This is a genomic window from Mesorhizobium huakuii, from assembly GCF_014189455.1.
Classification (GTDB): domain Bacteria; phylum Pseudomonadota; class Alphaproteobacteria; order Rhizobiales; family Rhizobiaceae; genus Mesorhizobium; species Mesorhizobium huakuii_A.
The window spans coordinates 2487370-2935638 of record NZ_CP050296.1; the positions used below are offsets into that span (position 1 = coordinate 2487370).

A 448269-nucleotide genomic window follows, 5' to 3' on the forward strand; every position below is an offset into this window, starting at 1 on the left:
TCGGCAACCGTCAGGCCGGTCAGGCCGACGCGGGCACGGGCGCCCGGCGGCTCGTTCATCTGGCCGTAGACCAGCGCGGCTTTGGAGCCTTCGCCGCCGCCCTTCTTGTTGACGCCGGATTCGATGAACTCGTGATAGAGATCGTTGCCTTCGCGGGTGCGCTCGCCGACGCCGGCGAACACCGAATAGCCGCCATGCGCCTTGGCGATGTTGTTGATCAGTTCCTGGATCAGCACGGTCTTGCCGACGCCGGCGCCTCCGAACAGGCCGATCTTGCCGCCCTTGGCGTAAGGCGCCAGCAGGTCGAGCACCTTGATGCCGGTGATCAGGATCTGCGCTTCCGTCGACTGCTCGACATAGGCCGGAGCCGGCTGGTGGATCGAGCGCATCTCGGTCGCGTCGACCGGGCCTTCTTCGTCGACCGGCTCGCCGATGACATTGATGATGCGGCCGAGCATGCCCGGGCCGACCGGCACGGAGATCGGGCCGCCGGTGTCGCGCACTTCCTGGCCGCGCACCAAGCCTTCGGTGGAGTCCATGGCGATGCAGCGCACGGTGTTCTCGCCGAGATGCTGGGCAACTTCGAGCACCAGGCGGTTGCCGACATTGGTGGTCTCGATCGCATTCAGGATCGGCGGCAGGTGATCGCCGAACTGCACGTCGACGACGGCGCCGATGACCTGGCGGACCTTGCCGACAACGCCGGTTGCCTTGGTGGCAACGGCCGAGGTCTTGGCCGCGGCGGCCTTGGCGGGCGCTGCCGCCGTCTTGGCCGGATCTGCCTTAGCGGCTGCGGCTGGAGCCTTGGCCGCCTTCGCGGGGGCTGCGGTCTTCGCGGCTGCGGCCTTGGGGGCTGCCGTCTTGGGGGTCGCTGCTTTCGCCATCGTCTTTACCCTTTTCGTCCTTTGTTTCTCACGCGGTCCGGTCGCGGGCAGATTGACCCGCGAACCGCGTCTAGAGCGCCTCGGCGCCCGAAATGATTTCGATCAGTTCCTTGGTGATCTGCGCCTGCCGCTGGCGGTTGTAGGTGATCGACAGCTTGTTGATCATCTCGCCGGCGTTGCGCGTCGCATTGTCCATGGCGCTCATCTTGGCGCCCATCTCGCCGGCCGCGTTTTCGAGCAGCGCCCGGAAAACCTGCACCGAGATGTTGCGCGGGATGAGGTCGGACAGGATTTCACCCGGCTCCGGCTCATACTCGTAGACGGCATTGCCGCCATCCACCGCCTCGGCGGGAGCCGAAGCGACGCCGGCCGGAATGATCTGCTGCGCGGTCGGAACCTGGCTGATCACCGACTTGAACTGCGAATAGAACAGCGTGCAGACGTCGAAGGCACCTTCGTTGAAGAGGTGGATGACCTTCTTGGCGATCGCGTCGGCGTTGACGAAGCCGAGCGTCTTGACCTCGCGCAGGTCGATACGATCGAGGATCATCGCTGCATAGTCGCGGCGCAGTATGTCGAAACCCTTCTTGCCGACGCAGATGATCTTGACCTGCTTGCCGTCAGCCAAAAGCCGGCGGATATGGTCGCGGGCGTGACGGGCGATCTGCGAATTGAAGCCGCCGCACAGGCCGCGCTCGGCGGTGCAGACGACGAGCAGATGCACGTCGTCCTTGCCGGTGCCGGTCATCAGCGCCGGGGCATCGCCGCCGCCGCCGATCGCCTGGGTGATGTTGGCCAGGACGGAACCCATGCGCTCCGAATAGGGGCGCGCCGCTTCCGCGGCCTCTTGCGCACGGCGCAGCTTCGCCGCGGCGACCATCTGCATCGCCTTGGTGATCTTCTGCGTCGCCTTGACCGAGGCGATACGGTTACGAAGGTCTTTTAATGAAGGCATGCTTCAAACCTGATCCCGTCTTGTCTCATCCGGACTGGCGCTTCGCTCAGGCGAAGGTCTTGGCGAAAGCGTCGATCTCGGCCTTCAGCTTGGCGCGCAGATCGTCCGACAGCGCCTTTTCCTTGCGGATGGCGTCGAGAACGTCCTTGCCGGCCGCACGCATGTGGCTGAGCAGGCCATGCTCGAACTTGCCGACCTGGTTGACCGGCAGCTTGTCGAGATAGCCATTGACGCCGGCGAAGATCACCGCGACCTGCTCTTCCGTCTTCAGCGGCGAGAACTGCGGCTGCTTCAGGAGTTCAGTCAGGCGCGATCCGCGGTTGAGCAGGCGCTGCGTGGCGGCATCGAGGTCCGAGCCGAACTGCGCGAAGGCCGCCATTTCGCGGTACTGCGCGAGCTCGCCCTTGATCGAGCCGGCAACCTGCTTCATCGCCTTGATCTGCGCGGCCGAGCCGACGCGGCTGACCGACAGACCGACGTTCACCGCAGGACGGATGCCCTGGAAGAACAGGTTGGTTTCGAGGAAGATCTGACCGTCGGTGATCGAGATCACGTTGGTCGGGATATAGGCCGACACGTCGTTGGCCTGCGTCTCGATGACCGGCAGCGCGGTCAGCGATCCGCCGCCCAGATCGTCATTGAGCTTGGCGGCGCGCTCAAGCAGGCGCGAGTGCAGGTAGAAAACGTCGCCCGGATAGGCTTCGCGGCCCGGCGGGCGGCGCAAGAGCAGCGACATCTGGCGATAGGCGACAGCCTGCTTCGACAGATCGTCGTAGCTGATCAGCGCGTGCATGCCGTTGTCGCGGAAATATTCACCCATGGTGGCGCCGGCGAACGGCGCCAGGAACTGCATCGGCGCCGGATCGGAAGCGGTGGCGGCGACGATGATCGAATATTCGAGCGCGCCGCGCTCTTCCAGCACCTTGACGAACTGCGCGACGGTCGAGCGCTTCTGGCCGACGGCGACGTAGACGCAGTAGAGCTTTTCCTTCTCGGGACCGTTGTCGTGCACCGACTTCTGGTTGAGCATCGTGTCGAGGATGATGGCGGTCTTGCCGGTCTGACGGTCGCCGATGACCAGCTCGCGCTGGCCGCGGCCGACCGGGATCAGCGCATCGATGGCCTTGAGGCCGGTCGACATCGGCTCGTTCACCGATTTGCGCGGGATGATGCCGGGCGCCTTGACGTCGACGCGCTTGCGTTCGGTCGCCTTGATCGGGCCCTTGCCGTCGATCGGATTGCCGAGCGCGTCGACGACGCGGCCGAGCAGGCCCGGACCAACCGGAACGTCGACGATGGCGCCGGTCCGCTTGACGATGTCGCCTTCCTTGATGTCGCGGTCGGCGCCGAAGATGACGACGCCGACATTGTCGGCTTCGAGGTTGAGCGCCATGCCGCGGATGCCGCCGGGGAATTCGACCATTTCGCCAGCCTGGACATTGTCGAGGCCGTAGACGCGGGCGATACCGTCACCGACGGACAGGACCTGTCCGACTTCGGAGACCTCGGCCTCCTTGCCGAAATTCTTGATCTGGTCTTTCAGAATTGCGGAAATTTCCGCGGCGCGGATGTCCATCAGCCGACCTCTTTCAGTGCAAGCTTGAGCGAATTGAGTTTGGTTTTGAGCGACGTATCGATCTGGCGCGAGCCCATCTTGACCACCAGCCCGCCGAGCAGCGACGGATCGACGGTGACGGAGATGGCCACGTCCTTGCCGGCAACGCCCTTCAGCGCAGCCTTGAGTTCTGTCTGCTGGGCAGCCGTCAGCTCATGAGCCGACGTCACTTCAGCAGAGGTCTCGCCGCGATGTTCGGCTGATATCTGGCGGAACGCCTTGATCATGCCGGGAACGGCGAACAGCCGGCGGTTCTGGGCGACGACACGCAGGAAGTTGCCGGCGAGACCAGTGATCCCGGCCTTGTCGGCGATCGCCGCGATGGCCTTGGCCTGGTCCTCGCTGGAGAACACCGGGCTGTTGATCAGCCGGGTCAGGTCAGCGCTGCCCGCGAGCATAGCCTCGAAACTGTTGAGGTCGGCCTCGACCTTGGCCACGGAATTTGCCTGCAGGGCGAGTTCGAACAGCGAACCCGCATAGCGTTCTGCGACACCTGAGATTGGCGATGACGATTGAGCCACGGACCGTCTTTTCTCTTGTCTGACAGGCCGCAGATTGTTGGCGCGAGCAAAAACTCTGGCTAAATCTTTGACCTTACTGCATTTTTTCAAGCACGGAGGCGCGGCTTCCGCTATCCCCGGCCGAAAGTCGATTGCCGTCTAGCACAGGCATTTTAAGACCGCAATGCGTCGTTCCGCATGCTTTTCAGGCACTATTGTCGCATCCGGCGAAAGACTCGCGCCTTATGCGCCGGAATACCCTTGGATTCAGGGCACAAAGCCGAAGGCAAAGGCGAGCGGCAATGCCGCCAAGACCAATTCCACCACAATGGAAACCCAATTGAAAGGTGTGTTGGCGCCATCCGACATCATCGACAGCAGCCGGCCGAAGGCGGTGAACAGCCAGGAGAAGCCGAGCGCCATGTAAACCAGCGGCTGCGCCAGCAGGATACAGCACAGGCCGACGCCGAGATAAAAGCCCGACATCCTGCCGCGCCCCTCGGCGATCGCAGCCGCTTTCTCCGGCTTGGCCTGCAGGCGCAGGATGCGGAAGGCGAGGCTAGGTGCCAGGAAAAACAGAAGCCCGAGCAGCACAGTGAAGACGGCGCTCGACCAGGCCAGCCATTCGCCCTGGCTCGTCGGCCATGGAAGCGCAAAGTCCATCTTGTCCCCTCGAAATGCCTGTTTTGAAATCCCGGGCATTCTAGCGGAGGAAAAGAAGCGCGCCAGATGGTGGCGGGCAATTTAGGAGGGCGCATCAACCCAGCGCGAATTCCACGGCCGCCTCGGCATGGATGCGCGTCGTGTCGAAGACCGGAATGTCGAAATCGTCCTGGCCGATGAGCATGGTGATCTCGGTGCAGCCCATGATGATACTGTCGGCGGCTTCTTCGCGGCGCAGGCGTTCGGCTTCTTCTATGTAAGCCGCCTTCGAAGCGTCGGTGACGATGCCCTGGCAGAGCTCGTCATAGATGACGCGATGCACCATGTCGCGCCCGGCGGCATCGGGCACAATGGGCGACAGGCCGTATTTGTCGGCGAGCCGGCCCTTGTAGAAATCCTGCTCCATGGTGAAGCGCGTCGCCAGCAGCGCCGGGCGCTGCATGCCGGCACGCTTGATCGCCATCGCGGTGGCATCGGCGATGTGGATCAGCGGGATAGATACGGACGCCTGCACCTGGTCGGCCAGTTTGTGCATGGTGTTGGTACACAGAACCAGCCCTTCCGCACCGCCCGCCTCGAGCTTCCGCGCCGCTTCAATCAGAAGCACGCCGGCACCATCCCAATCGCCATGATGCTGCCGCTCGGCGATCTCGGCAAAGTCGAACGACCAGAGCAGCAGTTTGGCCGAATGCAGCCCGCCGAGGCGCTCGCGCACGATCTCGTTCAAGAGCCGATAATAGATGGCGGTCGATTCCCAGCTCATGCCGCCCAGAAGGCCAAGGGTTTTCATGTGATCTTCCGTTTCTCGCTGGCCTGCAGCGTATCGCCGATATCGCGACCTTACAAAAAGCTCTGCGGATCAATATCGACCTGCACCCGGACCGAACCGCGCTGTTTCGGCCCGTTGGCCAGCATGGCGCGGATAAAGCCTTGCATGTCGGCGCGCCGTTCGCCCTGGATCAGCAGGCGAAAGCGGTGGCGGCCGCCGAGCAGCGACAGCGGTGCCTCGGCGGGGCCTAGCACGAACAGGTCTGACGACTCGGGCGCGGCGCGGCGCAGGCCGCGTGCATGGCCTTCGGCTTCGGCTCGCGTCACCGCGCTGACGATGACGCCGGCCAGCCGGCCGAACGGTGGCAAGGCCGCCCGTTCGCGCTCGGCGATTTCGCGCTCGTAAAAAGCTTCGGCATCGCCGGAGACGATCGCCCGCATCACCGGATGGTCGGGCTGGAAAGTCTGCAGCAGGCCGAGGCTCTTCTTGCCTGTGCGGCCGGCGCGGCCCGTGACCTGGCTCAGCAATTGGAAAGTGCGCTCGGCGGCGCGCGGATCGCCATTGGCAAGGCCGAGGTCGGCATCGACGACGCCGACCAGCGTCATGTTGGGAAAATTGTGCCCCTTGGCGACGAGTTGCGTGCCGATGACGATGTCGGCCTCGCCATCAGCGATCGCCTCCAGTTCCAGCCGCAGCCGCCGCACCCCACCCATCAGGTCGGACGACAAGACGATGGTGCGCGCATCGGGAAAATGCGTGACGACCTCCTCGGCGATGCGCTCGACGCCCGGCCCGCAGGCGACCAGATGATCGAGCGTGCCGCATTCCGGGCAGGCTTCGGGGCGGCGCTCATTGTGCCCGCAATGATGGCAGACAAGCTGGCCGCGGAAGCGGTGCTCGACCAGCCAGGCCGAGCAGACCGGGCAGCCGAAACGGTGGCCGCAGACCCGGCACAGTGTCAGCGGCGCATAGCCGCGCCGGTTGAGGAACAAGAGCGACTGTTCCTTCTTCTCCAGCGTCTTGCGCATGTGGTCGATCAGTACCGGCGACAGGAAGCCGCCACGCGCCGGCGGGGCGCGCCGCATGTCGATCGACTTCAGCTGCGGAAGTGCGGCCTCGGCGAAGCGGGCGGAGAGAATGGCCCTGTTGTATTTGCCTTGGCTCGCATTGACCCGGCTTTCGACCGAAGGCGTCGCCGACGCCAGCACCACCGGAAAGCTGCCGATATGGCCGCGCACCACCGCCATGTCGCGCGCATTGTAGAAGACACGGTCTTCCTGCTTGTAGGCGGGGTCGTGCTCCTCATCGACGACGATCAGGCCAAGCTCCTTGAACGGCAGGAATAGCGCCGAGCGGGCGCCGGCAACCACACGCACCGTGCCCTCAGCCACTTGCCGCCAGACTTTTTCGCGCATCCTGGGTGGCAGGTCCGAATGCCATTCGCCCGGCTTGGCGCCAAAACGCTGCTGGAAACGCTCGAGGAAAGCGTGGGTCAGCGCGATTTCCGGCAGTAGGATCAGCACCTGCTTGCCCTGGTCGAGCGCGGCCGCCACCGCCTCGAAATAGACCTCCGTCTTGCCCGACCCGGTGACACCATCGAGCAGCGCGACATTGAAGACGCCGGCCGCGACATTGGCGCGCAGCATCGATGCGGCCTCGCTTTGGTCCGGCATCAGTTCCGGCACGGCGTAGCTCGAGTCAGGTGCGGCGACCACCGGTCGCGGCGGGATCATCACCGTCTCGAACACACCTTGCGCCTTGAGCCCCTCGATCACCGTTGATGACACGCCGGCCGCATGGGCGAGGCCCGAGCGTGTCCAGGCCAGTCCGCCCTCGGCCGTCTCCAGCACGCGCGCCCGCGCATCCGTCATCCGGTCGGGAACGAGGAGCGTTCGCTGCAGCCCCTCGATCCAGGGTTCCGGATCGAAGGCCTCCGGCGCGCGGAGCAGCATGCGCGCCACCATGCCCGGCGCCGACAGCGTGTACTGCGCCACCCAGTCGACGAAACGGCGCATGGCGCGGTCGATCGGCGGGCAATCGAAAACCTGTTCGATCGGGCGCAGCTTTTTCGCATCGATATTCTCGACCGCGCCGTCCCAGACGATGCCGGCGACCTGGCGCGGCCCGAGCGGCACGCGCACGATCGAGCCCGGCAGGACGCGCATGCCGGCCGGCACGGCATAGGTGTAGGGGCGTTCGGCAGGCATCGGCACCAGCACCGGTGCGGCTGCGACAAAGGGCGAATCTTCGATCATGAGGCGTGACCTTGCCCTGACTTTGGTCTAGATCAAAGAGCAACGCTGAACGTGCCTTCCCAAGCACGACGAAATCGTCAGGAGACCCGCCATGAAATTTTTTGTCGACACCGCCGACATCAAGGATATCCGTGAACTCAACGATCTGGGACTGCTCGACGGCGTCACCACCAATCCGTCGCTGATCCTCAAATCCGGCGGCAAGATCGCCGACGTCACCAAGCAGATCTGCGATATCGTCGCCGGTCCGGTCTCGGCGGAAGTCGTGGCGACCGAGTACAAGGACATGATGGCCGAGGCCGAGGTGCTGGCCAAGATCGCGCCCAATGTCTGCATCAAGGTGCCGCTGACGCTGGACGGCCTGAAGGCCTGCAAGACGATCCGCACCCAGATGAACCGCATGGTCAACGTCACGCTGTGCTTCTCGGCCAACCAGGCGCTGCTCGCCGCCAAGGCCGGCGCCTCGTTCATCTCGCCCTTCGTCGGCCGCATCGACGACACCGGCTCGGACGGCATGGAGCTGATCCAGGAGATCCGGCAGATCTACGACAATTACGATTTCCAGACCGAGATCCTGACCGCTTCGGTGCGCACGGTGAACCACGTCAAGCAGGCGGCGCTGATCGGCGCCGACGTCATCACCGCGCCGCCGGCGACGCTGAAGGCGCTGGTCAAGCACCCGCTGACCGACAAGGGCCTGGAACAGTTCCTCGCCGACTGGGCCAAGACCGGCCAGAAGATCGGCTGAGGTCGCATCGCTTCAATAAGAAAAGGCCGGGCGACCGGCCTTTTTTATTGCGAGTCGGAAGAAGCCACGCCGCCGAGGGGCGGCCGATCAATCGGTGCCCTCGTCTTCAGGCGCGGCTGCCTGCGGGCGCCGGCCCATGATGATCTCGCGCTTGCCGACATGATTGGGCGCGCCGACAAGCCCTTCCTTCTCCATGCGTTCGACCAGGGATGCAGCGCGGTTGTAGCCGATACCGAGGCGGCGCTGGATGTAGGACGTCGAGCATTTCTTGTCGCGCACCACCACCTTGACCGCTTCCTCATAGCTGGAATCGCCGTCCTCGGCCGCGACCGCCCCCTTGTCGAAGACCGCGCCCTGGTCGTCGTCGACCTCTTCGTCATCCTCGTCGGCGGTCACGGTTTCCAGATATTCCGGGCGGCCTTGCGCCTTCAGATGCGCCACGACATGCTCGACCTCCGCGTCGGAGACAAAGGGGCCGTGCACGCGCGAAATCCGGCCGCCACCCATCATGTGCAGCATGTCGCCCTGGCCGAGCAGCTGCTCGGCGCCCTGCTCACCCAGGATGGTGCGGCTGTCGATCTTGGAGGTGACCTGGAAGGAAATGCGGGTCGGGAAGTTGGCCTTGATCGTGCCGGTGATGACATCGACCGAGGGACGCTGCGTCGCCATGATCAGATGGATGCCGGCCGCACGCGCCATCTGCGCCAGGCGCTGGATGGCACCTTCGATCTCCTTGCCGGCGACCATCATCAGGTCGGCCATCTCGTCGACGATGACGACGATGTAGGGCATCGGCGCCAGATCGATTTCCTGCTGCTCGAACAGCGGCTCGCCGGTGCCCTTTTCGAAGCCGGCCTGCACCGTCATGACGACCGCCTCGCCCTTGTCGCGGGCCTGGGCTGCGCGTTCATTATAGCCGTCGATGTTGCGCACGCCGAGCCGCGCCATCTTGCGATAGCGGTCCTCCATCTCGCGCACCGCCCATTTGAGCGCGGTGACCGCCTTCTTGGGGTCGGTGACGACGGGCGTCAGAAGATGCGGAATGCCATCATAGACCGAGAGCTCGAGCATCTTGGGATCGACCATGATCAGCCGGCATTCTTCCGGCTTCAGCCGGTAGAGCAGCGACAGGATCATGGTGTTGATGGCGACCGACTTGCCGGAGCCGGTGGTGCCGGCGACGAGCAGATGCGGCATCTTCGCCAGTTCGGCGATGACAGGCTCGCCGCCGATCGTCTTGCCGAGGCAAAGCGCCAGCTTGCAGCTGGTCTTGCGGAAACCCTGCGATTCGATCAGCTCGCGGAAATAGACCGTCTCTCGCGTCTCGTTCGGAAGCTCGATACCGATGACGTTGCGGCCGGGCACCACGGCGACGCGCGCCGAAACCGCCGACATGGAGCGGGCGATGTCATCGGCGAGACCGATGACGCGGGACGATTTGACGCCCGGCGCCGGCTCGAACTCATAGAGGGTGACGACCGGACCCGGGCGGACGTGGATGATCTCGCCGCGCACGCCGAAATCCTCGAGCACGCTTTCCAGAAGATCGGCATTCTGCTCGAGCCGCTCCTGCGACATGTAGAAGCCCTGCCCTTCCGGCGGCTGCTGCAGCAGCTCTTCCGAGGGAAGTTCGTACGCCTCGCCAGTCGTGGCCGGCACGATCTTGCCGGCCTTGGGCAGTGGCGCTGACACGCGCACGGCCGGAGCGTGTACAAGCTCCTCCGCGCCTTGCGCGACCTGCGCCGGTGCGCCGTTGCTGGCAATGGCGGGAACTGCAACCGCCACCTGGGCCCGTCGCGGTGCGCTGCTCGCCACCGGCTGGACCACGGCTTCGTTCGAGTTGGCCGGCCGGACCTCCGGCAGGACAGACGGAGTCTGCTGGCCTGGAAGGCATTCGATCACACGAAACAACGCGGTCGGATCGGCAGTGGGCGCGGCGCGGACGCCGGCCCGTCCCGCGGCAATCGACGTGGCCGCGCGCGGAACCGGGGCAGCCCGCGGCGCCGGTGACGAACCTTCGATCATGTAGGGCGCCATCAGTTCGAAGAAAACGTGATCCGACAGAAAGGGCCAGCGCACGTTGTCGCGGCCTGGTGTCTTGACCGGCGCAGCCATTCCTTGGGCGGACGCCGCCGATGCGGATGTCCGTACCGGCGCGGCCGTCCTCGGACCAATCGGCGCAACAGCCCGTGCCTTTTCGCTGGTATGCCCGGCTGGAATAGATGGCACGGACGAGGCAGGAGGGCGGCGGCTCGTCTGCGGGGGCAAGGCGGCGTGGGACGCCGTGGTGGATTTTGCCATCGCCGACGGCGCCGGCGGCGCCAGTGGTTCATTTTGCTCGGCGGCAATTTGGTCGCGCTCCGGGCGGTGCGTCTTGGCTTCGTAGTCCGGCGTACGCGTAAACCGCACATTGGGCGCCAGGAAGAAATACTCTTGCCAGGCAGGGCTTTCATTGCCGCCGAGATCAACAGGTGGCGGGAGATTGCTGGCCTTGGTCGCGCCGGGCTGCTGACCGTTGAAACGCTTTCTCTCGGGGTCGTCGGGCGAAGCTGGCTTCAATGAATTGACCCGAGGAAAACGCTTGGATTCCATTCTCAAGACTCACTCTGAAATGTCTGCTGAGACATAGGGAGCGAGTGGTTAACAGTTGCTTCCCGTCAGCACCGTTTGGGCGACTGAAATGTATCTTTCGCGGCGATGTATGGGATCCGGAAACGAGCAGATGATCGTCATTCGGTGATCACCCGCACATCCCTGCGTCGAGCTAAAAAAGTGAACTGAAATATGACACTCGGCCGCTGCGAGGCGGCCGGACACCAGGATCGAGAGGGCGTCTTTCGTGAAACGAAGAGTGGCGCTAGCTCGCCGCCTTGCCGTGCCGGACCAGATCCTGGGCGATGGACAGTTGCAGCGCCTCGGCCAGTTCGCGCGCGGCGCGATTTTCGGCATCGATCTGCGCCCGGTACGAAGCGAATTCCTGGCGCGGCCTGTCGAAGGACGAGGTGATCGCACGCTTGCCGACCGTGATGACGGCGCCGGTTTTCATATCGGTCAGCGCATAGCTAGCGTTCAGCGTCACAGAACCGGCGGTCGGCTCGTCTTCGTCGGTTCCAACCTGCACGAGCGCTGCCGAATCGACGGCTTCGGTCACAGTGAGATCGAGCGAATAGAGCGGCGAGGCCGGTTCGCCGGCGCCACGCCCGAAGCCGAAGATCAGATTGTTGCGCACCTGCTGGGCATAACGCGTCTTGACCGGCTTGATGGCGATCGATGCCAGTTCGGTATTGGCGGTCGAGCCCGTCGACAACGGCGCGTTGGAATAGAGCGGCCGCACCGTGCAGGCCGAAACCAACGCCAGCGAGCCGACAAGGCCGGCAAGCGCCACGCGGCGCAGCAAGCGGCTCAGCTCTGTCTTTTCCCGATCAGGCAACGACATTGACGATCCTCTGCGGCACGATGATCACCTTGCGCGGAGCCTTACCTTCGAGCGCTTTCTGCACGAAGTCGAGAGCCAATACCGCTTTTTCGACCGCACCTTGGTCCGCGTCGCGGGCAATTGTCAAATCCCCCCGCTTCTTGCCGTTGACCTGTACCGGATAGGTCACTTCGTTGTCGACGACCAGCGCCGGATCGAAGACCGGCCACGGCCGTTCGGCGACCAGATCGGTGCCGCCGAGCGTCTCCCAGCACTCTTCGGCCAGATGCGGCATGACAGGCGCGATCAGATGCACCAGGATCTCGACCGCCTGGCGGCAGGCGCCTTGCAGTGCCGGATCGGCCTTGCCTTCCGCCACCTGGTTGAGCGGCGTGGTCAGCACGTTGGCCAGTTCATAGATGCGGGCGATGGCACGGTTGAAGCCGAGCTTTTCGATGTCCTCGCCGACCGCTTTCAGGATCTTGTGCGTGGCCTTCGAGACCGCTCCCGCCTCACCGGCGTCAGTCGCGGCAGGCTTGACGCCTGCCAGCGTCTCGGCCGATGTCGACACCAGCCGCCAGATGCGCTGCATGAAGCGATGTGCGCCAGCAGCGCCATCGTCGGTCCATTCGACATCGCGCTCGGGCGGCGAATCCGACAGCATGAACCAGCGCGCCGTGTCGGCGCCGTAGCCGTCGGTGATGTCTTCCGGGCTCACCGTGTTCTTCTTCGACTTCGACATCTTCTCGAGCGGGCCGATGGTGACAGGCTCGCCGGTGGCGATATCGAAGGCACGACGTTCGCCGTCGACGCCCTCCAGCCGCACCTCGGTCGGCGCCAGCCAGCGGCCGTTCGAAGCCGATCCGACGCGATAGGTCTCGTGCACCACCATGCCTTGCGTGAACAGGCCCTTGAACGGCTCGGCCAGATCGACATGGCCGGTCTCGCGCATGGCGCGGGTGAAGAAGCGCGAATAGAGCAGATGCAGGATCGCGTGCTCGATGCCGCCAATATACTGGTCGACCGGCAGCCATTCATTGGCCGCCTTGGGATCGGTCGGCTCATGAGCCCAGGGGGCGGTGAAGCGGGCAAAATACCAGGACGAATCGACGAACGTGTCCATCGTGTCGGTCTCGCGGCGTGCATCGCCACCGCATTGCGGGCACTTCACATGCCGCCAGGTCGGGTGCCTGTCGAGCGGATTGCCCGGCCGGTCGAAATCGACATCGTCCGGCAGCTTGACCGGCAGGTCGGCTTTGGGAACCGGCACCACGCCGCAATCCTCGCAATGGATCATCGGGATCGGGCAACCCCAGTAGCGCTGGCGCGAAATGCCCCAGTCGCGCAGGCGGAAATTCACCTTGCGCTCGGCCATCGGCCGGTTGCCGATCGTCTTCTGCTCCAGGAGCTTCGCCACCTCGTCGAAAGCGCGGTCCGGCTTCATGCCGTCGAGGAAGCGTGAATTGATCATCACGCCGTCGTCGACATAGGCTTCCTCGATGATCTGGAACGACTTCGCATCGCCGCCTTCCGGCATCACCACCGGGATCACCGGCAGGCCGTATTTGTTGGCGAAGTCGAGGTCGCGCTGGTCGCCGGACGGGCAGCCGAAGATGGCGCCGGTGCCGTACTCCATCAGCACGAAATTGGCGACGTAGACAGGCAACGTCCAGCTGTCGTCGAACGGATGGACGACACGGATGCCGGTGTCGAAGCCCTTCTTCTCGGCCGTCTCAAGCGCCGCCACCGAGGTGCCCATATGGCGGACCTCGTCGATGAACTTCGCCAGCTCTGGATTGGTCTCGGCGGCCTTTTTGGCCAGCGGATGATCGGCGGCGACGGCCATGAAGGAGGCGCCGAAAATGGTGTCGGGCCGCGTCGTGTAGACTTCCAGCTCATGCTCGCCGGCAACATCTGAGGCCAGAGGCCAGCGGATCAGCAAGCCTTCCGAACGGCCAATCCAGTTCTGCTGCATCAGCTTTACTTTTTCGGGCCATTCGTCGAGGCCGTCGAGCGAATCCAGCAGGTCCTGCGCAAAATCGGTGATCTTGAAGAACCACTGCGTCAGCTCGCGCTGTTCGACCAGCGCGCCGGAGCGCCAGCCGCGCCCGTCGATGACCTGCTCGTTGGCGAGCACCGTCATGTCCTCCGGGTCCCAATTGACCTTGGAGGATTTGCGCGTCACCAGCCCCTTCTCGACGAAATCGAGGAACAGCATCTGCTGGCGGTGGTAGTAATCGACGTCGCAGGTGGCGAATTCGCGTGCCCAGTCCAGCGACAGGCCCATGACCTTGAGCTGCTCGCGCATGGTGGCGATGTTCTGGTAGGTCCATTCCTTGGGATGGACCTTGTTCTGCATCGCCGCGTTCTCGGCCGGCATGCCGAAGGCGTCCCAGCCCATCGGGTGCAGCACGTTGAACCCCTTGGCCCGCTTGTAGCGCGCCACCACGTCGCCCATCGTGTAGTTGCGGGTATGGCCGATATGGATGCGCCCCGACGGATACGGGAACATCTCGAGCACATAGTATTTCGGCTTCGGGTCGTCATTGCGCGCTTCGAACAGCTTCTTCTCGGCCCAGGCCTTCTGCCATTTGGGCTCTGACGCGCGCGGATTGTATCGTTCGGTTGCCATGGGACGTTTTTCACTTAAAAGCAGGCGCGAACCGCGGGCGACTGGCTCGGCGGTTCAGGGAATGTGGTCCGGGTGTTCACCATGGTTTGGCAAACCCGTCAACCATATGGGCATCGCGGCGGTTAAAAACGCGGGTCAAAACAGCGGGATTTGCATATGGGTGACACCGTTCAGCAGTTTTTCGCGGTCAAGGCGAAGATCGCCGCCGCCGAGCAGGAGGCGCGCCGCGAGGCCGGCGCGGTGACGCTGGTGGCCGTCTCCAAGACTTTTGCTGCCGCTGACATCCAGCCGGTGATAGAGGCCGGCCAGCGCGTCTTCGGCGAGAACCGCGTCCAGGAAGCGCAAGGCAAATGGCCGGCGCTTAAGGAGGCCATTGCCGATATCGAACTGCATCTGATCGGTCCGCTGCAGTCGAACAAGGCCAAGGAGGCGGTGGCGCTGTTCGACGTCATCGAGACGGTCGACCGCGAGAAGATCGCTGCCGAACTCGCCAAGGAAATCGCCAGGCAAGGCCGCGCACCGAAACTCTATGTCCAGGTCAACACCGGCTCCGAGCCGCAGAAGGCCGGCATCGAGCCGCGCGACGCCGTGGCTTTCGTCGCCCGCTGCCGCGATGTCCACGGCCTCGCCATCGAAGGCCTGATGTGCATCCCGCCGGCCGACGAGAACCCCGGCCCGCATTTCGCCCTACTGGAAAAATTGGCGCGCGAAGCAGGCGTCGAAAAGCTGTCGATGGGCATGTCCGGCGACTACGAGACGGCAATCGCCTTCGGCGCCACCAGCGTCCGCGTCGGCTCGGCGATTTTTGGTAGCCGCTGACAAGCCGCAAGCGTTAGTCCAGTTTGGCGAGGCGGCTGCGCCACCACTAGAAACGAAACGTTCCGTTCCTATTTGTTTTGTGTCATCACAATTCTCCTGGAGCTTTCACCATGCGCTACAACCAGCTTGGCAATACGGGGATGTTCGTCTCCGAACTGTGCCTCGGCACCATGACCTTCGGCGCCGCCGGCGAAAATGCCCAATGGGGCCTGATCGCCAGCCTCGACCAGAAGGGCGTCAACGAGATCGTCGGCCGCTCACTCGCCGCCGGCGTCAATTTCTTCGACACGGCCGACGTCTACTCCTTCGGTCAGTCCGAGCGCCTGCTCGGCCAGTCGCTGCGCGATCTCGGCGTCGCCAGGTCGAGCGTGGTCATCGCCACCAAGGTGCATGGCGCCATGGGCCAGGGTCCGAACGAACGCGGCTCCTCGCGCGGCCACATCATGGATTCGGTCGATGCCAGTCTCGAACGGCTGCAGCTCGACCATATCGATCTCTATCAGCTGCACGGCACCGACGCGGTGACGCCGATAGACGAGACGCTGCGGGCGCTCGACGACCTCGTTGCCAGCGGCAAGGTCCGTTACGTCGGCGTTTCCAACTGGGCGGCATGGCGCATCGCCAAGGCCCTCGGCATTGCCGACCGCAGGGGCTTTGCCCGTTTCGAGACCATCCAGTCCTACTATTCCATCGCCGGCCGCGACCTCGAACGCGAGATCGTGCCGCTCATCAACGAGGAGAAGCTCGGCCTGATGGTGTGGTCGCCGATGGCCGGCGGCCTGCTCTCCGGCAAATACGGCCCCGGCGCGCCCGGCAATGGCGAGGGCCGCCGCGCATCCTTCAACTTCCCGCCGGTCAACGAGGATCGCGCCTGGGCAGCCGTCGCCGTCATGCGCGAGATCGCCAAGAAGCATGATGTCAGCGTTGCCACCGTGGCGCTCGGCTATGTCCTGGCCAAGCCTTTCGTGATGAGCGTGATCATCGGCGCCAGCCGGATGGACCAACTCGAACAGAACCTTGCCGCGGCTGAAGTGAAGCTCGATGCAGACGATCTCGCCAAACTGGACGAGGTCAGCGCGCTGCCGGCCGAATATCCCGGCTGGATGCTGGAGCGCCAGGCAGCTGGCCGCCGCCCGGCGCCGTTCACGCCGAAGGCCTAACCGGCTTCACACGATTTTCAGGAAAGCCGCGTGTCCCTTCGGGCGCGCGGCTTTTTTCTCGCTTCGTCAAGGCCGCACGCGTCGCTTGTACCGGATGCGGGTTCGCAGCTACCATTTTGACGCCGGAGCAACATCAGGGGCGATGATGGTACCATCCGCCGAGGAATTTCGAGACAGGATTGTCGCGATCATAGCTGATCGCCAGGCTGCGGCTTCCGCAAGTCCTTATGATTGGAAGGTCTGCGTTGGTGCGGTCAGTGCCGCGCGAGACGAATTTGAAAAGGTCGTCGTCGCTGGTACGCCGCATGACTACGCAGCCGACGTCATTGCTCGTTTGGAGCGGCTGCGGGACGCATATTACGACCCGGATGGAGAGTACACTTCCGGGCGATCGGACATCGGAACCGTCATTGAAAGGATCCGGAAAGCCTTGAGGTCTATCGGCCAGTGATGGCGCAACTCGCCCGGCAAGAGGTGGGCTTGGCGTCAAAGAGGATTGGCAAAAGTGTTGCAGTCCGCGATCGCTTTTCCGGCAAGGCCCCGATCATACCAGCGGATCCTCTGCTCCGAGGTGCCATACCTTTTTGCCGTCGAATTTCTGGCGGCGTTGGCGGCCTGATCGTCTGCGAGCGATCGCAACAGGTCCCTGGCCTGCGTCAGATCGGTGTCTTCTAACAACCCCTTGTCCCAGACATAGTGGCTCCACAGTCCGGCAAAGCAATCGGCCTGGAGCTCGACCTGTTCTGATCGGATGATGGCGGCCTCCTGGTTGCCGTCGGTCACGGCCGGGGGCGAAACGGCTGCGATGTTCTGCACATGGTGCCCAACCTCCCGGGCGACAATCAACGCCTTGGTGAAATCTCCGGTCAAACCGATCTCTCGCAGCTCGGGGAACGCCGGATCGAGATAAATCTTGTGGTCTGCCGCGCAATATGATGTCCCGGAAACAGCACCGCATGCGGTGGCGATGAAGCCGGTGAACAGCACCAGCTTGGGCTCCTCATAGGTCGATCCGCCCGCTTTGAAGGTGGCACCCCAGAAATCCTCGGTTTCCGCCAGCACCACGGAGAGGAGCTGTTTGACGTTGTCGTCGCTGGCGTTTGCAGCAGGTGCAGATGTCGAGGCCTCGGCAGCCTCGGAGATCGTCGGGAAATGCAGCCCTGTCGCTATGGCAAGTAGCGATGCCGTGACCAAGGACAAGCGGACCAATTCACGCCTCCTGAACTGCCAACGCTCTCGGTGCCCGGGCGCGAAGCGCCTACGACGACCGGACGGGATTCCATATCCTGCCCCTGCCGGGTTGTCGAACAGGCCTTGAAAACCGCGCTTCGTCAGAGCCGCACGGTCTCGGCCAGGAAATCGAGAAAGGCCCGCACCCGTGCCGGCAGGTGCTGGCCCTGGCCGACATAGACCGCGTGCGTCGCCTCCTCGTCGCCCGGATTGAAATCCTCCAGCAGCGCCACCAGCCGCCCGGCGGCGATATCGGCCGCGACGTGCCAGCGCGCCAACCGGGAGATGCCGGCTCCGGCCAACGTCATCAGTCGCATCGCCTCACCGTCACTGACCAGCGTGTTGCCGGTGATCGGGACCATGACCGCGCGGCCTTCCGCGTCGACAAACGGCCAGCCATCGATATGCCTGACGAAGCCGAAGCCCATGCGGTTGTGGCTGTCGAGATCGGCCGGCGTCAGCGGCGTGCCATGCACCTCAAGATAGGACGGTGCCGCAACCATGACCACCGGGCTCTGCCCGAGCTTGCGCGCCACCAGCCGTGATTCGCCGAGCGGCCCGGCGCGGATGGCGACGTCGGCGCGTTCGGCCATCAGGTCGATGACGCTGTCGGTCAGCACCAGATCGACCGATATTTCGGGGTAGCGTTCGAGGAAACGCGGCAAAAGCGGGATCAGCCGGTGCACCCCAAACGGCACGTAGCTGTTGACCCGCAGCCGCCCGCGCGGCGCGGCACCCGCCGCCGCTTCGCGTTCGGCCGCCGCCATGTCGGCCAGGATGCGCAGCCCGCTCTCGTAGAAGGCGGTTCCCTCTGGCGTCAGCTGCAGCTTGCGTGTCGAACGGCTGACCAGCCGCGCCCCGAGCCGGGCTTCCAGCCGCGCGATCAGCTTGCTCACCGCCGACGGCGTCATGCGCAACGCGCGTGCCGCGGCCGAGAAGCTGCCCGCCTCGACGACGCGCACGAACACTTCGATCTCGCCGGAGCGGTTGATGTCGGATCTCGCCATCTGTGAATCTATTTCACAGAAAATGTGCCCAATGCAAGTCTGGTTCACAGAGTGTGGCAACACGATCTTTCGGGTCGGGGCGCGGATTGGACAAGGCGCTCGTCGCCTTAACGGCCCGTCTTCGAAGTGGAAACCGCCATGCCTCTTGCTCTCTACGCCCTCGCCGCCGGTGCCTTCGGCATCGGTGTCACTGAATTCGTCATCATGGGTCTGCTCATCGATGTCAGCAAAGACCTCGGCGTCTCGATCTCGGCCGCCGGCCAACTCATTTCCGGCTATGCGCTGGGCGTCGTCATTGGCGCGCCGCTGCTCACCATCGCCACCGGCACCTGGCCGCGCAAGACCGTGCTTCTGGCGCTGATGGCGATCTTCACGCTGGGCAATCTCGCCTGTGCGCTGGCGCCCGACTACTGGACGCTGATGGGCGCCCGCATCATCACCGCCTTTGCCCATGGCACCTTCTTCGGCGTCGGCTCTGTCGTCGCCACCGGCCTGGTCGCGCCCAACAAGAAGGCCTCGGCGATCGCGCTGATGTTCACCGGGCTCACCATCGCCAACATCCTCGGCGTGCCCTTCGGCACCTGGCTCGGCCAGGCCTTTGGCTGGCGCGCGACCTTCTGGGCAGTGACCCTGGTCGGCCTGGCGGCCTTCGCCGTCATCCTTCTTCTGGTGCCGCGCAGCCAAGAGGCACCCGAGAAGAGTGATTTGCGCGCCGATCTTGCCGTGCTGCGCCGTACGCCCGTCCTGCTCGGCCTCGCCACCACCGTGCTCGGCTACGCCGGCGTCTTCGCCGTCTTCACCTACATCGCTCCGTTGCTGACCGAGATCAGCGGGTTCAAGGAAGCCGCCGTATCGCCGATCCTGCTCGTCTTCGGCGGCGGCCTCATCGCCGGCAACCTCGCCGGCGGCAAGGTCGCCGACCGCTGGCTGATGCCGGCTGTGCTGGGCAGCCTTGTGGTGCTGGCCCTGGTGCTCGCGACCATGAGCTTTGCCATCCACAGCCAGGTCTTGGCCGTGATCTATGTCGGCCTGCTCGGAGCCGCTGCCTTCGCCACCGTGGCGCCGCTGCAGATGTGGGTGCTGGACAAGGCGCAAGGCGCCGGCCAGAGCCTCGCCTCGTCCTTCAACATCGCCGCCTTCAATCTCGGCAACGCCGCCGGCGCGTGGCTTGGCGGCGCGGTCATCGCCCATGGCATGGGGCTGGGTTCGCTCACCTGGGTCGCCGCCTTGCTGCCGGTCGCGGCGCTCGGCGTGGCCGGGCTGGCCCTGCGCCTCGATCGCACCAACGCGCTCGGCGCGCCGGTCTCTGTCCGGTTCTGACGCTCGTCTGCGGATCGGATCGCCTTTCCCCTTTCCAAACCATCAGGAGTAAGAAAATGGACTGTCGACGTTTGGGCGCATCGGGCCTCAAGGTGCCCGCACTTTCGTTCGGCGCGGGAACCTTCGGCGGCTCCGGCCCGCTGTTCGGCGCCTGGGGCAATAGCGACGCCAAGGAAGCGCGGCGGCTGGTCGACATCTGCCTGGAGGCCGGAGTCAATCTGTTCGACACCGCCGACGTCTATTCGAACGGCGCTTCGGAAGAGGTGCTCGGCGAGGCGATAAAAGGCCGTCGCGATGCCGTGCTGATCTCGACCAAGACGTCCTTGCCGATGGGCGACGGGCCGGCCGATTACGGCTCTTCCCGCTCGCGGCTGATCAAGTCGGTGGACGCCGCGCTGAAGCGCCTCGGCACCGATTACATCGACCTGTTGCAGCTGCACGCCTTCGATGCTGGCACGCCGATCGAGGAGGTGCTGTCGACGCTGGACGAGCTCGTGCGTTCCGGCAAGCTGCGCTATGTCGGCGTCTCCAATTTTTCCGGCTGGCAAGTGATGAAGTCGCTGGCGGAAGCCGACAAGCACGGCTACCCGCGCTACGCCGCACATCAGATTTACTACTCGCTGGTTGGCCGCGACTATGAATGGGAACTGATGCCGCTCGGCCTCGACCAGGGCGTCGGCGCGCTGGTGTGGAGCCCGCTCGGCTGGGGTCGGCTGACCGGCAAGATCCGCCGCGGCCAGCCTCTGCCGGAAAAGAGCCGGCTGCATGACACGGCTGATTTTGGTCCGCCGGTCGAGGACGAACATCTCTACCGCGTCATGGACGCGCTGGACGCGGTGGCGCAGGAAACCGGCAAGACCGTGCCGCAGATCGCCATCAACTGGCTGCTGCAGCGCCCGACCGTGTCGTCGGTGATCATCGGCGCCCGCAACGAGGAACAATTGCGCCAGAACCTCGGAGCCGTGGGCTGGTCGCTGACCCCGGACCAGATGAAGAAACTCGACGCCGCAAGCGAAGTCACCGCGCCCTATCCGTACTTCCCCTATCGCCGCCAGGAAGGCTTCGCCCGGCTGAACCCGCCGGCGGTGTGAGCGCCACGCGCCGAAGCTAGGGCGTGTCGAGATTCAGGTCAGGCCGAGTCGAGAATGGTGGCCTCCGAGTACCGGAGCGGAGCGTACTTAAAGTACGTGAGCACCGGAAGCGCAGGAAGCCGCCATTCGCAGGCCGGCCTCACCTGAATATCGGCATGCCCTAATGCAGCACGAACTCGCCGTCCACCTTGCGCCATTCATTCGGCGCGATCAGCTTCTGGTGCGTGTAGACAACCGAGTGCAGCGGCCCGTCGAGCTTGGCCTTCCAGAAATCGATGAAACGGACCAGCACCGGAAACTCTGGCGCCAGATCGTAGTCCTGCCAGATGAAGCTCTGCAGCAGATGCGGATGATCGGGGAAGTGATAAAGAATCTTGGCCGTGGTCAGGCCATAGCCTTTGAGCATCAAGTCCATTTCGGCATGGTCGCGCATTGCGGTCCCCAGGTTGATTAACCTCGCCTCCCAACGCAACATTGTGCGCGCCGTTGCTTAACTGTCTATTGATTTTTCCTGATCGAAACAGGCTTTTCGACGCGAAAACATACAGTTAGCAGCGGACCTGCTCGAGTGCTGACAGCACTTGGCGATGCCCCTGCGGCATCCAGCCGCGCGAATCCAACGTCTAATGTTGCCGTCACGGCGGAACTGGTAATAATGCCGCCGAATTCGCGGCTGCTTCGCCGCGATCCCGCTGGCGTTTCAAGCCGGCGGATTGGTTCGGGAGGAAAATCAGGAATGTCCGAGGTTCATGTCCATCGCGTCCAGCCGGCGTGGAAGAAGAATGCGCTGATCGACAACGACACGTATCTCAAATGGTATGCCGACAGCATCAAGAACCCGGACAAGTTCTGGGGCAAGCACGGCAAGCGCATCGACTGGTTCAAGCCCTTCAGCAAGGTCAAGAACACCTCCTTCGACGGCAAGGTCTCGATCAAATGGTTCGAGGATGGGCTGACCAATGTTTCCTACAATTGCATTGACCGCCACCTGAAGAAGCGCGGCGACCAGACCGCCATCATCTGGGAAGGCGACAACCCCTACGACGACAAGAAGATCACCTACAACGAGCTCTACGAGCACGTTTGCCGGCTCGCCAATGTGATGAAGAAGCACGGCGTCAAGAAAGGCGACCGCGTCACCATCTACATGCCGATGATCCCGGAAGCCGCCTATGCGATGCTCGCCTGCACGCGTATCGGCGCCATCCATTCGATCGTCTTCGGCGGCTTCTCGCCGGACGCGCTGGCCGGCCGCATCGTCGACTGCGAATCGACCTTCGTCATCACCGCTGATGAAGGCCTGCGCGGCGGCAAACCGATCCCGCTGAAGGAGAACACCGACAAGGCGATCGACATCGCCGCGAAGAACTTCGTCATGGTGAAGAACGTCGTCGTCGTGCGCCGCACCGGCGGCAAGATCGGCTGGGCACCTGGCCGCGACGTCTGGTATCACGACGAAGTCGCGACGGTGAAGGCCGAGTGCAAGCCGGAGAAGATGAAGGCGGAAGACCCGCTGTTCATCCTCTACACCTCAGGCTCGACCGGCAAGCCGAAAGGCGTGCTGCACACCACCGCCGGCTATCTCGTCTATGCCTCGATGACGCACCAATATGTCTTCGACTATCATGACGGCGACATCTTCTGGTGCACCGCCGATGTCGGCTGGGTCACTGGCCACAGCTACATCATCTACGGTCCGCTCGCCAATGGCGCCACCACGCTGATGTTCGAGGGCGTGCCGAACTATCCCTCGCAGTCGCGCTTCTGGGAAGTCATCGACAAGCACAAGGTCAACATATTCTACACCGCCCCGACGGCGCTGCGCGCGCTGATGGGCGCCGGCAACGACCCGGTGAAGAAGACATCGCGCAAATCGCTGCGCGTGCTCGGCTCGGTCGGCGAGCCGATCAATCCGGAAGCCTGGGAGTGGTATTTCAACGTCGTCGGCAACGGCAAGGTGCCGATCGTCGATACCTGGTGGCAGACCGAGACCGGCGGCATCCTGATCACACCACTGCCGGGCGCCACCGACCTCAAGCCAGGTTCGGCGACGCGGCCCTTCTTCGGCGTCAAGCCGCAACTGGTCGATGGCGAAGGCAAGGTGCTGGAGGGTGCGGCCGACGGCAATCTCTGCATCACCGATTCCTGGCCAGGCCAGATGCGCACCGTCTATGGCGACCACGACCGTTTCGTGCAGACCTATTTCTCCACCTACAAGGGCAAGTACTTCACCGGCGATGGCTGCCGCCGCGACGCCGACGGCTACTACTGGATCACCGGTCGCGTCGACGATGTCATCAACGTCTCCGGCCACCGCATGGGCACGGCGGAAGTCGAATCGGCGCTGGTCAGCCATGATAAGGTCTCGGAGGCCGCCGTCGTCGGCTATCCCCACGACATCAAAGGCCAGGGCATCTACAGCTATGTCACCTTGATGAAGGGGGAAGAGCCGACCGAGGAACTGCGCAAGGAGCTCATCGCCCATGTCCGCAAGGAGATCGGCGCCATCGCCTCGCCCGACAAGATCCAGTTCGCGCCGGGCCTGCCCAAGACGCGCTCGGGCAAGATCATGCGCCGCATCCTGCGCAAGATCGCCGAGGACGATTATGTCGCCCTCGGCGACACTTCGACGCTTGCCGATCCGGCCGTCGTCGACGACCTCATCGCCAACCGGCAGAACAAGAAGGGCTGATGCGGGACGAGATGGCATTGGGCTCTGTCAGCCAGCTCTGGCGCTATCCGGCGAGTTCGCTCGCCGGCGAGCGCCAGGACGCCATCCTGGTCGGACCGATGGGCATGGCCGGCGACCGCATGTTCGGCCTCGTCGATAGCTCTGACAACGAGATCGCCCGGCCCGACCGCGAGGCGAAATGGCACAAGGTGCCGCGCATCCGCACCCGGCTGGCCAATGACCGCGACCTGGAGATCGCCGTCCCTGACGGCGACTGGCTGAGCGCACCCGGTGCCGAATGCGACCGCGCTATATCGGCCTATCTCGGCTTCGCCGCCTCGATCCGGCCGTTCGGCCAGGAGAATGCGCCGCCAGCCTATTCCGGCCCGGTCACCGCGGCCCGCTATAGCAAGGCGCCGATCCATCTCCTGACCACGGCTTCGCTGGCGCGGCTGAAGGCGCTGCATCCGGAAGGTGCCGCCGACCCGCGCCGCTTCCGCCCCAACATCGTCGTCGACATGGCAGCGGTGGAAGGCTCGTTTCCCGAGACCGAATGGATCGGCCGAAAGCTCGCCATCGGCGATTTGCTCCTGACGATTTCCGAACCGTGCCGCCGCTGCGGCTTCACCATCATCGCCCAGGACGGCTTCGACACCGATCCGGCGATCCTGCGCAATTTGGTTCGCCACAACGCGCACAATCTCGGCGTCTATTGCACGGTCGACCGACCGGCCCGCGTCGAGATCGGCGCGCCGATGCGCTTCATCTAAATCATACCGCCAACGCCGCGCCGTGTAGCGACGGTATGATCCCTGCACCTCCCTGCAAGCTTGGTGCAGCGTGTAATACGCCTGACAGAAAACGGCGTCATACACCCCCGACGCGATCCCGTCCTGCTGCCCGACACCTTGAAATCCCAACGATCGGAGTCCCGATGACCTCCCTGCCCATTCTTGGCGCCGCCATGACGCTTGACGACCTCGAAATCCATCGCGATTGGCTCTTCGAAAAACAGCGCGACCTGGAATTGCAGAGCTTTGCCGAGGCCAGTGTTCTCAACGGCGACTGGGCACCGCTCGCCGCCCGCGCCAGAAAACTTCTCGACGGCCATCAGGGACGGCTCGGAATTCACGGACCTTTCTGGGGCTTCACCATTGCCTCGCAGGACCCCGATATTCGCGATGTCGTCAGCAAGCGTCTGGTCCAGGGTATCGAGGTCTGCGCCGCCATCGGCGCCACGCAGATGGTCGTTCACAGCCCCTATACGACCTGGTCCTATAACAATCTCGACAACAATCACGGTGAGCGCGAGAAAATCGTCGCCTATTGCCACCTCACTCTACGCGATGCCGTCAAGCGGGCCGAGGATATCGGCTGCACGATGGTTCTGGAGAACATCGAGGACAAGGATCCGCATATCCGCGTGGCGTTGGCAGACAGCTTCAACTCCCCGGCGGTCGCCGTCTCGATAGACACCGGCCACGCCTATTATGCCCATGGCTCGACCGGTGCTCCGCCGGTCGATTACTATGTACATGCCGCCGGCAATCGCCTGCAGCACATCCACCTGCAAGATGCTGATGGCTACGCCGATCGTCACTGGAGCCTCGGCGAAGGCATGCTTCCATGGCGCTCGGTCTTTACCGCGCTCGCCAGGCTCGACAGCAATCCGCGCCTCATCATCGAGATCAGGGACAAGTCCAAGATCCCGGCCTCGGCGGCCTACATCGCCTCACTTGGCATCGCCGAGTAAGGCGCGAGCGGCGCGCGCTACCGATATAGATCCGCCCGCGTCGGCGGCAGGCCGCTCGGACCCCGCGCCCGCTTGGTGACGACGGTCTGGAAAATCTGCGCCGAGCCGCGATCGAAGGTGATCGAACAGCCGGTCAGGTAAAGCAGCCAGAGCCGCGCCTTGGGCTCGCCGACCTCGGCGATGGCTTCGCCGAAGCGGGCCTGCAGGCGCTCGGCCCATAGCCTGCAGGTGCGGGCATAATGTTCTCGCAGATTCTCAACGTCGGCGACGAGAAAGCCGTGCGCCTCGAGATTGCCGAGCGTCATGCCGATCGTATCGACCTCGCCGCCGGGAAAGATGTATTTGATCAGCGCCTTGTATTCCGCGCCCTTGCGCAAAGTCTTGCGCGTGCCACCCTTGCCGCGCCTCGTGATGGCGTGGTGCAGATAGATGCCGCCCGGCTTCAGCAGGCGATGGACGGTCGAGAAATAGGTGGCGTGGTTAGCGAGACCGACGGCCTCGAACATGCCGATCGACGAGATCTTGTCATAGCTGCCGTCGAGTTCGGTGTAGGACTTGATGTCGATGGTGATCTTGTCCTCCAGCCCTTCGGCCCGGATGCGCTCGCGCGCCAGCCGGGTCTGCTCCTCGGACAGCGACACACCATGTCCGATCGCACCATAGTGCTTGGCGGCATGGATCAGCATCGCGCCCCAGCCGCAGCCGATGTCGAGTAGCCGGTCGCCCGGCTTCAGCCTGAGCTTACGGCAGATATGGTCGAGCTTGTCCTTCTGCGCCTGGTCGATGCCGTTGGCGAAATCGGTGAAATAAGCGCAGGTGTAGACCATGCGCTCATCGAGGAAGAGCCGGTAGAAGGCGTTCGAAATGTCGTAGTGATGTTCGATCGCCTGCTTGTTGGACCCGCTGACGAAGGGATTTCGCCCGGCAAGATCGGCCCGTTTTGTCATCTGCCGTCGCGAAAACAGGACTGCGGGCAGGTCGCGCAGGATCGCCAGCTTCGGCAACGCCTTCAACCTCAGCTTTCCCTTCGAAGGCAGGGCGTAGAGATCGAACAGCGACCCGTCCTCGACGTCGATCGTCCTCGAAATCCACATCTCGAGCAGCGTCGAGAAATTCGGCCGGCGGGCCAACTGCCAGACGATGTCCTGATCGTTGATGGCAAGCACCGGACCGCCGGCGGGACCGATCCGCTCGCCAGTCCACAGCCGGACGGCAAAGCCCGGCTTCAGCGCCTCGATCACGGTTCGAACGATGCGCGCGGCTCTTTCGGTGGCGTCCATGGTCCCTCCCGTGACCTGATAACGCCATGTTGTCCGTTTGGGCCGTGGATCGCAAGCCGAAGCACGCGGATCTGCCTGGGCGCCTTTTTCAGCCCGGCATCTTGTCATTTGCTGCAACGCACCCCATCATGTCTGTGTGTTCAACAAATCGAAAGGAGGTGATCCGATGTCGAGTGATTTCGTTTTCCAGAACGTGGCCTCAGCGGATTGCACTTTCGGGAAGCAGTCTTCCCGTTAAGGCGCGAGATGCGCGGCAGGTAACCCGAAGGGGTTGCCGCCACAGGCCGCGCCATGGACGGAAACACGGAAGGCCGCCGGCTTCGAAAGAAGCGGCGGCCTTTTCCTTTGGCCAGCGTTGCGAAAGACCAGCTGGTGTTCAAAATTCACTTGGCGATGGTCAGCCGCTCGATGTTCTGCACGATGGCATTGAAGGCGTCATTCAACTCGGAACCCGTGGCCGCCTCGTAATAGTGCTTTAGCGTAGACGTGTCCGCGGTCGAGCAATCCTGGAGCACGCTCTTCGCCTGATCCCGCTCGGTCGATGTCATCGACGGATCGTCGAGGTCGAAACCGATGGTGAAGATCTCGATGCCGTCGCGCTTCATGTTGTCGCAAATGTTTTCGGCATTGCTTCGCGACATCTGCCCGGCATTCTGCGATCTGGGCGCGCCGCGTCCGCCGGCAAAGGCCGTGTTGAACTGGCCGTCCGTCATCAGGATGGCGACCTTGCCGACTTTCCTGCTGTCGAAATTGGCGGGACCGGCACCCAGCCTGGCGTCGACAATGGTCGAGCGCCAGCTAGGTGAAAGCATATAGTAGCCCCATTGCACGGCAATGCCGCCTGCGGTCACGCCGCCAGCCTTGAAACTCGCGATGGTGTTCAGCAGCTTTGCCTTGTCGGCCGAGAGCGGAATGAGCTCCGGCTTCGGACAGCTTCCCATACGATCGTCACGATTGATCTTGGCGAGATAGGTCTTGCCCTGATTGTTCAGGCGCGGCGCCGACGGCCCGTCGGATGAATAATCGGCATAGCCATCCTTGTCCTTGCGCTCGGTGGCGCAGTTGTCGGGCCGCGTGGGCGTGGATGAGTCCACCTGCATCGGCGTGTCCACTGGTGGCGGCAGATTCGAGCCTCCCGGCTGTTCAACGAAAACGCTGTCCGCGAGGCCGCCAGTATTCACCGCCTCGGCATAGGGAACAATGGCCACGCGCACGCGCGGATTCTTCGGGTCGATGTTGTTGTCGAGCAGGTCCTCGACAGCCGCCGAAGCAGCCGTTTGCAGATCGCCGATCTTGTCGGTCTTGGCCCACCAGTTGGCGGCCATCGATCCGGTCACATCGAGCATCATCGCCACTTCGATGGTCTTGTCCGAATAAAGCGATGTTGTCGACGCGGTGACGCGCTTCGTGTCGCCCATGCCGAAGACCGGGAAGAACAGGGCGACATCGACATGGACGTCCGCCTGCACCGTGTTGGCGGTCCTGTCGATGACAAGCTTGTCGAGCACGATCTGGTCGGACTGCAGAATGCCCGCCATGCTGTTGGCCACGAGAAAGTTCTGCACCGCCTTGTTGGCATCGGCTTCCTTGATGACCCCGGTCGTCAGGTCACGCGCCGTCGACGTCACTGCGGCGTCGACCACGCCCTGCAGGCTCGACTTGGCGTTGTAGAGCTGAGAGAGGTTGACCGAGAAGCCGGCGGCTAGCGCCAAGACCGAGGCAGCAAAGCCGAACAGGACCGCGAAATTTCCACCGCTGTGTCTGGCGAACCCGCCGACCGCGTGAACAAGACCCCCGTAATTTCGCATCCAACAGCCTCCGCATGCCTCGGCCTCGTCGCCGCAATGAGGGCGATGCAGGATTCCAGCCGGACGACGCCGTTTATCCGCCAGAACCGGGCGACTGATCTCAAGACATTGTTTTTGTTGGATTTCGCCGCGTGCAAAGGTGAACGACTGGTAAACGGCAAACCACTGATTCCGCCGTGTTTACCGACCGCTTACCATGCTCGAACCGAAGCAATCGCGGAATGCTCCGCGCCGTCCTGTTGCGGCACAGGGTCTATGTGCCGAAGCGGACCACCTGTCCCTCGATTGTGGAACGCGAAACGGCGAAGGACTACGCAAGCATCTGTGCGCTGACCGTCCGGTCGATGCCGTGATGGGGCGGATTGAACAATCTGCCCTCCTGCTCATAGGTCCAGACCTTGAACAAAGCGAGCCGGTGCGGGCCGAAGCTGTGCAGCAAGGGCACGTCGGTGGCGTCGCGGCCGCGCGCGATGACGACACGGCCGGTGCGGGGCCGGTTGTGGCGTGGATCGAACGTGTACCACTTGCCGTCGAGGAACACTTCCATCCAGGCCGAGAAGTCCATCGGCGCCGGATCGATCGGCACGCCGATGTCGCCGAGATAGCCGTTCACATAGCGCGCCGGAATGTTCATGCAGCGGCAGAGCGTGATCGCCAGATGGGCGAAGTCGCGGCAGACGCCGACCCGTTCCTCATGCGCCTGCGCCGCCGTGCGGGTCGAACGGGCATAGCCGTAGCCGAACGACAGCCGGTTGTGGACATAATCGACGATCGCCTGCACCCGCGCCCAGCCGGGCGGCAGATGGCCAAACAGCTGCCAGGCGAGATGGCTGAGATGATCGGTCTCGCAATAGCGGCTGCCGAGGAGATAGCCGAGCACCTCGTCGGGCAATTCGGCCACCGGCATTTCCCGGGCCAGCGTGTTGACCTCGTCCGTCTCGCCACTGTCCTCGATAACTGCATCGTAGAGGATGCGGAAGGTGCCGGCTGGTGCGGTGAAGCGGCGGCAGCCATTGCCATGCAGATCCTGGTAGAGCCTGGTCGGCACCAAAGGCGATGTCAGCACCCGCGTCTGCCGCTTGATGTCGGCCTGCCTGTCCTTGTGGATCTCGAGCAGCGAAATCACCGGAGTGGCCTCGGCGCATTCAATGGCGATTTCGTAGCCGAGCCGGATCAGCATCGCAGGTCCCCTTTGATCGGCGTGAAAAACAATGCCGTTGAAACGCCGCAAGTTGGCTGTGGTTCCCTGGATCGCTCGCAAAATACGCCCGCGTGCCTTTCCATGGCCGCACCTTGACGTTACGGTTGCACTCTCCCTCGACACACTCTCCCGGACTTCAAGGAAAATCATGTTTGCTGGCAGAAAATTCGCGGCCTTCCTTTTCGACATGGACGGCACGCTCATCAATTCCATCGCCTCGGCGGAGCGAGTGTGGAGCGATTGGGCGCGCCGCCATGGCCTCGACGTCGCCGCCTTCCTGCCGACGATCCACGGCGTACGGGCGATCGAAACCATCACGGCCCTGGCGCTGCCGGGCGTCGACCCGGCGCACGAATCCCACCTTCTCCTGAAGGCCGAAGCGGCCGATCTGGACGGCATCGTCCCGATCGCCGGCGCCGTGGCATTTCTCAACGCGTTGCCATCCGAGCGCTGGGCGATCGTGACGTCTGCGCCGCGCGAACTGGCGCTGTTGCGGATGGCGGCGGCCGGCATCCCCGTGCCAGCGGTGATCGTCGCGGGAGAAGATGTTTCCCGCGGCAAGCCGGCGCCCGACTGTTTCCAGCTTGGCGCGAGACGACTGGGCTTCGATGCCCGCGATTGCCTGGTGTTCGAGGACGCTCCGGCCGGTATCGCGGCGGCAGAGGCCGCGCAGGCTTCGGTCATGGTGATCAACGCAACCCACGCGCACCCGATACAAACGCCGCATGCCGCGATCGCGGGCTACGACAATGTTGGCATCACCGTCGACGAGCGCGGCTGGATTGCGCTTGAACCACAGCGCAACGCTGCTTGAAGCACCGGAGCGCGGGCAACCACCGTTTGCAGGCCGGCATCACCTGAATATCGGCACATTCTAAAAATCGCTGGTCAGGCCTTTGACTTCCCAGTCGCCGTAGCGGCCGGGTTCCTTGCCGCCGCGGCCGCCGATTTCCCGGGGCAGCGCGGCTTCCTTCTGGCGATAGTCTTGCCGCCGTGCCTCGGCTTCCGCCAGCGCGCGGCGGGCGGCGGGCGTCAGTTCTTTTGACGGCGCGCCGTCATCCCGGCCGGCGGGCGTTTTACTGGTTTCGTCGGTCATGCGATATTCCGCGCGGATTGAAACAGGGGCAGGCGTTTCCCATCATATAGCCATGAACCCAAGACGATCGACCCCTTTTTGCCACCGACTCGACAGGAGCAGACGATGAACACCCTTCGCACCGCCATGCTTCTTGCGGCGATAACGGCTCTGTTCATGGGCGTCGGCTTTCTGATCGGCGGTTCGGGCGGCATGATGATCGCGCTGGTGATCGCCGCCGGCACCAATCTGTTCAGCTACTGGAATGCCGACAAGATGGTGCTGTCGATGAACCGTGCCGTCGAGGTCGACGAGAAGAACGCGCCGGAATATTACGCCATTGTCCAGGCACTGGCCAAGCAGGCCGGGCTGCCGATGCCCAGGACCTACCTGATCGACAATCCGCAGCCGAATGCTTTCGCCACCGGCCGCAACCCGCAGAACGCGACGGTCGCCGCCTCGACAGGCCTGTTGCAGCGGCTGACCCATGAAGAGGTCGCGGCTGTAATGGCGCACGAGCTCGCCCACGTCCAGCATCGCGACACCCTGACCATGACCATCGTCGCCACCTTTGCCGGCGCTATCTCGATGCTGGGCAATTTCGCTTTCTTCCTCGGCGGCAATCGCGACAACAATCCGTTCGGCTTCGTCGGCGTGCTGGCGGCGATGATCGTGGCGCCGTTTGCCGCGATGATCGTGCAGATGGCGGTGAGCCGCACCCGCGAATACGAGGCCGACCGGCGCGGCGCCGAAATCTGTGGACACCCGCTGTGGCTGGCATCGGCGCTTGACAAGATCGCCCGGGGAGCAGAACGCATCCCCAACCCCGATGCGGAACGCAATCCGGCGATGGCGCATCTCTTCATCATCAATCCCCTGCACGGCGAGCGCATGGACAATCTGTTCTCCACCCATCCGAGCACCGACAACCGCATCGCGGCCTTGCAGGAGATGGCACGGCAGATGGCAGGCGGCGGCACCCAGGCCGCTCGCCCGGCGCCGGCGCCCCGGCAGGCCGAGGAACAACAGCCGTCCGGCCCGTGGGGCCAGGTCGCGCAACCGGAGTTGCCGGCGGAGCCTGAGAAGCCGAAGTCCAATCCATGGGGACGCAACCCGACCGGGCCCAAAGGCCGGTGGTCGTGAGCGTGGCAGCACCTCGACGCACAGGTTCAGGCGATCAGGATCATAGAGACGGCGGCGAATTCGTCGCCGGCCTCGCCGCCCGCAAGGCGCGGCGCGGCTGCTTGCCGCCGTCATCGATGCCAGGACGCCGCTGGACGGCCTGACTGACCACGAGAACGGCCACCCGCAATACAAGGCGCTCGATTTGCGCGACCGTGGCCTGGTGCGCGCCATTCTGGTCACCGCGCTGCGCTTCCGCATGACCATATCAGCCCTACTCGCGCGCAGGCTGGAAAAGCCGCTGCCGCCCAACGCCACCGCTTTGTCGCACATACTGCATGTGGCGGCGGCGCAAATCCTGTTCCTCGACATTCCCGACAGCGCCGCCGTCGACCTCGCGGTGACGCACGCCAAGTCCGATCCGCGCACGCAGCGCTTTTCCGGCCTCGTCAACGGCGTGCTGCGCACGCTGGCGCGTGCCAAGGACACAGAACTGCCCGCCGCCCTTGCCGCCACCGACGAAGCGCCAAAATGGTTTTCCGACCGGCTGAAAGCCTCCTATGGCCCTGATAAGGCCAGGCAGATCCTCGAAGCCCATCGCATTGAGGCGCCGGTCGACTTCTCGGTCAAGGCCGATCCCGAACTCTGGGCTGAAAAACTCGGCGGCATCGTCCTGCCGACCGGCACGGTGCGCGTGGAAAACCTTGCCGGGGCCGTCACCGAACTGCCCGGCTTCGCCGAAGGCGCCTGGTGGGTCCAGGATGCCGCGGCCAGTCTGCCGGCACGGCTGTTCGGCGATGTCAGCGGGTTGCGCGTCGCCGATCTCTGCGCCGCGCCCGGCGGCAAGACCGCCCAGCTGGTCCTGGCCGGCGCAAAAGTCACCGCCGTCGACACCTCGAAGAACCGCTTGGCCCGGCTGGCGCAGAATCTCGACCGCCTCGGCCTGTCGGCCGACATCGTCCAGGCCGACTTGCTCAAATACGAGCCCACGGAGCTGTTCGACGCCGTGCTGCTCGATGCGCCCTGCTCGTCGACCGGCACGGTGCGCCGGCATCCCGACGTGCCATGGACCAAGACGGCGGCCGATGTCGAAAAGCTCGCCGACCTGCAAAGGCGGTTGCTCGCCCGCGCCGTCACGCTGGTCAAACCCGGCGGCCGGATCGTCTTTTTCCAATTGTTCGCTCGACCCACTCGAAGGCGAGGATCTTTATCGCGCTTTCCTCGAAGGGACGCCTGATGTCGTCGACGATCCGCTGCGTCAAGGCGAGGTCGCCGGCATCGATTCGTTCCTGACGGCACAAGGCACGCTGCGCACCACCCCCGCCGATCTCGACCTCGGGGCGCCGGAGCGCTCGGGCCTGGACGGCTTCTTCGCGGCGCGCATGCGCCGAGCCGGCTAATGCATGCCGCCCAAAAGTGCATAGCGGTTTTGGGGTAACCGACATGCATGGACCAAAAGCAAATCGCGTCGCATCGCGCGGCGCTATTTGACTTAACCGGCAGAATTTGCTGACTTTTTTAGGGGAGGGTATGGGGCGCCGGACCCATTCCCAGGAATTCGCCTTCGCACGACTCGTTCAATCATGTAAACTCCACGCCGGGGTAGAGGACGACCAGGAGGGCTTTTGGCACTTGCTGCCGGCAACACGACGCGTCTGTGGACGCTGGTCGCGAAGGAGTTCTGGCGCAAGACGCGCCGGCGCCTGCGTGCCGGGCCGGTCTATCGCTGGCGCTATTCCGGCCGCACGCCAGAACGCGTCCTGATCGCGCCACCGGACCTGCGGCTGGCCGACCCGCAGATCGCGCTTGAGATCTATTACGGCCGCTATCCCCTGTCGGGGCATCTGGTCGAGACCGGTGGCAAGTCGCCTTTCCAGATCAACGTGCCCAACCATGGCTGGCAAAAGACGCTGCATGGTTTTCGCTGGCTGCGCCACATGCGCGCCGCCGGCACCGAACTTGCTGCCGCCAATGCACGTGCCCTGGTGTCCGACTGGATCGCCATGCATGGCAACAACATTGCCGGCATTGCCTGGGAGCCCGGCACGACGGCCAAGCGCATCATCGCCTGGTTGCAGCATTCCTCCGTCGTGCTGCAGGGCGCCGAGTTCCCCTTCTACCGCGCCTTCCTGAAGTCGCTGGCCGTCCAGATCCGCTATCTCAGGTCGATGGCGCGCGAAATGCCCGACGGCAAGGACCGGCTGCGTGCCCGCATCGCGCTCGCCTTCGCGGCGCTGTCCCTGCCGGCGCCGGCTTCGGCGCTACGCGGCGCCACCCGCAACCTCGCCGAGGAACTCAACCGCCAGATCCTCGCCGATGGCGGCCATATCTCACGCAATCCGATGTCGGTGCTGGAAATCCTCGCCGACCTTTTGCCACTGCGCCAGACCTACGCCAACCAGGCGGAAACCCCGCCGCAGGCGCTGATCGGCGCCATCGACCGCATGCTGCCCGCGCTGCGCTTCTTCCGCCACCAGGATGGCAGCCTCGCCCGTTTCAACGGCATGGGCGCCACCATCCATGACCGCATCGCCACCATATTGCGCCATGACGACACCGCCGGCGCGCCGCTGCTGCACGCGCCGCATTCGGGCTATGAGCGGCTGTCGATGGGCGGCGTCACCGTCATTGCCGACACCGGCCTGCCGCCGCCGGTCGACGTGTCCAACGCCGCACATGCCGGCTGCCTCGCCTTCGAACTGTCGTCGGGCCGCCAGCACTACATCGTCAATGCCGGCATCGACACCTATGGCGCCGCCGAGTTCCGGCCGCTGGCCCGCGCCACCGCCGCACACTCGACCGCCACCATCAACGACACCTCGTCGGCGCGCTTCAGCCATTCGCTACGCGTCAACGACCTGCTCGGTTCGCCGCTGATCGGCGGTCCGCAGAATGTGCAGTGCAAGCGCATCGACCAGAAGGGCGTCCAGGGCTTCATTGCCCGTCATGACGGCTATGTCCCGCGTTTCGGCTTCCTGCATGAGCGTGAGCTGAAGCTGTCGACGAATGGCAATGTGCTGGCCGGCAGGGACCGGTTCCAGCGCCCCGGCAATGCCGCGATCCGCAACAATGGCCGTGACTTCATCACCGTGCGCTTCCATGTCCATCCCGACATCAACCTTTTGCAGGACGAACACGATCGCCTGGTGCTGACCGCCGACCAGGCCGACAGCTGGGTGTTCACGGCAAGCGAAGTGGTGCCCGAGGTCGAGGAATCGATCTATTTCGCCGGTCTTGGCGGACCGCGCCGAAGCCGGCAGATCGTGCTTGCCTTCAAGGCGTCCGACGTGTCTGAAGTCCACTGGCAGCTGACGCGCACCAGCATTGCCGGCTACCCGGAAAACAACTGATTTGCCGCGCGAAGGCGGCCGGCTCGCTCAATGCTGCTGCGGGAGACCGAAGGCGTCATAGGTGCTGAGCATCGGCGGACCGGCGAAGGCGAAGCGGATCTTGTCGGCCATCGCCGCCGCCTGACCGCTGCGGTCATAGCGCTCCGCATCCTCGACGGTGCTCCATACGGTGATTGCCATGAACGCGTCGCGCGCCTGGTGCTGCTGCAACAGCACGGCGCTGATGTTGCCGGTTGCGGCGCGGATAGCAGGGATCGCCTCGGTTTCGTAGATCGCCCGCAACCGCTCCGTCGTATCCGGTAACGCCGTGAACTGGCCAATGCGGACAAATGCCATCGGTGTTCCTCCATCGCGAGGAGATCAGCCTACATCCGAGGCCGGCAAATTGCATATCAAACCGCCGAATGGCGCACGACGCTTGATTTCCTGATGTCATGTGCTACGGCGCGGGCTTGCCCCTCCAGCCGTGAAAGGCCGCCAGCCCATGGCCGTCGCCGCCAAGAACATTCCCGCACCGGATCTCGTTCCCGTACGCCGTGCCTTGCTTTCGGTGTTCGACAAGACCGGCCTCATCGACTTCGCCAGGGCATTGGCCGCGGCCGGTGTCGAGCTGGTCTCGACCGGCGGCACCGCCAAGGCGATCGCCGAGGCAGGCCTGGCGGTACGCGACGTCTCCGAGCTCACCGGCTTTCCCGAAATCATGGATGGCCGCGTCAAGACGCTGCATCCTTCCGTGCACGGCGCGCTGCTTGGCGTGCGCGACGACCCCGAACATGCCGCGGCCATGCGCAAATATGGCATCGAGCCGATCGATCTCCTCGTTTCCAATCTTTATCCGTTCGAGGAAGTCCGCCGCTCCGGTGCTGATTACGCATCGATCGTCGAGAACATCGACATTGGCGGCCCGGCGATGATCCGCGCCTCGGCCAAGAACCACGCCTATGTTGCGATCGTCACCGATCCCGGTGACTACGCCTCGGTGCTGAACGCGCTGGAAATGAACATCGGCTCGCTGTCGCTGGATTTCCGCAAGAAGCTGGCCGCCAAGGCCTTTGCCCGCACCGCCAGCTATGACGCCGCGATTTCCGGCTGGTTCGCCGAGGCGCTGGAGATAGAGCATCCGACCTGGCGCGCCTTCGGCGGCAGGCTGACCGAAGTGATGCGTTATGGCGAAAATCCGCACCAGAGCGCCGGCTTCTACGTCAATGGCGACAAGCGGCCGGGCGTCGCCACCGCGCGGCAGTTGCAGGGCAAACAGCTGTCCTACAACAACATCAACGACACCGACGCCGCCTTCGAACTGACTGGCGAGTTCGATCCTGCCCGCTCCGCCGCCGTCGCCATCATCAAGCACGCCAACCCCTGCGGTGTAGCCGAGGGCGCCTCGCTGAAAGCAGCCTATGCCAAGGCGCTCGCCTGCGACCCGGTCTCGGCCTTCGGCGGGATTGTCGCCTTAAACCGCACCCTCGACGCGGAAGCGGCGCAAGAAATCGTGAAGACCTTCACCGAGGTCATCATCGCGCCCGATGCGACCGACGAAGCCCGCGCCATCGTGGCCGCGAAGAAGAACCTGCGCCTGCTGGTCACCGGCGGCCTGCCCGACCCCCGTTCGGCGGGCACGACGGTCAAGTCCGTTGCCGGCGGGATGCTCGTCCAGGGTAGGGACAACGCCGTGGTCGACGATCTCGACCTGAAAGTGGTGACCAAACGCGCGCCCACGCCGACCGAGATGGCCGATCTCAAATTCGCCTTCCGCGTCGCCAAGCACGTCAAGTCAAACGCCATCGTCTACGCAAAAGACGGCGCCACCGTCGGCATCGGCGCCGGCCAGATGAGCCGCGTCGATTCCTCACGCATCGCCGCCCGCAAGGCGCTTGATGCCGCGGAAGCAGCAGGCATGGCTGAGCCACTGACCAAGGGCTCGGTCGTCGCCTCCGATGCCTTCTTCCCCTTTGCCGACGGCCTGCTTGCCGCGGTCGCAGCCGGCGCCACCGCCGTGATCCAGCCGGGCGGCTCGATGAACGACAAGGACGTCATCGCGGCGGCTGATGAGCACGGCATCGCCATGGTGTTTACGGGCGTGAGACATTTCCGGCACTGAGCGCGCCCTCTTCCTTCTCCCCTTGTGGGAGAAGGTGGCCTCGCGAAGCGAGGTCGGATGAGGGGTGTTCCAGCTTGGCGATAAGGTCAAAATCGCCACCGCCTCATTCCGTCACGCACCCCTCATCCGTCTCGGCGCTACGCGCCGATCCACCTTCCCCCACAAGGGGGAAGGTGGAGGCGCTACTATTCCACCGGCTGATCCGCCGGATATGGCGTCTTGACCAAAATCGCCATGCCTATCGCCAGGAACAGGATGATCACCGCCATGCCGAGCCGTGCCGAATCGCTGAGCGCGGTGATCGTCGCCACCAGGAACGGCGCCAGAAAACTGGTTGCCCGGCCGGCCAGCGCGTAGATGCCGAAATAGCGGCCGGATTCCGCCGCCGTGACACTGCGTGCCATGTAGGAGCGCGACGACGCCTGCACCGGGCCGAAAGCGAGGCCGATCAGCAGGCCGTATAGGATGTAGGCCTTCTCGGCCGCCGTGCCGAACAGGCCGCCGGAATCGGTGGTCGAGAGCTGGATCAGGCCGAGCAGCGTGAAGCCTGGGCCGGTCGAGATGACGCCGATGGTGGCGATGGACAGCATGACCAGCGCGATCATCACCACCGCCTTGGAGCCGAGCGCGGTGTCGAGGCGGGCCGCGATCCAGCAGCCGAAGATGGCGACGATATTGAGGATGATGCCGAACATGCCGATCTCGGTGATCGACCAGTGGAACATGCCGGCCGCGAAAGTGCCGCCGAGCGCCAGCAGCGCATTGACGCCGTCCTGGTAGATCATGCGGGCGACGAGGAAGCGGAAGATGCCGCCGCGCTTGCGCACCTCGGCCAGCGTGGATTTCAGCTCCGACAGGCCCTCGCGCACCGCCGGCCCGATCGGAATGCCCTTGATCGCATCGGGAGTGAAGAAGAACATCGGCAGGATGAACAGGAAATACCAGCCGGCCGACAGCGGCCCGGTGGCGCGCGCATCTTCCCCCAGATGCGGGTCGAGCCCGAACAGCGGGGTGATGCCGATGATCGTCTTGCCGGTCTCCGGCGAGCCGGCGAGGCAGGTGACGACAAAGATCAGCGCGATCATCCCGCCGAGATAGCCGAGCCCCCAGGCCGTGTTGGAGATGCGGCCGATCTCGCTCTTCGGCACCAGCCGCGGCATCATCGAATCGTTGAACACGGTGGAGAATTCCGCCGCCACCGAAGCCAGCGAGAACAAAGCCACAATCAGGAACAGGTTCGAGCCGGGTGCGGCAAACCAGAGCAGAGCGAGACTGGTGATCTTGATCGCCGCGAAGAAGGCGATCCACGGCTTGCGCGGCCCGGTCTGATCGGCGATCGAGCCGAGGATCGGTGACAGCACGGCAATGACCAGCCCGGCCGCGGCGATACCATAGCCCCAGACCGCCTGGCCGGTGTTGGGATCGCCAGCCATGCGCGAAACGAAATAGGGGCCGAAGATGAAGGTGGTGACGACCGTGAAGAACGGCTGCGCTGCCCAGTCGAAGAACATCCATCCCCAGATGCCGCGCCCGGACGCACGCTGCACTGTCTCTACCGCCATGATGATTCCCCCGGCCGCGCCCGTATCGGGCGCCATGTCTGCATTTTTTTTATGACGGCGCAAATGCGGCCGGCTTCCTGCCCGCAACCGCTGTAGCGCAGCCGAAGAAGAAGCGTTTAAACGCGACGTCCAGCCCCTGGCCTTTCAGTATTTCGGCAAAAGCCGAGGCGTCGCCGAAATTCGTCGAATACGTGCCGATCCTCGCGAAATCCTGCGCCCCCCTGAGCAGCGTTCTTTCGACCAGTGGCAGCATGACCTTCAGATGGAAGAGATAGAGCGGCCTCAGCCACCATCCCCGAGGGTCGGATGCCTCGATCATGCAGAAGACGCCGCCGGGCTTGAGGCAGTGCGCGACCAGCTTTGCGAGCTTCGCATGCTGCTCCCCATTGAAGGTCTTCAGTCCGAACGTGGAAATGATGAAATCGGCGCTTTCTTTCGGCAGGTCGCTGGCCAGAACGTCGTCCTCGATGAAGGCGATCTTGTGGGCGCGATGCGCGTGCAGTCGCTCCATGGCGCGGTGATGCATGCCCGATGAGATATCGACGGCTGTTATCGCCCCTATGCCGGGAAAGCGTTTGAGTAGGTGCGGCCAGACCTCGCCGGTGCCGGCCATCAGGTCGTAGCCCTTCGGCTCCGGAGCAGGCGGCTCGGGCATCAACTCGACGCATTGTCGGCGCCAGCGCTCGGTAAAGCCGAATGAACATATCCAGCTGAACGTGATGTACTGGCCGGAGCAGCGGTCGAAGACACCTTTGACGAATTGTGGGTCGTAGATGTCTTCGCTCATGGCCGGGGGGTCATCTCAAGGCCGAGCGGCCGCAAGGAATGCCCAACTGACCGCTCGCCCCAAAGCTTGCCCAATGACATCCTGTCTCTACATCCCCGTCAGATCGCTCATCAGCCCGGACGCCACCGACAGCCGCGACACGGTGATGTCGCCGCCTTCGGTCAGCGCCTGCAGCCGCTCGCGGATACGTGCCACCCGTTCGCCGCCGGCTTCCAGCCAGGCCGCCACCGGATCGGCCGTCTTGGCATGGCCAGTGAGGGCCGCCACCGCAATGCCGCGCCGTGCAGCACCAATCGTGTCGGTGGCGCGCGACAAAGCGAGCTGATCATAATAGTCCGACGGCGTGATCGAGCGCGCCGCGTCCTCGACGCGCGGGATACGGAAGGCATCGCTGACGGCGAAGAACGCCTTGGCCGCGGCGACGATGTCGGCATTTGCCATCCGCGCGGTCAGCGCGATGTCTGGGATCAGTTCCGCCACCTCGCTCAGCGCCAGTTGCTCGGCCAGCCGCTCCGGTGCGCCGGCCTTGAACAGCCCGTGCCGCTTCTCCTCGATCCGCTCGCGCGAGAAGGCCGGCAGCAGCGAAACGAGCTTCGGCTCCAGCGCCTTGCGCGCCTCCTGCAACTCGGCGATGCGCTGGCCGAGGGGTGCCGTGCCGGCATCGTTCTTCAGATACCAGCCGCTGGTCACATAGATCAGCCGGCTGACCATCTGATAGAGATCGAGCTGCACCTGGCCGTCGATCTGATTGTCGAGCGCGTCGATCTCGCGATAGAGCGCCGGCAGCGCAAAGCCGTCGCGCACCACGGCGAAGGTGCGCACCACATCGGCGGCGGTGCGTCCCGTGGCTTCCTGCAGCCGGTTGACGAAGGACGGACCACCGCGATTGACCAGATCGTTGGCGACGACGCGGGCGATGATTTCGCGGCGCAGCCGGTGGCCATGGATCTCAGCGGCGTATTTCTTCGCCATCCGGTCGGGGAAATAGCCCATCAGGTCGCGGTCGAAATGCGCATCGTCAGGCACGTCGCTGGCGACGATGTCGGAAAACAGCACGATCTTGGCATAAGCGAGCAACACGCCGAGCTCGGCTCGGGTCAGCGGCTCGCCGCGCGCCTCGCGTTCGGCGAGTGCGGCCGGTGACGGCAGCGTCTCGACCACACGGTCGAGCAGGCCGCGCGCTTCCAAAGCCGTCATGAAACGGCTTTGATGTGCAATGTCGGCAAGGCCGCGCTTGCGGGCGATCGAAAGTGCCAGCGTCTGCTGATCGTTGTTCGACAGGACCAGCCCGCCGACCTCGTCGGTCATCTCCGCCAGCAGCTTGTTGCGGGCCGGGCGCGTCAGCGATCCCTTGCGCATGGCCGACGCCAAAGCGATCTTGATGTTGACCTCGACGTCGGAGCAGTTGACGCCGCCGGAATTGTCGATGGCGTCGGAATTGCACCGCCCGCCATTCATGCCGAACTCGATGCGCGCCCGTTGCGTGACGCCGAGATTGGCGCCCTCGCCGATCACCTTGGCGCGCACGTCGAGCGCGGTGATGCGGATGGCATCATTGGCGCGGTCGCCGACCTCGGCATTGGTTTCGGTGGAGGCCCTCAAGTAAGTGCCGATGCCGCCGAACCACAGAAGATCGACCGGCGCCTTGAGGATGGCGGTCATGATCTCGGCCGGCGTGGCGGTGGTCTTCGCCAGGCCAATCGCCGCCGCTGCCGCCGGCGGCAAGGTAATCGACTTCTGGCTGCGCGAGACGATGACGCCGCCTTCCGACAGCTTCGACTTGTCGTAGTCCTGCCAGCTCGAACGTGGCAAAGCGAACATGCGCTCGCGTTCGGCCATCGAGGCCGCCATGTCAGGATCTGGATCGATGAAGATGTCGCGATGATCGAAGGCGGCGATCAGCCTTGTCTGCGGCGACAACAGCATGCCGTTGCCGAACACGTCGCCCGACATGTCGCCGACACCGACGACGGTGAAGGGCGAGGTCTGGATGTCGCGGTTGATCTCGCGGAAGTGACGCTTGACCGCTTCCCAGGCACCCTTGGCAGTGATGCCCATCTTCTTGTGGTCGTAGCCGGCGGAGCCGCCGCTGGCGAAGGCGTCGTCGAGCCAGAAGCCATGCTTCTCCGAGATGGCGTTGGCGGTGTCGGAGAAGGTCGCCGTGCCCTTGTCGGCGGCGACGACGAAATAGGGATCGTCCTGGTCGCGCCTGACAACGCCAGCTGGCGGAATAACCCCGTCCAGGCCGATATTGTCGGTGATCGACAAAAGGCTGGAGACGAAATTCTTGTAGGCCGAGGTGCCTGCCTCGAAGATCGCGTCGCGGCTGCCGCCCGTCGGCAGGCGCTTGGGGAAGAAGCCGCCCTTGGCGCCGACCGGCACGATAACGGCGTTCTTGACCTGTTGCGCCTTGACCAGGCCGAGCACCTCGGTGCGGTAGTCCTGGGCGCGGTCCGACCAGCGCAGGCCGCCGCGCGCCACCGGGCCGAAGCGCAGATGCAGGCCCTCGACCTCGGAACCGTAGACGAAGATCTCGCGCCACGGCCGTGGCGCCGGCAGACCCTCGACCGCCTGCGATTCGAGCTTGATCGCCAGCGACTGGCCTTTCTGCTTCGTATCGGCAACGAAATGATTGGTGCGCAGCGAGGCTTCGATCAGATTGAGGTAGCGGCGGATGATGGTGTCGTCATCGATGTTGGGCACATCTTCCAGCGCGTCCTTGATCTTGGCCTTGAGGTGCTTTGCCGCCACCACGCCTTCCGTCTCGGCCGTCGGCCCGAGCCGGGCGATGAACAGCGCGTGCAGGCCGCGAGCGATCTCGGGATAGCGGTTGAGTGCCGCAGCGATGAAATCCTGGCTTTGCGGAATGCCTACCTGCTGCAGATAGCGGCCATAGGCGCGCAGGATGGTGATTTCGCCGGACCACAGGCCGGCGGTCTGGGCCAGCCCGTTGTAGCCGTCATTGTCGACATCGCCGCGCCACACCGACAGGAACGCATCCTCGAACAGCGCGCCGCCATCGGTAAGGTCGATCGGCTTGCCGTAGCTGTTCTCCAGCTCCATGTCGTGGATGAAGACCATGCCGGACTGGTCGTCGCCGACCTCGAAGGTGCGCTCGCTGATGACGCGGAAGCCGATGTTTTCCAGCACCGGCACGCGCCGCGACAGCGCCACCGGGCTGCCATGGTGATAGATCTTCAGCGCCGCCTGATGCGGCTTCTGCTCGGCGTGGCGGTAATAGTCGATGGCGATCGGATTGTCGGCGCTGATCCCAGCGATGCGCCCGGCATCGACCAGCGCTACCGCGGCGCTGAACGAATCGCGGTAGCTTTCCGGCAGCCTTGCGGCGATGGCCTTCAACGCCTGGTCGCCGCCATCGGCATCCGCCGCGTCGGAAAGGGCGTCCTCCCAGGTGCGCACGATGTCGCGGATCGCCGCCTCGATCGTCGCCTGCTCTACCTTCGGCGTCTTGCCGCCGGAGCGGCCGATGATGAAATGCACGCGCGCCAGCCCGCCTTCGGGGAAGGCCGGATAGTAGGCCGACAGCCGGCCCTCGAACACGGTCTTGAGATAAGCGCCGACCTTCTCGCGTACGACGCTGTCGTAGCGGTCGCGCGGCACGAAGACGAGGATCGAGACGAAGCGATCGAACTGGTCGGCGCGCACCAGCGCCCGCACACGCGGCCGCTCGATCAGGCCGAGAATGGCAGCGGCGTGCTTGCGCAGGATCGGCACCGGCACCTGGAACAGTTCGTCGCGCGGATAGCTTTCCAGCACGTTGATCAGCGCCTTGCCGGAGTGGTCGTGGCGATCGAAGCCGGACTTGGCGATGATGGTTTCGGCCTTTGACCGCAGATACGGGATCTTCATCACCGAGCGCGTGTAAGCGGTCGATGTGAACAGGCCGACAATGCGCAACTCGCCGGCGAGCGCGCCTTTGGCGGTGTAGGTCTTGACGCCGATGTAATCGAGGTAGATCCGACGATGCACCAGCGACTTGGCGTTAGCCTTGGTGACGATCAGCGGCTCCGGTCCATGCAGGAAGGCGCGAATCTCGGGCGTCGTCGTCACCGCTTCGGTGCCGCGCCGCAGCACCAGCACGTCGGGGTCAGAAAGAATGCCGAGGCCGGGCTTGTCGGCGCGCTCCAGATTGCCGCTTTCCTCGCCGCCTGAGTATTTGAACTCGCGCATGCCAAGGAAGGTGAAATTGTCGTCGCGCAGCCACTCCAGGAAAGCGATCGCCTCGGCGACGCTCTTCTTGTCGAGCGGCACCGCCGAATAGCGGAATTCCGAGATCGCCTGGTCGAGGCGAGCCAGCATCGGCTTCCAATCGTTGACGGCGGCGTGCACCTGGCCGAGCATCTTGCGCAGCCGCTCGGTCAAGCCGTTCGCCGCCTCCGCTGTCAGCCGCGGTATATGGACGTGGATGACGCTCAGCCGGTCATGATTGCCGTCGTCCTTGGCGAAATTGCCGTCGCCGAGGATTTCCTCGACACCGCGTTTGCCGTGGCGCACGGTGATGACCGGATGGGTGACGAGCGTCGGTTCGCCTGATGTCTCGGTGATCTCGCCGAGGATGGAATCGAACAGGAACGGCATGTTGTCGTTGACGACGGTGATGACCGTCACCGGCCGACCTTCGCGAACGACGCCCGAATCGGTCTCCACGGCAACGACGCACTCACCCTTCTTGTGGCCGGCCACCGCCTGGCCGGCGAGGTCGGCGGCGCGTTCGAGGGCGGACACGTCATAGGCGGCAATGTCTTCGGCCGGCGCGCGGGCGAGCAGGTAATCGGCAAGCCTTGATGGCTTTTCCTCGGTCTTTGCCGCTGATGTGGCTTTTTTCTTCGGCTTCGCTGCGGATTTCACGCTGGCCATGACGCTATTCCCTCCCGTCGAATGCTTTTACGACTATCGTAGCAGATGACCGCTGTTTGGCGACAAAGGTTTGACGGCTTGCCAAGAATTATCCGAATTCGGCGGCAGGCCACCGCCCAAAGAGGAGAAACGACCCATGACCGGCAAAATCACCGCACTCGATCTGGCCTCGGGAGAGTTGAGCGAGGCGACGAAAACCTATTTCGCCAAATGCGAGGAGAAGCTCGGCCTGGTTCCCAACGTGCTCAAGGCCTACGCCTTCGACGACAAGAAGCTGCGCGCCTTCACCGACATGTACAACGACCTGATGCTGGGTGAGTCAGGTCTGTCGAAGCTGGAGCGCGAGATGATCGCGGTCGCCGTCTCCTCGATCAACCATTGCTACTACTGCCTGACCGCCCATGGCGCGGCGGTGCGCCAGCTGTCCGGCGATCCGGCGCTCGGCGAGATGATGGTGATGAATTTCCGCGCCGCCGATCTGTCCCCGAAACAGACAGCAATGCTCGAATTCGCCGTCAAGCTGACCGAAGAGCCGGCCAAGATTATCGAGGCCGACCGGGCCGCGCTCCGCACGGCAGGCTTCAGCGACCGCGACATCTGGGACATCGCCTCGACCGCGGCCTTCTTCAACATGTCGAACCGGGTGGCGGCGGCAATCGATATGCGCCCGAACGACGAATACCACGCCATGGCGCGGTAGGGTTCGCATCCAATGGCCCATCGCGCCGTATATTAGCGACCACGCATTCTCGTTGCTTGTTTGCCGGTTTGGTCCGATGATCGGCAGGCGGCATGACCGCATGCCGGTTCGATGCCGCTCATCAAGGGAGGAGAACATGGCGAAGTTTCTTTACGTCTATCATGGCTCCGGCAAGATGCCGGCGAGCGAAGCCGAGCGAAAGGCGATGACCGACGCCTGGACAGGCTGGTTTGGAAAGCTTGGCACGGCTGTTGTCGATCCAGGCAATCCGGTCGGCACGTCGAAGACCGTCCTGCCCGGCGGCAAGATAGAAAACAACGGCGGCAGCAACCCGACCGGCGGCTACTCCATCATCGAGGCCAGGGATATCAACGATGCCGCCGAGAAGGCCAAGGGCTGCCCGATGCTGGCCATGCCAAACTGCAACGTCGAGATCGCACCGATCATCAATATGATGGGCTGACGCCTCGCCTCAGGATCGTGCCGCGATCGCCGCCGCGGCACCGGCCATTGTCGTGGCGCTGATGCGGTTGGCGATCTTCATGGCGCGCTTGCTTTTCAAGAGCTTGCGCGCCTGCGAGGCGGCGAGCACCCAGGCGACATCGATGGCGATCAGCACCACCGCCATGGTCGCCGTCAGTTCGATCCAGCCGACGATGCTGACCGAAGCGAGGTCGATGATGGTCGGCAGCAGTGCCAGATAGAACATCATGATCTTGGGGTTGCCGAGCGTGACAGCCATGCCGGCGAAGAACAGTTTTATCGCCGAATCCTCGCGCGGCATCTCGCCTTCTTTGGCATCGACAGGCGCCGTCCACATCTTCCAGGCAAGGTAAGCGAGATAGGCGACACCCACCCATTTCACGACAACAAAGGCAAAGTGAAAAGTCTGCGCCACCACGGCCAGTCCGAACACGGCCAGCGACAGCCAGATGCCCTCGCCGATCCACATGGCGAGCAGGAACGGAAACACGTCGCGAAAACCCTTGGAGATGACGCGCGCGACCAGTGCCGCGATCGATGGGCCGGGCGAGCCGGCCGCAACGAACAGCGCGGCGGCGAAGATCAGGAGCGAGGTGAGATGCATGGCACTGCCTTCCAAGCGGTTGAAGGACGGACGATATCCGATCGACATCACCGCTTGCAACGTCGGCGGCAGCAGATCCCAGACCGGCTCCGCATTCGGCCATGCCCTTGACTGCCATGCCTGACTTGCAGTCAGGTTGATCTTGCCGAGCAGGCGGGAGGAGGAGCTTTCGTGGTTGTGCAAAGTTGGCGCACGGTCGTTCGACGGTTCTCCATGCCGGCTGTCCTGGTAGCTGGCATGGCGCTGAGTGGGGCGCCCCAGGCCGTAGCATCGTCAAGGAAGCCGCCGAAATATGATCACGTCGTTGTCGTGATCATGGAGAACCACACCTTTGAGCAGATTTCCCTGGCGGGACGAGCTGCTCCCTATTTGCATAAGTTGGCGAGAGGTGGCGCGCTGTTCGATCGATCCTACGGAGTTGCTCACCCCAGCCAACCCAATTACTTCGCGCTGTTCAGCGGCTTGACACAAGGCGTCCATGACGACGGCATGCACGGCTTTGCCGCGCCGAACCTGGCCGCTCGTCTTCGGGCTCACGGCAAGACATTTACGGGCTACGTCGAAGCCGGATCGCCGCGAAAACATAATCCCTGGGAATCGTTTGCCGACGCGAAGGGATTTGAGAAGTCTCTTGCCCACCTCCCTCGCGACTACGCGAAGCTGCCATCCGTCAGTTTCGTGATCCCCAATCTCGAAAATGACATGCATGACGGCACAATAGAGACGGCTGACACCTGGTTGAAAACTCAACTTGGTGGTTATGCCGCATGGTCGAAGAAAAACAACAGCCTGTTGATAGTGACTTTCGATGAAGACGACTACCGTACAGAGAATCATATATTCACGGTATTCTACGGATCTGGAATAAAATCAGGACGTTACTCCGAAAGGATCGATCACTATTCGGTCTTGCGGACCATTGAAGACATAGAGAGCATACCCCCCTTGGCAGGGCTGTTCAACGCTGATTACAGAGCCTTGTAAGCGAGGATGAGATCGAGGGAGAGAGCGCCGTTCCAGAGGGCTTGAGCGACGTTTTTCGTGCCGTTGTGACGCAGGATGTTGAGGGCGAAGCTGCGGGCTCTGGCCATGATGCCGGGGTTGTCGCGGATACGGCTGCGGTCCTCGTCGCAGGACACGTCGCGGACATAGTGGTTGCGGTTCTCGATGCCCCAGTGGCCTCGGATGATGGCGGCCCAAGTCTTGGCGGGGAGACCCTGTTCGGAGGAGATATAGTATGAGACCTCGCCGCGCGGCTGCCACATGCCCGTGGCGGCACTGCGGAGCCAAGTTTGGCGGGTGACGCGGATGATGGTCTTGACGAAGGGCTGCCATTCGCTGTCGACGAGGGCCTTGCCGACGGGAAAGACGTCCACGGTTCGATCCTCCTGCCGGGATCGCACTGTGTCGCGTGAGGAGGCCGTGTCGCTGGGAGTGCGGCTGTCGACGATGGCGCGAATCTCGTCATCCAGATTGGGCTGGTTCTCCTTGAGTTGAACCAGCAGATGGTTACCCGTGGCCAGGGCTACGGCGAAGGTTTTTTTGGGCATGCATGGCGTCGAGAGTGAACATGCGCCCGGTCAGGCCCAGCGTGGCGATCAAGTCCTGGGCGGCGGGGATTTCGTTGCTCTTCTCATCGATCGCCAGATGGCCGAGGATGATCTGACCATCGCTGGCGAAAGCACTCAGCAGATGCGCCGCTTTGCGATCGTTGAAGGCGTCGAAGCTGCCGCGCAGCGTCTTGCCGTCAATGGCCACGCACGCCGGCATGACGTCGTCCGGCATGGCGTCGTCCGGCTCTTGGGCCGGGGGCGTCGGCAGGCCGGCCGCATGCTGGCGGAACACCCTTTCGACCTCCGCCCCGTCGAGACCGCGAAGGATGAACCGCACCGTCGAGTAGGCTGGGGCCTTTCGCACCGAGACCCCGAACACGCCGTTCAGGCGGACAAGATGGATGCGGATGAAGGCGTGGACCTGACGATACGAAACCGCCCCGGCCAGCATCGCCAGCACCGTGAACAGCAGGATCGGCGCCTGGGGATACATCTGCCCCTGGCCACGGCGTGGATCGGGGATCTGCGAAAACAATGACAGCAATGTGCCGGGCAACGGTGCAACCCTCATGATTGGTTGCCCTGCATAGATTCAGACAAATCTCCCGGAGGGAATCGCCCTTTTTGCCCGCGACGCATCAAAGCCGATCACAAAGATGTTAGCGTTGAACAGCCCTGCCCCCCTTGGGCACCAGCGTCATCAGAAGGGTGATCGCAAGTGGCTGGAGCCGGCGGTAATTTCGCGCTGGACATGTCACCAGCACCGATCGCCGGCGTCGCCGCCAGTCACGCCTCCCCGTCGCCTCGACAATTGGTCGTCTCCAGAGACGTTGGAAGCCGTCATTCGTTTGAAGCCACTGGCACCCTTGCAGTCCTCATTGGCTGCGGCTAGAAGACCCGCCGCGAAACAATTTTGAGCTTCACTTTGCCTCAGTAACCGCCGGTCTCGTCAACTCCCCCGACACACCTGATGGCGCCGCATTCGCGGTGCTGTCTCATGTTCATGTGTTCCTCTGGGCGGCGGTTCGAGACCGGTTTGGCACTGCTGAACCGCTGTCGCGCGCTTTCCGCAGGCGACACCTGACCTCACCATCTCCGCAGCCTACCGCCACGCCGCGCCCGCATGGGCATCTCGATCGTGCCGACCTGATGAACTTCCCGACGGGAAGGGCTTACCGGCATGTCTACTCTGTGCATCCACTGGGCGATCGCGCCCCAAATCGCACCTCAACCGCTCATCAACTGCAATCGCTGCGGCGGCGTGAAGGCCTATCGCTGCAGCGGCAAATTCCGTGTCAACGCCAACGGCAAGCGCATCGACGTCTGGCTGATCTACCGCTGCGTCGATTGCGACAATTCCTGGAATTTCGGCATTTTCGAACGCTGCAACCGCCGTGACATCGAGCCGGCGCTGCTGCAGGCGCTCGAAAGCAACGATCCGGGGCTGGCGCGGCGCCATGCCTTCGACATCGTCGCCCTGCGCAGCCATGTCGGACGCGTCGAGGAGTTTCCCGATGTCGCCGTGCATAAGCGGTTGCTTGGCGGCGCCAGGGAAAGCGCGGCGGCCCTGGAACTCCAGCTTGGGCTGGAAATGCCGACATCGCTCCGGCTCGACCGCTTGCTTGCCAATGAACTCGGCATCTCGCGCTCGCGGCTTCAGGCGCTGGAGGAGCGGCGTCTGCTGGTGGTCGATCCGGACGGAGCCAAAGCCTTGCGCAAACCGGCCCGTCAGGGAATGACGGTCCGCATCGATCTGGCCGGCGAACCGGATCACCAAGCCATCATCCGCGCGGCCGGCGGATGAATGAAAGAGGGCGGAGCACTTGATGCTCCGCCCTCTCAGAAATCATCAGAAGAAAAAATTACGCCGCGCCGACCGCCTTGGCCGACTTCTCGAAACGCTTGCGCTCGTTCGGATCGAGATAGAGCTTGCGCAGCCGGATGGTCTTCGGCGTCACCTCGACCAGCTCGTCGTCCTGGATCCAGGCCAGGGCGCGTTCCAGCGTCATGCGGATCGGCGGGGTGAGCTTGACCGCCTCGTCCTTGCCGGCGGCGCGGATGTTGGTCAGCTTCTTGCCCTTCAGCACGTTCACTTCGAGGTCGTTGTCCCTGGAGTGGATGCCGATGATCATGCCCTGATAGACCTTGACGCCCGGATCGATGACCATCGGGCCGCGATCTTCGAGGTTCCACATGGCGTAGGCGACCGATTCGCCCTGCTCGTTGGAAATCAGCACGCCGTTGGTGCGGCCGGGCAGTTCGCCCTTGTAGGGCTCATAGGCATGGAACAACCGGTTCATCACGGCGGTGCCGCGCGTGTCGGTCAGAAGTTCCGACTGGTAGCCGATCAGGCCGCGCGTCGGCGCGTGGAAGACGATGCGCTGGCGGTTGCCGCCGGAGGGGCGCAGTTCGACCATCTCGGCCTTGCGCTCCGACATCTTCTGCACGACGACGCCGGCATGCTCCTCGTCGACGTCGATGACGACTTCCTCGACCGGCTCCAGCAATTCGCCGTTCTCGCCCTTCTGCATGACGACGCGTGGACGCGACACGGCGATTTCAAAACCTTCGCGGCGCATCGTCTCGATCAGCACGGCGAGCTGCAATTCGCCACGGCCGGAGACGAAGAACGAATCCTTGTCCGGCGATCTCCTCGATCTTCAGCGCGACATTGCCTTCGGCCTCGCGCAGCAGGCGGTCGCGTATGACGCGGCTGGTCACCTTGTCGCCTTCGGTGCCGGCGAGCGGTGAGTCGTTGACGAGGAAGGACATGGTCACGGTCGGCGGATCGATCGGCTGCGCATGCAGCGCCTCGGTCACCGCCAGATCGCAGAACGTGTCGGCGACGGTACCCTTCGACAGGCCGGCGATGGCGACGATGTCGCCCGCCTGGGCTTCCTCGATCGGCTGGCGCTCGAGGCCACGGAAAGCCAGGATCTTCGAGATGCGGCCGGTTTCGATCTGGGTGCCGTCATGGTGCAGCACCTTGACCGCCTGGTTGGCCTTCAGCGTGCCGCTCTCGATACGGCCGGTGATGATGCGGCCGAGGAAGGGGTTGGCTTCCAGGATGGTGCCGATCATGCGGAACGGGCCGGGATGGACGGTCGGCGCCGGCACATGCTTGATGACGAGATCGAACAGCGGCGCCAGCTGCTGGTCCTTCGGGCCTTCCGGATTTTCCGAAACCCAGCCGTCACGGCCCGAACCGTAGAGGATCGGGAAGTCGAGCTGCTCGTCGGTGGCGTCGAGCGCGGCGAACAGGTCGAACACCTCGTTGACCACTTCGACATGACGGGCGTCCGGGCGGTCGATCTTGTTGATGACGACGATCGGCTTCAGGCCGACCTTGAGCGCCTTGCCGACGACGAATTTGGTCTGCGGCATCGGGCCCTCGGCGGCATCCACCAGCACGATGGCCGAATCCACCATCGACAGGATGCGCTCGACCTCGCCGCCGAAATCGGCGTGGCCGGGCGTGTCGACGATGTTGATGCGGGTATCCTTCCAGTCGACCGAGGTCGCCTTGGCCAGGATGGTGATGCCGCGTTCCTTTTCGAGGTCGTTGGAATCCATGGCGCGCTCGGCGACGCGCTGATTGTCGCGGAAGGAGCCGGACTGCTTCAAAAGCTGGTCGACAAGGGTGGTCTTTCCATGGTCGACGTGCGCGATGATCGCGATATTACGGAGTTTCATGTTCTGGGTCTCGGAAGCGTTGCAGGCAGCAGGCCAAAGGCGCTGCCTCTTTCGGTTGCGCGGCTCATACAGGGTTTTTCGCAGTTGCGAAAGGGGACGCGCGACACCAAATACTCATCAAATCTTAAGCATCTGCGTGTGAGATGATTTTGTTAACCAAGGCGGGAACCATTCAGGGCCCGGGCAGTTCGACCATCATGACCGATAAACTCAACCGATTTTGGCCACTCATCGCTTCGGTGGCCTTTGCCTTGCTGCTGGCGGCCAACGCCGCGCAGTCGGCTGCCGCGACGCAGAAGGGCGCGCGCGCCGTTGCGCAGTCCGACACCCAGACCGCGGAGCAGGCCTTTGCCGATGCGCCTGATGGCGTTGACCCGATGGTGACGGGACCGGTCAGCACCGCCTTCAAGCAGAGACAAGCCAGCGCCAACTGCGACAGTGCCGTGTGGCCAAACATTCCGATGGTCTGCTACCCGGACTGATGATTGCGGGCGCTTACGCCGATCGTACCGGATCGAGTGTGACCTTGTAGAGTTCGTTGTCGTCGCGATCCATCAGCCGCACTGTGAGTTGCTCGGTCGCGCCTGAGATATCGACAAGGCCGAAGAACTGCAGGCCGGCCGACGGCGGCAGGTTCTGGCCCTGCTCGGCGGTCGGCGCCTTGATGAATTTCAGCTCCGGACCGAAGGTCATGTCGAGATCGTTGGGGCCGAAGGTGCCGGCGTGGATCGGGCCGGAGACGAATTCCCAGAAGGGATTGAAATCCTGGAACTGCGCCTTGTCTGGGTTGTAGTAGTGCGCGGCCGTATAGTGCACGTCGGCGGTGAGCCACACCGTGTTGGTGACGCCGACAGTCTTGATGAAGCGCAGCACGTCGGCGAATTCCATCTCGCGGCCCTTCGGCTTGCCGTTGTCGTTGTTGCTGACGGCTTCGAAGCCGACCTTCTTCGCCGCGTCGTCCCAGACCACGAGGCTGAGTGGCATGTCGGCGGCGATGATCTTCCAGGTCGCCTTGGAGTTGGCCAGTTCCCGCTTCAGCCACTTCGACTGCTCCTCGCCGATCATGCGCGACTGCGGTGTGAGGGTTTCCTGCAGGTTCGCGCCGTTCGGGCCGCGATAGGAGCGCATGTCGAGGAAAAAGACGTCGAGCAGCGGCCCGTGCGAGATCTTGCGGTAGACCCGGCCCGGTTCCGCCGGCTCGTAGCGGATGGTGGTCATCTCGTGGAAGGCGCGCGCCGCCCGCGCCGCCAGCACGTGGATGGATTTTTCCTTGTAGCGGTCGTCCTTGCTAAGGTCCTTCGAGTCCGACCAGTTGTTGAGCACTTCGTGGTCGTCCCACTGGTAGAAGGTCGGGCAGATGGCGCTGAGTTCCAGCACGTTCTTGTCCATCATGTTGTACTTCCACTGGTCGCGGTATTCGTCCAGCGTCTCGGCAACCTTGCGTTTGCCGTCGATGAGCACGACGTTCTTCCACTTGCCGCCGCCGGGCAGGTCGACCTCGTCCTTCATGGCGCCGTCGGCATAGATGGTGTCACCCGAATGCAGGAAGAAGTCCGGCGTGTGCCTGGCGATGGTGGCGTAGGTTTTCATGCCGGTCTCGTCGATACCCCAGCCCTGGCCGGCAGTATCGCCCGACCAGGCGAACTTGACATCGCGCTTCGACGACGGCGCGGTGCGGAAACGGCCGACGATCGGCTCTGAGACGGCATTGATATCGGAGAGATCGGCGGCGACCATGCGGTAGAAGATGTCCTGGTCGGAGGCGAGATCGGTAAGCAGCCGCTTCACCGTGTAGTCGCTGGCAGGCGAGGTATCGAGCGGCGCCAGACGCGTCGCATTGGCAAAGCTTTCCGTCGACGAGACCTCGAACATGACGCGCGCCGGACGATCCGTGCGCGTCCACACCATGCCGCTGGTGGCATCGACATCGCCGGACTGGACGCCATGGGTGAAGGCCGGACGCTGGCTGGCGCGGGAATAGTAGGGCAGCGCGAGACCCGAGGCGCCAAGCAGACCGGCGGCACTTGCGGAGGTGACGAAGGCGCGGCGGGTCATGGAAAGCTTGTTCATGGCTGTCTCCTGGATGGCTTCGAACGTCGCCACCAAGGTCCGGCCTCAATGTTTCAGCCGCATCTCGGAACTATGAAGTTTTTATAACAGTGGACAGGTGGCTAGCCTCCTCCCTTCTCCCCTTGTGGGAGAAGGTGGATCGGCGCGTTAGCGCCGAGACGGATGAGGGGTGTTTCCAGCGGAGCGAGGCGTTGGTGTTCCCTGGAGCACCCCTCATCCGTCGCCTTCGGCGACACCTTCTCCCACAAGGGGAGAAGGGAAAGAGCAGCCTCAAGCGGCTTGCGGCTCCGGGTCGAAGGCCGGCCGGCTGGTGTTGATCAGCAGCGAGATACAGGCAGCCGCGATCGCCGTCATGCCGGCGATCAGGAAGGCCAACTCGTAATTGCCCTGCAGTTCGCGCATCGTGCCGCCGAAGGCTGCCGCGGTGGCAGCCCCCACCTGATGGCCGGCGACGATCCAGCCGAACACGATCGGTCCGCTGCGGTCGCCGAAGGCTTCGTTGGCGAGCCGCAGCGTCGGCGGCACGGTGGCGATCCAGTCGAGGCCGTAGAGCACGGCGAAGATGATCAGGCTGGTCGCCGAGAAGCCGGAATAGGGCAGGTAGATCAGCGACAGGCCGCGAATGGCATAGTAGACGCCGAGCAGCTTGCGCGGGTCGAAACGGTCGGTGAGCCAGCCCGACAGCGTCGTGCCGATCAGGTCGAAAATGCCCATCATCGACAGCAGGCCGGCGGCCTGCACCTCGCCGATGCCCATGTCGCCGCAGAAGGCGATGAGATGGGTGCCGACCAGACCGTTGGTGGTGAAGCCACAGACGAAGAAGGTGGCGAACAGGTACCAGAACACCCGCGTGCCGGCGGCGCGGCGCAGCGTGTTGAGCGTATGCGCCAGGAAATTGCCTTGCGAGGCCGGTGATGTTGGCGGCACGTCATCGACCTCGGCGCCATAGCGGACCATGCCGATCGAGGCCGGCCGCTCCGGCACCAGCAGCCAGACCAGCGGTATCATAGCTGCGGTGGCGACCGCGACCGCAACGGCAACCGGCTGCCAGCCACCCGATTGCGCCAACGCGGCGATAAGCGGCAGGAACACCAGCATGCCCGACGCGCTGGAGGCCGACATCAGACCCATGACGAGACCGCGATTGGTCTTGAACCAGCGGTTGACGATGGTGGCGCCAAGCACGCTGGCGACCGCGCCGGAACCGATGCCGGAGAAGACGCCCCAGGTGATGAAGAGATGCCAGGGCTTGGTCATCAGCAGGCTGAGAGCGGTCGAGCCCGACATCACGACCAGCGATGCGATCAGCGTGCGGCGCAGCCCGATCCGCTCCATCAACGCGGCGGCAAACGGACCGGTCAGACCATAAAGCAGGATGCCGATGCCGGCAGCCAGCGAGATGACGTCGCGCCGCCAGCCAAAACTATTTTCCAGCGGCAGCATCATGACCGAGGGTGCGGAGCGAAGCCCGGCCGCGACCAGCAGGCAGAGAAAGATGACGCCGACCACGACGAAAGCGTAGCGCTGGCCAAAGGGACGGGATTGAGCTATCATGTTACTGACCGGTACGTTGCAGGGTGGGAGCATGTATACGTACCGATCGGTAACACGTCAATCGAGTCATGCCATGCCAACGGACAAAAATATTGAACTGACCATCAGCGACGATCATGCATCGACGCCGCCGAAGGCGGCCAAGAAGATCCTCGACGTGGCGTACGACCTGTTCTACCGGCGGGGTATCAGGGCGATCGGCGTCGACGAGATCGTCAAACGCGCCGGCGTCACCAAGCCCAGTCTCTATCGCAGCTTCCCTTCCAAGGACGAGTTGGCCGCTTCCTATCTTCGGCAATACGATCTTGAATATTGGGAACGTTTCGACGAAGCGGTCAACGCCCATCCGGGCGACCCGCGCGCGCAGATCAAGGCTTTCCTGACCCGCATTGGCAAGCGCACGCAAGTGGCGGACTATCGCGGCTGCGGCATGACCAACGCGGCGGTCGAGTATCCCGACCACAGCCATCCGGCCCGCGTGGTGAGCGAGGCCAACAAGCAGGAATTGCGCCGCCGCCTGCGCGCCATGGCCGCCGCAATGGGCGCTGAGGACGCCGACACGCTCGGCGACGGGCTGCTGCTTCTGATCGAGGGCGCCTATATCAGTGGCCAGTTGTTCGGGCTCGGCGGTCCGGCGCAGTCGGTCGCGCGCAACGCCGATCTGCTGATCGAAGCGAGCTTGAAGAAATAGCGATTGGCGGTACGTTTCTCCGGCCGAACCGGAGGTGTCCGCCATGCGTGCCATTCTGATCCCGCTTGCCCTTGCCGGTCTCTGCCAGGCAACTCACGCCGGCGACATTTCCAGCGCCTACACCGACCTCGACTCGAAGAAGGATTGCGTAACCTACGCACAGGCCGGAGAAGGCGATGGCGACTGGGCCGATCTCGCCTGCTCGGGCTATCGCGGCTATCCCGTGCTGATCGCCTATGACAACGCCCGTGAATCGCTGTTCTACGGTTTTCCGCCCGGCGGCGACATGACGTCCGTCTGGGAGAGTTTTTCAGGCTTCAATTCGTCCGGAGCCAAGGTCGAATGGCGCATTGAAACCAATGGCGACAAGGCCGTGCCCTTCGCGGTCATCCACCGCCGCACGATCAGCAATGGCGACGACGAGAACAAATCGACCGACGTGCTGCTCGTTGCCAAGGTCGGCCAGATGGACGCGCGAGAAAGCTGCACGGTCGGCCTCGTGCTGGCTACCGGCAACCCGCAAGCCAACGATCAGGCGCGAAAACTCGCCGACGAGAAGGCGCGAACCTTCGCCTGCGGTAAGGACAGGCACACCGTCATCGGCAACGTGCCGCCCTTTGGCCGCGTCGATAACTGACCGCTACTTGCTCTTCTTCGCCCGTTCGATCGCGTCAACGATCATCTTCTTGGCATATTTGGAATCGTGCCAGCCTTCGATCTTGACCCATTTGCCGGGTTCGAGATCCTTGTAGTGCTCGAAGAAGTGCTGCACCTGCTGGCGCGTGATTTCGGGCAGATGCGTGTATTCGGTGACGTTCTCGTAGCGCAGCGTCAGCTTCGGCGACGGCACGGCGATGACCTTCTCGTCCTGGCCGGCATTGTCTTCCATCACCAGCACGCCGATTGGCCTGACATTGATGACGCAGCCCGGCACCAGGGCACGCGTGTTGCAGACCAGCACGTCGATCGGATCGCCGTCGCCCGACAGCGTGTGCGGCACGAAGCCGTAATTGCCGGGGTAGCGCATCGAGGTGTGCAGGAAGCGGTCGACGAACAGTGTGCCGGCCTCCTTGTCCATCTCGTATTTGATCGGCTCGCCGCCGATCGGCACCTCGATGATGACGTTGATGTCCTCAGGCGGATTCTTTCCGATGGCTATGGCTTCAATGCGCATGGCTTTGTCCCTCTCTCGATGGGGAGGAGATAGCGGGCGGCGCAGAATGGCGCAATGCGGCGAATCGTATTCCCGGACGTCAGGCGAGACGCGATACGATCCGATGCGTTCAATCATCGGCACAAGATGTTTCAGCGTCGTGATTTCACTGGGACACGCACCGCGTACCGACCTTGCGGTTCGCGATCATCCCCGGGCTGTCATTCCCAGACGAAGGCGACCTTCTTCAGCGCTTTTTGTTCGAAGATCTCGACACCTTCGGCGACATCGCGGCCGCCGGCGCCGGCATAGAAGGCCAGTGCGTTCTGGTTGTCTTCCAGCGCCCAGACCACCATGCCTTTCAGGCCATGGTCGGCCAGACGCGCCCTGGCTGCCGAAAACAGCCGCCGGCCGAGACCGATGCCCTGATATTCCGGGCGCAGGTACAATTCGTAGATCTCGCCTTGCTGCTTGAGCTCCCGGGCCCGGTTCTTGCCGATCGTCGCATAGCCGGCAATCGTGCCGCCGATTTCGACCACCAGCACGGTGGCGGCGCGGCGAATCGCATTCGCCCACCAGTCGGCGCCGCGACGATTGATCATCGACGTTAGCGTGCGGTGGGGAATGATGCCGGAATAGGCGCCGCGCCAAGCTTCCAGATGCACTTCGGCAATGGCGCCTGCATCGCGCGGGTCGGCTTTCCGGATGTCGATCGTCAGCGTATTCATGATTTGTTAACCATAAACCCGCATCGCCCGATTGCAAGAGTCCGCGTGGCCCGCCAAACGCTTTCTCACAGCCGATCCTGACATTGCTAACATGACGCAAAGCCCGTCTGAAAACGCGCTCAGCCGAGACGGATGGCGTGGCTTTCGAGAACCGAAGCGCAGCGGACTTTTGGGTCCGTGAGCATCGGAAGCGCAGAAAGCCGCGTCAGGCGTCCGGCTGAGTAGCGTTTGCAGGCGGGCTTTTCAGATTTCGACCAGATGGTCGTCTAGCTCATTGGTATCGCCCGAGGTGACCGGGAAATGCTCGGCCAGCACCGCGCCCACCTGCTCGATCGCCTTGACGAAACCGTCGGCAAGCCGGTCGTCGCCGGCATGCGCCGTCAGGTCACGCACCACGCCGTCCCAGACATGCTGGCCGACCTTGGCGTCGATACCCGAATCAGCGACCACCTCGGCATAGCGCTCGGCGATCGAGACGAAGACCAGCACGCCGGTGCGCGCCGTGGTGCGGTGGACGTTGCGGGCGAGGAACTGCTTGATCGCATTGGCGTGCGCCGCCTGATAGCGCAGCCGCCGTGGCACCATATGGATGCGCAGGCCGGGGATCGCCCACAACAGGGCCATCACGCAGGCCAGCGCCAACAATTGCGCGATGACGAAATGCGGCAGGCGGATGGTGAGCCACCACGCCTCCAGCCCATAGGCGACGGCGAGGCTGACGATCAGCATGCCTAGCGTCGCCATCAAGGCGGCGGGCGCGAAATAGCCGTCGCTGGCATGCGCGACGACGCAGTAGATCTCGCCATCGGTTTTGGTTTCTGCGGCGCGGATCGCGTCGGCGATGCGTTCGTGATCTTCGGGACTGATCGGTCGTGTTGCCATTGTCTCACCAGCTTCCTGAAGAACCGCCACCGCCGGACGAGCCGCCGCCGCCCGAAAACCCGCCGCCGCTGCTGCTCGACCCGGACGACCAGCTGCTGCCGGAGCTTCCCGACGACCAGCCGCTGCTTGACGAACCCGATGTCCAGCTGCTGGAGCCCGACGACGATCCGCTCGGCCCCCGGCCGTAACGAAACGTCATGCCCAGCCATTTGTATACGCCCGGCGACAATTTTGTGCCGAACATCGGCGGCAGGAACGCCATCGCCAGACCACCGAAGAACATCGTCGCCCACAGGATCAGGAAAATCGTAACGATCGGGTCCATGGGGGTGCTGCTGTCGGCGGGATTGCGCTTGCCGCGCGCTTCCAGCTCCTCGGGATTGCCTTCGAGCACCATGACCATGTCGTCGACAGCCTTCGAGATGCCGCCGGAGAAATTGCCGGCGCGGAAGGCCGGCACCATGTCGTTCTCGATGATCAACTTGGTGTGCAGGTCGGTCAGCGTGCCTTCCAGCCCATAGCCGACCTCGATGCGCATCTTGTGGTCATTCTTCGCCACCAGCAGCAGCACGCCGTTGTTCTCACCCGCCTGGCCGAGTTTCCAGAAGCGGAACAACCGGTTGGCGTAGGGTTCGATCTCCTCGCCGTCGAGGCTGAGAATGGTCGCCACGACGATCTGGTCGGAGCCTTTTGTCTCGAAATCGGCAAGTTTCTGCGTCAGCGCCGCCTTGGTGCCGGCATCGATGATGCCGGCATTGTCGACGACTCGGCCGGTCAGTGCCGGCAACTCGGCGGCGAAAACAGCGAAGCAGGACAAAAGCAGCGCCAGCGCGGCCAGGAGAGCATGGATCGCCGGGTTGAAAAACAGGCTGATGGTGCGTGTCGTCATGCCGTCACCAGCTTCCCGAGGAGCCGCCACCGCCGGACGAACCGCCGCCGCCGGAAAAGCCACCGCCGCCGCCACCTGACGACCAGCCACCGCCGGAACTGCCCGAGGACCAGCCACCGGATGAGGAGCGCCGGCCGGGCTCGAACGTCATGCCGAGCCAGCGATAGCGCCCTGGCCCGAGCTTCTGGCCGAAGATCGGCGGCAGGATGGAGGCGGCGATGCTGCCGAAGAAGATGATCGCCCAGATGCCGATGAACACCGCGAAGAACAAATTGTCGGTGTTGATGGGCGGCTGCTGGTTGCGTTCGCCGCGCGCCACCAGCTCTTCCGGATTGCCTTCCAGCACCATGATCATGTCGTCGACGGCCTTGGAGATGCCGCCGGAGAAATCGCCGGCGCGGAACGCCGGCACCATGTCGTTTTCGATGATCAGCTTGGTGTGCAAATCGGTCAGCGTGCCTTCCAGCCCATAGCCGACCTCGATGCGCATCTTGCGGTCGTTCGGCGCGACCAGCAGCAGCACGCCGTTGTTCTCCTTGGCCTGGCCGAGTTTCCAGAAGCGGAACAGCCGGTTGGCGTAGGGCTCGATCTCCTCGCCGCCGAGGCTGGGGATGGTGGCGACGACAATCTGGTCGGAGCCCTTGGTCTCGAAGGCGGCAAGTTTTTGCGTCAGCGCCGCCTTGGTGCCAGCATCAATGATGCCGGCATTGTCGACGACGCGGCCGGTGAGCGCCGGCAGGTCCGCGGCGAAGGCTGCGGACGGAAGCGCCAGGACGAACAGCACAACGGCGACAAGGCGACCCAGACGCCGTCCCTCATCGGCCCACGAGATCACGACGGTTGGCTCCGGCTATCACCCGCCCTGCTTCGTGCCGAAATCGACCTTCGGCGGCTGCATCTTGTCTTCGTCGACGGTGAAATTGGCGAAGGGCTCGTTGCTGCGGAACCAGAAGGTCGCCCACAGCACTGACGGGAACGTCTTCAGAGTGAGGTTGTAGTCCCTGACCGCCTGGATGTAGTCGCGCCGTGCCACCGCGATGCGGTTCTCGGTGCCCTCGAGCTGGGCTTGCAGCGCGAGAAAGTTCTGGTTGGCCTTGAGGTCGGGATAGGCCTCCGACACCGCGATCAGCCGCGACAGCGCGCTGGTCAGCCCGGCCTGGGCATCCTGGAACTTCTTGAGGGCTTCGGGATCCTTCAGCGTTTCCGGCGTCACCGTAATCTGCGTCGCCTTGGCGCGCGCCTCGACGACCGCGTCGAGCGTGTCCTTTTCATGCGAGGCGTAGCCTTTGACCGTCTCGACCAGATTGGGGATGAGGTCGGCGCGGCGCTGGTACTGGTTCAACACCTCGCTCCATGCCGCCTTGGCGTTTTCCTCCGCGGTCGGGATCGTGTTGAAGCCGCAGCCGGCGAGCAGCGGCAGCACGATTGCCATCATCAGGAAGGCGGGCAGCGAGCGGAATGTCGATGGTCGAGCAAGGCGCTGGGCAAGCATGATGGGGTCCCTCGGTAGAAGTTGCATGCGAAGCATTACCACAATCAGCGCGCAAGAAAACGGCCTCGGGCGGCAACTGCCGACCCGGATCGCCCCGCGCTTCGCAAGGCCCTGTGATTGGCCGCGCGAACGCGATAAGGTCCGGTCAAAACGGGACATCATCATGGCGCAACGCCAGGACAGCGACAGGGAATCGCGCCGTATCCTCGAGCGCGTCGCGCAGGAGACCGATCCGGCCGGCACCTCCTTCGTGGCGCGGACGACGAAAGGCGTGCGCGACCATGTCGCCGCGGCCGACGCCGACCGTACCGACCCGATCGAAGTCTGGGGCACGCGCATTGGCAGGATACTCGGCCTGCTTCTGGCGCTGGGCCTGATGGTCTGGCTCGTGCTTTTCCTCACCCGGGGCAGCTAGGAATCAAAAAACAATGAGCGCCGAAAAACCCGACGCGCCGCGTGCGGTCATCGTCATTTCCAGCCATGTCGCCCGTGGCTCGGTCGGCAATCGTGCCGCCGTCTTCGCGCTGGAGACGCTGGGCTTTCCGGTCTGGGCCGTACCCACGGTCATCCTGCCCTGGCATCCCGGCCATGGCCGGGCGACGCGCATCGTGCCGCCGCTCGACCAGTTCAAGGCGCTGATGGCCGATTTGGAGCGGGCGCCATGGCTGGGCGAGGTCGGCGCCGTGCTGTCGGGCTATCTCGGCGAGGCCGGCCAGGCCGAGGCCGTCGCCTCGCTGGTCGCGGCGGTCAAGGCCAGGACGCCTGATGCCGTCTATATCTGCGATCCGGTGATGGGTGATTCCGGCGGTCTCTACGTGCCCGAGCCCACCGCCGCGGCCATGCGTGACCGGCTGATGCCGATCGCCGACATCGCCACGCCCAACCGCTATGAGCTGGAATGGATGGCCGGCGCGCCGCTGCCCGATTTGAAATCGGTGATTTCGGCCGCACTTCATTCCGGGCCGTCGACCATGCTGGTCACCTCGGCGCAGTCGATGATGATTGGCGGCACCGGCAATCTGCTGCTCGACGGCACCCAGGCGCTGCTCGCCGAGCACCGGCTGATCGACAAGCCGCCGAACGGCTTGGGCGACCTGACGGCTGCCGTCTACCTCGCCCGCATCCTCTCCGGCCAGCCGCCAATCAAGGCGCTGCAGTCGACCACGGCGGCGGTCTACGAGATCCTGGCGCGCACCGCAAAACGCGGCGGCGACGAGCTGCAGCTCGAAACCGACGCACAGAGCCTGTCGCACCCGATGGCCATGGTGCAGTTGCGCCACCTCACACATCCGGGGCGGGACCGCCGGGCGTGATCTCTGAGGTCGCGCTGGTCGGCGCCGATGGCTGCAAGGCCGGCTGGATCGCTGTCCGGCGCAATCCCGGCATGGCGCCTTCCGTCGAGGTCTTTGCCAGCTTCGCCGCTCTGCTTTCGGCAATTCCCCAAGAGGCTATCGTCGCCGTCGACATGCCGATCGGCCTGCCGGATTTTTCCAGCAAAGGCGGACGCGGACCGGAGGCTCTGGTCAGGCCGCTGCTCGGGGCACGCCAATCCAGCGTTTTCTCGATCCCGTCCCGCGCCGCGCTCTATGCCGACACCAGCGACTTCACCACGGTCGAAGCCTGGTATGCCGCGCATCGCAGGGCAAGCGAGGTGGCCAGAGCCACATCCGATCCGCCGCGCGGCGTTTCGATCCAGGCCTTCGGCATCTTTTCAAAAATCCGCGAGATCGACACATTGTTGATCGCACGCCCCGATTTGCGCGGACGCGTCTTCGAATCGCATCCGGAAGTCGCCTTCTGCCGTCTGAATGGCGACCGGGCGATGCAGTTGCCGAAGAAGATCAAGGGCGCCGTCAATCCGGCCGGGATGGCGGAGCGCAAGGCGCTGCTGTGCCGGCACGGCTATGCCATGGACTTCCTCGACCAGGCGCCGCCGCGTGGTGCGGCGGCCGACGATTTCCTCGACGCGGCCGTCATGATGCTGATCGCCGGCCGCATCGCCGGCGGCAAGGCCAGGCCGTTTCCGGACCCGCCACTCGCTGACGGTTTTGGCATACCGGTCGCCATCTGGGCATGACAATGTCGGCGGACGTCCCGCTTTGGCGCATGGCATTTATGGCCAGCCCCCACAATTCTGCATTGCTCGCGACAGGCTTTTACCGTTAGAGCCTTCTCGACCGCAAAGAGCTGCCGCCTCCAACCCCGGAAAGGCCTTAGCCGCCCATGCCTCATCTTCCCGATCACCTCCTCGCCGGCTACCGCAATTTCATGAATGGCCGCTACCTCACCGAAAGCGGCCGCTATCGCGAGCTCGCCCGCGAGGGGCAGGCCCCGGAGACGATGATCGTCGCCTGTTGCGACTCCCGCTCGGCCCCCGAAGCGATCTTCGACGCCGGGCCAGGTGAACTCTTCGTGCTGCGCAATGTCGGCAATCTGGTGCCGCCCTACGAGCCGGATGGCGAGTTCCATTCGACCTCGGCGGCGCTCGAATTCGCGGTGCAGAGCCTGAAGGTCAAGAACATCGTCGTCATGGGCCACGGCCGCTGCGGTGGCATCCGCGCCGCGCTCGACCCCAATGCCGCGCCGCTGTCTCCCGGCGATTTCATCGGCAAATGGATGAGCCTGATCGCGCCGGCTGCCGAAACCGTCTCTTCCAGCACCTTCATGACGGCAACGGAGCGCCAGACAGCACTGGAGCGCATCTCGATCCGCTATTCCATCGCTAATCTCAGGACCTTTCCTTGCGTCTCGATTCTCGAGGGCAAGGGGAGGCTGTCGCTGCACGGCGCCTGGTTCGACATTTCGACCGGCGAGCTCTGGGTGATGAACAAGGAGACCGGCGATTTCGAGCGGCCGGTGCTGGAATGAACGGTAAGGCGCGCCAGGTGAGGAACGTCCGTTCGGTCGTCTTCACCGCCATCGCGCTGCTGATAGCAATCATTGCCGCCCGCGCCGATGACGGTGCCATCATCAGCCGCTGGTACTCGGCGCTGCTGGTCGCCGACCGCACCGAACTCGCCGACCTGCTTGCCGACGACGTCCGCATCAAGCTCGACGACCTCGGCATCGTCCAGAGCAAGCAGGAATTCATCGCCTCGCTCGATGAATGGAAAGGCGCGGTTGCCGGCGCCGCGATCCGCCACCGGATCGAGAAGAGCGAGGGCGGCGTCACCACGGTGATCGCCTGTTACGACTTCCCCGACAATGACATGCTGATGCAGGAAACCTTCGCGGTGGCCGACAATCGCATCACCGCCAGCTCGCAGGCGGCCATCGCCGAAAACTGCGAAGCCTATTGAGGCGGATCGGCCAACTGCCATATTGCGGGCCTGCGGCCTGCGCACTACATCGGTGAGACCCTCCCTCCTTGATGCCAGCGAAAGACCCTCCATGCCCTCCACGAAAGCCGTCGATCTCGCCGCCCATCCGTTGACCACGTGGCAAGGGCCGCTCGGCCTGCCCGACTTCGCCCATATCGGCGACGACGATTTCTCCCCGGTCTTCGACGCGGCGCTGAAAGCGCATGAGTCCGAGATCGAGGCGATCGCCGGCAACACGGATGCAGCGACTATAGAGAACACGCTTGAAGCGCTGGAACTCGGCGGCGACGCGCTCGACCATGTCTCGTCGATCTTCTGGTGCCGCGCCGGCGCCTACACCAACGAGGCCATCCAGGCGCTGGAGCGCGACATCTCGCCAAAAATGTCGAGGCACTTCTCGGCGATCTCGATGAACGAGAGACTGTTTGCCCGCATCGACGACCTTTACCAGCGCCGCGAGAGCCTTGGCCTCGACGCCGAGACCCTGCGGGTGCTGGAGAGGACCTGGAAGGGTTTCGTCCGTTCCGGCGCCAAGCTCGATGCCGAAGGCAAGAAGCGGCTGGCCAAGATCAGCGAAGACCTGTCCTCTCTCGGCACCAGCTTCGGCCAGAACGTGCTGGCCGACGAACGCGACTGGGCGCTGTTCCTCGACGTATCAGACCTTGCCGGCCTGCCCGACTTCGTGAAAAGTTCGATGGCCGAGGCGGCCGAGATGCGCGGCCAGAAAGGCCGCTACGCCGTCACCTTGTCGCGCTCGATCTATGAGCCGTTCACGACCTTCTCGGAACGCCGCGACCTGCGCGAGATCGCCTTCCGCGCCTTCACCATGCGCGGCCAGAATGGCGGCGCCAGCGACAACACGTCCGTGGTGCGCGACATGCTAAAACTGCGCGCCGAAAAGGCGAAACTGCTTGGCTACGCCTCCTTCGCCGCGCTGAAGCTCGACGACACCATGGCCAAGACGCCGAAAGCCGTGCACGACCTGCTCGATCCGGTCTGGGAAAAGGCGCTGGAAAAGGCGGCCGCCGACCAGAAGGAGTTGGAACGGCTGGCCGCGGAAGCCGGCAGCAACGAAAAATTCGCCGCCTGGGACTGGCGCTTCTACCAGGAGAAGCTGCGCGCGGAAAAATTCGCGTTCGACGAGGCGGAACTGAAGCCGTATCTGCAGCTCGAGCGCGTCATCGACGCCTGCTTCGACGTGGCCACAAGGCTCTTCGGCATCACCTTCGAGGAGAAAAAGGGCATCGCCGCCTGGCACCCCGACGCGCGCGTCTTCGTGGTGAAAAACGCCGATAGCAGCGAGCGCGGCCTGTTCCTCGCCGATTATTTCGCACGGCCCTCGAAGCGTTCCGGTGCCTGGATGAGCGCGCTGAAGTCCGGTTACAAGCTTGGCCACGGCTCGAAGCCGGTGATCTACAACATCATGAACTTCGCCAAGCCGCCGGCCGGTGAGCCGGCACTGCTCTCGGTCGACGAGGCGAAGACGCTGTTCCACGAATTCGGCCACGCGCTGCACGGCATGCTGACCGACGTCACCTGGCCATCGGTGTCGGGCACTTCGGTCAGCCGCGATTTCGTCGAACTGCCCTCGCAGCTCTACGAACACTGGCTGACGGTACCGGCGGTGCTGGAAAAGCACGCGCTGCACGTCAAGACCGGCAAGCCGATGCCCAAGGCGCTGCTCGACAAGATGCTGGCCACGCGCACCTTCGGCGCCGGCTTCGCCACCGTCGAATTCACGTCTTCCGCCTTGATGGATATGGCCTATCACGCCCGCCCGGACGCCCCGCAGGAACCGCTTCGTTTCGAAGCTGAAACGCTCGACAAGCTCGACATGCCCGACACCATCGCGATGCGCCACCGCACCCCGCATTTCGGCCATGTCTTCTCGGGCGACGGCTATTCGGCCGGCTACTATTCCTACATGTGGTCGGAAGTGCTCGACGCCGACGCCTTCGCCGCCTTCGAGGAGACCGGCGACCCCTTCAACCCGGCGCTGGCCGAACGGCTGCGCAAGAACATCTACGCCGCCGGCGGCTCGAAGGACCCGGAAGAACTCTATACGGCTTTCCGGGGCAAGATGCCGTCGCCGGAAGCGATGATGGTGAAGCGCGGGCTGGTGTGATTAGCCGATCTCCCCCTCGTGGGGGAGATGGCCGGCAGGCCAGAGGGGGGCGCTGTCCCGCCGACGTCTCCGCCAGAAGATCAGCGATCTTCGTTCGATTTCTTGCCCGCAGGACTGGCGAGGCCGCGATCCTTCGCGCCCCCCTCTGCCCTGCCGGGCATCTCCCCCACGAGGGGGGAGATCGGCAGCTTCCACGGATCCTTCACCCTCGGCCACACCGGCCGCGTCAGCTTCCTGTAATCCGTCACCGCCGGATTGCTCGGATACGAACTCGGCGCGGAGACATAGATGATTTCCGCCGCGATCGGCTCGAAGCCGGCGTAGAAATGGTTGGTCGATTTGATCAGCAAGATATCCTTGCTCAGCGGATCGACGCCGATGTTGGAAAAAATGTCTGGCTCGAAGGTCTGCGTACGGTTGGTGTTGAGGATGATGTCGACTTCCGTGCCTTCGATGCGGACCAGCGCGGTCGGCCCAAGCGTCACCCGGCTCGGCCCGAAACTCTGCCAGCCCTCGGCGACGGCCTTCAGCACCTTGACGCGCGCGTCGATCGGCTCGCCGGCCAATGGCCCGGCCTTCCCGCCGAAGCGCAGGTCGATGACGGCACCCTCGCCCGCCGCCTGGCAGAAGGTCACGGCGATCGGATCCCAGATCGTCGCCACGCCGACATTGCTCAGGCCACGTTCCAGCATGGCGCGCAGCACGACAGTACCGTCGCCGGCAACGCCGCCGCCGGGATTGTCCCAGATGTCGGCAATGACCACCGGCTTGCCCGGATTCTCGGCGCGCACGGCCAGGGCCCGGTCGATGCCGTCGGCGGTATCAAGCATCGTCATCGCCGTCTTTTCGCGCAGTTCGTAGAGCTCGCGCCCCAGCCGCTCCGCCAGCGCATCGCCCTTGGCCTTGTCATTGTCGGTGACAACAAGGATGCGTGCGCCCATTTCCGGCACGTCGGCGGCCATGAAGCCGTGGACGACGGAAACCGACAGCACGCCGTCCTTGCCGTGCAGCGCCTTGATGCGGTCGACGAAGGAGCGCATCGGCTCACGGCTGGTCGGCAGCACCTGGATCATGCGGCAGTCGAAGGTCGAGATGACGGGCTTGATCTCGCCGCGCGCGGCGGCCAGCCCAAGCTCCACGACATGTTCGCCGCGCTCGTAGAAGTCGGTGTGCGGGAATTCGAGGAAATAGGCCATGACATCGGAGGCCGCCACGCGCTTGGGCGTCAGATGGCTGTGCGGATCGAACTCGGAGGCGATCACCACGTCGGGCCCGACGATCGCCCGCACGCGCTCGAGCAGGTCGCCTTCGCAATCGTCATAGCCTTGCGCCACCATGGCGCCGTGCAGGCCGAGGATGACCGCATCGACCGGCAGTGCCGCCTTCAGCTGGTCGAGAATTTCGTCGCGCAGCGCCTCAAAGGTCTGGCGCTGTACCAAGCCGCCGGGCTCGGCCCAGGTCGCGGTGCCTTCGATCACAGTCAGCCCTTCTTTTGCCGCGCGCCGGCGCAAAGCGACGATCGGCGAGGAGCACAGCGTCGGCGTCTCCGGATGCTTGCCCGGCCCGGCATAGAAGGCCATGTCGAACGAGGCCCGATCTGTCGGCACCGGCGAAAAGGTGTTGGTTTCCGTCGCCAGCGAGGCGGTGAAGATGCGCATGCAAGCTCCGTGGAATGCAAAGTCTATTTGACGGCCCCGAGCGCCAGGCCCCGGACGAGGTAGCGCTGCAGCCAGATGAACAGGATCGCCACCGGCAGCGTCGCCAGCAGCGTCGCCGCCATGACGTGATGCCATTCGATCGTGTAGCGGCCGGCGACGAGAGAAAAGACCTGGATCGGCAGCGTGTAGCTCTCCTGGCTGCGCAGCATGGTGAGCGCCACGACGAACTCGTTCCAGGCGTTGATGAAGGTGAAGATCGCGGTCACCGCGATTGCCGGCAGGCAGAGCGGCAGGAACACTTTGCGCAGGGTCAGCCAGCGACCGGCGCCTTCCATCCAGGCGGCTTCCTCGAGATCGCGTGGAATGGTGTCGAAATAGCTCTGCAGCATCCACACGGTGAAGGCGACGTTGAAGGCCATATAGATGAAACCGAGCGCCGTCGTCGATTCGACCAGCCCCCAGGCCGCCATCAGCCGGAACAGGCCGAGCACCAGCACGATCGGCGAGATCATCTGCGAGATCAGCAGGAACTGCCGGAAAGCTCCATAGCCGGCAAAGCGAAAGCGCGACATGGCGTAGGCGGCGGGAACGGAGATGAGGATCGCGCCGACCGTGGCGATGACCGAGACATAGAGCGAATTGGCCAGCGCCTGGCCAAAACCGGTCGCCACCCACATATCGGAGAAGTTGGACCAGCGGAACTCGCTCGGCCACCATGTCGGCGACAGAACCTCCTGCCGTGGCTTGACCGCGGTCAGGAACATCACCGCGAAGGGAAAGATCGTCACCACGATCAGCGGCGCCAGAAGCAGCCAGGCGATGACGGTGCGTTTTAGTTTGCTCGTCATGCGCGTTGCTCCCGCATAGCCAACCGCACATAGATCATGGTGAAAACCAGCAATATGGCGAACATCACCAAGGACACCGCCGAGGCCTCGCCCAGTTTGCCGATGCGGAAAGCGAGCTTGTAGAGGTGGGTGACCAGGATGTCGGTCGAGTTGGCTGGCCCGCCCTGCGTCATCACCCAGATGATCGGGAAGGAATTGAAGACGTAGATGGTGTTGAGCACGATGGCGATGTTGATGAACGGCTTTAAGAGCGGAAAGGTGATCTCGCGGAACTGCTGCAGCGGCGTCGCGCCCTCGAGCGCGGCCGCCTCATAGAGATCATCCGGGATCGACGACAGGCCGCCGAGGAAGATCGTCGTCGTGAACGGCACCGTCACCAATATGCCGATCAGCACCTGCATCGGGAACGCCGTCTCGGCGCTGGCCAGCCATTGGATGTTGTGGTCGATCAGGCCAAGCCCGAGCAGCGCCGAATTCAGCATGCCGCTTTCGCCGCTGAGCGCCCAGCGCCAGACCACCGCTGTCATGGTCAGCGACACCGCCCAGGGCAGCATGATGATGACGCGGGCAAGACCACGGCCGTAGAAATCGGTGTTGAGGATCATCGCCACCGGCACCGACAGAAGCAGCGCGCCGCCGACCACCAGCACGGTCCACAAGCCGGTGCGCCAGAGTGCGGCAATGAAATCGGGATCGGCGGCGAGTGCCGCGAAATTGGTGAGCCCGCTGAACTCGCGCAACTGGCCGAAACGGTTGACGTCATGCGTCGAGATCTGGATCAGGTCCCAGACCGGCCAGAAGATGACCACCGCCGCCAGGAACAGGCTGGGCAAGGTCAGGAGATAGGGCAAGAAACGATTTTGCATCGGCTGGTTTGTACCGCGTTGCGAGGCATCCGTAGCGCGCTGGCTTGCCAGCTAGGCTAACTGACTTGGTCTTCTTAGGCTCTCGGCTTCAAACTCTTTCCCGGCGTTTGCGCCGCCCCTCACCTGCCTGCCCGTCCTCCGCAGCAGTTGCGGAAGGGAGCCCTTCCTCTCCCCCGTCGATCGGGGGAGAGGTGTCGAGCGAAGCTCGACGGAGTGGAGGTCGACCCTTGGGCGTAAGGCGAGGCGATGCTTGTGCCTAGTACCTTTCCTATGTCCGTTCGCGGCATTTGCCAGGTGGTTCCCCCACTCCGTCTCGGCTTCGCCGAGCCACCTCTCCCCTCCGGAGGGAGAGGAAAGGAGCCTGGCTGAGGCGGCGCTGACATCGCCGATCTATCTTTCTGCTCAAGTCTGCAAGGGAGTGGCGCGCCCCGCCTGAGTCTGGGGCGCGCCACGGGCGCAGGGAGATACGCCCTATTTGTTGAGCTACTTCTTCAACACGGCGTTGGCCTTGGCCGCCGCGTCCTTCAGACCTGCCTCAGGGTCGCCGCCGAGATAGATCTTCTGCATGGCGTCCGAGGTGATCTGGGCGACTTCTTCCCAGCCCGGAATGACCGGCGCGAAGCGGGCGTCGGGCAACAGTGCGGTGAAGGCGGCGAGATCGGCATTGTTGACGTAATAATCCATCTTGGCCTCTTCCTTGTTCACCGGCAGGAAGCCTTCGCCTTGCGTGAACTTGGCGCGCTGCTCCGTGGTGAACAGGAAGTCCATCAGCTTCCAGGCCTCATCCTTGTTCTTGGAGTTCTTGAACATGATCATGGAATCGGTGACGCCATAGGTGCCGCGCGCGCCGGTCGGGCCGGCCGGAATGGCTGCCACACCGTATTTCAGCTTCGGTGCCTCATCCTTGATCTGGTTGGACAGGAAGGGCGCGGTGATCATCATGCCGACCTTGCCCTGCTTGAACAGGTTCTGCACGTCCTCGCGGTTGTTGGAGGTGACGCCCGGCTCGGTCAGCCCCTCGTCGATCATCGACTTGTAGAGCTTGGCGGCCTCGAGCGCGCCCGGCGTGCCGAGGCCCGAAGAGCCGTCCTTGTTGAGGATCTCGGTGCCCTGCGACCACATGGCGTAGTAGTAATAGACGTCGGTCTCGATCTCCTTGCCCTGCAGGCCGAAGCCGAAGGCGCCGGTTCCCAGCGCCTTGATCTTGCGCGCATCGTCCTGCAGCTCGGTCCAGGTTGCCGGCGGCTTGGCGATGCCGGCCTTCTCGAAGAGCTCCTTGTTGTAATACATGGCGCGCGCCGAGGCGGCGATCGGCAGGCCGTAGGTCTTGCCGTTCATGATCGAGGGCGACAGGAAAGTGTCGATGAAGCGGCCCTTGAAGTCAGGCGTGATGTAGCCGTCGAGCGGCTCGGCGACGTCCTGCTGGACGAAGTCGATCAGCCAGCGCGTGCCGATGATCGAGAGATCCGCGTTGGTGCCGGCGGTGATGTCGGTGGTCAGCTTCTGCAAGAGCACGTCCCACGGCACGATTTCGAACTTGACGGTGATGCCGGGGTTCTTGGCTTCGAATTCCTTCTTGACCTCTTCGAAATAGGGGCCGGTCTTGGCGCTGTATTCGGCGACGGTGACGCGCACTTCACCCGCATTCGCCTGCGCCGCGAAGGCCAGCATGCTCATTCCGGCCATAAGGCCGACAGTCCATTTGGCAAGGCTCATCTGATCTCTCCCATTTTGTTCCGCGCATTTGCGCTCCTTGTGCCGATGGCGGACACAAGATTTATGTGACTTTCCTACATTATCGAGGAATTCCCGGCATGCAAGCAGATTATCATGTTGCTTAATTACATTCTTTTCAGTAGCCTGTCGGCATCTGCCTGACCTGTGGGAGGAGCAAGCGCCGTGGTTTCGAAAGCCGAATTCGAAGGCCGCACTGTCGTCATCACCGGTGCCGGCGGCGGCCTTGGCTCGGCGATCGTAGCGCTGCTGGCCGGAAGGGGCGCCCGGGTGGTCGGCTGCGACCAGTCCGAGGAGGCGCTGGCCAGCCCGCACCTTGCCTCGCGCCATGTCTTCAACCTTCTCGACCGGTCTTCGATCGAGGCGGGAATAGCCGCTGTGCTGGACAAGGACGGCGTGCCCGACATCCTGATCAACAATGCCGGCTGGACACGCGCCGAGACGATTTCCGCGCTCAACGCCGACAGGATCGAGCACGAGCTCGACCTCAATCTGACCGGGGTGATGACTTTCGCCGACCCTATTGCGAAGGCGATGGCCGCGCGCGGTTCGGGCAGCGTCGTCTTCATCTCCTCCGTCAACGCCATCGCGCATTTCGGCAACCCCGCCTATGCCGCGCCAAGGCTGGCATCAACGCCTATGCCAAATCGATCGCCGTCGAGCTCGGCCGCAGCGGCGTGCGCGCCAATGTCGTCTGCCCCGGATCGATCCGCACCGCTGCCTGGGACCATCGCCTGGCCAAGGATCCGGAGATCCTCGGCAAGCTCAAGCGGCTCTATCCGCTCGGCCGCATCGTCAATGCCTCGGAAGTGGCCGAAGCCGTGGCTTTCCTTGCCTCGGACCGCGCATCAGGCGTAACAGGCGTGGTGATGCCCGTGGATGCGGGGCTGACCGCTGGCTGCCTGCCGTTCATCGACGACATATTGGGAGCGTGACCATGACCGACGTCCTGTTTCGCAACCTGTCGAAATCCTTCGGCCAACACAGGATTCTCGAGAACATCGATCTCGATATCAAGACAGGCGAGTTCGTGGTGCTGGTCGGCCCGTCCGGCTGCGGCAAATCCACCTTGTTGCGTATGCTGGCCGGCCTGGAGACGATCAGCTCAGGCGATCTTCTCATCGGCGGCACGCGTGCCAACGATTTGCCGCCGCAGCAGCGCAACATCGCCATGGTGTTCCAGTCCTATGCGCTGTTCCCGCATCTGAAGGCCTCGGACAATATCGGCTTCGGCCCGAAGATCCGTGGCGAGAACCGCGCCGCGATCGATGACAAGGTCAAGAAGGCGTCCGGGGTGCTCAACCTCTTCTCCTATCTCGACCGCTACCCGCGCCAGCTCTCGGGCGGCCAGCGTCAGCGTGTCGCCATGGGCCGCGCCATCGTGCGCGAGCCCTCGGTGTTCCTGTTCGACGAGCCGCTCAGCAATCTCGACGCGCAATTGCGCGTGCAGATGCGCACCGAGATCAAGGCGCTGCACCAGCGGCTGAAATCCACCATCGTCTACGTCACCCACGACCAGATCGAAGCCATGACCATGGCCGACCGTATCGTCGTGATGGACCGTGGCCGGATCCAGCAGGTCGGGGCGCCGCTGGAGCTCTATGACCGGCCGGCCAACAAGTTCGTCGCCGGCTTCCTCGGCTCGCCGTCGATGAGCTTTGTCTCCGGAGCCCTCAAGGCAACGTCTGAAAAAACCTGGTTCGAATCGGCCGGCGGCGGGCGGCTTGCGCTTGCCGGCAAGGCCGTGCCGGCGGACAGCGCCGTGGAAGCTGGCATCCGGCCCGAGCACTTCATCATCGGCGAGGCCGCCGACGCCATGGCGCTCAAGGTGGATGTCGTCGAGCCGACCGGCTCCGAAACCCATGTCTATGGCGCCATCGGCACGGATACGGTACGCGCCGTGTTCCGCGACCGGGTGCCGGTCAGGCCAGGCGACCTGCTGCCCGTCTCGGTCGATCCCGCCAACATCCATCTGTTCGACAAGGCGACGGGCCTGCCGCTGTGAAACGACAGAGATGAAGACGAAAGCGCAAGCATGAGGACGAAGACACAGGCATGAAGACGCCGGCCGACATCATCACGCGGCTGCAGCTGATGTCGCAGGATGGCACCAAGTCGGACCGCCGGCTGGCCAGCCTTGTGCTCTCCGATCTCGATTTCGCCTCCAAGGCTGCCATCTCGGAGATTGCCGCGCGCGTCGGCGTCAGCGAACCGACGGTGACCCGCTTCTGCCGCAATCTCGGCTGCGAGGGCCTGCGTGATTTCAAATTCTACCTGGCGCAGGCCATCGCCATTGGCGGCCAGTATCTGTCGCCCGAGCCGCTGAGCCGCGATGCCCGCGAGCAGCGCATCGCCTCGGCCATCACCGAAGCGGCGATCTCGGCCATCCAGCGCGCCAGCGAGAACCTCGACATGACGACGCTGGTCGCCGTCGCCGAGCGGCTTGCGACATCGGGCAATGTGCTGTGCATCGGCTCCGGCGGCATCTCCTCGATGATGGCGACCGAGATGCAGAACCGGCTGTTCCGGCTCGGCCTGCCGGTGCTGGCGCAGATCGACGGCCAGTTGCAGCGCATGTACGCCGCCGTCGCCACTCCGGACACAACCGTGGTCGCTTTTTCGGTGTCCGGCTATGCCCGCTCGGTCATCGAGGCGGTGCAGGTTGCCCAGCAATATGGCGCCACCACGGTCGCCATCACCGCGCCCGATTCGGCGCTGGCCAAGGCCGCCGACACGGTCATCCATTTGCAGCCGCTCGAGGACGGCAACATCTACAAGCCGACATCGTCGCGCTACGCGCTGCTGGCGATCGTCGACATGATCGTGACATCGGTTGCCGAGACGCGCGGCCCGAAGGTTCTGGAGAATTTGCGCCGCATCAAGCAGAGCGTGAACACGCTGAAGGTCGACGATCCAAAGCTGCCGTTGGGCGATTGAACGTCAGCCGGAGGATTGGCCGCTGAGCGCTTCGATGCTCCGTGCCAGCGCCTTCGGATCGCCCGCTATGCGCAAAGTCTTGAGCCGGGCCGTACCGCCGGCGATAACCGAAACAGCCGATGCCGGCACGCCCAGCGTCTTGGCGACCAGCTTCTGCAGCGCTTGATTGGCGGCGCCGTTTTCCGGCACGGCGCGGACCCGCGCCTTCAAATGGCTTCGCCCGTCCGCCGATGTTTCGACACCTTCCAACCTGTCCACTGAGGATTTTGGTGTCAGCCGGACAAACAGCTCAATCCCGTTCTCGCGGGTACGAAAGCATGAACTGGCGGCGGAGCTCACATCGGGCCGATGCCAAACAGCGGCTGGACGGTGTAATTCAAGAACACGCTGATGAATGTCAGCGCCAGCAGCAGGACGATCGGCGAGATATCGACGCCGCCGAGATCGGGCAGGAACCGGCGGATCGGCCGTAACGCCGGCTCGGTCAGCCGATATAGCATGGTACCGATCGAATTGACGGCCTGGTTGCGCGAATTGACAACGTTGAAAGCGTAGAGCCAGGAGAAGATGGCCGCGCCGATTATGATCCACCAATAGATGTTGATTGCGGTATGCAGCGTGTAAAAAACTGCGATCATCTCTTGCTCCTTGCGAATGCGCGACATGTAGCCACTGCCGGCCCGACCGGCAAGGGCCGGCCATGTTCCGCACGGCAGGCGGCGATTGGTGAGGGGGAAATTTCGGCAAAACGCCGCCTTGACAGAAATCTGTCGCGCCCGATAAATGCGCCATCCGTTGGACGGGGCTGTAGCTCAGCTGGGAGAGCGCGTCGTTCGCAATGACGAGGTCAGGAGTTCGATCCTCCTCAGCTCCACCATCGGAACATCCCAAGATGCTGAATCTAAAGAATGATTTCTAAAGGAGTCATTCTATCCCCACTTTTATCCCCACTTTAGATGATCGCGGCTGACGATCCAGCGTCGAGGCCGCCCGGAGTTTCAGCGCTGATCTCGGCCACGCGCGCCAAGGGCTTTCGCTCGATCCCAAGAAGGATCCGGCGGGCAGAGGGTGGTCGTCGCCCGGACTTAAGCGAAAGCGCCGAAGCGCGTAATCGCGCAATTTTTTGATAGCACAGCAACATTGTCAAATTTCCTCGCATCCCATTGACGGACGGTTCTACCTCGGCGAGTACCGGCCTCCTGGCGCCGGCGGCCATGTCGATTTGAGCAATTTTGTAAAAGCTCAGCAATTTTCGGAATACTCTGTGCGAGGATTCAGCGCTGATCCCCGTCAGACCATTCTGTGCGCCATTTGCCGTCGATGCCCTGCACCAGGACCTCGGCAGCATACCCATGGGAGACGGCGCCTTTCGCAGCCTTGATAGCGGCGATCAACGCTGCCGTGTGCGTGTCATAAGGATATTCTTTGTCCTCGTACCGGATCTTCCACCGGTCCGCGTCTTTCGACACGTAGTATCTAATGTTTGCCAATAGTGCCCACCCACGCCCCGGCTCAGCAAACCACGGTAGCGAACCCGCTGCAATGCCTGCCCAGATCTTCGCTACCACTCAGACCGGGCAGACCACCATGCCCGCTGCCGAAAGGTGACCAGAGCTTCTCCTTCATCTGTTCGGCCGATGCGTTACCTCGTCTAGTGGTAGGAATCTAACATTTGGTGCCCGGCTCCGCTCGACAAGACGCCCGAAAATACCCGCGTTATGATGGTCTCGACCGTTTGATCATGTCATGAGCGCAGGAGGAGGCGATGAGCGGCAGGTTCACGCTACATGGTAGCCCGCATTCCCTACCGACCTACCGGATCGCGCTGATGCTGCGCCTGTGCCGCACCGGCTTCACGTTTCGATACATCAGCTTCCAGCGCGGCATGCACCGGACTCCCGAATTCCGTGCTCTATCCCGCTGGGGTCAGGTGCCGGTGATCGAGCATGACGGCCGGGTCTTCGTACAGTCGGCGGCAATCCTGGAATACTTGGCGGACACGCTCGGCTGCTTTGGCGCGGCCAATGTCGAAGCGGGCCAACACGTCCGGGAGTGGCTGTTTTGGGACGCCGACCGGCTGATGCCGCCGCTCTATGCTTGGTATAGCATCGAACTGGGCCGTCGCAACTTGTTGCCGCTCTCGTTCGATCCGGTGCTCGTGGCAGAGTTTGACCGCAAGGGTAGGGCTGCTCTGGACATCCTCGACGCCCATCTCTCGGGCCATCGCTTCCTCGTCGGCGACACGGCGACGATTGCCGATATCTGCTGCTACGGCGAGGTCGCTTTCGCGCGCCTGAGCAACAGGGATCTCGCGGCGTGGCCGAGCATCGTTGCCTGGGCCGGTCGCATTGAGGCATTGCCCGGCTTCGCCAAGCCATTCGACCTTCTGGCGATGCAGGATGCCGAGATCGCATCCTAGTGAATGGAGCCTAACACTTGGTGCCCACAGCGATTCCCGACCGAACTCTATTGCCTTTCGCGCCAGAGCCCTATCGCCAGTCCTGCAGTGACAAAGAAGCCTGCCGCACTCGCCCACATGGGGATGGTGATGCCACTTACAGTGACCTCCCAGCCTAACCAGAGTCGTAGCGCATGCATTAGGGCCATCAAAATCAGGAGGACAACGGTAACGGTTGTGAAGGGCCTCATGTCCAGCCTCCCTTTTGAGATCGAGCGAGAAATGCGTCACTCGCGCAACGATCTTTATGCAACTAGTGTCCGATTATTATACGCCCCGCACGCGCGGGACGCTTCGGCGGTGTAGAGGTGGCCAGCGAACGCGCGCCGGCGCACGTTCACTCGCTGCACGCGCGCTGGCGGGGCTCTGGGCCGCCATCTACGATGCCGGCGGGCGATACCGGATTGATTTCGCCTTCCCAAGGGCTTCCATCGTCTCTTCGACGCTTAGGAGGACGGTGGTCTCGCATGCGCTGAGCGCTCCGCCCGCACCGATGGCAAGCACGACAGATGCCATCGAAACGTTATCTGGCGCCTCCCACAGATTCCAGCCATCGTGCTCTCCGAAGGCGTACCAGAACCCGTGAAGCTTTCCACCCGCCGACTCGATGTACGAACGAGCCGCCTCGCGTCGATCCTCGGGGTTTTTGATCAAGCGCGCCCAGGTCTCGGGCGTGTAGCTGAATCGCGTGAGATACATGGCCATGGTTCGCCTCCGGGCGGGGGGTCGCCTGACCGGCTTACGGCGCAGGTTCACCGGGTGACGAAATATGCGCTCAAGCTAATGGAAGCGCAAGGCAACCGCGCGCAAGCTTCGCCCCTCACGGGTGGGCTTGAGGAATCTTCTTACGAATCCGTAAGTCGCGCACCTGCGGTCGGTCTCATAGGCTGATCAAGAGCAACGACTTCTCTTAGCCCTTCGCTGCTCATTGGGTATGAACACCCAACAGCCCGATGCCCCCCGCAGCGGGCTGGCCTGGCGACAGCATTTTTACTCGGCAGAGCCATTGTCGATGAAAGTGGGCGGAACCGAAACAGGGGTTCGCGCCTTGTGGTTTCAACGAAGAATCCATAAGGCGCGCCTAATGTTCAGTGACAAAGAGACTCGATTTCTGGAGGTAGGACTGTTCGTCGCAGTGCCACTCTCAATCCTGTTTGCGGTGTTGATGGTCAGCGTAACGTTTGGCTGGTTTGGATGAGCACGCGCGGCACAGACTTTTTGTACAATGGGCTGTGGCCAACGTCCCCGACACGGTCGGCGCCGACGTTATCTCGGTTGCCGAGTTGACGCAAAAGCTATTCGCCGACGCCAAAGCGTTAGGAATCGGGAGCGTTGAAATCGAGGAAGACATTGGCAGCGCCTATGAAGCGTTCCTGGACGCGATCGTTCATCGTGAGGCCGGCGTGGCGGAATGACCGGAGTGGCCCGGGTGCCGCACAGCTATGGGTGACACAGGGGGAACGTCAACCGGGCCTTCCGGGAATGGAGATACCCGGCCCTTCAAAATATGCACGCAAGCTAATGGAAGCGCAATCGGGGGAAGCGGGTCGGGCTGATCTATTCGCCGACGCTTAGCCCGAACGCCTACGGGCACGGCAAAGGACGGGCGTTAGATAGCCGAAGACGCGCTAGTCTAGAAGGCCCATTTTCATAAGCCGGTGGAACATTAGTCATCTCTAATAGTTCTTTTCACCGGCAGGGGTCCACCAACGCCCTCGCAAGTCCCGTTAATCCCTAGGGACGGCCCGCCGTTGCCGTGAATGGGACGGCGGGTTTTTCGTTTGGGGTCCGGAACCTCGACGCTCAGGGCAGGTTGAGCCACGGTGGCAGGGCTCTTCAGCGGTCCTGTCGCCGGCCAAGGTCCCTCCTTTGGTCGACCCGCGTCCTGCAACAGGGGCGCGGGGGCCCCAGGTAAAGTTCCGGAACTATTTCAGCGCAAGCTAATTGAATAGCCGGCGGGAGGTTCTGACCGGTTCCGGCCGCTGACCAAAAATTCGGCATGATCTTTGGTCGGCCCGCGTCCGCTGCAAATGGGCGCGGGCCATTTCGGTTGGTCGATGGCGGCGCTACCTGGCCATCAAATGACCGACGCGGACTCCGGTGACGACAGTGCCCGCGTCGGTCACTGCGGCATCGTCAACAGGGGGTTGTCCTGTCAATAGGGGTACCGCCGCGTGTCCATTTTAGCACCGCTGAACCGCCCGGCAAGCGATGCTTGGCTGACTGACGAGCGCGGTGGATATGCGCTGCCGCAGCTTGACGGAACATTAGTCATCTCTAATTGTGCATTGGCGGTAAGGTGGTGCCCTCCATCGCCTGCCGAAGATCGGGCCTCCGATCGGCCCGCGTTCTCCGCCAGAGGCGCGGGCTTTTCGCTATTCTGGGAAAATAGTCAACGCCAGTTGGGAACTAGGTGGCTTTTGGGGCGCCACCGCGAACCTACCATTCGCCTTCGTCAAGACCTTGCAAAATAAGCCTTGCTGGCGCTGGAACTGGGGTCGGGGAGGGACGTTGCTCTTGCGGTCACGTTTGTGTGGACCAAGGGAGATATTCAAATGAACATCAAGATGCTCACGATGGGCGCGATTGCGCTTGCAATGATGACTGGCTCAGCGCTCGCCGCTGGCAATACATCCGCGCTTGACGATCCGGCAAAGATGTCGCCATTTTTCACCGATGCCGGCATGAAAACGTTGAGGTCGGAAAAGGATTTCAAGACTGCATGGACGGCCATGAAACCCGACGAGCAGAAAGCGGTGCTGAAAGACTGCGGCGATACCACGATTAACAAGTCGCACGCGGATTTCTGCGCGATGGCGAAGAAGATGGGCGGCTGAGAATAACGTGATGTGGCGCCCGGTAGCTCTCACGCCCTTTACCGGGTCCCGTAGTGATAGGCTCGTACTTTTAGGTACGGGCCTTTTTTTGCACTCTCACTGCCTACTCTGCTGACCCGTTGTCGGTGAACGGTGAGGCGCTGGGTATGCATTGCAGCGACCAGCCTGTCGGGGTCGGCTGTTTCTGATGTTCGGTTATGGCGGCGGTGCACTGTTCGCGCTTATCGAACGTGCTCGGCAGCACCAAGTGGGAGCGGAAGGCGCAGCGCCGGGCCAGACGGTATAGGTCCGCCGCGCCTTTCAGACATATCTGAGTCTTTCCGCGACGTCGACTTGGCCTTCCGCTTGGCAGGTGCTTTAAGGGGAGCAGCCTTGCGGCCCAAACCGCTAGCCTTTGCAAGCGCGGAGCGTGCCGCCGGCGTAATTTGGCGCCACCATCGGATAGTCGCGCGGCAGGCTCCATTTAGATCGATATTCGTCTGGCGTGATGCCGAAATCGACCCGTAGGTGGCGCTTCAGGGATTTGAATTTTTTGCCGTCTTCGAGGCAGATGATGAAATCGGGGAACACAGATTTCTTGGGGTTTACCGCAGGGGTGGGCGCTTCGACTGCAGGCGCGATCGGTCCGCCAAGTCCGGACAGCGACAAGTGAACGGATGCAATTAGGTCCGGCAGGCCAGTAGCCGGCACGGGGTTCTTGCTTACGTAGGCGGAGACAATATCTGCGGTTAGCTCGATGAGTTCCGCTGCTCTGTTGTCAGTGTCGTCGGTCACAGGCTGATTGGTCCCTTGTTCGCCGGACAGCTACTACTTGAGGGACCTCATCGGTGCAACGTACTTCACGACTGTCGATAGCGGCGAAGGGGTCGCGCTCAGATGTTACTTCGCCGCCTCTCTTTGACCCGCTTCCGTTAGAACGAGAAACTCCACGCTTTCGGCGTACTTAGGGTGAGGAGTGGTCTTCAGAAAGCCACGCGCTTGCAGGCGTTCTGTTGTATCGTGACCGCAGTTTTTTATCTTACTACAAAGGACCGGAACATTCGGTCCAAAGGCATTTAACTGCCGAAGTGCCTCACGCTCGCGTTTGTTCACCGGCAAGCGTTGGTATCTCGGCCTTCCAGCGTGCTTCAGCCTCTGCAACCAAGCGCGTGAAGTCGTCGTCATTCATCCTGCGGGGATCGTAGCCAGTTTTCTTGTAGTAATCGCTGACTGCGTTGTCATGGGGCGGTTGCGCCGTAGCGCGCCCACGAGAAGAATCGAACATATGGTCTAGCCGCTCATCTACGCTTGGCGAAGCCGCAGATTGGGCGCTGCCTTGCGGAACAAGCCTAACAATGGTGCCATTGATTATGACTTCAGCGACAAAGCCCGCCTTGGCAGCACCCTTGCATATAGCTGTGATCTGACGGGCAGATATGGCGAGAGATCTGGTCATAGCTTCGGTTCTCTAAGCAATGCCGGCTGCGAGGGTTTTTGCTGAGGTTCAGCCGCAGCCGACGCGCCGATTTGAGCATTTTTGAAAAGCTCAGCAATTTTCAGCGCTGAAAACCCGGGGTCAACCGGCGGGCCATTCAGTGCGCCATTTGCCGTCGACACCTTGGACTAGGACCTCCGCCGCATGCCCTTTTGACGCTGCACCGTTTGCGGCTTCGACAGCGGCCGACAACGCGGATTCGCGCGAGTTATAGGCATAATCTTTGTCTTCATAGCGAACCTTCCAGCGGTCCGCCTCTTTCGAAACGTAGTACTTCGCGTTCGCCATTGGTTCGCTCCGCGATCAAACGATTTTTCTTGGTCGTCCCCGTAGCCGCCCCGCCCCCCACGGCGGGATGGGTTCGTATTAGACCTTGCTTATGCAGAAAACCATGGCGGTGGCATCTCTTCAAGCCTGCATGCGCTCAGACCGCAAAGGTGCCCCAAAAACGCCACCCGTTTCATGAAATTTCGGAAATCATGTCGGGATCTGATGAGGAAACGAAAGCCAGCCGAGGAGTATCGCGCGGCAGCCGGAACGCTTGTATTCTTCGTTGCAAGCATGGAGCGCAGCCGTGGCCTATACAGTCATCTGGTATGGAAGACAGGGCATCGTCGACAAGTTGACCTTCGACGCCGAGAAGACCGCCAAGGACTACGCAATCTCGATGTTTCCGACGCGAAAGGGCGACGAGGGGATCGTCTCGGTTGAAGTTCGCAAGGACAACGGCACTGTCGTCTTTAGCCACGCGGAGAATTAGGGATTCCCAAGGGCCATTTGATCGGCGCCCGCGAGGGGGGATGACCGATCATTGCCTTTGCGCTCAACAAGGGAAGCTGGGCTATCCGAACTGCCAGCCCTACCGTGCGCGAGTGAACCAACGATCCCGGCTACGCACATGTGCGTCACTGAGGGAGAGACCAAACAGTAAACCTATCGCAGCCCCGAGAATAAAGGCTGTTGAGACCGTACCGGGATTTTCTTGGACCGCCCCGGAAACCGACTGAGCCCCGGTCCGAAGCGCCTGAGCTGTACGGCCGGCCCGATCGGCAGCGCTGTCATACCAGCCTGTGGCTTCCTCGACGACCTCTTCTGCGCGCTCGGCCAGCGTTCGATTGATCTTGTTGATCTCGCGCTTCAGCTGCGCAACCTGCTTCTCCAAGGCTTCCTGAGCTTCGCGCTGCGTCGGTCTCGGTGCGGCGGCTTCTTTCTGTTCGTCGGCCATGTCTCAACCTCCTTATTTCGGTGCTTAACGGTTAGCCGCTGCGTAAGGTTCCTATTCAGCGAAACAGCCCGCCACCGTGAGGCAGCGGGCTTCAAGTGTCCGAAGGGCTGTTGATCAGGCGGCGGCTCGGCGCTCGCTCATCACCTTGTGGTGGCAGGCCGAAGCGGTGGCGGTCAATTGCTCAGCCAGATCGCGGGCAATCCACAATAGCCGCTGGATGTTAGCGTCCGTATCGCTCTCGACCACGACATCAAAAATGACGCTCATGAGCGTCGACAGATTGAGGATGTCGCCTTCGAGGTCGTTGAGGTTGTCGGAAGGGCCGGTCATGCTGCACCGCTTTCCGAGCCCTTTACCGCGCCTTCCAAGGCCTCCACCGGAAGGAATGACCAGAGCAGCGCGTCGATATCTTCGGATTGAAGGTCGCCATATCGGCCGGTGCAGAATTCCAGCAAGAATTCTGCCTTGATCCGATGTTCTTCCATGCTGGTGCACCGGTAGGCGCAGACGGCGTTGATCGAGCTGCGCTCGGCGTCGGAAGCCGCGTCGCGCTCTTCAAGAGCCTGCTCAAGGCCGACAGCGGTGCGCCTTGCGCGCTCTTCCTTGATGAGGCGCTTCAATGCCCGCAGATCGAACTGCTCAGCCTTTCGGAGCGCTGCGGTTGATTGTTTTGCAAGATCGGGGGCAACCTTGTGCAGCGCGGTCAGCTTGTGCGTCTGTTCGGCGTAGCGGCGCTTGATGTCGGCGCGCAGATCATCTTCCACGCGCTCCAGTTCGGAATATCGGAGGCTGTGCGATTGCCCGCCCCCGATCGACAGCGGAACATAAAGCTCGGCTGTCTTCGGCAGGTATTCCTCTTCCAAGGGGGTGGCGCGCTCGATCGCCTCTTCGAAGCGGGCGTAAGCGGCATGCTTGGCATCAATCAGCGCCAGCAACTTGGTTGACACTGGAGATGCCTCGGCGGGCACAGCCTTGGCAGGCGTCGAAAGAACGGTGATCGCAGAGACGATCCCCGCGCTGGTGACGGCAAGGGCGGTGCGGCGGTTGAGGGTGGGCATGCCTTCGGCGGCAGCCCGAACAGAGGTGTTCGGCATTGTAAGCTCCTAGCTGCTGTTCTGCGGTTAGCTCGCTTACCCGGCGAGCGCGGTAAGCTCCGTTTCGAGCCGGCGACGGACTGGCTCGATGTTGACATTGAACGACTTGAATTTGAGGGCGTCGATTTCGGCCCGGATCGCGTCAGCACGGCGCTCCGAGGCGGTTACGCCAGACTAGGCTTCTGCCCAGGCCGCCTTTAGGCCAGCGGCGAGCAGGAAGGCATAGGACCAGTCCCGGCCTCTGTAAGATTTAGCGTAGCGATGGGCTGCCTTCATGATTTCGGATCGGCTGAACATCGGAGGGTGCCTTTTGTGCAACTCTTAACGTTAATGGCAACGCTAATCGTTACGCTGCCTATGCATGTCAAACGAAATTCGTTATGGTTGCACAAATTCATTAGGAGCATTTGATGACCCCCGAACAATGTCGCGCGGCTCGCGGTCTGGCGAATATCTCTCAGGACGAACTGGCCCAGGCTGCAAATGTCGGGTTGTCCACTGTGAGGAATTTTGAAGCGGGGCGCTCCACGCCGGTGGCGAATAACCTTGCGGCTATGGTCAAGGCGCTTGAAGCGGTTGGCGTAGTACTAATTCCGGAGAATGGCGGCGGAGCCGGTGTCAGGCTGGCTAAGCCAGGAATTTTGAAATGACTAAGAGGCAGCGCGGTTGCGGAAGTACGCGGCAATTAGCGACCACTAATGGCCCAACGACAACGCGGGTCCGGGTAGTATACAATTCAGTCAGCCCACCCGAATTAGGGAGTAAGGCTTATGAGGATTATTGAACGGGCCGCTTCCGAGCGAAAGCCGATGACGGGACTGCGCATACCGTTATCGAGCGCCTTACGATTGTAGAATTGCGGCCGGTAAGCGGGCCGCCTCAATCGGCAAAGGGGTCGAAAAAGTACAGCACGTTGCAAGGCTTTGACATCGTACAGATCGACGATAGTACGTTCAAGATCGTTCGAACCGGTCAGATAATTCGTCGAATATAATTATTTCTTGCAGCGTGGCATTTTTTTCATTGCAGCATTCGCTTCCGCCTCGCTTTTGTATGTGGTCTTCGCCAGGTCGATCACAAGGGTCCCGTCTGGCTTCTTCGTGACAACCTCACACTGCTTCGAGACAGCGTCTTTCGCCACCCACCACTGTTCGGTGGCCCCAAAAGCCGACATAGTAAACTGACTGATAAGCGCCGTAGCGATTGCGATTTTGCGTATCATTTCGTTTGCTCCCTTGTTCAACACAGAACGTACGGTTTCATCCTCTGTTCCGTTGATGAAGGTCCTGATTGTCCATCTCCTCGCGAAGCGGCTGATATCGGCCAAGGTGAGTTTTTACCCGCTTGGAAGGCTCACGAAACTGAGCCGGAAAAGACCATGCTGGCAATGGCCTTCAACCATTCCTTCACCAAATTTTCGGCCATCCGTGGGTTGTTAGCAAGGATTCTGTGGGGTCGACTTTGGTAAAGTGGCGATTGGTCCGCCTGCCTGCGAACCCTTTCTTACCCGCTCGTGAGTGTGCGGTCCTGCCCAGGAAGGGCGTTCGCAGAAGGCAGTTCCCATGGAAAAGTTGAAGCCGATACTCGCTATCAAGATCACAGACCTTTCGCCGAATTTACCGCAGACTGGCGAGCCGATTTGCGAGCGCGTAGACCCGACAACGCTCTACGTAGATCACAGCTACCAGCGCCAAGTGAGCGAGCGCGGACGTAAGCAAATCCGCAAGATCGTCGAGCAGTTCTGTTGGACGAAATTCAAGCCTCCGGTATGCGCCTACGCTCTCGACGAAAACGGTGCGACAGTTTTGAAAGTCCTCGATGGCCAGCACACCGCCATTGCAGCGGCGAGCAATCCGCATGTTGGCATGATACCGGTGATGATTGTCGATGCACCTGACAACCAGGCGCAGGCGGCCGCGTTCGTTGGCCAGAATACCCAGCGGGTCGGAATTACCCCGCTTCAGCTTCATCAGGCAGCAGTCGTATCTGGTGACGAGGATGCCATGACGGTTGAATTGGTGTGCGCCAGAGCCGGCATAAAGGTTATCACTACGCCGCCGGCCGCCTCGAAATATCGCGCTCGTGAAACAATCGCCATTGCAACAATCAGCGGCCTCGTTAACCGCCAAACGGCAGTGGGTGCGCGCCGGATATTGGAGGTTCTAGCGAACGCGGATTTTGCGCCAATCACCAGCCCCCAGATCAGAGCTGCTGAGTTGCTAATGACCCACAAAGAATTCAACCAGCGGTTCGATCCTGAGGAGCTTACCAAGACCATGGCAAACCTCTATCTTACCGCCGAAGAGGACGCCAAGGTTTACGCGCACGCGCACAAGCTGCCGTTCTTCAAAGCGCTTGCCATTGTATGGTTTCGGAGCACAAAAAAGCGGCGCACACCAATCCGTTTGGTCGCTTAGCATTTGAAGCTGCGTCGTCCGGGGACCGGGCGGCGCCCTTCACTTCAAATTCGGGACGGGGAAGTGCGGAACACGCCCACGATGTAGGTTAGTGACGGGCCTGTCGGTCATCCGCTGGCCTTTGCCCTTGGTTCCTTCATTCGCATGCTTCTTATATATTAGCATTGGCACATATATTTGCCAGCCGGCGCCCGCCCCTCGAAGCCTCGCCGGTTAGGTCCGGTGCGCTACTGCCCCGACAAGTGCGCGCCGGGCCGCTGCAATCGCCTTCCTGTTGCCTTCATCACAATGAACGGCGACATGCGTGAGCATCCGTGGGACACCTTCTCGTATGGAAAGAGCAGTAGGCCTTTACCGATGCCCGGGGAATCCACCGTTTGCCTGCATCGTGGAGCGGGCCAAAGCCAGTTACATCGCCCAGGACGCATACCGAGCCGGAGGCCACAAGCCCGACTTCGACGCGTTGCCGTGGGAAGCTGAGTACAGAGCTTCAAAACAAAAGCCCTAAGACGGCAAGCTCGCCGGACGAAGACCCCAACAACCTCAAGCCCGGCGAGCCTACAACCTGATCAGTGTACGCGATCAGGACCGGGATCAACCGGCACACTGTCCGACGCAAGAGCAATGCCAGAACGCCCGTCCCAAAATGGGACGATACCGGGGGAAAACGCCAGCGCGGGGTTATGTTGCAGACCTGCTAATATTACGGTCGCGCTGGTCGGCTCGCCGCGGATGAGTCGGCCAGGCCCGGCGGCCAGTCAATACAACACCCCAACGACGACTGCCGGGCCGCTTCGTTATTTGTGGTCGACGAAATATCGCCTTTGCGCTAAATTGGTCGCAACCAGGGGTGGGGTTCATGACCAAAAAGCAGCCGAAGCGCGAAGTCGTCGAGGTTCATGAGGATGCGGTTTTTGCCGTGGAAAACGGCATCACTCGTGAACAACTGCGCGATCTGATCAGGGTACTTGGCAATGATCGCGAGACATTAGTCGAAGCGGTGCTGGCGCTGCGAAACGTGCGGTAGGGGCCGTCTGGCCCTACCGCCTGAAATCACCGCGTGACGCTCGCCGTCCTCTGTCCAAGGAATTTAGAAAGTCGGCCAGGTCGATAGCCTGCAGAAGCGACATTCCTTCTAGCGCCAGCGCGCCGCGCTCATACGGAAGGCCCGTGAATACGTCGACGACAGCCCACGATCCGTCGTGTTCTTCTTTGATATCGTAGCGCCGCGTGGCCATCGGGCAAGGCTAGCACGCACGCGGTTAGGTTCCGATATGCTTTTGCGCAGGTCCCGTGAGGTTCCATCGAATGAACGGAGCATCCCTGCCGGTGACCACGACGATCGATTTCAACAGCGCTTCGTGGGCGGACTGAAGGGCACGGTAATGAGCGCTGCTTGGCGACAGCAGCGGTTGTACGATGCTTTTGTGTAGCGCCTCCGCAGCCACCAGGAAAGCGGTCAATCTCTTCTTGAGAGAGTTCCTTTGAAAGTTTCGTCCTAGCCATCGCGACACCTTTTGAGAGTCGCCCCACCCAAGGACAATATTCCTACTGCTGCACTGCCAGTCAATAAAAAAGCCCGCCGCCGAGGGTATGGCGTCGGGCTAAAGCGTAGGGACAGGGCCATGGAGATGGCCACATGGCGATGATGCGCTTGGGCCGTGAGCGAGACCTTAATTACACCCTGACAGTTTTATGGGGTGCGTCGAATCTGTGCATAAACCATCACATGTCGGAACGGACTGGGAACGAGTCAACCCGTTCGGCTGCCGTCGCGTCGATGTAACGCCTCGAAGATGACTTCGAAAACGCTCCAGACCTCTTCATTGATCTCGTCAGGCTTGATCCCTGCTTCCTGGGCGGCTTTCATCATTTGATCTGCCAAGTCGCTGGCGGCGATTGGGTCGCCTGTGCTGGCAATCGGCAAATGTTCCGCCACCCAATTGTTGAGGAAGTCCATCCCAACGGGCGCTCATTCGGGCAGTCCCGGGTCGTAGTGCACGATAGCATCGAGGATCGTGCGGTAGAGGCTGTCGACTTCCTCGTCTATCTCTATGCGCTTGATACCGATCGCTCCGGCGTCGGCCAACAGCTGGTTGGTAAGCTCGTCAACCGAGATGACATCTGCCTTCGTCGTCTCGGGGACGTTGTTGGCAAGCCATTTGTCGAGGAAGTCTACGCCGCGCGTGCTCATTTGGCCTAATGTTGCCCCTTCAATAGCCTGGCCTCGCGGAGCAAGGACGAACGGTCGGTGCCAACCACGTTGATGAGTTCTCTGGCCTGCGCCTCGGTAATTCCCGTCTCGCGCGCGAGGAACCGGACAAGAAAGGCCTCCTCTTCTTCCATCCTCGCCCGGTTCTTCCGCTTACCGTTTCCAGCTAAGTTTAGATTTGATGGAGTTCTACGCGTTGCCTGTGGCTTTGGTTCAGATTGCAAGACCACCATGCCGGCTTCTTGTACCGCAGCGAGAAAGGCCTGGCGGGCCATTTCGATCTCTTCTGAGGTATTGATCTGACCTGTACAGGCTTGCAGCGCAGCTCGGTAGAGCGACCCGTGCTCGGCGGGCCATCGCTCCATCATAAAAATCGCCGCCTCAGACACGCTGACGATTGTGCGATACGCGCCCGGCGTCGCCGCCTCAATGATCACGGGTTCCCCAAAGAACGGATCGCGCATGCCTTGGCCCTCGATGTCCAAGCGAACGAAGGAAACGACAACTCGTTCCATCCACGCCGCGCGTGCTCACGTTTCGTCCTCCTTCAGAACCGGGCACCCCGAGCCTGAGGGCAAAAGACTGCGAGAAGTTGTGGCCCAGTACGGTCCTGCCCTGATGCAACCGTAGGGCCGGAGTTTTCATAAAATTGCTGCGCTATCAAAATATTGCGCAAATGCGTGAAGCTCGGCGCTTTCGCTTAACCGGTGACGACCACCCTCTGCCCGCCGGATCCTTCTTGGGATCGAGCGAAAGCCTTTGGCGCGCGTAGCCGAGATCAGCGCTGAAACCCGAGGCGGAGTGTTCTAATGTTGCTGAGCTTTTACAAAATTGCTCAAATCGCGCTGGGCACCAAGGAAGTGATGATGGCATCCAACAGCACGATCGACGACCAATTGCAGGACACCAAGGTGGGGATTGCGATCCTGGTCACCTGTCTAATTCAAGAGATCAGCACAACCGATCCCGAATTCACGGACCGCGTTCTGGAACGCTTCCAGCGGGCCTATAGCGCGGTACAGGACGACGACACCAATACCTCGGACCGCCTCGACCTTCTCAACTGGGTCCGTGAATTGCTCACAGGTTCGAGTCAAACCAGCGGTCAAGGAAAGCCGTTCTTGGCGGACTAGCCCTTACCCTTGCGCCGGAGGTGCCAGCATCCTTCAATAAATCTGCACGCCAAGCCGTTCGTTCCTTCTCCACCGCACCACGGCACGATATTCGACACCATCTGCATGGACGTGCAGGACGAACCGCTCGGGAGCAACCACGCCCGGCTCCACTCGTAGCTCCGCACCATGGGCGTGCTGATTTCTGACGGAGCAAGCGATGTTCACATCTTCGGTGATGATGGCCCCATCTTTTAGAACAGCCGTCCGGAGATGCGAGCGTCGTTCAATTGGTGAATCATCCGGATTGCCGCTCATCTTATCATTCCTCGCGAAAATCCTGCAACGAAGCGTGCCGCAAATCCTCCTCGCCGCGCAAGTGCTTCACGCGGCCGATGATGCCCGGCTTGACCCATTGCGTCGCCGGCCGCTTCATCCCCTTCGGCGCTGAGCCGGCGTGCTCCTGGACGCGCTGCCATAGCCGTTCGCGGATCGCGCGGCTGGGATTGATGAAGGCCGAACCGACATAGCGGCCGGTCACCCGATCCGCCATCAAGGCGAAGGCAGGCTTTCCCGCCTCGCGTTCGACGCCGAGCAGATCATACTCATCAACGGAATAGCATTTCGCCTTCAACCAGTTCGTCGACGGGCCGCTGCGGTATTTGCTGCCGCGCCGCTTCGATACCATTCCTTCAAGGCCGGCTTTGTCGAGCAGATGAAAGATCGCCTTGGCTTCGCCGGGCAGAGGCTCGCTGAACTGGATGCGGCCGCCGGGCTCGATCATGTTGGCCAGGATCTCGCGCCGCTCCTCGAGCGCCATGTCGCGCAGATCGTGGCCATTGAGATGCAGCAGGTCGAAGGCGACGAAATACAGGTCATGCTGCCGCCGCGTGATCGCCTTGCGCAATTCGCCGAAGTCGGACAGGCCGGCTTCGTTCAGCACGATGATCTCACCGTCGACGATGGCGCTTTCGGCGCCGAGGGTCTTCGCCTCCTGCACCAGGTCGCGATATTTGGCCGTCCAGTCGTGGCCGTTGCGCGTGTAGATGCGTGTCCCCTCTTCGTCGATGATCATTTGCGAGCGATATCCGTCGAACTTGACCTCGTGAATCCAGCCGTCACCTTCGGGAGGCTGCTCAACAAGGGTCGGCATCAACGGCGCGACGAACTTCAAACGCATATACGGAACTCACACAAGCCAAGCCATTAAATAAGCCTTTGCTAAAATAGTTCCGACATTGGAAATGCCCAGCGAAACAAATCGGCGTGGCGCACGTTGCGGTCGATGGCAGGCTGGGAGAACCACGATGACTGACGACAAGAACAAGCTTGGCTATCAGGACCGAAGCCAAGTGAGCGGGGACCAGGAATACGAGGTCGGCTATTTCGCCAGCAAATTCGGCCTGTCTATCCCACAGGTCCGGGAGCTGATCGCAAAGCACGGCAATGATCGCGACACCATGGAGCGGTAAGCCAAAGCACTTAAGGACGGGTAGCCATGCCGGTCTATCAGGTAGAAAAAATGTACGGTGACGAAGTTCTATCCTGCGAAAGTGTGGAGGACGAAAATCCCCCAAAGGCAGCCGAAAGGATCGCCGGTCGGCCCGTCTCACGTCGAGGCTTACAACCGTACTGGTATCGCGTCGTCGAGGAGCGTGAAGGGGCGATCTACGAGTTTAGCGTGGCCGAAACACGGAAAGACTTTGCAAAATGACGAAGCTATCCGACCTTGGTCCGTCTATTCCTGGCAAGCGTCACGGCGGCGACCATCCCGACGAACAGGACAACTTCTATTCCTGTACAATCTGCGGCCAGATGGTCGACATGCGCGATCTGCGACAGGTCATTTGGCACGAACGGCCGAAGCACAAGCCGTTGATCGTGCTCGTTGATTAGACGCGGCCCTTAACAAAAAATAGCCCTCTCCATTCCATTAGGAGCAAATGAAATGTTGGCCGGAACCTTCCGTCCGATCCGCTGTTCTGAAGAAAAGTCCGTGGAGCGGAGATGTCACTTTGCGACACCTGACGGCAGAGCAGTCGCGAGCAGCGCGCGCGTTATTAAACTGGTCCTGTGTGAGGCTAGGCGCCAAGTCCAACCTCAGCGAAGAAACGATTCGCCAGTTTGAGAACGGCCGCAGAATGCCGGGGCCGGGCAATCTAACACGCATCCGACAGGCATTGGAAGCAGCCGGTGTTGTATTTACCTCTGCTGAGCCATCGCTAACCAATCTCTCTGAAAGTGCGGCCAACGCACTCAAAGGCGGGTGATGACGAAGCTATCAGACCTTGGCCCGCCCATTCCCGGCAAGCGCCAGGGCAGCGCGCCGGGCCAAAAAGAGGCAATTTCTATTCCTGTCCCCACTGCGGACAGTCGGTTGATCAGCGCGATTTGCGGCAGGTTCTCTATCATGAAGGGCCAGGGCACAAACCGCTGGACCCTGAAGACGGCGCTAAGATCATCATGTTCCCTGCCGTCTCAAGATAACGATCTCAAGAAAACGACCGTCCGGAAATCAGCAATTCGGCCACCAGCCAAAAACCGATGGCCGTGAAAAGCAGGACTGCAAAGGCGCAGAGCAATAGCTTCATCGGCTTTCATCCCACCCCAACGGGCTGTCTATCCCTCACTCCTGTCATTAGCGGCGATAGGCGTCGGGCCGCACAAAACTAGTTGGCGGCCCTGTGTAATCTTTAGCCGCCATTGGCAGCCGGTGCCGGAGCTGCTGGCTTCGCAGGAGCTTCAGCCTTGGGCGCCTCGACTTTGGGCGCCTCAACCTTGGGCGCTTCAACCTTTACGTTGATGTCCTGTCCGCCACCACCGTGGACGTTGATAACGCCGGTGAATATCAACAAAACGACGATTGCTATGATGGCGAGAACAATGGCGACCGCAGTGCCGCCGCCACCTCCCGAATTTACAACTGTAGGGCCGTCGGCCATGATTTTGCTCTCCAATTTCAGTTTATGACGGTTGAGCAACGGCGCCCACGCATTTGCGTTCCGCTGTGAGGCTAAGGTCCGGGGAGCCCCCGACTGAAGTCCCTGTCCCGCAACGGAAGCCCGGCAAGCACGTTACGACCGCACCCTTGGCGCCGCCCTTGGAGGACGGCGCGCGCCCTGTCATGGATGCGACTCTTAGTGGATTCCTTAGAAGCGAGGCAGGCAGTGACCTTTGTCGACAGAACCACAGCCCATGACGGCGCAGGTCATGCCGCAAATGATAACAATACCCCTGCTCCAGATACCTCGTCGGTGCTGGGCCACGTCTTTTCTGCGGAGGACGACAAGATTGAGGATCTTGTCAGACGAACGGAGCGACTTGGCGTTGTCGTTGTAGTAGTCATGGCGATCGGCCTTGTTGTCGTGCCGGCTCTGTGTGTTGCACTGACCCTCGGGATATAGCGTGGACTAGAACGTCAAGAATTTAACTTCCTTCACCGCCGCGCAGCATGCGCCAAATGTCTGTCCAGTAGGCGGTGACCAGCGACCCCGGAGCGGCGGCGGCCATGCCAGTGACGCCCAGGGCGCCAAGCCCTCTGAACGGGGGCAAGCTTGAAGAGAGGTCACAGCCGTGGTTTGCTAATTAAGCAATGTCCCACGCGTGTTCGGTGGGAGATCCGATGGCGGGTGCGAAGTATTACGTCTTCAAGGAAGGTGATCGCTGGAACGTCCGCTACGACGGGAAGGAATACCCGTACGATTCCAAAAGCGATGATGTGTTGGCAAGGCTCCGAGAATTGCCGCCTCACATGGTTATGAAGCCGAGGTCTTGACCCAGGGCATCGACTTGAAGTGGCGAATGGAGTGGGCGAGCTAGCACGCGGCCGATCGCCTACACCGTTCTTTAACCATGCGGCTAAGGTAAACATTTTATGGAGAACTCATCCGGTTGCAGGGGGTTGTAGGCGGGTCTGCAACAAAGAGGACCAGCCCAGCCATGCACCGTCTACCTATCGCGACCGCCCTTCTGATCTCCTTCGCGACGGCCTACGGTCTATGCGTCTGGGCATCCTCTGCCCATCACATTGACCTGTTTCAGGCCCAGGCGTCACCGTTGGAAATACGCGGGTTTGAATAGCTGACCACGATCACAAACGCTGCGGAACTGGTTGTCCGTAGGAGCGTTCCTCTGCGGGCCTAAAACCGGAGAGTGACTATGGATGACGACCTGCGCCTGAAACTCAAGGAATTGAGCGCGAGCATGCAAAGCAGGGCGAACGAACTAGCGTTGCCCGGTGGGAACACTGATATTTCCGCGCTGATGTCCGGAATCGCAGTCACATTAGAGGCGCTTCTGGTGATCGCCGAAGAAACCCGAGTGCCCCGTTCTGGGCCGAGTTTAGAGCCGGGCATGGTCTCCGGGACAGTCGCCCCGGGTGGTGAATAATGGTCCCCCGCCACGGCATAAGCACCTTCGCCTTACGGATAAGCGAATTTAACGCTTGTGCTCGGGAGGCTGGAGCAGAGCGCCACCATATTGCGTCCATAGATGTTCGCAGTCCCAGACCCTCAAGCTAGGCGTTCCAGGTTCCCCGTACACGACCATTGCGCCGCGAACATCGTAGCCAAGCACGGATGCGTTGGCGACGAACTGGATGGCCCGCCCCAAGCTGATGGCGCTGATCCGGGTTTCGGTTTTACTGGTGAGATCGATCACGCCGAAGATTTCCGCATCCGCTCCTCTGCCGGCCAACACAGCCGTCGATAACGCGTCGTCCAAGGCAAGAAGCATCGCGGAGTCCCCCTTAACCAGCCCCTACCTAACTTCAATGCGCGAAATTTGTTCCGCGCAGGCAGGTCTTCTGGCACGAAGAGCCGGGGCATGATCCGCTGGAGCTGGCACCGGACGCCACGATTCTCAAATTCCCTGCGCGACGGCCGAGCAAATAAAAAAGCCCGCCGGCCGGAGCCAGCGGGCGCGTCAGATAGTCCGTCAGATTGTCGTTAGGCGACGGGTCTCGATGTCACTACCTGCGCAGTGACCTCGGAAAGGCGCTCATGCTTGATGAGTGTCGGCTTCTCGTACTTCTTCACGATTATCCCCTGTGTTTCTCCCTCTGCACCAAGGTGCCTTCGGCCCATGACGGTTGTCAAGCTAACGCTAAAATTGCCGCCATCTTTCGGCAGCGGCCATGGTCTGGGTGCTAGGATCAGCCAGCATAGGTCAACGAGCAACGAGCGGCGGAGGGGTTGGTTGCGAACCGAAGATCCGTGGCGGGTCATCTAGGCGGCCGCGCCGGCCCCTGTCCCATTCCATCGGATGAACGGTGCATCGTCGCCGGTGATGTTACAGTCTTCAACAGCGCTTCGTGCGTCCGTTGGAGCGTGCGGGCAAGAATTCGCCTACACTATCGCCTGGCGAAAGAACTCGGCTTAAGCGTCCGACACGTATCTCAGAATTTGTAGTTAATTCTGGCGACGACAGTGTTCTCGGTCTCGCGAGCGCTGAGCACGTTGGCCGGAATCAGGCTGCTCGCGCCATCTTTCGAGCCGAAATCGTAATAGTTCCATTCAACGCCAGCGGTCCAATGGTCGGTGAAAGCATATTCAGCGCCGAGGCCTGCCGTCCAGCCGACCCTTGCCCCGCCACCAAACGACTGCGGAAAATCGGTCTCCGCGAATTTGTATTTCGTGAAGGCAACACCGGCATCGCCGTAGATCAGGAAACGGTCAACTGCGTAGCCAAGGCGTCCGCGCACCGAACCCAGATAGTCCTGCTTGGTCTCGCAGTTTGTACCTGCGGTGGTCGAACATTGGTCGTCGCCCTTGACAGTCGAGCCTGCGAAGTCACCCTCGATGCCAATAACGAATTGGTTGATCTGATAATTGTAGCCGATCTGGCCGCCGTACACGACTCCCGACCCGTTTGTATTGAAGGGAACGAAGCCCGGAGTGCTTACTGGCGACCAACGGCTGTTATTCCATGCGCCTCCACCTTGAGCACCGACATAGAAGCCGGTCCATGAGTATGGCATTGCGGCCACCGGCTCAACGAGGTCGGCCGCCAAGACTGGCGAAGATGCTGCCAGGAACGCAGCGGAACAGATGAGAGCGAGTTTCAATGCCGTCGTCTCCAATGACCAGGTACAGCTTTGCCCATTTTTTAGCCGAGAGTCTGCGCTACTTTTGCAACAAGTTGGAATTATTATCGAACTAACGATCGAACGCCGGCTTCCAGTCGCGGTTCCGCTCCCGCTGCTGGCCCTCGTAGTCAGGAATGCATGTGAAGAACACCGGGCGCCGATCGCGGGCCCGCTGTAAACGTTCTTGCTGTGCTGTTGCGCTTGATGTCTACTAGCCAGAAATAATTTAGTCCACAGGAACAGACCAAATGATCGACGCCGTTGGAATAGGCTTGATTGGTGGTTTCTGCGTTGGCGTGCTTTGCGGTAGATCCGCTTGGGTAGCCAGGAAAGACAAGGCGGAATTGGAACAACCGTCCACTTACGAACTCAAGCGAAACGTTGAAGAGGCAGAAGGCCGTTATCTTGAGGTTCTACGCCGCGAGATGGCGAATATTCTTATGGTAAGCAACCCGGATACGATGCTCACGGCCTATGACAAGGCGTGGCGATATCAGAGGGAGATTGTCGCCGCCGATCCCGAGCGGCGCAATGCGGATCTCCATTCGATAACCCAGAAATTCAAATACTACCGAGAGTTCGAATTACTGGGGACCAGACATTTTGTGCCGTACGAGGCAGCAATGTTCTCATTCTCTGAAGACGAGGTGGCGGATAGGTACGTTGAGATTTCAAAAATGTTGATCTTGCGCCGTACGATATTCGGTGGAGAAAAGACGAATCAGGTGTTTGATGACCAAGAATATGAAGTCCTGTCCAAGTCCGTTAGGGCGCAAAAGGACCGAGCTTTCAGAGCGAAAATAGAACACGCCATGGCTCGGTTCTATGCTTTTTCGTCGGGTTATGATCAGAGCCCAGGCGCGACCAATGCGCCGCGACCAGAATTCGACATGGGTGATGTATCGGTTTTCAGGCTTAGGTCTGCGAGTTTTACGCCTGAGAATGAAAACGGCATCGTGTTTAAACTCACAGGCGAATATGCGGTCTACACAACTTTCCATGATCACGAACGCTGTCGCACCTACCAGTCATATTATCGGAGCAACGCGTCGTTCGGCGAGCGCCAGGCCCTCGAAATGCGTTGATCCGATATCTCCTGAGCAGGGTGCGAACGGCGCTAGCGGGGGCCGAAATGTCAGGCTTTGACAAGTAAACAGCAACCTTAATTCACCGCCGGCCCCGCTCCGGTGAATGTTTCGGCCCGAAGGCCGGAAATGCTCTCCAGGGTTTCAATAGTGCGATCAATCAGGTGGTGGACGCACTCGGTCGCCATGCGCTCGCCAGCATCATTAACAGATGCGAATGCCAACGGTAGCAAGGTGCGCGCCGTGGCCGCAAAGGCCAGTGCGTCGGCCGGGGTTTCAGATCGTGAACCAATCAGGCTAACCAGCAACTTCAGCAGGTGATCGCCCTGCGTTGGCGCACCCAGGGAATTTAGCCGAACCGCCGAAGCCATCTCCTGCGCTACGCTGGTTGCCCGTCGAAGATCTCCGCTGGCAGTCGGTCGCTGAAGCTCGTCATTCATAAGCGCCTCCGGTAATGTTACGGATCGTTTCGTTTGCGCAGGCCACGAGATCGGCATAAGCGCGCCGGGCGGCCACTGCCTCGCACGTGTATCGACCGTGCTTGTACTGGCCGTGAGCGGACCCCTTGGGTGCTCCAGCTCGCGCTCCATGCATGCGGCAGACTTGTTTTCCCCGAACAGCAGGAGCCTGACACTTCACGCCACTGCGCTTGCTCTTGGCGTGGCACCTCGGGGCAGCGTGGGCGCTTTGCATGCGGTTACCGGTCATTTTCTTGACCCACCCCACCCCCGTGGGCGACGTTGCCAACAATGGCTTGCCCACCCTTCTCGACGGTGACGCGCTCCACAATGACTCGCTGCTCGCCCTTGCTGCGATAGCGCTTCAACGCCTCTACCTGGGCCGAGAAGGTGCGTGCGAGCTTGTTGAACGTCTTCTCTGCGCTGTCCTGCTGCGGAATGGTGTCTACGTTCGCAAGCCGCCTGGCGAAGGTCATTGTCGCCATATGCACCGCTGCCATCTGGGCGGCCAGCATCGCCTCGACCTGGTCCTGAGGTGCAATGCCGCCAACGATTGCAAGGGCGAAGTTGGTGCCGGATTCGTCCACTACCTGGCCTTGGCTGCCGATGTTGACCAGTTGCCCGATCATGCCTTTTGCGAAATCGTCGCTGGTGGTGCCCATTGCTTCCTTCAGCAGAGCGCAGCCGACATCTTGGTCGGGATGGTCGTTCGTTATCTGGATGCCGGAAACCTTGATCCGGGGTACGACGGGCGCCTTTCTGCGCCGAGCATAGTGCTTGGCCAGTGTTGCCTTTTCGCGCTCAGCCTTCTCGGGCGAGATGGCCGGCACTGACATATCGGCGCCATTCTGGGGCGAGGCGGCGGGTTGTTTCTTGAGCGGAACGACCGTGTTCAAAGACGTATCTCCGTGAAGGCCAATCATTTTGACGTGAGGTGTGTCACTTTCCGCCCGGGAGGCCCCTTGTGGCTCCGTCCACGGCTGCGAGCAGACTCCCGATTGAAGTTTCGACCGTGCCTGACAGCTCGGTCATTACCTTGTTGCCGTATTTCTTGGGCCGCATGCGCTCCGCAACCCATTTGCGAGTATCGACGCGGAGGCGCGACCGCTGGATATGCTCGCTGTTGACCTGCTGATAGGTCGATCCGTCCGCATTTTCCTTGGTGCTGAAATCGTTGCTGCCATCGTCGGCGATATCCACCATGTCATCGACGTGAATGTCGGCTTGGATCTCACGCGCACGCGTGTACTGGTCACAAAATTCGGAGCGATCTGGATCGAGTAGCCAGCGCAGCACTGTTGTCTTAGAGGGCATGTCGTCCGCAAGGCAGATCGAACGAAGGCTTTTCCCCTCCGCCAACCTTTCGCAGATTGCGGTGGCTATCTCATTGGTGAATTCACTTGGTCTGGCCATTCTCAGTTCCTTGTCGCCTTTACGGAGTATTGAAACGCGCGTTCTCGACTCTTCCAAATCCTGACGGCATGATCCTCTTTTCAGGAGAAGCGAATGGACTGGAAACCGACCGACGAAGGTGCGGGGCTCTTCGGGGCGCTATACGCGATAATCTTTTCGCTGATCGAACAGGGGGCGATCGACGAGCAGAAACTGAAAGGAAGCTTGCAGGTCATATTGGACGATATGCCGTCAGAACTACGAGCAGGGCCGCACGGATTCTTCCTAGAAAAGCTGGTGAAGCATGTCGGGTCGCAAAACGGCAATCCGCTGAAACTTCACTGAAAACAACATTGGGCCGCGTTGACTGGATCACCTTCATCTCTTTCCGATTCATCGATTCTCTCCTATGTTCTCGGCCATGATCCCGAGATGGCTTTACTACGCGCTCTGCCTTGCCGTTTTTATTCCGATGATGTGGGTCGTCGGGCTTGTCCTTCGGCCCATCACCAATTGGACCTCCCAGGCGTTTGGCTGGCCCGGTTTCGGCGTGATGATTGCGGCATTCGTCGCCATGATGGCTGTTGGCTATATCCGCAATCGACGTGCCGGCCGCCTACCATGGCAATTGGAAGCTGCGCGTCGGGCGAGGCACGATAGCGGGCGCTAGTGTCTGCCCATTTGCGCCACCCTCCATCATCATAGCCCGCGCAATCATCTTGGCTTTCTCGCTCATAGCGGACGCTACAGGCGACGACCGTTCATAGGCGAGGAGCGCGTCCATAACGTTCTTTTGTGCTGGTGACGTAAGAACCTGCGCCATGCTCGACCTAGCGACGGTATTGGCTGCCGCGCGTCCGGAGTTGATTGCATCTGCCACCATGCGGGAGCCCTTCCCGGCAAGCCAACTCACCGGAAGGCCGGCCACAGATCCTAGAACCGGTGGCAAACCGAGGGAGGTTGCAAGTTGCTCGCCAATGAGGACACCGGAAAGAGCCCCACCGCCATGTCCGCCCGCTGCCGCTCCTGCCTGGTTGAGCAACTTCGGTTGCGGAATATCCGCATCGGCCGCAGTGGCCATCGCGGTCTTTGAGCCGTTCAAAGCGGCATTGTTCGTCGCCTGCATTGCGGCTTGGCTGTCGAGTTCCTTGAGTAGGCTATCGGTCTGCGGATCGCCGATTACCTGCCTCAGCTTCTGAGTGGCATAGCCGTTTTCGTTCGCAAGGCGCGTCTTGACGCCGGCCGCATCGGTTCGCGCTTGGCCCATGGTGTCCGTCAGCGCCTTGCGCGTGCCGAGTTGGAAAGCGTCCTTCTCGGGCTGAGACATCGAGGCCAGGCGGGACTCAAGCAAATCTGGATCGTAGACTTTGCCATCCACCCGTGGGGCAAAGATCGAGCGGCCATTTTCGAAAGCGTTTTCGATGCTCTTGTCGGACGCATACTGAGAGCGGGCCGCAGCATACTCGGGATTCGCCGCGTCCATCTGGTTCAAGAGCTTCGTCCTGACGCCCCACAGGGCGCGCGCCTGCGCGTTGTCGCCGCTGCGGAAGGCAGACGAAGCCGCATCATCAATCGCGTCCTGTGCGCGGTGCAGGACCTCCAGGCTGCCTTTGCTGAAGTTATTGCCGGCGATGTAGCTGCGAGCCTTCAGGAGAGCGCTGGAAATAGGATCCATCGCATTCCCCGCCATCTGGCTTGGAACAACCTGCGAGTCAATCTGCGCGATCACAGGAGTTACATCGATCGGCGTCGTATTCGCTGCTGCCTTCGCGTAATTTGCCGCGCCGTTTGCCGCCGTGGTCGCCTTGAGGGCGCTCATTTGCGCAGGAGCGTTGATATCCGGCCCAGCTGCGGAATCCACCGCGGAATTGATGCGTGGTGCGAATTGGTCCGCTCTGGCCGCGAGGTTCTGAGCCATCTGAGGCGAAACGTCGGTCTCAGTCGTCGCCATACGAGCCGCGAGGCCTTGCGCGGCTGGCCCGGTGTCAGCCAACACTGCACCCGGCCCGAGATCCGCCTGTTTCTGTAGAGCGGAGGACACGGTGTCGCCTTGTCGAGCAAGGTTGGCCACAAGGGATTTCGCGGCTTGTCCCGGGACAATTCCCCCGTGCATCAAGCCGTAGTAAGCGTCGATGACCTTTCGCGCGCCCGCGCCGACGAGTTTTCCTACGACAGATCCAACCGGAACAGCTGCAACGCCGAGTCCGCCACCCCATTCGCCGCCTGTCTTCGCGCCTGCCAGGCGATTGCCGGGGTCGGCACTCAGAGCGCCTTGGATAGCGCCCATGCCGGCACCTACAACGCCGTTTGCACCCAGCACCGGCAAGATGCCCCCGCCAAGGATCCGCGCGCCTGAGGACGCCAGTGCGGCACCGCCAAGACCCGGAAGCAAAGCGCCCGCCAACTGTCCACCTGCTGAAAGATAAGGGTGTTCCGCAAACTGGCGATCCAGCACCTGTTTTTGAGCGGCTTGATTTACATCGTAGTTATCCTGAAAATTGTTCCCTTTGGCCGCCGCGATAGCCGCAGCAGCAGCTGAAACCGCCTCGTCGCCGCCGCCAAGGGAAACGCCCTGGAATGTGGGGGCGAGGGCGCGCGTACTGTCGAGCCCAGAACTGGCTCGCTTGAGCAGCGCCATATCCTGAATAGCCGTGTTTCGGTCGCCGCCATTGTCGCTCGGACGAACGATTGAGAGGTCCGGCCGATCGGAGATTGAGTCCGTGGTAGCGCCATGGATGATGACGCCCGGAGGCGGAGCACCATATGGCTCGGCAAACGGATCATGGTCGACTGGTACGAGCTTGAAGCCGGGAGGCGGAGCAGGAATGTCCGGACCTTGGCCGCTCGACGAGTTGCCATCGGCAGGCGCCGACTGGAGAACAAAGCCGGGCGGAGGCGCGGGAATATTTTGCGGCGCCCAAGGGTCGTGGTCGACCGGAACAAGCCTGGGAGAGCCGACGACAGGAGACCCGCTCCACCACTGATCGCTGTCATTCGCCGACGCCGGAGTTGTCGGCACCTGCGGCACTACAACAGGCGAAGAGTCCCACCAGTTGGCCATCTTAGAGGGCGCCCGTTTCGCACAATTTGCCAGCACGACGGATCAGCTCGCTTAGCGTCATGTGACGAGAGCGGGCGACTGCGAAAAGGTGGCGCTTTTCCTCAGGGGACATTCGCACAATGATCTGATCAGTCAGGCGCATTGAGGTGTTTCCTTACGGCGCGAGGATAGTTGAGGGGTTGAGGTCGCCGGGGACTGCTGACCACCGAGCTTTACCGCTCGCAGGTCAGCGATGGTTTTTGCGGCCTCGATCGCCGGCAATTGGGTGATGTCGCGCAGGCGCTGCTTTTCGGCAGAGACCACGGCCAATGCTGCAGTGTCCCCGGCTTCCATGGCCTTGAACGCGTCGATATCTTTTTCTGCGAGGACCGGCGCACGTTCCGCCCGTAGGCGCTGTCTGGTGACTTCCCTGGCCTTCTCCAGATCGACCACAATCTTACCGTCAGCGACAGTCCATGCATTGCGGAAATCATGGTGATCAACCGGGAAATCGGTCAACTCGCAGCGATGCCACGAAACCGCCTTCAGGCCGATGGCGGCCCAGGTCTCGGTATTTTGGTCGACTTGCACCTGGATCTCCTCATCGGCCGATCCGCCGAAAAGCTGCATCCGGCCAACGCTTCCGTCCTGAAAGCTGACCGCGACTATTGCCGAAGCATCCATCATTGCGTCCCCCATCCGGCCACATGCCAAGCCGTAGGATCGGCGGCCAAGTTGGTTGTTGCCGTGTTATCGATGCAGTCGATTGCCACGCTGCCCGCCGCCTGCGCTGCGTTTCTGATATTGGTGCGCCGCGCATTGGCAACGGCGTAGGTTGTCGCCGTAAGTTCGGCCGCGCATTGACAGCACCAGTTGGCCGTCGAAAAGGCCGTCGTCAGTGTGACGGTCAGAATGCCTAAGCCAGTATCGGTGATGCTGCCAACATTGAAGCTAGCGGCGTTCGTCGGCACGCCAGCGGAAACCGTGGCCTTGATCCAGAAGCCGGCGAGGTCGTCTGATTTGAAGGCGCCCATTAGAAGTAATTCCCTCCAAGCCTAGCCACGCCGGCAACGCTCCCGGGGAAATAAGTAATGGCGGCGCCATTGGTGAAGATCGCGCCGCCAGTGAGGGCGTCATACCTCTGACCCGTTGCGGACCCAGAAAAAGCGCTGGAGAAGCAATCGATATCACCAGCCCGCCCGGCTCGGACAAAGACATCGGAGAATGCTGGCGTGCCTGATAGCGTGACGGTTATGCCATTAGCCACAACGCTGCCGTTTACTGCAGCCATATGATACTGCGCATTGCCGACGATCGAATATGCACCGGTAGCCTGGCATTTGCCGCCGAAGGCGAAAATATGACCCTCGGCGCACGTTCCGAAGCGAATATTCTGATACTGGATAAGCCCGCTCGTCGATGACAGATGGATGCCCGTCGTCGTCGACCGCAATTCCATGTCGCGGACACTCCACGTTTGCCCGCTGGCATTGGTGAAGCAATTTGCGCCGGTCGTGCTGATAATCACATTTCCGGGGGTGGCGTTGTTGCCTTTAATTACTGGCGGCAAGGAACCGAGATAGGGAGGAAGGGAAGTACCGGCAGTGTATGTCCCGTCAACAACCTGTACGAACGCCTGAAAAGTAGAGCAATCAAGCGCAGCGATAACGTTGGCGGCCTTTTGGATGGTCAGGAAAGCGCCGCCCGCGCTGTTGACAAGACCGGTGTTGCTGTCATTGCCGTCGGTTCGGACATAGTAGGTGCGAGCAGCAGTAAGGACTTCTCGGGCGGTAGCCTTGGCAACGAATGTCGTATCGACGTAATTCTTCGTTGCGGCATCCTGGGCCCCAGACGGGTCAGCCGCATTGACGACACGAAACCCGCCCATCGGGAGGTTGGCGCCCATTGCCTTGACGCCGGAGATAGGCAGCGAGCCGGTAATCTCGTTGCCGATGTCGGCCGCAAGCGCATTATAGGGCGTGCTCTGGATGAGCGTGTTCGGCACGCCTGCGGTGCCCGCCGGCTGCACAAACACCCCGGAAGAACTGCGGGGCATTGCTACACCGTCTCCGGTGCAAGAATCTCGGCGGGATCTAGGCCGAGAGATTGGATCACCTTCACGGTGTCGGGGTCGTCGGAATAGACTGCCGGCCGACACGGCACGTACCAGCGTGCAAACATAACTGGATTGGCCATCAGTTCGGCAAATGCTTCTGCCCACTTTCCAGCGGCAATGACCCTGTCCTGGGCCGTTGATTTCAGGACGGTGCGCTTAAGCCTCTCGCCCTTCTGGGGCGCGTAGTCTGCCGCCACGACTCGGTATTCCCCATTTTTGAAATGCAAATCAACACCGAGCCGATCCCAGTTCCAGTGAGTCCCAATTAGCCGCAAATTCGTAATGACAGCACCCTAGCCGAAAACAGCCTGTCATGCAAATTTAGCCAATTATTTCAATGGCTTGTCCTAGTGTGTCTTTGGGTATCCCACCGTATCCCCGGGTGTCCATTCCGGACGGAAGCCTTGGGCGCGCGGTGTCAAAAACGCAAAAATATTCCTAAAATCACACGCACTCGCAAATAGTTTTCGAAGTCTAGACACCAAACTTGAGAAATGGATTAGCGTCCGGAGCACCGGGAATTAGGGAAACTGTCTGCACGGCATATCCTCTGGCCAATGCACTTATCGTTAACGATTGGTGCAGGGCACTGCGCGAAGTGAGGATTTGTTAACCATTCGATGTCAGCTTCGGCCACTACTCAGCGCTCACGGTCTCAGGCAGTCCACGAGCCGCCGTCACCCCAGAAGGCAATAAGATGCGCGTTCTGCTGATTGAAGACGACAGACCAACTGCACAAAGCATCGAGTTGATGCTGAAGTCGGAACGTTTCAATATCTATATGACTGATCTGGGTGAAGAGGGCGTCGATCTCGGCAAGCTCTACGACTATGATATCATTCTGCTCGATCTGACTCTGCCCGATATGTCGGGTTACGAAGTCTTGAGGACGCTTCGCCTTTCCAAGGTGAGGACCCCGATCCTGATACTGTCCGGCATGGCCGGCATAGAAGACAAGGTGCGTGGCCTCGGCTTCGGCGCCGACGACTACATGACCAAGCCGTTCCACAAGGACGAACTGGTGGCCCGCATCCATGCAGTTGTACGGCGTTCGAAGGGGCATTCCCAGTCCGTCATAACCACCGGCGATTTGGTGTTGAACCTGGACGGCAAGACCGTCGAGGTCGGCGGCCAGCGCGTACACCTGACTAGCAAGGAATACCAGATTCTGGAGCTGCTCTCGCTGCGCAAGGGCAACACGATGACCAAGGAAATGTTCCTCAACCACCTCTATGGCGGCATGGACGAGCCTGAACTGAAGATCATCGACGTCTTCATCTGCAAACTGCGCAAAAAGCTTGCCGCTGCTTCCGGCGGCCAGAACTTCATCGAGACCGTTTGGGGCCGGGGTTATGTCCTACGAGAGCCCCAGCAGATGCAAGAAAGCGCCTGAACGGCTCTGCGGCTCTTCCTTCCCAAGCCATTGACGGAAGTTCCAAGACGACCAGCGCCGAGCGCCGATTGCGACCGATGAGACAAGGCTATTTGCCGATCGGCGGCACATCGACCCCTAAACTGGCGCAGCGCTTTATCAGATCGTCGGTTTCCGATTGATTTTCAGGCATTGTGATAATGTCGAAGGCTGGCAGGTATTTTGTCCCGGTGTCAGCGCTATCGAACTGGCCCCTATAGGCTGTCTCGCCGGAATACCCTGCAAAGCCGCTCTTTGCATAATACCTACCGCAAACAATGACTGACCCGGTTGAAGATGTCGTGGCACCGGGCTTGCCGAATTTTACGTTCGTTTGGTCTTTCAGCAGGGATCTTATGGTCTGCTCGACGACTCCGATTTGATCGGCGGTCAGTTGAACCGGCTTCGCCTCGATAGCAACGATACCCAGTGCCAGGCAGCCTATCGTCAAGATGCTGAAGTGCAAACGTTTCATTCCCAATCTAACCGTCTTTCCCCGATAGCCACAAGCCTAACCCGCAATGCTAGAAGCCTGGTGAAGGGGGATTGGACGCTGACGGTCGGTCCTGGCGCCTCTTCCCTCCCAAGCCATGCGACGTTGGTGACGATCTCGGCTTTCGCGATTTCCTCCGGTCTAAGGTCTCGGTCTAAGGTCTCGGTCTTGGTCTTGGTATGTGCACACGGTGTCACACGGTGTGAAACCACCCCTACAGACTGTGTGCACACCCTCACGACACGGTGTCTGCACCGTCTCATTGACCACCTCGCATCAGTCGGGTCTCCATCAGCCGAGACGTGTTGCCGATGATCTGGGCCACCGACTTTGAGTTGCCGGAGGCCTTGGCAGCCTTCTCTGCTGCCTTCTGCGCCTCACGCTGAATTCTGACTTCGTTGGCCTCATCGAACGCGGCCACTGCCTTCTCTCGCAGCTTGTCGCTTTCGATCGCCTGGAGCCGGCGGCGCGTGCCGGTGGCATGGTCATCGTTTGCTGGTGGGTTGTGTCGAAACCAGCGTTCAATCAGGATGATATCGCGATCGCGATCATGGTCGATCAACCCCACCTCGATGAGTTCCCGGAGAACGCTCTCGTATGCCGCATCTGTCCAGCACAGATCGGCGCAGGCATAGCCGCGCGGGAGTTCATAAACCCCCGCGCTGGTCACATGTGCATTGCTCAGCAGGTAGAGGAAGCCAACCTTTGCTTCGTCAGGCAGCCCTATGAAGCGGCGGGACCGCCAAACGGCCGGCGCGACTTTGGTGAAGGTGCGGGCGCTCATCAGACGGCACCTTCCGATGAAAGCTCCGAGGCGAACTCGCCATAGTGGTGTCGCTCTGCCTCTCGTCGCGCTGATACCGCGTCGGTTTTTTCCTCGAAGTGGCCGAGTTTTACGACCTGGTTATCGAGACCGATAAACGCCTGCCATTTATTTCGGCTGGCGATAAAGGAAACGCCAACCGTGCCACTTGTGTTGGTTTTCCCCGGCTTGCGGTTTCTGGCGTTTTGCAGAGGTGTGGCCTCGCGGAGGTTTTTCCACCGGTTGTCGGCGCGCATGCCGTTCCTATGGTCGACCAGATGCTTGGGCCATTTGCCCGTCATCATCAGCCAGATGACGCGATGCGCCCGGTAAAGCCGGTAGTCGATTTCGACCTGGGTATAGCCGTCAGCGGTCCTGGTCCCCGCCAGGGCGCCGCTTGCGACGCCTCGCGGGACGCGCCACCGGAGCGCGCCAGTTTCGGGATCGTAAATCAGCAGTTCAAGTGCGCGTTCTGCAGTGAGCGCCGGCTGCCTTTTCCGATATTCGGCAATGCTCGTTTTCCTGGCCATTACCGCACCCCCCAGCCCTGCCATACGGCAGACTTCGAATGCGGTGGATGGAGGAACGTGAAAACGGCTTGAGATCTTGGCAACGGCGTAGGAGCCGTCATCGATCGCAATTGCCATTTGTGAGCCGGTGGAGTAGAAGGATGTCTCAACAACATTCCAATCTACCAGACCGCTTCGCCCTGCCAGGCTGGCGGTCTTTTCTTTTTCGGTCATCGTTTACGCCTCCGAAACCGGAAGGCTGTTGAGGAAGTTCTGAAGATCAGAGACGAGTATCAGGGAGCGGCCATTATTTTTCCGCTTCGGAAGTCTGTTTTCCTTGATGGCCCGGTAAATAGCTGAGCGGGAAAGTCCGCTCATCTCGACCGTCTCGTTGATCGTGGCAGCCAACTTAGTCATTCGATGCTATCCCTTTCAGCGTCATGTTGTTTCGACGCTTCAGAGATGGCATGCGAGGGAGATGCCTTCCCCGGACAGCCTTCAGATTTCTAAGGCTCTTTGTCCGGGCCCGGACGCTCTTTCCCAGGCTTTGCGGATTGCTTCAGCAGACATAGGATCTTCCATCTCTTCAGAAACCGCCGCGACGAATGCAACGAAGGGGCCTGACGCTTCACGAATGGACGTAAATTTTACCTCGGGCTCTTCCTTGAAGGCGTCCCTGTAAGCCTTCGCCAGCCTCTTGATAAAAACATCTCCCGGCGTCGTGTCCGCGTTATCGCTTTCTGGCTTTCCAACATTAAGGGGTGCCGTGTCGCTTCGCCCTATTCGCCTCAGGCGGGCCCGCTCTTGCTCTGCTGCCGATGCGAGGTGCCGAATGCCCGCCATCAATTGTTCGAAATCGGGCAATCCACTATCGTCGTTGAATGGGAAATAGCCTTCCAGCGAGTTGATCGGCAATTTTGCATCCGCGATTGTGTGAAGAATGGCCCTTGCAGATCGCCGGACCTTATCCAGCGCCTCGAAGCGGTTGCGGCTACGAGCATCGCTGTTTAGATCGGGATGAATCTCTCGATGAGTGTATGCCCAAGATATAGAACGGGCGAGCGCAACAGGATCGGTTTCATGCTGGGCGTTTGGCAGAGATGGGCCGGCGGCGGCCACGCGGCCCAAGATGCGCTCCATAGCGGCATTTCCAAGTGTGGACGGAGGATTGCCCTTAGTCATCGCTCACCTTTGCGATTACACCATAAGTGCCGCAGGGAAACCGGTGGCGATGCCGGCTTGTCAGATGGCCGTCCTATCCCTGCGGATTCTTCTAGGCCTTTCGGGCCTCATCTAGATTCACAATATTGCTTGGCTTCTGTGCAGCCAGATAGTCCGACCACGCCTGCATCAACTTGCGGCGCTTCTCCAGAGCATCGGAGCGGCGATAGGCGCGTTCCACGGCATCGCCGACTTTATGCGCCAGGGCAGCTTCAGCAACTTCTCTTGGAAACGACGTGGCGTCGCCGCACCAATCGCGAAAACCGGATCTAAAGCCGTGGACTGTGATGTCGGTCAGCTTCATTCGGCGCAGCAACATCATCATCGACATATCGGAAAGCGCATTCTCACCGTCTCGGGTGAAAATGTATTCACACTCCCCTCGATGTTCGTACAACGCCTCTAAGATCGAAAACGCTCGCGTGGACAATGGCACGGTATGCGGTGCGCCTGCTTTCATCCGTTCCTTCGGCACATTCCAGAGCTTGCCCTTAAAGTCGATTTCCTTCCACTCCGCGCCAAGCGTCTCGCCGGATCTGGCAACAGTCAGCACGGTAAATTCCAATGCGCGAGCCGAAGTGGCCTCTAGCGCCTTGAGCCGCGTCACGAATGCTGGGATATCCTGATACGACATTGCCGGCTGATGACCGCGCTGAAGGCGTTGGCGCTTCGGCAGAAGGTTTCGAAGGTTGCCGCGCCAGGCTGCCGGATTCTCTCCCGATCGCCAGCCCTTCACCTTCGCGAACTCAAGAACGCGTTCTATCCGACCGCGAAGCCTCGACGCCGTTTCAGCTTTCTCCCGCCAGATCGGAGACAGAACTTTCAGCACGTCCTCGGTTGTGATGGTGGAAACGCGCTTCGGCCTGAGACTTCCACAGAAGCTAGTGAGCGTCTGGTTCCACTGATATTCGTGTTTCGCGTTCCGCCATTCGGATTTCACGGTGGCGATGTATTTATCGGCGCACTCGCCGAATGTCGGTTCGGCTTCCTTCGCCTTCTCGGCGATCGGATCGCGGCCCTCCTCAACCGCAGTGCGGCACTCGCCGGCCTTCGCTCGGGCCTTGGCAAGGGTTACAACGGGATACGCGCCCAGGCCCATTTCACGCCGCTTGCCATCCTTGGTCCACATGAACAGCCAAGACTTTGAGCCGGAGGGAGAAACCCACAGATAGAGCCCTCCGCCGTCGCTGTGACGACCTGGCGCCTTTTCGGCTTTCGCGGCGACGTCAGATAGTTTGTGAAGCGTCCGGGCCATCCATCCCCACTTTTATCCCCACTTCGAAGTGGGGATAGTACAATACAATGTGGGACGGTCCTAGACGCTCAACGGGAAAAGCACATTATTTTCAATGGAAGCGGAGACGGCGTGGGACGGCTGGAAACGCTAGTTCGGTGGACCTCAGCTCCACCATCGGAACAATCGGTTTTTTCCGCCGTTCTGCTGCGCCACCAGGGCGCAAGCACCATCCTATACACCGCGATGCGGCGTTCGGCGCCAAAGCCCCCGGAAAAAGCCATGGGTGATTTCGCCATCTCCGCGGCAAGGCAATTGTCAATTGGACTTATGGCGATGGCCGCTGCCGGAATCGGCGCTATTTTTTTTGAAAGCCGTCCCATTAGACTGGCGTTCCCAAATCAGTTTTTTCTGTGTGTTGTGACAAGGCGTTTCGGCGGGGGCGACCGAAGGCGCTATATGGATTCCTGAGTCGAAATGAAGAATTCGCCTGTGAAAGCAAAGACGTGTCCATTCGCGAGAACCTCGCTGCAAATCTCAGACGGCTCTGCAAGGACCATGCCTCCGTTAGCGCGGTATGCCGTGAGTTGGGGATCAACCGCACGCAGTTCGAGCGTTACCTGCAGGGGCAGACCGTTCCGAACAAAGCCACTGCCAAGCTGATCTGCGACTACTTCCGCATCGACGAAGCGGAACTCTACCAGGATCCTGGTACCCCCGAGCCCAGGGATCCCGGCCTGCCGCCGATTTCCGAAAGCCTGTTCAACCAGATGATCCGCCCACCCGCCCCATCGATCGCGGGCGGCACCTATTTCACCTACTTTTCCATCCCCACCCGTTCCGACCTCTTGATGCGGTCGGTGACCTTCGTGCGGCGCGAGGCCGAACTGGTCACATTCCGCAGGGTGACCGGATGGTCGGAGCGCCGTGGCTCGACATGGGCGCGGGCACGCGTCAACCACTATGGCGTGGCGATCTCACGCCTGAACTGGATCTATTTCAGCGGCGTCAACCGCCGCCAGACCGGCGAACCGTCGCTAATCTCCGTGCAGTGGGCGCCCATCTCCGAACCGGTGCTGACGGGCAAGGCCATGCTTCTGACCGAGGCTGGGCCGGCATTCGTATCAGTCATCATGCGGCAGGATATGTCCGGTATTCGGCCACGCCATGCGATCCGCATGGCGCATGTCATCAAGCTTGACGACCCGGGCATCGATCAGCTCGTCGTCAGCCTTGCCCGGGACGGGCTGGGCTAGCGGATCGGTTACGCTAAATAAGAATAAGATTATCCCGAAAAAGCGTATGCTAGCGATTGCCTACTCCATATTTGAGCAAAATCGATTTTTTAGACTTTACCACCAAGAAAGATATTTTAGATCACGTTGGCTTTACTACAATTTTAACAAACCATTAACTCTTTCGACCTTACCTTTCTTCATGCGGATCCCGCTGTGGGGATCTTTCAACAGATCCCATTGGGGGGTCGGGAAAGGGACGAAAATGGCCAAGAAAGTGAACAATGCCCCGAAGCTGACGGTTGCCGCGGGCACGCAGACCGTCTTCTTCTCGCAGGGCATGCACTACAACAAGCGCTGAAGTCGTTCGGCGCCGATCGGCTCTCGCTTGTCGGCGCCTCACATTCACAAAACGGCATTCAGCATCATGAAAATGCGCTCTTCAAAAACGCTTGTTTTCTACCCCGGGACCAATAAGGTCACGGCCTGCAACTTCCTGACCAGAAGCGTCTTCGAATGCAGCCCCGAGGTGATCGGCCTTCTTGCATCCTGGGACGAATGGGCCTCCACAGCCGAAATCGCACGCACCCACGGATGGTCGAAATCCGACCTCAATGCCGTCGTCCCGCAATTGCTTGATTTTTCCGCCCTGGTCACCGCCGGTTCGCCGCTGGCTGAACAGGAAACAAAATTCTCCGGACAGTGGAGCTGGGGCATCCCGACCGCGCTGATGCACTTCTGCGTCCAGGACGCGGAGTTCATGACCATTGAACAGGCCGAGGCACGCCAGATCGAACGCGCCGGCCATGTCGCGCAACCCGACCTCATGCTCAAGAATGTCGCCGGCGCCATACGGCTGCCCAACGCACTCGACGACAACGAACTCCTGACGCTGATGGCGCGGCGCCGCACCAACCGCACCGCGGCCGCCCCCACCATCACTGCGCAGCAGCTTTCCGATTGCCTGTTCGCCGGCATGGGCATTACCGGCGAGACCAGCAACTGCGTCGGCACCCTGCCGCTGGGCATGACCCCTTCTGGCGGCGCCCGGAACCCCTATGAGGCCTATGTGGTTGCGCTTGGCGTCGAGGGTCTGGAGCCCGGCGTCTATCATTATTCGGCCGCCGATCACGACCTCGGCAGAATCTCGGCCAACCATCTGCCGAAGATCTCCGAGCTGGTCGGCGGGCAAGAATGGGCTGACGCCATGCCTTGCCTGATCCTGCTTTGCGCCAGGCTCGACCGCACCATGTGGAAATATGAGGATGCCAACGCTTATCGCGTCGTGCTGATCGAGGCCGGCCATATCGGCCAGAACATGATGCTGGCGGCGACCAGGCATGGTCTGTCGGCCTGCCCCACGGCAGCGCTCAGCCATTCAGCGATCAAGCGCCTTCTCGGCCTCGACCGCCTTACCGACGCACCCATCTATGCGTTGACACTTTCAACCCCGGAACCAAGCCCGCATTCGGTGGGTCAGTCAATTAATTAGCCATCTTATAATGTCCAGTGCAACCAGTACGCGTTCCCTGAGTTCCACCAGATGACAGGAGAAGAACGTGCCAAATCAGACCCTACGTCAGTCAGAGATCGATAGCCTTCAATATATCGCATCGATGAGCAATGAGCTGGTGCAGATGGCCGAAGCAAGCCGTTTTCCCATGATCTCCTATCTCTTGGGCATGGCCTATGCCGAAGCCTTCGATGTCCTGCGCGGCGCGCGGCCGGCAAGGCATGCGCAGCTCAGCGGCAACCCGATGCATCCCAAGCCGAATGCAAAGGAAAGCCACGCTCTGCCAAGGAGAGCGTAGCGAATGCAACCGTCAGTTCTGTGCGCGCCGGCCGGCTCGCGGCCGAACCGGTGGGAGACCATCTGTGCGCTGCAAAGCCTGCTGCCGCTCCTGAAAAAGGCCGCAGCCGACCTTGACCGCCCCAACATGGTCTACTGGCTGGAGCAGGCCGACGCTGAAACTGCCAACATCATCAGGGGCCGGCCGTCCGACACCGCCGCGATCCCTGCCTTGATCGCCAGCAGCCCGCAAAAGGACATTATGCATAGAGATTTGAGGGGGACCCGCCAGTGAACATGATCGCACCCATCAGGAGCGCCGACGCCAGGGACAGCGTCTTTGGTCGGCTCCAGGTCCTGATCGCCAGCCGGCCGGCATCGCCGGATGCCGCGTGCGTCGAGGCCCGGCAGCTGATTTCCATGGCGATGGCCGACACCTGGCAGGCCGACAGCCTCTGGGGCGCGGCGGATGCCTTTCACGTCCATTTCGACTTCATGATGCAGACCATCGAGATCAACGGCGCCGACGATCCGAACCTCAGGATCCTGCGCACGAAATGCCGCTTCTATCTGGAGCAGGTCGAAGCGCTGTGCCAGTCGATGAGCCACTGACTGCGGTTTCTTACGAAGGTCGGACAATACCAGTCTTTGGTCAGGCCGAGCCCTTGCTCTAATTCCGCAAATTGAACACGAACGGCGCCGTGCGGCTGACGCGCGCGCCGAGTTCCGGCGGCGGTGCCGGCACCGTTGCGCCCTGCAGCACGGCGAGCGCGGCGCGGTCGAGGTCGGGATCGCCTGAAGAACGGGCCACGCGGGCCGACATCACCCGGCCGGACGTATCCACCGTGAAGGTCACGTTCACATTGCCCTGCGCGCCCCTGGATTTCGCAGCACTGGGATAACGCTTGTGCCGGTTGATCCATGCCGTCAGCCGGGCTTCCCACTTGGCCGGGCTGACGCCCGAAACCCCCGCCGCCGATTTCGGCGCTGCCGCCTGGGCCGCCGGCGTTGTCTCCGCGCTTGCGGTGGCGACGGTCTTTGCCGGTTCGGCCTTTTCCTTCTTTGGCCGTGGCTTGGGCTTTTCGACAGGCTTTTTCGCCTTGGCCTGGACCAGTTTCTTTTCTTTGGGCTCTTCGACCGGCTTCGGCTGCGGCAGCGGAACGACAACCTCTGGCGTCACCGCCTCGACGACGTCGGGAATGACCTCGTCCGGCGGCGGCTGATCGACCGGTTCGGCCCCGGCTGTCTGGGTCGGCTGCGTCTCGTCGGGCGGCACCGTTTCCGGTTGTTCGGCGGTCGGCTCGGCCTGTTCGGTCACCTTCTCGGGCTCGGCTTCGGCGATCTTTTCGGTCTCCTCGACGGGTTCGGTCTGGTCGGGCATCGCCGCATCCAGCATCGCGGCCTGTACGGGCACTGCCGGCGTCACCACCATCGGCGCCATTTCGATCACCGGGGCCGGCGGCGGCCCGCCATCCATCTCGATCGGACTGAAGCTCTGCACCGCATAGGCGACCGCGACATGGGCGCCAAGCACCAGCGCCGCCGCACCTGTCCACAGGCCAAGATCGCGCCAGCCGAAGCGCGACAGCTGTAGCGTGGGCAAGGCGGCGGACGGCGTCATGGCGCGGCGGTTCCCGCTGGCGCGGGTGCCGGTGCATCGGCAGCCGGCGCCGTCTCCAGGCCGACCAGCGCGATCTTCAGATAGCCGGCGCCGCGCAACAGGTTCATCGCCTCCATCAGGTCGCCATAGGCGACCGCCTTGTCGGCGCGCAGGAAGATGCGCGTCTGCTTGTCGCCCTTGGTCTTGGCTTCCAGCGTGGCCGCGAAGGCCGGGCGCGGCATGCTATCGTTGCCGATCGCCAGCGTGAGATCATCTTTCAGGGTCAGGAACAGCGGCGTTTCGGGCCGGGGCGCCGGCGTCGCCGTCGACCCCGGCAGGTCGACATTGACGTCCACTGTCGCCAGCGGTGCGGCGACCATGAAGATGATCAGCAGCACCAGGATGACGTCGATGAAGGGCGTGACGTTGATCTCGTGGCTCTCCTCGAGATCGTCGTCCATGGTCTGTCGGATTCGGCTTCCCATGGCGACGCTACTCCGCCGCCAGCGCCGTCGCCGGCGCGACCGTGCGGAAATCCAGGTCACGGCTGACCAGCCTCTCGACGCCCGCCGAGGCATCGGCGAGGATCTGCCGGTAGCCGGCTATCGAGCGGGCAAAGACGTTGTAGATAACCACCGCCGGAATTGCCGCGACGAGGCCCATGGCGGTGGCGAGCAGCGCTTCGGCGATGCCCGGCGCGACGACGGCGAGATTGGTGGTCTGCGCCTGCGAAATGCCGATGAAGGCGTTCATGATGCCCCAGACCGTGCCGAACAGGCCGACGAAGGGTGCTGTGGAGCCGATCGTCGCCAGCACGCCGGTGCCGCGCGACATGCGCCGCGACGCCGCCGCCTCGATGCGCGACAGGCGCGAAGAGACCCTTTCCTTCAGCCCGTCGCCGCCGACATGGTCGAGCGCACCGGCCGAGAGCGCAGTCTCTTCCTCGGCCGCCCGCACCAGAAGCGCGCCCGGGCCGCCGCTGCGGTCGAGCGCGCGGCTCGCCTGTTTCAGCGTCGCGGCATCGCCGATCGCGCGGACGGCACGGCTGATACGCAGCTTGCCGCCGAAAATCTCCAGTGATTTGGCCAGCCATATCGTCCAGGTGACGAGCGAGGCGAAGGCCAGTCCGATCATCACCGCCTTCACGATGATGTCGGCGGCCATGAACATGCCCCATGGCGACAAATCGTGCGGCAGGTTCAGTTCCATCGCCCCCGCTGGTGCGGCTCCGGCCGGCGCCGCCGTGACCGGCTGGCCGGCTGGCTGCGCCGGTGCCATCGTGGCTGGTGCTGCAGCCGGTGTGGTGGGCGCTGGTGTAGAGGGTGCCGATACGACAGGCGCTGGTGCGGGTGGAGCACCAGGTGCCATCGGCGCGGGCGCGGCGGGTGCCGCCGGGGCGGCGCCAGCCGGTTGCTCCTGGGCCAAGGCGTTGCCGCATGCCAAGATCACCGATGCGACCAACGCCGCCAACAAACGAGTTCTAGACAACAGCTTCTTCCTTGTTCTGACAGCGGCCAGCCGCTTCCGCCACCGCATCAAATCTCGTCACTGCACGTAGCCGACGGGCTGGCCGGTGAGGGGATGCGCGAACACGCCCATCTCCACGCCGAAAATGCCTTTGAGCACGTCGCCCCGCATGATTTCGCCTGGTGTGCCGCGGGTCAGCAGCTTGCCGTCCTTGAGCGCGATCAGCTCGTCGCAATAGCGCGCCGCCATGTTGGGATCGTGCAGCACGACGACGACGCACAGGTCGCGTTTGCGGCTGAGCTCCTTGACCAGCCCCAGCACCTCGACCTGATGGGCGATGTCGAGCGCCGAGATCGGCTCGTCGAGCAGCATGACGCCGGCATTCTGCGCCACCAGCATGGCAAGCCAGGCGCGCTGCCGCTCGCCGCCGGACAGTTCATCGACCAGACGGTCGGCGAAGCCTTCCATGTCGGTCAGCACCAGCGCCTCCTCGACATGCCGCCTGTCTTCCGCGCTGAAGCGGCCAAGCGCGCCATGCCAGGGATAGCGCCCGAGCGTCGCGAGTTCGCGCACCGTGAGGCCCGTTGCCGCCGGCGTCGTCTGCGGCAGATAGGCGAGCGCCCGGGCGAGCTCACGGGCGCCCCATTGCGGCAGCGGCCGCCTGGCGAAGGTGATGGCGCCCGAACTTGCCGGCTGCTGCCGGGCCAAGAGCTTGATCAGCGTCGACTTGCCCGAACCGTTGTGGCCGATAAGCCCATAGACGCGCGAACGCTGCAGTTCGAGCGAAACCGGACCGAGCAGCGTCCGCTCGCCGACGGCAAACCGCACCGCGTCGATTTGAAAGGCAGTCTCGGCTCCAGCCACGGTCATGGTTTTCTCCGGTGCGGCCGCATTTCCGGTTCAGGCTGCGGCAGGCAGGTGCCGGTTTGACTATGAAACATGACCTTACTAGTCAACATTGAAGATGACTACAACACTCAACAAATTGTTGACGCGCATTCAAAGCCTGATGGCACCGATCGCACCATAGCCGTAGCGCCGAGGGAATCGTCGATCACACAGCGAACCGCGCCGCGGCACCAGGCGCCGGCCGAACCACCACGTCTGCGGCTCGTCGTCTTGATGCGGAATCGCTAGAGCAATTCCAGGAAAAGTGTGAAACATTTTCCGTCCGGAATTGCGCCTAAACAAAGAGTTAGCGTGACCCGGGAACAGGGAGCCACCAATGATCAAGGCAACGCCCTTCGACTTCCCGTATGACGGCAGACTGGTGGCCGAAAACACGGCGCTCGTCGTCATCGACCTGCAGCAGGATTTCCTGTCGACATCAGGCTATTTCGCCCGAAAGGGTTACGATCCCTCGCCGCTGCGGGCGATCCTGCCCACCGTGAACCGTCTGATATCAGCCGCGCGCAAAGCCGGCGTCAGGATCATCCACACCAGGCAGGGTTATCGCGCCGACATGGCCGACATGACGCCCTACGAGAAATGGCGCCGCAAGCGCTCCGGTCTCGACGGCACCGACATCCTGCTGCGCTCAGGCGCGGGATTCCAGATCGTCCCGGAGATCGATGTCGCGCCTGACGACATCATCGTCGACAAAACCTGCAACAGCGCCTTCACCTATACGGATTTCGAGCTTGTGCTGCGCGCCCAAGGCATCACGCATCTGATGTTTTCCGGCTGCACGACAGACGTCTGCGTCCACACCACGCTGCGCGAGGCCTGCGACCGCAATTTTCAGTGCCTGACAATCTCGGACGCTTGCGCCAGCGGCGACAGACGAGCCCACGAGGCGGCGCTGCACATGGTGACGGTCGAGGACGGTGTCTTCGGCGTGTTGGCTGATTCAACCGCCGTCATCGACGGCCTGTCGCGGCTTGGCGACAGGCGTTAGACCACAGGAGATCGACGGGCTTCAGCCGGTTGCCCGCGTCCCCAGCCCGGCGCGAGGCGCATAGGCCCCCGGCTGGAAGGCATCATGTTCGCGGCGCGCCAGCGAATTGCGCAGCAGGGCGATCGTTTCGCGGCCGACCGTCGCGATCTCGCGCGGCGTGTCGACGCCGACGATCATGAATTCGTCGATCCCGAGCCCGGCATAGGCAAGCAGCGACAGCGCCACCTGAGCCGGCGGCCCCGACAGGTCGACCGCCTTGTGGCCGGCGGCCGAAGCGCCCCGGTGAATCCGCACCGGAAGCGCGAAGCGCAATTTGCCGGCCCGGCCATGTTCGGCGGCGGCACCGCGCACCCGCTCCATCAACTGCCGGACCTCGTCGATCGAGCCCGGCGCCAGTTCGAAGACATCGGCATGCCGGCCGGCCACTTTCAGCGCCGTTCCCGATTGCCCGCCCATGCGGATGGTCAGGTCGGCGCCGTGCGGACCCTTGCGCGGCACATAGCCGCCCTTGATGCTGTAGAACGCGCCTTCGTGATCGAAAGGCCGGTCGTTCGACCACAGCCGCTTGAGCAGAACCAGATACTCATCGATGCGCTGCCAGACGACCGTGTGCCCGACCGGCCGTGTCTCGGCGTCGTCATCGTTCAACGGTTCGCTGATCATGCGAAGCGCCAGCCGTCCGCCGCTTTTTCGATCTATCGATGCCAGCTGGCGCGCCGCCACCGTCGGTTCGATCACCCCGGCCCAATGGGTCAGCACGACTTCCAGCGACGCGGTGCGATTGAGCACCTGGGCGCCAAGATCCATATTGGTCAGCAGACCGGCCGGATCGTCGACGACGATCTTCTGGAAGCCGCCGTCCTCGATCAGCCCGAGCTTGATCGCCGTCTCGGCAAAGTCGTAGAAGAAGGGAACGGCGGCATCGGCGGTCTTGCCGGGGACATGCGTGAATTCGATCGGCATTGTCATCTCCTCCATCGCTGGAATCATGGATGCGGTGAAATTCGAACCACGGCCGCGCGCAAACGCACCGGGATCCGGTTCATTCAACTCCGATTGCCTTGATACAGCGGGGCAACTAACCCCTGTCGATCTTGCGCCTTAGGGAATGAGGCCCAGAACGACGGCCCCGGTGAACACAAACGCGAGGGCAAAGACGAGATAGGCGAACGCTCCGGCATAGGCCGGGCGAAAGGTCTGGGCATTGGCAAGCCTCTGGCCGCTGCTGTCAGTCTGAGCGTTCTGGATATAGGACATATCGACCTCCGTCTCGCTGGTTAATCTATAAAACTTGTAGACTTTGTCGATTGCTATTTTTGAGCGATAGGCAGAATAATTTTCTCACTTTTCGGGCTAAGTTGGTTGTGAATTGCTGGGATCGCCTGTCGTGCGATCGATCGGCGGGCCATTGGCATTTGCCCCCAGGCACGTCGAATGGACCTATGCCCTTGTTTCCGCTGCACCCAATTCGTCCATTGGCCGCCTGATGCGGGCGCGGTAGCATCGTCCAAACGCGAAATGGGTCGACAGGGGAGTAAAAAGCATGGGCGATAGACTGGCCGGCAAGGTCGCCATCATTTCGGGCGGCGCAACGGGAATGGGCGGCGCGGCTTCTGAACTCTTCGCGGCCGAAGGCGCCAAGGTCGCGATCATCGACCGCAATGGCGATGCGGCCGCCGCCACCGCGGCGGCGATACGTGCGCGGGGACACATAGCCGAGCATTTCGTCGCCGACGTATCCGAAGAAGCGCAGGTCGAAGCGGCAGTGAAAGGCGCGACGGAGAAACTCGGACCGGTCACGGTGCTGTTCAACCATGCCGGTACCATCGTGATAAAGCCGTTCCTGGAGACGACGGTGCAGGAATGGGATTGGCTGCACGCCGTCAATGTCCGCTCGATGTTCCTGATGACGCGCGCCGTACTGCCCGGCATGATCGCGGCCGGCGGCGGCTCGATCGTCTGCACCTCGTCGATCTCGGCGGTGGCGGCCACACCAATGGAGGTGCTCTACGACACCACCAAGGGCGCCTGCCACATGTTCGCCCGCGCCATCGCCGTCGAATTCCGCGACCGCAACATCCGCTGCAACGCCGTCTGCCCTGGCTTTATCAGGACGCCGCACGGCCTGCGCGAGGTCGCCGATCTCGGCAAGCTCGGCGTCGATGTTTCCGATGCGGCACTCGCAGCGCAGCAGGGGCGGATCGGCGAGCCGCAGGAGGTAGCGAAGGCCGCGCTGTATTTGGCGAACGATGAGTCGAGCTTCGTCAACGGCGCGCATCTGTTCGTGGATAATGGCTTTACGGCGATGTGAGGCGTACCAAGGACAGCTTGGCGCCCTTCCTCTCCCCGTCGATCGGGGGAGAGGTGTCGAGCGCAGCTCGACGGAGTGGGGTCGACCCTTGGCGCAGTGCAGGAAGACTCTTGCGCCTTGGTTGCCCAGTGGTTCCCCCACTCCGTCGCTGCTTTGCAGCGCCACCTCTCCCCTCCGGAGGGAGAGGAAAGGCCGTCAAGTCCTACTCGACTACCGCTCTTCCCTTCGAAACGGCTTCAACAGCGCCGAGGGCGCGACCGCGTTGCGCGACATGACCGCCATCGCAACAATGGTGAAGATGAACGGCAGCATCAGGAACGCTTCGTAGGGGATGTGCCCGAGCCCGCTCGCCTGCATGCGCAGCTGCAAGGCATCGACGAAGGCGAACAGCAGCGCCGCACCCGCAGAGCGCCACGGGTCCCAGCGGCCGAACACCACCAGCGCGATCGCCACCCAGCCGCGCCCGGAGACGACACCGAAGGTGAAGGCGTTGAACTGCGCCATCGACAGGAAGGCTCCGGCCAGCCCCATCAGCGCACCGCCGAGGATGACGGCCTGGAAGCGTGTGGCAATGACGCTGACGCCGGCGGAGTCTGCCGCGCGCGGGTTCTCGCCGACCATGCGCACCGACAGGCCCCAGGGCGTGCGGTAAAGCACGAAGGCGGCGAGCGGTATGGCGATGATCGCTATGTAGACCAGTGCAAACTGGTTGAACACCGCCGGCCCAAGCACCGGAATGTCGGAGAGGACGGGTATCGGCAGCGTCTGAAACCCCTTGATGCTCGGCGGCACCGATTGCTGACCGAAGATCAGACGGTAGAGGAAATAGGCAAGGCCCGACGAGAACAGCGTCACGCCGATGCCGCAGACATGTTGGCTCAAGCCCAGCGCCACCGTGAACAGCGCATGCAGTGCGCCCATCAGCATGCCGGTCAGCACTGCCGCCAGCACGCCGAGCCACAAGCTGCCGCTGAGGCTGGTGGCGGTGAAGCCGGTCATGGCGCAGAGCAGCATGATGCCTTCGATGCCGAGATTGAGCACGCCGGCGCGCTCGGAAAACATTTCGCCGAGCGTGGCAAAGGCCAGCGGCGTGGCAATGCGGATGATGGCGGCCAAAAAGCCGACCTGAAAGATCTGTTCGAACACCGCGCTCATCGGGCAGCCCCGACGCGGCGAATGCGATAGGCGGTGAACAGCAGCGCCACCAGCATGGCAAGCAGTGCGGTGCCCTGGATGACATCGCTGAGGAAGGCCGGCACGCCGGTCGCGCGCGACATTGCTTCGGCCCCTGTCATCACGGCGGCCAGGAAGATAGCCGCCGGCACGACACCAAGCGGATTGAGCCGCGCCAGCATGGCAACAACGATGCCGGAATAGCCATAGCCAGGCGAAATGTCGCTCATCACCTGGAAATGCACGCCGCCGACCTCGCCGACGCCGGCGAGCCCCGCCAGCGCGCCGGACAGCAGCGCGGTCGAGAGCAGCACCCGCTCGACATGGATGCCGCCATAGCGCGCGGCTTCCGGATTCTCGCCGGTGACCCTGATCCGGAAACCGAGCGTCGTGCGCGCGATCAGGAACCAGATCAACGGTGCGGCGATCAGCGCCACGATGACGCCGAGATGCAGCCGCGTGCCTTCGATCAGCACCGGGAAATTGGCCGAATCCTCGATCGGCGGCGAGATCGGATAGCCGCTGAAACTGTCCTTCCACGGCCCCTCGATCAGCGCCATCAGCGCATAGTAGATGACCGAGTTGAGCAGCAGCGAGCTGACGACATCGTCGACCTTGAATTTGACGCGCAGTGTCGCCGGCACCAGCGCGACGGCAGCTCCGGCCGCGGCACCCGCCACGGCCATCAGCAGCATGGCGAGCGGCCCCGGCATCGGGATGGCGCCGACGAAGCAGCTCGCCACCGCACCGGCCAGCAATTGGCCCTCGGCGCCGATGTTCCAGAATTTGGCGCGGAAGGCGACGGCCACAGCCAGCCCGGTGAAGATCATCGGTGCGGCGCGCACCAGCGTTTCGGTGATGGCATAGCTGTCGCCGAGCGAGGCCGCGAACATGACGCCGTAGGATTCGAGCACGCCCGCACCCGCCAGCGCGATGAGGCCGCTGCACAGGACAAGCGTCGCCGCGATCGCCAGCAGCGGCAGCGCGAGGTTGAACCAGGCGGGCGTTGACGTGCGTACTTCCAGGCGAAACATCAGCTACGGCCCTCCGCCCCGGTCATCAGCAGGCCGAGCCGCGCGACCGTCGCATCGGCGCTGTCCAACGTGCCGACGATGCGGCCCTCATACATCACCGAGATGCGGTCGCAGAGCACCAGCAGTTCTTCCAGATCCTCGCCGATGACGATGATGCCGCAGCCCTTGGCCCGCATGTCGAGGAACTTTTCATGGATGAAGCGGGCAGCACCGATGTCGAGGCCGCGCGTCGGCTGCGAGACGATCAGGACTTTCGGATCGAAAGCGAGCTCGCGTGCCAGCAGCGCCTTCTGTAGGTTGCCGCCGGACAGCGCCCCGGCACGCGTCATCGGCCCGGGGCATCTGATATCATAGGCCTTGATCTGTTCTTCGGCAAAGGCGCGGATCGCGTCCGGCTTGAGCAGGCCCTTGGCTGAAAAGGCGGCGGTGCCGATGCGCGGCAGCACCATGGAATCGGCGAGCGGCAGGTTAGTCACCAGACCGGTCGTCATGCGGTCTTCCGGAATGCGTCCAAGACCGAGCGCCTGCACCTCGCTCGGTGAGAACCGGGTGACCTTCTGGCCGGCGATCGTCATCCGGCCGGCATCGGGTGCGCGCACACCCGAAATCACCTCGGCCAGCGCCCGCTGGCCATTGCCCGACACGCCGGCAATGCCGAGGATTTCGCCGGCGCGGACCGCGAGCGACACGTCGCGCAGCGCCGTGCCCGAGTGGTGCGAGGTGGAAATGCCGTCGAGCGTCAGCACAGCTTCGCCAGGCGTCGATGGCCCCCGCGCCGGCGGCACGATCTCGTGGCCGCACATCAGTTGCGCCATGGCGGCCGATGTCGTGTTGGCGGGATCATCGACGCGGCCGGCGACACGGCCAAGCCGCAGCACCGTGCAGCGATGCGTCAGCGCCCGCACTTCATTGAGCTTGTGGGAGATGAAGATGATGCCAAGGCCCTGCGCGGCCATCGACCGCAGCGCCGAAAACAGCCCGTCGACTTCGCTCGGCGCCAGCACCGCCGTCGGCTCGTCGAGGATCAAGAGCTTGGCGCCGCGAAACAGCGCCTTGACGATTTCGAGCCGCTGCTGCTCGCCGACCGACAGCGCCGAAACCGGCAAGTCTGGATCAAGTGTGAGGCCATGTTGGCGGCCGATTTCTGCCAGCCGCGCCAGCCCGCCGGCGCGGTCGATACGGCCGCTCTTGCCGGGAATACCGATCAGCAGGTTCTCCAGCACGGTGAGCCTTGGCGCCAGATGAAAATGCTGGTGCACCATGCCGATGCCGGCGGCCAGCGCATCGGCCGAACTTGTGATCCGCACCTTCTTGCCCTGGATAAGAATCTCGCCGGCATCCGGCGCATAGGCGCCGAACAGCACGTTCATCAGCGTCGTCTTGCCGGCGCCGTTCTCGCCCAACAGGCCGAGGATTTCACCCGGCGCAACGCTGAGGTCGACGGCCTCGTTCGCCTTGACGGCGCCGAAGCTCTTGGTGATGCCGCGCATTTCGATGAGTGGGGCGGGCAAGGGGACTCCTGCGGAGATGCCCCTCCCCCTCGAGGGGAGGGTGCCGAGCGAAGCGAGGCGGGAGGGGTCACCTCGGCTGCCTCAACCTATGACTTAACAAGATGGAGCGCGGCGCGGCGGACCCCACCCGACCCTGCGGGCCACCCTCCCCTCAAGGGGGAGGGATATCCGCCCTAATCCGAAACCGGCGTGTTCTCATCCACGTCAACGCGGAAATTGCCCTCAAGGATCTCGGCCTTCTTCTCGACCAGATCCTTGACATCCGCCGGCAACGTCTTGTCGAACTTGTGGTAGGGGGCGAGATACGAGCCGCCCTTGGCCATGCGCGAGAAATCGCCGTAGTCCTGCGCGGTGTAGACGCCGGCCTTGACCAGTTTGATCGCTTGCTCGACCGTCGGATACATATCCCAGACCGGGCCGGTGATGACCGTATCGGGTCCGAGGCTCGACTGGTCGGACATGTTGGAGATGGCGAGGATCTTCTTCTCGACCGCCGCCTCTATGACGCCGAAGCGCTCAGCATAGATGACGTCGACGCCGGCATCGATCTGCGCCACCGCTGCTTCCTTGGCCTTGGGCGGATCGAAGAAGGAGCCGATAAAGGCGACCTTCTTCTTGACGTTCGGATTGACCTCCTTGGCGCCGGCAAAGAAGGCGTTGACCAGCCGGTTCACTTCCGGAATGCCCATCGCCGCGACCGCACCGACCGTGCCCGACTTCGACATCTTGCCGGCGATCATGCCGGAGAGATAGGCGGGCTCATGGATCCAGTTGTCGAAGACGCCGAAATTGGGTTCCGCCGGGCCAGCGCCGGAGCCGAACAGGAAGGCGGTCTTCGGGAACTGCTTGGCCGTGCGGCGCGATTCACGCTCGGCGGCGAAGGCATCGCCCAGCACCAGCTGGTAGCCGCCTTGCGCATATTCGCGCATGACGCGGCTGAAATCGGCGGTCTGCACCTTCTCGGACCATTTGTATTCGATGCCGAGTTCCTTCTGTGCCTTCTGCAGGGCGACATGGATCTGGTTGTCCCACGGCTCCTCGATCGGCGTGGCAAAGATCGCCGCCACCTTCAGCTTCTTGTCCTTAGCGAAGGCGGCGCCCGGCAGCATCGCGGCAGCCAGGCCAAGCGCGCCCAGCTCCAGCACATTGCGACGCGAAATCCCTTCGCGTTTTATCTGGAATTTGTTTTTCCGGTTTTCCATTGCATTCCCCTCTGTTCGACAGCCGTGTCGAGCCGGCTGTTCCTAGAAATGTCAGACGGGGAACTATGGAACGGGTGCGGACTTTTGTCCACATGGTCAAATTTAGCAAAGGCCGCGATCAGGCCCGTTCGAGCGCGATGGCGATACCCTGGCCGACACCGATGCACATGGTGGCCAGTGCATAGCGGCCGCCGCGTTCGCGAAGCTCCAGCGCCGCCGTGCCGGAGATGCGGGCGCCCGACATGCCCAAGGGATGGCCGAGCGCGATGGCGCCGCCATTCGGGTTGACGTGCTCGGCGGCCTCGGCGATGCCCAGCTGGCGCAGCACGGCGATGCCTTGCGAGGCAAAGGCTTCGTTGAGCTCGATGACATCGAACTGCTTCGGCGTCAGGCCAAGCCGCGCGCACAGTTTCTGCGTCGCCGGCGCCGGACCGATGCCCATGATGCGGGGCGCCACGCCGGCGGCAGCGCCGCCAAGGATGCGGGCGATCGGCGTCAGGCCGTATTTCTTCACCACCGCTTCCGAAGCGACGATCAGCGCCGCCGCGCCGTCATTGACGCCGGAGGCATTGCCGGCGGTCACCGTGCCGCCCTGGCGGAACGGCGTCGGCAATTTCGCCAGCGCCTCGACGGTGGTGCCGGCGCGGGGATGCTCGTCCTTCGAGACGACCACCGCATCGCCCTTGCGCTGCGGGATGGTCACCGCCGTGATCTCCTTGGCCAGCCTGCCATTGGCCTGCGCGGCGACAGCCTTGTCCTGGCTGCGCACTGCAAAGGCATCCTGGGCCGCGCGGGTGACGGCGAAATCTTCTGCCACGTTCTCGCCGGTCTCCGGCATCGAATCGACGCCATACTGCTTCTTCATCAGCGGGTTGACGAAGCGCCAGCCAATGGTGGTGTCGTAGATTTCGGCATTGCGCGAAAAGGCGGTGTCGGCCTTGGGTAAGACGAAGGGGGCGCGGCTCATCGATTCCACACCGCCAGCAATCATCAACTCCGCCTCGCCAGCCTTGATGGCGCGCGCGGCGATGGTCAGCGCATCCATGCCCGAGCCGCACAGCCGGTTGACGGTCGAGCCCGGAATCTCCTTGGGCAGCCCGGCCAGCAGCAGCGCCATGCGCGCGACGTTGCGGTTGTCCTCGCCGGCCTGGTTGGCGCAGCCATAGACGACGTCGTCCACCGCCTGCCAGTCGATGCCGACATTGCGCTCGACCAGCGCCTTCAACGGGATGGCGCCAAGATCGTCTGCGCGCACCGAGGACAGCGAGCCGCCAAAGCGGCCGATCGGCGTGCGGATATAGTCGCAAATATAGGCCTCGGCCATGTCATGCAGCCTTTGCTTTTCCGGTTCCCTCATGCGCCGCCTTGGTGCGGGCCTGCAGGTCGCGCAATGTATTGAGTTCGAGTTCGCTTGGCGCCGGCGTTTCGTCAAGCGCCTCGGCGAACTTAACCACCCAGCCACAGCTCTCCTGCACCTGCTGGCGGGTGACGCCGGGATGCAGCGACACAACGGTGAATTCCTTCGTCACCGGATCCGGCTTCCAGATAGCGAGGTCGGTGACCAGCAGCGTCGGGCCGGCGGTATCGATACCCAGCCGCTGGCGGTGATCGCCGCCCTCGCCATGGCCGAAGGAGGTGAAGAAGTCGATTGTCTCGACCATGCCGCGCTTGGTCTGCGCCATGGTGATGTAGATCTCCTTCGACGAGGTCGCGATCTCCGGCGCGCCGCCACCGCCGGGCAGCCTGGTCTTCGGGTGGACATAGTCGCCGATGACCGTGGTGTTGATGTTGCCGAACTTATCGAGCTGCGCGGCGCCGAGGAAACCGATCGAGATGCGGCCGCCCTGCAGCCAGTAGCGGAACATTTCCGGCACGGCGACGGTGGTGACGGCGGTCTCGCACAACTCGCCATCGCCGATCGACAGCGGCAGCACGTCAGGTGCTGTGCCGATCGTGCCGCTCTCGTAGATCAGCGTGATATCAGGCGCATGCGTCAGCCGCGCCACATTGCAGGCGGCGGACGGCGCGCCGATGCCGACGAAGCAGACATCGTCATTCCGCAGCGCACGGCTGGCGGCGATCGTCATAATCTCGTTGGGGGTGAAGCCGAACTCGCTCATGCCGCTTTCCTCAGATGGTCGACTCGGGCCGCGAAGTCACCGGCGTTCTTCTCGATGACGTTTGCCTGCATCCAGGCCTGGAATTTCCCGCGGTCGGCAGCGATCTCGTCCCATTCGAGATAGGCGGCGTTGTCGCGGGCATAATAGCCGTGCGCGTAGGACGGATGCGAACCGCCAGGCACCACCGAAATCGCCGCGATCGTCCAACGCGGCAGCACGGTCAGATTGGGGTGCAGATCGTCGAAATTGTCGACCACTTCCTCCACCGTCACCACGGCGCGCTTGGCCGCCAGTACAGCTTCCTTCTGGATGCCGATAATGCCTTCGACCAGCACATTGCCTTTTTTGTCGGCCTTCTGCGCATGGATGAAGGTGACATCGGGCCGGATCGAAGGCACGGCTGCCAGCTCCTCACCAGTGAACGGACAGGTGACAGACTTGATGTTCGGATTGACCGTGGCCAGGCCGGCACCACGATAGCCGCGGAACACCGCGCAGGGCAGGCCGGCCGCACCCGCCTCATAGGCATTGGCCATGCCGGCGTGGCTATGCTCCTCGACCTCGATCGTCCGGGGGAAACCGTTCTCGATGGCATCGCGCGCGCGCCGCAGCAGGCCGACGCCGGGATTGCCGACATAGGAGAAGACGATCTTCTTCGCCATGCCCATGCCGATCATCTGGTCGTAGATCAGGTCCGGCGTCATGCGGATCAGGGTCAGGTCGCGGAAGCCCTGGCGGATCGCCTCATGCGCGGCGGCTGTCGGAATCAGATGGGTGAAGCCTTCGAAGGCGACGGAGTCGCCATCGTTCAAATTCTCGGCCACGGCCTGTTTGAGCGGCAGGAACTTGACCATCGATCGGGCTCCGGATTCAAAAAGTTCGTATTGCGAACTTATGTATTGTATGCGAAACTTTCTACGCTGAGTGAGGACGCGGAGTCAATCCTGGCGACGATGCCGTTTGGCGGAGGTGAGATGGACGAAGAGGCTGCTTCCCGTGACCATGTCGGCTCGCTGGAGCGTGGCCTTGCCGTGATGGAGATTCTCGCCCGCCACCCCCAGGGCATGACGCTGACCGAGATGGCCGAGGAAGCCGGCCTGACCCGTGCCGGCGCCCGCCGCTTCCTGCTGACGCTTGTCGCCACCGGCTATGCCACCCAGGACGGCCGTGTGTTCTCGCTGTCGCCGCGCTTGTTGACCGTTGCCCGCACCTGGCTCGGCGGCGGCTCGCTGTGGAGCTTCGCCGCGCCGATCATGCGTGCTGTGGCAACGCAGTTGAACGAGGCCTGTTCGGCGGCGATCCTGTCGGGCCAGGATGTCGTCTATGTCGCCCGCATCCCCGGCCGCCGCATCCTCAGCGTGTCGCTCGATGTCGGCACCAGGCTGCCCGCCTATTGCACCTCGATGGGGCGCATGCTGCTCGCCGGCCTGGCGCCAGGGGACCTCGACAAATTCCTGCACCAGGCGACCATCGAAAGACGGACGCCGAAGACGATCACCGACATCGGGCTGCTGGCCGAGGCCATCGGCAAGGCGAAGGCGAACGGCTTTGTGATCGTCGACGAGGAGCTGGAGCTCGGCCTGCGCTCCATCGCCGTGCCGATCCGCGACCGCGCTGGCAGCACGGTCGCGGCGATCAATGTCTCGACCCAGTCGGCGCGATTTTCGGTCGCGGAGATGGAACGGGAAATCCTGCCGGCGCTGCTTGGGGCCAGAGAGCGCATCGAGGATTTCTTCGTGGTTTAGGTCGCTTCTCGCGACCTCAATGCTTTATCCGATCCCGCATCGCGTACCACAACATGCCCAGCACATAGAGCGGCCCACGCAGGGCCGTGCCGCCGGGGAACGGCAGCGGGGTCAGCGTCGAGAACAGATCCAGTCGCGAGGCATCCCCGGTGATCGCTTCGGCGAGCAGCTTGCCCGACAGCGTCGACAGGATGACGCCCTTGCCGGAATAGCCATGCGCGAAATAGACCTCGCCATAGTGCCCGACATGCGGCAGCCGTGATGTCGTCACCGACACCAGCCCTCCCCAGGCATGATCGATGCGGCAACCCCTGAGTTGCGGGAAGGTGGCTTCCATATGCGGCCGCACGAAGCCGGCTATGTCGGCCGGCGGCGATGGCGTGTAGCGCTCGCCGCCGCCGAACAGCAGGCGGCCGTCTGCCGACATGCGGTAGTAATTGACGACGAAGCGCGTGTCCGACACCGCGACATTGGCCGGGATGACGTTGCGCGTGCCCTCCAGCGGCTCGGTGGCGACGATATAGTTGCCAACCGGCATGATGCGGCTGTTGACGCGCGGCTCCAACCCATGCAGCAGCGCATCGCCCGCCAGCACGACATGTTTGGCGCGCACCGACCCCTTTGAGGTCGAGACCCGGATCGCAGGCTCGCGCTCCAGTTTCACAGCCACCGAATTCTCGTGGATGACCACGCCGGCGGCCACTGCCGCACGGGCAAGGCCGAGCGTGTAGTTCAGCGGATGCATGTGGCCGCCAAGCGGCTCGTACATCGCGCCGTGATATGATGTGTCGACCTTGGCGCGGGCGTCCGCCGCCGAGAGGATCTCGACATCGCGGAATTTCATCACGCTCTCGAGGCACTTGGCCTCTTCCTCCAAATCCTTGAGATCGGAGCCGTTGACGGCGCCGACCAGATGGCCGGTCAACCGCAGATCGCAGTCGATGGCATGGCGCTCGATGATGTCGAGCACCAGGCCGCGCGCCTCGAAGGCAAGGTCAAACAGCACCTTCGCCCGCTCGGGGCCGTAAAGCTTGACCAGGCCCTTGGCGCCCTTGCGCAGGCCGGGGATCATCTGGCCGCCATTGCGGCCCGATGCGCCCCAGCCGATCTTGCCGCCTTCGAGCAGCACCACCTTCAGGCCGCGCTCGGCGGCGTGAAGGGCGGCCGACAGGCCGGTGCAGCCGCCGCCGACAACCACCAGGTCGGCTTCGACATCGCCGACAAGCGCCGGATGGTCCGGCGCCGGATTGGCGGTGGCGACATAATAGGATTTGCCGATATCGAGGCCGGAATTGAAACCCGTTGAAGATGCCATGATCACACCTTCAGCAGCAAATGGTCGCGTTCCCAGCTCGTCACCACGCTCTGGAACAGGTCGAGTTCGACGCTCTTGACGCGCAGATAGGTCTGGAAGAAGTCCTCGCCGAGCAGTTTGCGCACCGGCTCGCAAGCCGTGAAGCGGTCGAGCGCCTCCTCCATGGTTTTCGGCAGCGTGCTCTTGATCTTGTAGGCGTTGCCTAAAGCCTCGGCCGAGCGCGCCAGTTTCTGCTCGACGCCGAGATAGCCGGCGAGCAGCGAGCCGGCGATCGCCAGATAGGGATTGGAATCGGCACCCGGCAGCCGGTTCTCCACGCGCCGCGCCGCGCGGCCACCGGCCGGCACGCGCAGGCCGCAGGAGCGATTGTCATGCGACCATTCGATGTTGGCCGGCGCGCTGTGGTTCGGCCGTATCCGGCGGAACGAATTCACGTTGGGCGCGAACAGCGGCATGATCTCCGGCACGTATTTCTGCAGGCCGCCGATGAAATGGCCGAACATCTCGGTGTCGGCATCGTCAGCGCTGGCAAACAGCGCATTGCCCGCCTCGTCGACAACAGACATGTGCAGATGCATCGAACTGCCCGCTTGCGCCGCGATCGGCTTGGCCATGAAGGTGGCGTGCATGCCGCATTGCTGCGCGGCCTGGCGCGTCAGTCGCTTGAACAAAAGCACCTGGTCGGCCAGCTGCAGCGCGTCGCCATGCAGGAGGTTGATCTCCAGCTGCGCCGTACCCGATTCATGGATCAGCGTGTCGAGCGGCAGTCCGGCGGCCGCGGCATAATCATAGACACGCCGGATCACCGGTTCGAATTCTTCCAGTGCCACCATGTCATAGGGGTGCTGCACGGTTTCAGTGCGGCCATTGGCGCCGACCGGTGCGCTGAGCGGCCTGTCCGGATCGGGGTTGGGCGCGGTGAGATAGAATTCGACCTCCGGCGCCACCACCGCGCGCCAGCCGCGCTGGCGGTAGAGATCGAGCACGGCCCGCAACACATGGCGCGGCGAGGCCATCCATGGCCTGCCGTCCATGTGGAAGGCGTCGGCGAAGACATAGGCCTTCCCCGCCCCGGCACCCGGCGCCAGGCACAGCGTCGAAACGTCAGGCACCATGCGCATGTCCGGGTCCGAATAGGCAAAGCCCTCGTCGATCGAGCCGGAATAGCGGCCGTCGATGCTGACCAGGAAAGCGCTACTCGGCAGATAGAGCGCACGGTCTTCCAGCGCCTTGAAGAATTTCGCCGTCGGCAGCGCCTTGCCACGCAGCACGCCGTTCATGTCGGGCACCAGGCACTCGACCTCGTTGATGCCGTGCTGGGCCAGCCAAGCCTTGGGATCGTTGGTCGCGGTATTCGTGTTCTTGTCGAGCATTTCGTTCAAGTCCGTATCAGAGAGAGTATGGCTTGCGCGGCCACGTCCGTTCCGGGTTGCAGCGCCATCCGGGCTGCATTGTCCCTCAGGCGGGCGCGCATGGCGTCGTCGGCCAGCAGGCCGAGAATGGCTCTCTCAATACTCCTTCGGTCCAGCCGTCACGGCCGATATGGTCGCCGGTGCCGGTCTCTTCGGCGCGGCGCGCATTGTCGTGTCCATCCCAGCAATAGGGCATGATCAGCGACGGCACACCGAAGCGCAGCGCCTCGCAAAAACTGTTGTTGCCGCCATGGTGGATGAACAGGTCCGACTTCGCCACCACCGATGGCTGCGGAAACCAGGCGTCGAGATAGACATTGTCGGGCACCGCGCGATAGGCGTCGCGCAGGCCACCGACATTGACGATGAAGCGCGCCGGCAGCCTGTCGAAGACGGTGAGCATGCGCTCGATCAGCCCGACATCCATGGCGCCGAGACTGCCGAAGGCGACATAGACCAGCGGCCCGCCATTGCGCGGAAACACCGGCACCTCGAACGGCCCTTCCGAGCGCACGCAGCCCTCGAGATAGACGAAACGTTCGGGATCAAGCGGCTCAGCTCGTTCGCGCCGCACGATCGCCGGCGTCAACAGCAGATTGAGGTCGGGCGAGCTTTCGAGGAACAGGCCCTTCGGCAACGGCGTCAGGCCGGCATCGACGCGAAAGCGGTTGAAGCGGTCATGTGCCGGGGCAGAGGCCGTGAGGTAACGGGCCTCGAACGCCGCGCGTTGCGGATCGTCGGCAGCCATCCCTGAAAGGTAGGGCGGCACTTCGGCGTCCGGCAGTTCCGTCTCGGCGCAGGAGACGACACGCACCCAGGGGCAGCCGGCGGCGGCGATTGCCGGGAACATGATGACATTGTCGAGCACAACCGCATCCGGTTTCAGCCGCGCCAGCAATTGCCGCAGCGGCGCCTCGGCATTGACCGCCGTGTCGACGATCGCTTGCCAGGTCGGCGCGACATAGGTCTCGAGCTGGTCGATCGGGCTCAGCCGGAAATGCGGCAGGTGCCGGCGCACGAAGGCCTGCCAATAACTCTGGCGCTCGCTGTCGCTCAGCGGCTCATCGGTCGGCAGCTGATATTCCTGGAAACCATAGTCGGCAAAGACGCCGGAGAAGCCGGCATGGCAGATGAAGACGGGCCGCGCGCCCTTGGCGCGCAACGCCTGCGCGATGCCGACGCAATTCAACGCAGCGCCGAAGCTTGCTTCGGGAAACAGCGCGATGGTCGGGCTGGCTTTGCGCGTCAATTAATCCTCGTCATTCCGGCCGGCTGATCATGCCGAACAGCGCGGGGGGCGCCGCGGCTGGCCGCTTGCGGTCGCTGGTTGCGGGAGAGCCGCAGGTGGATGCGAAGCAGATCGGCAGCCACCTCATACTGCCGGCTTTCAAGATGGTCGAGTATGTTCAAATGTTCCAGCAAGGATTGCCGCAGCCGGAAGACGTTGACGCCGGCATAGATGCCCGGCAGCCGGCGCAGCCGGAGATGATCGGCCAGCGCGTCGGCGACGAAGCGGTTGGCACAACCCTCGGCGATCATGCCGTGGAAATCCATGTCCAGCCGCTGGAACTCGCGCGTATCGAATGCCGCATCCGGCTGCGCTGACAGCGCGTCCATGCCCTGCCGCAACGCCGCCGCCCGCGCGCCGTCCAGCCGAAATCCAGGTATCAGGATGGCCGCTGGCTCCAACAACAAGCGGAACTCATAGCTTTCGCCTTGCGCTTCCGGATCGTCTGGCGTGCGGCGGAACAGCCAGGACTGGCCGGGCGCACGGTCCAGAAGATTCTCTTCCGTCAGTTTATTAAGCGCTTTTAGTACCGTCTTTCTCTCGGCACTGTACCGTCGCATCAAGCCTGCGGCGGTCACTGTCTGGTCCAATCGCCGCGCCGACCGGTCGCGCAGAATCGCTTCGGCGAGCTCGTCTTCCTCCGCGGCAGGCAATTCGGCTGATATGGCCGACTGTGCGGTAAGGTCCACAGCCAGATGATAGCCGGTATCGGCCTCCCAACGCACGACGCCCCGCTCCGCGAGCAGGCTGAGTGCGGCCCGCACCGGTGTGCGCGAGACATTGCACAGCGAGGCGATCTGCTGCTCCGGGAGACGCGTGCCGGGTTCGAAACCGCGCTGCCGCGCCACATCCAGGATGCGCTGCGCCAGATCGAGATGGTTGGTGCGAGGTCGTCGGGCTGCGGCTTGCATGACAATTCTCGGTGGACGGACGTGACCTACATGATTTGACCGATCGGCCTCGCGGACGCAATCGGCCAGATTCCTCGGTCGCTTGACAAATTATGGATTGACGTACTTTTTTCTGCAATAGTACTGTCTATGCAATCGGCGAGAAAAAGACCGAGGGAACAGGATCGAAAGCAGCGGCATGGGTCGCGCCCGGTCCAGCACAGAATTCGACGATCAACCGGAATGGGAGTCTGCCATGACCGCTACCAGCCCGCGGCGCCGTGCGCTCAAGGTTTCTTCAATCGCTGTCGGCCTTGCCCTGGCGCTGTCGGCGCCGGCGATGGCCGCCGACCTCGTCATCTCCAACTGGGACGGCTACATGGCGCCCGACGCCATGGCCGCCTTCAAGACCGCCACCGGCGTCTCCGGCGAAGTGGTGGTGCACGCCACCAATGAAGAGATCATGGGCAAGCTGATTGCCGCCGGCGGCAAGGGCTATGACGTGGTCTTCGTTTCCTCGCCCTTCGCCGAGGTGCTGAACAAGCTCGGCCTGACCGAGCCGATCGACCACGCCAAGGTCCCCAACTTCGCCAACCTCTACCCGGAAGCGACCAAGCTGCCGCACGATGTCGGCAACACCTTCTCCGTGCCTTACACCTGGGGCACGACCGGCCTCTGCTACCGCTCGGATCTGGTGAAAGTAGCGCCGACGAGCTGGAGCGACCTGCTCGCGCCTTCCGACGCGCTCAAGGGCAAGACCACCATGCTGGCGACCGATCGCTGGCTGCTGGCCGCCGGGCAGCTCGACAAGGGCTTTTCCGTCAACGAGACCGACCCGGCCAAGATGGCCGAGGTCAAGGACCTGCTGATCTCGGCCAAGAAAACCCTGCTCGCTTATGACGACACCACCTTCTATTCGAAGCTGGTGTCGGGCGAGGCGCTGATGGTGCAGGCCTGGGACGGCTGGTGCAATTACGGTATCGCCGAAAAGCCGGAGATCAAATACGTCATTCCGAAGGAAGGTTCGGATCTCTGGGTCGACACGATGGTGGTGATGAAGGCATCCGAGCACAAGGACGACGCCTTCAAGTTCATCAACTTCATGCTTGACGCCAAGAACCACGCCTGGGCGGCGCAGAACATCGACTACAAGGTGCCGAACAAGCCGGCGATGGAAAGCCTGCCGGCCGATTTCCTGGCCAAATTCCCCAACATGGCGATGCCGGTGGCCGACCTCGTCAAGTTCGAACAGCTGCGTGACGTCGGCGAAGCCCAGCGCGACTATTCCAAGATCGTCAGCGAGATCAAGGCCGCGCAGTAAGTGGCGCAGACATCACGGCCGGCGGTGCTTCTGCCGCCGGCCCTGAGCGGTACCTGAGAAATTGTCCCAGACCCGACTTCGTTCCTCCCTGCTGATGGCCCCGGCGCTGGTCTGGCTGACTGCGCTGATGGTGGTGCCGTGTGCATTGGTGCTGGCGCTCGCCTTCTTCCGGCGCGGCATCTATGGCGGCATCGACTACACCTTCACGCTGGAGAATTTCGGGCTGGTCTTCGACCCGCTCTATGCTGGCATTTTCCTGAAGTCCGCACGCATTGCCGGCACGGCTACCCTGATCGCGGTGGTGATCGGTTATGCCGCCGCCTATGCCATCGCAGCCGCCCCGCGCCGGTGGCAGCCAGTGTTCCTGTTTTTTGCCGTGCTGCCGTTCTGGTCCAACTATCTGATCCGCACCTATGCCTGGATCGTGCTGCTCAACCGCGAAGGCCTGATCACCCAGCTTCTGCGCTGGTTCGGCTACACCGGCGAGCCGCCGTCGATGCTCTATACGGAAGGCGCAGTCATCGCCGGCCTGGTCTACAACTATCTGCCCTTCGTCATCCTCGCCTGCTACGCGCCACTGTCGCGCCTCAACCCGGAACTCGCCGAAGCCTCGCGCGATCTCGGCGCTTCCGCCGCCACCACATTTCGTCGTGTCATCCTGCCGCTGACCGTGCCCGGCATCGCCGCCGGCGCGGTCTTCGTCTTCGTGCTGTCGATCGGCAATTTCGTCACACCGGCGCTGCTCGGTGGCGGCCGCTTCCAGATGATCGGCAACCTCGTCTACGACCAGTTCCTGACCGCCAATGACTGGCCGTTCGGCGCGGCACTCGCGATGGCGCTGATCGCCATCATGCTGCTGGTGCTGATGGCGCAGGCGATGGCTGCCAATCGCGCCGCTGGGCGTGCGGCTGAGGCAAGAGGTAACGTCGATGGCTGAGCGCTCCCCTGCCACGCGGCGCACGCTCTGGCTCGTGCTCGGCCTCGTCTTCGCCTTCCTCTACATCCCGATCGCCGTGCTGGTGGCGCTGTCCTTCAATGAAGGCGGGTTGCCCACGGCATGGTCGGGCTTCTCCCTGAAATGGTATGTCTCACTCGCCCACAATTCCGCGATCCTGTCCGCCGCGCTCAACACGCTGATCGTCGCCCTGGTCTCGACCGCAATCGCAACCTTGCTCGGCACACTGCTGGCAATCGGCGTCGAGATGCGCCGGCAATATGGCAAGGGCCTCGAAGCCCTGATCTTCGCGCCGATGATCATCCCCGACATCGTGCTGGCGATCGCGTTGCTGTCGTTCTTTTCCATGCTCAACCTGACCATGGGGCTGCACACCATCATCCTCGCCCATGTCGTCTTCAACCTCGCCTTCGTCTGCTCGGTGGTGCGTGCCCGGCTGAAGAACTTCGACTGGTCGATCGTCGAGGCCTCCGCCGATCTCGGCGCCTCCGCGCTCACCACGTTTCGGCGCGTGACCTTGCCGGTCATCCTGCCAGCGGTGATCGCCGGCGCGCTGCTTGCCTTCACGCTGTCGGTCGACGAGTTCATCATCGCCTTCTTCACCGCTGGCGCCGGCCGCGCCTCGACCACGCTGCCGATGCAGATCTACGCCATGATCCGCTTCGGCATCACGCCGGAGATCAACGCGCTGGCGACCATCGTCATGGCGGTCTCGATCACCGCGCTCACCCTGTCGCAGCGGCTTAACCGGGGAATGATCGGCCAATGAGCGAACCGCGCACGCTGCTGGCCATCGATCATGTGTCGAAGAATTTCGGCCGCGTCACCGCCGTCGACGGCATCTCGCTCGATATCCGGGAGAACGAATTCTTCGCGCTGCTCGGCCCCTCCGGCTGCGGCAAGACCACGCTCTTGCGCATGCTCGCCGGTTTCGAGACGCCGAGCGACGGCCGCATCCTGCTCGACGGCAAGGACATCGCCAGGACCCCGCCCAACAAGCGGCCGGTCAATCTGATGTTCCAGTCCTACGCGCTGTTTCCGCATATGAGCGTGCGCGCCAATGTCTCCTATGGCCTGGAAATGGAACGGCTGCCGGCTAAGGAAATCCGCGCGCGCGTCGACGCCATCCTGGCGACCACCGAACTCGTCCCCTTCGCCGACCGCAAGCCGGAACAACTGTCGGGCGGCCAGAAGCAGCGCGTCGCGCTCGCCCGCGCCCTGGTCAAGCGGCCCCGCCTGCTGCTGCTCGACGAGCCGCTCGGCGCCCTCGACAAGAAGCTGCGCGGCGCCATGCAACTGGAACTGAAGCGGCTGCAGCACGAGGTCGGCATCACCTTCGTCATCGTCACTCACGACCAGGAAGAATCGCTGGTCATGGCCGACCGCATGGCGGTGTTGAAAGACGGCAGGCTGCTGCAATGCGACACGCCGCACGCGGTCTACGAGCATCCGGCCGACCGTTTCGTCGCCGACTTCATCGGCGTAATGAATTTCGTGCCGGGCAAAGTGTCAGCCGATGGCGTGGTGGCGGCGAATGGCGCGCGCATTGCCGGCAAGGCGCCCGCCACGCTCACACCGGGCGCATCGGCGGTTGCCTCGGTGCGGCCCGAGCGCATCCGACTGTTTCCAGAGGCTCAGACCGCCAACCGCACGACCGGCACCGTCGAGGCGCTGGCCTATCACGGCCTCGACCTGCAGCTGCATGTCCGCACACCGCTGTCGCCAAAACCGTTCCTGGTGCGCGTCACTGCCGATGCCGCCGACCGCAGGCCGGTTTCGTCAGGCGACCAGATCGAACTCGGCTGGGATGCCACCGATGTCAGAATTTTTGAGGAATAGAGGAGAAGCTTGATGGCGCAGAAGACGATCGCGTTTTTTTCCCGAAGCGGCCTACGGCCCGGCGCTCAATTCCGTCGGCATCGCGCAAGCCGTCGAGGCGCGCGGCCACAAGGCTGTGTTCCTCTCCGATCCCGGTTTTGTCGAGGTCTACAGGGGCTACGGCTTCGAGGCGCATCCGGTGAACCTGTCCGAACCGATGCCGCCCGAACAGATGGCGAAGTTCTGGGAGGATTTCATCAACGGCCACATCCCGAATTTCCGCAAATCGCCCTACGACCAGGTCGACAACTATGTGAAGGATTGCTGGACCGCGATCGTCGACAGCGCCAAATGGGCGCAGAAGGACCTGCCGGGCGTGCTGGCCGCCATCAAGCCCGACGTGATCTGCGTCGACAACGTCATCCTGTTTCCGGCCATAAAACAGTTCGGCAAGCCATGGGTGCGCGTCATCTCCTGCTCGGAAAACGAGATCGAGGACGAGGACATCCCGCCGCATCTCTCAGGCTGCGGCGAGAACGACCATGCCGGACATCAGCGCTACCGCGACCACTTCAACGCGGTGATCAAGCCGATCCACGACGACTTCAATGCCTTCCTGAAGGCCAACAACGAGGCGGCCTATCCGGTCGGCCAGTTCTTCGAGGCGTCGCCCTATCTCAATTTGCTGCTCTATCCCGAGGCGGCAAAATTCAAGCGCCGTCATCCGCTTGATCTGGCAAAGTTCCAGTATCTCGAAGGCTGCGTGCGGCAGGAGAAGCCTTATGCGATACCGACCTTCGCCCAAAACAATGACGGGCCGCTGCTCTATGTCTCCTTCGGCAGCCTGGGTGCGGGCGATGTCGAGCTGTTGAAGCGCATCATCGCGACCCTGGGCAAGACGCGCTACCGCGCGCTGGTCAATGTCGGCGGCTACAAGGACCAGTACACCGACGTGCCCGGCAACGTCATCGTCGAGAGCTGGTTCCCGCAGCCTTCGGTGATCCCGCAGGTCGATGCGGTGATCCACCATGGCGGCAACAACTCGTTCACCGAGTGCCTCTATTTCGGCAAGCCGGCGATCATCATGCCCTATGTCTGGGACGGCCACGACAACGCCACCCGGGTCGAGGAAACCGGCCACGGCTTCGGCATGCCGCGCTATGACTGGAGCGATGCCGATCTGGTCGCAAAGATCGAGGCCTGCCTGACAGATCCCAGGATCAAGGCGAAGCTGGCGAAGACTTCGGCGCAGATGCACGCGCAGAATGGGCCTGAGAAGGCTGCAGGGCTGCTGGAGGCGCTGCTGTGACCTCTTCCGCTCCGCACCTCCACCAGGCCTCCACCCGCACCGATCTCGTCGACTGGGGCGCCCAGCCCGACGCACTGGAAGGCGCCTCGCACTCGACCGGCCGGCTTGTGCACAAGGGACCCAACAACCAGCCGGAATCCGGCATCTGGGTGTGCACGCCCGGCCGCTGGCGGCTCTCGATCCCGCGCGACGAATTGTGCCATTTCGTCGCCGGCCGCGCGACCTACCGCTCGGATGTCGGCGAAGTGATAGAAGTGTCGGCCGGGACCGTGGTCATGTTCCCCGCCGGCTGGACGGGCGAATGCACTGTGCATGAGACCATGCGCAACGTCTACATGCTGGCCTGAACAGCAACGGAGCTACACGACATGTCGACACCGCATTGGCCGCAGGCCTCGGCCGTTGAACTGGAGGATTGGGGCGCGGGCAGCAACACGCTTGCCGGGGAGCCGCGCGCCTCCGGCAAGATCCTGTCGCAGAACCAGGACGGATCGAGCGAGTGCGGCCTGTGGTCCTGCACGCCAGGCACCCGCAAGGTAACATTTGCCGCCGACGAATTCTGCCACTTCCTGTCGGGTCACGGCAGCTATGTCCATGACAATGGCGAAGAGATTCGGGTCACGGCCGGCACACTGGTGTTCTTTCCCGCCGGCTGGACCGGCATCTCCATCATCACGCAAACGCTGACCAAGGCTTTCATGTGCCGGTGAGCATTTTTCAAGGAAATCGATATGACCACGCCAATCATGCAATCGCCGCTCGCAGTCACCGACCTCGTCGACTGGGGCGTCATCCCGACCATGATCGAGGGCCAGTCCCACACCTCGGGCAAGCTGCTCTACAAGGGACCGGAAGGCCGCTCGGAATGCGGGCTGTGGGTCTGCACACCGGGCAAATGGCACTGCCACGTCACCCGCGACGAGTTCTGCCACTTCCTCGAAGGCCGCTGCACCTATGTGCACGAGTCGGGCGAAGTCATCGAGATCGAGCCGGACACGGCAGCGTTCTTTCCGCAGGACTGGAAGGGCGTCTGCACCGTCCACGAGACGATCAAGAAGGTCTACATGATCCGCTGAGCCTTTCCGATAATTCTACCCTGCCGGACACCTGACGCGGCTTTCTGCGCTTCCGGTGCTCACGGACCTAAATGTCCGCTGCGCTCGTCGACGGTGTCGACCCCGAAAGCCGCGCCATCTGCCTCGGCAGGGCGAATTCTCAAAAGGCTCCATACGTGGAGGAGGACGAAAATGCATTTCTCCCCTGACCGGCCGACCTTCTTCGTCAATCCGGACTACCGGCCGATGGCCGGCGTAAGCAAACCGGTGATCGATCCGGCGACGCTGGAAACGGTCGGCGCGATCGCGGCGGCCAGCGACGGCGAGATCGACGCGGCGGTCGCTGCGGCAACCAAGGCGCAAGCCGCCTGGAAAAAGCTCGATGCCAAGAGCCGGGCAAAACACCTCCATGTCGTCGCCAACGCCATCGAGGCGGCCGATTTCACGCGCTGCGCCGAACTGATGGTGCGCGAGATGGGCAAGCCCTATCCCGAAGCGATCGGCGAGATCGCCAATTGCGCGCCGATCTTCCGTTACTATGCCGAGATGGCGCGGGACGATGCCGGCAAGATCGCCGGCACGACGCAGGCCGGCTCGTTCCAGTATGCGCGCTACGAGCCCTATGGCGTCTCCGTCCACATCATGCCTTACAATTTCCCGATCCTGTTGATGTGCTGGACGGTGGCCGCCTCGCTTGCCGCCGGCAATGCCTGCATCGTCAAGCCGGCCGAGGCGACGACGCTGTCGACACTGGACTACATGGCCGTGTTCCGCTCCCTGCCCGAAGGCCTCGTCTCCTGCCTGCCCGGTGGGGCGGCCACGGCGCAGACTCTGATCACTTCCGATCGCACCCACGCGGTCGCCTTCACCGGCTCGGTCGCTGCCGGCAAGGCGGTGGCTGTCGCTTGCGCCGAACGCATGAAGCCTTGCGTCATCGAGGCCGGCGGCAGCGATCCGCTGATCATCAGTGAGCATGCCCCGCTCGACATAGCCGCGGCGGGCAGCGTCACCGCCGCCTTCCATCTGACCGGCCAGGTATGCACCTCGGCCGAGCGCTTCTTCGTCGTCGATGCCGTGCATGATCGTTTCGTCGAATTGTTTGCCGAAAGGACACGTGCACTGCGCATCGGCAACGGCATGGACAAGACCGAGATCGGGCCACTGGTCAGCGAAGCGGCCCGGGCCAAGGTCATGCGCCTTGTGGACGACGCCATTGCCCACGGCGCCAAAGCCGTCACCGGCGGACGCATTCCGCTGGCGCACAACACCGGCTGGTTCTACGAACCGACCATCCTGACCGGCGTCACCCCTGACATGGCGATCGTGCGCGAAGAGTGCTTTGGCCCGGTCGCCGCCATCTGCCGGGTGAAGGATTTCGACGAGGCGATCCGGCTTGCCAATGACAGCCCATTCGGCCTCGGCGCTTCCGTCTTCACCACCGATCTCGCCGAAGCGCATGAGGCGGCCGAACGGCTCGAGGCCGGCATGGTCTGGGTCAACAATCCGCTGATCGACAATGACGCCTTGCCGTTCGGCGGCTGGAAGGCATCAGGCCTCGGCCGCGAGCTGGGACGGCAGGGGCTCGACGCCTTCCGCCGCTCGAAAATGGTCATCATCGACCACAAGCCGGCGATCCAGGACTGGTGGTATCCCTACCCCGACAGCTGGTTCCGCGAGACCGGCGGCCGCAAGCACGTCTGACCAAAAGCCGAGACGCCGCTCAGCCGATGCTTTCGCCGCCGTCGATCACCAGCGCCTGGCCGGTCATGAAGGATGAGCGGTCGGAGACCAGGAACAGGATCGCCTCGGCGATTTCGTCCGCGCTCGCCCAGCGCCCCATCGGGATCTTGGTGCGGACATAGGTTTCGATCGCCTCACGCCCACCCATCTGGGCGATGAACGGTTCGTTGAACGGCGTGTCGACCCAGCCCGGGCAGAGCGCGTTGACGCGCACATTGTGGCGGGCGTAGTCGAGCGACATCTGCCGCGTCATTGCCACCACCGCGTGTTTCGATGTCGCATAGGCGATCATCTCGCGGTCGTAGAACACGCCCGAATTGGAAGCCGTGTTGAGGATGACGCCACCGCCTTGCGCCACCATCGACGGCATCACGATCTTTGCCGCCAGGAACTGCGCCCGCACATTGATCCGCCAGGAGGCATCCATGCCTTCGGTCTCGACCTCGGTCAGCGTCCCGCCGACCTGGATGCCGGCATGATTGTGCAGGATGTCGATGCGGCCATATCTGCCGAGCGTGCCGGTAATCAGCTCGTCCACCGCCGCGTCGTCCGAGACATCGGTGGCGATGGCCTCCGCCTGCCCACCCGTCGCGCGGATGTCGGAAGCTGTCGCCTCGCCGCTGGCCTGATCCCTGTCAGCGATGATCACCTTCGCGCCTTCCCTGGCCATGATCATGGCGCCGGCGCGGCCGATGCCGGAACCGGCGCCTGTCACCACGGCGATGCGGTCTTTGAGGATCATGATGCGGCTTTCAGTTGGACGGCTTGCGCTGGCGCAGCTGCCATTGGGCAAGCACCACGAGCAGGACCGAGGCGACGAGCACGATCGTCGCGATGGCGTTGATTTCAGGCGTCACGCCGCGCCGGATCGAGGCGAAGACATAGATCGGCAGCGTCGTCTGCGCGCCGGCGACGAAGAAGGCGACGATGAAATCGTCGAAGGAGAAGGTGAAGGCAAGCAGGAAGCCGGCAACCACCGCCGGCATGATCTGCGGCAGGACGATCGAACGGAACGTCGTCAGCGGCGTGGCGTAGAGATCGCTCGAGGCCTCGACCAGATTGCGGTCGAGGCTGCCGAGCCGCGTGCCGACGATCATCGTCACCAGCGCCATTGAGAACAGGCCATGCGCGGCAATGATCGACCCATAGCCAAGCGACAGCTTGGGCGGCTGATCGCCCGGCCAGATCGAGGCGAGGAATGGATTGACCACGCCGAACAGCTGGACAAGCGCGACCAGCGTCGAGATGCCGATAACGACGCCGGGAACGACGATCGCGGCACCCAGCAGCGCGTCGAAGACGGCGCGGGTCCGCATACCCACGCGCGCCAGGCCGAGCGCAGCGGCCGTGCCACACACCGCCGCCAGAAGCGCACTGGTGGTGGCGATGAACAGGCTGTTCTTCAGCGCTTCGACCAGGAACGGGTTCGACAGCGCCGTGCCGTACCACTGCACCGAGAAGCCGGTGAACTCGCTGGCATGGCGGCCGGCATTGAAGGAGAACAGCACGACCAGCGCGATCGGCAGATAGAGGAAGGCAAAAACGGCGGTGACGAAGGCACGCATCAGATCAGGTCCACCCGGCGTGCGCCCGAAACCCGGGTCGAGATGCGGTTGGCGGCAATCAGCACCACCACCGAAACCGCCACCAGCGTGATCGCGATGGCCGAGCCGAACGGCCAGTTGCGCGACTGCAGGAACAGATCGACCAGCGCGTTGCCGATGAAGAACACCTTGCCGCCGCCGAGCAGCGTTGGGATCAGATACTCGCCAAGCAGCAGGATCATGACCAGCGAGAAGCCGGTCATCACGCCCGGCAGCGACAGCTTTAGGGTCACCCCCAGAAAGGTCGACAGCGGCGTCGCGCCGAGATCGGTGGAGGCCTCCAGCAGCCTGCGGTCGAGCCGCTCGAGGCTGACATAGATCGGCAGGATCATCAGCGGCAGATAGCCATAGACGATGCCGAGCAGGACGGCGCCCGGCGTGTTGATCAGCCTGACATCTTCGATGCCGACAAAGGCGAGCAGCGCCGGGATGCCGCGCCCGCCCAGAATGTACATCCAGGCATAGGTCCGCATCAAAAGGCTGGTCCAGAACGGAATGACGACCAGCGCGAGCAGGATCAGCCGCCAGCGCTGCGGCGCCTGCAAGGCGAGGTAATAGGCGACCGGATAGGCGACGAGCAGGCAGGCGAGCGCGCCGACCGGCGCCAGCACCATCGTGTTCCAGAAGGCGGTCGCCCGCGCCGGCAAATTGGCGTATTGCGCCAGCGTGAAGGCGGCCTGATAGCCGCCCTCCGGCGCCCGCTCGCCGACGCTGAAGATGGCTATGGCGATGAACGGCAGCACCAGGAACACCACCAGCCACGCCGTTGCCGGAGCGAGCAGCAAGGCGGTCAGGAAATTGTGACGAAATCTGTTGCCGTGCATTGAAAACCGCCCCGATGCCGGCGGACCCGTGCCCGCCGGTTTTCTGTCTGCGTCAGGCCGATCCTCAGGCCGACTTGAAGCGCGCCATCAGTTCGGCGCGGCCCGGATCGGTCAGCGTTGCCGCCGCGCCGAATTCGAGCGGCGTCAACAAATCCGCCGCCGGATAGAGGATCGGATTGTCGAGCACTTCCTTGGGCAGCAGCTTGTTGACGCGCGCATCGGTCGAGGGCGCACCGTTGGCGAGATGCTCCTTCACCGCGACCTGCGGATTCATCAGGTAGTTGAGCAAGGCATAGCCGGCTGGCTTGTTCGGCGCGTCCTTCGGGATGGCATAGAAATCGGTCCAGATCTCGCCACCTTCCTTGCCCAGCACATAGGCGATCTCGGGAATGTCGCGATGGAGCTGCGCGCCGTCATTGGTCCAGCACATCGTCATCCAGGCGTCGCCGGCGCGCATGCCCGGTTGATAGTCCGACGAGACCGCGAACAGATGCGGCTTGACCTTGAGCAGCAGTTCCTCGGCCTTGGCGAGCTCGTCCTGCTTGAGCGAGTTGAACGAGTAGCCATAATATTTCAGCGCATTGCCGATCGTGGTCAGCTGGTAGTCGTGCACCATGGTGCGGCCGTCGCCTTCGGCCATGGCGGTGTCCCAAAACTCCTTCCAGCTCGTCATCGGCTTGGTCAGCTTCTTGGTGTTGATGGCAAAACCCGTCGTGCCCCAGTTCTTCGGCACGGCGTAGATCACCTTGTCGATCGTGCCTTCCGAGGTGAAGCGCGGATCTTCCTGCGTGCCGTCGAAATTCGCCAGCTTGGCCATGTCGAGCGGCTCGATAATGCCGAGCTTCTTGTAGGTCGAGATCGTATAATTGGTCGGCACGAACAGGCTCCAGCCCGAGGCGCCGGCCTGCAGCTTGGCGAGCATCTCCTCATTGGAGCCGAACACATTGACCTCGACGGCGACGCCGGTGTCCTTCTTGAAGTTCTCGAAAGTCTGCGGGTCATGATAGTTCGGCCAGGTGGCAATCGACATGCGGTCGCCAAGGTTTTCAGCGGCAAAGGCCGGCGTCGGCATGATGCCGATCTCGCGCGCCATCACCGCCGTCGCGATACCAAGGCCGGTGAGGCCAAGGAAATCGCGGCGGCCGATCGAGCCGCGCTTCAGGCGCATCAATTGGTCTACGAATTTTTCAGGGCTTATCGGCAGTCCGTCACGATATGATTTCGACATTTTGGTTTACCCTCTGGTTGGTCCCGTTGTTCTTGGTCTCCGGAAACGCCAGCGGCGTTCCCGAGGCATAGCCGATGGCGACGGGTTCGCCCGGCTTGAAGAGATTGCCCTGGCCGATCAGATGGTCGGCCTTGGCCAGCAGCGTTCCGATGCCCTGGACCTCGATCGCGTATTCCGCGGTCGAGCCCAGGAAGATGCGGTTGCGCACGATGCCCTTGAGCGGACCGCCTGCTGGAGCGCCGAGGCTGAGCGATTCCGGGCGCAGGCTGACCGAAACGGTCTCGCCCTGGCGCAAGGCGGTGCGCTTGCGCGCCGCAATGACGGTGCCGTCGGCAAGCGCAATGTCGACCAGATCGCCTGAGTGTCCGGTGACGGTGCCGCTCAACAGATTGGTCTTGCCGACGAAATCGGCGACGAACAGATCGGCCGGCTCGTCATAGATCTCGCTCGGCTGGCCGAGCTGGACGATGCGACCCCCATTCATGACGCAGACGAAATCGCTCATCGATAGCGCTTCCTCCTGGTCGTGGGTGACCAGCACGAAAGTGATGCCGATCTCGCGCTGCAGGTTCTGCAGTTCGATCTGCATGTCGGTGCGCAGCTTCTTGTCGAGCGCCGCCAGCGGCTCGTCGAGCAACAGCACCGCCGGCTTGTTGACCAATGCACGCGCCAGCGCGACGCGCTGCTGCTGGCCGCCGGACAGTTCGTGGATCTTGCGGCCGCCATAGCCGGCGAGCCGCACCATTTCGAGCGCTTCGCCGGCGCGCCGGCCGATCTCCTGCGACGACAGGCGCGGTCGTGCCTGGCGCAGCCCGTAGGACACATTGGCTTCCACATCGAGATGCGGGAACAGCGCGTATTGCTGGAACACCATGTTGACCGGCCGCCAGTAGGGCGGCGTGCCGGCCATATCCTGGCGCGGATGAACACCTGGCCTTCGCTCGGCTGTTCGAAACCGCCGATCATGCGCAGGCACGTCGTCTTGCCGCAGCCGGACGGCCCGAGCAGGGCGACGAAAGCGGAGGGTGGAATAGCGAGATCGATGCCGCTGACCGCGGTCACCGCGCCATAGCGCTTGGTGACGCCGCGAAACTCGATGTCGGGCACTGCGGTCAAAGGCTGCGGCTCCAGCAACAAGGCAATTTGAGGACGCTACCAGAGCCAATGCCAGCTAGTATATACCTCGCAGGTGGTATATCTGATCTATTTTCTCGTTTAAGGGGGTATGGATTGAGCGCATCGCGCAGCGACGAATACAGCCGGCTCGCCGCCCTGGTCGCCGCGACGCGGGAGACGAGCGGCGATCAGTTCGGCAAGGCGATGGTCGACTGGCTACGCCAGCATATCGACTTCGACCATTGCGTGATCTTCGGCTATCGTGGCGCGTCACGACCGCCGCTGCTGTTCGAGACCTTCTCGCCGGCCGAAAGCCATGTCTTCGTCGCGCTCTATCAGGAAGGACCCTATCTGCTCGACCCGTTCCACCACGCGGCGGTCGAGCGCAAGGAAGGGTTCTGGCGCATGCGCGAACTGGCGCCCGACCGCTTCTATGCCAGCGAGTATTTTCGCTCCTATTACAGCCAGACCAGGCTCGCCGAGGAGGTCGGCTTCTTCGTGCCGCTGCCCGGCAAGGACGCGCTGGTGCTGTCGCTGATGCGGCTGCGCGCCTCAGGCCCGTTCGGCACCGCCGATGCCAGGCTGCTGCGCGACATGGCGCCGGCAGTGATCAGTTTCATCAGGTTGCGTTGGCCCGCCCTTCCCGCCGACGAGCCCGCTGAAGCCAAGCAGGACGAGACAATCGCTGCGGCCAACGAGTTCGACCGCGCCCACATCTGGAAAAGCCTGTCGCTGACGCCGCGCGAAAAGCATGTCGTCGACCTGGTGCTGCAGGGGCACTCGACGGAATCGATCGCGAGAGCCATGCGCATCGTGCCGGGAACGGTAAAAGTTCACCGCCGCAACATCTATCGCAAGCTCAAGATCAAGTCGCAGGCCGGCCTGTTCGCCCGCTTCGTCGAGATCATCGACGCGCGGATCCGGTAATTGCCACGGCCTTCAGCGGTCGTTTGATCAGGCTGACGCGTCGCCATCCCAGGAACCTGTCTCGGCCATCCGCTTCAGCAGCGGTGCCGGCCCGAACACATCCTTGCCGGTCTGCTGGTGCCAATGCTCGAGCCGTTCGACGATCTTTGCCGCCCCTTCCAGGCCAGCCCAGAACATCGGCCCGCCCTTGCCGATCGGAAAACCGTAGCCATTGACCCAGACGACATCGATGTCCGAGGCGCGGGCCGCGATCTTCTCTTCGAGGATCTTCGCGCCCTCATTGACCAGGGGATAGAGCGTGCGCTCGATGATTTCTTCCGCACTGATGGCACGCGGCGCGATGCCACGCTCAGCGGCCTTGTCACGGATCAGCGCCTCGACCTCGGGATCGGGAACGCCTGCCCGCGCGCCGGCCTCGTAGAGGTAGAACCCCCGGCCGGTCTTCTGGCCGAAACGCCCCTGCTCACACAGCGTGTCGGCGATGACGGCCGTCAGGCCGCGTGCCTTGCGGTTGCGCCAGCCAATGTCGAGGCCGGCGAGATCGCCCATCTGGAACGGCCCCATCGGCCAGCCGAAATCGGTGAAGGCCTTGTCGATCTGGCTGGGTGTCGCGCCCTCCAGCAGCAGCGCTTCCGATTCCGAACCGCGCGCGGCCAGCATGCGGTTGCCGACGAAGCCATGGCAGACGCCGACGACGACAGCCACCTTGCCGATCCGCCGTGCCAGATCGATGACGGTCGCCAGCGCATCCGGCGCGGTCTTGTCGGCGCGCACGATCTCCAGCAGCTTCATGACATTGGCCGGCGAGAAGAAATGCAGGCCGAGCACATCCTGCGGTCGCGAGATGGAGCCGGCGATTTCGTTGATGTCGAGATAGGAGGTGTTGGTGGCGAGGATGGCGCCCGGCTTGGTCACGGCGTCGAGCCTGCCGAACACCTCCTTCTTCACCGCCATGTCCTCGAACACCGCCTCGATGATCAAGTCGCATTCGGCGAGATCGGCATAGTCGGTCGAGCCCTTGAACTGGGCGAGCCGCTGATGCTTGGCGTCTTCGGTCAAGGAACCGCGCGAAACGGAAACGGCATAGTTCTTCTCGATCGTGCCCAGCCCGCGCTGCAGCGCTTCCGCGCTGGTTTCCAGCAAAGTGACCGAGAAACCGCCATTGGCGAAGGCCATGGCGATGCCGCCGCCCATCGTGCCGGCGCCGATGACACCGACGCGCGCGATCCTGCGCTTGGGCGTGTCCTTGCCGGGAAGCTTTGCCGCCTCACGTTCGGCGAAGAACAGATGGCGCTGCGCCCGCGACTGGTCGCTGGCGACCAGTTTTGCGAACAGCACGCGCTCCTCTGCCAGCGCTTCGTCGAAGGGCAGCGTGACGGCATTGCGCACCGCTTGCGCGCAGGCGACCGGCGCTTCGAGCCCGCGCGCTTTCCTTGCGAGATCCGCCGCCTCGGCATCGAAAGCCGTGAGATCCGTTTCGCCAAGCAAGTCATCGCGATCACGCACCGGCGTGAACGGACCACCCTTGCGGGCGATTTCGCGGGCAAAGTTCACGGCGTGCGTGGTCAGATCGCCTTCGAAAACGGCATCGACCAGACCGCCGGCATGCGCTTCGGTCGCGCCGATCGGCGTACCCGAGACAATCATCTTCAGGGCCTTCACCGCGCCGACAAGACGCAGCAACCGCACCGTGCCGCCACCGCCTGGCAAGATGCCGAGCTTGACTTCGGGCAGGCCGAGCTTGGCGCCGGCATCGGCGACACGGAAATGGCAGCCGAGCGCCAGTTCCAGCCCACCGCCGAGCGCCGTGCCGTGGATGGCGGCAACCGTCGGCTTGGCGATGGTTTCCAACATCGCCACGATGGCACGCAGATCGGGCTGTTGCACCGGCTTGCCGAATTCGGTGATGTCGGCGCCGGCGACGAAGGTCCGTCCAGCGCAGGCAATCACAATGGCCGCCACCGACGCGTCATCGCGCAAGGCAACGAGCGCCTGCATCAGCGGCTCGCGGACATGAAAGCTCAGCGCGTTGACCGGCGGATTGTCGATGGTGACGATGGCGACGCCATTGTCGTTCACGACGCTGACAGAACTGGACAAGCAGAGCCCTCCCGGGACCGACTGAGATCGCGGAAGGGTTTACTAGGCCCCGCCACGAATGGGAACCCGCTGTTGGGCTGGCCCAACGATTGCGCAAGAACTCAGCGTCGATGCGTCGTGATCCCTCACGCTACCGCACCGCCTTCTCCCCACCCGCCGCCGTAATAACGCCGACAATGATCAGCCCCGTCAGCAGCAGACGCACCCCGGCGCTGACCCCAAAGGTGTTGAGCATGGTCAAAAGCAGCACCAGGAATAGCGCCGCGCCCCACACACCCGGCACGTTGGCCTTGCCGCCGGCCACCGACGTGCCGCCGATGACCACGACGGCGATCGAGGCGAGCAGATATTCATTGCCGATGTCGACATTGGCGCCGCGGAAATAGCCGGCAAGCAGCGCGCCATCGATGCCGCCGAGCGCGCCCGACAGTGTGTAGGTGAGGAAGCGGATGCGGCCGACATTGACGCCGGCGAGCCATGCGGCGCGGATGTTCTGGCCGATCGCCAGCACCGAGCGGCCATAGATCATGCGCTGCAGGGCCATGGCCGCGCCGATGGTGAACAAGACGGTCAGCACCGCCAGCACGGGGATGCCCAGGATCTGCCAATTGGTGAAATCGGCAAAGCCCGGCGGCGGCTTGATCTGCAGCCCGCGCCCATAGCTGATGTCGATGGACTGGATGATGAAGCTCGCCGACAAAGTGGCGATGATCGGCGGAATGCGCAGCGCCCAGATCAGCAGATAGTTGACCGCGCCGATCGCCGCGCCGCAGGCGAGCGCTGCCAGAAGGCCTACCACGATCATGGAATCGCTGCCGGCCATCACCTTCATGGCAACCGCGCTGGCGAGCCCGATGTTGGCCGGCAGCGACAGGTCGACATTGCCGGGGCCGAGCGTGATGACGAACATCTGGCCGACGCCAACGATGACGGTGAACACTGCAAGCGACAGCGCTGCCGTCACCATGCCGCCGGCGCCATAGCCGCCGGTGAAGGCGATCGTCGCCAGCCACACGACAAGCGCGCCGAGGAACGACCATACCCAGGGTTTGCCGGCCAGCGATTTCACCAAGATCATCGCTCACCTCTCCTTGCGGCTGATCAGCACCCGCGCCGCCAGCACGATGATCAGGATGGCGCCGTTGGCGGCCACCTGCCAGTCCGGCGGAATGTGCATGAAGGTGAGCAGCGGCGAGGCCGCCAGCGCCAGTGTCAGCGCGCCGATCACCGCGCCGATCGGCGACACCCGACCGCCGACGAATTCACCGCCGCCGAGGATGACGCCGGCGATCGCCAGCAGCGTATAGCCATTGCCGATATTGGCGTCGGCCGAGGTGGTGATGCCGATCAGCGCCATGCCCGACAGCACGCCGAACAGGCCGGCCAGCGCGAACAGCACGATCTTGGTCTTCAGCAGCGACCAGCCGGCGCGCTTGAGCGCGGCCGGATTGCCACCGGAGCCGCGCAGGATCACGCCATAGGAGGTGCGCATCAGGCCGAAATGGACGACGAGGCCGATCAGCAGCGCCGCGATGATCGGGAAGGGAATGAAGGGCGGCTTGAACGACATGATCGCCAGCAGCCAGTCCGGCGCCTTGCCGCCGGGCTTGGGCAGGACGAGGATGGCGAGCCCCTGCCAGACGAAACTCATGCCGAGCGTCACCACGATCGACGGCAGATTGCGCAGATGGATCAGCGCGCCAAGCAGCGCATAGATGCCGATCGAGCCAAGCAGGATGGCGACGCCGATGAGCGGCGCCTCCTTCAGCCAGGTCGCGGTGACGCAGCCGACGAAACCGACAAAGGTGCCGATCGACAGGTCGAGCTCGTTGCCTGCAATGACGAACATCTGCGCGATCGTCGCCAGCGCGATCGGGATCGCCAGGTTCAGCATCAGGCTGAAGCCGAAATAGCTGATGGCGCGCGGGTTGAGCCAGGCAATGGCGGCGAGCACCAATGCCAGCGACAGCGCCGGCAGCAGCCCGCGCAAAAGGCGGGCACGGGCCAGCGCGCCGCGCTCGGCGGAACTCCTGGCAGTGGTGTCGAGACTGGCGGCGGTCATCTCAGGCCGCGTCGCCGAACGAGGACTGGATGATCTTCTCTTCGGTCAATTCGTCGCGACCCAGATTGGCGACGATGCGGCCGTTCTTGAAGACATAGACATGGTCGCAATTGTCGAGTTCCTCGGTTTCCGTCGTGTACCAGAGGAAGGTGCGGCCGCGGCCAGCCTCTTCGCGCACGAGGTCGTAGACTTCTAGTTTGGTGCCGATATCGACGCCGCGCATCGGATCGTCCATCAGCACGATTTCCGCATCCGAGCCGAGCGCGCGGGCAAACAGCGCCTTCTGCTGGTTGCCGCCCGACAGCGAAAAAATGTTGTTGTTCATGTCGGGCGTGCGGATGCCGATCTTCTTCTGCCAGGCCTCGGCGAGTTCGGCCTCGCGCCGCGGCGAGATCAACAGGCCATTGCGCAAACGCGCCAGCGAACGGATGCCGATATTTTGCGCGATCGACCATTGCGGGAAAATGCCATCCGACTGGCGGTCGCCGGCCACCAGCGCTACTGGCGCGGTCACTTCGATGCCGGTCCTGGCGCGGGAAGCAGCAGCGAAAATCGCCAGCAGCAGGTCGGTCTGGCCGTGTCCCGCCAACCCCGCAAGGCCGATGATCTCGCCGGCGCGGGCGACAAGGTCGGCGCCGTCCTTCTGCGCGGCGGGACGCGCCCGCACCCGCAGCGGACTGGCCGCCGGCTTGGCGGCGGCAATCGCCGCCGCGATCTTCTGCCGTGCCTCCGCCCCGCCCATCGCCGTCACCAGCCGGTCGCGGTCGAAGGCATTTGCCGCATCAGCGACAACCACCTTGCCGTCGCGCATCACCACGATGCGGTCGGCATTTTTCAGCACCTCGCCCAGCACATGCGAGATCAGGATGCAGCTTTTGCCGCCGGCGACGAAGCGGCGCACAAAGGCCAGCAACTGGCCTGATGTATGCGCGTCGAGCGACGATGTCGGCTCGTCGAGGATGACGAGGTCGAGCCGGTCCTGGGTGACCGTGAAGGCGCGCGCCACCTCGACCATCTGGCGCCGGCCGATCGACAGGTCGCCGACAATGTCCCAGGCCGAGATGCCATGATCCGGAAAGATTTCGTCAAGCTTGGCGGTGATGAGTGCTGCCGCCTTGCGCCGCCAGCCGAGGCCCGAGAGCGAGGCGTGGTTGATGCGCGTGTTTTCGGCGACGCTGAGATTGGGGCACAGCGACAGTTCCTGGAACACGCAGCGTATGCCGAGTTTCTGCGCCCGCGACACCGAGTAGTTGTCCTCGATGCCGCCATGCACGCCGATCTTGCCGCTGTCGGGCACGAGCGTGCCCGCCACCATGTGCATCAACGTCGATTTGCCGGCGCCATTGTGGCCGACCAGGCCGACGCATTCGCCGGGCCGGACATGGAAATCCACCCCGCCCAGCGCGCGAACGGCGCCGAAATGTTTTTCGGCGCCGTTCAGTCTTATGATGTCAGCGTTCCCTTCAGGCATACTCAACGATATCCGCGCGATGGTACGAAGGGCAACGCTGGCACGACAGTCACTTGATGTTGGCCTTGATCGCCGCGAGGGCGTCTTCCTGTGTGTATTCGTGGGTGGCGACGCCGCCTTCCTTGATCTTAGGCAGGGCTGCCTCGAAGTCGTCCTGGGTGAAGGCCAGATACGGCACCAGCAGGTCGTGCGGAATGTCCTTGCGGCCATCGAGCACCTGCTGCGCCACCCAGAAGGCGAGTGACGACACGCCGGGCGCGATCGAAGCCGACCAGGTCTTGTAGCCGTCCTTGTCCTTCTGTTCCTTCCACCACTTCAGTTCGTCCTGGCGGTTGCCCATGATGATGGTCGGGCGCGGCTTGCCAGCGGCGGCGAAAGCCTGGGCGGCGCCATAGCCGTCACCGCCCTGGTCGACGATGCCGACGACATCGGGCAGCGAGGGCAGGATGGTCGCGACCGCCTTCTGCGCCGTCGTCTGGTCCCAGTCGCCGGTCACCGAGCCGACGATCTTGAATTCGGGATGGGCGGCGACGCCTTCGAGGATGCCGGCATGGATGGCATCGTCGATCGAGGTGCCGGCCAGGCCGCGGATTTCAAGAAGGTTCCCGCCCTTGGGCTGGAACTTGGCCATCTGCTCGACTTCCTGCTTGCCCATATCCTTGAAGTCGACGACGACGCGGTAGGCGCAGGGCTCGGTGACGGTGCCGTCGAAGGAGACGACAGTGATGCCGGCATCGCAGGCCTGCTTGATGGCGCCATTGAGCGCATCCGGCGAGGCCGCGTTGATGACGATGGCGTCATAGCCCTGCAGGATCAGGTTCTGCACCTGCGCCGCCTGCGTCGGCACTTCCTTGTCGGCGGTGGTGAAGATGTCGGCCGCGCCGACGATCTTGTCGTCCACCGCCTTCTTGGTGACGATGCCATAACTGTCCAGCATCGCCTGCCGCCACGAATTGCCGGCGTAATTGTTGGAGAATGCGATCTTCTTGCCGCTGGTGTCGGCAAGGGCCGTGCCCGAGGCGAGCATAGCCGCCAGCGCACCCAGAACGAGCAGTTTGTTCATATGATTTCCTCCCAAAGTTGCTAGTTTTGCCTGATGATGGTTACGCGCAGTCCCTGTTTTTTATCTATTGTCAGACAAATTCAGACGAACCGCAAGCTGTCAACTGCAAAGGCTGGCATGCCTCCGATCAACTTGCGGTGCAATGATTGAAAAAGCCGCCGGCACATGGTCTAGGAGCACGACAGGAGGCCAATTGATGGCAGGAACGCCGACCGTTGCAAAAGGCGCGCCCGGAATACCGGCCCGCTGGACATCAAGCGCCAAGAGTGGCGTCGGCACCGCGTTTTCAGCCAAGAGCCCGCTCTGGTTCACGATCAGTCACGGCATCTTGAACGAGATCTACTATCCGCGTCTCGACAGCGCCTGCACGCGCGACATGGAGCTGATCGTCACCGGCCCTGGCGGCTATTTCTCGGAAGAGAAGCGCGACGCCGCGCACGCAGTCGCGCCCTTCGAGGACGGCGTGCCGGGATACAGGCTGACCAACACCGCGACAGACGGCGCCTACCATATCGAAAAGCGCATCATTACGGATCCGAAACGGCCCGTCCTGCTGCAGGAGATTGCATTCGTTCCGCTGAAAGCTTCGGCGGCCGACTACCAGGTCTACGCGCTGCTTGCGCCGCACCTCGTCAACGCCGGCATGGGCAACACGGCCTGGGCTGGCGAACACAAAGGCCAGCCCGTGCTTTTCGCTACGGGGCGCGGCGTATCCCTGGCGCTGGTCTCCTCGCTGCCCTGGCATAGCTGTTCGGCCGGCTATGTCGGTTTCTCCGACGGCTGGCAGCAATTGCAGAACGGCGGTGCGCTCGATCCCTCCTGCCAGCGGGCGGAAGACGGCAATGTCGCGCTGACCGGCGAGATCGGCTTCTCGGCCGACAAAACCACGGCCTTGCTGGCGCTCGGCTTCGGCGCGTCGCCGGAAGCAGCCGCCGACCTGGCGCTGGCCAGTCTCAAGCAGGGTTTCGAAGCAGCCGCCGCGACCTATGTCGAGAACTGGCGGACATTCCAGGCCGGACTTGAGAAGCTCGACCGCCACACCGCCTCCGGGCTGAACACCTATCGTGTGAGCACAGCGGTTCTGGCCTCGCATCTCTCGGTCGCGCGACCGGGTGCCGCCGTTGCCAGCCTGTCGATCCCCTGGGGCTTCAACAAGGGCGACGACGATCTCGGCGGCTACCATCTGGTCTGGCCGCGCGACCTGGTCGAGACCGCCGGCGGTTTCCTTGCCGCCGGCGACGGCAAGCAGGCGCTGCAGATCCTGACCTATCTGCGCTCGATCCAGCAGCCCGACGGCCACTGGCCGCAGAATGTCTGGTCAAACGGCACCGCCTATTGGCCCGGCATCCAGATGGATGAATGCGCCTTTCCGCTGCTTCTGGCCGACGCCTTGCGCCGCGCCGGCCACCTGCCGCGCACAAAACTCGCCGATTTCCTGGCGATGATCGAAAGCGCGGCCTCCTATGTCGTGCGCAACGGCCCCGTCACCGGCGAGGACCGCTGGGAGGAAGACGCCGGCTACAGCCCGTTCACGCTGGCCGTCGAGATCGCCGCGCTGCTTGCCGCCGCCGACATGCTGGATGTCGTCGGAAAGAGTGAGCCGGCAAACTACCTGCGCGAAATCGCCGACTGTTGGAACGATCAGGTCGAACGCTGGACGTACGTCACGGGCACTGAGGTGTGCATCGAGACAGGCGTCGAAGGCTACTATGTCCGCATCGCGCCGCCGGACGATGCGGGCGCCGCCGCGCCGAAGGACGGCTTCGTGCCGATCAAGAATCGTCCGCCGGGCGACACCGACAAACCGGCGGAAGCCATCATCAGCCCAGACGCCCTGGCCTTGGTCCGCTTTGGCCTCAGGGCGGCCGACGATCCGCGCATCGTCGATACCGTCAAGGCCGTCGACGCCCTTTTGCGTTGCGACCTGCCGCAAGGCCCGGTCTGGCACCGCTACACCGGCGACGGCTATGGTGAGCACGAGGATGGCACGCCTTTCGACGGCACCGGCCAGGGACGCGCCTGGCCCCTGCTCACCGGTGAGCGGGCGCATTATGAGCTGGCCGCCGGCCGCAAGGACAAAGCCGCGGAGCTTCTCGAGACCTTCGAGCGCTCGGCGGGCATAGGCGGGCTGCTGCCGGAACAGGTCTGGGACAGCCCGGACCTGCCGGACCGCGAGCTGTGGCTTGGCAAACCCTCCGGCAGCGCCATGCCGCTGGTCTGGGCGCATGCCGAGCACATCAAGCTGTTGCGATCGCTACGCGACGGCGCGGTCTTCGACATGCCGCCGCAAGGCGTTGAGCGCTACATCAAGGGCAAGACAAGCTCGCCGCTCAGGATATGGCGCTTCAACAACAAGATCCGCTCCATCCCCGCCGGCAAGGTTTTGCGCGTCGAGCTTTCGGCGCCGGGCGTCGTCCATTGGAGCAGCGACAATTGGCTGACGATCCAGGATCACAAGACCGGGGAAAACGCTTTCGGCGTCCATCTGGTCGACCTGCCGGTCGCCGGACTGGCGCCGGGAAGCACCATCGTCTTCACTTTTTTCTGGCCCGATGCGATGCGTTGGGAGAATGTCGACTTCAGCGTCGGCATTGACGCATCATGATTAGGCGGGACCGATAGATTTCTTCTTTCCTCAAGCAATCGGGACGAAACCATGCAGATCGGAATGATGGGACTGGGCCGGATGGGCGCCAACATGGTCCGCCGCCTGATGCGCGACGGCCATGAATGCGTCGTCTACGACATCAACCCGGCAAGCGTCGCGGCGCTGGTGAGCGACGGCGCCCTGGGCGCGGCCTCCCTGACGGAATTCGTCGGTAAGCTCGCCAAGCCGCGCTGTGTCTGGCTGATGCTGCCGGCAGCGATCACCGGCAAGATCATCGATCAGGTGTCGGCCCTGATGGAGCCCGGCGACATCGTCATCGACGGCGGCAATTCCTACTATCACGACGCCGTCGACCAGGCCGCGAAACTGGCCACCAAGGGCATCCATCTGGTCGATGTCGGCACCAGCGGCGGTGTCTGGGGCCTGGAGCGCGGCTACTGCCTGATGATCGGCGGTCCCGACGTAGCGGTGAAGCACCTCGATTCGGTCTTCGCCACGCTGGCGCCGGGCGCCGATGCCGGCGCGCCGACCCCGGACAAGGCCGCAGGCACCGCGCCCTTCGGCTATCTGCATTGCGGACCGAGCGGCGCCGGCCACTTCGTCAAGATGGTGCACAATGGCATCGAGTATGGCGTCATGGCCGCCTATGCAGAAGGCATGAACATCCTGAAATCGGCCAATGCCGGCAAGCGGCAACGCACGGCGGACGCCGAGACCAGCCCGCTGGAAAACCCGCAATATTACCAGTTCGACATCGACCTTCCGCAGGTGGCCGAGGTCTGGCGCCATGGCAGCGTCATTGGCTCGTGGCTGCTCGACCTGACCGCCGGCGCCCTGAAGAGCGATCCGGGCCTGGCGCAGTTCGGCGGCCGGGTTTCGGATTCGGGCGAAGGCCGCTGGACGCTGAAGGCGGCGATCGACACCGGCGTGCCGGCGCCGGTGCTGTCCTCGGCGTTGTTCGACCGTTTCTCCTCGCAAGGCGAATCAGAATTCGCCGACAAGCTGTTGTCCGCCATGCGCTACGCCTTCGGCGGCCATGTCGAAAAGCCGAAGGCCGGCAAGTGACGCCACAGCGGGAGACGCACGCATGAGCCAGGAACGGTCCGACACACTAGTGCTCTTCGGGGCCACCGGCGACCTCGCCCACAAGAAGATATTTCCAGCGCTGTACCAGATGGTGGCCAAGGGCACGCTCACCGAACCGGTGATCGGTGTCGCCTTCGACGCCTGGGACTTGAAGCAGTTGCAGGACCGCGCCCGCGACGGCATCGTCAATGCGCTGGGCAAGATCGACGAGAAGGTGTTCGCCAAATTCGCCTCGCAGCTGCGCTATGTCAGCGGCGACTACCGCGATCCGGCCACTTTCGAGAAGCTGAAGACAGCGCTCGGCAGCGCCCAGCGGCCGCTGCACTACATGGCGGTGCCGCCGACCATGTTCGAGACGGTCGTGCAAGGGTTGGAGCAATCCGGCACCGCGCATGGCGCGCGGCTGATGGTGGAAAAGCCGTTCGGCCACGATCTGCAATCGGCGCGCTGGCTGAACCGGGTGCTGCATCTGGTGTTCGACGAACAGTCGATCTTCCGCATCGACCACTATCTCGGCAAGGAAGCGATCCAGAACCTGCTCTATTTCCGCTTCGCCAATTCCCTGCTCGAACCGATCTGGAACCGCAATTTCGTCGAGAGCGTGCAGATCACCATGGCCGAGGATTTCGGCATCGAAGGGCGCGGTAAGTTCTATGACGATGTCGGCTGCATCCGCGACGTCATCGAGAACCACCTGCTCAACATCCTTTTGCTGCTGGCCATGGAGCCGCCGGTCGGCCGTTCCGCCGACGATCTGATCGACGAGAAGGTCCAGGTGCTGAGGGCGATCCGGACGCTGACGAAGGACGATGTCGTGCGCGGCCAGTTCACCGGCTATCTCGCCGAGCCCGGCGTCAAGCCGAACTCGCCGGTCGAGACCTTCGCGGCGGTGCGCTTCTTCGTCGACACCTGGCGCTGGCAGGACGTGCCGTTCTTCATCCGCGCCGGAAAGAACATGCCGGTGCATGTCACCGAGGTGGTGGTGCGGCTGAAGCGGCCGCCGCTCGACGTCTTCGACCCTATCAAGCCCGCCGACCAGAATTACGTGCGCTTCCGTATCGACCCGCAGGTGGTGATCGCCATCGGCGCCCAGCGCAAGGCGCCTGGCGACGACATGGTCGGCGAGCAGGTGGAGTTGACGGCGCTCGACGACAGCAAGAGCGACATGCCGCCTTACGAACGGCTGATCGGCGACGCCATGAACGGCAATGGCCAACTCTTCACCCGCCAGGATGCGGCGGAGCTCGCCTGGCGCATTGTCGGGCCGGTGCTCGGCGACACCACGACGCCGCATCTCTACGAGCCGAAAACATGGGGGCCGGCCGACGCCATGGCCGGCTTCGGGCCACCCAATGGCTGGATCGACCCGGTGGCATGAGGGAAGGGGACGCGATGGCCAAGGCCGTGAAGCAGACAGCACCCGAGCAGATCGTGTTGGCGATCGATATTGGCGGCTCGCACGTCAAGATCCTGACCAGCAACGGCGGCGCCGAGCGCCGGGCCGATTCCGGCCCGGACCTGACGCCGCAGCAGATGATCGCCACGGTGAAGAAGCTCGCCGAAGGCCTGTCCTATGACGTCATCTCGATGGGCTATCCCGGCCCGGTGCGTCACAACAAGCCGGTGCTCGACCCGATGAACCTCGGCAAGGGCTGGGCCGGCTTCGATTTCGCCGCGCAGTTCGGCAAGCCGGTCAAGGTGGTCAATGATGCGCTGATGCAGGCCATCGGCAGCTATGAGGGCGGGCGCATGCTGTTCCTCGGCCTCGGAACCGGCCTCGGTGCGGCGATGATCCTCGACAATGTCGGCCAGCCGATGGAACTCGCCCATCTTCCCTACAAGAAGGGCGCAAGCTTCGAGGACTATGTCGGCGAGCGCGGCCTGGAAAAGCGCGGCAAGAAGAAGTGGCGCAAATATGTCTTCGACGTCGTCAGCCGGCTGCGCGCCGCCCTGCAGCCAGACTATGTCGTCATTGGTGGCGGCAATGTCGACAAGCTCGACGAGTTACCGGCCGACTCCAGGCGCGGTGACAACACACGCGCCTTCGAAGGCGGATTTCGTCTGTGGCGAGACAAGGCCCTGATCGTCTGATAGTATTACAGTTTAGTATAGTTGTTCAAAATAACGTGTGTCGCCGCGCTTAATCATTGCGTTGCGCAGATTTGCCGACTAGGAATTTTGCGCACTGTCCGGCGTGCTCCGCGGAACACGCTAAAGACGCTTCAGCATTTTTTGTTTTTTGTGCCTCGTCCTTTCGAAAACGCTCCCGATTTTCGAGGCCGTGCACCATAGACGGAGGAAACATTGACCGACGATAGCAACGACGCTCGTATCGACCTTCTCGAACTGACCGCCCACATCGTATCCGCTTACGTTGAGAAGAACCGCCTGCCCGCCTCCGGTCTGGCCGACCTCATCGCCAGCGTCGCCACCTCGATCAGCGGGCTCGGCAAGCCGGCCGTTCCGGTGGCAGCACCCCTGGTTCCCGCAGTCAACCCGAAGAAGTCGGTGACGCCGGATTTCATCATCTGCCTCGAGGACGGCAAGAAGTTCAAATCGTTGAAGCGCCATCTCGGCGTGCATTTCGGCCTGACGCCGGACGCCTACCGCGCCAAATGGGGCCTGCCGGCGGACTATCCGATGGTTGCCCCCAACTACGCGGCCTCGCGCTCGCAACTGGCGAAGTCGATCGGCCTCGGCCGCAAGGCCGTCGAAGTGGCGCCCGTCAAGGCCAAGGGCCGCAAGGCCAAGGTCGCGGCCTGAGCAATTCGGCCTGAGCCAATATTTAGGACGACTGGAGCAGAAGCCTGCCGGCGAAACCGCCTTGGCAGGCTTCATGTTTTTATGGCTTGGATACCCCAGACAAAGGTGATGCGGGGGAAGCCATGAATTACACCAGGATGGTGATCGAGAAGGAAGCGCCGGAGGAATACGGCTACGACCGCATCCGCTTCAATCTCTCCGAAAGCTCGATCGCCGACCAGAAGCTTTCCGACATCGGCCTGTCGCTGCCCGATCTGACGCTGTTCTATGGCGAGCATCGCGGCGACAAGGAGTTGCGTGCGCTGATCGCAGCGCAGGATGCCGGCGTCTCGCCTGACGATGTGCTGGTCACCGCCGGTGCCGCCGGCGCGCTGTTCATCATCTCCACCTCGCTTCTGTCGGCGAGCGATCACCTCGTCGTCATCAGGCCCAACTACGCCACCAACATCGAAACCCCACGCGCGATCGGTTGCGCCATCAGCTTTGTCGATCTCGCTTTCGAGGACGGCTTTGCCATCGATGTCAAGGCCATCAACGCGGCGATGCGGCCGAACACGAAACTGATCAGCGTTACTTGTCCGCACAACCCGACCGGCACGATGATGTCGCGCACCGATCTCGATGCGCTGGTGGCGCTCGCGGAGGCCAGAAACTGCCATTTGCTGGTCGACGAGACCTATCGCGACCTTTCCTATGGCCGGCGCCTGCCGTCGGCGGCCTCGCTCAGCAAGAAGGCGATCAGCGTCTCGTCCCTGTCGAAAGCCTTCGGCATTCCCGGCATCCGCATCGGCTGGCTGATCACCAGGGATGCGGCGCTTCAGGAGACATTCCTCGCCGCCAAGGAACAGATCGGCATTTGCGGTAGTGTCATCGACGAAGGCATTGCCCGCGGCATGCTGGAACGGCGGGACGCGTTCCTGGCGACGTTGTTGCCCGAAATGGACAAGCGCCGCGACATCGTCCAGGCCTGGATCGATCGCGAGCCGCTGGTCGACTGGATCAGGCCCGAAGGCGGCGTCGTCGGCTTCCCGCGCCTCAACGTCGAACCCGGTTTCGACCTCGACCGCTTCTATGTCAACCTGCTGGAAGACCACGGCACCTATGTCGGGCCCGGCCACTGGTTCGAAATGCAAAAGCGCTTCTTCCGCGTCGGCTTCGGCTGGCCGACGGAAGCCGAGTTGCGAGGCGGGCTCGAAGCCATTTCGGCAGCACTTCGGCAGTAACTTCCTTGTGCGACGGGCGGAGCAGGCTGAAAATCCCTTGATCCAGGCCTGATTTTAACGCACATCCCGCCGCGAACTTTGTTAGACGTTCCATTGGTCGGACCAGCGCCCATTCGGGAAGTGCCCCGCCGATCAATGCCATCGCAACGGGGCCTCATTTCATGACTGCCGCACAAACTTCGCCGGACCAGCGCTATGCCGCGTTTCGCCACCGCTCCTTCCTGAGCTATTGGGCGGCGCGCTTCCTCACCACCTTCGCCACCATGATCGTCTCGGTCGCCGTCGGCTGGCAGATCTATGATTTGACGCGCGATCCCTTCGACCTCGGCCTGGTCGGCATCGTCCAGTTCCTGCCGTCCCTGCTTTTGGTGCTGGTCACCGGGGTCGTCGCCGACCGCTTCGGCCGCCGCCTGATCATGGCGCTGGCGGTGGTGGTGGAGGCGATCTGCGCGCTGGCGCTGCTCACCCTGACACTGCATGGCATCAGCGGATCGCTGCCGATCTTCTGCGTGCTCGCCATGTTCGGCGTGGCGCGCGCCTTCTTCGGCCCGGCCTCGGCCTCACTGTTCGCCAATCTGGTGCCGCCGGAGGATTTCGCCAACGCCATCGCCTGGAACTCGTCCGCCTGGCAGACCGCGACCATCGTCGGTCCGGTCGCCGGCGGCCTGCTCTACGGCGTGTCTGCGGAAGCCGCTTACGGCACCGCCGCCGTGCTCATGCTTGCGTCCGGACTGCTGATCTTCACCATCCCGAAGCCTGCCCAACGCACCGAGACCGAGAAGCCGACGCTGCAGAACCTGTTTGGCGGGTTCAGCTATATCTGGAGCGAGAAGATCGTGCTTGGCGCCATCTCGCTCGATCTGTTCGCCGTTCTGCTGTCAGGCGCTTCTGCGCTGCTGCCGGTCTATGCGCGCGATATCCTGCAGCTCGGCCCCTGGGGCCTCGGCCTGCTGCGCTCGGCGCCCAGCGTCGGCGCCATCTGCGTCGCCATCTGGCTGGCCGGCCATCCACTTCGCAACCATGCCGGCATGATCATGCTGGCCGCAGCCGCGTCGTTCGGCGCCTTCACCGTGCTGTTCGGCCTGTCGACCATCACCTGGCTGTCGATCGCAGCACTCGTCTTCCTCGGCGCCACCGACATGTTCAGCGTCTACATCAGGGAGACGCTGATCCAGTTGTGGACGCCGGACGAGGTGCGCGGCCGCGTCAACGCCGTGAACCAGGTTTTTGTCGGCGCCTCCAACGAAGTCGGCGAATTCCGCGCCGGCACCATGGCGGCGCTGATCGGCACGGTTCCGGCCGTCGTCATTGGCGGCATCGGCGCGATCGCGGTTGCCGGGCTGTGGATGGTGCTGTTCCCGCAACTGCGTAAAGTACGCCACCTCAACGGCCGGAACTGACGCTCGCTGACGGTCAGCAAGATACATCACCCTGTCACAGGAACTCCCATGATCACCTGTTACCTGAAATATGTCATCGACCCGTACAAGCTCGCCGAGTTTGAAGAATATGGCCGCCGCTGGATCGGTCTGGTCAATCGCCTCGGCGGAAACCATCACGGCTATTTCCTTCCGAGCGAAGGAGCGAACAATATCGCCTATGCCATGTTCAGCTTTCCGAGCCTTGCCGACTACGAGGACTATCGCAAGCGGATGGCGGCCGACCCGGAATGCCAGGAAGTGTTTGAGACGGAAAAGCGCAATCGCAGCATTCTCAGCTATGAGCGTAGCTTCATGCGGCCGGTGCTCGAACCGTAGATAAATCGCAGGAGAGGGAGCTACCGCACCGCCGGCCTGCCGAACACCATGCGCAAAAACTCGTCCAGCCAGCGCTTCAGGTGCATGTCCCAGATCAGCCGGCCGCCGAGGTGATCGCGGCCGGGCTGCGCGCCCGGCAACTCGAAGCGATGCGCGCCGCGCACCACCCAGCGCTGCATCATCACCCGGGTCAGCTCGCCGTGGAACTGGATGCCCCAGGCATTGTCGCCATAGCGGAAGGCCTGGTTGGGATAGGTATCGGCCGTCGCCAGCAGCGTCGCGTCCCTCGGCAGCGAAAAGCCCTCGCGGTGGAACTGGTAGACCATTTCGGGCCAGTGCATGAGTTTCCGGCCCGCCTCGGTCGCCTTGAGCGGATACCAGCCGATCTCGACCAGCCCTTCGCCGTGACCCTCGACCTTGCCGCCGAGATGGTTGACCAGCATCTGCGCGCCGAGGCAGATGCCCAGGCATGGGCTGTTCTCCCGCAGCGGAATTTCCAGCCAATTGGTCTCGCGGCGGACGAACTCGTCCTCGTCATTGGCGCTCATCGGCCCGCCGAACACCACCGTGCCGGCATGGCCATCCAGCGTCTCCGGCAAGGCGTCGCCGAGCGGCGGGCGGCGGATGTCGAGCTCGAAACCCTCTTCGATGAGCATGTGGCCGACGCGTCCGGGGCTCGAATTCTCCTGATGCAGCACGATCAGGATTTTTGGCTTCGAACTCGTTCTGCGCGGCATCGTCAGGCGAGATCCCGTCTATTCGTCGCTCGAAATTCCACGCGCGCCCGGGGCATGCGCCGCCGCCTTGCGGCGCGCCTCGACCCGGTCGTGACGCTCGACGCCGATCAGCTCGGCGACGCGCCAGACCGTATTGTCCTCGAGCTCGTGCAGCTCGCCATCGGCGTAGACGATCTCCCACATCAGGCCGATAAAGGCCTTGCGCCCGTCCGCGTCGAGATGGCGCTTGAGCACGCTGGTGAAGGCATAGAGATCGATCGCCTCATTGTCGGCGCGCTCCCCGGCGGCGACGAGCGCTTCGAGCTCGGCACCGCTGATCGAGTAACTTTCGGAGAGCACCGCCTTGAACCGCTCCCATTCGACATCCTGGCGCACGCCGTCGGCGTTCATCACATGGTAGAGCAGCGCCGACGCGGCGACACGCGGATCGTCCGTGCTGGCCTGCGCGCCGGCGCCGGCCGGCAAATCCCTGAGAAACGACAGAACGCGTTCGAACATCAATCCATTCCCAAACGGCCCAAGGGCCAAGTCAATCACCCGAAGGCCAAAATCAAAACAGCCGGAACCGGCGCGGCGACTTTTCCGCTTCCTCGTCCGGATCGACGCCGGGATCGTCCGGCAAGCGCGCCAGTTCTTCCGCCGGCTCGACCGCCTCGGCATCAGCCGGCACCGCCGCGAACGCAGCCGCAGTCACCGGCGTGACCTGATCTTCGCTTCTATCGGTTCCCTTGCCCGTTGTCTCGCTGCCCGAGACCGCAGGATCGACGACAGCGATCGGCTTTTCCGACACCGGCCTGGCCGGCGCTTCGATAGCCACAACGGCGGCATCCGGCGCATCGTCGCGGCTGTCGATCAACTGGCCAAGCCGCTCCATCGGCGCGCGCCACTCGAAGGCGTCGAGCCGGCCGGTGACCGGCGACACCGGCGCCCAGCGCTCCGACACGACGCCATCGGCGACCCAGGCAGGATCGCGCGGCGCCCGCACCGCCTTGGACAACAGCTGCCGCACCTTGCCCTGGTCGCCGGTCTCGGCCTCCTCGATGTCGGCCAGCAGCAGATAGGCGCCCTCGCGGCGGTCCATCCGGATCGCCGCCTCGGCCTCGCGGCGGGCGGTCGAAAAGTCCTGCGCGTCGAGCGCGGCACGCGCCACCGTCATCGACGATTCGGCGTGGTTCTTCTTCATCTCCTGCAGCTTTTTCGCCCGGTTGAGGCGGTCGAGCACCGCGTCGCCCGGCCTTGCATGGGTGTAGAGCTCGGCGATCTCCGGATGCGGCTCGGCCCTCCACGCCGTCTCCAGAACCTTGGAGCCCTTGCGCACATCGTTCTGCTTGAACAGCGCCGCGGCGGCGGCAACGGCGGCCGGAGCGAAATCCGGCCTGAGCTTATTGGCCTCGAGTGCCGCTGTCCTGGCAGCGGTGGGATCGCTGTCGGCGAGCGATTGCGCCTTGGCGGTCAACAGCACGGCGCGACGGCGGTTGGCGGCGTCGCGCTCGATCTGCCGTGTCGACTTCTGCGCATCGACCAGTTTCAAAGCGCCGTCCCAGTCGCCGCGCGCGGTCAATTCCTCCAGCGTCGATTCGGCCGCCCAGGCCAGTTGCGGCGCAACGGCGGCGGCACGGCCGGCATAGTGCCGAGCGGCGTTGCGGTCACCGAGACGCTCGGCTTCGAGATAAAGCCCGCGCAGGCCGAGCAGCCGCATTTCGGGATCGTCGAGCATGCTCTCGAACTTCTGCCGCGCACCTTCATGGTCGCCTTCGAGCAGCGATGCCTGTGCCTCGAGCAGATGGATCAGCGGCTCCTGGTCGGAGCGGATCAGCTTGGCCGCTTCCTTGGTCTTCTTGCGGGCCAGCGCACCGTCGCCGGCGCCGGCGGCGATCATGCCGGTCGACAGCGCCTGATAGCCACGGTCGCGGCGGCGGACGCGGAAATAGCGCGAGATGGTGTAGGGGCTGTTCCACAGCGACCTGATCAGCCACCACAGAATCATCACGGCGGCGACGACGGCAACGACCGCAACCGCCGCCACCATCAGGCTGACCTGGTACTGATAGCCGTTGAAGGTGACGACCATGTCGCCCGGCCGGTCGGCCAGCCAGGCAAAACCCAGCCCGAGCGCGAAAACGACGATGAGGAAGGCGAGCAGGCGGATCATCGTTTTGCCCTCATGCCTTCATCGCGCCGGAGATCAGCGCGTCGACCTGGGTTTCGACCTCGATGCGCGCCTTCAGTTTGCCGGCAAAATCGGCACCTGCAGCCTTCACGGCTTCAGGCAGCGAATTGTATTCGCTGAGCGCCTTGGCATAGTCGCCCTGGGTGACCGCCACCTCCATGCGCGCCACGGTTTCCGGCGCGCCGGGACCCTCGACGGCGCCGATCGGCCGCACCTTGACCAGCGATTCGGCGCTCGACATCAGATTCTGCAGGAAGCCGGCATTCTCATCGACTGGCGTGGCCGCGGCGACCATGGCATTGGCGGCGGCGTCCATCTGCGCAGCGATCTCGGTGCGGGTCGGCACGCCCTTTTCGGCATAGGGCCGCAAGGTCGCAATCTCAGGCGCATTGGGCGAAATCGCGGCCAGCGTATCGAGTTCGGCCGAGAATGGCGCGCCGCGTTCGAGCGCCGACTTCAAGGCCGAAGCGGCGATGGCGAGCGCGATCTTCGGCTGCGACGCCTGCGCGTCGACCTTGCCGGAAAGCTGCGACACCGACTGTTCCAGCGCGGTCAGCCGGCCATCCCAGACCTTCGCCGCCTCGCCTGTCGATTTCACCAGCGCGTCGAGACTGGCGAGTTTTTCGTTGAGCGGGCCGAGATCGACCGGCGCCGCACTGCCGGCCTTGCCGAGGGCGGCGACCGCGGTCTCGATCTGCTTGACCTTGTCACCGAGGGCGGCAAGCCCGGCATTGTCGCCCGCGCCGCCCTTTTTCAACCGCCGATTTCAGCGCCGCGACATCGGCCTTTACCTGCTCCAGGCCAGAGGAAAGCCCGACCACCTTGGCCGCTGCATCGTTGTTGCCGCCAGTTTCCTTCAGCCCGGCGATTTCGCTCTTCAGCGAAGCGATCTCGCCATTGACGCCGTCGAGCGAGACGCCCGCGCCGGAGCCCGGCGCACCAAGCAGGCCGGCAAATTGCAGGCCGCCGGCACCGGCGAGCGCGATGACACCACCGACAATGCCGGCGGCGATGCCATTGAGGCCGCCACGCTTTGCCGGAGGCGGTGTTGGCGCCATCCTTTCGTCGCGTGTCCCGGTTTTTGCCTTGCTGTCATCGGCGCGCTTCGCCGAGGCATCCTCGAAATTGTAATCGGAGGCCGTGGCGCGATCGGCTGGCGCATCCGAACCGGGATAGGGCAGCTCAGGTTCAGTGGCTTTGGCCTCCGTAGACGGCCCTGCCCCGGCCTGCCCTGCGGCGGCATCGGTGTGCTCCCAAGGCTCAAGGTCGGTCTGGTCGGCATGCACCGGCTCTTCCGGAGTCTCGGGCTGCGAGGCATCGGCGGTGTCCTCGGCCTTCGCCTCATCGGTCTGGGCTGCATCCTTGGCGGCATCCTCGTCAACGACGCGTGAGACGGCACCGGGCTCGAGATCGATGGTCACCGGCTCGCGGCGGCTTTTCGAGTGTCGCATCTTCGGCGTCTTGACCATGCCTGGGCTCCGCAAACTTCGCTTCGTCTCAACGCCTGCCGGCGCGTGATGGTTCAGAAAGGGTCTAGCACATCACCAAGCGGTGAAAAGGGGCGGTGTGATGACGCGGCTCAGGGCAGCACCCGCAAAAGCGCCAGCAGCGCCTCCTCATCGGGCTGCGTGGCGGTACGGATTGCTTTGCCGGCACCGTCGTCGAAAGCAGCCGCGATGCGCGCGGAAAGAGCGAAAACCTGTGTCTTTTCAAAGGCTCCTTGCAGGGCAGGCCGGTTGACCAGGGCTTGGAGCGCGGCGGCCGCCTTGGCCGAATAGAGCAGCACCGCATCGACCGGCTGGCCGGACAGAAGCGCAAGGATGGTCTCGTCCGAATGCCGCACCGGCAGCGTGTCATACGTCTCCACGGCGCGGACCTGGACTCCAGCCGCTTCCAGCCTCTGCTCGAACACCGGAAACCGCACGCGTCCGCAGAGATAGACGATGGCCTTGCCGGGAACCGCGGCCGCAATGCCATCGGCCAGCACCTCGGCATCGCCGGAGCCTTCAAGGACCGAAGAGAACCCCATCTTGCGCGCCGCTTCGGCGGTCTTGGCGCCCACGGCATGGCAAGGCAGAGCAGCCAGCGCCGCGATCACCTCCTTTGAGGCATGGCGCACAGCGTTGGCGCTGGTGACGGCAACGGTGACAGCGTCATCTGGAATCAGCCTGGTATCGACAGGCAAGGCCACGGTTTCGGTCAGCGGCAGAACGATCGGCTGAAAGCCTGTCTCCTGAAGCCGCCGGGCCGTGCGCGAGGCGCCCGGTTCGGGTCTGGTCACCAGGACGCGAAGCATGTTCAGAGCCAGCCGTCGAAGAATTTTTCGCCGGCCTTGGCCCGCACCGTCCGTGCGGCTTCATCGCCGATGCGGGCGGCATCCTGCGCTGGTCCCTGCAGTTCGACCGTGTGCGACTGCGTGCCGTCGGGCGAGATGATCAGGCCGGCGAAAGAGAGCTTTCCGGCCTCGATCAAGGCATAGCCGGCGATTGGCGTGCGGCAGGAACCGTCGAGCGCCGCCAGGAAGGCGCGCTCGCAGGCGAGCGCCTGTCCGGTCGGCACATCGTGGATGGCCACCAGCATCTTCTCGACAGCGCGATCACCGATCCGGGTCTCGATGCCGATCGCGCCCTGTCCGGGTGCGGGCGGAAAAATGTCGAGCGGCATCAGATCGGTGGCGACATGCTCTAGGCCCAGCCGCTTCAACCCGGCATAGGCGAGGATGGTGCCGGCGGCGACCCCTTCGTCGAGCTTGCGCAACCGCGTCTGCACATTGCCGCGGAACATCACCACGTCGAGATCCGGCCGCATGCGGCGGATCAGCGCCTGCCGCCTGAGCGACGACGAGCCGACCTTGGCCCCGCGCGGCAGTTCGGCGATCGTCTTCGCCGCCTTGCCGACAAAGGCATCGCGCGCATCCTCGCGCGGCAGGAAGGCGGAAAGCTCCAGGCCGTCCGGCAGTTGCGTCGGCATGTCCTTCGACGAATGCACGGCGATGTCGATCGCGCCCGCCAGCAGCGCTTCCTCGATTTCCTTGGTGAACAGGCCCTTGCCGCCGGCTTCCGACAGCGGCCGGTCCTGGATGCGGTCGCCGCTGGTCGAGATGACGACCACTTCGAAGGCCTCCGCCGGCAGGCCATGCGCGGCCATCAGCCGCGCCTGTGTTTCATGCGCCTGTGCCAGCGCCAGCGGGCTGCCGCGTGTTCCGATTTTCAAGGTTGTTTGCATGACGCGCGGTCCGTGATAACCCCCGGCCGGAGCATTTTGCAGCCAAGTGGAGCCACTTGGCGTCGCAGAAATGCGGCTGGAATAACCGAGGCCTTTTCCGGGCTTTCTCCTAAAGGGGAAAGGCTCGATAAACAATCTCTTGGGATAGCGACGAATTGATCCGCGTTCTGGGCATCGAGACGAGTTGTGATGAGACCGCCGCCAGCGTCGTGGCGCTGGAGGGCGACGCCGCGCCGAAAATCCTGTCCAACATCGTGCTTTCCCAGATCGAGGAGCATGCCGCCTTTGGCGGTGTCGTGCCCGAGATCGCCGCGCGCGCCCATGTCGAGGCGCTGGACGGCATTATCGAGGCGGCCCTTGCCGATTCGGGCACGACCCTTGCCGATATCGATGCCATCGCCGCCACCGCCGGCCCCGGCCTGGTCGGTGGGCTGATTGTCGGGCTGATGACGGCCAAGGCGATCGCCGCGGCGGCAGGCAAGCCGCTGATCGCCATAAATCACCTCGAAGGCCACGCCTTGACCGCAAGGCTGACCGACGGGCTCGATTTCCCCTATCTGCTGCTGCTCGTCTCCGGCGGTCACACGCAGATCCTGGCCGTGCGCGGCGTCGGCGACTATCAGCGCTGGGCGACCACCATCGACGACGCGCTCGGCGAAGCCTTCGACAAGACGGCCAAGATGCTCGGCCTGCCCTATCCCGGCGGGCCGAATGTCGAGAAGGCGGCACTGACGGGCAATGCCTCACGCTTTGCTTTCCCGCGGCCGATGAAGGGCTCGGCGCAGCCCGACTTTTCCTTCTCCGGCCTGAAGACCGCCGTGCGCCAGGCGGCAACGGCGATCGAGCCGCTGGGCGACCAGGACGTCGCCGACATCTGCGCCTCGTTCCAGGCGGCGGTCGCCGATGCGCTCGCCGACCGCGTCTCGCGCGCGCTGGCACGATTCAGCCAAACATTCCCCGGCACGAAAAACCCGGCTTTGGTCGTCGCCGGCGGCGTCGCCGCCAACCGCACCATCAAGGCGACGCTGGAACGGCTCTGCACTGACGCCGGTTTCACCTTCGTCGCGCCGCCGCTGAAGCTTTGCACAGACAATGCGGCGATGATCGCCTGGGCCGGTATCGAACGGCTGCGCGAAGGCATGGCGCAGGAGAACGGCTTCGATTTCGTGCCGCGCTCGCGCTGGCCACTGGACAGCATCTCGGCGCCGATGGTCGGTTCCGGCCGGCGCGGAGCCAAGGCATGACCAACAGCAATCCGGGCAAAAGCGGCTGGCGCGTCACTGTGCTCGGCGGCGGCGCCTGGGGCACGGCGCTGGCGCTGGCCATGCTGCGCGCCGAACATGCGGTGCGCATGTTCGCGCGCGACCCGGAAACCGTGGCGGCGATCGGCCGTGGCGAGAATCCGCGCTACCTGCCCGGCATTGCCATTGCGCCAGGCATCGAGGCGACATCCGACATTGCGGCAGCGCTCGCCGGGGCCGATTGCGTGCTGGCGGTGACGCCGGCGCAATCGCTGCGGGCGACGCTGACGGCGGCGAAGGATCATGTGCCAACCGGCATCCCACTTGTCCTCTGCGCCAAGGGCATCGAGCGCGACACCGGCGACTTGCTGTCGGCAATCGTCGAAGAGATTCTGCCGCGAAACCCCGTCGCCGCGCTGTCCGGCCCGAGTTTTGCCACCGACGTTGCCCGCGGCCTGCCGACGGCGGTGGTGGTGGCCGCCGGCGACGAGCGCCTGGCGGCCGGCCTCGCCGCGCGCTTTTCGGCGGAAAACCTGCGCTGCTATTCGAGCGACGACCTGATCGGCGTCGAGATCGGTGGCGCCTTGAAGAATGTCTTTGCCATCGCTGCCGGTGCCGTCACTGGTGCCGGGCTCGGCGCCAGCGCCCAGGCCGCCATGGTGACGCGCGGCTTCGTCGAACTGCGCCGCATCGGTGCCGCCTTCGGCGCCAGGCCCGAGACCTTGATGGGGCTTTCCGGCCTTGGCGACCTGCTGCTGACCTGCTCGTCGGCGCAATCGCGCAATTTCGCCTACGGGCTGGCGCTCGGGCAAGGCAAGGCGCTTGCCGGGCTGCCGCTGGCCGAGGGCGTGCCGACAGCGGCGATCGCCGCCCGCATCGCCACCGAGCGCGGCATAGACGCACCGATCATAGCCGCCGTGGCGGCCATACTGGACGGCACCATCACCATCCGCCAGGCCGTGACCACCTTGATGACCCGGCCGCTGAAGACCGAAACCAACGATTGATCCCCCCAACCTCAATCCCAAGAACCAGGAGAAGACCATGCTGTTTGCTTTTGTTTGCAAGGACAAGCCCGGAAGCCTGAGAATCCGCCTCGACACGCGGCCCGTGCATGTCGCCTTTCTCGAAGGGCTGAATGCGGAGAAGAAACTGGCTTTTGCCGGTCCGTTCCTCGATGCCGACGGCAAGCCCAATGGCAGCCTCGTGGTCGTCGAGGCGCCGGACCTGGCGCGGCGCAGGCCCTGTCGGCAGCCGACCCCTATGCCAAGGCCGGGCTGTTCGAAAGCGTCGAAATCCGCCAGTGGAACTGGACGTTCAACAAGCCGGCGGCTAGTTAATTCCGGTCGTCCGCACCTGGACCGCAAGGAGGAGAAAACATGAACTACTGGCTGTTCAAATCAGAACCCTCGGTTTTCTCGTTCGAGGCGTTGAAAGCCAAGGGCAAGGCCGGCACGCAATGGGACGGCGTGCGCAACTACGCCGCCCGCAACAATATGAAGGCCATGCAGATCGGCGATCTCGGCTTCTTCTACCACTCCAATGAGGGGCTCAACATCGTCGGCATCGCCGAAGTCTGCGCGCTGGCCCATCCGGATACCACTTCCGACGATCCGCGCTGGGAATGCGTCGACATCCGCGCGGTTCGCGATGTGCCGAACCCGCCGACGCTGGAACAGGTAAAAGCCAATCCGAAGCTTGCTGAGATGGCGCTGGTGCGGCTTGGGCGGCTTTCCGTGCAGCCGGTCACCCCGGCCGAATGGAAGGAAGTCTGCCGCATGGGCGGCCTGACGCCTGCTCCGTGACGGCCCTCACCCCGCACAGCGCCAAGCAATTCATCCTCGACAACACGGCGCTGATGGCGCCGCCGCATGTGCCTGAGATTCTGCTGCGCCTTGCCGATGAGGCACACGATCTTTGGCAGCGGACTGAGGACGAGCTGGTCGAGATCGGCCTGCCGCCGCCCTTTTGGGCCTTTGCCTGGGCCGGCGGCCAGGGCCTCGCCCGCTATGTCCTCGACAATCCCGACACGGTGCTGGGCAAGCGCGTGCTCGACTTTGCCTCGGGCTCCGGTCTCGTCGCCATCGCTGCCGCCAAGGCGGGGGCTGCCGGGGTGATCGCCGCCGACATCGACCCGTTCTGCGCCACCGCGATCCGCCTCAACAGCGAGGCCAATGGCGTCGGGATCGGCTTCCTCGGCACAGACTGCATCGGCACCGATGCGGGCTGGGACGTGGTGCTGGCCGGTGACGTTTTCTACGACAAATCCTTCGCAGATAGCCTGATGCCGTGGTTTGCGGCGCTCAAGGCGCGCGGCGCCGAGATCTTCGTCGGCGATCCCGGCCGGTCCTATATGCCCAAGACAGGGCTGGAGCCGCTTGCTGTCTATGAGGTGGAAGTCACCCGGGCGCTGGAGGATTCCCTGGTCAAGCGCACCACCGTCTGGCGCTTTGCTTGACGCCATCGCCGAAGCGCCTGATACAACGTGCATCGAGCAATTCCAGGAAAAGTGCTTAGCGGTTTTCCGTCCGGAATTGCGTCAAAACAAAAAGATGTCACATGGCCTGCGTCAGGAGGGGGAAGCTCATGGATTTTTCTGCAGTGAACTGGCTGGCCGTCATCGCCGCCGCCGTCGTGGCTTGGCTGTTCGGCGCGGCCTGGTACATGGCGCTGAGCAAGCCGTGGCTGAAGGCCGCCAAGCTCGATCCGGCGACGATGAAGAAATCACCGCTGCCTTTCGTCATCAGCTTCATCGCCGAACTGGTCATGGCCTACATCATGGCGCTGGTTGTCGGCGCGATGACCGGCGGTGAGCCGACATTGCTCGCCGGACTTGTCTTCGGCTTCGTGCTTTGGCTGGGTTTCGTCGCCACGACGCTTTCGGTCAACCACCGCTACGAGAATTTCGGCTGGGACCTGACCCTCATCGACGGCGGCCACTGGCTCGGTGTCTTGCTGATCATCGGCGCGGTGATCGGCTGGTTCGGCGCCGCGGCAAGCTGAGGCGGTGCATTGACGATGGCAGACGAATCCGGATTTCCACGCGACCAGGTGTTCACCCGGATCTGCCACGTCAAGCAGGGCTATGACGACCGGCGCCGCCACATTGTCCGCGAATTCGAGCGGCGCGGCGTGCCGGTCTATTTCTACACGGACTGGGACCGGCCCGACATCACCCCGGAGATCCGCGACGAGCTGGTCGCCCCCGCCTTTACCCACCCGCCAGCCGTCTCGCTGGCGCTGAAACATGTCGGCATATGGCGCGATTTCCTCGAGACCGACTTGCCCTATTGCCTGGTGTTCGAGGACGACGTCTTCCTCGCCCGCGACTTCGTCGCCAAGTTCCGGCAGGGGCTTGCCGAACTCGGCAGCCCCGCGCGCAAGGCCGTCATCTATCTCGGCAATGGCAGCAACTACTACACGCCGAGCTGGAAATTGCGGAAGGGTCAAAGGCTCTACCCGGCACTGCACGCCAGATGCACCGATTCCTACCTCATCACCCGTCCGGTCGCCGAAGCCCGCTGCGCCTGGATCGAGCAGAACAAGATATACACCTCGATCGACCACCAGGTCGAACAGATGGACGAGAAGCTCGGCATCGAGATGCTGTGGTTCGAACGGCCCATTGTCGAACAAGGCAGCGAAAACGGCGCCTTCCAGACGTCCATTTCGGCGAAAAACTATCCGCGTTTGTACAAAACCGTGAAATGGAGATGGAAGAAATACACCCGCATGATCTTCGGCCACAACGCCCGGTCGTGACCGAAAGACCGGGCTCGGCGCGGCCGGCTCATGCCTCCGTGCTATGCGGCTTTGCCGCCTCCTCGAGAAGCCACTCGCGAAACGCGACGATGCGGGCGTCGTCCTTCGCAGTTTCCGGATAAACCAGGAAATAGGCGAACTCCGGCGCGACCTTGATGCCGAGCTCGAAGGGGCGGACGAGGCGCCCCTGCGACAAATCGTTGGCCACCATGGCAAAGTCGGCCAGCGCCACGGCATTGCCGTCGAGTGCCGCCTGCGTGGCGTCGGTCGAGGAGCCGAAGACGAGGGTGCGGCTGTCATCGAAATCGTCGACGCCGGCTGCCTGCATCCACATGCTCCAGTTCGGCCAGGTAACGCCTTGCCGCGACCATTCGATATGCGCGAGTGTGTGCCGGAAAAGGTCGCGCGGTTCATTGAGCGGCGGGCCTGAAGCGAGCAGCGCCGGGCTGCACACCGGGATAATGATGTTGTCGAACAGCCGGTGCGTGCGAAGGCCCGGATATTTGCCGGTGCCGAAGCGAATGCCGATATCGACGTCGTCGCGCTCGAAATCCCTGACATCGTAGGTGATGTCGAAGCGCAATTCGATGCCCGGCTTTTGACGGCGGAAATCGTCGATGCGCCGCATCAGCCATTTCGTCGCGAACTGCGCGTCGAGCGTCACTTTCAAGAGCGTTGTGCCACGCGTCATCTTGCAGGCCCGGGACACCGCCCGGTTGAGCAGGTCAAGGGCGTCGATCGACGCTTCGAACAGCACGTTTCCCGCTTCCGTCAGCCGCATGGTGCGGCTGGTGCGCGTGAACAGCACCAGGTCGAGCTGATCTTCGATCTCCTTGACCTGATGGCTGACCGCGGCGGGCGTCAGCCCAAGCTCGTCGGCGGCGCGGGTGAAATTGAGGTGACGTGCCGCCGCCTCGAAGGTCCTCAATGCGCGCGTTCCGGGCAGGAGGCGAGACATCCGATCTCCAAATAAAACTTGATGATCTGAAAAGAACTACTCGTTTCCCGTTTATTTTTCAATCCGGCATGATTGGACCATCGAAACACCTTCAAACCAGATTTGATATCTGGAGAAACCGGATAAAGCCATGACCGACATCGCTCTGAAGTCCCACACCACCCTCAAATCCCACGCCGGCATTGCAGCTTGGCTGTCCGCCGCGATCGATTGGCTGCGCCAGGCGCGGGTCGCCGCCCGGCTTCCGCACGAGACTGTTGAGGGTCTCTCCGAGAGCCAGTTGCGCGACATCGGCGCCGAACGCCGGGATATCGCACAGGTGATGGACCGGGAACTCCGCGAAATCGGCCTGCTCGGCACAGGCTGGCAGAAGCCGGGGCGGAGATAGGGGAATAAGGCAGTAGGGCAGTACGGCAGTAGGAAAAGTCAGGGCACCGGAAGACAATCCCTACTGCCCTACTGCCCTACTGCCCTACTGCCCTACTGCCCTACTGCCCTACTGCCTATTCCCTACCTCACCACCCTCACCACCGTCCTATCCGAAAGCAGCGGTAACAGCCGTGCCATTGTGCGCGCGGTCACCGCGACGCAGCCTTGCGTCGGGGTGAAGCCTGGGCGTGCCAGGTGGAAGAAGATGGCGCTGCCGCGCCCGCGGCGGCGCGGCGAAATGTTCCAGTCGAGCACCAGGCAGGCGTCGTAGAGCCGGTCGTCGCGCCGCATGCGTTCATGGCTCGCGCCATAGGGGATCTTGACCGGCCTGTTGTAGTTGCGGTCGTCCGGCACCTCGCACCAGCCGAGATCGGGTCCGATCGGCGTCATCGCCAGCCGGGTCCTGCGGCCATCGGCAAACTGATCTCCCCGAAAATAACCCGACAGGATCCGCATCGAGCCAAGCGGCGTGGCGCCGTCGCCCTCGCGCTTGTCGGCCGATATGCCGCCGCGCCCCAGCGCGCAGGCAAACACTGTTTTTCCGGCCTGCAGCAGGCCCTGTGTTGGATGGCCGGGCCTTGCCCGCACGATGAGCACACGCAGCCGTTTTGGCAAAATTGCGCCGGCTGCATTGCGATCGCGTTTTTTCTTGTATGATCGTGCCACGGAACAAATCACTGTGATCGGCTATTGTGTTGGCCAGCTTCCGCATAAATACGCAGCGGTCAAATGAATTCACTTTTCAAAACAACGGATTGATCCATGACTTCACGCACCATCCTGATCGTCGACGACGATGACGACCTGCGCGGCACACTGGTCGAGCAACTCGCCCTCTATGAGGAATTCGACGTGCTGCAGGAAGCGACTGCGGCAAAAGGCGTCACTGCGGCGCGCGGCGGCCTCATCGACCTGCTCATCATGGATGTCGGCCTGCCCGACATGGATGGCCGCGAGGCCGTCAAGATCCTGCGCAAGGGCGGCTATAAGGCGCCGATCATCATGCTGACCGGCCACGACACCGATTCGGACACGATTCTGGGTCTCGAGGCCGGCGCCAACGACTATGTCACCAAGCCGTTCCGCTTCGCGGTGCTGTTGGCGCGCATCCGCGCCCAGCTGCGCCAGCACGAGCAGAGCGAGGATGCCACCTTCTCGGTTGGCCCCTACACCTTCAAGCCCAGCCAGAAGCTGCTCATCGACCCGCGTGGCGCCAAGGTGCGGCTGACGGAGAAGGAAGCCTCGATCATCAAATATCTCTACCGCGCCGACCAGAAGGTGGTGACGCGCGACGTGCTGCTGGAGGAAGTCTGGGGCTACAATTCCGGCGTCACCACGCACACGCTGGAAACCCATGTCTACCGGCTGCGCCAGAAGATCGAGCGCGATCCTTCCAATGCGGAAATTCTTGTGACAGAAAGCGGTGGCTACAAGCTGGTTCCTTAAACATTTCATTATCCAATGCGCGGTCAGGGCGGGGCCGCTTTCGGGTGCGATCCTGTTGGAGGAGATTTTCGGGATCTGCTCGTGAAGGAGGGATTGGACTGACCGTTCGGGGACGCAGCTAGAGATGGCGTTGGATGACGACATCCGCATCCTGTCCGCCGTGACCCTCTTCCAGGGTTTCACGCAGGAACAGCTGCGCCTGCTCGCCTTCGGCGCCGAGAACACCCTGCTGCTGGCCAACCACAAGCTTTACCGCGAGGACGACGAGGCCGATTCGGCCTATGTCGTGGTCAGCGGACGCATCGTGCTCTATCGCGAGCAGGGTGGCCAACGCATCCCGATCGGCAGCGCCGGCCCCGGCACCATCCTGAGCGAACTGGCATTGATCGCCGACACCAACCGGCTGACCAGCGCGTCGGCCGAAATCGACTCGGAAGTGATCAGGCTCAGCCGCAAGATGTTCCGCCGCATCCTGGAGGAATATCCGGAAGTGGCGGTGAAGCTGCACAAGCGCATCTCCGAGGAATTCCAGGCCATGATCCGTCGCATCGAAGAGCTGGGGCCGCGGTTTTCCGGCTGAGGCACCGATGCCTTCGTCATCCTAGGGCGGAGCAGGAGCGAAGCTCCGTCGCGGAGACCCTGGGATGACGAATTGCAGGAGCTTCGACATACCTAATCGAGATCAAACCGCGCGATGACCGGCACATGGTCCGACGGCCGCTCCCAGCCGCGTGCCGCCCGCAGGATCTCGTAGCCGGCGAAATCAGGCACCAGGTTGGGCGACGACCAGACATGGTCGAGCCGCCGGCCGCGATTGGACAGCTCCCAATCCTGCGCGCGATAACTCCACCAGGTGTAGAGCTTCTGGTCTAGCGGCACGTCGAGCCGCATCAGGTCGACCCAGTTGCCGGCGAGCCGCATCGCCTCGAAGTTTTCGGTCTCGATGGGTGTGTGGCTGACCACGTTGAGCAATTGCTTGTGCGACCAGACGTCATGCTCGAGCGGCGCGATGTTGAGGTCGCCGACCAGCACCGAGGCGGACACCTCGCTATGCTCGGCGCGGATGGCGTTCATCTCGGCGACGAAATCGAGCTTGTGCTTGAATTTCTTGTTGATTTCGGGATCGGGTTCGTCGCCGCCGGCCGGAACGTAGAAATTGTGCAGCAGGATCGTCTTGCCGCCGGCGCGCACCGTCACCGACAAATGCCGGCTGTCCTCGATCTCGCAGAAGCGGCGCTTTTCGACCACCTCGATCGGCCGCCGCGCCACCGTCGCGACGCCGTGATAGCCCTTCTGGCCATGGAAGGCGATGTGCTGGTAGCCGAGCCTGCGGAACGCCTTTTCGGGAAACAGCTCATCGGGAACTTTGGTTTCCTGCAGACAGAGCACATCGGGGGCGTATTCATCGAGCAGTCGCTCGACGATCGGCATGCGCAGGCGAACGGAGTTGATGTTCCAGGTGGCAATCGAAAAGGGCATTCGCAATCCAGGACAGCGTGTGTCCGGCCAGACCGGTGGGCTCTGGCGGAGAAGACGCCTATTGACGGAGTCAGTCCCGGGAACCTGCCAGCCGAAGGCTGCAAATACAAGCCGGGCCGCGCTCGGCGAGTCGCGGCCCATTACTTTCCACAGCTATTGGAGCGATCGGTCTACCGCGTCTTGGTGTTGAGCTCGCGGTTCGCCGTGTAATCGATCGCAAAAGTGTCGGGCGCGAAGCTGACGCCTTCCTTGGTGTTGAAGATCATCACCGTGGTGTCCTTGCCCTGTGCGTCGGTGATGGTCCACTGGCGCAGATCGTAGGTTTTCGGATCGAACATCATGGTGATCATCGCATTGCCGAACACCGACTTGTCGGAAAGCTTGATGGTGGTGAGGTCGTCCTCTTCCTTGACGCTCTTGACGCGGTCGCCGGAGAGGTCGATGCGGTCGTCGAGCAGCAGCTTGAGCGGCGTCTTCGACAGCGGGTAGAGATCGGACGTGTTCATTTTCTTGTTGAGGATGACCACCGACTTGCCGTCCGAGATCACCTTGAAGTTCGACGCCCCGTCATAGTTGAAGCGGATCTTGCCCGGCCGTTCGAGGAAGAACTTGCCGCCGGTCTGCTCGCCCTTAGGGCCGAACTGGACGAATTCGCCGCTCATCGATTTGACCGAGGAAAAATGGTCGGCGATCTTCTGCGCGGCCGCGGGCACGGCGGCCTGCGCCGAGGCCAGCAATTCGAAGCCGGGCACCACATTGAGGGCGGCGGCACCCGCAGCGACAAGGCCGAGGCCGAGCAGCTGGCGGCGGGTCGGGGCGAAATTGCCGAGTGCGGAAAGATCGTTTTTCATGGCGGTCACTCTCTTGGTGATTCCTGTATCTATCGTTGTCCTGATCCCCCAGTTGGGCTGAAGTTTGGCGGACGGACGGTGCTCCCTCGCTTCAACGCGCCGCTAGGTTCATAGTTGCGGCTGGCTTCCCATCAGAATTTGTCGTCTTCGGTCGGCACCAGGATCTCGCGTTTTCCCGCGTGGTTCGCCGGGCCGACAATGCCTTCCTTTTCCATCTTCTCGATGATCGAGGCGGCGCGGTTGTAGCCGATGCCGAGACGGCGCTGGATATAACTGGTCGAGGCCTTGCCGTCGCGCAGCACCACCGCCACCGCCTGGTCGTACGGATCGTCGGAATCCTCGAAATTGCCGCCGCCACCGCCACCGGAACCGCCGCCCTTGCCGGACGGTTCGTCATCGTCCTCGTCGTCGTCCTCGGTGATGGCGTCGAGATATTCGGGCACGCCCTGCAGCTTCAGGTGCCCGACGATCTTCTCGACCTCGTCGTCGGAAACGAAGGGGCCGTGCACGCGCTGGATGCGCCCGCCGCCGGCCATGTAGAGCATATCGCCCATGCCGAGCAGCTGCTCGGCGCCCTGCTCGCCCAGAATGGTGCGGCTGTCGATCTTCGACGTCACCTGGAAGGAGATGCGGGTCGGGAAATTGGCCTTGATGGTGCCGGTGATGACGTCGACCGACGGACGCTGCGTCGCCATGATGACATGGATGCCGGCGGCGCGCGCCATCTGCGCCAGGCGCTGCACCGCGCCCTCGATGTCCTTGCCGGCGACCATCATCAGGTCGGCCATTTCGTCGATGATGACGACGATATAGGGCATCGGCTCGAGATCGAGATCCTCCGTCTCGTAGATCGCCTCGCCGGTCTGGCGATCGAAGCCCGTCTGCACCGTGCGCGAGATCTTCTCGCCTTTTTTCTCGGCCAGCTGAACGCGTGCGTTGAACCCGTCGATGTTGCGCACGCCGACCTTGGACATCTTGCGGTAACGATCCTCCATCTCGCGCACCGTCCATTTCAGCGCCACCACCGCCTTCTTCGGGTCGGTGACGACGGGTGTCAGCAGGTGCGGGATGCCGTCATAGACCGAGAGTTCCAGCATCTTCGGGTCGATCATGATCAGCCGGCATTCCTGCGGCGTCAGCTTGTAGAGCAGCGACAGGATCATGGTGTTGATGGCGACGGATTTGCCGGAGCCGGTGGTGCCGGCGACCAGTACGTGCGGCATCTTGGCGATGTCGACGATGACCGCCTCGCCATTGATGGTCTTGCCCAGCGCCAGCGCCAGCTTGGACTTGGTCGTCTCGAAATCGCGGCTGGCCAGTATCTCCCGAAGGTAGACCGTTTCGCGCTTTGCATTCGGCAGTTCGATGCCGATGGCATTGCGGCCCGGCACGACGGCGACGCGGCAGGCGATCGCGCTCATCGAGCGGGCGATGTCGTCGGAAAGGCCGATGACGCGCGACGATTTGATGCCGGGCGCCGGTTCGAGCTCATAGAGGGTGACCACCGGCCCCGGACGTACGGCGATGATCTCGCCCTTGACGCCGAAATCCTCCAGCACGCCTTCGAGCAGGCGCGCATTCTGTTCCAGCGCATCCTTTGACAGGCTCGGGTCGCGTGCCACATTCTTCGGTTCGGACAGGAAATGCAGCGACGGCATCTCGAACTTGTCCGAGCCGATCAGCGAGGTCTGCGCCTCGCGCTGGACGCGGGCGCCTGGAGCCGGGCGCGGTGCCGGCGCCTCGACACGGGTTGCTGCATCGGAGCGGAACTGCTGCACCTTGGCCGTGGGGCCCCCACGGCGCTGGGTGACGGGCTCGTCGTCGAAATCCACGTCATCGCGGTCGAAGATATCGTCATCGTCCGGATCGACGGATACGCTGCGGTCATTGACCATGGCGGCGAAGAATTCCGGTTCGACGCGAGCGCGGCCGTCCGGGCTCATCCGCTGTTCGGCGAATTCGGCCGATTCGACCCGTTCGGCGGCGCGCCGCCAAGCGGTGGAGCGCGGCTCCATCTTCGGCTCGTACTCGTCGCGCTCCTGCCTGCGGCGCACGGCGCGGCGATGCATCCACGCGCGCAGCGACAGCCACCAATGGGTGATGGCACCGAGCGCCAATATGCCTTCGTCGCCCTCATCCTCGTCATTGTCGAACAGAAGATCGTCCTCGCGCAGGTCCGCAGCGGCCGGCTCTTCCATCACGGCGAAACCGTTCTTGCGGCCGATCAGCGCCGAGCCATAGGCGAAAAGCCAGAGCGTCGGCGCCGCCAGCAAGACGGCGAGCACGCTGGCGATCAGGCCGGTGGGGTAGCCGCCGATGAGCACGCCGGGAATCTTGAGCACCATGTCGCCGAACACGCCGCCGAGGCCGGTGGGCAGCGGCCATGTCTTGGGCGGCACGATGCAACCGGCGATCGCGGCGGCGAGCAGCGCGAAACCGAACCAGAACAATCCGCGCTTGGGCAGCCTGTCGACGCCGCGCGCCGAAAACAAGAGATACCCCCAGATCACAGCCGGAACCAGCGCCGCAACCGCGGCGAGGCCGAAGAACTGCATGGCAAGGTCGGAGAACACGGCACCCGCATAGCCCATGGCGTTGGTGACGGTGTTGCTGGTGGCGTGCGAGAAGCTTGGATCGGCGACGTTCCAGGTGGCGAGGCTGGCGACCCCGAAGGCTACAGCCAGGAACAGGCCGGCGCCGACCAGCCGGCCGACCTGGCGCCGTGCGAAAGCCTGGATGCCGTGCCCCGTATCGGTCAGCGCGAGCGGTGCTGAAGCCCCTGAACGCATGCTCTTCCCCGTCAGTGATTGCCTGGCCGCAGCACATGACGCACTCCGGCAGATTCGGATGCCAGACTATCGTTGGGAAGGTTAAGGGCGCATTAACTATAAGAGGTTGGGAACCCTAAGGGCCTCTACCCACTAAGACTCGATACCAATCGCCTCGGATTTCGAGGATATTTCGGATCGGCCTATCGCCAACATCCGCATGCAAATCCGAATTGAAGCCAGAAGGCCAAGTGTATGAGGATGGCTACCGCAGCCGCTTGGAGCCTCCTATCTAACCTGAAAAATTCATGAGGGTTGGTGGATGTGGCGCAAGCCGTTGAAATGACTTAGGATTTGGTTGCTTAAGCCGATCCGAACCATTTCCCGGAGACCACACCCACCATGAACGATCTTACGCTGCCGCTGAGCGGTTTGTCATCAGTCGGCGGCAAGTCCGTCGTCGCCCGTTTCGACGGCGGCATGCTGTCGTCCAACAGCGGCGTTCTGGCTTTGGCCGAGGTGGAAAAGCGGTTGCGGGTGGCCGAGCGTCTGGCGCGTTGCATCGACGATCCGCGCTGCCCGGACCAGGTCGTCCACAGCCTGGCGGACATGATCGGCTTTCGCATGAAGATGATTGCCGCCGGCTACGAGGACGGCAACGACGCCAACCGGCTGCGCCGCGATCCGGTCTTCAAGATGGCCCAGGATGCGCTGCCGTCGGGTCGGGATCTGGCGTCGCAATCGACGCTGTGCCGGCTGGAGAACCTGCCCGGCGTGCGGGAGCTGGTTGCGATGGGGCGGGCGATGGTCGATCTCTATTGCGCCTCGTTCCGGCAGGTGCCGAAGCGGATCGTACTCGACATTGACGACACCTTCGACGCTGTGCACGGAGGCCAACAGCTTCGCCTGTTCAATGCCCACCATGACGAATACGGCTTCCAGCCGATCGTAGTGTTCGATGGGGCGGGACGGTTCGTCAGCGCGATCCTGCGACCGGCCAAGCGGCCGAGTGGGGCTGAGATCCGCCCCCACCTGCGCCGTCTGGTGCGGGCGATCCGGATCAACTGGCCGAACATTCGAATCCTGCTCCGCGGCGATAGCCATTATTGCAGCCCGCAGGTCATCGACTGGTGCCGCGCCAACGACGTCGACTTCATCTTTGGCCTCGCGCCCACCACGACCCTGCGCAAGCATGTCGCGGATCTGGAGGCCAGCACGACGGCGCGCTTCGAAGCGTCGGCCAAGACAGGCAAGGTCCGCAGGTTCAAGGAGTTCGTTGACGGCGCCGCTAGTTGGAGCCGCGTCGAGCGCATCATCGCGCGGGTCGAGGTCGGCGCCCAAGGTGCCGATACCCGCTTCGTCGTCACCAACCTTGCCGGTGGGAAGGCCAAGGCGCTCTACGAGGATGTCTACTGCCGGCGCGGCGCGGCCGAGAACCACATCAAGTCGTGGAAGACGCATCTTGCCGCCGACCGCACATCCTGCACCAGAGCGACGGCCAACCAGTTCCGGCTATTCCTGCATGCCGGTGCTTACTGGTTGATGTGGGGCTTGCGGGCCGCGATGCCGAGGCGCTCGAGCTTTGCCGTCGCCCAATTCGACACGCTGCGATTGCGCCTCATCAAAATCGCTGCGCGGGTGGTCGAGATGAAATCGCAAATCCGCCTGCACCTGCCGACATCGTGCCCCGACCAGCGCATCCTGCGCATCGTCCTCGATCGCATCCCCCAACTCGCGACATAACGATGGGGCGCAGACGCCCCCGAAACGAACCCGTCGACCGCAACCTGCAAACCCCCGCCTGCCATCACGACGGAGCAATTCCGGCGCCTGACGAGGCGCGTGGAAAAGCACCGCAACGGCGACCACAGCGTCGCTTCAGGCCGTCAAAAGCTTATCGCCGTGCATTAAGGCGGCTAACTCAAATAGAAACTTACGGAGCAACCCGTGACTTGTCTGATGAATTGTCAGAGGTTCCTGGTGTCGTAGCAGCCGCGGTATTAGAGGTGTTAGAAAGCGTCTCTATGTCGATGTACCGCTTAGACCATCCTTCCAATAGTGGCTTAAGATCTATTTCGTTTTGATCACCAGGCGATTTGATGCAATTCTGTTTCCAAATCTCTATCGCCAACTGGCCATGCAGTTGGGAGAGACTGGCAAGTGATCTCGATGCTTGGCTCCAATCAGCTTGAGGGCCATAGAACCCCACAATCGCTGCGGCTGCGGTGCCAAGCGCCGGAAAAACGACAGCAAGTGTGCGAACTACGCGCTGCGTAGTGCCCTCGCCTCGACCAAATTCGGTTGTGCTTAAACTAACGAAAATCGTTGTTAACATACCGATCGAGATCGTAATCCAAGTCGCAAATTGCCACTGAGAATATGCGCCGTTGGCCTGCGCACTCCAATAAACTCTCTTCATGGTGATATCCTTGCTCAAAGCACCCAAGACACGCTCTCCAGCAAAGAATGGCCTCAATTTAGAAGTGTTTTCATCGTTGTAACTAAGGAATATAAATGGCGTAAGAAATTGTTTAGATTCTTCAGGAAGGTCATCGAATTTCGAAGCACCAACACAATTTAATAGCCATGAAGTTACCGAATTATGATCGGAATATATCAAATCGTAAGAGCGATCTTCTCGAGATCTATCTCTCAGATCAAGTCCAAATTTTTCCAAAAGTTGGAATTCCATTTGCCCCGAGTACACGAACTTGGCGGCTATATAGGAAGCAAGAACGCAAAACGCACTAAAACTAATCGCGATAAACAGCTTAGACAGCAATATCATGAGCGTCGAATATTTTGGCATCTGATTGCCTCAAAAATACGTGCCGTCCAATAATAGGATTCTAAGCAACTTAAGGCAAGGTCCGACTATAATGGAACTGGAAAAAGCAATGACGGGCTAGAAAGCCCGCCATCTCACTAATAGGATGACGAAAGACCGAACTGACTGGAGCCGGTCTAGGTTTATGTCAGTTCGCACCGCCGAGCATATGCACGTTGGCGCAGAACTCGGCGTGCGGCTTGCTCATCGCTGCATCCTGGCATTCCTTCTTCATTGCTTCCTGCTTTTCCATCGGCATGGCCATGAAGGCGGCCTTGAATTCCGCCATCGGCTTCATGGTTTTCATGCTGGAATCGGTGAAGAACGGCGCCATATTGTCCGGCTCATCGAGTGCACCGGCAAATGCAACGCCGCTGACCATGGAAAGAGCAAGTGCTCCGAGGCAGATGTTCTTGAAGTTCATAAGAAGTTCCTTCCCTGTGTTTTTTACACACGAGCGTCAGAACGACGATCGCATCCACAGTTCGGGGCTAGGCCGGTCGATGTTTCCTCGAACAGCGTCCTCACGCGAACGTGACTGCGCAAAGTTGATCTCAATCAGGACGAATTTGCCAAAAAAAGAGGCCCGGATCGCTCCGGGCCTCAATGCGTGAGCCTCTTTCGAGAACGTCACGACGGGATCTTTGGAGCAGTTCCAGGGAAAGCCAAATTACGGGTTTCCTGGAATTGCGTGAGGGAATCATGGGGCCGGCGGGAGGAGGGTTCCGCCGGCCCCGTTGGCGAGGCTGGCCTTACGGCACCACTTCGCCATGCTGGGAGATATCGAGGCCTTCGACCTCATCCTGGGTCGTCGGACGCAGGCCGACCAGCGCCTTGACGATGTAGAGGATCACGAAGGTGGCAACCGCCGTCCACAGGATGGTGAAGGCGATACCATAGAGCTGCTTACCGACCGAAGCGTCCTTGCCGAGCGCATTGATCGCCGGATCGGCGAGCGCGCCGGTGAGCAGTGCGCCGACGATACCGCCGATACCATGAACGCCGAAGGCGTCGAGCGAGTCGTCATAGCCGAGCGCATGCTTGAGCTTGACCGCCGAGAGGTAGCAGATAACGCCGGCGAGAATGCCGACGATGAACGCGCCGGTCGGGTTGACGAAGCCGGAAGCCGGCGTCACCGCGACGAGGCCCGCGACGGCACCCGAGATGATGCCGAGCACCGACGGCTTCTTGGCGACGATCCATTCGGCGAACATCCAGGCCAGCGCCGCGGCAGCGGTGGCGACCTGCGTGTTCATCATCGCGGCGCCGGCAAGACCATCGGCCGCCAGTTCCGAACCGGCGTTGAAGCCGAACCAGCCGACCCACAGCAGCGAAGCGCCGATCACTGAATAGACCAGGTTGTGCGGCGCCATGTTGGTGGTGCCGTAGCCTTCGCGCTTGCCCAGGACCAGCGCGCAGACCAGACCCGCGACACCGGCGTTGATGTGGACGACCGTGCCGCCGGCGAAGTCGAGAACGCCAGCCGCGCCAAGGAAGCCGCCGCCCCATACCCAATGCGCGATCGGGCAATAGACGAACACCAGCCACAGCGCCATGAAGAGCAGCAGCGCCGAGAACTTCATGCGTTCGGCGAAGGCACCGGCGATGAGGGCAGGCGTGATGATGGCGAAGGTCATCTGGAACATCGAGAAGACGAATTCAGGGATGTTGGAGACCCCTGGAAGCCACAGCGTGGAGACGGTGATGCCGTGATGGAAGAATCTCGAGAAGCCGCCGATGTAGTTGTTCAAGCTGGCGGAATCATTGGTGGTGAAGGCGAGCGAATAGCCGAACATGAACCACAGCACCGTCACCAGGCAGGTGATGGCAAAGCTCTGCATGATGGTGGCGAGCACGTTCTTCTTGCGCACCATGCCGCCGTAGAACAGCGCCAGGCCCGGGATGGTCATCATCAGCACCAGCGCCGTCGAGGTCAGCATCCAGGCGGTGTTGCCGGTGTCGAGCACCGGGGTGGGAGCGGCAGCCGGCGCGGCAGCGGCGGCGGCCGGAGCTGCTTCCTGCGCGAAGGCGGCGACGCTGCCCAATGCTGCGAGAGCAAGCGAGCCCAGAAGGGCCGCCCGTCCCGTCGTCTTCAAGGTGGAAGAAATATTCATTGAACTCTCCATTGGAATACGTGTTCGCCGCTCAGAGCGCGTCGGTGTCTGTTTCGCCGGTGCGGATGCGCACCGCCTGGTCGATGCCGAAAACGAAAATCTTGCCGTCGCCGATCTGGCCGGTCTTGGCCGCGGCGGTGATGGCTTCGACGGCCTTGTCGACCGTGTCGGCACTGACCGCGACCTCGATCTTGATCTTCGGCAGGAAACTGACCGCGTATTCCGCTCCGCGATAGATTTCCGTATGTCCCTTCTGACGCCCGTAGCCTTTGACTTCGGTGACGGTCAGGCCCTGGATGCCGACGGCGGTAAGCGCTTCGCGTACCTCGTCCAGCTTGAACGGCTTGATGATTGCCATCACGATTTTCATAAGGTTTCACCCTTTGCTGTTGCGGTCCCCCGCGTTTGCACGACTTCACCGATCCCAAAGAGCCGGAGAGTGCCCCAAAGGATTCAAGCTCCGTGCCAAGTGCCGAAGCAGCATGTTAACCTGTTGTAAACAAAGGGAATGGGGTGGCCGAAGCCAGCCGGTGCCGGTGCCTGCGGCACGCCACATGCTTAAAAATTATGCAATTTTTCGAAAATGCCTAATTTGCCGGCTTTGGGTATGGTCCCGAAAAGGCGAACCCGGTTTTTCTCGGACAAACGGTTTTCGTTTGTCCAGTGTTCCTGCTCAAACAAGACTCGGAGTGCTCAACGCTTGAGCCGGATCAACCCTTCCTGCGCCATCGAAGCGATCAGCGTGCCGTCGCGCGCATAGAGCGTGCCGCGGCTGAAGCCGCGCGATCCCGAACTCGACGGGCTGTCCTGCGCATAAAGCAGCCAGCCGTCGAGCGAATGCGGCCGGTGGAACCACATCGAATGGTCGAGGCTCGCCGCCTGGATGTCGGGATCGAACAGGCCGCGCCCATGCGCGAAGGTCGAGGTGTCGAGCAGCGTCATGTCGGAGAGGTAGGCGAGCAGCACGGACTGCAGCGCGCGATCGTCGGGAACCGGCCCGGCAAGGCGGATCCAGACATTCTGCCGGGGCGGCAGCTTGTCGCGGCTTTCATAGTGCTGAAGATTGACCGGCCTGAGCTCCAGCGGCCGCTCGCGCGCCCAGAAGCGGCGCACCGCCTCCGGCACACGCTCGGCCCTTTCGAGCAGCTGCCGCTGCGTCTGCAGCCCTTCCGGCGGCGGCACGTCGTCGGGCAGCGCGAACTGGTGTTCCAGCCCCTTCTCATCGACCTGGAACGAGGCTTCCAACGAAAAGATCGCCTGTCCATGCTGGATCGCCAGCACGCGGCGGGTGGTGAAGGAGCCGCCGTCGCGGATGCGGTCGACCTCGTAGATGATCGGCACCCTGATGTCGCCCGGTCGCATGAAATAGCCGTGCAGCGAATGCACGAAGCGGTCCGGCTCCACCGTCCGCTGCGCCGCCACCAGCGCCTGCGCGATGGTCTGGCCGCCGAACACGCGCTGCCACTCCACCTGGGGGCTGCGACCACGATACAGATTGTGTTCCAGCCTCTCGAGGTCGAGAATGCGCAGAAGCTCGTCGATCGCCGCCGTCATGTTTTGTGACCTCGCCGCAAAATTGCTATGGCGGTTTCCGACAGGAAGAACGAGCCGTCAAGGGCGCCAGCCGCGGCCGGCGCGCAAGGAGCCAAGACAATGGAACGCAAGGCGGACGCCAAGACCAGATCCGGGCTCGATGTTCTCGTCGCCGGCGCCGGCTATGTCGGCCTGGCCACCGCCGTCTCGCTGAAGCAGGCGCGGCCGCATTTGGCCGTGGCACTGGTCGATGCCGCGCCCGCCGGCGCGTGGCAACGGGATGGCCGTGCCTCGGCCATTGCGGCGGCCGCCTGCCGTATGCTCGACCAGCTCGGCGTCTGGGCCGAGATCGCGCCGCAGGCGCAGGCGATCACCGAGATGATCATCACCGATTCGCGCAGCGCCGATCCGGTGCGCCCGGTCTTCCTGACCTTCGGCGGCGAAGTGGCGCCGGGCGAGCCCTTCGCCCATATGGTCGCCAACAAGTCGCTGAACGGCGCCTTGCGCGCCAGAGCCGAAAAGCTCGGCATCGACATCATCGAAGGCGTCGCGGTGCAGGGTTTCGAGACCAATGGCGCCGGCATTACGGTGCATCTGGCCGACGGCGCCGCGCTGACGGCGCGGCTCCTGGTCGCCGCCGACGGCGTCAACTCGAAGCTGCGCGACATGGCCGGCATCAAGACGGTGAAATGGGAATACGGCCAGTCCGGCATCGTCTGCACCGTGGCGCATGAACGCCCGCACAATGGCCGCGCCGAGGAGCACTTTTTGCCCGCCGGCCCCTTCGCCACGCTGCCGCTGAAACCCGACGAGGACGGCACCAACCGCTCGTCGATCGTCTGGGTCGAACGCGCGGAAGATGCCAAAACGCTGGTGGAAGGCGACGATCTCGTCTTCGAGCATGAACTCGAACAGCGTTTCGGCCTGAAGCTCGGCGAGATCCGCGTTGCCGACAAGCCGCGCGCCTGGCCGCTCGGCCTCACCATCGCGCGCGCCTTCGTCGCGCCGCGCGTGGCCCTTGCCGGCGACGCCGCCCACGGCATCCATCCGATCGCCGGCCAGGGCCTCAATCTCGGCTTCAAGGATGTGGCGGCACTTGCCGAGGTGATCGTCGAGGCCGACCGGCTCGGCCAGGACATCGGCGCGCTGGACGTGCTCGAACGCTACCAGCAATGGCGCCGTTTCGACACGGTGCAGATGGGCGTCACCACGGATGTGCTGAACCGGCTGTTTTCCAACGACATCACCCCGCTGCGCACCGTCCGCGACATCGGCCTCGGCCTCGTCGAGCGCATGCCGCGCCTGAAGGCGTTTTTTATCCGGCAGGCATCGGGGCTGTCCGCCGGCACGCCGCGGCTGCTGAAGGGCGAGGCGATCTAGCGCTGGAGGCTCAGTTCACCTCGAAACCCAGCTTCTGCCGCAGCCGCAGCATGCGCTGATCGGCGATCTCAAGGCGCTTCTCGCCGCCCTGGGCGGCGCGGTTGACCATCTGCAGCAGGTCATTTCGCTCGCCGACATCGAGACGCTCGCGCAGGAACGGCGCCAGCTTGTCGATGACGACGGTGGTGTCGTCGATCTGTGACGCCGCCCATTTGGCATAGATCACCGCTTCATCGGTCTTCTTCTTGTCGGCGATCTCGGAAATAACCGCGCGGATGACGGCCTCGCGCTGCGGCAGGATGGGTCCATTTTCGGAGACGATTGACGTAATCAGCGTCGCCGCGGCCACCACCGGATCGTCGATCGCCGTCAGCGGCGACAGGGCTGCCTGCTTGCGCAGCTTCTTGCGCCGGATGTTGCCTTGCACGCGCCCGACGACATCGGCGACCTCGCGCGCGGCGTCGTTCATGGCCTTCATCCGGTACCACCAGAACGCCGCCGCTCCGAGCACGCCAAGGACAGCAATCAGGAAAGGCATGTCGAAATCCCCCAGGAACCCGCGCGACGATAAGAGAACTGTCGCGCTGCTTCAACACGCGAGAGTTGCCTCCGGCGAAGAAAATTCAATTTGCGGCTGGTGAAGCTTAGGCGATTAAACAAGCCGATTTGCGCCGTTGAATCCAGGCGCCGCCTATGACCCCGGTATGTCGTAGATCGCCCGCACTTCGATCGTGCCGAGTTCGGCCAGCGGAATGCGGGCGGCGATGTCCAGCGCTTCGTCGAGCGTGTCGGCTTCGACCATGACGAAACCAAGCAGCTGCTCCTTGGTTTCGGCGAAGGGGCCGTCGATGACAAGGCGCTTGCCCTCGCGCCGTCGCACCGACTTCGACGTCCTCACCGATTGCAGCGCCTGCGCGATGATCAGCTTGCCCTCCTGGTCCAGGACCTCGTTATAGGCCAGCGAATCGGCATCGAGCTTGGCCCCCCTCTCGGCAGTGAGCGCGTAAAGGTCTTTCTCCTCACCATAGACCAGGCAGACATATTTCATTGCGGCCTCCCCTGCTGCGACGAACCATAGGATGCGGCAACGAGCGTGTCAGCCTTGCCTTCGACCGCCGCCGCATGGTCGAGAAGACATGCCGCGACGCCGATGATGGCGACCGCCGCCAGCAGCCTGCCGAAGACGGGCGCCGGCGGATCCAGCCAGAAGTCTTCCTGTCGCTCAGGCCTGCGGCCTGGCCTCTTCCACAATGCGAAAAACAGATTGTCCATGTGAACCTCCATCCGGCCACAATCCCATGGCCGCCCGCAGGACGGCCGGGCCGGATGGAAGCCGACATTTTTGCGCGTGCTTTTTTGCAAAAAAATTTGACCGCTGACGCCGATGTCGCCGTTTCCGCTGCGATGACGCGATGGCCTTCCCTCGCGCCCGCGCTATAGTTGAGAGGAACGCTGGCGCCGGGCCGGCGCAATCGAGGCCAAGGAGGACTTCATGGATCGCACCGCAACAGCCGTCTGGAAAGGCAATCTGAAAGAAGGCAAAGGCACGCTCGACAGCCAGAGCGGGACGCTCAAGGGCACGCCCTATTCGTTCAAGGCGCGCTTTGAGGATGAAAGCGGCAAATCCGGCACCAATCCGGAAGAGCTGATCGCGGCCGCTCATGCCGGCTGCTACGCCATGCAGCTTTCGCACTTCCTGGCCGAGAACGGCACGCCCGCGGCCGAACTCGACGCCAAGGCCGTGGTGACACTGGTTCCAGGCACCGGCATCACCGGCAGCGCGATCACGCTGGTCGGCAAGGTGCCCGGCATCGATGCGGCGAAATTCAAGGAACTGGCCGAGAAGGCCAAGGCCGAATGCCCGGTCTCCAAGGCGCTCGGTGCGATCAAGGTGTCGCTCGACGCCAAGCTCGGCTGAGCAGAGTGACCTAAAGCGACAAACGCCGGCCTTCGGGCCGGCGTTTTCATGACGGACAATCGCGCCCCTGCGCGGCTACGTCTGATTGTCGGCGACCTCAACCGCCCAGCGCGTCGAGCCGGGCGCGCAGAGCGGCGACTTCCTGCTCCAGCGCCTCCACTCTCGCCTCCAGCTCGGAGTGAGGCATGGCCGGCGCACTGCGCTGAGCCGAAAGGGCTGCAACGTCCACCGGTCCGGCGAGGAGATGCACGTAGCGGTCCTCGCGCTGACCTGGCCCGCGCGGGATTTCCTGGATCAGCGGCGGCCGGCGGCCGATCAGCATGTCGAGTTCAGCGCGCAGATCCTCGATCGACGAAAACCGCGCCATGCGCTCGGCGCGCGCCAAGAGCTCATGCGCGGTCTGCGGCCCGCGCAGCAAGAGCAGGCCGAGCAACGCGGTCTGCGGCGTGGTCAGCGAGAAGCGCTGCGCCATCTGGTGCTCATAGCGCTCGACGCGCGAGCCGAACATCTGCCGCACCAGCCCCTTCTGCTCGAGCAGCTTCAGTGCCCGGTGCACCTCTGTCGGTTCCAGCGCCATCACCGGCTCGCGCGCCGTCTTCTGGTTGGCGGCGGCAAGTGCTGCGTTGAGCGTCAGAGGGTAGACATCGGGCGTCAGCTCCTTCTTCTCGATCAGGCAACCGAGCACGCGCGCTTCGATGGGGGGAGAGGATGGGAAGGTCTTCGCTCATGAAAGTTGTTTGGCCTCCTGGCTGTAAAACGCGGTTGCAAGGGCGTGTTGGCGTGCCTGGTGTGCCTCATCCCCGACCATGGCGGCAAGGTTCATTTCGTGGTGACCATAACGCGCTTCGAGATGGCATGCGATGGCGATCGGGATGAGACCGGACCCCATCTCTCGCGTCTGCCTTTTTCCGCTCGATCAGCCGCGGAGCATATGCATGGCGCGCGCCTTGGCATTTACAGCAATTTCAGGAGAAGTGCGTAGCGGAGATAGAGCGTTTTACGGCCCGTGAAACGCGCTAGTCCAACTCAACTTCGGACGCGACGTCCGTCCGTGACGGTTTCAGCTTCCAGAATGATCTGACGAGCACGTCCTCGGCATAGATCGCTTCGTCGAACTGGGCTTGTCCAAACACCTCGGTCAGCGTCGGTCGATCCCCGAGTAGCGAAACGCCAAAGGCAGCCTGGTCATTCGCCAGCGGCACGTCCAGCGCGTCCAGAATGGTCGGAAATATGTCGATTGTGCCCGAAAGCCCGGCATACGCTTTGGCAGGAATGCCGGCGCCCGACAGGGAGAAAAAGTTGCGCCGTTCATATTTGTTCAAACGATCCGTCACAGTGCTTGGCGCACTGAGATGGTCGCTTTGCAGCACCAGAACGGCGTCTGCCATCAGACCTTCTGCCTCGGCCTTGTGGATGAAGTCCGCGATCAGCATGTTCGTGCATTTCACGGCATGGAGAATGTTTGGGGCCTGTGGGGAAAGTCCCGTCTTGCCGATACATTTGTCGGTCAGGTAGCCATCCGTCGCATGCCCGCCGCTGACCGCGATCGTCAGCGAGAACGGCCGGCCGTCTTGCTGCGCACGGCGCAAAACGTCGAAGCTCATATCCAGAACCTGGGCGTCATCAGCGCCGAATGAACTGCCAGGCCCGCCGACGGCGGCCACCACCTCGGCTCCGCCGAAAAGTGACGAGTAGCCATGGGAGGCGTAGAACGCCCCCTGACCGGTAAAGCCGAGCGGCCAACCGGAAATGAAATTCTGCCGATAGCCTCGTGCCCTTAGAACATCACCCAGGCATGTCAGGCCCGGCAGGAATTGCGAATTCTCCTCCAGATATTGGCGCGTTGTGAAATAAGTCATCAGCAACGGCGTTCCGCAGTTCGCCGCCACCATCCCGGCCATGGAATTGTTGGTGTAGGCAAGCTGCACCATGTTCGTCGCCGAAAGACCGCGCTTGTCGAATTCGAGCAGCGGATCCATGACGTCGCCGAACTCCGCCTTGTTCAGGTAGGTGCGCTCGGCGCTCTCGACGAAGATATGGACGAGGTTCTTTGGCGCGGCCGCCACGGACGCCGTTCCTGCCTCCGGTTTTGTCAACGGCGTGATATCGACGAACCGCGTGGCGAGGAAATCATGCAGCGGATTGGAATGCATCGCCGCCACGATCGGGCGCGTCAGCATCGGGTTCGCCGCCAGGAAGAACGCCATCAGGGCGACGTCCAATCCTCGTGTCAGCGTGCCGCGCGCCTTCAATGCGGCTAGGCCGAAAAGAACGACCGCAATGACCAGTATCGTGCTGCCGGTATGCATCAGATATTCAACAACGACACCGGGCGTCAGGATGCCCGCATCGACGTGCATCAACATCGCACCCCAGTCAAAATAGCCGAAGGCGCTTTCGATATAGATATAGACAAGGAATAGAAGGCCGGGGAAAAGCGAAAAATAGAGCCTGAACCACCCGGTTTTTTGCTGATCCGCCCCCTTGTCCCGGAACCTATCCATCAAGACAAGCGCAATTAAGATTCCCAAGCCGACAGCCGCAAGCAGCCCCTTCTCTTGAAAATAGATCAGCGACACAAGCCAGGTGAGCGATCCCACGGTTGCTACGCTGATCAATGGTCCGGATACTGAGTACCGATTCACGATAAAGCCGTGCATCACTTTGCTCTCGAGGGACAATCTCCCAAGTGAATATCGAGAACCACTTAAGACTATACTAAGGCAATGCTGCAGGCCTCGCGCATAAAGCAATCAGTTACTTGAACGATTTCTAATATAAGGTCGCCGAAATGCCTCGCCCGTGGCGAGCGGCATGTCTGGAAACAACGATCAGGCGCGGTCGACCGCCACCCAACAAGAGCATGCCAGGCAAGGCGCAGTCAGCGAGAACTGCAGAGCCATCTGAACGGATGGCGTTCGACACGCGAGCCGAACAACGGCGACACCAGCCCTTCTGCTCAAGCAGCTCGGGCGCCTGGTGAATTTCCGTCGGTTGCCATCCCCGGCTCGCACCATCCTCTGCATGGTGCCCGCTCGGCATTGAGCGGCAGCGAATCCGGCGTCAGTTCCTTCTTTGGATCAGGCAGCCGAGCACACCCGCTTCGATGGAGAGGATGGGAAGATCGCTCATGAAAGTTGTTCAGCCTCCTGACGATAAAACGCGGTTGCAAGGGCATGTTTGCGCGCCTGGCGGGCATCGTCCCTGACCGTGGCTGCAAGGTTCATTGCGTGGTGACCATAGCGGGCTTCGAGATAGCGCGCGATGGCGGTCGGGATGAGACCGGACCCCATCTCCCGCGTCTGGCTTTTCCGCTCGATCAGGCCGCGGATTTCCTCTGCTGCCGGCACCGGCACGTCCGTCTGGTCGAGGCATTCGCCGAGGTTCATCGGCGGCAGGCCGGCAAAGCCGCGCTGTTCCATCCAGTCCAGGGCCACCAACGGCCGGATCAGATAGAACAGCTTCTTCAGCTTCACCTCGCCGGAAAAACTGCCGATCTTGGCGACATGCGAGCGCGCCAGACCGAGATAGTGCTGCGATACCTTTACCGGATCGACGATCTCGGCCATCAGGTCGAGAAGGCGCGCGCGAAATCCCGCGACTTCTTCGTAGACGATGGGTGACTTTGCCCATTCGACGATAACCGCATTGCCGCCGAGCGCCAGCAGCAACGCCTTGCGCAGATCCCAGCCACCGGCATCGACCTCGCCTTCAATCGGAAACTCGATGACGTCGCGCGGCTGTTGCAGCACGAGGTGATCCGACACGCGCCTGATATAGACAAAGCGGCAGTCATAGTCGCTGTCCGGAGACGGAAAGCCCCAGGCGCGACTGCCGCTTTCGATGGCGAACAGGATTTTTACACCCTGGCTTCGCACCAGATCGAGGCGCTCGCGGAGGGCCGCGACGGCGTCCGGCGAAAAGTCAGCGGGTAGTTTCGGCGTCAGACTCGGCGCTCCACCATCATCTTCTTGATCTCCGCAGCCGCGTCGCCGAAGGCGCGCGAAAAGGAAAAGCGATCGCGGTTAGACCCGGCGCTCCACCATCATCTTCTTGATCTCCGCAGCCGCGTCGCCGAAGGCGCGCAAAAAGGAAAAGCGATCGCGGTTAGACCCGGCGCTCCACCATCATCTTCTTGATCTCCGCGATCGCCTTGGCCGGATTGAGGCCCTTGGGGCAGGTCTGCGCGCAGTTCATGATGGTGTGGCAGCGATAGAGCCGGAACGGGTCTTCGAGATTGTCGAGTCGCTCGCCCTTGGCCTCGTCGCGGCTGTCGATCAGCCAGCGATAGGCCTGCAGCAGCGTTGCCGGGCCGAGATAGCGGTCGCCGTTCCACCAGTAGCTCGGGCACGAGGTCGAGCAGCAGGCGCACAATATGCACTCATAGAGCCCGTCGAGCTTCTCGCGGTCCTCATGGCTCTGCAGCCATTCCTTGGCCGGCTGCGGCGACACCGTCTTCAGCCACGGCTCGATCGAGGCATGCTGGGCGTAGAAATTGGTGAGGTCGGGCACCAGGTCCTTGACCACCTGCATATGCGGCAGCGGATAGACTTTCACGGCGCCGGAAATGTCGTCGCAGCCCTTGGTGCAGGCCAGCGTGTTCGAGCCGTCGATGTTCATCGCGCAGGAGCCGCAAATGCCTTCGCGGCAGGAGCGGCGCAAGGTCAGCGTCGGGTCGATCTTGTTCTTGATCCACAGCAGCGCGTCGAGCACCATCGGCCCGCAATCGTCCATGTCGACGAAATAGGTGTCGATGCGCGGGTTCTCGTCATCGTCCGGCGACCATCGGTAGATGCGGTATTCCCGCAGATTGGTGGCACCCTCCGGCTTCGGCCAGGTTTTGCCTTGCTGGATCTTCGAATTCTTGGGAAGCGTCAGTTCGACCATTACCTCAGGTCCTTTCGGATGACGAGCTTCAGCCCGGACCAGATTTCATTCACGGCGGCGACCTTGACGTCGACAAGGTCGCGCTTCAGCGCTTCGGTGCGCACGACGCCCTCGGTGACATCGGTCGGCACTTTCGATGCTTTCTTCGGCCACGACACCCAGACCATGCCGTCGCGCTTGATCGCCGCCTCGACATCGCCGAGGCGATCCTCGATCTCGGCGCGATGCCGGGTGAAGGCGTGCACCGCGTCGTATCTCTGATGGCTGCCCGAAATGTCGGACCATTCGGCAAGCCGGTCGACCTCGGCAAAATCGACGGCGTCAACCAATTCATCGAGCTCCGGCGGCAGCGCGATGAAGGCGGCCGTCATGCCATCCTTCAGGCCAAGCTTGGCCGGAAGGGGCTTGCCGGAATATCCCGTGGCCGCCAGCGCCATCGTCAGTACACCCTGGCCTTCGGCGCGATCTTGGCGAGGCTGATGCCGCCGTCCTTTTCGGCCAGCAGCGGCTCGGTGTGCACCGGCCGGTAGCTGAGCGTCACCTTGCCGTCCTCGCTGAGCCGCGCCAGCGTATGCTTGCGCCAGGTGGCGTCGTCGCGCGACGCAAAATCTTCCCGCGCATGCGCGCCGCGGCTCTCCTTGCGGGCCTCGGCGCTGTAGACGGTGGTGATGGCATTGGCCATCAAATTCTCCAGCTCCAGCGTCTCGACCAGGTCGGAGTTCCAGATCATCGAGCGGTCTGAGACCTTGATGTCCTTGAGCTCGCCCCAGATTTCCGAAATGCGCTTGCAGCCGTTTTCCAGCGATTCCTGCGTGCGGAACACGGCAGCGTCTTCCTGCATCGCCTTCTGCATTTTTTCACGCAGCACCGCCGTCGGCGTCGAACCATTGGCGTGGCGCAGCCCGTCGAAGCGATCCATGATCTTTTCGACCGAGGCTTCGTTGGGCGAAGGGATCGCCGACTTGCGGTCGATGACCTGGCCGGCGCGGATCGCCGCGGCGCGGCCGAACACGACCAGATCGATCAGCGAGTTCGAGCCCAGCCGGTTGGCGCCGTGCACCGAGGCGCAGCCCGCCTCGCCCACCGCCATCAGACCGGGCGACACCCGGTCCGGGTTCTCTGCCGTCGGGCTCAGTACCTCGCCCCAGTAATTGGTCGGCACGCCGCCCATATTGTAGTGCACCGTCGGCAGCACCGGGATCGGCTCCTTGGTCAGGTCGACGCCGGCGAAGATCTTGGCCGATTCCGAAATGCCGGGCAGCCGCTCATGCAGCACGGCCGGATCGAGATGGTCGAGATGCAGGAAGATGTGGTCCTTCTTCTTGCCGACGCCGCGGCCCTCGCGGATTTCCAGCGTCATGCAACGCGAGACGACGTCGCGCGAGGCAAGGTCCTTGGCCGACGGCGCGTAGCGTTCCATGAAGCGCTCGCCCTCGGAATTGACGAGATAACCACCCTCGCCGCGCGCGCCTTCGGTGATCAGGCAGCCGGCGCCATAGATGCCGGTCGGGTGGAACTGCACGAATTCCATGTCCTGCAGCGGGAAGCCGGCTCGTGCCGCCATGCCGCCGCCGTCGCCGGTGCAGGTGTGCGCCGAAGTTGCCGAGAAATAGGCGCGGCCATAGCCGCCCGTCGCCAGCACCACCATTTTGGCCGAGAAGCGGTGGATGGTGCCATCATCGAGGTTCCAGGCGACGACGCCGGTGCAGGTGCCGTCCGGCTCCATGATCAGGTCGAGCGCGAAATACTCGATGAAGAACTGCGCGTTGTTCTTCAGCGACTGGCCGTAGAGCGTGTGCAGGATGGCGTGGCCGGTGCGGTCGGCGGCGGCACAGGTCCGCTGCACCGGCGGGCCTTCGCCGTAATTCATCATGTGGCCGCCGAACGGCCGCTGGTAGATCTTGCCCTCTTCGGTGCGCGAGAACGGCACGCCATAGTGCTCGAGCTCGTAGACCGCCGCCGGTGCTTCGCGCACCAGATATTCCATGGCGTCGACATCGCCGAGCCAGTCCGAGCCCTTGACGGTGTCGTACATGTGCCACTGCCAGGAATCGGGACCCATATTGGACAGCGAGGCGGCAATGCCGCCTTGCGCGGCAACGGTGTGCGAGCGGGTCGGGAACACCTTGGTGATGCAGGCGGTGCGCAGGCCCTGTTCGGCCATGCCGAGCGTGGCGCGCAGGCCGGCGCCGCCGGCACCGACGACCACCACGTCGAATTTGTGGTCGACAAAGCTATAGCCTGCTTTGTTGGCTGATTTCGCGTCCTTGGCCAACTCAGCCTCCGAATGCCAGCTTGAGCAGGGCGAAGATCGAGGCGACGCCGACCGCTATGGTGAAAAATGTGTTGAGCGCGATCGTCGCCAGCTTCAGGCCTTCGCTGGTCACGTAATCCTCGATGATCACCTGCATGCCGAGCCGCATATGGATCAGCCCTGAGATGAGCACCAGGGCCAGCATCAGCGCCACGAACGGATTGGCAAGTGCCGCGCGCACTTCCGCATAGCCGGCGCCGTTGAGCGCGATGAGGAACCCGACGAAGAACAGCGTCAGCGGGATGTTGGCGATAGCCGTCAGGCGTTGGCGCCAGAAATGGCTGGTGCCCTCACGGGCGGAACCAAGACCGCGGACTCTCGCCAGCGGCGTGCGCATGTCGGTATTTTTGTTGCCGCTCATGGTCAGGCTCCTCGCGCCATATAGCCGGCGACCCAGATCAGCAGGGTGAGCAGGACCGAGCCGACCAGCGTCGCCCAGGCGATCTTCGAGGCAGTGTGCTTTTCAAGGCCGGTGCCGGTGTCCCAGACCAGGTGGCGCACGCCGCCCAGCATGTGGTGCATCAGCGCCCAAGTGTAACCGAACAGGATCAGCCGGCCGAGCCAGGTGCCGAAGGCCCAGTTGACCCAGTCGAAAACCGGTTGCGAACTTGCCGCCGCCATCAGCCAGACGGCGACCAACAGCGTGCCGAAATAAAGCGCCCCGCCGGTGATGCGATGGATGATCGACATCGTCATCGTGATCGGCGGCCGGTAGATCGTCAGGTGCGGCGAGAGCGGCCGTTTACGTCTGGCGAATTCGCGGGTGGCTGGTGATTTGCTCATGGCTCCCCCAGGTTCGGCGTCTCTGGAGCCTCAGGTGGGAATGCGGCATTGCCGCTTCCGGTTGCGACTTCGGACAGCCGGTTTCTAATGCTCTTTTTGCACCGCGTCAAAGCCAGAAAATCGTTTTGGAAAAGTCATTTAGTCTGACAAAAAGGCAGGCTCGGGCTTCAATCGATTAGGGGCTGATGGCCCGCAGCCGGCTCTATATCGCTGCAGTGCAGCATGTCTGGCCCGGAGCCCGGCTGTGTTGCGATTCGCACTATCGTTTGCAGGTCTGCGGCGTCGAGCCTCTCTTCATCACCAGCGCCTCACGCCCGTCGATCACGATTGCGTCATGCGTGGCGGCCTCCTGGTAGCGGCTGGACTGGTTGGCGGGCGACGCCGCGAACTCCTCGGTCGCGCCGTCGGCCCCGACCACACGCAACGCCGTGCCGAGATTTTGGATGGTGATCATGCCGTTGTTGCCGCATCTGTAGGTGGCCGTACCTATGCCGGATCGCGGCGCGGTGAGATCGGTGGTGATCTTGGTTGCCGGTGCTGGAGGCGCGGATGCCGGGGGAGCGGCGGCCGCGATGGGCTGCTGCGCCGGCGCCGGCGAGACGGTACTGGCCGCCTTTGGCGCGCCATCCTGCGGCACACAGGCAGCAACGATGGCCAGAAACGGGAAAACGGACACCCAAACCGTCCGGCGTAACGCCATATGCTGTCCTCCCGCGCGGCAGACTAGCCACGATGCTGCGCCAAGATCAAGGTTGCCCCAACGCCACCTTTGGATCCATTCGATGCCGGCCGCGATGGTGCCGCCAAGCATGGCCGAATGATGGCCGACGGGTTTTCCCTCCAGTCGGAAATTAACCATGTTTACCGAGACATCGCCGCGCAGCGCGCCAGCCTCTTAACAAAGGTTAAGAAAAGGTTAATTTCTGATTCGAGGAGGCTTGCCTCAAAGAAGGAAAACGCCATGCGTTTAAACTCGAGCAGATTGCGCCTTGCTGCGCTCATTGTGGTGGCCTCGGTCGCCGGCCTGGCGACGCCCACGCTGGCCGATGGACGCCACCACGATCGCGTCTACGCCGATTCCTTCGGCAATCTCGTCATCGACAGCGCCGCCGGCTACAAGCGCATCATCGTCGGCGAGGGCAAGCTGGCCAAGCAGCTGTCCGACTACACCAGTGCCGGCCAGCCCAAGGTGATCTACCAGAACGAATCCGACGAGATATCGGGCTACAGCGATTGCTACCGGCCGCCGGTGTTCGTCAAAGGCCGCAGCTACATGTACGGGCTTTCCGACGGCGAAATGCCGGAACTCAGCCCCTGCCGCTAGAGCATGATCCCGAAAAGTGGGAACCGGTTTTCGGAAGAGATCATGCTCCAAGAAAGAGATGGATCAGGATGACGATTCAACCAACGTCATCCCGATCTGGAGTTGATGATGATCGCGTTGGACGGCCACTCGCCTCCCAGCCCGGCTGAAGCGCGCACGCAGTCGCGCCCGGCATTCTTCGCCAGATAAAGCGCCTCATCCGCGCGCCGCATGAGATCGGCAATGGTTTCACTGGGATGAAGTTCGGCGATGCCGAAACTCGCGGTGCAGCGATTGTCCGGCGGCAGACCATCGATGGGCAGCGCGCCGAACGCGCTGCGCGTGCCCTCGGCGAACAGCCGAGCGGCGGCAAGATTGGCCCCCGGCAGGATGATGGCGAATTCCTCGCCGCCGATACGGCCCGCGACATGGTGCCTGGCGGCGGCCTCGCGCAGGAAACCGGCAAAGGTCTCGATCACGCGGTCGCCGGAGGCATGGCCGAAATTGTCGTTGATGCTCTTGAAATGATCGAGATCGGCGATGACCAGCGCGACCGGAACGCCTTGCCGCATCGCGCCAAGCACGGCCTGCTCGGCCTGGCGCGTGAAGGCACCGCGATTGAGCAGTCCCGAAAGCGTATCGGTCTCCGACTTCGACGTCACATCGGCCAACACCTCACGAACCAGGATGGCCAGGATGAGCAACGCCAGCGCGAGGCCGAAGACGGTGCCGAGCGACTGCGACACCAGCGCGTAGCCACTTTGCAGATAGGCCTGCGGGTTGGCACCCCAACCGCCGAGCGCATGCGCGATGAATGGCTTTGAGGCAAATTGCACACCGCTGGCGACCAGCACCGCCATCAGGATGCGTTCGAGCCGGCCACGGCTTTGCCTGGACGACCAGACGATGGCCAATCCGACGAATTGCATGACGGCATAGGGAAGCTGGTAGGCCATCATGCGAGCCAGCGACTGGCGCGGCAGGTCCTGGACGAAATAGACGGCGATGGTGGCGGCGAGCAGGAAGAACAGCATCGGCGGCCATGGCGTCGCGATGCCGTATTTGCGGGCGAGCCCGACATTGAAGGCTATGGTGGCACCAAGGAAGACGGCGAAGGCGGCGACCACCGCCGGCCGCGCATCCGTAAAGGCGGGAATGCTGAATTCGATGGCGAAATAGACCATGCCCAGGAGATAGCCGGACGCCAGCCAGCGAGCCGGGACGCGGCCGACATCGTGGAACGCGACCGCCATGAAGGATGCCGCCAGCAGGCCGGCAACCGACAGATTGATCAGCAGGATGAAGTTCGCGCCGCTCATCTCTTTCGCACCCCGTGCCGCAGCTAAACATCGACGGGCGAAAAAGACGTTAACGTGGGCTGGAAAGCCCGGTGTCAGGCGGTCTTGGGCTGTTCCGGCACGAACAGCGTTTCGGGCCGTTCGTAGGACAGGCGCACGCTGTCGCGGCCGTTCTTCTTGGCCTTGTAAAGCGCCTCGTCGGCACGGCGCATCAAGGGCTGCAGCGCTTCCTCGCCGCTGCGGGCCGCTACGCCGAAACTCGCGGTGACCTTGGTGCCGGGGGAAGTCCGTCGACGCCGCCGGCCGAGTAGAGGGTGCGCACCGCCTCGGCGAACAGCCGCGCGGCGGCAAGATCGCTCAGCGGTAGAAGCACGGCGAATTCCTCGCCGCCGATGCGCCCGGCGGCCCCGCGCGCGCCGGTGGCCGCCTGCAGCTTGGCGGCGAAGTCGGCGATCACCCGATCGCCTGCCGCATGCCCGTGCACATCGTTGAGTGCCTTGAAATGATCGAGGTCGGCCAGTACCAGCGCGACCGGAAACTTCGCCGCCGCGCAACGCTGCAACAGGAACTCGGCGCGCTCTTCGAAGCCGCGCCGGTTGAGCAGGCCCGACAGCGGATCGGTATATGTCTCGGCCTTCAGCGCCTTCATCACGTCGAGCGCCGCGGCGCTGAACAGGCAAAGCGCGATCAGCAGCGACAAAAGCGCATGCGACAGCAGCGCCGTCGTCCAGTAGGACGAGCCATAGAATCCGTCATAGCTGGTGAACGGCCCGTGCGCGATGACGACGACAAGCGTGCGCACGAAGAAGTTGAGGCCCGACAGCAGCGACAGCACGAACAGGATCTTCTCGGTCGGGCCGTTGTTGCGCACCGGCCTGAGTTCGGCGCCGACCAGAAGGCTGAGCCCGCCGAAGGCGAAATTCATCGCCAGGATACGCCAGGTGAGATCCGGCGCGACGAAGAGGAACCAGCACAGCGACGCCAGCCCGCCACCGGCCAGCACGCCGATCCCCACATAGGGCACCTTGCGGCCATAGCGGGCGACGATGGCGCCCGACAGGCAGCAGCCGGCGATGGTGAAGCAGATGTTGGACACCAGCTTGGTCAGCACCATGCCGACGGGCAAGGTGAAATACTGGAACAGAAAGCCGGGCGCCGAAACACAATAGCTGAGTGCCAGCACGGCCAGGTAAGGCCGGTGGCGCTGATAGGCCCATAGCACGATGAAGGCCGAGCCGAGCGCCAGCGCGATCGTCGGATTGAGCAGCGCTATGAACAGGCCGGTGTCCAAAAGACGGTGACTTCCCCTCGCTTGACGTCAGGGAAGAGCTTAGGGCGCAAGCCCAAACAAGCGGTTAAGCGCGGGCGAATATGTCGGCCGCACGCGTGAAAAACCCCGGAACCGCAAGGCGGTCCGGGGTCTGGCAATCATCGGAGCGTGCTGGCTGGAGGTTACTTCCAGTCGCGGATGTCGACGAAGTGGCCGGCGATCGCCGCCGCCGCCGCCATCGCCGGCGACACCAGATGGGTGCGGCCCTTGAAGCCTTGCCTGCCCTCGAAATTGCGGTTCGAGGTCGAGGCGCAGCGTTCATGCGGCTTCAGCCGGTCGTCGTTCATGGCCAGGCACATCGAGCAGCCCGGCTCGCGCCAGTCGAAACCGGCGGCGAGGAAGATCTTGTCGAGACCCTCGGCTTCCGCCTGTTCCTTGACGAGGCCGGAGCCCGGCACGATCATGGCGTTGACGCGCGGATTGACGGTCTTGCCTTCGATCACCTTGGCGGCGGCGCGCAGATCCTCGATGCGGCCATTGGTGCAGGAGCCGATGAAGACGCGGTCGAGCGCGATGTCGGTGATCTTGGTTCCCGGCGTCAGGCCCATATAGTCGAGCGCGCGCTGCTTGGAGGTGCGCTTGTTCTCGTCGGTGATATCGTCCGGGTTCGGCACGATGCCTTGCACGGAGACGACATCCTCGGGCGAGGAGCCCCAGGAGACGATCGGCGGCAGCTTGGCCGCGTCGAGCACGATCACCTTGTCGAAATGCGCGCCTTCATCGGACTGCAGCGTCTTCCAGTAGGCGAGCGCGGCATCCCAGGCAGCGCCCTTCGGCGCACGCGGCTTGTCCTTGACATAAGCGAAGGTCGTCTCGTCGGCGGCGATCAGGCCGGCGCGCGCGCCGCCCTCGATCGACATGTTGCAGATCGTCATGCGGCCTTCCATCGACAGCGCACGGATCGCCTCGCCGGCATATTCGATGACATAGCCGGTGCCACCGGCGGTGCCGATCTCGCCGATGATGGCGAGAATGATGTCCTTGGCGGTGACGCCTTCCGGCAGCTGGCCGTCGACGCGCACCAGCATGTTCTTGGCCTTGCGCTGGATCAGCGTTTGCGTTGCCAGCACATGCTCGACCTCGGACGTGCCGATGCCGTGCGCCAGCGCGCCGAAGGCGCCATGCGTGGAGGTGTGGCTGTCGCCGCAGACGATGGTCATGCCGGGCAGCGTAAAGCCCTGCTCCGGGCCGATGATGTGGACGATGCCCTGGCGGATATCGTTCTCGGAATAATATTCGACGCCGAAATCCTTGGCGTTCTTGGCCAGCGCCTCGACCTGGATGCGGCTTTCCTCGTTCTTGATGCCGAACTTGCGCTCGGGCGAGGTCGAGACATTGTGATCGACCACGGCCAGCGTCTTTTCCGGATGCCGAACCTTGCGGCCGCTCATGCGCAGGCCTTCGAAGGCCTGCGGGCTGGTCACTTCATGGACGAGGTGGCGGTCGATGTAGAGCAGGCAGGTGCCATCGTCCTGGCGGTCGACGACGTGGTCGTCGAAAATCTTGTCGTAGAGGGTGCGCGGTGCGCTCATGTGCGTAAATCCGTCGATATGAGAATGGGAAAGAGCAGATGCCGGCAGGTCTTGGTCCGGCGCAACGACCTGGACAGGTCGGCCTAGCTAAGTCGGCTGGTCAAAGCGCCGCTGACGCGCGCGGAGAAGCGCGACGGCAGGCGTTTTCTGTCCTGCAGCACGAACCCTTTGTAAGCCGGATCGCCAAAAAGCTCTTCCATGGCGTGGCTCATACCAATGTTTTGGCTTTTCGGCAATTGCGGCGTGGCTTCGCATAATCCGCGTTCCTCACCCTCGCACCTTCGGGGGATAGGAAGGGCACCAAGGTCGGCAAACTCGCGCCTTTCCTCTCCCCCGTCGATCGGGGAGAGGTGTCGAGCGAAGCTCGACGGAGTGGGGGTCGACCTGGCACGGCCATTGTTATTTCAAGTCGGGCAATGCCTCGGCTTGATCGAGGCTCTGTGGCGAGTTGTCGGCGGCAGCGCATTTGAGGGCCGGCTTCCCCCACTCCGTCGCTGCTTCGCAGCGCCACCTCTCCCCTCCGGAGGGAGAGGAAAGGAGCCAAGGTCGAGAAACTCTGCGCTCACATCACCTCGAACACAAACGTCTTCACCAGCGCTTCCGGCTCGGCGATGGCATAGCAGCGGAACCATGGGCTTTGCTCGACCAGACGCCATTTCTTCGTCTGCGTGAGTTCGTCGAACACAGCCTGAAAACCGCCACTTTCAAACACCTGGTCGCGCACGGTGAAGATGGCATGGCCGCCCTTTTTGGTGATGCGCACCAGTTCGTGCAGGCCCGACGCCGGCGCGTGGCTGATGGTGAACACGCCGGTCGAGAAGAAGGCGCGGAAATACCCGTCCGGCCAGGGCAGCGGGCCGCCCAGCATCGCCTGTTTCAGCTCACTATAGGCATTGCGGCTGCCGGCGATCTTCAGCATGTCGTCCGAGAGATCCAGCCCGGCAATGGCGCCGTAGCCCAGCGCCTTCAGCGACGGCCCTGACAGCCCGGTGCCACAGCCGGCGTCGAGCAGCGGCCCTTCGCCGGCCGGCACATGGCGCGCCACCCACGCGGTGATCAGGAACGGCAGCAAATAGCCGAGCGAAGCGGTCTCGCTGTCATAGGTCGCGGCCCAGGCGGCATAGGCTTGCGCCAGCGTTTCCGGCGTGTCGGCGCCATAGACGGAATCCAGCGCCGCATTGGCCTGGTCGACGATCATGAGACCTCCCTCCATGCGGACAGGATCGTAACCCTGTCTTTGCCCAAAAACTATTCCTCGTTCTGGCGGCGCAGGCGCCGCTCCAGCGCCCTGAGCGCCAGCGACAGGCCGACGGTCAGGATGAGGTAGATATAGGCAACGATCGAATAGGTCTCGAAGAAGCGGAACGAGCCGGCGGCATAGACCTTGCCCATCTGGGTGATGTCGGCGACGCCGAGCACCGAGACCAGCGAGGAATCCTTGACCAAAGCGACGAAATCATTGCCGAGCGGCGGCAATATGGTGCGGATCGCCTGCGGAAACACGATCAGCCGGAAGCGTTGCGCGCGGCTCAGCCCGAGCGCCTTGGCCGCCTCGATCTGGCCTTTCTCGACCGCCTGGATGCCGGCGCGAAAGACCTCGGAGATGAAGGCGGAGTAGCCGATCGTCAGCGCCATGATGGCGCGCCACAACAGCGACACGTCGCGCACCAGAAGCTCACCGAAATAGCCCGCGCTTTGCAGCGGCGCGGTCAGCGCATTCCAGGCCGCGACGAAGGCCGGCGCGCCGGCAAAGGCGATCCAGAACAAAAGCACCAGGATCGGCACGCCGCGAATGATCTCGACATAGAAACGCGCAACCTGCCGCAGCCACTGCGAGCCCGACAAGCCCATCAGCGCGATGCCGAGACCGATGATCGACGCCAGCGCGAAAGCCACCACGGTGACGAAGACGGTGATGCCGATGCCCTTGGCGACCGTGGCGAAGACCTGGGCATAGAGATCGCTGGCCGCAATGAACAAGGCCGCCGCCAATGCAAGGACGGCGGCAACGGCAAGCCACCAGGGGAATTCGGCTTTGGTGGTGGAGGACGAAGGCGGTGCCATCAGGCGATGTCGCCGGAATGGAAGTCTCGAAAGGGTAGCGCTAAGGCACCCCTCTCTGGCTTGCCAGCCATCTCCCCCGCAAGGGGGGAGATCGGATGTTTGATCGGCTTTCGCCAACCATCAACGTCGACTGGAGCGCGCCGTCGGCCGAACAGCCAATCTCCCCCTTGCGGGGGAGATGCCCGGCAGGGCAGAGGGGGGTGCTCAAGGGCAAACTCAGCGTGATTTCCCGCACGGGCACTCCCGTCAACAACAGGACCTACTGCCCCATCTTGTAGTCAAGGAACCACTTCTTGTTCAGCGCATCGAGCGTCCCGTCCGCCTTCAGCGCGGCGATCGCGGCGTTGACCGGCTTCACCAGGTCCGACCCTTTCGGGAAAATGAAGCCAAAATCCTCGGTGCCGAGCGGGCCGCCGATCAGCTTCAGCTTGCCCTCGGATGCATCGACATAGCCCTTGCCGGCGGTGCCGTCGGTCAGCACGACATCGACGTCGCCCGCCTTAAGCGCCTGCACGGTCGCGCCAAAAGTCTCGAACAGTTTGATGCGCGGGTTCTGCTCATTGCCGTCGAGCACGCTGTAGACGGCGGTGTAGAACGGCGTGGTGCCGGGCTGCGCGCCGATCAGCCCGTCCTTGAAGGCGCCGAAGGTCTTGGCGTCGGTGAAGCGGCTTTCGTCGCCACGCACCAGCATGAACTGCTCCGAGCGCATATAGGGGTCGGAGAAATCGACCTTCTCCTTGCGGTCGTCCTTGATGGTGATGCCGGTCATGCCGATGTTGTACTGGTTGTCGGAAACCGCCTGGATCATCGCGTCCCAGGAGGTGTTCTGGTACTCGACCTTGAAATTCAGCCGCTTGGCGATTTCGTTCATCGCGTCATATTCCCAGCCGATCTGTTTTCCCGTCTTGGGATCGATGAACTGCAGCGGCGGATAAGCGTTTTCGGTGACCACCACGACCTTCTTGCCACCGAGATCGGGCAGCGCCTGCGCAAAGGCGGCAACGGGCGCCAGCACAAGGGCAAGCAGGCCGGCCAGCAGCAGTTTCGACTTGGTCATGACACACTCCCGAAAATTGAAAGCGCCCGGATGGGCTTACAGGAAAATCCGGCGCCGACTTTAGCTTTCCGCAAACGTCATGCAAGACGGTCCGCTGCGTCAGCGTGCGCGAAAAGGGATTCGGATGCCCTCAATTCAGGGATTCTAGGATGATCGGTTATGTCGAACCAGAAACCAGCGCGTCGGCATCCGCCGAGGCGCCTTCCGCTACGGCGTTGCGCAGACCGGCAACAAGCTGGGTGAGCGTTGCGTGCAGCGCCTTCGCTTCGCCAGGCTGCAGCGGCACGCTGCAGGCAAGGGCTGCGGACACGTCCTTGATGCGCGCGCGCAGCGCCTGGCCCTTGGCCGTCGGCTCGACCAGCACCCGGCGCTCGTCGGCGGCATCGCGGCGGCGGGTGAGAAGGCCGCCCGCCTCCATGCGCTTGAGCAGCGGCGTCAGTGTCGCCGAATCGAGGCCCAGCGCTTCGCCAAGCGCGCCGATCGTGCTCGGCGCGCGCTCCCACAGCGCCAGCATGACCAGATATTGCGGATAGGTCAGGCCGAGCGGATCGAGCAACGGCCGGTAGAGCTTGGTCATCAGCCCGCTCGCCGAATAGAGCGCGAAGCAGAGCTGCTGGTCGAGCCGCGGCACGTGAAACGTCCCGGCGGCCTCCGCCGGGACGTCGCTGGCGCTCTCTGTGGTCTTTGTCGTCATGCTGCCTTTGCCGGAAGCGCCACTACCGAAAGCGCTACGTCGACATTGCCCCGGATAGCATTGGAATAGGGGCAGATCTTGTGCGCTTCCGATACAAGCGCTTCCGCCGCCGCCTGATCAAGGCCTTTCGTCTCCGCCGCGAGCGCGACGCCGAGCTTGAAGCCCTCGCCATTGGGAAGCAGGCTAACGGTCGAGGTTACCGCCGCATCCGTGAGCGGCAGCTTCTGCTTGCGCGCGACGAAGCGGATGGCGCTTTCGAAGCAAGCGGCGTAGCCGATGGCGAAAAGCTGCTCAGGATTGGTGGCGCCCCCTGGCCCGCCGAGCTCCTTGGGCAAAGCCAGATCAACCTTGAGTAGGCCGTCACTGGTCTCGCCATGGCCGGCGCGGCCGCCGGTGACGTGAGCCTGTGTAGTGTAGAGTGCCATATCAAATCTCCAATTATCTTGTGCGCGATTATTTAGTACACAAGATAATATGACTTCAACGCCGGGATCCGATTTTCTGGGCTGAAGCGTTCACAGTCTGGTGAAACGAAAAAAGGCGGCCGAAGCCGCCTTTTTGAATGGGATTTCCGAAGTCTTATTCGGCGGGGGTCGCTTCCGCAGCCTTGGCGGCCTCAGCCTCGGCGGCTGCCTTCTTCTCGGCGGCTTCCTTGGCGGCCGTCTCGGCGGCCAGCGCCTGGGCAGCGGCGACCTTCTCGGCCTCGATGCGGGCCTTCTCGGCGTTCAGCGCGTCGCGCTCCTCATCGTTGAGCTTGCGGGCGCGCACGCCGGTGTTTTCCGAAATACGGGCCGACTTGCCGCGACGATCGCGCAGGTAATAGAGCTTGGCGCGACGCACCTTGCCGCGGCGGACGATCTCGACGCCCTCGACCATCGGCGAGAACACCGGGAACACGCGCTCGACGCCTTCGCCATAGGAGATCTTGCGGACGGTGAAATTTTCCTGGAAGCCGGAACCGGCGCGGGCGATGACGACGCCCTCATAGGCCTGGACGCGGGTGCGGGTGCCTTCGGTCACGCGGACCTGGACGCGCACGGTGTCGCCGGGCTGGAATTCGGGGAGCTTGCGCTTGGCTTCGATCTTGGCGGCCTGCTCGGCCTCGAGCTGACGGATGATATCCATCTTGGGTAATCCACTTCTTGTTCTTCCGACAGTCAGAGCGTCCGACACTCGCCTTGCAGTTCCATTGACCGCTCGGCTATGTCCTTTGTCTCTGAGACATTTTTGTCTCTCAGACATCGGACAGGGGCGACTACACCGTCATTGTTGACGGGTCCGGCAGATTCTTCTTCCGGTTCGGCGGCGACATACAGCTATTTCAGCGCTTTGTCACGCCCGCGCACGAGTCTTTTTTGCTGGCATGGCACCATCGTAATCGCTTCGTGCCGGGTTGCGCCGCTCTCTGGGGCTTTCTAAGCCTGACATAGCACAGTTTTCCGCGGTGGCATTCCATGTCTGTCTTCGACGCCATCCTGCTGTTCCTTGCAGGCTTTCTTTCAGGCGCCGCCAATGCGGTCGCCGGCGGCGGCACCTTCATCACCTTCGGCGCCATGACACTGGTCGGCGTGCCGCCGATCGTCGCCAACGCCACCTCCTCGGTCACGCAATTCCCGGGCTATATCACCTCGACGCTCGCCTACTGGACCGACATCCGTCACTTCTGGCGCGGTGCTCTGCTGCTTTGCGCCATATCAGCGATCGGCGCACTGGCCGGCGCGCTGATCCTTCTGGCGCTGTCCAACCCGTCCTTCCGCGCCCTGGTGCCGTGGCTGCTGTTGGGCGCAACCGCCCTGTTTGCCGCTGGGCCGTGGCTGAAGCCAGCGCCAAAGCCCGGCCATGAGGCGGCGGTCGGCTCGCTCGCCGGTTCGCTGGCGCAGTTCGTCACCGCCATCTATGGCGGTTTCTTCGGCGCCGGCATGGGCGTGATGATGCTGGCGACGCTCGGCCTGACCCAGGCCGGCGACTACCACCGGCTGAACGCGCTGAAGAACATGCTGGCCGTGGTCATCGCGGCTGTCGCCATCGCCGTCTTCGTCTCCGGCGGCGTCGTCGCCTGGCCGCAGGCGATCGTCATGATCCCGGGCGGCGCGCTCGGCGGCTATGCCGGCGTCTGGATCGCCAAGCGCGTGCCGCAAAACGTGGTGCGCGGCTTCGTCGTCGCCGTCGGCTTGTTTCTCGCCTTTTACTACTTCGGCAAGGGCTGAGCGCTGAGGAGGTCAGGCCGTCTCTCCCTGGTCAGCCGCTCGGACTGCTCCCGCCGCCATGCGGCGATCTTCTTGTGATTGCCCGAAATCAGCACCTCGGGAATCTCCCGGCCCTCGAATTCCTGCGGCCGCGTGTAGTGCGGATGTTCGAGCAGGCCATTCTCGAAACTTTCTTCCTCGCCGGACACCGCATTGCCCATCACGCCGGGCAACAGCCGCACCACTGCGTCGAGCAGCACAAGTGCTGCCGGCTCGCCGCCGGAGAGAATAAAATCGCCGATCGAGACCTCTTCCAGGCCACGGGCCTCAATCAGCCGCTGGTCGACGCCCTCGAAGCGGCCGCACAGGATGACGGCGCCCGGCCCGGCGGCCAGTTCCCGCACGCGCGCCTGGGTCAGCGGTTTGCCACGCGGGCTCATCAAAAGCCGCGGACGCGCATCGCCTGGCGGCGAGGCATGGTCGATTGCCCTGGCCAGCACATCGGCGCGCATCACCATGCCGGCGCCGCCGCCGGCCGGCGTGTCGTCGACGGTGCGGTGCTTGTCGGTGGCAAAATCGCGGATCTGGATCGCTGCAAGCGACCACGTGCCCGCCTCCAGTGCCCGCCCGGCCAGCGACAGGCCGAGCACGCCCGGAAACATCTCGGGATAGAGCGTCAGTACCGACGCGGCAAAAATCACCGGTTACCCCCGGCGTCGCGCGGTCCGCGCGGCCTGCCCTTCGGGTCGAAGTCTTCCTCGCGCGGCGCATCGCCGTCCTCGTCCTCGACCAGCCCGGCCGCCACCGGGTCGACGCGGACAAAGCCCTCGGCGATCGACACATCAGGCACGGCGGCCTGCGTGAACGGGATCAGCACGCCCTTGCGCCCGGCAAGCGTCACGTCGAGAATGTCGCCGCCGCCGAAATTATGCACCGCGACCACCTTGCCTAGCGCAGTGCCGGTGTCGTCGCGAACCTCCAGTCCGACCAGGTCGGCATGGTAGAATTCGTCCTCCTCGCTATCGTCCGGCAGCATCGAACGGTCGACGAACAACTCGGTGCCGGCGAGCGCTTCGGCCGCATTGCGGTCGCTGATGCCCTTGAAACGCACCACGACGACCGTGTTGGCGGGCCTTATGTCTGTTATCTGGAAGGCACGGCCATCCCTGGCATAGAGCGGCCCATAATCGGCCAGCGCCATCGGCTCGCCGGTGAAGGTTTTCACCCTGAGTTCGCCCTTGATGCCGTGGGCGGCGCCGATCACGGCCATCTGGACAGGGTTTTGCGGCTTGCTCATTGCGAAATATCCTTTGGCCTGCTCTAGCCCCAGCCCGGCGTCATTTCAATGATCACCCCTTGTCATTTCAATGACGCGCTCTTCACCGCTTCCTAACCCGAATCCCCGAAAATGCCGCCATGCAGGAATTCCTCATCCCGGCGAAACCCGATCTCCAGGCGGCGCGCGAAAGCTGGTTGAAGATGCTGGCGCGTGAGCGCCGGCTGTCGCCAGAGACCGTCGAGGCCTATGAACGCGACACGCGCCAGTTCCTGCATTTCCTCACCGGCCATTGCGGCGGCTCGCCCGGTATTTCCGACATCGCCAATCTGCGTCCGGCCGATTTGCGCGGCTTCCTCGCCGCCCGCCGCAACGCCGGCGCCGGTGCCCGCACGCTTGGCCGTGGGCTGGCCGGCATCCGCTCGCTGCTGCGGTTTCTCGAACGGCGAGGTCTCGCCAATGCGGCTGGTGCCGCAGCACTTCGCGCGCCGCGCCAGCCCAAATCGCTGCCAAAACCACTGACGGCGAGCGACGCCAAACAGGTCGTGTCGGTGGAGGGCCAACTGGCCGAAGAACCCTGGATCGCCGCCCGCAACGCCGCCGTGCTGACGCTGCTTTATGGCTCGGGCCTGCGCATTTCCGAGGCGCTCGGCCTGTCGGCCGCCGATCTGGCCTCGGAGGCCGATACCGTGCTGCGCGTCACCGGCAAGGGCGGCAAGACGCGGCTGGTGCCGGTGCTGCCGGTGGCGCTCAGGGCAATCGCCGAATACCGCCGGCTCTGTCCCTACCATCTCGACCCCAAGGAACTTCTGTTTCGCGGCGCGCGCGGCGGCCCGCTCAATCCGGCCATCATCCAGCGCGACATGGCGAAACTGCGCTCGGCGCTCAACCTGCCCGATACGGCGACACCGCACGCCCTGCGCCATTCCTTCGCCACCCATCTGCTTGGCGCGGCGGCGATCTGCGCACCATCCAGGAACTGCTCGGCCACGCCAGCCTGTCGACGACACAGATCTACACCGGCGTCGACACCGCAAGGCTGCTCGAAATCTACGAATCGGCCCATCCAAGGGCGTAACCCCTTCAATTTCGACCTACCAATTAACCGTTTTGCCGCTTTTCACCCTTAGAAAGGGGCCATGAAACGTGTCATTGCCATCGCCGACCGCGCAGCTTCCATCTCGCTGAAGCTGCTTGTCGCGCTCAACGTGCTGTTTTTCCTGTCATTCCTTGCCGTCCTGCTGTTCGCGGCCGGCAGGGCGCATGCGGAAGTCCCGACCTGCAGCGGCGCCGACATGCTGTCGGCCCTGCAGAAGAGCAACCCTGCCACCTACAGCAAGATCGAGGCCGAAGCCGCCGCGACGCTGAATGGCAAGGGCCTGCTGTGGAAGCTGGAGAAATCGGGCGAACAGCCATCCTATCTGTTCGGCACCATGCACATGACCGACCCGCGCGTCACCACGCTGCCGCCAGAAGCGCAGAAGGCCTTTGACGCCGCCGGCACCCTCATCATCGAAACCACCGACGTGCTCGACAAGCAGAAGATGATGACGGCGATGCTGAAGGAGCCGGACCTGATGATGTTCACCGACTCCACGACGCTGTCGTCCTTGCTGACGCCGGACGAAGCGGCGGCGATGAATGCCGCGCTCGACGCGCGCGGCATTCCGCCGGCGACGGTCGCCAAGATGAAGCCGTGGATGCTGTCGGCGATGATGGCGCTGCCGGCTTGCGAACTCGCCCGCCAGTCCGGCGGGGCGCCGGTGCTCGACGTCAAGCTGGCCGAAAGTGCCAAGGCCGCCGGCAAGCCGGTGGAAGGGTTGGAAACGGCCGAAAGCCAGCTGCGCGCCATGGCCTCGCTGCCGCTCGCCTTTCACATGAAGGGCTTGGTCGACACGCTGAAGCTCGGCGACAAGGTCAACGACATCAACGAGACCATGATCGTGCTCTACCAGCGCGGCGATACCGGCATGTTCTGGCCGCTGTTCCGCGCCGCCATGCCGGACGAGCAGAACGACCCCTCGGGCTATGCGGCCTTCGAGGAGACCATGATCACCAGCCGCAACAAGGTGATGGTCGATCATGCCGAACCGATCCTGGCCAAAGGCAATGCCTTCATGGCGGTCGGCGCGCTGCACCTTCCCGGTCCGCAGGGACTGGTCGAGGATTTCCGCAAGGCCGGCTATACTGTCACGGCAGTGGGGCTTTAACCCCTATTTGATCAAGACCTGAGCCAGCATCGCCGGAACGATGATCCGGTGAAACGGCATGATGATGGCGAGATAGGTCCGCCCAAACAGATTGTGCGTCTTCACGATCGTCGACGCAGCCACCTCCTGCCGGCCCGCGCCGAGGTCGTTCACCTCCACCAGGATGCGGAAATCGAGATGCCGGTCGTCCAGGCCAAGGACGACCCTGCCGGGCGCCTGGCTGATGAGCGGAAATATGCCGATCCTGCTTTCCGGCGGTGCGTCGGGGTCAGCCCCGCCTTTCAGCCCAAATGGCCTGACAGCGAGGTTGCGCAGCGCCGTAAGCCGGCCGACCCATCGCGGTGTCCGCCCCAGCGCGCGTTCGGCCGCGCCGATGGCAGTCAGGGCAAGACCCTCGGTCGTCAGCACATATCGGTCGGCGAACTGAGCGCCGGCAAGAGCGCCTTGGGGATCAGGAAAAGGCTGTGCAGTGGGTGTCATAGCGGCAACTCCCTCACAACCAACGATAGCATCGGTTGGTTTGGCTCGCTGCGTGGCGAAACGCCGCCAGTCCGGCGAGGCATCAGTGCTCGAATCAAGCTGGCGGGAGGCGCCACCTTTCAGTCCTGAGGGACTTGTCGAGATTTACGCAAAGCCGGCTATACTGTCTCCGCCGTCAATTGAGTCGGATGGCAGCGGGGGGACCAAACGCCGCGTTTCCGGCGCTTTCCTTCGCTAGCGTGAAACCCATTCAACGGTTGCGCGTTGATGGCTGTTGATTGATCATTTTCATCCACGGAGGACACTTTTATGGCGAATCCATCGAACGACACTCCCAGGCCAAGCGGCGGGGGCGGCAGCCCCTGGCTGATTGCGCTGGTCGTCGTTATCCTGGCGATTGTCGCGTATTACGTTTTCGGCAGAAGCGGCGAACATCCGGCACCCGCCGAGCCGCCAGCGGCCAGCACACCGGCCCCGGCGCCCGCGCCGGCAGAACCGATGAAGCCAGCCGAACCTGCGCCCGCTCCGGCACCTGCCCCAGCACCCGCTCCGGCACCTGCGCCCGCACCGGCACCGGCACCGGCACCGGCTCCTGCGCCAGCACCGGCTCCTGCTCCGGCCAACTGATCGGCGCGATATCGAATACGAACGGCCCGCTGAAAGGCGGGCCGTTTTGTTTTTGGGGCGATGGCCGTTGGAAGCTCTGGTGCCAGGCACTCCGCACATTCGTCATCCTCGGGCTTGACCCGAGGATCCATGCCGCGACATCAACCAATGCAGCGGAGTAGAACTCTGGACCGCCGCGACGCTCTGAAGTCACGGCATGGATCCCTTGGGCTGCGGAGCAGCTCCAGGGGGTCTGCGCCGCGTCGCTTCGCTCCTTGCTCCGCCATGGGATGACGAAGCGTTGGACGCCTTTAGATGTGGATCGGCTTGAAGAAGGTTGCCAGCGCCGCTTCCTTCACCGCTTCCGACATCGTCGGATGCGCGTGGCAGGTGCGGGCGAGATCTTCGGACGAGCCGCCGAACTCCATCAGCACCGCCGCCTCGTGGATCATCTCGCCGGCGCCGAAGCCGACAATGTGCACGCCGAGCACGCGGTCGCTTTGCTTGTCGGCGAGGATCTTCACGAAACCGTCCGTGTGCAGCATGGCGCGTGCGCGGCCATTGGCAGTGAACGGGAACTTGCCGATCCTGTAGTCGATGCCGGCCTTCTTCAGCTCTTCCTCAGTCTTGCCGACGGAGGCGATTTCGGGGCTGGTGTAGACGACGCTCGGAATGACCTCGTAGTTCACATGGCCGGCCTGGCCGGCGATGGTTTCCGCCACCGCCACGCCCTCGTCCTCGGCCTTGTGCGCCAGCATCGGCCCGGCGATGACATCGCCGATGGCATAGATGCCGGGGACGTTGGTCTTGAGGTGCGCATCGGTCTTGACCCGGCCGCGCTCATCGACGTCGACGCCGGCTTCCTTCAGCCCGAGAGTGTCGGAATAGGCGCGGCGGCCGGTGGCGATCAGCACGACATCGGCGGCGATGGTCTCGGCAGCAGCACCACCCTTCACCGGCTCGAAGGTGACGCTGGCGCCCTTCTTGGCCTTGGCGACGCCGGTGACCTTGGCGCCGAGCTTGAACTCGAAGCCCTGCTTGGAGAGCAGCCGCTGGAACTGTTTCGAGACCTCGCCGTCCATGCCGCCGAGGATGGTGTCGAGGAACTCGACGACGGTGACCTTGGCGCCGAGCCGCGCCCAGACCGAGCCGAGCTCGAGCCCGATGACGCCGCCGCCGACCACCACGAGATGACCGGGAACCTTCTCCAGCGACAAAGCGCCGGTCGACGACACGATGACCTTCTCGTCGATATCGACCTTGACGCCGGGAATGCCGGCAACATCCGAGCCGGTGGCGATGACGATATTTTTCGTCTCGATCTCCTCAACCTTGCCGTCCTCGGAGGTGACCGAGACCTTGCCCGCCGCGACCACCTTGCCGGTGCCGCGGAAGCTGTCGATCTTGTTCTTCTTGAACAGGAAGGCGACGCCGTTGACGTTGGACGCCACCGTCGCATCCTTGTGCGCCATCATCTTCTTGAGATTGAGCTTGGGCGCCGGGATCTCGACGCCCAGCGTGTCGAAGGAATGGCCGGCCTCGGCGAACATTTCGGAGGCATGAAGCAGCGCCTTCGACGGGATGCAGCCGATGTTGAGGCAGGTGCCGCCGAAGGTGGCGTTCTTCTCGACCACCGCAACCTTCAGCCCAAGCTGCGCCGCCTTGATGGCGCAGACATAGCCGCCGGGTCCCGATCCGATGATAACGACGTCATAAGCCATGTTTGTTTCCCTTTGCTTGGCGCTCAGCGGCCGCCGCTGACATTCAGGATCGCGCCTGTCGTATAGGATGCGGCGTCGGATAGAAGATAGAGAATCGCTGCCGCGACTTCATCCGCGGTGCCCGCTCTTTTCATCGGCAGCGTGTCCTGGATCAGCGCCACCCGGTCCGGCTGTCCGCCGGAAGCGTGGATATCGGTGTCGATGATGCCCGGCCGCACCGCGTTGACGCGGATGCCTTCCGTCGCCACTTCGCGGGCAAGGCCGATGGTGAACGTGTCGATGGCGCCCTTGGAAGCGGCATAGTCGACATAATTGTCCGGCGCGCCCAGCACGGCCGCCGCCGAGGAAAGGTTGACGATGGAACCGCCCTTGCCGCCATGGCGCGTCGACATGCGCTTGACCGCCTCGCGGGCGCAGAGGATGGAACCGACGACATTGATGCGCATCATGCGCTCCAGCCGGGCCGCGCTCATCTCGTCGACACGCGCCTTGGCGTCGACAATGCCGGCATTGTTGACGAAGGCGTCGAGCCGGCCCCAGCTGCGGTCCACCGCCTCGAAGATGGCCAGGATATCGGCCTCGCTGCCGACATCGCCCTTGACCGCAAAAGCGTCACCGCCGCCGGCCTTGATGTCGCCGACCAGTGCGTCGGCGGCAGCCTGGTTCGAGGCATAGTTGATTGCCAGGCGATAACCGGCCTTCGCCCCGAGCCGGCAAACGGCGGCGCCGATGCCACGACTGCCGCCGGTGACCAGCAGTACTCTTTGCGCCTCGCTCATTCCTGGCATCCCTTCAGCGTGAAAACATCCGACGGCACTTTCGAAAAGCCGCCGCCACCATGGGCGGTCGACTGATGCAACACCGGGCCGAGATCGGGCAGGATCAGCGTCTTCGGCGCCTCGACGCCCTGCGCCGGCAAGAATCCGATGCTGCCCTTGTCATCCGAGGTGTAGATGACACCATTCCACAGCGTGCAGGCGGCAAGCTCGGCGCCGGTGGTGTCGCCCTCGGGGCATTTGTACATCAGCGTGCCATTCGGCCTGGAAACACCTTCGTTCCACATGACGATGCCGTTGAGCACCACATTGTTGTCGAGGATCACGCGGAAGGAGTTGGTGACGGTAGCCGAGGTGCCGGTCGGGGTGAAATCGATCTCACTGCCGCTCTGGCCATCGCCATAGACGGCGAGCTCGATCGGGCAGGCGGCGTGGGCGGTTGCAGGGGCAAGCACCATGCCGGACATCAGCACAGCCGGTTTGGCGGACCCAAGCAAACGGGCCATCATTGGCCGCCTCTGCAGTGAGCCGCCATCCGACCGCCTCAGAGATCAAGCACCAGCCGTTCCGGATCCTCCAGGCTTTCCTTGACGCGCACCAGGAAGGTCACCGCTTCCTTGCCGTCGACGATGCGGTGATCGTAGCTCAGCGCCAGATACATCATCGGCCGGATGACGATCTGGCCGCCGACCACGACCGGCCGGTCCTGGATCTTGTGCATGCCCAGAATGCCCGATTGCGGCGCGTTGAGGATCGGCGTCGACATCAGCGAGCCGTAAACGCCGCCATTGGAGATGGTGAAGGTACCGCCCTGCATGTCGGCGACCGACAGCTTGCCGTCACGCGCGGCGATGCCCAGCCGGCCGATTTCCTTCTCGATCTCGGCGATCGACATCTGGTCGGCATCGCGCACGACCGGCACGACGAGGCCCTTCTCGGTGCCGACGGCGACGCCGACATGAGCAAAATTCTTGTAGATGATGTCGGTGCCGTCGATCTCGGCATTGACCGCCGGGATTTCCTTCAGCGCGTGGGTGACGGCCTTGGTGAAGAAGCCCATGAAGCCGAGCTTCACGCCGTGCTTCTTCTCGAACACGTCCTTGTACTTGGTGCGCAGCGCCATCACCGCTGACATGTCGACCTCGTTGAAGGTGGTGAGCATGGCGGCGGTCGACTGCGCTTCCTTCAGGCGGCGCGCAATTGTCTGGCGCAATTTGGTCATGCGCACGCGCTCTTCGCGCGAGGCATCGTCGCCGGACGATGGCGCACGCAAGGCGATCGGTGCAGGTGCCGGAGCCGCCTTCGGCGTCTCGGCCGGCTGCGACGGAGCACCCTTGGAGATGGCGTCGAGCACGTCGCCCTTGAGCACCTGGCCGCGCTTGCCCGAGCCGGAAAGCTGGTCGACCGACAAATTGTTCTCGGCGATCAGTTTTGCGCGGCCGGCGCCGGCGGCATCGAGCGCGGCTCGACCGCTCCGGCATCGCCGGCAATCTTGGCTGTCTCGGCCGCGGCCTGCTTGGTGGTCTGCGCCGCATCCGGCGACGAGGCCTGCGACACCGCCTGCGGCTTGGTCGCCGGGGCAGCGGCGCCGCCTGCCGAGATCGAACCCAGCAAAGCGCCGACAGCGACCGTCTCGCCTTCCTTGGCGGTGATTTCGCCCAGCGTGCCGGCGGCGGCGGCTGGAACTTCCACCGTCACCTTGTCGGTTTCGAGCTCGACCAGCGGCTCGTCGACGGCAATGGCATCGCCGACCTTCTTGAACCATTTGCCGATGGTCGCCTCGGTGACGGATTCGCCGAGAGTGGGAACGCGGATTTCGGTAGCCATTGTGCCTGTCCGTTCTTGTCGGTTCTGTTCTTTATTCGCCGAGCGCGTCTTCGAGCAAGGCGGCGAGCTGGGCAAGGTGCTTGGACATCAAGCCGGTCGCCGGCGACGCGGCCGCCGGCCGGCCGGTGTAGCGCACCCGCTGATGCTTCGCGTCGATATGTGCCAGCACCCATTCCAGATACGGGTCGATGAACGACCAGGCACCCATGTTCTTGGGCTCCTCCTGGCACCACACCATCTCGGCGTTGCGGAAACGTGACAGTTCGGTGATCAGCGCCTTGGCCGGGAACGGATAGAGCTGTTCGACGCGCAGCAGATAGATGTCGTTGATGCCGCGCTTCTCGCGCTCTTCATAGAGGTCGTAATAGACCTTGCCCGAGCACAGCACGACGCGGCGGATCTTGCTGTCCTTGGTGAGCTTGATCGCCTGGTTGGGCAACAGCTGGGCGTCGTCCCACAACAGCCGGTGGAACGAGCTTTCGCCCGAGATTTCCGGCAGCGTCGACACCGCCCGCTTGTGGCGCAGCAGCGACTTCGGCGTCATCAGGATCAGCGGCTTGCGGAAGTCGCGCTTCAGCTGCCGCCGCAGGATGTGGAAGTAGTTGGCCGGCGTGGTGCAGTTGGCCACTTGCATATTGTCTTCGGCGCAAAGCTGCAGGAAGCGCTCGAGCCTGGCCGAGGAATGTTCCGGACCCTGGCCTTCATAGCCATGCGGCAACAGGCAGACGAGGCCCGACATTCTGAGCCACTTGCGCTCGCCTGACGAGATGAACTGGTCGAACACCACCTGGGCGCCGTTGGCGAAGTCGCCGAACTGCGCTTCCCACAAGGTCAGCGCCTTCGGTTCGGCCAGGCTGTAGCCATATTCGAAGCCCAGCACCGCCTCTTCCGACAGCATCGAGTTGATGACTTCGTAGCCGGCCTGTGCCGCCGAGAGGTTGTTGAGCGGGATGTAGCGGGTCTCGTCGCGCTGGTCGTAGAGCACCGAATGGCGCTGCGAGAAGGTGCCGCGCTCGGAATCCTGTCCCGACAGGCGGATCGGATTGCCGTCGAGCAGGATGGCGCCGAAAGCCAGCGCCTCGGCCGTCGACCAGTCGATGCCTTCGCCGGACTCGATCGCCTCGCGGCGGTTTTCGAGGAAGCGGATGATGGTCTTGTGCGCCTCGAAACCCTTCGGCACCTCGGTCAGCTTCTTGCCGATTTCCTTCAGCACCTTGACCGGCACGGCGGTCTTGCCGCGCCTTTGTTCGTCCTGGTTGTCGGCCGTGCGCAGGCCAGACCAGGCGCCATCGAGCCAGTCGGCCTTGTTGGGCTTGTAGTGCTGGCCGACTTCCCATTCGGATTCCAGATGCGCGCGCCAGTCGGCCTTCATCTGGTCGAGTTCGGCCTGAGTGATGTGGCCCTCGGCGATCAGCCGCTCGGCATAGATCTGCACCGTCGTCTTATGGGTGCGGATGTTGCGGTACATGATCGGCTGGGTGAAAGCCGGTTCGTCGCCCTCATTGTGGCCGAAGCGGCGATAGCAGAACATGTCCACGACCACCGGCTTGTGGAACTTCATGCGGAATTCGATCGCCACCTTGGTGGCGTGGACCACGGCTTCCGGATCGTCGCCATTGACGTGGAAGATCGGCGCCTCGATCATCTTGGCCACATCCGACGGATAGGGCGACGAGCGCGAGAAGCGCGGATTGGTGGTGAAGCCGATCTGGTTGTTGATGATGAAGTGCAGCGTGCCGGCGACGCGGTGGCCGCGCAGGCCCGACAGGCCGAGGATTTCGGCGATCACGCCCTGGCCGGCGAAGGCGGCGTCGCCGTGCAGCAGCAGCGGCAGCACCTTGGCCCGCTCCTCCAGCGGCACGATTTCCTCGCGGCCGCGGCCGAACAGATAGTCCTGCTTGGCGCGCGCCTTGCCCATCACGACGGGATCGACGATTTCCAGGTGCGACGGGTTGGCGGTCAGCGACAGATGCACCTTGTTGCCGTCGAACTCGCGGTCCGACGAGGCGCCGAGATGGTACTTCACGTCGCCCGAGCCTTCGACCTCGTCGGGGGCGGCCGAGCCGCCCTTGAACTCGTGGAAGATGGCGCGGTGCGGCTTCGCCATCACCTGGGAAAGCACGTTCAGCCGGCCGCGATGCGCCATGCCGAGCACGATCTCCTTCATGCCAAGCTGGCCGCCGCGCTTGATGATCTGCTCCAGCGCCGGGATCAGGCCTTCGCTGCCGTCGAGGCCGAAGCGCTTGGTGCCCTTGTATTTGACGTCGATGAACTGCTCGAAGCCTTCCGCTTCGACCAGCTTCTGCAGGATCGCCTTCTTGCCGGTGGCGGTGAAGGAGATTTCCTTGTCGGCGCCCTCGATGCGCGCCTGGATCCAGGCCTTCTCCTCGGGATCGGAGATGTGCATGAATTCGACGCCAAGCGTCGAGCAATAGGTGCGGGTGAGGATCTCCAGCATCTGCCGGATGGTGCCGAATTCGAGGCCGAGCACATTGTCGAGGAAGATCGGCCGGTCGTAATCGGCTGCGGTGAAGCCGTAATTCTCCGGCGACAATTCGTTGTAGTCCTCGAGCGGCTTGGCGATGCCGAGCGGGTCGAGATTGGCGTGCAGATGGCCGCGCATGCGGTAGGCGCGGATCATCATGATGGCGCGCACCGAATCGCGCGTCGCCTGGTGCACATCGGCATCGGAGAGCACGACGCCGTTGGTGACCGCCTTGTCCTTGACCTTCTTCTCCAGATGCTTCTCGACAATGCCCCAATTGCCGTCGAGCGCCGACACCAATTCGCCATTGGCCTGCAGCGGCCAGGAGGGCTTGGCCCAGGAAGCGCCCTTGGCATTCCTGCGCACATCGCCGGCATCGTCCTTCAGCCCGGCAAAGAACTCCTGCCACTCCGGATTGACCGATTCCGGGTCGTCCTCATAGGCGGCATAGAGCGCGTCGATGTAATCGGCGTTGCCGCCATAGAGGAATGAGGTGAGCGAAAATTGGTCGTTGGCCTGATCTTGTCTTGCCATGTCGTTTCAGCGGAGCCGCGCTCCGTCTCCTGTTGGAGCGAATAGGGAGTAGCGAATAGCGAGTAGGGATTTCCCGTGCTCGCCTCGTTACCCTGTTCTTCCCTATTCGCTATTCACTACTCGCTACTCACTTTAACCCTTGATCGCCTCGACCAAGGTCGTACCCAGCCGTGCCGGCGAGGGCGATACTTTTATCCCGGCCGATTCCATCGCCGCGATCTTGTCCTCGGCGCCGCCTTTGCCGCCGGAGATGACCGCGCCGGCATGGCCCATGGTGCGGCCGGCCGGCGCCGTGCGCCCGGCGATGAAGCCGGCCATCGGCTTCTTGCGGCCACGCTTGGCTTCGTCCTTGAGGAACTGCGCGGCGTCTTCCTCGGCCGAACCGCCGATCTCGCCGATCATGATGATCGACTTGGTCTCGTCGTCCGCCAGGAACATCTCGAGCACATCGATGAACTCGGTGCCCTTGACCGGGTCGCCGCCAATGCCGACGGCGGTGGTCTGGCCGAGGCCGACATTGGTGGTCTGGAACACGGCCTCATAGGTAAGAGTTCCCGAGCGCGAAACAACGCCGACCGAGCCCTTGCGGAAGATGTTTCCGGGCATGATGCCGATCTTGCACTCGTTGGGGGTGAGCACGCCCGGGCAGTTCGGGCCAATCAGTCGCGAAGTCGAGCGGTCGAGCCGCGCCTTGACCTTGATCATGTCCATCACCGGAATGCCTTCGGTGATGCAGATGATCAGCGGTATCTCCGCCTCGATCGCTTCCAGGATCGCTTCGGCGGCACCGGCCGGCGGCACATAGACGACCGACGCGTTGGCGCCGGTCTCTTCCTTGCCCTCGGCGACGGTGGCGAAAATCGGCAGGCTCTCGCCCTTCGACCCGGTCCAGGTCTCGCCGCCCTTCTTGGGATGGATGCCACCCACCATCTTGGTGCCGTGATAGGCCAGCGCCTGTTCGGTGTGGAACGTGCCGGTCTTGCCGGTCAGGCCCTGCACCAGCACCTTGGTGTTCTTGTCGACGAGAATGGACATCGGAGCCCTTTTCTAAAGACTGTTGATCGAGGAAGGCGAGACGCGCCGGTAGACGCCGCTCACCATGTCTTGCCAGCCATCGCTGCCGGCGGGTTTGAAATGCAGTCGCATGCGGTAGGTGTCGGCATTGTCAAAAATATACGTCACGCGTGCGGAGCCGCGCGGCGACGATCGCTCCAGATTGAGCTCGCTGCCGGTCCACGTGCCTGTGGCCGGCGAGGCCGGCACGAAGCCCATCGAGTCGAACTGATGCATGGTGACGACGGCATTTTGCTGGTCGAAGCCGAACACGCTGTGCGCGCCGAAGGAAATCGTGCCGTCGCGGCGCTGGCGATAGCGTTGCACCACGAACAGGCCGCCGAACTGAGCCTCTGCCAGCACTTCGGAAGTCGCCGGGCCGCCGTCGGCCCATTGTGTGTCCGCCACCTCTTCTTCGCCGCGCCACGCGCCGACCAGCGCCTGCAGGCGCTGGTGATCGGCGGAAAGCGATGAGAAGGACGCAGCGTTCATCGGTCAGAGCCGCTTCAGATCGGTGACGGTGAGATCGCTCTTGGCGTTGCCGGTGTTGAGCGTCCTCGACGGCTCGAACATCAGCACCACAGGCTCGGCGGTGAGCGAACGCGGCCGGTGCTCGACACCGCGCGGCACGACGATGAAATCGCCCTCGCCAAGCTCGACCGGCCCGTCGCGGAAATCGATAGCAATGCGACCGCGCAGCACGAGGAAAGCTTCGTCCTCATGATCATGCGCATGCCAGTCGAAAATCTCGCCGAACTTGGCAACCTTCGCCTGGCTGTCATTGACGTCGCCGGCGATATGCGGATCGAAGACCTTCTTGATCTTCGCGTCCGCCGCCTCGACGAGGTTTATCTTGCGCGGGGGCACAGGCTCAGCCCTTCACCGCCGCCACGATCTTCTTGGCCGCGTCGTCGAGATCATCGGCCGACACGACGTTGAGGCCGCTGTCGTTGATGATCTTCTTGCCAAGCTCGGCATTGGTGCCTTCGAGGCGCACCACCAGCGGCACTTTCAGGCCGACTTCCTTGACCGCGGCGATGACGCCCTCGGCGATGATGTCGCACTTCATGATGCCGCCGAAGATGTTGATCAGTATGCCTTTGACGGCCGGATCCTTGGTGATGATCTTGAACGCCGCCGTCACCTTCTCCTTCGACGCGCCGCCGCCGACATCGAGGAAGTTGGCGGGCTCGGCACCATAGAGCTTGATGATGTCCATCGTCGCCATGGCAAGGCCGGCGCCGTTGACCATGCAGCCGATATTGCCGTCGAGCGCGACATAGGCGAGGTCGTATTTCGACGCCTCGATCTCCTTCTCGTCCTCTTCGGTGGTGTCGCGCAGTTCGAGCACGTCCGGGTGGCGGAACAGCGCGTTGTTGTCGAACGACACCTTGGCGTCGAGCACGCGCAGCCGGCCGTTCTTCATGACGATCAGCGGATTGACCTCGAGCAGGCTCATGTCCTTCTCGACAAAGGCCTTGTAGAGGATCGGGAACAGCGTATCGCCGTCCTTGGCCGCGTCGCCGTCGAGCTTCAACGCGCCGTTGAGCGCCTTCAGATCGGCTGATGTGACGCCCTTTTCCGGGTCGATGGCGACGGTGATGATCTTTTCCGGCGTGTCGTGGGCGACCGCCTCGATGTCCATGCCGCCTTCGGTCGAGACGACGAAGGCGATACGGCCGACCGAGCGGTCGACCAGGATCGACAGATAGAGCTCGCGCTCGATGTCGGCGCCGTCCTCGATATAGAGGCGGTTGACCTGCTTGCCGGCCGGGCCGGTCTGCTTGGTCACCAGCGTGTGACCGAGCATCTCGTTGGCGTTGGCGACGACGTCGGCGACCGACTTGGCCAGCCGCACGCCACCCTTGGCGTCGGGCGACAGTTCCTTGAACTTGCCCTTGCCGCGGCCGCCGGCATGGATCTGGCTCTTCACCACATAGAGCGGGCCGGGCAGCGCCTTGGCGGCGGCTTCCGCCTCGCTTGCCTTGAACACCGGCACACCTTCGGCCACCGGCGCGCCAAAGCTCTTCAGCAGCGCCTTGCCCTGATATTCATGGATGTTCATTGGGAACGATCTCCAAGTCTTTTTTGCCGGGGTTGTCTTTTGGCTGGGGTTTACTTCGAGGCGAGCTGCGGCGCGATCTTGACGCAGGCCTCGGTCAGGCCCTGCACGGTCGCCACAGAGCTGTCGAACATCTTCTGTTCGCTCTTGTTGAGGTCGATCTCGATGATGCGCTCGACACCGCCGGCGCCGATCACCACGGGAACGCCGACATAGGTGCCCTTGACGCCATACTGGCCGGAGAGGTGGGCGGCACAGGGCAGCACGCGCTTCTTGTCCTTGAGATAGGCTTCGGCCATCTGGATCGCCGACGCGGCCGGCGCGTAATAGGCCGAGCCGGTCTTGAGCAGGCCGACGATCTCGGCGCCGCCGTCACGGGTGCGCTGCACGATCTGGTCGAGCTTTTCCTTCGAGGTCCAGCCCATCTTGACGAGGTCGGGCAACGGAATGCCCGAGACCGTGGAATAGCGGATCATCGGCACCATGGAATCGCCGTGGCCGCCAAGCACGAAGGCGGTGACGTCCTCGACCGAAACCTTGAATTCCTCGGCCAAGAAATAACGGAAGCGCGCGCTGTCGAGCACGCCAGCCATGCCGACGACATGGGTCTTGGGCAGGCCGGAAAACTTCTGCAGCGCCCACACCATGGCATCGAGCGGATTGGTGATGCAGATGACGAAGGCCTTTGGCGCATACTTCTTCAAACCGGCGCCGACCTGTTCCATGACCTTGAGATTGATGCCGAGCAGGTCGTCGCGGCTCATGCCCGGCTTGCGCGGCACGCCGGCGGTGACGATGCAGACATCGGCACCCTCGATGCCGGCATAGTCATTGACACCGGTCAGCCGCGAGTCGAAACCATCGACCGGCGACGACTGCGCGATATCGAGCCCCTTGCCTTGCGGAATACCCTCGGCGATATCGAACAGAACCACGTCGCCGAGGTCCTTGAGGCCGATCATGTGGGCCAGCGTGCCGCCGATCATGCCCGAGCCGATAAGCGCTATCTTGTTGCGTGCCATGTGAGGATATTTTCCCTTTGTCTGTTACGGTGCCTCAAGTCTTTAGTGACTTGATGACGGCATCGAGGAAGAGGCCGGAATGCTGCGGAAACCCGTGAGATTTCGCCGCACCCAATAGCCCCGGTGCAAGATAAATTCAAACGATTATTTTGGAGTGAGCATTTTCAATCGGTTAGATGGTTTGGGATTTACGTAAACGTCAAAGTTTGTAAGCCGACTTGGGAGAATTTACACAATGACCGTGTCAATCAGAAGGCTTGAAGCGGGTGATGACGCCCTTGTGATGCCGGTTGCCGAGGATGTGTTCGACGAGCCGGTCAGGCCAGATCGATTGGCAGCCTATCTCAGGCAACCAGGCCATTTCATGATCGTGGCCTTGGCTGACAGCCTGATTGTCGGACAATGCGCGGCGGTGATCCACCGCCATCCCGACAAGCTCAGCGAACTCTACATCGACGAGGTCGGCGTATCGCCCGCATTCCAGCGCCAGGGCATTGCGCGAAAGATGCTCGACGCGATGTTCGCGATCGGCAGGGAGCATGGCTGCGAAGAGGCCTGGGTCGGCACTGAGCCAGATAATCTCGCGGCCCGAGCGCTCTACGAATCGCGCGATTCAGTGGCCGAGCCGTTCGTGATGTACGTTTACAGGCTCTAGACCATGCAGATGGGTCGCTTTGCGACCACGACAACAAGGAGTTAGCCATGACCGAAACAGAACCTCTCATTCTGCGTCGCTGGTCATCCATCATCCGCACACAGGATCGCGCTGCCTATGCCGCCTATGTTGGGAGGACCGGGGGCCTCGATTACGCGGCCACGACAGGCAATCGCGGCTTCCAGATGCTTATGCGTGATCGTGGCGACGGGACGACGGAGATCGTCACATTGAGCTGGTGGTCATCAATGGACGCCGTCCGAGGCTTTGCCGGCGACGCACCGGAACTGGCCCGCTACTACCCGGAAGATGATCGCTATCTCCTGGAGAAATCCGAATTCGTCGATCACTACACAGTTGTAGCCGGAACCTTGCCACCGGCCTGAAGGGCTCAGCCGATAGCGGTAGGGGGCTCACCGTGCAGACCTTCGAACCTGTTCGCCGGATCCTTCGCCTTCCGCCGCTCCACCCAGTCTTCCAGCCAGTCGCGGCTCTGCATCTCGATCAATCGCGATGCCGTGCGTTCGAACTCGAACACCTCGACGCCGCGCTTGGCGACATACAGCTCCTGCGGCGCGGCCTCGGCGCTCACCACCAGGCGCACATGGTGGTCGTAGAGCGTGTCGATCAACAGGATGAAACGCTTGGCCTCATTGCGTTTGCCTTCGCCCAACACCGGGACGTGATCGATGAAGACAGTCGAGAAGCGCCCCGCAATGGCCAGGAAATCCCGTGCGCCGAGCGGTTTTTCGCAGAGATCGGCGAAGGAAAACCGCGCCGCGTCGCCGGCGGCGGCCGGCACCGCCACTTGCCGGCCCTTCAGGGTCAGCGAGGTCGCGGCCGTCGGCGCGCCGCGCGTCATCGTCCGCCAGGCCTCACCGAGCGCCCGGTCGGCCGCGTCGTCGGCCGGCGTGACATAGACCGGCGTGCGGGCGAGCTTTTCCAGCCGGTAATCCTTGTCGCTGTCGAGCGACAGAATGTGGGTGTGCCGTTCCAGGATGCCTATGAACGGCAGGAACAGCTGGCGGTTGAGCCCGTCGCGGTAGAGATTTTCCGGCGCCACGTTCGAGGTGGCGACCAGCACGACGCCATTGGCGAACAGCGCCGAAAACAGCCTGGACAGGATCATCGCGTCGGCGATGTCGGTGACCGAGAATTCGTCGAAGCACAGCACCCAGGCCTGTTCGGCCAGTGCCTTGGCCACCGGCGGGATCGGGTCATCTTCCTTGGCGTCGCCATTCTTGCGCGCTTGCCGGTGCTTCTGGATACGGTCCTGCACATCGGCCATGAAGTCGTTGAAATGGACGCGGCGCTTGCGCCGGACCGGCAGCAGCTCGAAGAACATGTCCATCAGCATGGTCTTGCCGCGACCGACGCCGCCATGGATGTAGAGACCCCTGACGATGTCCCGCGTCTCGCGCTTGCGGGCAAACAGCCAGCCCAGCGCACTCGATTTGTGCGCCAGCCGCTTGGCCGAGATTTCATCGGTCAGCCGGTCGAGCGCGGCGGCGATGCGTTCCTGTGCCAAGTCGCGTTCGACCGCGCCGGTTTCCACCAGATGGTCGTAGCGCTGCCTGACGGTCGCATGGGTCTGGAGGCCGTCACGCAGATGCATCGGTCACGTCGTTTGTTCTATGCGTGTCGCGGTCCCGAAACCGGGGCCGTTTGTGCGACACGCACTGGGGAGGTCGGGCCTATCTTGTAAGCGATATCGGCTGACCGTTGGAAGTCTGGCCATCGAATTTCGAGCCGCCCGAGGAATAGAGCCGCGCCAGCGAGCCGCCATTCTCATCGTAAAGCGTCAGCTGCTTGCCGGCGACGTTCCACGATTTGATGCCGTCGATCGGTGCCGGGCAATGCAGCGGCCCGGCGCGGAAGCCGGCGCCGAACTTGGTCTGCGGCGTCGCGATCTTGCAGCTCTGGCCGGAAACGCTGGCGTTCCAGACGCCAGCGACGGCTGCCGCGTTGAGATCCGAGGCGCCGGCGGGCGCCGCGCCGTCAGGCGGCAAGGACGCAACCTGCGTGTTTGCCGGTGCGGTCGGGAATTTCGACGGGTCGGTGGTTCCGGGCGCGGCCGGCGGCGGCAGCTGGTTGGAGGTCACCTGGCCGGCCGGCGCCGGCTGCAGCGGCGCCGGCTGCTGGTCGTCCATCGACGAGAAGCGTGTGGTCGAGCAGCCACTCGCAACGAGCGCAGCCAGCGATACGGCCACCAGACCGCTTTTCGAAAAATTCATTACAACCTCCGTCGGATCCGGCTTGGGGGATGCCGTCCGCGCAATATCACCCTCCACCAAGATGGAGAAGGTGGCGAAATTTCAACCCGATATGGTTAAAATAGGGTTTGCGGCAAGATTGTTGCAAATTTATCGCAATCTCGACCTGCCGTACCTGCCTCGTCGCTCAAGTCCGGGGATCTCGGCCACTACAGCGCTCGTTCCCGCATTCGCCCCGCAAATGCTTGCGCCAACCGGCGCAGAACCTATGTCTAGCTGCCGAAACCGCTGGAGCACAGACCTTGGCCGCGAGAAAGAAAGCCGCCAACCGCTATTACAGCGGTCCGCCCAGCGACCATTTCGATGGCACCTTGTTTTTCAATCCCGGCGGCCAGATGCCCGGCCGCTTCACCGATCTGCTGAAATGGCAGTTCAACGGCCAGCGCGCGAAATGGCCGGCGACCAGTCCGAGCCTCTTTCCGCAGGTAAAGCCAGCCGCGCGGGTAGACGGCTCTGATCTGATCGTGACCATGGTCGGCCACTCCACGCTGCTGATCCAGACCGCCGGGCTGAACATCCTCACCGATCCGGTCTGGTCGCAACGCACCTCGCCGTTTTCCTTCGCCGGGCCAAAACGCGTCAATCCGCCAGGCATCGCCTTCGACGACCTGCCGCCGATCGACCTCGTTCTGGTCAGCCACAACCATTACGACCATCTCGACCTCGCCACGCTGAAGCGGCTCAGGGAAAAACATGATCCGCTGGTGGTGACGCCGCTCGGCAACGATGTGCTGATCGGTGAGGCGGTTCCTGATATGCGGCTGTCGGCGTATGACTGGGGCGACAGGGTCGATGTAGGCAATGGCGTTTTCGTCCACATCGAGCCGGCGCATCACTGGTCGGCGCGCGGCGCCCGCGACCGCCGCATGGCGCTGTGGGCCGGCTTTGTCATCGAGACGCCGGGCGGCAAACTCTATTTCGCCGGCGATACCGGCTTCCACGATGGCGTCAACTACCGGCTGATGGCCGAGAAACATGGCGGCTTCCGCTTCGCCATCCTGCCGATCGGTGCTTACGAGCCGCGCTGGTTCATGGCGCCGCAGCACCAGAACCCGGAGGAGGCGGTGCAAGGCATGAAACTGTGCAACGCCGCCTTCGCTGCCGGCTGCCACTGGGGCACTTTTCAGCTCACCGACGAGCCGATGGACGAGCCGGTGCGGAAACTGGCCGAGGCGATGGACGCCGAAGGCATGCCTCAAGAGCACTTTCGCGCCTTGCAACCCGGCGAAATCTGGGACGTGCCGCAGATAGAGCATGGCTAAACTCTGCATTGGCCATTTACGGCACCATCATTTTCGCCGATGGTCCGGCCAGCAAAAAGGGGACCTCAGATGAAATCGATCGTTGCAGCACTGATGGCACTGGCAATTTCGGCGCCGGCGGCTTTCGCGGGTGAAATCGCCGATCGCGCCGCCGATGCCGAAAAGGCGCTGCAAGCGGGCGACGGCGCCGGCGCACTGGAGAAATTCCACAGCGCCGAGGAGGCGCTGTGGCAAGCGATGCCGCTCGCCGTGGAGAACGTCAAACAGGTCGATTCGGCCGGCGGCTTCGGCATCTACAGCGAGCGTGCCAATCACATCTACAAACCCGGCGAGAAGGTCGTGCTCTATATGGAGCCGGTCGGCTATGGCTATGGCTCGGACGGCCTCGGCAACAGCCAGATCGCGCTTTCCGTCGACCTCACTGTGCTTTCCGACACGGGCGAAGCTTTGGGCACCTTCGAAAAGATCGGCAGCGTCCAGGTCGCTTCCCGCTCGCACAACCGCGAACTCTTCTTCAAGCTCGACCTGTCCCTCGATGGCCTGCCGGCGGGGAAATATAAGTGCAACTTCCTCATGCATGACCAGAATTCGACCAAGACGGCGCCGTTCAGCACCGACATCGAGATCGCCGGCTAGTTTCTGCCACGGACATCGCCTCGCAACCGGCGGGAACCCAGGCACGACAGAAGCGTTCCTCATGCGGTTTCAAATCTGTCGGCTTGCGAGGCATTCCCATGATCAAATGGATCATCATCCTGCTCATCGTCGCCGCCGCGGCGAGCCTGCTCGGCATGCCGGCGCTGGCCGGAGCCGCCGCCACCGGCGCGCGCATTCTCATCGGCATCGTTCTCGTCATCTTCCTGCTGGTGGTGCTAGGCATCTTTGCCGTGACCTAAGTCCGGCATCTCCGCCGTGACTAGGTCCGGCACCTTCGCCGTGACTGAACATGCCTGCGCACTGGTAATTCCCGCCCGTTTCCGCCATATAGCGCCAAACAGACACGGAATTTCGCGGAGCAATGGCAAGCACTGCCCCTTTCGCCAAGATGAACGGCATCGGCAACGAGATCATCGTTGCCGATATGCGCGGCCGTGCCGATCAGGTAACGGCGGCCGCCGCCCTTGCGCTGAACGGAGATGCCGCGACCCGCTTCGACCAGATCATGGCGATCCATGATGCGAAGACAGCAGGCACCGCCTACTATGTCGACATCCTGAATTCCGACGGCACCAGTGCACAGGCCTGCGGCAACGGCATGCGCTGCGTCGTCCAGGCGCTCGCCGCCGAGACCGGGCAAAAGACCTTCACCTTCGAAACCCGCGCCGGCATTCTCAATGCCAGGGAACATGCCGATGGCTCGATCTCAGTCGACATGGGTATCCCACATTTCGGCTGGCAGGAGATTCCGCTGGCCGAAGAATTCCGCGACACCCGCATGATCGAATTGCAGATCGGCCCGATCGACGCGCCGGTGCTGCATTCGCCTTCCGCTGTCTCGATGGGCAATCCGCACGCCATCTTCTGGGTCGACCGCGACGTCTGGTCCTACGAACTCGAACGCTTCGGCCCGCTGCTCGAAAACCACCCGATCTTTCCCGAGCGCGCCAACATCACCATCGCCCAGGTGACCTCGCCCGAAACCATGATCATCCGCACCTGGGAGCGCGGCGCCGGCCTGACCAAGGCCTGCGGCTCAGCCGCTTGCGCATCCGTGGTCGCCGCGGCCCGCACCAGGCGCACCGGCCGCAGCGTCAACCTTTTGACCCCCGGCGGCGGCACGCTGCATGTCGAATGGCGCGACGATGACCACGTCATCCTGACGGGTGCGGCCGAATGGGAATTTTCCGGCAGTTTCGATCCCTCGACCGGCGCCTGGGCCCGCGACACCGAAAGCGCGGCCTGATGTCGGTTGCTCTGTCCAAGAGCCCTGATGTCGACGGCTCCCTTTCCGATGCCCCCAGCCGCATTGACGTGGTGACCTTCGGCTGCCGGCTGAACACCTATGAATCTGAAGTGATGCGGCGCGAGGCCGAAAGTGCCGGTCTCGGCGCGCTGCAAGGTGGCGCCGTGATCTTCAACACCTGCGCCGTCACCGGCGAGGCGGTGCGCCAGGCCAGGCAGGCGATCCGCAAGGCGCGCCGTGACAATCCGCAGGCGCGCATCATCGTCACCGGCTGCGCCGCCCAGACCGAGCCTGAAAAATTCGCCACCATGGACGAGGTCGATCTCGTCCTTGGCAATGAAGAGAAGCTTAAGGCGCATTCGTACCGCGCGCTGCCGGATTTCGGCGTCAACGACACCGAGAAGGCCCGCGTCAACGACATTTTTTCGGTGCGCGAGACGGCCTCTCACATGGTCGACGCCATCGAGGGCCGGGCCCGCGCCTTCGTCCAGGTGCAGAATGGCTGCGACCATCGCTGCACTTTCTGCATCATCCCTTACGGCCGCGGCAATTCGCGCTCGGTGCCGATGGGCGCCGTGGTCGAGCAGGTCAAGCGGCTGGCCGGCAACGGCTACGCCGAGATCGTGCTGACCGGCGTCGACATGACCAGCTTCGGCGCCGATCTGCCGGGGGCGCCCAAGCTCGGCCGACTGGTCAAGACCATTCTGAAACAGGTGCCCGACGTGAAGCGCCTGCGGCTATCCTCGATCGATTCGATCGAGGCCGACGAGGATTTGCTCGACGCCATCGCCACCGAACCCAGGCTGATGCCGCACCTGCATCTGTCGCTGCAATCCGGTGACGACATGATCTTGAAGCGCATGAAACGCCGCCATCTGCGCGACCAGTCGATCCGCTTCTGCGAGGACGTGCGCAAATTGCGCCCTGCAATCGTCTTCGGCGCCGACATCATCGCCGGTTTCCCGACCGAGACCGACGACATGTTCGAGAACTCGCTAAAAATCGTCGAGGAATGCGGCCTGACCCACCTCCACGTCTTCCCGTTTTCACCGCGCGAAGGCACGCCCGCCGCGCGCATGCCGCAGGTCCGCCGCGAGGTGGTCAAGCAGCGCGCTGCCCGGCTGCGCGCCGCCGGCGAAGCCGCGTATCGGCGCCATCTGTCCTCGCTGCCCGGAACGCGCCAGTCGATCCTGATCGAGCGCGATGGGCTTGGCCGCACCGAAGGTTTCACGCTCGCCGCGCTCGGCACGGGCGCGCCGGGCGAGATCGTCGAAGCGACAATTACTGGCCACGATGGTATCAGGCTGACCGCAGCCCCGCTTGCCGCACGCGCCGCCTGAGAAACGCAAAGCATGGCTGGTTTTTTCAAGAAGATATTTTCGTTCGGCAAGAAAGAGGTCGTCGAGGAGCGCGTTGACGAGACCGCCCCGCTGCCGCCCATCAAATGGGACCAGCTCGATGCGCTGAAGCCGGCAGCCGAACAGGTCGTTCCGGAGTTCTTGAAGCGCGACGAGGCGCAGCCTGAGGCGGAACTTGCGCCGATAGCGCCGACCGAGCCAGAACCAGCACCCCACCCTCCCCTCGATGGGGAGGGTCGCCACGAAGTGGCGGGGAGGGGTGACAGCGCCGACGCCGGCGCCAGTCACCCCCACCCCCAAACTATGCTTGGGACCTCCCCCATCGAGGGGGAGGTAAAGGGCGCGCCTCAGCCGGCGCCCGAAGAGCCAACACCCGAGCCCGCGCCGACCATTCCGGCTCAGCCGGAGCCGGCCGTTCCGTCTGAACCGGAACCGCTGCCTGAGCCGGCGCCGGTCGAGGAGCCGGCACCCGCGCCACAGCCTCCGGAGCCGCCGGCACCCGCGAAATTCCGCTTCCCCGGCCGCTCCGGAACCCGTCCCTGAGCCGCAGCCGCAAGAAGTCCCGGCTCCCGCGCCAGCCGAGCCGGAGATTGCGCCGCCGCGTCCGGAAAGGCAGCCGGAACCGGCGCCGATCGAAGTGCCCGCGCCACCCGAGGTTCCAACGGAGACGCCAACACCGATCGAGGTGCCGCCACCGGCTTCACCTGTCGTGCAGCCAACTTCCGAGGCTAGCGCCGCCCCTCATCCGCCTGCCGGCACCTTCTCCCCGTATAAAGACGGGGAGAAGGAAGAAGCTCCTCACCCTCCCCTCGATGGGGAGGGTCGACGCGAAGCGTTGGGGTGGGGTGATGGCGCCGACGCTGGCGCCAGTCACCCCCGAGCTACGCTCGGGACCTCCCCCATCGAGGGGGAGGTAAAGCCTGCACCGGTCGCGCCGCAGCCTGTCATCGCTGAGGTCGCGCCCGAGCCGCATCCCATCCCGCCACCGGCTCCTCAACCCTTGCAGGAGCCGAAACCCGCTGCCGGCAAGGTGATCGTCACCAAGAAAGTCGAGCAGAAGGCAGAGCCGGTGAAGGCGCCGGAGCCGGCGCCGAGGCGCTCCTGGTTCCAGCGCATGCGGGACGGGCTTGCCCGCTCGTCGCGCGAGCTGACCGGCAACATTGCCGGCGTCTTCACCAAGCGCAAGCTGGACGAGGAAACGCTGCAGGACCTGGAAGACGTGCTGATCCGCGCCGACCTGGGGATGGAAACTGCGCTTCGTATCACCGACGCGCTGGCCGCCAGCCGCTACGGCAAGGACGTCTCCGATACGGATGTCCGCACCGTCATGGCGGCCGAGGTGGAGAAGGTGCTGACCCCGGTCGCCCGGCCGTTGGAGCTCGACCTCTCGCACAAGCCGCATGTCATCCTGGTGGTCGGCGTCAACGGCACTGGCAAGACGACGACCATCGGCAAGCTGGCGGCCAAACTGACCGACGGCGGCCTGTCGGTGATGCTCGCCGCCGGCGACACGTTCCGCGCCGCCGCGATCGAGCAATTGAAGATCTGGGGCGAGCGGACGAAATCGCCGGTCATCGCCTCCAAGATCGGCGCCGATGCTGCCGGCCTCGCTTACGACGCCTTCGAACGAGCAAAAGAAGCCGGCTCCGACGTGCTGATCATCGACACCGCCGGCCGCCTGCAGAACAAGACCGAACTGATGGCGGAGTTGGAAAAGATCGTTCGCGTACTCGGCAAGCTCGATCCGGAAGCGCCGCACACCGTGCTGCAGACGGTCGACGCCACCACCGGCCAGAACGCGCTCAACCAGGTCGAAATCTTCCGCAACATCGCCGGCGTCAACGGCCTGGTGATGACCAAGCTGGACGGCACGGCGCGCGGCGGTATTCTGGTGGCGATCGCGGCAAAGCACAAATTGCCGGTCTATTTCATCGGCGTCGGCGAACAGGTCGACGACCTCGAACCTTTCTCCGCAAGCGAATTCGCCAGGGCGATCGCTGGAGTGGCTTGAAACAAGACATGATCTCTTGAAACGGCCTAGTTTTGGGCCAGATCATGCGCAAGAAGGACTTTTATGAACATCCTCGAACGCGACCCGTCAGACCCACGCCGCAGGCCGATCAACCCCGGCTTGAAGCTGCTGCTTGAGCTTGGGCCCGGCCTGGTGTTCTTCTTCACCACGATCCGCGGTGAATGGCTGGCCGAAAAGTTCCCGATCCTGACCCATCTCGGCGAGCCAATCCTGATCGCCACCGCATTTTTCATGGTCGCGACGGCACTGTCGCTTAGCGCGTCCTGGGCGCTGACGCGCAGCCTGCCGCTCATGCCGCTGGTGTCGGCGATCGTCGTTTTCGGGTTCGGCGCGCTGGCGCTCTACCTGCAAGACAAGACCTTCGCCTTCATGAAGCCGACCATCATCAACACGTTGTTCGGCGTCACGCTGCTCGGGGGCTCGCCTTCGGCAGGTCGCTGCTCGGCTATGTCCTTGATTCCGCCTTCCAGCTTGATGCCGAGGGCTGGCGCAAGCTGAGTTTTCGGTGGGGGCTGTTCTTCCTATTCCTGGCCGTGCTCAACGAGGTGGTGTGGCGCAATTTTTCGGAAGAGACCTGGGTTTATTTCAAGTTCTGGGGCACAGTTCCCATCACCTTGCTGTTCACCTTCAGCCAGATGCCGCTGATTATGCGTCACTCGCTTGAGGAAAAACCCGAGGAAGAGCAGGCCGGCGAATAGAGCAATTCCAGAAAAAGTAGCCAGCGGTTTCCGTCTGGGATTGCGTCAGATGAAGAGGGGCGAGATGGACTTCATCACCACGCGCGAGGAATTGCGGACGATCTACAAGACGCCCCGGCCCACCGACGGTTCGATCCGCAAGGAATTGAAGGCGCTTGACGGCCATTGCCGCTCCTTCATCGGCAAGAGCCCCTTCGTGCTGATCGGCTCATCAGACGGCGAAGGCAATGCCGACGTGACGCCTAAAGGCGACAAGCCCGGTTTCGCCGCCATTCTCGACGACAGGACCATCGCCATCCCCGACCGGCCCGGCAACAACCGGCTGGATACGCTGGAGAACATCCTGCGCAATCCTTCGGTCGGGCTGCTCTTCCTGATCCCCGGCATGAACGAGACGCTGCGCGTCAACGGCGATGCCCGCATCACCGTCGACGCCGGTTTGCGCGAGCGCCTCGCCGTCGACGGCAAGGAGCCGCAGAGCGTCGTCGTGGTTACGGTCAAGGCCGCCTACATGCATTGCGCCAAGGCCTTCATGCGCTCCGATCTGTGGAAGCCGGACACCTGGTACGACCGCGCGACGCTGCCGACACTCGGCCAGATCCTGCGCGACCAACTGGCGCTCGCCGATTCCGTCGAGGCGACCGATCGCTGGCTCGACGACGATTACAAGCAGACCATGTGGTAGGCTTTTGCGGACGCGATTCGTCCGAACTGGCTTCACCCACCTTGCTGAACATCCTCGCCATCTCCGGCAGCCTGCGCGCGGCCTCCACCAATTCGGCCCTGGTCGCAGCACTGGCGCGCAACGCGCCGGCAGGCTGCCGCGTCACCGTCTATGACGGGCTCGGCCGCCTGCCGATCTTCAACCCCGACGACGAGGGCGAGCGCACGCCGCGCGAAGCAGCCGACCTGATCGACGCCGTCACCGCCGCCGACGGCATCATCGTCTCCTGTCCCGAATATGCCCATGGTGTGCCGGGCGGGCTGAAGAATGCACTCGACTGGCTGGTCTCGCGCGACGCCGCCGTCGCCAAGCCCGCCATGCCAGTGCACGCCTCGCCGCGCTCGCTCTATGCCCGCGCCGCGCTGGCCGAGATCATGCGGACGATGTCGTTTGCGATGTATGAGGACGGGCTGGAAATTGCCCTGCTCGGCAAGAGGCCGCCGGAGGTGGAGGCTATTTTGGCTGAGCCGGGAAACGTGTTGGCGATGCGCAATGCGCTCACGGCCTTCGCGGAGTTCATTCGGACGCCCTGAGCGGCGGTCGCTCTTCCTTCTCCCCTTGTGGGCCTGTTGCGCAGTTACTGGGAGGAACGGCGGGGGAACAGGATCAGCGGGCTATTGCTGGTTCTTAGGGGTTGAGGTCTGGTTTCGATGTTTGAGGTGGCGGTTCGGCCTTGGCTGGCCGGATTGTGGACGCACCTATCCCGTGATGGCGGCCCATCGGCGCATGTTGAAAGCGATGGCCGCCATTGTCACCTGACCAGCAGCCTTGGCCAACCCGATGTAGCGGATCGTGGTCAGCTTCATGCGGTTCTTGAGCGTGGCGAAGGTGGTCTCCACCGCTGCTCGCCGTCTGGCGATCAGGCGATTGTAGTGCTTGAGCCGCGGCGGCAGCGCATGATGCTTGTTGGGGCGCCGTGCAATGCGCACCTTCTTGCCGGCCGCCCTGAGCCGAGCACGGCGGGCATGGGTGTCATAGGCTGCGTCTGCCCATACCGTCTTCTCATCACCGCAGATCAAGTGATCAGCCACGACCGTGTCGTTGACGTTGGCCGGTGTCGTGATCACCGTGCGGATCAGGCCAGAGCCTTCATCCACCCCGACATGAGCCTTGTAGCCGAAGGTAAGGCCGCTCTTGCCCTTGCGTGCTGTGACGCGGGCGTCCGTATCCTGCGACGGCCGCTCGGGTGTCGGCGGCGTCGAGACCGCATCAATCAGCGTGGCATCCAGCATCGTACCGCGCTTCAGGATCACGCCGGCCTTCTCCAACTGCCGGTCCAGTTCGCCAAACAGCTTCTCCATCAGCCCTTCGCTGACAAGCAGATTGCGAAAACGCGACAGCACCGTGTGGTCGGGGATTGTATCGTCCAGCCCCAGCCCAGCAAAGCGCCGGAACGACAGCCGATCGCCCAGCGCTTCCTCTAACTCGCGATCCGACAGTCCGTAGAGCGATTGCAGCAACAGTGCCTTGAACAACACCAGCGGCGGCCAGGCAGCTCGACCCGGTCCACCATCGCGCAGCGCATTAAGCAGCTTCTCGAACCGGTACCACTTCACCAGACCCGACAGACGGTCGAGTGGCGAAGAACCCCCCGTCAGCTTGTGGCCCAGAAAGGCCTCCGCCAAGCTCAACTGTCCAGTCTGCTTCACCGCCATCGCGATTCCTCCGAGCTCCCTCTCAGAGAATCACAACCAGCGAATTACGCAACAGGCCCACAAGGGGAGAAGGAAGAGGCGTCTAAGCCGCCGCCAGCCTCCCAGCCGCGACATAGTCCTGCAGCCAGACCAGCACCCGGCCCCAGCCCTCGGCATGCTCGGCCGCCGCATCGCTTAGCCCGGCAAAGCCGCCATGGCAGATGGTGAGGCGCGTGCCGGTGGCGGTCGGCTGCAGCAGCCAGGCGACCGTGGTTTGCCGCCGGCCAAGCGTCGGATGGTCCCAAACATAGGCCCGCGTCTGCACGATCCGGCGCGGCGCTTCGATCTCGAGGAATTCGCCGCCGGCCGGCAGGTCCCTGCCGTCGGCCGTGCGGACGACAACGGTCCAGCGGCCGCCGACGCGGAGGTCGGCCGACCAGTCGGCCATCCGGTAGGTGTCGGAGGACCCCCACCATTGCTCGACCTCGTTGCTGACCAACGCCTTGAAGATGCGTTCCGCAGGCGCTTCGATCTCGGCGGATGCCATGATCGTCTCGCCATTGGTCATGCTCTGTACCCCGAGAACGTGCATCATCGGTGCCTCCGCATCCGTTTTGTTTCGGTATCGAAACGAGCCTTTCACCCTTTCGACGGCGGGCGCTCGAAACCCTTGCCGGTCTCGAGCAGGCTCTTGAGACTCGCCAGCACCAGCGGCCAGCCCTTGCTGACATTCGGGATCAGCCGGTGCGGCCCGTCGGCCTCGTGGGTGACGGCAAGTTTCAGCTCGCCGTCCTGTTCGATGGCGAAAGTGCAGCGCGTGTAGCCGTCTTCCTTGATCTCCGGCATCCATTCATTGCGCCACTTGATGACCAGGCGTCGCGGCGGGTCGATCTCGAGGATCTCGCCCGAGTCGGCGACGCGGCCGTCGGGGAAGATCAGTTTCCAGCTGGAGCCGACCTTCCACTCGCTCTCCTGATAGGAGCAGAGGAAGAACTGCCGGTTGAATTCCGGGTCGGTCAGCGCCTCCCAGAGCTTTTCGGCCGTGGTGCGGATGTAGGTCACGTAAACAAAGCTGTTGCTCATCAGTCTTCCCTTTCGAGGCGTTTCTTCAGATCACTCAATGCGTCCAGCCGATGGCGCTCGAACTTGCCGATCCAGCGCTCGGCGATCTCGTTGATCGGAACCGGGTTGAGGTAGTGCTGCTTCTCGCGTCCCTTGCGGATGGTGGTGACGAGGTTGGCCTCCTCCAGGATCGCCAGGTGCTTGGTCACCGCCTGGCGTGTCATGTCCATCTCCGCGCACAGCGCGTTCAGCGTCTGCCCGTTCCTGGCATGGAGTTTGTCCAGCAATTGCCGGCGTGTCGGGTCGGCCAGGGCGCGAAAGACGTCATCCATGCTCATGGCTTTAATATGCAACCATTTGGTTGCATGTCAAGCGGCAAAATCGCGCGCCGATGACGACCGGATGCGGCCAAGGGAGAAAAAAGTCAGCCGTTGCGGGAGAACCAGAAGGCGTCGGCCGTGCGTTTCATGCCGATGCGTTCGTAAAAGCCGACGGCGTCGGGCATGGAGATCAGGCTGATGGCGACCGACGGGCCGAGCTGCCGCCGCGCCTCGTCCATCAGGCCTTTGCCAATGCCAAGCCCTTGCGCCGATTGGGAGACGGCGAGTTCGGAGATATAGCAGACCCAGGCAAAGTCGGTGACGGCGCGCGCCACGCCGATCAGCGGTTTGCCCTCGATATCGAGACGCGCGGTCAGCACCAGATTGGCGCCGGACAGCATCGCCTGCAGCCTGGCGGGATCATCGACAGGCCGTGTCTTGCCGAGACCGGATTCCACCAGCACCTTGCGGAATTCGGCGATGCCGAGCGCGGGTTCGCGGGCGTAGAGGACATGGGAGTTTTCAGCCATGCCGGCCAGACTGCACCATCGGCCGGCGAATTCGAAGCCGCCTTCGCGTAGTGCCCTTGTGCCAGTGCGCACGAACAGTTGCCTTTTATTTGCCCTCGGCTTTGTGTAAACGGAGCTTCAGCAAATCCCCCGCAACGAAAACACGGGCCAAAGCCATGGAAAAATTCACCAAGCTCACCGGCGTCGCCGCTCCCATGCCGATCGTCAATGTCGACACCGACATGATCATCCCGAAGGATTATCTCAAGACGATCAAGCGCACCGGGCTCGGCACCGGCCTGTTCGCCGAAATGCGCTACAAGGACGATGGTTCGGAAAACCCGGATTTCGTGCTCAACAAGCCGGCCTACCGCAAGGCGCAGATCCTGGTCGCCGGCGACAATTTCGGCTGCGGCTCGAGCCGCGAGCACGCGCCGTGGGCGCTGCTCGATTTCGGCATACGCTGCATCATCTCGACCTCGTTCGCCGACATTTTCTACAACAACTGCTTCAAGAACGGCGTGCTGCCGATCACCGTCAGCCCCGAGGATCTCGAGAAGCTGATGGATGACGCCTCGCGCGGCTCCAATGCCACTTTGTCGATCGACCTCGAAGCCAAGGAAATCCGTGGCCCCGATGGCGGCGTTGTCACCTTCGACCTCGACGACTTCAAGCGGCACTGCATGCTCAACGGCCTCGACGATATCGGCCTGACCATGGAGAAGGCCGGCGCCATCGCCTCGTTCGAGAAGCGCAACGCCGAACAGCGCCCCTGGGCCTGAGCGGCACCATCCGACGGATAGGCCCGGCTCTTTCAGGCCGGGCTCGTGGCGACTGAGGGAGGGACAGTCATGACACGTTCGCTTCTAGCCGGCGTTTGCGGGCTGGTCTTGTTGCTGGCGCCCATGGCTGGCGTCGATGCGCAGACGCAGACGCCTGCCGCGCAGCAGACACCCGCGGCAGCCCAGAAGCCGGCCGACCAGCCAGCGACCGACCAGGGAGCGTCGAGCACCAGCGACGCGGCGCCCGCCGACGGTGACAAGCAGGCGCCGATAGCGTTCGAGGGCGGCCAATTGACCATCACCCAGCCGGAGCAGGATGGCGAGAAGGTACTCGCCTATGACGGCAAGCAGCTGGCCAGCAATTACGATGTCTTCTTCGACAAGATCGTGAAGATCGGCGACGTCAACGTGGCGCTGGTCGATGTCGGCGACGGCGGCAATCAATGCGGCCCGGCCAAGGTGATCGTCTGGAAGCCGAAGGACGGCGAGATCAAGACCACGACGGTCGAGCAGGACGAATGCGGCGCCCCGCCGGCCGCGATCGCCGACGACGCCATCTATTTCGTGCCTTACCTGCTGCCCGGCGAGATAAAGGCGGCGCTGCAATGGTCGCCGACCGAAGGCCTGACGACCTCCGGCAACCTCGCCTATACGCCGGAACCCGGCACCGACTGGAAGGATGTCGATCCGGCGAAGTATGAGAACATCATCGATGCCTTCCACAACGAGGCTGTGTACAAGGCGGCCAAGGCGCTGCTCGGCGACACCATGCCCGACATGGCGACCAGCCTGCTGGTCGGCGGCGGTACGGAAAAGACCGCTTCAGGCGCCTTCTATGCCACAGGCTGCGTGCCGCATGATTGCGGCGGCAATGACGGCTTCATGGCGGTCGACCCGGCCAAGCACAAATTGTACTTCGCCCGCCGCGGCGACAATGGAGAGCCGAACGCCTGGCCGGCGGTGACGACATGGCCGGCCGATGTGAAGGAAGCGCTGGACAAGGCGTTGGGCTCGGCGAACTGATTGCACGTTTTGCGCGCGGTCAGGGTGCTTTCACCTTGGAGGAATATGATGGTGCGGTCACCTCTGGCGGTCCCTCGCGGGCTGGCTTTTGTGCTGATACCCGTTGCCAGCGTGTTTTCACAAACGCAGGCAGTCGGCGCGGCCGACAAGTCGACAGTGATTTCGTTCGAAGGCGGTCAACTGACCATCACCCAGCAAAAGCGATACGGCGAAAAAGTGCTGGCCTTCGACGGCAAGGAGTTGGCCCGCAATTATGAGGTCGACATCGACAAGATCGTCGACCTTGGGAATGTGAGGGTGGCGCTTGTCAATGTCGCCGACGGCGGCAATCTGTGCGGCCCAGCCAAAGTGATTGTATGGAAGCCGAAAGGCGGCACCATCCAGAGCACCAAGGTGGAGCAAGACCGATGCGGTGCACCGGCGGCCGCAATATCCAACGGTGTGATTTATTTCGTGCCTTACCTGATGCCGGGTGCTTCGAAACCTCTGCAGCAATGGTCGCCATTCGAAGGGCTCATCACCTCGGGCAATGTGATCTATACGCCTGAACCGGGCACAGGGTGGAAAGATATCGATTCTTCAAGAATCGACATGATCGAAATCTTTCGTAACGAAGGCGTCTACAAGGAGGCCGAAAATCTGCTCGGCGAGAAGGTGACCGAGATCGCGACCCACATGATTGTCAGCGATGGCATAGACAAGACGGAGTCTGGGGTCTTCTATGCCAGCGGCTGCGCCCCGCACAATTGCGGGGTCGACACCTTCATGGCAGTCGATCCGAACAGGCAAAAGTTGTTTTTTGCCCAACTGAACGGCGAGCCAGAACCGGATACGTGGCCTGCGGTGAAGGCTTGGCCGGCCGACGTCGCGGAAGCCATGGACAAGGCGCTGGGGTGGGCAAAATAGGCCCTTAACAAGGTACCGCACACCGCGCCGTCGTCATCCCGGCTTGACGCGAGCGTCGAGACAACAGTCAACTCCGCGTGGCCTATGGTCGGAAAGCTTTCGTCCTTTCAAGATAACCGAAACGATCTTGCGAGGCCCTCATGCGTAAATTGATCTCCACCGGCTCACCGTTCGAAAAGACCGCCGGCTATTCGCGTGCCGTGGTGCAGGGCGACTGGTGCTTTGTATCCGGCACGACCGGCTACGATTATGCGACAATGACGATGCCGGAAACCGTTGAGGCGCAGACGCGCAATTGCCTGGCGACGATCGGCAAGGCGCTTCACGATGGCGGCTTCGACATGGCCGACGTGGTGCGGGCGCGTTATTACATCACCGACCAGGCGTTCGTGGACGTGGTCTTCCCGATCCTGGGCGAAACATTCGGCGACATCAGGCCGGCGGCGACGATGATCGTCTGCCAGCTCAACAAGCCGGAAATGAAGATCGAGATCGAAGTGACCGCGCTGCGGCGGACGGCATGAAGGTCCGGCGCATCGTAGCCAATATCGAGACATCAGATATCGCGGCGGCCAAGCGCTTCTATCAGGATGTGCTCGGCCTCGACCTGCTGATGGATCACGGCTGGATCGCCACCTATGGCTCGCAAGAAAAAATGGATGTGCAGATCAGCTTTGCCGAGCAAGGCGGCTCCGGCACGCCGGTGCCCGACCTGTCGATCGAGGTCGATGATGTCGAAGCCGCACTCGAAGGCATGAAGGCCGCCGGCTTCGCCATCGAATACGGACCGGCCGACGAACCCTGGGGCGTGCGGCGCTTCTATGTGCGCGATCCCTTCGGCCGGCTGGTTAACATTCTCTCGCATCGGTGAAGGGTGCTTCTCAACGCCAGGCTTGCGCGCCGAGCGCTTGGCGTTTAGCAAGGCGCCGGTTCAAATCTTTCTGGGACGGTTTTCTCCATGGCAACGAAGCATCTTTTCCTGCTCCCCGGCGACGGCATCGGCCCCGAGGCCATGGCGGAGGTCAAGAAGCTGATAGCGGCCATGAACGAAAAGCTCGGCAGCGGCTTCGTCACCGATGAGGGCCTGGTCGGCGGCTGCGCCTACGATGCACATGGCGCGGCGATCTCCGACGCCGACATGGCCAAGGCGATGGCGGCCGACGCGGTGCTGTTCGGCGCGGTCGGCGGTCCGAAATGGGATGCCGTGCCTTACGAGGTGCGCCCCGAGGCCGGCCTGCTGCGGCTGCGCAAGGACATGGAGCTGTTCGCCAATCTGCGCCCCGCCATCTGCTACCCGGCGCTGGCCGCGTCGTCCTCGTTGAAGCAGGAGGTGGTCGAGGGTCTCGACATATTGATCGTGCGCGAGCTCACCGGCGGCGTCTATTTCGGCGAGCCCAAGCAGATCATCGATCTCGGCAATGGCCAGAAGCGCGGCATCGACACGCAGGTCTACGACACGTTCGAGATCGAGCGGATTTCCGGCGTCGCCTTCGAGCTCGCGCGGACGCGTCGCAACCATGTCACCTCGATGGAAAAGCGCAACGTCATGAAGTCGGGCGTGCTGTGGAACGACGTCGTCACCCAGACCCACAAGGCCCGCTACTCCGACGTCAAGCTCGACCACATGCTGGCTGACGCCGGCGGCATGCAGCTGGTGCGCTGGCCAAAGCAGTTCGACGTCATCGTCACCGACAATCTGTTCGGCGACATGCTGTCCGACATCGCCGCCATGCTGACCGGCTCGATCGGCATGCTGCCGTCGGCCTCGCTCGGCGCGCCCGACGTGAAGACCAAGAAGCGCAAGGCGCTCTACGAGCCGGTGCACGGCTCGGCGCCCGATATTGCCGGCAAGGGCATCGCCAACCCGATCGCCATGATCGCGTCCTTCGCCATGTGCCTGCGCTATTCCTTCGGCATGGTCGATGAAGCCGACAGGCTGGAAGGCGCCATCGCCGCCGTGCTCGATCAGGGCCTGCGGACGAAGGACATTTTCTCGCCGGGCATGACCGAGGTCGGCACGGTCGAGATGGGCGACGCGATCATCGCCAAGTTCCTGGGTTAACCCGGGACAGGTTCACTCAGCGGATTTCGCCGGCCAGCTGCTGCAGCAGGCCGACGAGTTGCGCCTCGTCCACCGGTTCGAAAAAGGCCGCGTCGGCTGCCTCGACGGCGACGATGGCGCGCTGTGCGGCAGCCGCCCCGGTTGGGGTGACGCGGATCACCTTGGCGCGGGAATCCCTGGGGTCGGCCTCCCGTGCGATCAGCCCTTTCGCTTCCAGCCGGGCAACAACGTCCGACGTCATCTTCACCTCGGTGCCGGCCTGAGCGGCGAGTTGCACCTGGTTGGGCGGCTCGCCATTGCGGCCGAGCCACATGGCCGAGGCCAGTAGCACGAACTGGACATGTGTCAGGTCGAGCGGCGTCAGCGCCGCCGTCATGACGCGCTGCCAGCGCATTGTGGTTCGCCACAACAACAAGCCGGGGCTCTCCGAAGGTCCGCTGAAGCGCGTCTTCAAATCCTGTCCATCAGCCACCGTTCGCCAACTCCTTTGCCTGCTCGAACAATTTAGCCATCGACACGTCGAAATCGCCGCTGATCTGCGGGCCGAGTTCGGGTCCGACCTCTGCTGCCGAGGGGCCGGAAATTTCCAGCCGGTGCGTCACCTGCGTGCCACCTTCGACGGGGACCAGCGTATGCCTGAACAGCAATTTCGTGTCACCGAACGTGGTCTCGTCGGCATAGGTGACGTTATCGACGAGATCGACGATGGTCGATTCAAACGTGTCCTGCCCGACCGGTGTCACCGAAACACGGGTGCCCTTGGCGAACGGGCCATGCAGCACGAAAGTGTCGGACCCTTCATAGGTCAGGCGACCTTCATGCAAGGCCTTCAGCGCATTCCAGATGGCGGCTGCGGGAAGCGAGGAAATCGCGGTGTATTCATTGCTCCACATTGTCTTGGCTCCATTCATCCTGGTCGACCGATTATTCGATCTGCGCACAGATTATCTGTGCACAGACTAAATTGCAATAGGAATCTTGCTGCTCCGCCTGGATGGTATCAACTCATTGTTTTTATGCAGTTCCGAACGGCATGCCGCCGACGTCGCTAAACCCTGACCCCCGCCGGCACCGGCCCCCACTGGTTTTCGCGTCCCTGTGTCGGGATCAGTGCGAAGACCAGGATGATCAGGCTGCCGAAGGTCGGGATCAGGATGAGCAGGCAGAGCCAGCCGGTCAGGCCGAGGTCGTGCAGGCGGCGCACGATCATGCCCAGGCTGGGCAGGAAGGTGGCCAGCAGGAACATGCCGAAAAGCCCGACCGTCATCGCCGGCACCTCAGAACTGTCGAAATTGCCGATCTCGGCATCGGTGAAAACGCCGACGCCGATGATCACCAGCAACGCGATCGTCCAGAACAGGCAATAGCCCCAATATTCCTTGCGCCGGGCGCGGCCGGCGAAATTGAAGTAGTTCTGCGTCACGCCGCGCCAGAAGTAACCCCAGAGATCGGTAGGCTCGGCCGGCTCGGCGGCCCGGCCGAAATTCTGTGCCTGCGCTGCGCCGGACGCAGGTGCGGGGCTGGCTTGCGCCGGTGCGGCGCTGGTGGCGGCGTCGGCGGCCGGACTTGCGGCCTGGGCGGCGATCGGAAAAACGTCGCGCGCCTGGCCGCCGCCCGCCTGGAATTCGACCGCCGTCCCTTTGGGCATCGTAGTTTGCCGGCGAAGGTTCTCGCGGGTGAAGGTGTAGCGGTTGCCGTCGGCTCCGGTGATGAAGCCGAAACCCTGGTCCTCGTCATAGTGGAGCACTTCGCCGCGCATCACCCGCCCCCTTTATCGCCACGTCCCTGCAAAGGTGTGGCACAAGGCCGAGCCTGCGGGCAAGGCCCCGCGCCGTGGCTACCATATCAGCGGCAAATCAAGCATAAGGTTCACGTGCAGCCGTCTTCGCCAAGGCAGACAATGACAGTCGAGCATTCTGATGCCAGCGCCGCGACCGAGGGCGGGCTGGTTGTCAATCCTCCTACACTAGCCATCGACGCCACCGGCCTGATGTTCTGGCCGCCCGGCAAGGGCCTGGCGGGCATTCCGCGGGTGGAAAGCTTTCTCGTCAACGCGGCGTTGGTGGATCCCGACCCGGCTGTGCAGGTGGTGGCGTTCAGGCCCTGGGAAGGCCGGTTCCGGCCGCTTGCTCCCTATGAACTGGACCATGTCGCGGCGGGCGAGATTTCCCCGCATCGTGTCAAACCATGGCCGGGAAAGCGCGCGGCGCTGTCGCAGGCCTTCGAGGCGGTACGGCAGCAGCCTTGGGACAGGCCTGAGACGGACAGCCACCTGGCCAAGACGGTGACCAACGGCGGCAAGGGGACCACTTACCAGGCGACGCGGCTGTTGATCCGCGCCTATCGTCTGTACCAGCGGGCGAGGATCCGGTCGGGTTTACGCCAGGACGCTCCGAGCCAGGCCCCCGAGACGGAACCCGGCCTTGTATTGATCAGTCATCACATCCTGACGCAGGAGGACCGGTCCGCCGTTTCTGGCGCCGCCGGCAAGCTTGCCTTCCTGTGCCACGATATCATCCCGGCATTGCGCCCTGACCTGCTCGGCTCGAGCACCAGCGAGCGCCGCTTCGGCTCCTATCTCGAGCAGCTCGTGCGCAGCGGTGCCCCGGCGTTCTGCGCCTCCGACGAGGTCGGCGCGACGCTGACCGAGCATATGCGCAAGGCCGGCATCGCCGCGCCGGCGGTGTACCGCTTTCCGATGCCCTCGATCCTGCACGAGACGGCATCGCGCATGGGCAAGACCTCGCGCATCGAGGCCGGTGAGCCGTTCGTGCTCTACTGCTCGACAATCGAAGTGCGCAAGAACCACATATTGCTAGCGCGGATCTGGCAGCAGGCATTGGAAGACGGCGTCAAGCTGCCAAGGCTTGTCTGCGCCGGGCGCTGGGGCTGGATGATCGAGCCGTTGCGCGCCTATCTCAAGGCGCATCCCGAACTGCTCCAATCGGTCACTTTCACCGGACTGGTCAGCGACGAGCAGCTCATCCAATATTACCGCAGCGCCACTTTCGGCGTCTTTCCCTCGCATATAGAGGGCTGGGGCTACGGCGCCTCGGAATGCCTCGATTTCGGCGTTCCGGTCATCGTCTCGACCACACCGTCGCTGATCGAGGCGAGCGGCGGGCTGATGCCGGCGATCGATTCCGAAGACCAGCAGGGTTGGTACGCGGCGATCCGCAAGATGGCCGACGACCATGCCTGGCGCTCCTCGCTGGTGGAGCGCATCGCCCAAAACCACCGGCCGACACCGGCATCGGCAAGCTGGGCCGCCATCAAGGCCGGCCTGAAGAGCGCGTCCCGCCGCTTGTAGATCTTACGAGGGCCGTTTCGCCTTCTTGTGCTTTGGCGGGCCGGCATTGTCGAATTTCGGCTTGCCCGGCTTTTTCGCCCACGGCTTTGCCTCATGCGCGGCTGCCGGGCGCTGGTCGGCTGAAGCCGGTGCACGCTTTTCGAATTTGCGCTTCGGCGCGCTCGGGTCGAACGGCGCCTTGCCGCGATGCGGCTTCTTGTCGGGGCTCGGCGGCTGATAGCCGGCCCGCGACAGGTCCGGCGTGCCGTCCAGCCGCTTCACCACGATGTTGCCCTGCAATTTGCGGTCGGGTCCGATGGCGGCGAGAAAACGCTCGGCCCAGTCCGCGGCGATCTGCACGAAGGTTTCTTCCGGCTGCATCTTGATGGCGCCGATCTCGCGCTTCGAGATGCTGCCGGTGCGGCACAGCATCGGGATCAGCCAGCGCGGCTCGGCATTCTGCCGGCGGCCGACCGACAGCGAGAACCAGACGCTGGCGCCGAAATCGTCGCGGCGGCTCGGCGCCTCGTCGCGCGGCGCGAATTTTTCGCCCGCCGGTCTTTCACGCGCCAATCCTTCACGCGAGGGCGTGAAGGGTGCTACGTCCATCAGATCCTCGGGCGCCGAGCGGCTGGCGCGGCACTGGCGCACGAAGGCCGCGGCCACCTGCTCGGCGCCATGTTTGGCGAGCAGCGCGTCGATGAAGGTCCGCTCATCGTCCTTCACCGGCTCGTCGAAGGCCGGGTCGGCGAGAATGCGCTCGTCGTCGCGGCGGATCACGTCGTCGGCCGAGGGCGGGCTTGCCCAGGTCGCCTTGAGGCCGGCATTCTGCAACAGCCGCTCGGTGCGCCTGCGGGCGCTGCCCGGCACGATCAGCGCGCTGACGCCCTTGCGCCCGGCGCGGCCGGTGCGGCCGCTGCGGTGCAACAGCGTTTCCGGATTGGTCGGCAGGTCGGCGTGGATGACCAGTTCGAGATTGGGCAGGTCGATGCCGCGTGCCGCGACGTCGGTGGCGATACAGACTTTGGCGCGGCCGTCGCGCATCGCCTGCAGGGCGTGGCTGCGCTCGTTCTGGCTGAGCTCGCCCGACAGCGCGACCACGGAAAAATTGCGGTTGTTGAAGCGCGCGGTCAGATGGTTGACGGCGGCGCGCGTGTTGCAGAACACCAGCGCGTTCTTCGCCTCATAGAAACGCAGCACGTTGATGATGGCGTTCTCGCGGTCGGCCTGGGCGACGCTGAGCGCCCGGTATTCGATGTCGAGATGCTGCTTTTCCTCGCCGGCGGCCGAGATGCGGACGGCATCGCGCTGATAGCCCTGGGCCAGCGTGGCGATCGAACGCGGCACGGTGGCCGAGAACATCAGCGTGCGGCGTTCGGCCGGGGCGGCGTCGAGGATGAATTCAAGGTCTTCGCGAAAACCGAGATCGAGCATCTCGTCGGCCTCGTCGAGCACCACGGCCCTGAGCGCCGACATGTCGAGCGATTGCCGTGTGATGTGGTCGCGAAGGCGGCCGGGCGTGCCGACGACGATATGGGCGCCGCGCTCCAGCGCGCGGCGCTCGGTGCGCATGTCCATGCCGCCGACGCAGGACGCCACGGTGGCGCCGGTCGGCTCGTAGAGCCATTCCAGTTCACGCGTCACCTGCAGCGCCAGCTCGCGCGTCGGCGCCACCGCCAGCGCCAGTGGTGCCGTGGCCGCGCCAAAGCGCTCGGCGCCGTCGAGCAGCGTCGGCGCCATGGCAAGGCCGAAGGCCACGGTCTTGCCCGAACCGGTCTGCGCCGAGACCAGCGCATCGGCCTGGCCAAGCTCCAGCACGGCCTTCTGCACCGGCGTCAGTTCGGAATAGCCGCGTTTTTCCAGCGCCTGTGCCAGCGCCGGGACGATACCTTCAAAGTTGGACATCTCGCTCTTTCGGAATTCAGGGGTCTGCGCTCATCATGGAGCACGAGCCGGGGCCGGCGCCGCGCCAGCCAAACAATCTTGGCCGTTCGTACTTCTTGGCGTCGCTCTTGTACAGGGAGAGCCGCACCGGTTCTTCCTTCTCCCCTTGTGGGAGAAGGTGGATCGGCGCGCAGCGCCGAGACGGTTGAGGGGTGGGTGACGGAGTGCCGTCGGCGCCAAGCTGGAGCACCCCTCATCCGGCCTCGCTTCGCGAGGCCACCTTCTCCCGCAAGGGGAGAAGGAAGAGAGGCCGCCAATTGACTCCTGCCGCAAACCGCGTAAAAGCCCGCTTCGAACGGGATCGTTTTTCGATGCGCGGCCTTTTGATGGCTCTTCTTGCATTCGACGCCCCCAGCCACAATGTAAAGCATTGGGCCGGGCGCTTAGACGTGTCCGTCCGTTCCAGCAAAACCATGGCCAAAACCACCACCAAAACCACCACCAAAACGGTGTGATTCCCTTGGCCTAACCACCCTCTCCCGGGTTCGGCCCGGGGGACGGAACCCGCATTGGCCGGCGGGTTTTCTCCAACAAACCAAGCGGAGAGGGACAGGAGATCTTTATGAGTTTCAAGGTTGCAGTCGTCGGCGCCACGGGAAATGTGGGCCGGGAAATGCTCAACATACTGGAAGAGCGCGGCTTTCCGGTAAGCGAAGTCGTGGCGCTGGCGTCGCGGCGCAGCCAGGGCACGGAAGTGTCGTTCGGCGACCGCACGCTGAAGGTCAGGACGCTCGACCAGTATGATTTTTCCGACACCGACATCTGCGTCATGTCGGCAGGCGGCAACGTCTCCAAGGAATGGTCGCCGAAGATCGGCAAGCAGGGCTGCGTCGTCATCGATAATTCGTCGGCCTTCCGCTACGACCAGGACGTGCCGCTGATCGTGCCGGAAGTGAACCCGGACGCGATCTCGCTGTTCACGCGCAAGAACATCATCGCCAACCCGAACTGCTCGACGGCGCAGCTGGTGGTGGCGCTGAAGCCGCTGCATGACTTCGCCACCATCAAGCGCGTCGTCGTCGCCACCTACCAGTCGGTGTCGGGCGCCGGCAAGGAAGGCATGGACGAGCTGTTCACGCAGACCCGCGCGGTGTTCGTCGCCGACCAGGTCGACGTCAAGAAGTTCACCAAGCGCATCGCCTTCAACGTCATTCCGCATATCGACGTCTTCCTCGACGATGGCTTCACCAAGGAAGAGTGGAAGATGGTCGCCGAGACCAAGAAGATGCTCGATCCCAAGATCAAGCTGACGGCGACCTGCGTGCGCGTGCCGGTGTTCATCGGCCATTCGGAAGCGGTCAACATCGAGTTCGAGAAGCCGATCACCGCCGACGAGGCACGCGATATCCTGCGCGACGCGCCCGGCTGCCAGGTCTTGGACAAGCGCGAGGACGGCGGCTACATCACGCCGCTGGAATCGGCCGGCGAGGATGCCACCTTCATCTCGCGCATCCGCGAGGATTCGACCGTCGACAACGGCCTGTCGATGTGGGTCGTCTCCGACAATCTGCGCAAGGGCGCGGCGCTGAACGCCGTGCAGATCGCCGAGCTCCTGGTCGAGCGCGGCCTGATCCAGCCGAAGAAGAAGGCGGCCTGACGGCGGTTTAGCTTTCGCTCACGGGCCGTATCGCCGCTGCCGCGGCGGGCCCTCCGCGAGGGCGCCGGACGACCGGCGGCCCGCGGTCCTGGGCTTATGGCGCCCTTTCCTTCTCCCCCTGTGGGAGAAGGTGGATCGGCGCGCAGCGCCGAGACGGTTGAGGGGTGCGTGACGGAGTGCCGTCATTGCCAAGCTGGAACACCCCTCATCCGACCTCACTTCGTGAGGCCACCTTCTCCCACAAGGGGAGAAGGGAAAGCGCGCACCTGCCCCTCAGATTGAGCTTACTTATGAACGGTACTCGGCCTGTCACTCTGCGTCCGGCCATCGGCTCGGACGCTGCTCCCATTGCAAAAATCATGCGGGCAGCACTTGCTTCCTTCGACTGGATGCCGGTCATCCACACGCCGGTCGAAGACCTCTTTTTCATCCGCGATATCGTGCTGCCACGGCAGCAGGCGACAGTCGCCGAAGCGGGCGAGCAGATCATCGGTTTCATCGCCGTCAGCGACGAATGGGTGGAACAACTCTATCTCGACCCGACCTGGACAGGACAAGGCATCGGCAGCCGGTTGCTGATCGACGCCACCGCTGCCCTGCCGGTCGCGAAACTGCACTGCTTCCAATCCAACACCGGAGCCCGGCGCTTCTACGAGCGCCATGGCTTTCGCGCGGAAGCGTTCGGCGACGGCACGACCAACGAGGAAGGTCTGCCTGATATCTTGTATGTCCGCAGACTCTAATTTCAGCCAGCGCTGTCCTTTGGCGAGCTGGCGCAGCAGCCCCAACGCCTCCTCCGCCCGCTCCGCCGGAACGAACAGATGATCGTGATAAAACGCCGAGACCGGATTGACGCCCATGCCGGCGGCGGCGAGGCGCGTGGTGATGGCGGCGAGGAAGCCGACGGCTTCCAGCGATGAGTGGATGTTCAGCGTGATCATCCGGCAGCGAAACGAGGCGGCCAGCCCGGCTGTCTTTGCCGCGTCCTCCGTCACGATCAGCGTCGTGCCCTCGCGCTCGCGAAACACCATCACCGGGTCGAGGCCATCGGGTGGGGAAATGCCCGGCGCCAGCGTGGCGAAGACATGGATGCCGTCGAGCAATTCCGGCGTCATGGATGCCAACAATGTCTTCAGATCGGTCTCGCCGGTCATTTCTCTCGCCTGAATGGGAATGGTCAGCAGGCTCCCTAATATCCGCAACCCGCACATGCCGATAGCCGGCGCAACGCGCACGACATGGCGATGTCGCTGGCGGCTGGGCTTGCGGGCCTGTCGCATCGCACAATACAGAAGCTGAGGGCCGACGCCGGTCCGTGAAAGGCCGTCCATGATCGTTCGCCCGCGCCCAAACTTCCTGCAGCTGTTCTTCATCATGCGCGGCTCCGTGGTGCCGCGCATCCTGCCGCAGATTTTTGGGTTCGCCATCTATTCGGCGGTCATCCTGGCTCTGGCGCGATGGTTCGAGCTCGATCTCGGCGTCTTCAACATCACGCCGTTCGGCCTGGTCGGCGTGACGCTGTCGATCTATCTGTCCTTCCGCAACAACGCCGCCTATGACCGCTGGTGGGAGGCGCGTAAGCTGTGGGGCGCGCTGGTCTTCGAAATCCGCAATCTGGCGCGCGCCACGACCAGTCTCATTCCCGACCCGGCCGAACAGCGCGCCTTGCTGATGGAGGCGCTGGCCTTCTGCCACTTCCTGCGCGGCCAGTTGCGCAAGATCGACAGCATCAAGGACGCCCGCGCCTTCATCGACACTGAGGCGGAGGCGGTCGCGAATTTCGCCAATCCGGCCGACGAGATGGTTAGGCGCATGGGCCGCCGCGCCAATGCGCAGCGGCGCTCGGGCGACGTCGATCCGATCGGCTTCCGCATCCTCGATGAAAGGCTGGCGTCGATGTCAGCTATCCAGGCCGGCTGCGAGCGGATCGCCGGTACGCCCCTGCCTTTCGCCTATACGCTGCTGGTGCACCGCACGGCCTATATCGTCTGCCTGCTTCTGCCGATCGGGCTGATCTCGACCACCGGCTGGGCGACGCCGCTGTTCACGGCGCTGATCGCCTACACCTTCTTCGGCCTCGACGCACTTTCGGAGGAGCTCGAGGACCCGTTCGGCACCGAAGCCAACGACCTCGCGCTCGACGGCCTGTGCCGCGTTTGCGAAATCTCGGTGTTCGAGGCGCTGGGGGAAACGCCGCCAAAAATGCTTCCGGCCGAGAAGTTTTATTTCTCCTGAAATCCGGTCCGGCTTGCCTGCCGGCCAAAGGACGGACCGAAAAAGCCCAGCCCCCTGTAGGATTGCCGCCTCATGCCGCGTCCTTGGTTTGACCCCGGCGAAAGGGGTTCGAACCATCAGGAGGGACCACCAATGAGCATTTCCGAAACCGCGCTTGTCTCGTCCGGCGCCCTGTGGACCGGCCGCGTGCTCAGCGGCCTCATCATCCTGTTCATGATCTTCGACGGCGCCATCAAGCTGCCGCCGCTCGACATCGTCACCCAGACGATGGTGCCGCTGGGCTGGCCGGCAGATCCGAATGTCGCGCGCTTGCTCGGCGTCATAGGCCTGACCGCAACGGCGCTCTACGCCTTGCCGCGCACTTCGGTGTTCGGCGCCATCCTGCTCACCGCCTATATGGGCGGGGCCATCGCCACCAATGCGCGGATCGGCAATCCGCTGTTCTCGCACACGCTGTTCGGCGTCTATCTCGGCATCATCCTGTGGGGTGGCCTCTATCTGCGCAACCCCAGGGTGCGCGAGCTGATCCCATTCAGCCGATAGTTTCACTGTTTTGACGCAATTCCCTAGGGAAAGCGCTATGCGCTTTTCCCGGGAAAACCGCTTCACACTTTTCTGCTTAAGGAGAGAAAAATGTTCAGCACCATCCTCATCATCCTGGTCGTCATCATCGCCGCCGTCCTCGTCTATGCCGCAACCCGGCCCAATGACTTCGTCACCACCCGCACCGCCACCATCAAGGCTTCGCCGGAAGCGATCTTCCCGCTGATCAACGATTTCAGCCGCTGGCCGACATGGTCGCCTTATGAAAAACTCGACCCCGACATGAAGCGCACGCTCTCCGGCGCGCAAAGCGGCAAGAGCGCCGTCTATGCCTGGGAAGGCAATGGCAAGGCCGGCAAAGGGCGCATGGAGATCGTCAATTCGGTGCCGTCGTCGCTGGTTTCACTCAAGCTCGATTTCGAGAAGCCGTTCCGCGCCAACAACAGTGTCGACTTCACCTTGACGCCATCGGGCGAGAACACCGCCGTCAGTTGGGCGATGCGCGGCAGCCGGCCCTTCATCGCCAAGCTGATGGGCCTGTTCATGAATTTCGACACACTGATCGGCCGGGATTTCGAGGTCGGCCTCGCCAATCTGAAGCGCAACACCGAGGCATGATCCGATTGCACACAGCCGCTCGCCGGAAGTCGCCTGAGCGAGCGGCGTCGCTATCTTCATCCTCTCTCGGATCAAATTAGCCGGCTGCGAGTTAAGCACTTGGCGGCGAGACGGCGACCCGCGTGTGAGAGGAATGATAATGAAGAAAATCTTGACCATTCTGGTATTGGCGACGGCCCTGGGCGCATGCTCGCAAACAGAGAAAGGCGCTGCTGTGGGCGGCCTTGGTGGTGCCGCGATCGGCGCAGCCGTGGCCGGAGATCCGGTCCAGGGTGCAGTCGTCGGCGGTGCGGTTGGCGCCGTTGCGGGTGCCCTGATTGGGCACGCCAGCGAAAGCGGCCAATGCCGCTACCGAGACCGTCACGGCCGTGTCTATGTCGACCGCTGCCCGAGCGGCTACTGATCAGGCTACGCGAAGTCTGGAATAGCAAAACGGCGGGCACAGGCCCGCCGTTTTGTCGATGCGATGAAGCAATATTTATTCGGCAGTAGCGGCTTCCGCCTCGGCGGGAGCCGCGGCAGCGGCCGCCACGGCGGCGGCGGCGTCTTCCTGAGCCTTCTTCAGCAAAGCGGCGCGTTCCTGCGCCTTCTTGCCCGGCTCGGCCTTCTTCGGGTTGGAGCGGGCGTCGCGCTTGGCAAGGCCGGCCTCATCGAGGAAGCGCAGCACGCGGTCGGTCGGCTGGGCGCCATGCGACAGCCAATGCTTGACGCGGTCGGCATCGACCTTGACGCGCTCGCCGTCCTTCGGCAGCAGCGGGTTCCACGAGCCGAGCGACTCGATGAACCGGCCGTCGCGCGGCGAACGGGCGTCGGCGACGACGACGTGGTAGTAAGGACGCTTCTTCGAGCCCGCACGGGCCAGTCTGATCTTCAGTGCCATTTCTTTATCTCCTAAAAGCTCTGATTTGGTTTGATATGTTTGACTGAGATTTCAGCCGGTTTTCATCACGCCGTTGGCAGCGGCGATCTGTTCGTGGTGGCGGATCACTTCGCGGACGACGAAGTTGAGGAATTTCTCCGCGAAATCGGGGTCGAGATGCGCGTCCTTGGCCAGCTGGCGAAGACGGGCGATCTGCTGCTGCTCGCGCGCCGGGTCGGCCGGCGGCAGGCCGTGCTCGGCCTTCAGCACGCCGACCGCCTTGGTACAGCGGAAGCGCTCGGCCAGCATGTGGATGAGGGCGGCATCGATGTTGTCGATCGAGGCGCGGTAGCCGGCCAGGATGGTGCGTGCGTCGGCCATGTCTTTTTCTTCGTTCATAGCGTCCTCACTTCTTCTTGCCGAGACCTGGCAGTCCGCCGCCGCCGAGGCCGGGAAGGCCTGGAAGTTTCATGCCGCCCGGCAGGCCGGGCAGGCCACCGCCGCCGGGAAGGCCGCCAGGCAGGCCCTTCATGCCGCCAAGGCCGGCGGCCTGCGCCTGCTTCTGCAAGGCTTCGAGCTGCTTGGGGTCCATTTTCGACAGATCGGGCATGCCGCCGCCCATCCCCCCAAGACCGCCAGGCATCATGCCGCCGAGGCCCATCTTGGAGGCAAGGCCGCCCATCATGCCGCGCATCAGGCCGCCGCCTTTGCCCTTGCCGCCCATCGCCTTCATCATGTCGGCCATGCCGCGATGCATCTTGAGCAGCTTGTTGATCTCGGCGGCATCGGTGCCGGAGCCGGCGGCGATGCGCTTCTTGCGCGAGTGCTTGAGCATATCAGGGTTGGCGCGCTCGGCCTTGGTCATCGAGGAGATGATGGCGAGCTGGCGGCCGAACATCTTGTCGTCGAGACCGGCGGCGGCCATCTGGTCCTTCATCTTGCCCATGCCGGGCATCATGCCCATGATGCCGCCCATGCCGCCCATTTTCGACATCTGCTGAAGCTGCTGGGCGAGGTCGTTCAAGTCGAACTTGCCCGACTGCATCTTCTTGGCCATCGCCGCCGCCTGCTCGGCGTCGATGTTTTCGGCGGCCTTCTCGACCAGGCTGACAATGTCACCCATGCCGAGGATGCGGTCGGCAATGCGCTTGGGGTGGAATTCCTCCAGCCCGTCCATCTTTTCGCCGGTGCCGATCAGCTTGATCGGCTTGCCGGTGACGGCACGCATGGAAAGGGCCGCACCGCCACGGCCATCGCCGTCCATGCGGGTCAGCACCAGGCCGGTGATGCCGACGCGTTCGTCGAAGCTTTTCGCCAGGTTGACGGCGTCCTGGCCGGTCAGCGAATCCGCGACCAGCAGAATCTCGTGCGGGCTCGACACCTTCTTGATGTCGGCCATCTCGACCATCAGCGGCTCGTCGATATGGGTGCGGCCGGCGGTGTCGAGGATGACGACGTCATGGCCGCCGAGCTTGGCCGCCTGGACGGCGCGCTTGGCGATGTCGACCGGGTTCTGGCCTGATATGATCGGCAGCGTCGCGACCTTGACCTGCTCGCCGAGCTGGCGCAACTGCTCTTGCGCGGCGGGACGCCGCGTGTCGAGCGAGGCCATCAGAACCTTCTTGTTCTGACGCTCGCTCAGCCGCTTGGCGATCTTGGCCGAAGTGGTCGTCTTGCCGGAGCCCTGCAGGCCGACCATCATGATCACGACCGGCGCCGGCGCATTGAGGTCGATGGCGACGCCCTCGGCGCCCAGCATGTCGACCAGTTCGTCATGGACGATCTTGACGACCATCTGGCCGGGCTTGATCGACTTCAGCACCGCGGCGCCGACAGCCTTTTCGCGCACCTTATCGGTGAAGGACCGCACCACTTCCAGCGCCACGTCGGCCTCGAGCAGCGCACGGCGCACCTCGCGCAGGGCCGCCGAGACATCAGCCTCCGACAGCGCGCCGCGGCCGGTGAGGCCGTTCAGGATGGAGCCAAGGCGCTCCTGCAGCGATTCAAACATCTATGGTCCTTCGATCTCGGTTCGGGTTCGATCCGAGAAGTAATGGGTTCGCGCCAAGTGTCCAAGCAAAAGCCCGTGCAAGCGCAAAGCCAAAAAGCACCCGGGGGCGCTCAGCGCTGCCGGGTGTTGGCCTCCAGGATCGATTTACAGCACTTGGCCTCAAAGAGGCTTCGGCGTCCTGGTCGGCTTGCTCGGAGGGATACTCGTCGCGGAATTCGACGCGTGTAGACAGGAAATCGGCCGCGGAGTCAAGACAAGGGCCGTGCCGGGGTATGCACATGCGCCGCTTCACCCGCCTGAAAAACGGCTTTTCCAAGAAAGTAAGACGCTCACGCTAATGCGGTGGCGCTTCACGTCACTACAATTTTGTTCGCATCCATGCCACGTTGCGCGTGACGCCAGAGATGGCCGCTGGCGCCACTGGCAAGCTTTGAAAGATTGACGATATCGTTGCGCTGATCGAAGCGAAGGAAGCTGAAAAGCCGTTGGTTCGCGGAACGTATGAAAAGCGCCCAAAGCGGTTTTGCTTTCTATGGGAGGGGGAGAATTGGACAAGGCCAACTCTGGTTTGCGTTTCTTAATTGCTGGCGCATGCATCGCGGTGATCGTTGGCGTCGGCTATTACCTTTTCAGCGAATATCGCAATTACCAGCGTCAGAAAGACGAGGCGGCGCAAGAGCAGATGCATGCGGCGCTTCGTCGAATTTGCATCGACGAGCTGGCCAAATTGGATAAATCGTTCGGCATCTCCCCTTCGGAAAAGAACCAAATTGCCAATTGCCTCTACATGGGATCGTTGACAGAGGCCGAAGTCGCAGAGCGAGAGCGGGTGCTAGATGTCCAGTTACGCTGAAAACGCGGCCTGAACTTTCAACTGACCCACTACTGCCGGGCGGCAAGGCGTGCGGCGGCTATTGCAGTGGTCTGTCGTATCCGATTTTGCCAGAAAACCGCCCTGCGAGGTGATCTTGCCGGCATCAGCTCGCCGGCTCAGCTGTGATCTTCACCCCGAGTGCTTTGGTGACCCCCAGCAGCGTCGAAAGGCGTGGGTCGCCATCGGGTCTCAGTGCTTTGTAGAGAGCTTCACGCGTGACACCCGCTTCCTTTGCAACTGCCGTCATACCCCGCGCCCGGGCAATGATGCCAAGCGCGTTGGCGATATAGCTGGGGTCGCCGGTCGCAAAGGCATCGGTCAGCAGTTCGGCCTGTCCTTCGGCGCTGCCCAGATGTTCGGCTGGATCAAAGGGGACGGTCTCGATTGCCATGATCATTTAGCTCCTTGGCCATCTGGATGGCCTTTTTGATGTCGCGACCGAAAGTCGGTGGTTTGGCGAGCCAATCGTCTGCGAACTATAGTTCACATCTTTGGCATGTTAAGCTGCGTGAATTGCGCGCAATCATTTTCCTTCCGCGCCATAGGATTGAATCCGCCCCGTCGCCCTTTTGAAACCTCGGCGCCGCCCCTCATCTGCCTGCCCTCATCGCCGATTTCGCCAATCGCCGCGTTGCCGAAAAGGCGCCAGCGTTGCGGCCAGCTCCCTTCTCCCGTTCACGGGGAGCAGATGCCGGCAGGCAGATGAGGGGCGCCGACCTCAGTGATTGGCGCTTTCCAAGAAAGACGGCCGCGCTTCGTGGCGGCATTCGCCTGCCGTCAACGCACCACGTACATGATGCGCCGTGTCTGCGGATCGATCAGCGCCGGCTGACCGTTCACATAGACATAGCGGTAGTTGTAGTCAGGAATTTCGCGCAGATCGACCGTGTCGGGCAAGGTCGCGCCGGTCACCACCTCGCCGTCGAGATAGACGGGGTCGAGGCGATGCGTGTCGACATAGGTGCGGACTTCGGCCGGCGGCGGGGGAAAATCACCCTCGACCGGACCGCCGGCAATGATCGCGCCGGTATAGTCGTTCGAAGTACTGCCGATGTCTTCCGGTGGCGAGACTATGGCGACGGCGGAGCCGTGCGGACGCTGCGTCAGCACCACCCGGCTGCCGCTGAAATCGGCCGTCACATAGTCGGAATAGACCCAGCCCTGGCCGCCGGCTTCGGCGATGGTGCACCATTTGCTGTGTTCGATGCAGCCATTGAGCGTCGCCGACTGGCCAGCGGCGAGCACGCCGATGACAGGATATTGCGGCCCGGGGCCGGCGCGCACGTTGAGATCGGTGACGGCTGAGACGGCGGTGTCGGCAAATGCGGCACCCGACATCACGGTCATCATCCCGGCGATCGCGGGAAACAATAGGGATTTCATGGTTTTCTCTCCGTCTTCATGGTCCCTCGGGGGTGAGAACGGGGCAGCGGCGCATGCGTTCCGGCTAAAACGCCTGCGCCCACTCACGATTTGTTCGCGCGGCTTTCGGCAGGCCGGTCAAAAGCTCGTGAACGAAGGCCAGTTTTCGCGCCGTAACGTCCGAAATGACGAAGGGATAGAGGTCGGGCAGACCCATGCAGCGGTTGATCGAGTTGGAGGCCTCCGACAGTACCAGCCAGCGGGCAAGGATCTTTTCGAACGGCTCGGGTGCGTTGGCGGGCTCCGAAGGGGCGGCCTGCAGTTCGCCGCCGGTGTCGCCTCTGGGCAACTCGTTGGCTTCCACCGTCTCCAGCCGGCCGAGCGGAAAGTTCAACGCATGGACCATCTCCAGCGTGTCGGTGATGTGCAGATGGTGGGCCCAGGTCTCGGCCCAGTCCTCCCAGGGGTGCGAGGTGGCATAGGCCGAGATGTGGTTCTGCTGCCAGTCGGGCGCGGCGCCATTGGCGTAATAGGCCTTCAGCGCCTGTTCGTAATCGGCGCGGTCGTCGCCGAACAAAGCGCGGAAAGCGTCCAGCCTCTGCGGATTGTCGCGGATCAGGCGGTCCCAGTAGTAATGGCCGAGTTCGTGGCGGAAATGGCCGAGCAGCGTTCGATAATTCTCCCCCATCTCGATGCGGCGCTTCTCGCGCTCGGCCGAATCGGCCTCGGCGACATTGAGCGTGATCAGGCCGTTGTCATGGCCGGTGAGGATGCGTTCGCCGCCAGGGCCGCCGCCGATCGGGTCGGCGAGGAAGTCGAAGGCGAGGCCCACCTCGTCCGTCGAGTTCTGCTTGGGCGCCACCGGCAGGCCAAAGGCGAGCAGCGAATAGATGGCGCGCTTCTTCGCCGCCTCGACCCGGATCCAGCGGCGGCGGTTGCCGTCGACGGAGAGATCGGGGATCAACTGGTTCAGCCCGCAGGCACGGCAAAACCCATGTCCCGGTTCGGCCATCCAGTTGCAGGCGCATTCATCGGCATTGGTGCACTGGAAGATGCCGTCGACACCCGACAGGGCAAAGCGGGCATGTTCGGGATCGTAAAGCACGAGGCTTGAGCAATTCAGGCACTGCGCGTTCTCGAAGTAGAGACGGTGGCCGCAATGCGGGCAGTCGAAGAGTTTCATGTCGGTCTCAAACCATCAGAGCCAGCATATAAGTGTGCGGCGGCAGTGCCTAACGCCAATCGCCGGCCGGTGTTCCGCATGTCTCGAAGCAATTTCGCCGCAAGCTGGGTGGCGACCTGCCTTGCGACCGCTTCGCCGCCGCAGGTCCCATGGCTATTTCGACCCCGCCACAATAATCACTTGATCGTAGGCAAATTCCCCGGCATTCGCCAGCATTGCGGCGCAGACGGTGACAAATGCGCGTTTCGCTGGCAAATTCGCAGACGGGACGTGAATCAGGCAACCAGGAGAACAACATGGCATTTCTTGCCAAGGGTAGGATTTTAGCGGCAGCGGTGGTGGCTGTGCTTGGGCTGGCGACGGGTGCACAGGCGGCGCCCAGTTGCGGCAAGACCGGCGCCGGCTTCGATGCCTGGAAACAGGATTTTGCCGCGGACGCCAAGTCCGAAGGTGTCGGTTCGAAGGGGCTGGCCGCGCTGGCCGGCGCCACCTATGCAACCAGGACGATCTCGGCCGACCGCGCCATCCACAAGGCCTTCAGCGGCTCGGTGGAAGACTTCATGAAGCGTCGTGGCGGGGCGGCGATCATTTCCAAGGGCCGGTCGCTGAAGAAGTCGAACGCGGCGCTGTTCAGCCAGATCGAAGCCAATTACGGCGTGTCGCCGGGTGTGCTGCTTGCCATCTGGGGTATGGAGACCGGCTTCGGTGCCTCCATGGGCAACCAGAATACGGTCTCCGCCATTTTGACGCTTGCCTATGATTGCCGCCGCCCGGCCTACTTCCACCCGCACGCCATTGCGGCCCTGAAGCTGGTCGATCGCGGCGCATTGACCGCCTCGTCGGTCGGCGCCATGCATGGCGAGGTTGGCCATACGCAGTTCCTGCCTGGCAATGTCTTGAAATATGCAGTCGGCAGCGGAAACCTGCGCGACAAGGCGACAGCGCTGGCTTCCACCGCCAACTTCCTCAAGGGCCATGGCTGGCGGGCCGGCGCGAGCGCGAGCGCGAATATGGGCGCGATTGCCGGCTGGAATTCCGCAAGCGTCTATCAGCAGGCCATCGCCCGCATCGCCGACGCGATCGACGGCGGCTGATTGAAGCCTCTGTTCGACGAAAAGCCCGGCCATGCGCCGGGCTTTTTGTTGATGGAACGGGACCGCCGGGTCTGGTCCCTATTTCACGTCAATCGCGTAGGAGCAGCCGGCTAGCGTCTTGCCGGGATGGGTATCGACGGTCGAGACATTGAGCGTGATGCGCGTGGCAAGACTGACGCCGCCGGTATCCTCGGTGCTTTCAGCCACGACCTTCTCGCCCAAGAATTTGTCCGGCGTTGAGACCGTCGTCGGGACGTCGAGCTGCCGGGCGAGGTCGAGCGGGGCAATGCCGTCAAGCACGGCCATCGGCCCTGTCGCGGTGAAGACTATTGTCCCCGTCTCACGCCCGAAGACATGGATCGGGGCAGGCAGTTGATACTGGCTGAGGAATGGATTGCCCGATGCAACCTCCTTCCAGCCAAGCGTGTCCGCCGCGGCGGGCTCCCCAGCCAGCCAAAGGGCAAAGCCGTTATAGGTCGGCACGTCTGCCTTGCATTGGATCAGCGCGGCGAGGTCGAGAGAGGCCGGCGCGAAATCTTCGGCCGAGGCCGTCGCCGGACTCGGCAGCAGAAGCAGCGCCGCCAGCCATTTGCCGGGAAGGCGCACCCCGCTCGGGCGCAGAAAACCGGCTCCCACCTGCGGTTCCGATGCGGCAACCGTCACCTGCCCTTTATGACCTTCCATATCTCGGTCGGCTGGTCGAGCTGCAGCCTGTTTATGTCGGAATAGCTGATGCGGCCGCTGCGTATCCCATCGGCGAGGCGCTGGCAGAACAAAGCCGGCATGCGCTCCTGCGAGACGCCCATGAACAAAGCCATGTCATGCTTGAACGTAAGGTCCCGCGTGCGGGCGGAGGCGATACATTCGTTCATATCCGCCTTCGGGTCACGCTTCGCGCCAGCCTGTGAGGACTGGCATACCGCCAAGACGACGACCACGCCAAGCAGAAGAGAAATACTATTCTTCACCGTCAAAAACCCCCTAAACCCACAAGCGAACTTAGATGATGCCGCCAAAAGGTCAAACAGGAACCGAGTTCGGGCGACTTCATTTTTCTTATATTAGAAAAACCAAATAAAAACCCGACGTCTCCGTCGGGTTTCTTAGGTATGATTGATAGCGTTTGGCTGCTGTCCGGGCATCAGCCCTTGCGGTTGCGTGCGGCCAGCGTGCGCAGCCTGAGCGCATTGAGGCGGATGAAGCCGGCGGCGTCCTTCTGGTCGTAGGCGCCGCGGTCGTCCTCGAAGGTGACCAGTGCGTCGGAATAGAGTGTCTTCTTCGACTTGCGGCCGGTGACCATGACATTGCCCTTGTAGAGCTTCAGCCGCACCGTGCCTTCGACGTCTTCCTGGCTCTTGTCGATCATCGCTTGCAGCATCAGCCGCTCGGGCGAGAACCAGAAGCCGTTGTAGATGAGCTCGGCGTAGCGCGGCATGAACTCGTCCTTGAGGTGCGCGGCACCGCGGTCGAGCGTGATCGATTCGATGGCGCGGTGGGCCACGATCAGGATGGCGCCGCCGGGCGTCTCGTAGACGCCGCGCGACTTCATGCCGACGAAGCGGTTCTCGACCAGGTCGAGCCGGCCGATGCCATTGTCGCGGCCGAGATCGTTAAGCGCGGCCAGCATGGTCGCCGGGGACAGCTTCTTGCCGTTGAGCGCGACGGGATCGCCCTTCAGGAATTCGATCTCGATCTCGGTGACCTTGTCCGGCGCATCCATCGGCGAGACGGTGCGCTGGTGGACGAATTCCGGCGGCTCGCTCCACGGATCTTCCAGCACCTTGCCCTCGGAAGATGAGTGCAGCAGGTTGGCGTCGACCGAGAACGGCGCCTCGCCGCGCTTGTCCTTGGCCACTGGAATCTGGTGCTGCTCGGCGAAGTTGATCAGGTCGGTGCGCGACTTGAACGACCAGTCGCGCCACGGTGCGATGACCTTGATGTCCGGGTTCAGCGCATAGGCCGACAGCTCGAAACGGACCTGGTCGTTGCCCTTGCCGGTGGCGCCATGCGCGATCGCATCGGCGCCGGTCTCCTTGGCGATCTCGACGAGGTGCTTGGAGATCAGCGGCCGCGCGATCGAGGTTCCCAGCAGATAGGTGCCTTCATAGACGGTGTTGGCGCGGAACATCGGGAAGACGAAGTCGGAGACGAATTCCTCGCGCACATCGACGATGCGGATGTCCTTGATGCCCATCATCTCGGCTTTCTGGCGCGCCGGCTCCAATTCGCCGCCCTGGCCGAGATCGGCGGTGAAGGTGACGACTTCGGCGCCGAGCTCGGTCTGCAGCCATTTCAGGATGATGGATGTGTCGAGGCCGCCGGAATAGGCGAGCACGACCTTCTTGACGTCTTTGGTCTTGGACATTTCTGCTCCGTCGGATGGGTGGACGCCTGGGCAAGGGCGTCACGGATTGTCGGAGCGCCTTTTAGCAGGAACGGCAAAGCGAGCAAGCGCGCGCGGGGCCAGACTGCTGATCCAGCGCGCGGCAGGCGGCGATCCATCTCTTTGTTGGGGCATGATCTCTGGACAAACCGAAACCATCTGTCCGAGAAAACCGGTTCCCACCTTTCGCCGGCGCGGTCCTTCGGTTCGGGATTATGCCCCTGGGAAACAACCTGCTACAATCATGGGCTGCATTTTTGCCCTGGATTTAAGCAAGTTTTCATGTCCTGCCGCTAAACCAGCGGGACAGAACTGCACGGCCATGCAACCGGCCGATGCAGCTTTTGCCCGCTCATTGCGGGTGTCCTCGGGCTTGGACCATTCTTGATGCGCGTTATCTCATGCATCGTCACGGAGCATAATCTGTGGCTTGTCCTGCTGGCGGCGCTGATGTGCGTCACCGGCTGCTGGGTGACGATCGGTCTGTTGGACCGCGCCAGGAAAACCGTCGGTGTGCAGATGCGGGGATGGCTGTTCCTGACCGCGGTCGCCGCCGGTTCCTCGATCTGGTGTACGCATTTCATCGCCATGCTGGCCTATCAGCCCGGCGCGCCGATCACCTTCGATCCGGCGCTCACCATGATATCCCTGGTCATCGCCATGGTCGGAACCGGGGCGGGCTTCGGCCTTGCGCTCGACAAAGGCCGCGGCCTGGCGCCGGAATGGGGCGGCTGTGCCGTCGGCCTGGCGATTTCGGCCATGCACTATACCGGCATGATGGCCTATCACGTGGCCGGCATCGTCGAATGGGACGCCCGCTATGTCGTCGCTTCGGTGCTGATCGCGATGGCATTCTCGGCCGTGGCGGTCGGCCATGCGGTGCGCCGGCCTTACCGCTGGTCGCATTATCTCGGCATCGGGCTTCTGGTGCTGGCGATCGTCGGCCTGCATTTCACGGCGATGGCGGCGGTGGCGGTGACGCCGCTCTCCTTCATCACCACGGGCACCAATCCCGATATCCTCGAAGCCATGGCCGTCGCCGTCGCCGTGGTCGGCCTGATCGTCGCGGCCACCGGCTTCGCCAGCTATCTGATCGACGAGCGTGGCCGGCTCGAGAGCTTCGAGCGGCTGCAGCATCTTGCCCTCAACGACGCGCTCACCGGCCTTGCCAACCGGGTCTCCTTCAACGACCGCCTCGACCACGAGATCGAGCGGGCGCGCGAGGGTGAGGAGACGATGACCGCCGTCATCGTCATCGATCTCGACCGTTTCAAGGAAATCAACGACCTCAGGGGACATGCCGCCGGCGACCAGGCGCTCAAGATCATTGCCCGCAGGCTGGCGAAGCTGACCGGTGACGGCGAATTCGTCGCCCGGCTCGGCGGCGACGAGTTTGCTGCCATCAAGCGCTTCAAGGACCAGAACGACCTGCTCGGCCTGGTATCGCGGCTGGAAAAATCATTGTTCGAGCCCCTGCAGATCGACGATTTCGAGACCATCACCGGCGCCAGCATCGGCGTCGCCGTCTATCCGCGTGACGGGGCCGACCGGGAAAGGCTGGTCAGCAATGCGGATCTGGCTATGTACCGGGCCAAGAACGACGTGACGCGGGCCGTCTGCTTCTACGAATCGGCCATGGACGAGACTGCGCGGGCGCGCCGGGCGCTGGCCACCGATCTTCGCCAGGCGATCGACCGCGGCGAGCTCTCGCTGCACTATCAAGTGCAGACCTCGGTTCAGACCGGCGCCACCTGCGGCTACGAGGCGTTGCTGCGCTGGACCCATCCGGTGCACGGCATGGTTCCGCCCGCCGAATTCATTCCGATCGCCGAGGAGAACGGCTCCATCCTGGCGATCGGCGAATGGGTGCTGCGCACCGCATGCCGTCAGGCGGCCTCCTGGGACAATGGCCACAAGATCGCGGTCAATCTGTCGCCGGTGCAGTTCGCCCATGCCGATCTCGCCACGCTCGTCCATCAGATCCTGGTCGAAACCGGCCTGTCGCCGAAGCGTCTCGAGCTCGAGCTGACCGAATCGACGATCGTCGCCGACAAGGTGCGGACGCTGCACGTGCTGCGCCAGATCAAGGCGCTGGGCGTCACGATCGCGATCGACGATTTCGGCACCGGCTATTCCTCGCTCGACACGCTGCGCTCGTTCCCGTTCGACAAGATCAAGCTCGACCGCTCCTTCATGGCCGATGTCGAACGCAGCCCACAGGCCAAGGCGATCATCCGCGCCGTGCTGACATTGGGGCGCAGCCTCGACATTCCCGTGCTTGCCGAAGGCGTCGAGACCCACGTCCAGCTTACCATCCTGCAGGTCGAGGGCTGCAACGAGGCGCAAGGTTATTTCCTCGGCCGCCCCAAGCCGATCGATCAGATCCTGCTCATCGGGGGTCCTGTCCCTCAGGACGGCCCGCCCGCCTTCGAGGAACCTGTCAGGGTGCTGGCTGCCGCCGGCTGATGCTCTCGTCTCGCCCTTTCCGAACGCCTTCGACATTGTGGTCCGCAACAAGCTGGAAACTGTAGTGCCGAAGCGATTGCCATGCTGGACCACCGCTTCATCTGGCGCCGGCACAGCGCATCTTGTATAGGCTCGCGCGTTCCCCGGAGCCGTCCATGTCCTTCATTCCCGACACCGCTACGTTGATCCAGTTCGCCATCGCCACGGTCATCCTGGCGATCACGCCCGGTCCCGACATGACCTTGTTCGTCTCGCGCACGCTGAGCCAGGGGCGTGCCACCGGCTTTGCCTCGATGGCCGGCGCGCTGTGCGGCACGCTGATCCACACCACGCTGGTGGTGGTCGGCGTCTCGGCGCTGATCGTCGCCTCGCCGATGGCCTTCTTCGTGCTGAAGATTTTTGGCGCCGGCTATCTCGTCTTCCTGGCCTGGCAGGCGATCGCCAAGGGCTCGGCGTTTTCGCCGGAAAAGAAGACAGGCCCGCAAATCTCGCTGCTGCGCAGCTGGGCGGCGGGGCTCGGCGTCAATTTGCTCAACCCGAAGATCATCCTGTTCTTCATGACCTTCCTGCCGCAGTTCGTCTCCGCGCATGATCCGCACGCGCCCGGAAAGCTGTTCTTCCTCGGCGCCATGTTCATCGTGCTGTCGATCCCGGTGACGGCGCCGATGGTGCTGGCGGCCGAAAAGTTTTCCGCTGCGATGAAGGCCAGCCCGCGCGTCACGCGGGTGGTCGACTATCTCTTCGCCGGCGTGTTCTCGGCCTTCGCGCTCAAGATCCTGACGGCCCAGGCGAAGTAGAAGCGCTGTCGTCCTTCCACCAGCTTCCGGCCCAGCGGCCGGCGCTCAGCCAGTAGAAGATGCCGCCAACCATGCCGCCGCCGATCACCGCCATGATGGCGCTGGTGTCGGTGACGGCGAAGGTGGACTCTTGGGCGTGGTCGACCAGGCCGAGGAAGACGGCCGCCACCACAGCACCCGCTAGGGCATAGTACAGCCAGTCGCGCCGGCCGAGGATTTCGGCGAGCAGGATGACGATGACCGCCGGCAAGAAGGCGAAATAGGCGACGAACAAGGCGACGAAGGGAATCGAGAAATACAGTGAAGCCGTCGCCGTCGGATGCGTGTGGTCTGGCGTGTAGCCGAGCGAGGCCAGGAACAGGATGTTGAGGAAGGCGCTCGCCGCCAGCGAGGCGACGGCATAGCCGAACAGGATCATGGCAAAGCGGACGAGATAGGAAACGATGCGGGTCATCGGGGATTTCGCTTGGCAAGATGGCCTGACCTGCGTCCAGCCAGAAGCCAGTAGACCGAACCGGCGACGGTGCCGGCCGTGGCCAGGAATCCGAGAAAGCCCGGATTGAAAACAAAGCCTCCGGCCGAGCCCGGGACAAGAACGCCAAAGGCGATGGAGGTGACCGCCCCCATGACGGCGAAATAGAACCATCCCCGCAGCGCAAGCCATTCGGCGACCAGGATCGCCGGACCGACGATCAGCAGCGCGCAGACCGCCACGGTCAACACGGCGAGCGGGAAGGAACCCAGCCAGTCGAAGGTGTATACCATGGACCAGTTGCCGTACTCGATCCCTTCCAGAAGCGTGATCAGCAGCACCGGCACCAGGATCGACGTCAGCACGCCGGCGATATAACCGACGGCTATGATGGCGATGCGTTTGAGCCCGGCGACGAGACGGCTCACGCCTCGCCGTGCCCCGCGATCATCATGGCTTCCAGCGCCAGCCGGTCGACCTTGCGCATGCGCTCGGAGTCCGACTTCAGCTGGCCGCAGGCGGCGAGGATGTCGCGGCCGCGCGGGGTGCGGATCGGCGAGGCATAGCCGGCATTGTTGATATAATCGGCGAATTTCTCGATCGTTTCCCAGTCCGAGCACTGGTAGTTGGTGCCCGGCCACGGGTTGAACGGGATCAGGTTGATCTTGGCCGGAATGCCCTTGAGCAGCTTGATCAGGCCCTTGGCGTCCTCGATGGAATCGTTGACGTCCTTCAGCATCACATATTCGAAAGTGATGCGCTTGGCGTTCGACAGGCCGGGATAGGCGCGGCAGGCGGCGATCAGTTCCTTCAGCGGATACTTCTTGTTGATCGGCACCAGCAGGTCGCGCAGATCGTCATTGGTGGCGTGCAGCGAGATCGCCAGCATGACGCCGATCTCCTCGCCGGTGCGGAAGATTTCGGGCACGACGCCGGAGGTCGACAGCGTGATGCGCCGCTTCGACAGGGAAAGCCCGTCGCCGTCGGAAGCGATCAGCAGCGCCTTCTTCACCGCCTCGAAATTGTAGAGCGGCTCGCCCATGCCCATCATGACGATGTTGGACACTTTGCGGCCCTCGGCGGGGACGATGGCGCCGTCCGGCGTGTCGCGGTCGGGGAAATCGCCGAGCCGGTCGCGCGCGGTGAGCAATTGCGCCAGGATTTCCTCGGCGGTGAGGTTGCGCACCAGCTTCTGCGTGCCGGTGTGGCAGAACGAGCAGGTCAGCGTGCAGCCGACCTGTGAGGAGATGCAGAGCGTGCCACGGCCTTCCTCGGGAATGTAGACGGTCTCGATCTCCACGGGCCGGCCGGCGCCGCGCGGCGGAAAGCGGAACAGCCATTTGCGGGTGCCGTCGGAAGAAATCTGTTCCTCGACGATTTCGGGCCGGGCGACGGTAAAATGCTTGTCGAGTTCGGCGCGCAGGTCCTTGGAAATGTTCAACATGCCGGCAAAGTCTGAGACGCCGCGCACATACATCCAGTGCCAGAGCTGCTGGGCGCGCATCTTTGCCTGGCGCTCCGGCACGATGCCGGACGCAACCAGCGCCTCGCCGATCTCGGCGCGGGTCAGGCCGATCAGCGACGGCTTCTCGGGCGTGGCGCGGGCGCGCAACGCGTCGCGGGCACCCTCAGTGGTGAGGTCGAAGGAAAGGGTCATGATCGCACTGATATAAGCGGTTTGCGGCCGATTTCATCCATCGTGCCGGGAACTGAAGCGCGGCGCATAGCACAGGTTGAGGGCGGAGTCATGCGGTGGCGAACACAACCCCGAGTGGGCCGGCAGTGTTTCGATCGCGAATGTTCCGATCGACAGACGGTCTTTGCCGTTTAAACCGAGAGTTCATCGGACCAACCAGTTTGTCACACGACAACAGCCCGCTACGACCGACTGGCAGCCTTGCGCCCAATCTTCCCGCCACGCGCGAGCCGATCACATAGTCGTGTTGACGTAACGATTCCCTTGCCGCCTTCGAAGGCTGAAGGGGGCAACCACGCCCTTGCAAAATGGGAGTATGCTGAATGAACTCGATCAAGCTCGCTGTCATTGCCGGCCTCGTCGGCTTGTCCACCCCGCAGGCTTTTGCAGAAGACGCAATGGGCACAATGACCATGATGAAAGGCGGGGAGGTGATGGCAATCATGCCCGATGGACACATGGGCACCATGATGCCGGACGCAAAGATGGGCGCCGAGATGATGAAGATGGCAAAGCCGATCAAGCACTGCATGATGATGATCACCGACGCCAAGGGCAAAGCCTACATGATCGATACGTCGACCAAGAAGGCCCAGGCCGAATGTGAAAAAATGGCGATGTAGTCATGCCACCGCCCCGTCGGCGAGAGCCGGCGGGGCGTCCGGTGCCGGCCTCACGTGGCTTCGGCCCGAGCAAGCGCGCGAGTCGGACGCGCGGCAGCTATCTCACCTCACAGATCGGCCGCATGCGAGTGCCAGGTGACCATGACCTCTAGAGCGTTTCACCGTTTCATGGAAACGGCGAACCGCTCTAACTCTTTGTTTTGACGCAATTTCCAGACGGACAACCGTTCACACTTTTCCTGGAATTGCTCTAGCCTAGCTGAGCCCAATCCGCGGCTTCGGCTATTTGGCCGGCGTCGCGCGGGCGCCGATGACGGCCTTCGTCATCATCCTGGAGATGACCGGCAATCACGACAATGTCATTGCGCTGATGCTGGCCTCGATGCTGGGCTATGGCACGGCACGCATGATCTCGCACGAGCCGCTCTATCCCGCGCTGTCGCGCGTCTTCATAGCCGAGGCGATCCGGCGGCGTCGGGCAGAGACAGCGCCAGAATCGGGCCACGGCTGAAAAGCAAAAAGGCCGGACTTTGCGGCCCGGCCCTTCGTTTAAAAACTGGTTTCGCCTATTTGCACTTGGCGATCGATGTCAGCGCGGCTGAAATGCCCTTCAGCGAGAAGACATAGGAGGTGGGATTGCCGCGGCCGGACTTCGCCGTCACCTTCATGTCGGTGCCGGTCTTCATGGCGGCGATCAGCACCGGTTCCTCGGCGGCGTTCTCGACCCAGGCCGACTTGCCGCGCGTGAACATCGAGAAGGACTTCTTGTCGATGGTGACGGTGGCCTTGGAGCCTTCCTGGAAATTGTAGCCGGCGATGAATTGCGGCTCGTAGGACACCTGCTGGCCGGGCCGCTGGCTGACGAAGAAGAACATGTCGCCATGGTCGAGTGTCGGCGGCTGCTTGTCGGTCGGCACGGTGAGCACGTAGCAGACCTTGCCGCCCTGCGCCTGATAGCTGTAGGTGCCCCAGGCATTGTGCTGGCCGATCTTGGTCGCCTGCTGCGCCAGTGCCGGCGCTGCCGAGGCCGCCAGGACCAGGCTCGAAACGAGTGCTATCAATCCGCGCATTGTCTTTCCCGTATTCCAAATGGTGCGGAGGCGGGCCGCATGGCGTCCTGCCGTCGCTTCATTTTGATTTAATCTGGGTTACCAAACGGTGAATTTCCCTCAACAAAAGGACGCTCACCCCAGGAAACCGCCGCCATTCCCGCGCCGTCGCCTTGTCAGCGGCCGGCGCGACGTCCCTTCGGCGACTTGGAGGCCACGAAAGCGGCAAGAGTTTGACTTTTCAGCTTGGCCTCCAAACGCCCTGCCCACAGGGCGCGTGCCATTTTGAAGGTGCTCAGCCCTTGTCGGCGATGGCGTCCTTGGCGGCCTGCCGATGCGCCGGCGTGATGTGGGCGCTGACGGCGGTGATCGCGGCGGTCAGCACGGCTATGTCGTCGGTGAAACCAATCCCGAAGACGAAGTCGGGAATGAGGTCGAAGGGCAACACGAAATAGCCGAGTGCCGCCACCAATATACCCTTGGCGCGCAGCGGCGTGTTCTTGTCCATGGCGCAGTAGTAAGCGGCGACGACCTCTTCCATGAACGGGATCTGCCGCGCGGCCTTCTTGGCCGTGCGCCAGAATTTCTCGCGCACCTCGCCCTCGCCGCCCAACCTGTCGCCAAAGCCGAAGAAATCAAAACCGGGTTGTTGCGCCATCAATCACTCCTTGCGTGCGCGTCCTGGCGCATGTCTCGCTGGGAAAATGTGGTGAAAGCCGGACCCGGCTGCAAGATGCGGGGTGCCGATTTGGGGTCGCCGCTGACGGCGAAGCGTATACTCAGTCGCCGAAATAGCGGTTCATCTTCTTGGCCAGCGCGATGTCGAGCGCCGTGACGCCGCCGGCGTCATGGGTGTTCAGCGTCACGTCCACGGTCTTGTAGACGTTCGACCAGTCGGGGTGATGGTCCATCTTTTCGGCCGCCAGCGCGACGCGGGTCATGAAGGCGAAGGCTTCGGAAAAATTCTTGAAGACGAAGCTGCGCTTGATCGAGGCGCCGTCCGTGGCCAGCGACCAGCCGCCGAGTTCGGCAAGGGCAGCAGTGATGGCGTCCTTGCTGAGTTTTTCTCTCGTCATGATGATTTCCCGTGCTATTTCGAATTTTGACCCTCACCATACTGCAAGTCGTCCAAAAGTGCTTTGCGGTTTTGGGGTTCCAAATGCACAAACGGCGCATATCGAATGAGCATAAAGCCGATAAATTCCATACTCTTCGTCTGCCTCGGCAACATCTGCCGCTCGCCATTGGCCGAAGGCGTGTTTCGCACCGTATTGGCGGAACGCGGGCGCGACATGCTGCTGGACTCTGCCGCCACCAGCGGCTGGGAGGTCGGCTCGGCCCCCGACCCTCGCTCGATCGCGATTGCCTTGCGTCACGGCATCGACATTTCCGGACAGAGGGCGCGCAAGGTCAGGCCGGAGGATTTCTCGCGTTTCGACCTGATCCTCGGCATGGACCGCTCGAATGTCGCCGATCTCAAAGCGCTGGTGCCGGTGGCGCGGGACCGGGTGCACCTGTTTTTAGAGTTCGCGCATGGACAGGCGCGCGACGTGCCCGATCCCTATTATGTCGGGCCGGAGGCTTTTGCCGAGGTCTACCGCATGATCCGCGAAGCGTCGGAGGCGCTGGCGACACGGCTGGCGGCGCGGGCGTCGGTGCCCGACAGCGGCCAGGCTTCCTCGACGATATAGGGGCCGCCGCCGACCGAATCGCGCGACGACATCAAGACGAAGCGGCCGATGCGGAAGGGCAACGTCGAGAAATTGCCGCGCGCCGACAGATATTGCGCGACATCCAGCGGGGTCGAATTGCGCAGCCGCGCAAGGGTTACATGCGGCATGAACTTGCGTGGGTCGGCTGGGATGCCAAGCCGCTGGCAGATGCGCTCGATCTCACCCTGAAGTGCTGCCAGATCCGGCGAAGGGGCAGCGCCGGCCCAGACCGCGTGCGGCTTCTTCTGGCCGAAAGCGCCGACACCGGACAAGGTCAGGGAGAAGGAGGGGCGGTGGACGCGGTCGAGCGCGTTGGCGATCTCATCGGCTACGTGACCGGGGACATCGCCGATGAAGCGCAGCGTCAGATGGTAGTTTTCGACATCGATCCAGCGGGCCCCGGGCAGGCCGCCCCGGAGCAGGGACAGCGAAAGGGCGGCGTCACGCGGAATTTCGAGGGCGGTGAAAAGACGCGGCATGAAGAGCCTCCCTTCCTCGAATCGAACTTTCATCCCTAGCGAATCATCGATAGTCGAATGGAGCAAGAGGTTTATTGGTCACACGCTTTGTTAAAAGTTTCCGCTGGGGAAAGCATTTTATCCGGCCTCACGAACCTCCAGGCACCGCCGCGATAGCCTTCTCGACCGTCGGCAGGATGCGCTCGACCATCTGGTCGACCCCCTTGGCGTTCGGATGCAGGCCATCCTCGAGCCGCAGGCCGGGCTGGCCGGCGACGCCGTCGAGGAAGAACGGATAGAGCGGAACGCCGTATGTCTTCGCCAGGTCGGGAAAGATGGCGTCGAAGGCGTTTTGATAGTCGGCGCCGAGATTGGGCGCGGCGCGCATGCCCGCGAGCAGCACGGCGATCTTGCGCTGTTTCAGCTTGCCCAGCATCTCGTCGAGGTTCTTCCTGGTGATGCCGGGCGCGACGCCGCGCAGCATGTCGTTGGCGCCGAGTTCAAGGATGACCAGCTGGGTGCCGTCCGGCACCGACCAGTCGAGCCGCGCCAGGCCGCCGCTGGTGGTGTCGCCGGAAACGCCGGCATTGGCGACGGTCACGTCATGGCCCTTGGCCCGAAGCGCGGCCTGCAATTTGTCGGTAAAACCCTCGCCGGGCCCGAGGCCAAAGCCCGCCATCAGGCTGTCACCGAAGCCGACGATCTTGAAAGGCTCGGCCTGTGCCGACGAAATGGCGCCGCAAAGGGCGAGGAAAAGGATGAGCCCTGCGGCTATCTGGCGTTTGAAAGACATGCGGCAGGCCCCATATGACAAAAACATTCTTCCGGGCGACGGCTTCCGGCAAGCAGAGCCTTCATACCTGATATAGGACGCTTTCATTTTGACAGAAGCCGTCATCGCGCTGAAAGACGTATCGCTGACGCTCGGCGAAGGCGCTTCGTCTGTCCACGTGCTGAAGGGCATCAGCCTCGAGGTGGCGCGCGGCGAGGCCACCGGCATCGTCGGTCCGTCGGGATCCGGCAAGTCGACTCTCCTGATGGTGCTGGCAGGCTTGGAGCGGGTCGATTCGGGTACGGTACGAATCGCCGGCGAGTTGCTCAACGGCAAAAGCGAGGATCAGATTGCTTCGTTTCGCGGCCGAAACATTGGCATTGTGTTCCAGTCCTTCCATCTCATCCCCAACATGACGGCGCTCGAAAATGTCGCGGTGCCGCTGGAGCTGGCCGGCCATGCCGATCCGTTTTCGGTGGCGGCGCGCGAACTGGCGGCGGTGGGCCTGAGTGACCGCGTCACCCATTATCCCGGCGAGCTCTCCGGCGGCGAACAGCAGCGCGTGGCGATCGCCCGGGCGCTGGCGCCGTCGCCGCGCATCCTCATCGCCGACGAGCCGACCGGCAATCTCGACCAGGCGACCGGGCGGCAGGTCGCCGACCTGCTGTTCGCCAAAGCGGCCGAACGCGGCATGACGCTGGTGCTGGTCACCCATGATCCGGCGCTCGCGGCGCGCTGCTCGCGCCAGGTGTCGATGCGCTCCGGCCGGATCGAGGCGCCGGCGCCCTTGAAGGTCACCGCCTGATGCCGCTGGCGCAGACGCTGAAGCTCGCGGTTCGCTTCTCGCTGCGCGAAATGCGCGGCGGCCTGTCCGGCTTCCTGATCTTCCTTGCCTGCATCGCGCTCGGCGTCGCGGCGATCGGCGGCGTCAATTCGGTTGCCCGTTCGATCAGTGCCGGCGTTGCCGACCAAGGCCAGACGCTGCTCGGCGGCGACCTCCGCTTCCAGATCAACCAGCGCGACGCCAGCCAGGCCGAGCGTGGCTTCCTCGACGGGCTGGGCACCGTTTCGCGCACCGCCAGCATGCGCTCGATGGCGCGCCTGGCCGACGGCTCGGACCAGGCGCTGGTCGAGGCCAAGGCGGTCGACGACGCCTATCCGCTCTACGGCGCGCTGGAAACCGAACCGAAGCTGTCGAAGCAGGAGCTGTTCGGCGAAGAGTTTGGCGTTTTCGGCGCGGCGGCGCCCGATCTGTTGTTCGAACGGCTGCATCTCAAGCTCGGCGACCGGCTGAAGCTCGGCACCGCGACCTTCGAACTGCGCGCCAGGCTGGTCACCGAGCCGGATGCCGTGTCCGACGGTTTCGGCTTCGCGCCAAGGCTGATGATCTCGACCGAGGCACTGGCGGCGACCGGACTGGTGCAGCCGGGCAGCCTGGTCGAAAATGCCTACAAGGTCCTGCTGCCCGCCAACGCCGACGAGGCGCGGCTCAAGGCCATCCAGGATCAGGCGGCGAAGGATTTTCCCGAGGCCGGCTGGTCGATCCGCACGCGCAGCAATGCCGCACCCGCGCTGTCGTCCAACATCGAACGCTTCTCGCAATTCCTGACGCTGGTCGGGCTGACGGCGCTGGTGGTCGGCGGCGTCGGCGTCGCCAATGCGGTGCGCGCCTATCTCGACGGCAAACGCGGCGTCATCGCCACCTTCAAGAGCCTGGGCGCTTCCGGCGGCTTCGTCTTTGCCGTCTATCTCGTGCAGATCATGATCATCGCCGCACTTGGCATCGTTCTCGGTCTCGTGCTCGGCGCGCTGATGCCCTTTGTAGCGAGTGCTGCGCTCCAATCCGTCATTCCGGTGCCGGCGGAGGGCGGCTTCTATCCCGGCGCGCTCGCCATGGCGGCGCTGTTCGGCCTGCTGGTGACGCTGGCCTTCGCGCTGTTGCCGCTTGGCCGCGCCCGCGACGTGCCGGCGACGGCGCTGTTCCGCGAGATGGGGCTGGAAGGCCGTGGCCTGCCGCGCCCGGTCTATATTGCATCGGCCATCGGCATCGCGCTGCTCTTGGCGGCGCTGGCCATCCTGTTTTCCGGCGACCAGCGCATCGCCTCGATCTTCGTCGGTGCCACTATCTTCGCCTTCCTGGTGCTGCGGCTGGTCGGTGCGCTGGTGCAGTGGGCGGCAAGGAAAAGCCCGCGCGTGCGCTTCGTGGCACTCAGGCTCGCCGTCGGCAACATCCACCGGCCGGGCGCCCTGACGCCATCGGTGGTGCTGTCGCTCGGGCTCGGGCTGACGCTGCTGGTGACGCTGGCGCTGATCGACGGGAATCTCAGGCAGCAGATCTCCAGCAGTCTGCCGGAGCGGGCGCCGAACTTCTTCTTCGTCGACATCCAGGGCAGCGATGTCGATGCGTTCTCCGCACTGATCGGCAAGGAGGCGCCAAAGGGGACGCTGGCCAAGGTGCCGATGCTGCGCGGCCGGGTGATGGCGCTCAATGACGTCGATGTCGACAAGGTCAAGGTGCCGGCCGAAGGCGCCTGGGTGCTGAAAGGCGATCGCGGCCTGACCTATGATGCCAGGCAGCCGGAAAACGCGACGCTGACCGAGGGCAAATGGTGGCCGGACAATTATATCGGCGAGCCGCTGGTCTCGTTCTCGGCGCAAGAAGGCAGGGAAATCGGGCTGAAGCTCGGCGACACCGTCACCGTCAATGTGCTCGGCCGCAACGTGACGGCCAGGATCGCCAATTTCCGCCAGGTCCAATGGGAAACGATGGGCATCAATTTCGTCATGGTGTTTTCGCCCAACACATTCACCGGGGCGCCGCATGGCTGGATGGCGACGCTGACCGAAAAGAATGCCACCACGGCCGACGACGCGCGCATCCTCAATGCCGTCACCCGCGCCTTTCCGGCGGTGACGACGGTGCGGGTCAAGGACGCGCTCGATGTCGTCAACCGGCTGGTCGGCCAGCTCGGCACGGCGATCCGGGCGGCGGCCGGCGTGGCGCTGATCGCTTCGGTGCTGGTGCTGGCCGGCGCGCTCGCCGCCGGCAACCGGGCGCGCATCCACGATGCCGTGGTGCTGAAGACGCTCGGCGCCACAAGAAGAACGCTGATCACGGCGTTCTCTCTCGAATACATGCTGATCGGACTGGCCACCGCCATCTTTGCGCTGGCCGCCGGCGGCATCGCGGCCTGGTACATTGTCGCTCGCATCATGACCCTGCCGTCGCATTTCATGCCGCAGGTGGCGGTGGCGACCATCGTCTTTGCGCTGGTGATCACCGTCGGCATCGGCCTCGCCGGCACCTGGCGGGTGCTCGGCCACAAGGCCGCACCGGTGCTGCGCGAGCTGTAATTCCAGGGCCGAAGCCACCATCGCGGATTAAATCTTGGTAAGGATGCCGGTCGGAAAGCCCGGGAATCGGCCTTTCGGCCTCTCACGAACCGTTACATCCGGTTACGGTCTTGTTCTTGACGCGAATAACCATCATATTTCGCCACAGGCATGCTGGAGCCCCGCCAGCGGCGCCTGGGTCCAGTGGATTTGTACCCGACAGGGTCCGACACCGGACGGGGCAGAAGCAATAGAGGACTACAATGGCTGATCCCATTCGCAACTTCCAGACGCGCGCCGTGCCCGGCGCCGCCGTCGATATCGACCAGGGCCTGCGCGCCTATATGGTCAAGGTTTACAATCTTATGGGGCTTGGCCTCCTCATCACCGGCCTTGCCGCCATCGGCACGATCATGCTGGCCACCACCACCGATCCGGCCTCGGCTGTCGCAACGCTGCCGAGCGGCGAGATGCTGACCTCCTTCGGCTACGCGATCTTCGGGTCGCCGCTGCGTTGGGTGGTGATGCTGGCGCCGCTGGCCGCCGTGTTCTTCCTGTCATTCAGGATCCAGTCGATGAGCGTTGCTGCCGCGCAGACGACGTTCTGGGTCTATGCCGGCCTCGTCGGCCTGTCGCTGTCGTCGATCTTCCTGGTCTACACCACAGCCAGCATTTCGCAGACCTTCTTCGCCACCGCCGCCTCCTTCGGCGCGCTGTCGCTCTATGGCTACACGACCAAGCGCGACCTGACGGCGATGGGCTCGTTCCTGATCATGGGCCTGTTCGGACTGATCATAGCGATGGTGATCAACATCTTCCTGCAGTCGTCGGCGCTGTCCTTCGCGGTTTCGGCGATCGGCGTGCTGATCTTCGCCGGCCTCACCGCCTATGACACGCAGAAGATCAAGGAGATGTATTTCGAGGGCGACGCTTCGGATGCCGCCGGCCGCAAGGCCATCATGGGCGCGCTGAGGCTCTACCTCGACTTCATCAACCTGTTCATGTTCCTGCTGCAGTTCATGGGCGACCGCCGCTAAGGCTTCGCGTCATGGTCTGAACTGGACCATCAGGTTTGGAAGGGGCGGCCCAACGGCCGCCCTTTTCTTTATGCCGGTCTTTGCTGTTATCGCAGGCACATGGAAGGCTTGCATAAAGAATGAGCAATATCGTGATTCGGGCGGCCAATGCCGCCGACCTCGACACCATCACCGAAATCTACGCCGACGCGGTGACACATGGCACGGCAAGCTACGAGCTGGAGCCGCCGAGCCGCGCCGAGATGGGTATCCGATTCGACACGCTCACGGCAGGCGGCTTCCCCTATCTGGTGGCGGAAAAGGATGGCGCCGTGGTCGGCTATGCCTATGCCGGCGCCTTCCGGCCGCGCCCGGCCTATCGCTTCATCGTCGAGGATTCGGTCTATGTCGCGCCTGAAGCCAAGGGCCAGGGCGTCGGGCTCATGCTGATGCAGAGCCTGATCGCGGCGGCCGGGGCGGCGGGTTTCCGCCAGATCATCGCGGTGATCGGCGACGGCCATCCCGACAGCGCCTCGGTCAAGCTGCACGAAAAGCTCGGCTTTCGTCTTTCAGGCCGGCTCGAAGGCTCGGGCTACAAGCACGGGCGCTGGCTGGACACTGTGTTCATGCAGCTGTCGCTGAATGGCGGTGCGTCGCTGCCGCCCGATCCGGATTCTCTGCCAGAACGGAAGTTTCGGGGAGGGAAATGAAGAGGAATTGAAGAACTGAGGAATTGAAGAACTGAAGAAAAGAAAAATGAACTAATATCAGGCGTTTAGCGCCTCTTTCCTCAATTCTTCAGTTCTTCAATTCTCCAGTTCCCCTTCAAGCCTCAACCACTTTCAGCTTGCTGTCGAAGATGCCAAGCACTCGCCCAAGTTCTTGCCCGCGCTTGAGGATGCGCCCGCCAGCGGCAATAACGGCGAAGGCGCCTTGCTTGCGCGCCAGTTTCGGATCCTTGACGATCTGGAACAGCGGCACTTCGCTGGCGCGGCGGAAGACGGAAAACACGGCCCTGTCGGTGAGATGATCTATGGCGTAGTCGCGCCATTCATTGGCGGCGACCATGCGTCCGTAGAGCCTGAGGATCTGGTCCAGTTCACGCCGGTCGAAGCGCACCGGCTGGTCGAGGCGTGCGCTGCGTACCTCGTGCAGCGGGATCAATATTGCGGATGCGTCACCATCCCCCGTCCCGCCGCTGTCGTCAGTCATGCCTCGATCCTTCAAAATGAATCTTTGCCAACCAAAATTGGCCCCTTCGCGTGGCAATTGCAAGAGCCGGCGAAGCGGTGGCGGCGACGCGCTGTTTCTGCAACGTCCAGTCACGTTTGCGAACCGGATGTTGGAATTGGTGATGCTTCGCCACATTTCTGCCTTTTTTATCCGCGCTCATGCCCCAATGTCCGACGAATTTACCGGCGTTGCCTGAGACGGTTCGGTCCGGCACCGGCTCGTAAACCCCAAGCCCCCGCCCACGGGTCTGCGTCGGATCGAACCAACCTCGGTTTTTCCTTGGAAAAATCGGGTGCGACGATCCCAAAACCTAAATGACCGGCGTCAGAAGCAAGCTGACGTCGGTTTTTTGTTGGTGGTGCCAAGGCGGATAGCGCGGCTCTTCCCTTCTCCCCTTGTGGGTTGAGGGGTGCGTGCCGGATCGCCGTCTTTGCCAAGCTGGAACACCCCTCATCCGACCTCGCTTCGCGAGGCCACCTTCTCCCACAAGGGGAGAAGGGAAGAGGCAGCCGATTACGGCTTGTGGATGAAGGCGGCGCCGAGAATGGGGCCCGGCATGCCGTCCTTGCCGACCGACTGCAAAAGCACGGCGCAGCCGCCCTTCTTGGTGATCTCGCTCAACGGCAATTCGTAGCGCTGCGCCTTGCCGTGCCACATGCCGGCGGTCTGGATGCCGGTGACAGCGTTCCAATAGGTCATCCTGCGGCCGGAGTTCTCGCCCTGGGCGATCTTGACCGTCTGTGGCGCATCGAAATAGACGATGACGACATGGGCGTCGCTCGGGCCGGCGCCGGCATCGCCGGCATCGATGATCACACGGTCGCTGGTGCGGCTGACCTTGACGGGGACCCGAATGCCTTCGCCGCCCCTGGCCATGCGGGCGAGCGCGCCGTCGACCTCGCCGCGATTGGCGCCGTTGACGTGCACGCGGCCATTGAGGACCGCCTGCGGCGTATAGACGGAGCGACTGCCGAAGGCGCGCATATAATCATATTGCCGCTCGGTGTTTTCCTTGCGGCTCAGCGTGTCCTTCCAGCCGAGATAGTCCCAATAGTCGACGTGATAGGAGAGCGCGACGATGTCTTCCTTGGTGGCGAGTTCGGCGAAGAAGGCATCGGCGGGCGGACAGGAACTGCAGCCCTGGCTGGTGAACAGTTCGACGACGCCGAGCGGCTTGTCGGGTTGGGGTTTTTCGGCCTGGATTCTTTCGGCCTCGCCGGCATGGCCGGCGCCGGCAACCGCCGAGAAGGCCAGCGCAAAGGCTGCCAGCCAAAGTGATCTTCGCCAGGCCATGACCATTCCAATTCCCGCCGGTGGCGCCGGCTTTGTTCTGATTGTCTGAAATATGTGGCAGAAGCGGAAGTCAACGGGAAGTCACGTTGCGGTGAAATTTTGCCATTGCAGCCGCAGGTAAGGCCGCAATAGGTGAGACACTGCATTTCACGACGTGGTTCGATTCGGGAGTGGCATCATCACCATGTGGAAGATTCTCCTGACCCCGGTCGATCTCTATTGCGAGCGGACCGGACCTGGACTTTGGGCCGAGCCGACGAATGCTTTGACCAACCTCGCTTTCATTGCCGCGGGATTATGGGGCGTGCGGGAAGTACGCCGATGCAAGGCCGGCGCTTTCGCCGAGGTGCTGGCCTGGTGGGTGGTGGCGATCGGCATCGGCTCGACGATCTTCCATACCTTTGCCACCAAGGGCACGATCTGGGCCGATATCCTGCCGATTGCCGGTTTCACGCTCGCCTATACGCTGTTCAATCTGCGCCGCTTCCTGCGCATGGAATGGGGCAAGGCGATCGCGGTCTTTGTCATCTTTTACGCGGTGGCAGGGGCGCTAACCTTCGCCGTGCCGGACTGGCTGCGCCAGGCATCGAACGGCACGACAAGCTATCTGCCGCCATTCCTGGCGCTCGCCTTCTTCGGTGTCTGGGTGGCGGCCAGCGGCAACCGGGCCGGCTGGTACAATCTGGCGGGGTCGGCGATCTTCGTGGTGTCCGCTATCTGCCGGATGATCGACCCGATGGTCTGCGCCAGCTTTCCGCTCGGCACACATTTCCTGTGGCACATCTTCAACGCGCTGATGCTGGGGGTGCTGCTGGCGGCGACGGCGCGGTTTGGGAAAGCGAGGGGAGTAGGGGAGTAGGGGAGTAGGTATCCCTTCCCTACTCCCTTACTGACCTACTCCCCTATTCCTTACTACGCTGCCAGATCTCGCAGCACGTACTGCAAAATGCCGCCGTTCTTGAAGTAGTCGAGCTCGTCCAGCGTATCGATGCGGCAGATGATCGGCACGTTCTTCACCGCGCCGTCGCCATAGGTGACCTTGGCGGTCATCGTCTGGCGCGGCTTGATCGTGCTCAATCCGTCGATCTCGACCAGTTCGTCGCCCTTGAGGTTGAGCGAGGCCCAGGACGTGCCTTCCTCGAAGACGAAGGGGATGACGCCCATGCCGACCAGGTTGGAGCGGTGGATGCGCTCGAAGGACTGGGCGATGACGGCGCGGACGCCAAGCAGGTTCGTGCCCTTGGCCGCCCAGTCGCGCGACGAACCGTTGCCGTATTCGACGCCGGCGAAGATGACCAGCGGCACGCCTTCCTTCTTGTACTCCATCGCCGCGTCGTAGATCGATTGCTCTTCCTTCGACGGGTAGTGGATGGTGTAGCCGCCCTCGCGACCGTTCTCGCCCAGCATGTGGTTGCGGATGCGGATGTTGGCGAAGGTGCCGCGCATCATCACCTCATGATTGCCGCGCCGCGTGCCGTACTGGTTGAAGTCGGCGACGCCGACGCCATGGTCGGTAAGATACTTGCCGGCCGGCGAGGCGGCCTTGATCGAACCCGCCGGCGAGATGTGGTCGGTGGTGATCTTGTCGCCGAACAGGCCGAGCACGCGGGCGCCCTTGATGTCGCCGATCTTGCCGAAACCGGCGGTCATCCCTGCAAAATACGGCGGGTTCTGCACATAGGTCGAATTGTCGTCCCAGGCATAGGTCTGGCCTTCCGGCGCCTTGACGTTCTGCCAGTATTCGTCGCCCTTGAAGACGTCGGCATATTTGCGGGCGAACAGCTCGCGGGTGACGTTCTTCTCGATGAACTCCTGGATCTCGACCGAGCTCGGCCAGATGTCCTTGAGGTAGACCGGATTGCCGTTCTTGTCCTCGCCGAGCGGCTCGGTCGTGAGGTCCTTGGTGACGGTGCCGGCCAGCGCGTGCGCGACGACCAGCGGCGGTGACGCCAGATAGTTGGCCTGCACGTCGGGCGAGACGCGGCCTTCGAAGTTGCGGTTGCCGGACAAGACCGCCGCGGCAATCAAGCCCTTGTCGTTGATGGTCTTGGAGATCGGTGCCGGCAGCGGGCCGGAATTGCCGATGCAGGTGGTGCAGCCGAAGCCGACCAGGTTGAAGCCGATCTGGTCGAGCTCCTTCTGCAGGCCGGACTTTTCGAGATACTCGGCGACGACCTGGCTGCCGGGGGCGAGCGAGGTCTTTACCCACGGCTTCTGCTTGAGGCCGAGCCGGTTGGCGTTGCGGGCGAGCAAGCCCGCGCCGATCAGCACGCTCGGGTTCGAGGTGTTGGTGCAGGAGGTGATGGCGGCGATGACGACGTCGCCATGGCCGAGATCATGGTCGGTGCCTTCGACGGCGTAGCGCTTGGAGATTTCGGCCGCCTTCTTGTATTCGGTCTCCATCGCCTTGGCGAAGCCGGCCGGGATGCCTTCCAGCGCGACGCGGCCCTCGGGCCGCTTGGGGCCGGCCATTGACGGCACCACGCTGCTCAGCTCCAGTTCGAGCAGGTCGGTGAAGACCGGATCGGCTGAGCCGGCCTCGCGCCACATGCCTTGCGCCTTGGAATAGGCTTCGACCAGCGCGATGCGGCTTTCCTCGCGGCCGGACATTGTCAGGTAGCGGATGGTTTCCGGATCGACCGGGAAGAAGCCGCAGGTGGCGCCATATTCGGGCGCCATGTTGCCGATGGTGGCGCGGTCGGCGAGCGTCATGTTGGACAGGCCCGGGCCGAAGAATTCGACGAACTTGCCGACAACACCCTTCTTGCGCAGCATCTGGGTGACGGTGAGCACCAGGTCGGTGGCGGTGACGCCTTCCTTCAACTTGCCGGTGAGGCGGAAGCCGATGACTTCGGGCAGAAGCATGGAGACCGGCTGGCCGAGCATGGCCGCCTCGGCCTCGATGCCGCCGACGCCCCAGCCGAGCACGCCAAGGCCGTTGATCATCGTGGTGTGCGAATCGGTACCGACGCAGGTGTCGGGGTAGGCAGTGGTTTCGCCGTCCTCGGTATTGGTCCACACGACCTGGCCGAGATATTCCAGGTTGACCTGGTGGCAGATGCCCGTGCCGGGCGGCACGACGCGGAAGTTGCGGAACGCCTGCTGGCCCCATTTCAGGAACTTGTAACGTTCCTCGTTGCGCTCATATTCGAGCTCGACATTGCGGGCGAAGGCCATCGGCGTGCCGAATTCGTCGACGATGACGGAATGGTCGATGACGAGGTCGACCGGCACCAGCGGATTGATCTTCTGCGGGTCGCCGCCGAGCGAAGCCATGGCGTCGCGCATGGCGGCAAGGTCGACCACGGCCGGAACGCCGGTGAAATCCTGCATCAGCACGCGGGCCGGGCGATAGGCGATCTCGACGCCGGCGGTGCCCTTGTCGGTCAGCCAGCCGGCGACCGCCTGGATCGATTCCTTGGTGACGGAGCGGCCGTCCTCGTTGCGCAAGAGGTTCTCCAGCAGCACCTTCATCGAATAGGGCAGCTGGGCAATGCCGGTGAGGCCGTTCTTCTCGGCCTCGATGAGGTCGAAATAGGTGTACTCGGTGCCGCCCGCGGTCAGCGTGCGACGGCAATTGAAACTATCGAGGGATTTTGACACGTGCGATCCGTCCTTGTCTGTTCAGCCTGAAAGGGAACGGACGCCGATGGCATGCAATCACGCGCAAAGGTGCGGGTACGGCCATTTCCGCTGTCCGTTCCCAAGCAACCCGAGCCGTTCAAGGCGGCGCGTGCGCTGGTTCGGCGCAAATTCTGTTCCCGCGCCGACCGCTGGCACGGATGCACCGCATATAGAGAATTTTCTGGAATAGTTCTAGACAGTTGGAGAGCAAATTTGTGCGATGCGGCAGCGCTCGCGAAACATTGTTTTCAGGGCAGGCGAGGGATGCGGCTTATCGCCGAAAATCTGGGCGGCGAACGCGGCGGCGAGAGCGTGTTTTCCGGGGTTGGCTTTGACCTCGGGGATGGCCAGGCGCTGGTCGTCACCGGGCCGAACGGATCGGGCAAATCGACCTTGCTCAGGATCATCGCCGGGCTGCTGCCGAAGGCGGAAGGCCGGTTGCTGCACGAAGGCGGTGGCGATGCCTTTCCGTCGATCGCTTCGGCCTGTCACTATCTCGGCCACCAGAATGCGATGAAGACGGCGCTCAGCGTGGCGGAGAATTTGCGCTTCTGGCGCGACTTCAATGGCAGTGGCGATTCGAGCGTCGAAGAGGCGCTGGAGACCGTGGGGCTCGGTGGCATCGGCCATCTGCCGTTCGGCTATCTCTCGACCGGGCAAAGGCGGCGCGCGGCGATCGCGAAGCTTTTGGTCAGCCGTCGACCGCTGTGGCTGCTCGATGAGCCGACGGCGGGATTGGACAAGGCTTCGGAAGAACGGTTTGCGGGGTTGATGGCAGGGCACTGCGCCGGAGGCGGGATGATTGTCGCGGCGACGCATCTGCCGCTGGGGATCGAGGCGGCGAAGGAATTGGTGATGGGGCAGGCATTTTGATGACTGCACTCTACGGCGCCCCCCTCTGTCCTGCCGGACATCTCCCCCACTTGGGGGGAGATTGGCAGCTTCGGCGCTCCGCTCGTCTTTGCGACGCTGGTGATTGGCGAAATCGCAGGAGACAGCCGATCTCCCCCTTGTGGGGGAGATGTCCGGCAGGACAGAGGGGGGCGCCACAGAACGTCGTCCTCAACGGGGGACCACATCGTAATGTGGTCCCTCCTGCTGCGCGACATCCGTCTCAACATCCGCGCCGGCGGCGGGCGCTGACCGGCGTCATCTTCTTCCTCGCCGTCATCGCCACCATTCCGTTCGGCGTCGGTCCCGACCTGAAGCTGCTTGCGCGCATCGGCCCGGCGATCCTGTGGATTGGGGCGCTGCTTTCCTGCCTGCTCGGGCTTGACCGGCTGTTCCAGGCCGATCGCGAGGACGGCTCGCTCGATCTGCTGGTGCTCGGCAACGACCGGCACATGCTGGCGCTGACCGTATTGGTGAAATGCCTGGCGCATTGGGCGGGCAGCGTGCTGCCGCTGGTGGTTGCTGCGCCCCTGCTCGGCCTGTTCATGAACATGGAGCCGCTCGCGATAGGCGCCACGGCGCTGACGCTGCTGGTCGGCACGCCGGCCATCACCTTCATCGGCGCCGCCGGTGCCGCGGTGGCGGTGGCGCTGCCGCGCGGCGGGCTGCTGATCTCCGTGCTGGTGCTGCCGCTGACCATACCGGTGCTGATCTTCGGCGTTTCGGCAAGCTATGGCGCGACGGCCAATCCCGATCCGTTCCTGCAGCCCTTCCTCATTCTTGCCGCGCTGACATTGTTCCTTTCCGTGCTGGGACCGGTTTCGGCGGCGCTGGCGCTGCGGCATGGAACGGATTGATGTGGCCGCTGCGTATTGAAAATCCGATCTTTCTGCAAACCGTTTACGGCAATTATCCTGACCTGTCGTCCGTCGAGATTACTTCGGCGACGATGGGCCGCGACGGACCCAGCATGCACCTGTCCTTTATCTCGACCATCCGCCCCTATCGGCCACCCGCTAAATGGGGAGAGTTCAACGCCGTGTCTTTCGGACTTGAGTTCATCGCGGTCGAAACGATCAGCCTTCGCAAATTCGAGAGCCATGGCTGGAGTGCAATCAAGATGTGGGATGACGCGGGCAAAATCCTGCTCACCTGCGAAGGTGCTGTCAGGCTGTCGCTGACGTGCCAGTTCATGCGCATCAAAAGCATGTCCGGTGTTTTGCGGTCCCAATGACGGTGAACCTTGAAAACCGCAAATCTGCCGCAGAGGCGGTTCATTGCGGCGAGCTGAAGCTGAGGCTATGAATTCGCCGTGAAAGCCCGGATTTGGAAATGAGCGCGCACGCCCTTTACGTCACCGCAGCCTATGGCATCACCGCCATCGTGCTGGCCGGACTGATTGGCTGGATTCTGTTCGACCAGCGGGCGCGCAAGCGCGAACTTGCCGAACTCGAAGCGGCCGGCGTGCGGCGGCGTTCCGACAAGACGGTGAAGCCGTGAGCAGCGAAACCGAAACGCCAAAGCGCAGTCGCCGCCTGCTCGTGCTGTTGCCGCTGCTGGTCTTCCTTGGCTTAGCGGGATTGTTCCTGTCGCAGCTTTTGTCCGGCCGCGATGTCTCGGAAGTGCCTTCGGCGCTGATCGGCCTGCCGGCGCCGCAGACCAATCTGCCGGCACTGGAGGGGTCAAACCTGCCGGGGCTTGATTCCAGGGCGTTTGCCGGCAAGGTCACGCTGGTCAATGTCTTTGCGTCGTGGTGCGCGCCGTGCCGCGAAGAGCATCCGGTGCTCTTGGCGCTGGCGCAGGACAAGCGGTTCGTGATGGCGGCGCTGAACTATAAGGACCAGCCGGAAAACGCCCGCCGGTTCCTCGGCGACCTCGGCAATCCGTTCCAGGCGATCGGCATCGACGAAGCCGGCCGCACTGCGATCGACTGGGGCGTCTATGGCGTGCCGGAGACCTTCATCGTCGGCAAGGATGGCAAGATCGCCTACAAGCATGTCGGCCCGCTGACGGCGGAGTCGGTGCAGACGCTGCTGCTGCCGCAGATCGACAAGGCGCTGGCGGCGCATTGATATTCAGGTGATGCCGGCCTGCAAACGGCGGCTTCCTGGGCTTCCCTGTTCTACTGCGTCGCAGTAGAACTGAGCTCACGTACGAAAAGTACGCTCCGCTCCGGTTCTCGGAAACCACCGTTTTCGACTCGGCCTGACCTGAATCTCAGCGCGCCTGGGTGGCGCGTCTCACGAGACTTGAGATCAGCCGTAGATCTGCTTGTGGATCTGGTAGAGCATTTCCGAGCGGTCGGCGCGCATGTCGGCCAGATCGCGGCTGGTGAAGCTGTCGATTTCGGCGACGAGGCGGTTGTAGTGCTTGCGCTTGGCGATGCTGCTGCGGGCGCGGGTCATGAGATCGTTGAAGATCATAGCAAGGGTCCTTTCGTGCCGCATTCTGGCGGCGGGTTTCTTCCTCCCTTGGTCAATACGGAACATGACATAAGAATGGTGCGTTGCAAAAAGAAGATGTTGCAATGCACCATTGCACGCAGCGCATAGCCGGTTAATTGAGTCCTAAGGCGCGTGGCCACGGGCCGGACCCGGGCTGCACGGCCGTTCCTCTCCGTTTTGTCATACAAATTGCGGCGGCTCCGTCTTGCCAGATCGATCGCGGGCTGGCTTGATCTGACGTCACCTGATGCCGGGAGGAAATGCATGGCGGCCGCAGATTATTACGAAGTTCTCGATCCGCGCTTCGCGCGGCTGCTCAACGGCAACGCGCAGGTGGACAAGCTGTTCACCGGATGCCGCTGGGCGGAAGGGCCGGCCTGGTTCGCCGCCGGGCGCTACGTCGTCTGGTCCGACATCCCGAACAACCGCATGCTGCGTTATGACGAGACGGACGGCAGCGTCAGCGTCTTCCGCCAGCCGTCGGGCAATTCCAACGGCAACACCGTCGACCGGCAGGGCCGGCTGGTCACTTGCGAGCATTCGGGTCGCCGCGTCAGCCGTACCGAGCATGACGGCTCGGTGACGACCATTGCCGCCAAATGGAAGGGCAAGCAGCTGAATTCGCCCAACGACGTGGTGGTGAGATCCGACGGCTCGATCTGGTTCACCGACCCGACCTACGGCATCGACACCGACTATGAGGGCGACAAGGCCGAGAGCGAGATCGGCGCCTGCTATGTCTACCGGGTCGATCCCGAGACCGGCGAGGTCGAGGCCGTCATCACCGACATGGTGAGGCCGAACGGCCTTGCTTTCTCGGTGGACGAAAGCCTGCTCTATGTCGTCGATACCGGCCGCACGCATGGCGCGGAGAACCCCGCGCATATGCGGGTGTTCAACATCGGCAAGCACGGCAAGAAGGTTTCGGGCGGCAAGGTCTTCGCCGACTGCACGGCCGGCCTGTTCGACGGCTTCCGGCTCGATGCCGACGGACGGATCTGGACGAGCGCCGCCGACGGCATCCATTGCTACGATCCGGACGGCACACTGATCGGCAAGGTCAAGGTGCCCGAAGTGACCGCCAATTGCGTGTTCGGCGGCGCCAAGCTGAACTGCCTCTACATCGCCGGCACCACTTCGCTCTATTCGGTGCGGCTGATGGTGAATGGGGCCAAGACCTATTGAGGCTGCTGAGAACGCTTCTCCGGCGGGTTTTGATGGCGTTGCTGCGCATACAAGCAGCACCCGCTGCGCTACGGCTCAGGCAATCGCCACCATGCGATTCGCCAGAGCGAGTTTCGAAACAGCCTCTTGGTGGTACCAGATACAGTTCAAGGGGAGGACGTCATGCCATTCGTCAACATCCGCATCGTCAAGGAAGTGATCGCCGCCGATCCGGCAGGCAAGAAGGCTGATATCGCCAAAAAAGTCACGGCGGCCATCATGGACGCTACCGGGCTTAGCAATGACGATGTCTGGGTGGTTTTCGAAGAGGTCAACGCCCGCGACTGGTATGTCGGCAAGACCGATGTCGAGACGCTGCGGAAGGGGTAGCTCTTCCCTTGTCCCCTTGTGGGAGAAGGTGGATCGGCGCGCAGCGCCGAGACGGTTGAGGGGTGGGTGACAGATCGCCGTCTTTGCCAAGCTGGAACACCCCTCATCCGACCTCGCTTCGCGAGGCCACCTTCTCCCACAAGGGGCCTGTTGCGTAATTCGCTGGTTGTGATTCTCTGAGAGGGAGCTCGGAGGAATCGCGATGGCGGTGAAGCAGACTGGACAGTTGAGCTTGGCGGAGGCCTTTCTGGGCCACAAGCTGACGGGGGGTTCTTCGCCACTCGACCGTCTGTCGGGTCTGGTGAAGTGGTACCGGTTCGAGAAGCTGCTTAATGCGCTGCGCGATGGTGGACCGGGTCGAGCTGCCTGGCCGCCGCTGGTGTTGTTCAAGGCACTGTTGCTGCAATCGCTCTACGGACTGTCGGATCGCGAGTTAGAGGAAGCGCTGGGCGATCGGCTGTCGTTCCGGCGCTTTGCTGGGCTGGGGCTGGACGATACAATCCCCGACCACACGGTGCTGTCGCGTTTTCGCAATCTGCTTGTCAGCGAAGGGCTGATGGAGAAGCTGTTTGGCGAACTGGACCGGCAGTTGGAGAAGGCCGGCGTGATCCTGAAGCGCGGTACGATGCTGGATGCCACGCTGATTGATGCGGTCTCGACGCCGCCGACACCCGAGCGGCCGTCGCAGGATACGGACGCCCGCGTCACAGCACGCAAGGGCAAGAGCGGCCTTACCTTCGGCTACAAGGCTCATGTCGGGGTGGATGAAGGCTCTGGCCTGATCCGCACGGTGATCACGACACCGGCCAACGTCAACGACACGGTCGTGGCTGATCACTTGATCTGCGGTGATGAGAAGACGGTATGGGCAGACGCAGCCTATGACACCCATGCCCGCCGTGCTCGGCTCAGGGCGGCCGGCAAGAAGGTGCGCATTGCACGGCGCCCCAACAAGCATCATGCGCTGCCGCCGCGGCTCAAGCACTACAATCGCCTGATCGCCAGACGGCGAGCAGCGGTGGAGACCACCTTCGCCACGCTCAAGAACCGCATGAAGCTGACCACGATCCGCTACATCGGGTTGGCCAAGGCTGCTGGTCAGGTGACAATGGCGGCCATCGCTTTCAACATGCGCCGATGGGCCGCCATCACGGGATAGGTGCGTCCACAATCCGGCCAGCCAAGGCCGAACCGCCACCTCAAACATCGAAACCAGACCTCAACCCCTAAGAACCAGCAATAGCCCGCTGATCCTGTTCCCCCGCCGTTCCTCCCAGTAACTGCGCAACAGGCCCGCAAGGGGAGAAGGAAGAAGCGCGCCCTCAAATCACATTCAATTCCCGGAACGCCCGTCCTTCAGCCACGCGTTCGTACCCAAATGCCGAGCAATCGATCGTCCGGTACCCGCCATGCACCAAAAGCTCCGCCAACGCCTGGCCGACCGCCGGCGCCTGCTGCAGGCCGTGGCCGGAAAAACCGTTGGCGAAGATGAAATTGCCAACCTCGGGATGCGGACCGATCACCGCGTTCTGGTCGAGCGTGTTGTAGTCATAATGCCCGGCCCAGGCTCGGGTCGCCTTGATTGCCTCGAAGGCCGGAATGCGGGTCGCCAGCACCGGCCAGATCACCTCTTCGAACAGCGGCCAATCGACCTCGAAATCGGTGGGGTCGGCCGGGCCGTCGCCCTCTTCCGGCTCGGCGCCGCCGGTGAGGTAGACCGAGCCTTCCGGCCGGACATAGATGCCCGAGGGATCAACCAGCAGCGGCATGTCGGCATATTTCTCGCGCGCCTCGAAAACGAAGACGTTGCGCTTGCGCGGCTCTACCGGCAGCGCCAGCCCGGCAAGGGCGGCGACCTTGCCGGCATTCGGCCCGGCGGCGTTGACGACGATGCCGGCCTCCAAGGTCTGGCCATTGTCGAGGGAGACGCCGGTGACGCGGTCGCCGTCGCGCGCAATGCCGTTGACCGAGGCGGCGATGAAATCGATCTTCTTCTCGCGCAGCGCCTTGCGGAACAGCATCAGCATCGCATGCGCGTCGAACCAGCCTTCGCCCGTCCGGCCATAGGCGCCGGCGGAAATGCCTTCGCTCGACAGCCAGGCGAAACGCCGCGTCAGCTGCTCGGCGTCCTCGAGCACGATGTCGGCGCCCTCGGCGACCTGCGCATCGTGATTGGCCTTGAGGACCGGCAGGCCGTTCTCGCCGGCCAGGATCAGATAACCGCCCTCGCGAAAACCGATATCGGCGTCGGTGCCGAATGTCTCCTTCAGCCGCCGGAACAGTTTTAGCGTGAATTGCGACAGCCGGATGTTTTCCGGAATGGAGAATTGCTGGCGGATCGAGGCCATGGACAGCGTCGTTGCCGCGTGAGCGAATTGCGGATCGCGCTCGATCAGCGCGATCGAGCCGGAAAACCCCTCCTCGCGCAGATAGTAGGCGATCGAGGACCCGACGATGGCCCCGCCGATGATGACGATGTCGTAGCGCATTTTTTCTCCGATCCGGCCGGCGGCCTGTCTATGCCGCTGGCAGTGTGATCTCGAAGCGCGTGCCGTGCTCGCTGTCAACCAGCCGGATCGTACCATCATGCGCTTTCAGGAGGGCCAGCACGATGCCGAGGCCCATGCCGGTGCCGCCGCTTGCGCGCCGCGTGGTGAAGAACGGCTCGAAGATGCGCGCCCGGTTGCTCGGCGAAATGCCGGCGCCATCGTCGCCAACCAGCACCGTCGCCCTGCCGCCGGCTGTTGCGGCAGTGAGCGAAACCAGCGTCGCGCCGTGCCTGGCGGAATTGTCGATGAGGTTGGCAAGCACGATCGCCGCGTTCTCTGCCGAGATGCGCAAGGGCAGATCACCGCCCGCCTCGACACGGACCGCCAGCCTGGTGTCGACGGGCAGCAGCGCCAGCACAGCATTGATAGAGGTGCTTTCGCCGCTCGGTGCAAGGTTTTCGGCCTTCGCCAGATCGAGCAGCCGGCGCACCAGCAGATTGAGCCGCCCGGCATCGGTGACAATATTGTTGGAGAAGCGCCGCCGCTCGTCATCATCCATCGCGCTGCCTGAATCGCGCAGCAATTCGGCCGCGCCCTGGATCGCCGTCAGCGGCGATTTGAGCTCGTGCGAGACATGGGTGGCAAAGGTCTGGATCGAGTCCGACCGCGCCTGCAGTTTTTCGGCCATGTCGAGGAAGGCGGCGGACAGCTCGGCCATTTCGTAGGTGCCGTGATGGTCGAGCGGCCGGATCGCGTCGCGCTCGCCGGCGGCGATACGCTCTGTGCGGTCGATCAGCGCATAGATCGGCCGGCTGACGGTGCGCAGGAAGACCAGGCCGATGAGCAGCGTGCCGCCGAGAATAGCGATCGCCGCCAAGGTCACCTTGCCGCGCTCGCCATAGAGATGTTTTACGATGTTGTTGGGCGTCCGCGAGACATAGACCACGCCGGCGACCTTGCCATCGACGGCCGCCGGCAAGGCGACGAAGACACGCACCTTGGTGCCGCGGCTGACCGAATAGAGCGGTGGCGTCGGCTGGTCGGGAATGCGCAGCCGGAGCGCGCTGGCATAGCGGCCGGCAAGCGCGGTGCGCACCTCTTCGACCTCGGCAAGCGACTGCCCGACCTCGCCCCGCCCGGCAATGACGACGCCCCTGGGATCGAGCAGCCGGAAGCCGGCCAGCGTGGTTTTCTGCGTCGCGTCGAGTATGCCCGACAGGTGCGCGCCAATCGCTGCAAAGGCCGGATCGGTGTTAGCGGGCATGGCGGCCGGCCGGGTCGGCAGCACAGTGTCCGAAGCGAGGTCGAGGCGCGGCTCGAGCGGCCGGTACGGTCCGTCGGGATTGACGCTTCGGCTGGCGCCGCCATTGGGCTCCGGCATCGGCGCGCCGAGTTTTTCCGGGGAATGCCGGCGTCGCGCACGTCTTGCGCATAGATGGCGGCGATGGCCGCCCCTTGTGCGATCAGCTCCGCTTCGGTCTGGCGGATCAACTGGTTCTCGTAGAGGCGAAAGAAGAACAGGCCGACCAGCGGCAGCGCCATCACCAGGACCAGGATAGCGACGACGACCGTGGCAAGCCGAGGCCGCCATTTGCGGCCGATCCACTTGCTGGACGTCGTCAGCCGCATCGGCCAAGCCGGAAGCCGACGCCATGCACGGTCTCGATGGCATCCAGGCAGCCCACCGCCGCCAGCTTGGCGCGGATGTTGCGGATATGGCTGTCGACTGTGCGGTCGGCGACATGGATCTTGCCGGCATAGGCATTGGCCATCACCGCGTCGCGGTCGAGCACATGCATGGGCCGCGCCAGAAACCCTTTCAGGATCGAGAACTCGATCCCCGTCAGGGCGAGCGGCTTGCCGTCGAAGGTGGCCGCGTGACTGGCCGGCGCCAGAGTGAGCTTGCCATGCGAAAACTGCCTGTCGTCGGCCGGTTCCGGCGCCACCGGGCGGGCACGGCGCAGGATGACGTTGACGCGCGCGACCAACTCGCGCGGGCTGAACGGCTTCGTCACATAGTCGTCGCCGCCCATTTCGAGCCCGAGGATGCGGTCGATTTCGTCGTCACGCGCAGACAGGAACAGCACCGGCACATCGGATGTGTGCCTGAGCCGCCGGCAGACCTCCAGCCCGTCCATCTCCGGCATGCCTATGTCGAGCACGACCAAGTCCGGCGCCCGGCGCCCGATCTCCTGCAGGGCGGCCGCACCATCGGCCACCCCAAGCGTTTTCATGCCGGCCTTTTCCAGCGCGAAGCAGATCACTTCGCGGATATGCGGGTCATCGTCGGCGACGAGGATGTGATGCGGCATCGGTCAGCGGCCCGGCAAGGAAGGTTGCGAAGGCTGAGGAAGCACGAGCGACCCCTTGCTGTCGAGATAGGCACGCAGCCGCCAGTCGCGAAAGCTCCAGGCGCGCCAGTTCTGCCGGACGGTGCGATACCAGTCTTCGTCGCTGGCCCGCAATCCTTCAAGCTCGCGCGTAGCGCCCGCGGCAGCCGTCTTGTCCTGATGGTCAAAGAAACGATCGAGCGCCGGAAACGCACCCGGGCCGAGCGAGCGCAGATACCAGGCGTCGAGGGGAATGCCCTGGCCGGTCATTTCGAGGGAATGGTCGACATTGTAATTGGCGATCGTCGCTGCGAAGTTGATGAAACAGCAGGCATAAAGCGTCAGCGATAACGTCAGAAGATTGGCGGAGGACAGCCATTCATTGGATTTTCCAAGCGCGATGCGGGCGATGATCAGCGCAAGCCCTGCCGCCACCAGCCCCATCCAGACGAAAGCGGCGATGCGCCAGTAGGTCAGCGCATAGATGCCGACATAGAGATCGAGCCGCAGGATCGACGAGACGACCAGCATGATGTTCTGCGCCACCCAGGCATAGACCAGCCGACGGATGAGCGGATCCCCCGAGGTCTCGCTTCCCGGCCTGAGCGCTGCCAGGACAAAACCGGCGGCAAGCAGCGCGGTGACGATCAAGGGATAGGCGCCGCGATGCGCATAGGCGGCGTAGCTCAAGCCGTCGGGAAGGGCCACCCCGCCCCACAGATAGGTGGCGTCGAGCCCGGTCTGCAGCGCGAACAACGCGTTGAAGACGATCAAGGCGCGCAGGATGGCGGCCTTGCCGAACACGATGTCCTCGACGACGTGCTTTTGCGCATTGATCGCCGGTTGAGCAGCGGCAAGGGGGTTGTTTGGCCGGGAGACGCGTTTCGAAAACCGCGGCAGGCGTGGCCGCAGAAAGGCCCAGACGCCGGCGAGCACGAACAGCCAGAAGGCGATCCTTGCCAGCTGGATGAGATCGAGCAGTTTTAGAAGATCGATCAGCGACAGCCAGTATTCGATGACCGGATTGGCGGCGCCGAACAGCGCCAGGAAAACGGCGCCCAGCGTCAGCGGCATCGCCCAGACCGCGATCGCCGCCAGCCGCACGCGGCGCCGGCCGAAGCGTCGCGCCGTCTTGCGCCAGCGGATGAAATCTCTGATGAAGCGGAACGGCGCCGCGAGCCCGAACAGTGCGATCTGGCCGGCAATGCGCGCTAGGCTGTGCCGCAGCCGACCGCTCAGCGAAAGCGCGAAGACGATCAGCGCCGCAAGCGCGATCGACACCGACAGGACGCTGACATTTTCGGCAAGCGGCAGCAGCGCGACAAGCAGAGCGGCGGGCTTGAGCCAGACCTTGATGTCGCTGAAGGCTGTGGGGTGCATGGCGACGACCGCGGCGGCAATGAGGATGGCGAACAGGAAGACGGTGATGCCGGCGGGCTGGCCGTAGAACAGAAAATCCGCCAGCACGACCAGCAGCACGGCAACACCGAAGCGGCTGCAATAGCTTGGTGCCGCTGTGAAGAATGATGTCATGACCTGACCTTCCTGATCGGATTCCATCGCCGTGGCGGCGGGCTCTTGCGGGCAAAGGGAATGAGGATCGCCACAGGCTTCACGCGCGGCGGATCGACCAGCCACCAGCCTTCGCTGTGCAGACGCTGTGGCAAGGACCAACGGGGTCTTGCTCGCTTGTGCATGCCGCCTGTCTCGCAGGCCGGCAGGGAGGCAGCAGGGCGGATTGGAGGAGGTTTTCGGCAGGCGTGTGCAGTTTTCGTGCAGGACGTGCGCTTCAGGGCTGGGGCGCTGCCCCAGCCGGCTCCTTTCCTCTCCCTCCGGAGGGGGGGAGGTGGCTCGGCGAAGCCGAGACGGAGTGGGGGAACCACCTGGCAAGCGCCGCGAACGGATATTGAAAAGGGACCAAGGCGCAAGCCTCGCCTTGCGCCCAAGGGTCGACCCCCACTCCGTCGAGCTTCGCTCGACACCTCTCCCCCGATCGACGGGGGAGAGGAAGGGCCCCCGTCCGCAACTGCCGAGGAGGACGCCGAGCTTTTACCTCCCCCTTGTGGGGAGGTCGGACCGAAGGTCCGGGTGGGGGGTCCGGCGCCGCACCCCCACCCCGCTGCTTCGCAGCGACCCTCCCCACAAGGGGGAGGGTGGGCGCACAGCCGCAACGCTTGCCTCACCCGCCCACACGCGGCATAGATCGGTTATGACCGAACCCTACCGCCCGCGCCGCTCGGTGCTCTACGTCCCGGCCTCCAGCGACAAGGCGCTGGCCAAGATCGCGCAGCTGTCCTGCGATGCAATCATCATCGACCTCGAGGACGCCGTCGCGCCGGCCGACAAGATTGCCGCCCGCGAAAAGCTGCCTGCAATCTTCGCCAGCCGCCCGGCTGCCAACACTCTTGGCCACCGCTGCGAGATGGTGGTGCGCGTCAATGCGCTGGCCAGCGAATGGGGCGCCGACGACCTCTTGGCCGTGGCAAAAATCGAGCCCGACGGCATCCTGTTGTCCAAGGTCGCCACACCGCGCGATATCCTTGAAGTCGGCGACGTGCTCGACGACAATTTTGCCCCCGACAGTGTGAAATTATGGGCGATGATCGAGACGCCCAAGGCGCTGCTCAACATCGGCGCCATGGCCGAACTGGGCCGCGATCCGGCCTCACGGCTCAATTGTTTCGTGGCCGGAACGAATGATCTGGCCAAGGACACCGGTGTGCTGATGACGCCGGACCGGCGCTACCTCGTGCCATGGCTGATGCAGATGGTGCTGGCCGCGCGCGCCGGCGGCCTCGACATGCTCGACGGCGTCGCCAATGATTTTCGCGACCTCGACGCCTTTGCCCGTGAGTGCGCGGAAGGGGCGGCCATGGGTTTCGACGGCAAGACCCTCATCCATCCGGCCCAGATCGACGCGGCGAACCGCGCCTTCGCGCCGTCGCCGGCAGCGCTGACCGAGGCGCGGCTGATAAAGGACGCCTTTTCACGTTCCGACAATGCCGACAAAGGCGTGATTTCGTTGAACGGAAAAATGGTCGAGCGCCTGCACCTGGCGCAGGCCGAAAAACTGCTGGCGAAAGCGGCCGCCATCGGCGCATGATCCCGGCCAAAGCAATTCCAGGAAAAGTGCGTAGCGGTTTTCCGTCCGGAATTACGTAAAAAGAACGAGTTATTTACGACAGGACTTGAGACATGAAACTCTACCGCTTTCTGACCGCCCCGGACGACGCCAGCTTCTGCCACAAGGTGACGGCGGCGCTGAACAAGGGCTGGCACCTGTTCGGCTCGCCGACCTACGCCTATGACAAGAAAGCCAAGACCATGCGCTGCGGCCAGGCCGTGGTGAAGGATGTCGACGGCCAGGAATACGGGCCGGACACCAAGCTCAGCGACTGGTAGGGAGAGCCGCCGGGGCCCTTCTCTCTTCGGGCGTTTCCGCCAATCGCCAAGGCATGGGTCGGTCGACGCAAGCGTCGCTTCAAAAAGTCCGCTTCACCGGCCTAATTGAACACCGCCTCGTAAAGCCGGCCGGCCGCGTCGGCGGCGACCGGCACGATGAAGATGTCGTGCACCCCGCTCTTGCCGGCGAAGCGATAGGTCGCCTGCGGCAGCGGCGTTTCGCCCGGGCCCCGGAACATCAGCGAAAAGCCGCCACCCGAACGCGGGCTGGCGGCGATCGGGGTGACCGCGCTCAGTTCCAGCGAGACCGGCCTACCGCCGGCCTCGACGGTGAACTCTTGACCCTGTTCGAAATCCGTTACCGACGCCATGCCATTCAGCCTCAATCCGCTTGCTGGAGCGGTTCAGTGTTTGACGCCGCCCCGCTCCAACCTTTATTTCCCGCAATCTCGCCGCTTCGCGGCAGGCTGTCCATAGGCCCGTCAGCCTATCCGAGCGCTGGGCGAGACAATTCGCCGGGGCAAACCGCAAAATACCGCGGCGGTCGTGCTTTTATGCGTGCCGCGGACACTGTAGTACTTTGTTCCAGCGTCGGAGTCTTGGCCCAGCCAAGATCAGCGCAACAAGAGCAGATGCCAGTCTTGGGGTCTGATGCGGAGGAACCGGCCTGATCGGCTGGCGGGAGAAGGGACGGGACCATGACTGACAACGAGGCAATGACGCAAGCAGCGCCGGCGGACGCCATGCCGCTGTTCTATTCCAAACCCGAAGCGCTCAATCCGGTGCGGCACGGCTCGCTGGGCCTGACGGCGCGCAGCGACTTTGCCTTCGCACGCACCGCGCATGCCATTCCGGTGGTGGCGTCGGAAATGCCGGCGGCGATGCGCTCCTACCCGATCGTCTTCATCGGCCCCGGCAAGGCGCCTGTCATCATCACCGGCGTGCGCCAGGGCGAGAACCTGTTCGTCGACGCCGATGGCCGGTGGACCGCGCCGCACTACGTCCCCGCCTATGTCCGCCGCTATCCCTTCATCCTTGCCGAGGACCCGACCACATCGGGCCGACTGACGCTGTGCGTGGACCGGTCAAGCGAGCGCGTCATCGACCAGCTCATGGCACCCTTCCGCGAAGACAAGATCGCGCCGTTCTTCAGCGGCAACGAGCCGACCGAAGCGACCAAGCAGGCGCTCGCCTTCTGCAACCAGTTCCAGATCGACTTCAGGGCCACCCGCGAAATGATCGACAAGATCGACGCGCATGGCCTGTTCGCGCCGCGCCAGAGCAAGGTGACGCTGGAAGGCGGCGAGGTGCTCAACCTCACCGATTTCCAGGTGATCGACGAGCCGGCCTTCAACAAACTGAGCGACGAGGCCTTCCTCGACCTGAGAAAATCCGGCGCGCTCGGCCTGCTCTACTGCCACCTCGCCTCGACCAACAGCTGGACATCGCTGGTGCACCAGGCGTCGCTGCGCAAGGCGGGGTAAGCGGCCGGCGGCGGGGTGATGTCGCGTCGGAAGCGGTGATTTCGCAAGGCTCAAGCAGCGAAGAAGCACTGCCGTCTTGCCGGACCCTGCGGCTTGCTATGCACTCGAGGCTCCCAGGGATCGCGATCCGCAAATGCCCTCACTCAAGCAACTTGTCAGAAAATCGATTTATGCACTGAGTTCGCGTTTCGCGATCAGCAGGCTAGAACGCATTGTTCGTGAGATTGAAGATGTGAAAGTGGAAGCGCTTTCGCATGGCACTTTTCTCGAAACGAAAATCCGTCAGATTGGCCTGCGCCATGACCGGCGTGGAATCTATGGAGACGATGTCAGTGACATGAACTTCCATGCGCCCGGTTTGTGGCAGATTCCGAGGCAACTGGCGGAAGCCATGGTGCTGTTGGCCAGCCAACGGATCGTCAGCTTTCTTGAGGTGGGAACTTGCGACGGCTTCACATTTTCCTTCATGGCAGCATGTCTGTCGAGACTCAATCCTGGCCTGAAAGCGACGACGATCGATATCGCTCCCTCTCTTCCGGCTTGCTCGCGCATCGCCTTCAAGACACCCGTCAAGTTTCTAAGCGGCAAGACGTCGGACGCGTTCGCCGAAGACGTATTTGATCTCGTTCTTATCGATGGAAATCACTCCTACGAATGGGTTGCCCGCGACTACCAAAATGTGGGCCGGCAGGCGCGCCTCTGCATGTTTCACGATATAAACGATCGACTTTGCGGTGACGATACCGTCCCGAAATTCTGGAGGGAGCTAAAGATCGAGGAGTCGGGACGCGCCGATTTCCATGAATTTTTGCATCACTCCAGTTCCGACAGAGTCATGGGTATCGGCATTCGGATCAAACGCTGAGCGATGGTGTCAGGTGGCTGGGGGCGATCAAGATTGCGGCCGCCAAAGCAAAACGGCCGCCTAAGGCGACCGTTTTCGATGCTTGATTTCCCTGGAGGAAATTGGAGCGGGTGAAGCGATTCGAACGCTCGACCCCAACCTTGGCAAGGTTGTGCTCTACCCCTGAGCTACACCCGCTCACACGGCGTCTTGGCCGCAAGCCGGGCCTATATGGCTGAAGAGCGCGGCGATTGCAACAGGGAAATCGCAGGCTTTTTGCAACACGCCAAACGATGCCGGCAAACCGCCCGCGCCGCGCGGATTTTGCCACGCCGCTGCGCGACGGCCTTGTGTCGGCCACCGCATTGGCCGTAAACGGCAAGGCAGGAAAACGACGAAGAAGCAGATCGATGCCGAAGACCGAAGCCGAACTTTTTGCCTTTCTCGCCGAACTCGGCATCACCGTTTCGACGAAACGCCACCCGCCGCTCTATACGGTTGCCGATTCGCAGGCGCTGCGCGGGGAAATTGCCGGCGGGCACACGAAAAACCTGTTCCTGAAGGACAAGAAGGACAATTTCTTCCTGGTCACCGTCGGCGAGGACGCGGTCGTCGACCTCAAGCAGATCCACCAGCTGATCGGCGCCGCCAGCCGGGTTTCCTTCGGCAAGCCGGAGATGCTGATGGAGCTTTTGGGCGTGTCGCCGGGCGCCGTCACCGTCTTCGGCGTCATTAACGACACGGCAAAAAGGGTCAAGCTGGTGCTCGACGAGGATTTGATGGCGCATGCCGTCATCAATGGCCATCCGCTGACCAATGAGGCGACGACATCGATCGCGGCCGCCGATCTCATCAGATTCGTCGAGGCAACCGGGCACGATGCTGCTATCTTGAAAGTCTCGGCATGATCGCCACATGCATGGCGAAACCGACTTCCAATGACATGGCGCCGACCCGCGGGCCGGCGGCGCGACCGAAAGGGTGACGAGATGAGCGACAACAAGCCGTTTGGCGGGTCATTCGGCAGCAGTGGCGGCCAATATGCCACCACCGTTCAGTATGGCGGAACCGCCCCCGCGCCAGCGAAGGTCTCGCTTGGCGATGCGCCTGCCGCGCCTCCCGCCGGCGATGTCATCAAGGACACCACGACCGCAGCCTTCGCCGCCGACGTCATCCAGGAATCGCGGCGCCAGCCGGTGCTGGTGGATTTCTGGGCGCCCTGGTGCGGGCCTTGCAAGCAACTGACGCCGCAGCTGGAAAAGGCGGTCCGGGCCGCCGGCGGCAAGGTCAAGCTGGTCAAGATGAACATCGACGATCACCCTTCGATCGCCGGCCAGCTCGGCATCCAGTCCATTCCCGCGGTCATCGCCTTCAAGGACGGCCAGCCGGTGGATGGCTTCATGGGCGCCATCCCCGAGAGCCAGATCGCCGAATTCATCACCAAGGTCGGCGGCAAGGGCAATGGCGCCCCGGCCGTGGCCGAGGCGCTGGCGGCGGCGACTGAGGCGCGCGACGCCGGCGACATGCAGACCGCCGCCGACATTTTTGACGCCATCCTGGCGCAGGCGCCGGAGACGATCGAGGCGATCGCCGGACTGGGCGAACTGCTGTTCGAGGCCGGCGACACGCAAGGCGCCGAAGCTTTGCTGGCAACGGCGCCCGAGGCCAAGAAGGATGCGCCGGTGCTGGCCGCCTTGCGCGCCAAGATGACACTTGCCGCGCAGGCGGCGGAACTGGGCAATCCGGCCGAGTTCGAGCGCCGGCTGGCGGAAAACCCCAAGGACCACCAGGCGCGTTTCGACCTGGCCATGATCCAGAATGCCAGGGGCGAGCGCACGGCCGCCGCCGACAATCTGCTGGCCATCATCAAGGCCGACCGCGCCTGGAACGAGGATGGCGCCAGGACGCAATTGCTGCAGTTTTTCGAAGCCTGGGGCATGACCGACGAGGCGACGCTGGCCGCGCGGCGCAAATTGTCGGCGCTGCTGTTTTCCTGAGCCGGCGGCTGTTTCGTCGCATGGGCTTGGCGGCGGCGGCGGCCGCGCCAGATTAGGAAGCTGACTTCGGCCAAGCCGACGATCCCGGCGGCGGGCGGCGGAAGAAGTCGATCGGAGGAATGTGGTGCAAGCGGGAAACGCGCATTACCGGCTGGCCAAGGATCTGCCGTCGACGATCCCGATCTTTCCGCTCGAGGGCGCGCTTTTGCTGCCGGGCGGCCGCATGCCGCTCAATATCTTCGAGCCACGCTATCTGCAGATGGTGGACGAGGCGGTCGCCGGTTCGCGGCTGATCGGCATCATCCAGCCCCGTCTCGACGGCGCGCTGCGCGAGGATGGCGAGCCGGAGCTCTGCAATGTCGGCTGCGCCGGCCGCATCATCGCCTTTTCCGAAACCGGCGACGGCCGTTACCTCATTTCGCTGCAGGGCGTGTTCCGGTTCCGCATCGCCCATGAACTGACGGTCAAGACGCCGTTTCGCCAGGTGAAGCCGGCGCCCTTCCTCGCCGATCTCGATGACGATCCGGCGGCGAACGAGATCGACCGGCCGGCATTGCTGAAGGCGTTTCGCGCCTATCTGCAGGCCAATGATCTCGAGGCCGACTGGGAAAGCGTCAGCCGCGCCGAAAATGCCATGCTGGTCAATGCCCTGTCGATGATGGCGCCCTATGGGCCGGCCGAGAAGCAGGCGCTGCTCGAAGCCGCCGACTTGAAGACGCGGGCCGAAACGCTGATCGCCATCACCGAAATGGCGCTGGCGCGCGAGAATGAGGATTTCGGTTCGAGCTTACAGTAAGATGTGCCGATAGTTGATCAAAAGAGGGCAGCGATGGCGGCGGACGAACGGGACGGAAGGAGAGCCAATGTCGACCCGAAGCTGCTGGAGCTGCTGGCCTGCCCGCTGACCAAGGGGCCGCTGGCCTGGGATCCGGAGCGCGGTGAACTGATCTCGCGGGTCGCCAAGCTGGCTTATCCGGTGCGCGACGGCATTCCGATCATGCTGCCTTCGGAGGCGCGGACGCTGTCGGCGGAGGATGTGCTGGCGCCGCCGAGGCTGAGTGGGCCGGCCTGAACTGGATAGCCATCCATCGTTTGTTCTCCCAAGAAAGAGCCGCGAAGCAGTTGGGCGTTGAAGTTTGAGAGGCTGGCGGGACAGCGCCCCCTCTGCCCTACCGGGCATCTCCCCCACGAGGGGGAGATCGGCAGCTTCGCCGTCCAGCCCGCCTTTCAACGTTGGAGATTGGCGAAAGCCGGGATGTCAGCCAATCTCCCCCCTTGTGGGGGAGATGTCCGGCAGGACAGAGGGGGGCGCGAAGGATCACAGCGTTTCTTCAGATGACGAAGGTAGGGGCCGCGCCTACTGAAAATTGCGCCCCTTGGGCATGACCTGTTCCGCCTCTTCCGACAGCGTTGCGAGATCCTGGCCGGCTGGCGCGTTGCGTGGTCGGGCATCTCGATCCGGAGGCTCCGCCCTGGTGGCCGGGGGTTCGGCGCCCGGCGCTCCAGCCCCGCTGACCTTTTCCAGGAGCACGGTCAGCCAGGGTGTCAGATCCTCGATCTTCTCCGCGACGATATGGATCACATCCGATTCCGACTGCAATTTCCCGGTCACCTTGACGAACCGCGCGCCCATGACGATGGGGCGGAAGCGGGTAAAGGTCCGTTCCCAGAAGATAACATTGGCGACGGCCTTGTCGTCTTCCAGCGTGAGAAAGATCGCGTTGCCCTTGCCGGGGCGCTGCCGCACCAGCACGAGGCCGGCGACGGAAACGCGCCTGCCGTCGCGCACCGATGGCAGGTTGGCATTGGGCGTGACGCCGGCGCGGTCGAGCCGCTCGCGCAGGAAGGCCACGGGGTGCGCCTTCAGCGACAGGCCGAGCGAGCGGTAGTCGTGGATGACATGCTCGCCGAGCGGCATTGTCGGCAGCTTCGTCTCGGGCTCCAGCTCGCGCAGGCGCAGCGCCGGCTGGTCGAACAGCGGCAGCTTTTCGGCGGCACTCTTGGCGCCCAGCGCGCGCACTTCCCAAAGCGCGGCACGGCGGTCGAGGCCGATCGAGCGAAAGGCATCGGCCTGCGCCAGCCGCTCGATCTCGTCGACATCGAGACCGGAGCGCAGCCAGACGTCACGGACGGTCGAGTAGCCTGAACCCCGCCGCTTTACGAAATCCTCCATCCGTTCCTTGGACAGACCCTTGATCTGCCGGAAGCCGAGCCGCAGCGCATGGTTTGTCTCGATGACACCGCGCATATCGGCATGGCGGGGCAGGATGCGGGCCGGATCGAAAGGCGCTTTTTCCAAAGTGCAGTCCCAGACGGAGTAATTGACGTCGACGTCGCGGATGTCGACGCCATGGTCGCGCGCGTCGCGCACCAGTTGCGCCGGCTGGTAAAAACCCATCGGCTGCGAATTCAGGATCGCGGCGCAGAACACGTCGGGATAGAAGGTCTTGAACCAGCACGAGGCATAGACGAGCAAGGCAAAGGAGGCGGCGTGGCTTTCGGGAAAGCCATATTCGCCAAAACCCTCGATCTGCTTGAAGCAGCGCTCGGCGAAGTCCCTGGTGTAGCCCTTGCCGACCATGCCATTGATCATTCGGTCGCGGTAATTGCCGATGGTGCCGGTGCGCTTGAAGGTGGCCATGGCGCGGCGCAGTTCGTCGGCTTCACCCGGTTTGAAGCCGCCGGCGACGATAGCGATCTTCATTGCTTGTTCCTGGAACAGCGGCACGCCAAGCGTCCTGCCGAGGATGTCTTTCAATTCCGCCTTCTGATATTCGGCCTTCTCCTTGCCTTGTCGACGGCGCAGATAGGGATGCACCATGTCGCCCTGGATCGGCCCAGGCCGGACGATCGCAACCTCGATGACAAGGTCATAAAAATCGCGCGGCTGAAGCCGCGGCAGCATCGACATCTGCGCGCGAGACTCGATCTGGAAGACGCCGAGCGTATCGGCGCGGCAGATCATGTCGTAGACGCGCCTGTCTTCCGGCGGCAAGGTGGCCAGCACATAGGGTTGGCCATAGGGATCCCGGGCTTTTGGATAATGGTCCGTAAGCAGAGTGAAGGCGCGCTGGAGGCAGGTCAGCATGCCGAGCGCCAGCACATCCACCTTTAGGATCTTCACCGCGTCGAGATCGTCCTTGTCCCATTCGACCATCTTGCGCGCGTCCATCGCCGTCTTGACGATGGGCACGATCTCGTCGAGCCGGTCCCTGGTGATGACGAAGCCGCCGACATGCTGGGAGAGGTGACGGGGAAAGCCCATGATCTCGTTGGCCCGTTCCATCACATGCCGCGATGTCGGGTCGCTCCGGTCGAGGCCGCCGGCGCGGGCTTCCTTCTCGCCGAGTTCCGAGGTCGACCAGCCCCAGATCGAGCCGGACAGGGACGCCCGGACATCCTCCGACAGGCCCATCGCCTTGGACACTTCGCGCAACGCCGAGCGGCCGCGATAGCTGATGACGGCGGCGGCAAGCGCCGTGCGTTTGGAACTGTACTTCGTATAGATGTACTGCATCACCTCTTCGCGCCGCTCATGCTCGAAGTCGACGTCGATGTCAGGCGGCTCGTTCCTCTCCTCGGAAATGAAGCGCTCGAACAGCGTGTCGATCTTGTCCGGTCCCACCTCGGTGATGCCGATGCAGAAACAGATGATCGAATTGGCGGCCGACCCTCGGCCCTGGCAGAGGATGTTCTGGCCGCGGGCGAATTTGATGATGTCGTAGACAGTCAGGAAGTAGCGCGCGTAATTCAGCCGCTCGATCAGGGCGAGCTCTTCCTGGATGCGTTTTATGACGCTGGCCGGGACACCGCCCGGGAAGCGCCTCACCGCACCTTCCCGCGCCAGCCTCTCCAGCTCGGCCTGCGGCCCGAGGCCCGATTCCGTCGGCTCGTCGGGGTAATTGTACTGAAGGTCGCTGAGCGAGAAGGTCAGCTCTTCGGCGAAACGCAAGGTCTCGGCCAGAGCCTGCGGATGCCTGCGGAACAGGCGGGCCATTTCCAGCGGCGGTTTTAGATGGCGTTCGGCATTGGCGGTGAGTTCCAGCCCGACCTCGGCAACGGGTGTGTTGAGGCGGATCGCGGTCAGCACGTCCTGCAGCGGCCGCCGTTCGGCCGTGTGGTAGAGCACATCGTTGGTCGCCATCAGCGGGATGCCGGTGCTCTGGGCAAACGCCGCCGCCTGCTCGATCCGGAAGCGGTCATTGCCCGCATAACAGGGCGAGACGCCAAGCCGCAGGGCCCTGCCGAAGCGGTCCTTGAGCTGGCGGAGCAAAGCGAGACTGTCTTCAGCGCCAGCCGCCAGATCGGGCAGCACCGCCAGCGACATCAGGTCTCCCCATTCGAGCAGGTCGCTGCGCTGGAGAAGGGTGGCGCCCTTTTCGTTTTCGTCGCGCAGATTGGCTTGGGTGAGCATGCGGCACAGATGCCCCCAGCCGGCGCGGTTCCTGGGATAGGCGAGAATATCCGGCGTGCCGTCGCCAAAAACCAGCCGGCAGCCGGGGTGATAGGCGAGTTTTTCGACCTTGGCCTGCTGCCAGGCGCGCACCACGCCGGCCACCGTGTTGCGGTCGGCAAGGCCGATCGCCGAGAAACCCAAGAGCTTGGCCGCGACCACCAGCTCCTCCGGCTTGGAGGCACCGCGCAGGAAGGAGAAATTCGACTGGATGCCGAACTCGGCATAGGGAATGACGGTCAGCGCGTTCATGCGAAGACCCCGTGCATGAACCAGCGCGGCGCAGCTTGCGAGCCGCCGTAAAGCCCTTGCCGGTAGAGCCAGTAGCGGCGGCCGTCGGCATCCTCGATGCGGAAATAGTCGCGCGTCGATGCCGCCGCGTCGCCTGGCACTTCCTGCCACCATTCGGCGGCGATGCGTTCCGGCCCCTCGGCACGGGTGACCCGGTAGAGCGCGCGCCGCCAGCGGAAATTGAGCGGCGGCCCCTCCGGCATTTCGGTGGCCGGCACCTCGATCGGCTCGGGCGCACGGAACAGCCGGATCGGGCGTTCCGGCGGAAAGATGGTTGTGGGCGCCTGCACCCTGTCCGGTCTCTTCGGCGGCGTGGTCCGGCGCGGCGCTTCGCTGAAGGGGACGATGGCGACGGCACGTTCCGGCAGATGGCTTTCCACCGTGACCGGCTGCAGCACGGCGCCTTCGCCGAGCCGGGCGCGGATGCGGTCGGCGAACAGCGCGATGTCGGCGCCGTCATCGGTCACCTCGCCGGTCAGATCGGCCTGCGCCATGTCGAAAGCGGCGGCGGCCAGCACCGAAAGCCGCACCAGATCAAAGCCATAGCCGGCATCGATGTCCTGCTCGAGCGCCGCCAGCCTTTCATGGAACAGCTTTTGGATCAGCCTGGGATCGCGCATCGGCCGCGAGGTGCCGAGCGCGATGCGGCTGACAGCGCCATCGACACGGAAAAGCAGCAGCGCCAGCGTCCGGGCGCCCTCGCCGCGGCGCTCGAGATCGCCCTTCAAGGTCGTCGCCAGCAGGCCGACCAGCCGCTCGATGTCCTCGGTGAGCGTGACGGGTTCGGCGAGATGCCGTTCGACCGAAAGCGGCGCGACGGGAAGGCGCGGCGACACCGCCTCGTCGAGACGGCCAAGCGCCTGGTCGAGACGCAACAGCAAAGTGGCGCCGAAGCGGCGGGCAAGCGGCGCGCGCGGTGCCGCCATGACGGCGCCCGCCGTGCGCAGGCCGACACTTTCCAGGCTGGCGCGGGTTTCCGGCGCGATGCGCAATGCCGCGAGCGGCAGAGGCGCCAGCAGGGCTTCCTCCTCGCCGCCATCGACGATGCGGTCGCCGCAAAAGTGGGCCGCCGCCCAGGCCGCCCCCGGTGTTGGGGCAAGGCCGGCGCGAACATCGAAACCCTGATGGAAGAAGCGCGACAGGATGTCGTCCAGCATGGCGCGCTCGCCGCCGAACAGATGGGTGCAGCCGGTGACGTCGAGAAACAGGCCGTCCGCCCCGTCCAGCGCTACCAGCGGGGTGTAGCGGTCGCACCAGTCGGCAAGGCCTTCGAGCAGGCGCCGGTCTGCTTCCGGATCGGCCTCGACAATGTCGATCGACGGATGCATGGCGCGCGCATCGGCGATGCCCATGTCGCGTTTCAGGTGCAGCGCCTCAGCCCGCTCGTCGAGGGCTGAGATGCGCTGGGCGTTGCCCTGGCGGTGGCTGATCACCAGTGGTGGGTGAGATGGCGCCGGATGATCCGAGGGCCGGGAACGCCACGACCGCCCCAGACGCTGCCGCAGGATCCTTTCGGCCGCCAGATAGGGAAACCACAGGGACAGGATTCTTTGTCCGGTGTCTTTCCTCGCCCCTTCTTTCGTCGAATACGCGTTCATCGGGGTTCCACTCCAGTGTGAATTGTCCAGGCAGGGCCGTGCGGCTCTTGCCGATGCTGATGGTGAAGGCGGGGCGGCCGATCGAACCGGCGAGCGGCCCGGCGACCGTGGCGCGCGGCACCGCCGGCGCCGACGCGACGATGAGGCGGACGGGCGCCGCCGTCGGTTCGGGTTCGGCCGCCTGCCGCAGCAGGAATACGGGGCGGCCCGCACTTTGCGCCCTCGCATGCAGCCGGCGCGTCGCGGTCAGGTCCAGCCGTTGCGGGTTGCCGCGATTTCCAGGATGACGGCGGCGAGCGCCGTCATCCGCGCTGCTTCCTCGGCGATCCACAACGCATCGACGAGTTTTGGCGCCTCGGAAAACAGCAATTGTTCTGGTTCAATGCCGAAGCAGGCCTGCAGCCCCCTGGCATAGGGAAAGCCCGCCTCGCGGAAGATTTCCGTGGTGCCGATCCACAAAACCGGCAGCCCTTGCGCCCGTTTGAGGATCAGGCTGGTGAGCGACAGGGCGAAGCCGGCGACGGCCCCGGCATCGCGGGTTTCCAGGCCATGGATTTCGCTCAGCGCCGCTTTCGGCAGGCCGCCGCTCAGGGCGGCATCGAGCCCTTCGATGCCGATCGGCAGGTAGGCATCCGGCAAGGCCGCGGCAAGACCGCGCCGCACGATCGTGAGATCGGCATTGGGTGTGAGACCGACGCCGCCGTCGGCATCAAGCGGCGCGCCAGCCGGCGCCTGCAGGCGCTCGGGCAGCGTTCCCTCGATCTTCGCGATCTGGCGGCGCAGGGCAAAAACAGTCTCCCGCGCCACGGCTGATATCGCCATGACGGTCAGTGTCCACTCACAATTGTTCCTGTTATGTTCCTATAGATTCCAGAGAGCCCCCCAAGAGTCAAGCAGACTCATGGGGAATTTATTCCTCTCTGCCTGGATGGCGCAGGCGCATCGGCCCGTTCATTTGCCGATTCCGGTGCGAAGCCAAAGCCTAGTCAGAATGAGCCCGAGCGGTTCAAGCAACCTCTCGGGAACTATCTGCGAATGAGGCTGGCGATGAGCTCGCGCGCTCCGTTGACAAAATTCTTCCACCTAGTCCCATGCGGCGGGATGTAACCAAGGGCCGATTGCCTAGCAATTTCTCGCTTAATATCGCGCCATTGCCCCTTGGACTGAAGGTGCTTTACCGCCGGTAGTTGTGAGTGATGGTGCGCCCATCGTTGCAACACTTCGTTTTCAATTTCACTCACCAAATGGGTATCGCTCCGCAGTAGATTGGTGAGGGGCAATTCGGTGTTGAGCTCGTGCTCTCGCCGGACGTGCCAAGCAATCATGTCTGCGGCCTGGAGAGGCAGATAGATCTTTTCATCACGGAACATCGGGTTGCCGCTAATTAGCTTCCTGACCTTCCTCGGAAAATTACGTTTCATGTATCCGAAGAAAAGGTCGATATCATCGCTAACGCCGTCCTGCTCATCAAAAATAAACTCGATGGGTATGTTCCCACCCTTGCTGCTGGCAAATCTAGACAAGATCGAGACGACGTGAAAAACGCTGGTGAAGTGAGGATTGCCAAGGCCGCGCGGTGATACGGGCTTCAATATGTCAAAGAACTCTTTGCGGCTCACCGACACCTCAAAAGACAGAGGCTTAAAGTGCGCAATTACACGCGCCAGCGAGCTTAATTTCTCGTCGCGCTGACCTTCGCTCCAGCTCTTAAACTGGTCACGCCGGTTCTGCGCCTCAGCCATCTTGAAGTAATCAATGGCTGGCGCGGCCTTTAGCTCCTCAGCCCACGCATCCGAGAATAGTGCCCACTTTTCTGCGCTATTGAGGTAGCCGGCTAGAAAAAGCCGCTGGTCGCCGACATCACTAGCCGAATCGTCGGTTACGGCTTGAAGGAGACCCAATAGCGCTTTCCCGCGAACGTCGATGCGTAGTCGCTAGCCAGCGCTCAGAATAGTGCGCTCGCAGCAAACCAACTTAAGGGACGGCTCACGACTCACCGCCTTCCGGCAAGCGTATGCGTCACTTACGTGAGGTACAACATGTCCAATTTATTCCTGCCCGCTCATCTTGAGCGCAGGCGTCATCCCTGTCCATTTGCCGATTCCGGCGCGAAAGCCTATATGCCGGGTCAAAGGACAAAGCATGGCCCGCATCTACAAGACTCGCACCTGGCATGGCGAACTTGCGCCCTCGATGGAGGAGCTGGAGTTCCTGGCGCTGGAGGCCTACGCCCATTTGCCGGAGGATTTTCGCAAGCTGACCGGCGAGATCGTCATCCAGATCGCCGAATTCCCGACCGACGAGATCATGGACGATCTGTCGCTGGAGACGCCGTTCGACCTGCTCGGCCTGTTCGAGGGGCGCGGCATCGCCGAGCGCTGGAACCCGCAGACCGGCGAAGGCCCGAACCGCATCACGCTCTACCGCCGCGCCATGCTCGACTACTGGGCCGAGAACGAGGAGACGCTGGGCGACATCGTCACCCATGTGCTGATCCACGAGATCGGCCACCATTTCGGCCTGTCGGACGAGGATATGGAGCGGATCGAGGAAGCGGCCGAATAGCCCTCGCGTCTTCGTCATCCTAGAGCAGTTCACCGTTTCACGGAAACGGCGAACGGCTCTAACTCTTTGTTTTGACGCAATTCCCAAGGGCAAAGTGCTATGCGCTTTGCCCGGGAAAACCGCTCACACTTTTCCTGGAATTGCTCTAGGGCGAAGCAAGGAGTGAAGCGATGCGCGCAGACCCCGGGATTGTTTGAGCAGGATTGGGCAGTGTGGCGGCCCGGACTGCGGCCCCTCACAACCCGACCGCATCACCCCCCAGGCGGAGCACACGCCATCAAATCATAGACGCCCTTGTCCTCGACCACGGCGAAGCCAAGCTCGACATAGAGCCGCCTTGCCGGGTTGTTCTTCTCGACATGGATCGACGCTGATTTGCCGGCTAACCATGCCTCTTCGATCAGGTCGCGCAGCAGTGCGGAACCGTAGCCCTTGCGGCGATGGCTGGGCAGGAAAGCAATATCGATGATGCGGTGCTGGCTTGGCCAGCGCTCGATATAGAGCCGGCCGATGTCCTGCCCGGCCCGCTCCACCACCAGCCAGTCAGCCTCGGGATAGTGTTTTCTGTAATGCGCATGCTGCGCCTGGAACTGCATGTCGAGGAACGCGGCCTTCTGCGCCTCGCTCCACGCGGTCACGGCGAGTTCTTCCAGGCGCGTCGAGGCGTAGAGCCGCGACAGGAACGGCAGATCCGCCTCGGTCGACGGACGGAAGCCGAGCCCGGCCTTCAGCGACCGGGACCAGGCTGGAAGCCGATGTGCCTGCTTTGCTTCTTCTGCCACGCTGCCAGAATTCAATCGTCAGACCGGCGGCGTCAGGTCGCGCACCACGATGGCCTGGTTGACGTTGCTGCTGGCAAGCGACACCCAGGCATCCTCCCACTCGGTGCTGTCGATGTTCATTTGCGACAGCGTCCACAGTGAGTTGTCGTTGGGCGCACCGCCGCTCATCAGGCTGAACAAAGCGACGCGGCCGTCGGCATTGTAGTCGAGCGTCAGCCTTGTATTCGCGCCGGAGGCGTTGAAATCGCGCCACCCCGACCAGTTCTGCGTGGCAGCGTCATACTGGGCGTTGAAGGAGTGAACGTGCTGCTGGTCGGACGCGACAAGCATGATGTCGCCATTGCCCTCGATGCCGGCAGCCAGCGTATATTTGGCAACCCGGCTGTATTCGGTCATGGCCCAGGGCGACCAGCTGTCGGTGCCGGCTGGCTTCTGGCGCGTGTGCAGCACCTGCCCGCTCTGCGTCAAGGCGAACAGATTGGTGGCACCGAGCGGGCCGACAATCGGCGCCATTTCGGTGAAGCCGCCGGTGCCTGTTGTGTCGATCTGCACCCATTGCGTCCAGTCGGCAACCTTCAGCGCTTCCGCCGTGGACTGCTGGCAGCGGTAGAGGTGAAGGCCGGAATTGATGCCGAACAGCGCGATGCGGCCATCGGCCTGGCGGATCGCCCTGACCGACACCAAGCCGCCGGGAATCTGGAGCCAGTCGCTCCATTCCTTGGCCGGCGGAACGCGTTCGTCGACAGTGACAACGATCGGCGTCTTGGTGCCCGGCGGCGTGATGGTTTTCTGCACCTGCACGATCTGGTCCGGATTCTGGTAAATCCACCAGATATTGCCCTGATTGTCGGTCACGAAAATCTCGATGCGGCCGTCGGCATCGTTCGCCATCGACAGTTTCTGGTAGCTCGTGGCGATGGGCGGTGCGCCGATGTTCTGAGGCGCACTCCACTTGTCGATCGGGCCGATCTGGTTGGCGTCTTCGGTGATGACGGAGAGATTGGTTGTCCCTGACAGCTGTGCGACAACGGCCACCCGCCCGTCCTTGGTCAGGCCGGCCGTCATCTGCACGAAGGTGCCTGGGGCGATGATCGACCAGTCCGCGGGCCACGGTCCGTTCGGCGCGGTCTGCGCTTTCTGGATCAAACGCCCCGCCGCCGTATCGATAGCAACCACCATCAGCCGCGACAGTTCGAAGAATGGCGTGCCGGCCGGCATGCTCCGCAGGCTGGGCGACGTCTGGGATGCAGCGGTCCCGACGGAGGCCGGAGCCGGCGTCTTCGCGGTGGCGGTCGGTGCCGCCGACTTTGACGTTGCTTCCTTGGCCATCGTATCGGTCCTGCCTGTTGGCGCGGAATTCAGGTTCTCGGCGGGAACACGCCCTGCAGCGCGATGCAGAAGCTCAAGGTGATGTACGGCATCATGTTGTTGTGCGGCTGGCCGCCGCCGGCGGGAGCGATGGTCTGACCCGACAACCCCACCTGATTTGCGGCGGGTGTATAGACATTCCCCTGAGCCGTCTTAGCGATCGCAGTGTTGGTGGGGACGTTCGAATTGGCGGCGAAATTGCCCGGCACACTCAAGACCTGATGCGGATGCGAAGGCATTTCGCTCTCCAGCAAAGTGACCGTCTCCGAGCCACCGGTCTCACCGAGATCGTGCAGCGACAGGCCCGGACCCTGGCCGGGATGCATGGGTGCATTGCCCTGCATGTCCGGCAGGGCAAAATTCGATTTGCCGTTACCGCCATAAGTGGTGCCAAGCAGTGAAAACAGCGCGGTGTTCTGTGACAGCGGCAAGAGTTGCCCGTCGCAGAACGCCCAGCCCTTGGGCGCAAAATTGAACGGGAAAATCCGGATTTCGGCGACGAACGGATCGGCCATGACGTCCTCTTAAGTCTGTGACGGGAAAATCCCAAACAGCGATATGATGAAGTCCACGCACAAATAAGGCTGGAAATTGGTGTGCGGCTGATTTCCACCAACACTACTGAGTGACTGCACGGCCATTGGAACCGAAGGGACGGCATTCATGAACATGTTGACCTGAGGCGACCTGCCGATCAGGCTGCTGCCCGGATTCGGGGAATTCGCCACATCGCTTGACGCGATGAAGAGATGGCTGTGCATCGGCATCTGGTTTACGTTCAGAGTGACTTCCTCCACGCCGCCAGTCTCGGACAGAGTGAAGCCATTGCCCTGATGCAGTGGAAGACGGCCGCGCAAATCGGGCAGAGCGAAAGTCGATTGCCCATCGCCGCCGTAGGTGGTGCCGATCAGGTTGAACAAAGTCTCGTTTTCCGAGATCGGTAGAAGCTGTCCGTCGCAGAACATCCAGCCGGCCGGCGCAAAATTGCCGGCAAACATACGGATCTCACCAACATAAGGCTGTGCCACGGTGCGTCTCCGTCAGTTTGGCGAGGGGAAGATGCCCTGCAGGGCGATGCAGAAACACAATGTCAAAAACGGCTGCATGTTGAGATGCGCCTGGCTGCCACCGACATTGGTGACCGTATCGGGTCGCAAGTTGGTGAGATTTTGCGTTGGGCCATAGAGCAGATTTGGCGCGGAATTGGCCAGCAGATTGCCGCCCGGAATCTGGCCCGATCCCGCATTGTTTGACGCATTTGCCTGGTGCGTATGGGTCGGCATCTCGGAGATGGTGAGCGTATGCGCCTGTTCGCCGCCCCGCTCGCCGAGGAAATGGCCGATGCCGCCGGTATGGTTCGGCACGCGACCGCGCATGTCGGGAAGAGCAAAGTTCACGCGCCCATCACCGCCAAAGGTGGTGCCGAGCAGTGAAAACAGCCCCTGGTTCTGGTTGATGGGCAAGAGCTGCCCGTCGCAAAACGCCCAGCCTTTCGGCGGGAAATTGAACGACATTATCCTGATTTCCGAGAGAAAAGGCTCGGCCATCTACGTCCCCCACCATCAATTTTGCTTGGATTTGAAAGTATCCTTCCGCAAGGGAACTGTCCAGCGATTTCGACTTGCTTTGCCGGCAAGAAATTGCGGCATTTGCTTTCCCGAATGTTCTACACGCCGACGCAACTAGACATTGCGGCGATTACTGATTGGGGTTGCTCGGTGTAATCGTATGGCCGCCATTGTGGCCAGCCGGGATCGCGGCGACTGGATTCACGTTGAAGATGTCGACGTATGATCCCGCAGGCGTATTGCCGCGATTGTTCCAAGTCGTCACACCGTCGGTCGTAAATCCTTCCAGGTAAACGAAGGCGCCCGACCCACCGCTATTGGCGATGGCCAAACCAACACTGCCGCTCTGGGCGGTGATCCCCGTGACTGTGTTGTTCTGAATATTGGCGGTCATGATCGTCGCATCAGAGTTGCTGGCACCGCTGCTCAGATAGATGCCATCATTAAACGTGTTGACATCGGTGAGGTTCCTGCCAGCGAATGTAAGCGTGTTTCCAACGATCGTGATATCCATCGTCCCGTGGTCGCTAGCCCCGCCCTGGCCGACGACATCGGCCTCAATAGACGGGCTTCCACCATTGTTTATGATGGTGTTGTTCATAATCTCTATCGCGGCTGTGGCGGCGGTGCTGGTGGTGTGGATGAAGATAGGACCGCCGACGGAGTTTGCCGCCGTGTTGTTGTTCTGGATATCGCCATTGCCGTCGATGCGGCCCTGGATGTTCGCGCTGTCCTGGCCGTAGATGTTGATGACCGGCCCGCCGCTGCCATAAATCTTCTTGTTGCGATTGATGTTGAACGTCAGATGCGCGGTGTCCTGCGCATTGAGCCCAATGGCGCGGCTGAGCTGATTGGTACCGGTGGGATCGAAGGTGTTGCCGTTGCCGACAGTGCCGCCGTCGGTGATGTTGACATTCAACGTCGACGTCTGCTTGGCGAAGCCTTCAAAGCCTGAAGTCTTCATGTTGAGGAAGCTGCTGTTCGAGACATTGACGGTCGCGGTCGCGGTGCCGGTCGTGGTGATGGCGATGCCGCCGGAGCCGTTGGCGGAATCCCTGGTGTTCTGGAACGTGCTGCCGGTGACATTCAGCGTCAGCGTGCCGGTGGTGTTGCGGATTTCGAACAGGTTCTCGCCGCCCGTCGAATCGCCGGGGACGAAACCGAATGTCGAATTGGTGACCGCCGAGGTGCCGGACAGGTTCCAGAGCTTGACGTTGCCCTCGCCCACCTCATCGCCGAAGCCGGTGACCGTGCTGTTGGCAATCGTCAGGTTCGAGACGTTCTGGCCGTTGATGCCTACCTGCGCGCCGCCGGTGCCGCCATTGCCGACGACAGCGAGGTTCGTGAACGTCGCGGTCGACACGCCGCTCATGTTGATGGCGGCCATGGCCGCGCTGTTGAATGTCGCCGTGTCGATGTTGTTGACCGTGCCATCGCCGCTGTTGGCATTGGTGAAGTTCATGTTCGAGAGCGAAAGGTTGCTCGTCGACGTGAACAGTGCGCCCTGCACCGTGTTCTGGATGGTCCCGCCGGAGCCGGCCGTCGTGCCGGTGCCCGTCACCGTCAGGCCGCCAGCCGCGCCCGTAGTGTTGAGCACGATGCCGTTGGTGCCGCCGTTGGCCGAAATACTCTGGAACACCAGATTGCCCGAACCGATGTTCGTGTTGACGACATTAAGCGCCGTGCCGGTCGTCGACGTGATCGTGTTACCGGTGCCTTGCACCGTCACCGTGCCGCCGCCGGTAGCGTTGAAGCCGGTGCCGCTGGTGGTGTTGATGACCAGACCGCCGCCGGTGAAGTTGACGGTCGCGCCGGTGTTGCTGGCCAAATTGACGGCAGTGTTGGCTCCGGTGCTGAGCGTCTTGGTGCCCGAGAAATTGATCACCGCCGTGCCGGAATTGCCGCTGACGTCGATGCCGTTGGCGGCGGCGCCAGTGGCGCTCAGGCTGCCGCTGAAAGCAACGGTTCCGGCAGTACGGCCACTGACCTGAACGACATTGCCGGCCGTGGTCTTGGTCACCGACGCGGCGATGGTGACGGCGCCCGTGCCGCCATTGATGTCGACGCCGACGCCGGTCGGGTCGTTCGTCGCTCCGATCGAGCCGCCATTCACGTTGACCGCATTGGTGTTGTTGTCGATCCTGATTCCGGCCAGCGTCGTGTTGTCGATCGTCACCGTGGTGAAGGTCACCGCGCCGTTGGCGCCGCTGAGCAGGATGCCATTGCCGGCGGTCGCCGCGATCGTGGCGGAGGTAAAGTTGAATGTGGCGCTCGAGCCGTTGATCTCGATACCGTCGCCGCCGGCGGACGTGCCGGCCACACTAACAGCGCCGCCATTGAACGTGCCGCCGGTCACGCCGGTCAGATTGATCGCGTCGCCGGCGACCGAAGCGGTCGATTGCAGCGAGCTGAAATTGACGCCGCTGGCGCCGACGGCGACGCCGTTCCAGGTCAGGATCTGGCCCGACGATGTCTGGATGGTGTTGCCTGCGCCGGTGACATTGATGGTGCCGCCACCGGTGGCGTTGAAGCCGATTGCACTGGTGGTGGTGATCGCCAGGCCGCCGCCGGTGAAGTTGACCGTTGCGCCGGTGTTGTTGGTCAGGTTGACGGCGGTGGTGGTTCCGGTGTTCAGCGCGCTGCCGGCGCCGGAGAAGGTGATCGTGCCGCCGGTGTTGTTGCTGACGTCGATGCCATTGGCGGTGCCCACACTCTGGTCCGCGCTCAGGGTTCCGCTGAGCGTGACGGTTCCAGCGGTACGTCCGCTGATCTGGACGACGTTGTTGGCAACGGTTCCCTTCGACACAGACGCCGCGATGGTGACGTCGCCGGAGCCGCCATTGATGTCGATGCCGATACCCTGGACAGCGCCGAAGCCCCCGATCGCACTCGTATTGTCGCTGATCGTGACCGCGCCGGTGTTGTTGTCGATCCTGATGCCGCCGCCGGTTGCCGTGCCCGTCTGATTTGCGATCGTCACCTTGGCGAAGTTCACCGTTGCGCTGGTGCCGCTGAGGAACAGGCCGAAGGAATTGGTGCCGCCCGGCACGCTGAGCGTGCCGCCATTGAAGATACCGCCGCCGACATTGGTCAAATTGACCGCATCGCTTGTGCCTGCGACCTTGGTCTGCGCCGTCAGCGTGCTGAAGGTGGCGCCGCTGCCGCCGACGGTCATGCCGTTCCAGGCCAGGATCTGGCCGCCCAAGCTCGTCAGGATCGTGTTGGTGCCGGTGACGTTGATCGTGCCGCCACCCGTGGCGCCGAAGCCAAGGCCGGAACTGGTGGTGATCCCCATGCCGCCGACGAAATTGACGGTGGCGCCAACATTGGTGTCCAGATTGACCGCCGTGTTGGTGCCCGTGCCGAGCGTCATGGCGCCGTTGAAATTGAAGATGCCGCCGGTGTTGCCGTGGACGTAGATGCCGTTGTCGCTGGCGGTGTTGGCGCTGAGCGCGCCGGACAGGGTGACCGTGCCGCCGGTGACGCCGGAGATGTCGACGATCTTGCCTGCGGTGGTCTTGGTGAGCGAGGCGGCGACGTTCAAGGTCGCGGCGCCGCCGACTACCTGGACAGCGGAGCCGGTCGGGTCGTTGGTAGCGCCGATCGAGCCGCCATTGATGTTGACCGTGCCGGACGTGTTCTCGACGCGCACGCCCGCGCCGACCGTATTGTCTATCGTCACTGTACCGATGGTGACCGGGCCGGTGACGGTGTTGATGACATAGATGCCGTTGGCGCTTGCCGAACTGACGACCACGCTGTCGAAATTGATCGCTGACGACGTGCTGTTCTGAACGATCAGGCCGTTGTTGCTTGCGCCGGCGACGGAAAGGGCGCCGCCATTGAAGGCGCCGCCAGAGACACCGGCGAGCTGCACGCCGGCGCCGCCGCTGACGGTTCCCGTCGCCTTCAGCGTGTTGAATGTCATGCCGCCGGCGCCGATCACGGCGGTCTGAAGCGATATGATCCGGCCCGTTGCCGTGGTGATCGTGTTGCCGGTTCCGCTTACGGTGATCGAGCCGGCGGCGATGCCGAGGAAGCCGTCGCCGCTGGTGGTGTCGATGGTCAGGCCGCCGGTGAAGCTGGTGCTGCCGCCTTCCTGGAAGACGCCGCCGCCGCTCGTCGTATCGATGTTGGCGAGGCCGGTGACATTGAGCGTGCCCGTCGCGACATGGATGCCGCCGCCGGTCGTGGCGGCATTGTTCACCGTCACCGTGTTGAAATTGAAGGTGCCGGTGTTGGTGTTGATGGCATCGATGCCGTAGCCCGTCGTGTTGGTAATGCTTGTCGCGCCGGTGACGGTGAAGGTGCCGGCGACGCCGTCGAAGATGATGCCGTTGGCGATGTTGGCGGCGGGATTATTGACAGAGGAAACGCTGGTGAACGTCATGTTGACGGTCAGCGGATCGAGATCGAACGCAGCGCCGTTGTTGGTGGTGACCACGCCGCCGCTGCTGTTCAGCGTGAAGATCGTGCCGGCGCCCTTGGTGTTGACCAGGACGCCGGTGCCGCCATTGTTGGCGAGGCTGAGCGTGCCCAGGTCAAGGGTGCCGCTGGTGTTGGTGAAGCTCAGGCCATCGCCCTGCACCCGCGCGCCGGGATTGCCGACGCCGAGCGTGCCGGCGCTGACCGTGCCGCCGGCGCCGTCGGAATCGAACCGGACATTGTTGAAGGTGATGCCGCCGCCGGTGCCGCCGGTCACTTTGTTGCCGGCAAACGACCTGATCGCGATCGAGTTGTCCGTCGCATTGATGTTCTGGCCGGAGAAGGTTGCCGCCAGGGCGGATCCGGTCGATTTCAGCGTGTTGCCGTCGATGGAAAGCAGAAGCGTATTGGCCGGCGCGCCGGTCGTGGAGAAGTCGAGCGCGCTGCCACCGGCCGCGATGTCGTTGTTGCGGAGTATGAAGTTCGAGGCGCTTGTCGCATTGACGGCCACGCCGGTGCCGGTGCCGAGATTGCGGACGATCAGGTTCCCGATGCCGCCGGTGAAGGTGCCGGTGCCGCTGGTGGCAAAATTGATCACCGAGGTGGCGTTGTTGCTCTGCAGCACCGGCCGCAGCGTGTCGATACCCGCCGGTGCCGAGACGATCGGCGTGTTTTGAATCGTGGTGAAGTGGAAAGCCGCGGATGCGCCGCCGCTGGCGTCGACACCGAGCTGCGAGACATCGACGGCCGCGTCGCCGCTCTTGAAGGCAAGCAGCACTTGCCCGTCATCGAGGTTGAACGTGCCGCCGCCGCTCAAGTTGAGAGTTTCCTGGCCGCCGTCGACGTTCTTGTCGATCAGAACGACGACGTTGGCCGTCGAGGCCTGGGCCTGCGCGAGGCTCCCCGGGTTGGCGAGGCTGCCGTCGCCGGTTCCCGAACCGTTGCCGTCCAGATCGACGTAGTAGACTTGGATCGATGCCAGGTTCGCGGTGTCGCCGGTGAAATTGACGTCGTTGAAATTGTAGTCGCCCGATGTCGGCAAACTATCGGTGGCGTGGATGACCTGGCCGCCGGTGGTGGCGATCGACGATTCGGCCGGGCCCTGGCCGTCGCCGAACACCAGCTGGGCGTTGGTGGCACTGGAGAACTGCACGCCATAGCCGACATTGGCGATGGTCGAGGTCTGGCCGGCCGGGTTGTTGTTGACGGTGTCGCCGAGCTGGATCGTGCCTGCGCCCGTCGTGCCGGCCATGTCGATGCCGATCGTGCCGGCGAAGCCGCCGCCGTCGACGTCGAAATCGCCCGCGGTGATGCCGGTGCTGATGACCGCGCCGTTGAGATCGAGGCCGATCGCGTTGGCGGCGCCCAGGCCGATGTTGAGGCCGCCGAGGATGCTCACCGGCGAGCCGAGCGTGCCTGCCACATCGAAGCCACGCGAGGTGATGCCCTGCAGGTTGACCGCGCCGAGAATGATGCCGCCGCCGCTGACATTGTTGAGCGAGACGCCGGTTGCCGCACCATTGACCGAGATGGAATCGAAGGCGACGCCGCCGGCGCCGACCGTCGCGTTGGCGAGGTCGAGCGCGGTGCCGGTCGTCGTCGTGATGGTGTTGCCTGAGCCGGTGACGCTGACCGTGCCGGCGCCGAAGGTGCTGGCGGTGAAGCCGGCGCCGCTCGAGGTGGTGATGACGAGGCCGCCATTGGTGAAGTTGAGCGTACCCGTGCCCTGGCCCGCGCCGATGCTGGGGTCCTTGACGATGGCGCCGTTGGTGCCGCCGGCGGTGTTGAAGATCTTCGACGTGCCGGAGAAGGTGACCGTCCCCTCGGACGATCCGTCGAACAGCACGCCGACGGCCGTGCCGGTATGATTGATCGTGCTCGAAATATTGTACACGCCGTCGGCATCGCCGAAGAAGGCGAAAGCTCCGGTCCCCGGCAGGACCACTGCTGTGGTCGAAACGACCGACCCGCTCATGTTCAGATGGGTCCAGTCGCCGCCGCTGGCTTGCAGCACCGAGCCCGTATCGACCTTGATCGAACCGTTGTAGTTCAGCGTCGCATTGATGGCGTTGTTGCCACCGGAAAGGGTTATGGCCGAACCGGTGGTGCTTGTCGTCGCGCCAATGCTGGCGGTGCCGCCATTGCCGCCAACGTTGACGGTGCCGGCTAGGGTCGCCAATTGGATACCGACCTGGGCGCCATCGATGGTCAGAGTGGATCCGGCGACATTGGCGATGTTTATGGTGCCAACCTGGGTCCCACCGATATCGAACCCTTTGGAGCTGACGTCGAGATCGGTCGTGCCGGTGAAATTGACCACGCCGGCGCCGCTCAGTTCGGCCAGCTCGGCGCCCACGTGCCCTGTATCTTTCAGGCCGCCAATGTTGACGTCGCCCGCCAGGACGGCGGTCTGGAGCAATACGCCCGCGCCGGTCGACGTCGAGACGGCCGATACGCTGTCGAAGGTGATACCGGCAGCGCCGACATTGGTGGTGGACACCAGCAGACCATCGCCGCCGGAATTGATCTTGTTGCCAGTACCGGTGACGGTAACAGTGGAGGGGGCGCCGGCGCTGCCGATCGCCGCGAAACCCGCCCCGGTGGTCGTCGTGATGTCGAGGCCGCCGCCGGTGAAATCGATCGTCGAGTTGGTGTTGGGGCTCGCGGTTCCGCTCGGGAAACCGCCGGGGTAGCCGATGTTGACGCCGTCCGTCGTGCCTGAGCTGATCTGCTTCGTCGTGCCCGAGAAGGTGATGGTGGCCAAATGGTTGCCGGCAATGAGGATGTTGCCGCCGGCCACGGCGTTGCTGTCGGTGAGGTTGCCCGACAGCGTCACCGAGCCGCCGGTCATGCTCTGGATCGAGACGGCTGCGCCGGCGCCGTTGGTGGCGATCGTGCCGCCATAGGAAATGGTCGCGTCGCCGCCGCTGGCTGCCGTCGCCGAGCCGACATTGAACGACGTGCCCGAACCGGTGTTGGTCAGCGTGCCGGTGCCGAAGCTCGCCGAGCCGCTGACATTTTGCAGGTCGATGCCGTTGCCCGCGGCGAATGTCGCGCTGGTCGAGGCGAAGTTTATAGCGGCCGCGATACTGTCGAGCGCCACTGCCTGAGCATTCGTGGCGTTGATCGTTCCCGTCGTGACATTGACTGTGCCGCCGCCGGTGGCGCTGAATGCCGTCGCGCCGTTGGTGGTGATGTCGACATCGGCGAAGGTGACGGTGGCGCCGGTGTTGTTGGTGAGCGAAACACCATTGCCGCCGACCGTCACCTTGTCGGTGAAATTGACGAGGCCGCCGGTGCGGTTGGCGATCGAGATGCCGCCGCCAGTCAGCGTGCCCGCCGGCCCACTGTTGGGCAGGTTGCCGCGCGTGACCGTGATGTTGCCGGTGCCACCATTGGCGTCGAGCAGCGTGCCGGCGACGTTGATGTTGTTGTTGGTGATCGACACATTGGTGGTGAGGTTGTCGACCTTGAACGCTGTCTGGCCCGCCGCGACGTTGCTGACCGTCACGCCATCGATGATGATGCCGCCGGCATTGTTGAAGCCGCCGGCGCTCTGATCGACGGTGAAGACCGAGCCGCTGGCGCCGCTGAAGTTGAAAGCGGTGTTGCGCACCTGGTTGCTGCCGAGTAGATGCAGGAAGTCGCCCGTGCCGGTGACCACGCCCTCATTGCCGGTGACGTTGCCGCCGGTGGCGCCGAGATTGCCCTGGACATTGACCGGCTGGATGGTGCCGGAGGTGAGGATGGAGGTGTTGTTGCCGAAGCCGGTGATCGACTGGCCCGAATCCAGCGTGAACGGCGTGCCGCTGAGATCGACGGTGCCGACAAAGGCAAAGGTCTGCGTGCCGGCCATGGCATCGGCGGCGGCCACCGAGATCGTGGTCACCGCGGCGCTGAGCCCGTCCGTGCCGGCGGCGATGACGCCACCGTTCTGTGAGACCATGATGACGCCGCCGACCGCACTGGCCAGATGGGCGCTGCCGGTGAAGAACACGTCGTCGAAATCATAATTGCCGAGCGTCGGATCGAGCCCGATCGTGTTGACGGTGTAGCCGCCGGCTGCCGCACTGATGGAGGACTGCAGGCCATTGCCCGCATTGCCGTCGCCGAAGGTGAAATTGGCATTGGCCGAAGTCGCCGTGGTGCCGCCCGACGACAGTTCGACGCCGACACCGACATTGGAAATGCTGGAGCCGCGCAGGAAGGTGATGGTCTTGGTGCCTGTCGTCGACGACAGGTCGATGCCGCGCGAGGTGAGGTCGCCGGTGCCGGTGATGGTGGTCAGGCCGAAATCGGCCGTCGTGGACGAACCGCTGAAGTCGATGCCGGTCTGGTTGGCGCCGGCGCCCATCGTCACGGTGGTCGTGCCGAAGGTGACGTCGTTGTTGGTGCCGCTGAAATTGATGCCGGCGGTGTTGGCGGCCGAGCCCAGAGTGACCGAGGTCGTGCCGAACGTTACCGCCCCGGCATTGCTGCCGCCGCCACCGATATCGATACCGTTGCCACCGGCTCCCGACACGGTGACCGAGCCGAAGGTGGCGCTGGCGCCGCTGGCGACGTTTGAGACAGACACACCGTTGCCGGTCGGGTTGGTGACCGTCAGAGGCGCGGTGGCGTTGAAGGTCGCAGTGCCGCCAAGGCCGGCGATGACAGCGCCGCCGCCGCCGGTCGCCGACAGCGTCGAGCCGGTGAAGCTGATCGCGCCGCCGGTCGGTGCCGTGATCGAGCCGATCGCGAAGAGATTGCCGGTGCCGGTCGAATTGATCGCGCCGCTGAAGGCCACCGAGCCGCCGCTGATGCCGTCGACCTTGACCGCCGTGCCCAGCGTGCTGGTCGAACTGGAGATATCGGCCGAGACCGTGATCGCAGCGGTGCCGCCGGAGACGACGACGCCGTCGTTGCCGACGAAGCCCCTATTGGTGATGGTGCCGCCAATGGCGATGGTGCCGGTGTTGTTGGTCAGGCTGACATCGGCGCCCGCAACCTCCGTCGTCACCAGGTTGGCGACATTTACGGTGGCGGCACTACCCTGCACCACGAAGCCGTCACCCAAGAGGCCGACGGCCGCGATGGTCGTCGTACCATTGAAGCTGTAGATGCCGCTGGCGACATTGGTGAGACGGATGGCATCGCCCATGACGCGACTGATGTTGACGCCGCCGAAGGTGACATTGCCGCCGCTGGTGTTCTCGATGACGATGCCGGTCGCCACGTTGCCGCCGTTGCCATCGACGGTGACGCTGGCGAACGTCACACCGGCAGCGCCGATCGTCAGACCGCCGGCGCCGCCGAGCTGGATGCCCTTTTCCGCCAAGCCGGCGCCGGTGTTGACCGTGTTGCCCGACCCGGTCACCGTCAGCGTGCCGCCATTGATGGCGCTGAAGGCGAAGCCGCCGTCCGTGGTCAGATCGAGACCACCGGTGAAATTGATCGCGCCGCCCGCATTGTTAGTGAGGTCGATTGCATTGGCCGCACCGGTGCTGGCGGTGATCTTGCCGGCGAAGGTGGCGGTGCCGCCGGTCATGCTGGAGATATTCACCGCATTTGCAGCAGTGGCCTGGTTGATGGTGCCGTTATAGGTGACGTTGGGCGCCGAACCGTTGATGTCGAAGGCGAAATCGCCTGTGTTGGTGATGGAACTCGCGGCCCCGAAAGTCAGGGTTCCACTCGAGTCGTTGACGATACCGACGCCTATGCCGCCGCCGGTAATATCGAGGTCGTCGAAAGTGGCGGTGCCGTCGAAATTGTTGGCGAACAGCCCGGCATTGGTGGCATTGCCGATCGTCGTGTTGCCGGTGAAATTGACGATCGCGCTCGAGGCGACAAGCTCGATGCCGTTTTGGCTCGCATTCTGGACATTGAGATTGTCGACCGAAACCGTGCCGGTCACGCTGCCGAGGAAAAGACCCACATCGACATTGCTGACGGTCACGCCCTGGATCGTCAGGCCGTTGATCGAGGTCGCGCTGATCCCCGCGTCGCTGCCGCCCGAAATGTTGAAGTCGAGCAGCGAATTGCCGTTGGCCGCCGTGACGACAGCGCCGGAGCCGGAATTGGTCAGCGTCGCCGCGCCGGCAGGGTCCGAGATGGCCACGTCATGCTGGACATTGGCGCCGGTAACATTGATCGGCACGCCGCCGAGCGAGAAAGAGCGGCCATTGCCGAACGACGCCAGCGTCTGGCCGTCGCTGAGCGAGAAGCCGTTGGAAGCATCGATGGACGTGCCGTCATTGACCAGCACGAAGATGGCGTCGCTGTCGGTGATGGCGTCGGCGGTCGCGGCCGTGGCCAGATTCGTCAGCGAAGAGCCGTCGCCGCTGCCTGTGGCCGACGAGCCGATGAAGATCACATTCTGCACGTCGAACAGCTGCGGACCGCTGAAGGTGGTCGAGCCGAACGCATAGAGGCCGAGCGTCTGGTTGAGGCCGCGGGCGTCGAGCGAAGCGGTGATGCCGGCAATCGAACCGCCGCCGAAGCTGAACTGGGCATTGGCCGAATTGGCGAGCGACCCGGAAATGCCGAGGCGCACGCCGGTGTCGACGCCCGAAATGGAGCCGCCATTGGTGATGATGATCGAAGCGCCGCCGATAGTGTTGGCGAGGTCGATGCCGATGGTGCCGGCGGCACCCGGGCCACTGATGTTGAGCGACTGCGCGGTGAAATTCGTCTGGCTGCCGGAGAAATCGAGCCCTGTGCCGACGCCCAGCCCGGAAATGACGATGTTGCCGGCCACCACCGCCGCGTTGACGCCGCTGAACGACATGCCGTCGGCGCCGGGATTGGTGATGTTGATGTCGCCGAAGCGGATCGTCGCCGGCGAATCGCTAATGGCAATCGCCGGTCCCGTCGTGTTTGAAATCGTCGTCGCGCCGTTGACGGTGAAGCTGCCCGAGACATGGTCGAGCACCACGCCCGACGTGCCGCCGGTCTGGGTGATCGAATCCAGCACAACATGCGCGGTGATCGGGTCGATGAAGACGGCCGTGCCGCCATTGCCCGACACCGTGCCGCCGGTGGTGGTGAACGTGCCGCCGGTCGACGTGCCCTGCACGGTGATGCCGCGATCGGTGTTATCAAGCGCATTGACGATGGCGAAGGTGTAGGTGCCCTGGCCTGTGATATCGAGGCCGTCGTCGAGATTGCTCTGCAGCAGCGTCGTGCCGGTGAAATTGTAGGTGCCGTTGTCTTCTATATGCAGGCCGTCGAGGCCGTTGCCGGTCGCGGTGAAATTGGACGCGCTGACATTGGTCGAATTGCCCTTGAATTCGGCGCCGTTCCCGCCAGCACCCGTCACTGTGACATTGGTCAGCGTCGTGCCGGTGACGTTGTTGCCGAAGATACCGTCGGCGCCGCCGGTGATGGTGATGCCGTTGAGTGTGTTGCCGTTGCCGAGCGTGATGACGTTGTTGGCGACGTTGGTGCCCTGGATCGTGCCGTCGCTGCCGCCGAGGTTGAAGGTGGCTGTGCCGCCGCCGAACAGTTTGGCGGTGACGCTTTCGCCGCCGCCGATCAGCGTCTGGCCGGCGGCGAGCGTCTGGCCGGGCGTCTGGATGTTGCCATTGCCGCCGAGCGCAACGATGAAGCCGCCGCTGCCGGCCTTGGTGACCGCGTCGTCCAGCGTCGTCGGGTCGGCCTGCGTGCCGGCGCCCGCCAGGCCGCCATCGGCGAAATAGAACTTGCCGAAGGCCGCATTGGTGGCGGCGTTGATGGCGGCGCGCGTCGTCGAGCCGCCGGTCTTGTCCTGCGACTGGATCCGGACGCCGATATCGCCGCGCACGCGTTCGTTGACGCGCTTGCGCAGGCCTTCGCTGACCGGATAGACCGGGTCCGTCCCGCCAATAGCGCCGGTTGTGTCCGCGCCATGGCCGGGGTTGAATGGGATGTTCAGCCGCACGCTGCCGGCGAACTGGGTGTGGTCGCGATTGTCGTCGCGGACCTCGCCGGCCAGCACCAGTTCGGTGCCGCTGCCGAAGACATCGCCGATCGTGTATTCGAACCCGGCCTTGGCGCCGGTGACGCTGCCGCCGTCGCCGTGCGGGTCCTCGAAATGATAGCCGCCAATGTCGAGCCGCAGCGAATGCTTGTCGGGCAGGTTGATCGGCACCTGGGCGCCGATCTCGCCTTCGATGCCCCAGGCCGCGTAGTCGCGGTGGTCGAGCACCGATATCTGTTCGATCAGCTGGTTGCTGACCATCGACAGCGTCGAGCTGGTCGAATGGTCCGTCGAGTCGCCCTTTATCGGCACGAAGACGTTCACATGCGCGTCGAAGTTCGGCGTGATCGCCTCGACGCCCAGCGTGCCGGCAGTGAACTGGGTGCTGTTGTAGTTCTCGACGTTGAGATAGGCGTAGCCGCCGAGCATCAGGTCGGGATTGACGATGCGTCGAATGCCGAGGCCGATGTCCTGGCCGGAAGCATCCTTGAAATCGTGCTTGGCCCGGACATCCAGGAACAGCACCGATTCGGCCGTCTGCTTGATCGGGATGAAGCCTTCGAGCGCGGCGTTGCCGCCATTGTTGTCGGCGCCGACGATGGCGCGGATCTGCGGCTGCCAGAGCCCATCGGGGTCGCCATGGGCAACCACGCCTGAAAGGCCAAGCGCCAGCGTCGTCAACGCCGTCGTCTTCCACAGATGGCTTACAATGCGCGAACGACGATGGACGGCACGCACGTGGAAACCCTCCCCACGCGCCACCATCCCACCAACTTGCCGAGACTTCTCGGTAGTTCCCATCCCTGGCGAGTCCTTCTGGGACTACACGTCCCGCGTGTTAATTCTTACGCAAATTGTATTGTATAGCGAGCCCGGAACGTTGTGAGTGTTGTTGTCGGGCCTCAAAGTTCTGTCCTGTGGGCATATTGCCACAGTAGATTTGCCGGCTTGCTTTGCGGGGACTCGGCTTTCGGAGCAGCCGCCCTTGTTGTATCAAGCCTTTTCCAGGAGAATACCTGCCGGGGCAAGGAAAACTGTGGGGAATGAAGAACATGGCAATTACTTTAGCGAAGACTAATCTACTCCGCGTGGTCGCGGCATCGGCTGCTCTGTGGCTGCTGGCGGCTTCTCTTGGCCCGGCGCTTGCCGAGGACACCGCCAAAGAGGCCCAATCCAAACAGTCTCAATCCAAGGACGCCGGCCCCAAGCCGGCCGACGCCAATGCATGGGCCGTGAACTGCTCCAGCGACTCGGCGGCCGGTGAGCTTCAGTGCCAGGTCTCGCAGAACCTCACCGAAGCCAAGACAGGCCAGCGTGTGCTGACGGTGACCGTGCGCCGCGACAGCGCCAATGGCAGCCTGGCCATGCTGCTCGCTTTGCCGCATGGTCTGTTTCTGCCGTCGGGCGTCAGCTATCAGGTCGACAGCGGCAAGAAAGTCACCGTCGCCATCCAGACCAGCGACCAGAACGGCGCCTATGCCGCAGTGCCGGTGGCGCCGGAACTGGCCAAGGCGATGAAGTCGGGGACGACGCTGAACATCGGCATGGAATCGGTGACGCGCAAGCCGGTGACCATCCCGGTTTCCCTCAAAGGCTTCGGCGCCGCGGTGGCCAAGCTGGAATCGATCAAGTAGCGGGTATTGCCGTTCGCTGTCTTGCGACAGTCATAGGGCATCCAACAATCCTAACCAGTGGCAGAGGCGGCCGATTGCCGAAGCTCGCGCCGCCCCTCATTGCCCTGCCGGGCATTTCTCCTCGTATAGTGACGGGGAGAAAATAGCTGCCGCGACCTCGCCGTTCTTTCTTGCGACGCTTGTGGTTGGCGGAACCGTTGATAACAGCTTCCCTCTCCCCGTCACTATACGGGGAGAGGATGCCGGCAGGCAGGTGAGGGGCGGCGCCAACGCCTGGAAAGAGATGGGGTGTATCAAGTCCCACGGGGTCTTCGTTGCAGTCGCCTGCAGCACCAGCTAATGCGCGATCTGTCGGCCGCCGGATCTCCCATTCAGCCCTTGATTGTCCGCGCCCGCAATGCTCCGTTGCCGTTTCGGACATCCGGAGAGGTTTCATGACAGGCTTTGTCGACCGCCAGCGCGCCGCGCAATTGATGGAACGCGCCGGCATCGAAGCACTTGTGCTGTCGGCGCCCGAGGCCTTCCACTATGCGACCGGCGCCTGGATCGGCCCGGCGGGGCTGTTCCGGCGCGCCGGCGGCGGCTTCGTCGTCATCCCGGCCAAACCAGACCTGCCGATCGGTGTCGTCGCCGCCGACTTCAACGCGGCGCAGCTGCGGCTCGCCGCGCCCGGAGCGGTCGTGCGTTCGCACCCGATCTGGATCGAATCGGTGCCGGTAGAGACTGCCACGCACGGGCTCCCCCTGGCCGAGCGGATCGAGGCCGGCCTGGCCGCGCTCGGCCGCGCGCCGGATTTCTCCCGTCCCGCCACCTTCGACCTCGCCGGCTCGGTGCGCCAGCTGCAGCTTCTGCTGGACGAGTTCGGATTGGCGCGCGCAACGCTCGGTATCGATCTGGACTTTGTTCCAGCCGCCGATTTCGCTTCTATCCAGGCGCTGCTGCCGGATTGCCCGATGGTCGACGGCTCACCGGTCCTGGACAGGCTGCGGGCTATCAAATCGGAGCGCGAGATCGACCTCCTGCAGCAAGGCATCTTTCTCTCGGAAGCCGGGCTCGAGCGGCTGCAGGTGGATGCGATGGCCGGCATGCGCCAGGCCGACCTCATCGCGCTCTACCGCAAAGGCGTCACTGAGGCGGCCGCCGGGCTGTCGCATCCGGTCGTGACGGCCGAATATGTAACGCTGGGTGCTCGCGCCAAGGGCGCCGATGCCAGGGCCGTGGCCGGCGATCCCTTGAAATGCGACATGGTCTGCACGGTCGGTTTCTATGCCTCCGACATGTCGCGCAATTTCACCTTCGGGCCGCCATCCGCCGACCAGGCGGAGCTGCATACGATCGCCGAGCGCGCCTTCGAGGACGGGCTGGCGGCGCTAGTGCCGGGGAACACGCTCGCCCATGTCCACCGCGTCACCACTGAGAGCCTGGCGCGGCAAGGCCTGCCCTCCTACCGCCGCGGCCATTTCGGCCATAGCGTCGGGCAGTCGGTCTTTTTCCGAACAATGGCCGTTCATCGCCGCCGACAGCGATGTCGTCATCGAAGCCGGCATGGTGCTGGCCTTCGAAATCCCGCTCTACATAGACGGCCTCGCCAGCTTCAATCTCGAGGACCAGTTTTTGATCACGACGGATGGGCCGAGGCCGATGAACCGGCTGCCGAGGCGGCTGGAGGGGATTGGGTAGCAGGGGATTCAAATCTACACCCTGAAGGTTTAGCCGAAGCCCCTCTATCTTCGTCATTCGCGGGCGGAGCAGGAGCGAAGCTTCGTCGCGGAGACCCCTGGAGCTGCTCCGCAGCCCAAGGAATCCATGTCGGGACCTTGGCCGCCGGGCGCAACGGAGAAAAATTCTGGACCGCGGCAACGCTTTGCAGCGGCGGGTTTGACAATTACCATCTCAGTTTAGGTTGGTCGCACGCAGCAAGAGGGAAAAGAATGCTCGAAATAGCCCCGACGAAACAGGCCGCCGCATGGCTCGACTCCCTGGCGCAGGCGCTTGCGGCCGGCGACGCGGCGACGGCAAGCAACCTGTTCGTCGACGATTGCTACTGGCGCGATCTGCTGACCTTCACCTGGAACGTCACCACCATGGAAGGCCGCGAGGCCATCGCCGCCATGCTCAAGGCAACGCTGGCGACGACAAAGCCCACCGCATGGCAGCTCACCGGCGAAGCGACCTCGGACGAAGGCACGATCGAAGCCTGGTTCACCTTCGAGACCGCTGTGGCTTCCGGCCAGGGCATCCTGCGGCTGCGTGACGGCCGTTGCCGGACATTCTTCACAGCGATGACCGACCTCAGGGGATTCGAGGAGCGCAAGGGTTTGGCGCGGCCGCTCGGCGTGCGCCACAAGGCCGACCCCGAACGCGAGACCTGGTCGGAGGCGCGGGCACGCGAGACGCGCGAACTTGGCGCTTCGGAGCAACCTTATTGCCTGGTCATCGGTGGCGGCCAGGGCGGCATCATGCTGGGCGCACGGCTCAGGCAGCTTGGCGTGCCGACCATCGTCATCGAGAAGAACGCGAGGCCCGGCGATTCCTGGCGCAACCGCTACCGCACGCTCGTGCTGCACGACCCGGTCTGGTACGACCATCTGCCCTACATTCCATTCCCGGAAAACTGGCCGGTGTTCACGCCCAAGGACAAGATGGGCGACTGGCTGGAAATGTACACGCGCGTCATGGAGCTCAATTACTGGGTCGCCACCAAATGCCTCAGCGCTTCCTATGACGAGGCGCAGAAGGAGTGGACCGTGGTGGTCGACCGTGTCGGCCGGCAGATCACGCTGAGGCCGAAACACATCGTCTTCGCCACCGGCGCTTACGGCCCGCCGCGAAAGATCGACCTGGCCGGCGCCGGTGCGTTCAAGGGCGAGTTGCTGCATTCCAGCCAGTATGCCAGCGGCGACAAATTCCGCGGCAAGAAGGTCGCCGTCATTGGCGCGGCAAGTTCGGGGCACGATGTCTGCGTCGACCTCTGGGAAAGCGGCGCCGACGTCACCATGATCCAGCGCTCGCCAACCACCGTGGTCAAATCCGACACGCTGATGGAGGTCGGCTTCGAGATCTTCTCGGAAAGCGCGCTGGCGCGCGGCATCACCACCGAGAAGGCCGACATGATCGTCGCCTCGACGCCTTTCGCGCTGGTGCCCAAGGGCCAGCGCGCGCTCTACGAGGTGATCAGGGCACGCGACGCGGCTTTCTACGACCGCTTGCGCGCCTCGGGCTTCGCCATCGATTTCGGCGACGACGAGACCGGCCTGCTGATGAAGGCCTACCGCACCGGCTCGGGCTATTACATCGACGTCGGTGCTTCCGACCTGATCATCGACGGCAAGATCGGCATCCGCAGCGGCGTCGCTATCAAGTCGCTGACGGCGAAAGGTATCCTGTTCGAGGACGGCAGCGAGCTCGAGGCCGACGCCATCGTCGCCTGCACCGGCTACCAGTCGATGAACGAAAATGTCGCAGCACTTGTCTCACGCGAAGTCGCCGACAAGGTTGGCCCCTGCTGGGGTCTCGGCTCCGGCGTCAAGGGCGATCCCGGCCCCTGGCAAGGCGAGCTGCGCAACATGTGGAGACCGACGGCGCAGGAAGCGCTGTGGTTCCACGGCGGCAATCTGGCGCTGTCGCGCTTTTACTCGAAATATGTGGCGCTGCAGATCAAGGCGCGGATGGAGGGTATCGCAACGCCGGTTTACGGGAAGCCGAGCAACGCTGAGCGATAGGTCTTTCCTTCTCCCCTTGTGGGAGAAGGTGGATCGGCGCGCAGCGCCGAGACGGACGAGGGGTGCGCCAAGGAGTGCCGTCGGCGCCAAGCTGGAGCACCCCTCATCCGACCTCGCTTCGCGAGGCCACCTTCTCCCGCAAGGGGAGAAGGGAAGGCCACGCAGCGTCACTCGTGCCGATGCCCGAAATGCCGGGCCGCCACCTCGACATGCGTATGGTCGGCATGCGCCTCGAAACGCTCGGTCTCGCTCAGATCGTTCACCGCCTCGTTCGGCCACCAGGTGCCGCCGATGACAATGCCTTCCGACACCAGCCGCTGATCGGCTACCAGCGCGGCGCCGACCGCATCGACGAAGGTGAAGCGGCCCGACCGTTGGCGAAGCACGGCGACATCGCCGACGGTGCCCACCGCCAGCGTGCCGAGATCCGGCCGCGCGATCGCCTGCGCCGGCGCTTGCGTCGCCGCGCGCAGCACTTCGACCAGCGGCATGCCGAGCGCCAGCAGCTTCGACATGCAGACCAGTATGTCGAAGGCGGGACCATCGACGCAGTAGAGATGCACGTCGCTTGAGATGACGTCAGGCGCCAGCCCCTCGGCCAGCATGGCGCGCGCGACTTCGAAGTCGAACGAGCCCATGCCGTGACCGAGATCGAAGATGACGCCGCGCTCGCGCGCCAGCCGCATGTCGGGCCGCACCGCGCCGGAGGCGAAGACCGGCGCATTGGGGAATGGCCGGAAGCAATGGGTGAGGATATCGCCCCGGCGCAGGCGCGGCAGCACTTCCGAGCGGCCGGGTGGCGGCTCGTCAATATGTGCCATCAGCGGCAGGCCGGCTTTGTCTGCGGCCTCCAGCGCCAGGTCGACCGGCGCGATGCCGCTGGTGCCGCCGGCATGCTTGCCGGAGCGGACTTTCACGCCGACCACGACATCGGCGTGCTCACGCACCGCAGCCACCACCTCGCGCGGCTCGCAGAGCCTCAGATCGCTGCACTCGCCGACCGACACCGTCTGCGAGAAACCAAAAATGCCGGCAAACGAAATGTTGACATAGGCCAGGATGCGCACCTTCGAGCGCTCCATGACATGGCGGCGGAAGCCAAGGAAATTGCCGGCGCCCGCGCTGCCCGCATCGATGAAGGTGGTGGTGCCGCTCTTGGCGGCGAGCCGGTCGGCATCGACGCCGAGCGAAGTGCCGCCCCAGTAGACGTGGCTGTGCAGGTCGACAAGCCCGGGCGCGACGATGCAACCCGTCGCGTCGACCACCTGATTGGCGCGCTCCGCCGGAATATCGGCGTCGAGCGCGGCTATACGGCCATTGGCGATGGCGACATCGCGCGGCGCGTCGATGCCGGCCGCCGGATCGATCAGCCGTCCGCCCTTCAGCAGGAGGTCGAATTGCATGGGGGAAACCTCCGCTTCGTTGCCTTGTCGTCTCAAACAGGCCGATAGGCGACGGCTTCGACTTCGATCTTGATGTCGATCATCAGCCGCGATTCGACCGTGGTGCGGGCCGGCGGATTCTTCGGAAAATGCCGGCCATACACCGCGTTGAAAGCGCCGAAATCGCGCGCGTCCTCCAGCCAGACGGTGGTCTTCACCACATCATCCAACGTGCAGCCGGCCAGCGCGAGTGCCGCCTTCACATTGGCAAGCACCTGCTCGGTCTGTTCCGTTATGCCGCCCTGGACCACGATGCCGTCGCTGCCGACCGGAACCTGGCCCGAAACATAGACGAAGTCGCCGGCCCGCACGGCGGGCGACAGCGGCACATGGGATGTTCCAAAAGTCTGTTTGGGCAAGGGATTGCCTCCTCTGATGACGCGACGGGGCGACCCAAGGCGGCGCCCGCTTCGGCGCAGATTTACCGCGATCGGGGCGGCCCCGATAGGGCCCCTGTTGGAAAGCAACATTCTTCGAAATTCGCGTTGCTTTATCACAAGAGCGCTTGCATCGTGCGCGCCTGCCGGACGGCTTTCAAGCCGCAGCGGACCGATGCCTGTGCAGGACCGGAGAGACCGAGAATGACCTTCGACAAGAACCCGTTTCCGTCTGGAGACGCCGACCGCCACGCGCTATGGGAGATGCTGGTGCGACGCGACATCGACGCCTTCATCGGCCAGGACTGGTCGATGGTCGAGAATGATTTCATCGCCGAAAGCTTCTTCGGCATGCACGCGCATTTTCTCGCCAATGCCGATGCCTGGCGGCTGCAGTTCCCAAGGCTGGAGGTCTACCGCGACGAGTGGCTGCGCCAGGCCGAGGAGACGGCGGCGACCAAATTCGCCGAACCGCTGCGCGAGGCGATTTTTCGCGTCACCAATCTGCGCGACATCGATGTCGACGGCGACCGCGCCGTGCTGCACAAAAAGTTTGACGGCTCCATCGCCAAAGCCGACGGCAGCGTCGACCGGCTGAAATGGCAAACGCTGTATTTCTGCAGGAAGGTCGGCGCGAACTGGAAGATCGCCGGCTTCGTCGGCTACATGCCGTATCCGCTGGGAAGCTAGGTGCGCTTGAGCAGGGGCCGGTTGGAGGTTGCGGCAGCGGGATTCCGTCGCTCGTTCGTCGGCTTATCATAGACGTTCGCGATTAGCCGAGCCCCTCCCGACTTCGTCATCGTAGGGCGGAGCAGCTCCAGGGGTCTGCGCCGCGTCGCTGCGCTCCTTGCTTCGCCATAGGATGACGAAGCAATGGGAAGCCCTCTGCTAATCCCGCCGAACGTTATCGTCCGACCAGCACCGCCGCCCGATAGGCCGGATTGCCGTACCAGGCCATCCGGTCGAGTTCCGCCGCCCTGACCGGCAGGTCGATAACGTCCATCGGCAGTTCAAGCCGGTCCGGCTCGATCCAGGGATCGTTGAGGAAATAGACGCCGTCGCCATAGCCATGGACGAGCACCCAGTGCGGGCAGATGTGGCCCATCATCACGGCCTGATCGATCAGCACCAGTGCCAGAAAGCCGCGATCGAGCGCATGGCCGATCTCTTCGATGGCAAAGGCGCGGGGCTCGATCGGCAATGACGCGGCTTCGGCCTCGTGCTTGAAGCCGGCCTGCACGAAACGCATCAGGCCGCGCCTTTCCTCCGAGGCGGCGCGGTCGAGGAAGATCGGTTCGGCGCTGCTCATGAACATTTTGACCCGCAGCCCGCGCCGGTGCGCCGCCAGCGCCAGGCCATAGGGGTCGCAGCCGCCCGGGCCGCTCGGACCGATAATGGTGGTGGCCTCGCGCCAGAGCTCGACCTCCAGCGCCCGGTCCGGCCGCAAGGCTGGATCGATCCCGGCCATCGCCATGGCCAGCGCCGACGGTCCGCAAGTAAAACCCACCGTCTGCGGCCAGGATGGCGGGACGTGCTCCTGCCGGCTGGTCGGCTCGTTGCCGATCCAGCGCTGCAAAAAACCGTCGTGGCGCTCCCACTGGCCGCCGATGCGCAGCACCGTGTCTTCGTCCGCGCGCAGGCACAGAATGTCCTGCGCAAGCGCCTCCGTCTCCAGCGCCTCCAGCAGGCGCGGGCCGTCGGCCGAGATGAAGCCCGGAGCGGACCAGAACAGGGCGATGCGCATCATCGCGGCCACTGGCCGGCGCTGGCCGATCACGATCGCCTCCAGGCGGCCCTCGCTGTATTGCGCCACGCCGGTGATGCCGGCAATCTCCCGCAGCACGGCCAGACGATCGCCGATCACTGCCGGCACCGCCGCCGCAAGGCCCGCCCAGACGGATGCGTCTTCGGCGGTGAAGACTGTCACGCTGGCCCTGCTGGTCAGCGGCGAAGCTGGCATGGGGTCATCTCCGTTCGAAACCGGCCGGCCCTCACCTTCTCCGCGATCTGCCGGTAGAGGCGGTCGGGACCATCACCGCGCCCGGCGGCACAAAGCCCGATGTCAGCCGCTTGATGCAGGTGATCATGTCGGCACGATGCCACAGGCGGGCTCCGAGGCAAAGATCGCTGCGTTACGCCTGAAACCGGTGACGCTCCTGGCGCCGATCAGCCGGGTAATGGCTGATCAGTAGAGCGTGATGAAGGCCGGGAACAGCAGGCCCGTATGCCGGAAGTATTCGACCAGCTCGATGGCCGGGAAGATGGCAAGGAAATAGAGCCCGTCATAGAAGGTGCGCTTGAGCGCCCGGGTCGAGAACTGCAGCTCGTCATTGTCGCGGTAGAGCAGCGGGTTTGGCCAGAACCGCGGCGTCGCCTTGGTATAGGCGATGTAGGCCGGGCCGAACTTGCCCAGCAGATATTCGGCTTCCTTGCGCGCCGTGACGCGGAAGATGAGAAAGCTGGCCACGCCAAGCACCGCTGCCGCCACCAGCGAGCCGTAGAGCAAACCGATGCCGATCGCGCCAACCGTCGAGAAGAAATAGAGCGGGTTCTGGCTGATCGAGAACGGTCCCGCCGAAACCAGTTCCTCATTCTTCTTGCCGCCGACATAGAGGATGCTCCACAGCCGGCCGGCGACGCAGGCGAGCACCAGGCAGAAGCCGAGGAATTCCAGTGTTTCGTGCCCGTCCGAGCCCTCGGCGAGCGCCGGCTTGGTGAGGAGCAGCAGCAGCACCGCCAGCACCGCCGCCGCCCGCACGAAGATCAGCCGCTTGCGCTGCACGAAGGCCTTTGAAACCGGCTTGAGCGAAGCATAGGTCATTCGTGTTTTCCTGGGGCACGGATTGCGGTGCCGGCGCACTGGGGCACGCCATTGATGGCGGATACAAGGCGATCGCTTTCTATCAGCGCAACGCGCGGCGTTCGTAAAGGCCTTTTGCGCCAACCAGCTCCATCCTTACGAATTTGTATGCCCCGGGACAGGCTGGAGTGAAGTCGCTTCCTTATCGTTCAGATGCCGGTCCGCGAATTAGGGGTCGGCTTCAATTACCGCAGCCGGGCCACCGGCATCAGATAGGGAATGGTTTCATGAGAAGATTTGCACTTGCCGTCGCAGTGGGCACCCTCGCTGTCTCGGCCGCGATTTCCACTGCCTATGCGGCCCCCGCGCCTTGTGAGGAAAGTTTGAAGGCCCTTCGTGCCGCTGAAGCGGCAGCCAAGCTCAACGACGCCGACAAGAACAAGGTCTCGGAACTGGAGACCAAGGGCATCGAGCGCTGCAACGCGGATGACGACAAGCGCGCCGACGACTTCTTCGCCCAGGCGATGAAAGTCATGGGCAAGTAAATCCATGCCATCCAAAGCACCCTCGGGCCTCACCCGAGGGTGTTCAGCGATTGAGACATGACATGCATGAAATAGGGGCGAATCGCACGGATCCCTCGCGATGCGCTTTCATCCCACCGCAACCATCAACCTCAGGACTTCAGCCATGCTCCCGACCAACAAGCAGTCTGCCGGACCGAGCCAGAACAGGGTTCCGGACGTCACCTTCGACTTCTGGCTGATCAAGCTGATGGCGGTCACCATGGGCGAGACGGCGGCCGATTATCTCGCCGTCAACCTCGGGCTTGGCCTGACCGTCACGTCGCTGATCATGACCGGCGTGCTGATCGTCGCCCTTGTCCTGCAGTTCGCGCAGAAGCGCTACGTGCCCTGGGCCTACTGGCTGGCGGTGGTGCTGATCAGCGTCGTCGGCACGCTGATCACCGACAACCTCGTCGACACCTTCGGCGTGCGCCTGCAGACGACGACGATTGCCTTCTCGGTAGCGCTCGCGGCGACATTCGCGGTCTGGTACGCCAGCGAGCGGACTCTTTCGATCCACACCATCTTCACGACCAGGCGCGAGATTTTCTACTGGCTGGCGATCCTCTTCACCTTCTCGCTCGGTACCGCCGCCGGCGATCTCGTCGCCGAGAGCTTCGACATGGGCTATCTGACGTCGGGCCTCATGTTCGGCGGTGTCATCGGGCTCATCGCGCTCGCCTATTATCTCGTCAACCTGGACGCCATCCTGGCCTTCTGGCTGGCCTATATCCTGACGCGCCCGCTTGGCGCCTCCTTCGGTGATCTTCTGTCGCAGCCAGTCGAATATGGCGGCCTCGGTTTCGGCACCACCTCCACCAGCATGATCTTCCTCGGCTGCATCGTCGCCCTGGTTCTCTACATGACGCTGAAGAAAACCGCCGGCGATGCGGATGAGATCCTGCTGGAGTCGGACTAGGCTTCGGAAGGAAGGGAAAGCGCTACCCGGCCAAGGCCATCCTGCATCCTAGGAACGGGCCCATGCCGGTGATAGCCTGTGGCCGATATCGGCAATGAACCGGAACAGCGATGCGACTTCTTCTCGTCGAGGACGACCACAGGACGGCGGACTATATCGTCAGGGGACTGACCGAGGCCGGTCATGTCTGCGACCTCCTGCGCAACGGCCATGACGCGCTTTTCGCCGCTACCCGGGACAATTACGACGTGATCATCGCCGACCGGATGATCCCGGGCCTCGACGGCCTGTCGATGGTCAAGGCGGCGCGCGCCGCGGGCGTGCGCACGCCAGCGATCTTCCTCACCTCCATCGGCGGCATCGACGACCGCGTCGAGGGCCTGGAGGCCGGTGGCGACGACTATCTGGTCAAGCCCTTCGCCTTTTCCGAGCTGCTTGCCCGCATCCATGCGCTCGGCCGGCGGCCGGCGGCACAGGAACAGAAGACGGTTCTGCGGGTCGGCGACCTCGAAATGGACCTCATCATGCGGCGCGTCACCCGCCAGGGCCAGCCGATCGACCTGCAGCCGCGCGAATTCAGCCTGCTCGAGGTGCTGATGCGCGGCGAAGGCCGTGTCATCACCCGCACCATGCTTCTGGAGCGCGTCTGGGACTTTCATTTCGACCCCAAGACCAGCGTTGTCGAGACCCATATCAGCCGGCTGCGCGCCAAGATCGACAAGCCGTTCGAGACCCAGCTCATCCACACCATCCGCAACACCGGCTACAGCCTGCACGCTCCGCTCGCGCCATGACCGGAACCTGGTCTCGCCTGCTGCGCAGCACGCCGTTCCGGCTCGCGCTGACATTCGGCTTCCTGTTCATGCTGGCCTTCGTGCTGTCGGGCGCCATCGTCTACCAGATGATGAGCGCCGATCTTGCCGAGCGGCTCGACGAGACCATCAAGGAAACCTATTCGGTCGTCGCCGCCACCTATTCCGGGAACGATCTGGAGGACCTTGTCGCCACGATCGAAAGCCATGCAAAGCTCAGCCCGAAGAAGGAACAGCTGTTTTCGCTGACCGACCCGGCCGGAAACCACCTGGCCGGCAACTTCACCGCCGCCGGGCTTCCCGACGGGTTCTCGGCGTTCGACGCCGTATTGCCGGGCGTGCCGCCGGATACGGAGTATCGCGCCTTTTCCGGCTCGGTCGGCGGCAACAATCTGACGGTCGCCTTCAGCCTTTCCGAAACCGAGGAGCTGGAAACGGTGGCAATGATGAGTTTCGGCTGGGCCACCCTGATCATCACCGGCCTGGCGGTCACCGGCGGCGCGCTGCTGGCCTCGCGCGTCCAGCGCCGTCTCGACGGCATTGCCGCCACCATGGTCGATGTCTCGCATGGCCGGCTGGACACCCGCATTCCGCTGACCGGCAATGGCGACGACATCGATGTCGTCTCCGGCCAGGTCAATGCCGCCCTCGACCGCCTGTCGGCGCTGGTCGACGGAATGAAACAGGTCAGCGCCAACATCGCGCACGATCTGAAGACGCCGCTCAACCGCCTGCAGATGATCCTGGAGGGCGCCGCCTACAAGGCCGCGCGGGAACAGGACGTCTCCGATGATCTCGCCGACGCGCGCGCCGAGGGCCATCAGATCAACGAAACCTTCGATGCGCTGTTGCGGATCGCCCAGATCGAGGCCGGAGCCCGCAAGGCGCGCTTCACCGATCTCGATCTCGGCGAGGTGCTGGAAACCATCGCCGAGATCTACACCGACGTTGCCGAGGATGACGGAAAGTCGTTGGCATCGACGCAATTGCGTGAAACAGCAGACCCGATTCATGGCGATCGGGAACTGTTGACGCAGATGTTCGCCAATCTGGTCGAGAATGCGCTGCGCCATTGCCCCCCGGCACGGCGATCAGACTTTCGGTGGCGCGCCAGGGCGAGCATGTCCTTGCCACGGTCGCCGACAACGGCCCCGGCATTGCCGCCGACGAGCGCGAAAAAGTGTTTCAGCGGCTCTACCGGCTGGACCATAGCCGCTCGACGCCAGGCAACGGCCTTGGCCTCAGCCTGGTGCGGGCCATTGCCGATTTGCACGGCGCATCCATCGCCCTTGACGATTGTCAGCCCGGCCTCGCCGTGGTGGTGAGCTTTCCGCTGGTAAGATCGGCGGCGTCATAGGGTCGTGAGCTGGTGCCGGAAACTTACCAAAGCGCCAATAGCTTACCAAAGCGTATGAGGCCGGCGACCCGCCCGTAAGCTTGCAGCGGCATAATGAATGGACCTGACCGTCCATCGAAAGGCCGCGGAAAATGAAAAGCTTCTTTCAGAAAACCGCCGGCGTGTTGCCCGCTCTCGCCGTCGCGGCGTGCCTGGGCACGACAGCCGTCATGGTTTCGGTGCTTGGCAGCCTGCCGGCTTTGGCCGCCGAGAAGCCCGTCCAGCCGGAGAAGAACCCGCCGGGCGACATTCCCGATTCGCAGGTCTTTATCGACTATACCTCGCCGCAAGGGTTCGCGCTGAAGGTGCCGGAAGGCTGGGCACGGTCGGACCGTGCCGACGGCGCCAGCTTCGTCGACAAGCTGGATGGCGTCGTGGTCTCGGTTTCCAAGGCTGACGCCGCGCCCACCGTCGACAGCGCCAAGGCGGACTATGTCGCCAAGCTCCAGGCATCCGGTCGCGCCGTGCAGGTGAGTGCCGTCAAGCAGGTCAAGCTGCCGGCCGGCACCGCGATCCGCATCGTCTACACCTCGAACTCCGAGCCGAATGCGGTCACCAACCGGCAGGTTCGCCTCGAAAACGAGCGCTACCTCTATTTCAAGGACGGCAAGCTCGTCGCGCTAGAGCTCTATGCACCCAAGGGCGCCGACAATGTCGACCAGTGGCAGCTGATGTCCAGCTCGTTCCGGTGGAAATGAGATGCACGCGTTGGACGCGCATGAACTCTATCGCTTCTTCCACTTGGGCGACGACGAGACGGCCGCCTTGCGGGGCGTCAGTTTCCACGTCGCCGCCGGCGAGATCGTCGCCCTGGCCGGACCGTCCGGCAGCGGCAAATCCACCTTGCTGGCCTGCGTGACTGGCCTCGATGAACCGGATGGCGGCTATGTCGAGGTGGGCGGCGTCCGGCTGACCCGGCGACCGGAGGCGCAGCGCACGCGCGTTCGCGCCGCCAGCTTCGGCATTCTGCTGCAGTCGGGAAACCTGTTTGGCCACTTGAGCGTTGAGCAGAACCTTCGATTGCAAATGCTGCTGGCGAACAAGCCGGACGACCGGCGAATGGCCAGCCTGCTGGAAAGTGTCGGGCTTTCGCATCGCGCCCGCGCTTTTCCGACACAGCTGTCCGGCGGCGAGACGGCGCGCGCCGGCCTTGCCGTGGCGCTGGCCGCCGACCCGCCGATCCTGATTGCCGACGAGCCGACCGCGGAAGTCGATAGCGAGACCGAATCCCGGCTGATCGCTCATTTCGAGGCGAGGCGCGACGCCGGACTGGCAACGCTGCTGGCCACCCACAGCAAGGCGTTGGCGCAGAGGGCCGATCGCATCATCAGGCTGAAGGATGGGAGGATCGCCCGTGGCTGAAACGCTCGTCGTCGCAAAGGGCCTCGGGCGGGACTTCCGGGACGGCAACGCCGGTCGGATCAGCGTGCTGCGCAATGTCGACTGCGAGATCGGCTCGGGTGCACGCATCGCGCTCGTCGGACCTTCGGGCAGCGGCAAGACGACACTGCTGCATATTCTTGGTGGCCTCGACCGGCCGACGGCCGGTAGCGTCGAATGGCCCGGTCTCGGTTCATTCGAAACCCTGAGGCCGCGCCAGATCGGCTTCGTATTCCAGTCGCCCAGCCTGTTTCCCGCCCTTACCGCTGTCCAGAATGTCGGCCTGCCCATGCTGCTGGCCGGCGAGAATGTCGGCGCCAATGATATCGCGGCATCGCTTCTGCAATCGTTCGGTCTTGGCGAACTCGGCGACAAGCTGCCGGAGGAACTGTCCGGCGGCCAGGCCCAGCGTATTGCCATGGCGCGCGCTTTGGCCATGGGTCCGAAGCTTGTGCTTGCCGATGAGCCGACCGGGCAGCTGGACAGCCGAACGGCGCTGCGTTTCTTCGACGCCGTGTTCGACCACCTGGAAGGCACCGACATCGCCCTGGTCGTTGCCACGCATGACGAAGCCGTGGCCAACCGCATGGCGGCGCGCTGGACGATGGATCACGGCCGGCTCGTCACCGGCCGCCGGCCGGGGCAGCTGCCGCATGATGGTCCTGCTGTGGATTCGTGGTGTGCTTGCCCGCCGTTTCCTGCGCGTCGCCGGTGCTGCCGCCGGCATCGCGCTGACGGTCGCCCTGCTCGCGGCAATGGCGCTCTTCCTCGCCAACGCCGGTGCATCGATGACCGCCCGCGCCGTGTCGGCGGTTCCAATCGACTGGCAGGTGCAAGTGATTTCCGGTGCCGATCCGGACCTCGTCGGCAAGGCGCTGAGCGAAGCTGCTCCCGTCAAAACAGTACATCAGGTCCGCTATGCCGATGTCGCCGGTTTCGAGGCCCGAACCGGCGGCACGACCCAGACCACGGGGCCAGGCCAGGCGGTTGCTTTCGACAGCCGATATTCCAGCAATTTTCCGGCGGAGATCCGCCCGCTTTCCGGCACCCTCGACGGCGCGCTGATTGCCCAGCAGACAGCCGCCAACCTCCATGTCGGTCCCGGCGACACGGTCTCGATCCAGCGGATCGGCCTGCCGCCGGCCGAGGTCAGGATTGCCGGCGTGGTCGACCTCCCGGACGCCGACGCTTTGTTCCAGGCTGTCGGCCTGCCACCGCAGGCCGCGCCGCAGGCTCCACCCGACAACGTCCTCATCCTGCCGCTGGAGACCTGGCGGCAAGTGTTCGATCCGCAGCAGAAGGCGCGCCCCGACACCACCCGGCTGCAGTTGCATGTGCGCCTTGCCCACGAAGCGCTGCCGCCGGATCCCGTCACGGCCTATACTTTCGTCACCACCGCCCAGCACAATCTCGAGGCGCGGGTCGCCGGCCAGGCCCTGGTCGCCGACAATCTCGGCTCGCGCCTCGGGGCGGTCCGCGAGGATGCGCTGTACGCCTCGGTGCTGTTCCTGTTTCTCGGGCTGCCCGGCGTCGCGCTGGCCGTTGCGCTCACCTTTGCCGTCACCGCGTCCGGCGCGGCACGCCGGCGCACGGAGCAGGCGCTGCTTCGCGTCCGCGGCGCGACGATCAAGGACATCCTGTTGCTGTCCGCCGCGGAAGCCGCCGTCGCCGCCATCGCGGGCACCGCGATTGGCATAGCCGCGGCATCGCTGGCCGCCATCATCGTTCCAGGTCTCGAGGCAGTGCTTGGCGTCAACGTGCCGACGCTGCTGCTTGTCGCCTCCTTCGGGCTGCTGGTCGGGTTCATCGCCTTTCTCTATCCGGCCTGGCGGGACGCGCGCTGGGCGACCGTGACGGCGGTGCGGCGCACCGTGAGCCGGCCGAGAGCGCCGCTCTGGCAGCGCTTGTGGCTGGACATCCTGCTGCTCGCGACGGCGGGATTGTTCTTCTGGCAATCGGCGAGCACCGGATACCAGATCGTGCTGGCGCCCGAAGGCGTGGCGGCGATATCGGTGGACTACAAGGCATTCATCGCGCCGGCTCTGTTCTGGCTCGGCATGGCATTGCTGACGATCAGGCTGTCGGCCGCGGTCATCGCCGGCAATGGCGCGCTCCTGCGCATGATCATTGCCCCGGCATCGGGACCACTGGCGCCCGTTGTATCGGCCGCTCTCTCGCGGCAAGCGGGGCGGCTGACGATCGGCATTGCGATGACCGCGCTGGCCATCTCCTTCGCCACGTCGACCGCCATCTTCAACACCACCTACAATGCCCAGGCGCGCATCGACGCCGAGCTGACGAACGGCTCCGATGTCACCGTCTTCGGCACGACGGACAGACCGGCCGGAGCCCACCTTGTGGCTCTGGCCTCGCTGCCTGAAACGGCGGCGGCCGAGCCCATGCAACATCGTTTCGCCTATGTCGGGGCGGACCTGCAGGACCTCTACGGCATCGATCCCGCCCGCATCGGGCGCGCCACTGGTCTTTCCGATGCCTATTTCAGTGGCGCCAGCGCGGCCGGCACGCTCGCCCTGCTCGCCGCGACGCCGGACGGTGTCCTGGTATCGGAAGAGACCGTACAGGATTTCCAGCTCCAGCAAGGCGATACGATCAATTTGCGGCTCATCGATGCCAGGGATCACCAGTATCATCCCGTGGCCTTCAAGTTCATCGGCGTCGCCCGCGAATTTCCGGCCGCGCCAAAGGATTCCTTCCTTGTCGCCAATTCGGCCTACGTGGCCCGCATGACCGGCTCCGATGCATCCGAATACGTGCTCATGCGATCCAAAGCGGATCCTGCCGCGCTGGCGCGGCAGGCTGCGTCAGCACTCACTTCCGATCCGTCGCTGAAGGTGACCGATATCGGCCAGGCGGCACATCTCATCGGCTCGAGCCTGACCGCGGTCGATCTCGGCGGATTGACGACAATCGAACTGGGCTTCGCGGTCGTCATGGCCGCGGCCGCCGCCGGGCTGATGCTGGCGCTGGGGTTCCTCGAGCGTCGCCGGCCTTTCGCCATTCTCGCCGCTATCGGCGCCAAACCGCGCCAGCTCGCGGCCTTCCTGTGGAGCGAAGGTCTGCTGATCCTCGTCGGCGGCATGACGTTCGGCCTGCTTTCGGGCCTGCTGACGGCATGGATGCTGGTCAAGCTGTTGACCGGCGTTTTCGATCCGCCACCCGAAGCGCTGTCGATCCCCTGGCTTTATCTGGCGGTCATGCTCGGCCTCGTCGCCGCTTCGGTGGCTGCCGCCGTTTGGTCCGCCAGGCCATCGGCGGGACAGGCAGCGGAACAGTTGCGCGACCTGTGAGCTGGGCGTCGATTACCTATTTGTAAACTTGCGGCCAGCCCATCGACAACTCCACGGCCTAAGCTGGTTTTGTCTCTCGCGAGAGCAATTCCAGGAAAAGCGCGGTGCGGTTTTCCCGGGAAAGGCGCGGAGCGCTTCCCTTGGGAATTGCGTCAAGACGAAGAGACAGATCCGGCGACCAAACGGCCCGGATACCGGAGCCGCTCCAGGCCAATAGCCAGCGGCTCCACAACCAAGTCAAACGGGAAAAAGACCATGAACAAGTCAGCTATCGCAGCCGCATTGATACTCGCCGTCGTATCCTCGACCGGTGCTTTTGCCAAGGCGGCCACCGGCACCATTGCCAGCATCGACAAGAAGGGCGACTCGATCACGCTTTCCGACGGCAAGACCTTCGTCCTGCCGGAAGGCATCGAGGCCGAAACGCTGAAGGTTGGCGAGAAGGTGGTGGTGACCTATTCGACCCGGGCCGGCAAGCTGGCGGCATCTAGCATCCAGCCGGCGAAATAGAGGAAATGGGACGAGCCGGGAGCGGCTCGGTCCTCCGCCGTGCGCAACGCAACATGCCGGGGCGCACCGGCGGCGGCGTCAGCCTGGTCAGGGCCATCGCCGATCTGCACGGCGCGTCGATTGCGCTCGGGGATCGCGAGCCGGGCCTGGCGGTGGTGGTGAGTTTTCCGCTGGCGTAGATCCGCGCAAGGCAGAAGGAAGGCGACCCGTTCCAGCTTGGGTTCCTCGCCCCACGAAAGTGGGGAGAGGTGGCGCGGCGAAGCCGCGACGGAGAGGGGACCGCCCTACGAAAGCCCCCTCTCCGTCCGCTTCGCGGCCACCTCTCCCCCGCCTCTGGCGGGGGCGAGGAACCCAAGCCTTGAGAAGCCCACTCACCGATCGATGCGCGTCGACAGGATGATCGATGACGAGGTCCGCTCGACCCCGTCCATGGCGCCGATCTGGTCGAGCAGCGCGTCGAGGTCGCGGATCGACGGCGCGTCGACGATGACGATCATGTCGAAATTGCCGCTGACGGAGTGCAGCGTCCTGACCGGCGGCAGCGCCTGCAGAGCCCGCACCACCTTGTCGGCGAGCTTGGGCGTCACGGTCAGCAGCACATGCGCCTTGACCAGCCCCTGCTCATAGTCCGCAGAGAGCTTGACGCCGTAGCCCGATATGATGCCGCGCTGTTCCAGCCGCTCGATCCGGCTCTGCACCGTGGTGCGCGACACACCCAGCTGCCGCGCCAGTTCCGCCGTCGAGGCGCGCGCGTTGGAACGCAGCAGGGAAAGCAGCGCCTGTTCGGCTTCACTGAGCATTTCGACGAATCCCTTCGGCAGATCGACTAAAGATAGGGTTCACTCTGCCAGATTTCACGCTTCCTTTCGACAGGCAAGCTGCGATGATTCCGCCAATTCGAATTTGGCAGGGGTATTTGACCATGAACAACATCGTTATCGTCGGCGCCGGCAAGATCGGCTCGACCATCGCCGGGATGCTCGCCGCAACGGGCGACTACCGCGTCACCCTCGTCGACCGCTCGGCGGCTCAGCTCGCCGCGGCCGAAGTGCCCGCCGGCGTCGAGACGCTTGAACTCGACATTGCCGCTCCCGGCACGCTTGAGGCAGCCTTGGCCGGCAAGTTCGCGGTGCTCAGCGCCGCCCCCTTCCACCTCACCACGCGCATCGCTGAAGCAGCGGCCAGCGCCGGCGTCCACTATCTCGACCTGACCGAGGATGTCGTCTCGACCCGGCGCGTCAAGGAGCTGGCGCGTTCGGGCAAGAGCGCCTTCATCCCGCAATGCGGGCTGGCCCCGGGTTTCATCTCGATCGTCGCCAACGATCTCGCCAGCCGCTTCGACACGCTGGAAAGCGTGCGCATGCGCGTCGGCGCGCTGCCGCAATACCCGTCCAACGCACTGAACTACAACCTCACCTGGAGCACCGACGGCGTCATCAACGAATACTGCGAACCCTGCGAGGCGATCGTCGAGGGCGAGCTGATCGAAGTGCCGCCACTGGAGGAGCGCGAGGAATTCTCGCTCGACGGCGTCACCTATGAGGCGTTCAACACCTCAGGCGGGCTTGGCACGCTGGCCGAGACGCTGAAGGGCAAGGTGCGCACGCTGAACTACCGCACCATCCGCTATCCCGGCCATGCCGCCATCATGAAGGCGCTGCTCAACGATCTTGGGCTGCGCCATCGCCGCGACGTGCTGAAGGACATTTTCGAAAGTGCCCTGCCGGCGACGCTGCAGGACGTGGTGATCGTCTTCGTCACCGTCTCCGGCCGCCGCAACGGCCGCCTGCTGCAGGAAACCTACGCCAACAAGATCTACTCGCAGCGCGTCGGCAACCAGGTCCGCAGCGCCATCCAGATCACCACGGCGTCCGGCATCTGTGCCGTGCTCGACATGCTGGCCGACGGCAGCCTGCCGGCCACCGGCTTCGTCAAGCAGGAGGACATCGCGCTGGATGCGTTTCTGGCGAACCGTTTTGGACGGGCTTATGCCCAGCACGAGATGGTGAGCCGGCTCGCGAGCTGAGCTTTTAATCTCCCCCCTCGAGGGGGAGATATCGCCGAAGGCGACAGAGGGGGTCGCCGCGCGTAGAGCGCCAGCTTCCTCCGTCGCAAGAAGGTCGCGTCCAGTCGAACCGACCCCCTCTGGCCTGCCGGCCATCTCCCCCTCGAGGGCAGGGCTATCGCATATGAGCGATTGCCTGGATGAGATAGTCGTCATTCCAAGCGCATTTCTTGATGCGGTGGCTAATGGGGACTTTGTCGATGTCGGCGGCCTGAAGGATATTTCTGGCGATGCGGTTGATGAGGGCGGTGTTGGCGGGAGCGTTGTCCTTGCGGGCACGACTGAGGTCCTCGTGCAGATGAACGTCGAGCATCCAGTGCAGTGCGTTCTCGATCTGCCAATGGGCTCTGGTGAGGTCGATCGCCTGCTGTGGCGACAGCAGCGTTGAGGCCATGAACAGGCGCGTCAGCGGCTCGGCCTGATCGCGCCGGCTGGTGATGCGGATGAAGGCCTTGTGCCCCGGCATCATTGGTTCAGCCGCCACCACGACCTCTGCCTGCCGCCATTCGTTGCGGCCATGGCTGGTCTCGGTCCGCTCAGTGACGGCGGGAGTGGTCTGGGCCAGTTGTTGATTGGCCCGAGCCAACCAATGCCGGCGGTTTCTCTTGAGTGCGAGCAGATAGTCGCCGCCGCGCTGAATGATGGCCTTGGCCATGCGCGTGTGGCAGTGGAGGGCATCGGCCGTGACCAATCGGCCAGTAAGATCAATGAGTTCGACGACCTTGAGGGCAGCCTCGACCTCATTGTCTTCGTCGCCGGGCGAGACCGCCGCCAAACACAGCCGCGTCTGGCTGGCAAAGGCCGACACCGTCAGGGGCGGGCTGGCCGCAAGGCCTTTCTCATAGGCCCGCCGCAGCGCCTTGCCATCAAGTGCGACCACACCCTGACGTGCCTGGGCAAAGCCTGCGGCAAAGGCGGCGAACGCCCGTCCCAAGGCCTCCGGATCGAGCAGGCGCAACAGCCGCGAGAAGGTGTCGTGGCTAGGCGCCTCCTCATAGTCGATCAAGCGCGACAGCGCCTGTTTGCGCTCTTGCGCGAACAACGAAAACTCCGTTGCGCTGGTCGCGCCACACAGGCTCGCAGCGATCATCATCACGATCAGGTCGCCAAGCCGATGTGTGGCGTTGGCCGCGCGCGGATCAGGCACCGTACCGAAATAGCTCTCAAGGCTGGTAATGGCAGTCACTCCTCGCTGGACTGCCTTCCCAAAGAATCCCTTCTCAAACCAACTTCAAGCCCAAAATCGCCATATGCGATTCCCCTGCCCTCGAGGGGGAGATCACACTCTCAAATATGCAGCGCGTGCCCGAGCGCCTTCAGCGCCGCTTCCTGGAATCCCTCGCCCTGCGTCGGATGCGCATGGATGGTTCCGGCGATATCCTCCAGCCGCGCGCCCATCTCAAGCGCCAGGCCAAACGACGCCGCCAGCTCCGACACGCCCTGCCCGACCGCCTGGATGCCGAGCACCAGATGGTTGTCCGCCCGCGCCACGACGCGGACGAAACCATCTTCGCCGAGCTTCGTCATCGCCCGCCCATTGGCGGCGAACGGGAACAGCCCGATCTTGATCTCACCCTGAGCCTTGGCCTCTTCCGGCGACAGCCCCGCCGTCACCAGTTCCGGATCGGTGAAGCAGACGGCGGGGATTGAACGCTTGTCCCAGCTGCGCTTGTGGCCGGCGACGATCTCGGCGACCATTTCGCCTTGCGCCATCGCCCGATGCGCCAGCATCGGCTCGCCGGTGACGTCGCCGATGGCAAAAATGCCGCGCATCGAGCTGCGGCACTGGTCGTCGATCTTGATGAATTTGCCTGCCATATCGAGGTCGATCTGGTCGAGGCCCCAGCCCTCCGTCACCGGCTTGCGTCCGACTGTCACCAGGATCTTGTCGGCGGCGACCTTGGCATTCTTGCCGTCCGCGGTCTCGACCAGCAGCGCGTCGCCCTTGGTCGACAATCCCTTGGCCTTGGCCCCTGTCATCACCTCGATACCGAGCGCGGCGAGCCGCTTGACCACCGGCCGGGTCAGCTCGGCATCATACTGCGCCAGCACGCGTGGCAAGGCCTCGACCACGGTGACGTCGGCGCCCATCTTGGCAAAGGCCATGCCAAGCTCAAGCCCGATATAGCCGCCGCCGACCACCGCAAGTTTCTTGGGGACCGCACTCAAAGCCAGCGCATCGGTGGACGAGATCACAGGACCGCCAAAGGGCAGGAACGACAATTCGACCGGCGCCGAGCCGGTGGCGATGACGATCGTTTCGGCTCGGATCACCTGGCTTCCCGTCTCGGTCTCGACCTCGACGGTCTTGCCGTCACGGAACGTCGCCCAGCCATGAACCGTCTTCACCCCGGCCTTCTTCAACAGACCAGCGACGCCGCTGTTGAGCCGGCTGACGATGCCGTCCTTCCAGGCGACGGTTTTGCCGAGGTCGAGCACGGGTGCCGAGACCGAAATGCCGAGCGGGCTCTTGCCGCCGGCCATGTGCGCGACCTTCTCGAACTCCTCCGCCGCATGGATCAGCGCCTTGGAGGGGATGCAGCCGACATTGAGGCAGGTGCCGCCCGGTTTGCCGGCTTCGACGATCACCGTGTCGACGCCGAGCTGGCCGGCACGGATGGCGCAGACATAACCGCCCGGACCGGCGCCGATGACGAGCAGCTTGCAGGAGATTTCTTTCATGTTGGCAATCCTTTCGGCGATGGCGGCCGCACGCCTTCCCTTCTCCCCTTGTGGGAGAAGGTGGATCGGCGCGTCAGCGCCGAGACGGTTGAGGGGTGTTCCAGCGGAGTGAGGCGTCGGCGTTCCCTGGAGCACCCCTCATCCGTCGCCTTCGGCGACACCTTCTCCCACAAGGGGAGAAGGGGGAGCCTGGATCTCGACGCCTCGCGCTTCGCCACCAACCCCATCGCCATCGCCCTCAATCCACGAAAATCAGCGCCGGCGTTTCCAGCAGCGCCTTGATGCGCTGCACGAACACCGCGGCGTCCCAGCCGTCGATCACCCGGTGGTCGAAGCTCGACGACAGGTTCATCATCTTGCGTGGGATGAACTGCGTGCCGTCCCACATCGGCCGCACCATCATCTTGTTGACGCCGATGATCGCCACTTCCGGATGGTTGATGACCGGCGTGGTCGCGATGCCGCCCATGGCGCCGAGCGAGGTGATGGTGATGGTCGAGCCGGACAGCTCGTCACGTGTCGCCGTGCCGGACTTGGCGGCCTCGGCCAGCCTGTTGACCTCGGCGCCGCAATCCCAGATGTCGCGCGCCTCAGCATGCTTGACGACAGGCACCACCAGCCCTGACGGCGTCTGCGCGGCGATGCCGATATGAATGCCGCCATGCTGGTGGATGATGCCGGCCTCGTCGTCGAACAGCGAATTGAGCTGGGGCTGGTCCGCGATCGCCTTGACCATCGCCCGCATCAGGAACGGCAGCAGCGTCAGCTTCGGCCTGTCGGCCCGCTTCTCCTTGTTGAGCGCGGCGCGCAAGTCTTCGAGCGCGGTGACGTCGATCTCCTCGACATAGGTGATGTGCGGGATGCGCGACTTGGACAGCGTCATCTTCTCGGCGATCTTGCGCCGCAAGCCCACCACTTTGATGTCCTCGACGGCATCGTTGCGGGCGAGGCCCGATGCCTTGGCGACCTGCGGGCCGCGTGCCAGGAACGCCTCGATGTCCTCATGGCCGATGCGCCCGGCCGGGCCACTTCCCGCGACTTGCCTCAGATCGATGCCGGCTTCTCTCGCCCGTAGCCGCACGGCAGGCGACGCCAACGGCTTTTCACCCTCCGGGCGCGGGGCGCCGGAGACGGACGGACGTCCGGTGCTTTTCGAGACGGCCGGGGCGGATTTCGTCTCCGGAGCAGCGACCTTTGGCGGGGCCTTCGCGCTCGGCGCGGCGCTCTCGGGCTTCGGCGTCGGAAGCTTGGTCGGCGGTTCGGCAGCCACCGCTTCCACCTCACCACTCTGCGGCTTTACATTGCCCTCACCCGCCACTTTCAGCCGCACGATCGGCGAACCGATCGCAACGGTGTCGCCGATCTCGGCGCCCAGCCACAGGATCTCGCCATCGACCGGCGACGGAATCTCGACCGTCGCCTTGTCGGTCATGACGGCGGCAAGCACCGTGTCCTCGCGCACAATGTCGCCGATCTTGACGTGCCATTCGACCAGTTCGGCCTCGGCGACACCCTCGCCGACATCGGGCAGCTTGATGATGTGCTCGCCCATGTCAGGCCTCCATGGTTTCTATGAGGGCGCGACCGACGCGGGCGGGCCCCGGAAAATAGTCCCACTCCTGCGCATGCGGATAGGGCGTGTCCCAACCGGCGACCCGCGCCACCGGCGCTTCCAGATGATAAAAACAGTTTTCCTGCACCAGCGCCGACAGCTCGGCGCCAAAGCCGGAAGTCAGCGTCGCCTCATGCACGACGACGCAGCGCCCGGTCTTCTTCACCGACGCAACGATGGCGTCGAGGTCGAGCGGCAAGAGCGTCCTCAGATCGATGATCTCGGCATCGATGCCGGTCTCTTCGGCCGCGGCCTGCGCGACATAGACCATGGTGCCATAGGCGAGCACGGTGATCGCCGAGCCGGCCCGGCGGATCGCCGCCTTGCCGAGCGGCACGGTGTAGTGACCATCCGCGACTTCGCCGAGCTCATGCTTCGACCAGGGCGTCACTGGCCGGTCGTGATGGCCGTCGAACGGACCGTTGTAGAGCCGTTTCGGCTCGAGAAAAATGACCGGATCGGGATCCTCGATCGCCGCGATCAAGAGCCCCTTGGCATCATGCGGATTGGACGGCACCACCGTCTTCAAGCCGGAGACGTGGGTGAACAAAGCTTCCGGGCTCTGGCTGTGCGTCTGGCCGCCAAAAATGCCGCCGCCGGTCGGCATGCGCACCACGATCGGGCAGGTGAAATCGCCGTTCGAGCGGTAGCGCAGGCGCGCTGCTTCCTGGGTCAGCTGGTCATAGGCCGGATACATATAGTCGGCAAATTGAATTTCCACGCAGGGTTTCAGCCCGTAGGCAGCCATGCCGATGGCCGAGCCGACAATGCCGGATTCGTTGATCGGCGCGTCGAAGCAGCGGCTCTTGCCGTATTTGGCCTGCAGGCCCTGCGTGCAACGGAAAACGCCGCCGAAGAAGCCGACATCCTCGCCGAAGACGACGACTTTCTCGTCGCGCCCCATCGACACATCCATGGCATCACGAATGGCCTCGATCATGGTCCGTCTTGGCATGGCTCAGACTCCCGCCTGCTGACGCTGGCGCCTGAGATGCGGCGGCATCTCGGCATAGAGGCCCCTCGAACATGTCGCGCGTCGACGGCTTGCCGCCGGCATGCAGCGTGCCGTGGCTCTCCGCCTCCTTCTGTGCCGCGATCACCGTATCGAGGATTTCCGCCTCGGCCTGCGCATGCCGCTCGTTTGACCACACGCCGAGCCCAATCAGATGGTTCTTCAGCCGCACGATCGGGTCGCCGAGCGGCCAGGCATCGGATTCGGTCTTTGGCCGGTAGGCGGAAGGATCGTCCGAGCTCGAATGGGCGCCGGCGCGGTAGGTGACATATTCGACCAGCGTCGGCCCGAGATTCTTCCGCGCCCGCTCGGCCGCCCACTTCGCCACCGCATGGACGGCGAGATAATCATTGCCGTCGACGCGCAGCGACGGGATGCCGAAGCCGAGGCCCCGCGCCGCGAACGTGCCGGAGCCGCCGCGTGCGATGCCCTGAAAAGTCGAGATCGCCCATTGGTTGTTGACGACATTGAGCACGACCGGCGCCTTGTAGGTGGAGGCGAACACCAGGGCCGAATGAAAATCGGATTCCGCCGTCGAGCCGTCGCCGATCCAGGCCGCGGCGATCTTCGAATCGTTCGAGATCGCCGAGGCCATCGCCCAGCCGACCGCCTGGATGTATTGCGTCGCCAGATTGCCGGAGATGGAGAAGAAGCCGTGCTCCTTCGACGAATACATGATCGGCAGTTGCCGGCCTTTCAGCGGGTCGGCCTCGTTGGAATAGATCTGGTTCATCATGGTGACCATTGGATAGCCGTCGGCGATGAGCAGGCCGGCTTGGCGATAGGTCGGGAAATTCATGTCGCCCGGATCGAGCGCCTTGCGGAAGGCGCAGCTCACTGCCTCTTCGCCGAGATGCTGCATGTAGAAGGAGGTCTTGCCCTGGCGCTGCGCCATCTGCATGCGGGCGTCGAAGGTCCTGAGCGTCATCATATGGCGCAGGCCTTCCAGCAGCTCTTCGTTGGAGAGCAGCCCGGCCCACGGCCCGACCGCCTCGCCATCGCGGTTCAGCACACGGATGATCGAGAAGGCCATGTCGCGGATGGTGCGCGGATCGACATCGATGTCGGGGCGCGACACCGAGCCGGCAGCGGCGATGGTCACATTGGAAAAGTCAGGCGTGCCGCCCGGCCGCACTTCCGGCTCCGGAACGTGGAAACGCAACATCCCAGCATCGGCCATGACCTTTGTCCTCCAATGTTGCCTGGTTAGGGATATTTGCACATCCACGCCGCCAGACCAGTGCGAATTCGTCGGGTAAGGCCTCCCGCATCGGACCGGCCGCGACGGCCGATCCAGCCTCCCCGCCCACAAGATGTAGATATGTCCGCGAAATTTCTTGTCGATGTTTCGTGAGGGCGCGCAATTTGGCGCAAGATTGAGCAGGGGTTTCCGCCAGATAAGGCGATTGGGCGGCGAACTCGCGCCTTTCCTCTCCCCCGTCGACCGGGGGAGAGGTGTCGAGCGAAGCTCGACGGAGTGGGGGTCGACCCGGCTCGGCCGTTGTTACTCCAAGTCGGTGCGATCGTCGCCCTGATCGAGGCCCGATGGTGAGTTGTCAGCGGCGGCGTATTTGAGGACCGCCTTCCCCCACTCCGTCGCTGCTTCGCAGCGCCACCTCTCCCCTCCGGAGGGAGAGGAAGGGCGCCAAGGTCGGCGAGCTCGCGCCTTGCCAGCCGATAGATGGGTAACAGTTTGAACCGGATACATAGGTAACAGCTCTCCCCTCTGTGTTCGCCACCGCGCCGAACGGTTTGGTGGGCGCCAAGGTCGGCGAACTCGCGCCTTTTCTCTCCCCCTCCGGAGCAGGGCTATCGCATATGAGCGATTGCCTGGATGAGATAGTCGTCATTCCAAGCGCATTTCTTGATGCGGTGGCTAATGGGGACTTTGTCGATGTCGGCGGCCTGAAGGATATTTCTGGCGATGCGGTTGATGAGGGCGGTGTTGGCGGGAGCGTTGTCCTTGCGGGCACGACTGAGGTCCTCGTGCAGATGAACGTCGAGCATCCAGTGCAGTGCGTTCTCGATCTGCCAATGGGCTCTGGTGAGGTCGATCGCCTGCTGTGGCGACAGCAGCGTTGAGGCCATGAACAGGCGCGTCAGCGGCTCGGCCTGATCGCGCCGGCTGGTGATGCGGATGAAGGCCTTGTGCCCCGGCATCATTGGTTCAGCCGCCACCACGACCTCTGCCTGCCGCCATTCGTTGCGGCCATGGCTGGTCTCGGGCCGCTCAGTGACGGCGGGAGTGGTCTGGGCCAGTTGTTGATTGGCCCGAGCCAACCAATGCCGGCGGTTTCCCTTGAGTGCGAGCAGATAGTCGCCGCCGCGCTGAATGATGGCCTTGGCCATGCGCGTGTGGCAGTGGAGGGCATCGGCCGTGACCAATCGGCCAGTAAGATCAATGAGTTCGACGACCTTGAGGGCAGCCTCGACCTCATTGTCTTCGTCGCCGGGCGAGACCGCCGCCAAACACAGCCGCGTCTGGCTGGCAAAGGCCGACACCGTCAGGGGCGGGCTGGCCGCAAGGCCTTTCTCATAGGCCCGCCGCAGCGCCTTGCCATCAAGTGCGACCACACCCTGACGTGCCTGGGCAAAGCCTGCGGCAAAGGCGGCGAACGCCCGTCCCAAGGCCTCCGGATCGAGCAGGCGCAACAGCCGCGAGAAGGTGTCGTGGCTAGGCGCCTCCTCATAGTCGATCAAGCGCGACAGCGCCTGTTTGCGCTCTTGCGCGAACAACGAAAACTCCGTTGCGCTGGTCGCGCCACACAGGCTCGCAGCGATCATCATCACGATCAGGTCGCCAAGCCGATGTGTGGCGTTGGCCGCGCGCGGATCAGGCACCGTACCGAAATAGCTCTCAAGGCTGGTAATGGCAGTCACTCCTCGCTGGACTGCCTTCCCAAAGAATCCCTTCTCAAACCAACTTCAAGCCCAAAATCGCCATATGCGATTCCCCTGCCCGTCGACCGGAGGAGAGGTCTCGAGCGAAGCTCGACGGAGTGGGGGGCGACCTGGCTCGGGCGTGTCATTTCAAGCCGGTGCGATGCCTCGCCCTGAGGCTCCGCGGTGAATTGCCTTCGGCGGCGATGCGCCCCGGCGATTCAAGTTGCACCTCCCAACCCCCAAAACCTATCCTGATGGTATTGTTCGTGAGAGGAATAACATGGAAGGACGATCGAGAGCTTTTGTCGCTTTGGCGATCATGGCATTTCTGACCGGGCTCGGTCGACCGGCATTCGCCCAGTCGAAGTCAGACGATTGCATGAGCATTTTTTATCGTACGAAGGATGCTGCCTGCCTCGACCGTCTCGTCGCCACCCTGGACAATGCTCCGCCCCGGATCGACAATGGAGCGATCATCGGATTTTTCGCAGCGTTGTTTGACAGCGCGCCGGAGCTGCGTCGAAAACTGCTAGATGAAGTGCGTTCCGATCGCGCGGCTGAGTTCTATCTGGTCGCACTTCGCAGAGCTGGCCTGGCAGACGAAGTGCGTCGTTTCGCGTCGACCCGTAAGCTGGAGGATGCTGCACCAGCCGACGTCACGCCGCTGAGAACGGTGATGCCCGTCTTGGTCGCGCTGGACAATGATCTGCTGATTGGCGCCTACATGGCGACTGGAGACTTGTCCTACATCGATCATATTCTGGAAAATCTTCGAACCAGCCGTGACGGCATGGCTGCGGACGCGATCCGGATTGGTCTTGTCATGGGAAAGTTCGGGGGCGCAGGGGCCCCGGGCCGCCGCAACATCATGATTATCGCTGCTTGCTGGAAATATGGATGCCCCAAGAGTCAGGCCTCCAAGGATATGATGCGTACGCTAACGATGGCATCGGCTGTATGGGCCATAGGATCGCTGGCGAAGAACGACGTTGCGATCAAACAGGAGCTGGATCGGTTCTTTCAGACCGACTCTCGTTTGGCCGCCATTTTCGCAAAAGAGCAGAATGCCTTCACCAATTATCTGACCTTGGTGACCTTATGGACGGTCAAGAAAGACCAATCGCTCGACGCGGCATTGACAGACTACGAACGCCTCGGGGCTGCCGATAGCATGCTCAAGCCCTGACAGCCTCCTGCAACCCTCCGAGGACAAGAAATAGCGGCCGGCACCAAGGGCTTGTTCACCCGGCGCTCGTGGCATGCTAACCACCCACCATGGCACAGAAGAAAGCTTTCGAGGTCGATTCCTGGCTCGCGCGGCCCGATCCGCGTATCTCGATCGTCCTGCTCTACGGCCCCGATCGCGGGCTTGTTTCCGAGCGCGCAAAGGCCTTTGCCGAAAAGACCGGCCTGCCGCTCGACGATCCGTTCTCCGTGGTTCGGCTCGAGGGTTCGGAGGTCGATCGCGACGAGGGCCGCCTGCTCGATGAAGCCCGCACCGTGCCGATGTTTTCAGATCGTCGGCTGCTCTGGGTGCGCAACGCCACTGGCCAGAAGGCGCTGGCCGAGGACGTCAAGGCGCTGACAGCGGAGCCGGCACGGGATGCCATCATCCTGATCGAGGCCGGTGACCTGAAGAAAGGTGTCGGCCTGCGCGCCGTGGTCGAGGGCGCGGACAACGCCATGGCGCTGCCTTGCTACGCCGACGAGGCCCGCGACATCGACACGGTCATCGACGATGAGCTGCGCAAGGCCGGCATATCGATGACGTTGGAGGCCAGACAAGCGCTGCGCCGCAATCTCGGCGGCGACCGGCTGGCCTCGCGCGGCGAGATCGAAAAGCTCATCCTTTACGCCCACGGCCAGAAGGAGATCGGGCTGGAAGAGGTGAGAGCGATGTCAGGCGACGTGTCCGGCGCCTCGTTCGACGACGCCGTCGACGCGCTGCTCGAAGGCAAGGTCGGCGACTTCGACACCGCCTTCACCCGCCACTGCCAGTCCGGCGGCCCGCCCTTCCTGGTGCTGTCCTCGGCCATGCGGCAGTTGCAGCAGATCCAGGTCATGCGCGTCCAGATGGACTCTGCCGGCCGCAATGCCGCTTCGGTCGTTGCCGGCGCGCGCCCGCCGGTTTTCTTTTCGCGGCGCAAGCTGGTGGAGAAGGCGTTGGAGCGCTGGAGCAGCGACGCGCTCAGCCGCGCGCTGACCCGGCTGCAAACCGCGGTGCTGCAGACCCGCAAACGGCCCGATCTGTCCGTCGCGCTGGCGCGTCAGGCGCTGCTCGGCATTGCGGTGGAAAGCGCGAGGCTGGGGCAAAGGTAGGAGAGCGATCCCCCGCTTTTCGGCGCCGCGCGCTGGTCAATTCATCATCATGGCGCCCGCCGGCTGGAAGGTTGGCAGCGCCTGCGGAAAGACCAGCACCGCCGCGCCGTAAAGCAGCATTGCGACACCCGACACCTTTGCGATCCTATCTCCCGACGGCAGGGTCTTTTCCGCAAAGATCAGCAAGGTGACCACGGCCATGGCGGCGACGTTCATGATCCCGAGCGGAAACAGGGCGAAGAACAAAAGCCAGCAGCAGCCCAGGCAGAAAAGTCCATGCTCCAGGCCCATGCGAACCGCGCCCCAGTAACCATCGCGCCATGAGGTCAGGATGAAGCCGATCGGCGTGCGGCATTTGGCCAGACACAGATCCTTCAGCGGCGAGAGTTGATAGGCGCCGGCAATCATCAGCAGCGCGCCGCCGATGCGCGCGGCCGCCGCCGTCGACAATCCCACATGCCCGGCAAGCATCTCCGCACCCGCCGCACCGGCAAAGGCGACAACCCCCATCACCCCCAAACCAACATGTACCCGGCGACGAACACCCAGCTCGAGACAAAGGTCTCGCCCCGGCCCTGTTTGCCGGCCTGGACCCGGTGAAACGTCAGGATCATCGGCGCCGCCGTCGGAAACATCATGGCAATCATCATGATCATCCAGACGGCAAGAAACAGCGGCGCCTGCATGCCCATGGTGAGCGCTTGCATGTCCATGCGCATGTCGGCGTCCATGCCCATCCGCTGCCGGACAAGCAGGGTCCATGCCGCCGCGGCGATCGCGATCAGCAGCGCGAGAATGATGTATCGCTGCAACGTTTGCGCCATGGACGGATACGTCCCGTGCTATGCGGCCACCGGTTACTGCTGGCCGGACCAGTTGATCGGGGCGTAATGTCCGTTGCGGCGGGAATTGTCCCAGCTCATGCCATGGTCGCTGAATGTGCTGCCTTGCGACCCCATCGCCAGAGCGAGCCAGTCGGGATTGACGGGATGGCCGGTGGCCGCCCACATCTGCCCGTCCTCGCGCATGGTCGGCAGCGGCTCGACCGCCATATGCATGACGCCCGCAATCTCGGCCGACCGCTTCTTGCCGTCTATCCGGTAGTCTATCGGCACCTTCTTGGCGCCGAGGTTCGTGCCGATCATGGGTGCCAGCACCGCCATCGGGCCGCCCGCGGCACCAGTAAAGATGGCACCCAGCGCCTCGGTTTGCCTGTCATCGGCCCGTTCGTCGATATAGGCGGCGGCCGTCCAATTGCCGTCCGCCATCGGACCCGGCGTGTGAGCGACCATCGCGACACTGAGCCCATCCAATCGGACGTCGCCGTAATTGCCCGTATCGATATGAAAGACCAGACCGACGTCGCAAACGCCTTTCGTCGGCTTCGATGTCAGCTGCGCATTGGTGGACAGTAGGCAGGGACAGACGACATCGCAGCTGCAATTTTCGAAGTAGCTTCCGGACAATTGCCAACGGACTGCCATTTGCACCTCCCACTTGCGTCAGGCGCGTCGGCATATCACTTTGGCGAGGCGGTGCCATTTCACGACTGTTGTAGGAATGGCAAACAGCTCTCGCCGCGACTGACCGGCACGCCAGGGCATTAATTTAAGCCATATCTAATCGAGGTTACGCCGTTGCCCGGTACTGTCAAGCCGCGGGCGCCAGGGCTGGCGACAGGGGCTTCTTTCCTTCTCCCCTTGCGGGAGAAGGTGGATCGCCGCGCAGCGGCGAGACGGATGAGGGGTGTTCCAGCGGAGTGAGGCGTCGGCTTTCCCTGGAGCATCCGTCATCCGTCGCCGTCGGCGACACCTTCTCCCACAAGGGGAGAAGGGAAGTCAATAAATTCGCCGGCTAACTACCGCTCCTGCTTCAATCTCCGGCACAGCTCATCCAGCTGCTCCAGCGACCGATAGGACACCCGCAGTTCGCCGCCCTTGCCCTTGTGATCGATGGCCACGATCATGCCGATCGTATCGGTCAGCAGCTTTTCCAGCGCCAGCGTGTCGGTGTCCTTTTCCGGCGCGGCCTGCGCCTGTTTTGGCTTGGCCGGCGTCGGGCCGGCCGGCATCTGCGCCAGCGCTTCGGCCTGGCGCACCGAAAGGCCCTCTTCGACGATGCGCTTGGCAAGGCCGGCCGGATCCTCGGCCGTCACCAGCGTGCGGGCGTGGCCGGCCGACAGCGCGCCGTCGACCAGCATGTCGCGGATCACCTCCGGCAGCTTCAGCAGCCTGAGCGTGTTGGCGACATGGCTGCGGCTCTTGCCGATGACATTGCCGAGATCGGCCTGGGTGTAGCCGTGCTCGTCGATCAGCTGCTGGTAGCCCTGCGCCTCCTCGACCGCGTTGAGATCGGCGCGTTGGACGTTCTCGATGATCGCCAGCTCGAGCGCGGTGCGGTCATTGACCTCGCGGATGATGACCGGGATCTCGCTCAGCCCGGCGCGCTGGGCCGCCCGCCAGCGCCGCTCACCGGCGATGATCTCGTAGCGGCCCGCCTGCGTCGGCGACGGCCGCGCCACCACCGGCTGCACCACGCCATGTTCGCGGATCGACTGGGCGAGGTCGGTCAGTTCGGCGTCGCCAAAATGCCGGCGCGGATTTTTCGGATTGGGGCTGAGGAACTCGATCGGCACCTTGCCGTCGGCGCTCATGCCGGGCTTTTCCGGTGCCGCCGGGCGATCGATCTCGCCGATCAGTGCTGCCAGGCCACGGCCCAGTCTTTTCCTCGAAAGGTCTTCGCTCATCTCAATTCCAAGTCTATTTTAGATGATTGTCTTCGGATCGTTTCGGTATCGAATCGGCTGTTAATTATGCATCCGATCTAATCAAGCGGCGCGCAATTTGCGCTCGCGGCGGATCACTTCCGAGGCCAGCTGCAGATAGGCCTGGCTTCCAGAACACTTCAAATCATAGAGGATCGCGGGCTTGCCGTAGGATGGCGCCTCCGACACCCGCACATTGCGCGGAATGATGGTCTCGTAGACCTTGTCGCCCATATGCTGGCGGACATCCTGCACCACCTGGTTGGCGAGATTGTTGCGGCCGTCATACATGGTCAGCACGATGCCCTGGATGGTGAGGTCCGGATTGATCGAGCGGCGCACCTGCTCGACGGTTTCCAGCAACTGGCTCAAGCCTTCGAGCGCGAAGAACTCGCATTGCAGTGGCACCAGCACCGAATCGGCCGCCGCCATCGAATTGAGCGTGAGAAGATTGAGCGACGGCGGGCAGTCGATCAGCACATAGCCGAAGCCGGCTGCACGCGCCGTTGCGGCATTCAAGGCATTGCGCAGCCGCAGCACGCGGTCGGGCGCCGAGGCGATCTCCATTTCGATGCCAAGCAGATCGAGCGTCGACGGCACGATCGACAGGCCCGGCACCGCGGTCGGGATGGCCGCGGCCTCCAGCTCCAATTCGCCGGTCAGAACGTCATAGGAAGAGACGGTGCGGTCCTTGCGGTCGATGCCGAGGCCGGTGCTGGCGTTGCCTTGCGGATCAAGGTCGACGATCAGCACCTTTTCGCCGATCGCGGCCAAAGCGGTGGCCAGATTGATGGCGGTGGTGGTCTTGCCGACCCCGCCCTTCTGGTTGGCTACGGTGATGATTCGGGGGCCGTTTTTCATCATGGGTTTATGCCAGAAATTCATTTTTGGGTCGCCAAATAGCCCGACAGATCGGGATCAGACAGGTCGCAGGTCAGACAGTTCCAGGATGACGCCATGGGGGTCCGTCACACTGGGATGTTCTACCAGATCAAAGGCCCATCGGTTAACGCTTTCTTGCACTTCGGCGCGATAATCCCGGCCTTTGTGGAACAGCCCGCGCGCGCCGGCCGTCAGCCACGGCGCCGACAGATCCAACAGGACCGAAAGCGAGGCCAGAGCCCGTGCCGTGACGATTTGTGGCGCAGGAACAAGCGCATGGCTGTCCTCTATGCGGCGCGCCACGACCCGCGCCGGCAGGCTGAACTGGCCAATGACGGTCTGCAGGAACGACGCCTTTTTGCGGTTGCTTTCCACCAGATCGATGCTGGCTCCCGGACGGTCGGCGAGCAGGAAAGCCATGACCAGGCCCGGAAATCCGCCGCCCGAACCAATGTCGACCCAACGTGTGGCATTGGGCTCTATGCGCGCCAGTTGCGCGCTGTCGAGGATGTGGCGCTGCCAGACATCGCCTGCGGTCGACTGCGCCACGAGATTGATGCTGCGATTCCATTTCTGGAACATGGCTTCAAACGCCACCAGGCGATCGAATGTTTCACGTGAAACCGGGCCGGCCGCGCCCTGCAGGCTCTCTAGGGAGAAAGAACTCACGCAACGTCTCTCTGCGCACTTTCATAATGCCGGACATGCGCAACAATGATCGCCAATGCCGCCGGCGTCATGCCCTCCATGCGCTGCGCATCGGCAATGGAACGCGGCCGCCGCGCCTGCATCTTCTGCTTCAGTTCGTTGGACAGGCCGGGCACGCCGGCGAAGTCGATGGTCTCGGGGATCAGGCGGCTCTCCTCGTGACGGATCTGCGCCACATCGCTCTGCTGCCGATCGAGATAGACCGAATATTTCGCCTCCGTTTCGAGCCGCTCCGCGGTCTTGCCATCGATGGCAGCAAACTTCGGCTCGACCCTGGCCAGCCAGGCGACATCGACATCGGGATAGGCCAGCAACTCGTAGCCGGAGCGCCGCACGCCGTCGCGGTTGATCTCCAGCCCGTGCCGCGCCGCTTCATTGGGCGTCATCGCCAGCGACTTCGCCAGCTCCCGCGCCGCGTCGAGCCGCTGCATGACATCACCATAGCGCCGCATGCGTTGCGCCGAGGCGATCCCCAGCTTCTCCGCGAGCGGCGTCAGCCGCTCATCAGCATTGTCGGCGCGCAGCGACAGCCGGAATTCGGCGCGCGAGGTGAACATGCGATAGGGTTCACTGATGCCGCGGCTGGTCAAATCGTCGACCATAACGCCGATATAGGCCTCGGTGCGGCTGAGCATAATTTCCTCGCCGCCTGACGCTCGACGCGCCGCGTTAAGGCCGGCGAGCAGGCCTTGACCGGCCGCTTCCTCATAGCCTGTCGTGCCGTTGATCTGCCCGGCGAGGAAGAGCCCACCGACGCGCTTGGTTTCCAGCGTCTGATGCAGCTCGCGCGGATCGACATGATCATATTCAATGGCATAGCCGGGCTGCAGCATGATCGCTCGCTCCAGCCCGGGAATGGTCTTCAGGATGTCGAGTTGCACATCTTCAGGCAGCGAGGTCGAAATCCCGTTGGGATAGGCGGTGTCGTCGTCCAGCCCTTCCGGCTCGAGAAAGATCTGATGGCCGTCCCGGTCGCCGAACTTGACGATCTTGTCCTCGATCGACGGGCAATAGCGCGGGCCAACGCCTTCGATCGAGCCGGAATACATAGCGGAGCGGCCGAGATTGGCGCGGATCAGATCATGCGTGGCCGTTGTCGTGCGCGTGATGCCACAGTCGATCTGCGGTGTGTCGATGCGGTCGGTCATCAGCGAGAACGGCACGGGATCTTCATCCGCCGCCTGGCTCTCGAGCGACGCCCAGTCGATGGTCTTTCCGTCCAGTCGCGGCGGCGTGCCGGTCTTCAGCCGACCGAGCTTGAAGCCGGCGCGGGCCATCGTCGCCGACAGACCAAGGCTTGCCTGCTCGTTCATGCGCCCGGCGACGATCTTCTTCTCGCCAATATGAATGAGGCCGCGCAGGAAGGTCCCGGTGGTCAGCACCACGGCGCCGCAAGCAAGCCTGCGGCCGTCGGCCAGGAGAACAGCGGCGATCCGTCCTTCATCGATCTCGAAATCCAGAACCTCGGCCTCGACGACATCGAGATCGTTCTGCTGCCGAATCGCTTCCTGCATCGCCAGGCGATAGAGCTTCCTGTCGGCCTGCGTGCGTGGCCCGCGCACCGCCGGGCCCTTGCGCCGATTGAGCAAACGGAACTGAATCCCGGCGGCATCCGCCACACGGCCCATCAGCCCGTCCATGGCATCGATCTCGCGGACCAGGTGACCCTTGCCGAGCCCACCGATCGCCGGATTGCACGACATCACGCCGATCGTGTCGAATCGGAGCGTCACCAGCGCGGTTTTGGCGCCGGCGCGCGCGGCAGCGCTGGCCGCCTCGCACCCCGCATGGCCGCCGCCCACCACAACCACATCATAGTGATCGGTCATTTCAAATTTCCTGGACTCAATAGAGATAGAGGGACACATGTCCCCGCAGGGCCAAGCTGTCAAGAAAACTTCGCGGCAAGTTTCACGTGAAACAGGGTGAGGGCCACGTTCGGCGGATGTTTCACGTGAGTCATGGCTCTTGCGATTGTTTCGCGTGAGTCACAGCCAGGGATGACGACGCGTTCCTAACTTCGTCATCCACGGGCGGAGCAGCCACGAAGTGGCGTCGCGGAGACCCGAGGATCCATGCCGCGACCTTGCTGACGGGTGCAACGGAGCAGAATTCTGGGCCGTCGCGACGCGTTGGAGTCCCGGAATGGATCCTAGGGTCTGCGCCGCGTCGCTTCGCTCCTTGCTTCGCCCTAGGATGACTAAGCCGTTGGTGTCGCTGCCAGTTATCAGCACCGAGCAGCAGGGCTGGTCTTCGACCAAGCGCTTGTTTCACGTGAATCATTTCCCGATGCAGAACTGCCCGAAAATCACGTCGAGCATATCCTCGACATCAATCGCGCCAACGATTCGGCCGAGGCTCTCCGCCGCCAGCCGCAACTCTTCGGCGCGCAATTCCTGGCCAGCGGCGCCGTCATCGGCGGCGCGAAGCAGATGGCGATTCGCCTCGCCGAGCAGTTCGACATGACGCAGGCGGGACGGCAGGATATCTCCAACGGTGCCTGCCGCATCCGCCGCTCGTCGACCGATCTCCGCCAGCAGCACCTCCACGCCGACCCCGCTTACAACGGAAATGACGACGTCATATCGAGCCTCCGCATCCTGAACCGTCTGCGGATCCAAAAGATCGAGCTTGGTGCCGACCCGCAAGAGGGGTGCCTTGCCCGGCAGCGGGCCAATATCCCCGGGAGACAAACTATCTTCCAGCAGCAGCATGAGATCGGCGCGGTCGGCCTTGGCCCGTGCCTTCTCGATGCCGATCGCCTCGACTTTGCCCGGCGCGTCGCGCAGCCCAGCCGTGTCCGTCAGCCTGACGCGCAGCCCGCCGAGATCCAGCGTCACTTCGAGCAGATCGCGGGTCGTGCCTGGCTCATCCGTTACAATAGCTGCATCGCGCCGCGCCAAGGCGTTGAACAGACTCGACTTGCCGGCGTTCGGCGCGCCAAGAATGACGACCTCGAAGCCGTCGCGGATGATTTCGGCCGCATGGAACCCAGCGATGTGGCGGTCGATCTCGCCGATCATCGTCCGGACATCGGACCAGACCGTATCCGAAACGGATCCCGGCACATCGTCCTCATCGGCAAAGTCGATCTCCGCCTCGATCATGGCGCGCGCATGGATCAGCCGGCGGCGCCATGTCAAATAAAGCTCGCTCTGGACGCCCTCCGCATTCTGGACGGCAAAGCGCCGCTGCGCCTCGGTCTCGGCGTTGACCAGATCGGCCAGCGCCTCGGTCTCGACCAGATCGACCTTACCGTTGAGAAAGGCCCGGCGCGTGAATTCGCCGGGTTCGGCGTGCCTGACGCCGTCAAAGCCACTGATGATCTCCAGCATCCTGGCCACGACGGCGCGTCCGCCATGGACATGGAATTCGGCGACATCCTCACCGGTGAAGCTGGCCGGCCCGGGAAAGAAGACAACCAGGCCGCTGTCCAGCACGGTTCCATCCGGCGCCCTGAACTTGCGCAGAACCGCCGCACGCTCCTTAACCATGCCGCCGGCGATCGTTTCGACCACGAATCGAGTCTGCGGGCCGGAAATACGCAGCACGGCAACGCCGGCCGGAAGCCGGCCGCTCGACAGCGCAACGATCGAATCGCCTGAAATCATTTGCCCGCTCTGTTGAACCGCCCTAGCCTCGCGCCCTCAAAACAACCCGAGTTTCCTCATCGTGACATTGCCCGCGCAAAACCTGCTCGCCGAAGAAGCCAGCCCCTATCTGCAGCAGCACAGCGGCAATCCCGTCCACTGGCGGGCCTGGTCGCCGGCTTCCCTCGAAGAAGCCAAGACGCTCGATCGCCCGATCCTGCTGTCCGTCGGCTATGCCGCCTGCCACTGGTGCCATGTCATGGCCCACGAAAGCTTCGAGAATGACGGCGTCGCCGCCGTCATGAACCGTCTGTTCGTCAATATCAAGGTCGACCGCGAGGAGCGTCCCGACATCGACCAGATCTATATGGCCGCACTGTCCTCGATGGGCGAGCAAGGCGGCTGGCCTCTGACCATGTTCCTGACACCGGACGGCAAGCCATTCTGGGGCGGCACCTATTTTCCGCGCGAGGCGCGCTATGGCCGGCCTGGATTCATCCAGGTGATGGAAGCGGTCGACAAGGCGTGGCGCGAGAAGCGCGACAGCCTGCATCAGAGCGCCGACGGCCTGACCTCCCATGTCGAGGCGCGCCTCTCCGGCACGCATGCCAAGCAGAGCCTGGACCGCGGCACGCTCACCGACCTCGCCGGCCGCATCGACGGCATGATCGACCGCGATCTTGGCGGCCTGCGCGGCGCGCCGAAATTCCCCAACGCGCCATTCATGCTGACGCTGTGGCTGTCCTGGCTGCGCGACGGCAACGCCACGCATCGCGACGACGTGCTTGTCAGCCTCGAACATATGCTGAGCGGCGGCATCTATGACCACATTGGCGGCGGGCTCAGCCGCTACTCGACCGATGCCGAATGGCTGGTGCCGCATTTCGAGAAGATGCTCTACGACAATGCGGAGCTGATCCGCTTCTGCACCTGGGCCTTTTCGGCGAGCGGCAATGATTTGTTCCGGGTACGAATCGAAGAGACCGTCGACTGGCTGCTGCGCGAAATGCGCGTCGACGGAGGTGCCTTCGCTGCCAGCCTCGACGCCGACAGCGATGGTGAGGAGGGTCTTTTCTACACCTGGAGCAGACAAGAGATCGAAGCCGTCCTTGGGGACGATTCAGCCTTGTTTTTCAAATACTTCACGCTTTCCAGCCCGCATGGCTGGGAAGGCAAACCGGTGGTCCATCAAACCCGCGCCCAACAGGCCCAGGGCGTAGCCGATCGCGACAAACTCATCCCGCTCAAGGTAAGACTTCTCACTGCCCGGGAAGAGCGGGTCAGGCCGGGTCTGGATGCAAAGACCCTCACCGACTGGAACGGCCTGATGATCGCGGCACTTGCCGAGGCCGGCCGCTCGCTGCGCCGGCCCGACTGGATCGAGGCCGCGGCCAAGGCTTTTGCTCATATCAGCGGTTCCAGCCGAGACGGCCGCTTACCGCATTCCATGCTCGGCGCCAGGAAATTGTTCCCCGCTCTGTCGATCGACTATGCCGCCATGGCCAATGCGGCGATCGCGCTGTTCGAGGCATCAGGTGATTGGAGCTATATCGACCAGGCGAAGCAGTTCATCGAACAGCTCGACCATTGGCACGCCGACGCCGCCGGCACAGGCTATTATCTGACCGCATCGGACAGCACCGACGTGCCGATCCGCATCCGAGGCGATGTCGACGAAGCCATTTCCTCGGCCACCAGCCAGATCATCCAGGCGCTGGTGCGGCTCGCTTCGGTTACCGGCGACCTCGACCTCGGGGAAAAAGCCTGGAAGATTGCCGAGCACGCGGCAGGCCGCGCGGCGCATCAGGCCTATGGCCAGGCGGGCATCGTCAATGCATGCTCGCTGGCGATCGAGCCGCTGAAACTGGTCATCGTGGACAGTCTGGATGATCCAAAGCTCATTCCGGTTGCAAATCGATGCCCCGACCCGCGTCGAGTCGACATTGTTGTCGCAATCGGTTCGGAAACGAATCGACCCTTGCTGCCTGGGGGATTCTACCGCCGACGGAGAAGATGGGTGCCTGGCTTTGTACCGGGCAGGTGTGTTTGCCTGTGGTGACGGATGCAGGAGAGTTGGAGCGGTTGTTGAGTCGAGGCTAGAAGAGCCGGAAGGCTACGCCGACGGCCCGTTGCTTCACATACCAAGCGTCAGCGCTGCCCCGCATGCAGCTTGGCGCATGCATTGTCTTATGCTGCGCTGGTCGACCCCCACTCCGTCTCGGCTTCGCCGAGCCACCTCTCCCCCGATCGACGGGGCAGAGGAAGGGCCTGAGCCTATTGCCGTCAGCGCTTTTCCAATGAGGCTCCCTTCCTTTCCCTCCGGAGGGGGGAAGGTGGCGCTGCGAAGCAGCGACGGATTGGGGGGAACCACGTGGCAATCAAGCCCCCGGGCTGATCAGTCACGTCAAAGAAAATGTGCGCATAGCGCAGCCGCTTCGCGGGGAGAAATGCCCGGCAGGGCAATGAGGGGCGGCGCCGACTTGGGCAACTTGCCGCCACGGTAATGCAGACCTAACCCCAGGCAATGAAAAACCCCATCCCGGTTTCCCGGAACGGGGTTTCAATTCGCAGGCCGGAAAGGTTCGGCTATACCCTACGTGTTCATCGAATCGAAGAAATCGCCGTTGGTCTTGGTCTGCTTCAGCTTGTCGATGAGGAACTCGATCGCGTCGGTGGTCCCCATTGGCGCCAGGATGCGGCGCAGCACGAAGATCTTCTGCAGGTCCGAGCGCGGAACCAGCAGGTCTTCCTTGCGGGTACCGGACTTCAGGATATCCATGGCCGGATAGATACGCTTGTCGGCGACCTTGCGGTCGAGCACGATTTCCGAATTGCCGGTGCCCTTGAACTCTTCGAAGATGACTTCGTCCATGCGGCTGCCGGTGTCGATCAGCGCGGTGGCGATGATGGTCAGCGAACCACCTTCCTCGATGTTGCGGGCAGCACCGAAGAAGCGCTTCGGCCGCTGCAGAGCGTTGGCGTCGACACCGCCGGTCAGCACCTTGCCGGAGGACGGAACCACGGTGTTGTAGGCGCGGCCGAGGCGGGTGATGGAATCGAGCAGGATGACGACGTCGCGGCCATGCTCGACCAGGCGCTTGGCCTTTTCGATGACCATTTCGGCGACCTGGACGTGGCGCACCGCTGGTTCGTCGAAGGTCGAGGACACGACCTCGCCCTTCACCGAGCGCTGCATGTCGGTCACTTCTTCCGGCCGCTCGTCGATCAAAAGCACGATCAGATAGCATTCGGGATGGTTGGTGGTGATGGAGTGGGCGATGTTTTGCAGCAGCACCGTCTTACCGGTACGCGGCTGCGCCACGATCAGAGCGCGCTGGCCCTTGCCGAGCGGCGCCACCAAGTCGATGACGCGCGGCGAAATATCCTTGGAGGTCGGAACCTCCATTTCCATCTTCAGCCGCGACGTCGGATAGAGCGGCGTCAGATTGTCGAAGTGGATCTTGTGACGGATCTTCTCGGGATCGTCGAAATTGATGGTGTTGACCTTGAGCAGCGCGAAATAGCGCTCGCCCTCCTTCGGGCTGCGGATCGGTCCTTCGACCGTATCGCCGGTTTTCAGCGAAAAGCGCCGGATCTGCGACGGCGAAATATAGATGTCGTCGGGACCTGGCAGATAGTTGGCATTGGCCGAGCGCAGGAAGCCGAACCCGTCCTGGAGCACCTCGACCACGCCATCGCCGATGATCTCGACGTCCTGGGCGGCCAGCTTCTTCAGGATCGCGAACATCAGCTCCTGCTTGCGCATGACGCTGGCGTTCTCGACCTCGAGCGATTCGGCATAAGCGATCAGCTCTGGCGGCTTCTTGTTCTTGAATTCGGTAAGTTTCATTTCTTGCATAGACGGACTCTGGGTGAGCTTTGGGAAAAAATAGCGGCGGGATGCGACAAATGCCGGGCGCGGCCAAAAACAATGAAGGGCGGCGCATGACGGGAAGGAAGACCCGTCTTTTATCGTCGGTCGGGTGAAAGAGCAAGCCGCGTTTTACGAGGCCTGATCGGCCTCAGAACGGCTTGACGACAACCAGGATCACAATAGCAATCATCAGCAATGTGGGGATCTCGTTGACGATCCGCCAGTGCTTCGCGGGCTTTTCATTGCGGTCCTCGGCGAATTTGCGCACCGCGCCGGCGAGATAGCCGTGAACGGCGGACAACAGAAGCACCAAACCGATCTTGGCATGCAGCCAGCCGCCGTGGAATCCAAACACTTTCCAGGCAAGCCACAGCCCGAACACCCAGGTGACGATCATCGCCGGATTGATGATGCCGCGCAGCAGGCGCCGCTCCATCACCTTGAACGTTTCCGACTGCACCGACCCTTTCTCGGCATCGACGTGATAGACGAACAGCCGCGGCAGATAGAGCATACCGGCCATCCACGAAATGACGGCAAGGATATGGATCGCCTTCGCCCAGGGATAGAAACTGTCGGATGCGAAGAAAAACAAAAGCGCCGTCAGCACAATCAGGACACCGATCCCGATAGTCATGCGCATCATCGCCTGGCCTGTGCTGTTCGTGTTGTTCATCTGGGCCATCAGCGTGTCGCGCTCCTCACCTGTTTCACCATCGCCTCGACATGCGCTATCGGCGTCTCCGGCGTGATGCCGTGGCCGAGATTGAAGATCAGCGGTCCGTCACCCAACGCTTTCAGGATCGTCTCGACACCGTCGGATAGCGCTTTGCCGCCAGCCACGAGGCGCAAGGGATCGAGATTGCCCTGGACCGCACCCGAGCGCTGCAGATCCTTCGCCGCAGCCAGCGGCACCGTCCAGTCGATCCCCAGGCCCGTTACGCCGGTCTTCTGGCGATAGGTGCGGTAGCGCGCGCCAGCGCCCTTGGGGGAAACCGATGATCGGCACATCGGGATGGACCGCACGAACCTGCCGGACGATCTCGGCCACCGGCCAGACGCAAAACTGGTCGAACGACGCATCGTCGAGCACGCCGGACCAGGAATCGAAAATCTGCACAACGTCGGCGCCGGCTTCGATCTGCCGGATCAGATAGGCCGCCGAATGATCGGCCAACACTTTCAGCAGCTGTTGAAACGCCACCGGCTCGCGATAGGCGAACAGCCGCGCCGGTGCCTGGTCGGGCGTTCCATGGCCGGCAATCATATAGGTCGCCACCGTCCAGGGCGCGCCGCAGAAGCCGATCAGCGTTGTTTCGTCGGGCAGTTTGGCCCGCAACCGGCGAACCGTCTCGTAGACCGGTTCGAGATTCACGTGAAACACATCGCTTTCCAGAGCCATGATCTCGGCAACCGAGATCGGCGTCAGCAGCGGCCCTCTTCCCTCCTCGAAGCGAACATCGCGGCCAAGCGCATGCGGAACGACAAGAATGTCCGAGAACAGGATCGATGCATCGAAGCCGAAGCGCTCGATCGGCTGCAGCGTCACTTCGACGGCCAGGTCGGGATCATAGCAGAGGTCGAGGAACGAACCCGCCCGCCTGCGTGTTTCACGATATTCCGGCAGATAGCGCCCGGCCTGGCGCATCATCCAGAGCGGAGGCGGAAAATGAGCCTCGCCCTTGAGGACGTCCAGCATGATCCGGCTTTTGGGCATTGAGCGTTCGCCTCTCCCAGCCTGCCTATAATCTTAAAGATTCTTATATCTAAGATTCTTCTGATTCTAAGAGTCTGTTGGTTGTGGTGGTTGTCACCTGTCCCGCTTTGCCCCGAAAAACACCAGCAAGCATATTGTCGCGCGCTTCGTTCTCCCGGATGTAGGGTTCTGGGGATAGTTCGGAATCCGCCACTGGAGTCAAAGCCTTAGGATGCTCCGGGAAAAGTCGGCCCTGTGGACGGATGCAGGGCAAGAAAACTGGTCCCCAGACTTGTCCCCAGCCGCCCGACGAAGCTGACAGCACAGCGAATTGTGGACAAACTGCCATCTGATACAGTCGCCTCCGACCGGCTTCTCTTTCTGTCCCGCTTTATCCACACAAGCCCACAGCCCCAGGTGTCCCCTGTGAACAAACCCCAGAGCTTCTTTCACCTGCACCTGATTTCCGACGCGACCGGCGAAACGCTGCTCGCCGCCGGGCGGGCAGCCTCGGCGCAATACAAGGACGCGCGGGCCATCGAACATATCTATCCGCTCATCCGCACCGAAAAGCAGGTGGCCAAGGTGTTCGAGGACATCGAGGAGGAGCCGGGCATCATCCTCTATACGGTCGTCGACCAGAAGCTGGCGCGCGGCATTGACGAGCGCTGCGCCACCATGGGCCTGCCCTGTGTGTCGGTGCTGGAGCCGGTGCTCACCGTTTTCCAGTCCTATCTCGGCACGCCGGCCGGCCGCCGCGTCGGCGCCCAGCACGTCCTCGACGCCGAATATTTCCGCCGCATCGATGCGCTGAACTTCACCATGGAGCATGATGACGGCCAGCTGCCGGCCAATATGGACGATGCCGACATCGTGCTGATCGGCATTTCGCGGACGTCGAAGACGCCGACCAGCATCTATCTCGCCAACCGCGGCATCAAGACCGCCAACATCCCGATCGTGCTTGGCGTGCCGGTGCCGGAAAGCTTGGTCAGCGCGTCCAAGCCGCTGATCGTCGGGCTGATCGCCACCGCCGAGCGCATCTCGCATGTCCGGCAAAACCGCGTCCTCGGCAACAGCAGCACCTACGAGGCATCGGACTATGTCGACCGCGCGGCCATCACCGAGGAGCTCGCCTACGCCCGCCAGATCTGCACGCGCCACGGCTGGCCGATGATCGACGTCAGCCGCCGCTCGATCGAGGAAACGGCGGCGGCCATCGTTGCCCTGCGGGGGAAGAACAGGTAAAATGTCGCGATCCTTCACGCGCGCTTTCATCTGTTGCAAGAAGGTCGCGCCCAGTCGACCCGACCCCCTCTGGCCTGCCGGCCATCTCCCCCTCAAGGAGGGAGATCAAGCGCCTCATTGCTTTCGCCAACTTTCAACGTTGCAAGTATGGCGAGGCGCCGAAGCTGCCGATCTCCCCCTTGAGGGGGAGATGGCCGGCAGGCCAGAGGGGGTCGGTTCGACCGGACGCGACCTCCCTGCCGCAATTAACGGCGATCAACCAGGCACACAGGCCATGACCGAAAAAATCATCCTCGCCTCAGGCAGTTCGTTCCGCAAGGCGATGCTTCTCAATGCCGGCATCGACGTCGAAGCCGTCCCGGCCGATGTCGACGAACGCGCGCTCGAGGCGCCATTGCAGGACAGCGGCGTTTCGCCCGAGGATGTCGCCTTGGTGCTGGCCGAGGCCAAGGCCACCGAGGTGAGCGAACGCAGGCCCGGCGCGCTGGTGCTCGGCTGCGATCAGACTTTGTCACTCGGCGACGAAGTGTTCCACAAGCCGGCCGACATGGAAGGTGCGCGCCGCCATCTTCTGGCGCTGTCGGGCCAGACCCATCAGCTCAACAGTGCCGCGGTCCTTGTCCGAGACGGCAAAGTGTTATGGCGCCATGTCGGCATCGCCGGCATGACCATGCGCAAGCTCGACCCCGGTTTCATCGGCCGGCATCTCGCCCGTGTCGGCGCCAAGGCGCTGACCAGCGTCGGCGCCTACCAGATCGAAGGCGAAGGCATCCAGCTGTTCGAGAAGATCGAGGGCGACCATTTCACGATAGTCGGCCTGCCGCTTTTGCCGCTGCTGGTTGAACTGCGCACGCTGGGAGCCATCGATGGCTGAGGCAACGAAGAAGGCTTTTGTCACCGGCCATCCGATCAAGCATTCGCGCTCGCCGAAGATCCATGGCCACTGGCTGGCAAAACACGGCATCGACGGCAGCTACGAGGCGATCGATGTGGCGCCGCAGGATTTTGCCGACTTCATCGGCACTTTGCAGGCAAACGGGTTTCGCGGCGGCAATGTCACCATTCCGCACAAGGAAGCCGCCTTCGCGCTTGCTCATCGCCGCGACCAGGCGGCCGGAGAGATCGGCGCCGTCAACACGCTGTGGTTCGAGGACGGTGTCTTGTGGGGCGGCAACACCGATGGCCACGGCTTCGCCGCCAACCTTGATGATTACGCGACGGGCTGGGCGAATACTGGCCCCGCGGTCGTGCTCGGCGCCGGCGGCGCATCCCGCGCCGTCATCCAGGCGCTGAAGCAGCGCGGTGTCAGTGACATCCGCATCGTCAACCGCACGCTCGCCCGGGCGCAGGAATTGCGCGATCGTTTCGGCGCCGGCGTCTCGGCGCATGGCACGGCGGCGACCAACGAATTGCTGGCCGACGCCGGCCTGCTGGTCAACACCACGGCGCTCGGCATGGTCGGCAATGAAGGCCTCGCCGCCGATCCGGCTTTGCTGCCCGACCACGCCATCGTCACCGACCTCGTCTATGTGCCGCTCGAAACCCCGCTGCTCGCCGCCGCGCGCGCCAGGGGGCTGAGGACGGTCGACGGCCTCGGCATGCTGCTCAATCAGGCCGTGCCCGGCTTCGAACACTGGTTCGGTGTCCGGCCGCAAGTCACGGCTGAGCTGCGCGCGATCATCGTTGCCGATCTGGTGCCGAAGCCATGATCGTGCTCGGCCTCACCGGCTCGATCGGCATGGGCAAATCGACGACGGCAAAAATGTTTGCCGAGGCCGGCGTGCCGGTCCACGATTCCGACGAGGCTGTGCATCGGCTTTATTCGGGTGTGGCTGCCCCTTTGGTCGAGGCCGCCTTTCCCGGAACGACCGTTGCCGGCGTGGTCGACCGCGCCAAGCTTGGCGCGCGTGTGCTCGGCGATGCCGCCGCGTTGAAGCGGCTGGAAACCATCATCCATCCGCTGGTCCGCGCCGACGCTGACGCCTTCCTGGCCAGGCATCGTACCGCCGGCGAATCGATCGCCGTGCTCGACATCCCGCTGCTCTTCGAAACCGGCGGCCGTGGCCGCGTCGACAAGGTCGTCGTCGTCACCGCGCCCGCCGAAGTCCAGCGCCAGCGCGTGCTGGCGCGGCCGGGCATGACCGAGGAAAAGCTGGCGGCGATCCTGGCCAAGCAGGTGCCGGATGAGGAGAAACGCAGGCTGGCGGATTTCGTCATCGACACCGGTCAGGGTCTGGATGCGGCGCGGGCGCGGGTCAAGGCGATCGTTGGGGAACTCTCGCGCTGACGCTTTCCTTCTCCCCTTGTGGGAGAAGGTGGATCGGCGCGCAGCGCCGAGACGGTTGAGGGGTGTTCCAGCGGAGTGAGACGTTGGCGTTCCCTGGAGCACCCCTCATCCGTCGCCTTCGGCGACACCTTCTCCCACAAGGGGAGAAGGGAAAACGGGCATTGCCCATTGCCATTTTGTTCCGGTGTCATGATTCTGCTCCTCAGGAGCACCTGATTCGATGCGCGAGATCATCTTCGACACGGAAACCACCGGCCTTGATTCGCGCGACGACCGCGTGATCGAGCTGGGCGGCGTCGAGCTGGTCAATCGTTTCCCGACCGGCAGGACGTTCCACCACTACATCAACCCGCAGGGCCGCGCGATCCATGAGGAGGCGCAGGCGGTGCACGGCATCAGCGCGGCGGACCTTCAGGGCAAGCCGACCTTTGCCGACATTGCCGAGGAATGGCTGACCTTCACGGACGGCGCCAAGCTGGTCGCCCACAACGCCACTTTCGACATCGGCTTCCTCAATGTCGAATTCGGCCGGCTCGGCCACCCCAATATCGATCCCGGCTTAGTCGTCGATACGCTGGCGCTGGCGCGCCGCAAGCATCCGATGGGTCCCAATTCGCTCGACGCGCTCTGCCGGCGCTACGGCATCGACAACACGAAGCGCACCAAGCACGGCGCGCTGCTCGATTCCGAATTGCTGGCCGAGGTCTATATCGAGCTGATCGGCGGCAAGCAGGCAGCCCTTATCCTCGACAGCGCCACCGCGCCGGCGCAGGGCGAGAATGTCAGGCACATCGAAATCATCGTCGCCGCGCGCGCGCCCGCGCCGCTGCTGCCGCGCCTGACGGAAGCGGAGCGCGCGGCGCACGCCGCCATGGTCGCCACGCTCGGCGAGAAGGCGCTCTGGCTGAAGGCCAATCCGTCTGAAGCAGGCGCCGCGGCGTCCTCATAAATACGGCCACTCACCGCGCCCCATTGCCGCGATCGCGGCAATGATCCGCGTGAATGCCTCGGCGGCAGCGGGCACGGTGGTGCGGGCGCGCAAAAAACTGTGCACGAGTCTGGACTCCTCATGCCACCATGCCTTGCCCCCGGCCGCAACGATGCGGTCGCGATAGGCCTCGCCATCGGACGATAGCGGGTCGCACTCGGCTGATATGATCACCGTCGGCGGCAGGCCGGAAAAGTCGCTGTCGCGCAGCGGTGAAAATGTCGGATCGTCGGGCGATTGCCGCTTGGCCGCACGGACGTCGCGGTAGAAGGCGATGTCGCCGACGGACAGCAGCGGCGCCTCGGCATGTTCGACATAGGAGCCGGTGCCCTCGTCGCCACCGAGGCCGGGATAGATCAGAACCTGGCCGATCGCGGCGGAGGCGTGCTTGCGCGTTGCTTGCGCCACCGCCGCCGCCAGATTGCCGCCCGCGCTCTCGCCGCACAAGATGAGCGGCAGGTCGCTGGCTGCAGCCGCCCATGCGAAGGCGGCCATCGCATCGTCGAAGGCGGCGGGGTGGACATGCTCCGGCGACAGCCGGTAGTCGACCGACACTACGTCGAAACCGCTGCCGGCGCAGATCTCGGCGCAGATGTCGTCATGGCTGTCGAGCCCGCCGAGGATGAAACCGCCGCCATGGAAATAGAGCACCATGGCCCGCGCGGCCTTGCCGGTTAGCTGGTAGTGGCGGATCGGGATGCCGTGGCCCGAGGCGGCGACCAGGCCGTCGCTGACCTTGACCCCGGCTGGACGCCCCTTATGGAAAGCCCGGCACATCCTGTCATAGACCGCGCGCTGCTTGTCGATCGGCAGGCCGATGATCTCGGGCGGATACCAGGCGTTGACGCTGTCTATGTATGCCCACAGCGCCGGGTCGAGCCGTGTTTCATATTTTTCGCGGCCGGTCATGTCGCTCTGCTGTCATAGATCGGCGTAGAGCGCCGCCGCATTATCGAAGGTGAAGCGCAGCGGCACCGAGCCCTCGACTTGCCAGGCGGTGACCGTCTCCCCAGCCAGCAGCCGGCAGGCGCCTTCCGTGTCGGTGACCGCGCCGCCATAGAGCCGGTTGGCAAGGTTGAGGATGCCGGTCTGGTGCATGGCCGCGCTGCCGCTGCCGCAGGCATCCTTGACAAGCAGCACGCGAAATCCCTTTGTCACGGCGTCCTTTACTGACGCGTCGATGCAGGCCTCGGTCCAGACGCCGGCGACGACAAGCCATTCGATGCCGGAGGCCTTGAGCCGCTCGGCGGCGGGGCCGCTGCGAAAGGCGCTGGCCTCCGCCTTGACCAGCAGCGTCTCGTCCTTGGCCGGCGCCACCTCATGGCAGATCTCGGTCAGCGGGTCGCTCTTGTCGGAAAAGGCCGACTTGCCGTCGGCACCGACGGGATGAAACGGCCGGTCCTGTTTGTCGAGATCGACGATATAGGCCCAGTGCTGGAGCGGCACATGGTTTGCGCGCGCCGCCGCCTGCAGGCGCTGGACGTTGGCGAGGATGCCGGCAAAGCCCTCGACCAGATAGCGCGGGTCCTGCCGGTGCTCTTCCTGCAGGTCGATGAAGATACCGGCCACCGTGCCGCGCTTGATGGAGATGGGAGTTTTCATGCGGAGGCGCCCGGGTTGGCGGCCAAGGCCGTTCCGTTCAGCGCGCTGGCGCAAACGGTGGTGATTGGCCGTCGCCTCCCCCACTTCGTCATCCACGGGCGGAGCAGGAGCGAAGCTCCGTCGCGAAGACCCGAGGATCCATTCCGTGACATTGGCCAGTGAACACAGCGGAGCAGAATCTGCACCGTTGCGGCGCATTGGAGTCCCGGCATGGATCCTAGGGTCTGCGCCGCGTCGCTGCGCTCCTTGCTTCGCCCTAGGATGACGACGTGATGGGAGGCTTCGCTAGCCACGAAGGTTACGTCATCGAGGCGGGCGGCGGATATCAAACCTGCTTCTCCAGAAACTCATCCTCATAGGGAAAGCGCGACAGAAGCTCCGTGCCCGTCTCGGTGATCAGGATCTCGTCCTCCAGCTTGACGCCCTCGCGGCCGCCCTTCTCGCCGATATAGCTTTCCACGCTCACCACCATGCCTGGCACGATATGGCCGTCGCGGCCATAGGTCTCGTAATCCATGGCATGCGCGATGAACGGTGTCTCGCCATGCATGCCGACGCCGTGCATGACCGAGGTGTAGCGCTGGTCGACGAAGCGATCCGGGATTGTCCACGCCTTCTCGGCGATCTCGCGAAACGCCATGCCGGGTTTGACGATCGAAATATTGTGCTGAACCTGGTCATGCGCCATGCGGTAGAGCGACTTCTGGTAATCGGTCGGCTTGCCCGGCCCGCAGCGGAAGGTGCGCGAAAAATCCGAGTAATAGCCGTAGCAGCCGATCGTATCGGTATCGAGCGCCAACAACTCACCAGGCCGGATCTTGCGGCCGCTGGCCTCGTTGAACCATGGATTGGTGCGCTGGCCTGAGGTCAGCAGCCGCGTCTCGATGAACTCGCCGCCCTGGCGGATCACCTCGCCATACATGATGGCGAACAAATCGTTTTCGGAGACGCCCGGCTTGATCGCCTCGCGCACGGCGTAGACGGCGGCTTCAGCGCCGGCCATCGACACCTGCAGGCATTTCACCTCCTCGGGCGTCTTCACCGCGCGCACCGCCAGGATCTCGCCCTGGCAATCCCGCACCTCGCAGCCGCGCTTTTCCAGCGCCAGCGCCTGCAGATGGCTACAGCGGTCGAGCCCGAGCTTCATCGAACCGCCGCCATGCTTTTTCAGAAGCTCGGCGATCTCGTCGGCGAAAGGACCGGCGGTCTCGTCGTCGCGGCCGGAGACCGACGACCAGACCAGCTTGGACGGCCGCGCCTCGTCGATCGTGTCGAGCACCATCGAGACATGGTAGCTCTGGGGATATTCGAACAGCACGATCGGCCCCTCGGTCGGGATAAAGAAATACCGGGTCGAGTTGCGCAGGAAATAGCCGAACATGTTGCGCGAGCCGGTGGCGTAGCGCTGGTTGTACGGGTCGAACAGCACCACGCCGCCATAACCGGCCTCACGCATCCAGCCGCGCAATTTGGCCAGCCGGCCCTTGCGCAGCGCGTCGGCATCGATGAAGGACGGCTCGGTGTCCGACAGCCACATGCCGCCGGCCGGATCGGCCGCCGCCGGGTGGCGCATGCGGTCCTTGAAGTCGACGTCCTCGGTGCTGTCGGGGTCGAATACGACGATGCTCATCAGTGCCTGGCCTTGGGTGGGTTGCGAGCCCAGACCATGGCGCAGGAGGGGCGGAAGCATTGTGCGGAAAACCGCGTTTGTTGTGCGAGATGCCGCCGCAACCTCGGTTAAAACCGATCAACACGAACGACCGAGTTCGACCCGAAGGGGAAGTCTAGCAGGCGACGAGGGTGTGTTGGCCGATGGACACGCGCTGCAAGGCGCCGCAAGTTGTCTTATTGTCAGCGAATTCAACACCTTTGATAAAGTGGTGAAGCACACGGAGATTGGCGGGATGGACCGGCGAAGCGAAGAACAGATGAGAAAACTGAGAAAAGAATGGACCGACGGCGGCTTCGTGGTGCTGAAAGGTGACGACCATAAAGAGATCGACAGATGGATATTACGATTACTTGACAAGAAAACGAGATCCGACGAAGAAGAATACATCGTTTCACGTGTCGACCACAGTTTAAATTTCGACATTCCATTTCAGGCAACAAATGTAGTTAGAGACGATCTGTTACATATAGTTAGGATGAAGATGAAGGATCCGAACTGGACCCGTCTCCCACGCTGATGGATTGGGCATCGAACTAAAGCACATAGAGAAGTCGGGTCAGGGAAATCTACGTCCGCTTTCCACCGATCTCAGTTGTCGGGGACAAACACCTCTAATGCCGTCGCGCCAGTTTCGGCGGATGCCCGTGCTCCTCGCGAAAGGCCCGGGCGAAGCTCGACATCGAGGCAAAGCCGCAGGCCAGCGCCACGTCGCGCACGGCGAGCGTCGAATGCGCCAGCAGATCGGCGGCGCGCTTCAGCCTGAGCCGCCGGTAGTAGCCATTGGGCGAGATGTCGAGTTCGGAGCGGAACGAGCGTTCGAGCTTGTCGGAGGACACGCCGAGCCGCGCCGTCAGCTCAGCCATGCCGAGCCGCTCCTCGACCGCGTCCTCCATGATGGCGATGGCCGACAGCACCAGCTCGTTCTGCACGCCGGTGCGCAGGCGCAGCGGCATCAGCTTGCGGTCGACGCTGGAGCGCAGCTGGCTGTGCACGAACCATTCGGCGACGCCGGCGGCAAGCTCGGCGCCGTAATCCCGGGTGATGATCTCCAGCATCATGTCGAGGCTGCCGACCCCGCCGGCCGACGTGAACCGCTTGCGGTCGATGACATAGAGGTCGCGCCGCAGTTCGATGTTGGGAAAAGCCTCGGTGAAGGCGGCCTGGCTGGTCCAGTGCAAGGTGCAGGCATGGCCGTCGAGCAGGCCGGCCCGCGCCAGGAAAAACGCCGCATCCGCCACCGCGCCGATATGGGCGCCATTGCGCAGGCTGCGGCGGATCCAGCTCGCCGCATCCTCGGCGACGAGGTGATCGGCGTCGCCGCCCGAGCAGACGACAATGCGATCGACCTTCGGCGCATCCTCCGCGTAAAAACCCGGCTGGATGACGACGCCGTTCGAGGCCTCGACCGCCCCTTTGGTGCCGCCGACGATGATCCAGCGATAACACTGCCGCTTCGCCAGGATGTTGGCGGCGCGCAACGGCTCGATGACCGAACTGAACGCCATCATCGGAAAGCCGGGAAACACCAGCACCGCGAAGGTCAAGGGTTCGGTGGGTTTTTCGGGTTCGCGCATCGCCATGGGCGCTACATCTCGGGCGAATGGAGCGCTAGGTCAACGGGGTGATGCTTGAACCTGGACCGTCGGCAGCGCTGACCTTTGAGGTTAGAGGGTCTATCCCCCAGCGCCTGTTCCAGATCCGCGATCAGATCATCGCCATCCTCGATCCCCGCCGACAGCCGCACCAGCGAATCCGATATGCCGATCTCCGCCCGCTTCTCGGCCGGAATGGACCCATGCGTCATCAGCGCCGGGTGTTCGATCAGGCTCTCCACCCCGCCGAGGCTTTCGGCCAGCGTGAACAATTGCGTGCGTTCGAGGAAGCGTTTTGTGCCGGCCAGGTCGCGATCGAGCACGGCTGATATCATGCCGCCGAAAGCATACATCTGCTGGACGGCGATGGCGTGCTGCGGGTGGCTGGCGAGGCCGGGATAGATCACGCGGCGCACATCTTTTCGCGCCTCCAGCCACTGCGCGATCTTCAGCCCGTTGTCGGAATGCCGCTCCATGCGGAGCGCCAGGGTCTTCAGCCCGCGCAAGGCGAGAAAACTGTCGAACGGGCCCGATATGGCGCCGATGGCGTTCTGCAGGAATTTCAACTGGGCGGCCAGTTCCTTGTTGTCGCCGACGACCGCCACGCCGCCGACCATGTCGGAATGGCCATTGAGATATTTGGTCGTCGAGTGGACGACGATGTCGATGCCGAGTTCCAGCGGCCGCTGGATATAGGGGCTGCAGAACGTGTTGTCGGCGACCGTGAGAACACCCTTGCGTTTGGCCAGCGCGGCGACGCCTTCGAGGTCGACGATGCGCAGCAGCGGGTTGGTCGGCGTCTCGACCCAGAGCAGTTTCGTCTCCGGCCGGATCGCCGCCTCGACTGCCGCAAGGTCGGTGAAGTCGACGAACGAGACCTGGAGACCCGCCGAGCGCTTGCGCACCCGCTCCATCAGCCGGAAGGAGCCGCCATAGATGTCGTCGGTGGCGACGATATGGGCACCGCTATCGAGCAGTTCCAGCACGGTCGAGATCGCCGCCAGGCCGGAGGCGAAGGCGAAGGCGGCCGTGCCGCTTTCCAGATCGGCCACGGCGCGCTCGAAGGCGAAGCGCGTCGGGTTCTGGCTGCGGGCGTACTCAAACCCCTTGTGCACGCCGGGTGACTGCTGGCCATAGGTCGAGGTGGCATAGATAGGCACCATCACCGCGCCGGTCAGCGGATCGTGGCTCTGGCCGCCATGGATGGTGCGCGTCGAAAAGGCCAGGCGGTTCTTGCCGGCTGGCGGGGTGTGTTTGGTCATCGTGCGCGCCTCAGATGGTTGATCAGGTCGATGCGGGTGATCAGGCCGACGAACTCGTCGCCGTCGAAGATGATGGCGACCTCGTTGCGGTCGAACACCGGCAGCAGCGCATCCAGCGTCTGGCTGGCCTGCAGCGTGTGCAGATTGGAGGTCATCGCCGTGCGCACCGGGCCGTTGAAGCGCTCCCAGCGGCCGTCATAGGGGCCGTCGACCTTGGCCAGAATGTCGCTTTCGTCGACGATGCCGACGAGCTTGCCATTGTCGAGCACCGGCAGCTGCGAAACATCGGAGCGGCGCATGCGGCCATAGGCGTTGAGCAGGCTTTCGTCCGGGCCGACATAGACGGTGTCGCCGGTGCGGTGCGAGCGCATGACGAGGTCGCGCAGATCGCCATGCTGCTCGTGCTCGGCCAGGCCCTGTTCGGCCAGCCAGAAATCGTCGAACACTTTTGACAGATATTTGTTGCCGCTGTCGCAGACGAATGTCACGACGCGCTTCGGCACCGTCTGTTCGCGGCAATAGCGCAAGGCGGCCGACAACAGCGTGCCCGAGGACGAGCCGGCCAGAATGCCTTCGCGCGACAGGAGATCGCGCACCGCCAGCATGCTTTGCTTGTCCGTGATCGAATAGGCCTTTTTCACCAGCGACAGATCGGCATTGGGCGGCACGAAGTCCTCGCCGATGCCTTCCACCGTCCAGCTGCCAGCCTCTTCCATCTTGCCAGTCTTGATCAAGGGCGCCAACACCGAACCGACCGGATCGGCCAGCACCATTTCGGTCTTCGGCGACACCTCGGCAAAGTAGCGGCCAAGCCCGGTCAGCGTGCCGCCGGAGCCGACGCCGACGACCACCGCGTCGACATCACCGTTAAGCTGCGAAAAGATCTCGGGGCCGGTGGTCGTCTCATGCGCCAGCGGGTTGGCCGGATTGGCGAACTGGTTGGCATAGAAGGCGCCGGGCACTTCCGCCGCGATCTTCTCGGCCATGTCCTGGTAATATTCAGGATGCCCCTTACCGACATCGGAGCGCGTCATGCGCACCTCGGCGCCCAGCGCCCGCAGATGCTGGATCTTCTCGCGCGACATCTTGTCGGGCACCACCAGCACGATGCGGTAGCCCTTGGGGATGCCGACCTGGGCAAGGCCGAGACCGGTATTGCCGGCTGTCGCCTCGACGATCGTGCCGCCCCGCTTGAGCTTGCCCTCTCTCTCGGCCGCCGCGATCATCGACAGCGCGATGCGGTCCTTGATCGAGCCGCCGGGGTTCTGGCTTTCCAGCTTGATGAACAGCCGGCATTTGCCGGTGTCGAACTTGGTCAGCTCGACCACCGGCGTCTGGCCGATCAGGTCGAGAACCGACGCATAAGGTGGGCGCAGGCGGGATGTTGCGCTGTCCGAGGGGCCGCTGTCAGGCGCGGCGACCTTCTGCTCGCTCATTCAGATGCTCCATGATCAAGCGACCGCCTCGGGGGCAGAGCGGCAGCGTAGCCTCTTTTCCAGCCGTTTGTCGCGGGAAAGAAGATAGAACGTGCCAATCAACTGGCCAGACGGGGAATGAAATTCCATGAGGTGCTTAATCTCCCCCTCGAGGGGAGATGGCCGGCAGGCAGAGGGGGTCGGTGCGACCGGGCTCGGCCTGCCACTGCAGAAGGGGGTTGGCGCTTCACGCGCAATGACCCCCTCTGTCGCCTTCGGCGACATCTCCCCCTCAAGGGGGGAGATCATGCCTCGACGGCCGCCTGGCCTTCGATCTCGATCAGGAAATCCGGATTGGCGAGACCGAGCACGCGTATGCCTGTCACCATCGGCGGCGGCCCGCGATCCGCCCAGAACGCCATCCAGACGCCGAAGGCCGGCCTGATGTCGGCGTCGCCGACAATGTAGATCGACAGGCGCACAAGATCCTCCAGCCTGGCGCCGCCGGCTTCGAGCACCATCGCCAGATTGGCGAGCGCCTGCTTGGTCTGTACGGCGATGTCGCCCTTGCCGACGATCTGGCCATCGGCATCGACGCCGTTCTGGCCGCCGATCAGCACGAGGCGGGCCGAGGCGGGCAGCGCCACGCCTTGCGAATAGGCCGGGTTGCTGTGCATGCCCTTCGGGTTCAGCCGCTCGATAGCCATTTTGTCTCCTCTCCCGAAAGAATGCCGCGCCACGAAAGGGCAATCGGCCGGCTCGTTCAACGAACCATCTCGTTCGTTGAAGCCGCCATTTTCACCATGCTAGCCGAACGGGATGCCAGCCGAAACAAGCAGGCCGCGCGATCCTGACATCCCAGGAGGAGACAGCCGATGAAGATCATTGCCTACGACGACTTCAAGCCCGGCGTCACCCTCGACGACCTCAAGCCTTATCTGCGTGACGAGGTGTCGAATGTCTGGCGGCTGTGGAAGGCCGGCATCGTGCGCGAAAACTATGCCCGCGCCGACGTCGGCGGTGTCATCATCGTCTTCGAGCTCGACAGCGTCGAGGAAGCCAGGCGCTACACCGACGACTTCCCGCTGTCGAAGGCCGGTCTGCTGGAATGGCATTTCCTCGCTTTCGAGCCGGCACCCTTGCCGCTCGAATATCTGTTCGACGCAACCGTCGACATCGCCCAACCCTGGGATCGGACGGCGGCATGATCCGGTCGAGCGAAGGCATCGAGATCCCGGCCAGCCTGGCCGAATGGTGCGATCCCAGCCGCATGGCGCTGGTGGTCTACGACATGCAGGTCGGCATCTGCCGCCAGATCGCCGGCGCGGCCGGTATCGTCGAGCGCACCGGCATCGTGCTTGAAGCCGCGCGCTCGGCCGGCATGCTTGTGGCGTTCACGCGCCATCTCTCCTTGCCACGCAAATGGATGGGCGCCACCCAGCTGCGCACCGCCATGGCCTGGCAGCGGCGCGACAGTCCGGACACTGTCGAGCCGTGGTTCTTGCCCGACGCCGAAGCGACGCGAATTGTCCCTGAACTCGCGCCACGCCCTGATGAAGCGGTGTTCGACAAGCTGACCATGTCGGCCTTCGATTCCACCGCGCTCGGCTTTGCGCTCGGCGATTGCGGCGTGCGCGCCATCGCCCTTGCCGGCATCGCCATGGAGATCGGCATCGAGCCGACCGTCCGCCAGGCGACCGACAACGGTTTTACGGCCGTGGTGATCGAGGACGCCTGCGGCTTTGGCAACCGCGAAGCGCGCGACCGCTCGATGGCGACGCTGCGTTTCCTCGGCGAAGCCGTCATCACCGATGTCGCCGGCTTTTGCGGCGCGCTTGCCGATGCGGCGTGAGGGACGAAAGGTGCTAGGCCGCCGCCTCGATATCAGTGCGGAAGCGCACGCCCTCGGCACGGCCATGCACTCTGCCCCAGTCGTAGAGCGCCTGGAGTGCGGCAGCGAGATCGTGGCCGCGCTCGGTCAAGGCGTAGCGCGCCTTGCCATCGGGCGACGTCTCGAGCACGACGAAGCCGATCTCGACGAGATCGGCGAGGCGCTGCGTCAGCATCTTGTCGGAGAGCGAGGGGATCATTCGGCGCAGCTCGGAATAGCGCAGCGGCCCTTGCTTGATGCGCGCGATGATCACAGTTTTCCACTTGCCGCCGAGCGCGTCGAGCGCGAACTCGACCGGGCAGCCATAAAGTCTACCGCGTTGTGTCATGCACCGATCCTAGGCAAGGCGCCGCCACGACGGAAGCGGAATTTGCCCGGCCATGTGGCCAGATTGCCGGGCCCGGCTTTGTCGGCGACAGTTTCATAGGGAGAGCCAAGATGAGCGTCAGGGATGCCAATCCGGTTAATGCGCTGAGGCCGAAACGTGTCGCGATCGTCATCGCCAATCCAGCCATCTCGACCACGACCGGCTGGCCGGTCGGCTTCTGGTGGAGCGAGCTGACGCATCCGTGGTTTGCCTTCACCGAGCGCGGTTATGCCGTGGACATCTTCTCGCCCGACGGCGGTAAATGCGAGGCCGACGCGCTGAGCGACCCGCGCGATCCCTCGGGTTACTCCGAGACCGATCTGATCTCGCTCGGCTTCCTGTCGAGCCCGAAACTGGCATCTCTGGTCGAAACCACGCGGCCGGTGGCGGAGATCGATGTCGACAGCTTTGACGCCATCGTCGTCGCCGGCGGCCAGGCGCCGATGTTCAGCTACGATCGCGCGGAAACATTGCAGCGAACCTTCGTCGCCTTCCATGAAGCCGGCAAGGTGGCCGCTGCGCTCTGCCACGGCACCGCCATCCTGCGTTACGCCAGGCGCGCGGACGGCTCGCTGCTTGCCGCCGGCAAGACCGTGACCGGCTTCGCCAATGCCGAGGAGGATTTCGCCGACAACGCGACCTGGCAGATGGGCGCGCTTGAGCGCGGCAAGCATCTGATGCCCTGGCGCATCGAGGACGAGTTGAAGGCCATCGGCGCCAACTATGTCCAGGCCGGGCTGTGGCGCGGCTTTGCCATACGCGACGGCAATCTGATCACCGGCCAGCAGAATTTCTCCGGCGCCGAGACCGCGCGCCTGGTGTGCGAGGCGCTGGGCGGCTGAACGCTCTCTCTTTGAATTGACGCAATTCCGGACGGAAAACCGCTTCACACTTTTCCTGGAATTGCTCTACCCCAGCAATTGCTTGCTCAGCCTAGCGCACTGGACGCGGATGTCGGGGATGGCGTCGATCTCGAAGAAGGTGCCGCGAGTCAGCGGGCCGACGGCGAGGATTTTGCGCGAGACCGTACCGTCGCCGGCGATGATCTCGCAATTGGCCGAGACGTCGAGGCCAATGCGCATCGGGTCCGGCCGGCCCAGCCCGCGGTCGACCAGCGAGCGCACCACACTGTTTGACGAGGTCGAAATGTCGCGCACGATGCCCGAGCAATCGTAGATACGGGCGACGTCGAAAGTCTCGACAAGCTGGCTGTGGCGCGACTGGACGTCGACGCTGAAAGTCTCGCCCGGTGCGATGCCGAGGACGCGGCCGGCGACAAGCCGGATGCGGCCGGATTGCACGGCCTCGGTCACCTTGGCGTAGACTTCCGGCGCCATCCGATGACGGTGGATGTCCCACCAGGCCTTGGTGTGCTCGACGAAGCGGCGCTTGGCGGAGGCCGGCCAGTTCTGCCAGATCTTCTGGTTGAACGGCCTGAGACCATCGACCACGTCGCGCCAGTCGATGCCGGCCTTCTGGTTCTCGCGGATCAGGTCGCGGAACCAGCCGACGAAATAGGAAAGCTGGGTGCCAAGCGGAATGTCGGCGACATCAAGCTTGATCGGATTGCCCTTGCGGTGCGGCGACGGCAGCAGGCCGCGTCGCGACACGGCGACGATCTTGCCGGTGTGGCCGCGCTGTTCCAACGCCAGGAACGCGTCGACCATGCTGAGCCCGGTGCCCAGCACCAGCACGGGGCTGTCCGGATCGAGAGCGGTGTCGGCGTCCGAGCCCATGCGGACTGCATGGCCTTGCGCCGGCTGCTCGTCATGGCCGGTGGCCAATATGGCCAGGTGGGCGACGACGCTGGTGCCGTTGGCGAGCGCGACCTCGACGCCGGAGGCGGTCGGCGTGATCGACAGGCTCTCCTCATGGATCAGCCGCAGCCGTCCGCTCGGCTGTTCGCGCGCTTCGAGTTCGTCGAGCAACTCGCCGAGATAGCGGGCATAGAGGCTGCGCGGCGCGTAGAAAGGTGTCTGCGGCGTCTGCTCCTGGTCTACCAGGCCATGCCCCTGCAGCCAGCGCCAGAAATTGCCGGGATCGTCGGCATAGGCGCTCATGCCGGCGGCACTGACATTCAGCACATGCGCCGACAACAGCGTCGAATAGGCGATGCCCTGGCCGAAATGCGGGCGCTTTTCGATCAGCGTGACGCGCAGATCCGGATTGGGCGACTTCAGGAGATGCGCGGCCATCACGACGCCGCTGGCGCCGCCGCCGACAATGATGATGGAGCTGGGGATGATCGAATTGGCGCGCCCGCTCATGCGCGCCCCCGCATAATGCGATGCGTCAGGCCTGGACCTTCACCGTGACCGGCAGGTCGTCGATGACAATGTCGCGCATCTCGGCGAGGCTGCGCTGGTCGAGCACCTCGGCGATCGCCTGCCGGACCTCGAGCATCAGATGTCGGACTTGGCATGTCGCCTCGTTGCAGTCTTCACAGCGCTGATATTGTGTGCGGCTGGCGCAGGGAATTGGCGCCAGCGGCCCGTCGAGGACGCGCACGACATGGCCGACCTTGATCTCGTCGGCCGGCCGCGCCAGGCGGTAGCCGCCATCCTTGCCCTTGCGGCTCTGGACGAAACCGGCATTGCGCAATTCGCCCAGTATGGCGTCGAGAAATTTCTTCGGAATGTTGTTGCCGGTCGCGATGTCATTGACGAAAGCGAGCTGCCCGGCCGGCATGTGCGCGAGGTGAACCAGCGCCTTGAGGCCGTACTTGCCTTTTTGGTGAGCATAGACCGAACGTTTCTCTGTCATGCGATGGCACGAGGCCATCCGTTGCGAAACGCCTGGCGAGCCTCCCCGCCGCGCCCAAGCATCCATGACACATAAATTCTAGTGACATGATATACAAGCCGAGAAACGTTGAATTTGCTTCGTTTTCAAGCCGCTGTAGCCATTTTAACCGGCCTTTGTGCCATTAAGAGCACAGAAATGCGCTCCGACGACAAGAAGGCGACAAATGGTTTCCCGCAGGAGGTCCGTGTAGCGCGCCGACTCACCCGGTGCCGGGAGCCGGTGCATGCCGTGAGCGATCATGGTGGTGGGGTGCCCGCTCATCGTCGCCTCCAATTCCCTCATGTCGATAAGGATACTATACTTACGCTCGAACACGCGGAACGGCTTGTCAATTCCGTAGCTGTTTGAGGCATGGGTTTGCCCCAGGGCAGGCCGAGGTGGAATTCTCGTTCGCAGTAGAAAGCAAACGGCGCAACGTCGGCTGCTCGCCGGCTTCGTTCCCAGGGTGGGCGGGAGCGAAGCGACGTCACGGAGATCGTGGGAGGCAGAGGCAATTTTTTGCACTGCCGTGACCAAATCTCTGCCCACGGATGATATGGCTGGTGGAGCCCGCCATATCAAGCCTGCAGTGAGTTTCGAGGTTTCTCAGAGAAGTTTATTTGCGATAGCCATGCGTGCCTTGATGGCCCCTGAGGTATTCTTGGGTCGCTCGATAAATGTCACAAAGGCACCGACGGCAGCCTCTATAGACGAAGCGGCGGTAAACGCGCTAAACTTCCGAGCTTCCCGAATGATGATCGCAATGTTCGTTTCGGGGTCCTTAAGTTGGTCTATCGTATATCCTATTCCTAGGCCGGCCTTTCTATTACACTGGAAGAGGCCATAGCTTTCTTCCGGCGCGGGTGACTTGGCGTTCGGATCCAGGCCAGACTCCCCAATCGCGTTCGCCAGAACCGCTATGAGTTGCTGATCCTTGGTGAACCCGGCTCGCTGAAAGCGGTCTACGATCAGGTCGCCATATTTCTGAAGGTCTTTCTTAACACCCGCCGCAGTCATGTCGTAGCGATTGGCGGCGCCGATGGGTATCAGCGTTTCCACGGTTCGTATGGCGGCTATCCGGGGCACCGCGTATGGGGCTTCATTGACGCCATTCGTCTGGTTTCCAGCAAGCACCATCACTTGGTCGCCGGCGTCGGAAAACCGGGTAAAGAAGCCAACGTGGCCTATGGCGTCTGTACCAGCGGAGGCCGTCAGAACCACCACCGCGCCGGCAGGTATCTCGTGGCTGCCCAAAGGAATGCTTGTCGTTCCCCAATTCTTCCAACTGTCGGCCGCGGCCGCTCCCTTGGGCGGCGTCAAGCCTGCCTGCTTGACGCAGAAAGCTACAAACGCACCGCACCAGGCCGGAATGGGGTCGCCGACCGGCCCAAAGTCCGTCGCAGCGAAGTAGCTCTTGATGCGATCGGGTTGGCTGGCCTCGGTCACGCCCGCCTTCATTTCCGCTTTGGCGACATCCAGCCAGGGGGCCGCTTCCGCAGGTTCCCTCGGCAGCTCGTCACCCGCCAAGGTGCGGATCTTGTCGAATGCGGTGTTGAGCAGATCAGCCAGGACCGATTGAGTGGCGGCGACGAACTGCGGAACCGTCATCGTGTCTTTCACGGTGCTGAATTGCGGGCGCGCCTTGATCGCCGCCAGGTGGTCACCGATGACGGCCGAAACCAGCGCGCTCTGGTCCGATTCACTGCGACGAATATCCGCGGCCGTCTTCGGGTCGGCCAGGTAGCAGTGAAACAGATCCAGGTAACTAGGCACAAATGCCGGTTTGGCGCCGGCTTGAGGGGGGCGGGGACATAAAAGTGCTGAAAGCTTTTCCGTCTGTATGCATCCGGCAGGCTGCCGCATAAACTTGCGGCATGGGGTAAATGAAGTCGTGAGGTTGAAAGTCGGCGGCGGCTACGAGTCCGCTGGCGCGGAAATCATCCCATTCCGTCTGCAGCAGACCGAAAGGTCCCGTCACGCGCGGAGCGTCGAAGTGGGTCACTGTCATCCCGGTTTCGAACAGAGCCCTTGCAATGATGAAATCAGCGGTGACGAACCACGGTGCGATCGCTGGGTCGCTGTTCATGCTGCGGTCGACCAGCGTGCACTGGCGAACAAAGCTCTCCGGGTCCATCGGTGGCAGAACAGGATCGGCAACCTCACTTGCATTGCCAAGCGGTATCCAGCCATCGAGCACACCCGGTGGGATGAGGATGTTGATCCATGGCTTTCCGTCTTCATCGCTGGCGGTCTTGCCAGTGCCGAACATCACAACCCCCGTGCCAAGCACGTCGAAGGGATCCGCGGTCTTGGATGGAGTCGCTCTTATGGAAGTCAGTCGCTGCAGCTTGTAAGCCATGTCGCTATTCCTCCCCTGGCAGCGGCGGCAGTTTCGAAAGTGCCAGAATGAAGTCTGTTGTCAGTTGGTCGGACAGTTGCGGGTCGGTCAGGGTGAGATTTTTCTCGACCGCCTTTCTTGCCTGCGGGATCTTGGCACGCACGGCTTGTTGGTCAGCTCCTGCTGGCAACCTGCTTCCCTCCGGCAGCGCGCGATTGATCAGGACTATCACGTCGGTTACCCCCTCGGGGTAGGTCTCCTTTTCATAGAAGTTAGCAAACTTCGTCTGCTTGTTCGGATTACAGGAGACATACCCATTTGCGATCGTCATTTCGCCATCGGTGAGTTTTCCAGTCAGTTTCGTTGACGCATCTGAACGAGCCTTTAGCCATTGCTGGTATGCAATGATCCGTGCGGCAGTCTTCGCTGTCGGCTTTGCCTGCTCGGCGCTGGGAGCGCAAAGCTTGCCGAGTACACCTTTGATATAAGGCTCGCTGAAGGCGGTCTTGGGATTGGCGAGAATGATCGCGTATTGAGGACCCGTTGGTGGGACTTTGGTCGGACGGGGCTCGACCTTCCCGGCGGGCGCCATGGGAGCGCCGATGACGGCGGTGTCCACCAGGGGCGACGTGTTATCGAGCGCGTCTGTGCCTCCCTGGGCATAGGTGGTCAGGGTGTTGTTGATCTCGGTCTCGATCGTGAACGGCATGCAGATGCGCAAATATTGCCGCAGCGCGTACACTGCCTGAGGTCTGGTTCCGATGGATTTTGTACGCAGGTCGTCCCGGAAACGGGTCTGGTTGCTCAAGACGATGGACTGCACCGTGGAGTGGTTGACCTCCATCAGCAGCCTCGAATTTACATTGTTGAAGGTTTCCCGGGCAAAGCCGAGCGCGGTCCCGACTAGGCTTATGGCCAGCGAACCGGCCTTCGTGGCGATCAGGACGGCTTCCGTCGCCGTCTGCGTGTCGCTGATTTGATCCAGAACCGCGCCATTGGACCGCCGTCTTGCGTCGAGCCAGGCGAGATACCCGTCGCAACGCTCGTCAATATCGTTCATGCCTGCCTGGACGAAAGTATTCCAGTCCACGGCGCAATTGACGCTTCCGGCCTGCTGGCAGATGTATCGGACGTAGTCATTCTGCGAGGTAGTCTGCTTTGGCAGGGTCGAATAGCCCAGCTCCGTCCCTATTCCGGAGTCGAAGTACTGGCGATCCGCGTTGCTGCAGCCTTGTAAGACAACAGCAATCATTACGCCAACGAACATGCGTGAGCGCCACATAAGATTGTCCCCGATTTTAGGTGATAAGGTATTTGGATGAGGGGGGAGAACAATCCGCCCGCGCGCTTGTCCCCAAGATTGTTTTCTCTTGTGGACAATTCTCGGAAGTTGAGCCGAAAAAGTACCGTCCATATCTGGCCGGCATCTTGCGCAGGGCAGCGCAATTTCCAGATTTACATCGCGGGAACAAGTACATGGCGATCGTCGTTATCTCCTGGGGCGATGACGCCCGGTTTGCCGAAACGACCCTGACCAATGAATTGCCAGGCAGCTTTTCACTTCGGATCGCCTTCCTGAGGGCGTCTCCGGGCGGCTCGCTGATAAGCCCGCCGTCATCAGAAGGCCGCTACGGCTGGTGAGACAGTTGAAGAGGAATGCGGTCGACGCGAGGATGCCGGGCGGCATCGCATGATGGGCTCGCTGCGCGCCACAGCCGCCCCATCCGCCTTGGCGGCAAGTCATCGACAGCTTTTTTCCAACAAACCCACCTTCGTTGGAAGGATTTAACTCTACAAGAACGATAGAATTAGCGGACTATCATAGGGCAATCCGGTTTTCTCTGTTTTCATGGAGCCCTTGATGTCCACCATTTCGCGACGCATTCTCCTTCTGTCGTCGGCCGCGCTTGCTGGTGCTGCCTTCCTCAGCCCGGCCTTGGCCGACGATTTGAAGATCACCATCGGCTACCAGACCGTGGTCGAGCCTTCCAAAGTGCCGCAGGGATGACGGCGTCTATGAAAAGGCGACCAAGGCCAGCATCGACTGGCGCAAATTCGATTCCGGCGCCGATGTCATCGCTGCGGTCGCCTCCGGCTCGGTCGATATCGGCTATGTCGGTTCGAGCCCGCTGGCGGCGGCGGCGAGCCGCGAGCTGCCGATCCAGACCATCTTCGTCGTCGGCCTGATCGGCCCGTCCGAAGCGCTGGTCGCCCGCAACGGCGCCGGCATCGAGAAGGTCGCCGACCTCGCCGGCAAGAAGGTCGCCGTGCCCTTCGTCTCGACCACGCATTACAGCCTGCTTGCCGCGCTGAAGCATGAGAATGTCGATCCGAAGTCGGTGCAGATCCTCAATCTGCGGCCGCCGGAAATCGCCGCCGCCTTCGCACGCGGCGACATCGACGCGGCTTACGTCTGGGATCCGGCGCTGGGCCAGATCAAGACATCAGGCAAGGTGGTGCTGGATTCCTCGCAGGTCGCCGCCTGGGGCGCGCCGACCTTCGACGCCTGGATCGTGCGCACCGACTTTGCCGAGAAGAATCCGGAAGCGGTGCGCGACTTCGTCAAGGTGACGGGCGCCGCCTATGCCGAGTACCTCGCCAAGCCCGACGCCTGGTCGGTGTCGTCGCCTGAGGCCGGCAAGATCGCCAAGCTCACCGGCGCCAAGCTGGAAGAGGTGCCGGAGCTGCTGAAGGGCTATGTCTTCCCGACGCTCGAAGAGCAGGCTTCCGACAAATTCCTCGGCGGCGGCACGGTCAAGGCGGTCGCGGCGGCCTCCGCCTTCCTCAAGGAGCAGGGCAAGGTCGACGCCGTGCTCCCGGACTATTCGAAATATGTGACATCGAAATACGTCACCGAGGCGCTGGCTTCCAACTGAACCCAAGTGCTGAAGCGTCCCTGCATGTCCTGACGGGCGTGCGGCGGCGCTCAAATGGCTCGCGCGCTCCTTCCCCGACGCCGCGTGCTGCCTGCCCCGGAACCGCTGACGAGGAGCCGTTCCGGGGCAGTCGGATTTCAACAGACCTCCTGCGAGGGCTCATGCCGCATCTCGTGCTCGACAAGATCTCGATCCATTATGACGGTCAGCCGGCACCCGCCGTCGAGCGGGTTTCGATCGACGTTGCCGGGGATGATTTCGTCGTGCTTGTCGGCCGTTCCGGCTGCGGCAAGACCTCGCTGCTCAACGTCGCCGCCGGGCTGGTTACGCCGGCACGGGGCAGTGCCACGATCAACGGCCAGCCGATCACGGCACCCGGCTCGGATCGCGCCGTGGTGTTCCAGAACGATGCGCTGTTTCCCTGGCTGACCGCGCGCGAAAATGTCGCCTTTGCGCTGCGCCTACGCGGTGTCAGCCCGGCCGAGCGGGCGCGACGCGCCGACGAATTGCTGGACTTGGTGAAGCTCACCGACGCCGGCGACAAGCGCATCTGGGAGCTTTCCGGCGGCATGCGCCAGCGGGTCGGCCTTGCCCGCGCGCTCGCCGCGGAACCACAATTCCTGCTGCTTGACGAGCCGCTCGGCGCGCTCGATGGGCTGACGCGCGAGCGCATGCAGACGACATTGCTCGACCTCTGGACGGCAAGCCATGCCGGCGTGCTGATGGTCACGCACGGTATCGAGGAGGCGCTGGTGCTCGCCACCCGCATCGTCGTGCTGGCTCCGAGCCCGGGCCGCGTGGTGCGCACCTTCGAACCGGGCTTCTCCAGGCGCTATGCCTCGGGCGAGGCCATCCGCGCCATCAAGGCCGACCCGGCCTTTGCGGCCGCGCGCGGCGAACTGACCGACGCCATCTTCGAGGGAGAGGCGGCATGACCATTTCCTCCTACACCGAGCGGCCAGGCTCCAGCACCGAAGAGACCGACGGCCTGTCGGTGCCGTGGTCGCGGCCGAGCCCGAAACGCCGGGGCGTTTCGGCGCGCATGATCAGCGCGGTCACCATACTGGTGGTGCTGGCGGCATGGGCGCTGTCGGCCCGCCTGCAACTGGTGTCGCCGGTGTTCCTGCCCTCACCCGTCGCGGTGTGGAACAAATTCATCGTCGTTGTCAGAGACGGCTTTGTCGACGCGACGCTTCTGCAGCACACTGTCGCCAGCCTGGGTCGCGTGTTTGCAGCACTCGTCGCCGCCCTGCTCATTGGCGTGCCGGTGGGTCTCGCCATCGGCATCAGCACCGTCGGCCGCGGCATCTTCGATCCGCTGCTGGAATTCCTGCGGCCGATCCCGCCGCTCGCCTACCTGCCGCTGGTCATCATCTGGTTCGGCATCGGCGAGCCGTCGAAAATCCTGGTGATCACTATTGCCATGCTGGCGCCGGTGGCGCTGTCGACCGCTTCGGGCGTTCGCGGCGTCTCGCAGGAGCGCATCAACGCCGCGCGCTCGCTTGGCGCGACCAAGCGCCAAGTGGTCCGCCACGTCATCCTGCCCAGCGCGCTGCCGTCGATCCTGACCGGCCTGCGCATCGCGCTCGGCGCCGGCTGGTCGACATTGGTCGCGGCCGAACTGGTGGCAGCGACGCGCGGCCTTGGCTTCATGATCCAGTCGGCGGCGCAGTTCCTGGTCACCGACGTGGTGATCATGGGCATTCTGGTGATCGCGGCCATCGCCTTCGTGCTCGAATTCACCATCCGCCGGATCGAGCGCGCGCTCGTCCCGTGGGCGGGACGCGAATGATCAACCCAGGAGGCTCGACATCCATGGCCCATCCAGCCCCGGCATTGTTCGCTTTCTTCGCGACCCGGCTGCGCCTGACGCGGGAAACCAGGAAACCGCTCGACGACGCCGAGCGCAAATCGCCGGCACCGGTGCGCTGGGACGCCGAGCGCGACCGCCTGCCGCCACGCGACGAGAGTTTTTACTGGGCCTGGCAGTATTGGTCGCAGTGAGGGGCACACCAAGACAGCGACAATGACGAACGTCGCGCTCCGTCGCGCCCCCCTCTGTCCTGCCGGACATCTCCCCCACGAGGGGGAGATTGGCAGCGTCAGCGCCGCGCTCTCTTCTACAACGTTGGCAGTTGGCGAAAGCCGCGGTAACAGCCGATCTCCCCAAGTGGGGGAGATGCCCGGTAGGGCAGAGGGGGGCGCTGTCCCGCCAAAGGGAGAAATCAATTCCATCCTTTCGCCCTAACTCGCAAAATAGTTCCTCTACTAAATTTATAGAACTACCTAGCCTTGTCCCTCATCCAACCGGCGAGGACATTTCCCGGCGCCGATCCGCAGCGAAGGAGAGGGACCCATGTTCAATCTGACGAGACGCGTTTTCGGCATTGCCCTTGTCGCCGCGACAGTGGCCCTGTCGTTCGGCGCCGCAGCCCAGGAGTTGAAGCAACTCAACATCGGCTACCAGAAAACCGGCCTGCCGGTGATCGCCCGGCAGCAGCAGGTGATCGAGAAGGCGCTGAGCGACAAGGGCGTCACCGTGAAGTGGGTCGAGTTCACCGCCGGGCCGCCATTGGTCGAAGCGCTCAATGTCGGCGCCATCGACGCCGGCTGGACCGGCGACGCGCCGCCGATTTTCGGCCAGTCGGCCGGCGCCAACATCGTCTACGCGGCGGCACTGCCGTCCAATGGCGACGGCGAGGCGATCTTCGTCAAGCCGGCCTCGCCGGTGCAGTCGGTCGCCGACCTCAAGGGTAAGCGCGTCGGCGTCGGCAAGGGCACTTCCGCGCACAACCTGCTTGTGGCCGCGCTGGAGAAGGCCGGCGTTTCATACGATCAGATCACGCCCATCTATCTCAGCCCCGCCGATGCGGCCGCCGCCTTCGCCAGCGACCAGATCGATGCCTGGGCAGTCTGGGACCCGTTCTTCGCCATTGCCGAAACGCGCTACCAGCCGCGCGTGCTGGCCCGCTCCAGCGAGGTGCTCAAGGTCAACACCTATTTCCTCGCCAACAAGGATTTCGCCAAGGCGCATCCCGAAATCGTCACCACCACCATCGCCGCACTCGGCGAGGCGGCGAAATGGGCGGACCAGAACCGCGACAAGGTGGCCGAGGCGCTGCATGAGGTGACCGGTGTGCCGCTCGACGCCCAGACCATCGCCGCCAACCGCAGCAAATTCGGCATCTTTCCGATCACCGACGAGATCGTCGCCAGCCAACAGGCGACCGCAGACCGCTTCTTCAAGCTCGGCCTGATCCCGAAGGCCGTCCGCATCTCCGACGCCGTTTGGACCGCGCCAGGCAATTGATCTTTTGTCTCGCGGCGCCGGGTGAGACCGCCCGGCGCCGTTGCCGTTTGTGCCTACATCTCCAGGAAGTCCGCCATGACAAAGCCAGCCAGCCCGCTTGATTTCTTCTGGTTCATCCCGACGCATGGCGACGGCTCCTACCTCGGTTCCGAAGAGCAGCAGCGGCCGCCGGAATTCGGCTACTTCAAGGAGATCGCCCAGGCGGTCGACCGGCTCGGCTTTCCCGGCGTGCTGTTGCCGACCGGCCAGAATTGCGAGGATTCCTGGATCACCGCGACGGGCCTCGCGACGCTCACCGAGAAACTCAAATTCCTGGTGGCGCTGCGGCCCGGCGTGACGCTGCCGACCTTCGCCGCGCGCCAGACCGCCGCACTCGACCGGTTGAGCAATGGCCGGCTGCTGCTCAATGTCGTGGTCGGCGGCAATCCGACCGAGCTTGCCGGCGATGGCGTCTTCCTGCTGCATGACGAACGCTACGCCCAGGCGCATGAATTCCTGACCATCTGGCGCGGCCTCGTATCGGGCGAGCGCGTCAATTTCGATGGCAAGTACTACCGCGTCGAAAATGGCCGCCTCGATCTTTTGCCGAGCCAGGAGCGGCCGCCGCTCTATTTCGGCGGCTCGTCCGACGCCGGGCAGGATCTCGCCGCCGACCTCGTCGACATGTACCTGACCTGGGGCGAGCCGCCGGCCCAGGTCGCCGAGAAGCTCGCTTCAGCGCGCAAGAAAGCAGCGCTGCGTGGCAGGAAACTGCGTTTCGGCATCAGGCTGCATTTCATCGTCCGCGAAACCGAGGAGGAAGCCTGGCGCGCCGCCGACCGGCTGATCAGCCATGTCACCGACGCCCAGATCGAGAATGCGCAGGCGCGCTTCCTCACCCAGATGGACTCGGTCGGCCAGCGCCGCATGGCCGAACTGCATGGCGGCCGCCGCGACAGGCTTGTCGTGGCGCCCAATCTGTGGGCCGGCGTCGGCCTGGTGCGCGGCGGCGCCGGCACCGCGCTGGTCGGCACACCGGAGCAGATCGTCGAACGCATCCGCGAATACCAGGCGATCGGCATCGATACCATCATCGGCTCCGGCTATCCGCATCTCGAGGAAGCCTACCGCGTCGCCGAGCTTCTGTTCCCGCGCCTCGGGCTCGGCACCAGACGGCAGCGGGCGCATCGCGACATCGCCAATGAATTCTCGGTCGGCTTCCATGGCGCCGCCCGCCTGCAGGCCTCGTCATGAGCTTTTCCGCGCGCCTCCACGCCAACGCCATCGGCTGGGTGCTGCCGGTGCTGGTCATCGCCGGCTGGGAGATTGCCAGCCGCGCCGGCGTCATGCCGGCCAATGTCCTGCCGGCGCCTAGCGCTGTCGCCGAGGCCTTTTGGCGCCTGACGCTGTCGGGTGAACTGATCCGCAACATCGGTGTTTCCACGGCGCGCGCCCTTGCCGGCTTCGCCGTCGGCGGCTCGATCGGCTTCGCGCTCGGCCTCGCCAACGGTCTGTCGCGGCTCAGCCGCGCCTGACCGACACCACGCTGCAGATGATCCGCAACATACCGCATCTGGCGCTGATCCCGCTCGTCATCCTGTGGTTCGGCATCGACGAGGAGGCAAAGCTGTTCCTGGTGGCGCTCGGCGTGTTCTTCCCGATCTACGTCAACACGCTGCTCGGCATCCAGAGCGTCGATCCGCAGCTGGTCGAGATGGGCCGCGTCTACGGCATGGACCGGCGCGCGCTGTTCTTCCGCGTCATCCTGCCCGGCGCGCTGCCGGCGATCTTCGTCGGCCTGCGCTATGCGCTCGGCATCATGTGGCTCACGCTGATCGTCGCCGAGACCATCTCGGCCAGCTCGGGCCTCGGCTACATGGCCATGCAGGCGCGCGAATTCCTGCTGATCGATGTCGTCGTGCTGTCGATCCTGATCTACGCGCTGCTCGGCAAGCTCGCCGACAGCCTTGCCCGCCTGCTCGAGCGGCTGTCGCTCGGCTGGCATCCCGCCTTCCAGAACGGATGAGGTTCCGATGCCAGCCGCCAGCCTGACCGCCGCCCGTTCCTTCGTCGCCGCGCCAGTGCCGGCACGCCCGGCGATCGCGGTCGAAGGCCGCCGCGCCTTCGCCTTCAAGGGCGTGGAAAAACGCTTCGGCGACAAGATCGTGCTCGACGGCATCGACCTCGACGTGCCGGCCGGGCAGTTCGTCGCCGTCATCGGCAAGAGTGGCTGCGGCAAGAGCACGTTGCTCAGGCTGCTGGCCGGGCTCGACCGGCCGACATCGGGATCGCTGACGCTGGGCGCCGAGGAAGAAGGCCACAGCCGCACCCGCTTCATGTTCCAGGAGCCGCGCCTGCTGCCCTGGGCCAGCGTGGTGAAAAATGTCGAGGTCGGGCTGACCGGCATCGCTGCCGGCGCGGACGCAAGGCAACGCGCGCTCGACATTCTGGGCGAGGTCGGCCTTGCCGATCGCGCCGATGAATGGCCCTCGGTACTGTCCGGCGGCCAGAAGCAGCGCGTCGCGCTCGCCCGCGCTTTGGTCGGCCACCCGCAGATCCTGGCGCTCGATGAGCCGCTCGGCGCGCTCGACGCGCTGACCCGCATCGAGATGCAGCAATTGCTGGAACGCATCTGGCTCGCCCAGAAATTCACCGCCGTGCTGGTCACCCATGATGTCGCCGAGGCGGTCGCGCTCGCCGACCGGGTGGTGGTGATCAGCGAAGGCCGGATCGCGCTCGACCTGGAGGTGCCAGTCGCCCGGCCGCGCCGGCGCGGTTCAGCCGAACTCGCCCGGCTTGAGGGCACGATATTGGACCGGCTGTTCGGGTAGGGCTGTCGGGGCAAGGACATCCTGTCCGAACCGGATAGATAGGTAACAGAATCGACCGGTAGCATGGGTGATGGTTTTCTTGCTCGCCGGGTTGTTGCTGTCTTGCGACAGCGCGATTGACGAGCGGCTTCCCCCACTCCGTCGCTGCTTCGCAGCGCCACCTCTCCCCTCCGGAGGGAGAGGAAGGGAGCCAGCCGGCATAAGCTCGCGCATTTCCTCTCCCCCGTCGATCGGGGGAGAGGTGTCGAGCGAAGCTCGACGGAGTGGGGGTCGACCTTTTATCGCCACTCACCTCTACCGGTTCGCCCACACCAGCCCGGCCAGCCCAACCAGCATCGCGACCAGACCAATATAGAGCCATTGCGACTGGCCGGTCATGAAGCTGCCGCCGACGACGCCGATACCTTGCAGCGACCACAGCGCACCGATGGCCAGCACAATCAAGGCCAGCAGATTTTTGGTCAGTCTCATTGTCGGATCTCGCTTTTCAAGTCGATCGTTCGCGGCGTCGTGACCGTGATGAAAGAGCCAAAGGAAGAAGCTCAATCACGCCGGATTCTACTTGGATAATAATCCGATATCTTGTCAAAGCGATCTCCAATATCGGCCCGAAGATCATCGAGAATTGATCACATCGCGGCGGGAAATCCCTGACAGACTGTTACCCGCTGACTCCAAACGTGTGATCTCGCCACGGAACGGACAGATGCTTGCCGCATTTCCTGCCTTATTCGACACCTAACGGCTGGGGTCTGTCAAAAACGGAGCCATCCCCAAGAGATGAAGAACCTAAACCAGACCGCGCTTGTCGCGGTAACGATCGCTGCTGGCCTGATGGTCGGCGCTTCCGCCACTTCGGCAACCGCCGCCGCCGGCCAGTGCGGCCGCGCCTCCTGGTACGCGCTGCACTCGAAGACCGCATCGGGCGAGCGCATGAACCCTTCGGCGATGACCGCCGCCCACCGCACACTGCCGTTCGGCACCAAATTGCGGGTCACCAACCAACACAACGGCCGCAGCGTCATCGTGCGCATCAACGATCGTGGTCCTTTCATCAGGGGACGCATGCTCGATCTGTCCAAAGGTGCCGCAGGCCAGCTTGGCTTCATCAGCTCCGGCCAGACCGCTGTCTGCGTGGCGCGCGTCTGAGCCTACTCCTGTGTCCGGCAGCAGGGCCGGACACATATCGTTCACATTTCGGCGCTGCACATTGAGCCGGCTCGGCCATTCCAGGCGGATTTGCAAGCCTTTGCACGAAAGAACGATTGATCACGCCACGTGACGTATTGCATCGCAGCAATTAGTTGTTAACCTCGCCGCGAGACATTTGAGGCTCGGCGCTGCTCGTCGTCCCTTCGGTCGAGGCAGCTGCGGGGTAGTCGATGTTCTATCAGCTCTATGAATTGAACCATGCGGCGCTGCAGCCGGCGCGGCTCTATGCCGACGCGGTGCGGATGTTCTACGCCAACCCGCTCAATCCGGTTTCGCACACGTCTTGGGGCCGTTCGATCGCGGCGGGCGCCGAACTGTTCGAGCGCACCACGCGCCGCTACGGCAAGCCCGTCTTCGGCCTCGACAAGACCGTCGTCGACTGGAAGAGTGTCGCGGTCACCGAAAAGACCGTGTGGTCGAAGCCGTTCTGCAATCTCGTGCGCTTCGAGCGCGCGGTGCCCGCCGGCCGCAAGCCGGATCCGAAGCTCCTGATCGTGGCGCCGATGTCGGGCCATTATGCCACGCTGCTGCGCGGCACGGTGGAAGCGATGCTGCCCTATGCCGATGTCCACATCACCGACTGGGTCGATGCCCGCATGGTGCCGCTGGCCGACGGCAGCTTCGATCTCGACGACTATATCGACTACATCATCGACATGTTCCATGCGCTCGGCCCCGACACCCATGTGATGGCGGTGTGCCAGCCTTCCGTGCCGGTTCTGGCGGCGGTGGCGCTGATGGAGACCAAGGGCGACCCCTTCGTGCCGTCGACCATGACCCTGATGGGCGGGCCGATCGACACCCGCTGCAACCCGACCGCGGTCAATCTGCTGGCCGAGGAGAAGGGCATAGACTGGTTCCGCGACAATGTCATCATGCGCGCGCCCTGGCCGGTGCCGGGCTTCGGTCGCGAGGTCTATCCCGGCTTCCTGCAGCTGTCCGGCTTCATGAGCATGAACCTCGACCGCCACATCATCGCCCACAAGGACTTCTTCATGCACCTTGTGAAGCATGACGGCGACAATGCCGAAAAACACCGCGACTTCTATGACGAATATCTGGCTGTCATGGACCTGACGGCGGAATTCTATCTGCAGACCGTCGACACCGTGTTCGTACGTCATGCCCTGCCCAAGGGCGAGATGACGCATCGCGGCACCCGCATCGATACATCAGCCATCCGCAACGTCGCTCTGTTCACGGTCGAGGGCGAGAACGACGACATATCGGGCCTTGGCCAGACCAGGGCGGCGCAGGATCTGTGCGTCAACATCCCGGCCGACAAGAAGGCGCATTACGTGCAGCCGGCGGTCGGCCATTACGGCGTCTTCAACGGCTCGCGCTTCCGCTCCGAGATCGTGCCGCGCATCGTCGACTTCATCACCAGCTATGGCCGCCAGAACCGCGTAGCGGTGAAGCCGAGGCTGGTCCGCACCGCCAGGCGATAGGAATTCCAGACAAAATCGGCCGTCGGCCCGATTCTGTTGCACAATAGACGCTGTCCCTCCCCGCGGGTAACCATGCTGGCAATCAGCCCGTCGCCGTAATTGACACGGACTGTCAATCGCCCTTAACGTTTCGTTAACAACAGGGTGAGCGGGGACAATGAATTCCTCAACAATGGCGAGAAGGCTGCGCTTGTGCGTGGCTGCGGCCGGTCTGGCCGCCACGGCAAGCTGGCCGGCAATGGCGGCCGGAGCGATGGCGACCGGGGGCATCACCTCGCAGCCGATCGGCCACTATGATTTCTGCAAGCTGCACCCCGGCGAATGCTCGATCCGTCCGAGCAACCTGGCACCGGCCAGGATGACCAATGGGCTGATGCGCAAGCTCGCCGGCGTTACCGCCAGGGTCAACGCCGCCGTCAAGCCGATGAGCGACATGGACATTTACGGCAAGGACGAGGTCTGGGCCTATCCCGACAAGGGCGTCGGCGATTGCGAGGACTACGTGCTGGAAAAGCGCCGCCGGCTGTCCCACATGGGCATCTCGCTGTCCGATCTGCTGATCACGGTGGTGCGCAAGCCCGACGGCGAAGGCCATTCCGTGCTGACCGTGCGCACCGACAAGGGCGACTATGTGCTCGACAATCTGACCGACAAGGTCAAGGCCTGGGACCAGACCGGCTACCGCTTCCTCAAGCGGCAGGCGATCGACAACACCGGCCGCTGGGTCTCCATCCGCGGCGGCCAGCAGGTTCTGGTCGGTTCGGTGGAGTAGGGGCTTGGGGCTGCGGTTTTAGAGGCGCGGCCGTTCTTGCGAGTTTCCGTGGGCTCTGTCGACCAATCTGGCAGAGGTTAGCGCCGCCCCTCATTGCCCTGCCAGGCATTTCTCCCCGTATAGTGACGGGGAGAAAGACGCCGCCGTTTATGGTTTCGCCGATCACCACCACCGCAAATCGAGCGCCAGCGGCGCGGCTGTTGCCTTCTCCCCGCTTACGGGGGTGAGGCGTGGTCCGCGCAGCGGGCGAAAAGCCAATTGCTTGGCTTTTCGAACAACGAACGCCCGAAGCGACAGCGAAGGGCCGGGGTACCCGAAGGGCGGATGAGGGGCGGCGCCGACATGGCAAGCCGCGCACCGCGCGCCTCCCTCCGAAAAATCTTCGATCTCTCCATGAACCATTTCCGTCCACCCGGCGACACACAGCCGTGAATGACGAAACCCAACCATGGAGACTTCAAATGACTGCTTTCCTGCGTAACACCTTCCTCGCCGTCGCTGCCGTATCGGCCTTGAGCGGATCCGCTCTGGCTGGTCAGACCGACACGAGCTGCGTCAAGACCACGCTCAATGACCTTTGGGCCGGCCGTTGTTGCGGCACTGCCGGTGCGTCGGACTGCCTGGGCGGCGGCCACGACCGCGACCATAATGACAATGGCCGCCCGGGCACCAAAGGCGGCAACCCCAACGGCAGCACGGCCGGCAAGTATTGATCTCGCCACAGTTGCCCGCCGGCGCTTCGCCGGCGGGCACTGTTTTGCGATCAGGCAGACATCCGGCCGTCGCAAAATCCGGGCAAACCCGTTACTTCAGCCGGCCAAGTGCGGCGCGGATCGATGCCGTGATGCGACGCAGTTCCGCTTCGTCGAGCTTCTCGATGTTCTCGGCCAGAAGGTTGGCCAGCTCGGTGGCGGCGGGATTGAGACCCGACGTGTCGAGCCTGACACGCGGATGCGAGGCTTCGGCCAAGCGGGCCAGTTCCTCGGCATCGTCCCAGATAATGTTGAAATAGCCGATGATCTTCTGGATCAGCGTCCAGGTCGGCGCACCGCGCCGGCCATGTTCGAGCGCCGAGAGATAGGCGGCACTGACGCCGATCGCCGCCGCCATGTCCTTCTGGCTGACGCCGCGCTCGGCGCGCAGCGCCCGCAGCTTCTCGCCGAACGGCGTCATGTGCCCGGCCTCCTCATGAGCGCGCCCGCCGCAGCCTGATGTAGAGCGCGCCCGAACCGCCATGGTTGCGGGCGGCATGGTCGTGGCTGGAAACCAGCGGCCGGAACGCCGGCGTCGACAGCCAGGCCGGCACCGCGCGCCGCAGCACGCCATCGCCGCCCGAGGAAGACCCCTTGCCGGTGATGACCAGGACATAGCGGATGCCGCCGGCATGCGCCCGGTGCAGGAACGAAAACAGCAGCGAATAGGCCTCGTCCTGCGTCATCCCATGCAGGTCGACGCGGCCCTCGATCGGCAGCCGGCCTTTCGACAATTTGTCCAGTGTCGGCTCGTCGAGCCGGTGCGTGACATGCTGCACCTTCGGCTTTGCCGCACCTGCCGCATTGGCCGCGGGCTGGGCCGTCTGCGGCGCCGTCGGCTTGGCCTCGATGGCCATGTCGGGGATGTCGACGGAGGTTTTGCCCTTGAGCGGCTTGGCCGTGCGCGCCACCAGGTTCCACAACACCCGGTCGTCCTCGCTCAGCCTGTCCGGACGCTTGCTCATTTTGCGCCCCCGACCAGCGCACGCGGCACCAGCGCGTAAAAATCCGCGGCGTTGCGCACCACGCCGGCGATCTCGCCGGCCGCGTCGCCCGAGCCGGCGAACAGATCGCCGCGCGCCGGCCCGGTAATGGCCGAGCCGGTGTCCTGCGCGATCATCAGCCGCCGGAACGGTTTTGCGTCGAAAGCGGTCAGCGTCGGCGCGTCGATGTAGAACGGCGTGCCGAATGTGTGCAGCAGGCGGTCAACGGCGACCGAACGGCCCGGCGTCAGCGGCACCTTGGCGGCGGCGATCGGACCGAGGGCGGCGTCCTCGACTTCAGCCTCGCGGAAGAAGATGTAGGAGCGGTTCTGCCACAGGATCTCGTCGATGCGCTGGGGATGCGCCTTGAACCAGGCGCGGATCGACTGCATCGTCACCTCGGCCAGCGGGATTTCGCCCAGTTCGCTCAAGATCTTGCCCGGACCGGTGAAACGCTGGCCCGACTTGGCGGCGTAGGTGACGCGGCAAAGCCGGCCGTCGGTCATGGCGAGCCGTGCCGCCCCTTGCACATGGATGAAGAAGGCATCGACCTTGTCGGCCAGCCAGGCGATCTCGAGCCCTCGGTCCGCCAGCGCGCCACGCTCGATCGTCCCACGGTCGAAATACTCGGCCAGCCCGTTGTCGGTCCGGCGCGCGAAGGCAAGATAGGGATCCATCCCTTGCGGCCGGTTGGCGTCGTCGACATCGGCGAGATCGGCGGGCCGTGACAAAAGCGGCACGACAAAACGCTCCGTCCGCACCGGCGACGCCTCGACCTGCGGCTCGTAGAAGCCGGTGACGAGGCCGGCGCCGGTCTCGGGCCGGACCAGCATCGGCACAAAATGGCGCTCGAAGAAGGTTCGCGCCTCCGAGCGGCTGACAGAAGAGGCGCCCCGCGCCTCCGCATAAGCCTCGCCGAAAGTACCGAAATCGACGCCGAGCGCGCCGCTGCGATAGGGTTTTGTCAGAACATGGAAGGCGGAGCGGCGAAAAGCCTCGAAGGCCGGCAGAGGGTCGTCTTCGCCCCAGCCGGGCAGGTCGTCAAAGGATTTTTCGATGAAGAGAGGCGATAGCGACACCGGAGCCCCGTCGCTTTAAAGCGCGTCGTGTTTGAAGAGAGTCATGCGACGCGCTTCGAGCCTTGGTTTTGATGCAAGTCGTTGTCCCAAAACCGCTTCGCACTTTTGGGCGACATGCATCGGGGCTCAGTCTTCTTCTTCGGTGGCGACGAGCTTCCAGTTCGGATCGCGCGAGCGCGTGTCGCGGGCGAAGGTCCAGACATCCTTGACCTCGGCCACGGTCTCCGGATCGCCGTCGATTACCGCGCCGGCCTTGTCGCGCGTCGCCGAAATCAGCTCGCTGATGATGCGCAGCGTCACATGCGCCTCGCCGCCCTTCATCTCGGCCGACACGATGTCGGCCTTGTCGATGCCGACGAAGGAGGACTGGATCTTTTCGGCCTTGGCCTCGCGTTCGCCGATGGCGGCGACGAAACCATCGAACACCTCGCGCGACAGCAGGTTCTTCAGCGTTTTGCGGTCGCCATCGGCATAGGCCATGACGATCATCTCATAGGCCATCTTGGCGCCGTCGACGAAACCCTTGGGATCGAAGGACGGGTCATTGTCCTTGATCGCGCGCAGGCCCTTGTTGAGATCGGTGTCGGGCTTGGCGAAAGCGTCGATCGCCGTATAGGCGTCGGCCGGCGCCGGCTCGCCCGGCAGCCGCTTGCGCGGCAGCGAAACGACATTTTCCGGCTTCTGCGTGGCGTCCTTGTCGGTGCGCGCCGCCGTGTAGGGATCGAAGGGCGGCCGCTCGCTACCGGTCCGACGGCCCAGCACGTTGCGCAGCTGGAAGAAGATCACCACCGCCGCGATCAGGAAGAAAATCGTGCCGAAGTCGAAGAAGCCCATATCTTCCGCCAATCAATCCCTGCCTCGAGGCCGGACCATCCGGCCAATGGCCGCGGTCGCATAGCGTTCAACATTCAAAGCATATAGAACGCAAGGTGCAATCATTCAAATTAAAGGCAGGCATACCTATCTAACAGCCTCAGTGCCAGCGGCGATTGCCCGCCAAGGGCCAAAACAATCGAAACGACCAATAACGATCGAAAAGGTTGGCAAGACTTGCGCATTTCGCTGCTTCCCTTCTTCCTCCTCGCCCTGCCGCTGCTGGAAATCGCCGGTTTCGTCATCGTCGGCCGCGAGGTCGGCGCGCTGGCGACGGTCGGCCTGGTGCTGGCCTCGAGCATTGCCGGCGTGCTGTTGCTCCGGCACCAGGGTTTTGGCGTCATGGCGCGGGTGCGCGCCGAGATGGACGCCGGCCATGACCCCAGCCGCCATCTTGCCCATGGCGCCATGATTGTGGTCGCCGCGATCCTTCTGATCATCCCCGGCTTCATCACCGACATTATCGGCCTGCTGCTGTTTCTGCCGCCGGTGCGCGACCTTGCCTGGCGCCGGTTCAAGGGCCGCATCGTGGTGGCCACCGATTTCTCGGCCGGCGGCTTTCGCCGGTCGCGCGACAAGGTCATCGACCTCGACGACGGCGACTATTCGCGCGAGGACGATTTCAAGCGCGGCCCGGATCACAATTCGCCCTGGCGGCGTCTGAAGGATGATTAGGTCGCGGCTCTGCCTGTTTTGATCGGTTCTGAGAGCCCAGCGCTGCCCCAGCCGGGCTCCTTTCCTCTCCCTCCGGAGGGGGAGAGGTGGCTCGGCGAAGCCGAGACGGAGTGGGGGAACCACCTGGCAAGCGCCGCGAACGGATATTGAAGGCGCAAGCCTCGCCTCGCCTTGCGCCCAAGGGTCGACCCCCACTCCGTCGAGCTTCGCTCGACACCTCTCCCCCGATCGACGGGGGAGAGGAAGGGCGCCCTTCCGCAACGGCTGCGGAGGACGGGCAGCCAGGTGAGGGGCAGCGCTGACCTCGACGATGATCTCTCCACACCCAACCGCAGCCGACACGAGCCCGAAGGCGGCAAACCTTGTCTTGTCATGCCGGCCATGGTAGCGAACGCCCGATTTCAATTCGGTCAGCAACGCTGCCCAGGGGAAAAGGATATAAGGCTCATGGCCAGCAATGATGACGCGCCGGTCGGCGCTGCCAACGGAAACGGCAACACGGCGGCGCAGCCGTCGCTCAACGTGCTCGCCCAGTATGTGAAGGACCTGTCCTTCGAAAGCCCCGGCGCGCCGAACTCGCTGCGCGGCCGCGACAAGGCGCCCGGCATCGCCATCAACGTCAATGTCAACGCCAACCCGCTCTCCGACAAGCAGTTCGACGTCAATCTGACGCTGAACGCCAAGGCCTCCTTCGACCAGGAAGTGCTGTTCAACGTCGAGCTGGTCTATGGCGGCGTCTTCGCTATTTCGGGGTTCCCGCAGGAGCACATGCTGCCGATCCTGTTCATCGAATGCCCGCGCCTGCTGTTCCCCTTCGCCCGCCAGATCATCGCCGAGGCGACCCGCAATGGCGGCTTCCCGCCGCTGATGCTCGACCCGATCGACTTCGCGCAGATGTTCCAGCAGAAGATCGCCGAAGACCAGGCTGCGTCGAAGGTCAAGGTGAGCTGAGGCTCGGCCGGAACGGACGTTCTGAAAAACCCGGCCTTGCGCCGGGTTTTTTGTTGCCTTGGTGACCTTGGGGCGATCCAGCCCTGGTGGCTGCCGAATTCCGCCACCCCCTCTGGCCGGGCTTCGGGCGTCACCAGCGGCTTCCCCACTCCGTCTCGGCTTCGCCGAGCCACCTCTCCCCCTCCGGAGGGAGAGGAAGGGCGCCAAGGCCGGAGAACTCGCGCTTTTCCTCTCCCCCGTCGATCGGGGAGAGGTGTCGAGCTAAGCTCGACGGAGTGGGGGTCGACCCATGGCTCGATCGTTGTATTTCAATCGACCAGAACCGTTCGGGTGGCGCCTATGGGTGCTGTCCCACCAGCGTTGCCAAGGGCCTACGGCCTGCCGTCTCTGCGGAGCACCGCACAACTCCTGCGGATTCCAGAACACTCCCTCTCGTCACCCAGCCCTATCATCGCCGCCTCAGGCACCCGGCGGTCGCAGCCGCCCCCGCGTTGGCGATTCGTCGGGACGACCCTGCTTCCGTGCATGCCGTTATCCCAAAACCGCTGCCCACTTTTGGGCGGCATGCACCAACAAAAGAGGGAACGACGATGAAATTCATGCTGACCGACCGCAAATTGCATCCCCAGGCCAAGCCCGTCGCCGACGATTTCAAAGCCGGCGCCATCAACCGCCGCGAATATCTGGCCCTCATGGCCGGCCTTGGTGTCAGCGCCGCCGGCGCCCTCGCCTTGGGCGGCCTGGCCGCGACGCCTGCCCGTGCCGCCGAGCCGAAGAAGGGCGGCACCTTGCGCGTCGCCATGAACGTCAAGGGTTTCAAGGATCCGCGCACCTTCGACGGCGTCGAAATGTCCAACGTCGCCCGCCACTGCAACGAATATCTGGTGCGCTGGAACACCGATTTCTCCTTCGAGCCCTGGCTCTTGGAAAAATGGGAGATGAGCGACGACGCCAAAACGCTGACGCTGCATATGCGCAAGGGCGTCACCTGGTCGAACGGCGACACGTTCAACGCCGACGATGTCGTCCACAACCTCACCCGCTGGTGCGAGGCCGGTGTCGCCGGCAATTCGGTCGCCGCGCGCATGGGCGCGCTGGTCAATGCCGACACCAAGAAGGTCGTCGATGGCGGCATCGAGAAGCTCGACGACTTCACCATAAAACTCAATCTGCCGAAGCCCGACATTTCGCTGATCGCCGGCATGGCCGACTATCCCGCTTTGATCATGCACCGCTCCTATGCGGGCGACGGCGACCCCCTGAAGGCGCTCGCCATCACCACCGGGCCCTGCCAGTTGGTGAAATGGGACGCCGAGACCGGCGCCGAGGTGAAGCGCAAGGACAAGCCCTGGTGGAAAGGTGAATTCTATCTGGATGGCATCCAGTGGATCGACTACGGCTCCGACCCCAACGCCATGCTGTCGGCCTTCGAATCCGGCGAGATCGACACCGACCACGAAACCGCCTCCGACGCCGTCTCGCAGACCGACAAGATGGGGCTCAAAAATTCCGAGATCGCCACCGGCTCGACCATCGTCGCCCGCTTCAATGTCGGCAATGCGCCCTATGACGATGTCAAGCTGCGCCGCGCCGCGCAACTCGCCGTCGACAATGCCGCCGTGCTGGCGCTCGGCCTCGGCGGCCGCGGCAAACCCGCCGACAACCACCATGTCGGCCCCATGCATCCCGAATATGCCGATATCGGCCCGGCCAAGCGCGATGTGGAGGCGGCCAAAAAACTGCTCGCCGCCTCCGGCAAGGCCGACCATGAATATGAGCTGATCTCGGTCGACGTCGAATGGCAGAAGAGCACCGGCGACGCGATTGCCGCGCAGATGCGCGAGGCCGGCCTCAAGATCAAGCGCACCGTGCTCCCCGCTGCCACCTTCTGGAACGACTGGAGCAAATACCCCTTCTCCTGCACCGAATGGCTGGGCCGCCCGCTCGGCGTCCAGGTGCTGGCGCTGGCGTACAAATCGGGTGCGGCCTGGAACGAAAGCGCCTACGCCAACAAGGAATTCGACGGCCTCCTCGACAAGGCGCTCGCCACCCCCGACGCCAAGGCCCGCAAGGAGATCATGGCTGAGATCGAGCAGAATTTGCGCGACTCAGGCATCATCATCCAGCCTTACTGGCGCTCGGTGTACCGGACCTATCGCAAGGGGGTGGAGGGCTGCGAGCAGCACCAGGCGCTGGAGCAGCACTTTGAGAAGGTTTGGATTGAGGGGTGAGCCCTTTCCATTCCTGGGTTCCTCGCCCCCCACGGAAGTGGGGAGAGGTGGCCCGGCGAAGCCGGGACGGAGCGGGGGACGCCCTCCGCGAAGCCAAAACCTTATCCGGCATTGGGCTGGATGAAAGGAAGCCCTGTCGGAAGATTCGAAACTAACCTCCCAACGCCGCGCTGGCCCCTCTCCGTCCCGGCTTCGCCGGGCCACCTCTCCCCACTTCGTGGGGCGAGGAACCAGCGCTCTACCGTCCACCCCACACGCACCTCTGAAAATGTTGCTGGAGGCGCTGTTGCGGGTTCCGCATCCCCCCTCACCGCCCACCCCTCACCAACGTCCAGATCCACCCGACAAAAGTCAGCACCAGGAACGGATAGCCTGCCGCCGGCAGTGGCGCCGAGGTCGGCAGCAGGGGCGTGCCCCACAGGATCATGCCAGCCGAGACGACAAATAGCAGGGCGGCCACGAGCGCGGTAAGCCGCATCCACAGCGCAAACGTGCTCGGCGCGCTGACTAGGACCAGCCCCGCCGCCCACAGCGAGATGCCGCCGACATAGGAGGGCACGCTGGCCTCCAGCCCCGCCGCATTGCCTGATAGCAGCAGGCTCTCGCCGGCCAGGAAGGTGAGGAAGCCCGCGGCGACGCAGTCATTGCCGACCCGCTGGTATTTCATGGTGAGCAGCGCGGTGGCCACCACGAGTGCCACGCCGTCGATCGTCCACAGCGTTTCGCGCAGCGGTGCGCTGGCGACGAAGGTGCCGACGAGGCCGAAGGCGCCGCCGATGGCGAGGCCGATTGCGGCGGCGGTGTCCGACGTGGTGCGCATGTGATGTTTCCCCCAAGCTGCCTGAGGATACCGCAGGGCGGGGTCTGATCCAATGCCCGCCGATGGCGAGGCGCTGTTGCCGGTTTGAAGTCCCCGCGCGGTGCCGCTGTCAGCTGGAAATTGCCAAGGCAGTGAAGGAGAAAAAGGCGCAGACTGGGAAAGAACGGTCCGCGGCGCCCGCGCGCCGACAAGGTTGGCCTTGCCCGAGAACCGATATTGGTGCATCGCAGCAGGCCCCTTTACGCTTGCCTTGAAGCCATCCTATTTTGGACGGTCGCAGCCGCGGTGGGCATGGAATGTCGGTACTGCCTTTCCTGAGAATTTACACACCGCTCAACGCGGTGCTGGCTGCGCCTGGGTTGCTGGCGGTGGCTGCGCTCACGATACCAGGCCTGTCCGGACGAAGCACACTGGCTCTGGCTGCCCTGCTTGCCGTCATCTGGGGCGCCTATCTCCTGCAACTGGCCGCGACGCTGCTCAAGCGCCGGGCGGGAGACCTTCGGGACAGGACGCCCAAAATCGCCATCGATGTGCTCGCGGTCTTGGTTCCGCTCGCCGCATTTCTGCTCGTCGGCACGCCCGACCGGAGCCTCTACTGTGCTGTCTGGCTGCTGAAACCGCTGCGCGACTCGACCTTCTTCCCGGTGCTGGGCAGGGTCCTGGCCAACGAAGCGCGCAACCTGATCGGCGTCACCACGCTTTTCGGCGTCGTTCTGTTCGCTGTCGCGCTCGCGGCCTATGTCGTCGAGCGCGACATCCAACCGGAAAAGTTCGGCAGCATCCCCCAGGCCATGTGGTGGGCGGTGGTCACGCTTTCCACCACCGGCTATGGCGACACCATTCCGCAAAGCTTCGCCGGCCGCGTCCTTGCCGGGGCGGTCATGATGAGTGGCATCGGCATCTTCGGGCTCTGGGCCGGCATTCTTGCCACGGGCTTCTATCAGGAGATCCGTCGCGAGGATTTCGTCCGCAATTGGCAATTGGTCGCCACCGTGCCGTTGTTTCAGAAGCTCGGCCCGGCCGTGCTGGTCGAGATCGTGCGCGCGTTGAGACCGCGCACGCTGCCGGCGGGCGCTGTGATCTTCCGCAATGGTGAGGTCGGTGATCGGATGTTCTTCGTCGTCGAGGGGCGCGTCAGCGTCGCGACGCCGAGCCCGGTGGAGCTCGGTCCCGGCGCCTTCTTCGGCGAGATGGCGCTGATCACCGGGGAACGGCGTTCAGCGACCGTCAGCGCCGCAACAGAGGTCTCACTCCTGTCGCTGCACGCGGCCGATTTTCAGATGTTGTGCAGCAGCAGCCCGGAGATCGCGGAAATCATCCGCAAGACCGCGCTTGAGCGCCGCGGCGCGGCACCGACGGCTTGATGCCAATCGTGCAGCTTCGGTGTCGCGGCGGCGGGGGCTTGGGCGCCGGCGGCAGGTCCGCGCTGAGCGGATGCCGCCGACATATGAGGGCACGCTGGCCTCCAGCCCCACCGCATTGCCTGCAGCAGCAGGCTCTCGCCGGCCAAGGAAGGAAGCCCGCGGCGACGCGGTCATTGCCGAGCCGCTGGCATTTCATGGTGATCAGAGCGTTCGCCGCCACGGGGCGACATGCCGTCGATCGTCCAGGGGCGTTTCGCGCAGCGGAGCGCTGGCGACGAAGGTGCCTGAGGTGGAGCGCATGGGATGTCTTACAAGGAGAGGGTACGCCAAGGCGAGCCAGTCTCAATGAGAGATACATGGCCCATGGGAGGTCTATTGAACAATATGAGGCGATGGCAGTCAGGCAATTCCAGTTGGCTCGAAGTCTGCCAGTGAAGGTATTAAGCTGCCAAAGAAACCCAGGCGAGCACAATCTCCCGCAATGTCGGACGATTCCCGGCCGCCAGCGTCGGCCACACTGATCGCGTGCACGAAGCCAGACTACCGATCGTTCTAAACTCTCGACCAAACACGGGCGGGTTAGATAATGATTCTAGATTGAAGTGCGTCAGAACGCTACAGCGCCGGCCAATCCCGTAGAAATTTAGCTGGCAATTATTTGGTTCTTTACCTATTGCTAAAACAACCTATGAAAAGCCAGACACCTCATCAGGGCAAAGAAATATTCATGACATCATTCGTCGATCCGAGTACCGTAACGACTACAGTAGTCGCCGACCTGGTCAAAGCTTCCTTCAATGCCACCGTCAGAGGCGCCTCTTCGACAATTCGCCATGCCTGGAATAAGGTATTCGAAGACTTCGCGCCATACATGGAGGAGACGTATAAAAGAAATAGGAACATTCGAATTCTATGCAAAAAGATAGTGACGTAGACTTGTACGACGTTTTTGTTCACTCAAAATTTAAGTCTGCGGACAATTTGATTTCAGATAGAAAATTGATCGAAAAGTTTATAGAGGGGAAAAATATAGTTATAAATGGCAATGGCGGTGCAGGAAAGACATTTTTTATGCGCCACCTTTGGTTAACGATATTTTCGAATCCAGGTGCGTTGACACCTATATTCTTAGAACTGCGGCAACTGAGCGATCTTACCAAAATTGATTTAAAGACCTTCATCAGGCGGACCATCTCTAATCATCGAGAATTAAGTGAGGATCTATTCGAGCACTTCTGTCAGCAAGGTAGATTTTGCTTCTTGCTTGACGGGTTTGACGAGATAGCTCAAGAGCATAGGGAAGAGCTGCAAAAGCAAATACTTTTGCTTTCCTCTATATATAATAAGTGTTCGTTTGCCGTATCAAGCCGTTTTGAGAAAAGGTTTGCTGGATGGCAGAATTTTGAGATATTTGAGTCAGCGCCATTTGAGCTAGATCAAGTTAAATCGCTGGTCGAGAAGGTTCCATTTGACCAAGAGTCTAAGAAAACTTTTCTCAAGAAGCTCACTCCTGAGTTTTTTAGCCAGAACAAAAGCTTCTTGTCTAATCCGCTTCTCGCCATAATGATGATGATGACGTTTCGAGAGAACATGGACATTCCTCGAAGAATGAATATATTTTACGATCAGGCATTCAATACTCTATATCAGTGGCATGACGCGACTAAGGCGTATAGCCGGTCTAAAGCGCTCGATATCGAGGACTTTCAGAAATCATTCGGAATGTTTTGTTTACTTTCTTACTATAAACAGTCATTTGAATTCACTAAGTCGGAGATAATAAATTATATATCACTCAGCAGTAAGTTTTGTGCGTTTGCGCACTCTCCAGAAGATATATTGGAAGACTACGAAGAATCGGTAAACCTTATCAAGCAGGATGGACTGAAGTACACGTTCATTCACAGATCATTTCAGGAATATTTCGCAGCCTACGCACTAGTTAGAATTGTTCCCGACAAATTCGGCGAATTTCTCACAGAGATAAAGAAAAGAACAAGTGACAATATAATTGCTATGTGTTTTGAGATGAACCCGCGTCTGGTGGTTAAGGAGTATATCGTTCCTGAGATCAAACGTTTTGATGATAAGAAGTTATTTTCTATAAAGAGATCGGAGCCGTTCTATTTTCTCAACCGAACCAAGTCAATTTACACATATATGGTTTCTTACGTGCCGCGAAATACACGCCGGCGCGTAAAATCGGTTACCGAAGGCATGTCGATGGAGATGTCTGAGGAGTTTTCGTATTTTATTGAAAATGTCGGTCGAATTATGGGAAAAAGAACGTCGTCGTTTATCAGAAATTTCAGTCGAGAGCTGCTTTTTGAGCGAGATATGTTCAGGATCTTTGAACCGGTACAGGGGATTACGTCACCGGTTGACGTCTCTGTGCGAGTTACATTTACCCCTGATAAGATAGAGTCGGCGGTTGATTTTGAAAATACACGACCTGACAACGCGGCACAGATAGAGGATCAGATAGCCGTTGAGGTCGACAAATCCAGTGAGTGTTTTTCGAAGGTGGAAGCTCGTATCCGAACGGAAATGAAAGCAATGGAGACGTGGTGTCGAAGTGAGATTGCTAAGGCGGAAAAAGGGGGACGCTCGCTGAACGAGATATTGGGAATTGATTGAGGGGGCCCAATCAGTCAACTCTGTAGCCGCTTCTCAATCCCCCATCTTCAAGGCCTGGATAAACGCCTCCTGCGGAATATCGACCTTGCCGAACTGCCGCATCCGCTTCTTGCCTTCTTTCTGCTTGTCCAGCAGCTTGCGTTTGCGCGAGACGTCGCCGCCGTAGCATTTGGCGGTCACATCCTTGCGCAGCGCCGAGATGGTTTCGCGGGCAATGACCTTGCCGCCGATCGCGGCCTGGATCGGGATCTTGAACAAATGGTGCGGGATCAGCTCCTTCAGCTTCTCGCACATCTGCCTTCCGCGCTTTTCCGCCGCCGTGCGGTGCACCAGCATGGACAGCGCGTCGACCGGCTCCTCATTGACCAGGATCGACATCTTCACCAGATCGCCCTCGCGATAGTCGGTCAGGTGATAGTCGAACGAGGCATAGCCCTTGGAGATCGACTTCAGGCGATCATAGAAGTCGAACACCACTTCGTTGAGCGGCAGATCGTAGGTCAGCATGGCGCGTTTGCCGACATAGGACAGGTCGGCCTGGATGCCGCGCCGGTCCTGGCAGAGCTTTAGAATGCCGCCGAGATAGTCGTCGGGCGTCAATATGGTGGCGCGGATCCACGGCTCCTCGATCGCCGAAATCTTCACCACGTCGGGCATGTCGGCCGGATTGTGCAACTCCTTCACCGAGCCGTCATTGAGCAACAGCCGGTAGACGACGCTCGGTGCGGTGGCGATCAGGTCGAGGTTGAACTCGCGCTCCAGCCGCTCCTGGATGATTTCCAGATGCAGCAAGCCGAGGAAGCCGCAGCGATAGCCGAAGCCGAGCGCGGCACTGGTTTCCATCTCATAAGAGAAAGAAGCGTCGTTGAGGCGCAATTTGCCGACGGCGGCGCGCAGATCCTCGAAATCGGCGGCGTCGACCGGGAACAGGCCGCAGAACACCACCGGCTGCGCCGGCTTGAAGCCGGGCAGGGCATGCGCGGTGGCGCGCTTGTCCTCGGTGATGGTGTCGCCGACGCGCGTGTCGGCCACTTCCTTGATCGAGCCGGTGAAGAAGCCGAATTCGCCGGGGCCAAGCTCGTCGACATTGATGCGGGCCGGCGTGAACACGCCGGTGCGCTCGACCAGATATTTGGCGCCGGTGCCCATCATGCGGATGGTCTGGCCCTTCTTTAAGACGCCGTCGATGATGCGCACCAGCACGATGACGCCGAGATAGGCGTCGTACCAGCTGTCGACCAGCATCGCCTTCAGGGGGGCTGTCGCATCGCCCTCGCGCGGCGGCGGCAATTGGTGAACGATGGCTTCCAGCACATCGGGAATGCCGAGCCCGGTCTTGGCCGAGATCAGCACGGCGTTGGAAGCGTCGATGCCGATCACCTCCTCGACCTGCTCGCGGATGCGCTCCGGCTCGGCGGCCGGCAGGTCGACCTTGTTCAGCACCACGACGATCTCGTGGTTGTTGTCGATCGCCTGGTAGACATTGGCCAGCGTCTGCGCCTCGACGCCCTGGCTGGCGTCGACGACCAGCAGCGAACCCTCGCAGGCGGCCAGCGAACGCGACACTTCATAGGCGAAGTCGACGTGGCCGGGCGTGTCGATGAGGTTGAGGATATAGTCCTCGCCATTGTTGGCGCGGTATTTCAGCCGCACCGTCTGCGCCTTGATGGTGATGCCGCGCTCGCGCTCGATATCCATCGAGTCCAGCACCTGCTCCTTCATGTCGCGCAGTTCCAGCCCGCCGGTGGACTGGATCAGCCGGTCGGCAAGCGTGGATTTGCCATGGTCGATATGGGCGACGATGGAGAAATTGCGGATGTGGTCGAGGGGCGTGCTCATCCGCGCGCTTTAGCAGGGGCGGAAAGCTGCGGCAAGCGGCGGCCTTTGCCGACCGTTTCGGTCGGATCGCGGGAATATCGATAAATTTTAACCAAACGCGTTAGAGCATAATTTGCAACCTGTATGTTAGCCCTGCAGGATATTCTATTGAAAGGGCAGGAAATGCGGGGGGTTGTAGTCAGGTTCCTGGGGTCGCGCCGCGCTCGATGATGCCATTGTTCTTTCTCACCCTGCTGCCGATTATATCCGCGGTCGGCTTTTCGGTCGACTATACCAGCGCGATCCAAACCCGGTCCAACCAGCAGCAGGCGCTGGATGCCGCGCTGCTGTCGATCACCACCATGGACACCACCTCGACGCTGGCGCAGCGCCAGACGGCGCTGCAGGATTCCTTCATCGCCAATGGTGGCCAGGGCACTGCGACGCTGAACAATTTTGTGGCTGGTACCACCACCGCCGCCGCCACCGGCCAGGCCACGGCAACTTTCTCCATGCCGACCATCTTCATGAAGATCGCCAGGATCGACTCCGTCCCGGTTGCCGTCGTGGCGGCGGTCAGCAAGCCGCCGGCGCTGGTCAATGCGACCTTCAAGATCTCCAAGGTGTCGGGCTGGTGGAACAAGACGATGACGCTCTACGGCACCCAATTTGGAGCGACGGCGGCCAAGCCGCTGATGTCCATCGAGTATACCTATAACGGCTTCGGGGATCCGAAGGGCTACGGCACCACGAACGTGTATACGATCACCAACAATGGTGGCGCAGACATCAAGACGCTCGTCCAGTCGCAGGTTTGCACCACCGCCAGGGTGAACAATTTCAACAATCTCCCCGCCGGTGCGATCACGCAGACCAGCGGCAGCACCAAATATCTGACAACCTGCGTCGACACCATGTATCCGGCCAACGGCTCCGGCGCGGCGATCGATGTCAGCCAGATGGGTGGCCTCTCTCTGCAGATGTACGTGCCATCGGGCAACCCGCAATACCTCACATCGGACGATGCGAGCACCTCCAACCGACTCTATAGCGGGGTGGACGCGAACTCCCTGGTCGAGACCGCGACCGGGACGAAGGTCGACATCTTCGCCATCGTGCCTTGTGGCGTCACCAGCTATCAAGCCTGGGAAGATGGTGGCACAACGGTGCCGACTCCGTCCTCAAATGCCGACTTTTTCTACAACGTCACCGGCAAGTGCGACTTCAACAAGCGGCCCTCGGACACAGCGCTGACGCAGTAAGGCTGGAACTGCCGATCGCCCCCCCTCGTCGCAGGGCAATCGCCCATGGCGATTTTGCGTCGCTCGGTCGAGCGCCCGCTTGCCGCGCAAGGTCTGCCCCGGCGGTCACAAAGCGGTGAACACCAGCCCGGCAGCCACAGATGCTTAAACTTTGATCGATCCCTTTAGACCTTGATTTGCCGGCTGCGTGATATCCGCACGCCCGCCAATGTCTATTTGGGGGTAGAGAAATGCTGAGAGTTGCAGGCGGGTTTGCCCGTTCGCGCAGCGGCTCGATGATGCCGCTGTTTCTTCTGAGCCTGGTGCCGCTGATCACCGTCGTCGGCTTCTCGGTCGACTATACCGATGCGGTCGAAACCCGGTCTAACATGCAGTCGGCGCTGGATGCCGCGACGCTGGCCATCACCACGCTGCCGGCGACCACGACGACGGCCGCCCGCCAGCAGGCGCTGCAGGACAATTTCACCGCCAATAACGGGCAGGGCACCGCAACGCTGGTGAGCTTCAACGTCGCCGCCAACGGCACCGTCACCGCGCAAGCCTCGGCGAGCTTCGCCATGCCGACCGATTTCATGACCATTGCCCGGATCAACACCGTGCCGGTCGCCGTAACCTCCGGCGTCAACAAGGCACCAGGCCTGGTGCAGGCGACGTTCAAGGTCACCGGGGTCTCGGGCTGGTGGAACAAGACGATGACGCTCTACGGGACGCAATTCGGTGCCACGGCGGCCAAGCCGCTGATGACGATCGCCTATACCTATGGCAACACCAAGGATCCCAAGGGCTACGGCACCACCATCGTCAGCACCATTACCGGTTCGGGCAGCCAGACCGTCACCACCATGGTCCAGAAACAGGTCTGCACCGTCGGCAACAACCCGCCCAACGGGGTGACGCTTCAGCAGGATTCGTATGGCACGAACTATTACTGTGTCTCTACGATGTATCCGGCCAACAGCGCCGGCGCGGCGATCGACGTCAGCCAGATGGGCGGTCTGTATCTCCAAATGAACGTGCCGTCGGGCAACCCGCAAAACCTCTATTCGAACGACCCGGCCACCTCCAACCGGCTCTACAGCGGAACGGCCGCCAACAGCCTGGTCGAGACCCCCACCGGCCAGACCGTCGACATCTTCTCCATCGTGCCATGCGGCCAGACGAGCTATCAGGCATGGGAAGACGGTGGAACCACTGTGCCGGCGCCGTCCTCCAATGCCGACTTCTTCTACACCGTCACCGGCAAGTGCGACTTCGACCAGCGTCCCTCGCTGACGGCGCTGACGCAGTAGGGTGCTGCTAATCTCCCCCCTCGGGGGGAGATGTCGCCGAAGGCGACAGAGGGGGTCGGCACGACCGGACGCCAACCTTCAAATGCCGCAAAAGGCCGCGCCCAGTCGGACCGACCCCCTCTGGCCTGCCGGCCATCTCCCCCTCAAGGGGGGAGATCGGCTATCATGGCGGCCCTCAGCGTACGTCAGCCCCAGGAGAAGAATCCGATGTCCGACCCCGTGCTGCGTGTGTCCATCTTGCGATGCGATGCTTCGAAGTTTGCGCTGTTGCGAGAGATGATGCTGGAGGCCGAGGCAGATCTTCGGCCCGGCATCGAGGCCATGCCAGGGCTGCTCACCTTCTACGCCGGCGCCGACGAGGCGACATTGTCGCTCATCAACACCAGTGTCTGGGATACGCTGGAGCACGCCAGGCAGCTCGATACCTTCCAGCCCATGCTGGATGCAGGAAAGCGATTTGTCGCCGAAGGCGCAATTTTGAGCGGCCGATCATGCACTACACCTCACTGTGGCGTTTTGGGCCGCGCGCATAAGTCTGGTGCCGTGATCACAAACCGGTGAGCGCTGTAACGAAGCGGCAAACGGCAGCGAAGTGGGGGAATGACCGGCGCATCTGAGCGCCGTCCCACACGGAGCCAGCCGATGTCGAGAGCCAGAACATTCGCCGCATTGTCCAGCCTGGGCGCTCTTGCGCTCGCCGCCTCGCTCAGCGCCGCTGCCGCGCAGCCGCTCAGCGTCGTCGAGCTGTTCACCAGCCAGGGCTGCTCCTCCTGCCCGCCGGCCAACGCCAATCTCATCAAGGTCAAGGACCAGCCCGGCGTGCTGGCGCTGTCCTTCAACGTCACCTACTGGGATTATCTCGGCTGGAAGGACACGTTCGGCAAACAGGAGTTCACCCAGCGCCAGGTGTCCTACGAGCCGCCGCTCGGCCATGACGGGCCGTTCACGCCGCAAGTGGTGGTCAACGGCCATGCCGATGTCGTCGGCGCCGCACCCGGCGAGATCGAGCGCCTGATTTCCGCAACGGGCAAGACCGGCGGCCCCTCGCTGTCGCTCGAGGGCGGCAAGGTCGCGATTGGCGCCGGCGCCGCCCCGGGCGGCAAGGCCGATGTCTGGCTGGTGCGCTATGCCAAGGGCGTCGTGCAGGTGCCGGTGGCGCGCGGCGAAAACACCGGCCGCACCTTGCCGCATGCCAATGTCGTGCATGCGCTGGAAAAACTCGGCAGCTGGACCGGCGACGCCACCGCCTATGCGCTGCCCGCCGCGCCCGGTGGCTTCAGCACCGCCGTGCTGGTGCAATCGCCGGGCGGCGGACCGATCCTCGCCGCCGCGACCAACTGATTTTTCTTTCCCTTCGCGCGGGGCCGCATGCAGCGGCAACGCATCACCCGGCCCGCTTCCGCGCGCCAAAACCCAAGGAGACTCTCAATGACCAAGTACCTGACCCTGCCGGCGCTCGCTTTCGCGCTTTCGGCCGCCGTTTTCGTCGCCGGCGCCCGCGCCGACGACACGACCAATGCCATGAAGCCGGCCAACGCGATGGCTACCGACGCCATGAAACCGGCCACGGATGCCATGAAACCGGCGGATGCAATGAAGCCCGCAACGGACGCCATGAAGCCTGCCGACCCGATGGCCACCAATGCGATGAAGCCCGCTGCCGATGCCATGAAGCCTGCCGCTGACGCTATGAAACCGGCCACCGATGCGATGAAGCCGGCGGCGGATGCCACGGCTCCGGCCAACTGACATTGGTCGTGGCCTTCTGTCCCTGGCGGGCTCGCTGTCCAGCCGGGGACAGTTCTTGAAAGGCGCACACGAATGTGAGCCCGTCGCGCAACTCACGGATCGCGCCATCGTAGCTGATCCAATAGACTGATCCCTATGCAAGCCATGAGGAGTGCAACCATGACCGATATCAAGAACCGTTCGACCGGCTTTGTCCGGGGCGCGCTCGCCGCACTTGCCTTGGCCGCCGCCGGCGCCGCCTTCTGGCTGACGCCGGCCGTCTCGGCGGAAGACGCCGTCGTCATCCCGCCGCCGGCGCTGGACGAAAAGGCGGCTGCGGGCAGCGAGACGGCAATCTTCGCCGGCGGCTGCTTCTGGGGCGTGCAGGGCGTGTTCCAGCACGTCAAGGGCGTCAGCAAGGCTGTCTCCGGCTACACCGGGGGCGCCAAGGATGACGCCGTCTACGAAACCGTCGGCACCGGCCGCACCGGCCATGCCGAATCCGTCGAGATCACCTACGATCCCTCGAAAGTCACCTACGGCCAGCTGCTGCAGGTCTATTTCTCGGTCGCCCACAATCCGACGCAGCTGAACTACCAGGGACCGGACTCCGGCACGCAGTACCGCTCGACGATCTTTGCCGAAAACGACGCGCAGAAGAAGATCGCGCAGAATTATATCGACCAGCTCGACAAGGCCAAGCTCTATCCGGCACCGATCGTCACCACGATCGAGACCGGCAAGACCTTCTACCCGGCCGAGAACTACCACCAGGACTTTCTGACGCTGAACCCGACCTATCCCTACATCGTCTACAACGACCTGCCTAAGGTGGCGAACCTGAAGCAGCTGTTCCCGGCGCTGTACAGCGACAAGCCGGTGCTGGTGCTGTCGGCGAGCAATTGAGGTTTGGTTATCTCCCCCCTTGAGGGGGAGATGGCCGGCAGGCCAGAGGGGGTCGGTTCGACCGGGCTCGGCCTCCTGCGACAGAAGGAAGTTGGCGCTTCACGCGCGGCGACCCCCTCTGTCGCCTTCGGCGAAATCTCCCCCTCGGGGGGGAGATTTGCGCCTACATCGCCTTCATCGCATCACACGACACATCAGGGTTCATGTCGGCGAAGGTGCCCGTCGGGTTCTTCTTCCAGGCCCAGACATGCAGCTCATAGAAGGCGCCCAGGCCATAACGGTTGGGGGTGCTGTTGAAGTTGAACAGCTGTCCTTCGAGCGAAGCCGGGCCTTTCGACGTGATGTACTCCACCGCCACCAGCTTCTGCGTGCCGTCCGCCATCGGCTCGTACATCACCGCTTCCGGCTTCGCGAGATCGACGGCATCGTCCTTCAGGTAGGCCGCGTTGACATAGTGAATGCCCATGGCGCCGCCGGTGATGCCGCTGGCGCAAGGGATCGGCGCGTAGCCTTCGGCGGTGGCCGTCGCCACATTCTCGAAACGGCTGTTGGCTGCCCGCACCTTCTCATCCAGCGTGCCGGTGCCATTGGCATTCGCCGCCGTGGCCGCGATCGACAGGATCGACAGGTTGATGAGGTGCTTGGTCCACAGATGGATGTTCATTTTCTCTCCTCGTTGTTGATGCGCGGAAGCAGCCGCTCCCGCTGCGAAGTCGATGGCTGTCAGTGGTACCGGGTGAAATCCCAGTAGTGCGGCAGCTCCTCGAGCTCCGGCAGGCCGATGTCGCGTCTCAGATAATCGTCCTGCGGAGGCAACCGGCGCCGGTTCTTGCGCAATGGTGCGAACAGCAGCGAGGCAAGCCGCCGGAGAATCCGGCCCAGTAACGGGCCTCGTCCGACTGGTCTCGAACCCGCCAACACCGCGCTGGACGCGTTGTCAGGCAAGCGGCCATCGCCGCGAAGGGCAGTTGGATGGTCATTGTCGGGATCAACGATAAAAGTAAGGGTCAAGGACCCGCACCTCCGTGATCTTGTCGACCGGCAGGGCGTTTTTCTGGGCCGTGCTGCGGATCGCCTCGGGCGAGGGCGCATCATAGATGCAGAAGCTCTGCTTCTTGTCGGGCGATACGAAGGATTGCACCCAGGTCACGCCCTTCTCCGCATTGCGCATGATGACACCGCCCAGCGCGTCGGCGCCGGCATCGTTCATCGGCACGCTGAGGCCGTTGGGAAATGTGCGTTCAACCACATAGCGAGGCATATCAAGTTCCCTTTTCCACTGTTTCACGCTCGATTTGAGCGCGGCTGGACATTGATCATGCTCGCCGACGGCGCGCATCGGAGCCTTTCCCTATGTTTTGTGGGAAGATTCCCTATAATGGCGACGTTATGTGTGAGGTAGCACTGGAATGTGTGGAGGGTCACATTTCCGGTCATGGTCCCGGACGCTCGTGGCGGATGTCTGGGGAAACGCCGAAACACAATCCCTGTTGAGCGTATGACGATGCTTCTGGAACGGCAGACACAGCTGGAGCAGTTGGGCGGATTTCTCTCGGAGGCTGCGCGAGGCTGCGGCCATGTCGCGGCGCTGTCTGGCGAGGCGGGCGCCGGCAAATCGGCGCTTGTCGAGGCGTTCGTCGGCTCAGTTGCCGATGGCGCGCGCATCTTCCGCAGCGCCTGCGAGGACCTGTCGATTCCCGATCCGCTCGGGCCGCTCTACGATCTCGCCCGCGAGGCGCAATGGGCGATGCCGCAGGCGGTCGCCGCGCGCCGGGGAGAACGGCTGCCGCTGTTTTCCGATGCGCTCGACGTCTTCGAGACAAGGACCCGGCTGACTCTGCTGGTCATCGAGGACCTGCACTGGGCCGATGACGCGACGCTCGACTTCGTCCGCTTTCTCGGCCGGCGCATCGCCAACACCCACATCCTCCTGCTCCTGACGGCGCGCACCGATCGCAGCGAAGGCCAGATGCGCGTGCGCCGGGCGCTGGGTGAAATCCCGGCCGGCAATGTCGCGCGCATCGACGTGCCGCTGCTCAGCGAAGCGGCGGTGCTGTCGCTTGCCGCCGGCGCCGGCCGCGATGGCGATGCCATCTACCGGGCGACCGCCGGCAACGCCTTTTTCGTCACCGAACTGTTGAGCGCCGAAAACGAAACGGCGCTGCCGGCCAGCGTGCGCGATGCGGTGCTGGCGCGCGCCGAACGCCTGTCGGCCGGCGCCCGCGCGATGCTCGACGCCGTCTCGGTGTTTCCCAGGCGCGCCGACGCCTGGGCCTTGACCGGCCTGTGCGGCGTGGCCAGCGCCGGCCAGCTGGCCGAATGCGTCGCCAATGGACTGCTCGACGACCTCGGCGATGCCTACGCCTTCCGCCACGAGATCGCCCGCCGGGCCATCGAGACGATGCTGACGACCAGCCACAGGCGGGAATTCAACCAGCGCGCGCTGTCGGCGCTGCTCGAAAGGGGCGACATCGCCACCGCTCGGCTGGTCCATCACGCGGTGGAGGCGCACAATCTGGAGACGGTGCGCGAGCTGGCACCGGTCGCCGCCCGCGAGGCCTCCCGCGTCGGCGCCCATCGCGACGCCGTCGGCTACTACGAGGTCGCCCTGCGCCAGGCCGATAATTTGCCGGAAGAAGAGCGTGCCGGGCTTTACGAGCACTATGCCTTCGAGTGCCATCTGATCGGCCGCATCGACGAGGCGATCAAGGCGCAGGAGCAGGCGCGCGCGCTGCATCAGGCCCTGGGCAATGTGCTGAAGGAGGGCGACAGCCTTCGCTGCCTGTCGCGTTTTGCCTATCTGATGGGCGATCGCCAGGCCGCCGACACGTTCGGCGCAGAGGCGGTGGCGCTGCTTGAGTCCGCGCCGGCCGGGCCGGAGCTGGCCATGGCCTATTCCAATCTCTCGCAGCTGGCGATGCTGGCCGAACGGCTCGACGAGACCTTGTCGCTGGGCGCCAGGGCAATCGAGCTCGCCGAAGCGGCGAACCGGCCGGACATCGTCTGCCACGCGCTCAACAATGTCGGCGCCGCCGAGCAGTGGCTGGATCAGGACAGCGGGCGGCTGCACCTTGCCCGCAGCCTCGAAATCGCGCTGGCGCAAAACTTCCAGGAACACGCCGCGCGTGCCTTCACCAACTGCGCCTGCAGCGGCATGAACCAGCTGGAATATTCCGAGGCCCAGTCCTTCCTCGATCGCGGCATCGACTATTGCGTCGAGAATGATCTGGCGACCTGGCGCGATTATATGCGCGGCGTGCGGGCGCAATTGCTGCTGCGCCATGGCCGGTGGGACGAAGCCGGCGCCGAGGCGCTCGAAGTCATCACCGGCACGCATGCCGCCGCCCTCGTGCGCTATCCAGCCCTTGTGGCGCTGTCGCGGCTAAGGGTGCGTCGTGGCGATCCCTCCGCCGAGCCGCTGCTGGCGGAGACGAAGCAATTCCTGGAAAAGGGCGCCGAACTGCAGCGCCTGTTGGCCTACGCGGCCGTGATCGCCGAGCAGGCCTGGCTCGGGGAAGCGGACAAGGACGAGGCACTGCGGCTGATCGGCCTTGCCGAGAGCCTGTCGCCGACGCGGGCGGTCTTCGCCGAACTGGCCGGCTGGCGGCAAATGCTGGCGCCCGATATCGATCCTGGCGACACGACAGGCATGGCCGCGCCCTACCGGATGCTGCTGGCTGGTGACTGGCAGGGGGCTGCGGACGCGTGGGCGGATCTGAACGCGCCTTACGAACGCGCGCTGGCGCTCACCCAGGGCGACGAGGCCGCGCAGCGTGCGGCGCTGGACATCCTCGAGGCGCTCGGCGCCCGGCCGGTCGCAAGCCACGTGCGCGACATCATGCGGCAAAACGGCGTCATCCACATCGCCCGGGGACCGCGCCGCACCACGCGCGCCAACAGCGCCGGCCTCACCCAGCGCCAGATGGAGGTGTTGCAGCTGATCGAGCGCGGCCTGTCCAACAAGCGCATCGCCGAGCATCTCGCCATTTCACCCAAGACGGTCGATCACCACGTCTCGGCGGTGCTGGGCAAGCTCGACGCCGTCTCGCGCGGCGAGGCCTCCGCCGCCGCGCGCGCGAGCGGACTGATCTGAAGACGGTTGCGGCGGCTCAGTCGTAGGTCAGGTCCGTCGCCTTCCCGCCGAACACCCGATAGGCATAGAAGGAATAGAAGATGATGATCGGCAGCACGACCACGGTGCCGGCCAGGATGATGGCCAGGCTTTCGGTCGCCGACGCCGCCTGCCAGATGGTCAATTTGTCGGGCACCACGAACGGGTAGAACGACCAGGCAAGACCGGCAAAGCCGAGCACGAAGATGGCGGCCAGCGTCAGGAACGGCATCAACGCATGGCGGTCGTCGGGCTTCGGCAGATGGAAAGTCTGCCGCCACAGCCACAGGAACAGCAGCGCCGACAGGATCGGCAGCGGCGAGAGATAGAGCATTTCCGGCCAGACGAACCATTTGTCGAAGATGCGCGGGCTGGCGAAGGGGGTCGCCAGCGACACCGCCGCCATGCCGAGCGCGGTCAGCACCAGCGCGGTGCGCAGCCAGCGCACCGCCTTCTTCTGCAACTCGCCCTCGGTCTTGTAGATCACCCAGGCCGCACCCATCGCCGCGTAGGCCGCGGCCAGGCAGAACGCCACCAGCACGCCGAACGCCATGCCGCCGAAGCCGACATCGAGGCCGAGCACATAGACGCCCAGCATATAGCCCTGCGCCAGCGAGGCGATGACGGAACCCAGGAAGAAAATGCGGTTCCAGCGATGCTTTTTGCCGCTCGGCACCTTGGCGCGGAAATCGAAAGCGACGCCGCGCAGGATCAGGCCGACCAACAGCACGAAGACCGGAATGTAGAGCGCGGTGAGGATGACGCCATGCGCCATCGGAAAGGCGACCAACAGCAGGCCGACGGCCAGCACCAGCCAGGTCTCGTTGGCATCCCAGAACGGACCGATCGCCGCGATCATCGTATCCTGCTCGCTGTCCTCGGCCGCGGCGAACAGGATGCCGATGCCGAGGTCGAAACCGTCGAGGATGACGTAGATCAGGATGGCGAGGCCCATCAGGCCGGCGAAGATGAGGGGGAGAGCGGTAGGCCAGTCGAAGGTCATTGAGACATCATCCCTATCATTGCGGCCTCTGCCCTTCGCTATGGCTCCGGGCGTTCGTCATTCGAAAAGCCAAATCGTTGGCTTTTCGCCCGCTGCGCGGACCATTCCTCACTCGCCTGCAGCCGGCTGCGACAACGCCGCCTTCATCACCCCTGGCAGCGGTGAGGTGTCGCCATCCTTGGCTGCCTTCAGTGCCAGATGCACCAGCACGCCGAGATAGGCGATCAGCAGCAGCAGGTAGAGGATGAGATAGACGGCAAGCGTCAGCGCGACATGACTGCCCGCCACCGGGCCGACGGCGTCGGCGGTTTTCAGCACGCCGGTGACCAGCCAGGGCTGGCGGCCGATCTCGGTCGTGTACCAGCCGGCCAGCGTCGCCAGCCAGCCCGACAGCGCCATCGGCACCATCAGCATGGCGAGCGGCTTCGGCAGGCTGTGCCGGCGCTTAAGGAAGAAGGCGGCCGACCACGAGACGGCGAGCATCAAAAAGCCCGGTGCCGACCATGATGCGGAAACTCCAGAACAGCGGAAAGACCGGCGGATGGTTGCCGGGATAGGCATCCAAGCCGGGCACCACGCCGCTGGTCGAGTGCCGCAGCACCAGGCTGGCGCCGTCGGGAATGGCGATCTCGAATTTGTTCTCCTTGGCGGCCTCGTCGGGCAGCGCGAACAGCACCAGTGGCACGTTGGGGCCGGTGGTCCAGTTGGCTTCCATGGCGGCGATCTTCTGCGGCTGGTGTTCCAGCGTGTTCAACCCGTGCTGGTCGCCGGCAAGGATCTGGATCGGGATCAGGATCGCGGCCGTGAAGACGCCGGTGCGCAGCGCTTTCCACATCGATTCCGAGCGGTCGCCGTTGAGATAGCGCAGCGCCGACAGGCCGGCGATGAGGAACGACACCGTCAGGCCCGAAGCGAGCAGCATGTGGACGAGGCGGTAGGGCATGGACGGGTTGAAGACGATGGCCCACCAGTCAACGGCATGCGCCTTGCCGTCAATCATCTCGAAGCCGGCCGGCGTCTGCATCCAGGAATTCAGCGCGATGATCCAGAAGGCGGACAGCGTGGTGCCGCCGGCGACCAGCACCGTCGCCAGCGTATGGACGCGGTTGGACACACGGCGGAAGCCGAACAGCATGATGCCGAGGAAGGCCGCCTCGAGGAAGAAGGCGGTGAGGATCTCGTAGGCCAGCAGCGGCCCGGCAATGTTGCCGACCTTTTCCATATAGCCCGGCCAGTTGGTGCCGAACTGGAAGCTCATGGTGACGCCGGAGACCACGCCCATGGCGAAGGACAGCGCGAACACCTTCACCCAGGTGAAATAGGCCCGCATCCATGCGGAATCGTTGGTCGCGTTGTAGCGCAGCTTGAAGAACAGCAGCACCCAGCCAAGTGCAATGGTGATCGTCGGAAACAGAATATGAAACGAAATATTCGCGCCGAACTGGATGCGCGACAGTATGAGCGGGTCCATGGCGGGCTCCGGCTGCTGAAAGTACTGGCGAAGAGTAGGCCCGAAGCGGGTTCAGGTCAAAGCGGCGTCCTGCCGCGAGGCTTAACGCCACAGGACAATTTTACCGGTTCACGCGGCACATCTCCAGCCGTTCCCTGCTGTGGCTGTCCAGAACTGTCAGCAGCGCCATTGACTTCCGGTTGCGCGCACCGACATTCGGCCTATATCAGGGGACCTCTTTCAGGCAGCCGTTTTCAGCCCATGCCCTCCATCCTGTCCATTTCCGGGGTCTCCAAGACCTACGCCACCGGCTTCACCGCGCTCAAGGAAGTCAATCTCGACATCCAGCGCGGCGAGATCTTTGCTTTGCTCGGGCCGAACGGCGCCGGCAAGACGACGCTGATCTCGATCGTCTGCGGCATCGTCAACCGCTCGACCGGCACCGTCACCGTCGACGGTCACGACATCTCCAGGGACTACCGCGCCGCGCGCAGCCTGATCGGCCTGGTGCCGCAGGAGCTGACCATCGACGCTTTCGAGAGCGTCTGGGCGACCGTCAACTACAGTCGCGGCCTGTTCGGCAAGCCGGCTAATCATGGCTTCGTCGAGAAGGCGCTGCGCGACCTCTCGCTGTGGGACAAGAAGGACGCCAAGGCGATCACGCTGTCGGGCGGCATGAAGCGCAGGCTGATGATCGCCAAGGCGCTGTCGCACGAGCCGCGCATCCTGTTCCTCGACGAGCCGACCGCCGGCGTCGACGTCGAGCTGCGCCAGGACATGTGGGAGATGGTGCGACGGTTGCGCGAGGATGGCGTCACCATCATCCTCACCACCCACTATATCGAGGAGGCCGAGGCGATGGCCGACCGCGTCGGCGTCATCAACCGCGGCGAAATCATCCTGGTCGAGAACAAGGCCGAGCTGATGCACAAGCTCGGCCGCAAGCGGCTGGTGCTGGAACTGCGCACTCCGCTGACGGCCATCCCGGAGGCCTTTTCGCACTATGCGCTGGAGCTGTCGCCGGATGGCGGGCAGCTGACCTACACCTATGACAACCAGGCCGAGCGGCCGGGCGTCGCCTCGCTGATCCGCGACCTCGAGGCATCAGGCATCCAGTTCCGCGACATCGACACGCAAAACAGCTCGCTCGAGGAGATCTTCGTCAACCTGGTGAGGAAAGACGCATGAACCTGCGCGCAGTCTGGGCGATCTACCGGATGGAAATGGCACGTGCCTTCCGCACCGTGCTGCAGAGCATCGTCTCGCCGGTCATTTCGACATCGTTGTATTTCGTCGTCTTCGGCTCGGCCATCGGCTCGCGCATCACCGAGATCGACGGCATCAGCTACGGCGCCTTCATCGTGCCGGGGCTGATCATGCTGTCGCTGCTGACGCAGTCGATCTCCAACGCTTCCTTCGCCATCTATTTCCCGAAATTCGTCGGCTCGATCTACGAGCTTTTGTCGGCGCCGGTGTCCTATCTGGAGATCGTCATCGCCTATGTCGGCGGTGCGGCGACCAAGTCGATCATCCTCGGCCTGATCATCCTCGCCACCGCCTCGCTGTTCGTGCCGCTCACCATCCTGCATCCGTTCTGGATGGTCGCCTTCCTGGTGTTGACGGCGGTGACCTTCAGCCTGTTCGGCTTCATCATCGGCATCTGGGCGAAGAGTTTCGAGCAGTTGCAGCTGGTGCCGCTGCTGATCATCACGCCGCTGACTTTCCTCGGCGGCAGCTTCTATTCGATCAACATGCTGCCCGGCATCTGGCGCACCGTGACGCTGTTCAATCCGGTCGTCTATCTGATCAGCGGCTTCCGCTGGAGCTTTTATGGCAAGTCCGACGTCTCGGTCGGCATCAGCCTTGGCATGACCGTCGTCTTCCTGGCGGTCTGCATCGCGATCGTCGCCTGGATTTTCAAGACCGGCTACCGGCTGCGGAACTGACGCGGCTGGTCTTTGGCGATAGCGTGCATGGCAGCTTGGTGCATGCATTGTCTTATGGTGCGCTGGTCGACCCCCACTCCGTCTCGGCTTCGCCGAGCCACCTCTCCCCCGATCGACGGGGTAGAGGAAAGGCGCCAAGCTTCTTTTGCCATCAACGCTCGTCCAGCAAAGCTCCCTTCCTTTCCCTCCGGAGGGGGAAGGTGGCGCTGCGAAGCAGCGACGGATTGGGGGAACCACGTGGCAATCAAGCCTCGGGCCGATCAGTTACGCAAATCACAGAAAATGTTTGCATAGCGTAGACGGGAGTGAGGGCGAGGAACCCAAGTCCTGTAGAGTTCAAATTGCCTTGACCAGTCGCAGCAGCCCCAGCATCTCGATATAGGTCCCCTTGCGGAAGGCGATGTAGACGGGCTCTTCCACGCCGTGGAAACGGCGCTTGAACGCCGCCTGGCCCTGCAGGTTGAACCGGCGGCGGTTGACCCAGGGCGAATCGTAGGCGCGCTGGAAAGCGTTGCGCCAGAACTCGCTTTCGGCAAATCCGCTTGGGCCCACGTCGACAAGCGGCGACAGGCCAAGCGTCACCACCGACATGCCCTCTTCGCGAAACCGGTCGACGGCGAATTTGGTCAGGCCGATCTCGGCATGCGGTGAGGCGTCGATATGCTTGCGCTTGAAGGCCGTGGTGTAGCCGATCACCTTGCCGTCGCGGAACAGCGGATCGAAATCAAGCAGGGCAATCAGCTCGCCATCGGGTCCATGCAGGACGAAGCGGCGCATGTCGGAGCCGAGCTGATCGTAGAACGGGCGGTTGAGAAAACCCATCTCCCAGCGCTTGACGATGCGGTCGCCGCGCCAGTTTTCGGAAAGCCGGGCGATCTCGTCGAGGAAGACCGTCCGCTTGTCTTCTTCGAAGGAGAAGCCCTTCTTCAGCAGCCAGCGCTCGGAATAGCGCACGGTCTCGTTGCGCTTGCCGGAAAAATCATGCGCGGGCAGGACAAGGCTTGTGTCGATACCCAGCCGGTTGACCTTGTAGCCGAGTCCGGCCAGCACGCGCGCGGTGTCTTCGCCGATCTGCACGAACCACGGGTCACCGGCGGTCTCGACGAAGCGCCTGATGTAGTCGGGCCGCCGGGCCGGCGCCGCCACCGGGTCGCCGAGCGCGAAATGATGTTTCATCTTGGTGCCGAAGGCGATGTAGCCGTCGGCGTCACCGAAATAGGACAGCTTGTGCTGTACGGCACTGGAATAGGCGAGCGAGAAGTCGCCATGGCGGCGGACAATCGCCAGGCGTTCGACATGCGTCAGCGCCTGGCGCTCGACCTTGGGCGAGGCGCCCTCGAGGATTTTGTCGAAATAGATCCGCAAGGAGGCCATGGTCGAGATTCCGCGTGCGGTCTGTGGCGCGACGTGCCTTTCGACACGCTGGACGCGCCACGGCGTCTTGATTTTTCGCGGGAAGCCGAAATCGCTGCGGTTTCGAATTCCTGCGTCGGTAACGAGATCCGCCAGCCCCCCGGAACTCGAATCAATCACATTGCCGCGACCTGATTATCGCCGATGCCGCCGATATGCCATATAGGGCTGCATGGTTTCGGGCAGAAGCGGATAATCCGCTCCACGTCGTTGTTTTGGCCGCATTTCCGCGATGAGAGTTGTTTGCACCTGGCGGCGGAATGCTCCGGAGCGCAAGCGGCTCGGCGCAGGCCTCGGCAATCGGCACCGATCTGCTGTATGGGTTTGCGCGCGATCAAACGGTTACAGCGTCCTGCGACCTTGTCGGGATGCTGGGGTGGTGGATGGGTTTTAAGAGTGAATGGCTGATACGACGACCGGACCGATGATGGAGCAGGTGGTGGCAGTCGAGCCGGCGATCGTCATTGGCGCCGGCGCCGCCGGACTGGCTGTCGCGCAGGCTTTGATCAAGGCCGGCGTGCCGGTGGCAATCCTGGAAAAGGAGAGCCGGCTGGCAGAGCCCTGGCATCGGCGGCACCAGCAGCTGCATCTCAACACCCATCGCGATCTCTCGGCGCTGCCCGGCCTTTCCTATCCCGGGGATACGCCAGCCTTTCCACCCAAGAGCGTCGTTATCCGCCATATGAACGATTTCCGCGAGGCGAACCGGCTGCCGGTGGAGTTTGGCGTCGCCGTCGAGACCATCGTGTTCCGGGGCGACCACTGGGCCGTGCGCACCAGCACCGGCTCGCGCCTGGCGCGCCATGTCGTCGTCGCCACCGGCCGCGACAAGGAGCCCTTCACGCCGCAGTGGAAGGGCATAGAGGCCTTCGCCGGCCGGATCATCCATTCGGCGGATTTTGGCGACGCCAAGTCCTATGCCGGCAAGAAGGTGCTGGTCGTCGGCGCGGGCAATTCGGGTTTCGACGCCCTCAATCATCTCGCCGGCGTGGACACGGCTTCTCTCTGGCTGTCGGCCCGCAATGGCCCAGCCCTCCTGCCCAAGCGGATCGGCAAGATCGCCGTGCACCGGCTTTCGCCGCTCATGGCGCGCTTGCCGTTGCGCGTCGCCGATGCGGCGATCGCCGCGACGCAGCGCCTGGTTTTCGGCGATCTGACCAAATTCGGCATGCCGCCCGCGCCGTCGGGCGGCGCCAGCCGCCTGACCTCCGACTACACCGCGATCGCCGCGGATGACGGCGCCGTCGACGCCATCAAATCGGGCAAGATCGTCGTGGTGCCGGCGATACGCGAGTTCACCCGCGACGGCGTGATCCTGGCCAATGGCAGCTTGATCGATCCCGATATCGTCATTGCCGCAACAGGCTACCGCACCGGTCTGGAGCGCATGGTCGGTAATCTCGGCGTGCTCGACAGCAAGGGCGTCCCGCTCTTCAATGGCGGCGAAGCCGATCCGAAACTGCCCGGCCTGTGGTTCACCGGCATGCGGCCGAGCATCCGCGGCTGCTTCGCCAATGCCGCCATCTTGGGCAATGCGATCGCCAGGCGGATCGCCGGCTCTTCTCGGCCCTCGGGCGTGTCACGCTGATTTGATCGCAGAGGCGGACGCCAAGCATACGGCGGCTTTTGACAATTTGCATGCCATGTTATATAACATGTTACAATTTATCGCGGAATGATGATGGAAGACGTTATCCGGTCTCTTGGTTATCTCTGCTTGGGCAGCCGGCTGAAGCGCATTGGCGAGCAATTGCAGGCCGATGCACAACAGCTGCTCGATGGCCTGGAGGTTCCGCTTCAATCGAGCCAGTACCCCCTGCTGGCCGCACTCGACAGGCTGGGACCGCTGGCCGTCGGCGAGCTGGCGCAATCGCTCGGGCTGACACAGCCGGGCGTGACAAGAAGCGTGTCGCTTCTGGCCGAGCTGGGGCTGGTCGAAACCATTCAGTCGCAAGATGACCAGCGGCGGCGGATGGTCTCGCTGACCGGCAAGGGCCAGCGCCTGGTCGATGTCGCGAAACGGGATGTGTGGCCACGCATCGAGAACGCCGTCGCGGATCTGTGCCGGGATCTTTCCGGGCCGCTTCTCGATCAACTCGCTGCCATCGAGGATGGGCTGGCCACAGCCCCGCTCGATCGTCGTGTCAAAAAGGGCGCCGTGCAATGAAACATGTTCTCGACCGACCCGTCTGGAGCGCGCTTGAGACGCGGCATCAGGCCTTCGCGCAAGGCGGCAAGCTTGCCAGGCGCTATTCCCCGTCCATCGCCCTGTTTGCCGCCACCGCTGCCGACGACGCCGCAAGCCTGCAGGCGCTCGGCGAACTCGTTGGCCCTGATGAGAGCGTCATCATGGCGCAAGCCGACACCATTGTTCTTCCGTCGGGCCTCGCGGCGATCTCGACCGCCGACGCTGTGCAGATGGTCGCCGGCGCGCCATTGCAGACCGTTTCGGACGAGCGCGTCCAGCCCCTGACACGTAACGACACGGCCGAAATGCTGGCCCTGGCATCGCTCACCAAGCCCGGCCCGTTCACATCAGGGGCCTTGAGCCTCGGCGCCTTCTGGGGCGTGAAGGTCGAGGGCAGGTTGGTGGCGATGGCCGGCGAGCGCATGAAGCAGCCGGGCTATACCGAACTCAGCGGCGTCTGCTCGCACCCCGATTTTCGTGGCGCTGGCCTTGGCCGGCTGTTGTCCGTGTTCGTGGCCAATCAGATTTTCGTACGCGGCGAAATCCCGTACCTGCACGCCTTTGCCACAAACACCGGCGCGATAAGGCTTTACGAGTCCATCGGCTTCAGCTTGAGGAGCACGATAAATGTGGCGGTGGTTCAGCGCGCCGGATAGTTGGCGAGGTGCAAAAAGCAAGCAGTTGGTACATTCTGCCGGGGAAGCGGAGGTACTCCTCTATGGCTGCGGGCCGGTGGATAAGCAAAAAATGGCATTCCGCGCGGGATCGCCATCGAGCCTATCTGGATTTCGTTAGCCGGCATCCCATCTCGCTTGTGCCACTTGCAGCACTCTATGTCGGTCTGGTCGCGTTCTTGCTGGTTTGTTGCGTCGTCGTGGTCTCCAGCCTTGTCGACTTCCTGTGGCGCGGTCTTGAGCCTGACGCAAAGCTCAACATCGTACTTCCCTTCACCGTGATTTTCCTCTGGGGCCCGCTCACACTTATCGTCGCGGCCCACTACCTCTACGTCACATTCGTCAGCTTCCTGTCGGCGTCGCAACTCAGAAGTTTTGCGCGGCCGGTCTTCCAGGTGCTGCAGCTCGTTGCGACCACGATGATCTTCTTCGCGGCGGTTCACTACTACATCGCCCTGTTAACCGACGGCGTCGCCTATGATGGGCTCCTGCGCCCGATGCCGGAGGGCGGCTGGTCGCCCTGGGTCAACTGGTTCGACAAGCTTATCTTCGTGCCGTCCGCGGCAACAATTGTCGACTGTATCTACTTCAGCGCGGTCACAATGGCGACCGTCGGCTACGGTGACATCAAACCACTGACGATGACGGCGAAGATCGCGACCATTGCCGAAATCCTGTTTTCCTTCGGGCTGATCGTCGTGGTGCTGGGATGGGTGATCGGCCACGCTAAGGGCGCCGGTCCGGTTGCGCCCACCATCGTGCCGCCCACCGACAGCCAAACGTCCGCGGAATGAAGCGTTATCTCACGCCGATTTCGGCTCCAGCCGGCGGAAACCGACGGCGTCCGTCAGCATCGCCTCGTCGACCATGCCGGCATTGTGGAGCGCAAGCAGGGTCAGGGCGATTTCGCGCGCTTGCGGCGAATCGGGGTGGGCTTCGCGCTTGAGGCAGGCTTCGTCAAAGACGCGCTGCAGCCTGGCGATTTCGGCGGGCTTGAGCAGGCCACGATCATAGACGGACTTCGACATGGCGGTCTCCTGAAGGAGGAGTTAGGGCGCCACCTGTAAATTGCCAATCTTTCCCGGAGCTTGAATAGGTTTCATGCCGAAGGAGGGGCATTCGGGAACCGAACCCCCTCCCAAGGCTGCAAACCGGCGCCCGAGATCAAACCGCGATCTTGCCGCCGCCTTGCCTGGTGATGGCGACGACCGACGGCCGCACCGGCATGTCGGGCTTGAAATCGGGCCAGCGCGTCGACGGATCCTCATAGTAGGACGGGCGGCCAAAACCGTCCCAATCCTCGCCGCCATCGCCCGGATGCTGGACGGCGACGAAGGCGGTCTGATCATCCGGTGCAAACAGCGGGCCGCACATTTCGGCGCCGATCGGCACGCGGAAGAACAGCTTCGAGGTCGCCCGTGCAGCCCCCTCCGTGTCGACCGCCCACAGGCCGTCGGTGCGGCCGGTGGCCTTTGGGCCCTGGCCGTCGGTGGCGACCCACAGGCGCCCGGCCGAATCGACCGCGCAATTGTCGGGCATGCCGAACCAGCCATTGGCCGTCGTCGCCGTCGAGAAGGTGGCGCCGACATCGGCAACCGAGGGATCGCCGCATTTCAACAGCACTTCCCATTTGCCCTTGGTGGCGGTGAAATCGCCGTCGGTCTCGGTGATCTCGATGATGTGGCCGAAGGCATTTTCGGCGCGCGGGTTGGCGGCATCGACCTGGTCGGCCTTGCGCTTCGAATTGTTGGTCAGCATGACATAAACCTTGCCGTTGACCCCATTGGGCTGGATGTCCTCGGGCCGGTCCATCTTGGTGGCGCCGAGCAGATCGGCGGCGCGCCGCGTCTCGATCAGCACGTCGGCCTGGCCAGCGAAGCCGTTTTCCGCCGTCAGCGGCCCCTGGCCGAAGACGATCGGCAGCCAGTCGACCGTGCCGTCCTCGGCGAATTTGGCGACATGCAGCGTGCCGTCGTCGAGCAGGTCCTTGTTGGCGGCATGGTCGTTGGCGTTGAAGGCGCCCTTGGTGACGAATTTGTAGACATAGTCGAAGCGTTCGTCGTCGCCGAGATAGAAGACGACGCGGCCGTCCTTGGCGACGATCGATTCGGCGCCTTCATGCTTGAAGCGCCCCATGGCGGTGCGCTTCCTCGGCGTCGAGGTCGGATCGTTGACGTCGACCTCGACGATCCAGCCGAAGCGATTGGGTTCGTTCGGCTCCTTGGCGAGGTTGAAGCGGTCGTAATGCGCGCCCCATTCATAGGCGCCTTCCGGAATGCCGAGCCGCTTGTAGTTGGCGGCTTCCTTGTGGCCCTCGGGCAGTTCGCCGGAGAAATAGCCGTGGATGTTCTCCTCGGCCATCACATAGGTGCCCCAGGGTGTGACGCCGCCGGCGCAATTGTTGAAAGTGCCGAACACCTTGGTGCCGGACGGATCGGCATTGGTCTTGACGCGGTCATGGCCGGCGACCGGACCGGAGAGCGCCATTTCGGTGGTGGAGGTGATGCGGCGGTTGAGCTTGCCGTCACGCACCACTTGCCACTTGCCGCCCTGCTTGCGGATCTCGACGATGGTGCCGCCATGCGCCGCCATCTCGACATCGACCTGCTCCTTCGAGAGCGGGGCGACCTCGGCCTTCTTCTTCCCGTCCTTCTCGACGATCGAAACGATGCCGGGGAACATCAGATGCGGGTTGGTGTATTCGTGGTTGACCACCAGCAGCCCGTGCTCGGCCGAGCCGTCGATCGCGATATAGCCGACATAGTCATTGTTGTAGCCGAACTGTTTCGCCTGGGCCTGCGCCGACTGCTTCGTCGGGTCGAACTCCGGTGAATCGGCAAACAGCGGATCGCCCCAGCGCAACAGCACGTCGGCGTCATAGCCCGGCGCGACGTGGTGCTTGTCGTCGATGCCGGCCTGGAGCTCGTCGAATTTGAAGGCGGAGCCTTCCGCGGCGCGGGCATCGTCGGCGGCGATCATGGCCAGCGGGCTGACGGTGGCGGCGATCGCCGAGACGGCGAGTGATCCCTTCAGGAAACCCCGGCGCGAGAACCGCGCGGCGATGATATCGCCCATGGTGCGGTTGTCGGTGGGGTTGATGGCCGGTCCTTCGTTTTCCTCGAGCAGGCTGGTGCGGAATCGGGCGTCGGGGGAGCGATGTTCGGTCATGAGGGCCTCTGGCTTGGAGTGGCTGGAGCTTGTTGCCTGTTCGACCCCTTACGTCAGGCCGATCACATTTTCGTGACATCATACAAGCACCAATGCCCGAGGCGAGGCGACCCGTCACGCACGACATCAGACTTTGGTCCAACCTTGCGCTTGCAAAGGTCCTGGAGGACAACCGCAACGGTCGCAGGTCGCTTCCGGTCACTACATCTTTCGGGGATGTTGTTGGGTGCACTGCAACTTTGGGGGTGGGCACCGGCTCAATCGATGGAGATCAGGATGCACGGATCGATCACGGCCCGTTGTCGCCGGCTTGCGCTCGTCTCGTCGGCTGCTCTGGCGCTGACCATTATTCCCTATCGAATTGCCCTGCACGGCTCCGCCCCTGCAATCGATGCCGCATACGCACAGGCTGCCAAAGGCGGTGGCAATGGCGGTGGCAATGGCGGCGGCAACGGCGGTGGCAATGGCGGCGGCAACAGTGGTGGCAATGGCGGCGGCAACAGCGGTGGCAATGGCGGCGGCGGCAACAACGGCAACGGGAATGGAAACGGCGGCAATTCCGGAACGGATGACGGTGGCGGCGATACGGGATCCGGCAAGGGCCAGAACGACCAAGGCGCCAGCCATGTCAACGCAACGACCGGCGACAAGGTCGAGGTAGACGGCAACAAGATCACGGTCACGCATCCCGACGGCATAACCGAAAAGATCGAGAACGGCCGTTTCAGGATGAAGGATGCGCTGGGGCGCACGATCATCGACCGCCGGGCCACGCCGGCCGATGTCAGCCGTCTGAAGGCCTTGTGAGGCTGGTCAACAGGCAACGACCAGCTTCACAAGTCACCTCCGCCGCCCCCGGCGGAGGTGACTTGTTTTTTGTCCGGCCCTCGCGCGGTTCCGCGACGGCCTGACCCATTATTTTGACGCAATTCCCAAGAAAGCGCTATGCGCTTTCTTGGGAAAGCCGCTTCACACTTTTCCTGGAATTGCTCTAGCCTGGAATTGCCCTAGGGGCGGTTCCTGTCCCGGTCGCGCAACTCGCGCATCATCAGAGCCGCTTCAGTGCGGTTTCGCACATGGAGTTTCGACAGCACCCCGGTCATGTGGTGCTTGACCGTCTTCTCCTGCAGCTCCAGGCGCAAGGCAACCTCCTTGTTGCTGAGCCCTTCCGCCACCAGCCGCAGGATTTCCGTCTGTCGTTCGGTCAGGTGCCGCAACCGGTCCGCCACACCGTCGGCGGGTTGCGGCGATTGGAGATCGGAAAGCAGCCGCGCCGACAGCGTCGGCGTCAGATAGCTCTCGCCGGCCGCCACGTTGCGCAGGATGTCGGCCAGCGCGCGCGACCCGACACCCTTGAGGATATAGCCTTGCACCCCTGCGTTCAGGGCCTTGGTTACATCGGCATTGGCCTCCGAAACGGTCAGCATGACGATCTTCTGTGCGGGATGGTCGGCAAGGATGCTTGCAACCGCGGCCAGGCCGCCGCCCGGCATGGAGATGTCGAGCAGCAATATGTCGGGCTGCACCGTCGAGGCGATGCGTTCGGCATCCTGCGCCGTCGCACCTTCGCCGACGATCTCGAAACCTCCGATCTCCGACAGGCTGCGCGACACGCCTTCGCGAAACAGCGGATGATCGTCGACAACGGCAATGCGAATGGCCCCAATCATGCTTGCTCCTCAATCGAAAGACTGATCACCAATCGCGTGCCGTGCGCTCCGGTCAAGGTCTGGAACTGGCCGCCAATGCTTTCGACCCGCTCCCTGAGGCCGGCGAGCCCCAGCCCCTCGACCCGCGCCGGGTCGAAGCCCGGCCCGCCATCCGACACTTCGACAAAAAGCCTGCCGCTCTTCATCCCGGCACGCACCGCCTGGTCCTTGGCCCGCCCGTGGCGATAGGCATTGTTCAGCCCTTCCTGCACGAAACGATAGATGCTGATCTTCTCGGAGGCGCCGGGTTCGGGCAAATGCCTGGGCAGTGTGAGCGCCACCGACGTTCCCGTCCGGCGCTCATGTTCGTTGACGGCCAGCCGCAATATGTCCATCGTGGCGGCCGTCTCTATCTGCGGCAGCACGAGGCCGGTGCAGATACCGCGTATTTCGCGCATCGCATCCTCCAGCGTCTTGCGGATCATCGCAACCTCGGTCGAGCGGCTTTCGCCCCAATGGCCGTCGCCGGAAAAGACCGGGCTGTCCATCCGCAGCGCCGCCAGGGCCACGAGTTGCGCCGGTCCGTCATGCAGGTCGGCGCCGATCCGGCGCAGATATCGTTCATTGAGTGCGGTGGCGCGGCGGGACGCCCGCTGCACACGCTGCCGCAAGGCGCTGTTTTGCGTCACCAGGCCCTGCAACTCCGACACCTGGCGGCGTAGCGCCCCGCGCTGATCGTCAATGGTGCGGCTGGCGCGCAGCACGATGCTCGACAAGAGCAGAAACGCCGCCAAGGTGGTGCCGGCCACGACCAGCCAGCTCGACAGCAGCGCGGAAGCCAGCGTGGCCTTGAAATCGCTGGCGATCTCGTAGAATTCGGTGACGGCCACCACCTCGCCGGACCAGGGCGCGCGCACGGGATTGTAGATCTCCAGCAACGGCACGCCTATGGCCTGCTCCTTGCCTTCGTCTTCGTCGAACGTATCGAATTGGGCGGTGACGTTGCCCTGGAAGGCGGACCGCAGATTGTCGGTCATATCGAAGCGGCGGCCGATCAAGGCCGCGTCCTTCGCATAGAGCACGGTGCCGTCCCGGCGCCAGAGCCTGAACGAGATCAGCCGCTTGCCGAGCGCGCCCTGGCCGAGCGTCTCGTCAAGCGCCTGTCTGACGGAGTCGCTGAGCTCCTCGCTTTTGCGCAGGTCGGGCAGCAGCGGCGCGATCACGCTGTCGACATAAAGCGCTGTCGTGGCGGCCGAATTGCGGGTGACGCCATACCGGATCTGCGTCGTCACCCAGGAGCCCACCACGAGCATGACGGCCAGAAGGCCAAAGCCGCCGGCAACGAGGAATTGCAGAGCAAGAGAAAGCTCGCTCCAGCGCCGCGCCAAGTTCCGTAGAATACCAATCATGAGCCCCTGACCGCCCCCTCCATCGACAGACGGGCGACATCGGTACATTGAGCCTCAGTCTTGCCGTTGCCAAGGCCTTCGTTAGAACGAGGTCGCTTGACGTCTCGGCGTGCTTCGGAAACAAGGTCCGCGGCACATGCGGCGTAGCCGCTTTCAAGGGGACGGACGTTGAGTTTTTCGGGATTGCTGCAGCTTGGCTTTTCGACGGTGATCTTCCTTTTGGCGGCGACAGCCGCCAAGCAATGGGGAATGGCGCCGAGCCTGGGCAAGATCCTTTTGACGCTCGCGCTCTATTCGCTGGGCAATCTGATCATGCTGCGGCTGATCCGCGAATTCGGCATGTCGGTGTCGTTCAGCCTCTCAGCGGTCATCCAGCTGGTCTCGGTCAACGTCGTGGCGCTGGTGTTTTTCGGCGAGCGCGTCAACGCGCTGCAGGCCAGCGGCATCGTGCTGGCGATCGCCGCCGTGGCGCTGATCACGCTCGGGCCCTATCTGCAGGGACGTTAACCGAGATGAACACCGCGACACCGGCCCGATGAAAGACACCGCAAATACCTTGCTCAACCGCATCGAATTCCCTGTCCTGCTGGCCGGCCTGGTCCTCGCCGGCGGGCTGTGGGGTTTCGAGGAACTGATGGAGGTGGCGCGCGCCACCGCCCCGCACGCCTTCGACACGGAGATCCTGCTTGCCTTCCGTCAGGTCGGTCAACCAGGAATCCCGATTGGTCCGCCATGGCTGGAAGGCGCGATGCGCGACATCACCAGCCTCGGCAGCGCCAGCGTGCTGGTGCTGATCACGGCGGCGACGATCATCTATCTCATGTTGATCCGCAGGCCCGGGACCGCGCTTCTCATCTTCGTGGCGGTGGCCGGCGGCCAGGTTCTGTCGAGCCTGCTGAAGGTCGGCGTCGACCGGCCGCGCCCGAGCTCGTTTCGCATCTGGTCAGCGAGACGTCGCTTTCCTTCCCGAGCGGCCACGCCATGCTGTCGGCGGTGACCTATCTCACGCTCGGTTCGCTGGCGGCGCGCTTCGTGCATGGCCGGGCGACGAAGATCTACGTCTTGTCGCTCGCCGTGCTGACGACGGTGCTGGTCGGCGTCAGCCGCATCTATCTCGGCGTCCACTGGCCGTCCGATGTGCTGGCCGGCTGGTGCGCGGGCTTCGCCTGGGCGATGCTGTGCTGGTTGGTGGCGCGGCTTCTGCAGCGGCGCAAGGTGGTGAGCGACGATGCCTGATGGTGCCTGACCGCGCTCCTCGGGCTTGCGCTCAGATCAATCTGTTGATGAGGTGTCCGCCACAGCCTGCCAGTGCCAGAGCCATCGACAGCAAGCATGCCGATGTCATTAAGGCCTTGAAAATATTCAACCGCGTCACCCCCTGCCCAGATGGACAACACCCTAGAGTAATTCGCCGTTTCGCGGAAACGGCGAATTACTCTAACTCTTTGTTTTGACGCAATTCCGGACGGAAAACCGTTTCACACTTTTCCTGGAATTGCTCTACCTTGCAATCCTCGGGAAGTATCGGAAAAAATGGACAATCAGGCCAAGGCGCTTACGCCTAAAACATTCATACTGATGCTTGAAACATCATGATAATGGTATTATACGTTATTCCTGCAGACTCAGACATGGGGTCCGGCCGATGATCACTGCCGCGCAGATGCGTGCCGCAAGGGCCTTGGCCGGCATCGACCAGAAGACGCTCGCCGAGCGCGCAGGCGTTTCGCTTCCGACCATCCAGCGCATGGAAGCGAGCGATGGCGTGGTCCGCGGCGTGGTCGATACGCTGATGAAGGTCATCCAGGCGCTCGACGAGGCCGGGGTGGAGTTGATCGGCGAGAACCAGGCCAGCGAGCGCGGCGGCAGGGGCGTGCGCCTCAAGCCCGCCGTGCCGCCAGACCCCAAGGCTGAGCCGGCATAAGTCGCGACGGCGACCGCCGACAGTCCTGCCGACGATCCCGCCGCCTTTCATGTGCGGAAGGCAGTCCATGGATCAGACACGGCGGGCAGTGCATCAACCGGCTCATAAGCCGGGCCAAAAATCGGCCCAAGGGTCGGCCCAAGGGTCGGCAAAGCCGACATTTTCCGAATTGTTCACGCCCAAGCTGGTGACGGTCTGGCGCGAGGGCTACCACCTGCCGCAGATCAAGGCCGACTTCATGGCCGGGCTGACCGTCGCCATCGTTGCGCTGCCGCTGTCGATGGCGATCGCCATCGCCTCCGGCGTGACGCCGGAGCGCGGTCTCTACACCTCCATCGTCGGCGGCTTCATCATCTCCGCGCTCGGTGGCAGCCGCTTCCAGATCGGTGGCCCGGCCGGCGCCTTCATCGTGCTGGTGGCGGCCACGGTGGCGCGTGTCGGTGTCGATGGCCTGCTCCTGGCAACGATGATGGCCGGCGTCTTCCTGCTTGCCATCGGCTACCTCAGGCTCGGCACCTACATCAAGTTCATCCCCTATCCGGTCACCGTCGGCTTCACCGCCGGCATTGCCGTAATCATCTTCTCCGGCCAGATCGCCGAACTGTTCGGCCTGACCCTGCCGGGCAAGGAGCCCGGACCGTTCGTGCCGAAGCTGATCGCGCTTGGCCAAGCGGCCGGCACGATCAATCCCGCCGCGACCTTCGTGGCGCTGCTCACCATCGCCACCATCGCCTTCTTGAAGCGCTCGCGGCCGAAATGGCCGGCCATGCTGGTCGCCATCGGGCTCGCCTCGCTCGTCGTGGCGCTGTTTGCGCTGCCGGCCGAGACGATCGGCACGCGCTATGGCGGCATCCCGCGCAGCCTGCAATGGCCCGGCCTCCCCCAATCAGCCTCAGCAGGATGATCGAGGTTCTGCCGGACGCCATCGCCTTCGCGCTGCTCGGCGCCATTGAATCGCTGCTGTCGGCCGTCGTCGCCGACGGCATGACGGGCCGGCGGCACCGCTCCAATTGCGAGCTGGTGGCGCAGGGCTTCGCCAACATCGCGTCCGCCTTGTTCGGCGGCATCTGCGCCACCGGCACCATCGCCCGCACCGCCACCAATGTGCGCGCCGGTGCGCATGGGCCAGTCTCGGGCATGGTCCATTCCGCGATCCTGCTCGTGCTGATGCTGGTGGCCGCGCCGCTCGCCAGCTACATCCCGCTCGCCGCCCTGGCTGGCGTGCTTGCGGTCGTCTGCTGGAACATGTTCGAGAAGCAGGCTTTTGCGACGCTGTTGCGTGCGTCGCGCGGCGATGCGCTGGTGCTGATGGCGAC

General features: G+C 63.3%; 434 protein-coding genes, 2 tRNA genes and 28 pseudogenes (2 of these 464 cut by a window edge). 212 read left to right on the forward strand and 252 right to left on the reverse strand.

The window, feature by feature from the left end:
- The 7 genes from atpD to HB778_RS12295 form a co-directional block, all read right to left on the reverse strand.
- Positions 1-884: the 5' portion of a F0F1 ATP synthase subunit beta gene (gene atpD, locus HB778_RS12265; protein ID WP_183464130.1), read on the reverse strand. Its footprint begins 712 nt before the window's first position; only the first 884 of its 1596 coding nucleotides appear in the window; the start codon lies at positions 882-884; the stop codon falls past the left edge of the window.
- Positions 885-954: 70 nt separating this feature from the next.
- A complete protein-coding gene (locus tag HB778_RS12270) occupies positions 955-1839 on the reverse strand; it encodes a F0F1 ATP synthase subunit gamma (protein ID WP_095204820.1) in 885 nt (294 codons plus the stop codon).
- Positions 1840-1885: 46 nt separating this feature from the next.
- A complete protein-coding gene (gene atpA, locus HB778_RS12275) occupies positions 1886-3415 on the reverse strand; it encodes a F0F1 ATP synthase subunit alpha (protein WP_115140939.1) in 1530 nt (509 codons plus the stop codon).
- The gene (locus HB778_RS12280) at positions 3415-3975 is read right to left on the reverse strand and encodes a F0F1 ATP synthase subunit delta (protein WP_183464132.1); all 561 of its coding nucleotides are present in this window, start codon (positions 3973-3975) and stop codon (positions 3415-3417) included. Before HB778_RS12280 ends, atpA begins: the two co-directional genes overlap by 1 nt.
- 246 nt (positions 3976-4221) lie before the next feature.
- The gene (locus tag HB778_RS12285; protein ID WP_064981315.1) at positions 4222-4617 is read right to left on the reverse strand and encodes a DUF4345 family protein; all 396 of its coding nucleotides are present in this window, start codon (positions 4615-4617) and stop codon (positions 4222-4224) included.
- 94 nt (positions 4618-4711) lie between these two features.
- Positions 4712-5407: an aspartate/glutamate racemase family protein gene (locus HB778_RS12290; protein WP_183464134.1), complete on the reverse strand. Its 696-nt coding sequence runs from the start codon at positions 5405-5407 to the stop codon at positions 4712-4714.
- Positions 5408-5457: 50 nt separating this feature from the next.
- Entirely contained in the window at positions 5458-7641 is a 2184-nt protein-coding gene (locus tag HB778_RS12295) for a primosomal protein N' (protein WP_183464136.1), read from the reverse strand.
- 91 nt (positions 7642-7732) lie between these two features.
- Here HB778_RS12295 and fsa point away from each other — a divergent pair, with 91 nt between their 5' ends.
- The gene (fsa, locus tag HB778_RS12300) at positions 7733-8389 is read left to right on the forward strand and encodes a fructose-6-phosphate aldolase (RefSeq protein ID WP_019861850.1); all 657 of its coding nucleotides are present in this window, start codon (positions 7733-7735) and stop codon (positions 8387-8389) included.
- 87 nt (positions 8390-8476) lie between these two features.
- Here the strand turns inward: fsa and HB778_RS12305 are convergent, their stop codons facing one another.
- The 3 genes from HB778_RS12305 to leuS all read right to left on the reverse strand — a co-directional run bounded on the left by HB778_RS12305 (position 8477) and on the right by leuS (position 14436).
- Positions 8477-10981: a DNA translocase FtsK gene (locus HB778_RS12305; RefSeq protein ID WP_183464138.1), complete on the reverse strand. Its 2505-nt coding sequence runs from the start codon at positions 10979-10981 to the stop codon at positions 8477-8479.
- Positions 10982-11246: 265 nt separating this feature from the next.
- Positions 11247-11825, reverse strand: coding sequence for an LPS assembly lipoprotein LptE (locus tag HB778_RS12310; RefSeq protein ID WP_183464140.1), 579 nt, complete (start codon positions 11823-11825; stop codon positions 11247-11249).
- Positions 11812-14436: a leucine--tRNA ligase gene (gene leuS / locus HB778_RS12315; protein ID WP_183464149.1), complete on the reverse strand. Its 2625-nt coding sequence runs from the start codon at positions 14434-14436 to the stop codon at positions 11812-11814. The genes HB778_RS12310 and leuS overlap by 14 nt, the downstream gene beginning before the upstream one ends.
- A gap of 156 nt (positions 14437-14592) precedes the next feature.
- On the opposite strand from leuS, the gene HB778_RS12320 reads away from it, so the two are divergent.
- The 3 genes from HB778_RS12320 to HB778_RS12330 all read left to right on the forward strand — a co-directional run bounded on the left by HB778_RS12320 (position 14593) and on the right by HB778_RS12330 (position 16866).
- Positions 14593-15255 carry a YggS family pyridoxal phosphate-dependent enzyme gene (locus HB778_RS12320; RefSeq protein WP_183464152.1) on the forward strand — a complete coding sequence of 221 codons (663 nt, stop codon included), beginning with the start codon at positions 14593-14595 and terminating at the stop codon, positions 15253-15255.
- Positions 15256-15365: 110 nt separating this feature from the next.
- Positions 15366-16415 (forward strand): aldo/keto reductase, encoded by a 1050-nt coding sequence (locus tag HB778_RS12325; protein WP_183464153.1) that lies wholly within the window; start codon positions 15366-15368, stop codon positions 16413-16415.
- Positions 16416-16509: 94 nt separating this feature from the next.
- Positions 16510-16866, forward strand: coding sequence for a hypothetical protein (locus HB778_RS12330; RefSeq protein ID WP_183464154.1), 357 nt, complete (start codon positions 16510-16512; stop codon positions 16864-16866).
- A gap of 35 nt (positions 16867-16901) precedes the next feature.
- Here the strand turns inward: HB778_RS12330 and HB778_RS12335 are convergent, their stop codons facing one another.
- Both HB778_RS12335 and HB778_RS12340 read right to left on the reverse strand, forming a co-directional pair.
- Entirely contained in the window at positions 16902-17624 is a 723-nt protein-coding gene (locus HB778_RS12335) for a neutral zinc metallopeptidase (RefSeq protein ID WP_183464155.1), read from the reverse strand.
- A 122-nt stretch (positions 17625-17746) separates the two neighbouring features.
- The gene (locus tag HB778_RS12340; protein WP_183464156.1) at positions 17747-18652 is read right to left on the reverse strand and encodes a LysR substrate-binding domain-containing protein; all 906 of its coding nucleotides are present in this window, start codon (positions 18650-18652) and stop codon (positions 17747-17749) included.
- A gap of 138 nt (positions 18653-18790) precedes the next feature.
- On the opposite strand from HB778_RS12340, the gene HB778_RS12345 reads away from it, so the two are divergent.
- A complete protein-coding gene (locus tag HB778_RS12345) occupies positions 18791-19972 on the forward strand; it encodes an MFS transporter (protein WP_183464157.1) in 1182 nt (393 codons plus the stop codon).
- 56 nt (positions 19973-20028) lie between these two features.
- Entirely contained in the window at positions 20029-21063 is a 1035-nt protein-coding gene (locus HB778_RS12350; protein ID WP_183464158.1) for an aldo/keto reductase, read from the forward strand.
- A 160-nt stretch (positions 21064-21223) separates the two neighbouring features.
- On the opposite strand, the gene HB778_RS12355 is transcribed toward HB778_RS12350, so the two are convergent.
- A complete protein-coding gene (locus HB778_RS12355; RefSeq protein ID WP_183464159.1) occupies positions 21224-21496 on the reverse strand; it encodes an usg protein in 273 nt (90 codons plus the stop codon).
- A gap of 303 nt (positions 21497-21799) precedes the next feature.
- Between HB778_RS12355 and acs the strand changes: the two genes are divergently transcribed.
- The 3 genes from acs (at position 21800) to HB778_RS12370 (ending at position 25487) form a co-directional block, all read left to right on the forward strand.
- On the forward strand, positions 21800-23755 hold the full coding sequence (gene acs, locus HB778_RS12360; protein WP_183464160.1) for an acetate--CoA ligase: 1956 nt from the start codon (positions 21800-21802) through the stop codon (positions 23753-23755).
- Positions 23755-24504 carry an MOSC domain-containing protein gene (locus HB778_RS12365; protein WP_183464161.1) on the forward strand — a complete coding sequence of 250 codons (750 nt, stop codon included), beginning with the start codon at positions 23755-23757 and terminating at the stop codon, positions 24502-24504. The genes acs and HB778_RS12365 overlap by 1 nt, the downstream gene beginning before the upstream one ends.
- Before the next feature lie 164 nt (positions 24505-24668).
- Positions 24669-25487 (forward strand): sugar phosphate isomerase/epimerase family protein, encoded by an 819-nt coding sequence (locus tag HB778_RS12370; protein ID WP_183464162.1) that lies wholly within the window; start codon positions 24669-24671, stop codon positions 25485-25487.
- A 17-nt stretch (positions 25488-25504) separates the two neighbouring features.
- Here the strand turns inward: HB778_RS12370 and HB778_RS12375 are convergent, their stop codons facing one another.
- The 3 genes from HB778_RS12375 to HB778_RS12385 all read right to left on the reverse strand — a co-directional run bounded on the left by HB778_RS12375 (position 25505) and on the right by HB778_RS12385 (position 29755).
- A complete protein-coding gene (locus tag HB778_RS12375) occupies positions 25505-26767 on the reverse strand; it encodes an SAM-dependent methyltransferase (RefSeq protein ID WP_183464163.1) in 1263 nt (420 codons plus the stop codon).
- A gap of 383 nt (positions 26768-27150) precedes the next feature.
- Positions 27151-28575, reverse strand: coding sequence for a pilus assembly protein (locus HB778_RS12380; RefSeq protein ID WP_183464164.1), 1425 nt, complete (start codon positions 28573-28575; stop codon positions 27151-27153).
- A 310-nt stretch (positions 28576-28885) separates the two neighbouring features.
- Positions 28886-29755, reverse strand: a complete 870-nt coding sequence (locus HB778_RS12385; RefSeq protein WP_183464165.1) for a transglutaminase-like domain-containing protein — start codon at positions 29753-29755, stop codon at positions 28886-28888.
- A gap of 169 nt (positions 29756-29924) precedes the next feature.
- On the opposite strand from HB778_RS12385, the gene HB778_RS12390 reads away from it, so the two are divergent.
- On the forward strand, positions 29925-30590 hold the full coding sequence (locus HB778_RS12390; protein ID WP_183465067.1) for an HAD-IA family hydrolase: 666 nt from the start codon (positions 29925-29927) through the stop codon (positions 30588-30590).
- Between the two features lie 60 nt (positions 30591-30650).
- Here HB778_RS12390 and HB778_RS12395 read toward each other — a convergent pair whose 3' ends face one another.
- Entirely contained in the window at positions 30651-30872 is a 222-nt protein-coding gene (locus HB778_RS12395) for a DUF1674 domain-containing protein (protein ID WP_095204306.1), read from the reverse strand.
- 105 nt (positions 30873-30977) lie between these two features.
- Between HB778_RS12395 and htpX the strand changes: the two genes are divergently transcribed.
- From htpX to HB778_RS12410, 3 genes and pseudogenes are all read left to right on the forward strand, one after another.
- On the forward strand, positions 30978-31994 hold the full coding sequence (gene htpX, locus HB778_RS12400) for a zinc metalloprotease HtpX (protein ID WP_183464166.1): 1017 nt from the start codon (positions 30978-30980) through the stop codon (positions 31992-31994).
- Positions 31952-33373: pseudogene (locus tag HB778_RS12405) on the forward strand (RsmB/NOP family class I SAM-dependent RNA methyltransferase). The gene htpX and the pseudogene HB778_RS12405 overlap by 43 nt, the downstream one beginning before the upstream one ends.
- 225 nt (positions 33374-33598) lie before the next feature.
- A complete protein-coding gene (locus HB778_RS12410; protein WP_095204309.1) occupies positions 33599-35323 on the forward strand; it encodes a heparinase II/III family protein in 1725 nt (574 codons plus the stop codon).
- Positions 35324-35350: 27 nt separating this feature from the next.
- Here HB778_RS12410 and HB778_RS12415 read toward each other — a convergent pair whose 3' ends face one another.
- Positions 35351-35659 carry a putative quinol monooxygenase gene (locus HB778_RS12415; RefSeq protein ID WP_183464167.1) on the reverse strand — a complete coding sequence of 103 codons (309 nt, stop codon included), beginning with the start codon at positions 35657-35659 and terminating at the stop codon, positions 35351-35353.
- Between the two features lie 148 nt (positions 35660-35807).
- On the opposite strand from HB778_RS12415, the gene purH reads away from it, so the two are divergent.
- On the forward strand, positions 35808-37424 hold the full coding sequence (gene purH, locus HB778_RS12420; RefSeq protein ID WP_183464168.1) for a bifunctional phosphoribosylaminoimidazolecarboxamide formyltransferase/IMP cyclohydrolase: 1617 nt from the start codon (positions 35808-35810) through the stop codon (positions 37422-37424).
- A gap of 185 nt (positions 37425-37609) precedes the next feature.
- Here the strand turns inward: purH and HB778_RS12425 are convergent, their stop codons facing one another.
- The 3 genes from HB778_RS12425 to HB778_RS12435 form a co-directional block, all read right to left on the reverse strand.
- Positions 37610-38986, reverse strand: coding sequence for an MFS transporter (locus HB778_RS12425; RefSeq protein ID WP_183464169.1), 1377 nt, complete (start codon positions 38984-38986; stop codon positions 37610-37612).
- A gap of 49 nt (positions 38987-39035) precedes the next feature.
- On the reverse strand, positions 39036-39773 hold the full coding sequence (locus HB778_RS12430) for a class I SAM-dependent methyltransferase (protein WP_183464170.1): 738 nt from the start codon (positions 39771-39773) through the stop codon (positions 39036-39038).
- Between the two features lie 87 nt (positions 39774-39860).
- Positions 39861-44651, reverse strand: coding sequence for an NAD-glutamate dehydrogenase (locus HB778_RS12435; RefSeq protein ID WP_183464171.1), 4791 nt, complete (start codon positions 44649-44651; stop codon positions 39861-39863).
- 136 nt (positions 44652-44787) lie between these two features.
- On the opposite strand from HB778_RS12435, the gene HB778_RS12440 reads away from it, so the two are divergent.
- Together HB778_RS12440 and HB778_RS12445 are read left to right on the forward strand one after the other, a co-directional pair.
- Positions 44788-45351 (forward strand): peroxidase-related enzyme, encoded by a 564-nt coding sequence (locus HB778_RS12440; protein ID WP_183464172.1) that lies wholly within the window; start codon positions 44788-44790, stop codon positions 45349-45351.
- Between the two features lie 136 nt (positions 45352-45487).
- Positions 45488-45814, forward strand: a complete 327-nt coding sequence (locus HB778_RS12445; RefSeq protein ID WP_183464173.1) for a hypothetical protein — start codon at positions 45488-45490, stop codon at positions 45812-45814.
- A 9-nt stretch (positions 45815-45823) separates the two neighbouring features.
- Here HB778_RS12445 and HB778_RS12450 read toward each other — a convergent pair whose 3' ends face one another.
- Positions 45824-46438: a LysE family translocator gene (locus tag HB778_RS12450; protein WP_183464174.1), complete on the reverse strand. Its 615-nt coding sequence runs from the start codon at positions 46436-46438 to the stop codon at positions 45824-45826.
- On the opposite strand from HB778_RS12450, the gene HB778_RS42770 reads away from it, so the two are divergent.
- Together HB778_RS42770 and HB778_RS12455 are read left to right on the forward strand one after the other, a co-directional pair.
- Positions 46437-46562, forward strand: coding sequence for a hypothetical protein (locus HB778_RS42770; RefSeq protein ID WP_280515960.1), 126 nt, complete (start codon positions 46437-46439; stop codon positions 46560-46562). The two genes, HB778_RS12450 and HB778_RS42770, sit on opposite strands and share 2 nt — an antisense overlap.
- A 47-nt stretch (positions 46563-46609) precedes the next feature.
- Positions 46610-47422 carry an alkaline phosphatase family protein gene (locus HB778_RS12455; RefSeq protein WP_244661896.1) on the forward strand — a complete coding sequence of 271 codons (813 nt, stop codon included), beginning with the start codon at positions 46610-46612 and terminating at the stop codon, positions 47420-47422.
- On the opposite strand, the gene HB778_RS42775 is transcribed toward HB778_RS12455, so the two are convergent.
- The gene (locus HB778_RS42775; protein ID WP_183455035.1) at positions 47407-47988 is read right to left on the reverse strand and encodes an ISAs1 family transposase; all 582 of its coding nucleotides are present in this window, start codon (positions 47986-47988) and stop codon (positions 47407-47409) included. The genes HB778_RS12455 and HB778_RS42775 overlap by 16 nt on opposite strands.
- Entirely contained in the window at positions 47948-48562 is a 615-nt protein-coding gene (locus HB778_RS42780; protein WP_183456831.1) for an ISAs1 family transposase, read from the reverse strand. The genes HB778_RS42775 and HB778_RS42780 overlap by 41 nt, the downstream gene beginning before the upstream one ends.
- Before the next feature lie 609 nt (positions 48563-49171).
- Between HB778_RS42780 and HB778_RS12470 the strand changes: the two genes are divergently transcribed.
- Positions 49172-49795: a DUF1062 domain-containing protein gene (locus HB778_RS12470; RefSeq protein ID WP_183464175.1), complete on the forward strand. Its 624-nt coding sequence runs from the start codon at positions 49172-49174 to the stop codon at positions 49793-49795.
- A 58-nt stretch (positions 49796-49853) separates the two neighbouring features.
- Here HB778_RS12470 and typA read toward each other — a convergent pair.
- Positions 49854-51684, reverse strand: a pseudogene (gene typA, locus HB778_RS12475) (translational GTPase TypA).
- A gap of 197 nt (positions 51685-51881) precedes the next feature.
- Between typA and HB778_RS12480 the strand changes: the two are divergent.
- Positions 51882-52166, forward strand: coding sequence for a hypothetical protein (locus HB778_RS12480; protein ID WP_244571407.1), 285 nt, complete (start codon positions 51882-51884; stop codon positions 52164-52166).
- A 13-nt stretch (positions 52167-52179) separates the two neighbouring features.
- On the opposite strand, the gene HB778_RS12485 is transcribed toward HB778_RS12480, so the two are convergent.
- Both HB778_RS12485 and HB778_RS12490 read right to left on the reverse strand, forming a co-directional pair.
- Positions 52180-53754 (reverse strand): alkaline phosphatase D family protein, encoded by a 1575-nt coding sequence (locus HB778_RS12485; protein ID WP_183464176.1) that lies wholly within the window; start codon positions 53752-53754, stop codon positions 52180-52182.
- A 270-nt stretch (positions 53755-54024) separates the two neighbouring features.
- Positions 54025-55308 carry an MFS transporter gene (locus HB778_RS12490; RefSeq protein WP_183464177.1) on the reverse strand — a complete coding sequence of 428 codons (1284 nt, stop codon included), beginning with the start codon at positions 55306-55308 and terminating at the stop codon, positions 54025-54027.
- Between the two features lie 73 nt (positions 55309-55381).
- Here HB778_RS12490 and HB778_RS12495 point away from each other — a divergent pair, with 73 nt between their 5' ends.
- The gene (locus tag HB778_RS12495) at positions 55382-55999 is read left to right on the forward strand and encodes a TetR/AcrR family transcriptional regulator (protein WP_183464178.1); all 618 of its coding nucleotides are present in this window, start codon (positions 55382-55384) and stop codon (positions 55997-55999) included.
- A gap of 43 nt (positions 56000-56042) precedes the next feature.
- Entirely contained in the window at positions 56043-56636 is a 594-nt protein-coding gene (locus HB778_RS12500) for a hypothetical protein (RefSeq protein WP_183464179.1), read from the forward strand.
- A gap of 3 nt (positions 56637-56639) precedes the next feature.
- Here the strand turns inward: HB778_RS12500 and ppa are convergent, their stop codons facing one another.
- The 6 genes from ppa to HB778_RS12530 all read right to left on the reverse strand — a co-directional run bounded on the left by ppa (position 56640) and on the right by HB778_RS12530 (position 61143).
- Complete coding sequence (gene ppa, locus HB778_RS12505) at positions 56640-57173, reverse strand: inorganic diphosphatase (RefSeq protein WP_095204318.1); 534 nt, start codon at positions 57171-57173, stop codon at positions 56640-56642.
- Positions 57174-57373: 200 nt separating this feature from the next.
- Entirely contained in the window at positions 57374-57880 is a 507-nt protein-coding gene (locus HB778_RS12510; protein ID WP_010912199.1) for a GNAT family N-acetyltransferase, read from the reverse strand.
- Between the two features lie 243 nt (positions 57881-58123).
- Positions 58124-58762 carry a TPM domain-containing protein gene (locus tag HB778_RS12515; protein WP_183464180.1) on the reverse strand — a complete coding sequence of 213 codons (639 nt, stop codon included), beginning with the start codon at positions 58760-58762 and terminating at the stop codon, positions 58124-58126.
- A gap of 4 nt (positions 58763-58766) precedes the next feature.
- Complete coding sequence (locus tag HB778_RS12520; RefSeq protein ID WP_183464181.1) at positions 58767-59651, reverse strand: TPM domain-containing protein; 885 nt, start codon at positions 59649-59651, stop codon at positions 58767-58769.
- A 4-nt stretch (positions 59652-59655) separates the two neighbouring features.
- Entirely contained in the window at positions 59656-60456 is an 801-nt protein-coding gene (locus HB778_RS12525; RefSeq protein WP_244661979.1) for a TPM domain-containing protein, read from the reverse strand.
- A 48-nt stretch (positions 60457-60504) separates the two neighbouring features.
- A complete protein-coding gene (locus HB778_RS12530; protein WP_183464183.1) occupies positions 60505-61143 on the reverse strand; it encodes a LemA family protein in 639 nt (212 codons plus the stop codon).
- A gap of 163 nt (positions 61144-61306) precedes the next feature.
- Here HB778_RS12530 and HB778_RS12535 point away from each other — a divergent pair, with 163 nt between their 5' ends.
- From HB778_RS12535 to HB778_RS12560, 6 genes are all read left to right on the forward strand, one after another.
- The gene (locus HB778_RS12535; protein WP_183464184.1) at positions 61307-61558 is read left to right on the forward strand and encodes a hypothetical protein; all 252 of its coding nucleotides are present in this window, start codon (positions 61307-61309) and stop codon (positions 61556-61558) included.
- Between the two features lie 13 nt (positions 61559-61571).
- The gene (pdxY, locus tag HB778_RS12540) at positions 61572-62456 is read left to right on the forward strand and encodes a pyridoxal kinase PdxY (protein WP_183464185.1); all 885 of its coding nucleotides are present in this window, start codon (positions 61572-61574) and stop codon (positions 62454-62456) included.
- Positions 62453-63220 (forward strand): DUF429 domain-containing protein, encoded by a 768-nt coding sequence (locus tag HB778_RS12545; protein ID WP_095204324.1) that lies wholly within the window; start codon positions 62453-62455, stop codon positions 63218-63220. Before pdxY ends, HB778_RS12545 begins: the two co-directional genes overlap by 4 nt.
- A 146-nt stretch (positions 63221-63366) precedes the next feature.
- A complete protein-coding gene (locus HB778_RS12550) occupies positions 63367-64011 on the forward strand; it encodes a carbonic anhydrase (protein WP_095204325.1) in 645 nt (214 codons plus the stop codon).
- Positions 64008-64442, forward strand: a complete 435-nt coding sequence (locus tag HB778_RS12555) for a nuclear transport factor 2 family protein (RefSeq protein WP_183464186.1) — start codon at positions 64008-64010, stop codon at positions 64440-64442. The genes HB778_RS12550 and HB778_RS12555 overlap by 4 nt, the downstream gene beginning before the upstream one ends.
- 91 nt (positions 64443-64533) lie before the next feature.
- Complete coding sequence (locus tag HB778_RS12560) at positions 64534-66588, forward strand: M3 family metallopeptidase (RefSeq protein ID WP_183464187.1); 2055 nt, start codon at positions 64534-64536, stop codon at positions 66586-66588.
- A gap of 80 nt (positions 66589-66668) precedes the next feature.
- On the opposite strand, the gene HB778_RS12565 is transcribed toward HB778_RS12560, so the two are convergent.
- The 4 genes from HB778_RS12565 to HB778_RS12580 form a co-directional block, all read right to left on the reverse strand.
- Positions 66669-68246: a M81 family metallopeptidase gene (locus HB778_RS12565; protein WP_183464188.1), complete on the reverse strand. Its 1578-nt coding sequence runs from the start codon at positions 68244-68246 to the stop codon at positions 66669-66671.
- Between the two features lie 23 nt (positions 68247-68269).
- Positions 68270-69094, reverse strand: coding sequence for a carbohydrate ABC transporter permease (locus tag HB778_RS12570; RefSeq protein ID WP_013892374.1), 825 nt, complete (start codon positions 69092-69094; stop codon positions 68270-68272).
- Positions 69091-69960 (reverse strand): carbohydrate ABC transporter permease, encoded by an 870-nt coding sequence (locus tag HB778_RS12575; RefSeq protein WP_183464189.1) that lies wholly within the window; start codon positions 69958-69960, stop codon positions 69091-69093. The genes HB778_RS12570 and HB778_RS12575 overlap by 4 nt, the downstream gene beginning before the upstream one ends.
- A gap of 483 nt (positions 69961-70443) precedes the next feature.
- Entirely contained in the window at positions 70444-71676 is a 1233-nt protein-coding gene (locus HB778_RS12580) for an ABC transporter substrate-binding protein (RefSeq protein ID WP_183464190.1), read from the reverse strand.
- Between the two features lie 183 nt (positions 71677-71859).
- Between HB778_RS12580 and HB778_RS12585 the strand changes: the two are divergent.
- The 3 genes and pseudogenes from HB778_RS12585 (at position 71860) to HB778_RS12595 (ending at position 74631) form a co-directional block, all read left to right on the forward strand.
- A pseudogene (locus HB778_RS12585) lies at positions 71860-72629 on the forward strand (SDR family NAD(P)-dependent oxidoreductase).
- A gap of 2 nt (positions 72630-72631) precedes the next feature.
- Positions 72632-73699: an ABC transporter ATP-binding protein gene (locus HB778_RS12590; protein WP_183464191.1), complete on the forward strand. Its 1068-nt coding sequence runs from the start codon at positions 72632-72634 to the stop codon at positions 73697-73699.
- Between the two features lie 50 nt (positions 73700-73749).
- A complete protein-coding gene (locus HB778_RS12595; protein ID WP_183464192.1) occupies positions 73750-74631 on the forward strand; it encodes a MurR/RpiR family transcriptional regulator in 882 nt (293 codons plus the stop codon).
- A 3-nt stretch (positions 74632-74634) separates the two neighbouring features.
- Here HB778_RS12595 and HB778_RS12600 read toward each other — a convergent pair whose 3' ends face one another.
- The gene (locus HB778_RS12600) at positions 74635-74970 is read right to left on the reverse strand and encodes a DUF167 family protein (protein WP_183464193.1); all 336 of its coding nucleotides are present in this window, start codon (positions 74968-74970) and stop codon (positions 74635-74637) included.
- Complete coding sequence (locus tag HB778_RS12605; protein ID WP_096458128.1) at positions 74967-75269, reverse strand: YggT family protein; 303 nt, start codon at positions 75267-75269, stop codon at positions 74967-74969. Before HB778_RS12605 ends, HB778_RS12600 begins: the two co-directional genes overlap by 4 nt.
- A 163-nt stretch (positions 75270-75432) precedes the next feature.
- On the opposite strand from HB778_RS12605, the gene HB778_RS12610 reads away from it, so the two are divergent.
- Positions 75433-75508: transfer RNA gene (locus tag HB778_RS12610), tRNA-Ala, on the forward strand.
- Between the two features lie 397 nt (positions 75509-75905).
- Here the strand turns inward: HB778_RS12610 and HB778_RS12615 are convergent.
- Positions 75906-76100, reverse strand: coding sequence for a DUF2188 domain-containing protein (locus HB778_RS12615; RefSeq protein ID WP_183464194.1), 195 nt, complete (start codon positions 76098-76100; stop codon positions 75906-75908).
- Positions 76101-76396: 296 nt separating this feature from the next.
- On the opposite strand from HB778_RS12615, the gene HB778_RS12620 reads away from it, so the two are divergent.
- Positions 76397-77050, forward strand: a complete 654-nt coding sequence (locus HB778_RS12620; RefSeq protein ID WP_183464195.1) for a glutathione S-transferase family protein — start codon at positions 76397-76399, stop codon at positions 77048-77050.
- A 417-nt stretch (positions 77051-77467) separates the two neighbouring features.
- Here HB778_RS12620 and HB778_RS12625 read toward each other — a convergent pair whose 3' ends face one another.
- Positions 77468-77794, reverse strand: coding sequence for a GYD domain-containing protein (locus tag HB778_RS12625; protein ID WP_183464196.1), 327 nt, complete (start codon positions 77792-77794; stop codon positions 77468-77470).
- Positions 77795-78270: 476 nt separating this feature from the next.
- On the opposite strand from HB778_RS12625, the gene HB778_RS12630 reads away from it, so the two are divergent.
- Together HB778_RS12630 and HB778_RS12635 are read left to right on the forward strand one after the other, a co-directional pair.
- Complete coding sequence (locus tag HB778_RS12630) at positions 78271-78504, forward strand: hypothetical protein (protein WP_348524712.1); 234 nt, start codon at positions 78271-78273, stop codon at positions 78502-78504.
- 1140 nt (positions 78505-79644) lie between these two features.
- On the forward strand, positions 79645-79926 hold the full coding sequence (locus HB778_RS12635; RefSeq protein ID WP_183464197.1) for a hypothetical protein: 282 nt from the start codon (positions 79645-79647) through the stop codon (positions 79924-79926).
- Positions 79927-80029: 103 nt separating this feature from the next.
- On the opposite strand, the gene HB778_RS43065 is transcribed toward HB778_RS12635, so the two are convergent.
- The 4 genes and pseudogenes from HB778_RS43065 to HB778_RS12650 all read right to left on the reverse strand — a co-directional run bounded on the left by HB778_RS43065 (position 80030) and on the right by HB778_RS12650 (position 81688).
- Positions 80030-80230 (reverse strand): hypothetical protein, encoded by a 201-nt coding sequence (locus tag HB778_RS43065; RefSeq protein WP_348524743.1) that lies wholly within the window; start codon positions 80228-80230, stop codon positions 80030-80032.
- A gap of 25 nt (positions 80231-80255) precedes the next feature.
- A pseudogene (locus HB778_RS12640) lies at positions 80256-80700 on the reverse strand (MucR family transcriptional regulator); the annotation flags it as partial.
- 298 nt (positions 80701-80998) lie between these two features.
- Positions 80999-81361: a hypothetical protein gene (locus HB778_RS12645; RefSeq protein ID WP_183464198.1), complete on the reverse strand. Its 363-nt coding sequence runs from the start codon at positions 81359-81361 to the stop codon at positions 80999-81001.
- A gap of 120 nt (positions 81362-81481) precedes the next feature.
- The gene (locus HB778_RS12650; protein ID WP_183464199.1) at positions 81482-81688 is read right to left on the reverse strand and encodes a DUF2188 domain-containing protein; all 207 of its coding nucleotides are present in this window, start codon (positions 81686-81688) and stop codon (positions 81482-81484) included.
- 286 nt (positions 81689-81974) lie between these two features.
- Here HB778_RS12650 and HB778_RS12655 point away from each other — a divergent pair, with 286 nt between their 5' ends.
- A complete protein-coding gene (locus tag HB778_RS12655) occupies positions 81975-82160 on the forward strand; it encodes a hypothetical protein (protein WP_183464200.1) in 186 nt (61 codons plus the stop codon).
- A 99-nt stretch (positions 82161-82259) separates the two neighbouring features.
- Here HB778_RS12655 and HB778_RS12660 read toward each other — a convergent pair whose 3' ends face one another.
- From HB778_RS12660 to HB778_RS12670, 3 genes are all read right to left on the reverse strand, one after another.
- Positions 82260-82625: a hypothetical protein gene (locus HB778_RS12660; RefSeq protein ID WP_183464201.1), complete on the reverse strand. Its 366-nt coding sequence runs from the start codon at positions 82623-82625 to the stop codon at positions 82260-82262.
- Positions 82626-82739: 114 nt separating this feature from the next.
- Positions 82740-82955, reverse strand: coding sequence for a hypothetical protein (locus tag HB778_RS12665; protein WP_183464202.1), 216 nt, complete (start codon positions 82953-82955; stop codon positions 82740-82742).
- Complete coding sequence (locus HB778_RS12670; protein WP_183464203.1) at positions 82952-83719, reverse strand: hypothetical protein; 768 nt, start codon at positions 83717-83719, stop codon at positions 82952-82954. The genes HB778_RS12665 and HB778_RS12670 overlap by 4 nt, the downstream gene beginning before the upstream one ends.
- Before the next feature lie 410 nt (positions 83720-84129).
- Here HB778_RS12670 and HB778_RS12675 point away from each other — a divergent pair, with 410 nt between their 5' ends.
- Positions 84130-84369 carry a helix-turn-helix domain-containing protein gene (locus HB778_RS12675; protein WP_183464204.1) on the forward strand — a complete coding sequence of 80 codons (240 nt, stop codon included), beginning with the start codon at positions 84130-84132 and terminating at the stop codon, positions 84367-84369.
- A gap of 344 nt (positions 84370-84713) precedes the next feature.
- Here the strand turns inward: HB778_RS12675 and HB778_RS12680 are convergent, their stop codons facing one another.
- The gene (locus tag HB778_RS12680) at positions 84714-85046 is read right to left on the reverse strand and encodes a hypothetical protein (protein ID WP_244661897.1); all 333 of its coding nucleotides are present in this window, start codon (positions 85044-85046) and stop codon (positions 84714-84716) included.
- A gap of 235 nt (positions 85047-85281) precedes the next feature.
- On the opposite strand from HB778_RS12680, the gene HB778_RS12685 reads away from it, so the two are divergent.
- Together HB778_RS12685 and HB778_RS12690 are read left to right on the forward strand one after the other, a co-directional pair.
- Positions 85282-86136, forward strand: a complete 855-nt coding sequence (locus tag HB778_RS12685) for a DUF6551 family protein (RefSeq protein WP_183464205.1) — start codon at positions 85282-85284, stop codon at positions 86134-86136.
- Positions 86137-86995: 859 nt separating this feature from the next.
- Positions 86996-87163: a hypothetical protein gene (locus HB778_RS12690; protein WP_183464206.1), complete on the forward strand. Its 168-nt coding sequence runs from the start codon at positions 86996-86998 to the stop codon at positions 87161-87163.
- A gap of 726 nt (positions 87164-87889) precedes the next feature.
- Here HB778_RS12690 and HB778_RS12695 read toward each other — a convergent pair.
- Genes HB778_RS12695 through HB778_RS12705 form a run of 3 tightly spaced genes read right to left on the reverse strand, consistent with a single transcriptional unit; the run spans position 87890 to position 88812 of the window.
- Positions 87890-88096, reverse strand: a complete 207-nt coding sequence (locus HB778_RS12695; RefSeq protein WP_183464207.1) for a DUF768 domain-containing protein — start codon at positions 88094-88096, stop codon at positions 87890-87892.
- A gap of 12 nt (positions 88097-88108) precedes the next feature.
- The gene (locus HB778_RS12700; protein ID WP_183464208.1) at positions 88109-88330 is read right to left on the reverse strand and encodes a DUF768 domain-containing protein; all 222 of its coding nucleotides are present in this window, start codon (positions 88328-88330) and stop codon (positions 88109-88111) included.
- A gap of 5 nt (positions 88331-88335) precedes the next feature.
- Positions 88336-88812, reverse strand: a complete 477-nt coding sequence (locus tag HB778_RS12705; protein WP_183464209.1) for a DUF982 domain-containing protein — start codon at positions 88810-88812, stop codon at positions 88336-88338.
- A gap of 345 nt (positions 88813-89157) precedes the next feature.
- On the opposite strand from HB778_RS12705, the gene HB778_RS12710 reads away from it, so the two are divergent.
- Positions 89158-89481 (forward strand): hypothetical protein, encoded by a 324-nt coding sequence (locus HB778_RS12710; RefSeq protein WP_183464210.1) that lies wholly within the window; start codon positions 89158-89160, stop codon positions 89479-89481.
- Between the two features lie 33 nt (positions 89482-89514).
- Here the strand turns inward: HB778_RS12710 and HB778_RS12715 are convergent, their stop codons facing one another.
- Both HB778_RS12715 and HB778_RS12720 read right to left on the reverse strand, forming a co-directional pair.
- Positions 89515-89778, reverse strand: a complete 264-nt coding sequence (locus tag HB778_RS12715) for a PilZ domain-containing protein (RefSeq protein ID WP_183464211.1) — start codon at positions 89776-89778, stop codon at positions 89515-89517.
- 4 nt (positions 89779-89782) lie between these two features.
- Positions 89783-90640 (reverse strand): ATP-dependent DNA ligase, encoded by an 858-nt coding sequence (locus tag HB778_RS12720; RefSeq protein WP_183464212.1) that lies wholly within the window; start codon positions 90638-90640, stop codon positions 89783-89785.
- A 127-nt stretch (positions 90641-90767) separates the two neighbouring features.
- Here HB778_RS12720 and HB778_RS12725 point away from each other — a divergent pair, with 127 nt between their 5' ends.
- From HB778_RS12725 to HB778_RS12740, 4 genes are read left to right on the forward strand one after another with little or no spacing between them, the layout of a single operon-like run.
- Positions 90768-90932 carry a DUF3606 domain-containing protein gene (locus HB778_RS12725; protein ID WP_183464213.1) on the forward strand — a complete coding sequence of 55 codons (165 nt, stop codon included), beginning with the start codon at positions 90768-90770 and terminating at the stop codon, positions 90930-90932.
- A 26-nt stretch (positions 90933-90958) separates the two neighbouring features.
- Positions 90959-91174, forward strand: coding sequence for a hypothetical protein (locus tag HB778_RS12730; protein WP_183464214.1), 216 nt, complete (start codon positions 90959-90961; stop codon positions 91172-91174).
- A complete protein-coding gene (locus HB778_RS12735; RefSeq protein WP_183464215.1) occupies positions 91171-91356 on the forward strand; it encodes a hypothetical protein in 186 nt (61 codons plus the stop codon). The genes HB778_RS12730 and HB778_RS12735 overlap by 4 nt, the downstream gene beginning before the upstream one ends.
- Before the next feature lie 47 nt (positions 91357-91403).
- Complete coding sequence (locus HB778_RS12740) at positions 91404-91730, forward strand: helix-turn-helix domain-containing protein (protein WP_183464216.1); 327 nt, start codon at positions 91404-91406, stop codon at positions 91728-91730.
- Positions 91731-92153: 423 nt separating this feature from the next.
- On the opposite strand, the gene HB778_RS12745 is transcribed toward HB778_RS12740, so the two are convergent.
- Positions 92154-92402 (reverse strand): hypothetical protein, encoded by a 249-nt coding sequence (locus tag HB778_RS12745; protein ID WP_183464217.1) that lies wholly within the window; start codon positions 92400-92402, stop codon positions 92154-92156.
- Positions 92403-92627: 225 nt separating this feature from the next.
- Here HB778_RS12745 and HB778_RS12750 point away from each other — a divergent pair, with 225 nt between their 5' ends.
- Together HB778_RS12750 and HB778_RS12760 are read left to right on the forward strand one after the other, a co-directional pair.
- Positions 92628-92864 (forward strand): hypothetical protein, encoded by a 237-nt coding sequence (locus HB778_RS12750; RefSeq protein ID WP_183464218.1) that lies wholly within the window; start codon positions 92628-92630, stop codon positions 92862-92864.
- Between the two features lie 754 nt (positions 92865-93618).
- Positions 93619-93849: a hypothetical protein gene (locus tag HB778_RS12760; protein WP_183464219.1), complete on the forward strand. Its 231-nt coding sequence runs from the start codon at positions 93619-93621 to the stop codon at positions 93847-93849.
- Between the two features lie 48 nt (positions 93850-93897).
- Here the strand turns inward: HB778_RS12760 and HB778_RS12765 are convergent, their stop codons facing one another.
- Positions 93898-94194 (reverse strand): hypothetical protein, encoded by a 297-nt coding sequence (locus tag HB778_RS12765; protein ID WP_183464220.1) that lies wholly within the window; start codon positions 94192-94194, stop codon positions 93898-93900.
- Positions 94195-94855: 661 nt separating this feature from the next.
- Complete coding sequence (locus HB778_RS12770; protein ID WP_183464222.1) at positions 94856-95524, reverse strand: outer membrane protein; 669 nt, start codon at positions 95522-95524, stop codon at positions 94856-94858.
- 269 nt (positions 95525-95793) lie between these two features.
- On the opposite strand from HB778_RS12770, the gene HB778_RS12775 reads away from it, so the two are divergent.
- A complete protein-coding gene (locus HB778_RS12775; RefSeq protein ID WP_183464223.1) occupies positions 95794-96630 on the forward strand; it encodes a hypothetical protein in 837 nt (278 codons plus the stop codon).
- 77 nt (positions 96631-96707) lie between these two features.
- On the opposite strand, the gene HB778_RS12780 is transcribed toward HB778_RS12775, so the two are convergent.
- The 3 genes from HB778_RS12780 to HB778_RS12790 form a co-directional block, all read right to left on the reverse strand.
- Positions 96708-97070 (reverse strand): hypothetical protein, encoded by a 363-nt coding sequence (locus HB778_RS12780; protein WP_183464224.1) that lies wholly within the window; start codon positions 97068-97070, stop codon positions 96708-96710.
- Between the two features lie 257 nt (positions 97071-97327).
- Positions 97328-97984, reverse strand: a complete 657-nt coding sequence (locus HB778_RS12785) for a hypothetical protein (RefSeq protein ID WP_183464225.1) — start codon at positions 97982-97984, stop codon at positions 97328-97330.
- A gap of 43 nt (positions 97985-98027) precedes the next feature.
- On the reverse strand, positions 98028-98501 hold the full coding sequence (locus HB778_RS12790) for a terminase small subunit protein (RefSeq protein ID WP_183464226.1): 474 nt from the start codon (positions 98499-98501) through the stop codon (positions 98028-98030).
- 93 nt (positions 98502-98594) lie between these two features.
- Between HB778_RS12790 and HB778_RS12795 the strand changes: the two genes are divergently transcribed.
- Positions 98595-98825: a hypothetical protein gene (locus HB778_RS12795; RefSeq protein ID WP_183464227.1), complete on the forward strand. Its 231-nt coding sequence runs from the start codon at positions 98595-98597 to the stop codon at positions 98823-98825.
- 271 nt (positions 98826-99096) lie between these two features.
- Here HB778_RS12795 and HB778_RS12800 read toward each other — a convergent pair whose 3' ends face one another.
- The 6 genes from HB778_RS12800 to HB778_RS12820 are packed head-to-tail and all read right to left on the reverse strand — an operon-like array spanning position 99097 to position 103833.
- Positions 99097-101541, reverse strand: a complete 2445-nt coding sequence (locus HB778_RS12800; RefSeq protein WP_183464228.1) for a hypothetical protein — start codon at positions 101539-101541, stop codon at positions 99097-99099.
- A 1-nt stretch (position 101542) separates the two neighbouring features.
- Positions 101543-101683 (reverse strand): plasmid mobilization protein, encoded by a 141-nt coding sequence (locus HB778_RS43445; RefSeq protein WP_432421248.1) that lies wholly within the window; start codon positions 101681-101683, stop codon positions 101543-101545.
- Positions 101674-102207 (reverse strand): hypothetical protein, encoded by a 534-nt coding sequence (locus HB778_RS12805; RefSeq protein ID WP_183464229.1) that lies wholly within the window; start codon positions 102205-102207, stop codon positions 101674-101676. The genes HB778_RS43445 and HB778_RS12805 overlap by 10 nt, the downstream gene beginning before the upstream one ends.
- Positions 102204-102554: a hypothetical protein gene (locus HB778_RS12810; protein ID WP_183464230.1), complete on the reverse strand. Its 351-nt coding sequence runs from the start codon at positions 102552-102554 to the stop codon at positions 102204-102206. The genes HB778_RS12805 and HB778_RS12810 overlap by 4 nt, the downstream gene beginning before the upstream one ends.
- Positions 102554-103576 carry a hypothetical protein gene (locus HB778_RS12815; protein WP_183464231.1) on the reverse strand — a complete coding sequence of 341 codons (1023 nt, stop codon included), beginning with the start codon at positions 103574-103576 and terminating at the stop codon, positions 102554-102556. Before HB778_RS12815 ends, HB778_RS12810 begins: the two co-directional genes overlap by 1 nt.
- A 2-nt stretch (positions 103577-103578) precedes the next feature.
- A complete protein-coding gene (locus tag HB778_RS12820) occupies positions 103579-103833 on the reverse strand; it encodes a hypothetical protein (protein WP_183464232.1) in 255 nt (84 codons plus the stop codon).
- A 500-nt stretch (positions 103834-104333) separates the two neighbouring features.
- On the opposite strand from HB778_RS12820, the gene ctrA reads away from it, so the two are divergent.
- Positions 104334-105029, forward strand: coding sequence for a response regulator transcription factor CtrA (ctrA, locus tag HB778_RS12825; RefSeq protein WP_183464233.1), 696 nt, complete (start codon positions 104334-104336; stop codon positions 105027-105029).
- Between the two features lie 88 nt (positions 105030-105117).
- Here the strand turns inward: ctrA and HB778_RS12830 are convergent, their stop codons facing one another.
- The 6 genes from HB778_RS12830 to HB778_RS12855 form a co-directional block, all read right to left on the reverse strand.
- Positions 105118-105522 carry a hypothetical protein gene (locus HB778_RS12830; protein ID WP_183464234.1) on the reverse strand — a complete coding sequence of 135 codons (405 nt, stop codon included), beginning with the start codon at positions 105520-105522 and terminating at the stop codon, positions 105118-105120.
- 277 nt (positions 105523-105799) lie between these two features.
- The gene (locus tag HB778_RS12835; protein ID WP_183464235.1) at positions 105800-106324 is read right to left on the reverse strand and encodes a hypothetical protein; all 525 of its coding nucleotides are present in this window, start codon (positions 106322-106324) and stop codon (positions 105800-105802) included.
- The gene (locus HB778_RS12840) at positions 106324-107085 is read right to left on the reverse strand and encodes an HNH endonuclease (protein ID WP_183464236.1); all 762 of its coding nucleotides are present in this window, start codon (positions 107083-107085) and stop codon (positions 106324-106326) included. The genes HB778_RS12835 and HB778_RS12840 overlap by 1 nt, the downstream gene beginning before the upstream one ends.
- 3 nt (positions 107086-107088) lie before the next feature.
- Positions 107089-107268, reverse strand: a complete 180-nt coding sequence (locus HB778_RS12845; protein ID WP_183464237.1) for a helix-turn-helix transcriptional regulator — start codon at positions 107266-107268, stop codon at positions 107089-107091.
- A gap of 81 nt (positions 107269-107349) precedes the next feature.
- Positions 107350-107991: a hypothetical protein gene (locus HB778_RS12850; protein WP_183464238.1), complete on the reverse strand. Its 642-nt coding sequence runs from the start codon at positions 107989-107991 to the stop codon at positions 107350-107352.
- Between the two features lie 133 nt (positions 107992-108124).
- Positions 108125-109327, reverse strand: a complete 1203-nt coding sequence (locus HB778_RS12855; RefSeq protein WP_183464239.1) for a tyrosine-type recombinase/integrase — start codon at positions 109325-109327, stop codon at positions 108125-108127.
- Between the two features lie 261 nt (positions 109328-109588).
- Here HB778_RS12855 and HB778_RS12860 point away from each other — a divergent pair, with 261 nt between their 5' ends.
- The 6 genes from HB778_RS12860 to HB778_RS12885 all read left to right on the forward strand — a co-directional run bounded on the left by HB778_RS12860 (position 109589) and on the right by HB778_RS12885 (position 112942).
- Entirely contained in the window at positions 109589-109777 is a 189-nt protein-coding gene (locus HB778_RS12860) for a hypothetical protein (protein ID WP_183464240.1), read from the forward strand.
- Between the two features lie 35 nt (positions 109778-109812).
- Positions 109813-110562, forward strand: a complete 750-nt coding sequence (locus HB778_RS12865; RefSeq protein ID WP_183464241.1) for a helix-turn-helix domain-containing protein — start codon at positions 109813-109815, stop codon at positions 110560-110562.
- Positions 110563-110974: 412 nt separating this feature from the next.
- A complete protein-coding gene (locus tag HB778_RS12870; protein WP_244661898.1) occupies positions 110975-112033 on the forward strand; it encodes a SagB/ThcOx family dehydrogenase in 1059 nt (352 codons plus the stop codon).
- 67 nt (positions 112034-112100) lie between these two features.
- Positions 112101-112352, forward strand: coding sequence for a hypothetical protein (locus HB778_RS12875; protein ID WP_183464243.1), 252 nt, complete (start codon positions 112101-112103; stop codon positions 112350-112352).
- Positions 112353-112355: 3 nt separating this feature from the next.
- A complete protein-coding gene (locus HB778_RS12880; RefSeq protein ID WP_183464244.1) occupies positions 112356-112625 on the forward strand; it encodes a hypothetical protein in 270 nt (89 codons plus the stop codon).
- Between the two features lie 2 nt (positions 112626-112627).
- Positions 112628-112942, forward strand: coding sequence for a hypothetical protein (locus tag HB778_RS12885; RefSeq protein ID WP_244661899.1), 315 nt, complete (start codon positions 112628-112630; stop codon positions 112940-112942).
- A 58-nt stretch (positions 112943-113000) separates the two neighbouring features.
- On the opposite strand, the gene HB778_RS12890 is transcribed toward HB778_RS12885, so the two are convergent.
- From HB778_RS12890 to HB778_RS12905, 4 genes are read right to left on the reverse strand one after another with little or no spacing between them, the layout of a single operon-like run.
- Positions 113001-113951 carry an energy transducer TonB family protein gene (locus HB778_RS12890; RefSeq protein ID WP_183464246.1) on the reverse strand — a complete coding sequence of 317 codons (951 nt, stop codon included), beginning with the start codon at positions 113949-113951 and terminating at the stop codon, positions 113001-113003.
- Complete coding sequence (exbD, locus tag HB778_RS12895) at positions 113948-114415, reverse strand: TonB system transport protein ExbD (protein ID WP_183464247.1); 468 nt, start codon at positions 114413-114415, stop codon at positions 113948-113950. The genes HB778_RS12890 and exbD overlap by 4 nt, the downstream gene beginning before the upstream one ends.
- A gap of 7 nt (positions 114416-114422) precedes the next feature.
- Complete coding sequence (gene exbB, locus HB778_RS12900; protein WP_183464248.1) at positions 114423-115418, reverse strand: tonB-system energizer ExbB; 996 nt, start codon at positions 115416-115418, stop codon at positions 114423-114425.
- A 57-nt stretch (positions 115419-115475) separates the two neighbouring features.
- The gene (locus HB778_RS12905) at positions 115476-116267 is read right to left on the reverse strand and encodes an ATP-binding cassette domain-containing protein (protein ID WP_183464249.1); all 792 of its coding nucleotides are present in this window, start codon (positions 116265-116267) and stop codon (positions 115476-115478) included.
- A 355-nt stretch (positions 116268-116622) separates the two neighbouring features.
- Here HB778_RS12905 and HB778_RS12910 point away from each other — a divergent pair, with 355 nt between their 5' ends.
- Complete coding sequence (locus tag HB778_RS12910; protein ID WP_183464250.1) at positions 116623-117294, forward strand: cysteine hydrolase family protein; 672 nt, start codon at positions 116623-116625, stop codon at positions 117292-117294.
- 21 nt (positions 117295-117315) lie between these two features.
- Here the strand turns inward: HB778_RS12910 and HB778_RS12915 are convergent, their stop codons facing one another.
- Both HB778_RS12915 and HB778_RS12920 read right to left on the reverse strand, forming a co-directional pair.
- On the reverse strand, positions 117316-118257 hold the full coding sequence (locus HB778_RS12915; RefSeq protein WP_183464251.1) for an LLM class flavin-dependent oxidoreductase: 942 nt from the start codon (positions 118255-118257) through the stop codon (positions 117316-117318).
- Between the two features lie 138 nt (positions 118258-118395).
- Complete coding sequence (locus tag HB778_RS12920; RefSeq protein WP_010912229.1) at positions 118396-118551, reverse strand: hypothetical protein; 156 nt, start codon at positions 118549-118551, stop codon at positions 118396-118398.
- Positions 118552-118837: 286 nt separating this feature from the next.
- Between HB778_RS12920 and HB778_RS12925 the strand changes: the two genes are divergently transcribed.
- The gene (locus tag HB778_RS12925; protein WP_183464252.1) at positions 118838-119605 is read left to right on the forward strand and encodes an SDR family NAD(P)-dependent oxidoreductase; all 768 of its coding nucleotides are present in this window, start codon (positions 118838-118840) and stop codon (positions 119603-119605) included.
- Positions 119606-119815: 210 nt separating this feature from the next.
- Here the strand turns inward: HB778_RS12925 and HB778_RS12930 are convergent, their stop codons facing one another.
- The 7 genes from HB778_RS12930 to HB778_RS12960 all read right to left on the reverse strand — a co-directional run bounded on the left by HB778_RS12930 (position 119816) and on the right by HB778_RS12960 (position 127499).
- Complete coding sequence (locus HB778_RS12930; RefSeq protein WP_183464253.1) at positions 119816-120760, reverse strand: ABC transporter permease; 945 nt, start codon at positions 120758-120760, stop codon at positions 119816-119818.
- Positions 120757-121812, reverse strand: coding sequence for an ABC transporter permease (locus HB778_RS12935; RefSeq protein WP_183464254.1), 1056 nt, complete (start codon positions 121810-121812; stop codon positions 120757-120759). Before HB778_RS12935 ends, HB778_RS12930 begins: the two co-directional genes overlap by 4 nt.
- A complete protein-coding gene (locus HB778_RS12940) occupies positions 121812-123323 on the reverse strand; it encodes an ABC transporter ATP-binding protein (RefSeq protein ID WP_183464255.1) in 1512 nt (503 codons plus the stop codon). Before HB778_RS12940 ends, HB778_RS12935 begins: the two co-directional genes overlap by 1 nt.
- Before the next feature lie 173 nt (positions 123324-123496).
- Positions 123497-124525 carry a BMP family protein gene (locus tag HB778_RS12945; RefSeq protein WP_183464256.1) on the reverse strand — a complete coding sequence of 343 codons (1029 nt, stop codon included), beginning with the start codon at positions 124523-124525 and terminating at the stop codon, positions 123497-123499.
- 118 nt (positions 124526-124643) lie between these two features.
- Entirely contained in the window at positions 124644-125849 is a 1206-nt protein-coding gene (gene pcaF, locus HB778_RS12950; protein ID WP_183464257.1) for a 3-oxoadipyl-CoA thiolase, read from the reverse strand.
- Position 125850: 1 nt separating this feature from the next.
- Complete coding sequence (locus tag HB778_RS12955) at positions 125851-126645, reverse strand: CoA-transferase subunit beta (RefSeq protein WP_183464258.1); 795 nt, start codon at positions 126643-126645, stop codon at positions 125851-125853.
- On the reverse strand, positions 126642-127499 hold the full coding sequence (locus HB778_RS12960) for a CoA transferase subunit A (RefSeq protein WP_183464259.1): 858 nt from the start codon (positions 127497-127499) through the stop codon (positions 126642-126644). The genes HB778_RS12955 and HB778_RS12960 overlap by 4 nt, the downstream gene beginning before the upstream one ends.
- A 120-nt stretch (positions 127500-127619) precedes the next feature.
- On the opposite strand from HB778_RS12960, the gene HB778_RS12965 reads away from it, so the two are divergent.
- Positions 127620-128390: an IclR family transcriptional regulator gene (locus HB778_RS12965; protein WP_183464260.1), complete on the forward strand. Its 771-nt coding sequence runs from the start codon at positions 127620-127622 to the stop codon at positions 128388-128390.
- A 16-nt stretch (positions 128391-128406) separates the two neighbouring features.
- On the opposite strand, the gene HB778_RS12970 is transcribed toward HB778_RS12965, so the two are convergent.
- The 4 genes from HB778_RS12970 to HB778_RS12985 all read right to left on the reverse strand — a co-directional run bounded on the left by HB778_RS12970 (position 128407) and on the right by HB778_RS12985 (position 133253).
- Positions 128407-129705 carry an NAD(P)/FAD-dependent oxidoreductase gene (locus HB778_RS12970; RefSeq protein ID WP_183464261.1) on the reverse strand — a complete coding sequence of 433 codons (1299 nt, stop codon included), beginning with the start codon at positions 129703-129705 and terminating at the stop codon, positions 128407-128409.
- A gap of 2 nt (positions 129706-129707) precedes the next feature.
- Positions 129708-131078: a glutamine synthetase family protein gene (locus HB778_RS12975; RefSeq protein ID WP_183465070.1), complete on the reverse strand. Its 1371-nt coding sequence runs from the start codon at positions 131076-131078 to the stop codon at positions 129708-129710.
- Between the two features lie 85 nt (positions 131079-131163).
- Positions 131164-132366 (reverse strand): glycosyltransferase, encoded by a 1203-nt coding sequence (locus HB778_RS12980; RefSeq protein ID WP_244661902.1) that lies wholly within the window; start codon positions 132364-132366, stop codon positions 131164-131166.
- Positions 132363-133253 (reverse strand): GntR family transcriptional regulator, encoded by an 891-nt coding sequence (locus HB778_RS12985; RefSeq protein ID WP_244661903.1) that lies wholly within the window; start codon positions 133251-133253, stop codon positions 132363-132365. The genes HB778_RS12980 and HB778_RS12985 overlap by 4 nt, the downstream gene beginning before the upstream one ends.
- A 298-nt stretch (positions 133254-133551) precedes the next feature.
- Here HB778_RS12985 and HB778_RS12990 point away from each other — a divergent pair, with 298 nt between their 5' ends.
- The 9 genes from HB778_RS12990 to HB778_RS13030 all read left to right on the forward strand — a co-directional run bounded on the left by HB778_RS12990 (position 133552) and on the right by HB778_RS13030 (position 141454).
- Entirely contained in the window at positions 133552-134616 is a 1065-nt protein-coding gene (locus HB778_RS12990) for a polyamine ABC transporter substrate-binding protein (RefSeq protein ID WP_183464262.1), read from the forward strand.
- A gap of 94 nt (positions 134617-134710) precedes the next feature.
- Positions 134711-135553 (forward strand): ABC transporter permease, encoded by an 843-nt coding sequence (locus HB778_RS12995; RefSeq protein ID WP_183465071.1) that lies wholly within the window; start codon positions 134711-134713, stop codon positions 135551-135553.
- Complete coding sequence (locus HB778_RS13000; RefSeq protein WP_183464263.1) at positions 135546-136340, forward strand: ABC transporter permease; 795 nt, start codon at positions 135546-135548, stop codon at positions 136338-136340. The genes HB778_RS12995 and HB778_RS13000 overlap by 8 nt, the downstream gene beginning before the upstream one ends.
- Positions 136337-137410: an ABC transporter ATP-binding protein gene (locus HB778_RS13005; RefSeq protein WP_183464264.1), complete on the forward strand. Its 1074-nt coding sequence runs from the start codon at positions 136337-136339 to the stop codon at positions 137408-137410. The genes HB778_RS13000 and HB778_RS13005 overlap by 4 nt, the downstream gene beginning before the upstream one ends.
- Positions 137411-137525: 115 nt before the next feature.
- Positions 137526-138698 carry a glycosyltransferase gene (locus HB778_RS13010; protein WP_244661904.1) on the forward strand — a complete coding sequence of 391 codons (1173 nt, stop codon included), beginning with the start codon at positions 137526-137528 and terminating at the stop codon, positions 138696-138698.
- Positions 138695-139045, forward strand: a complete 351-nt coding sequence (locus HB778_RS13015; protein WP_140776006.1) for a cupin domain-containing protein — start codon at positions 138695-138697, stop codon at positions 139043-139045. Before HB778_RS13010 ends, HB778_RS13015 begins: the two co-directional genes overlap by 4 nt.
- A 21-nt stretch (positions 139046-139066) precedes the next feature.
- Positions 139067-139408 carry a cupin domain-containing protein gene (locus HB778_RS13020; protein WP_183464265.1) on the forward strand — a complete coding sequence of 114 codons (342 nt, stop codon included), beginning with the start codon at positions 139067-139069 and terminating at the stop codon, positions 139406-139408.
- A gap of 21 nt (positions 139409-139429) precedes the next feature.
- On the forward strand, positions 139430-139774 hold the full coding sequence (locus tag HB778_RS13025) for a cupin domain-containing protein (RefSeq protein ID WP_183464266.1): 345 nt from the start codon (positions 139430-139432) through the stop codon (positions 139772-139774).
- 171 nt (positions 139775-139945) lie between these two features.
- Positions 139946-141454 (forward strand): aldehyde dehydrogenase family protein, encoded by a 1509-nt coding sequence (locus tag HB778_RS13030; protein WP_183464267.1) that lies wholly within the window; start codon positions 139946-139948, stop codon positions 141452-141454.
- Between the two features lie 19 nt (positions 141455-141473).
- On the opposite strand, the gene HB778_RS13035 is transcribed toward HB778_RS13030, so the two are convergent.
- The 5 genes and pseudogenes from HB778_RS13035 to HB778_RS13055 form a co-directional block, all read right to left on the reverse strand.
- The gene (locus tag HB778_RS13035; protein WP_183464268.1) at positions 141474-142235 is read right to left on the reverse strand and encodes an SDR family NAD(P)-dependent oxidoreductase; all 762 of its coding nucleotides are present in this window, start codon (positions 142233-142235) and stop codon (positions 141474-141476) included.
- A gap of 10 nt (positions 142236-142245) precedes the next feature.
- Positions 142246-143058, reverse strand: a complete 813-nt coding sequence (locus HB778_RS13040; protein WP_183464269.1) for an ABC transporter permease — start codon at positions 143056-143058, stop codon at positions 142246-142248.
- Positions 143058-143921: an ABC transporter permease gene (locus tag HB778_RS13045; protein ID WP_183464270.1), complete on the reverse strand. Its 864-nt coding sequence runs from the start codon at positions 143919-143921 to the stop codon at positions 143058-143060. Before HB778_RS13045 ends, HB778_RS13040 begins: the two co-directional genes overlap by 1 nt.
- A 64-nt stretch (positions 143922-143985) precedes the next feature.
- The gene (locus tag HB778_RS13050) at positions 143986-145149 is read right to left on the reverse strand and encodes an ABC transporter substrate-binding protein (protein WP_183464271.1); all 1164 of its coding nucleotides are present in this window, start codon (positions 145147-145149) and stop codon (positions 143986-143988) included.
- Positions 145130-146265: pseudogene (locus tag HB778_RS13055) on the reverse strand (ABC transporter ATP-binding protein). Before HB778_RS13055 ends, HB778_RS13050 begins: the two are co-directional and overlap by 20 nt.
- Before the next feature lie 114 nt (positions 146266-146379).
- On the opposite strand from HB778_RS13055, the gene HB778_RS13060 reads away from it, so the two are divergent.
- Positions 146380-147192 (forward strand): helix-turn-helix transcriptional regulator, encoded by an 813-nt coding sequence (locus tag HB778_RS13060; protein WP_183464272.1) that lies wholly within the window; start codon positions 146380-146382, stop codon positions 147190-147192.
- Positions 147193-147219: 27 nt separating this feature from the next.
- Here HB778_RS13060 and HB778_RS13065 read toward each other — a convergent pair whose 3' ends face one another.
- The 5 genes from HB778_RS13065 to HB778_RS13085 form a co-directional block, all read right to left on the reverse strand.
- The gene (locus tag HB778_RS13065; protein WP_183464273.1) at positions 147220-149292 is read right to left on the reverse strand and encodes a 3-hydroxyacyl-CoA dehydrogenase NAD-binding domain-containing protein; all 2073 of its coding nucleotides are present in this window, start codon (positions 149290-149292) and stop codon (positions 147220-147222) included.
- A gap of 130 nt (positions 149293-149422) precedes the next feature.
- Positions 149423-150370 carry an ABC transporter permease gene (locus tag HB778_RS13070; protein WP_183464274.1) on the reverse strand — a complete coding sequence of 316 codons (948 nt, stop codon included), beginning with the start codon at positions 150368-150370 and terminating at the stop codon, positions 149423-149425.
- A gap of 3 nt (positions 150371-150373) precedes the next feature.
- Positions 150374-151354 carry an ABC transporter permease gene (locus HB778_RS13075; RefSeq protein ID WP_183464275.1) on the reverse strand — a complete coding sequence of 327 codons (981 nt, stop codon included), beginning with the start codon at positions 151352-151354 and terminating at the stop codon, positions 150374-150376.
- Between the two features lies 1 nt (position 151355).
- Positions 151356-152825: a sugar ABC transporter ATP-binding protein gene (locus tag HB778_RS13080; RefSeq protein WP_183464276.1), complete on the reverse strand. Its 1470-nt coding sequence runs from the start codon at positions 152823-152825 to the stop codon at positions 151356-151358.
- 49 nt (positions 152826-152874) lie between these two features.
- On the reverse strand, positions 152875-153888 hold the full coding sequence (locus HB778_RS13085; RefSeq protein WP_183464277.1) for an ABC transporter substrate-binding protein: 1014 nt from the start codon (positions 153886-153888) through the stop codon (positions 152875-152877).
- Between the two features lie 196 nt (positions 153889-154084).
- On the opposite strand from HB778_RS13085, the gene HB778_RS13090 reads away from it, so the two are divergent.
- From HB778_RS13090 to HB778_RS13125, 8 genes are all read left to right on the forward strand, one after another.
- Positions 154085-156493 (forward strand): glucan 1,4-alpha-glucosidase, encoded by a 2409-nt coding sequence (locus HB778_RS13090; RefSeq protein ID WP_183464278.1) that lies wholly within the window; start codon positions 154085-154087, stop codon positions 156491-156493.
- A gap of 51 nt (positions 156494-156544) precedes the next feature.
- Complete coding sequence (gene gnd, locus HB778_RS13095; RefSeq protein WP_183464279.1) at positions 156545-157561, forward strand: phosphogluconate dehydrogenase (NAD(+)-dependent, decarboxylating); 1017 nt, start codon at positions 156545-156547, stop codon at positions 157559-157561.
- Positions 157562-157583: 22 nt separating this feature from the next.
- The gene (gene zwf, locus HB778_RS13100) at positions 157584-158960 is read left to right on the forward strand and encodes a glucose-6-phosphate dehydrogenase (protein ID WP_183464280.1); all 1377 of its coding nucleotides are present in this window, start codon (positions 157584-157586) and stop codon (positions 158958-158960) included.
- 14 nt (positions 158961-158974) lie between these two features.
- On the forward strand, positions 158975-159673 hold the full coding sequence (locus tag HB778_RS13105) for an ROK family protein (RefSeq protein WP_183465073.1): 699 nt from the start codon (positions 158975-158977) through the stop codon (positions 159671-159673).
- 213 nt (positions 159674-159886) lie between these two features.
- Complete coding sequence (locus HB778_RS13110) at positions 159887-160345, forward strand: MucR family transcriptional regulator (RefSeq protein ID WP_183464281.1); 459 nt, start codon at positions 159887-159889, stop codon at positions 160343-160345.
- Positions 160346-160467: 122 nt separating this feature from the next.
- Entirely contained in the window at positions 160468-161568 is a 1101-nt protein-coding gene (locus HB778_RS13115) for an aminotransferase class I/II-fold pyridoxal phosphate-dependent enzyme (RefSeq protein ID WP_183464282.1), read from the forward strand.
- 161 nt (positions 161569-161729) lie between these two features.
- Positions 161730-162968, forward strand: coding sequence for an MFS transporter (locus HB778_RS13120; protein WP_183464283.1), 1239 nt, complete (start codon positions 161730-161732; stop codon positions 162966-162968).
- 48 nt (positions 162969-163016) lie between these two features.
- Entirely contained in the window at positions 163017-163325 is a 309-nt protein-coding gene (locus HB778_RS13125; RefSeq protein ID WP_183464284.1) for an NIPSNAP family protein, read from the forward strand.
- 20 nt (positions 163326-163345) lie between these two features.
- Here HB778_RS13125 and HB778_RS13130 read toward each other — a convergent pair whose 3' ends face one another.
- The 6 genes and pseudogenes from HB778_RS13130 to hemC all read right to left on the reverse strand — a co-directional run bounded on the left by HB778_RS13130 (position 163346) and on the right by hemC (position 169457).
- Positions 163346-164062, reverse strand: coding sequence for a glutamine amidotransferase (locus HB778_RS13130; protein WP_183464285.1), 717 nt, complete (start codon positions 164060-164062; stop codon positions 163346-163348).
- Between the two features lie 18 nt (positions 164063-164080).
- Entirely contained in the window at positions 164081-164560 is a 480-nt protein-coding gene (locus tag HB778_RS13135) for a TerB family tellurite resistance protein (RefSeq protein WP_183464286.1), read from the reverse strand.
- 52 nt (positions 164561-164612) lie between these two features.
- Entirely contained in the window at positions 164613-166214 is a 1602-nt protein-coding gene (locus tag HB778_RS13140; RefSeq protein ID WP_183464287.1) for a heme biosynthesis protein HemY, read from the reverse strand.
- Positions 166215-166224: 10 nt separating this feature from the next.
- Positions 166225-167701, reverse strand: a pseudogene (locus tag HB778_RS13145) (COG4223 family protein).
- 110 nt (positions 167702-167811) lie between these two features.
- Complete coding sequence (locus HB778_RS13150; protein ID WP_183464288.1) at positions 167812-168528, reverse strand: uroporphyrinogen-III synthase; 717 nt, start codon at positions 168526-168528, stop codon at positions 167812-167814.
- 2 nt (positions 168529-168530) lie between these two features.
- The gene (hemC, locus tag HB778_RS13155; protein ID WP_183464289.1) at positions 168531-169457 is read right to left on the reverse strand and encodes a hydroxymethylbilane synthase; all 927 of its coding nucleotides are present in this window, start codon (positions 169455-169457) and stop codon (positions 168531-168533) included.
- A gap of 158 nt (positions 169458-169615) precedes the next feature.
- Between hemC and tsaD the strand changes: the two genes are divergently transcribed.
- From tsaD to HB778_RS13190, 7 genes and pseudogenes are all read left to right on the forward strand, one after another.
- Positions 169616-170701 (forward strand): tRNA (adenosine(37)-N6)-threonylcarbamoyltransferase complex transferase subunit TsaD, encoded by a 1086-nt coding sequence (tsaD, locus tag HB778_RS13160; protein ID WP_183465074.1) that lies wholly within the window; start codon positions 169616-169618, stop codon positions 170699-170701.
- Positions 170698-171705, forward strand: a complete 1008-nt coding sequence (locus HB778_RS13165; RefSeq protein ID WP_183464290.1) for an NAD(P)H-dependent glycerol-3-phosphate dehydrogenase — start codon at positions 170698-170700, stop codon at positions 171703-171705. Before tsaD ends, HB778_RS13165 begins: the two co-directional genes overlap by 4 nt.
- Before the next feature lie 37 nt (positions 171706-171742).
- Positions 171743-172038: pseudogene (locus tag HB778_RS13170) on the forward strand (YciI-like protein).
- Positions 172039-172077: 39 nt separating this feature from the next.
- The gene (locus HB778_RS13175; RefSeq protein WP_019861976.1) at positions 172078-172503 is read left to right on the forward strand and encodes an EVE domain-containing protein; all 426 of its coding nucleotides are present in this window, start codon (positions 172078-172080) and stop codon (positions 172501-172503) included.
- Positions 172458-173156, forward strand: a complete 699-nt coding sequence (locus tag HB778_RS13180) for a class I SAM-dependent methyltransferase (RefSeq protein ID WP_183464291.1) — start codon at positions 172458-172460, stop codon at positions 173154-173156. The genes HB778_RS13175 and HB778_RS13180 overlap by 46 nt, the downstream gene beginning before the upstream one ends.
- Before the next feature lie 128 nt (positions 173157-173284).
- Positions 173285-173701, forward strand: a complete 417-nt coding sequence (locus HB778_RS13185; protein WP_183464292.1) for a DUF1761 domain-containing protein — start codon at positions 173285-173287, stop codon at positions 173699-173701.
- A gap of 15 nt (positions 173702-173716) precedes the next feature.
- Positions 173717-174460 (forward strand): glycosyltransferase family 25 protein, encoded by a 744-nt coding sequence (locus HB778_RS13190; RefSeq protein WP_183464293.1) that lies wholly within the window; start codon positions 173717-173719, stop codon positions 174458-174460.
- A gap of 28 nt (positions 174461-174488) precedes the next feature.
- Here the strand turns inward: HB778_RS13190 and gcvA are convergent, their stop codons facing one another.
- On the reverse strand, positions 174489-175418 hold the full coding sequence (gene gcvA, locus HB778_RS13195; protein WP_183464294.1) for a transcriptional regulator GcvA: 930 nt from the start codon (positions 175416-175418) through the stop codon (positions 174489-174491).
- Positions 175419-175548: 130 nt separating this feature from the next.
- Between gcvA and HB778_RS13200 the strand changes: the two genes are divergently transcribed.
- Positions 175549-175806 carry a hypothetical protein gene (locus HB778_RS13200; RefSeq protein ID WP_183464295.1) on the forward strand — a complete coding sequence of 86 codons (258 nt, stop codon included), beginning with the start codon at positions 175549-175551 and terminating at the stop codon, positions 175804-175806.
- Between the two features lie 122 nt (positions 175807-175928).
- Here HB778_RS13200 and HB778_RS13205 read toward each other — a convergent pair whose 3' ends face one another.
- A complete protein-coding gene (locus HB778_RS13205; RefSeq protein WP_183465075.1) occupies positions 175929-176465 on the reverse strand; it encodes a L,D-transpeptidase family protein in 537 nt (178 codons plus the stop codon).
- 144 nt (positions 176466-176609) lie between these two features.
- Here HB778_RS13205 and HB778_RS13210 point away from each other — a divergent pair, with 144 nt between their 5' ends.
- Entirely contained in the window at positions 176610-177293 is a 684-nt protein-coding gene (locus HB778_RS13210; protein ID WP_027053190.1) for a response regulator transcription factor, read from the forward strand.
- 124 nt (positions 177294-177417) lie between these two features.
- Positions 177418-177873 carry a Crp/Fnr family transcriptional regulator gene (locus HB778_RS13215; RefSeq protein WP_183464296.1) on the forward strand — a complete coding sequence of 152 codons (456 nt, stop codon included), beginning with the start codon at positions 177418-177420 and terminating at the stop codon, positions 177871-177873.
- Positions 177874-177965: 92 nt separating this feature from the next.
- Here the strand turns inward: HB778_RS13215 and HB778_RS13220 are convergent, their stop codons facing one another.
- From HB778_RS13220 to HB778_RS13230, 3 genes are all read right to left on the reverse strand, one after another.
- Positions 177966-178772, reverse strand: coding sequence for an exodeoxyribonuclease III (locus tag HB778_RS13220; RefSeq protein ID WP_183464297.1), 807 nt, complete (start codon positions 178770-178772; stop codon positions 177966-177968).
- Positions 178773-178942: 170 nt separating this feature from the next.
- Complete coding sequence (locus HB778_RS13225) at positions 178943-179623, reverse strand: outer-membrane lipoprotein carrier protein LolA (protein ID WP_095202733.1); 681 nt, start codon at positions 179621-179623, stop codon at positions 178943-178945.
- A 131-nt stretch (positions 179624-179754) separates the two neighbouring features.
- Positions 179755-182412, reverse strand: a complete 2658-nt coding sequence (locus HB778_RS13230) for a DNA translocase FtsK (RefSeq protein ID WP_183464298.1) — start codon at positions 182410-182412, stop codon at positions 179755-179757.
- Between the two features lie 381 nt (positions 182413-182793).
- Here HB778_RS13230 and HB778_RS13235 point away from each other — a divergent pair, with 381 nt between their 5' ends.
- Positions 182794-184134 carry an IS1380 family transposase gene (locus tag HB778_RS13235; RefSeq protein ID WP_183456652.1) on the forward strand — a complete coding sequence of 447 codons (1341 nt, stop codon included), beginning with the start codon at positions 182794-182796 and terminating at the stop codon, positions 184132-184134.
- Between the two features lie 190 nt (positions 184135-184324).
- Here the strand turns inward: HB778_RS13235 and HB778_RS13240 are convergent, their stop codons facing one another.
- From HB778_RS13240 to tesB, 5 genes are all read right to left on the reverse strand, one after another.
- Complete coding sequence (locus tag HB778_RS13240; protein ID WP_183464299.1) at positions 184325-185200, reverse strand: hypothetical protein; 876 nt, start codon at positions 185198-185200, stop codon at positions 184325-184327.
- 166 nt (positions 185201-185366) lie between these two features.
- Positions 185367-185642, reverse strand: a complete 276-nt coding sequence (locus HB778_RS13245; RefSeq protein WP_096451620.1) for a hypothetical protein — start codon at positions 185640-185642, stop codon at positions 185367-185369.
- Between the two features lie 328 nt (positions 185643-185970).
- Complete coding sequence (locus HB778_RS13250; protein ID WP_183464300.1) at positions 185971-187332, reverse strand: ammonium transporter; 1362 nt, start codon at positions 187330-187332, stop codon at positions 185971-185973.
- Positions 187333-187363: 31 nt separating this feature from the next.
- Positions 187364-187702, reverse strand: coding sequence for a P-II family nitrogen regulator (locus tag HB778_RS13255; protein ID WP_010912291.1), 339 nt, complete (start codon positions 187700-187702; stop codon positions 187364-187366).
- A 323-nt stretch (positions 187703-188025) separates the two neighbouring features.
- Entirely contained in the window at positions 188026-188886 is an 861-nt protein-coding gene (gene tesB, locus HB778_RS13260) for an acyl-CoA thioesterase II (RefSeq protein WP_183464301.1), read from the reverse strand.
- Positions 188887-188985: 99 nt separating this feature from the next.
- Here tesB and HB778_RS13265 point away from each other — a divergent pair, with 99 nt between their 5' ends.
- Positions 188986-190245: a ubiquinone biosynthesis hydroxylase gene (locus HB778_RS13265; protein WP_095202808.1), complete on the forward strand. Its 1260-nt coding sequence runs from the start codon at positions 188986-188988 to the stop codon at positions 190243-190245.
- Between the two features lie 10 nt (positions 190246-190255).
- Here the strand turns inward: HB778_RS13265 and HB778_RS13270 are convergent, their stop codons facing one another.
- The 3 genes from HB778_RS13270 to HB778_RS13280 form a co-directional block, all read right to left on the reverse strand.
- A complete protein-coding gene (locus tag HB778_RS13270; protein ID WP_183464302.1) occupies positions 190256-190783 on the reverse strand; it encodes a hypothetical protein in 528 nt (175 codons plus the stop codon).
- Between the two features lie 153 nt (positions 190784-190936).
- The gene (locus HB778_RS13275) at positions 190937-191293 is read right to left on the reverse strand and encodes a YciI family protein (RefSeq protein WP_183464303.1); all 357 of its coding nucleotides are present in this window, start codon (positions 191291-191293) and stop codon (positions 190937-190939) included.
- On the reverse strand, positions 191290-191517 hold the full coding sequence (locus HB778_RS13280; protein WP_183464304.1) for a hypothetical protein: 228 nt from the start codon (positions 191515-191517) through the stop codon (positions 191290-191292). The genes HB778_RS13275 and HB778_RS13280 overlap by 4 nt, the downstream gene beginning before the upstream one ends.
- A gap of 220 nt (positions 191518-191737) precedes the next feature.
- On the opposite strand from HB778_RS13280, the gene HB778_RS13285 reads away from it, so the two are divergent.
- Positions 191738-192163, forward strand: a complete 426-nt coding sequence (locus HB778_RS13285; RefSeq protein ID WP_069090493.1) for an OsmC family protein — start codon at positions 191738-191740, stop codon at positions 192161-192163.
- Positions 192164-192260: 97 nt separating this feature from the next.
- On the opposite strand, the gene HB778_RS13290 is transcribed toward HB778_RS13285, so the two are convergent.
- The 9 genes from HB778_RS13290 to HB778_RS13330 form a co-directional block, all read right to left on the reverse strand.
- Positions 192261-192848 (reverse strand): YceH family protein, encoded by a 588-nt coding sequence (locus HB778_RS13290; protein ID WP_244661905.1) that lies wholly within the window; start codon positions 192846-192848, stop codon positions 192261-192263.
- A 331-nt stretch (positions 192849-193179) separates the two neighbouring features.
- On the reverse strand, positions 193180-194823 hold the full coding sequence (locus HB778_RS13295; RefSeq protein ID WP_183464305.1) for a sulfatase-like hydrolase/transferase: 1644 nt from the start codon (positions 194821-194823) through the stop codon (positions 193180-193182).
- Positions 194824-195291: 468 nt separating this feature from the next.
- Positions 195292-196041 carry a nucleotidyltransferase domain-containing protein gene (locus tag HB778_RS13300; RefSeq protein WP_183464306.1) on the reverse strand — a complete coding sequence of 250 codons (750 nt, stop codon included), beginning with the start codon at positions 196039-196041 and terminating at the stop codon, positions 195292-195294.
- Between the two features lie 229 nt (positions 196042-196270).
- A complete protein-coding gene (locus HB778_RS13305) occupies positions 196271-197050 on the reverse strand; it encodes a succinate dehydrogenase iron-sulfur subunit (RefSeq protein WP_010912301.1) in 780 nt (259 codons plus the stop codon).
- Positions 197050-197487, reverse strand: coding sequence for a DUF3052 family protein (locus tag HB778_RS13310; RefSeq protein ID WP_183464307.1), 438 nt, complete (start codon positions 197485-197487; stop codon positions 197050-197052). Before HB778_RS13310 ends, HB778_RS13305 begins: the two co-directional genes overlap by 1 nt.
- A 2-nt stretch (positions 197488-197489) precedes the next feature.
- Complete coding sequence (sdhA, locus tag HB778_RS13315) at positions 197490-199325, reverse strand: succinate dehydrogenase flavoprotein subunit (protein ID WP_183464308.1); 1836 nt, start codon at positions 199323-199325, stop codon at positions 197490-197492.
- A gap of 1 nt (position 199326) precedes the next feature.
- Positions 199327-199725 carry a succinate dehydrogenase, hydrophobic membrane anchor protein gene (gene sdhD, locus HB778_RS13320; RefSeq protein ID WP_183464309.1) on the reverse strand — a complete coding sequence of 133 codons (399 nt, stop codon included), beginning with the start codon at positions 199723-199725 and terminating at the stop codon, positions 199327-199329.
- 2 nt (positions 199726-199727) lie between these two features.
- On the reverse strand, positions 199728-200147 hold the full coding sequence (gene sdhC, locus HB778_RS13325) for a succinate dehydrogenase, cytochrome b556 subunit (RefSeq protein ID WP_183464310.1): 420 nt from the start codon (positions 200145-200147) through the stop codon (positions 199728-199730).
- Between the two features lie 259 nt (positions 200148-200406).
- Positions 200407-200847, reverse strand: coding sequence for a hypothetical protein (locus HB778_RS13330; protein ID WP_183464311.1), 441 nt, complete (start codon positions 200845-200847; stop codon positions 200407-200409).
- 261 nt (positions 200848-201108) lie between these two features.
- Here HB778_RS13330 and HB778_RS13335 point away from each other — a divergent pair, with 261 nt between their 5' ends.
- Positions 201109-201471 (forward strand): hypothetical protein, encoded by a 363-nt coding sequence (locus tag HB778_RS13335; RefSeq protein WP_183464312.1) that lies wholly within the window; start codon positions 201109-201111, stop codon positions 201469-201471.
- Positions 201472-201557: 86 nt separating this feature from the next.
- Here HB778_RS13335 and HB778_RS13340 read toward each other — a convergent pair whose 3' ends face one another.
- From HB778_RS13340 to rplS, 9 genes and pseudogenes are all read right to left on the reverse strand, one after another.
- Complete coding sequence (locus tag HB778_RS13340) at positions 201558-202769, reverse strand: GGDEF domain-containing protein (protein ID WP_183464313.1); 1212 nt, start codon at positions 202767-202769, stop codon at positions 201558-201560.
- Positions 202770-202843: 74 nt separating this feature from the next.
- Positions 202844-204039: pseudogene (locus HB778_RS13345) on the reverse strand (GGDEF domain-containing protein).
- Positions 204040-204200: 161 nt separating this feature from the next.
- A complete protein-coding gene (gene leuC, locus HB778_RS13350) occupies positions 204201-205610 on the reverse strand; it encodes a 3-isopropylmalate dehydratase large subunit (RefSeq protein ID WP_183464314.1) in 1410 nt (469 codons plus the stop codon).
- A 562-nt stretch (positions 205611-206172) separates the two neighbouring features.
- Positions 206173-206808, reverse strand: a complete 636-nt coding sequence (locus tag HB778_RS13355; RefSeq protein WP_183464315.1) for a class I SAM-dependent DNA methyltransferase — start codon at positions 206806-206808, stop codon at positions 206173-206175.
- Positions 206809-206858: 50 nt separating this feature from the next.
- Complete coding sequence (locus HB778_RS13360; RefSeq protein ID WP_183464316.1) at positions 206859-207674, reverse strand: amino acid ABC transporter permease; 816 nt, start codon at positions 207672-207674, stop codon at positions 206859-206861.
- A gap of 259 nt (positions 207675-207933) precedes the next feature.
- The gene (locus HB778_RS13365) at positions 207934-208731 is read right to left on the reverse strand and encodes a transporter substrate-binding domain-containing protein (RefSeq protein WP_096451656.1); all 798 of its coding nucleotides are present in this window, start codon (positions 208729-208731) and stop codon (positions 207934-207936) included.
- Between the two features lie 157 nt (positions 208732-208888).
- A complete protein-coding gene (locus HB778_RS13370; RefSeq protein ID WP_183464317.1) occupies positions 208889-209425 on the reverse strand; it encodes a MarR family winged helix-turn-helix transcriptional regulator in 537 nt (178 codons plus the stop codon).
- Entirely contained in the window at positions 209422-209850 is a 429-nt protein-coding gene (locus tag HB778_RS13375) for an organic hydroperoxide resistance protein (RefSeq protein ID WP_183464318.1), read from the reverse strand. Before HB778_RS13375 ends, HB778_RS13370 begins: the two co-directional genes overlap by 4 nt.
- A 154-nt stretch (positions 209851-210004) precedes the next feature.
- On the reverse strand, positions 210005-210550 hold the full coding sequence (gene rplS, locus HB778_RS13380; RefSeq protein WP_010912318.1) for a 50S ribosomal protein L19: 546 nt from the start codon (positions 210548-210550) through the stop codon (positions 210005-210007).
- Between the two features lie 329 nt (positions 210551-210879).
- On the opposite strand from rplS, the gene HB778_RS13385 reads away from it, so the two are divergent.
- Positions 210880-211632 (forward strand): sulfite exporter TauE/SafE family protein, encoded by a 753-nt coding sequence (locus HB778_RS13385; RefSeq protein WP_183464319.1) that lies wholly within the window; start codon positions 210880-210882, stop codon positions 211630-211632.
- Here the strand turns inward: HB778_RS13385 and trmD are convergent.
- The gene (trmD, locus tag HB778_RS13390; RefSeq protein ID WP_183464320.1) at positions 211614-212312 is read right to left on the reverse strand and encodes a tRNA (guanosine(37)-N1)-methyltransferase TrmD; all 699 of its coding nucleotides are present in this window, start codon (positions 212310-212312) and stop codon (positions 211614-211616) included. The two genes, HB778_RS13385 and trmD, sit on opposite strands and share 19 nt — an antisense overlap.
- Positions 212309-212908 (reverse strand): ribosome maturation factor RimM, encoded by a 600-nt coding sequence (gene rimM / locus HB778_RS13395; protein ID WP_183464321.1) that lies wholly within the window; start codon positions 212906-212908, stop codon positions 212309-212311. The genes trmD and rimM overlap by 4 nt, the downstream gene beginning before the upstream one ends.
- Before the next feature lie 119 nt (positions 212909-213027).
- Between rimM and HB778_RS13400 the strand changes: the two are divergent.
- Both HB778_RS13400 and HB778_RS13405 read left to right on the forward strand, forming a co-directional pair.
- Positions 213028-213965 (forward strand): annotated as a pseudogene (locus tag HB778_RS13400) (tyrosine recombinase XerC).
- A gap of 61 nt (positions 213966-214026) precedes the next feature.
- Positions 214027-215097 (forward strand): TraB/GumN family protein, encoded by a 1071-nt coding sequence (locus HB778_RS13405; RefSeq protein WP_183464322.1) that lies wholly within the window; start codon positions 214027-214029, stop codon positions 215095-215097.
- A gap of 3 nt (positions 215098-215100) precedes the next feature.
- On the opposite strand, the gene HB778_RS13410 is transcribed toward HB778_RS13405, so the two are convergent.
- The 12 genes and pseudogenes from HB778_RS13410 to mdh form a co-directional block, all read right to left on the reverse strand.
- A complete protein-coding gene (locus tag HB778_RS13410; protein ID WP_183464323.1) occupies positions 215101-215577 on the reverse strand; it encodes a DUF2867 domain-containing protein in 477 nt (158 codons plus the stop codon).
- A 385-nt stretch (positions 215578-215962) separates the two neighbouring features.
- Complete coding sequence (locus HB778_RS13415) at positions 215963-216397, reverse strand: hypothetical protein (RefSeq protein ID WP_183464324.1); 435 nt, start codon at positions 216395-216397, stop codon at positions 215963-215965.
- Between the two features lie 97 nt (positions 216398-216494).
- On the reverse strand, positions 216495-217904 hold the full coding sequence (gene lpdA / locus HB778_RS13420; protein ID WP_183464325.1) for a dihydrolipoyl dehydrogenase: 1410 nt from the start codon (positions 217902-217904) through the stop codon (positions 216495-216497).
- A gap of 23 nt (positions 217905-217927) precedes the next feature.
- Entirely contained in the window at positions 217928-218683 is a 756-nt protein-coding gene (locus HB778_RS13425) for an SDR family oxidoreductase (RefSeq protein ID WP_183464326.1), read from the reverse strand.
- Positions 218680-219147 carry a hypothetical protein gene (locus HB778_RS13430; protein WP_183465077.1) on the reverse strand — a complete coding sequence of 156 codons (468 nt, stop codon included), beginning with the start codon at positions 219145-219147 and terminating at the stop codon, positions 218680-218682. The genes HB778_RS13425 and HB778_RS13430 overlap by 4 nt, the downstream gene beginning before the upstream one ends.
- Before the next feature lie 77 nt (positions 219148-219224).
- Positions 219225-220507, reverse strand: a pseudogene (odhB, locus tag HB778_RS13435) (2-oxoglutarate dehydrogenase complex dihydrolipoyllysine-residue succinyltransferase).
- A 31-nt stretch (positions 220508-220538) separates the two neighbouring features.
- The gene (locus tag HB778_RS13440) at positions 220539-223526 is read right to left on the reverse strand and encodes a 2-oxoglutarate dehydrogenase E1 component (RefSeq protein WP_183464327.1); all 2988 of its coding nucleotides are present in this window, start codon (positions 223524-223526) and stop codon (positions 220539-220541) included.
- 132 nt (positions 223527-223658) lie between these two features.
- Complete coding sequence (gene sucD, locus HB778_RS13445) at positions 223659-224561, reverse strand: succinate--CoA ligase subunit alpha (protein ID WP_183464328.1); 903 nt, start codon at positions 224559-224561, stop codon at positions 223659-223661.
- 12 nt (positions 224562-224573) lie between these two features.
- On the reverse strand, positions 224574-225071 hold the full coding sequence (locus HB778_RS13450; protein WP_183464329.1) for a DUF1579 family protein: 498 nt from the start codon (positions 225069-225071) through the stop codon (positions 224574-224576).
- Between the two features lie 3 nt (positions 225072-225074).
- The gene (locus HB778_RS13455) at positions 225075-225446 is read right to left on the reverse strand and encodes a cupin domain-containing protein (protein WP_183464330.1); all 372 of its coding nucleotides are present in this window, start codon (positions 225444-225446) and stop codon (positions 225075-225077) included.
- A 4-nt stretch (positions 225447-225450) separates the two neighbouring features.
- Complete coding sequence (sucC, locus tag HB778_RS13460; protein ID WP_183464331.1) at positions 225451-226644, reverse strand: ADP-forming succinate--CoA ligase subunit beta; 1194 nt, start codon at positions 226642-226644, stop codon at positions 225451-225453.
- Between the two features lie 50 nt (positions 226645-226694).
- Complete coding sequence (gene mdh / locus HB778_RS13465) at positions 226695-227663, reverse strand: malate dehydrogenase (protein ID WP_183464332.1); 969 nt, start codon at positions 227661-227663, stop codon at positions 226695-226697.
- A gap of 283 nt (positions 227664-227946) precedes the next feature.
- Here mdh and HB778_RS13470 point away from each other — a divergent pair, with 283 nt between their 5' ends.
- Positions 227947-228318 (forward strand): GNAT family N-acetyltransferase, encoded by a 372-nt coding sequence (locus HB778_RS13470; RefSeq protein ID WP_432421249.1) that lies wholly within the window; start codon positions 227947-227949, stop codon positions 228316-228318.
- A gap of 47 nt (positions 228319-228365) precedes the next feature.
- A complete protein-coding gene (locus tag HB778_RS13475; RefSeq protein ID WP_183464334.1) occupies positions 228366-228704 on the forward strand; it encodes a hypothetical protein in 339 nt (112 codons plus the stop codon).
- A 5-nt stretch (positions 228705-228709) separates the two neighbouring features.
- Here the strand turns inward: HB778_RS13475 and zapE are convergent, their stop codons facing one another.
- Together zapE and HB778_RS13485 are read right to left on the reverse strand one after the other, a co-directional pair.
- Entirely contained in the window at positions 228710-229933 is a 1224-nt protein-coding gene (gene zapE / locus HB778_RS13480) for a cell division protein ZapE (RefSeq protein ID WP_183464335.1), read from the reverse strand.
- A 79-nt stretch (positions 229934-230012) separates the two neighbouring features.
- Complete coding sequence (locus HB778_RS13485; RefSeq protein ID WP_183464336.1) at positions 230013-230552, reverse strand: protease inhibitor Inh/omp19 family protein; 540 nt, start codon at positions 230550-230552, stop codon at positions 230013-230015.
- A gap of 281 nt (positions 230553-230833) precedes the next feature.
- Between HB778_RS13485 and HB778_RS13490 the strand changes: the two genes are divergently transcribed.
- The 10 genes and pseudogenes from HB778_RS13490 to HB778_RS13535 all read left to right on the forward strand — a co-directional run bounded on the left by HB778_RS13490 (position 230834) and on the right by HB778_RS13535 (position 239101).
- On the forward strand, positions 230834-231853 hold the full coding sequence (locus HB778_RS13490; protein ID WP_183464337.1) for an MBL fold metallo-hydrolase: 1020 nt from the start codon (positions 230834-230836) through the stop codon (positions 231851-231853).
- A 69-nt stretch (positions 231854-231922) separates the two neighbouring features.
- On the forward strand, positions 231923-232489 hold the full coding sequence (locus tag HB778_RS13495) for a hypothetical protein (RefSeq protein WP_183464338.1): 567 nt from the start codon (positions 231923-231925) through the stop codon (positions 232487-232489).
- A gap of 98 nt (positions 232490-232587) precedes the next feature.
- Complete coding sequence (locus HB778_RS13500) at positions 232588-232749, forward strand: DUF1328 family protein (RefSeq protein ID WP_010912345.1); 162 nt, start codon at positions 232588-232590, stop codon at positions 232747-232749.
- Between the two features lie 122 nt (positions 232750-232871).
- Complete coding sequence (gene dapF, locus HB778_RS13505) at positions 232872-233756, forward strand: diaminopimelate epimerase (RefSeq protein WP_183464339.1); 885 nt, start codon at positions 232872-232874, stop codon at positions 233754-233756.
- Positions 233756-235096 carry a tRNA (N(6)-L-threonylcarbamoyladenosine(37)-C(2))-methylthiotransferase MtaB gene (mtaB, locus tag HB778_RS13510; protein ID WP_183464340.1) on the forward strand — a complete coding sequence of 447 codons (1341 nt, stop codon included), beginning with the start codon at positions 233756-233758 and terminating at the stop codon, positions 235094-235096. Before dapF ends, mtaB begins: the two co-directional genes overlap by 1 nt.
- A gap of 12 nt (positions 235097-235108) precedes the next feature.
- A complete protein-coding gene (locus tag HB778_RS43450) occupies positions 235109-235657 on the forward strand; it encodes a hypothetical protein (protein ID WP_183464341.1) in 549 nt (182 codons plus the stop codon).
- A gap of 484 nt (positions 235658-236141) precedes the next feature.
- Positions 236142-237125 (forward strand): annotated as a pseudogene (ftsY, locus tag HB778_RS43455) (signal recognition particle-docking protein FtsY); the annotation flags it as partial.
- Positions 237126-237188: 63 nt separating this feature from the next.
- Positions 237189-237844 (forward strand): annotated as a pseudogene (locus tag HB778_RS13525) (septation protein A).
- Between the two features lie 64 nt (positions 237845-237908).
- The gene (locus HB778_RS13530; RefSeq protein ID WP_183465079.1) at positions 237909-238529 is read left to right on the forward strand and encodes a pyridoxamine 5'-phosphate oxidase family protein; all 621 of its coding nucleotides are present in this window, start codon (positions 237909-237911) and stop codon (positions 238527-238529) included.
- Between the two features lie 41 nt (positions 238530-238570).
- Positions 238571-239101, forward strand: a complete 531-nt coding sequence (locus tag HB778_RS13535) for an NADPH-dependent FMN reductase (RefSeq protein ID WP_183464342.1) — start codon at positions 238571-238573, stop codon at positions 239099-239101.
- Between the two features lie 165 nt (positions 239102-239266).
- On the opposite strand, the gene HB778_RS13540 is transcribed toward HB778_RS13535, so the two are convergent.
- The 5 genes from HB778_RS13540 to HB778_RS13560 all read right to left on the reverse strand — a co-directional run bounded on the left by HB778_RS13540 (position 239267) and on the right by HB778_RS13560 (position 242114).
- Positions 239267-240223, reverse strand: a complete 957-nt coding sequence (locus HB778_RS13540; protein ID WP_183458334.1) for an IS5 family transposase — start codon at positions 240221-240223, stop codon at positions 239267-239269.
- A gap of 82 nt (positions 240224-240305) precedes the next feature.
- Positions 240306-240797, reverse strand: coding sequence for an SRPBCC family protein (locus HB778_RS13545; RefSeq protein WP_183464343.1), 492 nt, complete (start codon positions 240795-240797; stop codon positions 240306-240308).
- A gap of 44 nt (positions 240798-240841) precedes the next feature.
- Positions 240842-241285: an SRPBCC family protein gene (locus HB778_RS13550; RefSeq protein WP_183464344.1), complete on the reverse strand. Its 444-nt coding sequence runs from the start codon at positions 241283-241285 to the stop codon at positions 240842-240844.
- The gene (locus HB778_RS13555; protein ID WP_183465080.1) at positions 241285-241596 is read right to left on the reverse strand and encodes an ArsR/SmtB family transcription factor; all 312 of its coding nucleotides are present in this window, start codon (positions 241594-241596) and stop codon (positions 241285-241287) included. The genes HB778_RS13550 and HB778_RS13555 overlap by 1 nt, the downstream gene beginning before the upstream one ends.
- Before the next feature lie 92 nt (positions 241597-241688).
- Complete coding sequence (locus HB778_RS13560) at positions 241689-242114, reverse strand: GNAT family N-acetyltransferase (protein ID WP_183465081.1); 426 nt, start codon at positions 242112-242114, stop codon at positions 241689-241691.
- A 155-nt stretch (positions 242115-242269) separates the two neighbouring features.
- Here HB778_RS13560 and leuD point away from each other — a divergent pair, with 155 nt between their 5' ends.
- The 6 genes from leuD to leuB all read left to right on the forward strand — a co-directional run bounded on the left by leuD (position 242270) and on the right by leuB (position 246866).
- On the forward strand, positions 242270-242875 hold the full coding sequence (leuD, locus tag HB778_RS13565) for a 3-isopropylmalate dehydratase small subunit (protein ID WP_183464345.1): 606 nt from the start codon (positions 242270-242272) through the stop codon (positions 242873-242875).
- A gap of 69 nt (positions 242876-242944) precedes the next feature.
- Positions 242945-243898 carry a hypothetical protein gene (locus HB778_RS13570; RefSeq protein ID WP_183464346.1) on the forward strand — a complete coding sequence of 318 codons (954 nt, stop codon included), beginning with the start codon at positions 242945-242947 and terminating at the stop codon, positions 243896-243898.
- A gap of 48 nt (positions 243899-243946) precedes the next feature.
- A complete protein-coding gene (locus tag HB778_RS13575) occupies positions 243947-244804 on the forward strand; it encodes a hypothetical protein (RefSeq protein ID WP_183464347.1) in 858 nt (285 codons plus the stop codon).
- Positions 244805-244944: 140 nt separating this feature from the next.
- A complete protein-coding gene (locus HB778_RS13580; protein ID WP_183464348.1) occupies positions 244945-245328 on the forward strand; it encodes a RidA family protein in 384 nt (127 codons plus the stop codon).
- On the forward strand, positions 245325-245675 hold the full coding sequence (locus tag HB778_RS13585) for a VOC family protein (protein WP_183464349.1): 351 nt from the start codon (positions 245325-245327) through the stop codon (positions 245673-245675). Before HB778_RS13580 ends, HB778_RS13585 begins: the two co-directional genes overlap by 4 nt.
- An 87-nt stretch (positions 245676-245762) precedes the next feature.
- Complete coding sequence (leuB, locus tag HB778_RS13590; RefSeq protein ID WP_183464350.1) at positions 245763-246866, forward strand: 3-isopropylmalate dehydrogenase; 1104 nt, start codon at positions 245763-245765, stop codon at positions 246864-246866.
- 16 nt (positions 246867-246882) lie between these two features.
- Here leuB and HB778_RS13595 read toward each other — a convergent pair whose 3' ends face one another.
- From HB778_RS13595 to HB778_RS13605, 3 genes are all read right to left on the reverse strand, one after another.
- Positions 246883-247260: a MarR family winged helix-turn-helix transcriptional regulator gene (locus HB778_RS13595; RefSeq protein WP_244571290.1), complete on the reverse strand. Its 378-nt coding sequence runs from the start codon at positions 247258-247260 to the stop codon at positions 246883-246885.
- 70 nt (positions 247261-247330) lie between these two features.
- The gene (locus HB778_RS13600) at positions 247331-247759 is read right to left on the reverse strand and encodes a polyketide cyclase (RefSeq protein ID WP_140891644.1); all 429 of its coding nucleotides are present in this window, start codon (positions 247757-247759) and stop codon (positions 247331-247333) included.
- A gap of 155 nt (positions 247760-247914) precedes the next feature.
- The gene (locus tag HB778_RS13605) at positions 247915-248625 is read right to left on the reverse strand and encodes a DUF805 domain-containing protein (RefSeq protein ID WP_183464351.1); all 711 of its coding nucleotides are present in this window, start codon (positions 248623-248625) and stop codon (positions 247915-247917) included.
- Between the two features lie 141 nt (positions 248626-248766).
- On the opposite strand from HB778_RS13605, the gene HB778_RS13610 reads away from it, so the two are divergent.
- Positions 248767-250176: a glycosyltransferase gene (locus tag HB778_RS13610; RefSeq protein WP_183464352.1), complete on the forward strand. Its 1410-nt coding sequence runs from the start codon at positions 248767-248769 to the stop codon at positions 250174-250176.
- Between the two features lie 3 nt (positions 250177-250179).
- Here HB778_RS13610 and HB778_RS13615 read toward each other — a convergent pair whose 3' ends face one another.
- Positions 250180-252060, reverse strand: a complete 1881-nt coding sequence (locus HB778_RS13615; RefSeq protein ID WP_183464353.1) for a DEAD/DEAH box helicase — start codon at positions 252058-252060, stop codon at positions 250180-250182.
- Positions 252061-252356: 296 nt separating this feature from the next.
- Between HB778_RS13615 and HB778_RS13620 the strand changes: the two genes are divergently transcribed.
- The 3 genes from HB778_RS13620 to HB778_RS13630 all read left to right on the forward strand — a co-directional run bounded on the left by HB778_RS13620 (position 252357) and on the right by HB778_RS13630 (position 254439).
- Positions 252357-252554 (forward strand): hypothetical protein, encoded by a 198-nt coding sequence (locus HB778_RS13620; RefSeq protein ID WP_183465335.1) that lies wholly within the window; start codon positions 252357-252359, stop codon positions 252552-252554.
- Between the two features lie 107 nt (positions 252555-252661).
- Complete coding sequence (locus HB778_RS13625; RefSeq protein ID WP_183464354.1) at positions 252662-253696, forward strand: aspartate-semialdehyde dehydrogenase; 1035 nt, start codon at positions 252662-252664, stop codon at positions 253694-253696.
- Positions 253697-254085: 389 nt separating this feature from the next.
- Positions 254086-254439, forward strand: coding sequence for a GNAT family N-acetyltransferase (locus HB778_RS13630; RefSeq protein WP_244661981.1), 354 nt, complete (start codon positions 254086-254088; stop codon positions 254437-254439).
- 12 nt (positions 254440-254451) lie between these two features.
- On the opposite strand, the pseudogene HB778_RS13635 reads toward HB778_RS13630, so the two are convergent.
- A pseudogene (locus HB778_RS13635) lies at positions 254452-254850 on the reverse strand (ACT domain-containing protein); the annotation flags it as partial.
- Positions 254851-255025: 175 nt separating this feature from the next.
- Between HB778_RS13635 and HB778_RS13640 the strand changes: the two are divergent.
- The 4 genes from HB778_RS13640 to HB778_RS13655 all read left to right on the forward strand — a co-directional run bounded on the left by HB778_RS13640 (position 255026) and on the right by HB778_RS13655 (position 257495).
- Positions 255026-255931 (forward strand): bestrophin family protein, encoded by a 906-nt coding sequence (locus tag HB778_RS13640; protein ID WP_183464355.1) that lies wholly within the window; start codon positions 255026-255028, stop codon positions 255929-255931.
- Between the two features lie 132 nt (positions 255932-256063).
- Positions 256064-256474, forward strand: coding sequence for a DoxX family protein (locus HB778_RS13645; RefSeq protein ID WP_183464356.1), 411 nt, complete (start codon positions 256064-256066; stop codon positions 256472-256474).
- Positions 256475-256564: 90 nt separating this feature from the next.
- Positions 256565-257092: an SRPBCC family protein gene (locus tag HB778_RS13650; RefSeq protein WP_183464357.1), complete on the forward strand. Its 528-nt coding sequence runs from the start codon at positions 256565-256567 to the stop codon at positions 257090-257092.
- A 139-nt stretch (positions 257093-257231) separates the two neighbouring features.
- Positions 257232-257495, forward strand: a complete 264-nt coding sequence (locus tag HB778_RS13655) for a YMGG-like glycine zipper-containing protein (protein ID WP_183464358.1) — start codon at positions 257232-257234, stop codon at positions 257493-257495.
- Between the two features lie 75 nt (positions 257496-257570).
- Here HB778_RS13655 and rpsP read toward each other — a convergent pair whose 3' ends face one another.
- Genes rpsP through ffh form a run of 3 tightly spaced genes read right to left on the reverse strand, consistent with a single transcriptional unit; the run spans position 257571 to position 259962 of the window.
- Complete coding sequence (gene rpsP, locus HB778_RS13660; protein ID WP_010912392.1) at positions 257571-257972, reverse strand: 30S ribosomal protein S16; 402 nt, start codon at positions 257970-257972, stop codon at positions 257571-257573.
- A gap of 51 nt (positions 257973-258023) precedes the next feature.
- Complete coding sequence (locus HB778_RS13665; RefSeq protein ID WP_096451779.1) at positions 258024-258350, reverse strand: chorismate mutase; 327 nt, start codon at positions 258348-258350, stop codon at positions 258024-258026.
- Between the two features lie 7 nt (positions 258351-258357).
- The gene (gene ffh, locus HB778_RS13670) at positions 258358-259962 is read right to left on the reverse strand and encodes a signal recognition particle protein (protein WP_183464359.1); all 1605 of its coding nucleotides are present in this window, start codon (positions 259960-259962) and stop codon (positions 258358-258360) included.
- Positions 259963-260234: 272 nt separating this feature from the next.
- Between ffh and HB778_RS43460 the strand changes: the two are divergent.
- Both HB778_RS43460 and HB778_RS13675 read left to right on the forward strand, forming a co-directional pair.
- Positions 260235-260543: pseudogene (locus HB778_RS43460) on the forward strand (hypothetical protein); the annotation flags it as partial.
- Positions 260510-260815: a hypothetical protein gene (locus HB778_RS13675; protein WP_183464360.1), complete on the forward strand. Its 306-nt coding sequence runs from the start codon at positions 260510-260512 to the stop codon at positions 260813-260815. The pseudogene HB778_RS43460 and the gene HB778_RS13675, both read left to right, overlap by 34 nt.
- A gap of 124 nt (positions 260816-260939) precedes the next feature.
- Here the strand turns inward: HB778_RS13675 and HB778_RS13680 are convergent, their stop codons facing one another.
- The 3 genes from HB778_RS13680 to HB778_RS13690 form a co-directional block, all read right to left on the reverse strand.
- Positions 260940-261227 (reverse strand): addiction module antidote protein, encoded by a 288-nt coding sequence (locus HB778_RS13680; RefSeq protein WP_183464361.1) that lies wholly within the window; start codon positions 261225-261227, stop codon positions 260940-260942.
- 386 nt (positions 261228-261613) lie between these two features.
- Positions 261614-262219 carry a DUF1236 domain-containing protein gene (locus HB778_RS13685; RefSeq protein WP_183464362.1) on the reverse strand — a complete coding sequence of 202 codons (606 nt, stop codon included), beginning with the start codon at positions 262217-262219 and terminating at the stop codon, positions 261614-261616.
- A gap of 64 nt (positions 262220-262283) precedes the next feature.
- Positions 262284-263381: a zinc-binding metallopeptidase family protein gene (locus tag HB778_RS13690; RefSeq protein WP_183464363.1), complete on the reverse strand. Its 1098-nt coding sequence runs from the start codon at positions 263379-263381 to the stop codon at positions 262284-262286.
- A 296-nt stretch (positions 263382-263677) separates the two neighbouring features.
- Here HB778_RS13690 and HB778_RS13695 point away from each other — a divergent pair, with 296 nt between their 5' ends.
- Positions 263678-264475: a lytic murein transglycosylase gene (locus HB778_RS13695; protein WP_183464364.1), complete on the forward strand. Its 798-nt coding sequence runs from the start codon at positions 263678-263680 to the stop codon at positions 264473-264475.
- Between the two features lie 78 nt (positions 264476-264553).
- Here HB778_RS13695 and HB778_RS13700 read toward each other — a convergent pair whose 3' ends face one another.
- The 3 genes from HB778_RS13700 to HB778_RS13710 form a co-directional block, all read right to left on the reverse strand.
- Positions 264554-265111 carry a hypothetical protein gene (locus HB778_RS13700; RefSeq protein ID WP_432421250.1) on the reverse strand — a complete coding sequence of 186 codons (558 nt, stop codon included), beginning with the start codon at positions 265109-265111 and terminating at the stop codon, positions 264554-264556.
- 23 nt (positions 265112-265134) lie between these two features.
- Positions 265135-265347 (reverse strand): hypothetical protein, encoded by a 213-nt coding sequence (locus HB778_RS13705; RefSeq protein WP_244661907.1) that lies wholly within the window; start codon positions 265345-265347, stop codon positions 265135-265137.
- 269 nt (positions 265348-265616) lie between these two features.
- Positions 265617-266840, reverse strand: coding sequence for an argininosuccinate synthase (locus tag HB778_RS13710; RefSeq protein ID WP_183464365.1), 1224 nt, complete (start codon positions 266838-266840; stop codon positions 265617-265619).
- 405 nt (positions 266841-267245) lie between these two features.
- Here HB778_RS13710 and HB778_RS13715 point away from each other — a divergent pair, with 405 nt between their 5' ends.
- Positions 267246-269324 (forward strand): putative bifunctional diguanylate cyclase/phosphodiesterase, encoded by a 2079-nt coding sequence (locus HB778_RS13715; protein WP_183464366.1) that lies wholly within the window; start codon positions 267246-267248, stop codon positions 269322-269324.
- Positions 269325-269479: 155 nt separating this feature from the next.
- Positions 269480-270121, forward strand: coding sequence for a LysE family translocator (locus tag HB778_RS13720; RefSeq protein ID WP_183464367.1), 642 nt, complete (start codon positions 269480-269482; stop codon positions 270119-270121).
- On the opposite strand, the gene HB778_RS13725 is transcribed toward HB778_RS13720, so the two are convergent.
- The 3 genes from HB778_RS13725 to rlmN are packed head-to-tail and all read right to left on the reverse strand — an operon-like array spanning position 270093 to position 272250.
- Positions 270093-270575, reverse strand: a complete 483-nt coding sequence (locus HB778_RS13725) for a hypothetical protein (RefSeq protein ID WP_183464368.1) — start codon at positions 270573-270575, stop codon at positions 270093-270095. The genes HB778_RS13720 and HB778_RS13725 overlap by 29 nt on opposite strands.
- Entirely contained in the window at positions 270572-271021 is a 450-nt protein-coding gene (locus HB778_RS13730) for a hypothetical protein (protein ID WP_095202659.1), read from the reverse strand. Before HB778_RS13730 ends, HB778_RS13725 begins: the two co-directional genes overlap by 4 nt.
- Entirely contained in the window at positions 271018-272250 is a 1233-nt protein-coding gene (gene rlmN / locus HB778_RS13735; protein ID WP_183464369.1) for a 23S rRNA (adenine(2503)-C(2))-methyltransferase RlmN, read from the reverse strand. The genes HB778_RS13730 and rlmN overlap by 4 nt, the downstream gene beginning before the upstream one ends.
- Before the next feature lie 362 nt (positions 272251-272612).
- Here rlmN and HB778_RS13740 point away from each other — a divergent pair, with 362 nt between their 5' ends.
- Positions 272613-272912, forward strand: coding sequence for a hypothetical protein (locus HB778_RS13740; RefSeq protein ID WP_095202661.1), 300 nt, complete (start codon positions 272613-272615; stop codon positions 272910-272912).
- 280 nt (positions 272913-273192) lie between these two features.
- Positions 273193-273423 (forward strand): annotated as a pseudogene (locus HB778_RS13745) (chloride channel protein); the annotation flags it as partial.
- Positions 273424-273478: 55 nt separating this feature from the next.
- On the opposite strand, the gene HB778_RS13750 reads toward HB778_RS13745, so the two are convergent.
- The 3 genes from HB778_RS13750 to HB778_RS13760 form a co-directional block, all read right to left on the reverse strand.
- On the reverse strand, positions 273479-273982 hold the full coding sequence (locus tag HB778_RS13750) for an invasion associated locus B family protein (protein ID WP_183464370.1): 504 nt from the start codon (positions 273980-273982) through the stop codon (positions 273479-273481).
- A 274-nt stretch (positions 273983-274256) separates the two neighbouring features.
- Positions 274257-274619 carry a YkvA family protein gene (locus tag HB778_RS13755; RefSeq protein WP_183464371.1) on the reverse strand — a complete coding sequence of 121 codons (363 nt, stop codon included), beginning with the start codon at positions 274617-274619 and terminating at the stop codon, positions 274257-274259.
- Positions 274620-274740: 121 nt separating this feature from the next.
- On the reverse strand, positions 274741-275037 hold the full coding sequence (locus HB778_RS13760; RefSeq protein WP_183464372.1) for a 4a-hydroxytetrahydrobiopterin dehydratase: 297 nt from the start codon (positions 275035-275037) through the stop codon (positions 274741-274743).
- Positions 275038-275142: 105 nt separating this feature from the next.
- Here HB778_RS13760 and HB778_RS13765 point away from each other — a divergent pair, with 105 nt between their 5' ends.
- Positions 275143-275652 (forward strand): low molecular weight protein-tyrosine-phosphatase, encoded by a 510-nt coding sequence (locus HB778_RS13765; protein WP_183464373.1) that lies wholly within the window; start codon positions 275143-275145, stop codon positions 275650-275652.
- On the opposite strand, the gene thpR is transcribed toward HB778_RS13765, so the two are convergent.
- Positions 275556-276152 carry an RNA 2',3'-cyclic phosphodiesterase gene (gene thpR / locus HB778_RS13770; protein WP_095202665.1) on the reverse strand — a complete coding sequence of 199 codons (597 nt, stop codon included), beginning with the start codon at positions 276150-276152 and terminating at the stop codon, positions 275556-275558. The two genes, HB778_RS13765 and thpR, sit on opposite strands and share 97 nt — an antisense overlap.
- Before the next feature lie 127 nt (positions 276153-276279).
- Positions 276280-276924 carry an arylesterase gene (locus HB778_RS13775; protein WP_183464374.1) on the reverse strand — a complete coding sequence of 215 codons (645 nt, stop codon included), beginning with the start codon at positions 276922-276924 and terminating at the stop codon, positions 276280-276282.
- An 88-nt stretch (positions 276925-277012) separates the two neighbouring features.
- Here HB778_RS13775 and HB778_RS13780 point away from each other — a divergent pair, with 88 nt between their 5' ends.
- The 4 genes from HB778_RS13780 (at position 277013) to HB778_RS13795 (ending at position 281962) form a co-directional block, all read left to right on the forward strand.
- Positions 277013-277708: an ABC transporter ATP-binding protein gene (locus tag HB778_RS13780; protein ID WP_183464375.1), complete on the forward strand. Its 696-nt coding sequence runs from the start codon at positions 277013-277015 to the stop codon at positions 277706-277708.
- A complete protein-coding gene (locus HB778_RS13785; RefSeq protein WP_183464376.1) occupies positions 277708-280257 on the forward strand; it encodes an ABC transporter permease in 2550 nt (849 codons plus the stop codon). The genes HB778_RS13780 and HB778_RS13785 overlap by 1 nt, the downstream gene beginning before the upstream one ends.
- 242 nt (positions 280258-280499) lie before the next feature.
- Positions 280500-281273: a Bax inhibitor-1/YccA family protein gene (locus tag HB778_RS13790; RefSeq protein ID WP_183464377.1), complete on the forward strand. Its 774-nt coding sequence runs from the start codon at positions 280500-280502 to the stop codon at positions 281271-281273.
- A 119-nt stretch (positions 281274-281392) separates the two neighbouring features.
- The gene (locus HB778_RS13795) at positions 281393-281962 is read left to right on the forward strand and encodes a GNAT family N-acetyltransferase (protein ID WP_183464378.1); all 570 of its coding nucleotides are present in this window, start codon (positions 281393-281395) and stop codon (positions 281960-281962) included.
- Between the two features lie 115 nt (positions 281963-282077).
- Here HB778_RS13795 and HB778_RS13800 read toward each other — a convergent pair whose 3' ends face one another.
- The 3 genes from HB778_RS13800 to HB778_RS13810 form a co-directional block, all read right to left on the reverse strand.
- On the reverse strand, positions 282078-282464 hold the full coding sequence (locus tag HB778_RS13800; protein ID WP_183464379.1) for a DUF2794 domain-containing protein: 387 nt from the start codon (positions 282462-282464) through the stop codon (positions 282078-282080).
- Complete coding sequence (locus HB778_RS13805; protein ID WP_183464380.1) at positions 282457-282645, reverse strand: hypothetical protein; 189 nt, start codon at positions 282643-282645, stop codon at positions 282457-282459. The genes HB778_RS13800 and HB778_RS13805 overlap by 8 nt, the downstream gene beginning before the upstream one ends.
- A gap of 353 nt (positions 282646-282998) precedes the next feature.
- Positions 282999-283784: a DUF1223 domain-containing protein gene (locus HB778_RS13810; protein ID WP_183464381.1), complete on the reverse strand. Its 786-nt coding sequence runs from the start codon at positions 283782-283784 to the stop codon at positions 282999-283001.
- 178 nt (positions 283785-283962) lie between these two features.
- Here HB778_RS13810 and HB778_RS13815 point away from each other — a divergent pair, with 178 nt between their 5' ends.
- On the forward strand, positions 283963-284637 hold the full coding sequence (locus HB778_RS13815) for a ceramidase domain-containing protein (RefSeq protein WP_183464382.1): 675 nt from the start codon (positions 283963-283965) through the stop codon (positions 284635-284637).
- Between the two features lie 53 nt (positions 284638-284690).
- Here the strand turns inward: HB778_RS13815 and acnA are convergent, their stop codons facing one another.
- Complete coding sequence (acnA, locus tag HB778_RS13820; protein ID WP_183464383.1) at positions 284691-287381, reverse strand: aconitate hydratase AcnA; 2691 nt, start codon at positions 287379-287381, stop codon at positions 284691-284693.
- A 285-nt stretch (positions 287382-287666) separates the two neighbouring features.
- Here acnA and ccmA point away from each other — a divergent pair, with 285 nt between their 5' ends.
- The 5 genes and pseudogenes from ccmA (at position 287667) to HB778_RS13845 (ending at position 290365) form a co-directional block, all read left to right on the forward strand.
- Positions 287667-288275 (forward strand): heme ABC exporter ATP-binding protein CcmA, encoded by a 609-nt coding sequence (ccmA, locus tag HB778_RS13825; RefSeq protein ID WP_183464384.1) that lies wholly within the window; start codon positions 287667-287669, stop codon positions 288273-288275.
- A gap of 210 nt (positions 288276-288485) precedes the next feature.
- Positions 288486-289150 (forward strand): annotated as a pseudogene (gene ccmB, locus HB778_RS13830) (heme exporter protein CcmB).
- Positions 289150-289527: an Imm50 family immunity protein gene (locus tag HB778_RS13835; protein ID WP_183464385.1), complete on the forward strand. Its 378-nt coding sequence runs from the start codon at positions 289150-289152 to the stop codon at positions 289525-289527. Before ccmB ends, HB778_RS13835 begins: the two are co-directional and overlap by 1 nt.
- A gap of 98 nt (positions 289528-289625) precedes the next feature.
- The gene (gene ccmD / locus HB778_RS13840; protein WP_183464386.1) at positions 289626-289793 is read left to right on the forward strand and encodes a heme exporter protein CcmD; all 168 of its coding nucleotides are present in this window, start codon (positions 289626-289628) and stop codon (positions 289791-289793) included.
- A complete protein-coding gene (locus tag HB778_RS13845) occupies positions 289790-290365 on the forward strand; it encodes a DsbE family thiol:disulfide interchange protein (RefSeq protein ID WP_183464387.1) in 576 nt (191 codons plus the stop codon). The genes ccmD and HB778_RS13845 overlap by 4 nt, the downstream gene beginning before the upstream one ends.
- Before the next feature lie 183 nt (positions 290366-290548).
- Here HB778_RS13845 and HB778_RS13850 read toward each other — a convergent pair whose 3' ends face one another.
- Positions 290549-290716, reverse strand: coding sequence for a hypothetical protein (locus HB778_RS13850; protein WP_095202681.1), 168 nt, complete (start codon positions 290714-290716; stop codon positions 290549-290551).
- A 285-nt stretch (positions 290717-291001) separates the two neighbouring features.
- On the opposite strand from HB778_RS13850, the gene HB778_RS13855 reads away from it, so the two are divergent.
- The 3 genes from HB778_RS13855 (at position 291002) to HB778_RS13865 (ending at position 293450) form a co-directional block, all read left to right on the forward strand.
- Positions 291002-291922, forward strand: a complete 921-nt coding sequence (locus HB778_RS13855; protein WP_183464388.1) for an SMP-30/gluconolactonase/LRE family protein — start codon at positions 291002-291004, stop codon at positions 291920-291922.
- Positions 291923-292084: 162 nt separating this feature from the next.
- Positions 292085-292291 carry a tautomerase family protein gene (locus HB778_RS13860; RefSeq protein ID WP_013528835.1) on the forward strand — a complete coding sequence of 69 codons (207 nt, stop codon included), beginning with the start codon at positions 292085-292087 and terminating at the stop codon, positions 292289-292291.
- A 202-nt stretch (positions 292292-292493) separates the two neighbouring features.
- Positions 292494-293450, forward strand: coding sequence for an IS5 family transposase (locus HB778_RS13865; RefSeq protein WP_183458334.1), 957 nt, complete (start codon positions 292494-292496; stop codon positions 293448-293450).
- 163 nt (positions 293451-293613) lie between these two features.
- On the opposite strand, the gene HB778_RS13870 is transcribed toward HB778_RS13865, so the two are convergent.
- The 4 genes and pseudogenes from HB778_RS13870 to HB778_RS13885 all read right to left on the reverse strand — a co-directional run bounded on the left by HB778_RS13870 (position 293614) and on the right by HB778_RS13885 (position 298643).
- Entirely contained in the window at positions 293614-294780 is a 1167-nt protein-coding gene (locus HB778_RS13870; protein ID WP_183464389.1) for an NAD(P)/FAD-dependent oxidoreductase, read from the reverse strand.
- A gap of 28 nt (positions 294781-294808) precedes the next feature.
- A pseudogene (locus HB778_RS13875) lies at positions 294809-296409 on the reverse strand (ATP-binding protein).
- Positions 296400-297092, reverse strand: a complete 693-nt coding sequence (locus HB778_RS13880) for a response regulator transcription factor (RefSeq protein ID WP_183464390.1) — start codon at positions 297090-297092, stop codon at positions 296400-296402. Before HB778_RS13880 ends, HB778_RS13875 begins: the two are co-directional and overlap by 10 nt.
- A 3-nt stretch (positions 297093-297095) precedes the next feature.
- On the reverse strand, positions 297096-298643 hold the full coding sequence (locus HB778_RS13885; RefSeq protein ID WP_183464391.1) for a DUF4153 domain-containing protein: 1548 nt from the start codon (positions 298641-298643) through the stop codon (positions 297096-297098).
- Between the two features lie 676 nt (positions 298644-299319).
- Here HB778_RS13885 and HB778_RS13890 point away from each other — a divergent pair.
- Positions 299320-300213 (forward strand): HpcH/HpaI aldolase/citrate lyase family protein, encoded by an 894-nt coding sequence (locus tag HB778_RS13890; protein ID WP_183464392.1) that lies wholly within the window; start codon positions 299320-299322, stop codon positions 300211-300213.
- A 92-nt stretch (positions 300214-300305) separates the two neighbouring features.
- Positions 300306-300512, forward strand: a complete 207-nt coding sequence (locus tag HB778_RS13895; protein ID WP_027145959.1) for a DUF1737 domain-containing protein — start codon at positions 300306-300308, stop codon at positions 300510-300512.
- A 101-nt stretch (positions 300513-300613) separates the two neighbouring features.
- Here the strand turns inward: HB778_RS13895 and HB778_RS13900 are convergent, their stop codons facing one another.
- Entirely contained in the window at positions 300614-300883 is a 270-nt protein-coding gene (locus tag HB778_RS13900; RefSeq protein ID WP_183464393.1) for a DUF6916 family protein, read from the reverse strand.
- Between the two features lie 327 nt (positions 300884-301210).
- Here HB778_RS13900 and HB778_RS13905 point away from each other — a divergent pair, with 327 nt between their 5' ends.
- A complete protein-coding gene (locus tag HB778_RS13905) occupies positions 301211-301996 on the forward strand; it encodes a SapC family protein (RefSeq protein ID WP_183464394.1) in 786 nt (261 codons plus the stop codon).
- 133 nt (positions 301997-302129) lie between these two features.
- Entirely contained in the window at positions 302130-302861 is a 732-nt protein-coding gene (locus HB778_RS13910) for a class I SAM-dependent methyltransferase (RefSeq protein WP_183464395.1), read from the forward strand.
- A gap of 102 nt (positions 302862-302963) precedes the next feature.
- Here HB778_RS13910 and HB778_RS13915 read toward each other — a convergent pair.
- Positions 302964-303038: transfer RNA gene (locus tag HB778_RS13915), tRNA-Gly, on the reverse strand.
- A 212-nt stretch (positions 303039-303250) separates the two neighbouring features.
- Here HB778_RS13915 and HB778_RS13920 point away from each other — a divergent pair.
- The 4 genes from HB778_RS13920 (at position 303251) to HB778_RS13935 (ending at position 305909) form a co-directional block, all read left to right on the forward strand.
- The gene (locus HB778_RS13920) at positions 303251-303748 is read left to right on the forward strand and encodes a prolyl-tRNA synthetase associated domain-containing protein (protein WP_183464396.1); all 498 of its coding nucleotides are present in this window, start codon (positions 303251-303253) and stop codon (positions 303746-303748) included.
- Between the two features lie 81 nt (positions 303749-303829).
- Entirely contained in the window at positions 303830-304837 is a 1008-nt protein-coding gene (gene trxA, locus HB778_RS13925) for a thioredoxin (protein WP_183464397.1), read from the forward strand.
- A 124-nt stretch (positions 304838-304961) separates the two neighbouring features.
- Complete coding sequence (locus HB778_RS13930) at positions 304962-305633, forward strand: LON peptidase substrate-binding domain-containing protein (protein ID WP_183464398.1); 672 nt, start codon at positions 304962-304964, stop codon at positions 305631-305633.
- A 33-nt stretch (positions 305634-305666) separates the two neighbouring features.
- Positions 305667-305909: a Trm112 family protein gene (locus HB778_RS13935; RefSeq protein ID WP_183464399.1), complete on the forward strand. Its 243-nt coding sequence runs from the start codon at positions 305667-305669 to the stop codon at positions 305907-305909.
- Positions 305910-306194: 285 nt separating this feature from the next.
- Here the strand turns inward: HB778_RS13935 and HB778_RS13940 are convergent, their stop codons facing one another.
- The 4 genes from HB778_RS13940 to HB778_RS13955 form a co-directional block, all read right to left on the reverse strand.
- Complete coding sequence (locus tag HB778_RS13940; RefSeq protein ID WP_183464400.1) at positions 306195-309542, reverse strand: error-prone DNA polymerase; 3348 nt, start codon at positions 309540-309542, stop codon at positions 306195-306197.
- Positions 309539-311179, reverse strand: a complete 1641-nt coding sequence (locus tag HB778_RS13945; protein WP_183464401.1) for a DUF6504 family protein — start codon at positions 311177-311179, stop codon at positions 309539-309541. Before HB778_RS13945 ends, HB778_RS13940 begins: the two co-directional genes overlap by 4 nt.
- Positions 311180-311425: 246 nt before the next feature.
- On the reverse strand, positions 311426-312001 hold the full coding sequence (locus HB778_RS13950; protein ID WP_183464402.1) for a hypothetical protein: 576 nt from the start codon (positions 311999-312001) through the stop codon (positions 311426-311428).
- Between the two features lie 203 nt (positions 312002-312204).
- Entirely contained in the window at positions 312205-313080 is an 876-nt protein-coding gene (locus HB778_RS13955) for a DUF3800 domain-containing protein (protein ID WP_183464403.1), read from the reverse strand.
- A 241-nt stretch (positions 313081-313321) separates the two neighbouring features.
- On the opposite strand from HB778_RS13955, the gene HB778_RS13960 reads away from it, so the two are divergent.
- Positions 313322-313744 carry a metallopeptidase family protein gene (locus HB778_RS13960; RefSeq protein WP_095202623.1) on the forward strand — a complete coding sequence of 141 codons (423 nt, stop codon included), beginning with the start codon at positions 313322-313324 and terminating at the stop codon, positions 313742-313744.
- Positions 313745-313995: 251 nt separating this feature from the next.
- Here HB778_RS13960 and HB778_RS13965 read toward each other — a convergent pair whose 3' ends face one another.
- The 6 genes from HB778_RS13965 to HB778_RS13990 form a co-directional block, all read right to left on the reverse strand.
- The gene (locus HB778_RS13965; protein WP_244661908.1) at positions 313996-314526 is read right to left on the reverse strand and encodes a GNAT family N-acetyltransferase; all 531 of its coding nucleotides are present in this window, start codon (positions 314524-314526) and stop codon (positions 313996-313998) included.
- Between the two features lie 18 nt (positions 314527-314544).
- Positions 314545-315855 carry a VCBS repeat-containing protein gene (locus HB778_RS13970; RefSeq protein ID WP_183464405.1) on the reverse strand — a complete coding sequence of 437 codons (1311 nt, stop codon included), beginning with the start codon at positions 315853-315855 and terminating at the stop codon, positions 314545-314547.
- A gap of 29 nt (positions 315856-315884) precedes the next feature.
- Positions 315885-316409, reverse strand: coding sequence for a phage tail protein (locus tag HB778_RS13975; RefSeq protein WP_095202620.1), 525 nt, complete (start codon positions 316407-316409; stop codon positions 315885-315887).
- 9 nt (positions 316410-316418) lie between these two features.
- Positions 316419-316922, reverse strand: a complete 504-nt coding sequence (locus tag HB778_RS13980) for a phage tail protein (protein WP_095202619.1) — start codon at positions 316920-316922, stop codon at positions 316419-316421.
- A gap of 12 nt (positions 316923-316934) precedes the next feature.
- Complete coding sequence (locus tag HB778_RS13985) at positions 316935-317441, reverse strand: phage tail protein (protein ID WP_183464406.1); 507 nt, start codon at positions 317439-317441, stop codon at positions 316935-316937.
- Positions 317442-317592: 151 nt separating this feature from the next.
- Complete coding sequence (locus tag HB778_RS13990) at positions 317593-330561, reverse strand: hypothetical protein (protein WP_183464407.1); 12969 nt, start codon at positions 330559-330561, stop codon at positions 317593-317595.
- Between the two features lie 314 nt (positions 330562-330875).
- On the opposite strand from HB778_RS13990, the gene HB778_RS13995 reads away from it, so the two are divergent.
- The 3 genes and pseudogenes from HB778_RS13995 (at position 330876) to HB778_RS14005 (ending at position 335179) form a co-directional block, all read left to right on the forward strand.
- The gene (locus tag HB778_RS13995; protein ID WP_244661909.1) at positions 330876-331457 is read left to right on the forward strand and encodes an invasion associated locus B family protein; all 582 of its coding nucleotides are present in this window, start codon (positions 330876-330878) and stop codon (positions 331455-331457) included.
- Between the two features lie 473 nt (positions 331458-331930).
- Positions 331931-332884: pseudogene (locus tag HB778_RS14000) on the forward strand (M24 family metallopeptidase); the annotation flags it as partial.
- A gap of 504 nt (positions 332885-333388) precedes the next feature.
- The gene (locus tag HB778_RS14005) at positions 333389-335179 is read left to right on the forward strand and encodes a flavin-containing monooxygenase (RefSeq protein ID WP_183464408.1); all 1791 of its coding nucleotides are present in this window, start codon (positions 333389-333391) and stop codon (positions 335177-335179) included.
- Between the two features lie 167 nt (positions 335180-335346).
- Here HB778_RS14005 and HB778_RS14010 read toward each other — a convergent pair whose 3' ends face one another.
- Both HB778_RS14010 and HB778_RS14015 read right to left on the reverse strand, forming a co-directional pair.
- On the reverse strand, positions 335347-336582 hold the full coding sequence (locus HB778_RS14010; RefSeq protein ID WP_183464409.1) for an amidohydrolase/deacetylase family metallohydrolase: 1236 nt from the start codon (positions 336580-336582) through the stop codon (positions 335347-335349).
- 32 nt (positions 336583-336614) lie between these two features.
- Positions 336615-336980: a RidA family protein gene (locus HB778_RS14015; RefSeq protein ID WP_095202613.1), complete on the reverse strand. Its 366-nt coding sequence runs from the start codon at positions 336978-336980 to the stop codon at positions 336615-336617.
- Positions 336981-337202: 222 nt separating this feature from the next.
- Between HB778_RS14015 and HB778_RS14020 the strand changes: the two genes are divergently transcribed.
- Complete coding sequence (locus HB778_RS14020; RefSeq protein WP_183464410.1) at positions 337203-337688, forward strand: hypothetical protein; 486 nt, start codon at positions 337203-337205, stop codon at positions 337686-337688.
- Between the two features lie 214 nt (positions 337689-337902).
- On the opposite strand, the gene HB778_RS14025 is transcribed toward HB778_RS14020, so the two are convergent.
- Both HB778_RS14025 and HB778_RS14030 read right to left on the reverse strand, forming a co-directional pair.
- Positions 337903-338958, reverse strand: coding sequence for a peptidase C39 family protein (locus HB778_RS14025; protein ID WP_183464411.1), 1056 nt, complete (start codon positions 338956-338958; stop codon positions 337903-337905).
- A gap of 225 nt (positions 338959-339183) precedes the next feature.
- Entirely contained in the window at positions 339184-339819 is a 636-nt protein-coding gene (locus tag HB778_RS14030; RefSeq protein WP_183464412.1) for a methyltransferase family protein, read from the reverse strand.
- A 266-nt stretch (positions 339820-340085) separates the two neighbouring features.
- Here HB778_RS14030 and HB778_RS14035 point away from each other — a divergent pair, with 266 nt between their 5' ends.
- From HB778_RS14035 to HB778_RS42785, 10 genes and pseudogenes are all read left to right on the forward strand, one after another.
- Positions 340086-340343, forward strand: a complete 258-nt coding sequence (locus tag HB778_RS14035) for a hypothetical protein (protein ID WP_095202610.1) — start codon at positions 340086-340088, stop codon at positions 340341-340343.
- Between the two features lie 145 nt (positions 340344-340488).
- Positions 340489-341283, forward strand: coding sequence for a COG4705 family protein (locus HB778_RS14040; protein ID WP_183464413.1), 795 nt, complete (start codon positions 340489-340491; stop codon positions 341281-341283).
- A 110-nt stretch (positions 341284-341393) separates the two neighbouring features.
- The gene (locus HB778_RS14045; protein WP_183464414.1) at positions 341394-342077 is read left to right on the forward strand and encodes a winged helix-turn-helix domain-containing protein; all 684 of its coding nucleotides are present in this window, start codon (positions 341394-341396) and stop codon (positions 342075-342077) included.
- Positions 342074-343452, forward strand: a pseudogene (locus HB778_RS14050) (ATP-binding protein). Before HB778_RS14045 ends, HB778_RS14050 begins: the two are co-directional and overlap by 4 nt.
- A 131-nt stretch (positions 343453-343583) precedes the next feature.
- On the forward strand, positions 343584-344189 hold the full coding sequence (locus tag HB778_RS14055; protein WP_183464415.1) for a hypothetical protein: 606 nt from the start codon (positions 343584-343586) through the stop codon (positions 344187-344189).
- Position 344190: 1 nt separating this feature from the next.
- Positions 344191-344853 carry an ABC transporter ATP-binding protein gene (locus tag HB778_RS14060; protein ID WP_183464416.1) on the forward strand — a complete coding sequence of 221 codons (663 nt, stop codon included), beginning with the start codon at positions 344191-344193 and terminating at the stop codon, positions 344851-344853.
- Positions 344831-345283, forward strand: a pseudogene (locus HB778_RS14065) (ABC transporter ATP-binding protein); the annotation flags it as partial. The gene HB778_RS14060 and the pseudogene HB778_RS14065, both read left to right, overlap by 23 nt.
- A 241-nt stretch (positions 345284-345524) precedes the next feature.
- Positions 345525-348179 carry an ABC transporter permease gene (locus tag HB778_RS14070; protein WP_183464417.1) on the forward strand — a complete coding sequence of 885 codons (2655 nt, stop codon included), beginning with the start codon at positions 345525-345527 and terminating at the stop codon, positions 348177-348179.
- Positions 348180-348434: 255 nt separating this feature from the next.
- The gene (locus HB778_RS14075) at positions 348435-348689 is read left to right on the forward strand and encodes a DUF1344 domain-containing protein (protein WP_183464418.1); all 255 of its coding nucleotides are present in this window, start codon (positions 348435-348437) and stop codon (positions 348687-348689) included.
- 53 nt (positions 348690-348742) lie between these two features.
- Entirely contained in the window at positions 348743-348868 is a 126-nt protein-coding gene (locus tag HB778_RS42785; protein ID WP_280515962.1) for a hypothetical protein, read from the forward strand.
- A 192-nt stretch (positions 348869-349060) separates the two neighbouring features.
- Here the strand turns inward: HB778_RS42785 and HB778_RS14080 are convergent, their stop codons facing one another.
- The gene (locus tag HB778_RS14080; protein WP_183464419.1) at positions 349061-349489 is read right to left on the reverse strand and encodes an Lrp/AsnC family transcriptional regulator; all 429 of its coding nucleotides are present in this window, start codon (positions 349487-349489) and stop codon (positions 349061-349063) included.
- A gap of 122 nt (positions 349490-349611) precedes the next feature.
- Here HB778_RS14080 and HB778_RS14085 point away from each other — a divergent pair, with 122 nt between their 5' ends.
- Positions 349612-350715, forward strand: a complete 1104-nt coding sequence (locus HB778_RS14085) for a saccharopine dehydrogenase family protein (RefSeq protein ID WP_095202602.1) — start codon at positions 349612-349614, stop codon at positions 350713-350715.
- A 154-nt stretch (positions 350716-350869) separates the two neighbouring features.
- Here the strand turns inward: HB778_RS14085 and HB778_RS14090 are convergent, their stop codons facing one another.
- The 6 genes and pseudogenes from HB778_RS14090 to HB778_RS14115 all read right to left on the reverse strand — a co-directional run bounded on the left by HB778_RS14090 (position 350870) and on the right by HB778_RS14115 (position 358940).
- Positions 350870-351940 carry an ISAs1 family transposase gene (locus HB778_RS14090; protein WP_244661910.1) on the reverse strand — a complete coding sequence of 357 codons (1071 nt, stop codon included), beginning with the start codon at positions 351938-351940 and terminating at the stop codon, positions 350870-350872.
- Between the two features lie 101 nt (positions 351941-352041).
- Positions 352042-353436: a dihydrolipoyl dehydrogenase gene (gene lpdA / locus HB778_RS14095; protein WP_183464420.1), complete on the reverse strand. Its 1395-nt coding sequence runs from the start codon at positions 353434-353436 to the stop codon at positions 352042-352044.
- A 238-nt stretch (positions 353437-353674) separates the two neighbouring features.
- Positions 353675-354988: a dihydrolipoamide acetyltransferase family protein gene (locus tag HB778_RS14100; RefSeq protein WP_183464421.1), complete on the reverse strand. Its 1314-nt coding sequence runs from the start codon at positions 354986-354988 to the stop codon at positions 353675-353677.
- A 1-nt stretch (position 354989) separates the two neighbouring features.
- The gene (locus tag HB778_RS14105; protein ID WP_183464422.1) at positions 354990-356003 is read right to left on the reverse strand and encodes an alpha-ketoacid dehydrogenase subunit beta; all 1014 of its coding nucleotides are present in this window, start codon (positions 356001-356003) and stop codon (positions 354990-354992) included.
- 3 nt (positions 356004-356006) lie between these two features.
- Positions 356007-357240: pseudogene (locus HB778_RS14110) on the reverse strand (3-methyl-2-oxobutanoate dehydrogenase (2-methylpropanoyl-transferring) subunit alpha).
- A gap of 629 nt (positions 357241-357869) precedes the next feature.
- Positions 357870-358940, reverse strand: a complete 1071-nt coding sequence (locus tag HB778_RS14115; protein WP_244661578.1) for an ISAs1 family transposase — start codon at positions 358938-358940, stop codon at positions 357870-357872.
- Positions 358941-359262: 322 nt separating this feature from the next.
- On the opposite strand from HB778_RS14115, the gene HB778_RS14120 reads away from it, so the two are divergent.
- Entirely contained in the window at positions 359263-360129 is an 867-nt protein-coding gene (locus HB778_RS14120; protein WP_183464423.1) for a hypothetical protein, read from the forward strand.
- An 89-nt stretch (positions 360130-360218) separates the two neighbouring features.
- Complete coding sequence (gene holA, locus HB778_RS14125) at positions 360219-361262, forward strand: DNA polymerase III subunit delta (protein WP_183464424.1); 1044 nt, start codon at positions 360219-360221, stop codon at positions 361260-361262.
- Positions 361263-361298: 36 nt separating this feature from the next.
- Here holA and HB778_RS14130 read toward each other — a convergent pair whose 3' ends face one another.
- The 8 genes from HB778_RS14130 to mnmE form a co-directional block, all read right to left on the reverse strand.
- On the reverse strand, positions 361299-361772 hold the full coding sequence (locus HB778_RS14130) for a DUF2182 domain-containing protein (RefSeq protein ID WP_280515963.1): 474 nt from the start codon (positions 361770-361772) through the stop codon (positions 361299-361301).
- A complete protein-coding gene (locus tag HB778_RS42790) occupies positions 361772-362086 on the reverse strand; it encodes a DUF2182 domain-containing protein (protein ID WP_280515964.1) in 315 nt (104 codons plus the stop codon). Before HB778_RS42790 ends, HB778_RS14130 begins: the two co-directional genes overlap by 1 nt.
- Before the next feature lie 33 nt (positions 362087-362119).
- Entirely contained in the window at positions 362120-362746 is a 627-nt protein-coding gene (locus HB778_RS14135; protein WP_183464425.1) for a DUF1326 domain-containing protein, read from the reverse strand.
- Between the two features lie 374 nt (positions 362747-363120).
- A complete protein-coding gene (locus HB778_RS14140; RefSeq protein ID WP_183464426.1) occupies positions 363121-364008 on the reverse strand; it encodes a ParB/RepB/Spo0J family partition protein in 888 nt (295 codons plus the stop codon).
- An 81-nt stretch (positions 364009-364089) separates the two neighbouring features.
- On the reverse strand, positions 364090-364890 hold the full coding sequence (locus HB778_RS14145; RefSeq protein ID WP_095202594.1) for a ParA family protein: 801 nt from the start codon (positions 364888-364890) through the stop codon (positions 364090-364092).
- A gap of 54 nt (positions 364891-364944) precedes the next feature.
- Positions 364945-365577 (reverse strand): 16S rRNA (guanine(527)-N(7))-methyltransferase RsmG, encoded by a 633-nt coding sequence (gene rsmG / locus HB778_RS14150; RefSeq protein ID WP_183464427.1) that lies wholly within the window; start codon positions 365575-365577, stop codon positions 364945-364947.
- Entirely contained in the window at positions 365574-367445 is a 1872-nt protein-coding gene (gene mnmG / locus HB778_RS14155; RefSeq protein WP_183464428.1) for a tRNA uridine-5-carboxymethylaminomethyl(34) synthesis enzyme MnmG, read from the reverse strand. Before mnmG ends, rsmG begins: the two co-directional genes overlap by 4 nt.
- Before the next feature lie 450 nt (positions 367446-367895).
- Entirely contained in the window at positions 367896-369227 is a 1332-nt protein-coding gene (gene mnmE, locus HB778_RS14160) for a tRNA uridine-5-carboxymethylaminomethyl(34) synthesis GTPase MnmE (RefSeq protein WP_183464429.1), read from the reverse strand.
- Between the two features lie 61 nt (positions 369228-369288).
- Here mnmE and HB778_RS14165 point away from each other — a divergent pair.
- A pseudogene (locus HB778_RS14165) lies at positions 369289-371306 on the forward strand (thioredoxin domain-containing protein).
- Between the two features lie 493 nt (positions 371307-371799).
- Here the strand turns inward: HB778_RS14165 and rho are convergent.
- The 3 genes and pseudogenes from rho to hemE all read right to left on the reverse strand — a co-directional run bounded on the left by rho (position 371800) and on the right by hemE (position 374797).
- On the reverse strand, positions 371800-373065 hold the full coding sequence (gene rho, locus HB778_RS14170) for a transcription termination factor Rho (RefSeq protein WP_095202590.1): 1266 nt from the start codon (positions 373063-373065) through the stop codon (positions 371800-371802).
- 163 nt (positions 373066-373228) lie between these two features.
- Positions 373229-373765, reverse strand: coding sequence for a protoporphyrinogen oxidase HemJ (hemJ, locus tag HB778_RS14175; RefSeq protein ID WP_183464430.1), 537 nt, complete (start codon positions 373763-373765; stop codon positions 373229-373231).
- Positions 373765-374797 (reverse strand): annotated as a pseudogene (gene hemE / locus HB778_RS14180) (uroporphyrinogen decarboxylase). Before hemE ends, hemJ begins: the two are co-directional and overlap by 1 nt.
- Before the next feature lie 405 nt (positions 374798-375202).
- On the opposite strand from hemE, the gene HB778_RS14185 reads away from it, so the two are divergent.
- The 5 genes from HB778_RS14185 to dnaQ all read left to right on the forward strand — a co-directional run bounded on the left by HB778_RS14185 (position 375203) and on the right by dnaQ (position 379260).
- Entirely contained in the window at positions 375203-376024 is an 822-nt protein-coding gene (locus HB778_RS14185; protein WP_183464431.1) for a pyruvate, water dikinase regulatory protein, read from the forward strand.
- A 274-nt stretch (positions 376025-376298) separates the two neighbouring features.
- The gene (locus HB778_RS14190; protein ID WP_183464432.1) at positions 376299-376898 is read left to right on the forward strand and encodes a Maf-like protein; all 600 of its coding nucleotides are present in this window, start codon (positions 376299-376301) and stop codon (positions 376896-376898) included.
- The gene (locus HB778_RS14195; RefSeq protein ID WP_183464433.1) at positions 376891-377733 is read left to right on the forward strand and encodes a shikimate dehydrogenase; all 843 of its coding nucleotides are present in this window, start codon (positions 376891-376893) and stop codon (positions 377731-377733) included. Before HB778_RS14190 ends, HB778_RS14195 begins: the two co-directional genes overlap by 8 nt.
- On the forward strand, positions 377730-378311 hold the full coding sequence (gene coaE, locus HB778_RS14200; RefSeq protein ID WP_183464434.1) for a dephospho-CoA kinase: 582 nt from the start codon (positions 377730-377732) through the stop codon (positions 378309-378311). The genes HB778_RS14195 and coaE overlap by 4 nt, the downstream gene beginning before the upstream one ends.
- Before the next feature lie 220 nt (positions 378312-378531).
- Complete coding sequence (gene dnaQ, locus HB778_RS14205; protein WP_183464435.1) at positions 378532-379260, forward strand: DNA polymerase III subunit epsilon; 729 nt, start codon at positions 378532-378534, stop codon at positions 379258-379260.
- On the opposite strand, the gene HB778_RS14210 is transcribed toward dnaQ, so the two are convergent.
- From HB778_RS14210 to HB778_RS14220, 3 genes are all read right to left on the reverse strand, one after another.
- A complete protein-coding gene (locus tag HB778_RS14210; protein ID WP_183464436.1) occupies positions 379255-380208 on the reverse strand; it encodes an alpha/beta hydrolase in 954 nt (317 codons plus the stop codon). The two genes, dnaQ and HB778_RS14210, sit on opposite strands and share 6 nt — an antisense overlap.
- A gap of 12 nt (positions 380209-380220) precedes the next feature.
- On the reverse strand, positions 380221-380901 hold the full coding sequence (locus HB778_RS14215) for an isochorismatase family protein (protein WP_183464437.1): 681 nt from the start codon (positions 380899-380901) through the stop codon (positions 380221-380223).
- A gap of 325 nt (positions 380902-381226) precedes the next feature.
- A complete protein-coding gene (locus HB778_RS14220) occupies positions 381227-382531 on the reverse strand; it encodes a M24 family metallopeptidase (protein WP_183464438.1) in 1305 nt (434 codons plus the stop codon).
- A 61-nt stretch (positions 382532-382592) separates the two neighbouring features.
- Between HB778_RS14220 and HB778_RS14225 the strand changes: the two genes are divergently transcribed.
- On the forward strand, positions 382593-383090 hold the full coding sequence (locus tag HB778_RS14225) for a hypothetical protein (protein ID WP_183464439.1): 498 nt from the start codon (positions 382593-382595) through the stop codon (positions 383088-383090).
- 94 nt (positions 383091-383184) lie between these two features.
- Here the strand turns inward: HB778_RS14225 and HB778_RS14230 are convergent, their stop codons facing one another.
- From HB778_RS14230 to HB778_RS14245, 4 genes are all read right to left on the reverse strand, one after another.
- Positions 383185-384153, reverse strand: coding sequence for a GlxA family transcriptional regulator (locus HB778_RS14230; protein ID WP_183464440.1), 969 nt, complete (start codon positions 384151-384153; stop codon positions 383185-383187).
- 5 nt (positions 384154-384158) lie between these two features.
- On the reverse strand, positions 384159-385427 hold the full coding sequence (locus tag HB778_RS14235) for a trans-sulfuration enzyme family protein (protein WP_244661911.1): 1269 nt from the start codon (positions 385425-385427) through the stop codon (positions 384159-384161).
- Positions 385424-386863, reverse strand: a complete 1440-nt coding sequence (locus HB778_RS14240) for a pyridoxal-phosphate dependent enzyme (RefSeq protein ID WP_183464441.1) — start codon at positions 386861-386863, stop codon at positions 385424-385426. The genes HB778_RS14235 and HB778_RS14240 overlap by 4 nt, the downstream gene beginning before the upstream one ends.
- Positions 386864-387147: 284 nt before the next feature.
- The gene (locus tag HB778_RS14245; protein WP_183464442.1) at positions 387148-387549 is read right to left on the reverse strand and encodes a RidA family protein; all 402 of its coding nucleotides are present in this window, start codon (positions 387547-387549) and stop codon (positions 387148-387150) included.
- A gap of 168 nt (positions 387550-387717) precedes the next feature.
- Between HB778_RS14245 and HB778_RS14250 the strand changes: the two genes are divergently transcribed.
- Entirely contained in the window at positions 387718-388050 is a 333-nt protein-coding gene (locus HB778_RS14250; protein ID WP_183464443.1) for a hypothetical protein, read from the forward strand.
- Positions 388047-388694 carry a cysteine hydrolase gene (locus tag HB778_RS14255; RefSeq protein WP_183464444.1) on the forward strand — a complete coding sequence of 216 codons (648 nt, stop codon included), beginning with the start codon at positions 388047-388049 and terminating at the stop codon, positions 388692-388694. Before HB778_RS14250 ends, HB778_RS14255 begins: the two co-directional genes overlap by 4 nt.
- A gap of 13 nt (positions 388695-388707) precedes the next feature.
- On the opposite strand, the gene HB778_RS14260 is transcribed toward HB778_RS14255, so the two are convergent.
- Entirely contained in the window at positions 388708-389061 is a 354-nt protein-coding gene (locus tag HB778_RS14260) for a winged helix-turn-helix transcriptional regulator (protein ID WP_183464445.1), read from the reverse strand.
- A 110-nt stretch (positions 389062-389171) separates the two neighbouring features.
- Between HB778_RS14260 and HB778_RS14265 the strand changes: the two genes are divergently transcribed.
- Complete coding sequence (locus HB778_RS14265) at positions 389172-389942, forward strand: type 1 glutamine amidotransferase domain-containing protein (RefSeq protein ID WP_183464446.1); 771 nt, start codon at positions 389172-389174, stop codon at positions 389940-389942.
- A gap of 66 nt (positions 389943-390008) precedes the next feature.
- Here HB778_RS14265 and HB778_RS14270 read toward each other — a convergent pair whose 3' ends face one another.
- From HB778_RS14270 to HB778_RS14290, 5 genes are all read right to left on the reverse strand, one after another.
- A complete protein-coding gene (locus HB778_RS14270; protein WP_183464447.1) occupies positions 390009-391367 on the reverse strand; it encodes an FAD/NAD(P)-binding protein in 1359 nt (452 codons plus the stop codon).
- Positions 391368-391392: 25 nt separating this feature from the next.
- On the reverse strand, positions 391393-391863 hold the full coding sequence (locus tag HB778_RS14275; protein ID WP_183464448.1) for an RrF2 family transcriptional regulator: 471 nt from the start codon (positions 391861-391863) through the stop codon (positions 391393-391395).
- A gap of 627 nt (positions 391864-392490) precedes the next feature.
- Positions 392491-393657, reverse strand: a complete 1167-nt coding sequence (locus HB778_RS14280) for a TIGR02594 family protein (RefSeq protein ID WP_183464449.1) — start codon at positions 393655-393657, stop codon at positions 392491-392493.
- The gene (locus HB778_RS14285; RefSeq protein ID WP_183464450.1) at positions 393650-394243 is read right to left on the reverse strand and encodes a hypothetical protein; all 594 of its coding nucleotides are present in this window, start codon (positions 394241-394243) and stop codon (positions 393650-393652) included. The genes HB778_RS14280 and HB778_RS14285 overlap by 8 nt, the downstream gene beginning before the upstream one ends.
- A 4-nt stretch (positions 394244-394247) precedes the next feature.
- Positions 394248-395489, reverse strand: a complete 1242-nt coding sequence (locus HB778_RS14290) for a hypothetical protein (protein ID WP_183464451.1) — start codon at positions 395487-395489, stop codon at positions 394248-394250.
- A gap of 47 nt (positions 395490-395536) precedes the next feature.
- Here HB778_RS14290 and HB778_RS14295 point away from each other — a divergent pair, with 47 nt between their 5' ends.
- The 9 genes and pseudogenes from HB778_RS14295 to HB778_RS14335 all read left to right on the forward strand — a co-directional run bounded on the left by HB778_RS14295 (position 395537) and on the right by HB778_RS14335 (position 403218).
- Positions 395537-395863 carry a hypothetical protein gene (locus HB778_RS14295; protein WP_183464452.1) on the forward strand — a complete coding sequence of 109 codons (327 nt, stop codon included), beginning with the start codon at positions 395537-395539 and terminating at the stop codon, positions 395861-395863.
- A 220-nt stretch (positions 395864-396083) separates the two neighbouring features.
- Positions 396084-397098 (forward strand): annotated as a pseudogene (gene tauA / locus HB778_RS14300) (taurine ABC transporter substrate-binding protein).
- 161 nt (positions 397099-397259) lie between these two features.
- Entirely contained in the window at positions 397260-398033 is a 774-nt protein-coding gene (locus tag HB778_RS14305; RefSeq protein WP_183464453.1) for a taurine ABC transporter ATP-binding protein, read from the forward strand.
- Positions 398030-398890 carry an ABC transporter permease subunit gene (locus HB778_RS14310; RefSeq protein WP_183464454.1) on the forward strand — a complete coding sequence of 287 codons (861 nt, stop codon included), beginning with the start codon at positions 398030-398032 and terminating at the stop codon, positions 398888-398890. The genes HB778_RS14305 and HB778_RS14310 overlap by 4 nt, the downstream gene beginning before the upstream one ends.
- 23 nt (positions 398891-398913) lie before the next feature.
- The gene (locus HB778_RS14315) at positions 398914-399102 is read left to right on the forward strand and encodes a hypothetical protein (protein ID WP_183465336.1); all 189 of its coding nucleotides are present in this window, start codon (positions 398914-398916) and stop codon (positions 399100-399102) included.
- A 352-nt stretch (positions 399103-399454) separates the two neighbouring features.
- Positions 399455-400408, forward strand: coding sequence for a sulfonate ABC transporter substrate-binding protein (locus HB778_RS14320; RefSeq protein ID WP_183464455.1), 954 nt, complete (start codon positions 399455-399457; stop codon positions 400406-400408).
- A 75-nt stretch (positions 400409-400483) separates the two neighbouring features.
- The gene (ssuD, locus tag HB778_RS14325; RefSeq protein ID WP_183464456.1) at positions 400484-401641 is read left to right on the forward strand and encodes an FMNH2-dependent alkanesulfonate monooxygenase; all 1158 of its coding nucleotides are present in this window, start codon (positions 400484-400486) and stop codon (positions 401639-401641) included.
- Positions 401638-402413 (forward strand): annotated as a pseudogene (locus HB778_RS14330) (ABC transporter permease subunit). Before ssuD ends, HB778_RS14330 begins: the two are co-directional and overlap by 4 nt.
- Before the next feature lie 7 nt (positions 402414-402420).
- Positions 402421-403218 carry an ATP-binding cassette domain-containing protein gene (locus HB778_RS14335; RefSeq protein WP_183464457.1) on the forward strand — a complete coding sequence of 266 codons (798 nt, stop codon included), beginning with the start codon at positions 402421-402423 and terminating at the stop codon, positions 403216-403218.
- A gap of 294 nt (positions 403219-403512) precedes the next feature.
- On the opposite strand, the gene HB778_RS14340 is transcribed toward HB778_RS14335, so the two are convergent.
- Positions 403513-403689, reverse strand: a complete 177-nt coding sequence (locus HB778_RS14340) for a hypothetical protein (RefSeq protein WP_172221835.1) — start codon at positions 403687-403689, stop codon at positions 403513-403515.
- Between the two features lie 309 nt (positions 403690-403998).
- Between HB778_RS14340 and HB778_RS14345 the strand changes: the two genes are divergently transcribed.
- From HB778_RS14345 to HB778_RS14360, 4 genes are all read left to right on the forward strand, one after another.
- Positions 403999-404367: a septal ring lytic transglycosylase RlpA family protein gene (locus HB778_RS14345; protein ID WP_095205058.1), complete on the forward strand. Its 369-nt coding sequence runs from the start codon at positions 403999-404001 to the stop codon at positions 404365-404367.
- 233 nt (positions 404368-404600) lie between these two features.
- Positions 404601-405878, forward strand: a complete 1278-nt coding sequence (locus tag HB778_RS14350) for a polyhydroxyalkanoate depolymerase (protein WP_183464458.1) — start codon at positions 404601-404603, stop codon at positions 405876-405878.
- A 157-nt stretch (positions 405879-406035) separates the two neighbouring features.
- Positions 406036-406650, forward strand: coding sequence for a transglutaminase-like cysteine peptidase (locus HB778_RS14355; RefSeq protein WP_183464459.1), 615 nt, complete (start codon positions 406036-406038; stop codon positions 406648-406650).
- A gap of 461 nt (positions 406651-407111) precedes the next feature.
- Positions 407112-407363, forward strand: coding sequence for a hypothetical protein (locus tag HB778_RS14360; RefSeq protein ID WP_183464460.1), 252 nt, complete (start codon positions 407112-407114; stop codon positions 407361-407363).
- 91 nt (positions 407364-407454) lie between these two features.
- On the opposite strand, the gene HB778_RS14365 is transcribed toward HB778_RS14360, so the two are convergent.
- From HB778_RS14365 to HB778_RS14380, 4 genes are all read right to left on the reverse strand, one after another.
- Entirely contained in the window at positions 407455-407823 is a 369-nt protein-coding gene (locus HB778_RS14365) for a helix-turn-helix domain-containing protein (protein WP_183464461.1), read from the reverse strand.
- A 13-nt stretch (positions 407824-407836) separates the two neighbouring features.
- The gene (locus tag HB778_RS14370) at positions 407837-408367 is read right to left on the reverse strand and encodes a Smr/MutS family protein (RefSeq protein WP_183464462.1); all 531 of its coding nucleotides are present in this window, start codon (positions 408365-408367) and stop codon (positions 407837-407839) included.
- Positions 408364-409464, reverse strand: coding sequence for a murein transglycosylase A (gene mltA / locus HB778_RS14375; RefSeq protein WP_183464463.1), 1101 nt, complete (start codon positions 409462-409464; stop codon positions 408364-408366). The genes HB778_RS14370 and mltA overlap by 4 nt, the downstream gene beginning before the upstream one ends.
- Positions 409465-409590: 126 nt before the next feature.
- Positions 409591-410298: a Tim44/TimA family putative adaptor protein gene (locus HB778_RS14380; protein ID WP_183464464.1), complete on the reverse strand. Its 708-nt coding sequence runs from the start codon at positions 410296-410298 to the stop codon at positions 409591-409593.
- Positions 410299-410514: 216 nt separating this feature from the next.
- On the opposite strand from HB778_RS14380, the gene HB778_RS14385 reads away from it, so the two are divergent.
- From HB778_RS14385 to HB778_RS14395, 3 genes are all read left to right on the forward strand, one after another.
- Complete coding sequence (locus HB778_RS14385) at positions 410515-411012, forward strand: FxsA family protein (protein WP_183464465.1); 498 nt, start codon at positions 410515-410517, stop codon at positions 411010-411012.
- Positions 411013-411459: 447 nt separating this feature from the next.
- Positions 411460-411963 carry a protein-export chaperone SecB gene (gene secB / locus HB778_RS14390; RefSeq protein WP_183464466.1) on the forward strand — a complete coding sequence of 168 codons (504 nt, stop codon included), beginning with the start codon at positions 411460-411462 and terminating at the stop codon, positions 411961-411963.
- A 590-nt stretch (positions 411964-412553) separates the two neighbouring features.
- Positions 412554-414194: an ABC transporter substrate-binding protein gene (locus HB778_RS14395; protein ID WP_183464467.1), complete on the forward strand. Its 1641-nt coding sequence runs from the start codon at positions 412554-412556 to the stop codon at positions 414192-414194.
- Positions 414195-414501: 307 nt separating this feature from the next.
- Here the strand turns inward: HB778_RS14395 and HB778_RS14400 are convergent, their stop codons facing one another.
- Positions 414502-415014, reverse strand: coding sequence for a hypothetical protein (locus tag HB778_RS14400; protein WP_183464468.1), 513 nt, complete (start codon positions 415012-415014; stop codon positions 414502-414504).
- A 296-nt stretch (positions 415015-415310) separates the two neighbouring features.
- Between HB778_RS14400 and HB778_RS14405 the strand changes: the two genes are divergently transcribed.
- Both HB778_RS14405 and HB778_RS14410 read left to right on the forward strand, forming a co-directional pair.
- Positions 415311-416378 (forward strand): cyclic nucleotide-gated potassium channel, encoded by a 1068-nt coding sequence (locus HB778_RS14405; protein WP_183464469.1) that lies wholly within the window; start codon positions 415311-415313, stop codon positions 416376-416378.
- A gap of 912 nt (positions 416379-417290) precedes the next feature.
- Complete coding sequence (locus HB778_RS14410) at positions 417291-419015, forward strand: NACHT domain-containing protein (RefSeq protein ID WP_183464470.1); 1725 nt, start codon at positions 417291-417293, stop codon at positions 419013-419015.
- 33 nt (positions 419016-419048) lie between these two features.
- On the opposite strand, the gene lepA is transcribed toward HB778_RS14410, so the two are convergent.
- Positions 419049-420854, reverse strand: a complete 1806-nt coding sequence (gene lepA / locus HB778_RS14415) for a translation elongation factor 4 (protein WP_095202822.1) — start codon at positions 420852-420854, stop codon at positions 419049-419051.
- 209 nt (positions 420855-421063) lie between these two features.
- Between lepA and HB778_RS14420 the strand changes: the two genes are divergently transcribed.
- The 6 genes from HB778_RS14420 to msrA all read left to right on the forward strand — a co-directional run bounded on the left by HB778_RS14420 (position 421064) and on the right by msrA (position 426018).
- Positions 421064-422095, forward strand: coding sequence for a Tad domain-containing protein (locus tag HB778_RS14420; protein ID WP_244661982.1), 1032 nt, complete (start codon positions 421064-421066; stop codon positions 422093-422095).
- A 230-nt stretch (positions 422096-422325) separates the two neighbouring features.
- Positions 422326-423384: a TadE/TadG family type IV pilus assembly protein gene (locus HB778_RS14425; protein ID WP_183464472.1), complete on the forward strand. Its 1059-nt coding sequence runs from the start codon at positions 422326-422328 to the stop codon at positions 423382-423384.
- Between the two features lie 165 nt (positions 423385-423549).
- Positions 423550-423945 carry a hypothetical protein gene (locus HB778_RS14430; protein WP_244661912.1) on the forward strand — a complete coding sequence of 132 codons (396 nt, stop codon included), beginning with the start codon at positions 423550-423552 and terminating at the stop codon, positions 423943-423945.
- Positions 423946-424026: 81 nt separating this feature from the next.
- Entirely contained in the window at positions 424027-424725 is a 699-nt protein-coding gene (locus HB778_RS14435; RefSeq protein WP_183464473.1) for a DUF1223 domain-containing protein, read from the forward strand.
- A gap of 87 nt (positions 424726-424812) precedes the next feature.
- The gene (locus HB778_RS14440; RefSeq protein WP_183464474.1) at positions 424813-425133 is read left to right on the forward strand and encodes a hypothetical protein; all 321 of its coding nucleotides are present in this window, start codon (positions 424813-424815) and stop codon (positions 425131-425133) included.
- 159 nt (positions 425134-425292) lie between these two features.
- Positions 425293-426018, forward strand: a complete 726-nt coding sequence (msrA, locus tag HB778_RS14445; RefSeq protein ID WP_183464475.1) for a peptide-methionine (S)-S-oxide reductase MsrA — start codon at positions 425293-425295, stop codon at positions 426016-426018.
- A 163-nt stretch (positions 426019-426181) separates the two neighbouring features.
- Here msrA and HB778_RS14450 read toward each other — a convergent pair whose 3' ends face one another.
- Genes HB778_RS14450 through HB778_RS14460 form a run of 3 tightly spaced genes read right to left on the reverse strand, consistent with a single transcriptional unit; the run spans position 426182 to position 427357 of the window.
- Positions 426182-426682 (reverse strand): hypothetical protein, encoded by a 501-nt coding sequence (locus HB778_RS14450; RefSeq protein ID WP_183464476.1) that lies wholly within the window; start codon positions 426680-426682, stop codon positions 426182-426184.
- Positions 426683-426741: 59 nt separating this feature from the next.
- On the reverse strand, positions 426742-427029 hold the full coding sequence (locus tag HB778_RS14455; protein WP_183464477.1) for a hypothetical protein: 288 nt from the start codon (positions 427027-427029) through the stop codon (positions 426742-426744).
- Entirely contained in the window at positions 427007-427357 is a 351-nt protein-coding gene (locus tag HB778_RS14460; protein WP_244661913.1) for a DUF4242 domain-containing protein, read from the reverse strand. Before HB778_RS14460 ends, HB778_RS14455 begins: the two co-directional genes overlap by 23 nt.
- Before the next feature lie 165 nt (positions 427358-427522).
- Here HB778_RS14460 and HB778_RS14465 point away from each other — a divergent pair, with 165 nt between their 5' ends.
- On the forward strand, positions 427523-430111 hold the full coding sequence (locus tag HB778_RS14465; RefSeq protein WP_183465087.1) for an ATP-binding protein: 2589 nt from the start codon (positions 427523-427525) through the stop codon (positions 430109-430111).
- Positions 430112-430127: 16 nt separating this feature from the next.
- Here HB778_RS14465 and HB778_RS14470 read toward each other — a convergent pair whose 3' ends face one another.
- Positions 430128-431132, reverse strand: a complete 1005-nt coding sequence (locus HB778_RS14470) for a cytochrome d ubiquinol oxidase subunit II (protein ID WP_183464478.1) — start codon at positions 431130-431132, stop codon at positions 430128-430130.
- A gap of 108 nt (positions 431133-431240) precedes the next feature.
- Positions 431241-432603 (reverse strand): annotated as a pseudogene (locus tag HB778_RS14475) (cytochrome ubiquinol oxidase subunit I).
- Between the two features lie 240 nt (positions 432604-432843).
- On the opposite strand from HB778_RS14475, the gene HB778_RS14480 reads away from it, so the two are divergent.
- Entirely contained in the window at positions 432844-433770 is a 927-nt protein-coding gene (locus HB778_RS14480) for an ABC transporter ATP-binding protein (RefSeq protein ID WP_183464479.1), read from the forward strand.
- The gene (locus HB778_RS14485; protein WP_183464480.1) at positions 433767-434528 is read left to right on the forward strand and encodes an ABC transporter permease; all 762 of its coding nucleotides are present in this window, start codon (positions 433767-433769) and stop codon (positions 434526-434528) included. The genes HB778_RS14480 and HB778_RS14485 overlap by 4 nt, the downstream gene beginning before the upstream one ends.
- A 336-nt stretch (positions 434529-434864) precedes the next feature.
- On the opposite strand, the gene HB778_RS14490 is transcribed toward HB778_RS14485, so the two are convergent.
- On the reverse strand, positions 434865-435902 hold the full coding sequence (locus HB778_RS14490; protein WP_183464481.1) for a phosphatidylglycerol lysyltransferase domain-containing protein: 1038 nt from the start codon (positions 435900-435902) through the stop codon (positions 434865-434867).
- A gap of 439 nt (positions 435903-436341) precedes the next feature.
- On the opposite strand from HB778_RS14490, the gene HB778_RS14495 reads away from it, so the two are divergent.
- From HB778_RS14495 to HB778_RS14510, 4 genes are all read left to right on the forward strand, one after another.
- On the forward strand, positions 436342-437529 hold the full coding sequence (locus tag HB778_RS14495) for a flavin-containing monooxygenase (protein ID WP_183464482.1): 1188 nt from the start codon (positions 436342-436344) through the stop codon (positions 437527-437529).
- Positions 437530-437619: 90 nt separating this feature from the next.
- Positions 437620-438108, forward strand: coding sequence for a MarR family winged helix-turn-helix transcriptional regulator (locus tag HB778_RS14500; RefSeq protein ID WP_183464483.1), 489 nt, complete (start codon positions 437620-437622; stop codon positions 438106-438108).
- Positions 438105-438785 (forward strand): GNAT family N-acetyltransferase, encoded by a 681-nt coding sequence (locus tag HB778_RS14505; RefSeq protein WP_183464484.1) that lies wholly within the window; start codon positions 438105-438107, stop codon positions 438783-438785. The genes HB778_RS14500 and HB778_RS14505 overlap by 4 nt, the downstream gene beginning before the upstream one ends.
- A 62-nt stretch (positions 438786-438847) precedes the next feature.
- On the forward strand, positions 438848-439597 hold the full coding sequence (locus tag HB778_RS14510) for a potassium channel family protein (protein WP_183464485.1): 750 nt from the start codon (positions 438848-438850) through the stop codon (positions 439595-439597).
- Positions 439598-439606: 9 nt separating this feature from the next.
- On the opposite strand, the gene HB778_RS14515 is transcribed toward HB778_RS14510, so the two are convergent.
- Positions 439607-439831 (reverse strand): hypothetical protein, encoded by a 225-nt coding sequence (locus HB778_RS14515; RefSeq protein WP_183464486.1) that lies wholly within the window; start codon positions 439829-439831, stop codon positions 439607-439609.
- 136 nt (positions 439832-439967) lie between these two features.
- Positions 439968-441971: a PhoX family protein gene (locus HB778_RS14520; RefSeq protein WP_183464487.1), complete on the reverse strand. Its 2004-nt coding sequence runs from the start codon at positions 441969-441971 to the stop codon at positions 439968-439970.
- Positions 441972-442247: 276 nt separating this feature from the next.
- Here HB778_RS14520 and HB778_RS14525 point away from each other — a divergent pair, with 276 nt between their 5' ends.
- A complete protein-coding gene (locus HB778_RS14525; RefSeq protein ID WP_183464488.1) occupies positions 442248-442778 on the forward strand; it encodes a hypothetical protein in 531 nt (176 codons plus the stop codon).
- A gap of 200 nt (positions 442779-442978) precedes the next feature.
- Here the strand turns inward: HB778_RS14525 and HB778_RS14530 are convergent, their stop codons facing one another.
- Positions 442979-443641, reverse strand: coding sequence for a response regulator (locus HB778_RS14530; RefSeq protein WP_183464489.1), 663 nt, complete (start codon positions 443639-443641; stop codon positions 442979-442981).
- Positions 443638-445029 (reverse strand): sensor histidine kinase, encoded by a 1392-nt coding sequence (locus tag HB778_RS14535; protein WP_183464490.1) that lies wholly within the window; start codon positions 445027-445029, stop codon positions 443638-443640. The genes HB778_RS14530 and HB778_RS14535 overlap by 4 nt, the downstream gene beginning before the upstream one ends.
- Before the next feature lie 168 nt (positions 445030-445197).
- Here HB778_RS14535 and HB778_RS14540 point away from each other — a divergent pair, with 168 nt between their 5' ends.
- From HB778_RS14540 to HB778_RS14555, 4 genes and pseudogenes are all read left to right on the forward strand, one after another.
- A complete protein-coding gene (locus tag HB778_RS14540; protein WP_183464491.1) occupies positions 445198-445536 on the forward strand; it encodes a hypothetical protein in 339 nt (112 codons plus the stop codon).
- Positions 445537-445564: 28 nt separating this feature from the next.
- A pseudogene (locus HB778_RS14545) lies at positions 445565-446265 on the forward strand (phosphatase PAP2 family protein).
- A 409-nt stretch (positions 446266-446674) separates the two neighbouring features.
- Positions 446675-446953, forward strand: coding sequence for a helix-turn-helix domain-containing protein (locus HB778_RS14550; RefSeq protein ID WP_013528670.1), 279 nt, complete (start codon positions 446675-446677; stop codon positions 446951-446953).
- A gap of 67 nt (positions 446954-447020) precedes the next feature.
- A pseudogene (locus tag HB778_RS14555) lies at positions 447021-448269 on the forward strand (SulP family inorganic anion transporter); it runs 520 nt beyond the window's last position.

Excerpts from the sequence above, each read along its gene's own strand:
- msrA (WP_183464475.1), top strand. The coding sequence starts at position 425,293 with ATGACCGATATCAAGAACCGTTCGACCGGCTTTGTCCGGGGCGCGCTC.
- HB778_RS14265 (WP_183464446.1), top strand. The coding sequence starts at position 389,172 with ATGAGCGTCAGGGATGCCAATCCGGTTAATGCGCTGAGGCCGAAACGT.
- leuS (WP_183464149.1), bottom strand. The coding sequence starts at position 14,436 with ATGGCAACCGAACGATACAATCCGCGCGCGTCAGAGCCCAAATGGCAG.
- HB778_RS12960 (WP_183464259.1), bottom strand. The coding sequence starts at position 127,499 with ATGGTCAAGTTCCTGCCGCTCAAACAGGCCGTGGCCGAGAATTTGAAC.
- lpdA (WP_183464420.1), bottom strand. The coding sequence starts at position 353,436 with ATGAAAGAAATCTCCTGCAAGCTGCTCGTCATCGGCGCCGGTCCGGGC.
- HB778_RS12660 (WP_183464201.1), bottom strand. The coding sequence starts at position 82,625 with ATGGCCGACGAACAGAAAGAAGCCGCCGCACCGAGACCGACGCAGCGC.
- HB778_RS14025 (WP_183464411.1), bottom strand. The coding sequence starts at position 338,958 with ATGCCAGCTTCGCCGCTGACCAGCAGGGCCAGCGTGACAGTCTTCACC.
- HB778_RS14425 (WP_183464472.1), top strand. The coding sequence starts at position 422,326 with ATGCTGAGAGTTGCAGGCGGGTTTGCCCGTTCGCGCAGCGGCTCGATG.
- HB778_RS14505 (WP_183464484.1), top strand. The coding sequence starts at position 438,105 with ATGAAACATGTTCTCGACCGACCCGTCTGGAGCGCGCTTGAGACGCGG.
- lpdA (WP_183464325.1), bottom strand. The coding sequence starts at position 217,904 with ATGGCTTATGACGTCGTTATCATCGGATCGGGACCCGGCGGCTATGTC.
- HB778_RS14245 (WP_183464442.1), bottom strand. The coding sequence starts at position 387,549 with ATGGCTATCGAGCGGCTGAACCCGAAGGGCATGCACAGCAACCCGGCC.
- hemJ (WP_183464430.1), bottom strand. The coding sequence starts at position 373,765 with ATGGCCCAGATGAACAACACGAACAGCACAGGCCAGGCGATGATGCGC.
- HB778_RS14270 (WP_183464447.1), bottom strand. The coding sequence starts at position 391,367 with ATGAGCGGGCGCGCCAATTCGATCATCCCCAGCTCCATCATCATTGTC.
- HB778_RS12435 (WP_183464171.1), bottom strand. The coding sequence starts at position 44,651 with ATGGCCAGCGTGAAATCCGCAGCGAAGCCGAAGAAAAAAGCCACATCA.
- HB778_RS12890 (WP_183464246.1), bottom strand. The coding sequence starts at position 113,951 with ATGACGCCGTCCGCCGCCTTGCCCACGCTACAGCTGTCGCGCTTCGGC.
- HB778_RS14310 (WP_183464454.1), top strand. The coding sequence starts at position 398,030 with ATGACCATTTCCTCCTACACCGAGCGGCCAGGCTCCAGCACCGAAGAG.
- HB778_RS13690 (WP_183464363.1), bottom strand. The coding sequence starts at position 263,381 with ATGAAACTCTTCGACTGCCCGCATTGCGGCCACCGTCTCTACTTCGAG.
- HB778_RS12595 (WP_183464192.1), top strand. The coding sequence starts at position 73,750 with ATGAAGACGCCGGCCGACATCATCACGCGGCTGCAGCTGATGTCGCAG.
- HB778_RS14085 (WP_095202602.1), top strand. The coding sequence starts at position 349,612 with ATGAACAACATCGTTATCGTCGGCGCCGGCAAGATCGGCTCGACCATC.
- HB778_RS13685 (WP_183464362.1), bottom strand. The coding sequence starts at position 262,219 with ATGAAATCCCTATTGTTTCCCGCGATCGCCGGGATGATGACCGTGATG.
- HB778_RS13080 (WP_183464276.1), bottom strand. The coding sequence starts at position 152,825 with ATGCCTGAAGGGAACGCTGACATCATAAGACTGAACGGCGCCGAAAAA.
- HB778_RS13640 (WP_183464355.1), top strand. The coding sequence starts at position 255,026 with ATGATCGTTCGCCCGCGCCCAAACTTCCTGCAGCTGTTCTTCATCATG.
- ssuD (WP_183464456.1), top strand. The coding sequence starts at position 400,484 with ATGACAAAGCCAGCCAGCCCGCTTGATTTCTTCTGGTTCATCCCGACG.
- HB778_RS12995 (WP_183465071.1), top strand. The coding sequence starts at position 134,711 with ATGGCCCCGGCGCTGGTCTGGCTGACTGCGCTGATGGTGGTGCCGTGT.
- HB778_RS14480 (WP_183464479.1), top strand. The coding sequence starts at position 432,844 with ATGCCCTCCATCCTGTCCATTTCCGGGGTCTCCAAGACCTACGCCACC.
- HB778_RS13530 (WP_183465079.1), top strand. The coding sequence starts at position 237,909 with ATGGACTTCATCACCACGCGCGAGGAATTGCGGACGATCTACAAGACG.
- HB778_RS13165 (WP_183464290.1), top strand. The coding sequence starts at position 170,698 with ATGACCAACAGCAATCCGGGCAAAAGCGGCTGGCGCGTCACTGTGCTC.
- HB778_RS12365 (WP_183464161.1), top strand. The coding sequence starts at position 23,755 with ATGCGGGACGAGATGGCATTGGGCTCTGTCAGCCAGCTCTGGCGCTAT.
- HB778_RS14260 (WP_183464445.1), bottom strand. The coding sequence starts at position 389,061 with ATGACACAACGCGGTAGACTTTATGGCTGCCCGGTCGAGTTCGCGCTC.
- HB778_RS12430 (WP_183464170.1), bottom strand. The coding sequence starts at position 39,773 with ATGAGCGAAGACATCTACGACCCACAATTCGTCAAAGGTGTCTTCGAC.
- HB778_RS12710 (WP_183464210.1), top strand. The coding sequence starts at position 89,158 with ATGTTGCTGAGCTTTTACAAAATTGCTCAAATCGCGCTGGGCACCAAG.
- HB778_RS12670 (WP_183464203.1), bottom strand. The coding sequence starts at position 83,719 with ATGCCGAACACCTCTGTTCGGGCTGCCGCCGAAGGCATGCCCACCCTC.
- mtaB (WP_183464340.1), top strand. The coding sequence starts at position 233,756 with ATGTCGGTTGCTCTGTCCAAGAGCCCTGATGTCGACGGCTCCCTTTCC.
- HB778_RS13500 (WP_010912345.1), top strand. The coding sequence starts at position 232,588 with ATGATCAAATGGATCATCATCCTGCTCATCGTCGCCGCCGCGGCGAGC.
- rho (WP_095202590.1), bottom strand. The coding sequence starts at position 373,065 with ATGCAAGAAATGAAACTTACCGAATTCAAGAACAAGAAGCCGCCAGAG.
- HB778_RS13000 (WP_183464263.1), top strand. The coding sequence starts at position 135,546 with ATGGCTGAGCGCTCCCCTGCCACGCGGCGCACGCTCTGGCTCGTGCTC.
- zapE (WP_183464335.1), bottom strand. The coding sequence starts at position 229,933 with ATGCATCTGCGTGACGGCCTCCAGACCCATGCGACCGTCAGGCAGCGC.
- HB778_RS13750 (WP_183464370.1), bottom strand. The coding sequence starts at position 273,982 with ATGCGCGGATTGATAGCACTCGTTTCGAGCCTGGTCCTGGCGGCCTCG.
- HB778_RS12850 (WP_183464238.1), bottom strand. The coding sequence starts at position 107,991 with ATGGAGCGCATCTTGGGCCGCGTGGCCGCCGCCGGCCCATCTCTGCCA.
- HB778_RS12485 (WP_183464176.1), bottom strand. The coding sequence starts at position 53,754 with ATGAACAAGCTTTCCATGACCCGCCGCGCCTTCGTCACCTCCGCAAGT.
- HB778_RS13210 (WP_027053190.1), top strand. The coding sequence starts at position 176,610 with ATGACTTCACGCACCATCCTGATCGTCGACGACGATGACGACCTGCGC.
- HB778_RS13580 (WP_183464348.1), top strand. The coding sequence starts at position 244,945 with ATGCGTAAATTGATCTCCACCGGCTCACCGTTCGAAAAGACCGCCGGC.
- HB778_RS13265 (WP_095202808.1), top strand. The coding sequence starts at position 188,986 with ATGGAACGCAAGGCGGACGCCAAGACCAGATCCGGGCTCGATGTTCTC.
- HB778_RS13550 (WP_183464344.1), bottom strand. The coding sequence starts at position 241,285 with ATGAGCAACAGCTTTGTTTACGTGACCTACATCCGCACCACGGCCGAA.
- HB778_RS13240 (WP_183464299.1), bottom strand. The coding sequence starts at position 185,200 with ATGCCAAAATATTCGACGCTCATGATATTGCTGTCTAAGCTGTTTATC.
- HB778_RS13365 (WP_096451656.1), bottom strand. The coding sequence starts at position 208,731 with ATGACCAAGTCGAAACTGCTGCTGGCCGGCCTGCTTGCCCTTGTGCTG.
- HB778_RS13575 (WP_183464347.1), top strand. The coding sequence starts at position 243,947 with ATGGTGCGGTCACCTCTGGCGGTCCCTCGCGGGCTGGCTTTTGTGCTG.
- HB778_RS12290 (WP_183464134.1), bottom strand. The coding sequence starts at position 5,407 with ATGAAAACCCTTGGCCTTCTGGGCGGCATGAGCTGGGAATCGACCGCC.
- HB778_RS14535 (WP_183464490.1), bottom strand. The coding sequence starts at position 445,029 with ATGATTGGTATTCTACGGAACTTGGCGCGGCGCTGGAGCGAGCTTTCT.
- HB778_RS13625 (WP_183464354.1), top strand. The coding sequence starts at position 252,662 with ATGAGTTTCAAGGTTGCAGTCGTCGGCGCCACGGGAAATGTGGGCCGG.
- fsa (WP_019861850.1), top strand. The coding sequence starts at position 7,733 with ATGAAATTTTTTGTCGACACCGCCGACATCAAGGATATCCGTGAACTC.
- HB778_RS13105 (WP_183465073.1), top strand. The coding sequence starts at position 158,975 with ATGGCCAAGGCCGTGAAGCAGACAGCACCCGAGCAGATCGTGTTGGCG.
- HB778_RS13910 (WP_183464395.1), top strand. The coding sequence starts at position 302,130 with ATGCCCTCACTCAAGCAACTTGTCAGAAAATCGATTTATGCACTGAGT.
- coaE (WP_183464434.1), top strand. The coding sequence starts at position 377,730 with ATGATCGTGCTCGGCCTCACCGGCTCGATCGGCATGGGCAAATCGACG.
- rpsP (WP_010912392.1), bottom strand. The coding sequence starts at position 257,972 with ATGGCACTGAAGATCAGACTGGCCCGTGCGGGCTCGAAGAAGCGTCCT.
- HB778_RS12955 (WP_183464258.1), bottom strand. The coding sequence starts at position 126,645 with ATGAGCGAGTTCGGCTTCACCCCCAACGAGATTATGACGATCGCCGCC.
- HB778_RS13425 (WP_183464326.1), bottom strand. The coding sequence starts at position 218,683 with ATGAGCGAGGCGCAAAGAGTACTGCTGGTCACCGGCGGCAGTCGTGGC.
- gcvA (WP_183464294.1), bottom strand. The coding sequence starts at position 175,418 with ATGTCTCGCCTCCTGCCCGGAACGCGCGCATTGAGGACCTTCGAGGCG.
- HB778_RS42770 (WP_280515960.1), top strand. The coding sequence starts at position 46,437 with ATGGCACTGCCTTCCAAGCGGTTGAAGGACGGACGATATCCGATCGAC.
- HB778_RS13950 (WP_183464402.1), bottom strand. The coding sequence starts at position 312,001 with ATGGCGATATCAGCCGTGGCGCGGGAGACTGTTTTTGCCCTGCGCCGC.
- HB778_RS12730 (WP_183464214.1), top strand. The coding sequence starts at position 90,959 with ATGCCGGTCTATCAGGTAGAAAAAATGTACGGTGACGAAGTTCTATCC.
- dnaQ (WP_183464435.1), top strand. The coding sequence starts at position 378,532 with ATGCGCGAGATCATCTTCGACACGGAAACCACCGGCCTTGATTCGCGC.
- HB778_RS13185 (WP_183464292.1), top strand. The coding sequence starts at position 173,285 with ATGGATTTTTCTGCAGTGAACTGGCTGGCCGTCATCGCCGCCGCCGTC.
- HB778_RS12815 (WP_183464231.1), bottom strand. The coding sequence starts at position 103,576 with ATGCCCCGCAGTTCTTCCGGGGTGTTTGTGCAGCCGGCGGGCACCGCA.
- HB778_RS12590 (WP_183464191.1), top strand. The coding sequence starts at position 72,632 with ATGACCGACGTCCTGTTTCGCAACCTGTCGAAATCCTTCGGCCAACAC.
- ccmD (WP_183464386.1), top strand. The coding sequence starts at position 289,626 with ATGAGCGCGCACGCCCTTTACGTCACCGCAGCCTATGGCATCACCGCC.
- HB778_RS13650 (WP_183464357.1), top strand. The coding sequence starts at position 256,565 with ATGTTCAGCACCATCCTCATCATCCTGGTCGTCATCATCGCCGCCGTC.
- HB778_RS12855 (WP_183464239.1), bottom strand. The coding sequence starts at position 109,327 with ATGGCCCGGACGCTTCACAAACTATCTGACGTCGCCGCGAAAGCCGAA.
- HB778_RS12305 (WP_183464138.1), bottom strand. The coding sequence starts at position 10,981 with ATGGAATCCAAGCGTTTTCCTCGGGTCAATTCATTGAAGCCAGCTTCG.
- HB778_RS12490 (WP_183464177.1), bottom strand. The coding sequence starts at position 55,308 with ATGATAGCTCAATCCCGTCCCTTTGGCCAGCGCTACGCTTTCGTCGTG.
- HB778_RS12805 (WP_183464229.1), bottom strand. The coding sequence starts at position 102,207 with ATGATGGATGCTTCGGCAATAGTCGCGGTCAGCTTTCAGGACGGAAGC.
- HB778_RS14340 (WP_172221835.1), bottom strand. The coding sequence starts at position 403,689 with ATGAGACTGACCAAAAATCTGCTGGCCTTGATTGTGCTGGCCATCGGT.
- HB778_RS13330 (WP_183464311.1), bottom strand. The coding sequence starts at position 200,847 with ATGGCGTTACGCCGGACGGTTTGGGTGTCCGTTTTCCCGTTTCTGGCC.
- HB778_RS14465 (WP_183465087.1), top strand. The coding sequence starts at position 427,523 with ATGCTTCTGGAACGGCAGACACAGCTGGAGCAGTTGGGCGGATTTCTC.
- HB778_RS13610 (WP_183464352.1), top strand. The coding sequence starts at position 248,767 with ATGACAGTCGAGCATTCTGATGCCAGCGCCGCGACCGAGGGCGGGCTG.
- HB778_RS13175 (WP_019861976.1), top strand. The coding sequence starts at position 172,078 with ATGAACTACTGGCTGTTCAAATCAGAACCCTCGGTTTTCTCGTTCGAG.
- sdhD (WP_183464309.1), bottom strand. The coding sequence starts at position 199,725 with ATGAGCGGCAACAAAAATACCGACATGCGCACGCCGCTGGCGAGAGTC.
- HB778_RS13945 (WP_183464401.1), bottom strand. The coding sequence starts at position 311,179 with ATGAACGCGTATTCGACGAAAGAAGGGGCGAGGAAAGACACCGGACAA.
- HB778_RS13680 (WP_183464361.1), bottom strand. The coding sequence starts at position 261,227 with ATGGCAATCGAGACCGTCCCCTTTGATCCAGCCGAACATCTGGGCAGC.
- HB778_RS12910 (WP_183464250.1), top strand. The coding sequence starts at position 116,623 with ATGATCAAGGCAACGCCCTTCGACTTCCCGTATGACGGCAGACTGGTG.
- HB778_RS13250 (WP_183464300.1), bottom strand. The coding sequence starts at position 187,332 with ATGAATATTTCTTCCACCTTGAAGACGACGGGACGGGCGGCCCTTCTG.
- HB778_RS13615 (WP_183464353.1), bottom strand. The coding sequence starts at position 252,060 with ATGTCCAACTTTGAAGGTATCGTCCCGGCGCTGGCACAGGCGCTGGAA.
- HB778_RS13970 (WP_183464405.1), bottom strand. The coding sequence starts at position 315,855 with ATGGCCAAGGAAGCAACGTCAAAGTCGGCGGCACCGACCGCCACCGCG.
- HB778_RS12515 (WP_183464180.1), bottom strand. The coding sequence starts at position 58,762 with ATGGCAACACGACCGATCAGTCCCGAAGATCACGAACGCATCGCCGAC.
- HB778_RS13645 (WP_183464356.1), top strand. The coding sequence starts at position 256,064 with ATGAGCATTTCCGAAACCGCGCTTGTCTCGTCCGGCGCCCTGTGGACC.
- HB778_RS14430 (WP_244661912.1), top strand. The coding sequence starts at position 423,550 with ATGGCGGCCCTCAGCGTACGTCAGCCCCAGGAGAAGAATCCGATGTCC.
- HB778_RS14395 (WP_183464467.1), top strand. The coding sequence starts at position 412,554 with ATGAAATTCATGCTGACCGACCGCAAATTGCATCCCCAGGCCAAGCCC.
- HB778_RS12550 (WP_095204325.1), top strand. The coding sequence starts at position 63,367 with ATGCCTCATCTTCCCGATCACCTCCTCGCCGGCTACCGCAATTTCATG.
- HB778_RS13920 (WP_183464396.1), top strand. The coding sequence starts at position 303,251 with ATGCCGAAGACCGAAGCCGAACTTTTTGCCTTTCTCGCCGAACTCGGC.
- HB778_RS13720 (WP_183464367.1), top strand. The coding sequence starts at position 269,480 with ATGTCCTTCATTCCCGACACCGCTACGTTGATCCAGTTCGCCATCGCC.
- HB778_RS13940 (WP_183464400.1), bottom strand. The coding sequence starts at position 309,542 with ATGAACGCGCTGACCGTCATTCCCTATGCCGAGTTCGGCATCCAGTCG.
- HB778_RS12530 (WP_183464183.1), bottom strand. The coding sequence starts at position 61,143 with ATGCTTGCCCAGCGCCTTGCTCGACCATCGACATTCCGCTCGCTGCCC.
- HB778_RS12690 (WP_183464206.1), top strand. The coding sequence starts at position 86,996 with ATGACCAAAAAGCAGCCGAAGCGCGAAGTCGTCGAGGTTCATGAGGAT.
- HB778_RS12480 (WP_244571407.1), top strand. The coding sequence starts at position 51,882 with ATGACCGATAAACTCAACCGATTTTGGCCACTCATCGCTTCGGTGGCC.
- HB778_RS12735 (WP_183464215.1), top strand. The coding sequence starts at position 91,171 with ATGACGAAGCTATCCGACCTTGGTCCGTCTATTCCTGGCAAGCGTCAC.
- HB778_RS14285 (WP_183464450.1), bottom strand. The coding sequence starts at position 394,243 with ATGGCTTACAAGCTGCAGCGACTGACTTCCATAAGAGCGACTCCATCC.
- HB778_RS13855 (WP_183464388.1), top strand. The coding sequence starts at position 291,002 with ATGGCGGCCGCAGATTATTACGAAGTTCTCGATCCGCGCTTCGCGCGG.
- HB778_RS13005 (WP_183464264.1), top strand. The coding sequence starts at position 136,337 with ATGAGCGAACCGCGCACGCTGCTGGCCATCGATCATGTGTCGAAGAAT.
- HB778_RS12835 (WP_183464235.1), bottom strand. The coding sequence starts at position 106,324 with ATGAGCGCCCGCACCTTCACCAAAGTCGCGCCGGCCGTTTGGCGGTCC.
- HB778_RS14525 (WP_183464488.1), top strand. The coding sequence starts at position 442,248 with ATGCACGGATCGATCACGGCCCGTTGTCGCCGGCTTGCGCTCGTCTCG.
- HB778_RS12380 (WP_183464164.1), bottom strand. The coding sequence starts at position 28,575 with ATGCGAAATTACGGGGGTCTTGTTCACGCGGTCGGCGGGTTCGCCAGA.
- HB778_RS13935 (WP_183464399.1), top strand. The coding sequence starts at position 305,667 with ATGGCGGCGGACGAACGGGACGGAAGGAGAGCCAATGTCGACCCGAAG.
- sucD (WP_183464328.1), bottom strand. The coding sequence starts at position 224,561 with ATGTCCATTCTCGTCGACAAGAACACCAAGGTGCTGGTGCAGGGCCTG.
- HB778_RS14350 (WP_183464458.1), top strand. The coding sequence starts at position 404,601 with ATGTTCTATCAGCTCTATGAATTGAACCATGCGGCGCTGCAGCCGGCG.
- HB778_RS13485 (WP_183464336.1), bottom strand. The coding sequence starts at position 230,552 with ATGAATTTTTCGAAAAGCGGTCTGGTGGCCGTATCGCTGGCTGCGCTC.
- HB778_RS12905 (WP_183464249.1), bottom strand. The coding sequence starts at position 116,267 with ATGACCGTGGCTGGAGCCGAGACTGCCTTTCAAATCGACGCGGTGCGG.
- HB778_RS12325 (WP_183464153.1), top strand. The coding sequence starts at position 15,366 with ATGCGCTACAACCAGCTTGGCAATACGGGGATGTTCGTCTCCGAACTG.
- HB778_RS14550 (WP_013528670.1), top strand. The coding sequence starts at position 446,675 with ATGATCACTGCCGCGCAGATGCGTGCCGCAAGGGCCTTGGCCGGCATC.
- HB778_RS12665 (WP_183464202.1), bottom strand. The coding sequence starts at position 82,955 with ATGACCGGCCCTTCCGACAACCTCAACGACCTCGAAGGCGACATCCTC.
- HB778_RS13025 (WP_183464266.1), top strand. The coding sequence starts at position 139,430 with ATGACCACGCCAATCATGCAATCGCCGCTCGCAGTCACCGACCTCGTC.
- htpX (WP_183464166.1), top strand. The coding sequence starts at position 30,978 with ATGAACACCCTTCGCACCGCCATGCTTCTTGCGGCGATAACGGCTCTG.
- HB778_RS14140 (WP_183464426.1), bottom strand. The coding sequence starts at position 364,008 with ATGAGCGAAGACCTTTCGAGGAAAAGACTGGGCCGTGGCCTGGCAGCA.
- HB778_RS12340 (WP_183464156.1), bottom strand. The coding sequence starts at position 18,652 with ATGGCGAGATCCGACATCAACCGCTCCGGCGAGATCGAAGTGTTCGTG.
- HB778_RS12310 (WP_183464140.1), bottom strand. The coding sequence starts at position 11,825 with ATGTCGTTGCCTGATCGGGAAAAGACAGAGCTGAGCCGCTTGCTGCGC.
- HB778_RS14355 (WP_183464459.1), top strand. The coding sequence starts at position 406,036 with ATGAATTCCTCAACAATGGCGAGAAGGCTGCGCTTGTGCGTGGCTGCG.
- HB778_RS13360 (WP_183464316.1), bottom strand. The coding sequence starts at position 207,674 with ATGGCACCGCCTTCGTCCTCCACCACCAAAGCCGAATTCCCCTGGTGG.
- HB778_RS13020 (WP_183464265.1), top strand. The coding sequence starts at position 139,067 with ATGTCGACACCGCATTGGCCGCAGGCCTCGGCCGTTGAACTGGAGGAT.
- HB778_RS13310 (WP_183464307.1), bottom strand. The coding sequence starts at position 197,487 with ATGGCGCTGGCGGCCACGGGATATTCCGGCAAGCCCCTTCCGGCCAAG.
- HB778_RS13135 (WP_183464286.1), bottom strand. The coding sequence starts at position 164,560 with ATGTTCGAACGCGTTCTGTCGTTTCTCAGGGATTTGCCGGCCGGCGCC.
- HB778_RS13545 (WP_183464343.1), bottom strand. The coding sequence starts at position 240,797 with ATGATGCACGTTCTCGGGGTACAGAGCATGACCAATGGCGAGACGATC.
- HB778_RS13595 (WP_244571290.1), bottom strand. The coding sequence starts at position 247,260 with ATGCGCTGGCAGCGCGTCATGACGGCGGCGCTGACGCCGCTCGACCTG.
- HB778_RS13865 (WP_183458334.1), top strand. The coding sequence starts at position 292,494 with ATGGCGGTGAAGCAGACTGGACAGTTGAGCTTGGCGGAGGCCTTTCTG.
- HB778_RS13960 (WP_095202623.1), top strand. The coding sequence starts at position 313,322 with ATGGCCCGCATCTACAAGACTCGCACCTGGCATGGCGAACTTGCGCCC.
- HB778_RS13200 (WP_183464295.1), top strand. The coding sequence starts at position 175,549 with ATGACCGACATCGCTCTGAAGTCCCACACCACCCTCAAATCCCACGCC.
- ctrA (WP_183464233.1), top strand. The coding sequence starts at position 104,334 with ATGCGCGTTCTGCTGATTGAAGACGACAGACCAACTGCACAAAGCATC.
- HB778_RS13030 (WP_183464267.1), top strand. The coding sequence starts at position 139,946 with ATGCATTTCTCCCCTGACCGGCCGACCTTCTTCGTCAATCCGGACTAC.
- HB778_RS13870 (WP_183464389.1), bottom strand. The coding sequence starts at position 294,780 with ATGCGCTACGACATCGTCATCATCGGCGGGGCCATCGTCGGGTCCTCG.
- HB778_RS12580 (WP_183464190.1), bottom strand. The coding sequence starts at position 71,676 with ATGAGCCTTGCCAAATGGACTGTCGGCCTTATGGCCGGAATGAGCATG.
- HB778_RS13335 (WP_183464312.1), top strand. The coding sequence starts at position 201,109 with ATGCGTTTAAACTCGAGCAGATTGCGCCTTGCTGCGCTCATTGTGGTG.
- HB778_RS14250 (WP_183464443.1), top strand. The coding sequence starts at position 387,718 with ATGAAGATCATTGCCTACGACGACTTCAAGCCCGGCGTCACCCTCGAC.
- HB778_RS13475 (WP_183464334.1), top strand. The coding sequence starts at position 228,366 with ATGACCGAAACAGAACCTCTCATTCTGCGTCGCTGGTCATCCATCATC.
- HB778_RS13125 (WP_183464284.1), top strand. The coding sequence starts at position 163,017 with ATGATCACCTGTTACCTGAAATATGTCATCGACCCGTACAAGCTCGCC.
- HB778_RS13075 (WP_183464275.1), bottom strand. The coding sequence starts at position 151,354 with ATGACCGCCGCCAGTCTCGACACCACTGCCAGGAGTTCCGCCGAGCGC.
- HB778_RS14315 (WP_183465336.1), top strand. The coding sequence starts at position 398,914 with ATGGCCCATCCAGCCCCGGCATTGTTCGCTTTCTTCGCGACCCGGCTG.
- HB778_RS13090 (WP_183464278.1), top strand. The coding sequence starts at position 154,085 with ATGGCAGGAACGCCGACCGTTGCAAAAGGCGCGCCCGGAATACCGGCC.
- HB778_RS12925 (WP_183464252.1), top strand. The coding sequence starts at position 118,838 with ATGGGCGATAGACTGGCCGGCAAGGTCGCCATCATTTCGGGCGGCGCA.
- HB778_RS14335 (WP_183464457.1), top strand. The coding sequence starts at position 402,421 with ATGCCAGCCGCCAGCCTGACCGCCGCCCGTTCCTTCGTCGCCGCGCCA.
- HB778_RS12375 (WP_183464163.1), bottom strand. The coding sequence starts at position 26,767 with ATGGACGCCACCGAAAGAGCCGCGCGCATCGTTCGAACCGTGATCGAG.
- HB778_RS14380 (WP_183464464.1), bottom strand. The coding sequence starts at position 410,298 with ATGGGCTTCTTCGACTTCGGCACGATTTTCTTCCTGATCGCGGCGGTG.
- HB778_RS14105 (WP_183464422.1), bottom strand. The coding sequence starts at position 356,003 with ATGCCAAGACGGACCATGATCGAGGCCATTCGTGATGCCATGGATGTG.
- HB778_RS12705 (WP_183464209.1), bottom strand. The coding sequence starts at position 88,812 with ATGCGCGATCCGTTCTTTGGGGAACCCGTGATCATTGAGGCGGCGACG.
- HB778_RS13235 (WP_183456652.1), top strand. The coding sequence starts at position 182,794 with ATGAACGATCTTACGCTGCCGCTGAGCGGTTTGTCATCAGTCGGCGGC.
- HB778_RS13070 (WP_183464274.1), bottom strand. The coding sequence starts at position 150,370 with ATGATCTTGGTGAAATCGCTGGCCGGCAAACCCTGGGTATGGTCGTTC.
- HB778_RS14420 (WP_244661982.1), top strand. The coding sequence starts at position 421,064 with ATGCCATTGTTCTTTCTCACCCTGCTGCCGATTATATCCGCGGTCGGC.
- HB778_RS13785 (WP_183464376.1), top strand. The coding sequence starts at position 277,708 with ATGCCGCTGGCGCAGACGCTGAAGCTCGCGGTTCGCTTCTCGCTGCGC.
- HB778_RS12845 (WP_183464237.1), bottom strand. The coding sequence starts at position 107,268 with ATGACTAAGTTGGCTGCCACGATCAACGAGACGGTCGAGATGAGCGGA.
- HB778_RS12740 (WP_183464216.1), top strand. The coding sequence starts at position 91,404 with ATGAAATGTTGGCCGGAACCTTCCGTCCGATCCGCTGTTCTGAAGAAA.
- sdhC (WP_183464310.1), bottom strand. The coding sequence starts at position 200,147 with ATGAGCAAATCACCAGCCACCCGCGAATTCGCCAGACGTAAACGGCCG.
- HB778_RS12320 (WP_183464152.1), top strand. The coding sequence starts at position 14,593 with ATGGGTGACACCGTTCAGCAGTTTTTCGCGGTCAAGGCGAAGATCGCC.
- HB778_RS14060 (WP_183464416.1), top strand. The coding sequence starts at position 344,191 with ATGCACGCGTTGGACGCGCATGAACTCTATCGCTTCTTCCACTTGGGC.
- HB778_RS14405 (WP_183464469.1), top strand. The coding sequence starts at position 415,311 with ATGTCGGTACTGCCTTTCCTGAGAATTTACACACCGCTCAACGCGGTG.
- HB778_RS14145 (WP_095202594.1), bottom strand. The coding sequence starts at position 364,890 with ATGATGAAAAACGGCCCCCGAATCATCACCGTAGCCAACCAGAAGGGC.
- HB778_RS12860 (WP_183464240.1), top strand. The coding sequence starts at position 109,589 with ATGGGTGATTTCGCCATCTCCGCGGCAAGGCAATTGTCAATTGGACTT.
- HB778_RS12645 (WP_183464198.1), bottom strand. The coding sequence starts at position 81,361 with ATGACCAGATCTCTCGCCATATCTGCCCGTCAGATCACAGCTATATGC.
- HB778_RS13285 (WP_069090493.1), top strand. The coding sequence starts at position 191,738 with ATGGATCGCACCGCAACAGCCGTCTGGAAAGGCAATCTGAAAGAAGGC.
- HB778_RS14010 (WP_183464409.1), bottom strand. The coding sequence starts at position 336,582 with ATGCAATTCGACCTCCTGCTGAAGGGCGGACGGCTGATCGATCCGGCG.
- HB778_RS14530 (WP_183464489.1), bottom strand. The coding sequence starts at position 443,641 with ATGATTGGGGCCATTCGCATTGCCGTTGTCGACGATCATCCGCTGTTT.
- HB778_RS13885 (WP_183464391.1), bottom strand. The coding sequence starts at position 298,643 with ATGACATCATTCTTCACAGCGGCACCAAGCTATTGCAGCCGCTTCGGT.
- HB778_RS13860 (WP_013528835.1), top strand. The coding sequence starts at position 292,085 with ATGCCATTCGTCAACATCCGCATCGTCAAGGAAGTGATCGCCGCCGAT.
- HB778_RS14460 (WP_244661913.1), bottom strand. The coding sequence starts at position 427,357 with ATGCGCGCCGTCGGCGAGCATGATCAATGTCCAGCCGCGCTCAAATCG.
- HB778_RS13585 (WP_183464349.1), top strand. The coding sequence starts at position 245,325 with ATGAAGGTCCGGCGCATCGTAGCCAATATCGAGACATCAGATATCGCG.
- HB778_RS13255 (WP_010912291.1), bottom strand. The coding sequence starts at position 187,702 with ATGAAAATCGTGATGGCAATCATCAAGCCGTTCAAGCTGGACGAGGTA.
- zwf (WP_183464280.1), top strand. The coding sequence starts at position 157,584 with ATGAGCCAGGAACGGTCCGACACACTAGTGCTCTTCGGGGCCACCGGC.
- HB778_RS12810 (WP_183464230.1), bottom strand. The coding sequence starts at position 102,554 with ATGGGCGCCTTCAAATCAGACGACCTCGCCGGCTTCTGGATCAAGGCC.
- HB778_RS13190 (WP_183464293.1), top strand. The coding sequence starts at position 173,717 with ATGGCAGACGAATCCGGATTTCCACGCGACCAGGTGTTCACCCGGATC.
- HB778_RS14360 (WP_183464460.1), top strand. The coding sequence starts at position 407,112 with ATGACTGCTTTCCTGCGTAACACCTTCCTCGCCGTCGCTGCCGTATCG.
- HB778_RS12370 (WP_183464162.1), top strand. The coding sequence starts at position 24,669 with ATGACCTCCCTGCCCATTCTTGGCGCCGCCATGACGCTTGACGACCTC.
- HB778_RS13385 (WP_183464319.1), top strand. The coding sequence starts at position 210,880 with ATGTCTGTCTTCGACGCCATCCTGCTGTTCCTTGCAGGCTTTCTTTCA.
- HB778_RS42790 (WP_280515964.1), bottom strand. The coding sequence starts at position 362,086 with ATGGCGCAAACGTTGCAGCGATACATCATTCTCGCGCTGCTGATCGCG.
- HB778_RS13045 (WP_183464270.1), bottom strand. The coding sequence starts at position 143,921 with ATGCACGGCAACAGATTTCGTCACAATTTCCTGACCGCCTTGCTGCTC.
- HB778_RS14275 (WP_183464448.1), bottom strand. The coding sequence starts at position 391,863 with ATGACAGAGAAACGTTCGGTCTATGCTCACCAAAAAGGCAAGTACGGC.
- HB778_RS14080 (WP_183464419.1), bottom strand. The coding sequence starts at position 349,489 with ATGCTCAGTGAAGCCGAACAGGCGCTGCTTTCCCTGCTGCGTTCCAAC.
- HB778_RS13710 (WP_183464365.1), bottom strand. The coding sequence starts at position 266,840 with ATGTCCAAGACCAAAGACGTCAAGAAGGTCGTGCTCGCCTATTCCGGC.
- HB778_RS12800 (WP_183464228.1), bottom strand. The coding sequence starts at position 101,541 with ATGGCCAACTGGTGGGACTCTTCGCCTGTTGTAGTGCCGCAGGTGCCG.
- HB778_RS14005 (WP_183464408.1), top strand. The coding sequence starts at position 333,389 with ATGCTCGAAATAGCCCCGACGAAACAGGCCGCCGCATGGCTCGACTCC.
- HB778_RS12625 (WP_183464196.1), bottom strand. The coding sequence starts at position 77,794 with ATGGCCATGTATCTCACGCGATTCAGCTACACGCCCGAGACCTGGGCG.
- mnmE (WP_183464429.1), bottom strand. The coding sequence starts at position 369,227 with ATGATTTCAGGCGATTCGATCGTTGCGCTGTCGAGCGGCCGGCTTCCG.
- HB778_RS14470 (WP_183464478.1), bottom strand. The coding sequence starts at position 431,132 with ATGACCTTCGACTGGCCTACCGCTCTCCCCCTCATCTTCGCCGGCCTG.
- HB778_RS12535 (WP_183464184.1), top strand. The coding sequence starts at position 61,307 with ATGGCGCAACGCCAGGACAGCGACAGGGAATCGCGCCGTATCCTCGAG.
- HB778_RS12330 (WP_183464154.1), top strand. The coding sequence starts at position 16,510 with ATGCGGGTTCGCAGCTACCATTTTGACGCCGGAGCAACATCAGGGGCG.
- HB778_RS12450 (WP_183464174.1), bottom strand. The coding sequence starts at position 46,438 with ATGCATCTCACCTCGCTCCTGATCTTCGCCGCCGCGCTGTTCGTTGCG.
- HB778_RS14210 (WP_183464436.1), bottom strand. The coding sequence starts at position 380,208 with ATGACCGGCCGCGAAAAATATGAAACACGGCTCGACCCGGCGCTGTGG.
- HB778_RS14100 (WP_183464421.1), bottom strand. The coding sequence starts at position 354,988 with ATGGGCGAGCACATCATCAAGCTGCCCGATGTCGGCGAGGGTGTCGCC.
- HB778_RS12520 (WP_183464181.1), bottom strand. The coding sequence starts at position 59,651 with ATGACGACACGCACCATCAGCCTGTTTTTCAACCCGGCGATCCATGCT.
- HB778_RS12500 (WP_183464179.1), top strand. The coding sequence starts at position 56,043 with ATGCGTGCCATTCTGATCCCGCTTGCCCTTGCCGGTCTCTGCCAGGCA.
- HB778_RS13560 (WP_183465081.1), bottom strand. The coding sequence starts at position 242,114 with ATGGCTGAAAACTCCCATGTCCTCTACGCCCGCGAACCCGCGCTCGGC.
- HB778_RS12620 (WP_183464195.1), top strand. The coding sequence starts at position 76,397 with ATGAGCGGCAGGTTCACGCTACATGGTAGCCCGCATTCCCTACCGACC.
- HB778_RS13120 (WP_183464283.1), top strand. The coding sequence starts at position 161,730 with ATGACTGCCGCACAAACTTCGCCGGACCAGCGCTATGCCGCGTTTCGC.
- HB778_RS12775 (WP_183464223.1), top strand. The coding sequence starts at position 95,794 with ATGATCGACGCCGTTGGAATAGGCTTGATTGGTGGTTTCTGCGTTGGC.
- HB778_RS12495 (WP_183464178.1), top strand. The coding sequence starts at position 55,382 with ATGCCAACGGACAAAAATATTGAACTGACCATCAGCGACGATCATGCA.
- HB778_RS12725 (WP_183464213.1), top strand. The coding sequence starts at position 90,768 with ATGACTGACGACAAGAACAAGCTTGGCTATCAGGACCGAAGCCAAGTG.
- HB778_RS13665 (WP_096451779.1), bottom strand. The coding sequence starts at position 258,350 with ATGAACGAAGAAAAAGACATGGCCGACGCACGCACCATCCTGGCCGGC.
- exbD (WP_183464247.1), bottom strand. The coding sequence starts at position 114,415 with ATGGGAAGCCGAATCCGACAGACCATGGACGACGATCTCGAGGAGAGC.
- HB778_RS12570 (WP_013892374.1), bottom strand. The coding sequence starts at position 69,094 with ATGACGAGCAAACTAAAACGCACCGTCATCGCCTGGCTGCTTCTGGCG.
- HB778_RS12685 (WP_183464205.1), top strand. The coding sequence starts at position 85,282 with ATGGAAAAGTTGAAGCCGATACTCGCTATCAAGATCACAGACCTTTCG.
- HB778_RS12885 (WP_244661899.1), top strand. The coding sequence starts at position 112,628 with ATGATCGCACCCATCAGGAGCGCCGACGCCAGGGACAGCGTCTTTGGT.
- pdxY (WP_183464185.1), top strand. The coding sequence starts at position 61,572 with ATGAGCGCCGAAAAACCCGACGCGCCGCGTGCGGTCATCGTCATTTCC.
- HB778_RS12295 (WP_183464136.1), bottom strand. The coding sequence starts at position 7,641 with ATGATCGAAGATTCGCCCTTTGTCGCAGCCGCACCGGTGCTGGTGCCG.
- HB778_RS14230 (WP_183464440.1), bottom strand. The coding sequence starts at position 384,153 with ATGGCGATGCGCGAACCCGAAAAACCCACCGAACCCTTGACCTTCGCG.
- HB778_RS14400 (WP_183464468.1), bottom strand. The coding sequence starts at position 415,014 with ATGCGCACCACGTCGGACACCGCCGCCGCAATCGGCCTCGCCATCGGC.
- HB778_RS12945 (WP_183464256.1), bottom strand. The coding sequence starts at position 124,525 with ATGGAAAACCGGAAAAACAAATTCCAGATAAAACGCGAAGGGATTTCG.
- HB778_RS12715 (WP_183464211.1), bottom strand. The coding sequence starts at position 89,778 with ATGAGCGGCAATCCGGATGATTCACCAATTGAACGACGCTCGCATCTC.
- thpR (WP_095202665.1), bottom strand. The coding sequence starts at position 276,152 with ATGCCGCGTCTTTTCACCGCCCTCGAAATTCCGCGTGACGCCGCCCTT.
- HB778_RS13810 (WP_183464381.1), bottom strand. The coding sequence starts at position 283,784 with ATGGTCATGGCCTGGCGAAGATCACTTTGGCTGGCAGCCTTTGCGCTG.
- HB778_RS12830 (WP_183464234.1), bottom strand. The coding sequence starts at position 105,522 with ATGAAACGTTTGCACTTCAGCATCTTGACGATAGGCTGCCTGGCACTG.
- HB778_RS13450 (WP_183464329.1), bottom strand. The coding sequence starts at position 225,071 with ATGAACGCTGCGTCCTTCTCATCGCTTTCCGCCGATCACCAGCGCCTG.
- HB778_RS12355 (WP_183464159.1), bottom strand. The coding sequence starts at position 21,496 with ATGCGCGACCATGCCGAAATGGACTTGATGCTCAAAGGCTATGGCCTG.
- HB778_RS42780 (WP_183456831.1), bottom strand. The coding sequence starts at position 48,562 with ATGAGGGTTGCACCGTTGCCCGGCACATTGCTGTCATTGTTTTCGCAG.
- HB778_RS12575 (WP_183464189.1), bottom strand. The coding sequence starts at position 69,960 with ATGCAAAATCGTTTCTTGCCCTATCTCCTGACCTTGCCCAGCCTGTTC.
- HB778_RS13495 (WP_183464338.1), top strand. The coding sequence starts at position 231,923 with ATGAAATCGATCGTTGCAGCACTGATGGCACTGGCAATTTCGGCGCCG.
- HB778_RS13790 (WP_183464377.1), top strand. The coding sequence starts at position 280,500 with ATGGCTGATCCCATTCGCAACTTCCAGACGCGCGCCGTGCCCGGCGCC.
- atpA (WP_115140939.1), bottom strand. The coding sequence starts at position 3,415 with ATGGACATCCGCGCCGCGGAAATTTCCGCAATTCTGAAAGACCAGATC.
- HB778_RS12760 (WP_183464219.1), top strand. The coding sequence starts at position 93,619 with ATGGATGACGACCTGCGCCTGAAACTCAAGGAATTGAGCGCGAGCATG.
- HB778_RS13715 (WP_183464366.1), top strand. The coding sequence starts at position 267,246 with ATGCGCGTTATCTCATGCATCGTCACGGAGCATAATCTGTGGCTTGTC.
- HB778_RS13440 (WP_183464327.1), bottom strand. The coding sequence starts at position 223,526 with ATGGCAAGACAAGATCAGGCCAACGACCAATTTTCGCTCACCTCATTC.
- dapF (WP_183464339.1), top strand. The coding sequence starts at position 232,872 with ATGGCAAGCACTGCCCCTTTCGCCAAGATGAACGGCATCGGCAACGAG.
- HB778_RS14130 (WP_280515963.1), bottom strand. The coding sequence starts at position 361,772 with ATGGGGGTTGTCGCCTTTGCCGGTGCGGCGGGTGCGGAGATGCTTGCC.
- ccmA (WP_183464384.1), top strand. The coding sequence starts at position 287,667 with ATGCGGCTTATCGCCGAAAATCTGGGCGGCGAACGCGGCGGCGAGAGC.
- HB778_RS12935 (WP_183464254.1), bottom strand. The coding sequence starts at position 121,812 with ATGTTTCGCCTGGAAGTACGCACGTCAACGCCCGCCTGGTTCAACCTC.
- pcaF (WP_183464257.1), bottom strand. The coding sequence starts at position 125,849 with ATGGCCGAGGCCTATATTTGCGACTATATCCGCACGCCGATCGGCCGC.
- HB778_RS13470 (WP_432421249.1), top strand. The coding sequence starts at position 227,947 with ATGCCGGTTGCCGAGGATGTGTTCGACGAGCCGGTCAGGCCAGATCGA.
- HB778_RS43445 (WP_432421248.1), bottom strand. The coding sequence starts at position 101,683 with ATGCGCCTGACTGATCAGATCATTGTGCGAATGTCCCCTGAGGAAAAG.
- gnd (WP_183464279.1), top strand. The coding sequence starts at position 156,545 with ATGCAGATCGGAATGATGGGACTGGGCCGGATGGGCGCCAACATGGTC.
- HB778_RS14240 (WP_183464441.1), bottom strand. The coding sequence starts at position 386,863 with ATGAGCGAGCAGAAGGTCGCCGCGCCTGACAGCGGCCCCTCGGACAGC.
- ffh (WP_183464359.1), bottom strand. The coding sequence starts at position 259,962 with ATGTTTGAATCGCTGCAGGAGCGCCTTGGCTCCATCCTGAACGGCCTC.
- HB778_RS13180 (WP_183464291.1), top strand. The coding sequence starts at position 172,458 with ATGGAAGGAAGTCTGCCGCATGGGCGGCCTGACGCCTGCTCCGTGACG.
- HB778_RS13230 (WP_183464298.1), bottom strand. The coding sequence starts at position 182,412 with ATGCGTTCAGGGGCTTCAGCACCGCTCGCGCTGACCGATACGGGGCAC.
- HB778_RS12790 (WP_183464226.1), bottom strand. The coding sequence starts at position 98,501 with ATGGCCAGACCAAGTGAATTCACCAATGAGATAGCCACCGCAATCTGC.
- HB778_RS12695 (WP_183464207.1), bottom strand. The coding sequence starts at position 88,096 with ATGGACTTCCTCAACAATTGGGTGGCGGAACATTTGCCGATTGCCAGC.
- tesB (WP_183464301.1), bottom strand. The coding sequence starts at position 188,886 with ATGACGGCGGCGATCGACGAGCTTCTGCGCATTCTCGACCTCGAGAGG.
- HB778_RS13900 (WP_183464393.1), bottom strand. The coding sequence starts at position 300,883 with ATGGCGTCGGTAACGGATTTCGAACAGGGTCAAGAGTTCACCGTCGAG.
- HB778_RS12920 (WP_010912229.1), bottom strand. The coding sequence starts at position 118,551 with ATGTCCTATATCCAGAACGCTCAGACTGACAGCAGCGGCCAGAGGCTT.
- HB778_RS12440 (WP_183464172.1), top strand. The coding sequence starts at position 44,788 with ATGACCGGCAAAATCACCGCACTCGATCTGGCCTCGGGAGAGTTGAGC.
- HB778_RS13295 (WP_183464305.1), bottom strand. The coding sequence starts at position 194,823 with ATGCACGGCTTTATCGTGAATCGGTACTCAGTATCCGGACCATTGATC.
- HB778_RS13405 (WP_183464322.1), top strand. The coding sequence starts at position 214,027 with ATGAAACGTGTCATTGCCATCGCCGACCGCGCAGCTTCCATCTCGCTG.
- HB778_RS13050 (WP_183464271.1), bottom strand. The coding sequence starts at position 145,149 with ATGTCGAAATCATATCGTGACGGACTGCCGATAAGCCCTGAAAAATTC.
- HB778_RS14370 (WP_183464462.1), bottom strand. The coding sequence starts at position 408,367 with ATGAGCAAGCGTCCGGACAGGCTGAGCGAGGACGACCGGGTGTTGTGG.
- acs (WP_183464160.1), top strand. The coding sequence starts at position 21,800 with ATGTCCGAGGTTCATGTCCATCGCGTCCAGCCGGCGTGGAAGAAGAAT.
- HB778_RS13630 (WP_244661981.1), top strand. The coding sequence starts at position 254,086 with ATGCCGGTCATCCACACGCCGGTCGAAGACCTCTTTTTCATCCGCGAT.
- HB778_RS13305 (WP_010912301.1), bottom strand. The coding sequence starts at position 197,050 with ATGGTCGAACTGACGCTTCCCAAGAATTCGAAGATCCAGCAAGGCAAA.
- sucC (WP_183464331.1), bottom strand. The coding sequence starts at position 226,644 with ATGAACATCCATGAATATCAGGGCAAGGCGCTGCTGAAGAGCTTTGGC.
- trxA (WP_183464397.1), top strand. The coding sequence starts at position 303,830 with ATGAGCGACAACAAGCCGTTTGGCGGGTCATTCGGCAGCAGTGGCGGC.
- HB778_RS14520 (WP_183464487.1), bottom strand. The coding sequence starts at position 441,971 with ATGACCGAACATCGCTCCCCCGACGCCCGATTCCGCACCAGCCTGCTC.
- HB778_RS42785 (WP_280515962.1), top strand. The coding sequence starts at position 348,743 with ATGCCGGGGCGCACCGGCGGCGGCGTCAGCCTGGTCAGGGCCATCGCC.
- HB778_RS13270 (WP_183464302.1), bottom strand. The coding sequence starts at position 190,783 with ATGCCTTTCCTGATTGCTGTCCTTGGCGTGCTCGGAGCGGCGGCGTTC.
- HB778_RS12840 (WP_183464236.1), bottom strand. The coding sequence starts at position 107,085 with ATGACCGAAAAAGAAAAGACCGCCAGCCTGGCAGGGCGAAGCGGTCTG.
- HB778_RS13705 (WP_244661907.1), bottom strand. The coding sequence starts at position 265,347 with ATGAACGAATGTATCGCCTCCGCCCGCACGCGGGACCTTACGTTCAAG.
- HB778_RS13890 (WP_183464392.1), top strand. The coding sequence starts at position 299,320 with ATGACCGAACCCTACCGCCCGCGCCGCTCGGTGCTCTACGTCCCGGCC.
- HB778_RS12635 (WP_183464197.1), top strand. The coding sequence starts at position 79,645 with ATGAACATCAAGATGCTCACGATGGGCGCGATTGCGCTTGCAATGATG.
- holA (WP_183464424.1), top strand. The coding sequence starts at position 360,219 with ATGGCACAGAAGAAAGCTTTCGAGGTCGATTCCTGGCTCGCGCGGCCC.
- HB778_RS14055 (WP_183464415.1), top strand. The coding sequence starts at position 343,584 with ATGAAAAGCTTCTTTCAGAAAACCGCCGGCGTGTTGCCCGCTCTCGCC.
- HB778_RS14135 (WP_183464425.1), bottom strand. The coding sequence starts at position 362,746 with ATGGCAGTCCGTTGGCAATTGTCCGGAAGCTACTTCGAAAATTGCAGC.
- HB778_RS12745 (WP_183464217.1), bottom strand. The coding sequence starts at position 92,402 with ATGGCCGACGGCCCTACAGTTGTAAATTCGGGAGGTGGCGGCGGCACT.
- HB778_RS14320 (WP_183464455.1), top strand. The coding sequence starts at position 399,455 with ATGTTCAATCTGACGAGACGCGTTTTCGGCATTGCCCTTGTCGCCGCG.
- HB778_RS14195 (WP_183464433.1), top strand. The coding sequence starts at position 376,891 with ATGGCTGAGGCAACGAAGAAGGCTTTTGTCACCGGCCATCCGATCAAG.
- HB778_RS13765 (WP_183464373.1), top strand. The coding sequence starts at position 275,143 with ATGAGCATAAAGCCGATAAATTCCATACTCTTCGTCTGCCTCGGCAAC.
- HB778_RS12765 (WP_183464220.1), bottom strand. The coding sequence starts at position 94,194 with ATGCTTCTTGCCTTGGACGACGCGTTATCGACGGCTGTGTTGGCCGGC.
- HB778_RS12700 (WP_183464208.1), bottom strand. The coding sequence starts at position 88,330 with ATGAGCACGCGCGGCGTAGACTTCCTCGACAAATGGCTTGCCAACAAC.
- HB778_RS12385 (WP_183464165.1), bottom strand. The coding sequence starts at position 29,755 with ATGCTGATCCGGCTCGGCTACGAAATCGCCATTGAATGCGCCGAGGCC.
- HB778_RS14500 (WP_183464483.1), top strand. The coding sequence starts at position 437,620 with ATGATGGAAGACGTTATCCGGTCTCTTGGTTATCTCTGCTTGGGCAGC.
- HB778_RS13085 (WP_183464277.1), bottom strand. The coding sequence starts at position 153,888 with ATGAACAAACTGCTCGTTCTGGGTGCGCTGGCGGCTATGCTCGCCTCG.
- HB778_RS13555 (WP_183465080.1), bottom strand. The coding sequence starts at position 241,596 with ATGGATGACGTCTTTCGCGCCCTGGCCGACCCGACACGCCGGCAATTG.
- HB778_RS13355 (WP_183464315.1), bottom strand. The coding sequence starts at position 206,808 with ATGATCGTCGACCAGGCCAATGCGGCGCTGGATTCCGTCTATGGCGCC.
- HB778_RS13410 (WP_183464323.1), bottom strand. The coding sequence starts at position 215,577 with ATGACACCCACTGCACAGCCTTTTCCTGATCCCCAAGGCGCTCTTGCC.
- HB778_RS13895 (WP_027145959.1), top strand. The coding sequence starts at position 300,306 with ATGAAACTCTACCGCTTTCTGACCGCCCCGGACGACGCCAGCTTCTGC.
- HB778_RS13370 (WP_183464317.1), bottom strand. The coding sequence starts at position 209,425 with ATGACGACAAAGACCACAGAGAGCGCCAGCGACGTCCCGGCGGAGGCC.
- hemC (WP_183464289.1), bottom strand. The coding sequence starts at position 169,457 with ATGCAAACAACCTTGAAAATCGGAACACGCGGCAGCCCGCTGGCGCTG.
- mnmG (WP_183464428.1), bottom strand. The coding sequence starts at position 367,445 with ATGACCGATCACTATGATGTGGTTGTGGTGGGCGGCGGCCATGCGGGG.
- HB778_RS12425 (WP_183464169.1), bottom strand. The coding sequence starts at position 38,986 with ATGGCGGTAGAGACAGTGCAGCGTGCGTCCGGGCGCGGCATCTGGGGA.
- HB778_RS14490 (WP_183464481.1), bottom strand. The coding sequence starts at position 435,902 with ATGGCCTCCTTGCGGATCTATTTCGACAAAATCCTCGAGGGCGCCTCG.
- HB778_RS14220 (WP_183464438.1), bottom strand. The coding sequence starts at position 382,531 with ATGAGCATCGTCGTATTCGACCCCGACAGCACCGAGGACGTCGACTTC.
- HB778_RS13035 (WP_183464268.1), bottom strand. The coding sequence starts at position 142,235 with ATGATCCTCAAAGACCGCATCGCCGTGGTGACAGGCGCCGGTTCCGGC.
- HB778_RS13215 (WP_183464296.1), top strand. The coding sequence starts at position 177,418 with ATGGCGTTGGATGACGACATCCGCATCCTGTCCGCCGTGACCCTCTTC.
- HB778_RS12395 (WP_095204306.1), bottom strand. The coding sequence starts at position 30,872 with ATGACCGACGAAACCAGTAAAACGCCCGCCGGCCGGGATGACGGCGCG.
- HB778_RS43450 (WP_183464341.1), top strand. The coding sequence starts at position 235,109 with ATGGCTGGTTTTTTCAAGAAGATATTTTCGTTCGGCAAGAAAGAGGTC.
- HB778_RS13275 (WP_183464303.1), bottom strand. The coding sequence starts at position 191,293 with ATGAAATATGTCTGCCTGGTCTATGGTGAGGAGAAAGACCTTTACGCG.
- HB778_RS13760 (WP_183464372.1), bottom strand. The coding sequence starts at position 275,037 with ATGACGAGAGAAAAACTCAGCAAGGACGCCATCACTGCTGCCCTTGCC.
- HB778_RS12390 (WP_183465067.1), top strand. The coding sequence starts at position 29,925 with ATGTTTGCTGGCAGAAAATTCGCGGCCTTCCTTTTCGACATGGACGGC.
- leuD (WP_183464345.1), top strand. The coding sequence starts at position 242,270 with ATGGAAAAATTCACCAAGCTCACCGGCGTCGCCGCTCCCATGCCGATC.
- HB778_RS14495 (WP_183464482.1), top strand. The coding sequence starts at position 436,342 with ATGGCTGATACGACGACCGGACCGATGATGGAGCAGGTGGTGGCAGTC.
- HB778_RS12605 (WP_096458128.1), bottom strand. The coding sequence starts at position 75,269 with ATGATCGCAGTTTTTTACACGCTGCATACCGCAATCAACATCTATTGG.
- leuC (WP_183464314.1), bottom strand. The coding sequence starts at position 205,610 with ATGAGCGCACCGCGCACCCTCTACGACAAGATTTTCGACGACCACGTC.
- HB778_RS14515 (WP_183464486.1), bottom strand. The coding sequence starts at position 439,831 with ATGTCGAAGTCCGTCTATGATCGTGGCCTGCTCAAGCCCGCCGAAATC.
- HB778_RS12780 (WP_183464224.1), bottom strand. The coding sequence starts at position 97,070 with ATGAATGACGAGCTTCAGCGACCGACTGCCAGCGGAGATCTTCGACGG.
- mdh (WP_183464332.1), bottom strand. The coding sequence starts at position 227,663 with ATGGCACGCAACAAGATAGCGCTTATCGGCTCGGGCATGATCGGCGGC.
- HB778_RS14040 (WP_183464413.1), top strand. The coding sequence starts at position 340,489 with ATGCTCCCGACCAACAAGCAGTCTGCCGGACCGAGCCAGAACAGGGTT.
- HB778_RS13800 (WP_183464379.1), bottom strand. The coding sequence starts at position 282,464 with ATGACTGACGACAGCGGCGGGACGGGGGATGGTGACGCATCCGCAATA.
- HB778_RS12415 (WP_183464167.1), bottom strand. The coding sequence starts at position 35,659 with ATGGCATTTGTCCGCATTGGCCAGTTCACGGCGTTACCGGATACGACG.
- HB778_RS13140 (WP_183464287.1), bottom strand. The coding sequence starts at position 166,214 with ATGATCCGCCTGCTCGCCTTCCTCATCGTCGTTTTCGCGCTCGGGCTG.
- HB778_RS12795 (WP_183464227.1), top strand. The coding sequence starts at position 98,595 with ATGGACTGGAAACCGACCGACGAAGGTGCGGGGCTCTTCGGGGCGCTA.
- HB778_RS13605 (WP_183464351.1), bottom strand. The coding sequence starts at position 248,625 with ATGCGCGGCGAAGTGCTCCACTATGACGAGGACCAGGGTTTCGGCTTC.
- HB778_RS13430 (WP_183465077.1), bottom strand. The coding sequence starts at position 219,147 with ATGTCCGGCATGGTGCTTGCCCCTGCAACCGCCCACGCCGCCTGCCCG.
- HB778_RS14030 (WP_183464412.1), bottom strand. The coding sequence starts at position 339,819 with ATGACCTATGCTTCGCTCAAGCCGGTTTCAAAGGCCTTCGTGCAGCGC.
- HB778_RS14035 (WP_095202610.1), top strand. The coding sequence starts at position 340,086 with ATGAGAAGATTTGCACTTGCCGTCGCAGTGGGCACCCTCGCTGTCTCG.
- HB778_RS13115 (WP_183464282.1), top strand. The coding sequence starts at position 160,468 with ATGAATTACACCAGGATGGTGATCGAGAAGGAAGCGCCGGAGGAATAC.
- HB778_RS13985 (WP_183464406.1), bottom strand. The coding sequence starts at position 317,441 with ATGGCCGAGCCTTTTCTCTCGGAAATCAGGATAATGTCGTTCAATTTC.
- HB778_RS12345 (WP_183464157.1), top strand. The coding sequence starts at position 18,791 with ATGCCTCTTGCTCTCTACGCCCTCGCCGCCGGTGCCTTCGGCATCGGT.
- HB778_RS12870 (WP_244661898.1), top strand. The coding sequence starts at position 110,975 with ATGCGCTCTTCAAAAACGCTTGTTTTCTACCCCGGGACCAATAAGGTC.
- HB778_RS12880 (WP_183464244.1), top strand. The coding sequence starts at position 112,356 with ATGCAACCGTCAGTTCTGTGCGCGCCGGCCGGCTCGCGGCCGAACCGG.
- HB778_RS13220 (WP_183464297.1), bottom strand. The coding sequence starts at position 178,772 with ATGCCCTTTTCGATTGCCACCTGGAACATCAACTCCGTTCGCCTGCGC.
- HB778_RS14235 (WP_244661911.1), bottom strand. The coding sequence starts at position 385,427 with ATGACCAAACACACCCCGCCAGCCGGCAAGAACCGCCTGGCCTTTTCG.
- HB778_RS13995 (WP_244661909.1), top strand. The coding sequence starts at position 330,876 with ATGGCAATTACTTTAGCGAAGACTAATCTACTCCGCGTGGTCGCGGCA.
- rplS (WP_010912318.1), bottom strand. The coding sequence starts at position 210,550 with ATGGATATCATCCGTCAGCTCGAGGCCGAGCAGGCCGCCAAGATCGAA.
- HB778_RS12270 (WP_095204820.1), bottom strand. The coding sequence starts at position 1,839 with ATGCCTTCATTAAAAGACCTTCGTAACCGTATCGCCTCGGTCAAGGCG.
- HB778_RS14075 (WP_183464418.1), top strand. The coding sequence starts at position 348,435 with ATGAACAAGTCAGCTATCGCAGCCGCATTGATACTCGCCGTCGTATCC.
- purH (WP_183464168.1), top strand. The coding sequence starts at position 35,808 with ATGGCCGTCGCCGCCAAGAACATTCCCGCACCGGATCTCGTTCCCGTA.
- HB778_RS12285 (WP_064981315.1), bottom strand. The coding sequence starts at position 4,617 with ATGGACTTTGCGCTTCCATGGCCGACGAGCCAGGGCGAATGGCTGGCC.
- HB778_RS12555 (WP_183464186.1), top strand. The coding sequence starts at position 64,008 with ATGAACGGTAAGGCGCGCCAGGTGAGGAACGTCCGTTCGGTCGTCTTC.
- leuB (WP_183464350.1), top strand. The coding sequence starts at position 245,763 with ATGGCAACGAAGCATCTTTTCCTGCTCCCCGGCGACGGCATCGGCCCC.
- HB778_RS13880 (WP_183464390.1), bottom strand. The coding sequence starts at position 297,092 with ATGCCGCATCACATCCTCGTCGCCGACGATGACCCGCATATCCGCGAA.
- HB778_RS13755 (WP_183464371.1), bottom strand. The coding sequence starts at position 274,619 with ATGGCGCAACAACCCGGTTTTGATTTCTTCGGCTTTGGCGACAGGTTG.
- HB778_RS14485 (WP_183464480.1), top strand. The coding sequence starts at position 433,767 with ATGAACCTGCGCGCAGTCTGGGCGATCTACCGGATGGAAATGGCACGT.
- HB778_RS13150 (WP_183464288.1), bottom strand. The coding sequence starts at position 168,528 with ATGCTTCGCGTCCTGGTGACCAGACCCGAACCGGGCGCCTCGCGCACG.
- HB778_RS14255 (WP_183464444.1), top strand. The coding sequence starts at position 388,047 with ATGATCCGGTCGAGCGAAGGCATCGAGATCCCGGCCAGCCTGGCCGAA.
- HB778_RS13805 (WP_183464380.1), bottom strand. The coding sequence starts at position 282,645 with ATGAGCGCGGATAAAAAAGGCAGAAATGTGGCGAAGCATCACCAATTC.
- HB778_RS13695 (WP_183464364.1), top strand. The coding sequence starts at position 263,678 with ATGGCATTTCTTGCCAAGGGTAGGATTTTAGCGGCAGCGGTGGTGGCT.
- HB778_RS12965 (WP_183464260.1), top strand. The coding sequence starts at position 127,620 with ATGGACGAAGAGGCTGCTTCCCGTGACCATGTCGGCTCGCTGGAGCGT.
- HB778_RS14190 (WP_183464432.1), top strand. The coding sequence starts at position 376,299 with ATGACCGAAAAAATCATCCTCGCCTCAGGCAGTTCGTTCCGCAAGGCG.
- HB778_RS13795 (WP_183464378.1), top strand. The coding sequence starts at position 281,393 with ATGAGCAATATCGTGATTCGGGCGGCCAATGCCGCCGACCTCGACACC.
- HB778_RS14345 (WP_095205058.1), top strand. The coding sequence starts at position 403,999 with ATGAAGAACCTAAACCAGACCGCGCTTGTCGCGGTAACGATCGCTGCT.
- HB778_RS14410 (WP_183464470.1), top strand. The coding sequence starts at position 417,291 with ATGCAAAAAGATAGTGACGTAGACTTGTACGACGTTTTTGTTCACTCA.
- HB778_RS13225 (WP_095202733.1), bottom strand. The coding sequence starts at position 179,623 with ATGAAAAACGATCTTTCCGCACTCGGCAATTTCGCCCCGACCCGCCGC.
- HB778_RS12975 (WP_183465070.1), bottom strand. The coding sequence starts at position 131,078 with ATGCTCGACAAGAACACGAATACCGCGACCAACGATCCCAAGGCTTGG.
- HB778_RS12930 (WP_183464253.1), bottom strand. The coding sequence starts at position 120,760 with ATGAGCGCGGTGTTCGAACAGATCTTTCAGGTCGGCTTTTTGGCCGCC.
- HB778_RS13725 (WP_183464368.1), bottom strand. The coding sequence starts at position 270,575 with ATGACCCGCATCGTTTCCTATCTCGTCCGCTTTGCCATGATCCTGTTC.
- HB778_RS13815 (WP_183464382.1), top strand. The coding sequence starts at position 283,963 with ATGTGGAAGATTCTCCTGACCCCGGTCGATCTCTATTGCGAGCGGACC.
- HB778_RS42775 (WP_183455035.1), bottom strand. The coding sequence starts at position 47,988 with ATGCCCAAAAAAACCTTCGCCGTAGCCCTGGCCACGGGTAACCATCTG.
- HB778_RS14510 (WP_183464485.1), top strand. The coding sequence starts at position 438,848 with ATGGCTGCGGGCCGGTGGATAAGCAAAAAATGGCATTCCGCGCGGGAT.
- HB778_RS12445 (WP_183464173.1), top strand. The coding sequence starts at position 45,488 with ATGGCGAAGTTTCTTTACGTCTATCATGGCTCCGGCAAGATGCCGGCG.
- HB778_RS13850 (WP_095202681.1), bottom strand. The coding sequence starts at position 290,716 with ATGATCTTCAACGATCTCATGACCCGCGCCCGCAGCAGCATCGCCAAG.
- HB778_RS14020 (WP_183464410.1), top strand. The coding sequence starts at position 337,203 with ATGACCTTCGACAAGAACCCGTTTCCGTCTGGAGACGCCGACCGCCAC.
- HB778_RS13375 (WP_183464318.1), bottom strand. The coding sequence starts at position 209,850 with ATGGCACTCTACACTACACAGGCTCACGTCACCGGCGGCCGCGCCGGC.
- HB778_RS14440 (WP_183464474.1), top strand. The coding sequence starts at position 424,813 with ATGACCAAGTACCTGACCCTGCCGGCGCTCGCTTTCGCGCTTTCGGCC.
- HB778_RS13975 (WP_095202620.1), bottom strand. The coding sequence starts at position 316,409 with ATGGCCGATCCGTTCGTCGCCGAAATCCGGATTTTCCCGTTCAATTTT.
- rimM (WP_183464321.1), bottom strand. The coding sequence starts at position 212,908 with ATGAGCAAGCCGCAAAACCCTGTCCAGATGGCCGTGATCGGCGCCGCC.
- HB778_RS13655 (WP_183464358.1), top strand. The coding sequence starts at position 257,232 with ATGAAGAAAATCTTGACCATTCTGGTATTGGCGACGGCCCTGGGCGCA.
- HB778_RS13040 (WP_183464269.1), bottom strand. The coding sequence starts at position 143,058 with ATGCGTGCCTTCGTCACCGCCGTTTTTGCCTTCCTCTATCTGCCGATC.
- HB778_RS14290 (WP_183464451.1), bottom strand. The coding sequence starts at position 395,489 with ATGTTCGTTGGCGTAATGATTGCTGTTGTCTTACAAGGCTGCAGCAAC.
- HB778_RS12650 (WP_183464199.1), bottom strand. The coding sequence starts at position 81,688 with ATGGCGAACGCGAAGTACTACGTTTCGAAAGAGGCGGACCGCTGGAAG.
- HB778_RS12720 (WP_183464212.1), bottom strand. The coding sequence starts at position 90,640 with ATGCGTTTGAAGTTCGTCGCGCCGTTGATGCCGACCCTTGTTGAGCAG.
- HB778_RS13340 (WP_183464313.1), bottom strand. The coding sequence starts at position 202,769 with ATGAGCGGCGCGAACTTCATCCTGCTGATCAATCTGTCGGTTGCCGGC.
- HB778_RS13905 (WP_183464394.1), top strand. The coding sequence starts at position 301,211 with ATGACTGACAACGAGGCAATGACGCAAGCAGCGCCGGCGGACGCCATG.
- rlmN (WP_183464369.1), bottom strand. The coding sequence starts at position 272,250 with ATGACCCTTTCCTTCGACCTCACCACTGAGGGTGCCCGCGACGCGTTG.
- HB778_RS12990 (WP_183464262.1), top strand. The coding sequence starts at position 133,552 with ATGACCGCTACCAGCCCGCGGCGCCGTGCGCTCAAGGTTTCTTCAATC.
- HB778_RS13540 (WP_183458334.1), bottom strand. The coding sequence starts at position 240,223 with ATGGCGGTGAAGCAGACTGGACAGTTGAGCTTGGCGGAGGCCTTTCTG.
- HB778_RS14215 (WP_183464437.1), bottom strand. The coding sequence starts at position 380,901 with ATGAAAACTCCCATCTCCATCAAGCGCGGCACGGTGGCCGGTATCTTC.
- HB778_RS14435 (WP_183464473.1), top strand. The coding sequence starts at position 424,027 with ATGTCGAGAGCCAGAACATTCGCCGCATTGTCCAGCCTGGGCGCTCTT.
- HB778_RS14305 (WP_183464453.1), top strand. The coding sequence starts at position 397,260 with ATGCCGCATCTCGTGCTCGACAAGATCTCGATCCATTATGACGGTCAG.
- ppa (WP_095204318.1), bottom strand. The coding sequence starts at position 57,173 with ATGCGCATTGAAGCCATAGCCATCGGAAAGAATCCGCCTGAGGACATC.
- HB778_RS12675 (WP_183464204.1), top strand. The coding sequence starts at position 84,130 with ATGACCCCCGAACAATGTCGCGCGGCTCGCGGTCTGGCGAATATCTCT.
- HB778_RS12350 (WP_183464158.1), top strand. The coding sequence starts at position 20,029 with ATGGACTGTCGACGTTTGGGCGCATCGGGCCTCAAGGTGCCCGCACTT.
- HB778_RS14450 (WP_183464476.1), bottom strand. The coding sequence starts at position 426,682 with ATGAACATCCATCTGTGGACCAAGCACCTCATCAACCTGTCGATCCTG.
- HB778_RS12510 (WP_010912199.1), bottom strand. The coding sequence starts at position 57,880 with ATGAATACGCTGACGATCGACATCCGGAAAGCCGACCCGCGCGATGCA.
- HB778_RS14365 (WP_183464461.1), bottom strand. The coding sequence starts at position 407,823 with ATGACGCCGTTCGGCGAGAAGCTGCGGGCGCTGCGCGCCGAGCGCGGC.
- HB778_RS13570 (WP_183464346.1), top strand. The coding sequence starts at position 242,945 with ATGACACGTTCGCTTCTAGCCGGCGTTTGCGGGCTGGTCTTGTTGCTG.
- secB (WP_183464466.1), top strand. The coding sequence starts at position 411,460 with ATGGCCAGCAATGATGACGCGCCGGTCGGCGCTGCCAACGGAAACGGC.
- HB778_RS13775 (WP_183464374.1), bottom strand. The coding sequence starts at position 276,924 with ATGTCTTTCAAACGCCAGATAGCCGCAGGGCTCATCCTTTTCCTCGCC.
- HB778_RS12970 (WP_183464261.1), bottom strand. The coding sequence starts at position 129,705 with ATGGCATCTTCAACGGGTTTCAATTCCGGCCTCGATATCGGCAAATCC.
- HB778_RS13280 (WP_183464304.1), bottom strand. The coding sequence starts at position 191,517 with ATGGACAATCTGTTTTTCGCATTGTGGAAGAGGCCAGGCCGCAGGCCT.
- HB778_RS13245 (WP_096451620.1), bottom strand. The coding sequence starts at position 185,642 with ATGAACTTCAAGAACATCTGCCTCGGAGCACTTGCTCTTTCCATGGTC.
- HB778_RS12560 (WP_183464187.1), top strand. The coding sequence starts at position 64,534 with ATGCCCTCCACGAAAGCCGTCGATCTCGCCGCCCATCCGTTGACCACG.
- HB778_RS13835 (WP_183464385.1), top strand. The coding sequence starts at position 289,150 with ATGTGGCCGCTGCGTATTGAAAATCCGATCTTTCTGCAAACCGTTTAC.
- HB778_RS14120 (WP_183464423.1), top strand. The coding sequence starts at position 359,263 with ATGGCATTTCTGACCGGGCTCGGTCGACCGGCATTCGCCCAGTCGAAG.
- HB778_RS12565 (WP_183464188.1), bottom strand. The coding sequence starts at position 68,246 with ATGCGCATCTTCACCGCCTCGCTGGCGACGGAAACCAACACCTTTTCG.
- HB778_RS13130 (WP_183464285.1), bottom strand. The coding sequence starts at position 164,062 with ATGCCGCGCAGAACGAGTTCGAAGCCAAAAATCCTGATCGTGCTGCAT.
- lepA (WP_095202822.1), bottom strand. The coding sequence starts at position 420,854 with ATGAGCACGCCCCTCGACCACATCCGCAATTTCTCCATCGTCGCCCAT.
- HB778_RS12470 (WP_183464175.1), top strand. The coding sequence starts at position 49,172 with ATGTCTACTCTGTGCATCCACTGGGCGATCGCGCCCCAAATCGCACCT.
- HB778_RS12915 (WP_183464251.1), bottom strand. The coding sequence starts at position 118,257 with ATGCCGATCGAATTCACGCATGTCCCCGGCAAGACCGCCGATGCCGCC.
- HB778_RS13740 (WP_095202661.1), top strand. The coding sequence starts at position 272,613 with ATGAACTCGATCAAGCTCGCTGTCATTGCCGGCCTCGTCGGCTTGTCC.
- HB778_RS14070 (WP_183464417.1), top strand. The coding sequence starts at position 345,525 with ATGATGGTCCTGCTGTGGATTCGTGGTGTGCTTGCCCGCCGTTTCCTG.
- HB778_RS13600 (WP_140891644.1), bottom strand. The coding sequence starts at position 247,759 with ATGTGGAGCAATGAATACACCGCGATTTCCTCGCTTCCCGCAGCCGCC.
- HB778_RS14045 (WP_183464414.1), top strand. The coding sequence starts at position 341,394 with ATGCGACTTCTTCTCGTCGAGGACGACCACAGGACGGCGGACTATATC.